Annotated in this window: 389 protein-coding genes, 3 tRNA genes, 5 pseudogenes and 1 riboswitch (2 of these 398 running past the window's edge); of the genes and pseudogenes, 270 read left to right on the top strand and 127 right to left on the bottom strand. The window is 67.4% G+C overall.

Annotated features, from left to right (window positions below):
* Positions 1-713: the 5' portion of a LysM peptidoglycan-binding domain-containing protein gene (locus AC1Q5B_RS02490; RefSeq protein WP_492630160.1), read on the bottom strand. Its footprint begins 412 nt before the window's first position; 713 of the gene's 1125 nt are visible here — the first part of the coding sequence; it begins with the start codon at positions 711-713; its stop codon lies beyond the left edge, outside the window.
* Positions 714-845: 132 nt separating this feature from the next.
* On the opposite strand from AC1Q5B_RS02490, the gene def reads away from it, so the two are divergent.
* From def to AC1Q5B_RS02450, 8 genes are all read left to right on the top strand, one after another.
* On the top strand, positions 846-1358 hold the full coding sequence (def, locus tag AC1Q5B_RS02485; RefSeq protein WP_492630159.1) for a peptide deformylase: 513 nt from the start codon (positions 846-848) through the stop codon (positions 1356-1358).
* Between the two features lie 73 nt (positions 1359-1431).
* A complete protein-coding gene (fmt, locus tag AC1Q5B_RS02480; protein WP_492630158.1) occupies positions 1432-2352 on the top strand; it encodes a methionyl-tRNA formyltransferase in 921 nt (306 codons plus the stop codon).
* Complete coding sequence (rsmB, locus tag AC1Q5B_RS02475; protein WP_492630157.1) at positions 2349-3644, top strand: 16S rRNA (cytosine(967)-C(5))-methyltransferase RsmB; 1296 nt, start codon at positions 2349-2351, stop codon at positions 3642-3644. Before fmt ends, rsmB begins: the two co-directional genes overlap by 4 nt.
* Before the next feature lie 177 nt (positions 3645-3821).
* Positions 3822-5108: an O-antigen ligase family protein gene (locus AC1Q5B_RS02470; protein ID WP_492630156.1), complete on the top strand. Its 1287-nt coding sequence runs from the start codon at positions 3822-3824 to the stop codon at positions 5106-5108.
* 96 nt (positions 5109-5204) lie between these two features.
* Positions 5205-6284, top strand: coding sequence for a glycosyltransferase (locus tag AC1Q5B_RS02465; RefSeq protein ID WP_492630155.1), 1080 nt, complete (start codon positions 5205-5207; stop codon positions 6282-6284).
* 45 nt (positions 6285-6329) lie between these two features.
* The gene (locus AC1Q5B_RS02460; RefSeq protein ID WP_492630154.1) at positions 6330-7145 is read left to right on the top strand and encodes a glycosyltransferase family 2 protein; all 816 of its coding nucleotides are present in this window, start codon (positions 6330-6332) and stop codon (positions 7143-7145) included.
* Positions 7145-8173, top strand: a complete 1029-nt coding sequence (locus tag AC1Q5B_RS02455; RefSeq protein ID WP_492630153.1) for a CDP-glycerol glycerophosphotransferase family protein — start codon at positions 7145-7147, stop codon at positions 8171-8173. Before AC1Q5B_RS02460 ends, AC1Q5B_RS02455 begins: the two co-directional genes overlap by 1 nt.
* A 70-nt stretch (positions 8174-8243) precedes the next feature.
* Entirely contained in the window at positions 8244-9074 is an 831-nt protein-coding gene (locus AC1Q5B_RS02450) for a glycosyltransferase family 2 protein (protein WP_492630152.1), read from the top strand.
* A gap of 9 nt (positions 9075-9083) precedes the next feature.
* Here the strand turns inward: AC1Q5B_RS02450 and AC1Q5B_RS02445 are convergent, their stop codons facing one another.
* From AC1Q5B_RS02445 to AC1Q5B_RS02425, 5 genes are all read right to left on the bottom strand, one after another.
* The gene (locus tag AC1Q5B_RS02445) at positions 9084-10130 is read right to left on the bottom strand and encodes a glycosyltransferase family 9 protein (RefSeq protein WP_492630151.1); all 1047 of its coding nucleotides are present in this window, start codon (positions 10128-10130) and stop codon (positions 9084-9086) included.
* The gene (locus AC1Q5B_RS02440; protein WP_492630150.1) at positions 10127-10882 is read right to left on the bottom strand and encodes a glycosyltransferase family 2 protein; all 756 of its coding nucleotides are present in this window, start codon (positions 10880-10882) and stop codon (positions 10127-10129) included. Before AC1Q5B_RS02440 ends, AC1Q5B_RS02445 begins: the two co-directional genes overlap by 4 nt.
* A 27-nt stretch (positions 10883-10909) precedes the next feature.
* Entirely contained in the window at positions 10910-12442 is a 1533-nt protein-coding gene (locus tag AC1Q5B_RS02435; RefSeq protein ID WP_492630149.1) for a PH domain-containing protein, read from the bottom strand.
* Positions 12442-12948, bottom strand: coding sequence for a PH domain-containing protein (locus AC1Q5B_RS02430; RefSeq protein ID WP_492630148.1), 507 nt, complete (start codon positions 12946-12948; stop codon positions 12442-12444). Before AC1Q5B_RS02430 ends, AC1Q5B_RS02435 begins: the two co-directional genes overlap by 1 nt.
* Before the next feature lie 79 nt (positions 12949-13027).
* Entirely contained in the window at positions 13028-13927 is a 900-nt protein-coding gene (locus AC1Q5B_RS02425) for a lauroyl acyltransferase (protein ID WP_492630147.1), read from the bottom strand.
* Between the two features lie 91 nt (positions 13928-14018).
* Here AC1Q5B_RS02425 and dtd point away from each other — a divergent pair, with 91 nt between their 5' ends.
* The 5 genes from dtd (at position 14019) to AC1Q5B_RS02400 (ending at position 20123) form a co-directional block, all read left to right on the top strand.
* Entirely contained in the window at positions 14019-14459 is a 441-nt protein-coding gene (gene dtd / locus AC1Q5B_RS02420; protein WP_492630146.1) for a D-aminoacyl-tRNA deacylase, read from the top strand.
* Positions 14460-14558: 99 nt separating this feature from the next.
* The gene (gene rpoD, locus AC1Q5B_RS02415) at positions 14559-16412 is read left to right on the top strand and encodes an RNA polymerase sigma factor RpoD (protein ID WP_492630145.1); all 1854 of its coding nucleotides are present in this window, start codon (positions 14559-14561) and stop codon (positions 16410-16412) included.
* 170 nt (positions 16413-16582) lie between these two features.
* Positions 16583-18109 carry an OpgD/OpgG family glucan biosynthesis protein gene (locus AC1Q5B_RS02410; protein WP_492630144.1) on the top strand — a complete coding sequence of 509 codons (1527 nt, stop codon included), beginning with the start codon at positions 16583-16585 and terminating at the stop codon, positions 18107-18109.
* A 2-nt stretch (positions 18110-18111) separates the two neighbouring features.
* Positions 18112-20085, top strand: coding sequence for a glucans biosynthesis glucosyltransferase MdoH (gene mdoH, locus AC1Q5B_RS02405; RefSeq protein WP_492630934.1), 1974 nt, complete (start codon positions 18112-18114; stop codon positions 20083-20085).
* Positions 20048-20123: transfer RNA gene (locus AC1Q5B_RS02400), tRNA-Ile, on the top strand. The genes mdoH and AC1Q5B_RS02400 overlap by 38 nt, the downstream gene beginning before the upstream one ends.
* Before the next feature lie 212 nt (positions 20124-20335).
* Here AC1Q5B_RS02400 and AC1Q5B_RS02395 read toward each other — a convergent pair.
* Positions 20336-23845 carry a DUF4020 domain-containing protein gene (locus AC1Q5B_RS02395; RefSeq protein WP_492630143.1) on the bottom strand — a complete coding sequence of 1170 codons (3510 nt, stop codon included), beginning with the start codon at positions 23843-23845 and terminating at the stop codon, positions 20336-20338.
* 1061 nt (positions 23846-24906) lie between these two features.
* Here AC1Q5B_RS02395 and AC1Q5B_RS02390 point away from each other — a divergent pair.
* The 3 genes from AC1Q5B_RS02390 to AC1Q5B_RS02380 all read left to right on the top strand — a co-directional run bounded on the left by AC1Q5B_RS02390 (position 24907) and on the right by AC1Q5B_RS02380 (position 27624).
* Entirely contained in the window at positions 24907-25620 is a 714-nt protein-coding gene (locus tag AC1Q5B_RS02390; RefSeq protein ID WP_492630142.1) for a hypothetical protein, read from the top strand.
* A 226-nt stretch (positions 25621-25846) separates the two neighbouring features.
* Complete coding sequence (locus AC1Q5B_RS02385) at positions 25847-26911, top strand: hypothetical protein (RefSeq protein WP_492630141.1); 1065 nt, start codon at positions 25847-25849, stop codon at positions 26909-26911.
* A gap of 38 nt (positions 26912-26949) precedes the next feature.
* Entirely contained in the window at positions 26950-27624 is a 675-nt protein-coding gene (locus tag AC1Q5B_RS02380; protein ID WP_492630140.1) for a hypothetical protein, read from the top strand.
* Positions 27625-27725: 101 nt separating this feature from the next.
* On the opposite strand, the gene AC1Q5B_RS02375 is transcribed toward AC1Q5B_RS02380, so the two are convergent.
* Both AC1Q5B_RS02375 and AC1Q5B_RS02370 read right to left on the bottom strand, forming a co-directional pair.
* A complete protein-coding gene (locus AC1Q5B_RS02375; protein ID WP_492630139.1) occupies positions 27726-28469 on the bottom strand; it encodes a response regulator transcription factor in 744 nt (247 codons plus the stop codon).
* A 14-nt stretch (positions 28470-28483) separates the two neighbouring features.
* Positions 28484-28717, bottom strand: coding sequence for a hypothetical protein (locus AC1Q5B_RS02370; protein ID WP_492630138.1), 234 nt, complete (start codon positions 28715-28717; stop codon positions 28484-28486).
* Positions 28718-28799: 82 nt separating this feature from the next.
* On the opposite strand from AC1Q5B_RS02370, the pseudogene AC1Q5B_RS02365 reads away from it, so the two are divergent.
* Positions 28800-29048 (top strand): annotated as a pseudogene (locus AC1Q5B_RS02365) (BON domain-containing protein); the annotation flags it as partial.
* A gap of 239 nt (positions 29049-29287) precedes the next feature.
* Positions 29288-38020 carry a glycoside hydrolase family 94 protein gene (locus tag AC1Q5B_RS02360; RefSeq protein WP_492630137.1) on the top strand — a complete coding sequence of 2911 codons (8733 nt, stop codon included), beginning with the start codon at positions 29288-29290 and terminating at the stop codon, positions 38018-38020.
* Positions 38021-38272: 252 nt separating this feature from the next.
* Here the strand turns inward: AC1Q5B_RS02360 and AC1Q5B_RS02355 are convergent, their stop codons facing one another.
* From AC1Q5B_RS02355 to AC1Q5B_RS02340, 4 genes are all read right to left on the bottom strand, one after another.
* The gene (locus AC1Q5B_RS02355) at positions 38273-39655 is read right to left on the bottom strand and encodes an aldehyde dehydrogenase family protein (RefSeq protein ID WP_492630136.1); all 1383 of its coding nucleotides are present in this window, start codon (positions 39653-39655) and stop codon (positions 38273-38275) included.
* Positions 39656-39707: 52 nt separating this feature from the next.
* Positions 39708-41363 carry an acetolactate synthase large subunit gene (locus AC1Q5B_RS02350; protein ID WP_492630135.1) on the bottom strand — a complete coding sequence of 552 codons (1656 nt, stop codon included), beginning with the start codon at positions 41361-41363 and terminating at the stop codon, positions 39708-39710.
* A gap of 438 nt (positions 41364-41801) precedes the next feature.
* Positions 41802-42656, bottom strand: a complete 855-nt coding sequence (locus AC1Q5B_RS02345) for an MBL fold metallo-hydrolase (protein ID WP_492630134.1) — start codon at positions 42654-42656, stop codon at positions 41802-41804.
* Positions 42653-43441, bottom strand: a complete 789-nt coding sequence (locus AC1Q5B_RS02340; protein WP_492630133.1) for an MBL fold metallo-hydrolase — start codon at positions 43439-43441, stop codon at positions 42653-42655. Before AC1Q5B_RS02340 ends, AC1Q5B_RS02345 begins: the two co-directional genes overlap by 4 nt.
* A gap of 162 nt (positions 43442-43603) precedes the next feature.
* On the opposite strand from AC1Q5B_RS02340, the gene gcvA reads away from it, so the two are divergent.
* A complete protein-coding gene (gcvA, locus tag AC1Q5B_RS02335) occupies positions 43604-44527 on the top strand; it encodes a transcriptional regulator GcvA (protein WP_492630132.1) in 924 nt (307 codons plus the stop codon).
* 249 nt (positions 44528-44776) lie between these two features.
* Positions 44777-45142, top strand: a complete 366-nt coding sequence (locus AC1Q5B_RS02330) for a gamma-glutamylcyclotransferase family protein (RefSeq protein WP_492630131.1) — start codon at positions 44777-44779, stop codon at positions 45140-45142.
* A 62-nt stretch (positions 45143-45204) separates the two neighbouring features.
* Here the strand turns inward: AC1Q5B_RS02330 and AC1Q5B_RS02325 are convergent, their stop codons facing one another.
* The 5 genes from AC1Q5B_RS02325 to AC1Q5B_RS02305 are packed head-to-tail and all read right to left on the bottom strand — an operon-like array spanning position 45205 to position 51579.
* Complete coding sequence (locus AC1Q5B_RS02325) at positions 45205-46143, bottom strand: N-acetylglucosamine kinase (RefSeq protein WP_492630130.1); 939 nt, start codon at positions 46141-46143, stop codon at positions 45205-45207.
* The gene (locus tag AC1Q5B_RS02320; protein ID WP_492630129.1) at positions 46140-47297 is read right to left on the bottom strand and encodes an SIS domain-containing protein; all 1158 of its coding nucleotides are present in this window, start codon (positions 47295-47297) and stop codon (positions 46140-46142) included. The genes AC1Q5B_RS02325 and AC1Q5B_RS02320 overlap by 4 nt, the downstream gene beginning before the upstream one ends.
* Positions 47284-48573, bottom strand: coding sequence for a D-tagatose-bisphosphate aldolase, class II, non-catalytic subunit (locus AC1Q5B_RS02315; RefSeq protein ID WP_492630128.1), 1290 nt, complete (start codon positions 48571-48573; stop codon positions 47284-47286). Before AC1Q5B_RS02315 ends, AC1Q5B_RS02320 begins: the two co-directional genes overlap by 14 nt.
* Before the next feature lie 13 nt (positions 48574-48586).
* Positions 48587-49498 carry an EamA family transporter gene (locus AC1Q5B_RS02310; protein ID WP_492630127.1) on the bottom strand — a complete coding sequence of 304 codons (912 nt, stop codon included), beginning with the start codon at positions 49496-49498 and terminating at the stop codon, positions 48587-48589.
* The gene (locus AC1Q5B_RS02305; RefSeq protein WP_492630126.1) at positions 49495-51579 is read right to left on the bottom strand and encodes a glycoside hydrolase family 36 protein; all 2085 of its coding nucleotides are present in this window, start codon (positions 51577-51579) and stop codon (positions 49495-49497) included. Before AC1Q5B_RS02305 ends, AC1Q5B_RS02310 begins: the two co-directional genes overlap by 4 nt.
* A gap of 113 nt (positions 51580-51692) precedes the next feature.
* Between AC1Q5B_RS02305 and AC1Q5B_RS02300 the strand changes: the two genes are divergently transcribed.
* A complete protein-coding gene (locus tag AC1Q5B_RS02300) occupies positions 51693-52787 on the top strand; it encodes an amidohydrolase family protein (RefSeq protein WP_492630125.1) in 1095 nt (364 codons plus the stop codon).
* Here AC1Q5B_RS02300 and AC1Q5B_RS02295 read toward each other — a convergent pair.
* A complete protein-coding gene (locus AC1Q5B_RS02295) occupies positions 52784-53572 on the bottom strand; it encodes a DeoR/GlpR family DNA-binding transcription regulator (RefSeq protein ID WP_492630124.1) in 789 nt (262 codons plus the stop codon). The two genes, AC1Q5B_RS02300 and AC1Q5B_RS02295, sit on opposite strands and share 4 nt — an antisense overlap.
* A gap of 133 nt (positions 53573-53705) precedes the next feature.
* On the opposite strand from AC1Q5B_RS02295, the gene AC1Q5B_RS02290 reads away from it, so the two are divergent.
* Positions 53706-56585 (top strand): TonB-dependent receptor, encoded by a 2880-nt coding sequence (locus AC1Q5B_RS02290; RefSeq protein ID WP_492630123.1) that lies wholly within the window; start codon positions 53706-53708, stop codon positions 56583-56585.
* A gap of 51 nt (positions 56586-56636) precedes the next feature.
* Here the strand turns inward: AC1Q5B_RS02290 and AC1Q5B_RS02285 are convergent, their stop codons facing one another.
* Positions 56637-57356 (bottom strand): helix-turn-helix domain-containing protein, encoded by a 720-nt coding sequence (locus AC1Q5B_RS02285; protein WP_492630122.1) that lies wholly within the window; start codon positions 57354-57356, stop codon positions 56637-56639.
* A gap of 239 nt (positions 57357-57595) precedes the next feature.
* On the opposite strand from AC1Q5B_RS02285, the gene AC1Q5B_RS02280 reads away from it, so the two are divergent.
* The 8 genes from AC1Q5B_RS02280 to AC1Q5B_RS02245 all read left to right on the top strand — a co-directional run bounded on the left by AC1Q5B_RS02280 (position 57596) and on the right by AC1Q5B_RS02245 (position 69983).
* Entirely contained in the window at positions 57596-59620 is a 2025-nt protein-coding gene (locus AC1Q5B_RS02280) for a serine hydrolase domain-containing protein (protein WP_492630121.1), read from the top strand.
* A gap of 66 nt (positions 59621-59686) precedes the next feature.
* Complete coding sequence (locus AC1Q5B_RS02275) at positions 59687-60688, top strand: dipeptide epimerase (protein ID WP_492630120.1); 1002 nt, start codon at positions 59687-59689, stop codon at positions 60686-60688.
* The gene (locus AC1Q5B_RS02270; RefSeq protein ID WP_492630119.1) at positions 60685-61965 is read left to right on the top strand and encodes a peptide MFS transporter; all 1281 of its coding nucleotides are present in this window, start codon (positions 60685-60687) and stop codon (positions 61963-61965) included. Before AC1Q5B_RS02275 ends, AC1Q5B_RS02270 begins: the two co-directional genes overlap by 4 nt.
* 18 nt (positions 61966-61983) lie before the next feature.
* Positions 61984-63681: an N-acyl-D-amino-acid deacylase family protein gene (locus AC1Q5B_RS02265; protein WP_492630118.1), complete on the top strand. Its 1698-nt coding sequence runs from the start codon at positions 61984-61986 to the stop codon at positions 63679-63681.
* A 134-nt stretch (positions 63682-63815) separates the two neighbouring features.
* Entirely contained in the window at positions 63816-66140 is a 2325-nt protein-coding gene (locus tag AC1Q5B_RS02260; RefSeq protein ID WP_492630117.1) for a TonB-dependent receptor, read from the top strand.
* Between the two features lie 60 nt (positions 66141-66200).
* The gene (locus tag AC1Q5B_RS02255) at positions 66201-67253 is read left to right on the top strand and encodes an N-acetyltransferase DgcN family protein (RefSeq protein WP_492630116.1); all 1053 of its coding nucleotides are present in this window, start codon (positions 66201-66203) and stop codon (positions 67251-67253) included.
* Positions 67254-67257: 4 nt separating this feature from the next.
* Entirely contained in the window at positions 67258-68397 is a 1140-nt protein-coding gene (locus AC1Q5B_RS02250) for a YkvI family membrane protein (protein WP_492630115.1), read from the top strand.
* Positions 68394-69983, top strand: coding sequence for a serine hydrolase (locus AC1Q5B_RS02245; protein WP_492630114.1), 1590 nt, complete (start codon positions 68394-68396; stop codon positions 69981-69983). Before AC1Q5B_RS02250 ends, AC1Q5B_RS02245 begins: the two co-directional genes overlap by 4 nt.
* Here AC1Q5B_RS02245 and AC1Q5B_RS02240 read toward each other — a convergent pair whose 3' ends face one another.
* Entirely contained in the window at positions 69984-70703 is a 720-nt protein-coding gene (locus tag AC1Q5B_RS02240) for a FadR/GntR family transcriptional regulator (protein ID WP_492630113.1), read from the bottom strand.
* 142 nt (positions 70704-70845) lie between these two features.
* Here AC1Q5B_RS02240 and AC1Q5B_RS02235 point away from each other — a divergent pair, with 142 nt between their 5' ends.
* The 10 genes from AC1Q5B_RS02235 (at position 70846) to AC1Q5B_RS02190 (ending at position 83677) form a co-directional block, all read left to right on the top strand.
* Positions 70846-71586 carry a (Fe-S)-binding protein gene (locus tag AC1Q5B_RS02235; protein ID WP_492630112.1) on the top strand — a complete coding sequence of 247 codons (741 nt, stop codon included), beginning with the start codon at positions 70846-70848 and terminating at the stop codon, positions 71584-71586.
* Positions 71583-72266 (top strand): LutC/YkgG family protein, encoded by a 684-nt coding sequence (locus tag AC1Q5B_RS02230; protein WP_492630111.1) that lies wholly within the window; start codon positions 71583-71585, stop codon positions 72264-72266. The genes AC1Q5B_RS02235 and AC1Q5B_RS02230 overlap by 4 nt, the downstream gene beginning before the upstream one ends.
* Positions 72263-73729: a LutB/LldF family L-lactate oxidation iron-sulfur protein gene (locus AC1Q5B_RS02225; protein ID WP_492630110.1), complete on the top strand. Its 1467-nt coding sequence runs from the start codon at positions 72263-72265 to the stop codon at positions 73727-73729. Before AC1Q5B_RS02230 ends, AC1Q5B_RS02225 begins: the two co-directional genes overlap by 4 nt.
* Positions 73730-73831: 102 nt before the next feature.
* Positions 73832-75820 (top strand): sigma-54-dependent Fis family transcriptional regulator, encoded by a 1989-nt coding sequence (locus AC1Q5B_RS02220; RefSeq protein ID WP_492630109.1) that lies wholly within the window; start codon positions 73832-73834, stop codon positions 75818-75820.
* 364 nt (positions 75821-76184) lie between these two features.
* On the top strand, positions 76185-77045 hold the full coding sequence (locus tag AC1Q5B_RS02215; RefSeq protein ID WP_492630108.1) for a transporter: 861 nt from the start codon (positions 76185-76187) through the stop codon (positions 77043-77045).
* A gap of 70 nt (positions 77046-77115) precedes the next feature.
* Positions 77116-78552 carry an aldehyde dehydrogenase gene (gene aldA / locus AC1Q5B_RS02210; protein WP_492630107.1) on the top strand — a complete coding sequence of 479 codons (1437 nt, stop codon included), beginning with the start codon at positions 77116-77118 and terminating at the stop codon, positions 78550-78552.
* Positions 78553-78569: 17 nt separating this feature from the next.
* Positions 78570-79205 carry a QcrA and Rieske domain-containing protein gene (locus AC1Q5B_RS02205; RefSeq protein ID WP_492630106.1) on the top strand — a complete coding sequence of 212 codons (636 nt, stop codon included), beginning with the start codon at positions 78570-78572 and terminating at the stop codon, positions 79203-79205.
* A 58-nt stretch (positions 79206-79263) separates the two neighbouring features.
* Positions 79264-80991, top strand: a complete 1728-nt coding sequence (locus AC1Q5B_RS02200) for a PQQ-dependent dehydrogenase, methanol/ethanol family (protein WP_492630105.1) — start codon at positions 79264-79266, stop codon at positions 80989-80991.
* Positions 80992-81075: 84 nt separating this feature from the next.
* The gene (gene azu, locus AC1Q5B_RS02195; RefSeq protein ID WP_492630104.1) at positions 81076-81534 is read left to right on the top strand and encodes an azurin; all 459 of its coding nucleotides are present in this window, start codon (positions 81076-81078) and stop codon (positions 81532-81534) included.
* A 7-nt stretch (positions 81535-81541) separates the two neighbouring features.
* Positions 81542-83677 carry a TonB-dependent receptor family protein gene (locus AC1Q5B_RS02190; RefSeq protein ID WP_492630103.1) on the top strand — a complete coding sequence of 712 codons (2136 nt, stop codon included), beginning with the start codon at positions 81542-81544 and terminating at the stop codon, positions 83675-83677.
* 12 nt (positions 83678-83689) lie between these two features.
* Here AC1Q5B_RS02190 and AC1Q5B_RS02185 read toward each other — a convergent pair whose 3' ends face one another.
* Both AC1Q5B_RS02185 and AC1Q5B_RS02180 read right to left on the bottom strand, forming a co-directional pair.
* A complete protein-coding gene (locus AC1Q5B_RS02185; protein ID WP_492630102.1) occupies positions 83690-84508 on the bottom strand; it encodes a polysaccharide deacetylase family protein in 819 nt (272 codons plus the stop codon).
* A 2-nt stretch (positions 84509-84510) separates the two neighbouring features.
* Positions 84511-85953 carry a glycoside hydrolase family 30 protein gene (locus tag AC1Q5B_RS02180; RefSeq protein WP_492630101.1) on the bottom strand — a complete coding sequence of 481 codons (1443 nt, stop codon included), beginning with the start codon at positions 85951-85953 and terminating at the stop codon, positions 84511-84513.
* A 310-nt stretch (positions 85954-86263) separates the two neighbouring features.
* Here AC1Q5B_RS02180 and AC1Q5B_RS02175 point away from each other — a divergent pair, with 310 nt between their 5' ends.
* The 6 genes from AC1Q5B_RS02175 to AC1Q5B_RS02150 all read left to right on the top strand — a co-directional run bounded on the left by AC1Q5B_RS02175 (position 86264) and on the right by AC1Q5B_RS02150 (position 94855).
* Positions 86264-87274, top strand: a complete 1011-nt coding sequence (locus tag AC1Q5B_RS02175; RefSeq protein WP_492630100.1) for a LacI family DNA-binding transcriptional regulator — start codon at positions 86264-86266, stop codon at positions 87272-87274.
* A 336-nt stretch (positions 87275-87610) separates the two neighbouring features.
* Entirely contained in the window at positions 87611-90619 is a 3009-nt protein-coding gene (locus tag AC1Q5B_RS02170; protein WP_492630099.1) for a TonB-dependent receptor, read from the top strand.
* A gap of 123 nt (positions 90620-90742) precedes the next feature.
* Positions 90743-91450: a SapC family protein gene (locus AC1Q5B_RS02165; RefSeq protein ID WP_492630098.1), complete on the top strand. Its 708-nt coding sequence runs from the start codon at positions 90743-90745 to the stop codon at positions 91448-91450.
* Positions 91434-92453, top strand: a complete 1020-nt coding sequence (locus tag AC1Q5B_RS02160; RefSeq protein ID WP_492630097.1) for a cupin-like domain-containing protein — start codon at positions 91434-91436, stop codon at positions 92451-92453. Before AC1Q5B_RS02165 ends, AC1Q5B_RS02160 begins: the two co-directional genes overlap by 17 nt.
* Positions 92454-92487: 34 nt before the next feature.
* The gene (locus AC1Q5B_RS02155) at positions 92488-93969 is read left to right on the top strand and encodes a tryptophan halogenase family protein (RefSeq protein WP_492630096.1); all 1482 of its coding nucleotides are present in this window, start codon (positions 92488-92490) and stop codon (positions 93967-93969) included.
* Positions 93970-93985: 16 nt separating this feature from the next.
* Positions 93986-94855: an NAD-dependent protein deacetylase gene (locus AC1Q5B_RS02150; protein ID WP_492630095.1), complete on the top strand. Its 870-nt coding sequence runs from the start codon at positions 93986-93988 to the stop codon at positions 94853-94855.
* On the opposite strand, the gene AC1Q5B_RS02145 is transcribed toward AC1Q5B_RS02150, so the two are convergent.
* Positions 94830-97034, bottom strand: a complete 2205-nt coding sequence (locus AC1Q5B_RS02145) for a sensor domain-containing protein (protein WP_492630094.1) — start codon at positions 97032-97034, stop codon at positions 94830-94832. The genes AC1Q5B_RS02150 and AC1Q5B_RS02145 overlap by 26 nt on opposite strands.
* 875 nt (positions 97035-97909) lie before the next feature.
* On the opposite strand from AC1Q5B_RS02145, the gene AC1Q5B_RS02140 reads away from it, so the two are divergent.
* The 3 genes from AC1Q5B_RS02140 to hemC all read left to right on the top strand — a co-directional run bounded on the left by AC1Q5B_RS02140 (position 97910) and on the right by hemC (position 100369).
* Positions 97910-98596, top strand: coding sequence for an alpha/beta hydrolase (locus tag AC1Q5B_RS02140; RefSeq protein WP_492630093.1), 687 nt, complete (start codon positions 97910-97912; stop codon positions 98594-98596).
* Between the two features lie 95 nt (positions 98597-98691).
* Entirely contained in the window at positions 98692-99423 is a 732-nt protein-coding gene (locus AC1Q5B_RS02135) for a LytR/AlgR family response regulator transcription factor (RefSeq protein WP_492630092.1), read from the top strand.
* Between the two features lie 37 nt (positions 99424-99460).
* Complete coding sequence (hemC, locus tag AC1Q5B_RS02130; protein WP_492630091.1) at positions 99461-100369, top strand: hydroxymethylbilane synthase; 909 nt, start codon at positions 99461-99463, stop codon at positions 100367-100369.
* 11 nt (positions 100370-100380) lie between these two features.
* Here the strand turns inward: hemC and AC1Q5B_RS02125 are convergent, their stop codons facing one another.
* Positions 100381-101148, bottom strand: a complete 768-nt coding sequence (locus tag AC1Q5B_RS02125; RefSeq protein ID WP_492630933.1) for a DUF481 domain-containing protein — start codon at positions 101146-101148, stop codon at positions 100381-100383.
* A gap of 812 nt (positions 101149-101960) precedes the next feature.
* Here AC1Q5B_RS02125 and AC1Q5B_RS02120 point away from each other — a divergent pair.
* Positions 101961-102932 (top strand): helix-turn-helix transcriptional regulator, encoded by a 972-nt coding sequence (locus AC1Q5B_RS02120; RefSeq protein ID WP_492630090.1) that lies wholly within the window; start codon positions 101961-101963, stop codon positions 102930-102932.
* A 115-nt stretch (positions 102933-103047) separates the two neighbouring features.
* Here the strand turns inward: AC1Q5B_RS02120 and AC1Q5B_RS02115 are convergent, their stop codons facing one another.
* On the bottom strand, positions 103048-103632 hold the full coding sequence (locus AC1Q5B_RS02115; RefSeq protein WP_492630089.1) for a lipocalin family protein: 585 nt from the start codon (positions 103630-103632) through the stop codon (positions 103048-103050).
* Between the two features lie 137 nt (positions 103633-103769).
* Between AC1Q5B_RS02115 and AC1Q5B_RS02110 the strand changes: the two genes are divergently transcribed.
* The 13 genes from AC1Q5B_RS02110 (at position 103770) to AC1Q5B_RS02050 (ending at position 116347) form a co-directional block, all read left to right on the top strand.
* Positions 103770-104084: a hypothetical protein gene (locus AC1Q5B_RS02110; protein WP_492630088.1), complete on the top strand. Its 315-nt coding sequence runs from the start codon at positions 103770-103772 to the stop codon at positions 104082-104084.
* A 76-nt stretch (positions 104085-104160) separates the two neighbouring features.
* On the top strand, positions 104161-106266 hold the full coding sequence (locus tag AC1Q5B_RS02105) for a prolyl oligopeptidase family serine peptidase (RefSeq protein WP_492630087.1): 2106 nt from the start codon (positions 104161-104163) through the stop codon (positions 106264-106266).
* Positions 106267-106404: 138 nt separating this feature from the next.
* Positions 106405-108579 carry a S9 family peptidase gene (locus AC1Q5B_RS02100; protein WP_492630086.1) on the top strand — a complete coding sequence of 725 codons (2175 nt, stop codon included), beginning with the start codon at positions 106405-106407 and terminating at the stop codon, positions 108577-108579.
* 313 nt (positions 108580-108892) lie between these two features.
* Positions 108893-109231, top strand: coding sequence for a YbaN family protein (locus AC1Q5B_RS02095; protein ID WP_492630932.1), 339 nt, complete (start codon positions 108893-108895; stop codon positions 109229-109231).
* A 40-nt stretch (positions 109232-109271) separates the two neighbouring features.
* Entirely contained in the window at positions 109272-109481 is a 210-nt protein-coding gene (gene lptM, locus AC1Q5B_RS02090; RefSeq protein WP_492630085.1) for an LPS translocon maturation chaperone LptM, read from the top strand.
* The gene (gene dapF, locus AC1Q5B_RS02085; protein ID WP_492630084.1) at positions 109474-110337 is read left to right on the top strand and encodes a diaminopimelate epimerase; all 864 of its coding nucleotides are present in this window, start codon (positions 109474-109476) and stop codon (positions 110335-110337) included. The genes lptM and dapF overlap by 8 nt, the downstream gene beginning before the upstream one ends.
* Positions 110334-111008: a DUF484 family protein gene (locus AC1Q5B_RS02080; RefSeq protein ID WP_492630083.1), complete on the top strand. Its 675-nt coding sequence runs from the start codon at positions 110334-110336 to the stop codon at positions 111006-111008. Before dapF ends, AC1Q5B_RS02080 begins: the two co-directional genes overlap by 4 nt.
* Before the next feature lie 61 nt (positions 111009-111069).
* Positions 111070-111951 (top strand): tyrosine recombinase XerC, encoded by an 882-nt coding sequence (gene xerC, locus AC1Q5B_RS02075; protein WP_492630082.1) that lies wholly within the window; start codon positions 111070-111072, stop codon positions 111949-111951.
* Positions 111952-112025: 74 nt separating this feature from the next.
* Complete coding sequence (hslV, locus tag AC1Q5B_RS02070; RefSeq protein ID WP_448244697.1) at positions 112026-112577, top strand: ATP-dependent protease subunit HslV; 552 nt, start codon at positions 112026-112028, stop codon at positions 112575-112577.
* A 68-nt stretch (positions 112578-112645) separates the two neighbouring features.
* Positions 112646-114031, top strand: coding sequence for an ATP-dependent protease ATPase subunit HslU (gene hslU, locus AC1Q5B_RS02065; protein ID WP_492630081.1), 1386 nt, complete (start codon positions 112646-112648; stop codon positions 114029-114031).
* A gap of 168 nt (positions 114032-114199) precedes the next feature.
* Positions 114200-114538 (top strand): zinc ribbon domain-containing protein YjdM, encoded by a 339-nt coding sequence (locus tag AC1Q5B_RS02060; RefSeq protein WP_492630080.1) that lies wholly within the window; start codon positions 114200-114202, stop codon positions 114536-114538.
* Positions 114539-114569: 31 nt separating this feature from the next.
* The gene (locus AC1Q5B_RS02055; protein ID WP_492630079.1) at positions 114570-115883 is read left to right on the top strand and encodes an SDR family oxidoreductase; all 1314 of its coding nucleotides are present in this window, start codon (positions 114570-114572) and stop codon (positions 115881-115883) included.
* Positions 115883-116347, top strand: a complete 465-nt coding sequence (locus AC1Q5B_RS02050; protein ID WP_492630078.1) for a DUF2269 family protein — start codon at positions 115883-115885, stop codon at positions 116345-116347. Before AC1Q5B_RS02055 ends, AC1Q5B_RS02050 begins: the two co-directional genes overlap by 1 nt.
* A gap of 15 nt (positions 116348-116362) precedes the next feature.
* Here AC1Q5B_RS02050 and AC1Q5B_RS02045 read toward each other — a convergent pair whose 3' ends face one another.
* Positions 116363-116818 carry a nucleoside deaminase gene (locus AC1Q5B_RS02045; protein ID WP_492630077.1) on the bottom strand — a complete coding sequence of 152 codons (456 nt, stop codon included), beginning with the start codon at positions 116816-116818 and terminating at the stop codon, positions 116363-116365.
* 144 nt (positions 116819-116962) lie between these two features.
* On the opposite strand from AC1Q5B_RS02045, the gene AC1Q5B_RS02040 reads away from it, so the two are divergent.
* From AC1Q5B_RS02040 to AC1Q5B_RS02000, 9 genes are all read left to right on the top strand, one after another.
* Positions 116963-118591, top strand: a complete 1629-nt coding sequence (locus tag AC1Q5B_RS02040) for a metallopeptidase domain-containing protein (protein ID WP_492630076.1) — start codon at positions 116963-116965, stop codon at positions 118589-118591.
* Positions 118592-118932: 341 nt separating this feature from the next.
* Positions 118933-120495 carry a metallopeptidase domain-containing protein gene (locus tag AC1Q5B_RS02035; protein WP_492630075.1) on the top strand — a complete coding sequence of 521 codons (1563 nt, stop codon included), beginning with the start codon at positions 118933-118935 and terminating at the stop codon, positions 120493-120495.
* 251 nt (positions 120496-120746) lie between these two features.
* Positions 120747-122429 carry a metallopeptidase domain-containing protein gene (locus AC1Q5B_RS02030; protein WP_492630074.1) on the top strand — a complete coding sequence of 561 codons (1683 nt, stop codon included), beginning with the start codon at positions 120747-120749 and terminating at the stop codon, positions 122427-122429.
* Positions 122430-122630: 201 nt separating this feature from the next.
* Positions 122631-124211, top strand: coding sequence for a metallopeptidase domain-containing protein (locus AC1Q5B_RS02025; RefSeq protein ID WP_492630073.1), 1581 nt, complete (start codon positions 122631-122633; stop codon positions 124209-124211).
* Between the two features lie 37 nt (positions 124212-124248).
* Positions 124249-125010: a bifunctional demethylmenaquinone methyltransferase/2-methoxy-6-polyprenyl-1,4-benzoquinol methylase UbiE gene (gene ubiE / locus AC1Q5B_RS02020; protein WP_492630072.1), complete on the top strand. Its 762-nt coding sequence runs from the start codon at positions 124249-124251 to the stop codon at positions 125008-125010.
* A gap of 60 nt (positions 125011-125070) precedes the next feature.
* Positions 125071-126984, top strand: coding sequence for a M1 family metallopeptidase (locus AC1Q5B_RS02015; RefSeq protein ID WP_492630071.1), 1914 nt, complete (start codon positions 125071-125073; stop codon positions 126982-126984).
* Positions 126985-126999: 15 nt separating this feature from the next.
* The gene (locus AC1Q5B_RS02010; RefSeq protein ID WP_492630070.1) at positions 127000-127965 is read left to right on the top strand and encodes an alpha/beta fold hydrolase; all 966 of its coding nucleotides are present in this window, start codon (positions 127000-127002) and stop codon (positions 127963-127965) included.
* 14 nt (positions 127966-127979) lie between these two features.
* Positions 127980-128705, top strand: a complete 726-nt coding sequence (locus AC1Q5B_RS02005) for a hypothetical protein (RefSeq protein ID WP_492630931.1) — start codon at positions 127980-127982, stop codon at positions 128703-128705.
* Positions 128696-129355, top strand: coding sequence for an HAD family hydrolase (locus tag AC1Q5B_RS02000; protein WP_492630069.1), 660 nt, complete (start codon positions 128696-128698; stop codon positions 129353-129355). The genes AC1Q5B_RS02005 and AC1Q5B_RS02000 overlap by 10 nt, the downstream gene beginning before the upstream one ends.
* Positions 129356-129399: 44 nt before the next feature.
* Here the strand turns inward: AC1Q5B_RS02000 and AC1Q5B_RS01995 are convergent, their stop codons facing one another.
* A complete protein-coding gene (locus tag AC1Q5B_RS01995; protein WP_492630068.1) occupies positions 129400-130851 on the bottom strand; it encodes a GGDEF domain-containing protein in 1452 nt (483 codons plus the stop codon).
* Positions 130852-130994: 143 nt separating this feature from the next.
* Positions 130995-131927 (bottom strand): carbohydrate kinase family protein, encoded by a 933-nt coding sequence (locus AC1Q5B_RS01990; protein ID WP_492630067.1) that lies wholly within the window; start codon positions 131925-131927, stop codon positions 130995-130997.
* Between the two features lie 315 nt (positions 131928-132242).
* Between AC1Q5B_RS01990 and AC1Q5B_RS01985 the strand changes: the two genes are divergently transcribed.
* The 8 genes from AC1Q5B_RS01985 (at position 132243) to AC1Q5B_RS01950 (ending at position 142080) form a co-directional block, all read left to right on the top strand.
* Positions 132243-133289, top strand: a complete 1047-nt coding sequence (locus AC1Q5B_RS01985) for a rod shape-determining protein (RefSeq protein WP_192270868.1) — start codon at positions 132243-132245, stop codon at positions 133287-133289.
* A 118-nt stretch (positions 133290-133407) separates the two neighbouring features.
* Complete coding sequence (gene mreC, locus AC1Q5B_RS01980; RefSeq protein WP_492630066.1) at positions 133408-134568, top strand: rod shape-determining protein MreC; 1161 nt, start codon at positions 133408-133410, stop codon at positions 134566-134568.
* Positions 134565-135050: a rod shape-determining protein MreD gene (gene mreD / locus AC1Q5B_RS01975; RefSeq protein ID WP_492630065.1), complete on the top strand. Its 486-nt coding sequence runs from the start codon at positions 134565-134567 to the stop codon at positions 135048-135050. The genes mreC and mreD overlap by 4 nt, the downstream gene beginning before the upstream one ends.
* A 3-nt stretch (positions 135051-135053) precedes the next feature.
* On the top strand, positions 135054-137213 hold the full coding sequence (mrdA, locus tag AC1Q5B_RS01970) for a penicillin-binding protein 2 (protein ID WP_492630064.1): 2160 nt from the start codon (positions 135054-135056) through the stop codon (positions 137211-137213).
* Positions 137210-138346: a rod shape-determining protein RodA gene (gene rodA, locus AC1Q5B_RS01965; RefSeq protein ID WP_492630063.1), complete on the top strand. Its 1137-nt coding sequence runs from the start codon at positions 137210-137212 to the stop codon at positions 138344-138346. The genes mrdA and rodA overlap by 4 nt, the downstream gene beginning before the upstream one ends.
* Positions 138347-138477: 131 nt before the next feature.
* Complete coding sequence (gene mltB / locus AC1Q5B_RS01960) at positions 138478-139617, top strand: lytic murein transglycosylase B (RefSeq protein ID WP_492630062.1); 1140 nt, start codon at positions 138478-138480, stop codon at positions 139615-139617.
* The gene (locus AC1Q5B_RS01955; protein WP_492630061.1) at positions 139614-140765 is read left to right on the top strand and encodes a septal ring lytic transglycosylase RlpA family protein; all 1152 of its coding nucleotides are present in this window, start codon (positions 139614-139616) and stop codon (positions 140763-140765) included. Before mltB ends, AC1Q5B_RS01955 begins: the two co-directional genes overlap by 4 nt.
* 115 nt (positions 140766-140880) lie before the next feature.
* On the top strand, positions 140881-142080 hold the full coding sequence (locus tag AC1Q5B_RS01950; protein ID WP_492630060.1) for a D-alanyl-D-alanine carboxypeptidase family protein: 1200 nt from the start codon (positions 140881-140883) through the stop codon (positions 142078-142080).
* 55 nt (positions 142081-142135) lie between these two features.
* Here AC1Q5B_RS01950 and AC1Q5B_RS01945 read toward each other — a convergent pair whose 3' ends face one another.
* Entirely contained in the window at positions 142136-143029 is an 894-nt protein-coding gene (locus AC1Q5B_RS01945; RefSeq protein WP_492630059.1) for an EamA family transporter, read from the bottom strand.
* Positions 143030-143263: 234 nt separating this feature from the next.
* Between AC1Q5B_RS01945 and AC1Q5B_RS01940 the strand changes: the two genes are divergently transcribed.
* The 4 genes from AC1Q5B_RS01940 to glnE all read left to right on the top strand — a co-directional run bounded on the left by AC1Q5B_RS01940 (position 143264) and on the right by glnE (position 148205).
* Positions 143264-144178 carry a CsgG/HfaB family protein gene (locus AC1Q5B_RS01940; RefSeq protein ID WP_492630930.1) on the top strand — a complete coding sequence of 305 codons (915 nt, stop codon included), beginning with the start codon at positions 143264-143266 and terminating at the stop codon, positions 144176-144178.
* 98 nt (positions 144179-144276) lie between these two features.
* Complete coding sequence (locus AC1Q5B_RS01935) at positions 144277-144555, top strand: DUF493 family protein (RefSeq protein ID WP_492630058.1); 279 nt, start codon at positions 144277-144279, stop codon at positions 144553-144555.
* Positions 144543-145211 (top strand): lipoyl(octanoyl) transferase LipB, encoded by a 669-nt coding sequence (lipB, locus tag AC1Q5B_RS01930; RefSeq protein WP_492630057.1) that lies wholly within the window; start codon positions 144543-144545, stop codon positions 145209-145211. Before AC1Q5B_RS01935 ends, lipB begins: the two co-directional genes overlap by 13 nt.
* Positions 145212-145385: 174 nt before the next feature.
* Complete coding sequence (glnE, locus tag AC1Q5B_RS01925; protein WP_492630056.1) at positions 145386-148205, top strand: bifunctional [glutamate--ammonia ligase]-adenylyl-L-tyrosine phosphorylase/[glutamate--ammonia-ligase] adenylyltransferase; 2820 nt, start codon at positions 145386-145388, stop codon at positions 148203-148205.
* Between the two features lie 7 nt (positions 148206-148212).
* On the opposite strand, the gene AC1Q5B_RS01920 is transcribed toward glnE, so the two are convergent.
* Positions 148213-149181, bottom strand: a complete 969-nt coding sequence (locus AC1Q5B_RS01920) for a mitochondrial fission ELM1 family protein (RefSeq protein ID WP_492630055.1) — start codon at positions 149179-149181, stop codon at positions 148213-148215.
* 117 nt (positions 149182-149298) lie between these two features.
* On the opposite strand from AC1Q5B_RS01920, the gene AC1Q5B_RS01915 reads away from it, so the two are divergent.
* From AC1Q5B_RS01915 to AC1Q5B_RS01890, 6 genes are all read left to right on the top strand, one after another.
* On the top strand, positions 149299-149886 hold the full coding sequence (locus tag AC1Q5B_RS01915; protein ID WP_492630054.1) for a malonic semialdehyde reductase: 588 nt from the start codon (positions 149299-149301) through the stop codon (positions 149884-149886).
* A 25-nt stretch (positions 149887-149911) separates the two neighbouring features.
* Positions 149912-150490, top strand: coding sequence for a YceI family protein (locus tag AC1Q5B_RS01910; protein ID WP_492630053.1), 579 nt, complete (start codon positions 149912-149914; stop codon positions 150488-150490).
* 161 nt (positions 150491-150651) lie between these two features.
* The gene (locus AC1Q5B_RS01905) at positions 150652-150849 is read left to right on the top strand and encodes a zinc-finger domain-containing protein (protein ID WP_062357310.1); all 198 of its coding nucleotides are present in this window, start codon (positions 150652-150654) and stop codon (positions 150847-150849) included.
* A gap of 36 nt (positions 150850-150885) precedes the next feature.
* Positions 150886-152025 (top strand): glycosyltransferase, encoded by a 1140-nt coding sequence (locus tag AC1Q5B_RS01900; RefSeq protein ID WP_492630052.1) that lies wholly within the window; start codon positions 150886-150888, stop codon positions 152023-152025.
* Positions 151997-153319 (top strand): O-antigen ligase family protein, encoded by a 1323-nt coding sequence (locus AC1Q5B_RS01895; protein ID WP_492630051.1) that lies wholly within the window; start codon positions 151997-151999, stop codon positions 153317-153319. The genes AC1Q5B_RS01900 and AC1Q5B_RS01895 overlap by 29 nt, the downstream gene beginning before the upstream one ends.
* A complete protein-coding gene (locus AC1Q5B_RS01890) occupies positions 153309-154214 on the top strand; it encodes a lysophospholipid acyltransferase family protein (protein WP_492630050.1) in 906 nt (301 codons plus the stop codon). Before AC1Q5B_RS01895 ends, AC1Q5B_RS01890 begins: the two co-directional genes overlap by 11 nt.
* Here the strand turns inward: AC1Q5B_RS01890 and lpxL are convergent.
* A complete protein-coding gene (gene lpxL, locus AC1Q5B_RS01885) occupies positions 154205-155137 on the bottom strand; it encodes an LpxL/LpxP family Kdo(2)-lipid IV(A) lauroyl/palmitoleoyl acyltransferase (RefSeq protein WP_492630049.1) in 933 nt (310 codons plus the stop codon). The genes AC1Q5B_RS01890 and lpxL overlap by 10 nt on opposite strands.
* 39 nt (positions 155138-155176) lie before the next feature.
* Between lpxL and waaA the strand changes: the two genes are divergently transcribed.
* Both waaA and AC1Q5B_RS01875 read left to right on the top strand, forming a co-directional pair.
* A complete protein-coding gene (gene waaA / locus AC1Q5B_RS01880) occupies positions 155177-156478 on the top strand; it encodes a lipid IV(A) 3-deoxy-D-manno-octulosonic acid transferase (protein ID WP_492630048.1) in 1302 nt (433 codons plus the stop codon).
* Positions 156475-157695, top strand: a complete 1221-nt coding sequence (locus tag AC1Q5B_RS01875; RefSeq protein WP_492630047.1) for a CaiB/BaiF CoA transferase family protein — start codon at positions 156475-156477, stop codon at positions 157693-157695. The genes waaA and AC1Q5B_RS01875 overlap by 4 nt, the downstream gene beginning before the upstream one ends.
* Before the next feature lie 177 nt (positions 157696-157872).
* Here AC1Q5B_RS01875 and AC1Q5B_RS01870 read toward each other — a convergent pair whose 3' ends face one another.
* From AC1Q5B_RS01870 to AC1Q5B_RS01860, 3 genes are all read right to left on the bottom strand, one after another.
* A complete protein-coding gene (locus AC1Q5B_RS01870) occupies positions 157873-159219 on the bottom strand; it encodes a TolC family outer membrane protein (RefSeq protein ID WP_492630046.1) in 1347 nt (448 codons plus the stop codon).
* A 22-nt stretch (positions 159220-159241) separates the two neighbouring features.
* Entirely contained in the window at positions 159242-159898 is a 657-nt protein-coding gene (locus tag AC1Q5B_RS01865) for a protein-L-isoaspartate O-methyltransferase family protein (protein ID WP_492630045.1), read from the bottom strand.
* A 147-nt stretch (positions 159899-160045) separates the two neighbouring features.
* The gene (locus tag AC1Q5B_RS01860) at positions 160046-160714 is read right to left on the bottom strand and encodes a TetR/AcrR family transcriptional regulator (RefSeq protein WP_492630044.1); all 669 of its coding nucleotides are present in this window, start codon (positions 160712-160714) and stop codon (positions 160046-160048) included.
* Between the two features lie 77 nt (positions 160715-160791).
* Here AC1Q5B_RS01860 and AC1Q5B_RS01855 point away from each other — a divergent pair, with 77 nt between their 5' ends.
* The 3 genes from AC1Q5B_RS01855 (at position 160792) to AC1Q5B_RS01845 (ending at position 168306) form a co-directional block, all read left to right on the top strand.
* Positions 160792-161913, top strand: coding sequence for an efflux RND transporter periplasmic adaptor subunit (locus AC1Q5B_RS01855; protein WP_492630043.1), 1122 nt, complete (start codon positions 160792-160794; stop codon positions 161911-161913).
* 170 nt (positions 161914-162083) lie between these two features.
* Complete coding sequence (locus tag AC1Q5B_RS01850; protein ID WP_492630042.1) at positions 162084-165254, top strand: efflux RND transporter permease subunit; 3171 nt, start codon at positions 162084-162086, stop codon at positions 165252-165254.
* An 85-nt stretch (positions 165255-165339) separates the two neighbouring features.
* A complete protein-coding gene (locus tag AC1Q5B_RS01845) occupies positions 165340-168306 on the top strand; it encodes a two-component regulator propeller domain-containing protein (protein WP_492630041.1) in 2967 nt (988 codons plus the stop codon).
* 21 nt (positions 168307-168327) lie between these two features.
* Here AC1Q5B_RS01845 and AC1Q5B_RS01840 read toward each other — a convergent pair whose 3' ends face one another.
* From AC1Q5B_RS01840 to ilvC, 9 genes are all read right to left on the bottom strand, one after another.
* Entirely contained in the window at positions 168328-168660 is a 333-nt protein-coding gene (locus tag AC1Q5B_RS01840; protein WP_492630040.1) for a hypothetical protein, read from the bottom strand.
* Positions 168661-168731: 71 nt separating this feature from the next.
* Complete coding sequence (leuB, locus tag AC1Q5B_RS01835; protein ID WP_492630039.1) at positions 168732-169820, bottom strand: 3-isopropylmalate dehydrogenase; 1089 nt, start codon at positions 169818-169820, stop codon at positions 168732-168734.
* A complete protein-coding gene (gene leuD / locus AC1Q5B_RS01830) occupies positions 169810-170391 on the bottom strand; it encodes a 3-isopropylmalate dehydratase small subunit (protein WP_492630038.1) in 582 nt (193 codons plus the stop codon). The genes leuB and leuD overlap by 11 nt, the downstream gene beginning before the upstream one ends.
* Positions 170391-171812: a 3-isopropylmalate dehydratase large subunit gene (leuC, locus tag AC1Q5B_RS01825; RefSeq protein WP_492630037.1), complete on the bottom strand. Its 1422-nt coding sequence runs from the start codon at positions 171810-171812 to the stop codon at positions 170391-170393. The genes leuD and leuC overlap by 1 nt, the downstream gene beginning before the upstream one ends.
* A gap of 113 nt (positions 171813-171925) precedes the next feature.
* A complete protein-coding gene (locus AC1Q5B_RS01820) occupies positions 171926-173476 on the bottom strand; it encodes a 2-isopropylmalate synthase (RefSeq protein WP_492630036.1) in 1551 nt (516 codons plus the stop codon).
* Entirely contained in the window at positions 173473-174609 is a 1137-nt protein-coding gene (locus tag AC1Q5B_RS01815; protein WP_492630035.1) for a threonine dehydratase, read from the bottom strand. The genes AC1Q5B_RS01820 and AC1Q5B_RS01815 overlap by 4 nt, the downstream gene beginning before the upstream one ends.
* A gap of 72 nt (positions 174610-174681) precedes the next feature.
* A complete protein-coding gene (locus AC1Q5B_RS01810) occupies positions 174682-174954 on the bottom strand; it encodes an ACT domain-containing protein (RefSeq protein ID WP_492630034.1) in 273 nt (90 codons plus the stop codon).
* Positions 174938-176686: an acetolactate synthase 2 catalytic subunit gene (gene ilvG, locus AC1Q5B_RS01805; protein ID WP_492630033.1), complete on the bottom strand. Its 1749-nt coding sequence runs from the start codon at positions 176684-176686 to the stop codon at positions 174938-174940. The genes AC1Q5B_RS01810 and ilvG overlap by 17 nt, the downstream gene beginning before the upstream one ends.
* Complete coding sequence (gene ilvC / locus AC1Q5B_RS01800; protein WP_492630032.1) at positions 176683-177690, bottom strand: ketol-acid reductoisomerase; 1008 nt, start codon at positions 177688-177690, stop codon at positions 176683-176685. Before ilvC ends, ilvG begins: the two co-directional genes overlap by 4 nt.
* A 367-nt stretch (positions 177691-178057) precedes the next feature.
* Here ilvC and ilvD point away from each other — a divergent pair, with 367 nt between their 5' ends.
* From ilvD to AC1Q5B_RS01745, 11 genes are all read left to right on the top strand, one after another.
* Positions 178058-179899 (top strand): dihydroxy-acid dehydratase, encoded by a 1842-nt coding sequence (gene ilvD / locus AC1Q5B_RS01795; RefSeq protein WP_492630031.1) that lies wholly within the window; start codon positions 178058-178060, stop codon positions 179897-179899.
* 7 nt (positions 179900-179906) lie between these two features.
* Positions 179907-180749 (top strand): phosphate/phosphite/phosphonate ABC transporter substrate-binding protein, encoded by an 843-nt coding sequence (locus AC1Q5B_RS01790; protein WP_492630030.1) that lies wholly within the window; start codon positions 179907-179909, stop codon positions 180747-180749.
* A gap of 73 nt (positions 180750-180822) precedes the next feature.
* Positions 180823-182661: a methyl-accepting chemotaxis protein gene (locus AC1Q5B_RS01785; RefSeq protein ID WP_492630029.1), complete on the top strand. Its 1839-nt coding sequence runs from the start codon at positions 180823-180825 to the stop codon at positions 182659-182661.
* A 31-nt stretch (positions 182662-182692) separates the two neighbouring features.
* Positions 182693-182793: riboswitch (TPP riboswitch) on the top strand.
* 146 nt (positions 182794-182939) lie between these two features.
* Positions 182940-184826 carry a phosphomethylpyrimidine synthase ThiC gene (thiC, locus tag AC1Q5B_RS01780; protein WP_492630028.1) on the top strand — a complete coding sequence of 629 codons (1887 nt, stop codon included), beginning with the start codon at positions 182940-182942 and terminating at the stop codon, positions 184824-184826.
* 94 nt (positions 184827-184920) lie between these two features.
* Positions 184921-185520 (top strand): DUF4136 domain-containing protein, encoded by a 600-nt coding sequence (locus tag AC1Q5B_RS01775; RefSeq protein ID WP_492630027.1) that lies wholly within the window; start codon positions 184921-184923, stop codon positions 185518-185520.
* Positions 185517-185684 (top strand): hypothetical protein, encoded by a 168-nt coding sequence (locus AC1Q5B_RS01770; protein ID WP_492630026.1) that lies wholly within the window; start codon positions 185517-185519, stop codon positions 185682-185684. The genes AC1Q5B_RS01775 and AC1Q5B_RS01770 overlap by 4 nt, the downstream gene beginning before the upstream one ends.
* A 10-nt stretch (positions 185685-185694) precedes the next feature.
* Complete coding sequence (locus AC1Q5B_RS01765; protein ID WP_492630025.1) at positions 185695-186384, top strand: ion channel; 690 nt, start codon at positions 185695-185697, stop codon at positions 186382-186384.
* A gap of 260 nt (positions 186385-186644) precedes the next feature.
* The gene (locus tag AC1Q5B_RS01760; protein WP_492630024.1) at positions 186645-188981 is read left to right on the top strand and encodes a winged helix-turn-helix domain-containing protein; all 2337 of its coding nucleotides are present in this window, start codon (positions 186645-186647) and stop codon (positions 188979-188981) included.
* A gap of 148 nt (positions 188982-189129) precedes the next feature.
* Positions 189130-190038, top strand: coding sequence for a helix-turn-helix domain-containing protein (locus AC1Q5B_RS01755; RefSeq protein WP_492630023.1), 909 nt, complete (start codon positions 189130-189132; stop codon positions 190036-190038).
* 58 nt (positions 190039-190096) lie between these two features.
* Positions 190097-192958: a TonB-dependent receptor plug domain-containing protein gene (locus AC1Q5B_RS01750; RefSeq protein ID WP_492630022.1), complete on the top strand. Its 2862-nt coding sequence runs from the start codon at positions 190097-190099 to the stop codon at positions 192956-192958.
* Positions 192959-193104: 146 nt separating this feature from the next.
* Positions 193105-194952, top strand: a complete 1848-nt coding sequence (locus AC1Q5B_RS01745) for a sulfotransferase (protein ID WP_492630021.1) — start codon at positions 193105-193107, stop codon at positions 194950-194952.
* Positions 194953-195013: 61 nt separating this feature from the next.
* On the opposite strand, the gene ppa is transcribed toward AC1Q5B_RS01745, so the two are convergent.
* A complete protein-coding gene (ppa, locus tag AC1Q5B_RS01740) occupies positions 195014-195568 on the bottom strand; it encodes an inorganic diphosphatase (protein WP_492630020.1) in 555 nt (184 codons plus the stop codon).
* A gap of 172 nt (positions 195569-195740) precedes the next feature.
* On the opposite strand from ppa, the gene AC1Q5B_RS01735 reads away from it, so the two are divergent.
* From AC1Q5B_RS01735 to AC1Q5B_RS01725, 3 genes are all read left to right on the top strand, one after another.
* Entirely contained in the window at positions 195741-196526 is a 786-nt protein-coding gene (locus tag AC1Q5B_RS01735; RefSeq protein WP_492630019.1) for a lytic transglycosylase domain-containing protein, read from the top strand.
* A gap of 114 nt (positions 196527-196640) precedes the next feature.
* Entirely contained in the window at positions 196641-197147 is a 507-nt protein-coding gene (locus tag AC1Q5B_RS01730) for a hypothetical protein (RefSeq protein WP_492630018.1), read from the top strand.
* Between the two features lie 44 nt (positions 197148-197191).
* Positions 197192-197641 (top strand): DUF4920 domain-containing protein, encoded by a 450-nt coding sequence (locus AC1Q5B_RS01725; RefSeq protein ID WP_492630017.1) that lies wholly within the window; start codon positions 197192-197194, stop codon positions 197639-197641.
* A 9-nt stretch (positions 197642-197650) separates the two neighbouring features.
* On the opposite strand, the gene AC1Q5B_RS01720 is transcribed toward AC1Q5B_RS01725, so the two are convergent.
* Entirely contained in the window at positions 197651-198292 is a 642-nt protein-coding gene (locus tag AC1Q5B_RS01720; RefSeq protein ID WP_492630016.1) for a Rossmann-fold NAD(P)-binding domain-containing protein, read from the bottom strand.
* A 158-nt stretch (positions 198293-198450) separates the two neighbouring features.
* Between AC1Q5B_RS01720 and AC1Q5B_RS01715 the strand changes: the two genes are divergently transcribed.
* The 6 genes from AC1Q5B_RS01715 (at position 198451) to AC1Q5B_RS01690 (ending at position 201545) form a co-directional block, all read left to right on the top strand.
* Entirely contained in the window at positions 198451-198846 is a 396-nt protein-coding gene (locus tag AC1Q5B_RS01715; RefSeq protein ID WP_492630015.1) for a hypothetical protein, read from the top strand.
* 204 nt (positions 198847-199050) lie between these two features.
* A complete protein-coding gene (locus AC1Q5B_RS01710) occupies positions 199051-199425 on the top strand; it encodes an EF-hand domain-containing protein (protein WP_492630014.1) in 375 nt (124 codons plus the stop codon).
* Between the two features lie 116 nt (positions 199426-199541).
* Positions 199542-199856, top strand: a complete 315-nt coding sequence (locus AC1Q5B_RS01705; RefSeq protein WP_492630013.1) for an EF-hand domain-containing protein — start codon at positions 199542-199544, stop codon at positions 199854-199856.
* Positions 199857-199896: 40 nt separating this feature from the next.
* Complete coding sequence (locus AC1Q5B_RS01700) at positions 199897-200187, top strand: hypothetical protein (RefSeq protein ID WP_492630012.1); 291 nt, start codon at positions 199897-199899, stop codon at positions 200185-200187.
* A gap of 128 nt (positions 200188-200315) precedes the next feature.
* On the top strand, positions 200316-201038 hold the full coding sequence (locus tag AC1Q5B_RS01695) for an HAD family hydrolase (RefSeq protein WP_492630011.1): 723 nt from the start codon (positions 200316-200318) through the stop codon (positions 201036-201038).
* Positions 201039-201077: 39 nt separating this feature from the next.
* Positions 201078-201545 (top strand): hypothetical protein, encoded by a 468-nt coding sequence (locus AC1Q5B_RS01690; RefSeq protein ID WP_492630010.1) that lies wholly within the window; start codon positions 201078-201080, stop codon positions 201543-201545.
* A gap of 53 nt (positions 201546-201598) precedes the next feature.
* On the opposite strand, the gene AC1Q5B_RS01685 is transcribed toward AC1Q5B_RS01690, so the two are convergent.
* The 9 genes from AC1Q5B_RS01685 to AC1Q5B_RS01645 form a co-directional block, all read right to left on the bottom strand.
* Positions 201599-202720 (bottom strand): cupin domain-containing protein, encoded by a 1122-nt coding sequence (locus AC1Q5B_RS01685; RefSeq protein WP_492630009.1) that lies wholly within the window; start codon positions 202718-202720, stop codon positions 201599-201601.
* Between the two features lie 112 nt (positions 202721-202832).
* A complete protein-coding gene (kduD, locus tag AC1Q5B_RS01680) occupies positions 202833-203591 on the bottom strand; it encodes a 2-dehydro-3-deoxy-D-gluconate 5-dehydrogenase KduD (protein WP_447938515.1) in 759 nt (252 codons plus the stop codon).
* A 172-nt stretch (positions 203592-203763) separates the two neighbouring features.
* Entirely contained in the window at positions 203764-204612 is an 849-nt protein-coding gene (gene kduI / locus AC1Q5B_RS01675; RefSeq protein ID WP_492630008.1) for a 5-dehydro-4-deoxy-D-glucuronate isomerase, read from the bottom strand.
* A gap of 136 nt (positions 204613-204748) precedes the next feature.
* On the bottom strand, positions 204749-205804 hold the full coding sequence (locus tag AC1Q5B_RS01670) for a LacI family DNA-binding transcriptional regulator (protein ID WP_492630007.1): 1056 nt from the start codon (positions 205802-205804) through the stop codon (positions 204749-204751).
* Between the two features lie 50 nt (positions 205805-205854).
* Positions 205855-206049 carry a hypothetical protein gene (locus tag AC1Q5B_RS01665; protein ID WP_492630006.1) on the bottom strand — a complete coding sequence of 65 codons (195 nt, stop codon included), beginning with the start codon at positions 206047-206049 and terminating at the stop codon, positions 205855-205857.
* Complete coding sequence (locus tag AC1Q5B_RS01660) at positions 206049-207332, bottom strand: TRAP transporter large permease (protein ID WP_492630005.1); 1284 nt, start codon at positions 207330-207332, stop codon at positions 206049-206051. Before AC1Q5B_RS01660 ends, AC1Q5B_RS01665 begins: the two co-directional genes overlap by 1 nt.
* 2 nt (positions 207333-207334) lie before the next feature.
* Positions 207335-207853 carry a TRAP transporter small permease gene (locus AC1Q5B_RS01655; RefSeq protein ID WP_492630004.1) on the bottom strand — a complete coding sequence of 173 codons (519 nt, stop codon included), beginning with the start codon at positions 207851-207853 and terminating at the stop codon, positions 207335-207337.
* A gap of 9 nt (positions 207854-207862) precedes the next feature.
* Entirely contained in the window at positions 207863-208858 is a 996-nt protein-coding gene (locus tag AC1Q5B_RS01650) for a TRAP transporter substrate-binding protein (protein ID WP_492630003.1), read from the bottom strand.
* On the bottom strand, positions 208855-209712 hold the full coding sequence (locus AC1Q5B_RS01645) for a 2-keto-4-pentenoate hydratase (RefSeq protein WP_492630002.1): 858 nt from the start codon (positions 209710-209712) through the stop codon (positions 208855-208857). Before AC1Q5B_RS01645 ends, AC1Q5B_RS01650 begins: the two co-directional genes overlap by 4 nt.
* 151 nt (positions 209713-209863) lie before the next feature.
* Here AC1Q5B_RS01645 and AC1Q5B_RS01640 point away from each other — a divergent pair, with 151 nt between their 5' ends.
* Positions 209864-211219 carry a pectate lyase family protein gene (locus tag AC1Q5B_RS01640; RefSeq protein ID WP_492630001.1) on the top strand — a complete coding sequence of 452 codons (1356 nt, stop codon included), beginning with the start codon at positions 209864-209866 and terminating at the stop codon, positions 211217-211219.
* Positions 211220-211402: 183 nt separating this feature from the next.
* Here AC1Q5B_RS01640 and AC1Q5B_RS01635 read toward each other — a convergent pair whose 3' ends face one another.
* Both AC1Q5B_RS01635 and AC1Q5B_RS01630 read right to left on the bottom strand, forming a co-directional pair.
* Positions 211403-211753: a hypothetical protein gene (locus AC1Q5B_RS01635; protein ID WP_492630000.1), complete on the bottom strand. Its 351-nt coding sequence runs from the start codon at positions 211751-211753 to the stop codon at positions 211403-211405.
* Positions 211754-211958: 205 nt separating this feature from the next.
* Complete coding sequence (locus AC1Q5B_RS01630; RefSeq protein WP_492629999.1) at positions 211959-214763, bottom strand: TonB-dependent receptor; 2805 nt, start codon at positions 214761-214763, stop codon at positions 211959-211961.
* A gap of 238 nt (positions 214764-215001) precedes the next feature.
* Between AC1Q5B_RS01630 and AC1Q5B_RS01625 the strand changes: the two genes are divergently transcribed.
* The 26 genes from AC1Q5B_RS01625 to AC1Q5B_RS01500 all read left to right on the top strand — a co-directional run bounded on the left by AC1Q5B_RS01625 (position 215002) and on the right by AC1Q5B_RS01500 (position 250570).
* Positions 215002-216018 (top strand): sugar kinase, encoded by a 1017-nt coding sequence (locus AC1Q5B_RS01625; protein WP_492629998.1) that lies wholly within the window; start codon positions 215002-215004, stop codon positions 216016-216018.
* A gap of 132 nt (positions 216019-216150) precedes the next feature.
* Positions 216151-216996 (top strand): HpcH/HpaI aldolase/citrate lyase family protein, encoded by an 846-nt coding sequence (locus AC1Q5B_RS01620; RefSeq protein ID WP_492629997.1) that lies wholly within the window; start codon positions 216151-216153, stop codon positions 216994-216996.
* 32 nt (positions 216997-217028) lie between these two features.
* Entirely contained in the window at positions 217029-219410 is a 2382-nt protein-coding gene (locus tag AC1Q5B_RS01615) for a sodium:solute symporter (protein ID WP_492629996.1), read from the top strand.
* A 73-nt stretch (positions 219411-219483) separates the two neighbouring features.
* Entirely contained in the window at positions 219484-220359 is an 876-nt protein-coding gene (locus AC1Q5B_RS01610; protein WP_492629995.1) for a LysR family transcriptional regulator, read from the top strand.
* Between the two features lie 229 nt (positions 220360-220588).
* Positions 220589-222871, top strand: a complete 2283-nt coding sequence (locus tag AC1Q5B_RS01605) for a TonB-dependent receptor (protein WP_492629994.1) — start codon at positions 220589-220591, stop codon at positions 222869-222871.
* Between the two features lie 89 nt (positions 222872-222960).
* A complete protein-coding gene (locus AC1Q5B_RS01600) occupies positions 222961-224166 on the top strand; it encodes a serine hydrolase domain-containing protein (protein WP_492629993.1) in 1206 nt (401 codons plus the stop codon).
* Positions 224163-225110 (top strand): ribokinase, encoded by a 948-nt coding sequence (locus AC1Q5B_RS01595; protein ID WP_492629992.1) that lies wholly within the window; start codon positions 224163-224165, stop codon positions 225108-225110. The genes AC1Q5B_RS01600 and AC1Q5B_RS01595 overlap by 4 nt, the downstream gene beginning before the upstream one ends.
* An 11-nt stretch (positions 225111-225121) precedes the next feature.
* On the top strand, positions 225122-227314 hold the full coding sequence (locus AC1Q5B_RS01590) for a formylglycine-generating enzyme family protein (RefSeq protein ID WP_492629991.1): 2193 nt from the start codon (positions 225122-225124) through the stop codon (positions 227312-227314).
* Positions 227314-230133, top strand: a complete 2820-nt coding sequence (locus AC1Q5B_RS01585) for a ThuA domain-containing protein (RefSeq protein WP_492629990.1) — start codon at positions 227314-227316, stop codon at positions 230131-230133. The genes AC1Q5B_RS01590 and AC1Q5B_RS01585 overlap by 1 nt, the downstream gene beginning before the upstream one ends.
* Entirely contained in the window at positions 230130-231956 is a 1827-nt protein-coding gene (locus AC1Q5B_RS01580; protein WP_492629989.1) for a glycoside hydrolase family 127 protein, read from the top strand. Before AC1Q5B_RS01585 ends, AC1Q5B_RS01580 begins: the two co-directional genes overlap by 4 nt.
* Before the next feature lie 120 nt (positions 231957-232076).
* A complete protein-coding gene (locus AC1Q5B_RS01575) occupies positions 232077-233261 on the top strand; it encodes a CaiB/BaiF CoA transferase family protein (protein WP_492629988.1) in 1185 nt (394 codons plus the stop codon).
* Positions 233262-233380: 119 nt separating this feature from the next.
* Complete coding sequence (locus AC1Q5B_RS01570; protein WP_492629987.1) at positions 233381-234103, top strand: TorF family putative porin; 723 nt, start codon at positions 233381-233383, stop codon at positions 234101-234103.
* A gap of 120 nt (positions 234104-234223) precedes the next feature.
* Positions 234224-235927: a potassium-transporting ATPase subunit KdpA gene (gene kdpA / locus AC1Q5B_RS01565; RefSeq protein ID WP_492629986.1), complete on the top strand. Its 1704-nt coding sequence runs from the start codon at positions 234224-234226 to the stop codon at positions 235925-235927.
* Positions 235928-235937: 10 nt separating this feature from the next.
* On the top strand, positions 235938-237998 hold the full coding sequence (gene kdpB / locus AC1Q5B_RS01560; RefSeq protein WP_492629985.1) for a potassium-transporting ATPase subunit KdpB: 2061 nt from the start codon (positions 235938-235940) through the stop codon (positions 237996-237998).
* Between the two features lie 9 nt (positions 237999-238007).
* The gene (kdpC, locus tag AC1Q5B_RS01555) at positions 238008-238598 is read left to right on the top strand and encodes a potassium-transporting ATPase subunit KdpC (RefSeq protein ID WP_492629984.1); all 591 of its coding nucleotides are present in this window, start codon (positions 238008-238010) and stop codon (positions 238596-238598) included.
* A 412-nt stretch (positions 238599-239010) separates the two neighbouring features.
* On the top strand, positions 239011-239373 hold the full coding sequence (locus AC1Q5B_RS01550) for a hypothetical protein (RefSeq protein WP_492629983.1): 363 nt from the start codon (positions 239011-239013) through the stop codon (positions 239371-239373).
* Between the two features lie 24 nt (positions 239374-239397).
* Positions 239398-242043, top strand: coding sequence for an ATP-binding protein (locus AC1Q5B_RS01545; RefSeq protein WP_492629982.1), 2646 nt, complete (start codon positions 239398-239400; stop codon positions 242041-242043).
* On the top strand, positions 242040-242762 hold the full coding sequence (locus AC1Q5B_RS01540; RefSeq protein WP_492629981.1) for a response regulator: 723 nt from the start codon (positions 242040-242042) through the stop codon (positions 242760-242762). The genes AC1Q5B_RS01545 and AC1Q5B_RS01540 overlap by 4 nt, the downstream gene beginning before the upstream one ends.
* A 249-nt stretch (positions 242763-243011) precedes the next feature.
* Complete coding sequence (locus tag AC1Q5B_RS01535; protein WP_492629980.1) at positions 243012-243698, top strand: lysozyme inhibitor LprI family protein; 687 nt, start codon at positions 243012-243014, stop codon at positions 243696-243698.
* Positions 243664-245055, top strand: a complete 1392-nt coding sequence (locus tag AC1Q5B_RS01530) for a hypothetical protein (RefSeq protein ID WP_492629979.1) — start codon at positions 243664-243666, stop codon at positions 245053-245055. Before AC1Q5B_RS01535 ends, AC1Q5B_RS01530 begins: the two co-directional genes overlap by 35 nt.
* A 15-nt stretch (positions 245056-245070) precedes the next feature.
* Complete coding sequence (locus AC1Q5B_RS01525; RefSeq protein ID WP_492629978.1) at positions 245071-245634, top strand: hypothetical protein; 564 nt, start codon at positions 245071-245073, stop codon at positions 245632-245634.
* A 211-nt stretch (positions 245635-245845) separates the two neighbouring features.
* The gene (gene dusA, locus AC1Q5B_RS01520; RefSeq protein ID WP_492629977.1) at positions 245846-246844 is read left to right on the top strand and encodes a tRNA dihydrouridine(20/20a) synthase DusA; all 999 of its coding nucleotides are present in this window, start codon (positions 245846-245848) and stop codon (positions 246842-246844) included.
* A 2-nt stretch (positions 246845-246846) separates the two neighbouring features.
* On the top strand, positions 246847-247770 hold the full coding sequence (locus tag AC1Q5B_RS01515; RefSeq protein ID WP_492629976.1) for an arginine deiminase-related protein: 924 nt from the start codon (positions 246847-246849) through the stop codon (positions 247768-247770).
* Positions 247771-248082: 312 nt separating this feature from the next.
* Entirely contained in the window at positions 248083-248325 is a 243-nt protein-coding gene (locus tag AC1Q5B_RS01510; protein WP_492629975.1) for a hypothetical protein, read from the top strand.
* A 75-nt stretch (positions 248326-248400) separates the two neighbouring features.
* Positions 248401-249087: a response regulator transcription factor gene (locus AC1Q5B_RS01505; protein ID WP_055937106.1), complete on the top strand. Its 687-nt coding sequence runs from the start codon at positions 248401-248403 to the stop codon at positions 249085-249087.
* A 28-nt stretch (positions 249088-249115) separates the two neighbouring features.
* The gene (locus AC1Q5B_RS01500) at positions 249116-250570 is read left to right on the top strand and encodes an ATP-binding protein (RefSeq protein WP_492629974.1); all 1455 of its coding nucleotides are present in this window, start codon (positions 249116-249118) and stop codon (positions 250568-250570) included.
* A gap of 1 nt (position 250571) precedes the next feature.
* Here AC1Q5B_RS01500 and AC1Q5B_RS01495 read toward each other — a convergent pair whose 3' ends face one another.
* Both AC1Q5B_RS01495 and AC1Q5B_RS01490 read right to left on the bottom strand, forming a co-directional pair.
* Positions 250572-251267 (bottom strand): M90 family metallopeptidase, encoded by a 696-nt coding sequence (locus tag AC1Q5B_RS01495; RefSeq protein WP_492630929.1) that lies wholly within the window; start codon positions 251265-251267, stop codon positions 250572-250574.
* Positions 251268-251351: 84 nt separating this feature from the next.
* A complete protein-coding gene (locus AC1Q5B_RS01490) occupies positions 251352-251675 on the bottom strand; it encodes a hypothetical protein (protein ID WP_492629973.1) in 324 nt (107 codons plus the stop codon).
* Between the two features lie 192 nt (positions 251676-251867).
* Between AC1Q5B_RS01490 and AC1Q5B_RS01485 the strand changes: the two genes are divergently transcribed.
* The 10 genes from AC1Q5B_RS01485 (at position 251868) to arsH (ending at position 259301) form a co-directional block, all read left to right on the top strand.
* Positions 251868-253679: a DegV family protein gene (locus AC1Q5B_RS01485; RefSeq protein ID WP_492629972.1), complete on the top strand. Its 1812-nt coding sequence runs from the start codon at positions 251868-251870 to the stop codon at positions 253677-253679.
* Positions 253680-253709: 30 nt separating this feature from the next.
* A complete protein-coding gene (gene plsY / locus AC1Q5B_RS01480; RefSeq protein ID WP_492629971.1) occupies positions 253710-254336 on the top strand; it encodes a glycerol-3-phosphate 1-O-acyltransferase PlsY in 627 nt (208 codons plus the stop codon).
* A complete protein-coding gene (gene birA / locus AC1Q5B_RS01475) occupies positions 254333-255301 on the top strand; it encodes a bifunctional biotin--[acetyl-CoA-carboxylase] ligase/biotin operon repressor BirA (protein WP_492629970.1) in 969 nt (322 codons plus the stop codon). Before plsY ends, birA begins: the two co-directional genes overlap by 4 nt.
* The gene (locus AC1Q5B_RS01470) at positions 255298-256047 is read left to right on the top strand and encodes a type III pantothenate kinase (RefSeq protein ID WP_492629969.1); all 750 of its coding nucleotides are present in this window, start codon (positions 255298-255300) and stop codon (positions 256045-256047) included. The genes birA and AC1Q5B_RS01470 overlap by 4 nt, the downstream gene beginning before the upstream one ends.
* 19 nt (positions 256048-256066) lie before the next feature.
* Entirely contained in the window at positions 256067-256726 is a 660-nt protein-coding gene (locus tag AC1Q5B_RS01465; protein WP_492629968.1) for an SPOR domain-containing protein, read from the top strand.
* A 13-nt stretch (positions 256727-256739) separates the two neighbouring features.
* Positions 256740-256815, top strand: a tRNA-Thr gene (locus tag AC1Q5B_RS01460).
* 284 nt (positions 256816-257099) lie between these two features.
* Positions 257100-257420 (top strand): ArsR/SmtB family transcription factor, encoded by a 321-nt coding sequence (locus tag AC1Q5B_RS01455; protein WP_492629967.1) that lies wholly within the window; start codon positions 257100-257102, stop codon positions 257418-257420.
* 21 nt (positions 257421-257441) lie between these two features.
* The gene (locus AC1Q5B_RS01450) at positions 257442-257945 is read left to right on the top strand and encodes an arsenate reductase ArsC (protein ID WP_492629966.1); all 504 of its coding nucleotides are present in this window, start codon (positions 257442-257444) and stop codon (positions 257943-257945) included.
* Positions 257942-258589 (top strand): aquaporin, encoded by a 648-nt coding sequence (locus AC1Q5B_RS01445; RefSeq protein WP_492629965.1) that lies wholly within the window; start codon positions 257942-257944, stop codon positions 258587-258589. The genes AC1Q5B_RS01450 and AC1Q5B_RS01445 overlap by 4 nt, the downstream gene beginning before the upstream one ends.
* Positions 258582-259301: an arsenical resistance protein ArsH gene (gene arsH / locus AC1Q5B_RS01440; protein WP_492629964.1), complete on the top strand. Its 720-nt coding sequence runs from the start codon at positions 258582-258584 to the stop codon at positions 259299-259301. The genes AC1Q5B_RS01445 and arsH overlap by 8 nt, the downstream gene beginning before the upstream one ends.
* 223 nt (positions 259302-259524) lie before the next feature.
* Here arsH and AC1Q5B_RS01435 read toward each other — a convergent pair whose 3' ends face one another.
* The 3 genes from AC1Q5B_RS01435 to AC1Q5B_RS01425 all read right to left on the bottom strand — a co-directional run bounded on the left by AC1Q5B_RS01435 (position 259525) and on the right by AC1Q5B_RS01425 (position 262410).
* Positions 259525-260259, bottom strand: coding sequence for a polysaccharide deacetylase family protein (locus tag AC1Q5B_RS01435; RefSeq protein ID WP_492629963.1), 735 nt, complete (start codon positions 260257-260259; stop codon positions 259525-259527).
* A gap of 108 nt (positions 260260-260367) precedes the next feature.
* Positions 260368-261402, bottom strand: a complete 1035-nt coding sequence (locus AC1Q5B_RS01430) for an SDR family oxidoreductase (RefSeq protein ID WP_492629962.1) — start codon at positions 261400-261402, stop codon at positions 260368-260370.
* A gap of 18 nt (positions 261403-261420) precedes the next feature.
* Positions 261421-262410: an AraC family transcriptional regulator gene (locus tag AC1Q5B_RS01425; protein ID WP_492629961.1), complete on the bottom strand. Its 990-nt coding sequence runs from the start codon at positions 262408-262410 to the stop codon at positions 261421-261423.
* Positions 262411-262660: 250 nt separating this feature from the next.
* On the opposite strand from AC1Q5B_RS01425, the gene AC1Q5B_RS01420 reads away from it, so the two are divergent.
* Positions 262661-263482 carry an aminoglycoside phosphotransferase family protein gene (locus tag AC1Q5B_RS01420; protein ID WP_492629960.1) on the top strand — a complete coding sequence of 274 codons (822 nt, stop codon included), beginning with the start codon at positions 262661-262663 and terminating at the stop codon, positions 263480-263482.
* A 214-nt stretch (positions 263483-263696) separates the two neighbouring features.
* Here the strand turns inward: AC1Q5B_RS01420 and AC1Q5B_RS01415 are convergent, their stop codons facing one another.
* The 5 genes from AC1Q5B_RS01415 to AC1Q5B_RS01395 form a co-directional block, all read right to left on the bottom strand.
* Complete coding sequence (locus AC1Q5B_RS01415; RefSeq protein ID WP_492629959.1) at positions 263697-265364, bottom strand: alpha/beta hydrolase fold domain-containing protein; 1668 nt, start codon at positions 265362-265364, stop codon at positions 263697-263699.
* Between the two features lie 29 nt (positions 265365-265393).
* Positions 265394-266842, bottom strand: coding sequence for an amidase family protein (locus tag AC1Q5B_RS01410; RefSeq protein ID WP_492629958.1), 1449 nt, complete (start codon positions 266840-266842; stop codon positions 265394-265396).
* Between the two features lie 28 nt (positions 266843-266870).
* Positions 266871-268340: an APC family permease gene (locus tag AC1Q5B_RS01405; RefSeq protein WP_492629957.1), complete on the bottom strand. Its 1470-nt coding sequence runs from the start codon at positions 268338-268340 to the stop codon at positions 266871-266873.
* Between the two features lie 192 nt (positions 268341-268532).
* A complete protein-coding gene (locus AC1Q5B_RS01400) occupies positions 268533-269426 on the bottom strand; it encodes an alpha/beta hydrolase (protein WP_492629956.1) in 894 nt (297 codons plus the stop codon).
* 73 nt (positions 269427-269499) lie between these two features.
* The gene (locus AC1Q5B_RS01395) at positions 269500-270234 is read right to left on the bottom strand and encodes a TorF family putative porin (protein WP_492629955.1); all 735 of its coding nucleotides are present in this window, start codon (positions 270232-270234) and stop codon (positions 269500-269502) included.
* 207 nt (positions 270235-270441) lie between these two features.
* Between AC1Q5B_RS01395 and argE the strand changes: the two genes are divergently transcribed.
* Both argE and AC1Q5B_RS01385 read left to right on the top strand, forming a co-directional pair.
* Positions 270442-271611 (top strand): acetylornithine deacetylase, encoded by a 1170-nt coding sequence (gene argE, locus AC1Q5B_RS01390; RefSeq protein WP_492629954.1) that lies wholly within the window; start codon positions 270442-270444, stop codon positions 271609-271611.
* Positions 271608-272921 (top strand): spinster family MFS transporter, encoded by a 1314-nt coding sequence (locus AC1Q5B_RS01385; RefSeq protein WP_492629953.1) that lies wholly within the window; start codon positions 271608-271610, stop codon positions 272919-272921. The genes argE and AC1Q5B_RS01385 overlap by 4 nt, the downstream gene beginning before the upstream one ends.
* A gap of 137 nt (positions 272922-273058) precedes the next feature.
* On the opposite strand, the gene AC1Q5B_RS01380 is transcribed toward AC1Q5B_RS01385, so the two are convergent.
* Positions 273059-273247, bottom strand: coding sequence for a hypothetical protein (locus tag AC1Q5B_RS01380; protein ID WP_492629952.1), 189 nt, complete (start codon positions 273245-273247; stop codon positions 273059-273061).
* 17 nt (positions 273248-273264) lie between these two features.
* Here AC1Q5B_RS01380 and AC1Q5B_RS01375 point away from each other — a divergent pair, with 17 nt between their 5' ends.
* Entirely contained in the window at positions 273265-275406 is a 2142-nt protein-coding gene (locus tag AC1Q5B_RS01375) for a TonB-dependent siderophore receptor (protein ID WP_492629951.1), read from the top strand.
* 1 nt (position 275407) lies between these two features.
* Complete coding sequence (locus tag AC1Q5B_RS01370) at positions 275408-275962, top strand: hypothetical protein (RefSeq protein WP_492629950.1); 555 nt, start codon at positions 275408-275410, stop codon at positions 275960-275962.
* A gap of 55 nt (positions 275963-276017) precedes the next feature.
* On the opposite strand, the gene AC1Q5B_RS01365 is transcribed toward AC1Q5B_RS01370, so the two are convergent.
* Both AC1Q5B_RS01365 and AC1Q5B_RS01360 read right to left on the bottom strand, forming a co-directional pair.
* The gene (locus AC1Q5B_RS01365; RefSeq protein WP_492629949.1) at positions 276018-277331 is read right to left on the bottom strand and encodes an alpha/beta hydrolase; all 1314 of its coding nucleotides are present in this window, start codon (positions 277329-277331) and stop codon (positions 276018-276020) included.
* Positions 277332-277396: 65 nt separating this feature from the next.
* Entirely contained in the window at positions 277397-278497 is a 1101-nt protein-coding gene (locus AC1Q5B_RS01360; protein WP_492629948.1) for a helix-turn-helix transcriptional regulator, read from the bottom strand.
* Positions 278498-279035: 538 nt separating this feature from the next.
* Here AC1Q5B_RS01360 and AC1Q5B_RS01355 point away from each other — a divergent pair.
* The 7 genes from AC1Q5B_RS01355 (at position 279036) to AC1Q5B_RS01325 (ending at position 285510) form a co-directional block, all read left to right on the top strand.
* Positions 279036-279527 (top strand): Lrp/AsnC family transcriptional regulator, encoded by a 492-nt coding sequence (locus AC1Q5B_RS01355; RefSeq protein WP_492629947.1) that lies wholly within the window; start codon positions 279036-279038, stop codon positions 279525-279527.
* A gap of 215 nt (positions 279528-279742) precedes the next feature.
* Entirely contained in the window at positions 279743-280987 is a 1245-nt protein-coding gene (locus AC1Q5B_RS01350) for a CaiB/BaiF CoA transferase family protein (RefSeq protein ID WP_492629946.1), read from the top strand.
* Positions 280987-281751 carry an enoyl-CoA hydratase/isomerase family protein gene (locus AC1Q5B_RS01345; RefSeq protein ID WP_492629945.1) on the top strand — a complete coding sequence of 255 codons (765 nt, stop codon included), beginning with the start codon at positions 280987-280989 and terminating at the stop codon, positions 281749-281751. The genes AC1Q5B_RS01350 and AC1Q5B_RS01345 overlap by 1 nt, the downstream gene beginning before the upstream one ends.
* 23 nt (positions 281752-281774) lie before the next feature.
* Positions 281775-283049: a hydroxymethylglutaryl-CoA reductase, degradative gene (locus AC1Q5B_RS01340; RefSeq protein WP_492629944.1), complete on the top strand. Its 1275-nt coding sequence runs from the start codon at positions 281775-281777 to the stop codon at positions 283047-283049.
* 47 nt (positions 283050-283096) lie between these two features.
* On the top strand, positions 283097-283819 hold the full coding sequence (locus tag AC1Q5B_RS01335) for a hypothetical protein (RefSeq protein WP_492629943.1): 723 nt from the start codon (positions 283097-283099) through the stop codon (positions 283817-283819).
* Between the two features lie 58 nt (positions 283820-283877).
* Positions 283878-284435 (top strand): cytochrome b, encoded by a 558-nt coding sequence (locus AC1Q5B_RS01330; protein ID WP_492629942.1) that lies wholly within the window; start codon positions 283878-283880, stop codon positions 284433-284435.
* 22 nt (positions 284436-284457) lie between these two features.
* Positions 284458-285510, top strand: a complete 1053-nt coding sequence (locus tag AC1Q5B_RS01325) for a YncE family protein (protein WP_492629941.1) — start codon at positions 284458-284460, stop codon at positions 285508-285510.
* On the opposite strand, the gene AC1Q5B_RS01320 is transcribed toward AC1Q5B_RS01325, so the two are convergent.
* The gene (locus tag AC1Q5B_RS01320) at positions 285491-288460 is read right to left on the bottom strand and encodes an L-glutamate gamma-semialdehyde dehydrogenase (RefSeq protein ID WP_492629940.1); all 2970 of its coding nucleotides are present in this window, start codon (positions 288458-288460) and stop codon (positions 285491-285493) included. The genes AC1Q5B_RS01325 and AC1Q5B_RS01320 overlap by 20 nt on opposite strands.
* Before the next feature lie 108 nt (positions 288461-288568).
* On the opposite strand from AC1Q5B_RS01320, the gene AC1Q5B_RS01315 reads away from it, so the two are divergent.
* Entirely contained in the window at positions 288569-289033 is a 465-nt protein-coding gene (locus tag AC1Q5B_RS01315; RefSeq protein WP_492629939.1) for an Lrp/AsnC ligand binding domain-containing protein, read from the top strand.
* A 103-nt stretch (positions 289034-289136) separates the two neighbouring features.
* On the opposite strand, the gene AC1Q5B_RS01310 is transcribed toward AC1Q5B_RS01315, so the two are convergent.
* Together AC1Q5B_RS01310 and AC1Q5B_RS01305 are read right to left on the bottom strand one after the other, a co-directional pair.
* Positions 289137-289709 carry a cytochrome b gene (locus tag AC1Q5B_RS01310; RefSeq protein WP_492629938.1) on the bottom strand — a complete coding sequence of 191 codons (573 nt, stop codon included), beginning with the start codon at positions 289707-289709 and terminating at the stop codon, positions 289137-289139.
* A complete protein-coding gene (locus tag AC1Q5B_RS01305; protein ID WP_492629937.1) occupies positions 289706-290374 on the bottom strand; it encodes a dioxygenase family protein in 669 nt (222 codons plus the stop codon). Before AC1Q5B_RS01305 ends, AC1Q5B_RS01310 begins: the two co-directional genes overlap by 4 nt.
* A gap of 126 nt (positions 290375-290500) precedes the next feature.
* On the opposite strand from AC1Q5B_RS01305, the gene AC1Q5B_RS01300 reads away from it, so the two are divergent.
* From AC1Q5B_RS01300 to AC1Q5B_RS01290, 3 genes are read left to right on the top strand one after another with little or no spacing between them, the layout of a single operon-like run.
* Positions 290501-291061, top strand: coding sequence for an RNA polymerase sigma factor (locus AC1Q5B_RS01300; RefSeq protein ID WP_492629936.1), 561 nt, complete (start codon positions 290501-290503; stop codon positions 291059-291061).
* A complete protein-coding gene (locus tag AC1Q5B_RS01295) occupies positions 291045-292088 on the top strand; it encodes a hypothetical protein (protein ID WP_492629935.1) in 1044 nt (347 codons plus the stop codon). The genes AC1Q5B_RS01300 and AC1Q5B_RS01295 overlap by 17 nt, the downstream gene beginning before the upstream one ends.
* Positions 292089-292100: 12 nt before the next feature.
* Entirely contained in the window at positions 292101-292682 is a 582-nt protein-coding gene (locus AC1Q5B_RS01290) for a methyltransferase family protein (protein WP_492629934.1), read from the top strand.
* A gap of 95 nt (positions 292683-292777) precedes the next feature.
* Here the strand turns inward: AC1Q5B_RS01290 and AC1Q5B_RS01285 are convergent, their stop codons facing one another.
* From AC1Q5B_RS01285 to AC1Q5B_RS01270, 4 genes are all read right to left on the bottom strand, one after another.
* A complete protein-coding gene (locus AC1Q5B_RS01285) occupies positions 292778-295855 on the bottom strand; it encodes an efflux RND transporter permease subunit (protein ID WP_492629933.1) in 3078 nt (1025 codons plus the stop codon).
* Positions 295852-296940, bottom strand: a complete 1089-nt coding sequence (locus AC1Q5B_RS01280) for an efflux RND transporter periplasmic adaptor subunit (protein ID WP_492629932.1) — start codon at positions 296938-296940, stop codon at positions 295852-295854. The genes AC1Q5B_RS01285 and AC1Q5B_RS01280 overlap by 4 nt, the downstream gene beginning before the upstream one ends.
* Positions 296941-297058: 118 nt before the next feature.
* Positions 297059-297694 carry a TetR/AcrR family transcriptional regulator C-terminal domain-containing protein gene (locus AC1Q5B_RS01275; RefSeq protein ID WP_492629931.1) on the bottom strand — a complete coding sequence of 212 codons (636 nt, stop codon included), beginning with the start codon at positions 297692-297694 and terminating at the stop codon, positions 297059-297061.
* Between the two features lie 173 nt (positions 297695-297867).
* Positions 297868-298812, bottom strand: a complete 945-nt coding sequence (locus AC1Q5B_RS01270) for an AraC family transcriptional regulator (protein WP_492629930.1) — start codon at positions 298810-298812, stop codon at positions 297868-297870.
* 172 nt (positions 298813-298984) lie between these two features.
* On the opposite strand from AC1Q5B_RS01270, the gene AC1Q5B_RS01265 reads away from it, so the two are divergent.
* Positions 298985-300031 (top strand): NAD(P)H-binding protein, encoded by a 1047-nt coding sequence (locus tag AC1Q5B_RS01265; protein ID WP_492629929.1) that lies wholly within the window; start codon positions 298985-298987, stop codon positions 300029-300031.
* Between the two features lie 103 nt (positions 300032-300134).
* Here AC1Q5B_RS01265 and AC1Q5B_RS01260 read toward each other — a convergent pair whose 3' ends face one another.
* On the bottom strand, positions 300135-301430 hold the full coding sequence (locus AC1Q5B_RS01260) for an acetamidase/formamidase family protein (protein WP_492629928.1): 1296 nt from the start codon (positions 301428-301430) through the stop codon (positions 300135-300137).
* 245 nt (positions 301431-301675) lie between these two features.
* On the opposite strand from AC1Q5B_RS01260, the gene AC1Q5B_RS01255 reads away from it, so the two are divergent.
* Positions 301676-302290 carry a GNAT family N-acetyltransferase gene (locus tag AC1Q5B_RS01255; protein ID WP_492629927.1) on the top strand — a complete coding sequence of 205 codons (615 nt, stop codon included), beginning with the start codon at positions 301676-301678 and terminating at the stop codon, positions 302288-302290.
* Between the two features lie 138 nt (positions 302291-302428).
* Here AC1Q5B_RS01255 and AC1Q5B_RS01250 read toward each other — a convergent pair whose 3' ends face one another.
* From AC1Q5B_RS01250 to acuI, 9 genes and pseudogenes are all read right to left on the bottom strand, one after another.
* Positions 302429-305017: an excinuclease ABC subunit UvrA gene (locus AC1Q5B_RS01250; protein ID WP_492629926.1), complete on the bottom strand. Its 2589-nt coding sequence runs from the start codon at positions 305015-305017 to the stop codon at positions 302429-302431.
* Between the two features lie 169 nt (positions 305018-305186).
* A complete protein-coding gene (locus AC1Q5B_RS01245; protein WP_492629925.1) occupies positions 305187-305927 on the bottom strand; it encodes a DNA-formamidopyrimidine glycosylase family protein in 741 nt (246 codons plus the stop codon).
* On the bottom strand, positions 305920-306705 hold the full coding sequence (locus tag AC1Q5B_RS01240; RefSeq protein WP_492630928.1) for a DUF72 domain-containing protein: 786 nt from the start codon (positions 306703-306705) through the stop codon (positions 305920-305922). The genes AC1Q5B_RS01245 and AC1Q5B_RS01240 overlap by 8 nt, the downstream gene beginning before the upstream one ends.
* Positions 306691-306894, bottom strand: a pseudogene (locus tag AC1Q5B_RS01235) (glutathione-dependent formaldehyde dehydrogenase); the annotation flags it as partial. The gene AC1Q5B_RS01240 and the pseudogene AC1Q5B_RS01235, both read right to left, overlap by 15 nt.
* A gap of 487 nt (positions 306895-307381) precedes the next feature.
* Positions 307382-307882, bottom strand: coding sequence for a hypothetical protein (locus AC1Q5B_RS01230; RefSeq protein ID WP_492629924.1), 501 nt, complete (start codon positions 307880-307882; stop codon positions 307382-307384).
* A gap of 29 nt (positions 307883-307911) precedes the next feature.
* Positions 307912-310761, bottom strand: coding sequence for a TonB-dependent receptor domain-containing protein (locus AC1Q5B_RS01225; protein ID WP_492629923.1), 2850 nt, complete (start codon positions 310759-310761; stop codon positions 307912-307914).
* Positions 310762-311214: 453 nt separating this feature from the next.
* Positions 311215-312114, bottom strand: coding sequence for an enoyl-CoA hydratase/isomerase family protein (locus tag AC1Q5B_RS01220; protein WP_492629922.1), 900 nt, complete (start codon positions 312112-312114; stop codon positions 311215-311217).
* Between the two features lie 15 nt (positions 312115-312129).
* Positions 312130-312918 carry an SDR family NAD(P)-dependent oxidoreductase gene (locus AC1Q5B_RS01215; protein ID WP_492629921.1) on the bottom strand — a complete coding sequence of 263 codons (789 nt, stop codon included), beginning with the start codon at positions 312916-312918 and terminating at the stop codon, positions 312130-312132.
* Positions 312919-312956: 38 nt separating this feature from the next.
* A complete protein-coding gene (gene acuI / locus AC1Q5B_RS01210) occupies positions 312957-313943 on the bottom strand; it encodes an acrylyl-CoA reductase (NADPH) (RefSeq protein ID WP_492629920.1) in 987 nt (328 codons plus the stop codon).
* A 123-nt stretch (positions 313944-314066) separates the two neighbouring features.
* On the opposite strand from acuI, the gene AC1Q5B_RS01205 reads away from it, so the two are divergent.
* The 5 genes from AC1Q5B_RS01205 to AC1Q5B_RS01185 all read left to right on the top strand — a co-directional run bounded on the left by AC1Q5B_RS01205 (position 314067) and on the right by AC1Q5B_RS01185 (position 316792).
* On the top strand, positions 314067-314501 hold the full coding sequence (locus tag AC1Q5B_RS01205) for a winged helix-turn-helix transcriptional regulator (RefSeq protein WP_492629919.1): 435 nt from the start codon (positions 314067-314069) through the stop codon (positions 314499-314501).
* 304 nt (positions 314502-314805) lie between these two features.
* A complete protein-coding gene (gene rocF, locus AC1Q5B_RS01200; protein WP_492629918.1) occupies positions 314806-315729 on the top strand; it encodes an arginase in 924 nt (307 codons plus the stop codon).
* A 146-nt stretch (positions 315730-315875) separates the two neighbouring features.
* A complete protein-coding gene (locus tag AC1Q5B_RS01195; protein WP_213604738.1) occupies positions 315876-316028 on the top strand; it encodes an entericidin A/B family lipoprotein in 153 nt (50 codons plus the stop codon).
* Between the two features lie 202 nt (positions 316029-316230).
* Entirely contained in the window at positions 316231-316365 is a 135-nt protein-coding gene (locus tag AC1Q5B_RS01190) for an entericidin A/B family lipoprotein (RefSeq protein ID WP_492629917.1), read from the top strand.
* A gap of 205 nt (positions 316366-316570) precedes the next feature.
* On the top strand, positions 316571-316792 hold the full coding sequence (locus AC1Q5B_RS01185; protein ID WP_492629916.1) for a CsbD family protein: 222 nt from the start codon (positions 316571-316573) through the stop codon (positions 316790-316792).
* A 63-nt stretch (positions 316793-316855) separates the two neighbouring features.
* Here the strand turns inward: AC1Q5B_RS01185 and AC1Q5B_RS01180 are convergent, their stop codons facing one another.
* Positions 316856-317659: a hypothetical protein gene (locus tag AC1Q5B_RS01180; protein ID WP_492629915.1), complete on the bottom strand. Its 804-nt coding sequence runs from the start codon at positions 317657-317659 to the stop codon at positions 316856-316858.
* A 181-nt stretch (positions 317660-317840) separates the two neighbouring features.
* Here AC1Q5B_RS01180 and AC1Q5B_RS01175 point away from each other — a divergent pair, with 181 nt between their 5' ends.
* From AC1Q5B_RS01175 to AC1Q5B_RS01155, 5 genes are all read left to right on the top strand, one after another.
* Positions 317841-319136, top strand: coding sequence for a tryptophan--tRNA ligase (locus AC1Q5B_RS01175; protein WP_492629914.1), 1296 nt, complete (start codon positions 317841-317843; stop codon positions 319134-319136).
* Between the two features lie 4 nt (positions 319137-319140).
* Positions 319141-319440: a hypothetical protein gene (locus AC1Q5B_RS01170; RefSeq protein WP_492629913.1), complete on the top strand. Its 300-nt coding sequence runs from the start codon at positions 319141-319143 to the stop codon at positions 319438-319440.
* Between the two features lie 93 nt (positions 319441-319533).
* Positions 319534-320463, top strand: a complete 930-nt coding sequence (locus tag AC1Q5B_RS01165) for an MBL fold metallo-hydrolase (protein ID WP_492629912.1) — start codon at positions 319534-319536, stop codon at positions 320461-320463.
* Between the two features lie 140 nt (positions 320464-320603).
* Positions 320604-322250 carry a M28 family metallopeptidase gene (locus AC1Q5B_RS01160; protein ID WP_492629911.1) on the top strand — a complete coding sequence of 549 codons (1647 nt, stop codon included), beginning with the start codon at positions 320604-320606 and terminating at the stop codon, positions 322248-322250.
* Between the two features lie 72 nt (positions 322251-322322).
* Positions 322323-322757 carry a BLUF domain-containing protein gene (locus tag AC1Q5B_RS01155; protein WP_492629910.1) on the top strand — a complete coding sequence of 145 codons (435 nt, stop codon included), beginning with the start codon at positions 322323-322325 and terminating at the stop codon, positions 322755-322757.
* Between the two features lie 6 nt (positions 322758-322763).
* On the opposite strand, the gene AC1Q5B_RS01150 is transcribed toward AC1Q5B_RS01155, so the two are convergent.
* From AC1Q5B_RS01150 to AC1Q5B_RS01125, 6 genes are all read right to left on the bottom strand, one after another.
* On the bottom strand, positions 322764-323150 hold the full coding sequence (locus AC1Q5B_RS01150) for a VOC family protein (RefSeq protein WP_492629909.1): 387 nt from the start codon (positions 323148-323150) through the stop codon (positions 322764-322766).
* Between the two features lie 49 nt (positions 323151-323199).
* Positions 323200-323571: a VOC family protein gene (locus AC1Q5B_RS01145; protein WP_492629908.1), complete on the bottom strand. Its 372-nt coding sequence runs from the start codon at positions 323569-323571 to the stop codon at positions 323200-323202.
* Entirely contained in the window at positions 323568-324944 is a 1377-nt protein-coding gene (locus AC1Q5B_RS01140) for a dihydrolipoamide acetyltransferase family protein (RefSeq protein ID WP_492629907.1), read from the bottom strand. Before AC1Q5B_RS01140 ends, AC1Q5B_RS01145 begins: the two co-directional genes overlap by 4 nt.
* A 119-nt stretch (positions 324945-325063) precedes the next feature.
* Entirely contained in the window at positions 325064-326107 is a 1044-nt protein-coding gene (locus tag AC1Q5B_RS01135) for an alpha-ketoacid dehydrogenase subunit beta (RefSeq protein ID WP_492629906.1), read from the bottom strand.
* An 8-nt stretch (positions 326108-326115) separates the two neighbouring features.
* Entirely contained in the window at positions 326116-327201 is a 1086-nt protein-coding gene (gene pdhA / locus AC1Q5B_RS01130; protein ID WP_492629905.1) for a pyruvate dehydrogenase (acetyl-transferring) E1 component subunit alpha, read from the bottom strand.
* A 285-nt stretch (positions 327202-327486) separates the two neighbouring features.
* A complete protein-coding gene (locus AC1Q5B_RS01125; protein ID WP_492629904.1) occupies positions 327487-330732 on the bottom strand; it encodes a lamin tail domain-containing protein in 3246 nt (1081 codons plus the stop codon).
* Positions 330733-330943: 211 nt separating this feature from the next.
* On the opposite strand from AC1Q5B_RS01125, the gene AC1Q5B_RS01120 reads away from it, so the two are divergent.
* The 3 genes from AC1Q5B_RS01120 to AC1Q5B_RS01110 all read left to right on the top strand — a co-directional run bounded on the left by AC1Q5B_RS01120 (position 330944) and on the right by AC1Q5B_RS01110 (position 335184).
* Entirely contained in the window at positions 330944-331804 is an 861-nt protein-coding gene (locus AC1Q5B_RS01120; RefSeq protein ID WP_492629903.1) for a tryptophan 2,3-dioxygenase, read from the top strand.
* Positions 331805-331932: 128 nt separating this feature from the next.
* Positions 331933-333516, top strand: coding sequence for an AbgT family transporter (locus AC1Q5B_RS01115; protein ID WP_492629902.1), 1584 nt, complete (start codon positions 331933-331935; stop codon positions 333514-333516).
* A gap of 165 nt (positions 333517-333681) precedes the next feature.
* Positions 333682-335184 (top strand): peptide MFS transporter, encoded by a 1503-nt coding sequence (locus AC1Q5B_RS01110; protein WP_492629901.1) that lies wholly within the window; start codon positions 333682-333684, stop codon positions 335182-335184.
* Between the two features lie 181 nt (positions 335185-335365).
* Here the strand turns inward: AC1Q5B_RS01110 and AC1Q5B_RS01105 are convergent, their stop codons facing one another.
* Positions 335366-335839 (bottom strand): MarR family winged helix-turn-helix transcriptional regulator, encoded by a 474-nt coding sequence (locus tag AC1Q5B_RS01105; protein ID WP_492629900.1) that lies wholly within the window; start codon positions 335837-335839, stop codon positions 335366-335368.
* A gap of 79 nt (positions 335840-335918) precedes the next feature.
* Here AC1Q5B_RS01105 and hppD point away from each other — a divergent pair, with 79 nt between their 5' ends.
* From hppD to hmgA, 3 genes are all read left to right on the top strand, one after another.
* The gene (gene hppD / locus AC1Q5B_RS01100) at positions 335919-337016 is read left to right on the top strand and encodes a 4-hydroxyphenylpyruvate dioxygenase (RefSeq protein ID WP_492629899.1); all 1098 of its coding nucleotides are present in this window, start codon (positions 335919-335921) and stop codon (positions 337014-337016) included.
* 87 nt (positions 337017-337103) lie between these two features.
* Positions 337104-337478, top strand: coding sequence for an endonuclease domain-containing protein (locus tag AC1Q5B_RS01095; RefSeq protein WP_492629898.1), 375 nt, complete (start codon positions 337104-337106; stop codon positions 337476-337478).
* Between the two features lie 10 nt (positions 337479-337488).
* Entirely contained in the window at positions 337489-338793 is a 1305-nt protein-coding gene (gene hmgA / locus AC1Q5B_RS01090) for a homogentisate 1,2-dioxygenase (protein WP_492629897.1), read from the top strand.
* Between the two features lie 9 nt (positions 338794-338802).
* Here hmgA and AC1Q5B_RS01085 read toward each other — a convergent pair whose 3' ends face one another.
* Complete coding sequence (locus tag AC1Q5B_RS01085; protein ID WP_492629896.1) at positions 338803-339345, bottom strand: hypothetical protein; 543 nt, start codon at positions 339343-339345, stop codon at positions 338803-338805.
* Positions 339346-339473: 128 nt separating this feature from the next.
* On the opposite strand from AC1Q5B_RS01085, the gene AC1Q5B_RS01080 reads away from it, so the two are divergent.
* The 9 genes from AC1Q5B_RS01080 to AC1Q5B_RS01040 all read left to right on the top strand — a co-directional run bounded on the left by AC1Q5B_RS01080 (position 339474) and on the right by AC1Q5B_RS01040 (position 348058).
* Complete coding sequence (locus tag AC1Q5B_RS01080; protein WP_492629895.1) at positions 339474-340097, top strand: lectin; 624 nt, start codon at positions 339474-339476, stop codon at positions 340095-340097.
* Between the two features lie 72 nt (positions 340098-340169).
* Positions 340170-341120 (top strand): calcium/sodium antiporter, encoded by a 951-nt coding sequence (locus tag AC1Q5B_RS01075; RefSeq protein ID WP_492629894.1) that lies wholly within the window; start codon positions 340170-340172, stop codon positions 341118-341120.
* Positions 341121-341212: 92 nt separating this feature from the next.
* On the top strand, positions 341213-344044 hold the full coding sequence (locus AC1Q5B_RS01070; protein WP_492629893.1) for a monovalent cation/H+ antiporter subunit A: 2832 nt from the start codon (positions 341213-341215) through the stop codon (positions 344042-344044).
* Between the two features lie 16 nt (positions 344045-344060).
* The gene (locus tag AC1Q5B_RS01065) at positions 344061-344483 is read left to right on the top strand and encodes a Na+/H+ antiporter subunit C (RefSeq protein WP_492629892.1); all 423 of its coding nucleotides are present in this window, start codon (positions 344061-344063) and stop codon (positions 344481-344483) included.
* Positions 344480-346042 carry a monovalent cation/H+ antiporter subunit D gene (locus tag AC1Q5B_RS01060; RefSeq protein WP_492629891.1) on the top strand — a complete coding sequence of 521 codons (1563 nt, stop codon included), beginning with the start codon at positions 344480-344482 and terminating at the stop codon, positions 346040-346042. The genes AC1Q5B_RS01065 and AC1Q5B_RS01060 overlap by 4 nt, the downstream gene beginning before the upstream one ends.
* Before the next feature lie 2 nt (positions 346043-346044).
* Positions 346045-346545 (top strand): Na+/H+ antiporter subunit E, encoded by a 501-nt coding sequence (locus AC1Q5B_RS01055; RefSeq protein ID WP_492629890.1) that lies wholly within the window; start codon positions 346045-346047, stop codon positions 346543-346545.
* On the top strand, positions 346542-346826 hold the full coding sequence (locus AC1Q5B_RS01050; RefSeq protein ID WP_492629889.1) for a K+/H+ antiporter subunit F: 285 nt from the start codon (positions 346542-346544) through the stop codon (positions 346824-346826). The genes AC1Q5B_RS01055 and AC1Q5B_RS01050 overlap by 4 nt, the downstream gene beginning before the upstream one ends.
* Positions 346823-347194 (top strand): Na+/H+ antiporter subunit G, encoded by a 372-nt coding sequence (locus AC1Q5B_RS01045; protein ID WP_492629888.1) that lies wholly within the window; start codon positions 346823-346825, stop codon positions 347192-347194. Before AC1Q5B_RS01050 ends, AC1Q5B_RS01045 begins: the two co-directional genes overlap by 4 nt.
* Positions 347195-347200: 6 nt before the next feature.
* The gene (locus AC1Q5B_RS01040; RefSeq protein WP_492629887.1) at positions 347201-348058 is read left to right on the top strand and encodes an NAD-dependent epimerase/dehydratase family protein; all 858 of its coding nucleotides are present in this window, start codon (positions 347201-347203) and stop codon (positions 348056-348058) included.
* Between the two features lie 80 nt (positions 348059-348138).
* Here the strand turns inward: AC1Q5B_RS01040 and AC1Q5B_RS01035 are convergent, their stop codons facing one another.
* Positions 348139-348618 (bottom strand): Mpo1 family 2-hydroxy fatty acid dioxygenase, encoded by a 480-nt coding sequence (locus AC1Q5B_RS01035; protein ID WP_492629886.1) that lies wholly within the window; start codon positions 348616-348618, stop codon positions 348139-348141.
* Between the two features lie 128 nt (positions 348619-348746).
* Positions 348747-349673: a phosphoribosylaminoimidazolesuccinocarboxamide synthase gene (locus AC1Q5B_RS01030; RefSeq protein ID WP_492629885.1), complete on the bottom strand. Its 927-nt coding sequence runs from the start codon at positions 349671-349673 to the stop codon at positions 348747-348749.
* Positions 349674-349870: 197 nt separating this feature from the next.
* On the opposite strand from AC1Q5B_RS01030, the gene AC1Q5B_RS01025 reads away from it, so the two are divergent.
* From AC1Q5B_RS01025 to AC1Q5B_RS00975, 11 genes are all read left to right on the top strand, one after another.
* Positions 349871-350200, top strand: a complete 330-nt coding sequence (locus AC1Q5B_RS01025) for a J domain-containing protein (RefSeq protein WP_056879445.1) — start codon at positions 349871-349873, stop codon at positions 350198-350200.
* A gap of 8 nt (positions 350201-350208) precedes the next feature.
* Positions 350209-350883 (top strand): ribulose-phosphate 3-epimerase, encoded by a 675-nt coding sequence (gene rpe, locus AC1Q5B_RS01020; protein WP_492629884.1) that lies wholly within the window; start codon positions 350209-350211, stop codon positions 350881-350883.
* 345 nt (positions 350884-351228) lie between these two features.
* Complete coding sequence (gene yegS / locus AC1Q5B_RS01015) at positions 351229-352161, top strand: lipid kinase YegS (RefSeq protein WP_492629883.1); 933 nt, start codon at positions 351229-351231, stop codon at positions 352159-352161.
* A 260-nt stretch (positions 352162-352421) separates the two neighbouring features.
* Positions 352422-353894, top strand: a complete 1473-nt coding sequence (gene trpE, locus AC1Q5B_RS01010) for an anthranilate synthase component I (RefSeq protein ID WP_492629882.1) — start codon at positions 352422-352424, stop codon at positions 353892-353894.
* Positions 353894-354967: a threonine aldolase family protein gene (locus AC1Q5B_RS01005; RefSeq protein WP_492629881.1), complete on the top strand. Its 1074-nt coding sequence runs from the start codon at positions 353894-353896 to the stop codon at positions 354965-354967. Before trpE ends, AC1Q5B_RS01005 begins: the two co-directional genes overlap by 1 nt.
* A gap of 58 nt (positions 354968-355025) precedes the next feature.
* A complete protein-coding gene (locus tag AC1Q5B_RS01000; RefSeq protein ID WP_492629880.1) occupies positions 355026-355793 on the top strand; it encodes an SIMPL domain-containing protein in 768 nt (255 codons plus the stop codon).
* Positions 355794-355796: 3 nt separating this feature from the next.
* On the top strand, positions 355797-356375 hold the full coding sequence (locus tag AC1Q5B_RS00995) for an anthranilate synthase component II (protein ID WP_492629879.1): 579 nt from the start codon (positions 355797-355799) through the stop codon (positions 356373-356375).
* Positions 356376-356478: 103 nt separating this feature from the next.
* Positions 356479-357525 carry an anthranilate phosphoribosyltransferase gene (trpD, locus tag AC1Q5B_RS00990; protein WP_492629878.1) on the top strand — a complete coding sequence of 349 codons (1047 nt, stop codon included), beginning with the start codon at positions 356479-356481 and terminating at the stop codon, positions 357523-357525.
* A gap of 1 nt (position 357526) precedes the next feature.
* The gene (locus AC1Q5B_RS00985; RefSeq protein ID WP_492629877.1) at positions 357527-357883 is read left to right on the top strand and encodes an antibiotic biosynthesis monooxygenase family protein; all 357 of its coding nucleotides are present in this window, start codon (positions 357527-357529) and stop codon (positions 357881-357883) included.
* A 50-nt stretch (positions 357884-357933) separates the two neighbouring features.
* Positions 357934-358728 (top strand): indole-3-glycerol phosphate synthase TrpC, encoded by a 795-nt coding sequence (trpC, locus tag AC1Q5B_RS00980; protein WP_492629876.1) that lies wholly within the window; start codon positions 357934-357936, stop codon positions 358726-358728.
* Positions 358725-359453, top strand: a complete 729-nt coding sequence (locus tag AC1Q5B_RS00975) for a haloacid dehalogenase-like hydrolase (RefSeq protein ID WP_492629875.1) — start codon at positions 358725-358727, stop codon at positions 359451-359453. The genes trpC and AC1Q5B_RS00975 overlap by 4 nt, the downstream gene beginning before the upstream one ends.
* A gap of 14 nt (positions 359454-359467) precedes the next feature.
* Here the strand turns inward: AC1Q5B_RS00975 and AC1Q5B_RS00970 are convergent, their stop codons facing one another.
* The 3 genes from AC1Q5B_RS00970 to AC1Q5B_RS00960 all read right to left on the bottom strand — a co-directional run bounded on the left by AC1Q5B_RS00970 (position 359468) and on the right by AC1Q5B_RS00960 (position 362380).
* Complete coding sequence (locus AC1Q5B_RS00970) at positions 359468-359842, bottom strand: zf-TFIIB domain-containing protein (protein WP_492629874.1); 375 nt, start codon at positions 359840-359842, stop codon at positions 359468-359470.
* Positions 359843-359911: 69 nt separating this feature from the next.
* Positions 359912-361582 carry a type IV secretory system conjugative DNA transfer family protein gene (locus tag AC1Q5B_RS00965; protein ID WP_492629873.1) on the bottom strand — a complete coding sequence of 557 codons (1671 nt, stop codon included), beginning with the start codon at positions 361580-361582 and terminating at the stop codon, positions 359912-359914.
* Positions 361583-361621: 39 nt separating this feature from the next.
* Complete coding sequence (locus tag AC1Q5B_RS00960; RefSeq protein ID WP_492629872.1) at positions 361622-362380, bottom strand: hypothetical protein; 759 nt, start codon at positions 362378-362380, stop codon at positions 361622-361624.
* 467 nt (positions 362381-362847) lie between these two features.
* Here AC1Q5B_RS00960 and AC1Q5B_RS00955 point away from each other — a divergent pair, with 467 nt between their 5' ends.
* From AC1Q5B_RS00955 to AC1Q5B_RS00875, 17 genes are all read left to right on the top strand, one after another.
* Complete coding sequence (locus tag AC1Q5B_RS00955) at positions 362848-363297, top strand: TcpQ domain-containing protein (protein WP_492629871.1); 450 nt, start codon at positions 362848-362850, stop codon at positions 363295-363297.
* Positions 363298-363313: 16 nt separating this feature from the next.
* The gene (locus tag AC1Q5B_RS00950) at positions 363314-364231 is read left to right on the top strand and encodes a VirB8 family type IV secretion system protein (RefSeq protein WP_492629870.1); all 918 of its coding nucleotides are present in this window, start codon (positions 363314-363316) and stop codon (positions 364229-364231) included.
* Entirely contained in the window at positions 364228-364989 is a 762-nt protein-coding gene (locus AC1Q5B_RS00945; protein ID WP_492629869.1) for a TrbG/VirB9 family P-type conjugative transfer protein, read from the top strand. The genes AC1Q5B_RS00950 and AC1Q5B_RS00945 overlap by 4 nt, the downstream gene beginning before the upstream one ends.
* Positions 364989-366194, top strand: coding sequence for a TrbI/VirB10 family protein (locus AC1Q5B_RS00940; protein ID WP_492629868.1), 1206 nt, complete (start codon positions 364989-364991; stop codon positions 366192-366194). The genes AC1Q5B_RS00945 and AC1Q5B_RS00940 overlap by 1 nt, the downstream gene beginning before the upstream one ends.
* A 13-nt stretch (positions 366195-366207) precedes the next feature.
* Positions 366208-367248 carry a P-type DNA transfer ATPase VirB11 gene (gene virB11, locus AC1Q5B_RS00935; RefSeq protein ID WP_492629867.1) on the top strand — a complete coding sequence of 347 codons (1041 nt, stop codon included), beginning with the start codon at positions 366208-366210 and terminating at the stop codon, positions 367246-367248.
* 76 nt (positions 367249-367324) lie between these two features.
* Positions 367325-368134, top strand: a complete 810-nt coding sequence (locus tag AC1Q5B_RS00930) for a lytic transglycosylase domain-containing protein (protein WP_492629866.1) — start codon at positions 367325-367327, stop codon at positions 368132-368134.
* Between the two features lie 74 nt (positions 368135-368208).
* On the top strand, positions 368209-368583 hold the full coding sequence (locus AC1Q5B_RS00925) for a TrbC/VirB2 family protein (RefSeq protein WP_492629865.1): 375 nt from the start codon (positions 368209-368211) through the stop codon (positions 368581-368583).
* Positions 368576-368890 (top strand): VirB3 family type IV secretion system protein, encoded by a 315-nt coding sequence (locus AC1Q5B_RS00920; protein ID WP_492629864.1) that lies wholly within the window; start codon positions 368576-368578, stop codon positions 368888-368890. Before AC1Q5B_RS00925 ends, AC1Q5B_RS00920 begins: the two co-directional genes overlap by 8 nt.
* Positions 368891-368894: 4 nt before the next feature.
* Positions 368895-371402 (top strand): VirB4 family type IV secretion/conjugal transfer ATPase, encoded by a 2508-nt coding sequence (locus AC1Q5B_RS00915; RefSeq protein ID WP_492629863.1) that lies wholly within the window; start codon positions 368895-368897, stop codon positions 371400-371402.
* 22 nt (positions 371403-371424) lie between these two features.
* Positions 371425-372207 carry a hypothetical protein gene (locus tag AC1Q5B_RS00910; protein ID WP_492629862.1) on the top strand — a complete coding sequence of 261 codons (783 nt, stop codon included), beginning with the start codon at positions 371425-371427 and terminating at the stop codon, positions 372205-372207.
* 59 nt (positions 372208-372266) lie between these two features.
* A complete protein-coding gene (locus AC1Q5B_RS00905) occupies positions 372267-373340 on the top strand; it encodes a TrbL/VirB6 family protein (protein WP_492629861.1) in 1074 nt (357 codons plus the stop codon).
* The gene (locus tag AC1Q5B_RS00900; protein ID WP_492630927.1) at positions 373252-373893 is read left to right on the top strand and encodes a DUF4189 domain-containing protein; all 642 of its coding nucleotides are present in this window, start codon (positions 373252-373254) and stop codon (positions 373891-373893) included. Before AC1Q5B_RS00905 ends, AC1Q5B_RS00900 begins: the two co-directional genes overlap by 89 nt.
* A gap of 303 nt (positions 373894-374196) precedes the next feature.
* Positions 374197-374751: a hypothetical protein gene (locus tag AC1Q5B_RS00895; protein ID WP_492629860.1), complete on the top strand. Its 555-nt coding sequence runs from the start codon at positions 374197-374199 to the stop codon at positions 374749-374751.
* A 2-nt stretch (positions 374752-374753) separates the two neighbouring features.
* A complete protein-coding gene (locus AC1Q5B_RS00890; RefSeq protein WP_492629859.1) occupies positions 374754-375983 on the top strand; it encodes a Tle-like phospholipase domain-containing protein in 1230 nt (409 codons plus the stop codon).
* Between the two features lie 54 nt (positions 375984-376037).
* On the top strand, positions 376038-376397 hold the full coding sequence (locus AC1Q5B_RS00885) for a hypothetical protein (RefSeq protein WP_492629858.1): 360 nt from the start codon (positions 376038-376040) through the stop codon (positions 376395-376397).
* Positions 376398-376472: 75 nt separating this feature from the next.
* The gene (locus tag AC1Q5B_RS00880; RefSeq protein ID WP_492629857.1) at positions 376473-377339 is read left to right on the top strand and encodes a hypothetical protein; all 867 of its coding nucleotides are present in this window, start codon (positions 376473-376475) and stop codon (positions 377337-377339) included.
* Between the two features lie 97 nt (positions 377340-377436).
* Positions 377437-379281: a peptidoglycan-binding protein gene (locus AC1Q5B_RS00875; protein WP_492629856.1), complete on the top strand. Its 1845-nt coding sequence runs from the start codon at positions 377437-377439 to the stop codon at positions 379279-379281.
* Between the two features lie 77 nt (positions 379282-379358).
* Here the strand turns inward: AC1Q5B_RS00875 and AC1Q5B_RS00870 are convergent, their stop codons facing one another.
* Positions 379359-380108: a sulfite exporter TauE/SafE family protein gene (locus AC1Q5B_RS00870; protein WP_492629855.1), complete on the bottom strand. Its 750-nt coding sequence runs from the start codon at positions 380106-380108 to the stop codon at positions 379359-379361.
* A 452-nt stretch (positions 380109-380560) separates the two neighbouring features.
* The gene (gene crp / locus AC1Q5B_RS00865; protein ID WP_238391179.1) at positions 380561-381247 is read right to left on the bottom strand and encodes a cAMP-activated global transcriptional regulator CRP; all 687 of its coding nucleotides are present in this window, start codon (positions 381245-381247) and stop codon (positions 380561-380563) included.
* 186 nt (positions 381248-381433) lie between these two features.
* On the opposite strand from crp, the gene speD reads away from it, so the two are divergent.
* Together speD and sugE are read left to right on the top strand one after the other, a co-directional pair.
* Positions 381434-382228, top strand: a complete 795-nt coding sequence (gene speD / locus AC1Q5B_RS00860) for an adenosylmethionine decarboxylase (RefSeq protein WP_055936923.1) — start codon at positions 381434-381436, stop codon at positions 382226-382228.
* 179 nt (positions 382229-382407) lie between these two features.
* Positions 382408-382728: a quaternary ammonium compound efflux SMR transporter SugE gene (gene sugE / locus AC1Q5B_RS00855; protein WP_492629854.1), complete on the top strand. Its 321-nt coding sequence runs from the start codon at positions 382408-382410 to the stop codon at positions 382726-382728.
* Positions 382729-382736: 8 nt separating this feature from the next.
* Here the strand turns inward: sugE and coq7 are convergent, their stop codons facing one another.
* The gene (coq7, locus tag AC1Q5B_RS00850; RefSeq protein WP_492629853.1) at positions 382737-383378 is read right to left on the bottom strand and encodes a 2-polyprenyl-3-methyl-6-methoxy-1,4-benzoquinone monooxygenase; all 642 of its coding nucleotides are present in this window, start codon (positions 383376-383378) and stop codon (positions 382737-382739) included.
* Between the two features lie 191 nt (positions 383379-383569).
* Between coq7 and rplM the strand changes: the two genes are divergently transcribed.
* From rplM to maiA, 6 genes are all read left to right on the top strand, one after another.
* Positions 383570-383998: a 50S ribosomal protein L13 gene (gene rplM / locus AC1Q5B_RS00845; RefSeq protein WP_055936916.1), complete on the top strand. Its 429-nt coding sequence runs from the start codon at positions 383570-383572 to the stop codon at positions 383996-383998.
* Between the two features lie 2 nt (positions 383999-384000).
* Positions 384001-384393 carry a 30S ribosomal protein S9 gene (gene rpsI, locus AC1Q5B_RS00840; RefSeq protein ID WP_056879499.1) on the top strand — a complete coding sequence of 131 codons (393 nt, stop codon included), beginning with the start codon at positions 384001-384003 and terminating at the stop codon, positions 384391-384393.
* Between the two features lie 33 nt (positions 384394-384426).
* Positions 384427-384501, top strand: a tRNA-Gln gene (locus tag AC1Q5B_RS00835).
* A 78-nt stretch (positions 384502-384579) separates the two neighbouring features.
* On the top strand, positions 384580-385317 hold the full coding sequence (locus AC1Q5B_RS00830) for a 2OG-Fe dioxygenase family protein (protein ID WP_492629852.1): 738 nt from the start codon (positions 384580-384582) through the stop codon (positions 385315-385317).
* A gap of 62 nt (positions 385318-385379) precedes the next feature.
* Positions 385380-386369, top strand: coding sequence for a fumarylacetoacetate hydrolase family protein (locus tag AC1Q5B_RS00825; RefSeq protein ID WP_492629851.1), 990 nt, complete (start codon positions 385380-385382; stop codon positions 386367-386369).
* Between the two features lie 98 nt (positions 386370-386467).
* Positions 386468-387127: a maleylacetoacetate isomerase gene (maiA, locus tag AC1Q5B_RS00820; protein ID WP_492629850.1), complete on the top strand. Its 660-nt coding sequence runs from the start codon at positions 386468-386470 to the stop codon at positions 387125-387127.
* A gap of 65 nt (positions 387128-387192) precedes the next feature.
* On the opposite strand, the gene AC1Q5B_RS00815 is transcribed toward maiA, so the two are convergent.
* Positions 387193-388329 carry a PilT/PilU family type 4a pilus ATPase gene (locus tag AC1Q5B_RS00815; RefSeq protein WP_492629849.1) on the bottom strand — a complete coding sequence of 379 codons (1137 nt, stop codon included), beginning with the start codon at positions 388327-388329 and terminating at the stop codon, positions 387193-387195.
* Between the two features lie 94 nt (positions 388330-388423).
* On the opposite strand from AC1Q5B_RS00815, the gene AC1Q5B_RS00810 reads away from it, so the two are divergent.
* From AC1Q5B_RS00810 to AC1Q5B_RS00755, 12 genes are all read left to right on the top strand, one after another.
* Entirely contained in the window at positions 388424-388819 is a 396-nt protein-coding gene (locus AC1Q5B_RS00810) for a DUF4398 domain-containing protein (protein ID WP_492629848.1), read from the top strand.
* On the top strand, positions 388816-389712 hold the full coding sequence (locus tag AC1Q5B_RS00805) for an OmpA family protein (RefSeq protein ID WP_492629847.1): 897 nt from the start codon (positions 388816-388818) through the stop codon (positions 389710-389712). The genes AC1Q5B_RS00810 and AC1Q5B_RS00805 overlap by 4 nt, the downstream gene beginning before the upstream one ends.
* A gap of 356 nt (positions 389713-390068) precedes the next feature.
* Complete coding sequence (locus AC1Q5B_RS00800; protein WP_055940917.1) at positions 390069-390287, top strand: HP1242/YdcH family protein; 219 nt, start codon at positions 390069-390071, stop codon at positions 390285-390287.
* A 109-nt stretch (positions 390288-390396) separates the two neighbouring features.
* Positions 390397-391767 (top strand): pyridoxal-phosphate dependent enzyme, encoded by a 1371-nt coding sequence (locus AC1Q5B_RS00795; RefSeq protein ID WP_492629846.1) that lies wholly within the window; start codon positions 390397-390399, stop codon positions 391765-391767.
* 103 nt (positions 391768-391870) lie between these two features.
* Positions 391871-393061: a cystathionine gamma-synthase gene (locus tag AC1Q5B_RS00790; RefSeq protein ID WP_492629845.1), complete on the top strand. Its 1191-nt coding sequence runs from the start codon at positions 391871-391873 to the stop codon at positions 393059-393061.
* 38 nt (positions 393062-393099) lie between these two features.
* Positions 393100-393888, top strand: a complete 789-nt coding sequence (locus AC1Q5B_RS00785; protein WP_492629844.1) for an ABC transporter permease — start codon at positions 393100-393102, stop codon at positions 393886-393888.
* Positions 393878-395272 carry an ABC transporter ATP-binding protein gene (locus AC1Q5B_RS00780; RefSeq protein WP_492629843.1) on the top strand — a complete coding sequence of 465 codons (1395 nt, stop codon included), beginning with the start codon at positions 393878-393880 and terminating at the stop codon, positions 395270-395272. Before AC1Q5B_RS00785 ends, AC1Q5B_RS00780 begins: the two co-directional genes overlap by 11 nt.
* Positions 395269-398046: a class I SAM-dependent methyltransferase gene (locus AC1Q5B_RS00775; protein WP_492629842.1), complete on the top strand. Its 2778-nt coding sequence runs from the start codon at positions 395269-395271 to the stop codon at positions 398044-398046. Before AC1Q5B_RS00780 ends, AC1Q5B_RS00775 begins: the two co-directional genes overlap by 4 nt.
* A 6-nt stretch (positions 398047-398052) precedes the next feature.
* The gene (locus AC1Q5B_RS00770) at positions 398053-399645 is read left to right on the top strand and encodes a glycosyltransferase family protein (protein ID WP_492629841.1); all 1593 of its coding nucleotides are present in this window, start codon (positions 398053-398055) and stop codon (positions 399643-399645) included.
* A 10-nt stretch (positions 399646-399655) separates the two neighbouring features.
* Positions 399656-400723 (top strand): glycosyltransferase family protein, encoded by a 1068-nt coding sequence (locus AC1Q5B_RS00765; protein WP_492629840.1) that lies wholly within the window; start codon positions 399656-399658, stop codon positions 400721-400723.
* 166 nt (positions 400724-400889) lie between these two features.
* Entirely contained in the window at positions 400890-402092 is a 1203-nt protein-coding gene (locus tag AC1Q5B_RS00760) for a phytanoyl-CoA dioxygenase family protein (RefSeq protein ID WP_492629839.1), read from the top strand.
* Positions 402093-402123: 31 nt separating this feature from the next.
* Positions 402124-402687 carry a hypothetical protein gene (locus AC1Q5B_RS00755; RefSeq protein ID WP_492629838.1) on the top strand — a complete coding sequence of 188 codons (564 nt, stop codon included), beginning with the start codon at positions 402124-402126 and terminating at the stop codon, positions 402685-402687.
* On the opposite strand, the gene AC1Q5B_RS00750 is transcribed toward AC1Q5B_RS00755, so the two are convergent.
* The 7 genes from AC1Q5B_RS00750 to dcsG all read right to left on the bottom strand — a co-directional run bounded on the left by AC1Q5B_RS00750 (position 402688) and on the right by dcsG (position 408546).
* Positions 402688-403485, bottom strand: coding sequence for a PIG-L deacetylase family protein (locus AC1Q5B_RS00750; protein WP_492629837.1), 798 nt, complete (start codon positions 403483-403485; stop codon positions 402688-402690). It lies immediately after the preceding gene.
* The gene (locus tag AC1Q5B_RS00745; protein ID WP_492629836.1) at positions 403475-404275 is read right to left on the bottom strand and encodes a GNAT family N-acetyltransferase; all 801 of its coding nucleotides are present in this window, start codon (positions 404273-404275) and stop codon (positions 403475-403477) included. Before AC1Q5B_RS00745 ends, AC1Q5B_RS00750 begins: the two co-directional genes overlap by 11 nt.
* A gap of 69 nt (positions 404276-404344) precedes the next feature.
* Positions 404345-405346 (bottom strand): glycosyltransferase family 2 protein, encoded by a 1002-nt coding sequence (locus AC1Q5B_RS00740; protein ID WP_492629835.1) that lies wholly within the window; start codon positions 405344-405346, stop codon positions 404345-404347.
* A complete protein-coding gene (locus tag AC1Q5B_RS00735) occupies positions 405343-405729 on the bottom strand; it encodes a GtrA family protein (RefSeq protein ID WP_492629834.1) in 387 nt (128 codons plus the stop codon). The genes AC1Q5B_RS00740 and AC1Q5B_RS00735 overlap by 4 nt, the downstream gene beginning before the upstream one ends.
* A gap of 124 nt (positions 405730-405853) precedes the next feature.
* A complete protein-coding gene (locus AC1Q5B_RS00730) occupies positions 405854-406792 on the bottom strand; it encodes an electron transfer flavoprotein subunit alpha/FixB family protein (RefSeq protein ID WP_492629833.1) in 939 nt (312 codons plus the stop codon).
* Positions 406792-407538, bottom strand: coding sequence for an electron transfer flavoprotein subunit beta/FixA family protein (locus AC1Q5B_RS00725; RefSeq protein ID WP_492629832.1), 747 nt, complete (start codon positions 407536-407538; stop codon positions 406792-406794). Before AC1Q5B_RS00725 ends, AC1Q5B_RS00730 begins: the two co-directional genes overlap by 1 nt.
* Positions 407539-407613: 75 nt before the next feature.
* The gene (dcsG, locus tag AC1Q5B_RS00720) at positions 407614-408546 is read right to left on the bottom strand and encodes a D-cycloserine synthetase (RefSeq protein WP_492629831.1); all 933 of its coding nucleotides are present in this window, start codon (positions 408544-408546) and stop codon (positions 407614-407616) included.
* A gap of 118 nt (positions 408547-408664) precedes the next feature.
* Here dcsG and AC1Q5B_RS00715 point away from each other — a divergent pair, with 118 nt between their 5' ends.
* The 4 genes from AC1Q5B_RS00715 to AC1Q5B_RS00700 all read left to right on the top strand — a co-directional run bounded on the left by AC1Q5B_RS00715 (position 408665) and on the right by AC1Q5B_RS00700 (position 414120).
* The gene (locus AC1Q5B_RS00715) at positions 408665-409396 is read left to right on the top strand and encodes a CoA transferase subunit A (protein ID WP_492629830.1); all 732 of its coding nucleotides are present in this window, start codon (positions 408665-408667) and stop codon (positions 409394-409396) included.
* The gene (locus AC1Q5B_RS00710; protein WP_492629829.1) at positions 409396-410028 is read left to right on the top strand and encodes a CoA transferase subunit B; all 633 of its coding nucleotides are present in this window, start codon (positions 409396-409398) and stop codon (positions 410026-410028) included. The genes AC1Q5B_RS00715 and AC1Q5B_RS00710 overlap by 1 nt, the downstream gene beginning before the upstream one ends.
* Before the next feature lie 271 nt (positions 410029-410299).
* Positions 410300-412576 carry an FG-GAP-like repeat-containing protein gene (locus AC1Q5B_RS00705; protein WP_492629828.1) on the top strand — a complete coding sequence of 759 codons (2277 nt, stop codon included), beginning with the start codon at positions 410300-410302 and terminating at the stop codon, positions 412574-412576.
* A gap of 113 nt (positions 412577-412689) precedes the next feature.
* On the top strand, positions 412690-414120 hold the full coding sequence (locus tag AC1Q5B_RS00700; RefSeq protein ID WP_492629827.1) for a hypothetical protein: 1431 nt from the start codon (positions 412690-412692) through the stop codon (positions 414118-414120).
* 9 nt (positions 414121-414129) lie between these two features.
* Here the strand turns inward: AC1Q5B_RS00700 and AC1Q5B_RS00695 are convergent, their stop codons facing one another.
* Positions 414130-415740 carry an electron transfer flavoprotein-ubiquinone oxidoreductase gene (locus AC1Q5B_RS00695; RefSeq protein ID WP_492629826.1) on the bottom strand — a complete coding sequence of 537 codons (1611 nt, stop codon included), beginning with the start codon at positions 415738-415740 and terminating at the stop codon, positions 414130-414132.
* Positions 415741-415822: 82 nt separating this feature from the next.
* Between AC1Q5B_RS00695 and AC1Q5B_RS00690 the strand changes: the two genes are divergently transcribed.
* Complete coding sequence (locus AC1Q5B_RS00690) at positions 415823-416443, top strand: alpha-ketoglutarate-dependent dioxygenase AlkB family protein (protein ID WP_492629825.1); 621 nt, start codon at positions 415823-415825, stop codon at positions 416441-416443.
* 14 nt (positions 416444-416457) lie between these two features.
* Here the strand turns inward: AC1Q5B_RS00690 and AC1Q5B_RS00685 are convergent, their stop codons facing one another.
* The 5 genes from AC1Q5B_RS00685 to AC1Q5B_RS00665 are packed head-to-tail and all read right to left on the bottom strand — an operon-like array spanning position 416458 to position 420810.
* Complete coding sequence (locus AC1Q5B_RS00685; protein ID WP_492629824.1) at positions 416458-417087, bottom strand: ABC-type transport auxiliary lipoprotein family protein; 630 nt, start codon at positions 417085-417087, stop codon at positions 416458-416460.
* Positions 417084-418010: an MlaD family protein gene (locus tag AC1Q5B_RS00680; protein ID WP_213601059.1), complete on the bottom strand. Its 927-nt coding sequence runs from the start codon at positions 418008-418010 to the stop codon at positions 417084-417086. Before AC1Q5B_RS00680 ends, AC1Q5B_RS00685 begins: the two co-directional genes overlap by 4 nt.
* A 3-nt stretch (positions 418011-418013) precedes the next feature.
* Complete coding sequence (locus AC1Q5B_RS00675) at positions 418014-418823, bottom strand: ABC transporter ATP-binding protein (protein ID WP_492629823.1); 810 nt, start codon at positions 418821-418823, stop codon at positions 418014-418016.
* Positions 418824-418825: 2 nt separating this feature from the next.
* On the bottom strand, positions 418826-419941 hold the full coding sequence (locus AC1Q5B_RS00670; RefSeq protein WP_492629822.1) for an ABC transporter permease: 1116 nt from the start codon (positions 419939-419941) through the stop codon (positions 418826-418828).
* Positions 419938-420810 carry a DMT family transporter gene (locus AC1Q5B_RS00665; protein ID WP_492629821.1) on the bottom strand — a complete coding sequence of 291 codons (873 nt, stop codon included), beginning with the start codon at positions 420808-420810 and terminating at the stop codon, positions 419938-419940. The genes AC1Q5B_RS00670 and AC1Q5B_RS00665 overlap by 4 nt, the downstream gene beginning before the upstream one ends.
* Positions 420811-420920: 110 nt before the next feature.
* Here AC1Q5B_RS00665 and AC1Q5B_RS00660 point away from each other — a divergent pair, with 110 nt between their 5' ends.
* Positions 420921-422168, top strand: a complete 1248-nt coding sequence (locus tag AC1Q5B_RS00660; protein ID WP_492629820.1) for a threonine/serine exporter family protein — start codon at positions 420921-420923, stop codon at positions 422166-422168.
* Between the two features lie 79 nt (positions 422169-422247).
* Here AC1Q5B_RS00660 and AC1Q5B_RS00655 read toward each other — a convergent pair.
* From AC1Q5B_RS00655 to AC1Q5B_RS00640, 4 genes and pseudogenes are all read right to left on the bottom strand, one after another.
* Positions 422248-422613, bottom strand: a pseudogene (locus AC1Q5B_RS00655) (H-NS histone family protein); the annotation flags it as partial.
* A gap of 128 nt (positions 422614-422741) precedes the next feature.
* Positions 422742-424436, bottom strand: a complete 1695-nt coding sequence (locus AC1Q5B_RS00650) for a proline--tRNA ligase (RefSeq protein WP_492630926.1) — start codon at positions 424434-424436, stop codon at positions 422742-422744.
* Positions 424437-424505: 69 nt separating this feature from the next.
* Complete coding sequence (locus tag AC1Q5B_RS00645; protein WP_492629819.1) at positions 424506-424796, bottom strand: DUF4124 domain-containing protein; 291 nt, start codon at positions 424794-424796, stop codon at positions 424506-424508.
* 9 nt (positions 424797-424805) lie between these two features.
* Entirely contained in the window at positions 424806-425198 is a 393-nt protein-coding gene (locus AC1Q5B_RS00640) for a DUF4124 domain-containing protein (RefSeq protein ID WP_492629818.1), read from the bottom strand.
* A gap of 91 nt (positions 425199-425289) precedes the next feature.
* Between AC1Q5B_RS00640 and pssA the strand changes: the two genes are divergently transcribed.
* The 3 genes from pssA to rimI are packed head-to-tail and all read left to right on the top strand — an operon-like array spanning position 425290 to position 427006.
* Positions 425290-426069, top strand: coding sequence for a CDP-diacylglycerol--serine O-phosphatidyltransferase (gene pssA, locus AC1Q5B_RS00635; protein WP_492629817.1), 780 nt, complete (start codon positions 425290-425292; stop codon positions 426067-426069).
* Positions 426070-426071: 2 nt separating this feature from the next.
* Positions 426072-426500, top strand: a complete 429-nt coding sequence (locus AC1Q5B_RS00630) for an alanine acetyltransferase (protein ID WP_492630925.1) — start codon at positions 426072-426074, stop codon at positions 426498-426500.
* On the top strand, positions 426497-427006 hold the full coding sequence (gene rimI, locus AC1Q5B_RS00625; protein WP_492629816.1) for a ribosomal protein S18-alanine N-acetyltransferase: 510 nt from the start codon (positions 426497-426499) through the stop codon (positions 427004-427006). The genes AC1Q5B_RS00630 and rimI overlap by 4 nt, the downstream gene beginning before the upstream one ends.
* A gap of 97 nt (positions 427007-427103) precedes the next feature.
* Here rimI and AC1Q5B_RS00620 read toward each other — a convergent pair whose 3' ends face one another.
* The 3 genes from AC1Q5B_RS00620 to AC1Q5B_RS00610 all read right to left on the bottom strand — a co-directional run bounded on the left by AC1Q5B_RS00620 (position 427104) and on the right by AC1Q5B_RS00610 (position 431989).
* A complete protein-coding gene (locus AC1Q5B_RS00620) occupies positions 427104-429875 on the bottom strand; it encodes a valine--tRNA ligase (protein WP_492629815.1) in 2772 nt (923 codons plus the stop codon).
* 128 nt (positions 429876-430003) lie between these two features.
* Positions 430004-430426, bottom strand: coding sequence for a DNA polymerase III subunit chi (locus AC1Q5B_RS00615; protein ID WP_492629814.1), 423 nt, complete (start codon positions 430424-430426; stop codon positions 430004-430006).
* An 84-nt stretch (positions 430427-430510) separates the two neighbouring features.
* Positions 430511-431989: a leucyl aminopeptidase gene (locus AC1Q5B_RS00610; protein WP_492629813.1), complete on the bottom strand. Its 1479-nt coding sequence runs from the start codon at positions 431987-431989 to the stop codon at positions 430511-430513.
* 129 nt (positions 431990-432118) lie between these two features.
* Between AC1Q5B_RS00610 and lptF the strand changes: the two genes are divergently transcribed.
* Both lptF and lptG read left to right on the top strand, forming a co-directional pair.
* Complete coding sequence (gene lptF, locus AC1Q5B_RS00605; protein ID WP_492629812.1) at positions 432119-433198, top strand: LPS export ABC transporter permease LptF; 1080 nt, start codon at positions 432119-432121, stop codon at positions 433196-433198.
* A complete protein-coding gene (gene lptG / locus AC1Q5B_RS00600; RefSeq protein WP_492629811.1) occupies positions 433195-434298 on the top strand; it encodes an LPS export ABC transporter permease LptG in 1104 nt (367 codons plus the stop codon). The genes lptF and lptG overlap by 4 nt, the downstream gene beginning before the upstream one ends.
* A gap of 5 nt (positions 434299-434303) precedes the next feature.
* Here the strand turns inward: lptG and AC1Q5B_RS00595 are convergent, their stop codons facing one another.
* Positions 434304-434774: an RDD family protein gene (locus tag AC1Q5B_RS00595; protein ID WP_492629810.1), complete on the bottom strand. Its 471-nt coding sequence runs from the start codon at positions 434772-434774 to the stop codon at positions 434304-434306.
* A gap of 159 nt (positions 434775-434933) precedes the next feature.
* Between AC1Q5B_RS00595 and xerD the strand changes: the two genes are divergently transcribed.
* The 5 genes and pseudogenes from xerD (at position 434934) to AC1Q5B_RS00570 (ending at position 443168) form a co-directional block, all read left to right on the top strand.
* A complete protein-coding gene (gene xerD / locus AC1Q5B_RS00590; protein WP_492629809.1) occupies positions 434934-435887 on the top strand; it encodes a site-specific tyrosine recombinase XerD in 954 nt (317 codons plus the stop codon).
* A gap of 297 nt (positions 435888-436184) precedes the next feature.
* Positions 436185-436829, top strand: a pseudogene (locus AC1Q5B_RS00585) (DsbC family protein); the annotation flags it as partial.
* 79 nt (positions 436830-436908) lie between these two features.
* Positions 436909-440901, top strand: a complete 3993-nt coding sequence (gene purL, locus AC1Q5B_RS00580) for a phosphoribosylformylglycinamidine synthase (protein ID WP_492629808.1) — start codon at positions 436909-436911, stop codon at positions 440899-440901.
* Positions 440902-440920: 19 nt separating this feature from the next.
* Complete coding sequence (gspE, locus tag AC1Q5B_RS00575; protein ID WP_492629807.1) at positions 440921-442711, top strand: type II secretion system ATPase GspE; 1791 nt, start codon at positions 440921-440923, stop codon at positions 442709-442711.
* Between the two features lie 4 nt (positions 442712-442715).
* Positions 442716-443168: a hypothetical protein gene (locus tag AC1Q5B_RS00570; protein WP_492629806.1), complete on the top strand. Its 453-nt coding sequence runs from the start codon at positions 442716-442718 to the stop codon at positions 443166-443168.
* A 66-nt stretch (positions 443169-443234) separates the two neighbouring features.
* On the opposite strand, the pseudogene AC1Q5B_RS00565 reads toward AC1Q5B_RS00570, so the two are convergent.
* A pseudogene (locus AC1Q5B_RS00565) lies at positions 443235-450002 on the bottom strand (ESPR-type extended signal peptide-containing protein); the annotation flags it as partial.
* A gap of 137 nt (positions 450003-450139) precedes the next feature.
* Here AC1Q5B_RS00565 and AC1Q5B_RS00560 point away from each other — a divergent pair.
* From AC1Q5B_RS00560 to AC1Q5B_RS00510, 11 genes are all read left to right on the top strand, one after another.
* On the top strand, positions 450140-450340 hold the full coding sequence (locus AC1Q5B_RS00560; RefSeq protein WP_492629805.1) for a hypothetical protein: 201 nt from the start codon (positions 450140-450142) through the stop codon (positions 450338-450340).
* A gap of 366 nt (positions 450341-450706) precedes the next feature.
* Positions 450707-452419, top strand: coding sequence for a S8 family peptidase (locus AC1Q5B_RS00555; RefSeq protein ID WP_492629804.1), 1713 nt, complete (start codon positions 450707-450709; stop codon positions 452417-452419).
* Between the two features lie 127 nt (positions 452420-452546).
* Entirely contained in the window at positions 452547-453761 is a 1215-nt protein-coding gene (gene xpsF, locus AC1Q5B_RS00550; RefSeq protein ID WP_492629803.1) for a type II secretion system protein XpsF, read from the top strand.
* A gap of 41 nt (positions 453762-453802) precedes the next feature.
* A complete protein-coding gene (gene gspG / locus AC1Q5B_RS00545; RefSeq protein ID WP_492630924.1) occupies positions 453803-454219 on the top strand; it encodes a type II secretion system major pseudopilin GspG in 417 nt (138 codons plus the stop codon).
* A 74-nt stretch (positions 454220-454293) separates the two neighbouring features.
* Positions 454294-454746 (top strand): type II secretion system protein XpsH, encoded by a 453-nt coding sequence (gene xpsH, locus AC1Q5B_RS00540; RefSeq protein ID WP_492629802.1) that lies wholly within the window; start codon positions 454294-454296, stop codon positions 454744-454746.
* A complete protein-coding gene (gene xpsI / locus AC1Q5B_RS00535) occupies positions 454743-455174 on the top strand; it encodes a type II secretion system protein XpsI (protein ID WP_492629801.1) in 432 nt (143 codons plus the stop codon). The genes xpsH and xpsI overlap by 4 nt, the downstream gene beginning before the upstream one ends.
* Positions 455174-455842 (top strand): prepilin-type N-terminal cleavage/methylation domain-containing protein, encoded by a 669-nt coding sequence (locus tag AC1Q5B_RS00530; RefSeq protein WP_492629800.1) that lies wholly within the window; start codon positions 455174-455176, stop codon positions 455840-455842. Before xpsI ends, AC1Q5B_RS00530 begins: the two co-directional genes overlap by 1 nt.
* Positions 455839-456690, top strand: coding sequence for a type II secretion system minor pseudopilin (locus AC1Q5B_RS00525; protein ID WP_492629799.1), 852 nt, complete (start codon positions 455839-455841; stop codon positions 456688-456690). Before AC1Q5B_RS00530 ends, AC1Q5B_RS00525 begins: the two co-directional genes overlap by 4 nt.
* Positions 456687-457826: a PilN domain-containing protein gene (locus AC1Q5B_RS00520; protein WP_492629798.1), complete on the top strand. Its 1140-nt coding sequence runs from the start codon at positions 456687-456689 to the stop codon at positions 457824-457826. The genes AC1Q5B_RS00525 and AC1Q5B_RS00520 overlap by 4 nt, the downstream gene beginning before the upstream one ends.
* Positions 457807-458427, top strand: a complete 621-nt coding sequence (gspM, locus tag AC1Q5B_RS00515; RefSeq protein WP_492629797.1) for a type II secretion system protein GspM — start codon at positions 457807-457809, stop codon at positions 458425-458427. Before AC1Q5B_RS00520 ends, gspM begins: the two co-directional genes overlap by 20 nt.
* A protein-coding gene (locus AC1Q5B_RS00510) for a type II secretion system protein, XpsN-like (RefSeq protein ID WP_492629796.1) crosses the window boundary here: on the top strand, positions 458417-458978 show its 5' portion. The gene runs 281 nt beyond the window's last position; only the first 562 of its 843 coding nucleotides appear in the window; its start codon is at positions 458417-458419; its stop codon lies off the right edge, out of view. The genes gspM and AC1Q5B_RS00510 overlap by 11 nt, the downstream gene beginning before the upstream one ends.

Genomic DNA, 458978 nt, shown 5'->3' with positions numbered 1-458978 from the left:
CGGTCGCCCACGCGCACCTCGTGACCGCCGATATCGGCGACCAGCGTGCTGACCTCGGTGCCCGGCACGACGCCGCGGGTAAACGTGGCCACGTTGACCTTGGTCAGCTCGTAGCCGAGGAAGGCACCCTTGCCCGACTGTTCGACGATGTCCTTCCACTGGTCGACTTCGCCACGGATGGCGCGGCCGCGGAAGTCCAGATCCTGCGCACGCGGGTTGTCGGTGAACTTGGCGGTGGGACGCACGACCAGGAAGCGCTGGCCGGCTTGCGCGCCATCGAGGCCGCGCACGTAGATGTTGTGGCCACCCGAGCCGCGCAGGCGGTCCTCTTCCAGGCCGGCGACGTGCGGCAACTGGTCGAAGCTGTCGACGATGCGGCGGTCCTTCAGGTAGGCCTCGATGTCGGACAGCGGAACGGCATTGAGCGGCGCTTCCTGGCGCGGCCCCTGCTGGACCGCAACGCGATCCAGATAGGCCAGGCTGATGACGTCGCCCGGATAGATCAGGTGCGGGTTCTGGATCTGCGGGTTGGCCTGCCAGATTTCCGGCCACAGCCACGGCTTCTTGAGGAAGCGGGCCGAGATGTCCCAGAGCGTGTCGCCACGCTTGACCACATAGGTATCAGGATGGCGTTCCGCCATCTCGGCGGCAGCCGCATAGGTGCCGACGGTCAGCACCGCAACGGCGAAAACCGTACGAAAACATTTAAACATGGCGGTATCTACCTGATTCCCCGACAGGTGGTCAGCACTATAGTCCAGAAAACCCGGCGCAACGCAAGCGCCCGCGTTAGAATTCGTGAGGCCTTGCCGGATTCCACTGGCGCCCCCATCCCGAGACGTACCATGGCCCTGCTCCCTATCCTCGAATTCCCCGATCCGCGCCTGCGTACCAAGGCGGCACCGGTCGACGCCGGTCATGTGACGACGCCCGCATTCCAGCGCCTGCTCGACGACATGTTCGAGACCATGTACGACGCGCCCGGCATCGGCCTGGCCGCCAGCCAGGTGGACGTGCACCAGCGCTTCATGGTCATCGACATCAGCGAAGAGAAGAACCAGCCGCAGGTCTTCATCAATCCCGAGTTGAGCGACAAGACCGGCGAGCAGGTCTACCAGGAGGGCTGCCTGTCGGTGCCCGGCATCTTCGCCGACGTCACCCGTGCCGATGAGATCACCGTGCGCTTCCTCGACCGCCAGGGTCAGGCGCAGGAACTGCGCGCCGACGGTCTGCTGGCCGTGTGCATCCAGCACGAGATGGATCATCTGGACGGCAAGCTGTTCGTCGACTACCTCTCGCCGCTGAAGCGCGAGATGGTGCGCAAGAAGCTGGCCAAGCAACGCAAGCACGTGGCCTGATCGCCGCGCCGCGGAACCGGGCGCACGGGATGTTCCCGCCGGTTCCGTCCTCTCCTTTCCGAAGTCATCCCTCATGAGAATCGTCTTCGCCGGCACGCCGGCTTTTGCCGTTCCCTGCCTGCGCGCGGCCCATGCCCACCATGAAGTCGTCGCGGTCTATACCCAGCCGGACCGTCCGGCCGGTCGCGGGCGTGGGCTGACGCCATCGCCGGTGAAGCTGGAAGCGATCCAGCGCGGCATCCCGGTGCTGCAGCCGCTGTCGTTGAAGAAGAGGTCGACCCAGGACGCGTTGCGCGAGATGCAGCCGGACGTCATGGTCGTGGTGGCGTATGGCCTGATCCTGCCGCAGGCGGTGCTCGACATTCCGCAGTACGGCTGCTGGAACGTGCATGCCTCGCTGCTGCCACGCTGGCGCGGTGCGGCGCCGATCCAGCGCGCCATCGAGGCCGGCGACGACGAGACCGGCATCTGCCTGATGCAGATGGAAGCCGGTCTGGACACCGGTCCGGTGCTGCTGGCGCAGAGTCTGCCGATCGGACCGGACGATACCGGCGGTCAGTTGCACGACCGCTTGTCGGATCTGGGTGCACAGGTGTTGCGCGACGCGCTGGGTCTGCTGCGTGCCGGCGTGCGCTTGCCGCCGCATCCGCAGTCGGAAGTAGGCGTCGAGTACGCGCACAAGCTGGACAAGGCGGAAGCGAAACTCGACTGGAACCAGCCTGCCGACGTGCTGGCGCGCAAGGTCCGTGCCTTCAACCCGTGGCCGGTCGCCGAAGCGCAGGTCGCTGGCGAGCGCCTGCGCATCCACGGTGCGGTCGCGGTCGAGCAGGTGCATGCGGCGTCGCCGGGCACCTTGCTCGCTGCCAGCCGGCAGGGTCTGGATATTGCCTGTGGCACCGGTGTGCTTCGCCTGCGCGTGGTCCAGCGCGAAGGCGGCAAGGCGATCACTGCGGCGGACTACCTCAACGCGCGGCGCGACCTGGTGTCGACGTGACCACCCAGGCTGGCGTGGCGGTGCGGGTCCTGGCGACCCGGGTCGTGGATGCGGTGATGCACCACGGCCGTTCCCTGAAAGCCGAGTTGGCCACGAACCTGCCCCGCATCGAGGATGTGCGCGACCGCGCGCTGCTCGAGGCGATCTGCTTCGCGGTGCTGCGCTCGCGCGCCCGCAGCGACGCGGCGCTTGCGGCATGGATGAGCCGGCCGCTGGGGCGCGCCGACAGCGAACTGCGCGCGCTACTGCATGTCGGATTCGCGCAGCTGGTGGTGATGGAACTGCCCGCACACGCGGCGTTGTCGGCCACCGTCGAGGCCGTGCGCGCGCTGGGGCGCCCGCACCAGGACAAACTGGTCAACGCGTTGCTGCGGCGTGCGCAGCGCGAAGGATTGCCGGTAGCGCCGGCCGATGCGCTGTGGCCGGCGTGGCTGCGGCGGCAGGTGCGCGAAGACTGGCCGGCGCATGCGGATGCGATCTTCGCGGCCAGCCAGCAGGCTGCGCCCCTCTGGCTGCGGGTCAACCGACGGCACGGCACGCGCGACGCCTATCTTCAACGACTGCGTGACGCCGGGATCGCCGCTGAACCGATGGACGGCATGGTCGACGCGCTGGTGCTCGATGCGCCATTGGCGACCGCCGCGCTGCCGGGTTTCGCCACCGGCGATGTCTCCGTGCAGGACGGGGCGGCGCAGCGCGTCGCAGACCTGTTCCGGGATCTTCCGCCTGGCGCACGCGTACTCGACATGTGCGCCGCGCCCGGCGGCAAGACCGCGCACCTGCTCGAGCGCGATCCCTCGTTGCAGGTGCTGGCACTGGATGTCGACGAACGTCGGCTGCAGCGCGTGCGTGAAACCCTGCAACGCGTGGGCGTGGATGCGCACCTGCGCGCGGCGGATGCCGCAGATACGGCCGCATGGTGGAACGCGCAGATGTTCGACGCGGTACTGCTGGATGCCCCCTGTTCGGCGACGGGCATCGTGCGTCGGCAGCCGGATGTACTGCTGCATCGGCGGCCGGAGGACCTGGTGTCGTTGAATGCCTTGCAGGCGCGCCTGCTCGATGCGGCCTGGCAGGTGCTGCGCCCGGGCGGGCAGCTGGTGTACGCGACCTGTTCGCTGTTGCGGAGGGAAAACGCGGATCAGCTCGACGCCTTCCGCGCGCGGCATCACGACGTGGTGGTGGACACGGTAGCCGACGATTACGGTCACGCCGATGGCGCAGGCCGGCAGCGCCTGCCGGGCGAGCGGGGCATGGATGGCTTCTTCTACGCGTCGTTGCGCAAAGCGTGAGCCGCGTTGCAGGACGCGATCCGGCGTGATCGTCTCACTCTAACGCGTGTTTCAACGCTGCCGGCGTGCGTCATACTGCGCGCGGTTTGGCAGCCCGACGGTTCACGCCCTCTTGACCTCATGGAGGAAGGGAGGGCGCAGACTTCCGGTTCGCAGGAAGTTTCGGTCGCTGCCGCCATGATCGTGCCGTCGCCACTCGCAGGACCCGAAGACATGCAGGGAAGAAGTACACGTCGACAGGATGTCGCGCGCGGGTTGGCGTGGCTGGCCGGATTCAGCGCCAGCGCGCTGCTGGTGGTCCCGAAGGGACTGTCCGTGTTCGCGGCGGTGATGCTGGTGGCGTCGCTGCTCGCCCTGCCGGACGCGTGGCGTAGCGGGCGGTCGGCGCCGCGCGCGCTGTACGTTCTGCTGGCGGTGGCGCTCGCGGTGATCGCCGTGGCCGCAGCGTCGATGTGGATGCGCGATGCGCCGCTCTCGGTCCTCGACAATCCGTCCCGTGTGTTGCTGCTGCCTTGGTGCGCCTGGCTGGCCTGGGCAACCGGCGTGCGCATGTCCGGGCTGTGGTATGGCGCGCTGGCGGGGTTGCTGATCGCTTTTTCTGTTTCCGTCGCGCAGGCGTCGCTCGGTGTCGGGCGGGCGGGCGGCGATGCGAATCCGATCGTCTTCGCCAACGCCGTGCTCGCCCTCCTGGTCATAGCCGTGTTCTGCCGTCCCGACGAGCGAGGAAGACCGGCATATCTCATGCTGGCGGCCGTGATCGTGCTCGCGAATGTTGCCGTCATCCTCAGTGGCAGCCGTGGCGTGCTGCCCGGGCTGGGCCTGGTGGTGCTGATGCTGCTCCTGGGAACCGCGCCCCGTCACCGCTGGTGGCGGCTGGGCAGCGCGGTCGGCGTACTGGCGATCCTGTTCGCCGCGCTGTGGATGGTGCCCTGGCTGTCCGCGCAGTTCCGGTTGGACGAGTTCCACGCGGACGTGTCCGGCCTGGCGTCGGGACATGTGGACAAGCCCATCAGCGCCCGCATCGCGTTGCTGGCGGTGGCCTGGGATGCGTTTCGCGAATCGCCACTCACGGGGGTAGGCATCGATGCCTTCGCATCGCGGGTCGACGCCAGCCAGTATTGCCACGGGGTGGAGCGGCACTTCTGCGGACTCGCGCATGCCCACAACGACGTCGCCCAGTGGGGCGCGACGATGGGAATCGCGGGCCTCGCCGCACTGGCTGCGCTTTATCTGGCGCCGTTGTCGATCGTCGTCCGCCGCATCCGGCAGGCCGCTCGCGACCGTCCCGTCGGACCGGCGTGGACGGCCGGCATGCTGGTGGGGACCTATCTCGTGTCCGGACTGACGCAGTCGATGTTCGCCCATGCGCTGAGTACCAGTGCCTTTGTCATTTTCGTCGGCCTGCTGACAGGCAGTGCGCTCTTGCCAGCCCCCCCTCCAAGCCGCGTCGATTCACATTCATAAACTGAGTCGAAATGCGGCGACGCCGCCCCGGCAGCTCTCACATTTGAGTCAGAAACCGGTTCCTAGAATCGGCGCTCCCCCGCACGACCCTTCTTTATGCCTCGCGTGAACCTGATCGGTTGGGACAACGGTGTCGGTCTGAGCCGCGACCTGCGTCTCATCGAGCACGTGTTGCGGGAAGCCGGTCTGCAGGTCCACGTCCAACCGGCGCGCGGCCGCGGCAAGTTGAGGAAATGGCTTGGGCCATGGGCGCAGCGTGCGCGCCTCGCCGGGCGACGCCTGCTTGGCCGGCGGCGTTACGACCTGAACATCATGCTCGAGCACATCAAGCCCGAGTACCTCCGGGCGGCCGACCGGAACGCCTTCATCCCGAACCCGGAGTGGTGTCTGCCGGCCGACGTGCGCCGGCTGCGCCATGTCGACCAGGTGATGACGAAGACCCGGCATGCGGAGGCGATCTTCCACGGCCGCGGCTGCGGCGTCGCGCCGATCGGCTTCACCAGCGGCGACCGGCACCTGCCCGGCATCGAGCGCCGGCGAACCTTCCTGCACCTGGCCGGGCGCAGCAGCGCGAAGCGCACGCGGATGGTGATGGAGACCTGGGCCCGCCACCCGGAATGGCCGGTGCTGACCGTGGTGCAGCATCCGCGCATGGCGGACTTCAGGCCGCAGGCGGCGAACATCGTGCATCGCGTCGATTATCTGGACGATGCGGAACTCCGCGAGATCCAGAACGCGAACCTGTTCCACCTGTGCCCCTCCGAGACCGAAGGCTTCGGCCACTACATCGTCGAAGCGCTCAGCGTGGGCGCGATCGTGCTGACGACCGACGCCGAACCCATGAACGAGCTGGTGACCCCCGAGCGCGGCATCCTGATGCCGTTCGCGCGTACCGATCGGCAACAGTTGGCCCAGCGTTACCTGGTCGAAGCGGAGGCGCTGGAGGCCGCCGTGGCGTCCGCGCTCGCGATGGATGAGGCGGTCGTGCAGGCGATGCGGACGGCGGCCCGCGCGTTCTTCCTGGACAACGATGCGGCGTTCCGCGCGCAACTGGTCGATGCGGTGGTCGCGCTGGCGGGTGGGCCGGCGCCCCATGCCGCGACGCAGGGCGAGCCGGTGCATGCCGTCGGCGTCTTCGCCGAGACCGCAGGCGCGCTGCCGGCCGCCCAGGCCTGAGGCACGGGGCCACTGGCCGCGTGTGGCAGCGGGTAGAATCCGCGCATGTCCTCCCTCCCCGTTTCGCTCGTTGTCATCACCCACAACGAAGCGGCGAATATTGCCCGCTGCCTGGACAGCGTGCCGTTCGTCGCCGAAAAGCTCGTGGTCGACAGCGGCAGCACCGACGACACCGTGGCCATCGCGCAAGCGCATGGCGCCAGGGTGGTGCACCAGGACTGGCTGGGCTTCGGTCCGCAGCGCAATGTCGCCAGCGCGCAGTCGGCGAACGACTGGATCCTGGTGCTGGATGCGGACGAATTCCTGTCCGACGGGCTGGCCCTGCAGCTCCAACGCGAACTGCCCGCGTTGATCGCCTCTGCCAAGGCGGGCGCCTGGTTGCGTCGCCGTACCTGGCTGATGGGAGCGCCGATGCGCTGGTACCGGCCGATGGTCGGTGAGCGGATGGCGCGGCTCTACCACCGCGGGCGTGCGCGGTGGACCGATGCGCGCGTGCACGAATCCCTGCGCTTCGATGGCGAGACGACGGAATTCACGGCGCCGTTCAACCACGCCGACAATCCCAGCCTGGTGCACAAGCAGTTGAAGGTCCTTCGCTACAGCGAGCTGAAGGCGCTGGACTGGCGCGACAAGGGGCGGCCGGTGCGCATGTGGCTGACGCCGCTGGTCTATCTGTCCAGCTTCATCAAGGACTACGTGCTGCGTCTTGCCATCCTGGACGGCTGGCGCGGTTTCATCATCGCGCAGACGGCGGCCAGCTACGCCGCCTACAAACGCATGCGCTATTACGAGATGCAGCACAACCCGGCGTCCATCGACGCCGCGCGCCGCAAGCTCGCCCGCCACGAACTGGAACGCTGATGGCCAAGCATTACCTTCTGTACGGCTCCGAGCGCTACGCGCTCGCCATCCTGCGTCCGCTGCAGGACGCCATCCGCGCGCGCGGTGGCGAGGCTGCGTGGTTCTTCGATGGGCCGGGTGCCGAGGACCTGCGCCCGGATGAAAAGCTGCTGACCACCACGGAAGAAGTCAGGCGCTGGAACGCCATCGCGGTGATCACCGGCAGCAATGCAGTGCCGCACTTCTTCCCTGGCGTGAAGGTCGAGACGTTCCACGGCTTCGACGCCGGCAAGCCGCGGCACATCTACATCCGCGGCTTCTTCGATCTCTATTGCACGACGGGCCCGAACGACACGCGTGCGTTCTCGGAGATCGCCGAGCGCGTGGGCCACTTCAAGGTCGTCGAAACCGGCTGGCCGAAGATCGATCCCTTCATGAAGGACATCGCCGGCGGGCTGCCTCCGGTGCGGAATCCGCCCGTCATCCTCTACCACTCCACGTTTTCGCCCTCATGGAGCGCGGCGGAAACGCTGTACGAGGAAGTGAAGCGTCTGTCGCGCAGCGGCGAGTGGCGCTGGATCGTCACCTTCCATCCCAAGATGAATCCGGACACGGTGGCGAAGTTCCGTGCGCTGGAGAATGAATATCTCCGGTTCGCCGACGACGACAACATCCTCGACCTGTTCCCGCAGGTCGACATGATGTGCTCGGACACCTCGTCCGCCCTCAACGAGTTCCTGCTGACGCACAAGCCGGTGGTGACTTTCAGGAACCGCCGGCCGGGGCCGCAGCTGATCGACATCGACGAGGCATCTCAGTTCGAGCCGGCGATCCGGCGTGCGCTGTCGCGGCCGCCGGAGCTGATGCGCGCCATCGTGGACTACGCCGACAGCATCCATCCCTATCGCGACGGCCGGTCCAGCGAGCGCGTGCTGGATGCCATCGACGCCTACATCGCAGGCGGTGCGCGCAATCGCAGGCCCAAACCGATGAATCTGTGGCGCAAGTTCAAGATCCGTCGGCGCATCGGTTACTGGGGCCCTGCCTGAACGACTGTCTTCCGCCGGACATCCAGATGCGCAAGAATCCGCGTGGGGCGCGGATGTCGCGGGAGACACGATGAAAATCACGGTTATCGCCAGCACGTACAACGCCGAGGAATGGCTGGAAAAGGTGCTGCTGGGCTATCGCTGCCAGACGTGGCGGGACTTCGAACTGATCGTCGCCGACGACGGTTCGCGCGATTCGACCCGTGCGCTGGTGGAGCGTTTCGCCGCCGACTATCCCGTGCCGCTGCGGCACGTATGGCACGAGGACGACGGTTACCGTCGCCAGGAAATCCTCAATGCGGCCATCCTCGAAGCGAGGCACGACTACATCCTGTTCACCGACGGCGACTGCATTCCACGGCGCGACTTCGTGCAGGTCCATGCGGAGCAGGCCGAACCGGGTCGCTTCCTGTCGGGCGGCTACTGCAAGTTGAGCATGAAGCTGAGCAAGGCGATCGAGGCGGAGGACATCCGCGATGGCCGCTGTTTCGACCGCGGCTGGCTGCGTGCGCAGGACCGTCTGGGCCTGTCGAACACGCTCAAGCTGGGCGCAGGCGCGCTGACGGGCAAGCTGCTGGATACCATCACCACCACGCGGCCGACGTTCAACAACTGCAATTCGTCGGCCTGGAAGGCGGACCTGCTGGCGATCAACGGCTACGACGAGCGCATGAAATACGGCGGCCCGGACCGGGAACTGGGAGAGCGCCTGGAAAACCGTGGCGTGCGTGGCAAGCAGATCCGCCACCGGGCCGTCTGCGTGCATCTGGACCATGCGCGTGGCTACAAGACGCGCGAATCGGTGGAGCGCAACCTCGCCATCCGTGCGCAGACGCGCGCGCAGCGCATCACCTGGACGCCGTACGGCATCGACAAGTCCGCGGGCAATCCGGCCGGCTGACGGCGCGCCTCAGCCGACGCTGCGATCCGGCAGGGCCGACCACGCGGCGATCACGTCGGCCGCAGGAATGTCGCGCACGCGGCTGGCTTCGCCCCGCTCGCCGCCCAGCACCGTGATCGCGCCGGGCCCGATCGGGCGCCACTTCGCCGGCGATGCCGCGCCGAACATCACCACCAGCGGACAACCCAGTGCGGCCGCGGCGTGCGCCGGCCCCGTATCCACCGACACCAGGCTGTGCGCCTGTTCCAGCAATGCCAGCAGGCGCGGCACGGGCAACTCGCGGGCCGCATTGTGCAGGCGCGAATCGCGACCGGTCGCTGCCGCTATCTCGTCCAGCACACCGTGTTCGGTGGGCGATCCGCACAGCACGATGCGCGCCTGCGGGAAGCGCTGCCATACCGCCGTCGCCACGTCGGCCCACGCGGCCGGCGGCCAATATTTGGGATGTGAGGCCGTCGCCACGTTGCCGCGCTTGTGGGTGCGCTTGTTGCCCGGCTGGAACAGGACGCATACGCCGTCCAGGCCGTGCGTCTTGCGCCACTGCCGCACGTCTTCGCGGTCCTGGTCGGTGACGCGCAACGATGGAAGACGGAACACCTGCGGATCGACCTGTGCCGTCGCGTACGGCTGCGCCGGATCGCGCATGCCGATACGCAGCCAGCGGTCCGGCCACAGGCGGGTGACGCCGTCGACCTCGTCGTCGTCCTTGCGCCGCTGCACGACATCGTCCGCAGGCAGCGGCGCGCGCGCGAGCAGGCGCAGGGTCGGCGCATCCGTGTCGCACACGTAGACGGGTCCACGGCCCCGCCTGCGCAGCCAGCGGACGGCGCTCCATTGGCTCGGGCACAGCAGGTAGGGGGTATTGCGGCTGGCGACCAGGCGTATCTCGCCGACTTCCGGCATCGGCGCCAGCAGGGGTGGCGTCCATGCGCCGGTGGTCAGCACGTCGACGCGCTGGCCGTAACGCGCGTGCAGCAGGCGGATCAGCGGGGTCAGCATCACCATGTCGCCGAGCGCGCCGCAGCGCACGATCAGCGGACGCGCCGCGCCGCTCATGGAGTCTTTCCCAGCGCGTGCAGGTGGCGGTACTTGTCCACGACGGCACGCGCGTGACTGGCATGGAACCACCAGCCCTGCCGTCCGTCGCGCCAGGCGGCGCGCAGCAGGTACATCTTCAGCCAGTACGCGGCAGCGTGGGTCCAGGGGCTGAGGGCGGAGCAGCGCTTGCCATCGGCGTGCCGCTGCTCGGCCCACAGGCGCGCATAGCGTGCGTTCTTCGCGCGATGCGCGTCCAGCGAGCGGGCGGTGTTGTGCTCGATGACGATATCGGCGTCCTGCACCCGCTTTCCGGCGAGGTCGGGCTTCTCGTGCACGCGCATCGGCAGGTAGCGATGCCTGGGCCGTACCAGCCGCTCCGTGCGTTCGAAGCCGCTGAGCATGCGGCCGAGGAACCAGTTGCAGCGTTTCAATCGCCATACGTCGGCCCGCTCGACCTCGCCGCTGGCGAACAGCGCGCGCAGCGGCGCCTCGCTGCCTTCGGCGAGCCACTCGTCCGCGTCCATCAACAGCAGCCAGGGCTGCGTGGCGCGGCGGATGGCTTCATTCTTCTGGCCGGCGAAGCCCAGCCAGTCCTGGTGTTCGACGCGCGCGCCATACGACAGCGCCAGCGCCACCGTGCCGTCGTCGGATCCGCAGTCCAGCACCAGGACCTCGCTGCATATACCCCGCAGCGACGCGAGGCAGCGGCCCAGGCGGTCGGCTTCGTTCTTGGTGATGATGACGGCGGACAGCGGAAGCGGAGTGGTCATGGCGTCAGGACGTGGAGCGGCATCGGGTCACCAGTGCAGGCGGCGTCGCGCCAGTGCCGTGGTCAATCGATCGTGGACCGCCCGGGCATCCGCCTCGGGCACGAAGCGCAGCGCCAGCGGCGCGGACATGCCGCTGGCACCGGCGGTGTCCAGCCAGAGCGTCGCGGTGCCGCAGCGATGGTCCAGCGGCGAGCGCGACAGGCGCAGCGCCTGCAGTTTGTCGATCTCGGCGAAGCGCCAGTAACGCGACCACCAGCCGCTGCGCACGGCGACCAGGTGGTCGTCCAGCGCCCATCCCATGCGATGCGCCTGCTGGTGCGCGGCGTAGGCGGCAGCGAGCATCCATGCCAGTCCGGGCAACCACACCCAGGCGCCGAACCGCCACGCCACGACCGCGGTCACCGGCAGCAGCCACGCGAGCGACGGCAGCCACAGGCGCCAGCGCGCGGACGCGTCCACCGCGTGCCAGTCCTTGCGCGGCCATGCCGCATGCGGCAGCAGGTGATTGATCAGCGCATCGCATTCGTAAGGGCGCGCGATGGGGGCGAGATCCTTGAGCGCCCGCGTATCCTGGCTGCCCGACTTCTCCGCCACTGCGGTGTCGATGCGCAGCGAGCGGCGGGCGAACAGGCGGTGCAGCACGCCTTCGTGCAGCGTCCATGCCTGGATGCGCCGGCGCGCGACGCTGGTGCGGAGTCGCGCGAACAGGCCGCGTTCCACCATCAGGCGACGCGGCTCTTCGGTCAGCCGGAAACCGTGGAATTGCGACAGGGCCAATGCAACGGACAGCAGGCGCACCAGCGCCAGCGCGATGCCGATGAGGGCGATGCCGCCGGCTGCGCCGCCCAGCCAGCCGACGTGGAGGTCTTCGGCGTAGCCGTAGGCCTGCTGCGCGCCTTGCCGGAACACGTGCTCGATCCTGTTCTCCGGCAGGATCTGCCACATGGCGCCGAAAGCGGCGGCTACCACGATCATGCCGCGGTTGGAGATCAGCCCCAGTCGCAGGACTTCCATCGTGGACAGCGACAGCAGCGTGGTGCCGTCGTCGCGCGACGCCGTGCCTGGCCCGGATGCGAGGGGTCCGGTTCCCTGCGCCTGGTGCCGCACCAGATCCTCGAGCGCCAGGGCATCGCGCAGGCCCAGCACGCGCATCTGCGCTTCGGGTTTGGCGCCCCCCGCCGACTCCAGCCGTACCTCGGCAACGCCGAACACGCGGTGCAACAACGACTGGTGCACCACCACGTTGTGGATGCGCGAGAACGGGATTTCCCGGCGCGAGCGGTGCAGCAGGCCTTCACGCACCGTCAGTCCGTCGCGGCCGATCGTGTAGCGATAGGTGAAGTACTGCAGGATCGCCAGCACCACCAGCACCGCGATGCCGATGACCGGCGCGAGCGACGCCCACATCTCGCCCTCGTCGCTGCTCCTGCGGGCGCCGAAGATCAGCAGCGCGACCAGCGGGAAAATGAACTGCTTGAGCTGCTGCAGCAGCACGAACAGCCACGACCACGGGTGCAGGCGGCGTTCGTCCGGAGGCGTGCCGGGGATGGCGTCGTCCATCACAGCGCGTCGTCGTGGTCGACCTGCGTAGCCAGGCGCTCGCGCAGGCGTTCGGCGTCGTCCGCATCCAATCCCGAGACGGAGACCGCCGCCATGCGCGTGCCTGCCGTATGCACGACCAGCGTCGACAGCCGCGCGCCACGCTCCAGGGGGCCGCGCTTGAGATCGAGATGCTGCACGCGGGAAATCGGCACGTGGGTTTCGCTTTGCCACCAATTGCCGCGACGCACGGCAAAGCCCCGGTCATCCAGGCGCCAGCGCGTGCGCCGGTGGCGCTTGACCGCAATCCAGGCACCGACCAGAGCACCGATGATGGCCGCGACGGGCACGGCCAGCCAGGGCGACACCAGGTCGGTGGAGTGCGCGATGAAGAACACGGGGAACCCGAGCGGGAACAGCAGGGTCGCGCCGCCGAGGGCGGCCAGCCACGCGCCGCGGGAGGGCAGGGCCTGCCAGTCCGCGGGTGTCGCGTCCGGCGTTGCGAGGGTGTGGATGTCGTCGGTCATCGCGGCTGGCGCGTCCTTGTTGCATGAAAGCGTCGAGGAAACGTCGTCGTCGCGCCGCGCTCCCCATCCCCTGCGGACCTCAGCGATAGGGTGTGTCCTCGCCGCTGCCCGGAGGCCGCAGCGTATAGCGTTTGTACGTCCACTGGTACTGCGCGGGATCGCGGCGCGCGATCCGTTCGACGGTTTCATTGAGTGCGGCGACGGCGGCCACCGGGTCCGCGTCGGCGATCGCGGGCGAGGCCGGCTCGACGTGCAACGCGAAGTCCGGTCCGGGTCCGACCCGTTCGCACCATGCGAACAGCACGGTGGCGCCGGTGCGTTCGGCGAGTCGCGAAACCAGCGTCATCGTCAGCGCCGGCTTGCCGAAGAAGGGCGCGAATTCGCCATCGCCCGCCTTGGGTTGCTGGTCGGGCAGGATGCCGACCGCTCCGCCTTCCTTGAGTACCTTCCACAACTGCCGCACCGCCGGACCTTCGGCGCGCACCTGGCGGATGTTGTCGGCGCCGCGGACGCGCAGCAGGAAGGCGTCGCCTGCGGGCGATGCCGGAGGGCGGTAGACGATGGCCAGCGGACCGCGCGAGGCGAGCCACTGGTTGAGCAGCTCCCAGTTGCCGAAATGCGGCGCGGCGACGATCACGCCCTTGCCGCTGGCCAGCGCAGCGTCGTACAGCGCCTCGCCGTGGCGTTCGCGCAGGTGGACCAGGTTCTCGGCGGGCGGACGGGTCCAGAAGCGGAGGGTTTCCAGGGCCTGTCGGGCGGTCGTGCGGAGGATGGCGCGATGCAGGTCCTCGCGCTGGCTGGGCAGCAGGTCGGGGTAGGCGATCTCGAGATTGCGCCGGGTGACCCGGCTCTCGCGCGCGTCCGCCTTGCGCCAGCCCCATGCCATCAGATCGCCGAGCGCGCGCAGCCAGGACCAGGGGAGGCGCCCCACCAGGGCGGCAGCGTGGTAGCCGAGAGCGGCCAAAGTGTCCGGTTTCATCCGTCGAGTGTAGCCAACCCGCATGGCGGTCCCGGCCGGACCTGATGACGCGGGGCCGTTATCCTGTTGCACCCCGTCCGGACGTCCCTTCATGCTTTCCCTGATCCAGCGCGTGACCCGGGCTTCCGTAGCGGTCGACGAGCGTGTCGTCGGCGCCATCGAAGGCGGCCTGCTGGCGCTGGTTGCCCTGGAGCCGGGCGACACCAATGCGCAGATCCGGCGCATGGCGGAGCGGCTGCTGGGCTACCGGGTGTTCTCCGACGAGGCCGGTCGCATGAACCGTTCCCTCGCCGACACGGGGGGCGGGCTGCTGCTGGTCAGCCAGTTCACGTTGGCGGCGGATACCCGTTCAGGCATGCGCCCCAGCTTCACGACCGCGGCACCGCCCTCCGAGGCTGAACAGGGCTTCAACCGCTTGGTCGAGATATGTCGTCAAACGCATGCGGGCAGGGTGGAAACCGGCCTTTTCGGTGCCCATATGGTGATCAGCCTCGTCAACGACGGGCCCGTGACCTTCCTGCTCCGTCCCTGACGTTCGCCCCTTCGCGGACGCCGGGCGTAGAAGCCCAGGGCGGTCCGGGCTGGTATAATACGGGGTTCTCCCTTCCTCACTCCCGGTGGCGCAACCTCCATGGCCAACGAACGTCCTGCGCAGCAGTCCGACATCAAGCTCTTGATCAGCAAGGGCCTGGAGCAGGGCTATCTGACCTACGCCGAAGTCAACGATCACCTGCCGGACGACCTGGTCGACCCGGAGCAGATCGAGGACATCATCGGCATGATCAACGGCATGGGCATCGACGTCCATGAAGTTGCCCCCGATGCCGAAACCCTGCTGCTCGCCGACGGCAACACCGGCAATCGCGAAGTCGACGAGACCGCGGCCGAAGAAGCCGCCGCCGCGCTGACCTCGCTGGATACCGAAGGCGGCCGCACCACCGACCCCGTGCGCATGTACATGCGCGAGATGGGCACCGTCGAGCTGCTGACGCGCGAGGGCGAAATCGCCATCGCCAAGCGCATCGAGGAAGGCCTTGGCCAGGTGCAGGCATCGCTCGGCAACTTCCCGTGGTCGATCGAACTGCTGCTGGAAGAGTACGAACTGCACAAGGCCGGCAAGAAGCGCCTGGCCGAGGTCGTCGTCGGATTCAACGACGTCGAGGAGCCGGCGCCGGAAGTGCCGGCCGCCGAGGAAGTCGCCGAAGGCGCCGAAGAGGCCGATGACGACGAAGAGGATGGCGACGACACCGCCGAGGAAGCCGCGCCGACCGGTCCGGATCCGGAAGAGGTCGCGCGCCGCATGCAGGTGCTGGCTGACGGCTACACCAAGTTCAAGAAGTCGTACGCCAAGAACGGCGCGGACAACAAGGCGGTCGCCAAGCTGCGCGCCGAGCTGGCCGAGACCTTCGTCACCCTGAAGCTGCCGCTGCCGCTGACCGACACGCTGGTGCGCAAGCTGCGCGAAGTCGTGGCCCAGGTGAAGGACCACGAGCGCCGCGTGCTGCACCTGTGCGCCAACGTCGCCAAGATGCCGCGCAAGGAATTCCTGCGTGCGTGGGAAGGCAACCAGACCAACCTCGGCTGGGTCGACGAAGTGCTGAAGCGCAAGCAGAAGTGGTCGTCCGGCCTGCGCGACGTGCGCGAGCAGATCGTCGCCGAGCAGGAAGCCACCATCGCCGTCGAACAGGCGATGCACCTGACGCTGGCCGACATCAAGGAAATCAGCCGTGCGATGGCCTATGGCGAAGCCAAGGCGCGCAAGGCGAAGAAGGAAATGGTCGAGGCCAACCTGCGCCTGGTCATCTCCATCGCCAAGAAGTACACCAACCGCGGCCTGCAGTTCCTCGATCTGATCCAGGAAGGCAACATCGGCCTGATGAAGGCGGTGGACAAGTTCGAATACCGTCGCGGCTACAAGTTCTCGACTTACGCCACCTGGTGGATCCGCCAGGCGATCACCCGCTCGATCGCCGACCAGGCGCGCACCATCCGTATTCCGGTGCACATGATCGAGACGATCAACAAGCTCAACCGCATTTCCCGCCAGATGCTCCAGCAATACGGCCGCGAGGCCACGCCGGAGGAGCTGGCCAAGGAAATGGACATGCCCGAGGACAAAATCCGCAAGGTCATGAAGATCGCGAAGGAACCGATCTCCATGGAAACGCCGATCGGCGACGATGAGGATTCCCACCTGGGCGACTTCATCGAGGACACCAACGTCGAGTCCCCGATCGAGAACACCACCAACATCAACCTGTCGGAAACGGTCCGCGACGTGCTCGCCGGCCTGACGCCGCGGGAGGCGAAGGTGCTGCGCATGCGGTTCGGCATCGACATGAATACCGACCACACGCTGGAAGAGGTCGGCAAGCAGTTCGACGTGACCCGCGAGCGCATCCGCCAGATCGAAGCCAAGGCGCTGCGCAAGCTGCGTCATCCGTCGCGTTCGGAGCAGCTGCGCAGCTTCCTCGACATCGACTGACATCGCGAACCGCTGTTTGCACCAACGAAGCGCGGCTCTTGAGGGCCGCGTTTCTTTCTGGTGCGAAGCGCGTCTTTCCGCGGCGCCTGCCTTTTCATCTTCATCACGCCGGCGTGATTAGACTGACCGCACCCCACGAGTCAGATTTCCGCGTGCAGCGACGGGATGCAGTGAAATCCGTCCTCGCCATCGCATTGCTGGGCGGCATGCCGCGCGCGATGGCACAGACGTCCACGACCGCGAGCAGCGCGGCAGCCTCCACGCGATTCACTCTGGAAACGGTTCCACGCCTCGCACAGGCGATCGCGAGGCAGCCTTACCGCGCACCGGATGAGCGGTTGCCGGCCGCGCTCGATGCCGCCGGCTACGACGCGTACCGCGACCTGCGCTTCGATCCGTCGCAGGCGATCTGGCGCAAGGAGGGCCTGCCGTTCCACCTGCAGATGTTCCATCGCGGCTTCCTGTTCAAGCAGCGCGTCGATCTGTATCGCGTGGATGAAGGCCGCGCGACGCCGATCCCGTACGACCCCGCGCTCTTCTCGTTCCCGCCGGGCGTCAAGCCCGAATTCGGCAGCGATCTCGGTTTCGCCGGCTTCCGCGTGCACACACCGCTCAACCGGCCGGATGTTTACGACGAACTGATCGCCTTCCTGGGTGCGAGCTATTTCCGTGCGCTCGGGAAAGGCCATGCCTACGGACTGTCCGCGCGCGGCCTGGCGCTGGGCAGCGGCGATGCCGGTGCCGAGGAATTCCCGATCTTCCGCGCCTTCTGGATCGAGCGGCCTGCGGCGGGTGCCGGCCATCTGGTCGTGCACGCGCTGCTCGACAGTCCGAGCGTGGCCGGCGCGTTCCGCTTCGACATGAGGCCCGGTGCGGAAACGGTGATCGACGTGCAGTCGCGGCTCTATCCGCGCGTTGACCTGGTGCGCGCCGGTATCGCGCCGTTGACCAGCATGTTCGAATTCGATGCGGGCGACCGCGTCGGGACCGACGACTACCGTCCTGCCGTGCACGACTCGGATGGACTGGCGATCCTGAACGGTCATGGCGACCAGATCTGGCGGCCGTTGAGCAATCCGCCGCGCGTGCAGATCAGTGCCTTCGCCGACGCACGACCGCGCGCTTTCGGCCTGATGCAGCGCAAGCGCGGTTTCGCGGACTACGCCGATATCGAAGCGCGCTATCACCAGCGTCCGAGCCTGTGGATCGAGCCGAAGGGCGACTGGGGCAAGGGGGCGGTGACGCTGGTGGAAATTCCCACCGGCGATGAGTACCACGACAACATCGTCGCGTTCTGGCGTCCCCGGCAGCCGCTGCGTGCCGGCCGCGAGCACCGGTTCGATTACAGGATGCACTGGTGCGACACGCACCGCTGGAAGAACGACCTCGCCATCGTGTCCGATACGCGCATCGGCGCCGCGCCCGACCCGGCGCGCCGGCTGGTGGTGATCGACCTGCAAGGCGGACGCCTGACATCCATGCCGAAGGACGCGAAGCTGATGCCCGACGTCTGGGCCGCCCGCGGCGATGTGGTGGGTGCGGTGGTCTATCCGAATCCCGAGACGCAGGGCTGGCGCCTGAGCTTCGAGTTCCATCCGCACAGAGATGCGGAGGGACGTGACGTGGAACTGCATGCGCGCGTGCTGGAGGGGCACGTGCCGCTGTCCGAAACCTGGCTGTACCGCTGGAGCCTGTGACCATGAGCGACGACCGATCCTCCCGTTCCCCGCAGCCGCAGACATGGCTGCCCCCGGAATCGCCGTTGCCCATGCCGGTGCAGGACCTGCGCAGCGGCGAGCGCTCGTCACGCGCGCTGCCGACGTCGCCGCCCCTGATCGGGCGGCGTCGCGCGCTGGTGATGGGCGCCGCGGCGGTGTTGACGATGTTCGCGACCTACCAAGTCTGGTGGGTGTTGCGTGGCGATGGTATCGATGTGCTCGAAGCCGTCCTGCTGGCGTTGTTCGTCGCCCTCTTCGCGTGGATCGCACTGTCCTTCTCCAGCGCTCTGGCGGGCTTCGTCCTGCTGCTCTCCCGCCGTGGGGAAGCGCCGGGTATCGAGGCCGACGCGCCACTGCCTGTCCTGACGACGCGTACGGCGCTGCTGGTGCCCACCTACAACGAAGATCCGCAGCGTGTGCTGGCCGGTGTGCAGGCGATGCATGAATCGCTGGCCGCGAGCGGGCAAGGCGACCGCTTCGACTTCTTCATCCTCAGCGACACGACCCGCGCCGATGTGCAGCGTGAGGAACTCGCGGCGGTACGGCACCTTCTCGCCCGGCTGGGCGAGGACGCCCGCGTGTACTACCGGCGTCGCGAAAAGAACACCGAGCGGAAAGCGGGCAACATCGCCGACTGGGTCCGCCGCTTCGGCGGCGCCTATCCGCATTTCCTCATCCTGGATGCCGACAGCCTGATGACGGGCGACACGCTGGTCAGGCTGGCGGCGGCGATGGAGCGTCAACCCGCGCTGGCGCTGGTGCAGACGCTGCCGATGATCGTCAACGGCCGCACCTTCTTCGCGCGCATGCAGCAGTTCGCGGGCCGCGTCTACGGGCCGGTGGTCGCGCACGGCATCGCATGGTGGCATGGCGCCGAGGGCAATTACTGGGGCCACAACGCCATCATCCGCACGGCCGCATTCGCACGCCATGCGGGCCTGCCGCATCTCGGCGGCGGCAAGCCGTTCTCGGGTGCGGTGCTGAGCCACGACTTCGTCGAAGCGGCCCTGTTGCGCCGCGGCGGCTGGGCGATCCACATGGCGCCCGGCCTGGGCGGCAGTTATGAAGAAGGACCGCCTTCGCTGACCGACATGCTGGTGCGTGATCGCCGCTGGTGCCAGGGCAATCTGCAACACGGCGCCGTGCTGCCCGCGCGCGGGCTGCACTGGGTCAGCCGCCTGCATCTTCTGGTCGGCATCGGCCACTACTTCACCGCGCCGATGTGGGCGATGCTGATGCTGGTCGGCCTGGCGATCCCGCTGCAGCAGGCCGGCTTCCATCTCGCACAGCCGCATATCGCGGGGTTCACGCCGGCGCTGTACTGGCGGGGCGGCGATCCCGAGCGTTTCCTGTGGGTGTTCTATTTCACGATGGCGGTGCTGCTGGCGCCGAAGGCGATGGGATGCATCGCCACGGTGCTCGACCCGGCGTTGCGCCGCCAGTGCGGGGGCGCATTGCGTATCGCGGGCAGCGCCTTGTTGGAGACGGCGATGGCCGCGCTGATGGCGCCGGTGACCATGTATGTGCAGTCGCGCGGCGTGGCCGAGGTGTTGGCGGGCCGCGATTCGGGCTGGGAAACGCAGCGTCGCGACGACGGCAGCGTCCCGCTTGGCAGCCTGGTGCGGCGTTACGCCGGCCTCACCGTGTTCGGTCTCTTCAGTGGCGTGCTCGCCTACCTGGTGTCGCCGGCACTCGCCGCGTGGATGGCGCCGGTGGTGCTGGGCATGCTGTTGTCCATACCCATCAACATCGTGACGGCGTCTCCCCGAGTGGGCGACGCCCTGCGCACATCGGGATGGCTGCGCACGCCCGAGGAGATGGCGCCTCCCCCGGTGCTCGAACGCGCACTGCAGTTGCGCACGCTGCACGCCGCGACGCCATTGCCCCCCATCGCCTCCGGTACAATCGCCGTGGCGGGGGCCTATAGCTCAATGGTTAGAGCAGAGGACTCATAATCCTTTGGTTCCAGGTTCGAGTCCTGGTGGGCCCACCACGTCAAGGTCGTACGCCAGGTATTGGTACCGACTCCATAAATTGAAACAATGTTTCAATTTATGATGATAAAAAAGGCAATATCTGCAACGACTTACCCCCGACTGACCTCAAGGAAAGGGGTTCTGTCGGGTACTGGTACGCTGGTTGTCGGTACGGTCGCAGGCCGGCTATGGCGCCTCCCGATGACGCTTGACGACCGCCGTTAGCCGTTTAGCGAGCGCCCACACGTACCAAAGCCTCTTGTAGACGGCGCCGGACGGGCTCCGGTAAGGCATCTAGTCGCCCTGCCACCTCTGTGAGGTAGGCAAGTTCGAATCCCGCCACGCCGTCAGACAGATAAATCAAAAGCTGCGCCGTGGCTTCCTGAAAGCGAACGACTAGTTCGCTTGTCCGCAGTTCGAACAAGACATGACTACGTTCCGCGGGTAACGCCGGCATACGAATCGCTAGCAGCACCCCCGCTGGGAAGTGCGCGCCTAAATGGGGAAGCCACTCGACCATCTCACGACACTCACTCGGATTAAGCGGCGCGAGCACGCCCTGCAGCCGGTCGCGCCAGTACTGGGAGAGCCAACCGTCCCAGACTTTGTCGAGGCCCCTAGCATCCAGTTGTCGAAGCATGTGCTCGATCTGCGACGCGAAAGTGGCTCGATCTTCCTCCGTACCATGCTGGAAGAGGTTGGGGATTAACTGCTGCAGCGGATTTTCCACGTGAAATACGCACAAAGCTGCATAGAACTCGATCAGGCGCGCGCGATGTTCAGGCAGATCAATGGGGGCTCGTGCTACGGCCGAAAGAAAAGCCGGAAGCAATGCTTCAACTAGCGGCGCGTACAGTCGTCCCCATGCAAAAAAGCCATGCCACGCTTGAGCGAAAATCCGCGAATCCGGGTCTTGGAACAGGGGTACTAAGTGCTCCCGTACCCATTCTTCGTCAAGTCGAAACAGAAAGGCTGCTTGGCTCGCTAGCACGGAGCGTGCATGCGCTCCTCTCGATGTCGGGTCATGGATTGCTTCGGTAAATCGCTCGCGGTAGTAAAGTGGCATCGCCCAATCCACGCCATCTTTGTCCTTCAGATCAAGCGAGAGCGCGGCTAGCCAGTATTCGACCAGCACTCCGCCTGGCCGGTTAATGGCGCGCGTAAGCCAGTTGTCGTGGAAGCCTCCATCATCATCGGCGGCAAGCGCGCTCCAAAGGTGCTGCGCAATCTGGTTCGCGATCGCCAATAACTCATGCGAGAACGGCTTGCCGCCATCTTTGACCAGCCGCAATAAGACATCGGCGACGTCCCGGGCATGCACTGTGTACAGATCATCATGGGCGAGGGCTTCGAGTAGGCGATGCCACTGTGTGCTGTCCAGTTCTGCGTCCTGAAATCCCCTAAGCGCCGCCGACCACAGATCGGACGACCATAGCGCCCGCTGCCCCAGTTCGGTGACTAATTGGAAGGCCCAGTCGGGAGCCGATTTGGCTGCATCCCGCACTTCCGAGAGCAGCCCCTCACGACTTGGGCCGTCGAAGTCGGTGCCTCTGAACTCCATGAGAGCGTCCAGCTGCGCACTGGGCGGCTGCGCGATCAGCTGTTCCCTAGACCAGGGACTCTTTGATCCGACCCACCCTGCGGAACCCATCCAGTGCGTGAGGTCTGGATGCTCGGAGACGATCCATTGCGGAAAGCGCGCACGAATTGGTGCCAGAAGGGTCGCCGTTAGCTCACAGTCGGGTTTCGCCGCCAGTAGCCACGATAACCAATCGAACTGAAAGCGCTGGGCACGTGATTCGTCAGCCTGGTTATCAGCGTCCTCAAAAGAGGTAGCCACGATGGCGTCTATTAATGCCCGACGAGTGGCGTCCGTTGCGTGGGGATAGTTGAGTGCCGCCAAGCGATGGGCCTCGTGATGCTCAGCGAATGAATTAACTCCAACATATGACAGAAGCCACGAAATACGTTCGTCCGCCGACATGCCCGAGTGAGACGTTACGGCGTGTACGGCCAATCTGCGAAGCAAGGGAAGCGCAGATAGCGAAAGGTGCTCGATCTGTGAGTCGAGTTGATCGGGATGGCTTGTGCCAATGAACTCCAAGGCATCACGGGCGGCATCGATAAGCACGTCGGATGCCTCGGTATACCGGTCCTGTTCGTGAGACTCGATCGCGGATCGCCGGTAACTCATTGAGTCCCATTCGTCCGGCGTACCTGACCATGCAGCTTGGTCAGCATGCATACGCTCGAATCGATAGACTATTCCGGATAGCATTGGCCGGGATATCTCGGAAAGATGTGGCCGGATCTGGTTCTCGTAGACTTGGTTCAATGACCAGTGATCGGTTTGTAGAGAGCATTCGGCTGTTAGTCGCGAGTGCTCCTCATCGTCGTTGTTCTCGCGCCAACCGTAGCCTCGCCTGAGCTCAAACTTGTGGGTGCACATCCGCAAAAAAAGCGACAGAGCTTCGTCAACTAGACCGAGCGCCTCACAACGTTCCGCAAGCCACATAAGCACATGGCGATCTGCTGTTTCTGGCGAAGTCTCAAGTAGTAGAAGGACCCACCGTCGCAAAGTGGTGATCTCAAGGGGTTTGTCCTTATCTAGCCCCAACTCTCGACCCACGGCATACCAAAGCACGGGGTTGAGTCGTAAACCATGTCCCGCGATAAGCTCGAAAAACTCATCATAGTGCTCGATTGCATAGCTTCTGGCGAGCCAGAACGCCAGCTGTTGTTCGCGCTCGCTAAGCTCGCCAGGCTTAAACAACGGTTCGAAATGCTTCCTGCTGTCTAGCCATCTGGGCCATGAAACATCGCGCGCCACGTCAGTGAACAATCGGCATGTAGAGATATCTCTCAGTGCCTGTTCGATCTCGCCAACCAACTCGGGATCAACTGGGGGTGCTCGCCCAGCGAGCTCCAACATTCGTGATTGCCAGTCAAGTGCGCCACGCGCGACCCTTTCCGCAAGCTTTGCAACGCCCTGATAGAGTTCCCGAAATTGCTCGGCGCCTTCGCCTTTGACGAACCGAATGGGCTGGATTCCGAGAAGGTTCCAACTTCCCTCAGTATCCGTAAGCGCGTATCGCCCGGCTGAGCCGTCTGCTGGCAATGCACGGGCCAAATAGTTAAGTACTACGTCGTCGTGGCTATAGCCTACGAACAGAACAGTATGTGTGCGGAAGACGTCTAACAGGAACCGTCGTGCCCAGCCTTCAGTCAGGTACGCGCGACCAAAATCGGCATCGGTGAGAACGATGCTGGAAAAATGCGGTAGAGCGCCGTGCACATGCACGATTCCATGGAAGTCATAGCCTTGGGGTAGCGCAGGTGCTCTGTAGACTTCGGGCGAGCCACCAAAGATCTCCTGCGCTGCTGTCTCAAAGTGAAGGTCGAAGTTCGTCGTGACTAACTTGACACGATCCGCTGCACCAAACATCCGGATTAGGTCGCGGTGGAGTTCATTGGGAGCACTCCCCTCTGGCGAGAGAAGCTCTCCGGCGCGCTGGTGAACAGCGACGCCGCCATGCTGCATCATGCCAAGGAAACGATCTAGTGGAGCTTCTGGCGTTAGTCCGGTGTTACGAGCGATCTTCTCAGCAAGCTTCCAGAAGTTGTCCAAACTCGACGGCGGCCCCATTGAGACACCCGCGCCTGCAAATATGACCAGCTTTCTTGCCTTGATGGCATCAAGGATCCGATCGTCAAAATCCACGTTTCCCAGTCGCGGCATGATGCTGTCCCTTTGAGCTAGGGGTTTCGTAGCGGAACATAAGTCTAGAGCATTGGGCTCGCTTACCGGGGGGCAGGCTTCATCATCGGCTCGCAATCGGGCCTGGCGATCGACCATATGTAATCAAGCGCTTCCACGCTTTCCGGACTTGGCATATCGATGACTTGCAGCTCAATGCCGTCGATCTAATGACTTCCTTGCTAAGTTTTCGTTCGCCGCGACTAAGAAACTTCCTAAGCGATGCATCAATCCTGCCTGCTTCCGAGCTGCGCAGCTTCTCGATTGATCGGGATCTCTTGCTTATTAATTCCCTTGAAAGCCTGGGGAAGTGTCGAAAAATGGTTTGTTCATGCATGCCGTGCTCTCGACTGAACTCGGCAAAGCTGGGATAAGGGGCAGGTCCTTGAACTGTCCTTCTAAGCGCGATCTCGATCGCTTCTCTTCTCTCTTCCCTGGTCCGCGGGATCTTCCTGTGGACTGTGCGAGGCAGCGTTAGACGGAATCCAAGGTCACATTGTTTCGCTGTCATCCTAGGGTTGGTGAGGAGCGGCTACTCAATCCTGACTTCGCGTGACCTTTTTGACACGGTCAGGTTTCAGCAGTTCCGCGATCAAGTTTACGTCCAGGTCAAGGCGGTGGAGAACAGCGAGAGTCGTCAATTGACGGACGTAGAAATATCCATTTCCAGAGCTACTACGATAGGTGATGCTGATGCTTACAAGCTTCGGTACGGCCAAAGTGGAGACCAACGCTAATCTCCCGACGTCAGTCGAGATATGGTTCCGCTCCTCATGATCGCGGGCTCGGTAGTTGCTTCGCTGCTTCGTTATAGCTTCGTCACCTTCTGCGCAAGCTCAAGTATGCGGGGCGGCTCCTCTATCTGGGATCGTGCAAGCGATCTAAAGAAGAGGTGCGGTGCTGGCTCGAACGCTTCACAGTTATCGATATTTGGTGATCTTCCGTGGGGGGGCAGCCTGCCTTTCGGTGCTTCTAGCGGATGAGCTAGTGCTCATTTTGAGCACCTCTTATAGCGTTGAGATTGGGTCGGAGGGTGGAGAAGGATGAGCGCCGTAGATTTCTGTCCAGAATGCGAAAGCGGAAAGTCAGACAGGATGCTCGACTTTGAGCGCATGGATGAAATGGTGGATGCCTATGCTGCAGCCACGAAAGGAAGCGCGCCGGGCCGTGTTGAACGCTATGCCTTCGTAGTTGGCGTGGTGGGTACCGTTCTCGCGCTAGTCACTTCGGCCCTATCTCCGCAGTACTTGTCTGTGTGGTGGGGGGTGGGTGGTGTGGCGATTGAGCTCGCCGGGTTTATTGTGTTCCTGGCGCTTTTCTTGAAGCGTGAGTGGCGAAGCTTCCGGAATAGCAAGCGTGACTACGCGATTGAGCTGGATCGCGACTTCGGTAAGTACATGGGGTACGTGAGACAGCTACGGGACTATCCCCGAAACCAGCGTGACCGTCTGCTGCGCTACATTCAGGCACGACGCAAAGTCATGCACTCCCGCATGGGTCTTGTTACGGGCGGGATGGAGCGGTTAGGCGTAATACCACTTCTCGCCGCTTTGTATCTGCAGTTCAAGGATTGGAGGCTAGGCGACTGGGCGGCGCTGGGCGAAGTGACCTTTGTTCAAGGCCTCCTAGCAGTGTCGCTACTGGTCATCTATGTTGCTTCTTGGGGGTTGATCTTGCTCTATAGCCGCACTGAGGCTTACGAGCTGCTGCTTATCGAAGCAGCTGCACAAGAAGATGAGGCCGGTAGGTCCGCCTAACCTGTAGAGCGGGGCGCGAGAGTTGACGCACCCCAAGTGTTTCAGTATATGGATATTTCAGCGTTTCAACTTTTGGCTTCGAGCCCAGGTATCAGCCAGAAGCGCCCACGATTCGACCCATGAATGCGCCGCATCGCGGGGTCGCATCGCCGGCGGGTCATCGGCCCCTCCATCACCCGCCGCCTTCTGGCTACACTGTCATCGTCCATACGCGCTGGGGAGCGCCATGAGATTGATCGGGAGTACCGCGCTTGGCGCGGCAGGACTTGTCGTCGCCATCGCGTTGGCCCCGGGGTTCCGCGCCGCTGCGGCAGAACCGCAGGCCGGCTCCGTAACTGACGGCACACCTCCGGCGACCGCCGCGTCGTCCAAGTCAGGACCGCGGACTCTTTCGGAGGCCGAACTGGCCACACTGCGTCAGCGCATCCAGGGCGACAGGGTCCGGCGCGCGGAAGCGTTAGATCGCGAGCAGGCCGCCGCCGAGCAGCAGCGCCGACAGTTCGAACAGATGCAGCAGATGGCGGCTGCGGAGGAGTACTGGGAGGAAGAAGTGTCCGCGCCGGCTCCCAATCTGGCGGAGGTGTTCCTCGGCACGCTCAGCAGCGAACTGGCCAATCACCAGGTGCAGCGCGAGGCGCAGGACGCGTTCATCCGCGACATCGAGCGGCAGCAGAGAGCCGCGGTCGAGCGTCGCCAACGCGAGGAGGAGCGTCAGCGCCGCGAGGCGGAGCGCGTGCGCCAGCTGCAGCATGCGCAGACTGCGACGGCGCCGTCTGCATCCGTACGGGCCGCACAGGACGGCGGGATTGCGGCGCGTGCACGCGAGGCCGAGGCACGCGACCGCGAGCTCGCCACGCAGGCCGCCGCCGAGCGCGCCCGCCTGCAACAGGTCCGGGCACGCCAGCAGGCCGCGGTCACGTCCGCATCGGCATCCACCGCGCCGTCGCCCGCTGCGACGGCTGCTGTCAAACCGCTGCGCTTCATCCTGACGATCGGCCTGCTCAACAAGCCGGGCGACACGGTCAATCCGACCTGCTACTCGAACGTCATCACGCGCCCGGGCCCGCCCGGCTGGGGTGGAACCGGCTTTCTTCCGCAGGGGTCGGGCGACCAGGCGCATGCGATGGTGCAGTCGATGAGGGACGCCTTCATCGCGCGCTGCCGGGCCAGTGGCCGGGAGGTCACCAGTGTCGGCAACTTCAACTATGTATGGAACCGCAGCAAGGGCGAGGAAGACCTGATGGAAGGCACGCGTCCCCGCTTCCGCGAGGACGTCGCGGTGTCGCTCTGATCACGCGCATCGAATACTGGCTACGACGAGGGGAACCGATGTTCAAGGCACGCGTCATGTTCTGCATCGCCCTGTGCGCCGCCTGCGGCTGCCTGTCTGCGGCGGCGTTCGCGCAAGCGCCGCAGACAGCCGAGGGGGCTCAGGCATTTCTTTCCACCATGGCCAAGCGCGGCTTCGCGCGGGCGACCTTCGTGGATGCGGCCGGGAGGCCCAACCACGTGGTCGGTACGCATACGGTCAATGTCAGCCGTATCAAGCTGTCGATCAAGGAGGAAAACAGCGAGAGCGCGGTGGCGAAGTCGTTGAACGAGCTGATTCCCACCGAACTGTCTTCACGCGATGCACAGGGCGCGCCCGACGCCTGCACTACCCGGATCGACGCATTCCAGCCGCCTGCCGACCTGTTCCAGAGCAACAGCACGACGTGGGAGGAGCCAGGCTTCCTCGTCTCGGTGACGGTACTGAAAACCGAACAGTGGAACTACGCGACGGACTTCGCGAAGTTTGCCGCCCCGCACTTCATCGATTGGCGCCAGGCGCAGGTCGTTCGCAGCAACGACGGCGGACGCATCGACGTGCGGGCCAAGGGACAGCGTTTCGCCACCAACATCCTGTCGTTCGTTCCCGGCGATCCGGAGCTGGCCGATCGCATCGAGTACGCGACGAAGTTCTTGCGGATGAGCTGCGACGAGACTGCCGAAACCGGCTTCTAGACCGGACTGCTATCCGGGAAGCCGAGTCTTCCCTCAGTCTGCCGTTCACCGGCGAGGTGATGCCGAACATCAATGGACGCACGAGCGGCGCCCGCGCCTGCCTACGCGGTGGCGTCCTGGCTCACGCCGGTGCTGCCGCCCGCCGGCTTGCGGGGTGGCGACATGTCGGCCATCCGGTAACCCGCGCTCTGGACGGTATGGAGCAGCGGATTGTCGAAGCCGCGGTCGATGACCCGGCGCAGGTTGTAGAGATGGCTGCGCAGGGAGTCCGAGTCGGGCAGGTCGTCTCCCCACAACTCGCGCTCGATTTCCCGCCGGCTCACGACGCGGGGCGACTCGCGCATCAGGATGTTGAGCAACTTGGTCGCGACCGGCGACACCTCGATCTCCTTGCCGGCACGGTTGATGCGGTGGCAGGCGGGATCGAAGGACAGGTCGCCCACCTTCAGCACCTCGCGCCCCAGTTCCCGGCGATTCCGGCGGATCACGGCCCGCAGCCGGGCTTCCAGCTCCGCTGTGGCGAAGGGCTTGGTCAGGTAGTCGTCCACGCCACGTTCGAGCCCGGTGATCTTGTCCTCCAGGCGGTCGCGGCCGGTCACCATGATGATCGGCGTCGACAGATGCGCCTCGGTGCGGAGCCGGTTGACGATGTCCAGCCCATCCAGGCGGGGCAGATGGCCGTCGAGCACGATGGCGTCGTATCGCGTTTCGGTGGCCAGGCGATAACCTTCCGCGCCGTCGTGGGCGTAGTCGATCTCCATGCCCCGCGCCTCCAGATAGGCGCCGACCGATTCCGCGATGAGCCGATCGTCCTCGATGATGAGAACAAGTGCATTCGTAGGCATGGCTGCATTCCGTTTCATGACGTCATCGTGACGAAGAGTGCATCGGCCATCGTCATGGTGCCGTGAAGCCGGACGAAGGCGCGGACATCGCCCGTCATCCGGACGGTGGCGCGTCTGAATTCACGGCACCGCCACGTCGTCGGGCGCAGCGTGCGTTTCCGGGTCGCATGTGCTGTCGCGGCTTCGGACATACCGATGAATCCGACAAATACGTGCAATGGGAGAAGCATCATGAAGCGTTCCAACATCTTGATCGCCGCCATCACCGCGGTGGCGCTTGCGAGTCCTGTCCTGGCCACGGCCGCGAGCGGGGATGGCAAACCGAAGGCCGCGACGGCGCAGGGTGAATCCGCGCAGCCGGTGGACGACACCTGGATCACCACCAAGGTCAAAGCCGACCTGCTGGCCAGCTCGAACGTGCCGGGCACCGACATCAAGGTCGAGACGGTGAATGGCGTCGTCAACCTGTCCGGTACGGTGGCCTCGCAGGCGGAGAAGGACAAGGCGTTGAAGGTCGCCCGCGGCATCAAGGGCGTGAAGACGGTGGAGGCCGCGGGTCTGAAAGTCGCCACCCGCTGAGCGCGACATGGCGTCGCCGAACGGCGAGTCCGTGAAGGACGGAAGGCGGCCCGTCATCTGAGCGTCGGAAGCGCAGGCGGCGCCTGGGCCGTGCGGACGGCCGCCTGCCCTGGCATGGACGCGCTGCGCCGTGAGCGCAGCGGTGCGCGCCGGGGAGACCTGCGGCGACGCGGGTCTTCACGCGTCGCGGGAGGGGCCGGGTGAGAGGATGCGGACATTCCTGCCCCCACAGGTTCTTCATGACCAACTTCAGGCGCACGTTCGGACGCTGGCTACGCCTGCGTCGGCGGCTCAAGCGATTCCGCCGTACCCGTTTCCTCGTCAATCCCGTCGCCAAGGGTGAGGAACCCCTGAGGGCGCAGCTGCTCAGTGTCGAGCAGATGGAGGCGTACGGGCGTTCGCTCGCCCATGCGCACAAGGTGCAGATGGAGCCGACGGAAGAGCGGTTGCTGGAGCGCCTGCAGTCGAACCAGAAGGTGCTCGGCGAAGCGAACGATCTCCTCAACGATCTCGTTCGCGAGGAACTGAGGATCTCACCCGCCGGCGAGTGGTTGCTGGACAACTACCACGTCATCGAAGAACAGATCCAGTTGGCGCGGCGCCACCTGCCCACGGGTTACAGCCGCCAGCTGCCTTCGCTGTCGCAGGGTCCCTTGCGCGGACTGCCGCGGGTGTACGCGCTGACGATCGAGGCGGTATCCCACGGTGACGGACGCATCGATGGAGAGACCCTGCGTCGCTTCATCGCCGCCTACCAGACCGTTGCGCCCCTGAAGATGGGCGAACTGTGGGCGGTTCCGATCATGCTGCGCCTCGCACTGATCGAGAACCTCCGCCGCATGGCGTCCCATGTGATGAGCGACGGCGTGGATCGCCGTCTGGCCAGTACGTGGGCGCGGAGGCTGAACCAGGCGGCGATCGACACGCCCGGCGACGTGGTGCTGATCGTGGCGGACATGGCGCGCTCCGCGCCGCCGCTGACGGGCGCTTTCGTTTCCGAGCTGACCCGCCGGCTCGATGGTCGCACCGGGCCGCTGGCCTTGCCGAGCGCATGGCTCGAACAATGGGTGGCAGCGGCGGGGTATCGGATCGACGAACTCGTGGGCGCCGAAAGCCAGCAGCAGGCGGCGGACCAGGTGTCCATCGGCAACAGCATCGGCAGTCTGCGTTTCCTGGCCACGATGGACTGGAAAAGCTTCGTGGAGGACATGAGCGTGGTCGACCGTCGCCTGCGGGAAGACCCGGCAGGCACCTACGGCCTCATGGATTTCGGTACCCGCGATGCCTACCGGCATGTGATCGAGAAGATCGCGCGTTCCAGCGGCGCCTCCGAGGAGGAGGTCGCCGGCGCGGTGGTCACGCTGGCGCGCGATCATGCCGAGGCGGACGGACCGGATATCCCGCGCCCGCAGGCCGGGCATGTGGGCTACTGGCTGCTGGACGACGGACTGGATCGTACGCGCGAGGTCGTGGCCAGGGCGGCGCCCGGCTATCGTCGCGCGCGACTGCGCCCGCAGCGTTATCCGCTGCTCGCGTATCTGGTTCCGATCGCCGCGATCATCGCGTTCGCGACGTGGGGGCTCGTGGCCAGCGGCTACGGCGATGTTCCCCTGTGGATCGTCGTGGCGCTTTCCATCGTCGTCTTCAGCGAGATGGGCATCGCGTTGGTCAACTGGCTGGCGACGCTGCTCGTCGCGCCCCGTACGCTGCCACGGATGGATTTCAGCACCGGCATACCGGAAACCTGTCGTTCCGTGGTAGCCGTGCCGACCATGCTGTCGAGCGAAAAAGGCATAGACAGCCTGGTCGAAGGGATGGAGGTGCGATTCCTCGCCAATCGCGATGCGCAGCTCAGATTCGTGCTGCTCACGGATTTCCTGGATGCCCCCAGCCAGTCGCTTCCCGGCGACGATGCGCTCGTCGCATACGCGGCGGCGCAGATCGAACGGCTCAACCGGCGCTACGCCCCGGAAAAGCTGGATCGTTTCTTCCTGCTGCACAGGCCGAGGCAATGGAACGCCGCCGAAGGCGTCTGGATGGGGTACGAGCGCAAGCGCGGAAAGCTGTCCGCACTCAACGCGCTGATCCTGGACGGCGAGCAGGCTCCCTTCATGCGCATCGTGGGCGATGCCTCGGCGCTCCGGCATGCGAAATACGTCATCACGCTGGACACCGACACCCGGTTGCCACGGGACGCTGCCCGGGAATTCGTGGCGACGCTGGCCCACCCGCTCAACCATCCTGTCATCGATCCGCGACGCAACGTGGTGATCCGTGGCTACGGCATCCTGCAGCCCAGCGTCGGCAGTAGCCTGAGCGGCCGCAGGCCGTCGCGCTTCGCCACGGTCTTCGGCAGCGAGCCGGGCATCGATCCCTACACGCGTACCGTCTCGGACGTCTACCAGGATCTGTTCGGCGAAGGCTCCTTCGTGGGCAAGGGCATCTACGACGTCGCCGCCTTCGAGCAGGTGCTGGCGGAGCGCCTGCCGGAAAACCGCATCCTCAGCCATGACCTGCTCGAAGGCTGTTTCGCCCGCGCGGGTCTGGTGAGCGACGTGCGTCTCTACGAAGACTATCCGGACCGCTATGCGGCAGACACCAAGCGGCGGGCGCGGTGGATGCGCGGCGACTGGCAATTGCTGCCGTGGCTGCTGCCCCGCATACCGACCGCCGACGGCGGGTGGGAGCGCAATCCGCTGAGTTGGCTCTCGCGCGGCAAGCTGCTGGACAACCTGCGGCGCAGCCTGGTGTCGATCGCGGCGCTGGCGCTGTTCGTCATCGGATGGCTCCATGCGCCCCAGCCGCTGGCGTGGACGCTGATCGTCCTCGCGCTGTGGTTCGCACCGGTGCTTCTCTCGGCGTTGAAAGACGGGATGACCCTGCCCGACGACATGCCGGCGGAGTCGCACTGGGTGCAGGTGGGACGCGCGACGGCGCGGTCCCTGCAGCGCGCCGCACTCAACGTGGCATGCCTCGCCCATGAGGCTTGGCTGGCGGGCGGTGCCATCGTGCGCACGCTCTGGCGACTCGGCATCAGCCGCCGCCACCTGCTGCAATGGAATCCGTCGAGCGAAGTGGAGCGATCGCTGGCCGGCGACCGGAGCGCCGACTGGCGCGGCATGTTGCCCGGCTCGGTGATCGCGGTCGGCGTCGCGTTCCTGCTGCTGTGGCTGAGGCCCGACGTGCTGGCGATCGCCGGCCCGCTCCTGCTTGCGTGGATGTGGGCGCCCGCCGTGATGACCTGGCTGAGCCATCCGCCCGAACGGGAGGACGCGGCGCTCAGCCCATCCCAGCGCGCATTCCTGGGAAAACTGTCGCGCCGCACGTGGTCGTTCTTCGAGACGTGGGTCCGCGAAGAGGATCATTGGCTGCCGCCGGACAACATCCAGGAGCATCCCTCGCTGGTCGTGGCCCGGCGCACCTCGCCGACGAACATCGGCCTGTCCCTGCTCGCGAACCTTGCCGCCTGGGACTTCGGCTACGTGCAGGCCGGCGCGGTCGCGGAACGCACGCGGAATGTCTTCGACACGCTGGAGCAACTGCCCCGGTATCGTGGTCACTTCCTCAACTGGTACGACACCTCGAACCTGCAACCGCTTCCGCCGCGCTACGTTTCCACGGTGGACAGCGGGAACCTGGCCGGCCATCTGCTGACCCTGAGGCAGGGCCTGCTGGCGATGGTCGATGCGCCCATCCTGGCGCCCACGACGTTCAATGGAATCGCGGACACCTTCGGCATCGTCGAAGAAGCGGCGGCCTCGCTTCCGGAGCGGAGCGGCACCATCACCCTGGCGCTGGCGGCCTTCAGAAGCTGTCTTGCGGCGATCGACACGCATCGTGCCCTGTCGTTGGAGCAGACGGTGTCGGCGCTCACCGGCTTGCAGACGCATGCCGGGAATCTGCTGGCGGCGTGGCCGGCCCCGCCCGACATGGCGCCCGGCGACCGCCACTGGCCGCAGGCGTTGAGCGATGCATGCGCCGGTGCGCTGGATGAGCTGGCGATCTTCTTTCCCGACGCGCGCCTGTCGCGCCCGGGCGAGTCGCCCGGCCGGACCATCCCGAGCCTGCGGCAACTCGCCACGGCGGGCGGCGATGCCCAGGCGTCCCGACTGGCGCGGGAACGCATCAACGAGCTGGAACGGCTTGCGCACATGGCCGGTCAGTTCTCGTTGATGGAGTACGGCTTTCTGTACGATCGCTCGCGCAATCTCCTGGCGATCGGCTTCAACGTGGACGATCACCGCCTGGACAACAGCTTCTACGACCTGCTCGCGTCGGAAGTGCGTCTGGGCGTGTTCGTCGCCATTGCGCAGGGCCAGTTGCCGCAGGAGAGCTGGTTCGCGCTCGGCCGCCTGCTGACCGAAGTCAATGGAACGCCCGCGCTGCTGTCCTGGAGCGGCTCGATGTTCGAGTACCTGATGCCGCAACTGGTGATGCCGGACTACCCGGATACGCTGCTCGATCAGACGATGCACAACGCGGTGGAAGCGCACATCCTTCACGGCAGGAAGCAGGGGCTTCCATGGGGCGTGTCGGAGTCGGGGTACAACGCGGTCGATACGCGCATGAATTACCAGTATCGCGCGTTCGGCGTGCCCGGCCTGGGTCTGAAGCGCGGACTGAGCCAGGACAACGTGGTCGCGCCGTACGCCAGCATGATGGCGCTGATGGTCAATCCGGAAGCGGCCTGCGAGAACCTGCAGCGCCTGCAGGCGTTGGGTTTCTCCGGACGTTTCGGCATGTACGAGGCCATCGACTACACACCGTCGCGCGTACCGCCGGGACAGGAGTCGGTCCTGTTGCGCTCCTTCATGGCCCATCACCAGGGAATGGGTTTCCTGTCGCTGGTCCATCTGCTCGGCAACCAGCCGATGCAGCGGCGTTTCGTCGCCGATGCGGAGTTCCAGGCGACGTTGCTCCTGCTCCAGGAGCGCATTCCGCGGGTGGGCGTCTTCCATCCCCATGAAGTGGAAACGCTCGAGACCCGGACACCGGTGAGCGACGGGGAGGCGGTGCTGCGGGTCATCCGCGACCCGGAAGGTCCGCGTCCTGAAGTCCAGCTGCTGTCCAATGGACGCTATCACGGCCTCCTGAGCCACGCGGGTGGCGGCTACAGCCGCCACCACGACATGGCCACCACGCGCTGGCGCGAGGACGGCACGACCGACGCCTGGGGCACCTTCTGCTATCTGCGCGATGTGGAGAGCGGAGAGTTCTGGTCGGCGGCGCACCAGCCGACCTGCGTGCCCGTGGAACAGTACGAGGCCATCTTCTCCGATGCGAAGGCCGAGTTCCGTGGCCGCAAGCAGGGCTACGAAAGCCATCTCGAAATCGCCATCTCGCCCGAGGACGACATGGAGCTCCGGCGGCTGAAGATCGCCAACCGCAGCCGGCGCGCCCGCACCATCGAGATCACCAGCTACGCGGAAGTCGTCCTCGCTCCGCCCGCCTCGGACGACGCGCATCCGGCGTTCAGCAACCTCTTCGTGCAGACCGAGATCGTGCGCGACAAGCAGGCGCTGTTATGCACCCGGCGCCCCCGCGCGCATGACGAAGTGCCGCCGTGGCTGGTTCATCTGGTCGCCGTGCACGACGCCGACGTGGCCGCGATCTCCTACGAGACCGACCGGTCGAAATTCATCGGCCGCGGCAATACGCCGCGTGCGCCGAAGGCCCTGACGAGCGGGGCGGCGCTGGCCGACAGCGAAGGTTCCGTGCTGGATCCGGTCGTGGCCATCCGCGTGAGGGTGAAGCTGGAGCCGGAGCAGGTGGTCCAGATCGACATGGTCTATGGCGTGGCGGCGAGTCGCGAGGCCAGCGAGACGCTGATCGACCGGTATCGCGACCGTCGCCTGGCCGATCGCGTATTCGATCTCGCGTGGACGCACAGCCAGGTCGTGCGGCGCCAGATCAATGCCACCGTCGCCGAGGCGCAGTTGTACGAGCGGCTCGCCAGCCTGGTGGTCTACGCCAACCCGCATCTGCGTGCGCCCGCCGACGTGCTCAGGCAGAACCAGCGCGGCCAGTCGGGTCTCTGGGGTCACGCGATTTCCGGCGATTTGCCGATCGTGCTGCTCAAGGTGCACGACGCCGACAACATCGAGGTGGTGCGGCAGTTGGTACAGGCGCACGCGTACTGGCGGCTCAAGGGACTGCGCGCGGACCTGGTCATCTGGAACGACAGCAAGGCCGGATATCGGCAGCAGTTGCAGGACCAGATCCTGGGCATGATCTCGGCCGACGCCGAGGCATCCGTCCTGGACAGGCCAGGGGGCATCTTCGTGCGGCCCGCGCAGAACATGTCGCAGGAAGACCGTACGTTGCTGCAGGCGGTCGCGCGCGTGCTCATCGACGATCGGGAAGGCACGCTGGCCGCCCAGCTCGGACGGCTGGTGCCGCCGAAGCCATGGCCCGCCGCCTTCACGCCCGAGCAGATCGCCGACGATGCGTTGCCGGCGCTTGCGGCGGAGACGGACGAAAGGAGCGACGCGTTCGATCCCGGCAGTGGGCTTCCCGCTCCCTGGGAAGGCGACGAAGAAGCGAGGGAAGCGCTGTGGCCCTTCCTGCCGGTGGAGCCGGAGCGCATCTTCGACAATGGGATCGGCGCCTTCACCAGCGATGGCCGCGAATATGTCGTGGTGTCGCGCGAAGGCATGCCAACACCCGCGCCCTGGTGCAACGTGCTGGCCAATGAAGCGTTCGGCTGCGTCGTCAGCGAGAGCTCGCCGGGGTACACCTGGTTCGAGAACGCGCACGAGTACCGCCTGAGCCCCTGGCACAACGATCCCGTCTCCGATCTCGGCGGCGAGGCGTTCTACCTGCGCGACGACGCAAGTGGCGAGATCTGGTCGCCCACGCCCCTGCCTTGCCGGGGAACGGGCGACTATCGGACCCGCCATGGCTTCGGTTATACGGTCTACGAACACCAGGAACGCGGTATCCACACCGAGTTGTGGATCTACGTGGGGGTGGACGAGGCGGTCAAGCATTCGATGCTCCGCATCCGCAACGTGTCGGGCCGGATGCGCAAACTGTCGGCGTTCGGGTACGTCGAATGGGTGCTGGGCGACCTGCGCCACAAGTCCAGGATGCACGTGGTGACCGAGGTGGATCCCGCCAGTGGCGCGTTGATCGCCCACAACCCGTTCAATACCGACTTCGCGGGCAGGACGGTGTTCTTCGATACCGATGCCAGCGGCTGCAGCTGGACCGCCGACCGCGTCGAATTCGTGGGACGCAACGGAGGCTTGCACGCGCCTGCGGCCCTGCGCCGCGAACGGTTGAGTGGACGTGTCGGCGTCGGGCTCGATCCCTGTGCCGCGATCCAGGTTCCGATGGAACTGGGTCCGGGCGAAGAGCGCGAGGTGGCGTTCCGGCTGGGCGCGGCGAAGGACCGCGACAGCGCGCTGGCGATGGCGCGCCGCCCGCAGGGCATGCATGGCGCGCACGATGCGCTGGACGCGGCACGCATCCATTGGCGAGGCCTGCTCGACTCGATCCAGGTCCGCACGCCGGATGTCGCCTTCGACGCGCTCGCCAATGGCTGGCTGCTCTACCAGACGCTGGGATGCCGCTACCTGGCGCGCAGCGGCTATTACCAGTCCGGTGGCGCGTTCGGCTTCCGGGACCAGTTGCAGGACACGATGGCGACCATCCACGCGCGTCCCGACCTGAGCCGCAGGCATCTGCTCACCAGTGCCGCGCACCAGTTCCCGCAGGGCGATGTCATGCACTGGTGGCATCCGCCGCAGGGGCGCGGCGTCAGGACGCGCTGCTCGGACGACTATCTCTGGCTGCCGCTGGCCACCAGCCGCTACCTGGAGGTGACGGCGGACAGGACCGTGCTCGATGAGATCGTCGGATTCGTCGAGGGCAGGGAGGTCAACCCCGACGAGGAGGGCTATTACGACATGCCGGCGCCGTCCTCTCTCCGCAAGACGCTGTACGACCATTGTGTCCTGGCCTTGCGACGCGGCTGCCGTCTGCTGGGTGAGCGCGGGCTGCCGTTGATCGCCACCGGCGACTGGAACGACGGCATGAACCGGGTGGGCGAAGGCGGACGCGGCGAAAGCGTCTGGCTGGGCTTCTTTCTCGTGGATACGCTCCGGAAATTCATTCCCGTGGCCGAAGCGCGCGGCGATGCGGAGGTCGCGCGCTGGTGCGCCGAGCAGGCCGATGTCCTCGGCGCGGCGCTGGAGACGCATGCCTGGGACGGCGAGTGGTACCGCCGTGCGTGGTTCGACGACGGCACCCCCATCGGCTCGTCCAGCAGCGACGAATGCAGGATCGATTCGATCTCGCAGAGCTGGTCGGTGCTCTCCGGCGTGGCCGAAGCCACGCGTGGCCAGCGTGCGCTCGATGCGCTGTACGCGAAGCTGGTGAAGCCCGAGGCCGGCCTGGTGCAGCTTCTCGATCCGCCCTTCGACCGGACGACGCATGATCCGGGTTACATCCGCGGCTATGTCCCGGGAGTCCGCGAGAACGGCGGGCAATACACGCACGCGGCGGTGTGGGCGGCGATGGCGTTCGCGCATGCCGGCGACACCGAGCGTGCGTGGGACCTGGCCAGCATGATCAATCCGATCAACCATGCCCTGGATGCCGACGCCGTCCACATCTACAAGGCGGAGCCGTATGTCATGGCCGCCGATGTCTACGCGGTGCCGCCCCACACCGGTCGTGGCGGCTGGACCTGGTACACGGGATCGGCCGGCTGGATGTACCGGTTGATGGTCGAATCCGTCCTGGGACTACGGCGCAAGGGCGATGTCCTGACGCTGGATCCCCGTACCCCGTCGGGGTGGGAGGACTTCGAAGTGCGATACAGATTCGGCAGCGCGACCTATCAGATCACCGTCAAGCGAGGAGGATCGGGCAACGCGACGATGAGGCTGGATGGTGCAGCGCACGAGGCGCTCGAGATCCCGCTGATCGACGATGGCAAGCTGCATCGTGTCGTCTACACGACCTGAGGTCCTGCCGTGGCACTTCGACCCCAAACGGAAGCGAGGTGGCGACATCTGGTCGACTCGCTTCCAGAGTGGACCAGTCGGGTCCGTCATCCCGCGCAGTTCTGGCCGCAGTTCCATGCGCTGGTACGCGAGATGGAGATCGAATGCGGTCCGCGGGAACGGGCCGAGCTTCGGCGCCGCGTCGAAGAACTGATCGACGTCCTGGTAGCGCGATTTTCCGACGGGTAGCCGATCCCGCGCCTTCCGGAGTGCTCAGCTTCTCCGCATCAGGATCATCTTTTCCTGGGTCATGTCGCGCATCGTGTACGGGATCCCGCCGGTGCCGTAGCCGGATTCCCTGCGGCCGGCGAACGGCATCCAGTCGGTGCGGAAGGCGGTGGGATCGTTGATCATCACCGCCGACGCATCGAGGCGGTTGGCGGCGCGCAGGGCGACGTCGATGTCCTGCGCGAAGATGCTGGCCTGGAAGGCCGTGGGCAGGGCGTTCGCCTGCGCGATCGCTGCATCGAGATCGCCATACCGATAGACCGCGACGACCGGACCGAAAACTTCCTGTGTCGAGATCCGCGCATCGGAGGGAGGGTCGAGCAGCACCGTCGGTTGCAGGGTCGTGGCGGAGAGGCGCGTGCCGCCGGCGGCGAGGGTGGCGCCGCCCTTGACCGCTTCCTCGATCCACGCGGCCACACGGTCGGCCTCGCGGGGCAGGATCAGCGGCCCGACCTCGGTGTCCTTCAGCGTGGGATCGCCGGTGCGGAGTGTTTCGACGCGTGCGATGAGCCGCTGCGTGAAGGCGTCCACGATATCGTCGTGGACGTAGATGCGCTGCGTCGACACGCAGACCTGGCCGGCGTGGTAGTACCCGCCTTTGACGATCGGCTCGATGATCCTGTCGAGATCGGCGCTGCGATCGACGATCGCCGGCGCGGCGCCACCATGCTCCAGCGCCGAGCGCGTTCCGGGCGCGAGCTTGGCATGCAGCGACCAGCCGACCCGGGCCGAGCCGATGAAGCTCAGGAAGGCGATGCGCGGGTCGGTCGCGAGCTGTTCGGCCAGATCGTTGCCTTCCGGCAGGAAGCTCTGGCACCACGGCTCGGGCAGGCCGGCCTCGTGCACCAGCGCCACGAACTCCAGGCAGGAGAGCGGCGTCGCAGCCGCCGGCTTGACGATGACCGGGCAGCCGACCGCAATGGCGGGCGCGACCTGGTGGACGATCAGGTTGAGCGGATGATTGAACGCCGAGATCGCCGCGACGATGCCGAGCGGTTCCTTGGTGGTGAACGCCCACCGGTTCTCCGCGGCGGCCGACAGGCCCATCGGGATTTCCCGTCCGGCGAAGTTCCGCAGTTCGTCGGCGGCATTGTGGACGCCATCGATCGCGCGCGTGGTCTCGACGATGGCGTCGGGCAACGGCTTGCCGCCCTCGCGCGCGATCTGCATCGCGAGATGGTCGCGCCTGTTTTCCATCAGCGCCGCCAGCTTGCGCAGGACGGCGATGCGCTGGTGCGGTTTGAGCCAACCGTCGCGGTCCCTGAAAACGCGCTCGGCGGCCTGCAGCTTCCGCTCCAGCGCAGCCGCGTCTTCGGTTGCCAGTTCGGCGATCGGCGCGCGATCGAAGGCCTGCACGACGTTCAGCATGACGGGTTTCCTCTCGCTCCAGGGGACATCGACGGCATCGACGGGCGCTCCGTCACGCGCATTCCAGGTGGGGCGCGCGGTTGCGCAATTCGTCGACCAGGACGCGGGTGTTCTCGGAATAATCGATCGGTACATCGACCAGATGGACGCCGCCGCCGGCGAAGGCGGCTTCGAGCGTCGGCACGAGCTCCTCCACCGCCGTCACCCGCGATCCCTTCGCGCCATAGGCCTGGGCATAGCGCACGAAATCCGGATTGCCGAAGCGCATGCCGAAATCCTCGAAGCCGTCGACCGCTTGCTTCCAGCGGATCATGCCGTAAGCGCTGTCGTTGAGGATGACCACGACCAGGTTCAGTCCGAGTCGCACGGCCGTCTCCATCTCCTGCGAATTCATCATGAATCCGCCGTCGCCGCAGACCGCCATGATCCGGCGGTCCGGATACAGCAGGGCGGCCATCATCGCCGACGGCAGGCCGGCGCCCATCGTGGCGAGCGCGTTGTCGAGCAACAGTGTGTTGGCCACGTGCGTACGGTAATTGCGGGCGAACCAGATCTTGTACATGCCATTGTCGAGGCAGACGATGCCGTCGTCCGGCATGACGCGGCGGACATCGTGGACGAGGCGCTGCGGCGTGACCGGGAAGCGGTCCTCTTCGGCACGGTCGTTGAGGCGCGCCAGGATCTTCGTCCGCAACTCGAGCATGCCCTCGTCCGTGGCCAGCCTGCCGTCGAGGCGCGCACCAAGCGCTTCCACCGTACTCGCGATGTCGCCGAGCACCTCGATGTCCGGATGGTAGACCTGCTCGACCGTAGCCGACTGGTAACCGATGTGGATGACCTTCGGTCCGCCGGCGTCCTTCATCAGGAACGGCGGCTTCTCCACGGTGTCGTGCCCGATGGCGATGATCACGTCCGCGCGCGCGACGGCCTCGTGGACATAGTCGCCCTCCGACAGCGCGGCGGTCCCCATGTACAGGTTGGAGCCACCGGCGACGGCGCCCTTTCCCATCTGGGTATTGAAGAAGGGCAGGCGCGTGCGCGCCACGAACGCCGACAGCGCGTCGGCGAGCCAGGGCCGGCTGCCTGCCGCACCGATCATCACCAGCGGTCGCCTGGCGGCGAGGATGGCGTCCGCCGCCCGGTCGAGCGCGGCGGGGTGGGCGAGGGGACGCTCGATCGGATGGACCGGGATGACCGGTGCGCGGTCGACCTCTTCGGCGGCGATGTCTTCCGGAAGTTCGAGATGCACCGGACCGGGTCGTTCCTCCATCGCCACACGGAAGGCATCGCGCACCGTCGCGGGAATCGCCGCCGCGCTGACGATCTGGCGCGTCATCTTGGTCAGAGGCTTCATCGACGCGACGATGTCGACGATCTGGAAGCGCGCCTGCCTGGCGCTCATCACGGCCTTCTGGCCCGTGATGAGGATCATCGGCCAGGCGCCCAGGTGGGCATAGGCGGCGCCGGTCGAGAAATTCAGCGCGCCCGGGCCGAGCGTGGCGAGGCAGACGCCGGGCCGGCCTGTGAGCCGTCCATGCGTGGCGGCCATGAAGGCCGCGGCCTGTTCGTGGCGGGTGAGGACAAGCTCGATGCGCGATGTCCGCAGCGACTCGAGGAAGTCGAGGTTCTCCTCGCCCGGCACCCCGAAGATGCGGTCCACGCCCTCGTTCTCAAGCGCGTCGACCAACAAGGTTGAACCCTTGCGCATAGTGTCGATCCTCATGGCAGTGAATCCGTCGGAACGCGATGACGTCATGCAGGGGCCAGTCTAGCAAGCGGCGCGTGAGGCGCCACGCGATGCGCCCCGTCCGATCGTGTGGGGATATTCGCGGTCACCGTCTGCGGCATGTCTGCAGCGGCGGAACGACGCACTCCTTCGGAATGCAGGCCGGCGGACGCGCATGACCCATCAACAGTCAGGATGCGCGAACCCCCGCTCCGCCGACGGAACATGACGCTGCACGAGGAATCCGGCCACGCTGCCGCACAGCGAAAACATGCCGGCGTGGCGCCCCTGGCAGATCGAGCGGGATCAGCGCCATCAGCAGGGAGGCTCCGCCGAAAAGCACGAGCTCGTCCGGTGGGACCCCCGCTGCGGCGCCTTAGCCGGACACGGGCGACGAGCAGGCCGGGAAGGGCGCTGGATTCAAACCGGCCAGCCCAGCCAGTCGCCCGGTGCCAACACCTGCACCTGGAGCGATCGCTTGCGTGCCGCACGGCGCAGGTCGCCGATGGGATCGGCGACTTCCACGTACTCCTTCATCCCGCTCACGCCGTAATGGATCGGCACCAGGGTCCGCGCGCCGAGGATGCCGGCGGCGGCAACGGCCTGTTCGGGCGTCAGCACGCCGGGCTGGTCGCTTACGGGTTGGCGCCATCCGAAGCGCGCGCCGTTGACGGGCAGGAAGACGGCATCGAATGGACCGAACTGGCGGCCGATGCGCCACCAGTGGCCGTGCCAGAGCGTGTCGCCGCCATGGAAAATGCGTCGTCCGCCAGCCGTCACCACCCAGGAGACCTGGGTGTCGCCGTACCCGTCCGCCGCCGGAACCGGCGTGGCGGTGAAGTCGCCCAGCAGTTGCGGCTCCCAGAGCGGACTGGGGCGTGCGCGTACGCCATCGGGCAGCGACAGGGGAGGAATACCCGTCGGATGCGCCAGCACGCCGCCGCGCTGCAACGCGGACGCCGCTGCCCGAATGTCGAAATGGTCCGTGTGGACGTGGGTGACGAGCACGCTCGTGTCGCCGACCGTGTCAGCCACCGGCACTAGGGCGTCGGGAAGCGCGTAGCCCCAGGCGTCCGGGTTCACCAGAGGATCGATGAACAACGTTGCGGCAGGGAGCTGCAAACGGATGCCGGCCCACGCCAGGCGCTGGATACGCAGCGTGGCGGGCGATGGCGACGCCCGCAGCGAGGCGGGAAGCAGCGCGGCCGCCGATGCGCCGGCGAAGCCCAGGAGCAGGCGCCGGCGGCTCGCATCGTCCGGTATCCCCTTGCTCATGCGGCCCGCCTCGCCGAGGCGAGCGATGCATCCAGTGCGAAAATCGACTGCGCGACAATGGCGTCCAGGTTGTTCGCATGCCACTCCCGCTCGAAGGCGGTCGGCTCCACGCCCGGTTCCAGGCAGTCTTCGATCCTGACCGATGCGATCCGGTGCGGTACCTCGACGGCCGGGGAGTCCACGCGGATGCGGACGACGCTTTCCTCGATCCGTCCGAGGTAGCGCAGCGCGTTGTCGAGCACCGGCGCATCGAACGCGCCGATGTGGCCACCCACCACTCTGCTTCTTCCGAACTGGCGGAGACGGCCGATGGCGGCGCGCTGCAGCACGGGATCGGCTTTCGACAGATAGACGATATTGCCGACGATGTTGTCGCCCGCGAAAGCGAGGTCCGCCGTCGGCACGTCGACGCTGAGGTGATCCATCGTCTTGCCGGGATTGAACAGGAAGCGGAGCTGATGCCGTCCCCAGCGCAGCGCCATGTTGTCGAGGACGAGATCGGGCTCCCGGTAAAACCCGGCGACGGGCCGGTGCTGCGAAAGGAACGTGTGGCGGTGATGTCGATGGGCCATGACCAGCGCCTCCGGAAACCGGGCAAGCCCGGCCATGTGGTCGCTCATGAAATGGGTGGTCGCGATCAGCCGCACGGTCAGGCCCCTCTGGTCGCAGAGCACGGTGCGCAACCAGCGCGCATCCTCGTCGCTGCCCAACGCATCGATGAGCAGCACGTTGCCGCCATCGATGAACGCGGTAGCGACCGACTCGTAAGCGTCGCCCACGAACATCACGACGTCAGCGCACATTTCTTCGATTCGCACGATGGAATTCCCGGTAAGAAGGTCCGCATCGTGGACGCGCGGAAGCGCGGCGACAAACGAATTGTTTTCGCCTTCGCCTTACAAAAACTAATGCGATACGATGCCGCGATCGGTTTTGCCGGAACCTCCGTGAAGCGACGCCACGCCGCATCTCTCAATGCCCTGAGGACGTTCGAGGCTGCCGCACGCCACCTCAGCTTCGGCGCGGCGGCCCAGGAGCTGTTCGTGACGCCGGCCGCCGTCAGCCACCAGATCAAGCATCTCGAGGCTTACCTGGGCATCGCGCTTTTCCAGCGGAACCACCGCGCGGTCGCGCTGACGCAGGAAGGGCAGGCGTTGGCCGACGCCGTGGGCGCGCTGCTCGCGCAACTGGACGTGGCGCTGGATCGGGCCATGTCCAGCGCATCGGCGGAGGTGCGGGTGACGACGATGGAATCCTTGGCGGCGAAGTGGTTGGCGCCGCGCCTGCATCGCTTCCATCGCGCCTGGCCGGATGTCCGCGTGCGTATCGTCACCGGCGACGACCACGCCGATTTCGTGCGTGAGGGCTTCGATGTGGGGATTCGCTACGGGCCGGGCGGCTACGCAGGCGTCCGCTACGAAGCCTTGATGGATGCGCAGGTATTCCCGGTGTGCGCGCCGTCGCTGCTGTCCGATGCGTCATCCCCGCTTGTCCGCCCGGACGATCTCCGGCATCACACGTTGCTGCATGACGACAGTGCACGCGACCGGCCCGGCGTCCCGTCGTGGCCGGACTGGCTGTTCGCGGCGGGCGCCAGCGGCGTGAACGCACGCCGTGGTCCGGTGTTCGCCAGTATCTATCTCGCCCAGGAAGCCGCCATCGCAGGTCATGGCGTCGCACTGGGCGTCGCGCCGCTGGTGGAAGAGGATCTCCGCCAGGGTCGACTGGTCCGGCCGTTCGCGACGATATCTGAGAACGCCTACCGGTTCTGGACGATCCGGCAGGCCGGACGGAAAGCCGAGGGCGCCGTGGATGCGTTCTGCCAGTGGCTCCAGGAAGAAGCGTCGCGCACCACCTGCCCCGCTTCGTGAGGGACTCGATCCGTCGCCATCGCCGGTGGGTGGTCGATCATCCGGCGCCGCACGCACGGCATGCGGTGGTGTCGATCTTGCGGAAGATCGAACGCGTCCTGTCAAAAGATTCAATCCGCACGGACAGTGCGGTCCGCCATACTCCGGTCACCGAACGCGCGACGTTGTGCGTACATGCGACGCGGTCAGTCGGGTGGTGACGTGTCAACGACGTCCCTTGCCCGTGTCGCCGACAACCCGGGAGCCGCTATGGTCGATCGATTGTTCGTATACGGCACGCTGGCGCCAGGAAGGCCCAATGCGCATGTCCTTGCCGCCGTCCCGGGAACATGGGAACGGGCGACGGTGCGCGGCCGGCTGGTCGATGGAGGCTGGGGTGCGGCGCTCGGCTATCCGGGGATTGTTCCGTCGCGGGACGGCGAACCTGGCGACGCCGTGGACGGATTCGTCTTCAGTTCACCGGAACTGCGGACGCACTGGCATCGCCTGGACGAGTTCGAGGGAACAGGTTATCGGCGTGTCGTCGTGAAGGCCGCGCTCGAAGACGGTCGGATCGTCGACGCACACGCCTATGCCCTGACGCGTGACGGGACGGTCATCGACGAAGCGTCCTGACGCCTCGAGAAGCGCATGCGGCACGACGCAGGCCGCGCCCGCGGCACCTGTTGCATGCCGTCTCAGTGCGCAGCGATGAGCCGTGCATAGAGCGCGGCACCGTAGTGCGGCTCATGCAGCGGCGTACGCAGTTCGAACGAGGGTGATGCCGCCTGCAATGCGTGGGCGAACGGCTGCATCAGCAGATCGCCGGCGCTGAAGGCACCGCCCGAGTAAGACACCGGGATCGTTTCGCCGGCGGTGAAACCGAGGCGGTCGCGGATCGCGATGACGATGCCGGCCAGCTCCCGCCCGGCGCGCGCGTAGATGTCCAGCGCCGCACCGTCGCCCTGTCGTGCGGCATCGGCGACGATGCGCGACAGCTGCGCGATCTCGGCGCGCGTGCCGACGTCCGGTCCGTAGACGCGCGCGCACAGGTCCAGATCGTCCGCCAGGTGCAGCCGCTCGTTGACCAGCGCATGCAGCGGGCCTCTCGGCAGGCGCCCGTCGCTCATCCTCGAGTACGCATTCAGTCCCTGCACCGCGATCCAGTAGGCCGAGCCCTCGTCGGAAAACGCTTCGCCCCAACCGCCGCCGCGCGCGCCGACGCCCTGGCGCTGGCCGTAGCCAATGGAACCTGTGCCGGCGACGATGTTGATCCCGTCGCCGCAGGCCAGCGAGCCGGCCCAGCCGCAGACCATGTCGTTGTCGCAGCGGTAGCGGGCATGGCCGAGCACCTGTGCCGGGATCGCGTCCAGGCGCGCCGTGGCCTGCGTGTCTTCGCCATGCGCGGGCAGGCCGAAGAAGGCGTAGGCGAGTGCGCCGGCGTCGGTTGCGTTCACCTGCGCGAGCACGGACGCGATGCCGTCCGCGAGGATCCGCTGCACGCCGTCGAGACCGACTTCGGGGTGGTACGTCGTGCCGGTCTGCGCCTGCGCGAGCAGCTCGCCATGGTCGTCCATGAGCGCGAACCGGGTCTTGGTTCCGCCGCCGTCGACGCCCAGGTAGAGACGGTCGGTCATGGCACCGAGTGCAGACGGACGCCCTGCACGACGCGGTTCACCGTGCCCTGCTTGTTCGGATTGTCGGGCGACAGGCCGAGCGCGCGGGACACATGGAAGGCGAACATCTGCGCGACCGCCACGTAGGGCCACAGCAGGTCCACGTCCGCGGCGCCGGCGAGCAGAGGCACGGCGATGGTGTCGGCCGCGGCGTCGGCGCGCGGCTGTGCACTGACCTCGATGACACGGCCGGCGACGCGGTCCTGGCGCAGTTCGTCGATCAGGTCGTGGTCGTACCTGCGCGTGAGCGGATCGTTGGACACGAACACGACGACCAGCGTGCGCGCCTGCAGGAAGGTCTTGGGACCATGACGGAAGCCGAGCGGCGAGTCGTAGCAGGTCGCGACCGCGCCGTTGCTCAGCTCGCCCAGCTTCAGCGCCGCCTCGCGTGCCAGCCCCTGCATCGTGCCGCTGCCGAGATAGACGACGCGCTCGTACCCGGCCAGGGCCAGTGCCTGGGTGGTCGCGCCCGCGCCGTCGATGACCTGCGCGGTGGCGCGGCTGATCGCGGGAAGGCGCGACGCCAGCTGCGGCGCGCCGACGAACGCGGCCAGCGTGGCGTACATCATGCAGCTGAAGCTGGAAGTCATCGCGAAACTGGCGTCGTGCGTCTCCTCCGGCAACTGCAGCGTCAGCAGGTGGCGCGCCTGCACGCGGCCGAGCGCGCCGTCGGGATTGCAGGTCACCACCAGGTGGCGGGCGTCGGCGACGATGGACTCGACCAGGGCAACGGTTGCCAGGCTTTCCGGACTGTTGCCGGAGCGGCCGAACGACACCAGCAGCAGCGGCTGCGCCGGATCGAGATACAGGTGCGGCGCACTGACGATGTCGGTGGTCGGCACGGCGTCCACGCGCGCCGGCAACTGGCGATCGAGCAGTGGCGCCAGGCACTGGCCGATGTAGGCCGAGGTGCCGGCACCGGTGAGGATCACCCGTGCACGTGGATCCTGCGCGATGGGTCCGACGAAGGCTTCGACCTGCGCCTGCAGGCCGGCGAGCAGCGCCTGCGTGCGTTCCAGCATCGCGGGCTGCTGTTCGATCTCGCGCGCGGTCCACAGCGCGCCCGCGGCGAGCAGGTCGGATTCCGGGATGCCGAGAGGATCAGGGGTTTTCATGGGGATGGCAGGCATGATGGTAGTCGTCCAGGACGGCACTGACATGCGCGATGGCCAGCGACTGCGGATCGAGCGTCGCGCGGCCGTGGCGGAAGGCATGCAATGCATGGGGGAGGTATTGGTTGACCAGCGGGATTGGCGGCGGGTCGGCGCGCAGGTTGGCGAACAACCGCGCGCGCGCGTCCTCGATCACCGGATCGGGCCAGTAGTAGCGGATGCGGTCGCTGAGGCTGTACTGCAGGTCGATGTCGAGTGCGGCGCCATCGCCGTGGTAGTAGCGACGCCAGTGCTGCGGATGCTCGTGCAGGTGTCGCAGGGCGACGTCGCGAAGGTTCGCGCGCCTGTCGGCGGCGATCCAGTCGCGCTCGATCGCATCCAGGGCCCACAGCGCTTCGCGCAAGGCGAAGGTCAAGCCGGGCCCGACCTTGAGGATGGCGAAGTGGTCCCGCACCAGCGCCTGCAAGGCCTCGCGCGTCTGGTAATCCGTGGAATGGGCTTCGTACACCATGCCGGGCAGCGGCACGATGGCCTCGCTCAGGGTGCGCGCCTTCGCCGGCACGTAGTCGACGACGGTGTGGTGGTCGAACTCGACGCCGGGCTGCACGACCGATGCGATGACGCGATCCCATGCATCGCCCAGGCCGGCGGCGTGGAACGCATCGCGATGCGCCTCGATGGTCGCGCGCGCCGCGGCCGGCGTGGTGGTCTCCAGTCCTTCGATGGCTTCGGTGGCACCGCCGGGAACCGGCACCTCGGTGCCGATCACGTACACCGGCGCTTCGCCGCCCGCCGTCGCGTACGCCGCTTCCGCGGCACGGCACAGGCGCACCGCGCGACGGACGATTTCCGCTTCGGGCAGCGGCGAGGGATCGCCCGCGCACGCCATCGAACAGTCGAGGTGGATCTTGCGGAAGCCGGCCGCGACATACGCCGCGACCATCACTTCGGCCTTGTCCATCGCCGCGTCCGCATCGAGCGCGGTCCACGGATTCGGCCCGAGATGATCGCCGCCGAGGGCGATGCGTGCGGTGTCGAAGCCGACCTGCGCGGCGATGCCGTGCACGAAGGCGACGAAATCCGCCGGCGTCATGCCGGTATAGCCGCCGTCCTGGTTGACCTGGTTGCAGGTCGCTTCGAACAGCACCAGCGGCGATGCGTTCCGCGCCGCGTGCCGCAGCGTGGCTTCGATGACGATGGGGTGCGCCGAGCAGATCGAGGCCACGCCGATGGCCTGGCCTTGCTTGTGGCGTGCGATGAGGTCGAGCAGGGCATGCATGCGTCAGGTCCGGTCAGGCGTCTTGCGGTGCGGGCGTGCGTTCGGGCTCCAGCACCAGCAGCAGCGACGCCACCAGTGCCAGCACCAGGCCGACGATCTTCAGCGGGCCGGGCACCACGCTGGCGAATACCAGCGACAGCACCGCGGTCACCAGCGGCGCGCCGGCGTTGGTCAACGGCGCGACCACGATCGCCTTGCCGTAGCGGAAGGCATAGACCAGCGTCAGCGCGCCGACGGCGTTCAGCACCTGGATCGCCGCGGTCATCCAGGGACCGTCCAGGCCGGTGTTGATCGGCTGGGTCCAGTCGGTCATCGCCCACGCGACCGGCGCCAGCAGCAGCGCGCCGACCATCATGTAGAAGAAGATGCTTTCGGCGCTCACCGTGTGGTTGGCGAGCTTCATGAAGTACGCCTGCACGCCCCACGCGGCCATGATCAGCAGCGCTAGGGCGAACCAGCCCAGGCCTTGCGTACCGCCCCCGCCGAACGACAGGTCCAGCAGCGGCAGCGCGATCAGTGCCAGCACGATGCCGGCCGCCCCCATCCAGCCGGTGCGCTCGCGCAACAGCGCGAACGACAGCACGATGGTGATGACGGGCGACAGCGAGATGATCGGGAAGATGAAGTACGCCGGCCCGATCGTCAGTGCCTTGAACAGCAGCATCTGCCCGCCCGCGCCGAGCAGGCCGATCGCCAGCCCGTAGGCGATGGCGCGCGGCGAACGGTCCAGCTGCCAGTCCGCGCGCCACAGGATGAACAGCGCCGGTGGCACCATCGTCAGTGCCCACACGCAATACACCAGCGTGTCGGGGAAGCCGCGCTGCGCGGACAGGCCGGCCAGTGCGCCCCAGACGCCCCACAACGCGACCGTGGTCAGCGCATAGGCCAGCCAGCGGCGACGCGGCCCCGTCTCGGTCGCGCTCATGCGCTGGCCTCCGGCGTGGCCTGCAGCAGCAGGAAGCGGGTGAAGCCGGCGCGCAGCGTATTGGCCTTGGCGTCCACGCTGCCGAGGTCGGTGCCGTTGAACAGGTCGCGTACGCGATAGCGACCTTCACCCAGTCCTCGCAGTTCCAGCGTGCCGTTCCAGTCCTTCGCGTAGAAGGCGTAGTACATCGCTCCGTCCTTGGCGATGGCGTGCGTCTCCGGCGCGTCGAAGCCGATGTCGTACAGCTCGCCCCGGTAGTCGCCGAGCGGCAGCATGTGCTCGCGATACAGCGCGACCCACTTCTTCCACAGCAGCTCCTTCTCCGGCGTCAGCACGTAGCCGCCCTCGGGCAGCGGTGCGGTCGGGTTGTCGGTGTCGCGCGGCCAGGTGAACTTGGACGAGATCACCGCACCGATGCCGACGCTGGAGGCGAAATCGTCGCGCCCATCGGCCAGTTCCACGTGGTCGCCGGCGTAACTGCTGCCGCGGCCCATCAGCGCCTTGACGCTCTTGCCCTTGCTGCGCACCTGCCAGGACGACAGCGGGTCGGACGACGGGAACTGGTCCGTCGCCGGCAGGTTGTGGAAGGCGAACGCGGTGCCGCACGGGCACAGCTCGATCACGGCGTCCGGATTGATATCGTGCGCGGCCTTGTAGATCGCGTTCCAGAAGTCGGGCAGTTTCTCGCAGGAATCGTTCGGGCTGGCGTGCTTGTGCGCCGGGTTGTAGCAGGGCGCGACGGCGTTGAGGTGCTGGCCGTCGAGCTTGATGCCCTCGAAGCCCCAGTCGCCGATCGCCTTCTTCACCAGCGCGACGTAGTAATCGATGGTCGGCTGGTAGGCCGGGCACTGGGTCAGCGCATTCCACCAGCTCACCTTCTGGAACGAGCCGTATTCGTCCAGCAGCAGCATGTCGCTGTGCTTGTAGAGCACTTCGCTGCCCGGATCGGCAGCCAGCGGCGCCAGCCACAGGCGCGGGCGCAGGCCTTCGGCGCGCACCGCTTTCACGAACGCGCGCATGTCGGCGTCGCCGCGCGGGAACTTCTTCCGATCGATCTGCCAGTCGCCTTCGTTGGTCTGCCAGCCGTCGTCGAGCACGGCCCACTGGAAGCCGACCTCGCGCACCTTCGGCAGCGTGGCGAGGATCTGCGCGACGGTGAAGTCGCGTTCGTAGCCCCACGCGCACCAGGTGGATTCGAACGCGGACGCCGGCGCCTGCGGCGCGGCGATGCCTTCGGCCTTCATGAACTCGCGATACAGCGCCAGCGGCGCGAAGTGGTCGCCCGTGTGCGCGCACACGAAGGTGCGCTCCGTGGACAGGGCCTGCCCGGGCGCGAGGGTGACGGCCTGCACGCCTTCCACGGCGATGCTGGCGCCCTTGCCGGTCTTGCGGACGGGGAGATCGAGGGTGCGCGGCACGGGTTCGACGTGGCCGACCGCCAGGCCGACATCGCGGCGCCAGATATTGGCGACCGGCGTACCGCCGCCGTAGTCCGAAGCATCCATGCCCAGCGTGTTGCGCTGGTCGAAGTCGGCGTCGAGCGGCTGTACCCAGTCGCGCCGGTCTTCGTGGGTGGTGCCGGAGAAGCTCCAGAAGCCGCCCGGCGCATCGGCCAGTTCGTGCGCCGCCGAGCGCCAGCCCGCCACTTCGACCGGCTGCGTGCCGGCGTTGCGGTAGCGCACCTGCATCAGCGCCAGGCCGGGCGAGCGCTCGAAGAACGTCACCGCCACCTGCTTCTCGATGCCCTGCTTGGACGTGCCGGTAAACACATGCCGCAGGCCGGCGCCGTGGCGCGCATCGTCCACCGCCTGCCGCTCCTCGCCACGGAAGGCGAAGGCATCGATGGCGCCGCCGTCCTTCAGCAGCAACACTTCGCTGGCCTGGAAAGGCGTCAGCGTCCTGCCCCTGTAGGCGACACGGGTGCGCATCGCGCGGTCGAACTGCAGCGACAGCAGGGCATCCTGTGCCGTCATGGCGGCGCTGCCGGCCGCCAGGGCGCGGCCCGGCGTCCAGGGCAGGGCGGCCAGGGCAGCGCTGCCGACGGCAAGCTTCAAGACGGTGCGGCGACCAATCGGTGGCATGGGCGGGCATTCCGGTTGAGATGCAACCGATTGTGCGCGACCCCGGCGAGTTGATGCAACACTTTTGTTGCGATATGTTTCGTTTAATGTTTCGTTACGGTACGGGTGGCGCAATGAGCAAGGCATGGCGGCGGGTGATCGCGGCAGTCGCATTGGGGTGGGCCGTCAGCGGGATGGCGAGACCGCCCGCCGCGTCCTACGGGATGGACGATTTCGCGCGGGTGCCGAAGTTCGATGCGCACGTGCATGCCAACGCCGACCATCCCGCGTTCCTCGAACAGGCGCGGGCGGACGGCTTCGAGCTGATGTCGATCAACGTCGACTATCCGGACTTCCCGAGCATCGCCGACCAGCACGCCGCAGTCCTCGCGCTGGCCAAGGCCGATCCCGCGCGGCTGCATTGGGCGACGACGTTCTCGATGGACGGCTTCGGGAAGCCCGGCTGGGCCGACCGCGTCAACGCCGGCCTCGCCGAGGCGAAATCCGAAGGCGCGCGCGCGGTGAAGATCTGGAAGAACGTCGGCATGATCGAGAAGGATGCGGACGGCCGCCTGATCATGCTCGACCATCCCGGCCTGTCGCCGGTGGCCGAGCGGGTGCGCTCGCTGGACCTGGTGCTGATCGGCCACCAGGGCGAGCCGCACAACTGCTGGCTGCCGCTGGAGCAGATGACGACGGACAACGATCGCGAGTACTTCCGCAACCATCCGCAGTACCACATGTACCTGCATCCGGACCAGCCCAGCTACGACGACCAGATCGCCACGCGCGACCGTTTCGTGGCGGCGCATCCGGGACTGCGTTTCGTCGGTGCGCACATGGGCAGCTTGGAGTACGACGTCGACCGGCTGGGCGCGTTCCTCGATCGCTTTCCCGATGCCACCGTCGATCTCGCCGCGCGCATGAGCCAGGTGCAGTACCAGTCGCTGCGCGACCGGGAGAAGGTGCGCGCGTTCTTCATCCGCTACCAGGACCGACTGCTGTACGGCACCGACCTGACCGTCAATCCCGATAGCGATCCGGCCGAGTTCCGCGCAGCCGCGCACGCGGTCTGGACCGCGGATTGGCGCTACCTGGCGACGGCGGAAAGCCAGCGCGTCGACACGCTCGATGCCGACGTGCCCGGCCTGGCGCTGCCGCGCGAGGTGATCGACAAGGTGTACTACCGCAACGCGGTGCGCGTGTTCGGCACGGCGCCGCGCGACTAGGCGAGGATGAGCTCGAAGCCCAGCTGTTCGCTGGCCTGGACGATGGCTTCGGGCGCGCCGCGGTCGGTGATCAGCACGTTGAGGTCGCCCACCGGCACGATGCGGTGCAGGCAGATCTTGCCGAACTTGGAGCTGTCGGTGATCGCGACCACCACGCGCGCGGCTTCGACCATCTTGCGGTTGAGCATGGCCTCGGGCTCGTAATGCGTGGTGATGCCGCGCTCCAGGTCCAGGCCGTCCACGCCGAGGAACAGCATGTCGACGTGCAGGGCGTCGAGCGCTTCGACCGTCAGTCCGCCGTAGAAGGCCATGTTCTTGCGGCGCAGTTCGCCGCCGAGCATGACGATGTTGATGTTGGTCTTCGGGGCGAGCGCGCCGAGGACGCCGAAATCGTTGGTGACCACGGTCACCTCGATGTTCGGCAGCGACTCGGCCAACTGGATGGCGGTGGTGCCGGAGTCGATGGCGATGGTATCGCCGGCCTTGACCAGCGCGGCCGCGCGCTGGCCGATGCGGCGCTTCTCGTCGAGGTGGGAGGTGCGCTTGGCCTCGTAGTGCGGCTCGGCGGGCGCGCCGGTGCCGGTACCCACCACGCTGCTGTCGATGGCGCCGCCGTAGGCGCGCGCCATCACGCCGCGCTCGGCCAGGTAACGCAGATCCTTGCGTACCGTCTGCATGCTGACCCCGAACCGGCGGGCGAGCGTGGCCACCTGGACGCTGCCGTGCTGGCGCACGAGCTCGCTGATCTGCAGGCGGCGTTGGCTGGTATCACGGGTGGCAGACATGGGACCTCCTTGTAGCGCGAACAGTATGGATTATTTCGTTACATTTCACTATTGATACAAAACGAAACATACTATAGGCTCGGTTTCGTTTGGTTGCGTACCCCATTTGCCACCTTCTTGTGAGGAGAGACCCATGAAGATCGCGCAGCTGCACCGGAACTTGCTCTTTTGTAGTGTGGCCCTGGCTTTGAGCGCGCCGGTCGGCGCGCTGGCCCAGCAGGCGCAGGAGGCCGATACCCCGGCCCAGGCGCAGGCGGGCCAGGAAAGCCAGGGCGAACCGTCCACCCTGGACACCATCGTGGTCACGGGCGTGCGCGGGAGCCTGGCGCGCGCGATCGAGCTGAAGCGCGAAGCCGGCACGGTGCAGGATTCCATCAGCGCACTGGAGCTGGGCAAGTTCCCGGACGACAACGTCGCCGACTCGCTCAGCCACATCACCGGCGTCTCCATCTCCCGCACCGCGGGTGGCGAAGGCCAGAAGGTCAGCGTGCGCGGCCTGGGTCCGGAGTACACGCTCACCACGTTCAATGGCCGCATCCTCGCCACCGACGGTGCGGGCCGCGATTTCGCCTACGACGTGCTGCCGGCCGACGTGATCAGCGGCGCCGATGTGGTCAAGGGCGCGCAGGCCTCGCTGTCGGAAGGCGCCATCGGCGGCCTGATCAACCTGCGCTCGGCCAGTCCGTTCGACCAGGACGGGCAGCAGGGCGTCATCCGCCTCGAGGGCGACCGCAACCAGATGTCCGAACTCGACGGGCACAAGGTCTCCGCGACCTACAGCAACCTGTTCGCCGACAACACGCTGGGCGTGCTGCTCGGCGTGGTGTACGGCAAGCGCAAGGACCGTACCGACATCGCCGGCAACGACGGCGGCTGGAGCCGCAACGCGGACCCGAACGACGAAAGCTGGCTTTGGGGCAACACCTGGGGCGGCGCCATCGACCCCAACGGCAACGGCATCCTGGACGAAGACGAGTACGGCCTGATCGCGCCCGGCCAGTTCCGCGTCGGTTCGATCCTGGAGGAGAAGAAGCGCCGCGCGCTGTCGGCGAAGATCGAATGGCGCCCGAGCAACAGCTTCAAGCTGACGCTGGACGGGTTGAAGACCCGCCTCGACTCGCCGCAGGTCGGCTACCAGCAGTCGTACTACCCGTTGTTCGCGCCGAGCCGCTGGTCCGACATGACCATCCAGAACGGCATCGTCACCGGCTTCACGATGGACAACCCGGATCCGGAAATGCGCCTGAATCCGGAACTGCTCAACATGACCGAGCACCGGGTGGTCGACACCGACCTCTACGGCGCCAATGCCGAGTGGAAGGTCAGCGACGACCTGACGCTGACCGGCGATGTCTACCGTTCGACCTCCAAGCGCTACTCCGGCGGACAGGACACCTACGTCGTCCTGCGCATGAACCAGCCCAACGTCGCCCGCATCGAGCTGAGCGGCGGCGCCGTGCCCAATGTCACCGCCGTCTTCGACGACGGACGCCAGCTGGCGAACGGCCTGGCCAACGGGCAGTTCGGCGGATCGGACTTCAATACCCATTACATGGAGCTGCGCGGCGACAACATCGTCGACGAGATCACCGGCGGCACCGTGGGGGGCAAGTGGTTCGTGGGCCGGTTCGCCATGGACGACCTGCATTTCGGCATCACCGCGACCGACCGCAAGAAGTCGCGCGACCTGATCAACAACACGCTCAACGGCGGCGCCGATTACTACTCCGGCAACAATGCGATCAACGTCGGTGCACTGGGCGGCAACGTGCTGTCGCACTCCTTCACGCTGCCGAACTTCATGCGCGGCGTGAACGCGGACTTCCCGCGCACCTTCCTCGCGTTCGACGTGCCGAACTATCTCAACCAGCTGGCCGCCTACAACGGCAACGCGCGTCCGGGTGGCGGCACCTACGATTTCGCCAACGCGGCGCCGCAGTGGAACCCGCTGGAAAGCTACCGCGTCAGCGAGGACACCAAGGCTGCCTACCTGCAGGCGGATTTCTCCGGTGAGCGGTGGAGCGCCGATGTCGGCGTGCGCTTCGTCAAGACGCGTACCACTTCGGAAGCCTGGGACGCGCCGATCCTCAGCATCACCGAGAACGGCGCGTTCAACTACACCGCCGACTATGCCGATCCCACGCCGATCCGCCAGGACGGCGACTACAGCTACGTGCTGCCGGCCGGCAACTTCACCTGGCGCTTCACCGACGACCTGCAGTTGCGCCTGGGGGCGGCCAAGACGATGGCGCGTCCGCCGGTGGACAAGCTGGCGCCGACCAACACCACCGCCAGCGTCTCGTGGGGCGAGTTCACCCAGATCTACGGCGGCAACGTCGACCTGAAGCCGTACGAAGCCAAGCAGGGCGACGTGTCGCTGGAGTGGTACTTCAGCGAGAACTCGATCTTCAACGTGGCGGTGTTCTACAAGCGCATCGAGAACCAGCTGACCACCAGCTGGGAGCCGGGCCAGGACATCGGCGTCGGTCCGATCCTGCGGCCGGACGGCACGCCGATCGGGACCGAGCCGACCCTGTTCAACGTGATGCGTCCGATCAACGGCGACTACGCCAAGGTCCGCGGCATCGAGGCCGGCCTGCAGCACTTCTGGGAAAACGGCTTCGGCTTCCGCGCGCAGTACACGCGCAACTGGTCCAAGAGCTTCGTCGGCGACCAGGAGCGTCCGCTGGAAGGCATCGCGCCGTCGGTCTATTCGCTGGGCCTGATGTACGAGAAGGGGCCGTGGTCGCTGGGCGCCACCGCCGACCGCACCGATGGCTTCGTCACCGCCATCAACGTGCTGGGCGAGGGCTACAACGAACAGGCCGATGCGATCACCTGGCTGACCGCGCACGTGTCCTACCGCTTCAACGACCGCTTCAGCCTGTCGCTGGAAGGACGGAACCTGCTCGACGAAGCGCAGACCTACAGCATCAACGGCAATCCGCTGCTGTCGCAGGGCTACTACCGGTACGGCCGTGGGGTGAACCTGGGCCTGAGCTACCGCTTCTGATCGGGCGGGCGCCGGAACGGACGAGGGCTCCCATCGGGAGCCCTCTGTCTTTCAGGCCTTCTTCTTCGCGGCCGTTTTCCGGCGCGGCGTCTTCGCCGCCGTCGCGGCGGGCGGCGAAAGTCGCGTGGCCTTGCGTTGCTGCGCGGCGCTCTCTTCCCCGTGCAGCGTCATCAGCGATTCCAGGAGCTGTTCGTCCGAGCTCGAGCAGACGCCGAGCAGCAGGACTTCGTCGCAGCCTTCGGCGGCGATGTAGGCGTGGCCCATGTTCGAGTCGATGTAGACCGACTGGCCGGTCTCCAGCACGATCGGGTCGTAGAACTCGGTGTGGACCTCCATCCGGCCTTCCAGGACGTGGATGTATTCCTCGCCGGAATGGTGGACCAGCGCGCCGAACTCCTCGATCGTCTTCGCCCGCACGCGGGTGAGCACCGGGATCATGCGTTTGCGGCGCAGCTCGGGGCACAGGTAGTAGTAGTCGTAGTTGGGCGTGGTGACCCGGATCGCGTCCTCGATCCGGCCGATGCTGCGGCGTGCGGTCACCGGCGGCTCGACCGCTTCCACGTCCTCGGCGAACAGCTCGGACATGCGCAGCTGCAGGCGCTGCGCGAGTTGCAGCAGCTTGTCGTAGGTGAGGGTCAGGCGATCGTGCTCGACCTTGGACAGCGTCGACAGCGGAATGCCGGCATGTTCGCTCATCTGCTTGAGCGTCCAGCCCTTGCGGGCGCGCAGCGAGCGCAGCAGGCCGCCGATGGTGGGGTGTTGTGACGTCATCCTTGCGGGATCTCCTGGGACCCGTGCGCTTCTGCTGGCGTATCCAGACGGCGGCATGATCGCCTTCCGGAATGGTCGCTGCAAAGAGCGACCGCCCGGACGACCCTCCCGATCCCAACCTCCGGCACGGGTTGACAATTCTCTGATTAGGATCATTATCGCCGAATCAGGATATGTCCCGCCAGCCTGTCTGCAGGCCAGGACCCTCCGTTCCATCGCTTCAGCCGGGAGATCGTTCGATGCGTTCGATTCAACAGATCCTGTGCGGCGCCGTGTTGGCCGCGCTCGTGGCCGTGCCGCTGCTGGCGCAGGACGCCGTCTCGCCCGCCGCCGTGCCGCCTGCGCCGGTTGCCGCAACGCCGGCGGTGCCCGACAGCACCGCGCCGGTCGCGACGACCGTGCCTGCGGGGACGCCGGCGCTCACGCGGGAAGACGTGGGTGCGTGGCTCGACGGGTTCATGCCCTACGCCCTAGCCAACGGCGACATCGCCGGCGCCGTGGTGGTGGTGGTGAAGGACGGTCAGGTGCTGGCGCAGAAGGGCTACGGCTACGCCGACCTGGCCACGCGCGCGCCGGTCGTGCCCGAGGCCACGCTGTTCCGGCCCGGCTCGGTGTCCAAGCTGTTCACGTGGACCGCGGTGATGCAGCTCGTGCAGGCCGGCAAGCTGGATCTCGACGCCGACGTCAACCAGTACATCGACTTCAAGATTCCCGCCCGCGACGGCAAGCCGGTCACGCTGCGCCAGATCATGACGCATACCACCGGCATGGAAGAGCAGATCCGCGGCCTGATCACGTTCCGCCAGGACGAGATCACCCCGCTCGGCGATGCGCTGAAGCACTGGACGCCGGAACGCATCCACGTGCCGGGCGCCACGCCGGCGTATTCGAACTACGCCACCGCGCTGGCCGGCTATATCGTCGAACGCGTTTCGGGCCAGTCCTTCGACGACTACCTCGACGCGCACATCTTCAAACCGCTGGGCATGGAGCACGCCAGCTTCCGCCAGCCGCTGCCCCCAGCGCTGCTCGCCGGCATGTCTAAGGGGTACGCCAAGGCCTCCGACGGCGAAGCCAAGGACTACGAGTTCATCAGTCTCGCGCCGGCAGGCAGCCTGGCCGCCACCGGCACGGACATGGCGAAGTTCATGATCGCCCATCTGCAGGATGGCGCCTTCGGCGAGGCGCGCATCCTCGATGCGGCGACGGCGGAAAAGATGCATTCGACCGGACAGGCGTCGGTCGGTCCGCTGAACCGCATGATGCTGGGCTTCTACGAGACCTCGGTGAACGGACATCGCGCCATTTCCCATGGCGGCGACACCCAGTGGTTCCACAGCGACCTGCAGCTGTTCCTCGATGACGGCATCGGTCTGTTCGTGTCGATGAACAGCTCGGGCCGCGACGGTGCGACCGGCCACATCCGCTACGCCCTGTCGCGCGGCTTCGCGGACCGCTACCTGCCCGGCACGCCGGCCAGGCCCGCGGGCGTGTCGAAGGAAGATGCCCAGCGGCATGCGGCGCAGCTCGCCGGCACCTACACCAGCAGCCGCCGCCCCGACAGCAACTTCGTGTCGCTGGCCAACCTGCTGGGACCGATCAAGGTGGTCGCCAACGAAGACGGCACCATCAGCGTGACCGCCGCCATGGGCGCCGGTGGCGCACCGAAGAAGTGGCGCGAAATCGCCCCGTACCTGTGGCAGGACACCAGCAGCACGGACCGCCTGGCTGCCGACGTGGCCGATGGCAAGGTCACACGGTTCAGCATGGAGCCGTACGCGCCGATCATGGTGTTCGAACGTCTGTCCACATGGCGCGCGCTGTCGATGCCGCTGCTGGTCGCCAGCCTGGCGGTCGTGCTGCTGACCGTCATCGCCTGGCCGGTATCGGCGCTGGTGCGCCGCTACTACGGCGTGCGTTATGCGCTGGTCGGGACCGACGCGCGCGCGCACCGCCTGGCGCGCATCGGTGCGCTGCTGTCGCTGCTGGCGACGTCGGCGGCGCTGGGTCTGGTGGTCGGCATGCTGAGCAAGCTGGAGATGACCAGCCCGAGTACCGATGGCCTGATCATCGCGATGCGCCTGTTCGCCACCGTCGCGTTGCCGCTCGGTGCGGGTCTCGCGGTCTGGAACGCGTGGCAGGTGCTGCGTGGCCGCCGCAAGTGGCTGGCGAAGCTGTGGGCGCTGCTGCTGGCGCTGGCCTGTCTGTTCCTGCTGTGGATCGGCGTCGCCCATCACATCATCGGGTTCGGCGCGAACTACTGATCCGCCACGGCCGGCGATGCCCGTCGCCGGCCGTCCCCTGCGTCCTTTTCCCCGCACGAGGCCGGCGTGTCCCTTCGACTGGAACTGCACAACGAACCCCTGCCGATGTCGGCGCCCTTCCGCATCGCCGGCCACGTGTTCGAGGCGATGCCGGCCACCGTGGTGACGCTGCGCGACGGCGATCGCATCGGGCGTGGCGAAGCGGCGGGCGTCTATTACAACGACGACCATCCGGACACGATGATCGCCACACTGGAAGCATTGCGTCCCCGCATCGAAGCCGGCATCGATCGCGCATCGCTGCGCGGCGTGCTGCCTCCCGGCGGCGCGCGCAATGCGCTCGACTGCGCGTTGTGGGAACTCGAGGCGCAGCGTGCCGGCGTGCCGGTGTGGCAGCTGGCGGGGCTCGACGGCATCCGCCCTCTGCTGACCACGTTCACCGTCGGCGCCGACACGCCGGAGGCGATGGCCGACAAGGCGGCGGCGTACACCCGGGCGCGTGCGCTGAAGCTCAAGCTGACCGGCGACGCCGTGCTGGATGCGGCGCGCGTACAGGCGGTGCGCGCGCGCTGTCCGGATGCGTGGCTCGGCGTGGACGCGAACCAGGGCTACGACGCGGCGACGCTGCCGGCGCTGCTGCCCGCGCTGGTCGACGCACGCGTGTCGCTGCTGGAGCAGCCGTGCCGGCGCGGCCATGAGGACGACCTGGACGGCGTCGCGCGTCCGCTGCCGTTCGCGGCCGATGAAAGCATCCTCGATCTCGCCGAACTGGAAGCACGGCACCACCGCTTCGACGTGGTCAACATCAAGCTCGACAAGTGTGGGGGACTGACCGAAGGCCTGATGATGGCGCGGCGCGCGCGCGCGCTCGGCAAGCAGGTGATGGTCGGCAACATGTGCGGCACCAGCCTGGCCGCTGCGCCCGCATTCGTGCTGGGGCAGTTCTGCGACATCGTCGATCTCGACGGTCCCACCTTCCTGGTGCAGGACCGCACGCCCTCGGTGCGCTACGACGACGGCTACATCCACTGCGGCGACGAAGTGTGGGGGCCGCAGGCCGCCGCATGAATGCGAACGCCGGCATGACGGACAAGACCTGGTTCGGCCAGCCGCGCGGACTGACCATCCTGTTCCTGACCAACATGTGGGAGCTGTTCTCCTACTACGGCATGCGCACGCTGCTGGTCTACTACATGACCAAGCAACTGCTGTTCGGGCAGGAGAAGGCGTCCTTCATCTACGGCACCTACACCGCGATGGCGTACTTCACGCCGATCATCGGCGGCGCGATCGCCGATCGCTGGCTCGGCAAGCGCAACGCGGTGATCCTCGGCGGCACGATCATGGCCTTCGGCCATTTCGTGATGGCGTTCGAGCCCATGTTCTACGTGGCGCTGGCGACCATCGCGCTCGGCAACGGCCTGTTCCTGCCCAGCCTGCCCAGCCAGATCAACGATCTCTATGCTGCCGACGATCCGCGTCGCGGCCGCGCCTACAACGTGTACTACGTCGGCCTCAACATCGGCGGCTTCCTCGCGCCGCTGGTGTGCGGCACGCTGGGCGAACTGTACGGCTGGCACTACGGCTTCGGTGCGGCAGGCATCGGCATGTTCCTGGGGCTGACGATCTACGTCTTCGGCCGGCAGTACCTGCCGCCGGAACCGGTGCGCCTGGCGCCCGCAGCGGCGCCGGCCGCAAACGCGGGCACGCGCGGTGCGCAGGCCTACACGGTGTGGTGGTTGCTGCTCGGCGTCGGCATCGCGGCGACGATCTTCCGCGGCGCGTACGAGCAGGTCGGCAACACGTTGCCGCTGCTGATCGATACCGGCGTGGACCGCGTGGTCGCCGGTTTCTCCATCCCGATGACGTGGTTCCAGTCGCTCAACCCGTTGCTGGTGATCAGCATGACGCCGCTGTTGCTGCTGCACTGGCGGCGCCGCGCCGATGCCGGGCACGATACGTCGCCTGCGCTGAAGATGGCGATCGGCGCGCTGATCGTCGCTGCGGCCTACGCCATGCTGGCGGCGTTGAGCGCCTGGGCCGGGGATGCACGGATCGGCTGGGGATGGCTGGTGCTGTTCTTCGTCGTGCTCACGCTCGGGGAGCTGTACATCCTGCCGACGGGCCTGGGCCTGTTCGCGAAGCTGGCGCCGCCGCGGCTGGGCGCGACGACCGTGGCGTCCTGGTTCCTCGCCGTCTTCAGCGGCAGCCTGTTGGCCGGCCTGGTCGGCACGCTGTGGTCGAAGACCAGCCACGCCGGCTTCTTCCTGATGCTCGCGGGGCTGGCCATCGTCGCCGCGATCCTGCTGTGGCGGCTGGACCGCCCGATCCGCTCACTGCACTGACCCGACGGAGATCCGCCCATGCCGCGCCTCAAGCCCGCCCTCCTTTTCCTCGCGCTGTGCGCCAGCGGTCCGGCCATGGCGGCACCCGCCGAACGCTACGACCTGCTGATCCGCAATGGCGTGGTCTACGACGGCAGCGGCGGCGCGCCGCGACGCGTCGACGTCGCCGTGCGTGGGGACCGCGTCGTGGCGCTGTTGCCGGCCGGACAGCAGGCCGATGCCACGCAGGTGCTGGATGCCAAGGGCATGGCGGTGGCGCCCGGCTTCATCAACGTGCTGAGCTGGGCGACCGAATCCCTGATCGCCGACGGCCGTGGCGTCAGCGATACCAAGCAGGGCGTGACGCTGGAAATCTTCGGCGAAGGGTGGTCGATGGGACCGGTCAACCCGCGCATGAAGGCGGACGCGCTGAAGCAGCAGGTCGATATCCGCTACGACATTCCGTGGACGACGCTGGGGGGTTATCTGGAACACCTGCAGCAGCGCGGCGTCACCCCCAATGTCGCTTCGTTCGTCGGCGCGACGACGGTGCGCATCCATGAACTCGGCGAAGACGACGTCGATCCCACCCCCGAACAGCTGGCGCGCATGCAGGAGGTGGTGCGGCAGGCGATGCGCGAGGGCGCGCTGGGGGTGGGCAGTTCGCTGATCTATCCGCCGGCCGCATTCGCCGACACCAGTGAACTGATCGCGCTGGCGAAGGCCGCCGGCGAATCCGGGGGCGGCTACATTTCGCACATGCGCAGCGAAGCGGACCGTTTCCTCGAAGCGGTCGACGAGACCATCTCGATCGCCCGCGCCACCGGACAGCGCGCCGAGGCCTACCACCTGAAGGCGGCGGGCGAAAAGAACTGGCCCAAGATGCAGCAGGCGATCGACCGGATCGCGGCGGCGCGTGCCGAAGGCCTGCAGGTCAGCGCCGACATGTACGTCTATACGGCCGGCGCGACCGGGCTGACCGCCAGCCTGCCGCCCTGGGTGCAGGCCGGCGGGCACGACGCGATGATCCAGCGCCTGAAGGATCCCGCCACCCGCGCGCGCGTCATCGCCGAGATGCGCGATCCCGACGCTCCCTGGGAAAACCTGCGCCTGCTGGCCGGTTCGGACGAGCGGTTGCTGCTGATCGAGTTCAAGAGCGAGGCGCTGAAGCCGCTCGGCGGCAAGACCCTGGCGGCGATCGCGCGCGCGCGCGGCACGTCGCCGGAAGACACGGCGATCGACCTGATCATCGAGGATGACCACCGCATCGGCACCGCGTATTTCCTCATGAGCGAGGAGAACATCGAGCTCGGCCTGAAGCAGCCGTGGGTCAGCCTGGGCTCGGACGCGGAATCGTCCGCGCCGGAGGGCGTGTTCCTGAAGTCCAGCACGCATCCGCGCGCCTACGGCAATGTCGCGCGCTTCCTCGGGCACTACGTGCGCGACCGCAAGCTGATGCCGCTGGAAGAAGGCATCCATCGCCTGACCGGCCTGCCGGCAGCGAACTGGAAGTTGAAGGATCGCGGCTGCCTGCAGGCAGGCTGTTACGCCGACGTCGTCGTCTTCGATCCGGCCACCATCGCCGATCACGCGACCTACGATCGGCCCCAGCAGTACGCCAGCGGGGTCAGCGACGTGTTCGTCAACGGCGTGCAGGTGCTGCGCGCGGGCGAGCACACCGGCGCGACGCCGGGCCGCGTCGTCCGCGGGCCGGGCTGGGTGCCGGCGGCAGACTAGATTCGGAGCAATAATTTTCCGTATGTGTTGACAATTCTCAGATTGGGATCATTATCGCCAATCAGGATAGTCATCATCTGCCGGATCCGATCCGGTGCCACCCCTCCGATCCAACGTCGCCCGGGAGCGCAGGCATGACCCAGTTCCAGTCCGCACGGCCGTGGTACCGCAAGCAACTCTCCTTGGCGATCGCCGGCGCGCTGGCCTGTTGCGCCGCCCCGGCGCTGGCGCAGGACGCCGCCGAAGACGAGGCGTCCGCGACCAATCTCGACACCGTGGTCGTGACCGCCAACAAGCGCGTGGAGAACATCCGCGAGGTGGCCGCGTCGATCAGCGTGATCGGCGAGCGGCAACTGGAGAACATCGGCGCCGTCTCGCTGTCCGACTACGCGGCCTACATTCCCGGCCTGCAGGTGCAGAACGACGGCAGCCCGGGCCTGACCCGCGTTTCGCTGCGCGGCGTGGCGGCGCTGTCCTCGGGCGCCACGGTATCCACCTACATCGACGACGTCCCGGTCGGCTCCAGCGGCATCTACCAGGGCGCAAGCACGCTGATGCTCGACCTGCTGCCGTACGACATCAGCCGCGTCGAAGTGCTGCGGGGGCCGCAGGGCACGCTGTACGGTGCCGGCGCCGTGGGCGGCCTGCTCAAGTACGTCACGCGCGCGCCTGACCTGTTCGGCGAGGAAGCGCGCGTGGGCTTGGGACTGCGGTCCGTGCAGGACGGCGGACAGGCCTGGAACGCCCGCTTCGGCGCCAGCCTGCCGCTCAAGCAAGACCGACTGGGCCTGCGCATGAGCTTCGCGCGCAACGGCATCGCCGGGTTCACCGACAATGCGGTGGATGGACGCGAGGACATCAACAAGGGCGAGCAGATCGGCGCGCGCACCGCGCTGTCGTGGGACGGCGACGCGTTCGATCTCGGGTTGTCGGTGCTGCACCAGCGCATCCGCAGCGACGACCGCGCCGGCGTGGCGCTGGATGGCGATACCCTGGCGCCGTTGTTCGGCGACGACGTCGACCTGGCGTGGCAGCCGCGGCCGTTCTCCAAGGATCTGACGCTGGCGTCGCTGAGCCTCGACTGGGACCTGGGCTGGGGCAACTTCATTTCGGCGACCGGCTGGTCGCAGACCGATACGATCGACCAGATCGACTCGACCGTGCAGTTCGGCGAAGTGGCGGACCTGCTGTTGGGGCTGCCGGAACCCGGCAGTTCCTTCGTGCGCTACCGCTACGACATGGACAAGATCACCCAGGAGTTCCGCCTGCAATCGAAGGGCGGCGGCACGTTCGAATGGATGGTCGGCGCGTTCTACACCAAGGAGGATGCGCAGCAGAGCCAGTTCGCATGGCTGGGGCAGCGCGACGGTACGGCGCTGCCGGCGCCGTTCGACGCCATGTTCGGCACGCTGGCGATCATCAACCTGCCGAGTACGTACAAGGAATACGCGCTTTTCGCCAACGGTTCGTGGCGGTTCGGCGAGCGCTTCAAGATCGACGCCGGCCTGCGCCAGGCGCGCAACGATCAATGGTTCAGCCAGAACGTGCCGGCGGGCATCCTGGCGCCGATCGGCGAGTCGCCGGGCGAATCCAGCGAGGACGTATTCACCTGGAGCCTGAGTCCGCAGTTCACCCTGTCCGAGAACGTCATGCTGTACGGGCGCGTCGCGACCGGTTACCAGCCGGGCGGCCCGAACGTCGCGCTGCCGGGCGTACCGCCGCAGGTGGATTCCTCGATGCTCGACAGCTACGAGATCGGCATGAAGTCGCAGTTCGCCGATCGTCGGGTGACCCTGGATGTGTCCGTGTTCCGGATCGACTGGGAGGACATCCAGGTGGCGTCGTCGTTCAATGGCATCGGCGGGCTCGTCAACGGCGGCAAGGCGAGCAGCGAAGGCATCGAGCTTTCATCGCAGTTCCGCATCACCGACGCGCTGACGCTGGGGCTCAACGGCGCGTACACCGATGCCACCATCAAGAACGATTTCGAGCCGACGGTGATCCCGCAGGGCGCGTTCGACGTGATCCTGTGGACGGGCCTCGCCGGCGACCGCATGCCCTACACGCCGAAGCAGTCGTGGACGGCGACGGCGGAGTACGCCTTCTCCGTAGGCGGCCTCAACGGACAGGTGGGCGGTGCACTGCGCTGGGTCGACGACCGCCTCAACGACACCACCGAACGCCAGCGCATCACGGCGGCGGGTGACCCGGATACGCTGCTCGCGCCGGACGACATCACCGCGCCGCTGGAACTGGACAGCTACCACGCGCTCGACCTGTACGCCGGCATCGGCAAGGGCAACTGGGAACTGCGCGCCTATGCCAGCAACGTCACCGGCGAGAAAGCGTGGTCGACGCTGACGCCGATGGACGGTGCGCTCTCGGGCGCCAGGTCGCATGTCACCGGCGTGCCGATCCAGCCGCGCACCTTCGGACTGGAACTCGACATCCGCTTCTGACCGCACGCCACCCGCGGCCGGCGGGTGGCGATCGTCTCTTCCGCGCTCCGGACACCGCACATGCAGACCGCTCTTCCTGCGTCGTCCGACGTCGACGCACTGCCGCAGCCGTACCTGCTGTTCCTCGGCGATACCGTCGAGCCGGGCTACGCGAAGACCGCGTTCGGCCTGCGCGACTGGGCGCGCGAACGCTGCGTCGGCGAATTCGCCTGCGACACCGCGCGCGTCACCACCGGATTGCCGGCGATGTCGCCGACGCAGGCGCGCCAGGCGGGCGCTCGCGCGATGGTCATCGGGGTGGCCAATCCCGGTGGGCGCATTCCGCCCGCCTGGATTCCGCCGCTGGTGCAGGCACTGGACGCGGGACTGGACCTGATCGGTGGCATGCACATGCGGCTGTCGGCCATCGCGCCGTTGCGCGACGCCGCGCGCGCGCTCGGGCGGCAGTTGCTCGACGTGCGCGAACCGCCGGCGAACATTCCGGTGGCCACCGGCGCCAAGCGCAGCGGGCATCGCCTGCTGACCGTCGGCACGGACTGCGCGCTCGGCAAGAAGTACACCGCGCTGGCGCTGGCGCGTTCGTTCCGCGCACGCGGCGTCGACGCCGACTTCCGCGCCACCGGGCAGACCGGCATCCTGATCGCCGGCGCCGGCATACCAATGGATGCGGTGGTGGCGGACTTCGCCGCGGGCGCCGCCGAGGTGCTGTCGCCGGCGGCGGATCCTTCGCACTGGGACGTGATCGAGGGGCAGGGATCCCTTTCGCATCCCGCGTACGCCGGCGTGTCGCTGGCGCTGCTGCACGGCAGCCAGCCGGACGTGATCGTGGTCTGCCACGCGCATGGCCGCGAGCGCGTGCTCGGCTACCCGCACTATCCGCTGCCGTCGCTGGAAGAGACCATCGCGCTCGCCCTGACGCTGGGTGCCCGCACCAATCCCGCGATCCGTTGCGCCGGCGTCAGCCTCAACACCTCCGGCCTCGACGCCGACGCGGCGCAGCGCGTGCTGGCGGCGACGGCGGAACGGCTGGGCCTGCCCGTCGCCGATCCGATCCGCGGTGGCGACGCGTTCACCGCGCTGGTCGACGCCTGCCTCGCCCGTGGCGTACGTTGAGCCGATGACGACGACATCGACACGGTTCCAGCGCTGGGTGTTGCCCGGCCTCGCCTTCAAGGCCGCGGTGATCGGCGGCGGCTATGCGACCGGCCGCGAGCTGGCGGAGTACTTCATCCCCAGCGGGCCGCAGGGCGGCATGCTGGCGATCCTGACGGCGATGGCGTGCTGGAGCCTGGTCTGCGCGCTGACGTTCGCCCTGGCCCACGCGGCCCGCAGCGTCGATTACCGCAGCTTCTTCACCGTGCTGCTGGGGCGGTTCGCTTTCGTGTTCGAACTGGCCTACCTGGTGTTCATGGTGCTGATCCTGGCCGTGTTCGGCGCGGCGGCGGGCGAGATCTTCGCGGCGTTGCTGGGCTGGCCGAAGCTGGTCGGCACGCTGTTGCTGATGCTGGGCATAGGTGCCTTCGCGGCGTACGGCAACGATATCGTCGAAGCCCTGTTCAAGTGGGTGTCGGTGTTCCTGTACGGCATCTATGCCGCGTTCGTGCTGATCGTGCTGGCCGGTTTCGGCGACCAGGCCTTGGCCACGCTGTCCACGCCGCAGCCGCCGACGGGCTGGCTGCAGGGGGGCCTGACCTACGCCGGCTACAACATCGTCGGCGCGGTGATCGTGTTGCCCCTGGTGCGCCACTTCCTCGACCGGCGCGACGCGGTGATCGCCGGAGTGCTGTCCGGGCCGCTGGCGATGCTGCCGGGGCTGCTGTTCTTCCTGTGCATGCTGGCGTGGTATCCGCAGATTGGCGGCGAAGCGTTGCCGTCGGACTTCATCCTGCGCCAGCTCGGCATGCCGGTCTTCCACGTGCTGTTCCAGCTGATGATCTTCAGTGCGCTGCTGGAAAGCGGCACGGCCGTCGTGCATGCCTCGAACGAGCGCATCGCACAGGCGTGGCGCAGGCGGCGTGACGTGCCCCTGGGCAGGCGCGCACGCCTGGCGATCGCCAGCGTGCTGCTGGTCGGTTCGATCTTCATCGCCGACCGCGTCGGCCTGGTGGCGCTGATCGCACAGGGCTACCGCGGGCTGGCCTACCTGTTCCTCGTGGTGTACGTGCTGCCGCTGCTGACCGTGGGCGTGTGGCGGCTGTGGCATGGCCCTGCCGCACTCGCGCCCGCCGCACCCGCCCTGTCCGGAGATCGTCGATGACCCTGGTCCTGAAGACGCGCTGCATGATCGTTGCGCTGGCGTTGTGCTGCTCCATCGCGCAGGTCCACGCGCAGGTACCGGCCGGCTTCGACGCGCGGGTCGAACAGGCGATGCGCTCGCGCGACGTGCCCGGCATGGCCATCTCCATCGTCAAGGACGGAAAGATCGTGCACGCGAAGGGCTATGGCGTGCGCAGGCTGGGGGGCAGCGCGCCGGTGGACGCCGACACGATCTTCCCCACCGGTTCGACCGGCAAGGCGGTGACGGCTGCGGCGCTCGCCATCCTGATCGACGACGGCAAGCTGTCGTGGGACGACCGGGTGGCCGACCATCTGCCGGACTTCCGCATGTACGACGCCTGGGTCACGCGCGAGATGACGGTCGGCGACCTGCTGCTTCATCGCAGCGGGCTGGGTTTGGGTGCGGGCGACCTGCTGTTCATTCCGCGCACCTCGCGCAGCCGTGCCGACATCGTGCGCGCGCTGCGCCACATCAAGCCCGCCACCAGCTTCCGCAGCGGCTACGCCTACGACAACATCCTGTACATCGTCGCCGGCGAACTGGTCACGCAGGTCAGTGGCCAGCCCTGGGAAGACTTCGTGCGTACGCGTATCTTCCAGCCCCTCGGCATGACGACCGCGGTCAGCGACGAGAAGGACCGCTTCGCCAATCCGAACCGCGTGCAGCCGCACGCCCGCCTGGATGCCCGGCTGCGAGGCCTGGGCCCGCAACAGGTATTGCCCGAGCGCGAGGGGTTGGGGCAGGTCGGCGCGCCCGCCGGCGGGCTGTCGTGGAGCGCCAGGGACTTCGCGCGCTGGATGCAGGCACAGCTCGCCCTGGGCGCACTCCCGGACGGCAAGGGAAGGATCTACAGCGAAGCGTCCGCGCGCGCGATGTGGACGCCGCAGGTGCCGATTCCGATCCGCCCCTATCCGGCGCCGATCACCGACATGACGCCGCAGTTTTCCGGCTATGGCTACGGTTGGAACGTGCAGGACTACCGCGGCGTCAAGGTCGTGCAGCACGGCGGCGCGGTGTTCGGGGTGCTCGCCTTCGTTGTGCTGGTGCCCGAGCGCAACCTGGGCATCGCCCTGCAGATCAATGCCGAGGATGTCGAGGTGATGCGTGGCCTGGGCTACGAACTGCTCGACCATTACCTCGGATTCGAGGCGCGCGACTGGGTCGGTGCCTTCACCACCTGGAACCGTGAGCGATTGGCGGGCGGGCTGAAGGCGCTGGAAGAGGCGAAGGGTACCGCACGCAATGCCGCATCGCGGCCTTCGCTGATGCCAGCCGGCTATGCCGGTGCCTACGCCGATGCATGGTATGGCCCGATTGCGGTCACCGAGCGCGGTGGCAGGCTGCGCGTCGACTTCCGGCAGACGCCCGACATGGCCGGCACTCTGAGCCACTGGCAGTACGACACGTTCCGTGTCGACTGGGATGACGCATCGATCGAACCCGCGTACATGACGTTCGCGCTCGATGCCGAGGGCCGCGTCGCCCGTATCACGATGAAGGCGGTGTCGCCGCTGGCGGACTTCAGCTACGACTATCCGGACCTGCTGTTCGAGCCGCGGAAGTGATCACGCCGGCGCACGGGCCGCGCGTGCCACCCGCGGCAGCGCATTGAGCTGCACGGCCACATAGTCCATGTGGCCGCCGGCGACCTCGCGCGCACGCGCGGCATCGCGCGCGAGGATCGCGGCCAGCAGTGCGTCGTGCTGCCTGCGCAACTGCTGAGACACCGACGATTGCGGCGACAGGCCGGCGAGGCTGGCCTGCACGTGGTCGTGCAGCAGGGCGAGCAGCGAAGACATCAGATAGGAGAACACCGGGTTGTGCGTGGCATCGGCGATGGCGCGATGGAAGGCGACGTCGCTGCGGATCTGCGCCAGCCGGTCGCTGCTGCCGTAGGCAGCGTCCACCGCGGCGTGCGCGGCACGCAGTCGTGCGCGGTCGTCGTCGTCGTGGCGCAGCGCGGCGAGTTCCGCGGTGCGGCTCTCCAGCATGGCGCGGAACTCGACCAGGTCGGCCTGCAGCATCGGGTGGTTGCGCGCCATGTCCTGCCAGATTTCGGCCATGCGCCGTTCTGCGGCGGCGACCACGTAGGTGCCGTCGCCTTGCCGGCGTTCCAGCACGCCGCGTGCGACCAGCAGGCCGATCGCTTCGCGTGCGGTGGCGCGGGAGACCCGCAGGCGCTCCGCCAGCGTGCGTTCGGCGGGCAGCCGCCGTGTGGAGACATAGCGACCGTCGGCGATGCCCTGTTCGAGATGGCGTGCGACTTCGGCGACCTGGGATGGCATGGACGGTGAGCTCCCACGCGGATTGGTCAGACCAATATACCGTCCGCGGGCAGCCCGCACAGACTCCGGTCCGGACAAGCCAGACCCGCCCGCCATGCGCTCGCCAGATCCTGCCGGCTCCTCCCCCCTTCGGGACGTGTACGTGTTCGCCACCTGCGTGGTGGACCTGTTCATGCCCGATGCCGGCCTCGATGCGATCGCCGTGCTGGAGCGGATCGGCTGTCGCGTGCATGTGCCCGACGCGCAGACCTGCTGCGGACAGCCCGCCTACACCAGCGGGTTTCCCGAAGAGGCGCGCAAGGTCGCGCGGGCGCAACTGGACCTGTTTCCGCAGCGCTGGCCGATCGTGGTGCCCTCGGGCTCCTGCGCGGGGATGATGCGGCACCACTGGCCGCGCCTGTTCGCGGACGACCCCGTGCTGCTGGCGCGCGTGCGCGACATCGGTGCGAGAGTGGTGGAGTTCTCCGATTTCCTGGCGGCGACCGACCTGGCGCTGCCCGCCGCCGTCACGGCTGTTCCGGTCTCCGTCTGCCTGCACACCTCGTGCAGTGCGCGCCGCGAGACCGGCGCGCTGGCGAGCGGGCGCCGCCTGCTGGAGTCGCTGCCCGGCGTCGATCTCAAGATCCAGGCGTACGAAGCCGAATGCTGCGGCTTCGGCGGTACCTTCGCGGTCAAGCAGCCGGAGATCTCCGCCGCGATGGCGGGCGACAAGGCCGATGCGCTCATCGACAGCGGCTGCGATGCCTTCGTCAGCGGCGACTGCGGCTGCCTGCTCAACCTCAACGGCACGCTCGCACGGCGGGAAGGCGCGCTGCAGGGCCGGCATATCGCCAGCTTCCTGCGCGAACGCTGGGGCCTGCCCGCGCCGGAGGACGGCACATGAGCCTGCCCACCGCATCGGCGCGTGCGCGCTCGGCGATCCTGTCGCGGCTGCGGGCGGCTACGCCGGTGGAAGTGCCTGCGCCCGATGTCGCGGCGTACTACGCAGACGCCACCACTCCTGCCCGCGAGGCGCTGCGCGAGCGTTTCATCGCGCAGGCACGCGGCTGGCGCGCCGAGGTGATCGAAACCGACACCGCCGGCTGGCCCGCCGTGCTGGCCGCGGTGCTGGCGGCGAAGCCGGTACGCCGCTTGATGGCGGGCCGCGGTACGCCCATCGCGGACGCCTTGCCGTCGGCGGCGCAGGACGTGACGCTGGACTGGTACGACGCGCCGATCGAAACACTGAAGCCGGCGCTGTTCGATACGGTCGATGCCGGCATCACCACCACGCTCGGCGGCATCGCCGAGACGGGCAGCCTCGTGCTGTGGCCGGATGTGCGGGAGCCGCGCACGCTGTCGCTGCTGCCGCCGATCCACATCGCCGTGCTGCGGGAAGAGACCCTGCATTCCACACTGCACGACGTGATGCAGCGCCAGCAATGGGCGGAAGGCCTGCCCACCAACGCGTTGCTGGTGACGGGTCCGTCGAAGACCGCCGACATCCAGCGCCTGCTCGTGTACGGTGCGCATGGCCCGCGCGAGCTGGTCATCCTGCTGCTGCGCGCCGAGACTCCGGCATGAGTGCGCTGCGGCCTGCCGCCGATCCGGTGGCGTTCAAGGACAACGCGCGGCTGGTGCTCGCCGACCCGGTGCTGCGCCGGGGTTTCCGCGGCGCGATGGACTACCTGGCGGACAAGCGGGCGGTGCAGTTCCCCGACAGCGACGCCTTCGAACGGCTGCGCACGCTGGGCGAACACCTCCGCAAGCGCGCGCTGTCGCGACTGCCGGACCTGCTCGAACAGCTGGAGCGTGCGCTGCATGCGCGCGGCGTGCAGGTGCACTGGGCCGAGGATGCCGCCGACGCCAACCGCATCTTCCTGGAGATCGCCCGGCGCCACGATGCATCGATGATGGTCAAGGGCAAGTCGATGGTCAGCGAGGAAATCGAGCTGAACCACCGCATGCAGGAGCACGGCATCGCCTGTATCGAGACCGACATGGGCGAGTACATCCTGCAGCTCGACCACGACCGGCCCAGCCACATCATCATGCCGGCGATCCACAAGACCAAGGAAGACGTGGCCAGGATCTTCGCCGAGCACATCCCCGGCGCCGGCTACACCGAGGACGTGGACGAACTGATCGCGATCGGACGCGTCGCGCTGCGCGACAAGTTCCGGCAGGCGAAGATCGGCGTGTCCGGGGTCAACTTCATGGTCGCCGAGACGGGCTCGCTGGTGCTCGTCGAGAACGAAGGCAACGGCCGCCTGTCCACCAGCGTGCCGGACGTGCACATCGCGATCACTGGCATCGAGAAGGTCGTCGAAAAGCTGGAACACGTGCCGCCGCTGTTCACGCTGCTGACGCGCTCGGCGACCGGGCAGGCGGTGACCACCTACCTCAACATCATCAGTGGCCCGCGCCGCGACGGCGAAAAGGACGGGCCGCGCGAGGTGCACCTGGTATTGCTGGACAACGGCCGCAGCCAGGCCTTCGCCGAAGAACGGTTCCGCGCGACGCTGCAGTGCATCCGTTGCGGCGCGTGCATGAACCATTGTCCGGTCTATGCGCGCATCGGCGGCCTGGCGTACGGCACGACCTACCCGGGGCCGATCGGCGCGATCATCTCGCCGCACCTGCTGGGACTGGAGTCGACCCGCGACCTGCCGACCGCCTCCAGCCTGTGCGGTGCCTGCGGCGATGTCTGCCCGGTCGGCATTCCCATCCCCGAACTGCTGATGCACCTGCGCGAGGCCGGACGGCATCGACGTCCTGCAATGCAGCAACGGGACGCGTTGAAGGGGCAGGGCGCAGTGCGTAGTATCCCGGAGGTCCTGGCCTGGAAGGCGTGGCGCCTGCTGTATTCGAACGGAATGCGGTATCGCCTGTTCACTTGGATCGCCGCGCGGCTGCGCGGCCTCACGCCCCGTCACCAGGGTGGCTGGACACGCTCGCGTACTCCGTTGCTGCCCGCGCCGCGTTCGCTGCGCGAGCGCCTGCGGACGTCGCGTACCGTCGCCACGCACGATACACAGGAGGAATAGGGGAACCACGCGCGCAGACAGCGGACCGGGAGCATCCGCACGTCCATACACACGAACGGCACGCAAGCGGGAATGTCTTCGGCCGGCCTTGGGAGGGGTGGCATGTCAACTGTCCAACAACACGTCGAAACGGTGTTGCGGGTGATCCATTCGGGATCGCCACACACCGGCAGCAACACCAACACCGATCTGATCCACCGTTCGTGGCGCCGCTGCGCCACCGAGCACGCACTCGACCCGGCGATGCGCCCGGACGTACGCATCGAGACGAATTCGCGGCTGCGCGAGTGCCGGCAACAGCTCGAAGAGCACCTGCACGTGGCGCGCGCCGGCATGGAGCAGCTGTACAAGCATGTTTCGGACCTCGGCTACGTGCTGCTGCTGACCGATGCGGAAGGCGTTACCCTGGACTTCATCGGCAACGACACGTGGGACGCGCCGCTGCGCCGGGCCGGCCTGGCGCTGGGCGCCAACTGGAACGAGATCCATGCGGGTACCAACGGCATCGGCACCTGCATCGCCGAGCAGTCGACGGTGATCTGCGACCGCGCGGATCATTTCTACATCGGCCACGTCGGCCTGAGTTGCACCAGTACGCCGCTGTACGATCCCGATGGCGCCTTCATGGGGGCACTGGATGTCTCCGCGCTGTCGTCGCCGGACCGGCGGGAGAGCCTGCACCTGGCGCGCCACCTGACCGTGCTGCATGCCCGGATGATCGAGGATGCGAACTTCATCCGGCAGTTCCGCGCGCACTGGATCCTGCGGCTCGGCACCGTCGGTCCCATGGTCGACGTCTGCGGCGAGCTGATGCTCGCGGTGGATCGCGACGGCCGCATCGTCGGGGCCAACAGCGGCGCCCGCCAGCAGCTCAGGCTGCTGGAATCGTTGCACACGCGCGACGCCGCGCGCGCGCAACTCGTCGACAACCACCTGACGGGCGTGTTCGGCACGCGGATCGACGACATCTGGCGACTGACCAAGGGCACGTCGCACGATGCGCGAGGCGTGGTGACCACATGGGACGGGCAGGGCTACCACGCCTCGATGATCGCGCCGAAGACCGCACCACGCCTGCACGTGCCGGAGGCGGGCGATGCGCAGCGCGATCCGCTGCAGGACAGCGTGCTTTCGCGGCTGTCCGGGGGCGATCCACGCATGGACCAGCTGCTCGAACGGGCGGCGCGCCTGGTCGACAAGCCGGTCAGCATCTTCCTGCAAGGGGAGACCGGCACCGGCAAGGAAGTGCTGGCGCGTGCGTTGCACGACGCCAGTCGCCGCGCCGACCGCCCGTTCGTGGCGGTCAACTGCGCGGCGATCCCGGAGTCGCTGATCGAGAGCGAGCTGTTCGGCTATGCGCCCGGGACGTTCACCGGTGCGCGCAGCAAGGGCATGAAGGGACTGATCCAGCGCTCCGACGGCGGCACGCTGTTCCTCGACGAGATCGGCGATATGCCGCTTCCGTTGCAGACGCGCCTGCTGCGCGTGCTGGCCGAACGCGAAGTGCTGCCGCTGGGCGCGGACGAACCCGTACGCGTCGACCTCAACGTGGTGGCCGCCTCGCATCGCGACCTGCGCCGCCAGATCGTCGCGGGCACGTTCCGCGAGGATCTGTACTACCGCCTGTGCGGTGCGACGCTGGCTCTGCCCGCGCTGCGTGAGCGCGGCGACAGGACCTTCCTGATCGAACGCATCCTGGAGATGGAGGCGGAAGCGATGGGCGTGCGGGCCGCGATCGACCCGGACGCGGTCGCCGCCTTGTTGCGCCATGACTGGCCGGGCAACATCCGCGAGTTGCGCAATGCGCTCTGCTACGCGTTGTCGATCGCCGATGGCGCCACCATCGGCATGGACCATCTGCCGCAGGAGGTCGTCGAGAGCGAGGCCCCGTCCCGGCATGCGACGGCGACGGTGATTCCGTTCCCGCGCGAGCCCGTGGCCTGCGATGACGAGCGGGCCGCGCTGCTGGAGGTGCTGCGCCGCAACCGGTGGAATATCAGCGAAGCCGCGCGCGACCTGGGATCGTGTCGTGCGACGGTCTATCGGCGGATGAAGCGGCTGGACATCGTGTCGCCCACGCAGTCCGGATAGCGGTCTCCGCCCGTTGCCTTCCGCCAGACGGCCCGTCCATGACGGGCCGTCTTCGTTTGCGCCGTTCCTGGAAAGCGCGAGCCGCGACGTGCGACACCTGTCGCAGGCGTGCGACAGCTGGTCGCGGGCAGGTGTCGCAATCGCATTGCACTGCCGCATGGAAGTAACGGAATGCCCGGCGCAAGTCGTTGATTCCGCGTGATCGCACGTGACTGTTGCGTTGCAGTGCAACGTGGCACGCGCCTTGCGCTACCTCCCGTGTGGACCCGATGCGCATGCGCATCGGCGTCCCGGACACACCGTGACGGCGCGGACGCGGATCCGCAGGTCGACCGGTCCATTCACTCGGGAGGGAAGCACCACCATGAAGAAAGAGACGATGCGCTCGCTGCCGCGCCTGCTGCCGCTGGCACTGCTGCCGCTGCTGGCGATCGCGGGGAAGGCCAGCGCGCAGACCACGTTCGACGTGATCGGCCCGCGCGAGTACGAACTGCCGGTCGGCTTCGAGCCGTTCAACGTGTTCGTGCAGTACGCCACCTACCAGGACAACGCGCGCGTGTTCGACGCCGACGGCGACCGTGTCGACGGTTCGGGCAGCAAGGCGCTGACCGGCCTGTCCAAGTACGTGCGCTTCTGGACACCGGAATCGAACAAGAAGATCGGCGTGGCGTGGGAAGTCATCGTGCCGGAAGTGGCGATCCGCAACACGTCCGCTGCGCCGGGCGATCGCCATATCAGCGGCATCGGCGATCCGTTGACGGGTTTCGCCATCTGGTACAAGCCCAGCGAGAAGGCCACGCTCGGCTTCCAGTCGTTCGTGCAGGTGCCGGTGGGTACCGAGCGGGTCAGCGACACCAACTGGAAGAACCTCTCCAGCTTCTTCTGGGACTGGCGCATGGGCGACAAGTTCGGCTGGACCGGCGACGCCGGCTTCGTCTGGCAGAGCCGTCGCGACAGCGGCGTACAGCCGGGCCTGACCCTGCACACCAACAACCGGTTCGCCTATCGCGCGACGCACCGGCTGGAACCGTTCCTCGCGCTGGATGCCGAGCACACCGAGTCCAACGATGGCCTGCCGACCGGCTGGGCGATCGACGGCGGTGCGGGCCTGATGATCCACACCTTCGACAACCAGTCGATCACGCTGCGCTATTCGACCTCGCTCGACGGCAAGAACCACAGCGTCAACGACAGCTTCAACCTCAAGTACGCCTACGTGTGGTAATCGCCGCACGCGGCACACCGTTCCCCATGGACGGCGCGCCGGCAAGGACAACGCAAGCCAAGGAAACCCCATGACACAGACTTACCAGAACTACATCGATGGCGCCTTCGTCGCGGGCGGCGGCGCGACCATCGACGTCACCAATCCGGCCGACGGCGCGCTGCTGGCGCGCATCCCCGACAGCGATGCCGCCACCGTGGACGCGGCCGTGTCCGCCGCGCGCCGCGCACAGCCGGGGTGGGAGAAGCGCGCGCCGATCGAGCGCGCCGGCTATCTGCGCCAGATCTCCGCCAAACTGCGCGAACACCGCAAGGAGCTCGCCGGCGTGATCGTCCGCGAGCAGGGCAAGATCCAGCAGCTGGCGCAGGTCGAAGTCGACTTCACCGCCGACTACATCGACTACATGGCCGAGTGGGCGCGCCGCCTGGAAGGCGAGATCCTCACCAGCGACCGCGCCAACGAGAACATCTTCCTGTTCCGCAAGCCCATCGGCGTGGTCGCCGGCATCCTGCCGTGGAACTTCCCGTTCTTCCTGATCGCACGCAAGCTGGCGCCGGCGCTGGTCACCGGCAACACCATCGTGATCAAGCCGAGCGAGGAAACGCCGATCAATGCGTACGAGTTCGCCAGGCTCGTCGACGAGACCGACCTGCCGAAGGGTGTGTTCAACCTGGTCGGCGGCCTGGGCCGCAGCACCGGCCAGGCGCTGGTCGAACATCCGCAGGTCGACCTGATCACCTTCACCGGCAGCGTCGCCACCGGCAGCCGGATCATGCAGACGGCGGGCCGCAACCTGACCCGCGTGAACCTGGAGCTGGGCGGCAAGGCGCCGGCCATCGTGCTGGCCGATGCCGACCTCGATCTGGCGGCGAAGGCGATCTACGACTCGCGCGTGATCAACACCGGACAGGTCTGCAACTGCGCCGAGCGCGTGTACGTGGAGCGGGGCGCTCACGAGGCGCTGGTGGAGCGGTTGGTCAAGCTGTTCCGCACCACGCAGTACGGCGATCCGTCCGAGCGCGACGACCTGCAGATGGGCCCGCTGGTGAACCAGGCCGGCCTGGACAAGGTGGCGGCGGCGGTGGAACAGGCCAAGCGCGACGGCGCCACCATCGTGACCGGCGGCAAGCCGGCGGAGCTGGGCAAGGGCTTCCACTATGAGCCGACGCTGATTGTCGATGCGCGCGCCGACATGGCGATCATGCGCGAGGAGACGTTCGGCCCGGTGCTGCCGATCCAGGTGGTCGACAGCCTCGACGAAGCCATCGCGCTGGCCAACGACTCCGAGTACGGACTGACGTCGTCGATCTTCACCCGCGACATCAACGCGGCGATGAAGGCCGCACGCGAGCTGCGCTTCGGCGAGACCTACATCAACCGCGAGCACTTCGAGGCGATGCAGGGCTTCCATGCGGGCCGGCGCAAGTCCGGCATCGGGGGCGCCGACGGCAAGCACGGCCTGCTCGAGTTCACCGAGACCCACGTGGTCTACCTGCAGACGCCCTGAAGAAGAGAGCCGACACGATGAGCGATACGAAAGAACAGCGCGGTTGTGCCTGCGCATGCGCCGACCATCCGGACGACAGCGGCCGTCGCAGCATGCTGAGCGGTGCCCTGGCATTGGCGGCGCTCGCGCCGATGGCCGTTGCCAGCCTGGGCGCGAATGCCCAGGCGCCCGCGCCGGCGGCCGGCACGCGCGGCCAGAAGCCGGAGCCGGGCGACAAGCTCGCCTACATGATCGGTCCGAAGGCCGGCAAGGAAGTGAAGCCGGCGGATATCGAGATCGGCAAGCCGCCGCTGCTCGCCTATCCGATGGATCCGGCCACCGGCAAGGTGCTGATCTCGAAAGCCAACCTGCTGACCGTGGTGCGGCTGAAGCCGGCCGACCTGAAGCCGACCAGTGCGCGCAACGCCGCCGACGGCATCGTCGCGTTCTCGTCGCTGTGCACGCACTACGGCTGTCCCATCACCACGCTGCATCCCAGCCAGACGCAGATCGTCTGCAACTGCCATGGCTCGGTGTTCGACGCGGCCAACCGCGGCGCCGTCACGCAGGGACCGGCCACGCGCCGGCTCGCCATGCTGCCGCTGACGATCAAGGACGGCGCACTGGTGGTCAGCGGCAAGTTCGATGGCCCGCTCGGTCCGCCGACCACCTGAGCCGCACCCCGTTCCAACGTCCATCACCTACACCAACGCATCACCCGGGAGGAGACCCATGCACCTGAAGTTGATCACGGCCGCGCTCGTCGCGACCTTCGCTTCGGCCCCGCTCGCCGCGGCCGATTACCAACCCGTCACCGATGCGCGGCTCGCCAAACAGGAGCCTGCGAACTGGCTGCTGACCAAGGGCAACTACGCCGGCTGGAGCTACAGCGAACTGGACCAGGTCACGACCGCCAACGTGGCCAAGCTGCGACCGGTATGGTCGGCGGCCACCGGCGTCAATTCGGGCCATGAGGCGCCTGCGATCGTCAACGGCGACTACATGTTCGTGGCGACGCCGCACAACCAGGTGATCGCCTACGACACGCGCACCGGCAAGGTCCGCTGGAAGTTCGTGCGCGAAGTGCCGGAAGGCCTCGGTGCGCTCCATCGCACCAATCGCGGCGTGTCGCTGTACGGCGACAAGGTCTATGTCGGCAGCATCGACTGCATGCTCAGCGCGCTGGATGCCACCACCGGCAAGCTGGTGTGGGAGGCGCAGGTCTGCGACTGGGAGCAGGACAGCGCCTACATCACGTCCGCGCCGCTGGTGGTCAAGGGCAAGGTGCTGATCGGGCCGTCGGGCGGCGAGTTCGGCGTACGCGGTTTCCTCAAGGCGTTCGATGCCGAAACCGGCAAGCTGGCCTGGACACGCTACAGCGTGCCGGGGCCGGGCGAAAAAGGCTTCGAGACGTGGCCGCAGGATGGCGAGTGGAAGGATGCGTGGAAGAACGGCGGCGGCACGATGTGGATGCCGGGCAACTACGACGCCACCAACAACGTCATCTACTGGGGCGTCGGCAACGGTGCGCCGTGGCTGGGCGACCAGCGTCCCGGCGACAACCTGTATCTCGCATCCGTGCTGGCGCTCGATCCGGAGTCGGGCGACATCGTCAGCCACTTCCAGTACCACTGGAACGATTCGTGGGACTGGGCGGGCATGAACGCGCCGACGCTGGTGGAATTCAACCGCAACGGCAAGAAGGTCTCCGGCCTGATCAGCGCGCAGCGCAACGGCCGCCTGTACTGGCTGGACCGCGACGACAAGGGCCGGATCACCTACAACAAGTCCGAACCGTACGTGCACAACACGGTATTCACCAGCATCGACCCGAAGACCGGACGTCCGACCTACAACGAGGACGCCAAGCCGGCCACCGGCAAGACGCGCACCTACTGCCCCAGCCTGTGGGGCGGCAAGGACTGGCCGTACGAGGCGTACAACCCCAAGACCGGCATGCTGTACATCCCGTACAACGACAACCACTGCCTCACGCTGACCGGCATGATCCAGCCGCGCATCCCGGGCCAGTGGTCGGCGGGCGTGGACATCAACCGCCTCGACCTGTCGGTGAAGAAGGACTTCGACCACATCGGCGGCATCCAGGCATGGAGCGTCGATGGCGGCAAGGAAGTGTGGCGCGAAAAGTATCCGCACTCGTGGAACTGGGGTTCGATCATGACCACCGCCGGCGGCGTGCTGTTCGCGGGCGGCACCAATGACCGCATGTTCCGTGCGTACGACGCCAAGACGGGCAAGCTGCTGTGGGAGTTCCCCACGCCGTCCGGGATCATCGCGCCGCCCAGCACCTTCACCGTCGACGGTAAGCAGTACATCGCCGTGGTGTCCGGCTGGGGCGTGGATGCGCAATGGATCCAGGGCAAGATGCACGACCTCGCGGGCTGGGAGAAGGCCGTGCCGGAAGGCGGTTCGGTGTGGGTGTTCGCACTGGGCGACTGACCGTCGCAACCGCGCCCTTCACCCTGCGCGGCCCCGGCCGGGGTCGCGCAGGGATATTCCCCGCAGAGAAAGCAGGAACATCTGATGCCATCGAAACACGTCGTGCCTTGCCTCATCGCCGCCCTGCTCGTCTGGGCGCCGTTGCAGGCGGCAGCGAAGACCTGCAGCGTCGCCATCGGCAGCAACGATGCGATGCAGTTCGACAAGAAGGAGATCCGCATCGCGGCGGACTGCACGGAAGTGAAACTGACCCTGCGGCATACTGGCGCCCTTCCCGCCGGGATCATGGGCCATAACTGGGTGTTGACCACCACCGCGAACCTCGAAGCCCTCGCGACGGCGGCAGGAAAGCTGCCGGCCGGCAGCGATCATGTCCCGAAAGGCGATGCCCGCGTGCTGGCGGCCAGCAAGCTCATCGGCGGCGGGCAATCCACCACGCTCACCTTCTCCACGTCGGCGCTGCGCAAAGGGGGGGACTACACGTTCTTCTGCTCGGTCCCGGGACACTGGTCGATGATGCAAGGCAAGCTGCTTTTCGGATGATTCCCGCATGATGAAGATGTCGCGCGCCTGGCCTCTGCTGGGGAGTACGTTGATCGCACCGTGCGCGCTGGCCGCACCCGGCGGCGCTCCCGACATGCCGGCGGAGACGCTGGACCGCGTGGTCGTCACGGCCACGCGGCTGGAAGCGGTCAGCGCGTTCGATACGCCCGCGTCCACCAGCGTGGTCTCGCTGGGCGACGGTGGCGCCCGCCCGCAGGCGGCGCTGTCCGAGGTGCTCGACGGCATCCCGGGGTTGCTCGCGCGCGAACGGCAGAACCTGGCGCAGGACACGCAGCTGTCGATCCGCGGCTTCGGTGCGCGCTCGACCTTCGGCGTGCGCGGGCTGCGCCTGTACGCCGACGGCGTGCCGGCGACGATGCCGGACGGGCAAGGGCAGGTCTCGCACTTCAACATGCTCGGTGCGGATCGCGTCGAAGTGCTGCGCGGTCCGTTCTCGGCCCTGCATGGCAACTCGTCCGGCGGCGTGATCCAGCTGTGGAGCGACCTTCCCGAAGAGGGGCACGAAGCGCGCGTGCAAGCCAGCGCGGCCAGCCATGACGGCACGCTGCTGGGTGCGCGCCTGCGCGGCGCCAGCGATGGGCTGGGCTACAGCATCGCGGCATCGATACTGGATACGGAAGGCTATCGCGATCACAGCGCCGCGCGGCGCGAATCGCTCAACGCCAAGCTGCGGCTGACGCCCGGCGCTGCCACGCTTGACCTGCTGCTCAACCACTTCAATGCGCCCGACGCGAAGGATCCGCTGGGACTGACGCGTCCGCAGGCCTGGCAGGATCCAGGCCAGGCCTCTCCTGTCGCGAAGCAGTACGACACGCGCAAGTCCGTCCGCCAGGACCAGCTGGGCCTGGTCTACGAATGGCCGTTCGCCGGGGGGCATCGGCTGCGTGCGATGGCCTATGGCGGTCGTCGCGAGGTCGAGCAGTACCTCGCACTGCCGATCGCGGCGCAGGCCAACCCGCTCAATTCCGGCGGCGTGATCGATCTGGACAACGACTATGGCGGCGCCGACCTGCGCTGGTCATGGGCCGGCGAACTGGCCGGTCGATCGTTCGAGCTGAGCGCGGGTGCGAATGCCGATCGCCAACGCCAGCATCGCCGTGGCTACGAGAACTTCGTCGGCACCACGCTGGGGGTGCGCGGCGCGCTGCGGCGGAACGAGCGCAACCAGGTCGGGAACGCGGACCAGTACGTGCAGGCGTGGTGGCAGCTGGCGCCGCGCTGGTCGCTGCTGGTCGGCGCCCGCCACAGCCGCGTCGATTTCCGATCCGACGATGCGTACGTCACCGCGACCAATCCCGACGACAGCGGTCGCGTGGTGTACGAACGTACGACCCCGGTCGCCGGACTGGTGTTCGCACCGTCGGAGGCGCTGCGCCTGTACGCGTCGGTGGGGCGCGGGTTCGAGACCCCGACGTTCAACGAGGTCGGCTATCGCGCCGATGGCGGCGCCGGACTCGCGTTCGACCTGCGTCCGGCGACCAGCCGCAACGCGGAGCTGGGTTTGAAGTGGCGTGGCGATGCCGGCACGCGCATCGAAGCCGCCGTATTCCGTGCCGATACGGACGACGAACTCGCGGTCGCACGCAACGTCGGCGGCCGCAGCAGCTTCCGCAACGTTGGCACGGCGCGCCGCGAGGGCGTGGAAGTGCAGGCGGACGTACCGCTGCATGACGCCTGGCAGCTGCAGCTCGCCTACACCTGGCTGGACGCGACGTTCCGCGACAGCTTCCCGATCTGCACCGCCAGCGGCTGCACCTCGCCCGTCGTGCAGGTTGCGGCCGGTACCCGCATTCCCGGCGTCGCGCAGCAACAGGCATCCGTGCGCTTGCGCTGGCAGGGTGCGTATTGGAACGCCAGCGCCCAGCTGGTTGCCGTGGGCGATGTCACCGTGAACGATACCGGCAGCGAGCGCGCGCCCGGCTACGGCCTGCTCAATCTCGAGCTGGTGCGCGACTGGACGCCGGGTACGGGCCGGCTGCAGGGCTTCGCGCGCATCGACAACGCACTGGACCGTTTCCACATCGGCTCCGTCATCGTCAACGAAGGCAATGGCCGCTTCTACGAACCGGGTGCGGACCGCACGTTCACGCTGGGCCTGCGCTGGCGGTGGGCAGGAGGCTGAGGCACGCAACCTTCACGGCGGTGCGGCATCCCCTGCAGGGCGCCGGGACGCGACGTACTGCATGATGTCGACGAAGGGCGCGACCCAGTAGACATCAGGATGCGCGGCGAGGTGACGCAGCAACGCTTCGTGCGCCTCGCTGGACACCGCCAGGTGATCGCCGCCGATGCCATGGAACGTGAAGCTGGCCATGGTGCCGCGGCGTGCGGCTTCTTCCACGCGAGCGATCAACTGCGCGCCGGTGACGTCCACCGGGACGTCGACCGGGACGGCCGCCGGATCGAGCGTGGCCATGTCGGCCACCACGCCGCCACCGCCCCGCTTGATCGCGACGAATTCCGATGCGATGGCATCCACGTAGTTGCCATCGCTGGCCTGCGTATCGCCGCAGGGCACGGTCATCGTGCGCGCGGTGCGACCATCCAGCGCCATCAGCATCACGTTGGCCAACCGTATCTGGTCGGCCATCTGCGCGACCGTGGTGGTGTCGAGGTTGCGCTGCGGCGCCACCCAGGCGCGGTCCGGGAGCGAGGCCGAGCACTGGTGGAACAGGCTGTGGTTGCCGAGTTCGTGCCCGGTGCGCGCGGCGGCCACCCATTCCCGCTGGCGCGTGCGCAGCGTGTCGGACGCCAGCGTCAGGTAGAAGCTGCCCTTCAGTCCATGGCGATCGAGCGCGGGAATCGCGTTGTCGAGCTGCGATGGCACCGCATCGTCGTAGGCCAGGCTGATGGCGGCTTTCCTGCCGCCGGGCCAGGGGAAGGTTTCCGCCGCCTGCGCCACACCGGCGACCGTGGCCAGCACCAGCAGAACGAACCGCCGCGCGCCGCGCATGCCTACTGCACCAGCGTCTGGATGGCGCGGGCGGGAATCGTCACCACCGCCGAGGCCTGGCCGACATAGAAGTTGTAGGCGATTTCCTTGTCGGTCGGATTCATCACCACCGTCGCCAGGCGGCCGTCGGGATTGACGAAGGCCGTGGCCAGCAGCGTGCTGCGGCTGCTGGCGGTACTGACGCGGCGCGCTTCGGGACGGATGAACTTCGAGAAGTGGCCGATGTAGTAGTAGCTCGGCGTATAGATCAGCTCGCCGGTGCGGGTGTCGGCGTGCAGCGGCGCGAAGCAGAAGTTGCCGACATGGTTCGGGCCGCCTTTCTCGTCGAGCAGCATGTTCCAGTCGGTCCAGCCCACGGCGCCGTTGTTGAAATCGTTGATCATCGAGGTGCCATAGCGCTCGGCATTGGGCCAGTGCTGGTAGCGCGCCGGGTCGAACTTCTCCACGGCCGCCTCCGTCAGCAGGACGGGCTTGTCAGGAAAGGCTTCCGTCACCGCGGCGACGTTGCGGAACATGGGGTCGAAGCCGGCCCAGGTCTCGTACCAGTGGAACCCGAGGCCCCACGCGTATTTCGCCGCTTCCGGATCGCCCAGGATCACCTGTGCGCGGTACAGCATCATGTCGCGGTTGTGGTCCCACACGATGATCTTCTTGTCGGCGTAGCCTGCCGCGTGCATGGTCGGTCCGAGGTGCAGCTTGAGGAAGTCGCGCTCCTCTTCGGCCGTGTACAGCATCGACTCCCAGGTCTGCGTGGCCATCGGTTCGTTCTGCACGGTGATGCCCCAGATCGGGATCCCTTCCTTCTCGTAGGCCTGGATGAACTTCACGTAGTAGTTCGCCCACGCGTCGCGGTACTCGGGCAGCAGGGCGCCGCCGCGCAGCATGTGCTTGTTGGTCTTCATGAAGGCCGGCGCGCTCCACGGGCTCGCGTACAGCGGCAACGCGCCCCCGGCCGCCGCGATGGCCTGCTTGATCATCGGGATGCGCGCCTGGCGGTCGTGGTCGATCGAGAACGTCGCCAGCGCCTTGTCGCCTTCCTCGATGTAGGTGTAACTGGCGGAACTGAAGTCGGAACTGTGGATTGTCGTGCGCGCGATCGAGTAGCCGATGCCGTCCTGCTTGTCGTAATACGCCCGCATGAACTCGGCGCGCTTCTCGGGCGAGAGCGTGGCGTAGACCTCGGCGGTGGAGTCGGTGATCGCGCCGCCGATGCCGAGGAGCGCCTGATGCTTCTTCGTCGGGTCGACGAAGATCGAGTTCTCGACTTCGGTCAGCGTGTGCCCCGGTTTCAGCGTGGCCGTGCCGGTACGCGCCAACCGCTGCGCGCTGTCCTGCGCCGTGGTGTAGATGGTGACCGCGACGGAGGTTTCGGCAGCCTGTGCGGGGGGTGGTCCGCTCATCGACATGGCCAGCACGGCGGCGGCGAACAGGGGGGTATGGCGCATCGGCAGGATCCTCGTGGGCGCGGCATCGCATCCCGCATCACGGGCGGGCGGTGGCGATGCAGGGTAGTTGACAGCGCTGTCATACAGTTGCTACACCATGCTGTCAACCGGGTGCGAGGGGCGCCGGTGCGAATCCGTCGTGGAGCGGGGAATCGCACGTCGCGCGACGCCTCGACGTGTTGCCATGCAGCATGGCGGGTGCGTCGCGAGTCCGTCTTCATGGCGGGCAAGATACCCAGTCCTGCGCGACGCTGTCAGAATCCGGCCTCGTTGCCGGAAGGGATGGACGAAGTGGAGCGGGAACCGCCTTATGCGTAGTCGGATCGAGGATGTGGCCGCCGCCGCCGGCGTTTCGATGAAGACCGTGTCGCGCGTGCTCAACAACGAGCCCAACGTGCGCGACGAGATGCGCCAGCGGGTGATGGCCGCGGTCGAGAAACTGCAGTACCGGCCGAACCTGTCCGCACGCAGTCTCGCTGGGCAGCGCTCCTACGTCGTTGCGCTGGTCTACAACAACCCGTCGCGCAACTACCTGATGGAAATCCAGAGCGGCATGCTGGATGCCTGCCGCGACCATCACTACAACCTCGTGCTGGCGCCGGTGGGCTCGGCCAAGCAACGCAAGGGCGAGGACCTGAAGGTGGTGTTCGAGCACTTCGCACCCGACGGCGTGGTGCTGATCCCGCCGCTGACGGACGATCCAGCGGTGCTGGAGTTCCTGGAACGGCACGACGTGCCCTATGCCTGCATCGCGCCCAAGCATCCGGATGGCCGCATCGGCGTGATGATGGACGAGACCGCCGCCGTGCTGGAACTGATGGCAGGGTTGGTCGCGCAGGGCCATCGCCGCATCGCGCACATCAAGGGTCCTCCCGCGCACGGCGCCTGCCAGTGGCGCTACAAGGGCTATCGGGAAGCGCTGAAGAAGGCGGGCCTGGACTACGACGCCGGGCTGGTCGTGCAGGGCGCCTTCTCGTTCGAATCCGGCATCGAGGCCGGCAATGCGCTGCTCGATCTCAAGCAGCCACCGACCGCGATCTTCGCCGCGAACGACGACATGGCGGCCGGCGTGATCCGCGCGGCGTGCGAGCGCGGACTGGCGGTGCCGCGCGACATCTCGGTCTGCGGCTTCGACGACACGCCGATCGCGCGCCACATCTATCCCGCGCTGACCACCGTGCGCCAGCCCACCTCGGAGATGGGCAAGCTCGCAACGCTGCAACTGCTGTCGCGCATCCGTGCCTCGCAGGCGGGAGGCATGGTGCGCGTGGAGCACGAAGTGCTGTTCCGCGAATCGACCCAGCCGCCGACGAGGCGCTGATCTCCGTTGACGTCGCCCGGCGACGCGGACCGCGTCGGCTCGCCCGCGCCTCGCGCGCGCGCCGGATTCCATACCAATAGAAAACCTTACGTCTGGTCGCGCAGAAAATTTCTCGCGGCATCGCCTCCCGGCGAAAACGGAGAAAACGATTTCAGCTGCGTCGCAACATGCGAAATACAGCTGAAAACAAGGGGGTTTTGTCGGGTGTCCGTTGAAATCGTGGAAAGTTGACAACGCTGTCAATCACGCGTCCAATGCGGCCCCATGCAAGAGGCCAAGGGGACCTCGAGCACGTACGCCAACGCCATTCGTGAATTTCCGGAGAGGGGAAAGTCCATGAAGCAAGTTCAATCCGTTCCAAAGAAGCGGGTGCTGACATCCGCCCTGTTGCTGGCGCTCGCCGGTCCCGCGTGGGCGCAACAGGCGGAGCCGCAGGGCACCGCTCCCGCGACGGCCGCGACCGATCAGGTGGACCCCACCGAGCTCGACACCGTCGTGGTCAAGGGCATCCGCGCCAGCCTCGAGTCGTCGATGAACCTCAAGCGCGACGCGCAGGGTGTGGTCGACGGCATCGTCGCCGAGGACATCGGCAAATTCCCGGACACCAACCTCGCCGAATCGCTGCAACGCATCAGCGGCGTGTCGATCGACCGCACGTCCAGTGGCGAAGGCTCGAAGGTCACCGTGCGCGGCATGGGGCCGGACTACAACCTGGTGCTGCTCAACGGGCGCCAGATGCCGGCGTCGAACCTGGGCAGCGGCGGCGCGGGCAATTCCACGTCGCGCTCGTTCGACTTCGCCAACCTGGCCAGCGAATCGATTTCGGAAGTGCGCGTCTTCAAGACCGGTCGCGCCGACAATCCGACCGGCGGCATCGGCGCGACCATCGACGTGCGCACGGCGCGTCCGCTGGACGCCGAGCCGGTGGCGAGCTTCGGCCTGAAGGCCGTCAACGACAGTTCCAACCGCAATCTGCCCAAGACCTTGCAGGGCGACGATTTCACCGGCGAGATGTCCGGCATCTTCAGCCAGACCTACGCTGACGGCCGCTTCGGCATCACGCTCAGCGGCAGCTACCAGGAGCGCGATTCGGGCTTCAACCAGGCTTCGGTGGCCGATGGCTGGCTGACGTTCTACGGCGACAACACGAACAGCTGGCAACGCCTGCCACTGCCGGGCGAGACCTACTACGACCGCATCCAGAACCGTCCGGGCCTGGACGATGTGTATGCGCGTCCGCAGAACACGGGCTACAGCGTCAACGGCGTCCAGCGCCAGCGCACCAACGGCCAGGTCACCCTGCAGTGGGCGCCGACCGATCGCGTGACGACGACGCTGGACTACAACTACATCGAGAACAAGGTGCAGCAGCAGCGCAGCGAGTTGTCGGTGTGGTTCAACTATGGCCCGGGCGACAGCTCGTGGACCGATGGCCCGGTCGCCGCGCCGATCATCTATTCCGAGGACATGACCGGCGCCGACCTGTCCATGGGCGGCATGCAGCTGGCCACGCGCACGCAGGGCGACTCGCTGGGCTTCAACGTCGAATGGGAAGTCAGCGACAACCTGAACCTCGAATTCGACTACCACAACTCCCAGTCCGAATCGAAGCCGGACAGCCCGCTCGGCTCGGCCGGCGTGCTGGGCGTGGCCGCCTATGTGCGCGGTACCACCACGGTCGACTATTCGGGCGAGATCCCGATCGTCAACGTCGTGCTGCCGCCGGGCCAGACCGAAGTGCTGGCGTCGCAAGCGCTCGTCACCGGGTCCGTGTTCCAGAACAGCTACAACAAGTCTGAAGTCGAGCAGCTGCAGGCCAAGGGCCGATTCGAATTCGGCGAATACTCGGGCCTGGATTTCGGCGTGTCGGCGATAGACGTACAGAACCGTTCCGCGTCGGCGGTGATGCAGCGCGATACGTGGGGCGGCGTGGGCACGCCGGCCGACTACGACGACAGCATCTGGTACACCGACCACATGTCACGGTACTTCGATGCGTTCGGCAACCACAAGAATCCGAACTGGACCGACGCCTTCCTCGTGTTCGATTTCGAGCGCCTGCGCCAGGCGGCCATCGCCGAATCCGGCTGCGCGAGCTGCTACCAGATGCCGACGCAGTTCACCGACGACATGCGCACGACCGAAAAGTCGAAGAGTGCTTACGTCCAGTGGACGACGATGTTCGACTGGTCCATGCCGCTGCATGTGGCGCTGGGCGTCCGGTACGAGAAGACGGAGGTGGTTTCCACCGCACTGGAGCGCGTCGGCGAGTCGATCAGCTGGGTGTCCGCCAACGAACTTTACGTGGACTACGCGGGTGAGCAGACCTTCGGTCGTCGTGAGGGCGACTACGACTACTTCCTCCCGAACCTCGACCTGAAGCTGGATCTCAGCGACAACATGGTGCTGCGCGGCAGCTACAGCCAGACCATCGGCCGTCCCGGCTGGGGCGCCATCCGTGGCGGCCAGCAACTGGCCAACGTGGTGCGCATCAGCGGCGGCGACGGCAGCCGCGGCGATCCGGCGCTGGAACCGCTGCTGTCGGACAACTTCGACCTGTCGTTCGAGTGGTACTACGGGTCGGGCAGCTACCTCTCCGTCGGTTACTTCCGCAAGGACATCAAGAATTTCATCAGCGACACCGTGGTGCGCGAAGAGCCGTTCTCGCTGCATACGCCGGTGGGTGGCACGTACTGGAACAATGCGCTGGCGGCGGGCTGCCTGCCGACCGATGGCGATTGCATCCGCAATTACATCTTCACCAATCACCGCAACGATCCAGGCGTCAATTACACCGGGCTGAACCAGTCCGGACAGATGACGGGTACGATCACGGGCCTGCCGACGGATCCGGTGGCTGGCTTCAACATCACCGTCCCGGCCAACCAGCGTTCGGACACGCTCGATGGCTTCGAAATCAACGTACAGCACGTGTTCGGCGAAAGCGGCTTCGGCCTGGCGGCGAACTACACCAAGGTGGACTCGGGCCTGACGTTCGACAACACGAACCTGGGCGACCAGTACCCGCTGGCGGGCCTCAGCGACTCGGCCAACCTGGTGGCGTTCTACGACAAGGGTCCGTGGCAGGTCCGTGCCGCGTACAACTGGCGCGACGAGTTCTTCAGCGGTGTCGGCGGACAGGGCAACAACCCGAACTACACCGAAGCCTATGGACAGCTCGACATGAACGTCAGCTACCAGGTGACGCCGAACCTGACGCTCAGCCTGGAAGGCATCAACCTCACCGACGAGACGATGCGGACCCACGCCCGTCACGAGAACATGGTGCGGTTCGCCACCCAGACCGGCCCGCGCTATATGTTCGGCCTGCGGTACAAGTTCTGACCGCAGTGGCGTGATCCAGGGCGGAGTCGCCGGCGCGTCCGGCGGCTCCGTCTTTCTTTGCGCGATTCGATCGGGCACGATGCCCCGGGTGCGCTGTTCCTGCCTGGTAGCCTGCGAGAGCCGATGAGCCAGCACGTCCTGTTGAACAACGTCGAGCACCGGACGCTGCGCGTGCGGGCCGGCCATGGCGCGGCGCTCGGCGACGCGGTCATGCGTGCGTTGACCTTTCCCGCCGAGTTCCGCGATGTGCAGGCGCACTATCCGATCGTGTTCGCCCGCGACGGCGAGGGCCGCTTCGTGCCGCTGGCCCTGTTCGGCTTGCAGGAAGGCGAGAATCTCTTCCTCGACGACACGCGCTGGGATGCGACCTACGTGCCGCTGTCCGTGCGGCGGCAGCCGTTCCTGGTGGGTGTGTCGGGCGAGGAGCGCCTGCTCCACGTCGACCTGGCGCATCCGCGCGTGCAACTGGACGGTGGCGAAGCGCTGTTCCACGATCACGGCGTCGCTACCGAGTACCTCGAGCGCGTGAAATCCGTCCTGCTCGCGTTGCACGACGGCGTCATCGCCACGCCTGCCTTCGTCGATGCGTTGCTGCAGCACGAACTGCTGGAGTCGTTCGTCCTGGACGTGACGCTGGACGACGGTTCACAGAATCGGTTGGCCGGCTTCCACACGATCGACGAGGCCAGGTTGCAGGCCCTGCCTGGCGACGTGTTGGCGCATCTGGCGCGCGGGGGCCATTTGTTGCCCATCTACATGGTGCTGGCCTCGATGTCACGTTTCCGCGACCTGATCGAACGGACCAATCGACGTCGTGCTGCCCGTCCCTGAGCCCATCGCGGAACTGCAGGGAAGCGACCCGCGTTCGCTTCCCGAATCGGTGCTGACGCGATCCACGCCGGTCGTATTGCGCGGACTCGCGTCAACGTGGCCTGCGGTGCAGGCGGCGCGCGCGTCCGCGCAGGACGCGATGGCCTACCTGAAGCGGTTCGACCATGGCGGCATGCGCGTCGTCGCCACCGTGGCGCCACCCGAGGCCGGCGGCCGCGTCTTCTACAACGAGGATCTGAGCGGCTTCAACTTCCGCCGCGAGGAAGTACCGCTGGCGGTGGTGCTGGACACGCTGCGCAAGTATCTGGACACGGAAGCGCCGCCGTCGATCTACGTGGCGTCGACGACGCTGGATACTTTCCTGCCGGGATTCCGCGCAGAGAATCCCATGGGGATGGGCGAGCGCGATCCGCTGGCCAGCATCTGGATCGGCAACCGCAGCCGGATCGCCGCACACCAGGACGTGCCGGACAACCTGGCCTGCGTGGTGGCGGGGCGTCGCCGCGTCACGCTGTTCCCGCCGGACCAGTTGGCCAACCTCTACATCGGTCCGCTCGACCACACGCCCGCAGGACAGGCGGTGAGCCTGGTCGATTTCGCCGCGCCCGATGTCTCGCGCTTCCCCCGTTTTCCCGAGGCGGTGCGGCATGCGTGCAGCGCCGTACTGGAACCGGGCGACGCCGTGCTCATTCCCAGCATGTGGTGGCACCACATGGAAGGCCTTGAGCCATTCAACGTCCTGGTGAACTACTGGTGGCGCCGGTCGCCGGCATGGATGGACACGCCGATGAACGCGCTGATGCTGGCGATCACCAGCCTGCGCGACCTGCCGCCGCATGAGCGCGCCATCTGGAAGGATGTGTTCGACCACTATGTGTTCGGCTACGACGAGGCCGTCGATGCCGCCCACATTCCAGAATCCGCACGGCGCGTGCTGGCGTCCCTCGACGAAGACCGCGTCCGTCACCTGCGCGCGCTGCTGGTGCAGCGCCTGAACCGATAGAGCCGATCGCATGCAAAATCAGGATTCCGTCGTCATGCCCCGTCCCGTCAAGCGCGTCGTCATCGCCGGTGGCGGCACCGCGGGTTGGATGGCCGCCGCCGCCTTGTCGAAGACACTGGGCAAGGCGTTGGACATCACGCTGGTCGAATCCGAGGAGATCGGCACCGTCGGCGTCGGCGAAGCGACGATTCCGACGCTGGTGGTCTTCCACCGCCTGCTGGACATCAAGGAGCAGGACTTCATGGCGGCCGTGCAGGGCACGGTGAAGCTGGGTATCTCGTTCGAGAACTGGAAGGACGTCGGACACCGCTACATCCACTCGTTCGGCATCAGCGGCAAGGACCACTGGTCGGCGGGCTTCCAGCACTTCTGGCTGCGTGGGCGCGCCGAAGGCATGGCCAGCGAGTACAGCGACTACTGCATCGAATTGCAGGCGGCGCTGCAGGACCGCTTCTCGCACCTGCCGCGCTACCACGTGAACTACGCCTACCACATGGATGCCGCGCTGTACGCCCGCTTCCTGCGCGATTTCAGCGCTCGTCATGGCTGCAAGCGCGTGGAAGGCAAGATCGTCGACGTGGCCACCGATGCGGAGGGGTGCATTTCCTCCGTCAAGCTCGAGCGCGGCGAGACGATCGAAGGCGACCTCTTCATCGACTGCACCGGCTTCCGTGCGCTGCTGATCGGCAAGGCATTGGGCGTCGGCTACACCGACTGGTCGCAGTGGCTGTTCAACGACAGCGCGCTGGCGACGCAGACCACGGCGGTCCGCGATGCCGTGCCGTACACGCGTGCCATCGCCGGCACGGCGGGCTGGCAATGGCGCATTCCGCTGCAGCACCGCGTCGGCAACGGCATCGTGTATTCCAGTCGCCACATGAGCGATGACGAGGCGCGCGAGCAGTTCCTGTCCAGCGTCGAGGGCGAGGTCATCAAACAGCCGTGGCCGATCCGCTTCAAGCCCGGCCAGCGCCAGCAGTGCTGGGCGAAGAACTGCGTGGCGCTGGGCCTGGCCGGCAGTTTCATCGAACCGCTGGAGTCGACCACCATCCATCTGATCCAGCGCGGCATCGTGCGCCTGCTGCAGACGTTCCCGCACACGATCACCCAGCCGGCGATCGACGAGTACAACGCGCGGCTGGACGAGGAGCTGCAGCATGTGCGCGACTTCGTGGTGATGCACTACAAGGTCAGCGACCGCCGCGACTCGCCGTACTGGCGCGAGATCGCCGAGATGGAGATCCCGTCCACGCTGCGCCACCGCATCGACCTGTTCCGCGAGACCGGCACCGTCTTCCACGTGCCGGGCGAACTGTTCGGCGAGAACTCGTGGATTCAGGTGATGATGGGGCAGGGCATCGTGCCCAAGCGCTACCACCCGACGGCGGACGTGATGTCGCCGGCCGACCTGCAGCGCTTCCTGGACGACATCCGCCGCAACGTCCTGGACACGGCGCGGCAGATGCCGGCGCACATGGACTACCTGCGCAGCTACTGTCCCGCGCCGAAACCCTGATCCCGCGGATGCCGGCATGGCCTATGCTGCCGGCATGGACGACGCGAGACTCGAGGGATTCGTGGCGGCGCACCGCCGCCTGTTCGTGCTGACGGGCGCGGGATGCAGCACCGGCTCCGGCATTCCCGACTATCGGGACGAACAGGGCGCGTGGAAGCGCACGCCGCCGGTCACCTACCAGGCCTTCGTCGGTGATGTGGCGACACGCCAGCGCTACTGGGCACGCAGCCTGCTCGGCTGGCCGCGCGTCGCGGCGGCACGTCCAAATGCGGCACACCGCGCGCTGGCGGCACTCGAGCAACAGGGTCGTTGCGAACTGTTGCTGACGCAGAATGTCGACGGCCTGCACCAGGCCGCGGGCAGCACGGAGGTGATCGATCTCCATGGTCGCCTGGATGGCGTTGTTTGCCTCGCATGCGGCGCGGTTTCCTCACGCGCACGCCTGCAGCTTCGTCTGCATCAGGCCAACCCCGGCTGGGCCAGTCTGGAGGCGGGCGCTGCGCCGGATGGGGATGCCGACCTGGAAGCGGAGGATTTCTCCCTGTTCCGGGTGCCTGCATGCGAGCGCTGCGAGGGCCTGCTCAAGCCGGACGTGGTGTTCTTCGGCGAGAACGTGCCGCGTGCGCGGGTCGATCGTGCGATGGCGCATCTGGGCCGGGCCGACGCGATGCTCGTGGTCGGGTCGTCGCTGATGGTCTACTCGGGTCTCCGCTTCGTGCACGCCGCGATACGGCTTGGTCTGCCCGTGACGGCGGTCGGCCTGGGGCGCACACGGGCCGACGACGTCCTGCAGTTCCGGGTAGCGGCGCCCTGCGATGAGGCGCTCGCTTTCCTGCTTGACGACGCAGCGCGTCTGCCGGTCACTCCGTCGGCGGCTGCAGGCTGACCCAGCGCTCCAGCGAGTGCGGCGACAGCGGGCGCGAGACGTAGTAGCCCTGCAGCAGGTCGCAGTTGAGCGAGTCCAGTACCGCCCGCTGCGCCGCGTTCTCCACGCCCTCGGCCACCACTTTCAGGGACAGGCTTTCGCCGATGCGCAGGATGGAGGTGGTCAGCGCACGCGCGGATTCGCTGTGCTCCAGGTCGCGGACGAAGCTCATGTCCAGCTTCAGCTCGCTGATCGGCAGCCGGTGCAGGTGGCTGAGGCTGGAATAGCCGGTGCCGAAGTCGTCGATCGACAGGCGGACACCCATCCGGTGGATCGCATCGATGTTGGCGAGCACTTCCGGCTTCTGCGCCAGCATGACGCTCTCGGTCACCTCGACCATCAGTTCGTCGGGCGACAGTCCGCACTTGCCCAGCACGTTGCCGATGAAGGTGGGCAGGTCCTGCTGTTCGAAGTTGATCGCCGACAGGTTGACCGACACGCGCGGCACCGGCACGCCGCGGCGACGCCAGTCCGCCATCTGCGTGCAGGCTTCCTCCAGCGTCCAGCGCCCCAGCTCGTCGATCAGGCCGCATTCCTCGGCCATCGGCACGAAGGTCGCGGGCGAGATCTCGCCGATCTCAGGGTGCCGCCAGCGCAGCAGCGCTTCGACGCCATGCAGGCGCGCTTCGGCGTCCAGCGCGACCTGCGGCTGGTAATGCAGCCGCAGCTGGCCACTGCGCACCGCCTCGCGCAGGGCGTTCTCGAGCGCCAGGCGTTCCTGCATCGCCTGGTTCATCTCCAGGCTGTAGAACACGATGCGCCCGCCGCCCTCGGACTTGGCGCGGTACATGGCGATGTCGGCATGGCGCACCAGCGAGTCGACATCCCAGCCGTCGGCCGGGAACATGGCCACGCCCACGCTGGCCTGCGGCGTCAGCATCATGCGGCCGGCGTTGACCGGCTCCGAGAGGCGCGCCATCAACCGGTCGGCAAGGTTGGCGGCTTCTTCCGCCGTGCGGTCGGGGACCGCCAGCACGAATTCGTCGCCCGCCAGCCGCGCCACCACGTCGCCGTCGCGCACTTCGCCGCCGAGCCGCTTGGCCAGTTCGCGCAGCAGTGTGTCGCCGGCCGTGTGGCCCTGGGTGTCGTTGACGATCTTGAAGCGGTCGATGTCGACGAACAGCAGTGCCACCTGGCTGTCGCGTCGTGCTGCGCCCAGCAACATCTGCTCGACCTTGTTGTTGAACAGCGCACGGTTGGGCAGGCCGGTGAGTGTGTCGAAGAACGATAGCTGGTGCATGCGGGCGCGGGCGCGTTCGCGCTCCATCGCCAGTGCGCACAGATGCAGGCAGACGTCGACCACGCGCAGGTGGAACTCGTCGGGCGCCCGGTTTTCCCAGTAATACAGCGCGAACGTCCCCAGTACGCGTCCGTCGTTGCCCTTGATCGGGCTGGACCAGCAGGCGCGGATGCCGAGCGCGAGGAAGGGCGCGTTGTGCGACTGCCAGCGCGGGTCTCGTTCTATGTCGCGGCATTCCACCGGCTGCCCGCTCCACGCGGCCGAACCGCAGGCGCCGACCATCGGCCCGGCGAGTTCGCCGTCGATCAGGGCGCCGATGTGGTCGGGCAGGCTGGGCGATGCCAGCGGACGCAGGCGGCCGTAGTCGTCGACGCCGATCACCGAGGCCACCGCTTCCGGCATCACCTTCTCGACTTCGCGGCAGATCAGCGTCAGCGCGTCCTGCAGCGGCTGCTCGCGGACGATCGCGCCCAGCACCTTGCGGTGCATCTCCTCATGCAGCTTGCTGTGGGTGATGTCGGTGTAGACGCCCAGCAGATAGCGGACGTTGCGCTCGGGATCGAAGACGGGGTTCACCACCGCCGAGATCCACAGCGGTACGCCGTTCTTCGCGTACACCAGCAGCTCCGTGCGGTAGCCCTGGTGGGTATGCAGCTGTCCGCGCACCCATTCGACCGTTTCGGGATCGGTATGCGGACCGGCGAGGAAATCGCTGGGCCGGCGCCCGAGGGCGTCTTCCAGCGTGTAGCCGAACATGCGCGTGAACCCCTGGTTGATCCAGGTGATGCGCGCGGCATCGTCGCAGACGACGATGGCGTTGTCGCTGTGGTCGATGACCCATGACACGTCGGGTTCGCCATCGGCGATGTACGAAGGCATGGCGATGGCAGTGGGCCTCACGGTCGGTTCTTCCCCAAAAGAACGGTTGCCGCCAGATGGACCGGGTCCGCCACCGCATTGCCTGCCAGGCCTTACCCGAAAGCGGGACGATGCGACACGCATCTCCCCGATATCGCCGCACTTTACCTGAAGTTTTCCGCTGCGCGCGCGATGGATGGGCGTGCAAACGCTTCCAGCCGATTCCGGGGCGTAACGTGAGGGGAGCGTGCTGCGTTCGCGTATCGGGATCGTTGTGCGACAGGGGTTTGCCGGACAGGCGCGCACCCACACGGTGCAGGATGCTGGCTGACGCACCGCCGTCATCTGGGCTGCATGAGAACGACAGGGTGGGCGTGGCGATCGCGCGGTGTCTGGCGGGATGCGGTCCCGCGTCATGGCCGGCGACGGGTCAGCAGGAAAGACCGCCCATGTCCCTGGCGGAAACCGGTGTCGGGACCGTGCCGGCGACGCGGTATGACCGCGCCACGCACGCGCTTTCGGAGGGCAGCATGTGGTTGCCCGCGGGCGACACAACGCGGTGGAGCATTGCTTCGAGGCGCGACGAGGCAGCGGAGGAAGGGCGCGGTGACGTCGCCGACTGCTTCACGGCTGCCCGCTCTGATCGAGCGTATCGACGTACGAGCGCCCGCATTGCCGCGCTGCGTGCGGACGTGGCGCTCCTGATGCGAGAACAGACCGTTCGCACGGCCGCCGTCATGGCGCCGCTGCCCTGTCATCACACCCGCCGCCGCCCGCGTCATCCGCACCCGCCCACGCCCCGCACATCGGGCAGGCGGAAGTGGCCTTCACCCTCCGGCCCGATGACAGCGGGCGCGCCCGGGGACGCCCGCAGCGGCTGAGTGGTGTCCGCGCGCATCTGCGGCGAGAATGGCGGCATGACGACTTCTTCCGCTTCCGCCCTGCTCGAAACCGTCGAACAGGAAACCGGCCCGGCGCCGCAGTGGTCCGTGCTGTGGCTGCACGGGCTGGGCGCCGACGGCCATGACTTCGCGCCGCTGGTGCCCGAACTGGTGCGACCGGGCTGGCCGGCGCTGCGCTTCGTGTTCCCGCATGCGCCCGTGCGTGCGGTGACCATCAACAACGGCGTGCGCATGCGCGCGTGGTACGACATCGTCGGCATGGATTTCCCCACCCGCGCGGACAGCGCCGGTATCGAGGCGTCCATCGTCCAGGTGGAGGCGCTGATCGCGCGCGAACAGGCACGCGGCATCGCGCCGGAGCGCCTGCTGCTGGCCGGGTTCTCGCAGGGGGGCGCGATCACGCTGGCCGCCGGCCTGCGCAGGCAGGTGCCGCTGGCCGGACTCATCGCGCTGTCGACCTACCTGCCGGGGGCCGCGCAGGCCAAGGCCCATCTCGTCCACGCGGCGACCGCGCAGCCGGTCTTCATGGCGCACGGCAGCGCCGATCCGGTGATCCCGCTGGTCCATGCCGAACAGAGCGCGCGCGTGCTGGGCGAGCTGGGATTCGGTGTGGCATGGCACCGCTACCCCATGGCGCACCAGGTCTGCGCGGAGGAAATCCGTGACCTGGGTGACTGGATGGCGCAGCGATTTGCGTTGTAATCCCCACGTATCCCCGGGTGGATGACGCATGGCGTCGCCATGGGTAACCTAGGCCACGGGGGATCACGCCAACGTTCACCGAGGACGCCATTGCCGTGAAAGTGGTCATCGCCGACGACGAATCCCTTGCCCGCGAGCGCCTGCGCGCGCTGCTCGCCGAGCATCCCGGCATCGAAGTGGTCGCCGAAGCCGAGAACGGCCTCGATGCGCTGCAGGCCTGTTCGCAGCATCGGCCCGACATGGTGCTGCTCGACATCGCCATGCCCGGCGTGGACGGACTGGAAGCCGCGCGCCATCTGGCGGCGTTCGACCCGCGTCCGGCGGTCGTGTTCTGCACGGCGTACGACGAACACGCGCTGTCCGCCTTCGAGGCGGCGGCCATCGACTACCTGATGAAGCCGATCCGTCCCGAGCGGCTGGCGGCCGCGCTCGAGCGCGCGCGCACCTTCATCGCCGGACGCGAGACCCATCCGCCGGCCACGTCCAACAGCCAGCCGCGCACCCATCTGTGCGCGCGCCTGCGCGGCAGCCTGCGCCTGATCCCGGTTGACGAGGTCCACTACCTCCAGGCCGAGGAAAAATACGTGGTGGTGCACCATGCCCGCGGCGAGGACCTGATCGAAGAGTCGCTGAGGTCGCTGGAAGAGGAATTCGGCAGCCGCTTCGTACGGATCCACCGCAACTGCCTGGTCGCGCGGCACGAACTGGTCGAGATCAAGCGCATCGGCGACGGCCAGGTGCAGGCCATCCTCCGCCACGGCAAGGTGCCGCTGGAAGTCAGCCGCCGTTGCGTGGCCGGCCTGCGCGAGACCGTCAAGGCGCTCTGATCCCCGCGTGCACCGCGCCATGCGGGATAATGCCCGCATGACCACGTTGCGCATCGCCACCCGCAAGAGCCCGCTCGCCCTCTGGCAGAGCGAACACGTCGCCGACCGCCTGCGTGCCGCCCACCCCGGGCTGGTCGTCGAACTGGTACCGATGAGCACGCGCGGCGACGAAGTGCTCGACCGCTCGCTGGCCACGATCGGCGGCAAGGGCCTGTTCCTGAAGGAACTGGAGCTGGCGATGCTGCGGGGCGAGGCCGACTGCGCGGTGCATTCGCTGAAGGACGTGCCGATGGAGCTGGAAGGCCCGTTCGCCCTGCCGGCGATCCTGACGCGTGCCGATCCCGCCGATGCCTTCGTCTCGAACCGGTACGCCGACATCGCCGCCCTGCCGCAGGGCGCGCGCGTGGGCACTTCCTCGCTGCGCCGGCAGGCACAGTTGCGTGCGTTGCGGTCCGACCTGGAGCTGCTGGACCTGCGCGGCAACGTCAACACGCGCCTGGCCAAGCTGGACGCGGGCGAGTACGACGCGATCGTCCTGGCCTGCGCGGGCCTGCAGCGGCTCGGTTTCGCCTCGCGCATCCGCGCGCGGCTGGACGCGCCGGACTGGCTGCCGGCGCCGGCGCAGGGCGCGGTCTCGGTGGAGTGCCGTGCCGATGATCCCGCTACGCGTGCCTTGTTCGCCGTGCTGGACGATGCCGCCACCCGCGTGTGCGTGGAAGCGGAGCGCGCGATGAATCGCGCGCTTCACGGCAGCTGCCATGTCCCCGTGGCCGCGTTCGCACAGCGCGACGGCGACGATCTGGTCCTGTCCGGACTGGTGGGGTCGGCGAAGGACGGCCAGGTGCTGCGGACGGAAGCCCGCGGACCGGACGCCGACCCCGAGGCGCTGGGCCGCCGGGTCGCCGCGCAACTGCTGGAGCAGGGCGCGGGCGCGTTCCTCGCCTGACGGGCAGGCGCTTACTTGAAGCGGTAGACCACGTTCATCGTGGTCAGCGTGTCGGTCTTCTTGATGTCGGGCGCGACGTCGCTGTTATGGCGTGCCTGCCAGCCGGCCTTCAGCGCCAGGTGCGAGTTCATCGTCACCGACACGCCCAGGTCGTTCTGCGCGAACGTGTTGTATTCGCCGGATTCGACCAGCAGCTTGTTCACGATCTCGGTGTTGTCGCTCAGCGCATAGCGCATGTCGATCAGGCCACGGCCGATGAAGCTGGCTTCGTTGCGGCCGTCGACGGTGTCGTAGGCGCGGCGGAAACCGGGGCCCACCTGCAGGTCGAGATGCGCGCGCTCGTTCTCGATCACGCGGTTGCCGTAGCTCAGGCTGACCGACTGCTGTCGGCGGTAGGTGCCGAAGTCGTCTTCTTCGTGGCGCACCGAGGTGTTGAGCGTGCCGCGATCGTCCATGAGGTAGGCGCTGTTGGCGGTGACCGTGTAGCGGTTCGCGGTGGTGCGCCGGTCGCGGACCACGCTGCCGTCGTCCTGCGTGCGCTTGTACTCCGAGCGCGAATGCAGGCCGAACAGGCTGGCGCTGTGGCGCCATGCCGCGCCGTCCTTGTAGGTCAGGTCCAGCCGGCCGTTGAAGCTCTCGTTGTTGGTATTGCCGCTGGCGGCCGCGAATCCGAGTTCACCGCCGCCGGTCAGGCTCGGTGCGGGCGGTGCCGGGGGAGGCGGCTCGGGCGGCGTTTCGGGGATCGGACGCACGGCCATGGCGACCACGGGAAGCGCCATCCCGGTCTGCTTGCCCAGGCCCTTGCCGGCGGCCTGCGGGGCGTCGGTCTTGTCGTTGCGCGGCAGCAGCGGGGCATCCACCGCCTGAGCCCGTGCCGTGCCGCTTGCCAGCAGGGCGAGGGCGAACAGGGAAGAGGACGTGCGGCGGAACATGGCGGATCTCGGGATAGGGGTGTAATCGATTACATGGTAGGCGGCGACGTGTGATGCCACAACCCAAGTACTTGTTCCGATTCAGGTTTGCGACATGGAGTGTGCCATGCCTCTGCGCCCGAATCAGGATCGCCGTCACGGTCGGCAGTACTCGCGATACCTCCGCAACTCCCCGGCAAGGCGGCGCAGCCCTTCGTCGCTGGTGTCCGGGCGCCGGCCGTGGACGGTGTCGTGGATATGCGTGCACGGACCGGTGGTGCGGCCGGTCCGCCGACGAGCCAACCGATCGTCTCCGGCAAGGGGGCGCTCGGGTGACGCCGGATCGCGCATGCGGAACCTTACCTTCGTCGGCACCAGCGGGACGTCTCGGGGAACGCGGCGGGCAGTCAGGCCAGGCGGGAATACGGCGTCATTCCTTCAGTCCGTTACCGCGCGGCATCGAGCAGCGCTGCGACCGTGCAGGGTATTCCCGGACGAGGGCGCCTTGGGTCCGTGCGTTGAGGGTGTCACGACGGCGAGGACACGCCGCAGCACCAGGCACCGCACGGGCCCAAGACGCCGTCGGCGCAGGTCCCCCTGTTTCCGATCCAACGGCGGACGGGCGACGAAAACGGCCACCTGTCGGTGATAATCGATGCACGCCCCCTGCCGTGCCGCCCATGGACAAGATCGAACGCATCACCGCCCTGCACCGCATCCTCAAGGCGGCGCGCTATCCGGTCACGGTGAAGCGCCTGCAGGAGGAACTGGGGTGTTCGCGCGCCACGGTCTATCGCGACCTCGCCTACCTGCGCGACGCGCTGATGGCCCCGATCGAAGGCGATGGCGAGGCGGGTTTCCGGTACCACGCCGCGGAAAGCGACCGCTTCGAACTGCCCGGCCTGTGGCTCAGTTCGGAAGAGCTGTATGCCCTGCTGGCGGCCCAGCAGTTGCTGGTGCGCACCGGTGGCGGCGTGCTGTCGGGCGCGCTGGCGCCGCTGCAGAAGCGCATCGAAGGCTTGCTGGCCGACCATGCGGGCGTGGACCACTGGCCGGTCGACCGCGTGCGGGTGATCCCGCACCGCGGGCGGAAACTGGACGAAGCCAGCTTCCGCACCGTCGCCTCCGCTGTGCTGGAGCGCAGGCAATTGCAGTTCGAGTACCGCGCGCGTTCCACCGACGAGCGTACGAAGCGGACGGTGTCACCGCAGCGCATTACCCACTACCGCGACAACTGGTACCTCGACGCCTGGGACCACGAGCGTAACGCGCTGCGCAGTTTCGCCGTCGACCGCGTGGGCAACGCGCGGCTGGGCGAAGAGCCTGCGCGCGATCTGCCCAACGAAGAACTCAACCAGCACCTCGCGTCGAGCTACGGCATCTTCTCCGGCGAACCGAAAGGCTGGGCGACCATCCTGTTCAGCGCCAAGGCCGCGCGCTGGGTGGCCGACGAGCAGTGGCACTCCAAGCAGCAGGGTCGCCACCTGCCCGATGGTCGCTACGAGCTGAAGATCCCCTACAGCGTCTCGCGCGAGTTGCTGATGGACATCCTGCATTACGGTGCCGATGCCGAAATCGTCGAGCCCGCCGTGCTGCGCGAGCAGGCGAAGGCGCTGCTGGAACTCGCGCTGTCGAACTACGAGAAGAAGTAAGGCCGTCGGTGGTGTGGGTGTGGCGGCGACGTAAGTCGCGGAGCTTTTCCGTTCACCTCACCTGCCATCGCGACGTGCGTCGCTCGCCAGGGATGATTTCCCCAGGAGTACCCTTTCAGGGCCCCTTCGGTTCGCCGAAGCCGGGCTTGCCTAGCTGTTCCGGCACCTGCGGCACGCGCACCAGCTGGCGCGCGTTGATGCCATGGTCGCGGGCGCGCCTGACCAGGTCCTGATACTGCGCATTTTCCATCACGGCCTCGCGGGCGAGGATCCAGCCCATGTCGCGCCCCGGATAGTCCACCAGCATCCACGAATAATCCGGTGCCACTTCGACGATGCGCCACTTCGCCGGCACCACGCCGGCGAACCAGAGCGTCCATTCGCGGTTGCCGGAACCGCCCTTGACCGATGCGCGCGCGTCGCGCTGCTGTTCGGGCGCGGCGAAGTCCTCGCGGTAGCGATAGGTCAGCCCGATCTTGTCGCTGTCCCTCAGCGCGTATTCGTAGCGCGCGGCGACATGGCCGCGTTCGGCGAAGTAGGGAATGTGCGCGACGACGTGCCAGCTGCCCATCAGGCGCGGCAGATCGATGGCATCCGGCGTGTCCTGCGGCGCACCGCGGCTGGCGCAGCCGGCCACCAGGCACAGGAGCAGCGCGAACAGCGCGATACGGGGCAGGCGGTGGGACGGCGACACGGACATGTGGAACTCCTTCTTCCCTGTCTTACGGACATGGTCGCCATCAGGGTGCGATGGCGATGTTAACCGGTGACGTCGCAATCCATGAGATGCGCGTGCGCGAATGTGACGTCGTCCTGACATCACCTAAGGAATCCACCATGTCTACAGTGTCGCTCCAGGGTCCGCATGCCGTTCGCCAGGACCATCCCGACGCCCATCTCGACCGCGTGCTGCGCCGGCTGGTGCTGGCAGGCCTGGCGCTCGTCGTTCTGGTGCCGCTGGCACGTGCCAGCACCGACTGGCTGGGCTGGCTGCCGCTGTGGCTGGTCGGCATGCCGGCCGCGGCATGGTGGGCGCTGCACCGCTTCCGGTTGCCGGCGGCCGGGGCGCTGTCGCAGGTGATCCGGCGCCGTCGGGGCCCGCAGGCGCGGCGGGTCCGGGCGCGCCCGAGCGGGCTGGCCCGGGCGGCCTGACCTTCGGCAGGGGGTGGCCTCCGGGCCTTGTGCTAGCGTGACATGTTCATGAACTGCACCTCCGGAGCCCCTTCCGATGTCAAAACTCGCCCATGCCTGCCTGGCGGCAGGCTTCGCCGTTGCCGGCGCGCTGTCGATCCCGGCCCACGCCAAGGACGCTGACGTGTCCGACGACCCGTATGCCTGGCTGGAAGACGTCGAGGGCCAGAAACAGCTCGACTGGGTGAAGGGCGTCAACGCCAAGGCGGAGGCCGAGATCGCGTCGACCCCGGCCTTCAAGCAGCTGGAAGCCGACATCCGCGCCATCCTCGATTCCGACGCCAAGATCCCGGGCGTGCAGAAGATCGGCGACCACTACTACAACTTCTGGAAGGACAAGCAGCACGAGCGTGGCCTGTGGCGCCGCACCACGCTGGCCGAGTACCGCAAGCCGCAGCCGCAGTGGGAAACCGTGCTGGACCTGGACGCGCTGAACAAGGCCGAGGGCAAAAACTGGGTCTGGCATGGCGCCGATTGCCGCAAGCCCGACTACACGCGTTGCCTGATCGCGCTGTCGCGCGGCGGCGCCGACGCCGACGAGACGCGCGAGTTCGACCTGGTCAACAAGAAGTTCCTGACCGACGGGTTCTACCGTCCCGAAGCCAAGGGTGCGCTGGGCTGGAAGGACGCCGACACCGTCTATGTCTACACCGATTTCGGCGCCGGCAGCCTGACCAGCTCCGGTTATCCGCGCATCGTCAAGGAATGGAAGCGCGGCACGCCGCTGGACAGCGCGAAGGTCGTCTACGAAGGCAAGCCGGACGACATGTACATCGCCGCGTACCACGACGACACGCCGGGCTTCCAGCGCGATTTCGTCAGCCGCACGCTGGCCTTCTACAACGACGAGCTGTACCTGCGCGGCCAGGACGGCACGCTCACCAGGATCGACGCGCCGAACTCGGCCAACAAGGGCGCGTTCCGCGAATGGCTGACGCTGGAACTGCGCGAGCCGTGGACCGTCGGCGGCAAGACGTACGCCGCGGGCTCGCTGCTGGCGGCGAAGTTCGACGACTTCATGGCGGGCAAGCGCACGTTCGACGTGCTGTTCGAACCGACCCCGACCACCTCGCTCGCCGGCATGTCCGTCACCAGGCACCACGTCGTGCTGAACGTGCTGGACGACGTCAAGAACCGGCTCAGCGTGCTGACGCCGTCGGCCACCGGCTGGAAGCGCGGCGAGTTCGTCGGTGCGCCGGGCTTCGGCACCGTCAGTGTCAGCGCCGTCGACAGCGATGACAGCGACGCGGTGTGGATGACCGTCACCGACTACCTGACGCCGACCACGCTGTCGCTGGTCGAATTGGGCCAGAAGCCGGAACAGCTGAAGTCGATGCCGGCGTTCTTCGACGCCTCGGGCAAGAAGATCGAACAGCACTTCGCCACGTCCAAGGACGGCACCAAGATCCCGTACTTCCTGGTGCGCCCCGACGGCCTGAAGTACGACGGCAGCACGCCGACCCTGCTGTACGGCTACGGTGGCTTCGAGATCTCGATGACCCCCGGTTATTCGGGCGGGGTCGGCAAGGGCTGGCTGGAGAAGGGCGGCGTGTACGCGGTCGCCAACATCCGCGGCGGCGGCGAGTACGGCCCGCGCTGGCACCAGGCGGCGCTGAAGGCCAACCGCCACAAGGCCTATGAGGACTTCGCCGCCGTCGCGCAGGACCTGATCGCGCGCAAGATCACCTCGCCGAAGCACCTGGGCATCCAGGGCGGCAGCAACGGCGGCCTGCTGACCGGCAACATGCTGACGCAGTACCCGGAGCTGTTCGGCGCGGTCGTCGTGCAGGTGCCGCTGCTCGACATGAAGCGCTACAGCCACCTGCTGGCTGGCGCGTCGTGGATGGCCGAGTACGGCAACCCCGACACCGCCGACTGGGACTTCATCAAGACGTTCTCGCCGTACCACCTGTTCGACGCGAAGAAGGATTACCCGCCGACCCTGTTCATGACCTCGACGCGCGATGACCGCGTGCACCCGGGCCACGCCCGCAAGATGGCGGCCAAGATGCTGGATGCCGGCAAGGACGTGCGCTACTACGAGAACATCGAAGGCGGTCATGGCGGTGCGGCGAACAATGCCCAGGCCGCGCACATGAGCGCGCTGGCCTACACCTTCCTCTGGCAGCAGTTGTCCAAGTAACCCCGGAGTTTCCGAAGGGCGGATGGGGGCAGCGCCGACTTCAAGCGGAGTCGCTCGCCCCCACCCCAACCCTCCCCCCGCGAGCGGAGGAGGGACCGACCGCTTCTCCATTGCATCCCGCATTCCCGGACCCCATCCATGAAGACGACTTCCTTCCTGCTTGCCGCGACCGTCCTGATGAGCACCACCCCGATCACCTCCGCTTTCGCCGCCACCGCCACGCCGCCCGACGTGGCCAAGAAGCCGCACGTCGTGAAAGCCCCGCATGGCGCCGAGCGCAACGACGAGTACTACTGGCTGCGCGACGACAAGCGCGAGAACAAGGAGATGCTGGCGTATCTCAACGCCGAGAACGCCTACACCGATGCGGTGATGGCGCCGCTGAAGCCGCTCGAGGACAAGCTCTACAACGAGGTCGTCGCCCGCATCAAGCAGGACGACGCCAGCGTGCCGTACCGCGAGCGCGGCTGGTGGTACTACGCGCGCTTCGTGACGGGCAAGGACTATCCCGTGCATGCGCGCCGCAAGGATGGCCCGGGCGTGGACGCGGTATCGATCCAGGCGGCCAACGCCGCCGGCGACTTCGCCGGCGAGCAGGTGCTGCTGGACGTCAATGCGCTGGGCGAAGGCAAGGACTACTACAGTGTCGGCGACTACGAGGTCAGCCAGGACAACCGCCTGCTCGCCTACGCCGACGACACCAATGGCCGTCGCCAGTACACGATCCGTTTCAAGAACCTGGACACCGGCGAGATCCTGCCGGACACCGTGACCAATGCCGAGCCGAACCTGGTCTGGTCCGACGACGGCCGTACGCTGTTCTACGTGGACAAGGATCCGGAAACCCTGCTCAGCAAACGCGTGAAGTCGCATGTGCTGGGTACGCCGGCCAGTCAGGACAAGCTGGTCTACGAAGAGGAAGACGACAGCTTCTACATGGGCATCGGTCGTACGCGCGACGACCAGTTCATCTGCATCGGCGTGGAAAGCACCGTGTCCTCGGAGATGCGCTGCACCCCGGCCGCCAGCCCAGGCGTGTTCACCGTGCTGGCGCCGCGCGAGCGCGACGTCGAGTACCAGGCCGATCACCTGGGCGGCCGCTGGGTCATCCGCACGAATGCCGACGGCGCCACCAATTTCAAGGTCGTCACCGCGCCGACCGGTTCGACCTCGCGCAAGGACTGGAAGGACTGGGTCGCGCACCGCGACGACGTGTTCGTCGAAGGCATCGAACTGTTCGACGGCTTCAGCGTGGTATCGGAGCGCGCCAATGCGCTGGAAAGCCTGCGCGTGATCAAGGCCGACGGCAGCAGCGACTACGTCAAGGCCGACGAGCCGGCCTACTCGATGGGCCTGGCCGCCAATCCGGAAACCGGCACCGACTGGCTGCGCTACAGCTACACGTCGATGACCACGCCGGCCACGACCTATGAGATCAACGTCAAGACCGGCGAGCGCCGCCAGCTGAAGCAGCAGCCGGTGCCGGGCTACGACGCGTCGAAGTACGTGACCGAGCGCGTGTGGGCGCCGGCGCGCGACGGCAAGACGAAGATCCCGGTGACGCTGGTGTACCGCAAGGACGTCGCCCGCGACGGCAAGGCGCCGATGCTGCAGTACGCCTACGGCAGCTACGGCTCGTCGATGGATCCGAACTTCAGCATCACCAACATCAGCCTGCTTGATCGTGGCGTGGTCTACGCGCTGGCGCACATCCGTGGCGGCCAGGAAATGGGCCGCACCTGGTACGACGACGGCAAGCTGTACAACAAGATCAACACGTTCACCGACTTCATCGACGTCACCGACTACCTGGTCAAGGAAGGCTACGCGGCCAAGGACCGCGTCGCCGCGATGGGCGGCAGCGCCGGCGGCCTGCTGATGGGCGCGGTGTCGAACATGGCGCCGGAGAAGTACAAGGTCATCCTGACCCTGGTGCCGTTCGTCGACGTGGTCACCACGATGCTGGACCCTAGCATTCCGCTGACCACCAACGAGTACGACGAGTGGGGCAACCCGGAAGAGAAGGGCTACTACGACTACATCCTGAAGTACTCGCCGTACGACAACCTGCAGGCCAAGGCCTATCCGGCGATGTTCGTCGGTACCGGCCTGTGGGATTCGCAGGTGCAGTACTGGGAGCCGGCCAAGTACGTCGCCCGTCTGCGCGACCTGAACACGAGCAAGAACACCATCGTGTTCCGTACCAACATGGAAGCCGGCCACGGCGGCAAATCCGGCCGTTTCCGCCAGTACCGCGAGCGTGCGGAAATGTACGCCTTCATGCTGGACCAGCTGGGCGTCGCGACGAAGTAACGGCGTCGTGCGGGAACAGGAAGAGCCGGGAAACCCCGGCTCTTTCCGTTTGCGGGTCGCGTGCCGGTCCGGGGCTTCAGCACGGGCACGTCATCGCCGATAACCCGGAGGAATCGGCGCAGTCGGGTGGTGGGTCATGGCAGGGTGGGGTGCGGTCGCAAGATCGGCGCGGATGGTATTCGCGCCGTCCATCTCCGATTTGGGGTACAAGGTCGCCGTGCACGACACGTCACCACCGCCGCGCGACCCGAACGACGCACGCCCGGTCCGCTTCCGTTGGGCCTGGTGGCTGCTGGCCTACGCCAGCCTCGGCATGGGCATTCTGGGCGTGTTCGTCCCCGGGCTGCCGACGACGGTCTTCATCCTGATCGCGGCCTACGCGGCGTCGCGCGGTTCGGAGCGCCTGCATCGCTACCTGGTCACCCATCCGCGCTTCGGCCCGATGATCCACGACTGGCATCTGCACCGCGCGGTCTCGCGGCGCGCCAAATGGGCGGCCACGTGGACGATGCTGGCCTGCGCGCTGATCCTGCTGGTCGTGATGTTGTGGACCGGCTCGCACCGCGGGTGGATGGTGGCGTTGCCGATCGCCTGCATGGCGGCCGTGGCCACCTGGCTGTGGCGTCGTCCGGAGCCGCCACGCGCAGGCTGAGCCGCCGCCGCATTCATCGGCCTGTGGCTATACTCGCGGCATGAACCGGAACGCCCGTCTTGTCCTCGCCGCCGCCTTGATGGCGGTCCTCTCCGCCTGCGGTGCCAAGGGCCCGCTGTTCATGCCGGAAAAGCCGGTCGAGGAGGCGCCGGTCGCGCCCGCCGACCGTACCCCGGCCGGCACCGACACGCTGCCGGCGGAGCCGCCGATCGATCCCGCCACGGTGCCCGCCACCGACGGGAATGGCTGATCCCTCGCACGCGCGGCTCGGGGCAATGCGCTTCACCAAGATGCACGGGGCCGGCAACGATTTCGTCGTGCTGGACCTGCGTGATGGCCTGCCGCCGCCGGACGCTGCCATGGCCGCGGCGCTGGCCGATCGCCACCGCGGCGTGGGCTGCGACCAGATCCTGACCATCGAGCCGCCGCGCAGCGCCGGTTCGGTCGCCGCCTACCGCATCTGGAATTCCGACGGGTCGCCGTCGCAGCAGTGCGGCAACGGTGCACGCTGCGTGGCCGCCTGGCTGGTGCGCGACGGCGCGGCGAAGGGCGATACGTTCGATGTCGACAGTCCGCTGGCCACGCACGCGGTCGAGCGGATCGGCGACGATCGCTATGCCATCGCCATGGGCGTCCCCGTGTTCGTGCCGGCCCGCATTCCCCTGCAAGGCTTCGAGCAGGTGCGGCTGGAGTACGACGCGGACGTGGACGAGGGCCTGCGCCTGCGCTTCGGCGCGGTATCGATGGGCAATCCGCACGCGGTCATCGAAGTGCCTTCCGTCGACGCGGCGCCGGTGCAGCACTACGGCCCGCTGCTGCAGCGCTCGCGGCATTTCCCGGAATCGGTCAACGTCGGTTTCGCCGAAGTCGTGGCGCGCGACCGTGTGCGCCTGCGGGTGTACGAGCGCGGCGTGGGCGAGACACTGGCCTGCGGAAGCGGCGCGTGTGCGGCGGCGGCGGTCCTGATCCGCCGCGACCGGGTCGACCGCGACGTGGCCATCGTGCTCCCGGGCGGAGAACTGCGCATCCGCTGGCCGGCCGACGACGCGCCGGTCATCATGTCCGGGCCGGCGGCATTCGTATTCGAAGGGGAATGGAAAGCATGAGCGAGACACTGGACAAACTGGCCGCCCACGACGTCGCGGCCTGGCTGCGGCGGCACCCGACCTTCCTGAAGCAGTTTCCGGACCTGGCATTGAGCATGGTGGTGCCGCGCGACGACGGCCCCACGGCGTCGCTGGCCAGCTACCAGCTGGAAGTGCTGCGCGACAAGAACCGCGAACTGTCCCGGCGTCTCAACGACCTGTTCGCCAACGCGCAGGAGAACGAGCGCCTGGCGGTGCGCACCCACCAGTTGGCGCTGACGCTGATGAAGCAGGGCACCGCCGCCGACACCGTGCGGGCGATGGCGGCGTCGCTGGCCGAGGACTTCAATGGCGACCGCGTCAGCATCGTGCTGCTGCAGCCGATCACCGGGCTGGAGGAGAGCGAGTGGCTGCAGGTCATTCCGGCCGACAACCCGCACATGGCGCCGTTCCGCGATTGCCTGCGCGATGGCGAGCCGATCTGCGGTCGCCTGCAGCCGGAAAAACACGTGCTGTTGTACGGGTCCCAGGCCGAGGAAGTGGCCTCGTCCGCGCTGTTGCCGCTGCCGGGCATCGGCCTGGTGGCGGTCGGCAGCCGCGACGGCAATCGTTTCTATCCCGGCATGGGTACGCTGTTCCTGCGCATGATGGGCGACACGCTGGTGACGGCATTGAAGCGGTTCGATGGCTGAGCGCGGGCTAACGCAAGGGCAACAAGGATTCCGGCATTCGCCGGAATGACGGATCACCGGCATGTACGCCGTCGCCGACTTCCTGGCCCATCTCGAGGTCGAACGCCGCGTCTCCGCGCATACGCTGGACGCCTACCGTCGTGACCTCATCGCGCTGACCGACTGGGCGCAGGCCCTGGGCATCGCGGATCTCGTCGAAGTGCAGCCGGAACAGCTGCGCGGCTTCGTCGCCAGCGAGCATCGGCGCGGCCTGTCGCCCAAGAGCCTGCAACGCCGCCTGTCGGCATGCCGCAGCTATTACCAGTGGCTGCTCAAGCACGGTCGTATCGCCGCCAGTCCTGCCGCGGCGCTGCGCGCGCCCAAGGCGCCGCGCAAGTTGCCGCAGGTGCTGGATGCGGACGAAGCCGTCAGGCTGGTCGAAGTCCCGACCGACGCGCCGCTGGGCAGGCGTGATCGCGCGCTGCTCGAACTCTTCTATTCCTCCGGCCTGCGCCTGAGCGAACTGTGCGCGCTGCGCTGGCGCGATCTGGACATGGCCGGCGGGATGGTCACGGTGCTGGGCAAGGGCAGCAAGGAACGCAAGGTGCCGGTCGGTTCGCATGCGCGCAACGCGCTGGTCGAGTGGCGGCAGGAAAGACCGGCGGCGAACGAGGCCTTCGTGTTCCCCGGTCGCGGCGACGGACCGATCTCGCAGCGCGCCGTGCAGATCCGCATCAAGCAGCTCGCGCAGCGGCAGGGTCTGTTCAAGCACGTCCATCCGCACATGCTGCGGCACAGTTTCGCCAGCCACATCCTGGAATCGTCCGGCGACCTGCGCGGCGTGCAGGAACTGCTCGGCCACGCCGACATCGCCACCACCCAGATCTATACGCACCTGGACTTCCAGCATCTGGCCAAGGTGTACGACGCGGCGCATCCAAGAGCGAAGCGGAAGAAGGGCTGAATCGTCCCGCCGAAAGTCATGCTTGAACCGGGCGTCGGTGTCCCCACCTCAGGGAGAACACCCCGGAGGCCTCCATGGACCCCAGCCAGAATCCCCACGTCTTCCACGCCACCACCATCCTGTCCGTGCGCCGCAACGGCCGTGTCGCCGTCGCCGGCGATGGCCAGGTGACGCTGGGCCACACGGTGATGAAAGGCAACGCCCGCAAGGTGCGCCGGCTCGGCCGCGACGGCCAGGTGCTGGCGGGCTTCGCCGGCGCCGCGGCCGATGCGTTCACGCTGTTCGAACTGTTCGAGGCCAAGCTGGAGAAGCATGGCCAGCTGACGCGCGCAGCCGTCGAACTCGCGAAGGACTGGCGCACCGAGCGTCGCCTGGGCAAGCTCGAAGCGCTGCTCGCGGTCGCCGACAAGGAAACCTCGCTGATCATCAGCGGCACCGGCGACGTCATCGAGCCGGAGGACGGCATCATCGCGATCGGCTCCGGCGGTTCCTACGCCCTGTCCGCCGCGCGCGCGCTGCTCGCGCATACCGAGCTGGACGCGAAGTCGATCGCGGTCGAGTCGCTGAACATCGCCGGCGACATCTGCATCTACACCAACCGCAACGTGGTGGTCGAAGAGCTCTGAAGCTCCGATCGCCGTTCCGTTCCGGCCATCACGGTCGGGGCTGAAGCCCCTCCTACAGAACACTCCCCATGACCGAAAACACCTCCTCCACCATGACCCCGCGCGAGATCGTGCAGGAACTCGACCGCCATATCGTCGGCCAGCAGGCCGCCAAGCGCGCCGTCGCCATCGCGTTGCGCAACCGCTGGCGACGCATGCAGCTCGACGACGGCCTGCGCAACGAAGTCATGCCGAAGAACATCCTGCTGATCGGCCCCACCGGCGTCGGCAAGACCGAGATCGCGCGCCGCCTGGCGACGCTGGCCAACGCGCCGTTCGTCAAAGTCGAAGCCACGCGTTTCACCGAGGTCGGCTACGTGGGCAAGGACGTCGAGCAGATCGTCCGCGACCTCGCCGACACCGCGGTGAAGATGTACCGCGAGCAGGCCAAGGCGCGGATGCGGACCCAGGCCGAGGAGCGTGCCGAGGACCGCATCCTGGATGCGCTGCTGCCGCGACGCGACGCCGCGGGCGGCAACGCCTTCGGTTTCGGCGCCACGACGACGGTCGACATCGGCGCGGAACCCTCGTCGAAGGAATCGGAGACCCGGCAAAAGCTGCGTCGCCAGCTGCGCAACGGCGACCTGGACGACCGCGAGATCGAGCTGGAATTGGCCGCCAACGTCGGCGTCGACATCATGACGCCGCCCGGCATGGAAGAGATGGGCCAGCAGCTGCGGCAGATGTTCTCCAATCTCGGTGGCCAGAAGACCCACAAGCGCACCGTGACCATCAAGGCCGCACGTCCGCAGCTGATCGAAGAGGAAGCCGCCAAGCTGGTCAACGAGGACGACATCCGCGCCGCCGCCATCGAGGCCTGCGAACAGCACGGCATCGTCTTCATCGACGAAATCGACAAGGTCGCCAAGCGCAGCGGCAACATGAGCGGCGCCGATGTCAGCCGCGAAGGCGTGCAGCGCGACCTGCTGCCGCTGGTCGAGGGCAGCAACGTATCGACCAAGTACGGTACGGTGAAGACCGACCACATCCTGTTCATTGCCTCGGGTGCGTTCCACCTGGCCAAGCCGAGCGACCTGATTCCCGAGCTGCAGGGCCGCTTCCCGATCCGCGTCGAGCTGTCGGCGTTGAGCAAGGAGGATTTCATCCGCATCCTGACCGAGCCCAAGGCCGCGCTGACCAGGCAGTACGTGGAACTGATGAAGACCGAGGGCGTGGCGTTGCGCTTCACCGACGACGCCGTGGACCGTCTTGCCGAGATCGCCGCGCTCGTCAACGAGCGGCAGGAGAACATCGGTGCGCGCCGCCTGCACACCGTGCTCGAGCGCCTGCTGGATACGCTGAGCTACGAGGCGCCGGACCGCGACGGCCAGAACATCACCATCGACCGTGCGTATGTCGATGCACACCTCGGTGAGCTGGCGCAGGATCCGGACCTGAGCCGCTATATCCTGTAATCGCGACTGCGTGGGGCGGAGCTCGCTCCGCTGCTGTCGCGTGCGTGCCGCGGAATGCGGCCTGCTGTGTGCGGAGTCGAGCGAGCTCGACGCTACGGCTTCGCGGGGATGCGGACGCAGGGCGTCGGTTACAATCACGCCTCCCTTCGTACGACGTCCCCCTTCTTGATGAGCACGCTGCCGCCCTGCCCGCAATGCGGATCCGAGTACACCTACGAGGATGGCACGCAGCTGACGTGCCCGGAGTGCGGCCATGAATGGTCGCTCGAGGCGTCCACGGCCGGCGATGACGAACGCGTCATCAAGGACGCCAACGGCAACCTGCTGCAGGATGGCGACACGGTCACCGTCATCAAGGACCTGAAGGTCAAGGGGTCGTCGCTGGTGGTGAAGGTCGGCACCAAGGTCAAGAACATCCGCCTGGTCGACGGCGACCACGACATCGACTGCAAGATCGACGGCATCGGTGCGATGAAGCTGAAGTCGGAGTTCGTGCGCAAGGCCTGACCTCCAACCCCGCCGGACAAGGAGCGACCGCATGGCAACGAGTGTCGAAGTCCCGCAGGACGGACAGGGGCGCACCGTCATGGTGGTCGGGGGCGGAGGGTTCATCGGGGGCTATCTGGTCGCGGCGCTCCGCCGTCATGGCTGGCGGGTCGTGCTCGCGGTACGCCCGCGCGCGCGCCTGCGCGAGGACGAACGCGCCTGCGACCTGAGGAAGATGCTGCGCGCGGAGGACTGGATGCCGCTGCTGGGTGGTGTGGATGCGGTCGTCAACGCTGCCGGCATCCTGCGCGAGGAGAAGGGACAGACGTTCGAGGCGATCCACGTCGCTGCTCCGCTCGCGCTGGCGCAGGCCTGCGTGGTGTCCGGCGTGACGCGCTTCGTGCAGGTGTCGGCGCTCGGGCGCTCGGACGACGGACCTTTCATCGCGAGCAAGCATCGCTTCGACGAACGCCTGTCCGACCTGCCGCTGTCGTCCGTCGTGCTGCGTCCCTCGGTGGTCTATTCGGTCAGCGGTTCGTACGGCGGCACCTCGCTGCTGCGCGCGCTGGCGGGATTCCCCGGCATGCAGTGGCTGCCCGGCGATGGGCGCTGGCAGGTGCAGCCGCTGGCAGCGGAGGATCTGGGAGAACTGGTGGCGCGTGCGGCGGCCGGCACGATGACAGGAACGTACGACATCGGTGGACCCACGCCGCTGTCGCTGCGTGACTACCAGACCCAATGGCGGCGCTGGCTGCGGATTCCCGGTGAGCGCATCGTCGCCGTGCCGGAGGTCTGCGTGTCGCTGGCGGTGTCGGTGATGGAGCGCCTGGGACGCGGTCCGGTCGGGCGCACGATGTGGCGCATGCTCCAGCGCGGCAACACCACCGCAGCGGATGCGGCCGATCGCCTGCAGGCGGACTTCGGCCTGAGGCCGCGCGCGCTGTCCGAGGCGCTGCACCAGGCGCCCAGCCAGGTGCAGGACCGCTGGCAGGCACAGCTCTATTTCCTCGCGCCCGCGCTGCGGTGGGTCGTGGTGGCCTTGTGGCTGCTGTCGGCGTGGGCGGGTTTCGTCACTCCTGCGGCGGATATCCTGCGCCTGTCCGCAGGCACGCCGCTGGACACGGTGCAGCCCGTGCTGCTTGCACGCGCGGGCGGCGCGGTCGACCTGCTGCTCGGCCTGTGGCTGGCGTCGGGTTGGCGGCCGCGCGCCGCCATAAGCGCGATGCTCGCGCTGGTGCTGACCTACACGCTGCTGCTCGGCGGACTGGCGCCGGCGGTGTGGTGGGATCCCTTGGGCGGGCTGGCGAAGAACCTGGTGCTGCTGCCGGCACTCGCGGTGCTGTGGGTGCTGACGGAGCGACGCTGATGACCTACCTCTGGGTGAAGTGGATCCACATCCTCGCCTCCACGCTGCTGTTCGGTACGGGGTTGGGCATCGCCTTCTTCATGTGGATCGCCCATCTTCGCGGCGATGCGCGCGTGATCGCATCGACGGCTCGCACGGTCGTCATCGCCGATGCCTGCTTCACCGCGCCAGCCGTCGTGGTGCAGTTGGCCAGCGGCCTTTGGCTGACGCATCTGCTCGGCCTGCCGTTGGACGTGTTCTGGGTGAAGACGGCGCTGCTGCTGTTCTTCGTGATCGGCGCCTGCTGGTTGCCCGTGCTGTGGTTGCAGGTCCGCGCTCGTGATCTGGCGTTGCGCGCTGTCACCGAAGGGACGCCGCTACCGCCGGCCTACCATCGCGCCATGCGCTGGTGGTTCTGGCTGGGCTGGCCGGCCTTCATCAGTGTCATCGCCATCTTCTGGCTGATGGTGATGAAGCCTTCATGAGAGGATCCGGCGGCATCAGTCCTCGCCGATGTCCTCGTTCCACACCTCGGGATGGGCGCGGATGTAGCCACCGAGCAGGTCGATGCATTCCTGGCTCTGCAGGTCGATGACGTTGACGCCGGATTCGCGCAGCCACCCGATGCCGCCCTGGAAGGTCACCGATTCGCCGACCACCACGGTACCGATGTTGAACTGGCGCACCAGGCCGCTGCAGTACCAGCACGGCGCCAGCGTGGTGACCATGATCGTGTCGCGGTAGCGGCGCTGGCGCCCGGCCTTGCGGAAGGCATCGGTTTCGCCATGCACGGAGGGATCGCTTTCCTGCACGCGCCGGTTGTGACCGCAGCCGAGCAGGCGTCCGTCCTGGTGGTAAAGCGCCGCGCCGATCGGGATGCCGCCTTCGGCCAGGCCGAGGCGCGCTTCGGCGATGGCGGTTTCGAGCAGGGCGCGGTAATCGGGGGTGGTGATCATGAGGAGCGGAGACCGGCGGTCGGGAAAGGCCGGAGATGATACTGGCAGAGAATGTGATGCCACGCACGGCGGCTATGGCGCGCACTCGTTAGAACGGACGGCGTGGTGCGCGATGTGCATCGGGGATCGAGGGAGCCGGGGATCATGAAGAGGGACGTCGAGGCCATGCCGCGCGCTGTGCGGGTTCTGGCGCTGCTGGGTGCCGTCTGCGGACTGTCGTTCGCGACCGCGCTGCGCGCCCAGGCGATAGAGCAGGGCCTGCTGCAGCTGGAATGGGGCGATCCGCCGCGTGTCGTGCCCGGCCAGCCGCGCCTCGCACCCCGTTTCAATGCATCGCTGCTCAAGGACGATGGAAGCCGCATCGCCCTCGATCCGGTGCAGGCCAGGCTCGCGGCGGGCGACCTGTACGTGCTGGCCAACCGTCGCGTGGCGGTGGCCTTCGCAGCGCAGGGGCGGGTGATGTCCTCCTCGCCCGCCATCGAGGCCATCGTACCGGTCGAGCGCGTTACCTCGTCCGCGCAGGTGCACGCCGCGAACGCGCGGGTCATGGCGGCGGCGCCGGTCAGCGGCACCACCCGCTGGGTGACCCTGATGTGCAAGTTCAACGACATCGTGGACGAACAGAGGGACCAGGCGTTCTTCCAGGCCCAGTACGGCGAAGGCGTCGGGCAGCTCGGCCACTACTGGCGCGAAGTGTCCTACAACAAGATCAACCTGGCCGGCAGTACCGCGCACGGCTGGTACACGCTGCCGAGCCCGCGCTCGACCTACGTGACCAAGGTGGATGGCAAGGACAAGGCGGATCTCAACAAGCTGTTCACGGATTGCGCGTCCGCGACGCCGGACACGCTCGACCTCAATGGTCCCGTGGGCATCAACATGATGTTCAACGGCGATCTCGACGGCTTCGCCTGGGGCGGGCAGAGTTGCGCCACGGTGCGCGGTGCGCGGCTGTGCAAGCGCGTTACCTGGAATCCGCCGTGGTCGTTCCGCAACCTCGCCCCGCTGGCGCACGAAATGGGGCACGGCTATGGCCTGCCGCATTCGGACAACTCCGACGGCGACAGCGACACCTACGACAATCCGTGGGACGTGATGAGCGACGCGTGGTCCAATGCGGTGAGCGATGCCACCTATGGCGCGCGTCCCAAGCACATCAACATCTTCCAGCGGCATCGCCTGAGCTGGGTGGATGCGCCGCGCCAGCAGGTCCTGGTGCTCGGCGATTTGGCCACGCGCGACGTGGCGCTGGACTACGCGCACCTTGCGGGTTCGGCCAATGTGCAGATGCTGGTGCTGTCGCTGTCTCCGCAGCCGGATCCCTATGCGACCCTCGTGTACACGCTGGAGGCGCGCAAGCGCGAGGGCACCTATGAAGGCAACCTCGCCGGCAATGCGGTGATCATCCACAAGGTGGAGCGCTCGGGCACGGCCTACAGCATCGATGCCAGCGTGCCTCCCGCGGACGTGTCCAACAACGAAGGCTCGATGTTCAAGGTGGGCGAGCGCTGGGTGACGCCCGAAGGCTCGCATGCCGTCACGATCAAGTCGCAGACGGCGACGGGCTTCGTGCTGACCGTGGGGCCGCCGCGGGTCATGAGCAGCCCGTTGCCTGCGCGCCTGAAGCCGGATGCGGTGGCGCCTTCCGCGCCCGCGCGGCCTGCGGTTGCACCCGCGGCCACGGAGGCGCGCACGCGCGCGCCGGCGGGCGCACGATGCGGCATCGATGGCGCGCGTGCGCGCGACGCCCTGTGCGCGATCCGCGAGCGCTGAGTGTAGGTAACGTCCCTACACGCCCGGTGCGCGCCCCGACATCGTGTAAGTACGCGCTGTCAGGACGGAAAACGACGATGTTCGCCCTCGATTCCTGACGCGCATCGCAGTTCGGGACATCGGGCGCCATTTCCGGGAGAAGCCCCTCAAGACCTCACTCCTGCTGCCGACACCCCGGCCATGGCGGCGTCATCTCGACCCGCTCATCGTGAATGGGGTCGCGCGTGGTCAAACACCGATCAGCCGACATGCGATGCGAGGGCGTTCGGGCGCTCCTGCTCGCGGGAATGTCGGTCATGGCATGCATCCTTCCGAGTCTTCCGCTTCGCGCGGAGACGGTGATGCAGGGAACGTTGCAATTGCAGTGGGCGGATCCGCCACGCGCGCAGCAACGCCTTGCGCAGGGAACGCCGCAGTTGGATGCGTGGCTGGACATGGGCCCGGGAAAGCGCATCGCGCTGGACGTGGCGCAGGCGCAACGCGCGGCAGGTGATCTGTATGCGCTGGCCAATCGCCGTGTCGCGGTTTCGTACGAGACGCGCGCGAACATCGCCGCCACATCGTCGAAGGTGATGTCCGCCAGCGCGGCCACGCCATCGATCAGCACCATCGTGCCCACCGACACGTTGCCGGCGCGTGCGCTCGCGACGGGTGCGGACGGGCGCGTGATGGCGGCGGCGCCCGTGCTCGGGGCGACGCGCTGGATCACGCTGATGTGCAGGTTCGCGGACATCGCGACGGAGCAGAAGCCGCGCAGCTACTTCCAGGCACAGTACGGCAATGCGCCGGGTCAGCTGGGCCACTACTGGTCCGAAGTGTCCTACGGCCAGATCAATCTCGCCGGCAGTTCGGCGCACGGGTGGTACGCCTTGCCGAAGCCGCGGTCCGCCTACCTGGCCGACGTCAACGGCAAGCAGAAGGCGCAGCTGTCGGAGTTGTTCGCCGACTGCGCGGCGGCCGCCGACGCCGATGTGGATTTCGCCGGCATCCAGGGCGTCAACCTGATGTTCAACGGCGAACTGGACGGCAATGCGTGGGGCGGCGGTGCGTGCACCACGCTGGATGGCGTCTACACCTGCACGCGCGTGACGTGGAGCCCGCCCTGGTCGTTCGCCAACCTCGCGCCGCTGGCACACGAGATGGGGCACGGCTACGGCCTGCCGCACTCCAACAACTCCGACGGCGACAGCGATACGTACGACAACCCGTGGGATGTCATGAGCGATGCATGGCGCAATGCCACCACGGACGCCACGTACGGGCTGCTGCCGAAGCATCCCAACATGTACCAGCGCGAGCGCCTGGGTTGGTTGCCCGCATCGCGGAAGCGCGTCATCGCTGCCGACAACCGGGAGACGCTCGAGTTCGTCCTGGACGCGGGCAGCGTGCTGAAGACGGGCAATACCCAGCTCGTGGTGCTCGCCCTGCCGGCACAGCCCGACCCCTACAGGACGGTGATCTACACGCTGGAGGCGCGCCGCCGCACCGGCACGTACGAGTCGAATCTCGCTGGCGACGCCGTCATCATCCACAAGCTGGAAGACTACGGCATCGCCTACAGCGTCGACCGCGACACGCCGCCCGCCACTGTCTCCAGCAACGAAGGGTCGATGCTCAAGGTCGGTGGCCGATGGAACACGCCCGACGGGCTGCATTGGGTCCAGGTGGTTTCCGCGACGGCGGACGGTTTCGTGGTTCGCGTCGGTCCTCGGCCGCGCTCGATGAGTTCGCCCGCGCCCGTGCTCGAGCGGCCGGCCACCGTAGCGTCGTCGTCTCCTGCCATGCCGGCTTCGACGGCACCGTCTGCACCTGTGGTTCGACCGTCGGCGCCACGCCGGCGCGGCTGCGACTTGCTGCCCTCGCTGTTGCGGGTGGCGCCGGTGTGCGCGCTGCTCGAACGGTGAGTGCGATGTCGACGGCGCGCAGGTCGCGACTGTCGATGTAATCGCATTCACGTGTGACAGGACGCGGCGCGGCGGACAACACTGCATTCGTATTCGTCGTGGCGGAATGCGCAATGCAGCGCAGGCGAACACGGACGCGCATTCCAGAATCGGAATGCCGTCGCCGGAAGTGCGGATTCGCTTGCCGCATTCGATGCTGCTTGGCGATGTCCCGAGTAGTCGCGCGTCGCTGCGCGCACTCGGAGCACATCATGGGTTCGAAGAAGGGGATCGCACGGCGTGCGGCCATGCGGGCCGTCGTGTGGCTGACGTGCCTGTCCGCTGGCGTCGCGACAACCGCCGATGCGCACGCCGACGAGATCGTGCAGGGCGTGCTTCAGCTGCGATGGGGCGATGCGCCGCGCACGCCGCAAGGACATGCGCCGGCGCCATCCCAGTTCGAGGCATGGCTGGACGCGGGACCGGGCCGCCGTTATCGCCTGGATGTGGCGCAGGCGAAGCGCGCGGCGGGCGACCTGTATGCGCTGTCGAACCGCCGTGTGGCCGTGTCCTATGCTGTGCGCCCCGACGTCGTGTCCGGCGGCGGCAAGGTGATGTCCGCCGCCGCTGCCGTGCCAGCGATCAGCGCCATCGTGCCGGCCGACCGCGTGCCGCAACGCGCGGTGGCGGCGGAAGCGGATGGCCGCGTGATGGCGGCGGCGCCGATGGTGGGCAGCACGCGCTGGGTCACGCTGATGTGCAAGTTCGCCGACGTCGCGGCCGAACAGAAGCCCCGCGCCTACTTCCAGTCCCAGTACGGCAACGCGCCCGGCCAGCTCGGTCATTACTGGTCCGAGGTGTCCTACGGCGCGATCGATCTGGAAGGCAGCAGTGCGCACGGCTGGTATGTGCTGCCGAAGCCGAGATCCGCCTATGTCAGCGTGGTCAACGGCCGGCAGAAGGCGGACCTGTCGCAGCTGTTCGCCGACTGCACCGCACAGGCCCATGCCGAGGTCGCGTTCGCCGGCCTGCAGGGCGTCAACCTGATGTTCAATGCCGAACTCGATGGCAGCGCCTGGGGTGGCGGCGCCTGCGCCATGCTCGACGGCGCGTACACGTGCACGCGCGCGACGTGGAACCCGCCCTGGTCGTTCGCCAACCTGGCGCCGCTCGCGCACGAGATGGGGCACGGCTACGGTCTGCCGCATTCGGACAACTCCGACGGCGACAGCGACACCTACGACAATCCCTGGGATCTCATGAGCGATGCCTGGCGCAGGGCGACGACGGACGCCACCTACGGCCTGTTGCCCAAGCATCTGAACATGTACCAGCGCGAACGACTGGGCTGGGTAACCGCCGACCGCAAGCGCACGGTCAAGGCGGACAATCGCGACAGCCATGAGATCGCGCTGGATGTCGCCGGCCTGCAGGACAGCGCGGACGCCCAACTGGTGGTGTTGGCCATGCCTGCGCAACCCGATCCTTACAGGACAGTGATCTATACGCTGGAGGCGCGGCGTCGCCACGGCGTCTACGAGTCCGCGCTGGCCGGCGACGCGGTGATCATCCATCGGGTCGAGGATTACGGGATCGCCCGCAGTGTGGATGCCGACGTGCCGGTGGCCGACGTCTCGTCGAACGAGGGGTCGATGCTGAAGATCGGGGAACAGTGGAGCACGCCAGACGGTCGGCATTCGGTGGAGGTGGTCGCCGAGACGGCGAGGGGTTTCATCATCCGGGTCGGGCCACGCCCGCGTGCGATGAGTGGGCCGGCGCCTGCGCTGGTGAGCAACCATGCGGTGCAGCAGGCCGGCGTGGCCGCGGGATCGTCGTCGGCACAGGTTTCGGTCGTCGCGCAGGCCGCCTTGCCGTCGCGGGTGTTGCCGCGCGGTTGCCGATCCCTGCCGCGTGCGCTGCGCTTGCCGTGGGTGTGCGCGCTGCTGGCGCACTGAGCGGCCGGAGAAGCGGAAACCTCTTGGCGAAACATGCGCTATGTCGCGGAATCGCGGCGCGGAGGCCTTTCTTCCTGCCGCCGGTTTCCGCCTTCCGCGCCTGTTCGCGATAAGTCCTGTGTCGTGTGATGTCACGACGGGGAGGAAGACGTGGGATCACAGCTGGAGTCGGGGAAACGCGCTGTCGGATGGCAGTCACGGTTGTGCGCCCTCGTGGTGGCGTGCGCCGGCCCGCTGCCGCAGGCCTGGGCAGGCGACATCGTGCAGGGCACGCTGCAACTGCGCTGGGGCGATGCGCGTGCCGCGCCGACGGGCCGTGCTTCCGTCCCGGCGTTGACCGAAGCGTGGCTGGAACGGGCGCCGGGTGTGCGCTCCCGGCTGGACGTCGCCGAGGCGCAGCGTGCGGCGGGCGATCTTGCCGCCTTGTCGAACCGGCACGTGGCCGTGTCGTACGTATCGCGCAATGGCGTTGGCACGGCGCTCGCCATCGAGACCATCGTGCCGGTCGGCCAGCTGCCACGACGCGCCCTCGCGCAGGAAGCCGGTGGCCGCATCGCGATGGCGGCTCCGGTGAGCGGCGGCAGTCGCTGGGTCACGCTGATGTGCAGGTTCTCCGATGTGATGACGGAGCCGAAGTCGCGGGCGTTCTTCCAGGCCCAGTACGGCGATGCGCCGGGACAGCTGGGTCACTACTGGTCGGAAGTCTCCTACGGCGCCATCAACCTGGCCGGAAGCACCGCGTATGGCTGGTACGCATTGCCGGCGCCGCGCGCCGCCTACATTGCCGACGTCGTCGGCAGGCCGCGGGCGGACCTGTCGCGGCTGTTCAGCGACTGCACCGCACAGGCGGAAGCGGACGTCGACTTCCGCAACGTGCAGGGCATCAACCTGGTGTTCAACGGCGAACTCGATGGCCGGGCCTGGGGTGGAGGCGCCTGCGGTCTGCTGGAAGGCGTGCAGGCCTGCACGCGCGCGACCTGGAGCCCGCCGTGGGCCTCGGACAACGTGGCCAGCCTGGCGCATGAAATGGGCCACGGCTACGGATTGCCGCACTCGGACAATTCCGACGGCGACACCGATACGCACGACAACCCCTGGGACCTGATGAGCGATGCCTGGCGCCGTGCCGCCAGCGATCCCGTGTTGGGTCTGCTGCCCAAGCACCTGAACATGCAGCAGCGCGATCGCCTGGGCTGGGTGGCTCCCGCTCGCAAGCGGGTGGTGCAGGCCGACAACGAGACGGTCCACGAGATCGTGCTGGATGCGGGCAGCATCCTCGCCTCGGGCCACGTGCAGCTGGTGGTGCTGGCCGGTGCGGCGCAACCCGATCCCTACCAGACCGTGTCCTACACGCTCGAGGCGCGACGCCGCAGCGGCACCTACGAGTCGCACCTCGCAGGCGATGCGGTGATCGTGCACCGGGTGGCTGGCAATGGCGTGGCCTACAGCATCGACACGGATACGCCGCCCGCGGACCTGGCGGACAACGAGGGTTCGATGTTGCGGGTCGGCGAGCACTGGAGTACGCCCGATGGCAGGCACTGGGTGTCGGTCGTCGCGTCGACATCGACCGGTTTCCATCTGCGGGTTGGACCGCGTCCGCGGGTGATGAGTACCCCGGCGCCCCCACTGGAGCGCGTGGCGGCTGGCATGCCTGTCTCTGCGGGGGCGGCAGTCGTCGGCGATGCGCCCTTGCGCCGGTCGCTCCATGGCCGGCCTGTCTGGGGCCTGCCGGCGCGGCGATGGCGGGCGCCGGCGGCCTGTGCGCTGTTCGCGCGGTGAACGGACCCCGGCCGGCGGGTAATGCGATAATCCGGCCATGAGCGAATCCCCCTACGAGCGCGGTACCACCCATTTCGGCTTCCGCGACGTCGCCGCCAAGGACAAGCAGAAGCTGGTCGGCGAGGTCTTCACCTCCGTCGCCGGCAAATACGACCTGATGAACGACCTGATGAGCCTCGGCATCCATCGGGTCTGGAAGCGCTACTTCGTCGGCACCTGCCAAGTGAAGCGCGGCGACCGCGTGCTCGACCTGGCCGGCGGCACCGGCGATATCGCGGCCCTGCTCAAGGATCGTGTGGGCGATACCGGCCAGATCGTGCTGGGGGACATCAATGCCGGCATGCTGTCGGTCGGCCGCGACCGCATGACCGATCGTGGCGTGGTGCAAGGGCTCGAGTACGTGCAGTGCAACGCCGAGGCGCTGCCGTTCCCGGATGCGAGCTTCGACCTGGTGACTATCGCCTTCGGCCTGCGCAATGTCACCGACAAGGAAGCCGCCTTGCGCGACATGTACCGCGTGCTGAAGGTCGGCGGGCAGGCGCGCGTGCTGGAGTTCTCCGAAGTGACCGTCGACTGGTTCAAGCCGGTCTACGATTTCCACTCGTTCAAGGTGCTGCCGAGGCTGGGCCAGCTGTTCGCGCAGGATGCCGGCAGCTACCAGTACCTGGCCGAGAGCATCCGCAAGCACCCGCCGCAGGCCGAGCTGCAGGGCATGATGGACGCGGCCGGCTTCGCGCGGACCAGCTTCAAGAACCTGTCTGCCGGCATCGTCGCGATCCACACCGGCTACAAGGTCTGAGGGCGGCCGGGCCCCGGCGCGGTAAACTGGGCGCTTCCCCCGTAGCGCTGGAAGTCCCTGATGCGTTCTCTGGCTTTGCTGTTGTCCTGCGCCGCCGTACTGGCGGCCGGTTGTTCCAAGGAACCCGAACCCGCTCCCGTGGCCGCCCCGCCCAAGCCCGCCGTCGAGACGCCCGTCGACCGTGACGAGCACTCCTATGCCGAACCGCAGAAGGTCGCCATCGACGACCTGGCGCTGGACATCGCGGTCGATTTCGACGCCAAGACCATCGGCGGCACGGCGACCTACACGCTGGACTGGAAGGACAAGGCCGCCACCCAGCTGGTGCTGGACACGCGCGACCTGACGATCTCGAAGGTGGAAGGCGAGGCCAACGGCGCCTGGGCGCCGCTGCAGTACGCGCTGGCGCCGAAGGACGCCGTGCTCGGCAGCAAGCTGACCATCGAGACGCCCGCGCGCAACGCCAAGGTCCGGGTCGCCTACACCAGCTCGCCCGAGGCTTCGGGCCTGCAGTGGCTGACGCCGGAAATGACCGAAGGCAAGCGGCTGCCCTTCATGTTCAGCCAGTCCCAGCAGATCCACGCGCGCAGCTGGGTGCCGCTGCAGGACACGCCGCAGGTGCGCTACACCTACAGCGCGCACGTGACCTCGCGCCCGGACGTGATGGTGCTGATGAGCGCCGACAACGACCCGGCCGCCGCGCGCGATGGCGACTACAGCTTCAAGATGCCGCAGAAGATCCCGTCCTACCTGATGGCGATCGCCGCCGGCGATCTGGTGTTCAAGCCGATCTCCGCGCGCAGCGGCGTGTGGGCCGAGCCGGCGATGGTCGACAGGGCCACCAAGGAATTCGAAGACACCGAGAAGATGATCGCCGCCACCGAGCAGCTGTACGGCCCCTACCGCTGGGACCGCTACGACATGCTGGTGCTGCCGCCGTCGTTCCCGTACGGCGGCATGGAGAATCCGCGCCTGAGCTTCATCACGCCGACCGTCATCGTCGGCGACAAGACCCTGGTCTCGCTGATCGCGCATGAACTGGCGCACAGCTGGTCGGGCAACCTGGTGACCTTCTCCAGCGCCAAGCACGGCTGGTTGAACGAGGGCTTCACCAGCTACGTGGAGAACCGCATCGTCGAGGCGCTGTACGGCAAGGAAACGGCGAGCATGGAATATGCCATCGCCCGCAACGGCCTGAAGAAGGAAATCGGCACCATGCCGGAGGCGACGCAGTCGCTGGCGGTCAAGCCGGGCACGCAGCTGGACGCCGACGATGCGCTCAGCGCCGTCTCGTACGACAAGGGCGCGTGGTTCCTGCAGTTCCTGGAAGAGCGCTTCGGCCGGCAGGAGTTCGACGCTTTCCTGCGCGGCTACTTCGACCACTTCGCGTTCCAGAGCATCACCACCGAGCAGTTCCTCGACTACGCGAAGAAGAACCTGTTCGACAAGCATCCCAACCTGGTCAGCGACGCCGAGATCCAGGACTGGGTGTACGGCACGGGCATTCCGGCCAATGCGCCGCAGGTGCAGTCGCGCGCCTTCTCCAACACCGATACGGCGCGCATCGCCTGGCAGGGCAGCGGCCAGCTGCCGAATCCGCAGCTGACCGATGCCTGGGTGACCCAGCAGTGGGTGCACTTCCTCGAGGGCATGGGCGAGAAACTGACCGTCGAGCAGCTGAAGCAGTTGGATGACGCGTACCACTTCACCGGCACCGCCAACGGCGAGATCGCGATGCGCTGGTATCCGCTGACCATCCGCAGCGGCTACGTGGACGCGCGCCCGGAAATCGCCAAGTTCATCGAGCGCGTCGGCCGTCGCAAGCTGATCATGCCGATCTACGAGGAACTGGTGAAGACGCCGGAAGGGCTGGCGCTGGCGAAGGAAAGCTTCGCGCGGGCCAAGCCGGGCTATCACCCGATCACGACCGGCTCGGTCGAAGCGTTGCTGGCGAAGGCGTCGGCAAGCCCGTAACGCATGGCGTTGCGCATGATCCGCACACGGACGGTCGCCCTGCTGGCGGCCGTTCTTGTTTGCGCGCTGGCGGTGTGGATCTGGCGCGACCCGATGGCGCCGCTGCGCAGTGGACTGGCGCTGCAGGGCTGGTGGATCGACCTGTCGGCGCGGCAGGTGGAGGCGGGCGGCCACCGCTGGGTCTACGAAGAACACGAAGCGAACGCTCCCGATGCGCCGACCGTGGTCATGGTGCACGGGTTCACCGGCGGCAAGGAGAACTGGTATCCGCTCGCGACCCGCCTGCGCGACCGCTATCGGCTGGTGATCCCGGACTTGCCCGGTTGGGGCGAGAGCCAGCGCATCGCGGGTGCGGACTACGGCTTCAGGGCCCAGGCCGCGCGGCTGGCGGATTTCCTGCGCGCGGTCCGCCGCGATGGCAGCCCCGTCGTGCTGCTGGGGCATTCGATGGGCGGCGGCATCGTGGCGGTCGCGGCGGCCGACCACCCGGAGCTGGTCGCGCGCGTCGCGCTGATCGATGCGGCGGGCGTGCGGTTCGCCGACAACGCCTTCGGCCTGGAAGTGCTGGCAGGACGGAATCCGTTCGCGGTCTACGACGCGGCGTCGCTGCAGCGCTACCTCGATACCGTCTTCCACGACCGCGCCGCACAGCCCGCGATTCCGTGGCCGGCGTCGAAGGCGGTGATCGACTGGCGCATTGCGCAGGCGCCGTTCGAACAGCAGGTGCTGGACCGCATCGGCCGCAGCGACGAGCGTTTCCTGCCCGGCGAGAGGGCCGCGTCGATCCGTCAGCCCGCGCTGCTGCTGTGGTGCAGGCAGGACCGCGTGATCGATCCCAGCGCGATGGCGCTGTATGCCGCGAAGATGCCGCGGGCGATCCAGGTTTCACTGGACGGTTGCGGCCACATGTCCATCATGGAAAAACCCGACGAGGTGGCGGCTGCGGTCGCCCGGCTGATCCAGCAAGGAAAACCCCGATGACGATGAAGAACGCAATGCAGCCTCTCCTGTTCGCGATCGCCTGCGCGCTGGCGCTCCCCGCGTGCGGCGACCGCGAAGCCGAACGTGCCGCCGCCGCCGCGGCGCAGGCGGCCGCCGTCGAGCAGCAGGCCGATGAACTGGCGAAGAAGTACGACAGCGCGGTCGCGTCCGGCGACTGGGACATGGCCCGTATCCATGGCGTCGCGCTGCTCGACCAGTATCCGCAGAGCGCGGCGGCCACGCGCATCGGGCCGTCGCTGGAAGAGGTGCAGGGCAAGGCCGAGGCCGCGCGCGATGCGCGTCGGATGGCTGCGCTGTGGGCGTATGCGCAGGTCGCCGCCGACGGCGGCATCCAGCGCTCGGCGATGATCTACAGCAAGGAGCCGGTGGACGTCGATGGCAGTGGCGCCAAGCCGGTGCAACTGGTGTTCCGCGACCATCCCACCTGGAAGCGCAGCAGCTACCTCGTCCTGCAGGCGAGCGATTTCGCCAGGGCCTGCTACAGCCGTTGCCAGGTGACCGTGGTGGCGGACGCCGCCGCGCCCAAGCGCATGGCCGCGCATCGCCCGGACACCGACGAAGCCACCGCGATGTTCATCGACGACAACAACGCCCTGTGGCGCCTCGTGCGCAAGACGAAGGAACTGGAGATCGAGTTCCTGGCGAAGGACGGCAGCCCGCGCAAGGCCGTGTTCGAGACCGGTGGCCTGGACGGCAGCCAGATGCCGGGATGGGACTGACGCCGATGGCGGCTGCTGTGCCGGCACTGGCGGACCTGCGCCACTGGGTATTCGACCTGGACGGCACGCTGACGGAAGCGGTGCACGACTTCGCGCTGATCCGTCGTGCGCTCGAGGTGCCGGCCGAGGCGGACATCCTGGGCCATCTGGCCGCACTGCCCGCGGACCAGGCGCTGGAGACGCACGCGTGGCTGATGCGGCACGAGCGCGCGCTGGCCGAAGCGGCCACTGCCGCGTCGGGCGCGGTCGCGCTGGTGCGCGCGCTGCATGCGAAGGGCTGCCGTCTGGGCATCCTCACCCGCAACGCGCGGGCGCTGGCCGGCGTCACGCTGACGGCCATTGGCCTGGGGGATGTGTTCGACGAGGCCGACATCATCGGACGCGACGAGGCGGCGCCCAAGCCGGCGCCGGACGGGCTGCACTACTTCGCGCGTCGCTGGAACGTGGCGCCGGCGCAGATGGTGATGGTCGGCGACTACCTTTTCGACATCGAGTGCGGCCACGCCGCCGGCACGCATACCCTGCTGGTGAACGGTCGGGACGATCGGTGGCCGGTGCAGCCCACGTGGCGGCTGGCGGATTGCGCAGCGGTGCTGGCGGGCTTCCCGCCCACGCCTGCGGAAGGCGATCGCCGCGTCCCGGTGGCGTAAGCCTTGCGTAATGCGGGCGGTCCGGTTCCCGCCCGTGGTGCTCGTCAGGCGACCACGCGGTTCCGGCCCATCGCCTTGGCCCGATAGAGCGCGGCGTCGGCCCGGCTCAGCAGGTGCTCCAGCGTATCCGCCTGCGACGATGCGGACGAAGAGGCCAGGCCGACGCTGACGGTGATGTCGAGTACGCGGCCGTCGCCGAGGGGAATCGGCTGGCTGGCCAGCTCGCGCAGGCGTTCGGCGACGTCGTGCGCGTCATCGGTCGCCAGACCCGGCAGCAGCACGGCGAACTCCTCGCCGCCGAAGCGTCCGAACAGCCCATCGTCGCGCAGGTGCTCGCGCATGCGCGCAGCGAACGCCGTCAGCACGGCATCGCCGGCCGCGTGGCCATGGCGGTCGTTGACCGACTTGAAGTGGTCGATGTCCAGCATCATCGCGACGAGGGGCGTGGCCTGCACCTTCGCCTGCTCGGCCAGCGTGCGACCGCGCCGCAGGAAGGCGCTGCGGTTCAGTGCGCCGGTCAGGGCATCGTGGTCGGCGGCATGGTTGAGCGTGGCCAGCAGGCGGTTGCGGGCCGCATTGACGCTGGCCACGGTCAGCGGCGCCACGGCGAGCAGCGCCATGCCCATCCGCAGCGAGATCACCGGCAGCGGACCCTCGACCTGCAACTGCAGGTCGATCACGCCATGGGCGATGGCGATCAGCGTCCATATGCACAGCAGCAGGGTGACCAGCGCCGTGGTGAACAGCCGGTAGGCGAGCGCGCACCACAGCAGGGCCGGTACCGGAAAGGCGATGGCCCCCGGACCCCCGATGATCACGCCCAGCAACACCGCCAGCGCCAACGCCGCCAGCGGCAACAGCAGGCCCGGCTGGCGCCGCAGGCGTGCCCATCGTTCCGCCAGGCGCGTGATCGCGCCGGCCGGCGACGGCGCCAGCAGCACGACCGGCAGGATCGCCACGTAGCTGACCAGTTCGGCCGAGAACCAGAAGCCACTGGCATTCAGCATGTCCATGCGGACCAGCGAGCGCGAGGTCAGCGCTCCCGCCAGGCTGGCGCCCAGCGCCGCCGCCGCCGACACGGCCAGCACGCCGAGCATCGACAGCGGGTGCTGCAGGTGGCGGTCTTCCTGGCGCACGTGGCGGAACAGCAGGAACCCCGCCGCCACGCCCGCCAGGTTGGCGAGCGTCAGGCGCAGCGTGGTGGGCAGCGACGTGCCGGTCAGCACGTCCGCCGCCACGTAACCCAGGGCGGCGGCGGCCCAGCCGGCCGGCGATGCCAGCGCGGGACGTCGGGCGAACAGGCCCAGCAGCAACGCATTGGTCGGCCAGAACGTCGCCAGCTGGTGGTCGGGGCGCGTCAGGATGCCGAGCCCGCTGGCCAGGAAGACCAGCGCGGCGATGCCGAGCGCCCGTCCTGCGATCTGGCGGAATGCGACGGCGGAAGAGGCAGGGACCGTGACGTCCTGCGAAGGAGGTTGCCGATGCTGCGCGACCATGCTGCCCCTGCCCGTTGCCGACTGCGCGGGGGCGTGACCGGTCCGGCCGTTCCCCCGGCCTTACCTTACGTCACAAACCGGGGGCGGTGGTGATTCGTGGCGCTTCAGCATGCAAGGACCGGTTGCGCGATCTCGAATCACAATCAGAGCGCGTAACCGAACTGCTGCTTGAACTGTTCGTTGAACTCGTCGAAGTCGAAGCGCTGGTTCTGCGTGCCCGGGTGCTCGACCTTCAACGCACCCATCAGGTTGCCCATGCGGCCGATGGTCAGCCAGTCGTAGCCCTTCTCGATGCCGAAGATCAGGCCGGCGCGGAATGCGTCGCCGCACCCGGTCGGATCGGTCACGCGACGCTCGTGCGCCGGGGGGATGTCGTAGGTCTTCTCGGGCGTATGGATCTGCGAGCCGTGCGGGCCGCGGGTGGTGATGTAGGCCTTCACGCGCTTGACGATGTCGGCCTCGCTCCAGCCGGTGCGCTCCTGCAGCAGGTTCGACTCGTAGTCGTTGACGGTCACGTAGTCGGCCAGCTCGATGAAGTGGCGCAGTTCCTCGCCGTTGAACAGCGGCATGGCCTGGCCCGGATCGAAGATGAAGGGGATGCCGCCTTCCGCGAACTCCGCGGCGTTCTGGATCATGCCCTCGCGCCCGTCCGGACTGACGATGCCGAAGGTCACGCCGGCCACGTCCTTCACGTGGTTCTCGTAGCTGCGCATCATCGCGCCCGGATGGAACGCGGTGATCTGGTTGTTGTCGTGGTCGGTGGTGATGAAGGCCTGGGGGGTGAACAGTTCGTCGATCACCTTCACCTGCGACAGGGTGATGCCCTGTTCGACGAAATGCTCGCGGTAGGGACCGAAGTCCTGGCCCACCGTGGCCATCGGGATGGGGTCGCCGCCCAGCAGCTTGAGGTTGTAGGCGATGTTGCCGGCGCAGCCGCCGAACTCGCGGCGCATGCGCGGCACCAGGAACGACACGTTGAGGATGTGCACCTTGTCCGGCAGGATGTGGTTCTTGAACTGGTCCGGAAACACCATGATGGTGTCGTAGGCAAGGGAACCACAGATCAGTGCGGACATCGGCAGACTCGGCTGGAGGCGGGAGCGGCCGCGGGGCCGCAGGAAAGCGGGACGTGCGCCCCATTCCCGGCGCGCCGGTGCGAAGGTTACCGGCTGGGCCGGCCCGCGGCCAGTCTTGACCGCAGTCGCCACGCGCCGGCGCCGATCGCCCTCGCCATTGCGCCGGGGTGTCGCGAATCGCGTTTTTCCCCGTGGATTCACGAGATTTTTCCTTGCCGCTGGTCGGTCGGATTGTTAGGCTAGCCGACTTCGTTTTTGCCCAAAAAATCGCCAGCGCGCGCGATTTTCCAGCCCCCAGCAGGAACCCGTCCCCCGATGTTCAAGAAGCTCCGCGGCATGTTCTCCAACGACCTGTCCATCGACCTGGGCACGGCCAATACCCTGATCTACGTACGCGGGCAGGGCATCGTGCTGAACGAGCCTTCGGTCGTGGCGGTGCGGCAGGACCGTGCCATCGGCGGTTCGCGTTCGGTCGCGGCGGTCGGCGCCGAGGCCAAGCAGATGCTGGGCCGCACCCCGGGCCACATCACCACCATCCGCCCGATGAAGGACGGCGTGATCGCCGACTTCACCTACACCGAGGCGATGCTGAAGTACTTCATCAAGAAGGTGCACAAGTCGCGCTTCCTGCGCCCCAGCCCGCGCGTGCTGGTCTGCGTGCCGGCCGGCTCGACCCAGGTCGAGCGCCGCGCGATCAAGGAATCGGCCGAAGAGGCCGGCGCGCGCGACGTCTACCTGATCGAGGAGCCGATGGCCGCCGCGATCGGCGCCGGCATGCCGGTGACCGAAGCGCGCGGCTCGATGGTCATCGACATCGGCGGCGGCACCACCGAGGTGGCCGTGATCTCGCTGAACGGCATCGTCTACTCGCAGTCGGTCCGCATCGGCGGCGACCGCTTCGACGAGTTCATCACCAACTACGTCCGCCGCAACCACGGCATGCTGATCGGCGAAGCCACCGCCGAGCGGATCAAGCTGGAGATCGGCTGCGCCTATCCGCAGGCGGACGTGCAGGAGATGGAGATCTCCGGCCGCAACCTCGCCGAGGGCGTGCCGAAGATGATCAAGATCAACTCCAACGAAGTGCTGGAAGCGCTGCACGAACCGCTGTCCGGCATCGTCAGCGCGGTCAAGCTGGCGCTGGAGCAGACCCCGCCGGAGCTGTGCGCCGACGTCGCCGAGCGCGGCATCGTGCTGACCGGCGGCGGCGCCCTGCTGCGCGACCTGGATCGCCTGATCAGCGAGGAGACCGGCCTGCACGTGCAGGTGGCGGACGATCCGCTGACCTGCGTGGCGCGCGGCGGCGGCCGTGCGCTGGAGCTGGTCGACATGCACGGTAACGAGTTCTTCGCGCCGGAATGAAGAAGCAGGAACGAGTGGGGAGGAGTGAGAAGTGAGTCGAAGCGACTCTCCCGCCATGGCCTGTGCCGCATCCTCCGCTCCTCACGTCTCGTTCCTCTCCACTCGTTTCTAGCCCTCCGTGCCCTCCTACGCCGGTCCTCCCGTCGCCCTCCGCGGAGAAGTCGCCAGCACGCTGCGGCTGCTGGGCTATCTGGCGCTGACCATCGCACTGGTGATCCTGGACCACCGCGGCGGCTGGCTCTCGCAGCTGCGCGCGCAGGCCAACGTGGTGACCCAGCCGCTGTGGTGGGTGGCGGGCCTGCCGGGTCGCGTCACCACCCGCGTGCAGGACGACGCGGCCACCCGTACCGGGCTGATCGAAGAGAACCAGCGGCTGCGCAACGACATGTTGGTCGCCAACGCGCGGCTCGCGCGGTTGCAGACGGCGGCGGCCGACAACGCCCAGCTGCGCGCGCTGCTCGGCGTGACCACCTCGCGCGGGCTGGACGTGCAGCTGGCGCCGATCCTCGACATCGATCTCGCGCCGGGCCGCCAGCGGCTGGTGCTGGATGCGGGCAGCCGTGCCGGCGCGACCGTCGGCCAGTCGGTCATCGATGCCGGCGGCCTGATGGGCCAGATCATCGAGACCACGCCGGTCCACGCCACCGTGCTGCTGCTGACCGACCCCGACCACGCCGTGCCGGTGATGGTCGCGCGCAACGGCGTGCGCCTGATCGTCTACGGGCGTGGCCGCAGCGACCTGCTGGAACTGGCCGACGTGCCGCTCAACAGCGGCGTGGAGGTGGGCGACGTGCTGGTGACGTCGGGGCTGGGCGGCCGTTTCCCCGCCGGATTCCCGGTCGGCACGATCTCGGCGCTGCGTCCGGACGACAGCCACGCCTTCCTGGTCGGCGACGTCACCCCGGCCGCACGGCTGGATCGCGGCCGCGACGTGCTGCTGCTGAAGTCGGCGCCGCCGCAGCCGTTGCCGCCGGCGGATCCGTCGCGGTTCCTGCCTGAGACGGCGTCGCCGCCTGCCGAAGGTGCCGCCCAGCCAGAGGGAGTGCCACCGGCTACGCCCGCGACCCAGAGCCCCTCTCCCGCCGGGACAGGGGGTGGGGTGAGGGACAACGAAGGCGGGAATGCCGTGGGCAACCAGTCCGCTCCGGCGACGGCTTCTTCGCAACCCACCCGCACCGCGAACGGCCCGACCCTCACCTCACCCCCTGTCCCCGCGGGCGAGGGGCTCAACGCACGCCCCCGACGCAATGAAACGCCGCCGCAGGAGCCGCAGCGATGAGCCGCGCCCGCACCGGCTGGCTGATGCCGCTCAGCATCATCGTCGCCCTGCTGCTGGGTCTGCTGCCGCTGCCGGACATGCTGCAGCCGCTGCGTCCGTACTGGCTGGCGCTGGTGGTGGCGTACTGGGTGATCGAAGCGCCGGACAGCGCCGGCCTCGGGTTCGCCGTCATCGTCGGCCTGGTCGCCGACCTGATGTTCGGCACGCTGCTGGGCGAACAGGCGCTTCGCCTGCTGATCATGGCCTTCATCCTGCAGCGCTTCCGCGCGCGGCTGCGCTTCTTCCCGATGTCGCAGCAGGCGCTGGCGATCGGCGGCCTGCTGCTCAACGATCGCATCGTCACCACGGTCGTGCATCTGACGCTGGGCGAACCGGCCTTGCCCTGGCAGTACTGGTGGGCGCCCTTGCTGGGCATGCTGTTCTGGCCGCCGCTGTTCGTGCTGATGGACGCGCTGCGGCTGGGTCGCCGCAGGCGGGGCTGAGCGATGGTCGGACCCCGCCGGCGCGGCAAGAATCCGCATGCCGAAGCCGACCAGTTCCGCCGTCGGGCGGTCACCGGATTCGCGGTGGTGGCGTTGTGCCTGCTGGGCCTGGGCGCGTGGTACTTCAAGCTGCAGGTCATCGACCATGCCGACTACGCCACGCGCTCGGAGGCGAACCGCATCCGTCCGCGGCCGGTCGTGCCCGGACGCGGCGCCATCTACGACCGTAACGGGTTGCTGCTGGCGGAAAACGTCCCGGCCTTCCGCCTGGACGTGACGCCCGACAAGGTCAAGGAGCCGGCCAGGCTCGTCGCCGACCTGGCGAAGATCATCGCGCTTTCGCCCGAGGACATCGAACGCTTCGAGGCCACGCGCAAGGCGACGCGCGGGTTCCGCCCGATCACGCTGAAGCTGCGGGTGAGCGAAGAGGAGATGGCGCGCTTCGCGGTGGACCGCTGGCGCTATCCCGGCGTGGAACTGGTGCCTTACCTCACCCGCCGTTATCCGTACGGCGAACTGTTCGCGCACATCGTCGGCTATGTCGGCCGCGTGGACGAGAAGGACCTGGAGACGCTGGGCGAGATCAACTCGGCGTTGACCCACATCGGCAAGACCGGCCTGGAGCGTTACTACGACGAGCCACTGCGCGGGAAGATCGGCTACGAGAAGGTCGAAACCAACGTGGAAGGCCGCGCGCTGCGCGTGCTCGGGCGCGTGCCGGCGCAGGCGGGCACCGACCTGCGGCTCAGTGTCGACGCGAAACTGCAGCAGGCCATCGTCGATTCCTTCGGCGAACTGGAAGGCTCCGCGATCGCCGTCGATCCGCGCACAGGCGAGATCCTGGCGATGGTGAGCCTGCCGAGCTACGACCCCAACCTGTTCGTCAACGGCATCTCCAGCAAGGACTTCAGGCTGCTCAACGACAATCCGTCGCGGCCGCAGTTCAACCGGCTGGTGCTGGGCGGCGTGGCGCCGGGGTCGACGCTGAAGCCGCTGATCGCCCTGGCCGGCCTGGACAGTGGCAAGCGCAAGCCCGAGGACACGGTGGTCTCCACCGGCATGTTCTACCTGCCGGGCACCAGCCGCGGCTGGGGCGACGCCAGCCGGCGCGGCCACGGCGTGACCAACCTGCGCAAATCCATCTCGCAGTCGGTCAACACCTACTACTACCGGCTGGCGCTGGACCTGGGCATCGCGCAGTTCGACGACTACATGGAGCACTACGGCTTCGGCCAGCCGACGGGCGTGGACCTGCGCGGCGAGATCGGCGGCATCCTGCCGTCGCCGGCCGCGAAGCTGAAATCGCGCAAGGAACGCTGGTACCCCGGCGACACCGTCAACGTCGCCATCGGCCAGGGCGACTGGAAGGTCACGCCGCTTCAGCTGGTGCGCGCCACCGCCGGCATCGCCAACGGGCAGCTGCGGCGTCCGCACCTGGTCAGCGAGGTGCGGCACGGTTTCGACCGGCCGTGGGAGCCGTTGCCGCAGCCCGCGCCCATCGCGATCAGCCCGAATCCCGCCAATGTCGAGGTGGTGCGGCTCGGCATGCAGGACACGATGCAGCCCGGCGGCACCGGCTGGCGCGTTGCGCAGGGGGCGCCGTACCTGATGGCCGGCAAGACCGGCACCGCGCAGGTGATCAGCCGTCGCGGTACGGCCGCCGTGGATCCGCGCAGCCTGCCGATGCACCTGCGCCATCGCTCGCTGTTCGTCGGCTTCGCGCCGGCCGACAACCCGACCATCGCGATCGCGATCGCGGTGGAAGGCGGCGGCTACGGCGGCAGCACCGCCGGCCCGATGGCGCGCAAGATCTTCGATGCGTATCTGCTGGGCAAGATGCCGGAGAAAGAGGGTGAGGAAGGAGTTCCCGCTGGCACGGCACCCGCGACATCGCCGACAACGGCACCCGTGCAACCGACGACGCCGAATCCGAGCCCCTCTCCCTCCAGAGAGTCGCCCGCTCAAAGCCCCTCTCCCCCCGGAAGAGGGGTGGGGGTGAGGGGTGGTGAGGACCGGAGGGGCAACCCTCGCGGTGAGATGGCCGCGCTCGCGCCGCACTCTTCCGGTGTGTTCGCCATCGCGCTTGTCCCGACCCTCACCCCCACCCCTCTTCCGGGGGGAGAGGGGCTTGAAGCCGCGTCTGCTTCGAGGGATTCGGCATGACCGACCTGTTGCGCTGGGGCTTCGACCTTGTGCGCCACCTGCTGCGCACGTTGGACTGGCTGCTGCTCGGCGCCTTGCTGGCGCTGATGGCGATCGGGCTGGCCGTGCTGTACAGCGCGGGCGGCGAAGCCTTGGGCGAGCGCCTGGTGCTGGCGCAGGGCGTGCGTTTCGGCGTCGGTCTGGTGGCGATGTGGGCGTTGTCGCGGGTGACGCCGGTGCGCTTGCGCGCGTGGACGCCGGGCGTGTTCGCGGTGGCGCTGCTGCCGCTGGTGCTGGTGCTGTTCATCGGCACCGGCAAGCATGGCGCGCACTGGATCGACCTGAAATTCTTCTACCTGCAGCCTTCCGAACTGCTGAAGATCGCGCTGCCGATGATGCTGGCGTGGTACCTGCACCGCGAGCCGTTGCCGCCGGGCTGGCGCACGACGCTCGTGGCGGCGCTGCTGATCGGCCTGCCCACCGGACTGATCCTGCTGCAGCCGGACTTCGGTACCGCGATGCTCGTGGCGGCCAGTGGCGTGTTCGGGCTCTACCTCGCCGGGCTGTCGTGGTGGTGGTTCATCACCGCGGGCGTGTTCGGCGGTACGGCGGTGGGCCTGGTGATGTTCGCGCCGATCTCGTGGTTCTCGTTCCTGCGCGAGTATCAACAGAACCGCATCCTGACCTTCCGCGACCCGGAGAACGATCCGCTCGGCGCCGGCTGGAACATCCTGCAGTCGAAGATCGCCATCGGTGGCGGCGGCTGGACGGGCAAGGGCTGGGGGCAGGGATCGCAGTCGCACCTGGACTACCTGCCGGAGCACACCACCGATTTCATCTTCTCGGTGCTGTCGGAGGAATTCGGCTGGGTCGGCGTGGCGGTCGTGCTGTCGCTGTACCTGTTCGTCGTCGGTCGTTGCCTGTGGATCGCGATGGATGCGCGCGACACCTATTCGCGCCTGCTCGCCGGCACGCTGGGCATGGCGCTGTTCGTCTACGTCGTCGTCAACGGCGGCATGGTGTCGGGCCTGTTGCCGGTGGTCGGCGTGCCGATGCCGCTGCTGAGTTATGGCGGCACCTCGGCGGTGTCGTTGCTCGCGGGGCTGGGGCTGGTGATGGCGGTGCGCGCGCATCGTCCCGTGCATGGGTATTGAGGAGCGAGTGGAGAGGAGTGAGGAGTGAGCGAAAACGCCCCTCGCGCTACTCACTCCTCGCTCCTCTCCACTCGCCTCTGCTCCACCGGCTGTTCACGATTTCCCGCAACCTGCGTGCTACCCTCGCGCCGATGATGCGAAACGCACTTTCCTGTCTGCTGGTGCTGGGCCTGACGTCCTGCGCCACCCCGCAGCCACCGCCGCCGGCCGCTTCGGCGACGCCTTCCGCCCCTGCCTCGACGACGCCGGCCGAAACCTCGGTCGAGCGTGTCGCCGACGTGCCGGCGGAAGCGCTGAAGCCGGTCGATTTCCCCACGGCGCGTGCGCAGTTCGTGCGCGACACGTCGGCGAAGTACGGCATCGCACCCGCCGAGATCGAAGCGACGCTCGCCAACGCGCAGTTCCTGGATAGCGTGGTCGCGGCGATGTCGCGGCCGGCGGAGCGGGTCAAGCCGTGGAGCGAGTACCGCGTCGGCTTCCTGACCCAGACGCGCATCGACGGTGGCCGCAAGTTCATCGCCGCGCATCGTGACGAACTGGCTCGGGTCGAGCAGCAGTATGGCGTGCCTGCCGAAGTGATCGTTTCGATCATCGGTGTGGAAACCAACTACGGCGGATTCACCGGCCGGCACAAGGTGCTGGATGCGCTGTATACGCTGGCGTTCCGTTACCCCCGCACCGGTGATCCGGCGCGTGCCGCCTATGAGCATCGCCGCGAACAGTTCTTCCGCGACGAACTGGCGCAGCTGTTCGCGCTGGGCCGCGAAGAGAAGCTGGACATCGCGTCGCTGACCGGAAGCTATGCCGGCGCGATGGGGCTCGGCCAGTTCATGCCGTCGAGCTATCGCGAGTTCGCGGTGGACGGCAACGGCGACGGTCGCCGCGACCTGTTCACCACGTACCCGGACATCTTCGCCTCGATCGCCAACTACTTCCGCAAGAAGGGCGGCGAGCGCGGCGGCTGGGTGCCGGGCGGTGCGGTCGTCGCGCGCGCGCAGCTGCAGGAAGGATTCGCCGAGTTCAATCCCGAAACGTGGACGCCCGATTACACGCTGGCGCAGTTGGCCGAGAAGGGCTATCGGCCGCTCGAACCGGTAGCGCCGGACGCGACGGCCACGCTCGTGCAGCTGGATGGCGCCGATGGCAAGCAGTATTGGCTGGGTTTCCAGAACTACTACGCGATCACCCGCTACAACAACTCCAAGATGTACGCGATGGCGGTGTACCAGCTGTCGCAGGCGATCGCCGGCCGCGAGATCCCGTCGGCATGAAGTGGCTGGCCCTGCCGCTGCTGGCGGTGGCCTTGGCCGCGTGCAGCACGGTGCCGAAGAAGCCGGCGTCGCCGTCGACCGGCGGCATCACCCGCCCGTCGCCGGCGAAGCCTTCGACCGGCATCGCCGGCAAGGACTGCTCGCGTTACGCACCGGCGCAGGAAGACCTCTCCACGCGCGGCGACTACACCGCGGGCGGCCTCTACAAGCCGGGCGTGTCGGACACCACGCCGGACCACGTGCCGGACCTGGACTGCATCCGCGAACCGGCGGTGACCGCCGAAGCGCGTTCGCCGATCGGCAACAAGTCGCCCTACAGCGTGCTGGGCAAGCAGTACCGCGTGCTCGACAAGGTCGACGGTTACGTCGAACAGGGCACTGCTTCGTACTACGGCAACAAGTTCCATGGCCGCCGCACCTCCAACCAGGAGGTCTACGACATGTACGCCTACAGTGCCGCGCACAAGTCGCTGCCGCTGCCGAGCTTCGCGCGTGTCACCAACCTGGACAACGGGCAATCCGTGGTGGTGCGGGTGAACGACCGCGGGCCGTTCCACGAAGGGCGCGTGATCGATCTGAGCTATGCGGCTGCCGTGCGCCTCGGTATCACCCAGCGCGGCACCGGGCGTGTGGAAGTGCGTGCCCTGACGCCCGATGGCGCGACGCTGGCCGCCGCGCCCACGCGTTCGTCGTCGGCGATGGACCAGCTGGTCGGGCAGTTGCCGAAGGACGCCGCGCGTTACCACGTGCCCGCCAAGCCGGGCGATACGCCCAGCGCGGCCGGTTTCGAGGCGTGGATGAAGGCCAATGGCGTGCGCGTGGCATCCGGCAAGCCGGGTGCGCCGGTGGCTGCCGCCACAGCCGGAACGCCGGTGTCGGTGCCGGTGGTGCCGGTTTCCGCTGCCGCATCGCTGCCGGCCGCCGTGCAACTGCAGGTCGCCAGTTTTTCCAGCCGCGACAACGCCGATCGCGCCTTGGCGCGCCTGACCGCCGCCGGCATCGCCGATGCGCGGCTCAGCGATGTGCCGGGAGCGGACCGTCCGCTGTGGCGCCTGCGCGTGGGCGCCGCGGATGCGGCGTCGGCAGAGGCATTGGCGGGCAGGATCGCCAGCCTGGGGTTCGGACGCCCGCAGATCGTCCGCGAATAAGCCCGGCCTCCGTCCGCGGCTTTTTTACGTCTTTCCAACCCACGTCGCGGCGGGTCTCCCTACAATATTCGCCTCGAACCGACAGGCCCACGGCCTTGCCAGGAGTTTTCCGCCGATGAAGTTCCGTTTCGCCCTCGCCGCGCTCGCGACCACCGCCATGGGTCTGGCCATCGCCCAGACGCCCGCGCCGACCCCGGCGCCCGCCGCTCCGCCCACCGCTGCCGTCGAGATCCCGCCGCCGCCCAAGCCCGTGGGCACGGCCTGGGTGCTGGTGGACTACATCACCGGCCAGGTCCTGGCGGGTGAGAACTACAACGAGCGCGTCGAGCCGGCCAGCATCACCAAGGTCATGACCTCGTACGTGCTGGCGGCCGAGCAGAAGAACGGCAAGATCAAGCCCGACGACCAGGTGATGATGAGCGAGCGCGCCTGGCGCGAGGGCGGCGCCGGCACCGACGGCAGCTACAGCGGCTTCGCCGTCAACAAGACCGCGCCGCTGCTCGACATGGAAAAGGGCATGGCCGTGCAGTCGGGCAACGACGCCGCCATCGCGCTGGCCGAGCACGCCGCCGGCAGTCAGGAGGCGTTCGCGTCGCTGATGAACAACTACGCCGCGCAGATCGGCATGAAGGGCTCGCACTTCGTCAACGCGCACGGCCTGTCCGCGCCGGAGCACTACTCGACGGCGTACGACCTGGCGCTGCTGGGTCGCGCCTTCATCCGCGACTATCCCGAGCAGTACGCCTTCAACAAGATCAAGGAATTCACGGTCGGCACGATCACCCAGCCGAACCGCAACCTGCTGCTGTGGCGCGACGCCAGCGTCGACGGCATCAAGACAGGCCATCATTCCGGCGCCGGCTACTGCCTGATGAGCTCGGCCAAGCGTGGCGACCAGCGCCTGGTCGCGGTGGTGATGGGCTCGACCTCCGAGAAGCAGCGCGCCGACGACAGCCTGGCGCTGTTGAACTGGGGCTTCCGCTTCTACGAGACGCACCGCCTGTACGAACCGGGCAACGCCATCGCCACGCAGCGCGTATGGAAGGGCCAGGCCAAGGAAGTGCAGCTGGGCGTCGCGCAGCCGATGCTGGTCAGCGTGCCGCGCGGTCGCTACGAGCAGCTGAAGCCGACGATGGACGTACCGAAGACGCTCGTCGCGCCGATCACCGCCGGCCAGGCCATCGGCACGGTGAAGGTCACGCTGGACGGCAAGGTCGTCGCGGAGTCGCCGCTGGTGGCGATCAACCCGGTCGAGGAAGCCGGCTTCTTCAAGCGCCTGTGGGACGCGTTCTGGATGTGGTGGGAGTCGGAGTGATCCGACACGCTACCTGCTGAAAAAGGCCGGCGCATGCCGGCCTTTTCTTTTGAACTTAAAGGCCGCGGGCGATCAGTGCGATGGCGATGATCGCCAGCGGGATGGCCAGCAGATTGATGCGGCTCAGCCGCTCGCGGAACAGCAGCGTGCCGGCCAGCGTGCCCAGCACCACGACGCCGATGTTCATCGTGGAGAACACCACCGCAGGATTGTCCGGCAGCGCGCGATGCGCCTTCACGTAGAACAGGATGTTGCCGAAGTTCAATGCGCCCAGCAGCAGGCCGGCACCGAGCGCGGACGGCGTGAGCGACGGACCACCGCGCCTGCTGCGCACCCTCTGCACGCCCATCATCACGACGAACGCGGCGACGAAGGCCACCTGCAGCGACGCGGCGAACGGCGTGCCGGCCGCGGCGATGTGCTTCAGCAGCACGTCCACGCTGGCGTAGCCGAGCAGCACCAGCAGCGGCAACGCCCAGCGGCTCCAGCCGCCTTCGGTCTCGTTGGAGGCAGCGCGCGGGCGAAGCACCAGCAGCACGATCGCGGCCAGGCCGAGCGCGAGGCCGGCCAGGCGCTGCACATCGGCCTGTTCGCCGAACCAGAGGAAGGCTGCCAGCAGCGACAGCACCAGCGACATGCGCTGCGCGATGTCCGTGCGCACGATGCCGGCCGCGCGCACCGACGCCGACAAGGCCAGGAAGATGCCCGGCAGCAGCACCGCGAGCAGCGCCAGCGCAAGCCAGGGGGCGTGCGGCGCGGCGAGCGACGCCAGCGGCGGGTCCAGCAGGGTGAAGCACAGCAGCGAGGCGGCGAGGTAGTTCCAGGCGATGCCCTGGGCGGTGTCGATGCCGCGCCGCTGCATGAGCTTCAGCAGCACCGAGACGAGCACGCTGCAGACGACGCTGGAGAGCAGATAGGGCACGGTGGACCTCATGGGAAGGGCGGGCATTATCGCCGTATCGCCGTCCGTGCCTCGCCCGATGGCCTTTGGGTGTCACTCTTTTCGTGTGTAGCCAGCGAAACCGCATTCTTCGCCTATCATCGCGTTCGGGCGATCCGGCACGCGAAGGCAGGCCACGCCCGCAACGGAAGGTCCGCGGGGTGCGGGCACCACCATTCTCAAGGAGAAGCACGCGTGAACAGGGGAACCTGCAAGAAGGTAACGATGACGGCCTGCCTGCTGATGGCGGCCGCTGCCACAACGCCCGCATGGGCGCAGCGCCAGAGCGCGCAGGACCAGCGCAAGCAGCAGACCGCGGAGATCCCGACCTGCAGCAAGCCGCTGGGCAGCATCTCGGTGATCGAGCCCGAGGACGGCGTGAACTGGTGGAGCGGCCAGCAACTGCCGGCGCCGTCAAAGCTGATCAAGGTGTTCGTCAACAAGTCACGCTGCTTCACGCTGGTCGACCGTGGCGTGGGCATGGGGGCCGCGATGGCCGAGCGCGACCTGGCCGCCAGCGGCGAACTGCGCAACCGCTCCAACGTGGGCAAGGGCCAGATCCGTGCCGCCGACTACGTGCTGGTGCCTGACCTGATCTCGCAGAACAGCAACGCCGGCGGCAACGCCATCAGCGGGCTGCTGGGCGGATTGATGGGCGGCAACGTCGGCCGCGTGGTCGGCGGGCTGGACTTCAAGAAAAAGACCGCCGACGTGGTGCTGACGGTCACCGACGTGCGTTCGTCCGAACAGGTCGCCATGGCCGAGGGCAGCGCCAAGAAGACCGACATCGGCTGGGGCGCGGGCGGCAGCCTGTTCACCGGCAGCCACTGGGGCGGTGGCGGTGCCAGCGGTTATGCCAATACCGAGATCGGCCAGGTCATCACGCTGGCCTACCTGCAGGCCTACACCAACCTGGTGAGCGAGCTGGGCGGCCTGTCGGGCAATGCCTCGGCGTCCAACGCCCAGCAGGCGGTCGAAATGACCAAGCCGGGCCGCCTGTTCGCCAACCCGAAGGGCACCGGCAAGGCCGTGCGCGACCTGGACCCGGGCATGATGCTGTACCCGACCGGCAACAAGGACGGCGTGATGTGGGAAGTCGAGGACGAACTCGGCAACAAGGGCTGGGTGTCGTCCAGCCTGGTGCAGCTGGCGCGCTGAACCCCCGCGTCGCATGAACGAAGGGCCGCGCATGCGGCCCTTCGTCGTTCCGGCACGTGCGGCTTGGCTTTCGTCGCCGGCGTCCCAATAATCCGGGCATGGAAATCAGATCCGACAATCCCGAACACGGCTTCCAGTTCCCCGGCACCTTCGAGCTCAGCGCGATGGGCACCGCCGGCACCGGTCTGGAAACCGAGCTGCCGCGCCTGCTGGAATCGAAAGGTGTGGAGGTCGTCCACGAGGACATCAGCTGGAAGCATTCGGCCAACGGCAAGTACGTGTCCGTTCGCATCCGCTTCCAGGCCAACGACCGCGCGCAGTACGACGCCGCCCATGAGGCGCTGCGCGACCATCCTGAAGTGAAGTGGACCCTGTGACGGCGGCCTGCATCGTCCGCGAACTGGGCCGTCAGCCGTACGAGCCGGTCTGGCGCGCGATGCAACGCTTCACCGATGCGCGGACCGACACGACGGCCGACGAACTCTGGCTGGTCGAGCACGATCCGGTGTTCACCCTCGGCCAGGCCGGCAAGCCCGAGCACGTGCTCGCGGCGGGCGACATCCCGGTCGTGCACGTCGACCGCGGCGGGCAGGTGACGTACCACGGTCCGGGCCAGATCGTGGCGTATCCGCTGTTCGATCTGAAGCGCCTGAAGGTCGGCGTGCGCGACTACGTGTGCAGGATCGAGCAGGCGATGATCGACACGTTGGCCGAATGGAACATCCACGCCGAACGCAAGGATGGCGCACCCGGGGTCTACGTGGCGGGTGCCAAGATCGGCGCACTCGGCATCCGCGTGCGCCGGGGCTACACATTCCATGGCCTCGCGTTCAACATCGCGATGGACCTGGAGCCGTTCCACCGCATCAATCCCTGCGGCTACCAGGGGCTGCAGGTCGTCGCGCTGGCCGACCTCGGCGGCCCGGGCAGCATGGACCAGGTGAAGCCGGTGCTGCTGAAGCACATGGCGGACCAGTTCGGCCTGTCGCTGCAGCGCGAAGCCGCGTTGCCGGATCTCTCGCAGGCCGCCTGATCCCGCTTGTTGTGGGAGCGACGTGCGTCGCGACCGCACGGCCGGGTAGCCCGCGTGCGTAGGGAGATGGTCAGAGCGAATTCTTAGCGGTTCGACGCTCCTGTGGTCTGACGAACTACGGTCGCGACGCACGTCGCTCCTGCAACAGCCTTGGCGCATGCCAGAATCGCCGCCATGAACGACGCAACTTCGTCTTTGGACACAGAGCGCGATGCCCTGATCGAACGTGGCCTGGCACGCCTTCGCGCCATATCCGCCGATGTGGAGGGATTGCTCGCCGACACACGCCACGCCGATCGCGTGGCGCGCGTGATCGCGACCAGCGACTTCGCCCTGGAAACGCTGCGCCGTCAGCCCGACCTGTTGGCGGCATTGCTGCGCGACGATGGCGCTGCGCCATGGCCCGTGCCCACGTTGGTGACGGACAACACCCCACAATGGCCGGAACTTCTGCGTCGCTATCGCACGGCAGAATCGACGCGCCTGGTCTGGCGCGACGTGCACGGCCTGGACAACGTCGACGACACGCTGGCCGGTACCACGCGACTCGCGGAAGTCTGCCTGCAGACGGCGCTCGACGCCCTGGAAGCGGAATTCGCGCAGCGCCACGGCGTGGTGCGCGCGTCCGACGGCAGCGCGCAGCGGCTGGTGGTGTTCGGCCTGGGCAAGCTGGGGGGCGGCGAACTGAACTTCTCGTCCGACATCGATCTGGTCTACGCGTATCCGCAGGGCGGCGAGTCCGACGGCGCGCGATCGCTCGCCGCCGAGGATTACTTCATGCGGCTGGGTCAGCGCCTGGCGAAGCTGCTGGACGAGCCGACCGTCGACGGCTTCTGCCATCGCGTGGACCTGCGTCTTCGTCCCTTCGGCAATGCCGGCCGCGTCGCGCTGTCGTTCGCCGGCATGGACCAGTATTTCCAGCGCGAAGGCCGCGACTGGGAGCGCTATGCGTGGCTGAAGGCGCGTGCCGTGGCCGGCGATATCGAGGCGGGTGAAGGCTGGCTGGCATCGTTGCGTCCGTTCGTCTACCGCCGCTACCTGGACTACACCGCGCTCGACGGCCTGCGCGAGATGAAGGCGGCGATCGCCGCCGAAGTCGCGCGCCGCGAACTGGCCGACGACATCAAGCGCGGGCCCGGCGGTATCCGCGAGATCGAATTCCTCGCGCAGGCGCTGCAGTTGATCCGCGGCGGTCGCGAACCGGCGCTGCGCGAACGCCGGCTGCGCGTCGCGTTGCCGGCGCTGGTCGCCGCGCGGCAGGTATCGGTGGAGGAGGGCGACGCGCTGATGCAGGCCTATCGCTTCCTGCGCCGACTGGAGAACCGCCTGCAGATGCTGCGCGACGCGCAGACGCACGCGCTGCCGGAAGATCCGCTGGACCGGCATCGCATCGCGCGAGGCCTGGGCTATCCGGACTGGGACGGCTTGCGCGTCGCCCTGGACGTGCAACGCGCCCGCGTGGCCGCCGAGTTCGCCGAATTGCTGGCGCCGCGCCAGCGCGACGCCGCACCCGACGCGCTTGCGCTGTACTGGCGCGCGCTGCCCGACGGCGGCGATGCCGGAACGCTGGCGGCGTCCGGCTTCACGGATGCGGGCAGCGCCGATGGCGCCTTGCGCGAGTTCGCGCAGTTCAGCGGTGTGCGCGCGTTGTCCGACAGCGCGCGTGCGCGACTGGATCGCGTCGTGCCTGCGCTGCTGGATGCCTGTGCGCGTTCATCGCAACCGGACGCCGCGCTGCGCCGCGTGCTGTCGCTGCTGCAGGCCATCCTGCGCCGCGCCAGCTACCTTGCGCTGCTCGACGAGCAGCCCAGCGCGCTGGGCCGGCTGGTCGACGTACTGGCACGCAGCGCGCTGCTGTCCGAACGCCTGGCGCAGTACCCGCTGCTGCTGGACGAGCTGCTCGATACGCGCGTCTCCGGGCCGATGCCGGATCGCGGCGAACTGCGGACGGAGTGCGAGGCCGCACTGATCGAGGACGATCCGGAGACCTGCCTGCGCGTGCTCAACGAGCGACGCCTGGCGCTGAGCTTCCGCGTGGCATTGGCCGCGCTCGATGGGCGCCAGTCCGCGCGCGCCAGCGTGCGCCAGTTGGCGTGGCTCGCGGACGAGGTCGTCCGCGTCGTCGTGCAGGTCGCCACGCGCGATGTCGCCGTGACGCATGGTGTCGTCGCTTCCGGCCGGTTCGCGGTGGTCGGCTATGGCAGCCTCGGGGGCGAAGAACTCGGTTTCGGGTCGGACCTCGACCTGGTGTTCCTGTTCGACGCGCCGGTCGGGGCGGAATCCGATGGCGCGCGCCCGATGGAAGCCGGTCGCTGGTATGCGCGGCTGGCGCAGAAGATCGTCGCCCTGCTGGGCGCCGTGACCGCGGCGGGCAGGCTTTACGACGTGGACGTGCGCCTGCGTCCGGACGGCGCGAAGGGTCTGCTGGTGTCGTCGCTGGCCAGCTTCACCGAATATCAACGCGATCGCGCGTGGACGTGGGAACACCAGGCACTGGTGCGTGCGCGCGGCGTGGCCGGCGACGCCAAACTGCTGCAGGCGTTCGAGGACATCCGCATCGCGACGCTGGCGCGTCCGCGCGAGGTCGACGTGCTGCGCGGCGAGGTGATCAAGATGCGCGCGCGCATGCGCGCCGAACTCGACCGCAGCGACGCGGCCCGCTTCGACCTGAAGCAGGGCGCCGGTGGCCTGGTCGATCTGGAGTTCCTGATCCAGTACCTGGTGCTGCGCGATGCGGCGGCGCAGCCCGCCTTGCTGCCGCCGCGAGATACACCGGGGCTGATCGCGTCGCTGGCGATCGGGGGCGCGCTGTCTTCGGAAGAGGCCGATGCGCTGGATGCGGTGCATGCGACCTTCGTCGCCGAAGGGCTGGCCTGCACGCTGGACCGGCGTCCGAGGCTGGTCGTCGAGCATGCGGCGCTGGCGACGGCGCGCGCCGTGGTGATGCGGACGACGGCCGCGCACGGACTCGGTTTCGACGCGTACGTGCCGTAGGCCGGCCTCAGATGGCCAGGCGCGATCGCACTTCTGCCGCGATGCGTCCCGTCTCGCGCAGCGGTTCGCCATCGAATCGCGTCGGTCCAGCGACGAGATCCTGGATGCGTCCACGCGCGAGCAGCGCATCGAGGAACCGGCGCGGACGCCCGGCGATGCGATCGGGTTCGAACACCTGCACCGGCACCCGCGTGCCGCAGGCTTCCGACACCATGTTGACCGATTCCGGCGTGCAGACGATGCGGTCGGCCCAGGCCAGCAGGCCGGCGTAGGGATTCGGGCCGTCGGACCGATCGCACCACAGAACGGCATGTGGACGACGTGCCCAGCGCTGGCGAACGGCGGCGATCACCGTGGGCGGCGTGCGCCGCGATGTGCTGACCAGCAGGCCGCCATGGGCCGTCGTGTCATCGAGCAGCATCGCGAGCCGTGCGAAGGCGTCGGCATCGAACCGGTAGTGCCCGCTGTCGCCACCGAGCAGCACTGCCGTGCGCGGCGAGGGCAGGGCGGCGAATGCGGGAAACGCCGCGCGCCCATTGGCCAGCCAGGCATCGTCGACCGGATTCAGGCTGCCGAGCAGGGTCAGCACGTTCGGGCCGGCCAGGCCATCGTGTTCCGGTGCGATGACGAGGTCCCAGTGGGACGGGTCGAGGCGCGGATCGAGGATCTGCACAACGCGGCTGCCGCGGCGGCGCAGCAATCGTGTCGCCAGCGCGGCCTGGCGGCCGCATCCGATCGCCAGTGCGGGTGGCTGCCGATGCGCATGATCGAAGGCGGATCCGAAGGCGCGCGTCGCGCCCGGCAGCAGGCGCGGCGCGAGCCAGCGCCACGGCGCGCGCGGCGCCAGCACCACTTCGCGCGGCTCGCCGCCGAGTGCACGCGCCAACGACTGCGCCTGGCGTACGTTGCCGGCGTGGCCATCGGTCAGTGTGCAGAGGTCGTGGGAATCGGTCTGGACGGGGCTTGTTTGTTCCACTGGTTAAAACAATCCGTTCCGGGTCGATTGGATATTGCCATGGTCAGGACACTCTACACTGCCCCTCCACGCCGCCGGCCCTGCCGCGAGCGCTCCCTTCCACGCGACAGGTAACCCATGTCCCACGCCCTCGACGCCGCCTCGCTCGACCAGCTGTTCCGCACCGCACGGACCTACAACGCCTTTACCGGCGACGTCAGCGACGACACGCTGCGCCAGCTGTACGACCTGTTGAAGTTCGGTCCCACCCAGGCCAACACCACGCCGGCGCGCTTCGTGTTCGTGAAGTCCGCCGAAGCCAAGGCCAAGCTGGGCCCGGCGCTGTCCGAAGGCAACTACGAGAAGACGATGGCGGCGCCGGTCACCGTCATCATCGGCCGCGACGAGGATTTCCACGAAAAGCTGCCGTTCCTGTTCCCGCATACCGATGCGAAGGCCTGGTTCGACGGTCCCCGCGAGAACCGCAGCAAGCCCTCGCTGCGCAACATGAGCCTGCAGGCGGCCTACCTGATCATCGCCGCGCGCGCGCTGGGCCTGGATGCCGGCCCGATGACCGGCTTCGACGCCGACAAGGTCGACGAGGCCTTCTTCGCCGGCACCGCGATCAAGTCCGACATCCTGGTCAATCTGGGCCATGGCGATCCCGCCAGCATTTTCCCGCGTTCCCCGCGCCTGGGCTTCGACGAAGCCGCACGCATCCTCTGATACCCCACTACCCGGAGATTTCCCCATGCGCAAGACCCTGCTCGTTGCCGCCCTGTTCGCGTTCGCCGGTTCCGCCTTCGCCGCGCCGGTGACCTACAAGATCGATCCCAGCCACACCAACGTGCTGGCCACCTGGAACCACTTCGGCTTCTCCAACCCGAGCGCCAACTTCGGCCAGGCCGACGGCACCCTGGTGTACGACGCCGACAAGGTCTCCGCCTCCAGCGTGCAGGTCACCCTGCCGCTGACCGGCCTGAGCGCGCTGGCCGACCAGTTCTACGATCACCTGACCAGCGACAAGTGGTTCGACGCCGCCAAGTACCCGGTCGCCACCTTCAAGAGCACCAAGGTCGAGGCCGCGGGCGAAGGCAAGCTGAAGGTCACCGGCGACCTGACCATCAAGGGCATCACCAAGCCGGTCGTGCTGGACGTGACCCTCAACAAGGCCGGCGAGCACCCGATGAAGAAGGTGCCGGCCATCGGCTTCGACGCCACCGCTACCGTCAAGCGCAGCGATTTCGGCGTGGGCGCGTATGCGCCGATGGTCAGCGACGAGGTCAGCCTGAAGATCACCACCGAAGCCACCGCCGACGCCAAGAAGTAAGACCTCCGCGATCCGGCGCTTCTTACGCCCGGAACCGCTTCGACGGACACGCCGCCCTGCTCGCGCCGGGCGGCGTTTTCCGTTGTGGGGCCGGGTTCCTCGGGCGCCCGTCGCCCCCGGCTGGTAGACTGCCCGCCTCGTTCCATCACGCCCGCATCGCCATGAGCCAGACCGCCACCGCGCCCGCCAATGCCGAGAAGCGCTACACCGTGTCGCGCGCCGACCTGCCGCTGAGCTGTCCGCTGCCGTCGATGGCGCTGTGGAATTCGCATCCGCGCGTGTATCTGGCCATCGAAGACGCGGCGGGCGGAGAAGTGCAGTGCCCGTACTGCGGCTCGCACTTCGTCCTGGCCGACTGACCGGTTGATGCGGGCCCTTCGCATGGCCCGACGACCATGCGTCGCCTGACCGTCGTCCAGCTGTTGCCGGCGCTGGAATCCGGTGGCGTCGAACGTTCCACCGTCGAGATCGCCGATGCGCTGGTGCGCGCCGGCCATCGCGCCATCGTCGTGTCCGCGGGCGGCCGGCTGGAGCCGGCGCTTCAGGCCACCGGTGCGGAACACATCGCCCTCGATATCGGCCGCAAGTCGCTGCTGACCCTGCGCCATGCCGGCGCGCTGCGAAGGCTGTTCGCCGAGGTCCGCGCCGATATCGTGCACGCCCGTTCGCGCCTCCCGGCCTGGCTGGGCTTGCGGGCGGTGCGCGGCACGCCGGCGGCGTCGCGACCGCGCTTCGTCACCACCATGCACGGATTGAATTCGCCGGGCCGCTACAGTGCGGTGATGACCTATGGCGAACGGGTGATCTGCGTGTCGGACACGGTGCGCGACTACCTGTTGCAGCACTATCCGCGGACCGATCCTGCGAAGCTGGTCGTCATCCCGCGTGGCATCGATCCGGCGCAGTTCCCGCGCGCCGTCCAGCCGGACCGCGACGCGCGCGCGTGGGCTGCGACGCAGCATCCTGCGTTGACCGGCGACGGACCGTTGCTGCTGCTGCCGGGACGCGGCACCCGGCTGAAAGGCCACCACGATGCCATCGCATTGCTGCGGCGCGTGCGCTCCGGCGGTAGCGATGCGCGCCTGTGGATGCCCGGCGCACGCGAGGCCGGCCGCGAACAGTACGTGCTGGATCTCGAAGCGGATGCCGCGCGCGCGGGCTGCGCCGGGGCGCTCGCCATCACGCCACCGACGCCGGACATCGCGCGCGCCTATGCCGCCAGCGACGTGGTGCTGCAGCTCTCGCGCAAGCCGGAAGCCTTCGGCCGTACCGTCATCGAGAGCCTGTCGGTGGGGCGCCCGGTCGTGGGCTGGGCGCATGGCGGTGTCGGTGAACTGCTGGCGGAACTGCAGCCGTGCGGCGCGGTGCCGGCGTTCGACGAGGACCGCCTGTTCGATGCCGTGACGTCGATGCTCGCCCATCCGCCGCCGCCATTGGCTACGATGCACGCTTACACCCTGCGCGCGATGCAGGACGCTACGCTCGCCCTTTACCACGACCTGACCGATGACCGCCGACTCGCCATCGACTCCTGACATGTCCGCGCAACGCGGCCCGCATGGCTGGCGTTGGGCACCCGCCTGGGTGCTGACGTTCGTTGCGTTGTGGCCGGCGCCGGGTTACGCCGAAGGCGTGATGGTGCTCGGTGCGCTGGCGGCCATCGTCCGCCTGCTGCTCGGCCGTTTCCGCGGCAGCACGCGCCTCTTGAGTGGAGGCGCATGGGCGCTGACCAGCGCGCTGTTCGCGGCGTACTGGCTGCCGCAGGCCATCTCCGCGGTGGACGCCGTGGATGCCCCGCGCGCATTGCGCGAAGCCGCCGTGGACCTGCGCTATCTGCCGTTCCTGTGGCTGGTGGCCGCTGCGGTGGCCAACGCGCCGGCCAGGCGCACGACGTTCAACGGCCTGGCGATCATCGTGGCGATCTGGACGCTGGACGCGCTGGCGCAGGTGGTGTTCGGTACCAGCCCGCTGTTCTGGGGGCTGGACCAGCTCAAGCAGCTGATCAGCGGGCGACCGATGTGCACGGTGGAGCAGATGGCCGGGATCGACCGGCTCAGCGGCTTCCTGGGCCCGTGCAACCGCAAGCTGGGCGTGGTGATGGCGAGCCTGTCGCCGTTCTTGCTGTTCGCGGCGGCACGGCGCATGCAGGTCGCCGGCTGGCTGTTGGCGTCGACGGCGATCGGCATCGTCGTGCTGTTGGCCGGCGCGCGTGCGGCATGGATCACCTACGCGCTGGTGCTGGTGTTCTCCGGCTGGAAGCTGCTGGGCTGGCGGCGGCTGGCGGGCGTGTTCGCGTTCGGTGCGGTCCTGCTCGTCGGCCTGACGCTGGTATCGCCGCAGGTGCGTGAGCGCATGCGGCTCACCACGCATGCGCTGACGGCCAGCGAGTCCGGCGTCGATACCGCCCTGTCCGGTCGTGCACAGATCTGGTCGGCCGCGGGTTGCATGATCGTGCAGCATCCGGTCAACGGCGTGGGTGCGCGCGGCTTCCGCGAAGCCTTCCCCGCGTGCGATGCGAATGCCGAGGGACGGCCCGCCTGGGGCCAGGGCCCGGCGTTCCACGCGCACCAGATCGTGCTCGAGATCCTCAGCGAAACCGGCATCATCGGCCTGTTGCTGTGGCTGGCGGGCGCGGCACTGGCCTGGCGCGCGTGGCGCTATGCGACGCCGCAGGCGAAGGATCGCGCGCGGCCTGCGATGCTCGCGCTGGCGGTCACGGTGTTCCCTCTGAATACGCACCTCGCGTTCTATTCCACGTTCTGGGGCGGACTCACCCTGCTGCTGGCGGCCCTGTATGCGGGCAGCCTGCTGGCGCGCGATGACGAGTGAGCGCGCGTCCGGCGTGCGCTGCTGGTTCGTCGCGCCCGCCAACCTGCTGGCCTCCGGCATCGCGCGCCTGCCGCAATCCTGGCTGCTGGCGGCAGGGACGTTGACGACCGCGCTGCTGTGGCCCCTGCTCGCCAGGCGCAGGCGCCACGCGGCGACCAACCTGGCGCTGTGTTTTCCCGAACTGGACGAGCGTGCCCGCGCGCGCCTGCTGCGCGACACGGTGCGCGCGACGGTGACCGGCGTGTTCGAGCTGATCCGGGGCTGGTACGCGCCGGCGCGCGTCCTGCGCGGAGTGGCCGACGTAGAGGGGCTTGAGCACGTGCGCGCCGCACAGGCGCAGGGACGCGGCATCCTGCTGTTCGGCGGGCACATCCCGCATTCGGAGCTGTGCGCGCGCCTGCTGGGCGATGCGTTGGGGCAGCGCGTGACCATCGTCGCGCGGCGCAACAACGATCCCTGCATCGAGCGCCTGATGGACGGCGCGCGTCGCCGCGTGTTCGCCGACGTCATCGGCAAGAAGGACGTGCGCGGCCTGCTGCGCACGCTGTCGCGCGGCGGCATCGTGGCGTACTCGGCCGACCAGGACTTCAACTACCAGAACGCATTCGTGCCGTTCTTCGGCGTACCCGCCGCCACGCTGACCGCGACGCCCGACCTGGCTCGCCGCGGCGATGCCGTCGTGCTGCCTTTCTGGTTCCATCGCGACGGCGAGGGACGCTACCACCTGCGCGTGGAGCCGACCTGGAGCGGGTGGCCGAGCGGAGATCCCGTGCAGGATGCGGCGCGCTACATGGCCGAACTGGAGGCCGTGGTCCGCCAACACCCGGAGCAGTACCTGTGGGTGCACCGGCGGTTCAAGACGCGGCCACCCGGCGAGCCGGATCTCTACCGGTAGAGTTCGCCGCGTCCACCGGGCTGGCGCTTGAAACGCCGGTGGATCCACAGGTACTGCGTCGGCGCGTTCCGCACCATCGCCTCGATCGCCGCGATCACGCGGGCGGTGTCGGCGGTGGCGTCGGAGGAGGGGAAGTCCTCGAACGCCGGCGACAGTTTCAGCGTGTAGCCGCCATCGGCGCGACGCACGTGCGCGAACGCGATCACCGCCGCCCCCGAGAGACGCGCCAGCTGGTGCGTCGACGTCAGACTGTAGGCGGGGTGGCCGAAGAACGGGACGAACACGCTGTCGCCACGACGCGTGTCCTGGTCGGGCGCGAACCACAGCAGGCCGCCCTGCTTGAGGTGCTTCAGCGCGGGACGCAGCTCCTCGCGCGTGAACATCGCCTGCGCGTAGCGCAGCCGTCCGCGTTTGACCGCCCATTCCATCGCGCCCTGGTTGTGCGGGCGGTACATGCCGGCCAACGGCGCGTAATCGCACATCAGCCGCGCGGAGATCTCCAGTGTGGTGAAGTGGCCGGACACCACGATCACGCCACGCCCGCCGGCGCGCGCGGCGGCCAGGTGTTCGAGTCCTTCGACCTGCAGGCCCTCGCGCATCGGGTCGACACTCCCCCACCAGGCGCGTGCGAACTCGAACAGGCCGATGCCGAGCTCGCCGAAGCTCGCGCGCGCCAGTGCTTCCTGGCGCTGCGCGTCCAGTTCGGGGAAGCACAGGGCGATGTTGCGCCGGGCCACGTGGCGGCGGTCGCTCAGCACGCGGTAGAGCAGCGCGCCCACGGCGCGGCCGATGTGGCGCTGCAGGACCCACGGCACGCGTGCCGCGAGCCAGGCCAGTCCGATGCCCAGCCATGACGGCCACTGCCGGGGTCCCAACGGTGGACGCTCGCCGGCGTCGGAGGATCGCTTCTCGGATTCGGCCATGGCCCATTGTAGCGGCGCCCCCGGGTATCCTTGTCGCCCATGTCGAACCGTACCGCCGAACGCCTGTTGCGCGCCCTCTATTCGGTGGTGCTGTATGTACTGACGCCGGTCACCGTCTACCACCTGATCTGGCGGGGCTTCCGCTATCCCGAGTACTTCCAGCGCTGGAACGAGCGCTACGGCAGCTACGGCGTGGCCGGCGGCCCCGTCGATGTCTGGCTGCATGCCGTGTCGGTCGGCGAAGTGAATGCCGCCGCCCCCGTGGTCGACACCTTGCTGAAGCGGCACCGGGGCTTGCGTCTGCTCATCACCACGATCACGCCGACCGGTTCGCAGCGCGTGCAGGCGTTGTGGGGCGAGCGGGTGCTGCATGTCTACTCGCCCTATGACCTGCCCGGCGCGGTGTCGCGCTTCCTGAAGCATTTCCCGCCACGCTTGGCGCTGATCATGGAAACCGAACTGTGGCCCAGCCTGCTGTTCGGCTGCCACGACCGTCGCGTGCCCGTCTACATCCTCAACGCGCGCTTGTCCGCACGCTCGCTGCGCGGCTACAGCGTGCTGCGGCCGCTGATCGCGCGCACGCTGCGCACGGTGCGCAAGGTGGCGGCGCAGTCCGGCGACGATGCGGCGCGCTTCGTGCAACTGGGCGCACTGCCCGAACAGGTGCGCGATGTGGGCAACCTGAAGTTCGACATTCCGGTGCCGGGCAACGTGCGCGACGTGATGGCCGGCTTCCGCCAGCATCTCGCCAGCGGGCGCAGGGTGTGGATCGCCGCCAGCACGCACGAGGACGAGGAAGCGCCGGTATTGGCCACGCATGCGCGCCTGCGCAGGCAATGGCCCGACCTGCTGCTGCTGTGGGCGCCACGACACCCGGAACGGTTCCCGCGCGTGGCCGACGCGGCGCGCGAGGCCGGCTGGAACGTCGGCACGCGCCGCGTCGACCGCTGGCCCTCCGCAGGCAACGATGTCTTCGTGCTCGACACACTGGGCGAACTGATGGCGTTCTACGCGTGCGCCGACGTCGCCTTCGTCGGCGGCAGCCTGCAGGCCATCGGCGGGCACAACATGCTGGAGCCGGCCGCCGTCGGCACGCCCGCCGTCACCGGACCGCACCTGCACAACTTCAGCGAGATCTCCCGCCGTCTCAAGGAGGCCGACGCGCTGGTGATCGCGCCCGATGCGGCCGGTGTGGGCGATGCGATCGAAGCGCTGCTCGCCGATGACGCCCGCCGCCAGGAGATGGCCGACCACGGTCGTGCGCTGGTCGAGCACGGGCGCGGCGCGCTGGCGCGTACGCTGGCGATGATCGCACCGCATCTGCCGGCCCCGGTGGCATGAGCGCAGCGACGCCGCAGGCACTGGCCGGCGTGCGCGTGCTGGACCTGACGCGCGTGCTCGCCGGTCCATGGTGCACGCAGACGCTGGCGGATCTCGGCGCCGACGTCATCAAGGTCGAGCGTCCCGGCAGCGGCGACGACACGCGCGGCTGGGGTCCGCCGTTCCTGCGCGATGCCGACGGCAACGACACGGCCGAGTCTGCGTACTACCTGTGCGCCAACCGCAACAAGCGTTCGATGACCGTCGACATCTCCACCGTCGAGGGACAGGCGATCGTCCACCGGCTCGCGCTGCAGAGCGATGTGCTGGTGGAGAACTTCAAGGTCGGCGACATGGCGCGTTACGGCCTGGATGCCGCGACGTTGCGCGCCGCCAATCCGCGGCTGGTGTACTGCTCGATCACCGGCTTTGGCCAGGACGGTCCGTACGCGCTACGTGCCGGCTACGATTTCGCCATCCAGGGCCTCGGTGGCCTGATGAGCGTCACCGGTGCGGCCGATGGCGAGCCGCAGAAGGTCGGCGTCGCCGTCGCCGACCTGTTCACCGGCATGTATGCCACCGTCGCGATCCTCGCCGCGCTCCGCCACCGCGATGCGACCGGCGAGGGGCAGGTGATCGACATGGCACTGCTCGACACGCAGGTCGCGATGCTCGCCAATCTGGGCAGCCACCACCTGGTCGGCGGGGAAGTGCCGCCACGGCAGGGCAATGCGCACGCCAACATCGTGCCGTACCAGGTCTTCGCCGTCGCCGATGGGCACATCATCGTGGCGGTGGGCAATGATCGGCAGTTCGTGCGGCTGTGCGAGGTGCTGGGTGAGCCGACGCTCGCCAGCGATGAGCGCTTCCGGACGAACGCGGGACGCGTGCGCCGTCGCGATGACTTGGTGCCGCTGCTGCAGGCGGCCTTCCGCTCGCGCGACCGGCACGCATGGCTGGCATTGCTGGAAGCGGCCGGCATTCCGTGCGGACCGGTCAACGACATCGCCGGCGTATTCGCCGATCCGCAGGTACGGGCGCGCGGCATGGTCGTCGAGGCCCCGCACCCGTTGGCCGGCGTAGTGGCGCTGGTCGACAGTCCAATGAAGCTGTCCGCTACGCCGGTCGATCTGCGGCATGCGCCGCCGCTGCTCGGACAGCATACCGACGAGGTATTGCGCGAGGCGGGCTACGACCATGTGGAGATCGTTGCGCTACGTGCGCGTGGGGCGATCTGAGTTACAGGTGTAGGAGCGACGTGAGTCGCGACCGCGAGTCTTCCGCTTGCTTCGACGTATCCGGGTTACTGGAACGTGTGGTCGCGACTTACGTCGCTCCTACAGAGAATCCCGCGTCCTGAAACGACAACGGCGGGCCGAAGCCCGCCGTCGTGATCGCGCGTGACGCGCTCGACGTTACTGCGAAACCGGCTGCGAAGACAGACGCGCCTCGGCGTCGGCGGTCAGCAGGCGGTTGACGTCCTGCACGTCGGCGCCGTCCAGCGTGCCGGCGGCCTGTTCCAGCAACAGGCGGTTCTGCAGGAAGTTGTAGCGGGCCTGTGCGTACTCGACCTGCGCCTGGAACAGCGTGCGCTGGTTCTGCAGCACGTCCAGCACGGTACGGGTGCCGACTTCCAGGCCGACCTGCGACGCGTCCAGCGCGCTCTGCGCGGACACGACCGCCAGGCGGCGCGCTTCCACTTCGGTCACACCGGCGACCAGCGCCTGATAGGCATTGCTGGTGTTGCGCACCAGCGCGCGACGGGTCTGCTCCAGGCCGTCGGCCGCGCGGTCGCGTTGGGCCAGCGCCTGGCGCACGCCGGACTGGGTGGCGCCGCCGGAGAAGATCGGCACGGTCAGCGTGACGCCCCAGTTGTAGCCCTCGCCATCGCGCGACAGCGTGCCGGGCACGCTGTCCCAGTCAGTGCCGTTCGAATAGCCGCCGCGGAAATTCAGCGTGGGGTAGTGGCCGGCACGTGCGCTCGACACGCCATGCTGCGCCGACTCCAGCACGTACTCGGCGGACTTCAGGTCGGGATTCTGCTCCAGCGCACGGTCGACCCACGACTGCGCGTTCTGCTCCGGCGGCAGCTCCGGACGGAAATCGTCCGGCAGGCCCTTCAGGCCGCTGATCGGCTGGCCGGTGATCTCGGCCAGCGCACGGTAGCTGTCGTCCAGGGCGTTGCGGGCCAGGATGGTGTTGGCGCGTGCGCTGTCGTACTGGGCGCGTGCCTCGTGCACGTCGGTGATCGGCGCCAGCCCAACATCCAGGCGCTTCTGCGCGTAGTCGAACTGCTTCTTCGAGGCGGCCTCGTTGGTCTCGGCCGCCGCCAGCGACTCGATGCCGATCAGCACATTGAAGTACGCGGCCGAGGTGCGGGTGATCAGCAGGTTGTTCGCCGAGGCCAGATCGTAATCGGCCGCCTGGCTGATCGCGCGCTGGCCGCGCAGGTTGGCGATGCGGCTCCAGTCGAAGATGGTCTGGTTGACCGAGGCGCCGTAGGTGCGGCTCTTGCCGTCACCGGTTGGGTCGCCGGGACGGCTGCTGTGGGTCAGATCGTAGCCCGCGCTGCCGGTGATCTGGGGCAACAGCGCCGCACGTGCCTGCACCGCGCCTTCCTTGTCGATCAGGCGGGTGGATTCGGCGATGGACAGCTGCGGGTCGCCGGTGCGCGCCAGCTCATAGGTCTGCATCAGATCGGTGGCGTTGGCTGCGGTCGGCAGGACCAGGGCGAGCGCGAGTACGAGGGGGCGACGGCTCATGCGGGTTCCTTTTTGTATTTCTTCAGAAGACGAACTGGGGCGCCGGTGCGGCGCCGACCAGATAGGGGAGGTCGGTTTCGAACAACGATTCGATACGGGTGCCGTTGACATCGGCGACGTGCAGCACGGCTTCCATCACCGGCGAAACGCCCTGCACGACGAACAGGCGGCCACCCGGGCGCAGCCAGCCGAGGAAGCGGGCGGGCACGGTGGCCACGGCGCCGGTCACGCAGATCACGTCGAAGCGGCGGTCGGTGTTCCACGCCAGCGCATCGACCGATTCGATGCGCACGTTGTTGCCCAGGCCGGTCGCGTCGAGGCGCGCGCGCGCAGCGTCGGCGAGTTCGGGCTGGATCTCCAGGCTGACCACGTCGCGCGCCAGGTGCGCCAGACAGGCGGTCAGGTAGCCGCTGCCGGTACCGATCTCAAGCACGTCCTCATCGGCCTGCGGCTTCAGCGCCTGCAGCGTACGGCCTTCGATGACCGGCTTGGCCATCGTCTGGCCGTGGCCCAGCGGCAGTTCCAGGTCCGCGTACGCCAGCGCGCGGTGCGAGTCGGCCACGAAGGCTTCGCGCGGCAGCGTGGCCAGCGTCTCCAGCACGCGCGCATCCAGCACGTCCCAGGGACGTACCTGCTGCTCGACCATGTTTTCGCGGGCCTGGGTGTAATCGATCGTCATGGGGGTGGTCATCCGACGCGGAGGGCTGGGCCGGGCATTTTAGCGGGCTGGCCCCGTCCGCGCAGGGCAAGGATCGGGGTACCTACGGCGGTGGGCGCAGTGCCGGAAGTCACCGCAACCTCCGTCGCCCGGGGCCGCGCTTCAGTTTCAGCGGCGGCCATAGGCCCTCAGGAACATGTCCACGGTCGCGTCCACATGCTGGCGGGCATCCAGGGGGCCGGGCCGGCCGCACAGGCCGCAGGTCATGCGCGCATGCACCTCGCCCTTGATCAGGGTGAAGAACTGCGCCGACGCCGTCGCCACGTCGGGGATATCCAGCTCGCCCTTGGCCACCAGCGCCTGCAGCATCGCCGCGAACGCGTCGTGCGTGCGCTGCGGGCCGGCTTCCCAGAACGTCCGCTTGAGTTTGTCGTCGATATTGCCGGGGACCATCATCATGCGGTGCGTGCTGATGGCCTCCTCGCTGGTGACCAGCGCGAAGAACGCCTGCGCGATCGCCTTGAGCTGGTCGCGCAGGCTGCCGGTCAGTTCGATCTCGAACAGCGCGTCCGGCAGCATCTCTTCGCACTTGGCCTGCACGGCCGCGGCGAACAACGCGTCCTTGTCGCCGAAATGGCTGTACACGGTGAGCTTGGACACGCCGGCCTCGGCGGCGATCTCGTCCATGCTGACGCCGTTGAACCCCTCGCGCGCGAACAACCGCTTGGCGGCTTCGAGGATGGCGGCGCGCTTGCCCAGATCCTTGGGGCGACCGGGACCGGTCGCGGGCTTGGCGGGGGACTTGGAACGGCTGGCGGAAGGACGTGGGCTGACCATGACGTAATACTAGACTACCCGGTTCGATATTTATACTATACCGCCAAGTCCACTAATTGAAGCCACACGGAGCGGTCATGCGCCAGACGCGCTGGAACGGAGTGTTCGGATTCGTGCTGATCGGCCTGGCCGCCTGCAGCGCGGAGCAGCCTGAGGAGACGGCGCGGCCGGCGTTGGTGGTGCAGCCGGGCGGAGGTGCCGAGGCTGCGCTGTCGGCCTACGCCGGCGAAGTGCGCGCCCGCGAGGAAAGCCCGCTGGCGTTCCGCGTCGGCGGCAATCTCGTCCGCCGCAATGTGGATGCCGGCGCGCGCGTGCAGAAGGGCGAAGTGCTGGCGCTGCTGGACCCTGGCGATTTCGCGCTGCAGGCGCAGGCGGCGCAGGCACAGCTGGCGGCAGCCGAAGCCGACCTGGTCCGCGCGCGCGGCGATCGCGACCGTTACGCGAAGCTGGTCGGCGACAAGCTGATCAGCCAGTCCGCCTACGACGCGCAGGTCGCCGCCTACAAGGCCGCCGAGGGCCAGGCGCGCGCGGCGCGCGCGCAGATGGACGTGATGCGCAATCAGGAAGGCTATTCGCAGCTGCGTGCGCCGCGCGATGGCGTCATCGCCAGCCGTCAGGCCGAAGCCGGGCAGGTGGTGGCCGCCGGCCAGACCGTCTTCACGCTGGCCGCCGATGGCGGTCGCGAAGTCGCCATCGGCCTGCCGGAAAACCGCATCCGCGAATTCAGCGTCGGCCAGCCGGTGGTGGTGGAACTGTGGAATGCGCCCGGCCAGCGTCTTCCCGGCGCCATCCGCGAGATCGCACCCGCCGCGGATGCGCAGACACGCACGTATGCCGCGCGCGTCAGCCTGGTCGGCGATGCGCAGCAGCAGGTCGAACTGGGCCAGAGCGCCCGCGTCTACGTGCAGGAGAACGGCACCAAGGCCGCATTGACGCTGCCGCTGTCGGCCATCCAGCGTGGCGACGACGGCAAGACCACGGTGTGGGTCGTCGATCCCGCGAGCGGCAAGGTGCATGCGCAGGCCGTGCAGCTCGGCGCTTACGGCGATGCGTCGGTACCGGTGCTGGGCGGCGTGCGGGCCGGCGACTGGATCGTCGCCGCCGGCGGTCATCTGCTGCGGGAAGGCCAGGTGGTCGCGCCGGTGGACCGCAGCAACCGGCCGTTGGCGTTGCGGTCGACGAAGCCGGAGGCACGCTGATGCACTTGTCGATGCATTCCCGTTGCACGGAAGGCGCTCCTTCCCGAAGGTCGGGACGTGGCCAGCGTGCGCTCGGACGTTGCGGAAAGACGTTGCACGCGTTCGCCCCCACCACCCCAGCCCTCCCCCGTGAACGGGGGAGGGGGCTGATCGCCGGGAGCCATTGAGCCATGCGCCGCTTCAACCTTTCCGAGTGGGCGCTGACCAACCGCAGCCTGGTGCTGTTCGCGATGATCCTGCTGGGCCTCATCGGCGCATGGTCCTACAAGCACCTTGGGCAGTCCGAGGATCCGCCGTTCACCTTCAAGGCGATGGTCGTGCGTACGGTGTGGCCGGGCGCGACGGCCGAAGAAGTCTCGCAGCAGGTCACCGAGCGTATCGAGAAGGCGCTGATGACGACGGGCGAGTACGAATTCATCCGTTCGTACTCGCGGCCCGGCGAATCGCAGGTGATCTTCATGGCGCGCGATTCGATGAAATCGAAGGACGTGCCCGACCTCTGGTACCAGGTCCGCAAGAAGGTCGGTGACGTGCGCGCCACGCTGCCCAGCGGCGTGATCGGGCCGTTCTTCAACGACGAATTCGGCGACACCTTCGGCAACATCTATGCGTTGACCGGCGAAGGCTTCGACTATGCGGTGATGAAGGACTACGCCGACCGCATCCAGCTGGAGCTGCAACGGGTGGACGACGTCGGCAAGGTCGAACTGGTCGGCCTGCAGGACGAGAAGATCTGGATAGAGCTGTCCAATACCAAGCTGGCCACGCTGGGCATCCCGCTCGGCGCGGTGCAGCAGGCGCTGGAAGAGCAGAACGCGATGACGCCGGCCGGCTTCTTCGAGACGCCCAGCGATCGCGTGCAACTGCGCGTGAGCGGCGAATTCGGTTCGGTCGACGAGATCCGCGAATTCCCGATCCGCGCCGGCGGCCGCACGGTGAAGCTGGGCGACATCGCCGAGATCACGCGCGGCTTCGCCGATCCGGCCGCGCCGCGCATGCGCTTCATGGGCCAGCCCGGCATCGGCATCGCGGTGGCGATGAAGGACGGCGGCGACATCCTCAAGCTGGGCGAGACGCTGCAGTCCGAGTTCCAGCGGTTGCAGAAGACGCTGCCGCTGGGCATGGAACTGCGCAAGGTGTCCGACCAACCGGCGGCGGTCGAGGACTCGGTGGGCGAATTCGTCCGCGTGCTGGCCGAGGCCGTCATCATCGTGCTGCTGGTGAGCTTCTTCTCGCTGGGCTGGCGCACCGGACTGGTGGTGGCGGTGTCGATCCCGCTGGTGCTGGCGATGACGTTCGCGGTGATGCACTACTTCGGCATCGGCCTGCACAAGATCTCGCTGGGCGCGCTGGTGCTGGCGCTGGGCCTGCTGGTCGACGACGCGATCATCGCGGTGGAGATGATGGCCATCAAGATGGAGCAGGGCTTCGACCGGTTGAAGGCGGCCAGTTTCGCCTACGAATCGACGGCGTTTCCGATGCTCACCGGCACGCTGGTGACGGCGGCCGGCTTCCTGCCGATCGCGACCGCGGCGTCCAGCACCGGCGAGTACACACGCTCGCTGTTCCAGGTGGTGACGATCGCGCTGGTGGTGTCGTGGATCGCCGCCGTGCTGTTCATTCCGTACCTGGGCGACAAGATGCTGCCCGACCTCGGCCATCCGCAGCCGCCGAAGCCGGGATCGCCGACTGCACGCTGGCACGCGTTCCGTGCAGGACTCGCGGATCGCTGGCCGCCGTTCGCCGCCGTGCTGGCACCGAAGGCGCACGACGCGCACGAGCACAACCCCTACCACACGCCGTTCTACGGGCGCTTCCGCAGCTGGCTATCGTTCTGCCTGCGCCATCGCTGGCTGGTGATCGGCGTGACCGCGGCGGCGTTCGTGGCGTCGATCGCGCTGTTCCGCTTCGTGCCGCAGCAGTTCTTCCCGGACTCGGTGCGCCCCGAGCTGATGGTGGACCTGGAGCTGGCCGAGGGCAGCTCGCTGAAATCCACCGACGCGCAGGCGCGCAAGCTGGAGAAGCTGCTGGCCACGCGCGACGGCATCCTCAACTACGTGGCCTACGTCGGCACCGGTTCGCCACGCTTCTACCTGCCGCTCGACCAGCAGCTGCCGCAGGCGAACTTCTCGCAGTTCGTGGTGCTGACCGACGACATCGAAGCGCGCGAATCGACCCGCCGCTGGCTGATCGACGAGGTCGCTCCGCAGTTCCCGGAGCTGCAGTTCCGCGTCACCCGGCTCGAAAACGGTCCGCCGGTCGGCTATCCGGTGCAGTTCCGCGTGTCCGGCGAGCATATCGACCGCGTGCAGGCGATCGCGCGGCAGATGGCGGAGAAGGTGCGCGCCAATCCGCACGTCACCAACGTCAACCTGGACTGGAGCGAGCCGAGCAAGATCGTGCGGCTGCAGATCGACCAGGATCGCGCCCGCGCGCTCGGGGTCAGCACGTCGCAGGTCTCGCACTTCCTGTCGGGTTCGTTGTCGGGCCTGAGCGTCAGTACCTACCGCGAAGGCAACGAACTGGTGGAGATCCTGCTGCGCGGGCCGGAAGAGGAGCGCACGCGGCTGGACCTGCTGGGCAGCCTGGCGGTGCCGACCAGCAACGGCGGCAGCGTGCCGCTGTCGCAGATCGCCAACCTCGAGTACGCGTTCGAGGACGGCATCATCTGGCACCGCGACCGCCTGCCGACGGTGACGGTGCGCGCGGACCTGAACACCGATGCCGTGACCGCGCCGACGGTGGTCGCGCAGATCTCGCCGACGCTGGACGGGATCCGCGACACGCTGCCCCAGGGCTACCTGCTGGAGACCGGCGGTACGGTCGAGGATTCGGCGCGCGGGCAGAAGTCCATCGCCGCCGGCATGCCACTGTTCCTGCTCGCGGTGACCACGCTGCTGATGCTGCAGTTGCGCAGCTTCTCGCGGATGGCGCTGGTGCTGCTGACGGCGCCGCTGGGCCTGATCGGCGTGACGCTCGCACTGCTCGTGTTCCGCGTGCCGTTCGGCTTCGTCGCCATGCTGGGTACCATCGCGCTGGCCGGCATGATCATGCGCAACTCGGTGATCCTGGTGGACCAGATCGATCAGGACATCCGCGCCGGCCACGACCGCTGGCACGCGATCATCGATGCGACCGTACGCCGGTTCCGGCCGATCGTGCTGACCGCACTGGCGGCGGTGCTGGCGATGATCCCGCTGTCGCGCAGCGCCTTCTTCGGGCCGATGGCGGTGGCCATCATGGGCGGCCTGACCGTGGCGACCGTGCTGACCCTGTTCTTCCTGCCGGCGCTGTATGCGGCCTGGTTCAAGGTCCGGCCCGAAGAGCCCGCCACGCGGTAACCCGTCCGACGGCAGGGGGGTTCAAGAACCCCCCTGACGCAGCCGATACTGGGAGGGTCGAAGCCCTCCGGACTCCGTACCCGCCATGCGCCGCCTGTTCGTCAACGGCCTGTGTCTGCTGGTCCTGCTGGTCGGCGCGCCCGCCTGGGCGCTGGATCCTGCGCGCCAGGTCGACGAATACACGATCGCGCGGTGGACGATGGAAGACGGGTTGCCGCACAACCTGGTGCACATCATCAGCCAGGACGCCGACGGTTACCTCTGGGCGGGCACGTGGGAAGGCGCGGCGCGTTTCGACGGCCGGCGCTTCACCGCCTACGACGCGGGCACGGTGCCCGGCCTGGAGATCGAAGGCGTGCGCGCGATCGCCCCGCATCCGCAGGGCGGCATGGTGCTGAGCCTCGGCCGGGTCGGACCCGGCGTCGTGCGCTTCCACGAGGGCCGCTGGCAGCGCCTGCCGGGACCGGCCGGTACGCTGCCCGATGTGTCGGTACTGCGGTTCGGACCGGATGCCGCGCTGTGGATCGGCACCGACCATTCGCTGTTCCGCCGGACGCCCGATGGCCGGCTCCAGGACATCGGCGGTACCCACGAACGCCTGGCCAACGAGCGCGTGCTGGCGATCCTGCCGCTGCCGGATGGACAGGCGCTGGTCGGCAACCGCCATGGGCTGTTCCGGATCGCCAACGGGCGTGCGACCGACTGGGGACGCACGATGGGCCTGCCGGAGACCTCGGTGCTGGCCATCCAGCCTTCGCGCTGGGGCGGCATCCTGGTCGGCGGCGGTGCCGGCGTGTGGCGGCTGGAAGACGGGCGCGTGCAGCAGATCACCGGCGAGCGCGCCGAGGCGATGCTGGAGGACCGCAGCGGCAACCTGTGGATCTCCACGCTCGACGGCCTGCGGCGCTACGCGCAGGGCCGCTACGAGACGCTGGGCGAACGTAACGGCCTGATGGGGCGGCTGGCGCCGTCGCTGTTCGAGGATCGCGAAGGGCTGCTGTGGGTAGGCACCACCAATGGGCTGTATCGCATCTCCGACGGACCGGTGTTCGGGCTGGACCGCAGCAGCGGGCTGCGCGACATCTACGTGCGCGCGATCATCGAGCGTCCCGGACAGGGCGTGTGGGTCGGCCATCCGATGGGCGTCGACGCGTGGCAAGACGGCAAGAGCCACGCGGTTCCGCTGGCGTTCGGTGGCAAGCAGGATCCGTCGGTGCTCTCGATGGCGAACGCGCGCGACGGCGGCTTGTGGATCGGCACCTACGATCAGGGCGTGATCCACCTGCCTGCCGTGGCCGAAGGCGCCAAGGCGGAGCCCTGGCGCATCGACGAGGCAGGCGGATTGCCCTCCAACCACGTGCGTGCGTTGCTGGAGCGTGCGGACGGTTCGCTGTGGATCGGCAGCAACGAGGGCGTGAGCGTCTACCGCGACGGCCGCATCCAGCGCCATTACGGCGTCGACGACGGCGTGCCGGCGGGCAACGTCTACATCCTGTACGAGACCGCCCAGGGCGTGCTGTGGATCGGCACCAGCAACGGCATGGCGATGATGCGCCGCGACGGCACGCTGCAGGCGTGGAAGCCGATGTCCGACTTCCCGGCGGTGGCGGCCTTCGATTTCCTGGCCGATCCCGATGGCAGCCTGTGGATCGCGACCGACCGCGGCCTGGTGCACTGGCGCGACGGCGCCTTCATGCAGTTCGACCATCGCCAGGGCCTGCCCAACAACCGTCTGTTCCGGCTGCTGGAGGACGACAACGGCGACTTCTGGGTCTCCAGCAATCGCGGCGTGTTCCGTATCTCCCGGCCTGCGCTGACGGCGGTCGAGAACGGTCATCTGGCACGGTTGCCGGTGGAAGCCTTCACCCACGCCGACGGCCTGCCCAGCAGCCAGGCCAATGGCGCTTCCGCACCGGCAGGCTGGCTGATGCGCGACGGCAAGCTCTGGTTCGCGACGGCGAACGGGATCGGCGTGATCGATCCGGGCGACGCGCGTCGCCAGCGCAACCAGGGCGTCACGCTGGTGATCGAGTCGGTCGAGGCGGATGGACGTACCCTGCCGCTGCAGTCCCGCTACGCGCTGGCGGCCGACACGCGCCGCGTCGTCATCCGCTTTACCGGGCTGAACCAGCGCGCCCCCGAGCGGCTGCGATACCGCTATCGCATGGTCGGCTTCGACCGCGGCTGGATCGAGACCGACAACGGGATCGCCCACGATGCGGTGTACACCAACCTGCCGTCCGGCAACCTCCACTTCGAAGTGCAGGTGATGAACGCGCCCGCGGACTGGAGCAAGCCGGAAGGCGTGGTCACGCGCACGGTGGAACTGGACAAGGCGGCGCCGTGGTGGATGCGCGCCTGGGCGATGGCGGCGTACGCGGTACTGCTCGGCCTGACGGCGTGGGGCGTGCTGCTGCTGGCGATGCGACGCCACCGTCAGCGCCAGCGGCGCCTGCAGGCGCTGGTCGATGTGCGGACCTCGGAGCTCAGCGACAAGAACGCGCAGCTCGAACAGGCGGGCGAGGCCAACGCGCGCCTGCTCGAACAACTCGCCTACCAGGCCCGCCACGATCCGCTGACCCGGCTGGCCAACCGGCGCGCCGGTGACGCCTTCCTCGCCGACGCGCTCGAGACCAGTCGCCGCGAAGGACGTCCGCTGTGCGTGGCGCTGCTGGATATCGACCACTTCAAGGCGGTCAACGACCGCTATGGCCATGCCTTCGGCGACGACGTGCTGTCGCAGGTCGCGGCACTGGCGGATCAGCTGGTCGGCCGCCATGACGATGTGCTGATCGCCCGCTGGGGCGGCGAGGAATTCCTGGTCTGCCAGCAACTGCCCTGGTCCACCGCGCGTGCGCGCCTGGAGGCGCTGCGCGACGGTATCGCGCAGGCGAGCATCGGTACGCCGGACGGCGGCCTCCTGCATTGCACGGTCAGCATCGGCGTGGCCCAGCTGGAAGCCGGCCAGGACCAGCGCGATCTGCTGCGTGTCGCCGACGAACGCCTTTACAAGGCCAAGCAGCAGGGACGCAATCGACTGGTGTCCGGTTGAACCTTCCGCTGGCCGCGGTGGTCAGCGGCCTACGAAGCGCAGTCCGCTGGTCTCGCCCTCGCCGACCGTTTCGGGATCGGTCGTCAGTGCGTTCTCGAAGCCACCGCCGCTGCCGTTGTAGAGCAGGTAGACGGGCTTTTCGTTGCGCAGCAGGTCGATGCAGTTCTGGAAGTCGTCCAGGTGGTAGTGCAGCTGCGGTTGCGTGCCATTGAGGCCATCGGCGGGCAGGGCCGCGCCGTTCGCATGGAACACCAGCTGGCCGATGTAGCCGCCGCCGGCCATCAGACCGATGCGCCGGCGGAATGTGTTGGCGGAATAGATGACGTGGTACTTCTCGATCTGCGTCGTGGGCATCGTGCCTGTCCTCTGCGTGCATCCCCTGCATGATCGACAACGCAGGGGATGCCGCGATCAGGTCACCCGCTTCAGTCCCGCAATTCCGCCACGTAGCAACGCGTCTGCATCTGCTCCAGCACGGCCTGCGTGGCCACCTGCGTGGACACGCCGCGACCGCCGGTCGCCAGGTCGTTGGTGAACACCTGCGCGTTGAGCGCGCCGTCGACGGCGCGTTCGATGCAGTCGGCTTCCTCGTGCAGTCCCAGCGAGTGGCGCAGCAGCAGCGCGCAGCTCAGGATGGTCGCGTAGGGATTGGCGACGCCCTTGCCGGCGATGTCCGGCGCCGACCCGTGGATCGGTTCGTACAGGCCGACCTTGCCGTCGCCCAGCGACGCCGACGGCAGCAGGCCGAGCGAGCCGGCCAGCATCGACGCCTCGTCGGTCAGGATGTCGCCGAACATGTTCTCTGTGACGATGACGTCGTACTCGCGCGGCTTGGACAGCAGGTGCATCGCCATCGAGTCGACCAGTTGGTGTTCCAGTGCCACGTCGGGGAACTCCTCGCGCCCGATGCGGGTGGCGACATCGCGCCACAGGCGCGACGTTTCCAGCACGTTGGCCTTGTCCACCGACACCAGCTGGCTGCGGCGCTGGCGCGCCAGCCTGAACGCGCTGCGCACCACGCGTTCGATCTCGGTGACGCTGTAGCTGCACAGGTCGCTGGCGCCGCGCGCGTCGCGCGTCTTCTCGCCGAAGTAGATGCCGCCGGTCAGTTCGCGCACGACCACGATGTCCACGCCGGTCAGCAGGTGCGGCTTGATCGGCGAGGCATTGAGCGCGGCGGGATGCGGGCGCACCGGACGCAGGTTGGCGAACAGGCCCAGCCCCTTGCGCAGCGCGAGCAGGCCCTGCTCGGGACGGACCTTGGCGTTCGGATCCGACCACTTCGGTCCGCCCACGGCGCCCAGCAGCACCGCATTCGCCTGCTGGCAACCCTGCAGCGTCGCCTGCGGCAGCGGTTCGCCGTGCCGGTCGATGGCGATGCCACCGATGTCGTACTCGTGGAAATCGAACGTATGGCCGTGGCGACGGGCCAGGGCGCGCAGCACGGTGACGGCGGCGGCGGTGACTTCAGGACCGATGCCGTCCCCGGGCAGGAGGGCGATGTCAGCGTGCATGGCGGGTGGCCTCGTAGCGTTCGATGTCGGGTTGGCGGGCCAGCAGGTAGCCCAGTTCGTCGACGCCCTGCAGCAGGCAGGTCTGCGCGAAGGCGTCCAGCGGGAAGGAGAAGACGGCACCGGCAGGCGTGCGGAGTTCCTTGGCGGCCACATCGACGACCAGTTCGTCGTCCGGCCGCTGCATCAGCGCCTGCACCGTCTCCTCAGGAAGCACGACGGGCACCAGCCCGTTCTTCAGGCTGTTGTTGCGGAAGATGTCGGCGATCTCGCTGCTGACGATGGCGCGCAGGCCGAGGTCGGTCAACGCCCATGGCGCGTGTTCGCGCGAGGAGCCGCAGCCGAAGTTGCGGCCGGCCAGCAGGATCTTGCGGCCGGCGTTCTGCGGCTGGTTGAACGGGAATGCCGGGTTCGGCGCGCCGTCGGCCTGCCAGCGCCAGTCGTTGAACGCGTTCTTGCCCAGGCCGGCGCGTTCGGTCGTCGACAGGAAACGCGCGGGGATGATCTGGTCGGTGTCGATGTTGGTCTGCGCCAGCACCACGCTCTGCGAGCGCACTTCGCTGAACCCGGCCATCACGCCACCGCCTTCTGATCGTCGAACAGGTCACGCGGATCGCTGACGCGCCCGTTCACCGCCGCCCAGGCCGCCGTGAGCGGCGAGGCCAGCAGCGTGCGGGCGCCGGGCCCCTGGCGACCTTCGAAGTTGCGGTTGCTGGTGCTGACGGCCAACTGGCCCGGTGCCACCAGGTCGCCGTTCATCGCGATGCACATCGAGCAGCCCGGCTCGCGCCACTCGGCTCCCGCGTCGCGCACGACCTGGTCGATGCCTTCGGCCTCGGCTTCGCGCTTGACGATTTCCGAGCCCGGCACGACCAGCATGCGCACGCCGGCGGCGACCTTGCGGCCGCGCAGCACCTGCGCCACTTCGCGCATGTCGCGCAGCCGTCCGTTGGTGCAGGAACCGACGAACACCACATCCACCGGCGTGCCCACCAGCGCATGGCCCGCACTCAGGTGCATGTAGTCCAGGCCCTTCCGGGCGGCGGCATCGGCCGGCGCGGGAATGGGCGCGTCCACCGCGATCGCCGTGCCCGGGTGCGTGCCCCAGGTCAGGGTGGGGCGGATGTCGGCGGCGTCGATACGCACCCCGGCGTCGAACGTCGCGCCGTCGTCGCTGCGCAGGGTCTTCCAGTAGGCGACGGCGGCCTCGAAGGCTTCGCCCTTCGGTCCGCGCGGCGTGTTGGCGACCCAGTCGAACGTGGTCCGGTCAGGTGCGACCATGCCGGCGCGCGCGCCGGCTTCGATCGACATGTTGCACAGGGTCATGCGTTGTTCCATGTCCAGCGCCTCGATGGCGCTGCCGCGGAACTCGATGACATGGCCGGTGCCGCCGTTCACGCCGATCACGCCGATCACGTGCAGCACGATGTCCTTCGCGCCGACGCCCGGCGCCACCGCACCGTCGACGGTGATCGCCATGGTCTTCGGCTTGCGCTGCAGCAGGCATTGCGTGGCCAGCACGTGGCCGACCTCGCTGGTGCCGATGCCGAAGGCCAGCGAGCCGAACGCGCCGTGCGTGCTGGTGTGGCTGTCGCCGCAGACGATGGTCATGCCGGGCAGGGTGAAGCCCTGTTCCGGCGCGATGACGTGGACGATGCCGCGGTTCGGCGAGGCCATGTCGAACAGTTCGATGCCGTACTCGGCGCAATTGCGCGCCAGCGTCTCGACCTGCGTTTCCGCGGCGGGCGTGTAGTACGGCAGCTTGCCGTCCGGCCCCGCGGGCAGCGTCGGTGTGGAGTGGTCCATGGTCGCCTTGGTGCGGTCCGGCCGGCGCGGCGACAGGCCGCGCGCCTTCAGCTCGGAAAACGCCTGCGGCGAGGTGACCTCGTGGATCAGGTGCAGGTCGATGTACAGCACGGCGGGAGCGGCGTCGGTCTCGGGGACGACGACGTGGGCGTCCCAGAGTTTGTCGAACAGGGTGCGGGGCGCGGTCATGCGGAATCCGGTGCTACGTGGGGAAAAGGGAGGAACCCGTGGAGAGGAGTGAGAAGCGAGCAAAGGTCGAGGGTTCTACTCACTCCTCACTCCTTTCCACTCACTGCCGCGCTTCAAGCCGCAGCCGCTTCCTGTTGTTCGGCGCGGCGCTGGCGCAGCAGCCGGTTGGCGACGTCCAGCCATGCGAGCGCGCTGGCCTCGATGATGTCCTTGCTGGTGCCCGTGCCTTCGTACTCCTCGCCATCGCAGCGCACGGACAGGCTGGCTTCGCCGCGCGCATCGGCGCCGATGCCGACGCTGTGCACCTGGTAGCTTTCCAGTTGCAGCTGCACGCCCGTGGCCGCGGCGAGCGCGCTGAACAGCGCGTCGACCGGACCATTGCCCTGCGCGGTTTCGGAAATGCGGTTGCCGTCCGGATCGGACAACTCGACCAGCGCGTTGGCGCGGCTGCCGACATCGCTGATCGTCATCGACGACAGCCGGTAGCCGTCGCTGACCGCCGCGTCCTGCATCAGCGCCTGCAGGTCGGCGTCTCCGACCACGCGCTGCTTTTCGCACAGCGCCTTGAACTGCTCGAACACCAGTTTCAATTCGTCCTCTTCCAGCCAGTAGCCCAGCGCACGCAGGCGCTGCTCGACGGCGGCGCGACCACTGTGGCGGCCCAGCACCATCTGCGACGACGGCCAGCCCACGTCCTGCGGCTGCATGATCTCGTAGGTGCCGCGGTGGCGCAGCATGCCGTGCTGGTGGATGCCGGATTCGTGGGCGAAGGCATTGGCGCCGACGATGGCCTTGTTGCGCTGGACCGGCATGCCGACCAGGCGCGAGAGCAGCTGCGAGGTCGGCACGATGCGTTGCGTGTCGACGCGCGTGTCCAGGTTGTAGAAGGCGTTACGTACCTTCAGCGCCATCACCAGCTCCTCGATGGCGCAGTTGCCGGCGCGCTCGCCGATGCCGTTGATCGAGCCTTCCACCTGCCGTGCGCCGCCTTCGATGGCGGCCAGCGAATTGGCCACGGCCAGTCCCAGGTCGTTGTGGCAGTGCGCGCTGAACACGACCCTGTCGGCGCCGGGCACGTGCGCGATCGCGCGTTCGAACATGCCGCGGATCTCCTCCGGCGTGGTGAAGCCGACGGTATCCGGCAGGTTGATGGTGGTGGCGCCGGCGGCGATGGCCGCCGCGATCGCCTCATGCAGGAAGTCTTCTTCGGTGCGGGTTGCGTCCTCGGCCGAGAATTCGATCTCGTCGACATGGCCGCGCGCCAGGCGTACGTGAGTGTCGATCGACTGCAGGACCTGCTCGCGGCTCATGCGCAGCTTGTGTTCGCGGTGCAGGGGGCTGGTGGACAGGAACAGGTGCAGGCGTGGCTTCGCGGCGGACGACAGCGTGCGCAGCGAGGTCTCGATGTCGCCGGGCAGGCAGCGCGACAGCACGGCCAGTGTCGTGTCGCGCAGCTCGCGCGCGATCAGCGCCTGCGCCTCGCGGTCGGACTGCGAACTGGCCGGAAAGCCGGTCTCGATGATGTCCACGCCCAGGTCGGCGAGGCCGCGGGCCATCACCAGTTTCTGCTGCGGCGTCATGCTGCAGCCGGGGGACTGTTCGCCATCGCGCAGCGTGGTGTCGAAAATTCGGATCTGCGCGGGGTTGGGAATGGTCGTATTCACCAGATGGATTCCTCGTGTACTTCTGCTTCCGGGGCGGCGACCGCGATACGGCGCGCGCCGGTCTTGATGGGGGATTTCGGGGAGGCCGCGCGCGTACTGCCGCGGCCGGTGGCAAGCGCAGGCTCGCCCTCGGCGGCGCGCCTGCGCGGCTTGCGCGGCGGCCGGGGGCGCACGTCGGACAGCAGCTGCGCCAGGACGGTGGCGTCAATGTTACCGCCTGACACCACCGCGCACTTGCGCTTGCCCGCCACGCGGCGACCGGCGGCCAGTGCCAGCGCGCCGGCGCCTTCGGCGATCAGGTTCTCTTCCAGCGCCAGCCGCACCAGCGTTTCGCGCAGTTCGGCCTCGCGCACGGTGACGACATCGTCCAGCAGCTGCGTGCACAGGCGGCGGGTGATGAAGCCCGGCACCTTGACGCGCACGCCATCGGCCAGCGAAGCGACCGGGTCCGTCGGCGTGGTGTCGCCCTTCATCGCGCGGATCATCGAGTCCACGCCCTCGACCTGCGCGCCGACCACGCGCACGCCCTGCGACTTCAGCGCCAGCGCGACGCCCGACGCCAGGCCGCCGCCTCCGATCGGCACGATCACCACGTCCGGCGCATGCGGGGCGATCTCGATGCCGACCGTGCCCTGGCCGGCGATCACGTCCGGATCGTCGAAGGCGGACAGGAAGCGGTAGCCGTTCTGTTCGGCCAGTTCCTTCGCGAAGGCGAACGCCTCGTCGTAACTGTTGCCGTGCTGCCGCACGGTGGCGCCCCAGTGGGCGACACCGGCGATCTTGGTTTCCGGCGCGCCGTGGGGCATGACGGTGATGGCCTGCACGCCCAGGCGGTACGCGGCCCAGGCCAGGCCCTGCGCATGGTTGCCCGCGGAGGCGGCGATGACCGGGCGGTGGTCGCCGCGCTCGCGCGCGGCCAGCAGGGCATTCAGCGCGCCACGGACCTTGTACGACCCGGTGCGCTGCAGGTTCTCCAGCTTCAACATCACGCCGAAGCGTTCGGCGTGGTGCATCGGCGTCGGCGGCAGGTAACGGCGCAGGCGCGCCTGCGCCGCCAGCACGTCGGCCACGGTGACGACGACGTCGCCTACGTCGGGCTCGTTGCTGGCGGTGGCGCGGCCGGCATCAGGCATCGCGGCACGCGAACGGCTGATGTCGAAGAAGACGCCTCCGGACCGCAACTGCCGTGTTGGCGGGTGCGGTGTTCATGCGGCGCGGTCCTGGCGGCGGTGGTCGCGGCTCAGTTCCTGCACGGCACTGAAGGACAACTCCTCCACGTCGTAGATCTTCAGCAACTGCTGCCGCAGGGTCTCGGGTGCGCGGGTACTGTCGATCACCAGCGCCAGCGCCCAATAGCCTTCGCTGTCATGGGTGGCGTGCACCGCATGGGGCGGAAAGCCGCGGCGCTCGATCATGCCCAGCACGCGCACCAGTGCCCCCTCGGCGGGTTTGAGCTTCAGTTCAAGCCGGTAACGCATTCTTGTTCTCCGGGCCGTCCGCCATGACGGCAGGCTCGGCGGCCTGTTTTGCGGGATTGGCGTCCAGCATCGAGCTGTTGGCGTGGTTCGGCGGCACCAGCGGCCAGACGTTGGCCTTGATGTCGATGGTCACGTGCAGCAGCGCCGGACCCGGCGCGGCCAGCAGTTCGGCCAGGGCGCCTTCGACTTCGTCGCGCTGGCTGATGTGCCGGGCGGGAATGCCGAAGACGCGCGCCAGCGCGGCGAAGTCCGGATTGTCGGACAGGTCGATCTCGCTGTAGCGCTCGGCGAAGAACAGTTCCTGCCACTGCCGCACCATGCCCAGCGCGCTGTTGTCGATCAGGACGATCTTCACCGGCAGCTTGCAGCGGGCGATGGTCGCCAGTTCCTGCACGTTCATCATGAAGCCGCCGTCGCCGTTGACCAGGATGACGGTGCGGTCGGGACAAGCGAACTGCGCACCCATCGCCGCCGGCAGGCCGAAGCCCATCGTGCCCAGCGCGCCGCTGGTCAGGTGGTTGCGCGGATGGGTGAACTTGCAGTGCTGCGCCACCCACATCTGGTGCTGGCCGACATCGCACGCGACGATCGCATCGGCCGGTGCCACTTCGCTCAGCCGCTTCAGCAGGCCGGGCGCGTAGATGTCGGTGCCGGGCGCGTCGTAGCGGAAGCCGAAGCGCTCCCGGTTGCCCACGCAGCGCTTGCGCCATTCGTCGCAGGTACTGCGTGCCGCGGTCAGCGCCTTCAGGCTGGCGGCGACGTCGCCGGGCACGGCGATATCGGCGGTGCGCAGCTTGCCGATCTCGTAGGCATCGGCATCCACGTGCAGCACGCGGGCGAACGGGGCGAATTCGGCCAGCTTGCCGGTGGCGCGGTCGTCGAAACGCGCGCCCACCACGATCAGCAGGTCGCACTCCTGCACCGCCATGTTGGCCGCCCGCGTGCCGTGCATGCCCAGCATGCCCAGATAGTGCGGATGGTTTGCCGGCAGCGCACCCAAGCCGCGCAGGGTCAGCACGGTCGGAATCTTCGTGGCATCGACGAACTGGCGGAACGCGTCCGCCGCATCGGCGATGCCGATGCCGCCACCGCCGTAGATCACCGGCTTCTCGGCGCCCGCGATCGCGGCCAGCGCATCGGCCAGCTTCGCCTCCTCCGGTGCCGGCACCGGCTCGACGCTGGCCGGCACGTGGTCGGGCAGGTGCGAGGCATCCGACATCTGCACGTCCTTGGGCAGGTCGATCAGCACCGGACCCGGACGGCCCTCGCGGGCGATGCGGAAGGCATCGCGCACCATCTGCGGCAGGTCGTCCACGCGCCGGGCAACGAAGCTGTGCTTGACGATGGGCAGTGTCAGTCCGAACACGTCCAGTTCCTGGAACGCATCGGTGCCCATCAGCGTGGTGGCGACCTGGCCGGTCAGGCAGACCATGGGCACCGAATCCAGCATCGCATCGGCGATGCCGGTCACCAGGTTCGACGCGCCGGGACCGGAGGTGGCGACGCACACGCCGACCTTGCCGCTGGCGCGGGCATACCCGTTCGCAGCCAGTGCGGCGCCCTGCTCATGCCGCACCAGGATGTGCTTCAGGTTGGAATCCACCAGCGCGTCGTAGAACGGCATGATGGTGCCGCCCGGATAACCGAACAGCGTGTCCACGCCCTCGGCCTCCAGGGCGTGGGCCAGCCAGCGGGCGCCATTGCGTGGGGCAGTGGCCGCGGCGGCGTTCATGCGGCGGCCTGCTCGTCTGTCTTCGCTTGCGGGGCGTTGGCCTGCAGCCACACCATCTTCGCGCGCAGTTCCTTGCCGACCTTCTCGATCGGGTGGTCCTTGTCGGCCTGCTGGAACTTCCTGTAGTTCGGCAGGCCGGCGTCGTACTCGGCCTGCCAGTTGCGGGTGAAGGTGCCGTTCTGGATGTCGGTCAGCACGTCCTTCATGCGCGCCTTGACGCTGGCGTCGATGACGCGCGGCCCGCTGACGAAGTCGCCGTACTGCGCGGTCTCGGAGATGAACTCCAGCATGCGGGTGATGCCGCCTTCGTAGAACAGGTCGACGATCAGCTTCAGTTCGTGCAGCACTTCGTAGTACGCGATCTCCGGCTGGTAGCCGGCTTCCACCAGCGTCTCGAAGCCGGCCTGCACCAGCGACGAGGCGCCGCCGCACAGCACGGCCTGCTCGCCGAACAGGTCGGTCTCGGTCTCTTCCTTGAAGGTGGTCTTGATGATGTTGGCGCGGGCGCCGCCCAGGCCGCCGGCGTAGGCCAGCGCGAACTGCTCGGCCTTGCCGCTCGTGTCCTGGTGCACGGCGTAGATGCAGGGAACGCCGCGGCCGATCTCGTACTCGCGGCGCACCAGCGCGCCGGGGCCCTTCGGCGCGACCAGCACCACGTCCAGGTCGGCGCGCGGCTCGATCATGCCGAAGTGGACGTTGAGGCCGTGCGCGAACAGCAGCACGGCGCCCTGCTTCATGTTGGGCGCCAGCACCTCGTTGTAGAGCTTCTTCTGCACCATGTCCGGGGTCAGCACGGCGACCAGGTCGGCGTCCTTCACCGCATCGGCCGGTGCCTTGACCACGAAGCCGTCGGCCTCCGCCTTCGCTTCGGTCGGGCCGCCCGGACGCAGGCCGACGGTGACGTCGAAGCCGGAATCGCGGAGGTTCAGGGCATGCGCGCGGCCCTGGCTGCCGTAGCCGACGACGGTGATCTTGGGTTGCGGGAGAGCGTTGGCGGTGGTCATGGAGCGGGATTCCTGAGGGTTGAGGTGAAAGGAAAGGCGCTTAAACAAAAAACCCCGCACTTCTCAGTGCGGGGTTTTGCGAATCTGGCGTTGCTTGCTGCTTACACGCCTGTCCGTCCCGCAGTTGTGGGCGAGGTAATAAGGACGAGTACGAGGAGCGAGGCCGCAGCGGCTGCGGTCGGTTCGGTCATCGTGGGCGTGTGGCGCTGCAACATGCGGCAAGAGAAACATGCCGCTCGCAAGCGTGTCAAGCGCTTCCTGGTACTTTTCGACGACCGGATGATTTCAGTCGATATGGTTGCAACTGAAACCGTGGAAAGCCAGCAGAATCAAGGCTCCCCACGTCGTCGCAGCACCGCTGGTTTTCATGCCCGAATACCGCTCCAAGACCTCCACCCACGGCCGCAACATGGCCGGTGCCCGCGCGCTCTGGCGCGCCACCGGCATGAAGGACGAGGACTTCCACAAGCCCATCATCGCCGTCGCCAACTCGTTCACCCAGTTCGTGCCCGGCCATGTGCACCTCAAGGACCTTGGCCAGCTGGTCGCCCGCGAGATCGAACGCGTCGGCGGCGTGGCGAAAGAGTTCGACACCATCGCCGTCGACGACGGCATCGCGATGGGCCATGACGGCATGCTGTACTCGCTGCCGTCGCGCGAGATCATCGCCGACTCGGTCGAGTACATGGTCAACGCGCACTGCGCCGATGCGCTGGTGTGCATCTCCAACTGCGACAAGATCACGCCCGGCATGCTGATGGCCGCCATGCGGCTGAACATCCCGACGGTGTTCGTGTCGGGCGGGCCGATGGAGGCCGGCAAGACCAGGTTGGCCGACCACAAGCTGGACCTGATCGACGCGATGGTGGTGGCGGCCGATCCGAACGCGTCCGACGAGCAGGTCGCCGCGGTCGAGCGCAGCGCGTGCCCGACCTGTGGCTCGTGCAGCGGCATGTTTACGGCCAACTCGATGAACTGCCTGACCGAGGCGCTGGGCCTGTCGCTGCCGGGCAACGGCACGGTGGTCGCCACGCATGCCGACCGCGAACAGCTGTTCAAGCGCGCCGGCGTGGTGGCGGTGGAACTGTGCCATCGCTGGTACGGCGGTGAGGATGCCACGGCGCTGCCGCGCGGCATCGCCACGTTCGAGGCGTTCGAGAATGCGATGACGCTGGACATCGCGATGGGCGGCTCCACCAATACCATCCTGCATCTGCTCGCCGCGGCGCAGGAAGGCGAGGTGCCGTTCGACATGCGCGACATCGACCGCCTGTCGCGGCGCGTGCCGCAGCTGTGCAAGGTCGCGCCGAACACGCAGAAGTACCACATCGAGGACGTGCACCGTGCCGGTGGCATCATGGCGATCCTCGGTGAACTGGCGCGCGGCGGCCTGCTGCATACCGGCGTGTCCACCGTGCACGCGAAGACACTGGGCGATGCGATCGCGAAGTGGGACGTCGCCACCGTCGACGACGAGGCGGTGCATACGTTCTACAAGGCCGGACCCGCCGGCATCCCGACCCAGGTCGCCTTCAGCCAGGCCACGCGCTGGCCTTCGCTGGACACCGACCGTGCCGAGGGCTGCATCCGCAGTGTCGAACATGCGTTCTCGCAGGAAGGCGGCCTGGCGGTGCTGTACGGCAACATCGCGGTCGACGGTTGCGTGGTGAAGACGGCCGGCGTCGACGAGTCGATCCATGTGTTCGAAGGCAGCGCCCGCGTCTATGAGAGCCAGGATGCGGCAGTGGCCGGCATTCTCGGTGATGACGTGAAGGCCGGCGACGTGGTCGTCATCCGCTACGAAGGTCCGAAGGGCGGGCCGGGTATGCAGGAGATGCTGTACCCCACCAGCTACCTGAAGTCGAAAGGCTTGGGCAAGCAGTGTGCACTGCTGACCGATGGCCGTTTCTCGGGCGGCACGTCGGGCCTGTCCATCGGCCATGCGTCGCCGGAAGCGGCGGCGGGCGGTGCGATCGGGCTGGTGCAGGACGGCGATCGCATCCGCATCGACATCCCGCAGCGGTCCATCAGCCTGCTGGTCTCCGACGGGGAACTGGCAGCGCGTCGTGCCGCGCAGGAGGCGACGGGTTGGAAGCCCGCGCAGCCGCGCACGCGCAAGGTCAGCACGGCATTGAAGGCGTACGCCCTGTTGGCCACCAGCGCGGACAAGGGCGCGGTGCGTGACAAGGCCCTGCTGGATGCCGTCTGATACGCGGATGCACGTCCGGTCCGGTCTTGCCCTGCTGCTCGCACTCGCCATCCTTCCCGCGTTCGCGAAGGACGTGCGCGCGCCGTGGGTGATCGCCACCTATGTATATCCCGAGCGCGACCGCGTCGCGGCGATCCAGCCGCTGGCCGACTACCTGGCGAAACGCGGCCGCCATCCGGTGCAGGTCAAGCTGCTGCCTTCGCCGACCGCGCTGGTGCAGGCCATGCGCGAAGGGCGGGTCGATGTGGCCGTGCCCAACCTCCACGGTTACCTGCAGGCACGCCGCGATCTCCCGCAAGTGACCACGCTGCCGGTGCCGCAGGTGCCTGCGCTGCAGGCGGATCGCTACCGGGCGGTGCTGGTGGCGCGGGATGTCGCATCGTTGGCCGAACTGAAAGCGAAGGCAGGCCGGTCGAAGCTGGCGCTGGTCGGCCGCGATTCCGCGTCGGGCGGTTTCGTGCCGGCGCAGTACCTGCGCAGCCAGGGACTGGAACCCGCGAAGGCGTTCGCGTCGGTCATCCATGCGGGCTCGCACGCCGCGGCCTTGCAGGCCGTCGTCGACGGTCGCGCCGACGTCGCGGCGCTGGCGGGTGATGTATATGACGCGTCGCGTCCCGACGACGTCCATGAACTGTGGCGCTCCGATCCGATCCCGCCGGGCCCGCTACTGTGCCGTGCGACGACCGAGGTGCCGTGCCAGGCCATCGCCGCCTGGCTGCTAGAAGCGCATCGGGAAGATGCGGCCGTGATGGCCGCACTGCGCGCCGGCTGGCCCGAGTTCGGCGACGCCACCGTCTTCGTTCCTGCCGATGCCGCACGGCTGTCCGAGACGGCACTGCCGCAGGACTGAGCACAGTCCCTGCCTGAACAGGGCACTCAATTCACTGCGTCCCCGGCCGTTACCGATAGACGGAGGAGGGCACATGGCAGCGATCGACGACAGGCCGGCGGACAGCGCGGCGAAAGGGGATGTCCTGCCGGACGCGCCCGTGGGGCTGGTGCGGCTGGATGCATCCGCGCGCGTCGTCGCGGCCAACCGTGCTGCATGGGACCTGCTGGCGTTGTCGCCCGAGGCGCTGCTGGGCCAGCCGTGCGACCGCTTGTGGGGCCTGCCTGCCACCGTGCTGAACGACGAAGAAGGCAGCTGGTGCGCGCCCGGCAACGATCCTGCCCGCCGCATCCGCTACCAGGCCGACCGCGATGGCGAAGGCTGGCTGCTGTCGCTGCCGCATCCGGAAACCGCCGCGTTGCTGCGCGACGCGGCCCGGCTGGCGCATGGCGAGATTCCCGCCGCCGTCACCCCGGCGCTGCGCGACCTTGCGCAACGCCTGACCGATGCCACGACAGAGCGAGCGTTGCTCGAGCGCATCGGCAGCCTGTTGGGTGGTTGCGACCTGGAGCTTGCGTTGCCCGATGCGCAGGCGGCGCATCCGCTGTCGCGACAGATCGCCGCCGGCTTCGGCAATCTGGCCGAGGCGATCCGCCAGGCCGTCGCGCTGTCGGTGCAGGTGGCGGCGGAAGTGCCGCACCTGGTCGGCGACAACGACGAGCTGCTCACCCAGTCGCAGGCGCAGGTGACCGCGCTCGACACCGTGCTCGAGACCACCCGTCGATTGCTGCAGGGGCTGAAAGGCGCGGGCGAGGAACTCCAGGCCGTCATCAGCGTGGCCGCCAGTGCCGACGCGAGTGCGCGCCAAGGTGTCGCCGCCGCGCAGCAACTGGGTGAGGCGATGCGCGAAGTCGAACGCCGTTCCGCGCGTGCCGGCGACGTCATCGAAGTCATCGACGCCGTGGCGTTCCAGACCAACATCCTGTCGATCAACGCCAGCATCGAAGCCGCACGGGCGGGACCGGCCGGACGTGGTTTCGCGGTCGTCGCCACCGAGATCCGCCGCCTCGCCGAACAGGCGGCGACGGCGGCGCGCGACGTGCGCGTCATCCTGGACGAAAGCGGTCGTGCGCTGACCGAAAGCGCGGCCTCGGCCGAGGCCACCGGGCAAGTGCTGGTCGGCATCGGCGACCTGTTGGCGCGGGCCAGCCAGGCCATGGAGTCGGTGGTCGAGCGCGTCTCTGCGCAGGACCAGGAAGTCATCGCGATCGATGCCGCCGTCGATCGCGTGGCCGCGCTCAGTCGCAGCAATCTGGAACACGCCGACCAGGTGGCTGCGCGCGGGACGGCGCTGGCGCAGGGCACGGACACGCTGCGGGACTGCGTCGGCCTGTTCAGGCTTCCGGCCGATCCGCTCGGGCATCGCCGGCACGCACGCGTCCGCGACCTGGCGCAGGCCGCATCGCAACGCATCGGTGATGCGCTGGCGCAGGCGCTTCAGCAGGGACGCATCGACGAGGTCGCGCTGTTCTCCCGTGAATACACCCCCGTGCCCGGCATCGAGCCGGCCAAGTTCACCACCCCGTTCGACGCGCTCTGCGACGAACTGCTGCCGCGCTTGCAGGAGCCGGTGGCCACGCGCCATCCGTGGATCGTGTTCGCCATCTGCGCCAATCCCGACGGTTACGTGCCCACGCATAACCTGCGGTTCACCCAGCCGATCACCGGCGACCGTGCGAAGGACCTGGTCGGCAACCGCACCAAACGCCTGTTCGCCGACCGCGTGGGCCGCAGCGTCGGCGCGCATACCGACCCGTACCGCCTGCAGGTCTACCGGCGCGACACCGGGCAGATCATGTTCGACCTGTCGGTACCGGTGTTCGTCGGCGACCGCCACTGGGGCGGGTTCCGCGTCGGCTATACGCTGGAGTGACCTTGCCGGCCCGGTGTTTGTGGTCTAATTCGCCCCGAAGCGGGGGTATCGCCGGCCGTGCCGGCGATTGAGACAGACCCTTCGAACCTGATCCGGTTGAGACCGGCGTAGGGAAGCTTCGCAGGATGCGCCGTGTTGCCGTGCCGCCCATCGGGCCCGCAATCCGTCCGCCGCCGCGCCGCCGCTTCGTCCGTGATGCGATCCCTCGCGTCCCGTGATGCGAATCCCTCGCAAGAGCCCGCACATCCACGTGCGGGGATCCAAAAAGGACGAAGCCGATGAATGCCATTCCCAAGCCCGCCGCCGACCTGTTGCAGCAGACCGGGCAACTTTCCGAATCCGTCACGCGCCCCATTCCGGGTTCGCGCAAGATCTTCGTGCAGGGATCGCGTCACGACCTGCAGGTGCCGATGCGCGAGATCGCGCTGACCCAGACGCCGACCATCTTCGGCGGCGAGGACAATCCGCCGGTCACCGTCTACGATACCTCGGGTCCGTATACCGATCCGGCCGCGACCATCGACCTGGCCGCCGGCCTGCCCGCGCTGCGTGCGAAGTGGATCGAGGAGCGTGGCGATACCGAACGGTTGCCGGCGCTCAGCTCCGAATTCGGCCGCTCGCGCGAGACCAACGCGAAGTTGGACAGCGTGCGCTTCCCGGGCCGTATCCTGCCGCGCCGCGCCAGGGCGGGCGCCAACGTCAGCCAGATGCACTACGCCCGACGCGGCATCGTCACGCCGGAGATGGAGTATGTCGCCATCCGCGAGAACCAGCGGCTGGAGGCCGTACGCGATGCGATGCTGCTGAAGCAGCATCCCGGCGAAGCGTTCGGCGCCAGCATCCAGACCTCCATCACGCCGGAATTCGTGCGCGACGAGATCGCGCGCGGCCGTGCCATCCTGCCCAACAACATCAACCATCCCGAAAGCGAGCCGATGATCATCGGCCGCAACTTCCTGACCAAGATCAACGCCAACATCGGCAACAGCGCGGTGTCGTCGGGCATCGCCGAGGAAGTCGAGAAGCTGGTGTGGTCGATCCGCTGGGGTGGCGACACCGTGATGGACCTGTCCACCGGCAAGCACATCCACGAGACGCGCGAGTGGATCATCCGCAACTCGCCGGTGCCGATCGGCACGGTGCCGATCTACCAGGCGCTGGAGAAGGTCGACGGTCGCGCCGAAGCGCTGACCTGGGAGATCTTCCGCGACACGCTGATCGAACAGGCCGAACAGGGCGTGGACTACTTCACCATCCACGCCGGCGTGCTGCTGCGCCACGTGCCGCTGACGGCCAAGCGCGTGACCGGCATCGTCTCGCGCGGCGGTTCGATCATGGCCAAGTGGTGCCTGGCGCACCACAAGGAGAACTTCCTCTACACGCATTTCGAGGACATCTGCGAGATCATGAAGGCGTACGACGTGGCCTTCTCGCTGGGCGACGGCCTGCGTCCCGGCTGTATCGCCGATGCCAACGACGCCGCGCAGTTCGGCGAGCTGGAAGCGCTGGGCGAGTTGACCAAGATCGCGTGGAAGCACGATGTGCAGTGCATGATCGAAGGGCCCGGCCACGTGCCGATGCAGCTGATCAAGGAGAACATGGACAAGCAGCTGCGCGAGTGCGGCGAGGCGCCGTTCTACACGCTCGGCCCGCTGACCACCGACATCGCGCCGGGTTACGACCACATCACCAGCGCGATCGGCGCGGCGATGATCGGCTGGTACGGCACGGCGATGCTCTGCTACGTCACGCCGAAGGAACACCTGGGTCTGCCCAACCGCCAGGACGTGCGCGACGGCATCATGGCCTACAAGATCGCCGCGCATGCGGCCGACCTGGCCAAGGGGCATCCCGGCGCGCAGGTGCGCGACAACGCGCTGAGCAAGGCGCGCTTCGAATTCCGCTGGGAAGACCAGTTCCATCTGGGCCTGGATCCGGAGAAGGCCAAGGAGTTCCACGACGAGACGCTGCCGAAGGACGCGCATAAGCTGGCGCACTTCTGCTCGATGTGCGGCCCGCATTTCTGTTCGATGAAGATCACCCAGGACGTGCGCGACTACGCGGCCGAGCACGGGGTGGAGGAACAGGCGGCGCTCGAGGCGGGCATGGCGGAGAAGTCCGCCGAGTTCCTGGCCCAGGGCGCCCAGGTGTATCGTCAGGGCTGACCCGGCCGTACCGGCTGCATCCGGCCCGGGGTGGAACGCGTAGTGTTCACGGGATGTCCGCCATCATGGCGGCGTCCCCGACAGGAGAACGAGCATGGCCCGATTCGCCCGCAACCCCGGCCGCTGGCTGATGGCCGCCGCCGTCCTTCTACTGGCGGCCTGCGCTACCGGTCCGCGCGTCACCAGCGATGTCGATCCCTCGGCCGACTTCGGCCAGTACCGTACGTTCGCCTTCTATTCGCCGCTGGCGATCGAAGGGCAGGGTTACGCCACGCTGACCAGCGGCCGTACCAAGGATGCCGCACGCAGGCAGATGGAGTCGCGCGGTTACGTGTACGACGAGACCTCGCCGGACCTGTGGGTGAACCTCAACGCCTACATGCAGGAAAAGACCGACGTCGTCACCATTCCCGAAGTCGACTACGACTACTACTACAGTTACCGCGCCCGTCGTTACGTCTCGGTTCCGTACTGGCGCGATCGCACCGACGTCTACCGGTATACCGAAGGCACGTTGAACGTCGACCTGGTCGACGCGAAGCAGAACCGCCTGGTGTGGACCGGCGTGGCGGTCGGCCGCGTCGGACGCACCAAGCCGGAAGAGCGCGGCGCGAAGATCGATGCCGCGGTGGCGGAGATCTTCATGCGGTACCCGTACCGGGCGGGAAGCGGCGCGCCGGGAGGCACGCGATGAAGGGCAGCGGCCCCGTCATCGCCAGGGCCGGCATCGGCTTCGGCACCGCGCTGGCGATCACCATTTCGTGGAGCGCCAACAAGTCGCTGCTGTGGGCGGTGATCCACGGCCTGCTGTCATGGATCTACGTGGTGTATTACGCGCTGGTCTACCACCTCAAGTGAATCCCGCCGCATGAATACCTGGACCCGGTTGCGCTGGATGGTGACGGCGCGGCGGCATCCCTGCGCCTTCCTGCTGGTCGTACAGTTGGCCGGCATCCTGCTGTATCCGGTGATGGAAGACACCCAGGCCGGCCGCGCGCTGTTCGGTGCGTTGGGCATCCTGGTGCTGGCCCTGGCGTTGTGGGTCGTCAACCGCAGTGCCGCTGTGAACTGGATCGCGTGGTCGCTGGCGGTGCCGTCGGTGCTGCTGTCGGTGTCGTCGGTACTCTTCGATCAGCCGTCGCTGGGCATCTACGCGCATCTGCTCGAAAGCGGCCTTTATTTCTATACGGCCGGCAGCCTGATCGCCTACATGCTGCAGGACCACTCGGTCACCAGCGACGAACTGTTCGCCGCCGGCGCCACCTTCACGCTGCTGGCCTGGGCGTTCGCCTTTTCGTTTTCGGTCTGCCAGCAGTGGTATCCGGGGAGTTTCACGGCGGCCGTCGATCCGCAATCGCCGCGCAGCTGGATGGAACTGCTGTTCCTCAGCTTCAGCCTGCTGTCGGGTGTGGGCCTGAGCGATGTGGTGCCGATCCTGCCTCAGGCCCGCGCGCTGGTGATGCTCGAGCAGTTCGCGGGCGTGATGTACATCGCCGTGGTGGTGTCGCGGCTGATCGGACTGACCATCCTCAAGGCGCCCGCGCGCAGGGCGGACTGAGTCCCTCAGGCGGATAAAAAATTCGCGCCTCTCGGCGCGAATGTTGGAGCTCGTGTAATAGGACGTCGGCGAGAGAGAGAGTTTGCCTGTGCTGCTCCCGTTCAGGGGGAGCATGCAGGCCACTGTAAAATGCGCCGCGACGGTGCGCTTTCCCCGTGCTGCCTTTGAACTTTGCCGAATCTGCCGGATCACGTGGCCCGACCAGCGCCAGGCATTAAGGCACATGACGGACCCCGGAAGACCGCGCAGCATTCGCCCCGATGATTCCCCCCGACTCCTCCGCCCTCCCTGCAGGCGATCGCCTGAAGGTGGGGGAATGCCTCGTCGACCTCCCGCTGCGTGAAATCCACGCGCCGGATGCGCGCAGGCCGGCACGTATCACGCCCAAATCGATGGGTGTGCTGCGGGTGCTCGCGGAGAATGCGGGACGCGTGGTGACCCGCGAGGCGTTGCTGGCGGCCGTCTGGCCGGACACGATGCCGACCAACGACGTAGTCACCCAGGCGGTCACGCAACTGCGCAAGGCCTTCGGCGAACGCGCCGACGGGCCGCGCTACATCGAGACCATCGCCAAGAGCGGCTATCGCCTGCTGGTGGACGTGGAGTGGTTGCCGCACGGAGAAGGCGAGCATGTTTCCGCCGCTGTCGCGGCTCCGACCGTGGCCGACGCGACGCCCGTCGAGACGGATGTCGGCGAAGGAGAAAGCGACGAGGACGCCCGGGATGTCGCCGCCGCCACTGCCGCCGCAGCGCCTCCCGTGCGACACGTGGCGATGTTCCGCCGCTGGGCCTGGGGCATCGGTCTGGGGGTGCTGGCGATCGTGTGCGTGGCGGCGGCGCTGTGGTGGTCGGGATCTCAGCGGCCTCGTGCCGCGGCAAAGGACGAGGTGACGGGCTTGCTGCCTGCACCCAGGCCGTACCGGCTGATCACCTCCGCGCCGGGTTTCGAGCTGTCGCCGACCTTGTCGCCCGATGGCTCGCAGGTCGCCTACCTCTCCAGCATGACCGAGGAGCTCACGGGTACCGCCATCCTCGTGCAGACCACGGAACCGGCGCAGCCGCGCACGCTGACGTCGCCCCCCGACGGCGCATGGGACACCAACCCCGAATGGTCTCCCAGCGGGCGCGAGATCGCGTTCCTGCGCCGCTCGCCCGGCGAGGACTGCCGGATCATGGCGGTGCAGGCCAGCGGCGGCGAACCGCGTGTGCTGGGAAGCTGCGATCCGCACAACCGTCCGACGTTCGACTGGACGCCCGACGGCAACGGTCTGGTCTTCAGCAGTCCGATGAGCGGCGACGGCGAGCCCGGGTTGCGCCTGCTGGACCTGGCGAGCGGTCGCTGGCGCGCCATCGCGTACGGCGCCACGGCGGAAGACGTCGACACGGCGCCGCGATTCTCACCGGACGGAAAGTGGATCGTGTTCGTCCGCAACACGCCGCTGGGCGACCTGTGGCGGATCCCTGCGGGCGGAGGCGAGGCGGAGCGCCTGACCCACCAGCGTGCCGAATTGCGCGGGTGGGACTGGACGCCTGACGGCCAGGCGATCGTGTTCGGCCGGCGCGTGGACAGCCACACCCGCCTGTATCGGCTGGAACTCGCCAGCCGCTCCATCACCGACCTGGGCATCGAGGACGCCCAGGCGCCCGCGATCGCCGCGCAGGCCAACCTGCTGGCGTTCGTGCAGCGCAAGCCGCAGTTCGGGCTCTACCGCATCGGCGAGGCCAACGCGGGCGGCGATGCGCGGCCCTTGCAGCGGCTGTTCCCATCGACGGGCCGCGACGCGCTGCCATCGGTGGCGCCCGATGGGCGGCAGATCGTGTTCACCTCCGACCGCTCGGGTGAGTTCACGCTCTGGTGGGCCGATATGGAGCGACCCGCGTCGCTGCGGCCGATCGAAGGCATCCGCCCCGAATCCCGCCACCTGCCGGCCTGGTCGCCGGACAGCCGGCGACTGCTGGTGATCGGGACCGATGTGGAGGGCCGCTATGGCCTGCACGAACTCGAGCCCGCCAGCGGCCAGTTGCGCAGCCTGCCCGTGCCGGTGCCGCGCGAGGACCTGCTGTTCGCCGCCTACGTACCGAATCCCGATCAGCTGCTGGTGATCGCCGGCAAAGGCGATGGCCAGCAACTGGTGCTGTTCGACCGGCGGAGTACGCCGTGGCGACGCGTGGCCAGCATCGACGGAGTGTCGTTCGCGTTGCCCGACCCGGCCCAGGGCCGGGTGCTGTTCACGCGGCTGGCCCGCGACGGCCTGTGGCGGTCCGACCTCGCGCTGGCTGCGGGCAGCATCCGTCAGGTCGACCGCAGCCGGCCCGCCAGCCAGCGCTACCGGACCTGGACGGTGACCGGGGATGGTCAGATCGAGTATCTGGAACAACTGCCCGGCTGCTACGTGAGCCTGCGCCATATCGGGGTCGGCCGCTCCCACCCGCCGGCGCGATGCCTGGAGTCCACCCACCTGGCCACCATCAACGGATTCAGCGCACATGCGCGCGATCGCGTGACCTACGTCTCGATGGCCGTCGTGGATGGCTCGGACATCGGCTTCCTTTCGCTGGAGCCGGCGCCACCGGCCCACGGCGGCGGCTTCTGGTAACTGCCTGATACGGAACAGGAAGTTTCCTTCGTAACTTTGTCGGATCGGGGTTCGGCAAGATTTCGTCGACATTTCCGACAAACTTCCTGCCTGTCCGCGCGCCGACACGGCACATCGCTTCCACACGTCATGCAAAGTGGAACGACCGATGGAGCAAACATGGTGGGGCGACCGGGGACAGCTGGTCCGGCTGGAAGCGGCCGAAGGGGCATCCTCGAGTGGGTGCATCGCGGTCTCGCGACTGGGCGGCGCCCAGGCGGGCGGCGACCTGTTCACGATCTGGGTGCAGCTGAGGGGCGCGTCCTGGGTCGAGGCGAAGGAAGGGCGCTTCCGCCTGCGCCGTGGCCAGTGGATCGCGCTGGAGCGCGACTCCAAGCCGCTCGTGCAGAGCGATCGCTACGGTCTGTGCATCGGCGTGGTGCTGAACACCGAGGGCATGAAGGCGATGGCACGGTTCGCCGATGGCCCGTTGTACGCCGGGCGCGGGCGGCTCGGCCGTCGTGATGCGCTGACCCTGCTGCGGTTGTGGCGCGCGGCATCCGAACGCGGCGCCGAGGGTGCCGATGCGTACGCCCTGCGTCCGCTGCTGCTGCATTTCGCCGCGGTCCAGCAGGAGCTCGATGGCTACATCCAGCGCTGCCCGGGACGTTCGCGTACCCGGAAGCGCCAGGTCTTCGGCCGCCTGCAGCGCGCGCGCCTCTATCTGGAAGGCAATTGCGACCGCGTGGTGCGCATCAGCGAACTGGCGGAACTGACCAGCTTCTCGAGCTGGTACTTCTCGCGCACGTTCTACAGCCTGTACGACGAAAGTCCGCAGACGGCGGCGGCACGCCTGCGGCTGGAACATGCGGCCGACCTGCTGCGCAGTACTTCGATGATGGTGGGCGAAGTGGCCGCGGCGTCCGGCTTCGACAACTGCTGCAGTTTCGCGCGGGCGTTCCGCGCGCGCTTCGGCACGTCGGCCAGCCGTTACCGCTCCGCCTCCGTGGCGTCGAGGACAGACTCGGCAAAGTCATCGGGCGTCGGCCGCAAAGCGGTGTTGAAGACTGGAACGTAAGTTTGCAAGGCGTTTTAACACGCCCATAACGCTACACGTTCCTCTGAGGAGAGATTGAATGAACCACCGCAATTCGCGTCGCGCGATGCGGGTCGGCATGCTGCCGGCCGGTATCGCCATCGCATTGATCCCGGCGTTCGCCAGCGCACAGGAAGCCACCACCGAAGCTTCCGGCACGACCACCCTGGATCGCCTGGAAGTGACCGGCTCGCGCATCCGCGGCGCCGACATGGAAACGCAGCAGCCGATCATCACGATCGGACGCGAAGACATCGAGAAGCAGGGTTTCACCTCGGTCGCCGACGTGCTGCAGAACCTGACGTCCGCCGGCTCCCCGGCGATCGCGCGTTCGGAAGCGCTGGCCTCGGGCGAGAACGTGGGCGGTTACTACGTCGACATCCGCAACCTCGGCGCCACCCGCACGCTGGTGCTGGTCAACGGCCGCCGCCTGGGCGCCACCACCGGCGGTTACCAGGATCTCAGCCAGATCCCGATGTCGGCGATCGACCGCATCGAAGTGCTGAAGGACGGCGCCTCCGCCATCTACGGCTCCGACGCGATTGCCGGCGTGGTCAACGTGATCACCCGCAAGCGCTTCGAAGGCGCCGAGGCGTCGGCCTACATCGGCCAGACCGGCGAAGGCGACGGCGACGTCAAGCAGTACTCCTTCACCGTGGGCTCGGCCAGCGACCGTGGCGGCGTCACGCTGTCGGTCGAGTATTCGAAGGAAGACCCGATCTCGGCGGCCGACCGCTGGTTCTCCAAGGACGGCAACGCCGGTCCGGATTACCCGGGTTCGGGCTGGAGCCCGATCAGCCAGAATGGTTCCTTCTGCGACCCGTGCTCGCCGGCGGCTTCGGCGGTGTGGTACACGCTGCGCGCCGGCGGCAACCCGGCCAACCGCGCCGACTACGTTGAACACACTGCGGACTACAACGCCAACGCCAACCAGCAGATGTTCCTGTCCACGGGCATCGAGCGCCGTTCGGTATTCGTCAACGCGAACTACGACGTGACCGACAACGTCTCGTTCAATACGGACGTGCTGTACAACCACCGCTCCACCCAGCAGCAGATCGCCGGTTATCCGTACCAGTCGGGCGCGTTCGGCACGCCGATCGCCGCGGACAGCGCGTTCAATCCGATGCCGGGCCAGGCGACCGAGTTCCGTCGCCGCCTGTGGGAAGTGCCGCGCACCACCGAGAGCGAGCTGGAAACCTACCGCTTCGCCGGCGGCTTCTCGGGCTTCTTCGAAGTCGCGGGCAAGACCTGGGACTGGGACGTTGGCGCGCTGATCAACCGCAACCAGTCGACCAAGCGTGCGCATGGCGACATGAGCCTGATCGCTTCCGAGCAGGCGCTGGGCCCGTCGTTCATCAACGCCGACGGCATCGCCCAGTGCGGCAGCGCCGCCGACCCGACGCCGTTGTCGGATTGCCGTCCCTGGAATCCGCTGCTGCCTTACGGTGTCGCCGGGCAGGGCTCGCTGGCCGATCCGGACGTGCAGAAGTTCCTGTTCCCGTGGTTCACCGACACGGGCCTGACCCGCACCACCAGCTACACCGCCAACCTGTCCGGTTCGCTGTTCGAACTGCCGGCCGGCGACCTGGGTATCGCGGTGGGCGTCGAGCACCGCAAGGAGCAGGGCCGCTTCGTGCCGGACGCGTTCGCGCAGTCGGGCCAGAGCACCGGCCTCGGTGCGCAGACCACCGAAGGCGACTACTCGGTCGATGAGGTCTACCTCGAACTGAACATCCCGCTGCTGGCCGACGTGGCGTTCGCGAAGGAGCTGACCATCAACATGGCCAGCCGCTACTCCGACTACAGCAACTTCGGCGACACCATCAACAGCAAGTTCGGCCTCACCTGGCGTCCGATCGACGAACTGCTGGTCCGCGGCACCTACGCCGAGGGTTTCCGCGCGCCAACGATCGACAACCTGTACGGCGGCATCGGTACCAGCTTCGAGAACTACACCGATCCCTGCGGTACCGGCGCGGTCAACAGCGTCAACGGCAATGCGGCCTGCACCGGCGCCGGCGTCCCGCTGGGCTACGTGCAGCTGGGCCAGGGCCTGGTGCCCTGCACGACCTATCCGTGCGCCACGCCCGACCAGTTCATCACCGGCTCCAACCCGGACCTGGTCCCCGAAACCTCCAAGAGCAAGACCATGGGCCTGGTGTGGTCGCCGCGCTGGGTGCAGGGCCTGGACATCTCGCTGGACTGGTACCGCTACGAGCTGAAGAACATGATCATCTCGGACAGCGTCGACCGCATCCTGCGCGACTGCTACGTGCTGGGCAACAGCGCCCGTTGCGAAGGCATTGAGCGTGCGGGCGATGGCCACATCACCCGCCTGTTCTACGGCCTGGCCAACCTGGGTGCGATGGAGACCGAAGGCTACGACCTGGGCGTGAAGTACGCCCTGCCGGAGCAGTCGTTCGGAAAGGTCGCGTTCGACTGGACCACGTCCTACACCAGCGTCTACGACGAAGAATCCGAAAACGCGGCGGGCGAGAAGATCATCGTCGGCAACGTGGGCAACTCCGGCATCTTCCGCGTCCGCTCGAACCTGGGCGTGGACTGGTCGCTGGGCGCCTTCGCGGTCAACTGGACGGCCCGCTACTACTCGGGAATGAAGGAGTCGTGCGTCCCCAACCGTCCGTGCACGGAGCCGGATCACGCCGCCAACGATGAGGCCGACGCGATCCGCAAGGTGGGCTCCAACACGTTCCACGACCTCCAGGTCAGCTACCAGGCGCCGTGGAATGCCACGATCGCCGTGGGCGCCAACAACGTGTTCGATCACAAGGGTCCGCTGATGTTCTCGAACTCGGCCTACCGCCACAGCGACTTCGCCTACTACGGCGGTTTCGATTTCGATCGCTTCCTGTACGTGAAGTACACCCAGCGCTTCTGATCGCCCGATCCGTCGCCTGATGTCCGACCACGACGGCCCCGAAAGGGGCCGTCGTGCTTTCCGGGAGGCGCGGTCCGCGCGCTCGGCGCTGCGCGCGACCGTTGCTATGATCGGCGCGCCCGCCCTCGGGCTGCATTCCGTCTTCGATGAAACTTCCCGCGCCCTTCATCCAGTTGCCGTTGAGCTTCGATGCCGGCGCGCTCGCGCGCGAGATCTCGGCCATCGACGAAGCGCACTGGCGTTCGCATCCCGGCGGCATCCCCGGCAACAGCGCACTGCCGCTCATCACCACCGACGGCGATCCCGACAGCGACCAGGTGACCGGGGCGATGCGACCCACGCCCTGGCTGGAGCGGTTGCCGTACCTCATGCAGGTACTGGAGACGCTGGGCGCCACCTGGGGGCGTTCCCGCCTGATGCGACTGTCCGGCCAGTCCGAGGTGGTCGGACACGTGGACATCAACTACTACTGGCGCGAGCACATGCGTGTGCACGTGCCCATCGTCACCACGCCTTCGGTACGTTTCCAGTGCGGCGGCCACGAGGTCAACATGGCGGCTGGCGAGTGCTGGATCTTCGATACCTGGCGTCACCATCGCGTGCTCAACCAGGGTAACGAGACACGCATCCACCTGGTGGCCGACACCGTCGGCGGTGTCGGATTCTGGAACCTGCTGGAGCAGGGCAGGACGCCGGAGCGACGCGAACCGGGATGGTCGCCGCAGCGCGTCGATCCGGTGGCCGGACGCCGCGCCGCGCTCGATTACGAGTCGTTCAACGCATCCGAAGTGATGACGCCGTGGGAGCTGCGGGAGTGCATCGGCTTCCTGGTCGGTGAGGCTGAGCGCGGTCCGCAGCTTCCGGCCATCCATGCGGCGCTGACGCGCTTCGCACGCCACTGGCACGGCGTGTGGGCCTGTCATGGCGACCGGCCTTCGGGACTTCCGCACTACCGCGCGCTGCTCGAGGACGTGCAGGCCGCGATCGCGCAGGCCGGCGTGGCCCAGGTCCGTCTGCAGAACGGCCTGGGCCTGTTGCCCGCGTTGAAGGCGCATATCTTCAGCATGGCGCTGGCGGTCGATGCCGATGCGTCCGCGCGGCGCGATCCGCATGGGGCCCGGCCCTCCGGCGAGCCGGCGACGCCCGTCCCGGCCGCGGTGCCGGCGTCGTCCTTCGAACGTCCCGTCTTCATCGTCAGCCCGCCGCGGTCCGGTTCGACACTGTTGTTCGAGACGCTGGCAGGCGCGCCCGGCGTGTACACGATCGGCGACGAGAGCCACCAGCTGATCGAAGGCATGCAAGGCCTGGCACCGTCGCACCGGCAGTACCACTCCAACCAGCTGGGTCGCGCGGATGCGAGCCCGCAGACGGTGCAGGACCTGCGCGCGCGTTTCTTCGACGCGCTACGCGATCGCGAGGGCAATGTGCCGTCGGCGGATGCGACGGTCCGCATGCTGGAGAAGACACCGAAGAACGCATTGCGCATCCCCTTCCTGAAGGCGGTGTTCCCGGACGCGAAGTTCATCTACCTGCACCGCGACCCGCGGCAGGTCTGGAGCAGCATGATCGACGGCTGGCAGTCCGGCCGCTTCCGCATGTACAACCTGCCGGGATGGGAGGGCCCGATGTGGTCGTTCCTTCTGACGCCCGGTTGGCAGGCGTTGAGCGGGCAGGACCTGGCCGAGATCGTGGCGCGGCAGTGGGAGACGGCCACGCGGCTGATGCTGGACGATCTGGAGGCGTTGCCGGCCGAGGACTGGATCGCGGTGGACTACGGCCGCTTCCTGCAGGACCCGCAACGCGAGGCGTTGCGCTTGAGCGGCTTCGCCGGCTGGTCCTGGGACCGCGAACTCGGCGCCCAGCTTCCGTTGTCGCGTTACACCCTGTCGAAGCCCGACCCGGACAAATGGCGGCGGCACGCGGACCGGATCGAGCCGCGCCTGCTGCAGTGGCAGGCCACGATCGATCGCGCGGCGCGCGCCGCCGGCCTCTGATCCAAAAAAGAAGGCCGCCCAAGGCGGCCTTCCCGTCCACGCGCGCGTTGCCGCGCCGGGCTCAGAACTTGTGCTTCTCGTCTTCCGGCTGTGCGGCCTGGCGGGCGATGGCGTCGACCAGCACGGCCTTGGCTTCGGCGGCGTTGCCCCAGCCGTCCAGCTTGACCCACTTGCCCTTCTCCAGGTCCTTGTAGTGCTCGAAGAAATGGCCGATGCGCTCCAGCCAGTGCGGGCTGACCTGGTCGATGTCGTTGATGTGGCTGTAGCCGGCGAACACCTTGTCGACCGGCACCGCCAGCAGCTTCTCGTCGCTGCCGGCCTCATCGCTCATGCGCAGCACGCCGACCGGACGGCAGCGGATCACCGAGCCGGGGATCAGCGGCAGCGGCAGCACGACCAGCACGTCGGCCGGGTCGCCGTCGCCGCACAGGGTGTGCGGGACATAGCCGTAGTTGCAGGGGTAGCGCATCGGGGTGGACAGGATGCGGTCGACGAAGATGGCGCCGCTGGCCTTGTCGACTTCGTACTTCACCGGCTCGGCATCCTTCGGGATCTCGATGATGACGTTGATTTCGTCCGGCGGGTTCTTGCCGGCGGTGACCAGATCCAGGCCCATTGCGTGCTCCGAAGGGGGTGTGCGGTGAGTAAGGGCCGGCATTTTACGCGGTTGGCTGCTGCGGCGCAGCAGGACCATCGGCGCATCGGCGCATCGGCGCATCGGCCGGCCGTCGGCACCGACCGCGCGGTTCAGGTTGAACTGCAGCGCGCGAGCCTAGAATCCGCCGCCCATGCTGCTCCCACGCGCCACTGTCGGCCTGCTGCTGACCGTGCTGGCCCTCGCCAGCGCCGATGCCGGCGCGCGTACGGTCTACCGGTGCGTACAGGGCGGCACGGTCAGTCTGGCCACGGCGCCCGAGCCCGGGTCGAAGTGCGTGGCCAAGGAGATCGACGACAACGCCGTCAGCACGCCCAACCTGTGGGGCTCGATGGGGGTCTTCAGCGGCACCCTGTACGAACGCGAGCAGGACGGGCAGAAGGTCTACTCCACCCGCAACCTGCCGGGCTCCACCCCCTACCTGAAGTTCACCGTGCAGACCCCGCCGGGCGAGCCCGCGCACCCCGGCCTGGGCCGGGTCGGCAAGCCAAGGCTGGACCGGTATCCCTCGGAGTTCAAGGCAGCGGCGCGCCGGACCGGCGTCGACGACGCCTGGCTGCGCGCGGTGGCGCATGCGGAGAGCGATTTCGACGCCAGGGCGGTGTCGCCCAAGGGCGCGATGGGCGTGATGCAGCTGATGCCGGACGTGGCCAAGGAATACGGCGTGGCTGATCCCTTCTCGTCCACCGAATCGATCAACGCCGGCGCCCGCCATCTGAGTGGGCTGATGAAGCGGTACAAGGGCGACCTGGCCCTCGTCGCGGCGGCCTACAACGCCGGCATCGGCACGGTGTCGCGTTATGGCGGCGTACCGCCGTACGCGGAGACGCAGGAATACGTCTCCAAGGTCACCGCGCTGTATGAGCTCTACCTGCGCGCATTGGGGAAGAAGACGGCACCGGAGCGCCCCGCGCTGTAACGGCGGAATTGCAGGGGCATTCAGTCTGCGCCGCGGTTCTTCACCCGACGTGTGCGGCAGCGCGCCTAGCGTGTCCCGATGGCCCGGTCGTTCCGCGCCGGGCAGGAGACCGCCATGAAGAATCGTCGCGTATTCAGCGCTCCCTCCGTCGCCGTCGCCGAGGCGGCGATGCGCCAGGCCGTCGGTGCCGGCATCGATCCTGCCCACGCGGCGCTGGTCGGCCGGTCGGAAATCGAAGTCGAGCAGGTGCCCGACGACGAAAAGGAAGCCGCACCGACCGACTTCAAGCCTGCGGCGCTGCGCGGCCTGGTCGGCGGTGCAGGACTCGGACTGGTTCTGGGGCTGGCGGCCATGCTGGTGCCTGCGGTCGGCATCCACTGGGCGGGTGTCGCGGTCTGCGTGGTGATCGGCGGTTGCGTCGGCATGTGGGCCGCCTCGCTGGCGGGATCGGCGGTACCCAGCGAAGTACGCCGGGATTACCAGCGTGAGATCGATGCCGGAGACGTCCTGCTGGTGATCGACGACGCGGATGACGTGGTGCTGGAACGGGCCGTCGCCGCGGTGCTGTCCACCGCCGGCGTACACCGCCTGCAGGTGCTGCCGCACGGGCTGCTCCAGTAGCTCGCGCGACGTATCATCGCGGCGACCCCGCACCAGGAGTGGACATGCGCCGATCGATGATCACGGGAATGCTGTTGTTCGCCGGCACGGCCCTCGCGTCGCCGACCCCGGCGTGGGAGACGTTCGGTGCCGACCTTCCAAAGGACGGCGTGGCCGTGCCGTTGGCCGCCGCCCTGGCCGATCCCGCTGCCCACCTCGGGCAGGCCAGGGTGTTCAGCGGTCGCGTCGTCGACGTCTGCCAGAAGAAGGGCTGCTGGGTGATGCTTGAGGACGACGGGCAGGGCGCCCGCGTCTTGCTGGGCGATCACGATTTCTACGTGCCCAAGGATGTGCGCGGCCCCGCGCAGGTCCATGGCGTGCTGTCGCGGGTGGCACTGTCCGCGGAGGCGCAGCGGCATACCGCGCAGGAAACCTCGGGCGCCGCGGTGCCGGCCGTCGAATACCGTATCGTCGCCGACGGCGTGCAGGTGCTCGCCGACGACTCTGGCGCCTGACCCGCGCCGTCAGCCGAGCAGGCGCTCGGCTGGAATGACGTGGTGTCCGGGCGGCGCGTCGAGTGCCGCCTGCAGCAAAGCATCGGCGACCCGGTCGGCCGGCACGATGCGATAGCGCCGCGGCAGCACCGCATCCAGCGCGCCGAGCACACGCAGCGCGATGCGCTCGCCGCGGCGGTGCTGCCGGCGTTCTCCTCCCAACAGGCCGGGACGCAACAGCGTCAGCGACGCGAAACCGATGCCGGCCAGTGCATCCTCCACCTCCCCCTTGGTGCGCGAATAGAAAACGCGCGATCCGGCATCCGCGCCCATCGCCGACACCAGTGCGAATGCGGCGGCGCCGTGCGCGTGCGCGTGGCGCGCGATCGCCAGCGGGTAGTCGTGGTCCACGCGACGGAACGCTTCGCGGGAGCCGGCGTCCCGGATCGTCGTGCCGAGCGCGCAGGCGACGGCGTCGACGCGCCACCATTCGGCATCGGCAGGCAGGGCGTCGAAGTCCAACACCGGGTTGAGCAGTTTCGGATGCGCCGCCAACGGCCGGCGCGTGGGCGCCACCACCTGCTGCACGCGGGGGGAAGCGAGCGCGCGCCGCAGCGCGGCTTCGCCGACGAGGCCGGTGGCACCGGCCAGCAACAGACGTGTCATGGGCATGCCAGCGCGTGGGGAAGACGCCGTCATCTTGCCAGCCCGGCGTTCGGTGTGGAGGCATCGGTTACCCTTTTGCGGCGGGCATGGCCCGACGACACGGGAACCTGCATGCCACGCTACGAGACCCTCCGCCTCCACGCGATCGCCAGCGGCGGTCGTCGATGAACCTGCCTCTCCACTACGGTGTGCTGGGAGCGCTCGAAGCGGGCCTGATCGCGCTACTGATCGGCCTGCTGTGCTTCCTGTTCTGGAACGGGCTCAGCCTGCGCCTTCGCTGGTCGATGGGGCATGCGATCGGCTGGGCCTGCGTGTCGGCGGTGATCATCGGTGCCGGCGTGGATGTGTGGAACATGTTCTACCTCGGCATCGCACGGCTGGAATCCCCGCTCTACGCACGCATCGCGCTGAAGGGCATCCACGATCCCGACGGCCTCGGCGCCCGCGTCGTGCTGGAAATCGCCGGGGCATTGAGTGGCGTCGTGCTGGGTTGGCAATGGTTCAGCAAAAAAACGCCGGACGAAGATGCTGCCAAAACCTCCGAAAAAACGGATACGTAACGGGAAACCCGGCGCAACGTCACGCATTCGATGCGTCGCTGACATGGTGCTCACGAGCGCCTAACACCGGTTTAGTCGATACCGCCGCCCGCGGGGTTAAGCATGCGTGCACGTTCATGTCGCGCCGCAAATTTCGTTCAGATGCGGGGCGGCAAGGTGGGGCCGTGCGCAATCGGACGCACTCCTACAGAACGGAGCACTGACATGACGAACAACAACAACCGCAAGCCGCTGATCGCCCTGGTCGCCCTGAGCGCCGCGCTGGCCATGCCGCTGGCATTCGCGCAGGAGAAGACCGAGGACGCCGCCCAGGCGCAGCAGACCGAGCAGAGCGCCGAACAGGCCACGGGCTCGGCGACCACGCCGACGCAGAGCACCGAAGCGGCCGGCACGCAGGCCAAGCAGGGCTGGGCCGACGTCGATACCGATGGCGACGGCAACATCAGCAAGGAAGAAGCCGCGGCCAATCCGGGTCTGAGCCAGGTGTTCGACCAGGCCGACACCAATGCCGACGGTTCGCTGACCGCCGACGAGTACAAGGCATTCGTGAGCAAGAACTACGGCGACCAGCAGAAGTAAGCCGCGTCGTCACGAGGGCGGCGCTGCGCGATGACGTGCCGGCGCCGCCCTGCGAAGGGCGGCTGTTCGGGCCGCCCTTTTCTTTTTCCGGATCGACTGAACCACGGGAGGCATGCATGACCACGAACACAGGAACAAGGCGCTCGGGTGTGGGCGTGACCATCGCTGCCCTTGCGCTGCTCGCCTGCATGCCCTTGGCTCAGGCGCAGGATGCCGCCGCCGAGCGTGCCGACGAGTCGGCGACAACGGCCAGACCCACGACGGCGCCGCGCACGTTCGAGGAACTCGACCAGAACGCCGACGGTGCGATCAGCAAGGACGAAGCCGCGGTCGACCCGCCGCTCGCGCAGGTGTTCGGGACGCTCGACAAGGACGCGGATGGTCGCCTGACGCCCGAAGAATATGCGGTGCACATGCAGGGTACGCCCTGACGCCACCGCCTCTCCCACGTAAGAACGCATGGAGGAACCCATGAAGCATTCCACTCACCGACTGACGATGGGCCTTGGCCTGGCGCTGCTGAGCGCAGGGCTGATGACCGCATGCGGGCCCAAGCCTGAAGACACGCCGCCGCCCAGCCCGCCCGAGCCGATGGAAACCACGCCGCCGACCGACAACATGACGCCGCCGCCCCCGGCGCCGACGGATCCGGCCGTGCCGCCCACCGACTCGACCGTACCGCCCCCGGCCAACCCGAACGCGCCGGAAACCACGCCGCCGCCCGCCGAGGGCAGCGCGCCGCCTCCGAGCTCCGGTGGCTGATCACACGACCTGCGTCTACCGTGGTCATCCACACGCGGCCGTCCCCTCCGGGGCGGCCGCTTTTTCTTGCCCGACCGCACGGCTGTTATCCTTCGCGGCCTTTGTAGAGCGGGAAGGGCAGGTTTCCGATGACGCGCATCCGATGGGTCGGCTTCGACGGCGACGATACGCTGTGGAAGAGCGAGGATTACTACCGGCAGGCGGAAGCCGATTTCGAGGCGATCCTGGGCACCTATGTCGATCTGGCCGACGCGCGCATGCAGCGGCACCTGCTGGAGGTCGAGCGCCGCAACCTGAAGATCTTCGGCTACGGCGTGAAGGGCATGACGCTGTCGATGCTGGAAACGGCGATCCAGCTGACCGATGAGCGCATCAGCGCGCGCGACCTGCACCGCGTGATCGAGATCGGCCGGGCCACGCTGCAGCACCCGGTGGAACTGCTGCCGGGCATCCGCGACGCGGTCGAGCGCATCGCCGCCGATCATGAGATCGTGCTGATCACCAAGGGCGACCTGTTCCACCAGGAGGCCAAGATCGCGCAATCCGGCCTGACCGATCTGTTCCATCGCATCGAGGTGGTGTCCGAGAAGGACGAAACCACGTACGCGCGCGTGCTGCGCGAGCTGGATGTCGCGGCGCCGGACTTCGCGATGGTCGGCAATTCGCTTCGCTCGGACATCGAGCCGGTACTGGCCCTGGGTGGATGGGGCATCCACATGCCGTACCACGTGACATGGGCACTGGAGACCGAGCATGGCGTCGCCGCCGATGCGCCGCGCCTGCATGTCGTGGAGAACGCCGGCGAACTGGTCGCGGCGCTGGCCAGGATCGAAGCGGCGGCTGGCGCCTGACGGCACGCAGCCAGGCGAGGGCTGGGGCACAATGGCACCGTGAAGCGCGCACTGTCCCTCATCGTCCTGCTGTCCGGACTCGTTCTGGCGATCGCCATGCCTGTGTCCGCACAGGAAGCCGCGTCGACGTATGTGCCGGCCAGCGGCGATGCGTCGGTGGATCGGCATCTCGCCGATATCAACGAGTACGCCAGCCGCTATCCCGCCGCGTTCGCCGACGAGATGGGACGCTACTACGCCGTACCCCGCGCCTACGTGGAAGCGATGCAGCAGCAGCCCGACTGGACGGCCGGCGACATCTTCATGGCCTGCGCGCTGGCGCAGATCGTGGGCCAGCCGTGCCGCGCCGTCGTCCGCGAGTGGTCGCGCGACCATGAAGGTGGCTGGAAAGCCGTCGCCTCCCGCTTGCAGGCGGAGCCGGGCAGTGCACAGTACCGTCGCCTGCGCAGCGCACTCGAAGCGACCTACCGGCGCTGGGATCGGCCGGCGCCGGTGGGCGAGAAGTGAGTGGAGAGGAGTGAGGAGCCGCAGGCTTCTGCTCACTCCTCTCCACCCACGCCTCACTCCTGCTTTTTCCCGTACATGATCAGCAGCACCAGGTCGTCCTCGCCGTCCTGCCGGATCGCGTGCGTGCTGCCGGGGCGGGTCAGCATCGCATCGCCAGCGCGGACTTCCTGCGCCTTGCCGTCCAGTTCGTAGATGCCGCGACCGCTGAGGACGTAGTAGATCTCGTCCTTGTGGTGCTGGTGCAGGCCGATACCGGCGCCCCGGTGCAACACGCGCTTGCGGAATTCGAATCCCAGCGCGGGTGCGTCCTTGAAGAACGGATAGGCCGTGGTAGTGCCTGCGCCGCCGTGTGGACCGGGTTGGCCGGTGGCGATGTCCCGCTCGTGCACGACGAGCGATGGATTCGCCTGTGCCTTGCGATCGGCAAGCGCGGTGTCCGGCGCGCCGCAGTCGGTATCGCGTTTCACGTGTGCGCCGAGCGAGGGATCCATCCGCTTCCAGCCCGCCACCACCAAGCAGGCCACCATCACCGCACCGCGTTGCTGGAAGTGGGTGTCGTCCTGCTGGTCCTGTGCCGGGACATGCATGAAATACGCCTTGCTCGCCTCGTCGCCGGCGGCGCGCAGCCAGTCCATGCTCAGCGCGGTCAGGTCGATCAGCCCCACCCGCTGGCGCTGCGCCAGGTCGCGCACTGCCTGCGCGTACAGGCCGTGCGTGTCCAGCAGCTGGCCACGGTCGAACTTGCGGCGTGCCACCGGCGTCACCAGGATCGGCCTGGCGCCCTTGCTGCGCGCTAGTTCGACATAACGCGTCAGCCATCCGGGAAACGCGCGCTGCGGCTCGTTGTAACGGGTGGGGTCTTCGATCTTCTCGTCGTTGTGGCCGAACTGGATCAGCAGCACGTCACCCGCGCGCATCTCTTTCGCCATGCCCTCGAACCAGCCTTCGGCGACGAAGCTCCGTGAGCTTCTGCCACTCTGCGCGTGGTTGCGTACGACGTAGGCATCCTCGTCGAGGAACGACTGCAACTGCTGGCCCCAGCCTTCGCGTGGCGCGCGTTCCGGTCCGTAGTGGCTGGCCGTGGAATCGCCGGCGATGAAGATCTGGCGCGGCGGTCCGGCGATCGCCGGTACGCAGCAGATGGCGATCATCGCGATGGCAAGCCGGCGCAACATCAAGGATTTCCTCTGCCTGATTCTTGTGGGAGCGACGTCAGTCGCGAAGCGGTCATCCCGGTACGTCATCGCGACTGACGTCGCCCCACAGCAGCCTGTGCGAAGGCGCGCCTCAGCGCGCCAACCAGCCGCCATCGACCGGAATGACCGCGCCGTTGACGTAGTCGGATGCCCGCGACGACAGGAACACCGCCGTGCCGCCCAGGTCGGATGGCTCGCCCCAGCGACCGGCCGGGATGCGGTCCAGGATCGCCTTGTTGCGGTCTTCGTCCGCGCGCAGCTGCGCGGTGTTGTCGGTCGCCATGTAGCCGGGGGCGATGGCGTTGATGTTCACGCCCTTGGCGCCCCACTCGTTGGCCAGCAGCCGGGTGATGCCGGCGATGCCGCTCTTGGAGGCCGTGTACGACGGCACGCGGATGCCGCCCTGGAAGGACAGCATCGAGGCAATGTTGATGATCTTGCCGCTGCCCTGCGCGATGAAGTGGCGTCCTGCGGCCTGCGACATGAAGAATGCGGACTTGATGTTGACGTTCATCACGTCGTCCCAGTCCTTCTCGCTGAAGTCCACGGCGTCCGCGCGACGGATCAGGCCGGCGTTGTTGACCAGGATGTCCAGTCCGCCCAGACCATCGACGGTTTCCTTCACCAGCCGCTCGACCGGGTCGATGCTGATCAGGTTCGCTTCCAGGTTGAGGAAGCGGCGACCGAGCGCACGTACTTTCTCGCCCGTCTCGGCGGCTTCCACGATGCCGGCTGCGGCGATATCGGCGCCGGCTTCGGCCAGCGCCACGGCGATGCCCTGGCCCAGGCCGGTGTTGGCGCCGGTGACCAGCGCGATCTTGCCTTCAAGACTGAACGGATTGCTTGCCATCGTGGATTCCCTCGGTGTGGTGCGCTGCGGGTGGAGCGGAGCTTGCTCCGCGGCGCGTGGTGCAACGGCTTCGGACGGGATTGCGGTAGAGCGGAGCTTGCTCCGCTGCTCTTGGTGCATCGGCTTCGGAAGGGTGCTTCAGCCGAGCAGGCCCGGCTCTACGCGTACGCCGTCATTTCAGCTGGCAGATGTCCAGCACGTGTATGTCGGTGTAGTCCAGGTTCTCGCCGCCCATCGCCCAGATGAAGGCGTAGTTGCTGGTGCCCGATCCCATGTGGATCGACCACGGCGGCGACACCACGGCTTCGTCGTTCTGCACGACGATGTGGCGCTGCGCCTCCGGTTCGCCCATGAAGTGGTAGACGCGGTCGTTCTCGGCCAGGTCGAAGTAGAAATAGACCTCGCTGCGACGATCGTGCAGGTGCGGCGGCATGGTGTTCCACACGCTGCCGGTCTTCAGCACCGTCAGGCCGAGCAGCAGCTGCGACGACGGGCAGGTAGCGGGCACGATGAACTGGTAGATCGTGCGCTCGTTGCTGGTCTCCAGCGCGCCGCGCTCCAGCGCCACCGCGTCCTTGATCGACAGCTGCCTGGTCTCGAAGCGCGCATGCGCCGGCGTCGAGGTCAGGTAGAACTTGGCGGGGTTGGCGGCATCGTCGGACTCGAACGCCACGTCGGCGCTGCCCATCGCCACATACAGGCCGTCCTTCGAACCCAGTACATACGTCGTGCCGTCGACGGTGACCTTGCCCGCGCCGCCGCCGACGTTGATCACGCCCAGTTCGCGGCGTTCCAGGAACGGCTTGCCGGCCGCCGAGGCGGGCTCGGTCTGGCGCGGCAGGTCGACCTTCTTCGACACCGGGGCGGCGCCGCCGATCACGAAGCGCTCGTTGTGGGAGTAGTTCAGCTGCACCGTGTCGGCGACGAACAGGTTGCCGATCAGGTAGCGGTCGCGCAGCTGGTCGTTGCTGGCGCCGTCCATCATGTCCGGGTGGGTGGCGTGGTAGGTCTTGCAGAACATGGGCGGAACTCCGTCGAAGGCGGACGCCCGGGAGCAGGGCGTCGGGAAGGTCGTGGGAAGGGAGTCTAAAGGCTTTGGTAACCGGTGTCATTTTGCGTTGCGGCAGCAGGACGACCGCCGTTGCGCAGGGGCAGGCTTATTCGGGGGGCTGCGAGGAGTCGCGGATGACCAGATGCGGGCGGATGCTGGCGGCGGCCAGCATCGGCGTGCCTTCGGGCTGGATCAGCATGGCAGCGGCGGTACGGCCGGTATCGCGGGTATTGCGGCGGACCGAGGTCAGCGAGGGCCACAGGCGCGAGGCCAGCGGGCTGTCGTCGAAGCCGACCACCGACAGCTGGCGCGGGATGCTGATGCCGGCGCGCATGGCGACCTTGTAGACGCCGGCGGCCATCTCGTCGTTGCCGGTGAAGATGGCGGTGGGGCGGTTCTTGCCGGACAGCAGCTTTTCGGCCGCAACGACACCGGATTCGAAGGTGTAGCCGGCTTCGATGATGCGCGACTTCGGCAGCTCCAGGCCGCGCCTGGCGAGCGCCTGCACGAAGCCGTCCGTGCGTTCGATCGACGACCGGTAGGCCGCCGGACCGGTGATCAGCGCGATATCGGTGTGGCCGAGCGACAGCAGGTATTCGGCGGCCTCGGCTGCGCCATCGCGGTCGTGCGTGACCACCATGCGCGAAGGCTCATCCATCGAGACCGACGCGATGCGCGTGTAGCGGCAGCCGATCTCGGCCAGCATGTCGGCCAGCGCCTGGTCTTCCGAGGCGCGCGGCACCAGCATCACGCCGTGCAGCTTCTGCTGCTGCACGAAGCGGCGCACGCCGTCGATGTAACCGGGACTACGGCTGTCGCAGGGATGCACGACCAGTTCGAAGCCCGAATCGCGCAGCGCGTCCAGCGCGCCGTACTGCATGTTGACGATGTACTGCGCGGTCGGGTTGTCGTAGACCATGCCGATCAGGAACGAGCGGCGGAACGCGAGTCCACGCGCCATCGGATCGGGCGAGTAACCGACCTCGCGCATCAGCGCCTCGACCTTCTCGCGTGTGTCCTTACGGACCAGCGGGGAGTGGTTGATGATGCGCGAAACGGTCTTCTTGGAAACGCCGGACAGCCGCGCGATGTCGTTGATGGTCGCGGCCTTGCCACCGGTGGGCAGGGCGGCGGGAGTGTCGGGCTTCTTGCGCGCGGGCATGGGGCAGGGCGGGTCCGTTCGTCTGTCGGAGGGATTCTAGCGGCTGGGGGTCAGTCCGGCGCGTGATAGCGGAAATCACGGAAGTGCACCTTCCCGCGGCCGGCCGCGTACAACGACGGCTTGAGGGCCGGGAAGCCGCCGGCCACGTTGCGGTGGTCGCCGGAGACCTCCATCTGCACGCGGGACTCGGTCCCGGCGGTCCCGTCCGTGCAGGTGTGGATGGCGACGAGGACGCGCTGGCGCATCACCCCTTCAGTACCCGCGGCAGCCACAGCGACAGTTCCGGGAACAGCGTCACCACCATCAATACGGCCACGCCCGCCAGCCAGAATGGCCAGATCGTGCGCATGCTCTGGGCGATCGTGATCTTGCCGATCGCGGTACCGATGAACAGTACCGACCCCACCGGCGGGGTCACCAGTCCGAGGCCACCGGTCAGCACCAGCACCAGTCCGAAGTGGATCGGATCGATGCCGTAGGCGCGCGCGACCGGCAGGAAGATCGGCGTGCAGATCAGGATCATCGGCGCCAGGTCCATGAAGGTGCCCAGCAACAGCAGTACCAGCACGATCAGCAGAAGGACGGTGTACTTGCTGTGCGCGATGGACTGCAGCGCATCGACCGCCGCCGCCGGCACCTGCAGGTAGGCCAGCAGCCAGCCGAACACCGCCGCCGTGGCGATGACGAACAGGATCACGCCGGTCGTGCGCGCAGCGTGCGTCACCGTGGCGAAGAACTCCTTCAACGACAACTGGCGATACAGCACGCTGGTCACCAGCAGCGCATACACCACGGCGATGGCGGCGCTCTCCACGGCCGTGAAGATGCCTGCGCGGATGCCGAAGAAGATCAGGCCCACCAGGCCCAGGCCGGGCAGCGCCGCCACCAGCCTCAGCATGACCGCACGCATGCCGGGGAATGGTTCGGTGCCGTAGCCGCGCTTGCAGGCCACCGCCCAGCCGGTGACCATCAGGACCGCCGTCATCAGCAGCGCCGGCACGATGCCGGCGGCGAACAGGTCGGCGATGGACAGGCCGCCGCCGGCCGCCGCCGAGAACAGGATGAGGTTGTGCGAAGGCGGCACCAGCAGCGCCACCAGTGCGGCCGTGATGCTGACGTTGACGGCGAAATCTCGGTCGTAGCCGCGCTTGACCATCTGCGGGATCATCGTGCCGCCCACCGCCGACACGTCGGCGATGGCAGAGCCCGACACGCCGCCGAAGAACAGCGACGACAGGATGCTGACCTGGCCCAAGCCGCCGCGCAGGCGGCCCACCAGCGACGCCGCCAGGCTGATCAGGCGCTCGGAGATGCCCCCGCGCAACATGATTTCGCCGGCGAAGATGAAGAGCGGGATCGCGATCAGCGATGCGGAACCCGTGCCGGATGAAATCTGCTGGACCAGCACGATGCTGGGCAGGTCGAGGTAGAGCAGCGTGGCGAGCGACGCGGCCGCCAACGCATAGGCGACCGGCGCGCCGACCAGCAGCAGGATCGCGAAGATCGAGAAGAGCAGGGTGATCGCCATGGTCAGCGGGCCTCGTCGGTCAATGGCGCGCGCAGCACCAGCAGCAGTCGGTACAGGGCGAACACGACCATCAGCACGCCGCCGATCGACAGCGGCAGGTAGCCGATGCTCTGCGGCATGGGCGCGCCGGCGATGCGGATGTCCAGCCCGTCCAGCAGCAGCACCGCGCCCCAGTACGCCATCACCGCGCCGATCGCGGCGATCACCAGCGGCGAGATGGCGTACAGCAGCTTCTTCAGTCGCGGGCCCACCGCATCGGCGAGCAGGAAGAAGCCGAAGTGGCGATGGGTGTGCACGCCGGCCGCGGCACCCAGGCTCATCGCGGTGGTCAGCAACAGCACCGTGACGGGTTCTGTCCAGCTGGGCGAGTCGTTGATGACGTAGCGCGCGATCACCTGCCAGCCCTGGACGACGACAAGACCCAGCAGCGCTGCGACCGCGAACGCGATCGCCGTGTCGGACAACAGGTCCATGCCGCGCTGCAGCGGCGTGGCGGGAGACGGTGTGGTTTCTTCGGACATCGTCGGTTCTCAGGCCAGGTCGCGGATGCGGCGGTACAGCGCATCGATCGCAGGGTCGTTGCGGTACTCGGACAGCAGCGGCTGCGACACACGCGCGAATGCCTCGAGGTCCGTTTCGTTGTGCTTCACGCCCGCACCGAAGACGGCCTCGCGCGCGGTCGCTTCGGAGGCATCCCACAGCCTGCGCATCACGCCGACCGACTGCCGGGCGGTTTCGATCAGCAGCGCACGATCGCGTGCCTGCAGGCCGTCCAGCGTGCGTTGCGACACCAGCAACACGTCCGGCGCGTACGAGTGGTTGGTCTGCGACCAGTAATGGGCGGCCTCGAAATGGCGGCTGGAATGGAAGCTGCGGATGTTGTTCTCCGCACCGTCGATCATGTGCGTCTCCAGCCCGGAAAACACTTCACCCAGCGACAGCGGCGTGGGATTGGCGCCGAACAGGCGCAGCATGCGGATGAAGATGTCGGACACCGGCACACGGATCTTCAGGCCGTGCAGGTCCCCCGGCACACGGATGGCGTGCTTGGTGTTGTAGAAACAGCGTGCCCCCGAATCGTAGATGGCCAGACCGACCAGGCCCCGCCGCGCGAAGCCGTCGAGCACCGCCTGTCCCACGCCGCCATCCATCGCGCGCCGCATGTGCGGCACCGAGTCGAAGACATACGGCAGGCACAGCGCCTGGGTCAGCGGGAACGCGTTGTTCAGCGCGCCGGCGTAGACGCGGGTGATGTCGATGGCGCCGAAGCGCGCCATGTCGATGGCTTCCGACTCGCGGCCCAACTGGCCGGAGTGGTACTGGCGCAGCGTCACGCGGCCACCGGTTTCGCGGGCCATGGTCTCACCGATCCAACGCACGGCCTCGACCGTCGGATAGTCCTTGACGTGCACATCGGTCGCGGTCAGCACATGCCGGCCTTCAACGGCCCAAACCCGATGGTGCGCGAGCGGCAGGGCGGCGGCGGCCCCGAGCCCGGCCCCCAGGAAACGACGACGGTTCATCATGCGCGCCAGTCTCCCTCGTCTTTTCCGGTGGCGGCCGTCGCCATCGCGGCGATGCTGCCATGCCCATCGAAATCGATGCGCGCTTGCTGGCCCGGCACGATGTCGTGGATGCCGGTCGCATTGCCGGTGGCGATCAGGTCGCCCGCCTTCAACGGCCTGCCGCGGCGCACCGAGCGTGCGAGCGCGAAGGCGAACGCCGCGCGCAGTCCGCCGGGCAGCGTCGTGGCGCCCCCTTTGCCGACCTGCCGATCCTCGATCCAGGTCGTACAGGTCAGCGATGCGTCGCTGCGCGCCGACCAGCCGGGAATCTCGGCGCCCACCACCAGCCCGTTGTTGTTGCCGAAGTCAGAGACGACGACGCGCGGTCCCAACTGGTTGATCGTCGCCAGCGGGCTGCTCGCGACCTCCATGCCGGTGAAGAGGGTCGAGGGCACGGCAGCGGCCTCCTCCGGCGTCCACTCCGTCTTGTCGCCCGGGACGTCCGCGTCCAGGCGCAGGACGTACTCGGCTTCGACGGCGCCGAAGCCGCCGTCGAACACCTGGAAGCTGGACTGACCACCAGTAGTCATCTGCAGCTGGCGGGCGAAGATCGGGCCCAGCAGGCGTTCGTCGCCGGAGGCGTCGCGCCGCTCCGGTGCGATGAAGCCCACCTTCCAGCCGACCACGCGGTCCGGCCATTGCGCGATCGCCAGGTCCTGCACGCGGTATGCGGCGACCAGGTCGTCCGGAATGTCGCCCGGGAACGCCAGCAAAGCCCTGCCCTGGCGGCGCGCGCCGACGAAGCTGTCCGCGATCACGGCAAGTCCCGGTGCTGCGGCGCGCGCGGCGGCGAGGGCGTTGTGGTCGTTACTCAAGTGGATTCTCCGCGCTGCGTTTTGTTGCACCGCCGAGTGACAGTGCAGGTTCATGGCCTGTATATGGTAAACCGGTGTCATTGACAATGTGCACTGCCGCAAAATCCATCCCGATGCCACGATGCGTCGATCCACTCCTGGGAGGGAGCCAATGTTCCATATCCGTTTTCCCGCGCCGGCACGCGCCCGCAGGCTGTGCTGCGGCCTGGCCGCCATGCTGCTGGCGACCACGATGACCACGGCACTGGCCGCCGATACGCGTCCACTGGCATTTCCGGGCGCACAGGGCGCGGCCGCGCACACGCCCGGCGGGCGCGGCGGCAAGATCGTCCGCGTCACCACGCTGGCGGCCGACGGACCCGGCTCGTTCAAGGAGGCCGTGAGCGGCAAGGGGCCCCGCATCGTCGTGTTCGAGGTCGGCGGCGTCATCGACCTTGGCATGAAGGAGCTGCGCATCACCGAACCCTTCCTGACGATCGCCGGACAGACCGCCCCGCATCCCGGCGTGACCCTCATCAAGGGTGGCCTGACCATCGCCACGCACGACGTGGTGATCCGCCACGTGCGCATCCGGCCGGGCGACGGCGGCATGCCGAAGCGCTCCGGCGACATCGATGCCATCACCACCGTGCGCGGCGCGCATGACGTGATCGTCGACCATTGCTCGCTCACCTGGGCGACCGACGAAAACCTCAGCGCGTCCAGCACGCGGTTCCACGGCGAGAACGAAGCCGAGTGGATGGCGAATGCCTCGCGCCGGATCACCTACAGTAACAACATCGTCAGTGAAGGGCTCGCGCACTCCACCCACCCCAAGGGCGAGCACTCCAAGGGTTCGCTCATCCACGATCACGTCAACGAGGTGCTGATCGTCGGCAACCTCTATGCGCACAACTACGAACGCAGCCCGCTGTTCAAGGGCGGTGCCCGGGGACAGGTGATCAACAACCTGATCTACAACCCCGGACAGCGCGCCATCCACTACAACCTGATCGCGGAAGAATGGCTGGGCCATCCTTACTCGAAGGGCGAGATGGCGGTACGCGGCAACGTCATGCGCGCCGGCAAGTCGACCGAGCCGCTGGCCTTCATGATGATCGGTGGCTCAGGCGATCTCGACCTGTACATGCAGGACAACCTGGTCGTCGACCGCGTCGGCAACAAGACCATCCAGGAGACCGGCAGTTACACCACCGCACCGGTGAAGCTCGATCGCGCCAAGGCAGCTCCCGCGCTGCCGTTCGGCGTCACGCTGTTGCCGTCGGAGAAGGTGCAGGACGCCGTGATCGAATCCGTCGGCGCCACACCCTGGAACCGCGACCTGATCGACCGTCGCATCGTCGCCGACGTCATCGAAGGGCGCGGCGAGATCATCGACAGCCAGGAGCAGGTCGGCGGCTATCCCCAGTACAAGGAAGCGCGCAAGCCCTTTGTCGAGAGCGACTGGAACCTCGATACGATGGAACCGGCGTCCGGTACCTATCCCCGCGGAGAGCCGTTGCGCTGAGGCATCGGCCGAGCGCACGGCTGCACGGAGTGCGTCTCCAAGGCCCGCCGTCAGGCGGGCCTTTTCGTTGGTCGTCATCGTAGGCGGCTGACGCATGCGTTTGCTCGCTGCCGCCGGCGTCTCCATCGTGATGGGAGCAGGGTGCGAGACGATCTTGCGAGAACCGTCGCGCCGCATGGCGGCTCAGACGTCGAACCTCATCCTCATGCAGCACGGGCGGCCGGTGCGGCAACAGGCCGGGGTACGGTCACCGGCCGAATCCAGGTACTGGTGGTTGAGCCCATCGGTCAGGTTCGAGACGTTGAGACTGCGTACGCTGCGATCGTCGTTGCTCTGTCCGAGCACGCGCTGCAGGTAGTCGTCACGGTACGCAGTGGAAATGAATGCGTTGAACGTGTTGTCGCAGCACAACATCGCATTGCGTCGCGCGCGTCCGGCCAGGATGACCCGATCACTGGAGATCCACACCATGCCGGATGCTCCCGGCACGCCATAGTCGATGTCCGATGCGACATGCGTGCAGTGGGGCAGCACGCCGATGGTGGAATCCGCCCGACAGTAACGAGCACGACAGCTGGTCGTTCCGTTGGAAGCCCTTCAACGGAGCGCCAGGGACACATCCTCGCATGGATGCGTTTTCCGTCGGCAGGTCATGCGTTGTACACGCAAAAAAGCCCGGCCGGGAGAGGCGGCCGGGCTTCGGATGCACCTCGAGGGGAGGTGCGGAACGATCAGGCGATCAGAACTTGTAGCGCAGTCCCAGCAGGTACTGGCGACCGGTTTCGCTGTACTCCAGCGGCAGCTGCACGGCCGGGTTGGAGACCCAGGATTCCTGCGCTTCGTTGGTCAGATTGCTGCCTTCGAGGCTGACTTCCAGGCGGTCGCTGATCTTGTACCGGATGGAGGCGTCTAGAACGGTGGTCCCGCTCTGCCCGTGTACGCCATTTGCCGCGCTGTCGAAGCCTATTTCCGTGCCCGGCACCTGGATCAGGTAGTCGGACCGATTGGTCGCTGAAATGCGCCCCGAAAGACGCTCGCCCTCGTAGTACAGCGACGCGTTCCAGCTCCGCTTGGACGTACCGGTCAATTCCTCCTTCTGCGCCAACGCACCGGACGAGAGCATGTACTGCACTTCCGAGTCGACGTAGGTGTAGTTCAACTGCATGCCGAAGTCCTTCAGGAACCCGGGCAGGAAGGTGAACGGCTGCGTGTAGTTCAGTTCGACGCCGCGCAGGGCGCCGCCCGGGGTGTTGATCGGTACGGTGAAGACGAAATCCTCGGTGGGCAGTGCCGTCGTACCATCCAGCAGGCTGTTAGGCAGGCCACTGGTGTTGTACGGGCGTGTTTCGCGGGTGTTCTGGATGAAGCTGTCGATGTCCTTGTAGAACAGCACCGCGCCCAGCATCGCGCCTTCGTTGAAGTACCATTCGAAGCCCAGGTCGTAGGTCTTGGCCCGCTGCGGATCCAGCAGGGGATTGCCGGCCGAAACGGTCTTGGCTGAACCGCTGACGCTGACGGTGACGCCCGGGCTCAGGTTGCCGAGCGGGGGGCGCGCCATCACCTTGGCGGCGCCGAAGCGGATCAGGAAGTCCGGCGTGATTTCGGCCACCAGGTTCAACGAAGGCAGGGTGTCGCTGTACTCGCGATCCACCGTGATGACGGTGGGCGTGCCGTTGATCGTGCCGACGCCCGTCGAGTTCTGGCCGGTGCGCACGTAGCGGACGCCGAAGTTGCCGGAGAGCGGCACCGGACCGAGATCCGTGTTGAACTCGCCCATCAGGTAGACCCCGCGATCCTGCTCGCCGACGCGCTGGTCGCTGGGGTTGTAGTTGACCATCGTGAACGTGCCGCTATCGCTGAAGATGCCGTACATGTTGGCGATGGCATCGAAGTCCGGCACCACCCAGGTGCCCGGAGAGCCGCTGACGCCACGCAGTCGTGCCTGGATGATCTGGTTGCTCGGCAACGGCACGGGCGTACTGGAAGTGCCGCCGGTGGTGTTTGTCGGCACGATGGTCTCGGTCGCCGCACGTCGACGCTCGCTGGACACGAAACCGAAGTTCTTGGCCTGGATGCCGCCCTTCACCGTGAAGGTCGGCGACACGATCCACGCGAAATCCAGCTGGCCGGTGTCGTAATCGTTGGTGACGTAGTTCTCGCGGAGCCGGATGACCGACAGGCCCCATCCGTTCGGATCGGTCGGGCTGATGCCGTAATTGAAGACGGGAAGGTTGCGGTTGCCGCGGTAGTCGTAGCTGTACCCGTTCACCCCGTACCGATCCATCATTACCGTCGCCTGGATCGGATTGCTGTGCTCGGACTTCGACGTGCCGATCTTGCCGCTGACGCGGAAGCTGTCACTGAAACGATGTTCACCGTCCAGGCTGACCTGCCTGAAGGTCGTTTCCCATTCGTCATGGCGGTTCTCGGCACGCAGGCCGACGTTGTTCATCACCGCGTAGACCAGTGCGCCGTTCTCGATCACGCCATCCATCACCCGGATGTCGTTCTTCCGGCCGGCACCGCTGGCCTTGCTCAGGCTGTTGGCTTCTATGTAACGCTCGTCGCGGACCGCATCGATCTTCGAGTAGAGCGCGTCCAGGCTGAAGGTGGTGTCGGACGAGGGTTTGAACTGCAGTGCGCCGGTGACGCCCAGCCGCTTCTGGTCATGCTCCATCAGCGTGTAGCGCGGGAAGCGCGGCGCGTACACATTGGCCGCCAGCGCCGGCGCAAAAGGCGAGGCCGCGTTGAAGCCGCCGTTGGTGCTGCCACCGGCCCACCGCACCGTACCCGACCCTTCCTCCACGGTGTCCCGCTCGGAGTAGGCGACCGAAAGCAGAGCGCCGAACCGCCCGTCCGCCCAACTGTTCGAGATCAGTCCGGCGAAACGGGGGCTGGTGGTCTCGGCGGCATCGTTGAAGCTTCCCTGCAGGTTGGCGGTGGCGGTGAAGCCATCGAAATCGAAGGGGCGTGCGGTGCGCAGGTCGACGGTCGCGCCCAGCGAACCCTCCTCGATATCGGCCGACGCGGTCTTGCGGGCGATCAACTGCGAGAACAGGTCGGACGCGAAGACATTGAAGTCGAAGCTGCGGCTGCGGTTGGCGCCGCCTTGGCCGTCGCTGCTGCCGACCGAACTCATGGCCTCGAGACCGTTGAGGCGTACACGGGTGAACTGCGGACCCAAACCACGGACGGTGATGTTGCGTCCTTCGCCGGCATCGCGGGTGATCACGACGCCTGGAATTCGCTGCAGCGACTCGGCCAGGTTCAGGTCGGGGAACTTGCCGATGTCCTGGGCGACGATGGCGTCGACGATGCCCTTCTCTCCGCGCTTGATGTCCAATGCCTTTTCCAGGCTGGCGCGGTAGCCGGTCACGCTGACGGTGTCGAGGGTGTCGACGCTTTCCGCCGGTGCGGACTGACCGGAGTCGGCCGGCTGCGCCGCTTCCTGGGCATGCGCCGCTGCACTCATCTGCAGCGCCAGCCCGATCGAGACAGCAAGCAAGGTAACCGGTGTCTTCCGGTTGTGATGACTAACTGGCATGTTCTCCCCTCCTCAAGGGACCATGGCCGCGCGTTGCGACTGTTTTGATGGCAAAAACCGCTGTTTCTTCCCTTCCAGACCGTGCCGGCATATAAAATGACACCGCTGGTCAAAAACAACGCTAACAGAGTGTGCGCTGCAACAACAACTGCCCGTCGAGCCGGTTTATGTTGTCCCAGGGACAAGCCGCGACGGCCTGCGCGATGCGCCGCGCCCACACCACGGGAGAAGAGGGAAGATGGGAAGGATCGTCTGTTTCGGTGAACTGCTGTTGCGCCTCGGCGCGCCCGGTCGCCAACTGTTGCTGCAGTCGCCGGTGCTCGACGTGCATGTCGGCGGTGCGGAAGCGAACGTGGCCGTGTCGCTGGCGCGGTTCGGCCACGATGCCCGCATGGTGGGACTGGTCGCGGACAACGCACTGGGTGAAGCCGCACTGGGCGAACTGCGTCGGCACCGCGTCGACACGCATGCCGTGCAGCAGGCGGCAGGTCGCATGGGCCTCTACTTCCTGACCCCCGGCGCGATCCAGCGGCCGAGCGAAGTCCTGTACGACCGCGCGGACTCGGCGTTCGCGCGTGCCGGCGGCGGCACGCACGACTGGCCGGCGCTGTTGGCGGGCGCAGACTGGTTGCACGTATCCGGCGTGACGCCGGCACTCGGACAAACGGCCGCGGACGGGGTCCTCGTCGCAGTGCGGGCGGCGCGTACGGCCGGCGTGAAGGTGTCCTTCGATGGCAACTTCCGCCCCAAGCTGTGGGAAGCCTGGGGGGGCGACGCGCCGACGATCCTGCGCGGCCTGATGGCCGAAGCCGACATCCTGTTCGCCAGCCATCGCGATCTCCAACTGGTGCTGGGCCTGGACTTCCCACAGGCGACACCACAGGAACGTTTCGCGGCCGGCGCCGCCGCCGCGTTCGCCGCCTTTCCGCATCTGCAGCAGATGGCGGCCACCGTACGCGTACAGCGCAGCGTCGACCACCATGCGCTGTCCGGCATCACCGCGTTGCGCGACGGCACACGGCTGACCACGCCGTCCCATGAGGTGTCGCCGATCGTCGACCGCATCGGCACCGGCGACGCCTTCGCGGCGGGCGTATTGCACGGTGGGCTGGTCGGCATGAACTCCTCGGACGCGCTGCATTTCGGCGTGGCGGCCGCTTGCCTCAAGCATTCGCTCCCGGGCGACTTCAATCTGGTGGCGGCGTCGGACGTGATGGCGTTCCTCGGCGAGAGCAGCCTGGACGTGAAGCGCTGAGCCAACGGCACATCAGGAGATGTTGCGTTGCGGCATCTCCGGACGCAGCAAAATCTATCGTTTGAAAGCGCCGGCGCGGGCTTTGCCGTCTGCCGGTTTCCCGCAGACTGCGCGCCATGATGAGCGCCGTCCATGCGTAGCAAGTTGTTCGTGCCCGGAGACCGCCCCGCGCTGTTCGCCAAGGCGATGGCGGGCGATGCGGACGTGCTGTCGTTCGATCTCGAAGACGCTGTTCCCCACGCATCCAAGACGGAAGCCCGCACCCAGGTCGCGGCCTTCCTGCGCGATGCGCCGCATCGCGCGGTCGGCAAGCAGGTGATCGTCCGCGTCAACGCGTTGCATTCGCCCGCGTGGGAAGACGACCTTCGGGCGGTGCTGCCGCTGGGCGTGGACCTGGTCAATCTGCCCAAGGTGGAGTCGGTCGAACGCCTGCAGCAGGCGATGGCCGAGATCGAGGCTGTCGAGGCGCGCCTGCAGGTGCGCGGCAGGGTTGGCGTGCTGGTCAATATCGAAAGCCCGCGCGCGTTGCGCCACGCGGCCGAGATCGGCGCGTCGCACCCGCGCGTCCGCGGGCTGCAGCTCGGTCTGGGCGATCTGTTCGAACCGCAGGGCATCCGGCGCGACGACCTCCGCAACGTGCATGCCGCGCAATACGCGCTGCGCATGGCGGCCGCCGACGCCGGCGTGTTCGCCTACGATGCGGCGTTTCCCGGACTGGACGACGAACCGGGCTTCCGTGCGGAAGCCGAGTCGGCGCGTGCACTGGGTTATCTGGGCAAGAGCTGCGTGCATCCGCGCCAGGTGGCGTGGGCCAACGCCGTGTTCGCGCCTACACGACAGGAAATCGACGCGGCGCGCCAGGTGGTCGATGCCGCGCGCGACGGCGCGTACGCCGTGGACGGCCGCATGGTGGATGCGCCGTTCCTCGCGCGTGCCCGTGCCGTGCTGGCTACCGTCCGTCATGAGGAGAGGCAATGAGTCACGGGGGGATGCGGTCGCGGGCCGCCGGGATGAAACGCGGACTGACGGTGTGGTGGTTGCTGCTGCTGTGCGGCCTGTCGTCGCTGGCGCAGGCGGACAGCCTGACCACCGTGCGCGAAGACCGTCTGCCGGCGGTCCCCGGTGGCGTCTCGGAACTGCACGCGGTCGATACCTCGTTGCTGGCGTTCAACGCGCAGGGCGCCTGGCAACTGGCGGCAGGTACAAGCGAGTGGAATAAGGTCGGATTGCCTGATGGCCTGTCGGCCCAGACGCGCTGGATCAGCTCGGCCAAGGGCAAGCTTTATGTCCTGACGCAATCCGCAGGCGCGGAAAGCGACACCCGGCTGTCGTCCGTCGGCGTGCAGCAGGGACGACTGCAACTGCGCGCGCTGCCGGCCTTGCCTGCATCCTTGCGCGACGTCCAGCTGGCGGAAGGAGACGGCAACCTGTATGCGGTCGGCGTCGGCGCCGATGATGCGGCGCGGCTCTACCGGTTGACCGTCGCCGCACCGCAGGGCGGCTGGACGAAGATGGACGCGTGGCCCGGCGCCGCCGGCGCCAGTAGTCTGGTGGCGCAGCGCGGCGAGCTTTTCGCCACCGCACGCGGCAGCGACGCCGACCACCTGTGGCGCTGGCACCGCGAGACCGGCTGGACGGAGATGCCGGCGTTGCCCAGCCGGCTGGTCGGGGACGCCGCGCGCGCGATGGGCCAGGCCCATCTGCTCTATGTCCTGGAAAGTACGCCTGCTTCGTCGCGCCGGCTGATGACGTTCCATGTGATCACCAAGGCGTGGGCGAGCGTGCCCGCGACGCTGCCAGCCGATGCCGGCGCCTTCACGCCCTGGGGCGATGGATTCGCCTGGTCGTCCGGCGGCGATGCCGCAGCGCTGCAGCTGCAGTCCGGCAAGCACCTGCTGAGCTGGCTCGACTGGCTGGTGATCGTGGTCTACCTGGCGGCGATGATCGGCATCGGCCTGTACTTCTACCTTCGCGAGAAGCGCAACTCCACCGAGAACTTCTTCGTCGGCAGCCGCACCATCCCGTTCTGGGCGGCGGGCCTCAGCCTGTACGCCGTCAACACCAGTTCCATCAGTTTCATCGCGATCCCGGCCAAGGCGTTCGAGACCAACTGGCAGTACCTGACCAACAACCTCATCGCCGTGCTCGGCCTGATGTTCGTCGCGATCTGGATCGTGCCGCTGCTGCGCCGGCTGGACCTGATGTCGACGTTCTCCTATCTGGAAACGCGTTTCCATCCCGCCATCCGCATGCTGGCCAGCGGGCTGGCCATCGTCATGCAGATCGGCAGCCGCATGAGCGTCATCCTGTTCCTGCCTGCCCTGGCCATCTCCACGATCACCGGCATCGACGTGGTCTGGAGCATCTGGCTGATGGGGGGGTTCACCATCATCTATACCGCCATGGGCGGCATGAAGGCGGTCATCTGGACCGACGTGGTGCAGGTCATCGTGAAGATGGGCGGCGCCCTCTTCGCCATCCTCTTCATCGTCTGGACGTTGAAGGGCGGCTTCGGCGAGTTCACCCAGATCGCGATGGCCGAGAGCAAGACCAAGCTGTTCGACTTCAGCTTCGACCTGACCAAGGCCACGGTGTGGGGCTTCATCTTCCTGGTGCTGTTCGAGGTCGTGCTGACCTTTCCCAAGGACCAGGTGCTGATGCAGCGCGTGCTGTCCACCAAGTCAGACAAGGAGGCCGGCCGTTCGGTGTGGGCGTTCGCCGCCATCATGATCCCCGGCGGCTTCATCTTCTACGGGATCGGCACGGCGCTGTTCGTCTACTACAAGAACAACCCGGAGCGCATGAACCCGCTGCTGCCGGTGGACGCCACGTTCCCGCTGTTCATCGCGGCGGAACTGCCGATGGGCGTGACCGGCCTGATCATCGCCGGCATCTTCGCCGCGGCGATGGCCACGCTGTCGGGCATCATGAACTCGGTGGCCACGCTGATCACGGTCGACTTCTACGAGCGCTTCGCCAAGGACACGTCGCAGAAGAAGGGCGTGTTCTTCGCCGAGATCATGACCGTGGTCGTGGGTCTGGTCGGCATCGGTGCGGCGCTGGTGCTGTCGCGCTTCGACATCGGGTCGCTGTTCGACGTGTCGATCGAACTGGCCGGCCTGCTCGGCGGCGGTTTCGCCGGCGCCTACACGCTGGGCATGTTCACCCGCCGCGCGAATTCGCAGGGCGTGGCCATCGGCATCGTCGCGGCCATCGTGCTGACGTTCGTGGCCTGGTGGTACGACCTGGTGCACCCGTACTTCTACCTGGCCATCTCGATCCTGGTCTGCGTGGTGGTCGGCTACCTGGCCAGCCTGTGCTTCCCGGCGCCGACCCGGTCGCTGAAGGGGCTGACCATCCATCGCCGGGATGCGGTGGAGAGCGCGGATTGATCGCGCATGCGCCATAGGTAACATCGCTGCCGCGTCCGCGCTCGTGTAGCCTGACGCGAAGAGGGAAGCGCGCGTGGACACCCAGTTCCTGAATACCTTCGTGGTGGTGGCGGACCGTGGCTCGATGGCGGCCGCGGCGCGCGTGCTCAACATCACGCCGGCGGCGGTGGCGCAGCAGATCCGCACGCTGGAACGCGAACTCGGTGCCCCGCTGATCGCACGCGCCGGCCGCACCGTCAGCCTGACCGAGGAAGGCTCGCGCATCCTGCAGCGGGCGCGCGACCTGCTGCGCGATGTCGCCGACATGCGCAGCGTCGCCAATGACAGCGAGGTGTCGGGCGAACTGCGCCTCGGCGCGTGCCCGACCGCGCTGGCCGGCATGCTGCCGGACATCCTGGCGCGCATGGTCGACAAGTTTCCGCAGATCAACGTCTACATCCGGCCCGGCTATTCGGCCGAGCTCTACCGCGCAGTGGAGGCCGGCGAACTGGACGCCGCGCTGGTACTGCAGGCGCCCTACAACCTGCCCAAGACCTGCGACTGGCAGTTGCTGCGCGAGGAGCCGCTGGTGATGATCGCGCCGGCGCGGATGGCGGGCCGCGATCCGCACGAGCTGCTGCGCAGCGAACCGCTGATCCGCTACGACCGCAACCAGTGGGGCGGGCGCGTCGCGGACGACTACCTGCATGCCGCCGGCATCGTGCCGCACGAGCGCTTCGAATTGAACGGGCTCAATGCGATCGCGGTGATGGTGGACCGCGGCCTGGGTGTGTCGCTGGTGCCCGACTGGGCGCGCCCGTGGCCGGAGGGCCTGGACCTGGTGCGCATCCCGCTGCCGCTGCCCAGCGAGCCGCGCCGCATCGGCATGGTGTGGTCGCGCTCGTCGGTGCGCATCCGCCTGGTCACCGTCCTGCTGCAGGAGAGCCGCATCGCCACCGGCCACGCCTGACCGGCGCGATGTTGCAGTGCACGCTACAAAAACTAGCCTGTGAACATATCCGCGGGCGATTCTTCCGTGACGGACGTCGACCTAGGCTTTGACCATCGTCGGGTTCGAGCGTCTGGGAGGAACGCTGGGCACGCCGGCCGCCGGAGCGGCCTTTCTCGCATACCCACTCAAGCCACACGCCGACGCGCACGCGCGCTCGCCGTCCACCGAAGCTTTCCGAGAACAGACCATGAAACAGGTACCCGCCGCGTTCGGCGTTTTCCTGCTGGCCGCCGCCGTCAGCGCCAGCGTCAAAGCCCAGCAGAACACCCCGCCGCCGCAGGATGCGGCCACCGAGCGCGCGCAGGATGCCGTCGACCTGGACCAGGTGATCGTCACCGGCGTACGCGCCCCCAAGGCCGTGGACAAGATCCCGGGCGCGGTGACGCTGGTCAGCAAGGAGGAAATCGCCCACACGCTGCTGGTGACGGAGGATGCGACGGCCGTGCTGGCACGCACGGTGCCCGGCTATGCCGAGGCCTCGCAGGCCATGAGCAACAGCGGCGAAACGCTGCGTGGCCGCGTGGCGCTACGTCTGTTCGACGGCGTTCCCCAGGGCTCGCCGCTGCGCGATGGCAGCCGTAATGCGACGTTCACCGACATGGGCATCGTCGGTCGCGTGGAGGTCATCAACGGCCCCTCGGCTTCCGAGGGCATCGGTGCCGCAGGCGGCATCATCAACTACATCTCCACCGTGCCGACCAAGGAAGGCAGCGAGTTCCGCTTCCTGTCGCGTTACTCGACCCAGTTCAAGGACGACAGCGCCGGCTGGAAGCTCGGCCTGAACTACGCCTACAAACAGGACAATTACGATCTCGTCGCGGGCGTGGCCCAGATTGATCGCGGCATGGGCTACGACGCCGATGGCGTGCGCCTGGGCATGAACACCAGCGGCTCGGTCAACGATTCGGTCGCGCGCAACATCTTCGTCAAGGGTGGCTTCAATTTCGGCGAAGACCTCGAGAAGCGCCTGCAGTTGAGTTACAGCCACTTCAAGATCGAGGGCAACGGCGACTACATCCAGGTGGATGGTTGCCGCTACGAGCCGGGCTGGTGCGAAGACCCGCGCCCCAACACGTCCGAGCGTGGCCACATCTTCGGCAGCAAGGCGGAATTCAACGACTTCAGGCAGGTCAACCTCCAGTACACGGATGGCGACTTCCTCGGCGGCACGCTGAACCTCAATGCCTATTGGGCCGACCAGGCCATGCGGTATCCGCCCGAGAACGGTAGCGACCGCCAGGATCCGCTGATCCCGCCCAATGGCCCGGATGGACTGATCTGGGACCAGTCGGAAATCAACTCCGACAAGGTGGGCTTCCGGCCTTCATGGGTGCGCGGCCAGCTGTTCGGTGTCGACGGTCTGGAACTGCGCACCGGCGTGGACTGGGTGCGCGACAAGGCCGACCAGCGCCTGGCGTTGACCAATCGCGTCTGGGTGCCGCCGATGGAGTACACGAGTATTGCGCCGTACATGCAGCTGAGCTGGGACATCGGCCCGGTGACGCTCAGTGGCGGCATCCGCCGCGAGGATGGCGAGCTGAAGGTGGACGACTACACCACCACCTGGTTCCGCGACCGCCGCTTCGTTGAAGGTGGCAAGCTGTCTTACAAGGAGAATCTGGTGAACCTGGGCGCCATCTGGCGCATCACCGACCAGTGGTCCGTGTTCGCGGCCTACGGCGAAGGCTTCGGCCTGCCCAATGTCGGCATCCCGCTGCGCAACATCTCCTGCCCGAACGATCCCAACGACACCAAGCCCGACGGTTGCCCCGGTGATCCGCCGGTCTCGGTGGATTCCACGTTCCGCGAGCTGTCGGCCGTGGTCGTCGACAATCGCGAGGTCGGCATCAACTGGCGTGGCGACACGACGTCCTTCAGTGCGTCGTACTACGACTCCCGTTCGGACTATGGCACCTCGTTCGCCATCGATCCGGCGACCAACGACTACGTGCTGTTCCGTGCGCCGACCCGCATCAAGGGCTTCGAGTTCTCCGGCGACTGGAACATCAACGAGGCGTGGAAGCTTTCGGGCCTGTACTCGCGCATCCGCGGCAAGACGGCCTTCTGGACGGAAGACCCCGCCGGACGCTGGGACGCAGGTGGCCTGAACAAGCCGATGGGCGCGCTGGACGTCAATCCGGACAAGATCGGCCTGACTGTGCGCTGGAAGTTCAACGACGCCGGCGACGTGACCCTGGGCTCCACGACGCTGCTGTCGCGCGACCTGACCGGCAGTGACGTGCGCGAGTTCGACAACGCCACGTTCTCGTATGCAGAACACACCAAGGGTTACACCCTGTTCGATCTTGGTGCGAACTATCGGGTGGAAGGTGTGGGCCGGTTCTCGGTGGGCATCGAGAACCTGACCAACAAGCAATACATCCTGAGCTGGTCGCAGGTGCCAGGCTTCCGCAACTACTGGGCCGGCCGTGGTCGCATGTACTCGTTCACCTACGAGTACACGTTCTGATCCACGATCCACGGATGCCGGTTTCCCCCCACGCTGCGTCCACCCGCGCCGTCCCCTCTCCAGGGCGGCGCGGGATCTGGATGGCTCTCATGCTTTCGCTGGCCGCGTGCGCGACGGCCCGTCCGTCGTTGCCGCCCGCACCGCTCGATGCATGGCTGGAGCAGGCCACTGGCGACGACGGCTATCTGGGTGCTGTCGCGGTGGTGGCCGACCACGATGTCGTGGTCTATCACCGCGCCTCCGGCCACGCCGACCTGCAGGGTCGCCAGCCGCTGCGCGAGGATGCCATCTTCCGCATCTACTCCATGACCAAGCCCGTCACCTCGGTGGCGGCCCTGATGCTGGTGGAGGAGGGCAGGCTGGGGCTCGACGATCCGGTGGCGAAGTACCTGCCGGCCTTCGCCCACCTGCAGCGCGTGGCCGGCGGCGATGCCGATGCGCCGCAGCTCGTGCCGGTGGCGCGCATGCCGACCGTCCGCCATCTGCTGACGCACACCGCCGGTTTCGCCACCGGCGGCGACGACATCCGCGCTGCTTCCACCCTGCTCCAACGAGAGGCGCCGGAAGAGGCGTCCGATCTCGCCGGCTATGCCGACCGCGTCGCGCGCGCGCCGCTGGCCGACGAGCCCGGCACGCGGTTCCGCTACGACGGCGTCAATACCGAGGTGCTGGCGCGCGTCATCGAAGTGGCGAGCGGCCAGCCGTTCGACCGCGTTTTGCAGACGCGCATCCTGTCGCCGCTCGGTATGCGCGATACCGGTTTCGAGGTTCCCGTCGCGCGACGGGGTCGCGTGATGGCGCTGACGTCGCGCGATGCCGCCGGCCATCGCATCCTCGCCGACACGGCCTCGGCGCGCACGCCGGGCGTGCCGTTGCGTGCCTATACCAGCGGCGCGGGCGGACTGTATTCCACGGCGGCCGACTATCTCCGCTTCGCGCGCATGCTCGCCAACGGCGGTGAGCTGGATGGCGTGCGCCTGCTGAAGCGGGACACCGTGGCCCTGATGATGCGCGACCAGCTCGCCACGTTCAATCCCGGGGTGCCCGCGCCGGAACCCGGCGAAGGTTTCGGCCTCGGCGGTTACGTGGTCACCGACAACGCGAAGAGCGCGCGCCCCGGTGCGCTCGGACAGTTCGGCTGGTCCGGCGCCGCATCGACCTACTTCACCATCGATCCGGCGCGTCACCTCGTCATCGTGCTGATGTCGCAGCACCTGCCTGTCGACGGCGCGCCCGCCCTGCCCAAACTGGCCGGGCCGTTCTACCGCCAGGTGTATGCGGAGGTGTCGCCATGAAGGCCGCCGGTACGGTCCTGGTCGCCGGCTCGGCCAACCTCGATTTCGTCGTGCGTGCTTCACACGTGCCTGCGCCGGGCGAAACGGTGCTCGGGCGCGACTTCGCCACCTTTCCCGGCGGCAAGGGCGCCAACCAGGCGGTCGCCTGCGCGCGCGCCGGTGGCGCCTATACGCGCATGCTGCTCGCGCTCGGCGACGACCCTTTCGGAGCGGTCCTCGACAGGGCGCTGGCCGAGGCCGGCGTGGAGCGGCACGTCATCCGTGCGCCGGACGTGGCCAGCGGCACCGCCTTCATCTGCCTGTCCGACGACGCCGAGAACGCCATCACCGTCGCCCCCGGTGCCAATGCCGCGCTGCGGCCGCACCACCTGCCTTCGTTGCGTGGCGTCAGCCATCTGCTGTTGCAGCTGGAAACCCCACTGGAAACGGTCGCCAGCTTCGCCCATATCGCGCATGCCGCCGGCGTGAAGGTCATGCTCAACGCGGCGCCCGCCACCGCGCTGCCTGCGGGGCTGCTGGAGGACGTGGATCTGCTGGTCGCCAACGAGGGCGAACTGGCCACGCTCGCCGGTCCTGGCACGCTGGGCGAACAGCTCGCGCGTCTGGCGGTCCCTTGCGTCGTGGTCACGCTGGGCGCGCGCGGTTGCGTAGCGCGGCGCGGCGCCGAACTCTTTCTGCAGCCGGCCTTCCCGGTCGACGCCGTCGACACCACCGCGGCGGGCGATACCTTCTGCGGCGCCCTGGCCGCGCGGTTGGCGCAGCATGCGTCGCTGGCGGACGCGCTACGCTTCGCCAGTGCGGCGTCGGCGTTGGCGTGCACGCGTCTCGGCGCGCAGGCCAGCGTGCCGACGCGGGCCGAGGTCGATGCCTGGCTCGCCGCGCAGGCCAACGAACTGCCCCGCCGCGCGGCGCTCGCCGCGTACAGCGGCCTCTCCGGTTCCTGATCCGATATCCCATGACCCTCCCCACCTCCTCCGATGCTGTCCCCGATCCCGCGCACGACGACGACCGCGCGCCGCCGGTGAAGACCGAATACAAGTTTTCCCACGTCACCACGCAGCGCTACCTGCCCACGCCGGGCAAGGCACCCGGCTGGCCGTTCGCCGACATCGGCCAGTGGAAGATCGACGCCAACGCCTCGGCCGACGACTGGGTCGCCGAGCTGAAGGACTGGCGCCGTGAACACCTGACCCGCATCGGCTACGACGACGCCAACTACCGCCGGCCGGAACTGCAGTGGGCGCAGCGCAACTTCGTCCATGCGCAGGTGATGGTCGAGGACCGCTACCTCTACGACCCGGTCGCCGGCCGCTACACGGTCGACCGCTACCTCGACGACCTCGAAGCGCGCTTCGGCGGCCTCGACAGCGTGCTGTTGTGGTGCGTGTATCCGAACATCGGCGTGGACGATCGCAACCAGTTCGACCTGGCGCGCAGCCTGCCAGGCGGACTGGAAGCGCTGCGCGGCGCAGTCGATGATTTCCACCGCCGCGGCGTGCGCGTCTTCCTCACCACCATGCCGTGGGACAACGGCACCCGCGACGAAGGCGAGCCGGACTGGCAGGCCATCGCGAAGATCGTGGTGGCGGTCGGCGCCGACGGCATCAACGGCGACACCTACAACGGCGTGCCGCGCGCGTTCTTCGACGCCTGCGATGCGCTCGGCCACCCGGTGGTCGTGCAGCCCGAGTCGACGATCAGCGCCGAAGAGCACCTGATCTGGAACGTGCAGAGCTGGGGCAAGAAGGCGCCGAACGAGGTCGTGCCGCCCGTGGCCAAGTTCAAGTGGCTGGAACCGCGCCACATGATCAACTACGAGAACCGCTGGGGCCGCGACCGCAACCACGACCTGCAGTACATCTTCTTCAACGGCGTGGGCTACAACGCGTGGGAGAACGTGTGGGGCCTGTGGAACCAGCTGACCCCACGCGACGCCGCCTCGCTGCGCCGCATCGCCGCGATCTACCGCCGCTTCCCGTCGTTGTTCGTCAGCCTCGACTGGCGCCCGTACGAGCGCACGCTGCAGGCCGGCATCTTCGCCAGCCGTTTCCCGGGCGAGGGCATCACCGCGTGGACGCTGGTCAACCGGCACGAGTATCCGATCGAAGGCGAGCAGCTCGCCGTGCCGCATGTCGAGGGCACGCGCTACGTCGACCTGTGGAACGGCACGACGCTGCAACCGCGCATCATCGATGGCCACGCGATCCTGGAAACCACGCTGGAGGGGCGCGGCTTCGGCGCGCTGCTGGCGTTGCGCGAGGATGCGCTGGAGGCGGGCCTGGATGATTTCCTCGCGTCGATGGCGAAGGAGGCGGCGACACCGCTGGCCTCGCTCTCCGCGAAATGGACCGCGTTGCCGCAGACGCTGCAGGCCATCGCGCCGATCGCGCCGCAGGCCGCCGCGCCGGACGGTATGGTGACGATCCCCGCCGGTGAGTTCCTGTTCGCCGTGCAGGGCATCGAGATCGAAGGGCAGGTATGGGAAGGCGTCGACGTGCAGTTCCCGTGGGAACCGACCGCGCGTCGCCATCACCGTCGCCGCATGCAGGTCGCGGCGTTCCACATCGACCGGCATCCGGTCACGAACGCGCAGTACAAGGCCTTCGTCGATGCCAGCGGATACGCACCGCAGGACACGGGCAACTACCTGCGCGACTGGCGCGACGGTGCACCGCAGCCGGGCTGGGAAAACAGGCCGGTGACGTGGGTGTCGATCGAGGATGCGCGCGCCTACGCGGCATGGGCCGGCAAGCGCCTGCCGCACGGCTGGGAATGGCAGTACGCCGCGCAGGGCACCGATGGCCGCCTGTATCCGTGGGGCGACGCCTGGCGCGACGACGCGGCGCCGCCGGTGTTCCGCGGCCGCACGCTGCCGCCGCCGGCCGAGGTCGGCGCGCATCCCGCGGGCGCCAGTCCGTTCGGCGTGATGGACCTGGTCGGCCATGTCTGGCAGTGGACGGACGAATTCCACGACGAGCACACCCGTGCCGCCATCGTGCGCGGTGGCAGCGATTACGAGCCGCGCACCTCGCACTGGTATTTCCCGCAGGCCAAGCGGCTGGACCAGCACGGCAAGCTGCTGCTGATGGCGCCGTCGAAGGACCGTTCCGGCCGCATCGGCTTCCGGTGCGTGGTGGACGTGGCGTGATGCCGCGCCGGTGCGCGCGTCGGATCGTGCGTGCGCGCCGGTGGGTGCTGACGGCATTGCTGGCCGGCATCCTGGTGGCCTGCGGTGGCGGTGAACCGAAGATCGTGGTGCTGATCGGCGGTCCCGCAAGCGAGGGGGCGGGTCGCCACGCATATCCCGACGGCGTCCGCCAGCTGCAGGCGATGCTCGAACAGGATGCCGGCGATCGCGTGCGCGTGCAGGCCTATCCCGATAGCTGGCCGGCGGAGCCCGGCGCGCTCGTGGACGCCGATACCGTCGTCCTCTACTTCGACGGGCTGGGCAAGCATCCGCTGCGCGATCCCGCGCACCGCGCGGCATTCGATGCCGCCATGCGGCGCGGCGCGGGTGTCGTCGCCCTGCACCAGGCCTCCACCGTGCCGGAGGACGAAGACCTGGGACTGGCGCGCTGGCTCGGCGCGGTACGCGTCGGCACCTTCGATCGCACGACCCAGTGGGCCACGCTGGCGCCGTCCGCTTCGCATCCCGTCACCGCAGGCATGGCGCGTTTCTCCTATCGCGACGAGTTCTATCCGACGTTCCGCGCCGCCACGGCCGGCCGTCGCACGCCGTTGCTGCAAGCGGTGCTGCATCCGCAGTTCCGCGACGGCAAACCGGTGCTCGACGATCTCGCCGAGAGCACCGATGTCGCCTGGGCCTACGAACGCGAGGGCGGCGGACGTGCGGTCGTCTTCAGCGGCGCACATTATCTCGATGCGCTCCAGCAGCCGTCCGTGCGGCACGTGCTGCTCAACGCCGTCCTGTGGACGGCCCACGCCAGGGTCGTCGATGCGCCGACGATCCCGGCGGACGCATCGCGCACGCCGGCGCCGACCGGCGATCCCGGAACCGTGCAGCGCGCCACCTTCCACGTGGACGCCGGCCGCAGCGGCTGGCGACGCGATGAGCGGGTGCTGACGCCTGCAGTCGTCGGCGCGAAGGACTTCGGCCTTGTCTGGGAATCGCCGTCGCTCGATGCCGACGGCGGGAGCGACGCGCGTCTCTATGCGTCGCCGCTGTACGTGGACCGGCTGGCGATGACCCGGGGACCGCAGAGCGGCGAGCGTTTCGACGTTGTCATCGCGGCCAGCAACAACGGCCATGTCTACGCCATCAACGCTTCGCGACAGAGCGATGTCGCGGCCGGCCGCATTCTCTGGAAGACGAAACTGGGCGAGCCCTGCCGCCTGCAGCCGGCGCCGCTCGATGGCGTGCCGACTGGCATCCTCGCCACGCCGGTGGCCGACGTGGCGCAGGGTCGGCTCTACGTCACCCATTGCGATCCGGCGAACCGCTGGCAGGCCTACGCGCTGGAGCTGGGCAGCGGCCGCGTGTTGCCGGGCTGGCCGGTGAAGCTGGACGAGGCCACCTTCAACGACCTCAACGCCAATGCCGGTCCGTCGCGCGTGCCGCCGAAGCGCAAGTTCGATTTCCGCGTGCAGCGCGGCGCGCTGAACCTCAGCCCGGACGGATCGCAGCTCTACGTCGTGTTCGGCGAATCGGAAACCGGTTGGATCGCGTCGGTCGACACCCGGCGCGCACGCGTCAGCGGCGCCTTCGCCGCGGTGGCCATGCCGCACCGGGGCAGCGGCGGCATCTGGGGCGCGGGCGGTCCGGCGGTCGATGAAGACGGCCATGTGTACGTCGTCACCGGCAGTGGCTTCGGCGGCTACCAGGATTCGGATGGCGACTGGGCGCAGTCGGTGCTGAAACTGGCGTCGACGGGGCAGGGCGGCTTCGCGCTGCGCGGCACCTATACGCCCTTCAACTACTGCACCAGCGCCGAGCGGGACATCGATCTCGGCTCCGGCGGCGTCGCCCTGTTCCCGGCCGATGCGGCGGATAGCAGGCGCCAGTTGATGGCCGTCGGCGGCAAGCAGGGCAATGTGTACCTGCTCGACCGCGACCGCCTGCCCGGCAGGCTCGACCGCCGTCCGCCGTGCAGCACCGATGCGACCAGCGATGGCTCGCTGCTGGCGCCGACGCCGCAGTGGCAGTTCGGCACGCGCGGACCGCTCAACGTGTTCGGGCCGTATTCCGAAGACGATGCCGCGCTCGACCTCGCCCGCGCGCGCTCGGTACCGGCGGTGTTCCGCGCCGCGGACGGCATCGACCATATCTACGTCACCGGCAATACCAAGCAGGCGCCCGGCTCGTCCACCAGCATCGCGCCCTCGGTCGTGCGCCTGAGGGTGGACCGGAGCACGCCCGCTGCGCCGTTCCTGCGCGTCGACAAGGCGAATCCCTCGCTGGTGCTCGGCAACCCCGGTTCGCCGGTGGTGACCAGCCGCGGCGGTGGGGAGGCGCTGGTATGGATCCTCGACGAGAACGCGCCACGCTCCGCCTCGCTGCAAGGTGCGGATGCGCCGCGGCCGGTGCTGTATGCGCTCGATGGGCGATCGCTGGACATCGTCTGGCGCAGTGCGCCCGGCGAGCTGTTCACCAGCGGCAAGTACAACGAGCCGGCGTTCGGTGGCGGGCAGGTGTTCGTCGGCACCGACCGCATCCAGGCCTTCGGTGCCGGTGGCCGTCGCGTCACCGATCGCCTGCCTGCCGTGCAGACGCAGGCGACCGTCGCGGCTGATCCCGCGCTGGCCGGCGTCGCGCCTGCCACGCTGTACGCACAGCGCTGCGCCGCCTGCCACGACCATGCGCAAGGCAATATTCCTCCCCGCGCGGTGATCGCCACGCGGCCGCATTCCCGTATCGTCGACGCACTGACGCAGGGCGTCATGCGCCCGCATGCGCAGGGGCTCGGCGCCCAGCAGATCGACGAGCTCGCCAGGTACGTAAAGCAATGAAACCCCACGATATCCGTCTGCAGGGCCTGTTGGGCACGGCACTGGACGCCAACCGCCGCGGCCGCCTGTCGCATTTCATCACCGGCGCCGACAGTCCGGCCATCGCGCTGTTCTCGCCGTCGCACCGCGCCGGGAACACCGAAGGCGACTGGTACGGCGAGCACGCCGGCAAATGGCTGTGCGCCGCCGCGCGCGCCTACGTGCGCAGCGGCGACGAAACGCTGGGCGCGCACCTGCGCGAAGTCGCCGACTACCTGCTGTCGGTGCAGGAAGCGGACGGTTACCTCGGTACCTATGCTCCCGAACGCCGCTTCATGCAGCCGCAGCCACCGAAGCCCCCCAGCTGGGACGGCGCACCCGCGCTGCGCACCTGGGATATCTGGGTGCACGCCTACCTGATCCTCGGCCTGGTCGAGACCGCACGCGCGCTGCACGACGTCCGTTATACGCAGGCCGCCGCGCGCATCGCCGACCTGTGCGCCAGCGCGCTGGCCGACGGCATCGACATCACCACGCTCGGCAACCATCACGGCATGTCGGCCACCGTGCTGATGGATGCCGCACTGGAGCTGCACGAGGAAACCGGTGAGCCGCGCTTCCTCGCGCTGGCGCAGCAGGTGCTCGCACAGGCCAATGCGCATCCGGCGCTGCGCCTGCTGCCCGCCATCGAAGCCGGCGCCGACGCGTCCGAAATCGCCACCGGCAAGGCCTACCAGCTGCTGTGGAACCTGGTCGGCCTGGTCAAGCTGTGCCGCGCCACCGGCGACGCCGCGCTGCGCCGCGCGGTCGAGGCGATGTGGGAGAACATCCACCAGTACCACCTGACGCTGGGCGGCGGTCCGTGGGGCGGGGTGGCGCATCGCTCGCGCGAAGTGTTCAACGCGCGCGGCACGTTCAGTCCGCTGGCTTACGTCGAGACCTGTTCGCTGCTGGCATGGATCCAGTTCAACCGCGAGCTGCTGCGCCTGACCGGCGAAGCGCGCTACGCCGAAGAGATCGAGCGCACGGCGTACAACGACCTGCTCGGTGCGCATGCACCCGACGGCGAGGACTGGTGTTACTACTCGTTCCCGAACGGTCGCCGCGTGCACACCACCTACTGGCGCTGCTGCAAGTCGAGCGGCGCGATGGCGCTGGAGGAGCTGCCGGCGCTGGCCTACGCGATCGACGGGGACACGGCGCGCGTGCAGTTGTACGGTCCGGGCGAAGCACGCCTGGCGCATCCGACGGCGGGCGAGCTGATGCTGCGCCAGCACACCGGCTACCCGTTCGAGGGCGACGTCTCGCTGGAAGTGCAGCCCGAGCGCGACGCCACGTTCGAGGTGCGCCTGCGCATCCCATCCTGGGCCGAAGGCGCCACGGTCGCCGTCAACGGCGAGGCGGTACGCGCACCCGTGGTGCCGGGCACGTTCCTGGCGGTGCGTCGCCACTGGCGCGCCGGCGACCTGGTGCAGTTGCTGTTCCCGCTGCGGCCCACGCTGCACCGGCAGGCGCTGCGCAACGTGCAGGAGTCGCGTGCGCCGGACGGTTCCGCCGTGCACCAGCAGGTGCTGGACCTGCACTACGTCGGGTTGACGCGCGGGCCGCTGGTGTACGCCACCGAGCTGGTCGACGGGTTCAAGACCGAGGAGACGATCCGCCTGCCGGACGGGCCTCAGGACGACTGGCTGCAGGTGCTGCCGGTCGCCGACGACGACGAGGGTCCCGGCATCACCCTGCAGCTCGGCTACCGGCCACCGCTGCTGTTCTGGCCGTACTACCGGACCGGCGGGCGCGTCGACGGCGCCTGGCGCCTGACCTGGCTGTCGTTGCCGCCGGCATGAACGCGCACGCGCTCGCAAGAATTTGTGGCCGCAGAAACTACGGCGGCCGACTGTATCCGCCGCACCGCCTGCACCAGACTGGTTCCCGGCCAGCAGGTGGCGGTTAAGGAGCCTCTTCCCATGGACACTGCCTCTCCCTTCCGCGCCCCCCGGCGCCACGGCCCTGCCGGCCCGCTGAGCGGCGTCAAGGTACTCGACCTGAGCGCCTACATCGCCGGTCCCTACGGCTGCACGCTGCTGGCCGACCAGGGCGCCGACGTGGTCAAGGTCGAGCCGCCCGACGGCGACAACCTGCGCCAGTATCCGTCAACGCTGGAAAAGGAGAGCCGCGCCTTCCTCGGCGTGAACCGCAGCAAGCAGGGCATCGTGCTGGACCTGAAGCAGCCGGCCGACCACGCCGCGCTGCTGCGGCTGGTGCGCGAGGCCGACGTGCTGGTGCACAACTTCCGCCCCAGCGTGCCGAAGCGGCTGGGCATCGATTTCGACAGCCTGTCGGTGATCAACCCGCGCCTGATCTACTGTGCGGTGACCGGCTACGGCGAGACCGGCCCGATGAAGGACAAGGCCGGCTACGACCAGGTGCTGCAGACCATGACCGGCATGTGCACGCTGCAGGGCAAGCGCGGCGGTGCGCCGGAGATCATCTACGGCTCGGTGGTGGACTACTACGCCGCCGCGCTGCTCGCCGGCGGCGTGTCGTCGGCGCTGTACGAACGCGAGCGCAGCGGGCTGGGCCAGTTCGTCGGCGTGTCGTTGCTGCGCAGTGCGCTGACCATGCAGTCGGCGCGCATGATCTGGGCAGAAGGCGAGGCGCTCGACATCGGCCGCGACATGCGTTCCGGCGGCGTCACCGGCATCCATCCGGCGCGCGAAGGCCATCTGTACCTGTCGGCCAACACCGCGCGTTTCTGGAAGGCGCTGTGCCGGCTGACCGGACTGGATGCGCTGGCCGACGATCCACGCTACGACACCGTGCGCAAGCGCGCCGCGCAGGCCGCCGAGATCGTGCCGCAACTGCACGATGCGCTGCAGGCGCGCACCGCACAGGAGTGGGAGGCGCATTTCGGCGACGAGGTTCCCTGCGCCGCGGCGCGCCGTGTCGAGGACATGTTCGAGCATCCGCAGGTGCTGGCCGAGGACATGGTGGCGGAGATCGCGCATCCGGTGGTCGGCAGCTACCGCGGCGTGACGCGTCCGATCGCGTTCGGCCGCACGCCGGGACCGGCGCCGTTCGCCGCGCCCACCTTCGACCAGGACGCGGACCACGTGCTCGGCCGCGCCGGCAAGACGCGCGCCTCCGGCTGATGCCGGGAGCGCGTTTTACGCCGAATTTACGGCGCGCCCGCCGCCGCGCATAGCGGCTTTACGCGACCCGGGACCAGACTTTCGCGGTCGGCGGAACTCCTCCGCCCCGGATCGCGTACATGTCTCCGATCTCCTCCGTGTCCCGCAGGCGCAGGCCTGCGTTCGTCGTCTCTTCCCTCGCTGCCGGCCTGCTGCTGGCGGCGTCATCGTCCGCCAGCGCCGCCACCTTCAACGGCTCCGGCGCGATCACCACCGACTACGTCTGGCGCGGCACCACCCAGACCCAGGGCGATCCGGCCGTGCAGGCCAGCTTCAAGGCCACGGCCGATAACGGCCTGTACGGCTCGATCTGGGGCTCGAATGTCGAATTCGCTCCCGAAACCAGGGCCAGCAGCGAACTGGACGTCACCGTCGGCTGGGGCGGCAACGTCACCGAAGACTGGGCGCTCGACGTCAACCTGACCCATTACCGCTATCCCTCCGCCACGGTCGACCTCGACTGGACCGAAGCGATCGGCACGCTGATCTGGAAGCAGCGCTACTGGGCGCAGCTGGGCTATTCCAACGACGCGCTCGCGACCGATGAAGCCGGTGCCTACGCGCAGCTCGGCGCGAAATTCCCGCTGAGTGAACAGGTGCGCCTGGAAGCCGCGGCCGGTTACTACTGGCTCGACGACGCCTACGACGACAGTTATGCGCATGCGCAGCTCGGCGCGGTGTGGGCGTTCAAGGTGCCGTTCGAACTGCGTGTCACCGCGCACGCCACCGACAGCAGCGCGACGACGCTGTTCCCGGATCTGGCCGGCTCGCGCGTCGAAGCCGCCCTGCAAGCCGCGTTCTGAGCACCGCCATGTTCACCGACGTCCTCCACCTGTCGTTGTCGCTCGTCGGCGTGCTCGCCGGCGCCGGCCTGATGTTCCTGCTGATCACGCGGCGCGCACGTGCGCCGATGGACGACTCCCATGACTGAGTTCCTTCTCGTTTTCGCACTCGCCATCGCGCTGGGCTGGCCGCTGGGCCGCTACCTGGCCGCAGTGATGCGCGGCGCCGCGATGTGCGGCGACCGGCTGTTCGGCCTGGTCGAACGTCCGTTCTATCGCCTGCTCGGTGTCGATCCGGCGCAGGGCATGGGCTGGAAGGGCTATGCCATCGCCTTCCTCGCCAGCAACCTCGTCGTCGGCGGGCTGGCCTGGATCGTCTTCATGACACAGGCGTGGTTGCCGCTCAATCCGAACGACGCACCGAACATGCGCTGGGACCTGGCGCTGCACACCATGGTGTCGTTCCTGACCAATACCAACCAGCAGCACTACGCCGGCCAGGCGCAACTGTCGCACCTGGCGCAGATGACCGGCATCGTCGGCCTGCAGGTGGTGACCCCGATGATGGGCCTGGCCCTGGTCGCGGCGACGTTGCGGGGTCTGTTCGGGGGGCGCAAGCGCGACACGGCATCCGCCATCGCTGACGGCGATGCCGATGTCGGCAACTACTGGGCCGACGTCATCCGCCCCACCGTGCGTTTCCTGCTGCCGCTGTGCCTGGCGTGGTCGCTGGCACTGACCTGGCAGGGCGTGCCGTCGACACTGCAGGGCGGCCCCGTCGCCACGCCGATCGATGCGAGCGCCGGGATGGCCGAGCAGAAGATCGCGCTCGGTCCGGTTGCGCCGATGGTGGCGGTGAAGCAGCTCGGCACCAATGGCGGCGGCTGGTACGGCCCCAACAGCGCGGTGCCGCTCGAGAACCCCACGCCGTTCTCCAACCTGCTGGAAACACTGGCGATCATCCTGATTCCGGTCAGCATCGCCTTCATGGTCGGCAGCTTTACCGGCCGAAGGAAGTTCACCGCGCTGGTGTTCGGCACCATGCTGACGATGTCGGCGCTCTCGACCGGCGCGGCGCTATGGTCCGAGAGTTATTCCGCTACGTCCCACGACATCGCGCTGATGGAAGGCAAGGAAGTCCGCTTCGGCGACGCACCGTCTGCATTGTGGGCCGCGGTAACCACGCAGACGTCGAACGGCTCGGTCAACGCGATGCACGACTCGCTGGCGCCGCTGACCGGGCTGGTGACCCTCGGCAACATGCTGGTCAACAGCATCTGGGGCGGCATCGGCTGCGGCCTGCAGCAGTTCCTGGTCTACCTGTTGCTCAGCGTCTTCCTCGCCGGCCTGATGACCGGCCGCACGCCGGAACTGTTCGGTCGCAAGATCGACGCGCACGAGGTGAAGCTGCTCGCCGCGCTGGTGCTGCTGCAGCCGCTGGCGCTGTTGACCTTTACCGCCATCACGCTGGCCGTGCCGTCGATCACCGGCAACTCCAATCCGTCGTTCCACGGCATCAGCCAGGTGTTCTACGAGTACACCTCGGCCTTCGCCAACAACGGCTCCGGGTTCGAAGGCCTGGGCGATGCGACCACCTGGTGGAACCTCAGCACCACGCTGATGCTGATCCTCGGCCGCTATCCCGCGCTGATCCTCCCGCTGGCCATCGCCGGTTCGCTGGCGCGCAAGCGCGCCACGCCCGAAGGCCCGGGCACCCTCCAGGTGGAAACGCCAACGTTCGCACTCACGATGATCGCGGTGGTCGTCATCCTGACCCTGCTGCAGTTCATGCCCGTGCTGGTGCTCGGCCCCATTGCCGATCACCTGGCCCTGGTCGCGCTCTGAGAACACCGACATGACGTCTTTTTCCTCACGCTCTGCCGGCCGCACACCGGTCCTGCTCGACAGCGCGGGTTTCCGCGCCGCCGTGATCAGTTCGTTCGCCAAGCTCGCGCCACAGCACGCCTTCAAGAACCCGGTCATGGCCGTGGTCTGGCTGGGCACGCTGCTGACCGCTGGCCTCACGCTGGCCGGCACCACCCCGCCGGGCATCGGCTGGGCAGTGACCGCGCTGCTGTTCGTCACCGTGCTGTTCGCCAACTTCGCCGAAGCCGTCGCCGAAGCGCGCGGCCGTGGCCAGGCGGCATCGCTGCGCCGTGCCCGCAAGGACCTGGTGGCGCGCCGCATCGACACGCCCCTGGGCGGCGTCGAGCGCCGTATTCCTGCCGCCGAACTGAAACCCGGCGACTACGTCATCGTGTCGGCGGGCGAGCAGATTCCCGCCGACGGCGAGATCGTCAAAGGCCTGGCGACGATCAACGAATCCGCCGTCACCGGCGAATCGGCGCCGGTACTGCGCGAAGCCGGCACCGACCGCAGCGGCGTGATCGGCGGCACCAAGGTGCTGTCCGACGAGATCGTGGTGAAGGTCACCGCCGAGCCCGGTCACAGCTTCCTCGATCGCATGATCGCGCTGGTCGAAGGCGCCAACCGGCAGAAGACGCCGAACGAGATCGCGCTGGGCCTGTTGCTGCTGACGATGACGCTGACGTTCCTGATCGTCGTCATCTCGCTGCCGTTCATCGCCGGCTTCGTCGGTGCGAAACTCGATCCGCTGCTGCTGGTCGCGCTGCTGGTCTGCCTGATCCCGACGACCATCGGCGGCCTGCTGCCGGCGATCGGCATCGCCGGCATGAACCGCGCGCTGGCCGCCAACGTGCTGGCCAAGTCGGGCAAGGCGGTCGAGGTCGCGGGCGACGTCGACGTGCTGCTGCTCGACAAGACCGGCACCATCACCCACGGCGATCGCCAGGCCACGCTGTTCCATCCGCTGGCCGGCATCGACCGCGAGCAGCTCCGCGATGCGGCGATGCTCGGCTCGCTGGCCGATCCCACGCCCGAAGGCAAATCGATCGTGAGGCTGGCGCGCGAACAGGGTGCCATGCTGATCGATCCGGAACACGCGCAGTTCGTCGCCTTCACGGCGCAGACCCGCATGTCGGGCGTCGATCTGCCCGACGATGGCCGCGGCCATGGCCGCGTGATCCGCAAGGGCGCGATGGACGCGATCCTGCAACATGTGCAGGCGCTCGGTGGCCAAGCGCCGGCCGAACTCACCGCCCGCGTCGAGCAGATCGCACGCAACGGCGCCACGCCGCTGGTGGTCAGCGACGGCAACCACGTGCTCGGCGTGGTCGAACTGTCCGACGTGGTCAAGCATGGCATCAAGGAGAAGTTCGCCCACATGCGCGCCATGGGCATCCGCACGGTGATGATCACCGGCGACAACCCGCTGACCGCGGCCGCCATCGCGGCGGAAGCGGGCGTCGACGACTACATCGCCGAGGCGCGGCCGGAAGACAAGCTGGCGCGCATCCGCCAGGAACAGGCCGGCGGCCGCCTGGTCGCGATGGTCGGCGACGGCACCAACGACGCGCCCGCGCTGGCGCAGGCCGACGTCGGCCTGGCGATGAACTCCGGCACGCAGGCGGCGAAGGAGGCCGGCAACATGGTCGACCTCGATTCCGATCCGGCCAAGCTGCTGGACGTGGTGGAGGTCGGCAAGCAGCAGCTGATCACGCGCGGTGCGCTGACCACGTTCTCGCTGGCCAACGACGTGTCGAAGTACTTCGCCATCCTGCCGGCGCTGTTCGCCGCGGCGATCCCGTCGATGGGCGCGTTGAACCTCATGCAGTTGTCCAGCCCGACCAATGCGGTGCTGGCGGCGCTGATCTTCAACGCGATCATCATCCCGCTGCTGATCCCGCTGGCGCTGCGTGGCGTGCGCTTCCGTCCGTCCGGCGCCACCGCGCTGCTGCGCCGGAACATGCTGGTCTACGGCATGGGTGGCGTGCTGCTGCCGTTCGCCGCGATCAAGCTCATCGACCTGTTGCTGGCCGCCGTCATCGGCGCCTGAGGACTCCCCATGAAGACTTCAACCGCTGCTTCCCCGAACGTCTGGCGCGCCTCGCTGGCGCTCGCGATGCTCACGCTGCTCGGCTTCGGCCTGCTGTATTCGCTCGCCGCCACCGGCATGGGGCGCCTGCTGTTCCCCGCGCAGGCGACCGGCAGCCTGATCGAACGCGACGGCCACGTGATCGGCTCGTCGCTGGTCGCACAGCCGTTCGCCGACGACCGCTACGTCCATTCGCGGCCGTCCGCTGCCGGTTACGACGTGATGGCGCTGGCCGGCAGCAACCAGGCGCGCACGAATCCCGACCTGCGTGCGCGCATCGACGAAGCACGTGCCGCCGTCGCCAAGCGCGAAGGCGTCGCGCCCACCGATGTGCCAAGCGATCTGGTCACGCAATCCGGTGGCGGCATCGACCCGCACCTGTCGCCGGCCGCGGTGCAGATCCAGATCGCCCGCGTCGCCCGCGCCCGTGGCCTGCCGGTGAGCGAGGTCGAACGCCTCGTCGCCGCCCACACCGAAGGACGGCAGTTCGGCCTGTTCGGCGAACCGCGCGTCAACGTGCTGCAGCTGAATCTGGCGCTGGATGCGCGTGCACCCGAGTAGGAATGACGTGAGCCTGCTGGCGTCCCGCTCCGCTCGCTCCTCATCCGCCCTCCGGGCACCTTCTCCCCGCGTGCGGGGAGAAGGGATCGAATCTGCGAAGTGTCTGGGCCGTTCCCCTCGCCCCGCTTGCGGGGAGAGGGTGCCGAAGGCGGGTGAGGGACAAACGGCGCCGCGGGCTTCGTCGCCGCGGCATGCATCGATTGTCGCGATGCAGGATGGCAGCCCTTGGAACCATTCCGTGATCCGAGCGAACACCTTCTCCGCTCGCTCCTCATCCGCCCGCTGGACACCTTCTCCCCGCATGCGGGGAGAAGGGAACAACGCTGGGCCTGGCCGTGTTGATTGCCGGTCGATCACCTCATCCGCCGCATTACCGAACCAGCGTGACTCGATCGCGAGGCTTTCAGGTGAGATGACGAAGAAAATTTCTCCGACGACGGACCAAAAAGGTGCGCTGCCGGAGGAATGTTCTCCGTGCACGCAGCTCATAAGTGAGCTGACGAGGAAAATTTCTCCGGTGCCGGAGCTCAAAGCTGAGATGACGGAGAAAATTGCTTCGACGCCGAACCAGAAAGGTGCGCCACCGCAGAAAACTTCTTCGCGCGCGCGGCTTTTTTTCTTCGCCGCCGGAGAAATTTTCTCCGATGACCTTACCCGCAGCCTTGCGGACGGACCCCGACACGAGTCCCGGTCAGGCAATAGCCCCGGCGAGCCACCGCAAATCCGGGCCGCCCCGGCGCCATCCCGCATCAACGTGGTCATCCGCTCGGCATGACATGACAACAGGCAGAATAGTGCGATGACCGACCCCCGCGACCGTCAGGCCGATGCGCTGATCGACCACCTGCAGCGCGAGCAGGGCGGGCGGCTGACCATCTTCCTGGGCGCCGCGCCCGGGGTCGGCAAGACCTACACCATGTTGTCGCGGGCGCGCGAGCTGCGCCGGCAGGGCAGGGATGTCGTGGTCGGCATCGTCGAGACGCACGGGCGGGGCGAGACGGCCGCCCAGGCCGAGGGGCTGGAGATCCTGCCGCGCCGGCGCGTGTCCTACCAGGGCCGCTGGCTGGACGAGATGGACCTGGATGCGCTGCTGGCGCGCCGCCCGCAGATCGCGCTGGTCGACGAACTGGCCCACCGCAACGCACCGGGCAGCCGCCACGAGCGCCGCTGGCAGGACGTGATCGAACTGCTGGACGCGGGTATCGACGTCCACACCACCATCAACATCCAGCACCTGGAAAGCCTCAACGACGTCGTCCACCGCATCACCGGCGTGCGCGTTAGCGAGACCGTGCCGGACGTCGTATTCGACCGCCTGCGCGACATCGTGCTGGTCGACCTGCCGCCGCGCGAGCTGATCGAACGGCTGCACCAGGGCAAGGTCTATCTGCCCGAACAGGCGGCGCAGGCGCTGCAGGCGTTCTTCTCGCCATCGAACCTGATCGCGTTGCGCGAGTTGGCGATGCAGACCGCCGCTGACCGCGTCGACAGCGATCTGCGCGAAGACCAGGCCGCGCGCGGCCTGCCGGGCATGCCGTTGCGACGGCGCGTGCTGGTCGCCATCGACGGGCTGGGATCCTCCGAGTACCTGGTGCGTGCCGCGCGCCGCATCGCCGAACGCCGTGCCGCGCCGTGGAGCGTGGTGACGGTGCAGGCCGACGCCGTCGACGACGCACGCCAGCGCGAGATCGACCAGGCTTTCGCGTTGGCACGGCGACTGGGCGCCGACACCGAGGTATTGCGTGGCGCGCGTATCGCCGATGCGTTGCTCGACCACGCCACCCAGAGCGGCGCGTCGACCTTGGTGCTGGGGCGCACGCGCGAGCGGCCGGTGGCGCGCATGTTCAACCGCACGCTGACGCAACAGATCCTGCAGCGCGGCGCGCACTACGAACTGGTCATCATCAGCACGCCGGGAGCACGCGCCCGTTCGCGCCGTGGTGGCGGCGGCCTCGGCAGCTGGTTGACGCGGCACGAGCTGGCGTTCGCCGCCGTCGCTTCGCTGCTGTCCATCGGTGTGGCCTGGCTGGCCGAGCGCTGGATGGGACTGGAAGACGTCTCGATGGTGTTCATCGTGGCGGTCGTGCTGGTCGCGTCGCGCACCCGGATGACGGCCGCGGTGCTGGCTGCGCTGCTGGGGTTCTTCGCTTACAACTTCTTCTTCATCGAACCGCGCTTCACCTTCAACATCAGCGCGCGCCAAGGCGTGACCACGGTATTCCTGTTCCTGATCGCGGCGCTGGTAGCGGGACGGCTGGCCTCGCGGCTGCGCATTCAGGTGGTCGCGTTGCGTGCCGCCAACACGCAGGCGACCGCATTGCAGGCGCTCGGTCGCGAACTGGCCGTCGCGGCTGACCTGGGCCAAGTGCTGGCCGCCGGCCGCAAGGCGTTGGAGCGTGCGCTGTCGGCCGAGGCCTGGCTGCGCGTGCAAGCACGCGAGGAGCCCGCGTCGCTGGCGCTGCCGGAGATCGATCGCGCCGCTGCCGACTGGGCGCAGCAGCACGGGCAGCCTACCGGGCGCCATACCGACACGCTGGCTGGCGCGGCACGCTGGTTCCTGCCGCTGCACGGCGACCGCGGCACGCTGGGCGTGCTGGGCTTGCGCTTCGACGAGGGCGCGCCGCGTCTGCTGCCGGAGCAGCGGCGGCTGGCGGAGGCGATGGCCGAGGACATCGCACAGGCGGTGGTGCGCACGCGCCTGGTGGCGGAACTGGAAGACGCACGCGTCGGCGGCGAGACCGAGCGCCTGCGCTCGGCGCTGCTGTCGTCGGTCTCGCACGACCTGCGCTCGCCGCTGGCGTCGATGATCGGCTCGGCCAGCAGCCTGGCCAGCTACTGGGACGCGATGGGCGAGGACGACCGCCGCAGCCTGCTCGACACCATCCAGACCGAAGGCGAGCGGCTGGACCGCTACATCCAGAACCTGCTCGACATGACGCGCCTCGGCCACAGCGGACTGACGCTCAACCGCGACTGGATCGGCGTGGACGAACTGCTGGGCTCAGCGGTCACCCGGCTGCAGCGTTACCAGCCCGAGGTGCGCGTGCAGACCACGGTGGCGGCGGATGTGCCGCCGGTGTGGGTGCATCCGGCGCTCATCGAGCAGGCGGTGTTCAACGTGCTGGAGAACGCGGGCAAGTTCTCGCCGCTGGGCGAACCGGTGCAGGTGGAGGCGAGGCTGGCCGACGGCGCGCTGCGCATCGACGTACGCGATCGCGGCCCCGGCATTCCGGAAGACGAGCGCAGCCGCATCTTCGACATGTTCTACAGCGTGGAGCGCGGCGACCGCGGCCGCCACGGTACCGGCCTGGGGCTGGCGATCTGCCAGGGCATGGTGGGCGCGCACGGCGGCAGCGTGCAGGCGCTGCCCGGGCCGGATGGCCGCGGCACGGTGATCCGGATTACCCTGCCGTTGCTCACGCCCGCGCCGCAGGAATCCGCTTGACCTATACCGCGCCACCGTCCGCATCCGCCCCGCCGGCGCGCATCCTGGTGATCGACGATGAGCCGCAGATCCGGCGCTTCCTCGACATCAGCCTGCGCGCGCAGGGCTACGTGGTGGCGATGGCGGAGGGCGGCCGCGCCGGGCTGGCGGAGCTGGCCGCGCACGGTGCCGACCTGGTGGTGCTGGATATCGGCCTGCCGGACATGGAGGGCCACGAGGTGCTGCGCGAGCTGCGGCAGTGGTCGCAGGTGCCGGTGATCATGCTGACCGTGCGTGACGGCGAAACCGAGAAGGTCGCCGCGCTCGACGGCGGCGCCAACGACTACGTCACCAAGCCGTTCGGCGTGCAGGAACTGATGGCGCGCATCCGCGGCCTTCTGCGCACGCGCATCGCCGCCACCGACGCGGCGATGCCGCTGTTCGACGACGGCCACCTGCACGTCGACCTCGGCCGCCGCGAGGTGACGCTGGACGGCGGCGCGGTCGCACTGAGCCGCAAGGAATTCGCCCTGCTCGCCCTGCTGCTGCAGCACCCCGGTCGCGTGGTCACGCAACCGCAGCTGCTGCGCGAACTGTGGGGGCCCAACCACCAGGACGACACGCATTACCTGCGCATCCTCGTCGGCAAGCTGCGGCAGAAGCTGCAGGATGATGCGACGGCGCCGCGGTACATCGCGACGGAGCCGGGGGTGGGGTTGCGGTTCGTCGGGGTGGCTTGATGACTGGACGGCTGGCTTCGCAACGGAAAGACCGGTAAGGACTCACATTCCCTTTGCCATATGCGGACCGTCTTTCGTTCCTATGATTGCGGGGATGGTCAAGCAGGAAAACCTTTGCAGACCAGTGAATTGGATGGGTGCGCGGAGTTGCGCGGAAAACGTGCTACCGCCGTCGACGGGCATGTGTATTGACCCAATTGAAGTATCGCAACACCATGGGTCGGCACGATGGACTTGAGGACAAGGACGATGTTGAACGAATGGAGGAGATCTTTCGCGGTCATATCGCTGCTTACGGCAGTAGTGCAGGGGTGTGCTTCATTCTCGTCGACCGATGCCGTGAGGCAAGCGACGACGAGTTTCACTGCTTCGAGCACAGCAAAGCATTCGAGCGACGAAGGACGTGCCGGTACTCGACCTGCTGCGTCAACCGTTCCATCGGTTGTGTCAGACGTAAAAGAGGGCAAGCCTGCGAAGCAGGATTGTGATGCGCTTCCGCTTCCCGGGAAGGAGGCTTGCTATGCGAACTACGAAGAAGCCGCGCTGGTCGAGTGCGAGCGAACACGTCCTTACAGCTGCGCACCCTATGCACGCATGCATCGGGTGGAGGCTGAGCTAATGCGGGCAAACGATGCCCTGCTGAAGGCGATGCGAAACGCCTATGCCGCTTATGAGCATGACCAGCCCGGTTACCTGAAAGATGCGGAGACCGCCTTTGCCGTCGCAGGCAGCACTTGGCATGCATATCGGGATGCGCACTGCGAGCTGGTTCCATTGCTGGAGGGGATGTCGCGCCGGGAGCTTCCCGGAATGACCGAAGCATGCCGTGCCGCCATGACCGAGGCGCGGATCCAGGAGATCGAAGAGCGGATCTCCAGCCTGTTTGCGGAAGGAGCCGCCAATGACCAGCAGGAATCAAGACCAGCCACCCTATGACCCACTGGATCGCACGACCTTCGACGCGATCGCTTACAACGCGGTCGGACGCGCATCCGAGATCAGCACGTACCCCGCCTTGAGCCTGACACACAGCAACGGAAACTCCGGATGGAGTGTCGGCATCGTGCAGTGGGATTTTGGTCAGCCAGGGCGTGGCGGGAAAGTGCATGAACTGATGTCAGGCTACCAGGCATGGGCCAGCCCGGAGAGGCGGTTCTCGCCTGACGAAGTGGCGGATATCACCCGCCGGCTGCAGACCCGCGGTCAGTCAGGCAATGCGTTGAGTGTGGAAGAACAGTCGCGTCTGAACGGCTACCTGCGCTCCGAACCCGGCCGCGAGCTGGTAGGCGCGCTGAATCGGGAGCAGATCGACAAGAAGTGGCAGAACGTCGGTGAGCCGCTTTCCCGTATCCCATGGCTGCAAGAGCTGCGCAGGACCGATCCCGCGGAAGCCGCCGAGATCGTTGCCCAGTCGATGAAGCTCTACAACCAGAACGAGCGACGTGGAGAACGGTTGATCGACCATCTGGAGAACAATGCACTGAGCGCAGAGGCGACACGTGACTGGATCGGAGGAGAGGGGATCCGTGGCTTGAGCAAAGGCGCCGGTCACGCGATTGTGACTGGGCGGGACAACGCTATCGCGGGGGGCGAACTGATGAATGCCTTGGAGCTCGGTGAAGGGCGACTGGCGCAGGCCTGGCGGCGCGAGATCCACGAGCGTGGCAACCCGTCACTTTACGAGAGGTTCAACAACAGTCCTGACGTGCAATTGCTCGATGCAATGATGCGTAGTCCGACCACAGGGCGCACGATCTTTGATCACGTGGAAAATAATGAGCCAGCGAGGGATGTCAGGATTCGTGCGGCGCGGCCGAATGCCGCCCAGGAAATGTCCTCGATCTCTTTGAGCCGCACTGCTGGACTGACTGTCACCAGTCCCGCTGCCGACATTTTTGTCATGACTCGCGAAGGCTGGAATCGGAACGGCATCCCGATGCAGGGGCGGGAAGGCCGTGCGGTCGACATGCCCGACCACACAGAAGGACTGCGCTTTCCCCCTCAGCTGTCCGAAGGCATGCGGCGCCCCGATACGGTGCAAACGCAAGATCCACCCAACACCTTGCTCGACCGTCTCCACCACGCGGTGGTCAACAAGGACGAGAAGGCAATGGATGCGTCATTGATCGAGTACGGACATAGTCCGGCCGGGCAGAAATTTCAGCGCGAGATCGCGGCTGCAGCATCGCTGGGGCACCTCGAGACTCGTTACGAGGAAGTGCAACACCAGCCTGGTGAGCGGAAAAGCGCCGAGCAACGGCCAACAATCACTGGGCCAGTGCTGTCGATGTGATGGAGAGGGCGTGACATGGAGCAAGATGAAGAAAGGTTGGCAAAGCTGGGGCTGGTGATGAAGCACTTCGCTGATCGCGGGGAGGCGGTGTCAGCCAGGATGGAGCAGGGTGCCACGTCGCTGGAAGCCAGCGCGAAAGCGATGCTTTCGCAAGGGCAGGGCTTGGCGGCCGCCGTGGCTGAGGGCGTCAAGAATCAGGTCGCAAGTGACGCGAAGTACTCCATCGCGGAGGCCGTCGCGCCCGTCCATGCGTTGCTGGATTCTGATGCGAAGTCGATCGCACATGTCGCACTGCAGTTGCGGGCCGAGCGGGAAGCATTCACTGCCGAGCGGCGCAAGTGGATGTTGGTAGGCATCGGTGGCTTGACGATGTGTACGGTGCTAGCGTTCGTCGGGATCGCCGCGTGGGGAGCGTACTGGGATGATAAATCTGCGGGTGCGAGGGCGGAGCTGATGTGGGTTGAGGCGGTCAATGAGGCTGACTTCGTGCCCTGCGGTGAGAAGCGGATTTGTGCCAACGTCGACCTCAAGGCGAAACCGATCGACGGAAAATACAGGCCGGTGAAGCCCAGGAACTGATGGCTTGATCCGATGTTGCAGTGTCCGAAGACGGCTCTTCAATACGCGTGTGGCGGCGCAATAGGTTGGGCATAGCTTGGGACGCGCGATAAGGGGATGCCGGAGGTGTTTGTTCTTGGGCTTCGCTTCGCTCAGGCCAACCTACAGAGGCGCGGCTGCGGTAGCGTTGCTGGTCGCCAAGCGGCCACGGGCCTCAAGGTACAATGACGCCATGACGCCCCCCCGCATTCCCCACGAAGCCCTGCGCCTTTCCGTCGCCCCGATGATGGACTGGACGGATACGCATTGCCGCGTATTCCACCGGTTGCTGGCACCGAATGCCCGCCTGTACACCGAGATGGTGCATGCGCAAGCGGTGATCCATGGCGACCGTGATCGCCTGCTGGGTTTCGACACCGTGGAGCATCCGGTCGCCGTGCAGCTCGGCGGCAGCGAGCCCGAGCACCTGGCGCAGGCCGCGCGCATCGCGCAGGACTGGGGCTACGACGAAGTGAACCTCAACGTCGGCTGTCCCTCGGATCGCGTGCAGGCGGGGCGTTTCGGCGCCTGCCTGATGAAGGAGCCGGCGCTGGTGTCCGAATGCGTGGCGGCGATGATCCAAGCCGTGAGCATTCCCGTGACCGTGAAGTGCCGTCTCGGCGTGGACGAGCAGGAGGATTACGACCTTTTCCGCGCCTTCATCGACACGGTGGCCGCGACCGGCTGCGACACCTTCTTCGTGCATGCACGCAAGGCCTGGCTGCAGGGCCTGTCGCCGAAGGAGAACCGCGAGATCCCGCCGCTGCGTTACGACTGGGCCTACCGCCTCAAGCGCGAGCGGCCAGACTTGACCGTTGCGCTCAACGGCGGCATCACCACGACCGCGCAGGTGCACGAGCACCTGCAGTACAGCGATGGCGTGATGATCGGCCGCGCGGCCTACCACGAGCCCTATGTGTTGCACGAGATGCAGGTCGCGCTGTTCGGCGGCGAGATGCGTTCGCGTGCGGAGTTGCTACGCGCGTGGCGACCTTATGTCGAGGCGCGACTCGCGAAGGGCGTTGCACTGAAACACCTGACTCGCCATGTGCTGGGTCTGTTCCATGCGCAGCCGGGCGGGCGTGCCTTCCGCCAGATCCTCAGTGAGGGTGCACATCGGCCCGGCGCTGATTGGTCCCTGGTTGAGCAGGCGCTGGCCGCCACCTCGCGCGAACTGCGCCCGGCGGCCTGAGCATGATCACCCGCGACGTCGTCGCCTTCGTCGCCTACGCACGCACGCTGGCGCCGGACCTCGGTCCGGCCACGGCGCGTGCGGCCTTCCTCGTATCGCCCGACGGTTTCGTGCGCGCGGACCAGTCGGCGCAGGACAACCGCTACATGGCCGATGCGGGCGCATTCGATACCGGCGCGGCGTTGCGCGAACACCATGCGTTGCAGCGCGCGCTGGCGCAGGAGGTGCCGGTGGTGTGCTTCCCTGGCGACGAGGCGACGCCGGATGCCGTGTTCCCCAACAACGTATTCGCCACCGCCCGGGTCGATGGCGAGGCACGGCTGATTGTCGGGCGGATGCGACACGAAGTCCGGCAGCGCGAGGCAGAGCGGGCGGATATCCGGGGTTTCTTCCGCAACACGCTCGGCTACGCAGAGGTCGATCTGTCCGGCCAGCCGCATCCCTGCGAACTGACCGGCGCGCTGGTTGTCGATCGCGGGCGCGGCATCGGCTTCTGCGGCCTGTCCGAACGCTGCGACGAGGCCGGCGCGGCACGCATGCACGAGGCCTTCGGCCTGCGCACCACCCTGCTGTTCGACCTGGCGGCGGGCGAGTACCACACCAACGTGCTGCTGGCGGTGCTCGCCGGGCGCGCGGTACTGGTCTATCCGGGAGGCGCACGGGCGCCGGGTCTTGTTCCGGCACTCCAGGCGCTGTATCCCGGTGGCGTCGTGGAACTGAACGCCGTGGAACAGGCAGCCTTCGCCGGCAATGCCATCTCACTGTCGGAAGAAAAAGTGTGGATGAGCCGGCGGGGCCACCAAGCCCTGCGGCCGACCACCTTGAGCGCGTTGAAGGCGAGAGGCTTCGACGTGCATAGCATCGCGCTGGATGCGATCGAGGCTGGCGGTGGTTCGCTAAGGTGTTGTGTCGCCGAGATTTTCTGATTGTTCAGCTGGCTGAATGCGGGGCGCAGCCCTGTGGATAAATTCAGAACGGATTCACCGCCCGGGTCCAAAACTTCGTTTCCATTCCACAGAGGCGGTTTCGGGTTTCGTTCAGCTTCGCGATCCCGGTTCCGTTACGATTCCGTTATGCGTTTTCGTGCCCCGATTCTAGCCGCTCTCACCCTCGCGGTCCTCACTGCCATCGCCGGCACCCACGCCGTGCATGCGCAGGACGACCGTGGCCGTGGAGACGGGTCGCCCTCGCGGGATCGCGGTGCCCCGCGCGGCGACGACCGCGGTCATCGCAATTCCATGTCCGATTCGGTGCGCCGCGTGCGCAGCGAATCCGGCAACCAGGTGCTGAGCGTCGAACGCATGCAGTACGACGGCCGTGACGTCACGCGCGTGAAGTACATCGACGAGCGTGGTCGCGTGCGTACCGATACCCAGGACGACAGGGGGCCGTCGCGCCGCGATGTCGATTCCCCCGTGCGTCCGCGTCGCGACCTCGGACCGCAGCAGCCTCCACACGGCGATAACCCCCCGCGCCCGTAGTCTTACGTAGAATCAAGGCTCAACAGAGCACGTCCCGCGCGGTCCGATGCCGCGCCGCATTCCCAAGGAGAGTCCATGCGTATCCTGCTGGTCGAAGACGAAGCCCCCCTGCGTGAAACCCTGGCAGCGCGCCTGAAGCGCGAAGGCTTTGCGGTCGACGCCGCCCAGGACGGCGAGGAAGGCCTCTACATGGGTCGCGAAGTGCCGTTCGACGTGGGCATCATCGATCTTGGCCTGCCGAAGATGTCGGGCATGGAACTGATCAAGGCGTTGCGCGACGAGGGCAAGAAATTCCCGGTGCTGATCCTGACCGCGCGCTCGAGCTGGCAGGACAAGGTCGAGGGCCTGAAGCAGGGCGCCGACGATTATCTGGTCAAGCCGTTCCATGTCGAGGAGCTGCTCGCGCGCGTCAACGCGCTGCTGCGCCGCGCGGCGGGCTGGAGCAAGCCCACGCTGGAGTGCGGTCCGGTCGCGCTCGATCTGGCGGCACAGACCGTCAGCGTCAATGGCAGCAACGTCGACCTGACCAGCTACGAGTACAAGGTGCTCGAGTACCTGATGATGCATGCCGGCGAACTGGTTTCGAAGGCCGACCTGACCGAGCACATCTACCAGCAGGACTTCGACCGCGATTCGAACGTGCTGGAAGTCTTCATCGGCCGCCTGCGCAAGAAGCTGGATCCGGACGGCGAGCTGAAGCCGATCGAGACCGTGCGCGGTCGCGGCTACCGCTTCGCGATCCCGCGCAGCGGCGAAGGCTGATGCCCCGCGCCGGCATCGCCTGCACTTGATGCCCGCGCCACCCTCCGGCGCCGCGACATCCGCTCCCGTCGGCCGTGACCGGTTCGACGGCTGGCGGCCACGCTCGCTGCGTGCCCGCCAGCTGCTGGCGGCCAGCCTCGCCTTGCTGGCCTTCCTGGCCCTCGCCGGGTACGCGCTGGACCGGGCCTTCGTCGACACTGCCGAAGACAACCTGCGGCAGCGCCTGAAGAGCTACGCGCTGTACTACACCGACAAGGTGGAGTTCGGCCGCAACGGCACGCTGATTCCTCCCTACAACACACCCGACCCGCGCTTCGACATGCCCGACAGCGGCATGTATGCGCAGGTGGTGCTGCGTGGCGTGCCGCCGTGGGGGTCGAATTCCACACTGGGTCCGGAACTGCCCGTGCCGCGGATGCTGGGCGCCCTGGAGGAGTCGTTCGAGGGGCCGTTGCCGATCCGCCGCGCCGACGGCAGCGAGAGTGAGGCCTACCGGTACGGCGTGGGGTATGCATGGCCGGCGACCCATCAGCATCCCGAGATTCCGTACAGCATCTACATCTTCGAAGACGCGCAGGCGCTGAGCGCGCAGATCCGCGTGTTCCGCGGTTCGTTGTGGGTCTACCTGGGCGGTGCCGGCGTGATCCTGCTGCTGCTGCAGATGCTGGTGCTGCGTTGGAGCCTGCGACCGCTGCGGCGGGTGATCTTCGAACTCAGCCGCGTGCAGCGCGGCGAACTGTCGGGCATGACCGAAAGCCATCCGCGCGAACTCGAACCGCTCACGGACAGCATCAACGCGTTCATCGAGAGCGAGCGCGAGAACCTGGAGCGGCAGCGCAACACGCTGGCCGATCTGGCCCACAGCCTGAAGACGCCGATCGCGGTACTGCGTACGCAGCTGGACAGTGGCGGCGGCGATCCGCAGGCGTTGCGGGAAGAACTGGATGTGCAGCTCAAGCGCATGAACAACCTGGTGTCGTACCAGTTGGCGCGTGCGGCATCGAGCGGTCACAAGCTGTTCTCCGCAGCCGTGCCCATCGAGCCGCATGCCGAGGAGATCGTGCGCGGGCTGGAGAAGGTGTACGCGGCCAAGGGCGTGATCTGCGAATTCGAGATCGACCCGCGCGCCCGTTTCCATGGCGAGACCGGCGACCTGCAGGAGCTGATGGGCAACCTGCTGGAAAACGCCTTCAAGTGGGCGCGTTCCCGCGTGCTGCTGACGGTCACCGTCGGCGCGACGGCGCCCCAGCGGCGCCCAGGCGTCTTCATCGCAGTGGATGACGACGGCCCGGGCATCGCCGAGGAGGATGTGGCGAAGGTGCTCCAGCGTGGCGTGCGCGGCGACGAGCGCGTGCAGGGGCATGGCATCGGGCTGTCGATCGTGCAGGACCTGATCCGCGACTACCGGGGCGAGCTGCAGGTGCGTCGCTCGGAAGAGCTGGGCGGCGCGCGCTTCGAAGTGCGCCTGCCGCCGGGGCTGTGACTCAGCCCGTGGCGCCGGCCATCGGCGACGGGCCGTAAAAGCGGCGAAGGTGCGCCGCCACGTCCGGCATGGACGCCGCCAGCACGTCGGGGGCGGAGAAGTGGTACTCGGTGGCCACTGCGAAGAATTCCTCGGGCGCTTCCGCCGCGTACGGGTCGATGGCGGTCTCGCGGCCCAAGTCGACCTGCATGCAGAAGTCGTCGTAGGCGCGCTGGAAGTCGCGCGCCCAGCGGCCATGCCAAGCATCCGGCAACGGCGGCGTACCGTCGAGTTCGCCGTCCAGCACGTCCAGCTTGTGCGCCATCTCATGGACGGCCACGCAAAAGCCGGCGTCCGGTTCGGCGATGTCGGCCTGCACGTCGGCCCAGGACAGGATCAGCGGTCCCTGGTCCCAGGCTTCGCCGGCCAGATCGTCTTCCCATTCGTGCAGAACGCCCGCAGCGTCGGTGTGCGTGCGCTGCACGCGGAAGGCGTCCGGATAGACGATCAATTGCGACCAGCCGCGCAGGCCGGCCTCACCGTATTCGAGCAGCGGCAGGCAGCACAGCGCAGCCAGCTGCGTACGCTGCGCGTCGTCCAGGCTCAGGCCGGCCAGCGGGGTGATGGTCTTCTGGTGCAGGAAGCGCGCCGTCAGCGCACGCAGGCGCTGAGCGCGTGCCTCGTCCAATGGCGCTACCCAGGGGGTAGCGGCGCGCACGCGTTGCCAGAGGGCGTCTTCAATCGATGGGGAAGGGCGCCGCAGGCGGCGCAACAGTCCGATCACCAGGTGCTGCCGTCCGCGTCAGCGGAACATGCCCGGCAGGAAGCTGTGCCACTTCGAGCCGCGGTTGCGCGGCAGCGGGGTGTCGTCGTCATCGCCGCCACCGCGGGTGGTGCCGGGCGAGGTCAGGGAGGCCGGTGCGCCGTACTTGCTGCGCACGGCGGTGGCGCGCGCGCGGCGCGCATCCGACGCGGTCGGCACGGCGTCGGCCGGACGCTCGGCGACCGCGCGGTCGGCGACGTCCTGGCAGGTGCCGGTGGTGCCGTTGGCGATGCCGCGCCCGTTCTGGGCGAACACGGCCGCCGAGGCAACGAGGAGCAGCAGGGCAAGGCTGGCGCGAAGCATCGGAAGGACTCCTGTCGGTCGGTTACAGCGGCCAGATGACGTCGCTGACTATAGCCGGATTGGCGGCGACCGGCACGGATCCGCCGGCCCCGTGCGACGAAACGCCGGTCCATGGCGACGGATCGTGGGAAAGCGGCGACGGGCTGCTGCGTCGCAGCAGGCGAGTGCCCGGGCTTGCGGCAGACTCGCGCCATGCCGACGCCGCCCGACCGTCCCCTCACTGCCCCCGCCCTTCGTCTGGCGCTGATCGCCGGGGCGCGCCGGGTCATCGCTGCACGGGACGGGTTGAATCGCATCAACGTGTTTCCGGTGGCCGACGGGGATACCGGCAACAACCTGGCGTCGACGCTGGGCAGCGTGCTCAACGGCGCGCTCAGCCAGCCCAGCCAGCACGCCGGCGATCTGCTCGACCGGGTCGGCAACGATGCGATCGATGGCGCGCGCGGCAACTCGGGGGCCATCCTGGCGCAGTTTCTCCACGGGGTGGCCGAGCGTGTGCGCCCCCTTCCGGAGCTGGATGTGCGGTCGCTGGCCGCTGCCGTGCGCCAGGGTGCGCAGAGCGCGCGCCAGGCGCTGGCCCAGCCGGTCGAAGGCACCATCCTGAGCGTCATCAGCGCGTTCGCCGACGAGCTGGACGCGGCGGCGGACAGCGCGTCCGACCCGCGCAGCGGCTTCACCCGGGCGCTGATCCGGGCCCGCCGCGCCCTGGCGGACACGCCACGCCAGATGGCGCTGCTGCAGAAGGCCGGCGTGGTGGACGCTGGCGCGCAGGGCTTCGTCGATCTGCTCGAAGGCATCGCCGAATTCGTCGAAGGCGGGCCGCGCGCGGTACGCATGCGGACCGGTGCGCCGGCGGCTGCCAACGATGCGGGCGGTCCCGTCGTCCACGACCACGAGATCGATCCCGGTCGCCGCTGGTGCACCGAATGCCTCCTGCTGGGCGACGCGCTGGATCGCGACCGCCTGCGCGTGGCGCTGGAGGCGATCGGCGCGGATTCCATCGTCATCGCTGGCGGCGCTTCGCGTCTGCGCGTGCATGCCCACACCGCGTCGCCGCAGGCGCTGTTCGACGCCTGTGCGCAGCAGGGACGCGTGGAAAGCATGAAGGCCGACGACATGATCCGCCAGCAGGCGGTCGCGGCGGCGCCTCAGCCACTGGTGGTGGTGACCGACAGCGCCGCCGATCTGCCGGACGACGTCGCCGAGCGCTACGCGATCGGCGTGGTGCCGGCGCGCGTGGACCTGGATGGCCGCGACTATCTCGACAAGATCGGCCTGTCGACGGCCGAGTTCTACCGGCGCATGGCGTCCTCGAGGCAACTGCCGCGTACCAGCCAGCCCCCACCGGGCGATTTCCGCCGGCAGTTCGAACTGTCGCTCGCGCACCATGCGCGCGTGCTTTACGTGGGCCTGTCGCGCGCGCTGTCGGGCACGTTGCAGTCCGGCGAACACGCGGCGGCGCGCGATCCGGGGAGGCGCGTACGCGTCTTCGACACGGTCAACGCCGCGTGCGGCCAGGCGCTGCTGGTGTGGCGTGCCGGCGAACTGGCGGCGGAAGGGCGCGACGAGGCCGAGGTGGTGGCCGAACTGGAGCGCCTGCGTCCGCTGACGCGGATGTGGGCCATCGCGCCCGACATTTCCCATGCCGTGCGCGGCGGACGGATTCCGCGCTGGGCGGCGCCGATCGCCAGGCTCAGCGCGCTGACGCCGATGGCGAAGATGAGTGCGGACGGTCGCATGGTCGTCGCCGGCCTGCTGCTCACGCGGCGGCGGGCGCCCGAGGTGTTTGCGCAGCGGGTCGTGCGCCAGCTCGATGCGGCACAGCGCTGGCGACTGATCGTCGGGCACTGCGATGCGCGTGCCGAAGCCGAGCGTCTGTTGCAGGCCCTGCGTGCGCGCGTGTCGATCAGCGAGGACCGGCTGGTGGACACCGGTGCGGCCATCGGCGCGCATGCCGGGCAGGGGGCGCTGATCGTGGCGGTGCAGCCGGCCTCCGATGCCTGAGCCAGCGAGGGCGTGGCCCATAATGGCGGCATGCTGACCGCCTCCCTGCTGTTGCTGTTCGCCTACCTGATCGGATCCGTATCGGGCAGCCTCACGCTGGGCCGCCTGCGCGGCGTGGACATCCGCACGCTGGGCAGCGGCAATGCCGGTGGCACCAATGCCTTCCGCACCCAGGGCGCGACGTTCGCGCTCGGCGTGGTGCTCATCGACATCGGCAAGGGCGCGCTGGTGGCCTGGCTGGCGCTGCGATTCGCGCCGCTGGACGGCCCCCTCGCGCCTCGCGCGCTGGGATTCCTGGCGGCGTTCGTGGCCGCGATGGGCCATGTCTGGCCGGTGTGGCACGGTTTCCGCGGCGGCAAGGGCGTCGGCACGCTGCTGGGCGGCGTGGCCGTGCTGTGGCCGATGGCGCTGCTGCCGCTGTTCGCGGTGTGGGTGGGCGTGCTGGTCGCGACGGGCTATGTCGGGCTGGCGTCGATCGTCGCCACCGCCTGCCTGGTGCCGTTGGCGTGGTGGATGCAGGTCGATCGCGCCGCCCAGGGATTCGCCGTCGCCGCCGCGCTGCTGGTGCTGTTCACCCATCGGGCGAACGTCGGGCGCCTGCGCGACGGCACGGAATCGCGCTTCGAGCGCGTCCGCCTCTGGCGCCGCCGCGCATGAGCGGCGAGCGCGACCTGTTGCAGCGGCTGATCGAAGGTCCGGTGTCCGGCGATGCGCTGGCGCGCGACGCCGGCCTGACGCGTGCCGCGATGTGGAAACGCATCGAGTCCCTGCGCGAAGGCGGCGTGCGCATCGATGCGCAGGCGGGGCGCGGCTACGCGCTCGCCGAGCCTGTCGAACTGCTGGAACCGGACCGCATCCGCGCGCACCTGCAACCCGCGACGGCGGCCGCGCTTTCATCGCTCGGCGTGGCCTGGTCGCTGGATTCGACCAACAGCGAGCTGCTCCGGCGCAGGGCGCCCGAACAGGGCGTGGAAGTCTTGCTCGCCGAGCAGCAGACCGGCGGCCGAGGCCGTCGCGGCCGGCAATGGGCATCGCCGATCGCGTCGAATCTCTACCTGTCGCTGTCGCGGCAGTTCTCCGGTGGCCTCGCACGCCTGGGCGGCCTGAGTCTGGTCGTCGGCGTGGCGGTAGCGGAGGCCTTGCGGCAGGCCGGCTACGGCGCGGTGGGCGTGAAGTGGCCCAACGACCTGCTCGCGCACGGCCGCAAGCTCGGCGGCATTCTGGTGGAAGGCGGGGGCGAACATGGTGGGCCGGTGCGTGCGGTGATCGGCATCGGCGTGAACGTGCGCATGCCGGCGCCGATCGCCACCACCATCGATCAGGCGTGGACGGATCTGATGGGCCTGGCCGGCGCCCTGCCGTCGCGCAACACGTTGGCGGCGCAGCTGCTGGATGCGTTGTTGCCGGCGCTGGAACAGTTCGATCGCGAAGGTCTTGCGTCTTTCCTCGCGCGGTACGCCGCGCTGGACGTGCTCGCGGGGCGTGCCGTCACCGTGCACGGCACCCAGGGTGACGAGCACGGCGTGGCCGACGGCATCGGCGACGATGGCGCATTGCGGGTGAAGGTGGGGCAGGCCGTGCGTCTGGTCCACGCCGGTGAGGTCAGCGTGAGGGCGACATGACGCAGTGGGTGTTCGATCTGGGCAATTCGCGGGTGAAGTGCGCGCCGCTGCGGGCCGACGGCACGTTGGGCGAGATGCGAGCCTTTGCCTATGACGAAGGGGTCGTTGCGGCGCTCGATGCGACGGTGTCGACGGCAGCGACAGGCGAGGCGTCGACCGCTGTGCTCGCCAGCGTGGCCTCGCCGGTGCGCACGGCGACGGTCGTGGACTGGCTGACCACGCGCTTCGGCGTCCTCTCCATCGCACGCACGCAGACGGCATTGGCCGGCGTGCGCATCGCCTATCGCGAGCCTGCGCGAATGGGGGTCGACCGCTTCCTGGCGCTGCTGGCCGCGCATCGGCGCGGCCAGCGGCCGTGGCTGGTGGTGGGCGTGGGCACGGCGGTGACCATCGACCTGATCGACGCGCAGGGTCGCCATCACGGCGGCCGCATCGCGCCGTCGCCGCGCCTGATGCGCGACGCCCTGCATGACGCCGCCGTCCAACTGCCCGCACAGGGTGGCGACTATGTCGAGTTCGCCTCCGACACGGCCGATGCGCTGGCCTCAGGATGCGATGGCGCAGCCCTTGGCCTGATCGAACGCAGCCTGCAGCAGGCACACGCCATGCTGGGCCAGCGGCCGGCGCTGCTGCTGCACGGCGGCGGTGCCGCATCGCTGGCACTGCACCTGCACGAAGGCGAACGGGTGCCGACCCTGGTACTGGAGGGGTTGGCGATCTGGGCGCAGCTCGGTGCGGGCGCATGAGCCCGGCTAGAATCGTGGCATGCTGATCCGTGCCCTGATCGTCCTGCTGGTCGTGTTGAACCTCGGTGCCGCCGCCTGGTGGCTGGGCCGGCCGATCACGACGCCCGATCCCGAGCCCGCGTTGCCCTCCGGTGTCGCGCGGCTGCAACTGGTGGACGAAGCCGCGACCGCGACCACGCCTTTCCGCACGGCCGACATGACGCCGCCTGCGAGCATCGCGGTCTGCTTCAGCCTGGGTCCGTACACCAGCCAGGCCGCCGCGGCCCAGGCGCAGGCCGCTACGGCAGCCCAGCTGATGCGCGTGCGCCTGCGCGAAGTCCCCGGCATCAGCGCCAGTGGATACCAGGTGGTGATCGCGCCGGCCGCGTCGCTGGAGGACGCGCAGGCCACGGCCGCGCGCATCGGGGCAGCAGGCTTCGACGATTTCCTGGTCGTGCGCCAAGGCGAACAGGCGAACGGCATCGCCCTGGGGCGCTACCGCAGCCGCGAGGCGGCAGAGCGGCGTCTCGCGCAGCTGCAGGCGGCGGGCTTCGCTGCGCAGCTGCAACCCGTGGGCCGCGCCGGTCCCGGCCTGTGGTGGCTGGATGCCGGCGCAGCGGATGGCGTGGATCAGGCCGTGATCGCGCGCGCCGCGTCCAGTGGCGCACCCCAGCCGCTCGAATGCGCCGCGCTGCGCTAGAATTGCGCCCCACGCCGCTTTAGCTCAGCTGGTAGAGCAACCGCCTTGTAAGCGGTAGGTCATCCGTTCGATTCGGATAAGCGGCACCATCTTGTTGTTCCATGGCATCCAGGCAAGTCCAGGATCCAGAAGAAGCCCGCAGAGATGCGGGCTTTTTTGTTGGGCTTGGTCCGAGGATGTCCAGCTCTGTGCCATGCATTCGATCGATGGAACGTAGGAGTGTCCCCAGCGCCCATCACGATTTCTCTGGCATGAAGGTAATAGCCGGTGGGCAGGACGCTTCAGCGCTCAGCGCGGCAGTTATCGACCCGAAGCGGTCATCTAGCTGCAATGATGGGTTGCAATACTTCTAATATTCCGGAAATATAGAAGTATGGATACGCCCCAGACCGTTCAAGCGCTTCGTGCGCTCGCGCACGACCATCGGCTTGCCGCCTACCGCGCTCTTGTACAAGCAGGCCCGAGTGGTATGGCCGTTGGCGAGTTGCGCGATCAGCTCGATTTGCCGCCTGCCACCCTTACGGCGCATCTGAACCAGTTGCGCGCCGCTGGGCTGGTCACTGACGAGCGGGAAGGACGGGTCATCCGGATACGTGCCGACTACGACCGCATGAACGGTCTGATCGGCTTCCTGACGGAGAACTGCTGCGGCGGGAAGTCCTGCGTGCCGGCAGTCAAGAAAAAGCTCCGTTGACCCGCATTCCAGAGATACGACATGACCGAAAAGACCTACAACGTGCTGTTCCTGTGCACCGGCAACTCCGCGCGCAGCATCATGGCCGAGGCAATCCTCAACGTGCTGGGCCACGGCCGGTTCAAGGCCTATAGCGCCGGCAGTCGTCCCAGCGGCCACGTCCAGCCGATGGCGCGGGAGCTTGCCGAGGCCATCGGCTATGACGCCAGCCAGGTGCGCAGCAAAAACTGGGACGAGTTCGCCGTGGAAGGTGCACCCGAGATGGACATCGTCATTACGGTTTGCGACAACGCTGCGGGAGAGGCGTGCCCGGTATGGCTGGGCCAGCCTGCACTCGCGCACTGGGGTGTACCCGACCCGGTAGCCGCCACGGGCGATGAAGAAGACCGTCGTCGAGCCTATACCGCAGCGTTCGCCACACTGCGCCGCCGTATCGAGCTACTGCTATCCCTGCCGCTGCAAAGCCTCGACCGTCTGGCCGCACAGGCAAAGCTGGGGGAGATCGGGCGCGTCGGCGCGGAATGATCCGCCAGCGCCTCTTTGCCGAGTTCTTGGCCACGGGCCTGCTGCTGGTGACGGTGGTGGGCTCCGGGATCATGGCCGAGCGCCTCGCGGATGGAAACGATGCCGTTGCCTTGCTGGCCAACACGCTGGCAACGGTCGGCGGCCTCTACGTCCTCATTGAGGTGTTCGGTTCGATCAGTGGCGCGCACATGAATCCCGCAGTCAGCGCCGTCATGGCGGCGCGTGGTGAACTGCCCAAGGCCCTGTTGCCGGCATATATCGTGTTCCAGCTCGCGGGCGCGGTGTGCGGTGCTTTGATGGCGAACGCCATGTTCGATCTTCCGATCCTGGCGTTCTCCACGAAGGTGCGGACCGGCGCGGGTCAATGGCTGGGCGAGATCGTTGCAACAGCAGGTTTGCTGTTGGTTGTGCTCCGGGCACCTGCGTCCCGTGTGGCCGTGATGGTGGCTGCCTACATCGGTGCGGCCTATTGGTTCACCTCATCGACTTCATTCGCGAATCCTGCTGCAGCCTTCGGCCGCATGCTCAGTGACAGCTTCGCCGGCATTTCGCCAGGCGACGTGCCCGCCTTCGTTGTGGCGCAGGTCATTGGGGCAGCCCTGGGCGCCACGATCCACAAGCTATTTGGAAAGCCTCATGTCTAATCTGGGCGATCTTCCCAACATCGCGGCCGAGCTGTTCCATTTGCCCGAGGTTGACCGTCTATCCCCAACCGCACTTGCTACGCATGCCCCGCGGATCCTCCTGCTCTACGGATCTTTGAGGAAGAGGTCATACAGCAAGTTGCTCGCGCTGGAGGCGGCCCGACTACTGCAGGCAATGGGCGCAGAGACCCGGCTCTTCGATCCGACAGGCCTGCCCCTTCCAGATGCAGAGCCCGACACGCATCCGAAGGTGCAGGAACTGCGGCAACTGGTGCAGTGGTCGGAGGGAATGGTCTGGAGCTCACCCGAGCGACACGGTTCCATGAGCGGCATCATGAAGGCGCAGATCGACTGGATTCCGCTCTCTCAAGGCTCCGTGCGACCAACTCAGGGCAAGACGCTGGCCGTCATGCAAGTCTCTGGCGGTTCGCAGTCCTTCAATGCGGTGAATCAGCTTCGCGTGCTTGGACGTTGGATGCGCATGATCACGATCCCCAACCAGTCCTCTGTCGCAAAGGCGTTCAGCGAGTTCGATGAAGATGGGCGCATGAAGCCCTCCGCGTTCTACGACCGCGTCGTGGACGTCATGGAAGAGCTAATGAAATTCACGCTGCTTACCCGCGACGTCTCGCCCTACCTGGTTGATCGCTATAGCGAACGGAAGGAAAGCGCGGAAGAGCTTGCCAAGCGGGTCACCCTCCGCGCCATCTAGGGATGGAAGTGGCCCGCCGATCTGCCTGGTCGGCGCCCATGTCCGCTTCTGGCCCGAAAGCCGACTTCTACCATTACGCCGGTCTAGTGTGATTCTTGATGATCTCTGCGATCACTCCAGGTTGACGCATCATCCTCCTGACATCTCGTCGTTACTTAATCTGGCACGCCATCCTGTCTGCAAGCGCGCTTCACCCAACGGGCGCAATCGGAATGTCTCGCCATCATGGCTCTACAACATAACCGTTCTTGTACACAGCGCCGGGCTTAATGGGCCCGCGCCGCTTGATCAGCTCAGAGAGCGTGACGAAGCGGAAACCTCTGCTTGAAAGTCCGCGAATCGCGAGTTCCGTCGCATCGACAGAACGCGCTGAGGTATCGTGAAGGAAGACAATGCTGCCGTCCTTGGCCTCCGAGACGATAGTCTCGCTGATGTCCCGGGCGTTGTTCCAAGGCATGCTGTCGTTAGGGTAGATGTCGAATAGGGCAATGGCCAGGCCGTTCTCGCGCGCTACGGCCTGGACGTTGGCATTGAATGCTGCCCGGGGTGGTCGAAGCAGCGTAGGCGCCTTCCCGGTTACAGCGCTCAGTTCCGAGCTCGCGTTCTTGATTTCAGCGCGAAGCGTTTCGCGGTTGAGGATCGTCAGGATCGGATGATTGATGGTGTGGTTGCCGAGTTCGTGTCCCTCGGAATCCATCCGCTTGATGAGTTGGCCGTTGTCGGCGATCAGGCTTCCGAGGACGAAGAACGTCGCCTTGGCATTGTTTTCTCTCAGGACGTCGAGCAGCGCTGGTGTGGCCTTGGCGTGTGGGCCGTCGTCATATGTGAGCGCGATGTACTTGACGTCCGTGGCGTCGGCGTGACCGTGCGCGCCTTGCTCCAGATCCGTAGCCGTTTTTGGCTGCGTGCAGCCAGTGGCGAGAAGTGGCACAAGGAATGCTGCGATCAGTCTGTTCATGAGGGTCTTCAATGGGAGGTAATCTAGCAATTCTTCGAGAGGGGGATCTGCGAGGCCTGCAAGTCCGGGCATCGAGGGATGCATAACGTCATGTCATAGGTCGAGGCGTCATGCCTCGACCAGGCCTTTTCTGACCATACTTTCCGCTGCCGAGATGATCGCCTCGGATGGCTTGCGCGCCGTCCAGCCGAGTACGCTGCGTGCCTTGTCGTTAGAGGTCTTCTTGGCGTAGCCGAGATCAGGGGCGATCAAGCGGACTTCGGCCCTGAACAGCGACATGATGCGAAGCAGGAAACTCGGTATCGAGCGGGAGGGCACTTTGCCAGCTGCGTCACCCAGACTGGTTTTGATGAGGGAGGCGATCTTCTTCATCGGCAGGGCCGAGCCGTTCGACAACAGGAAACGCTCGCCCGGGGCGTGAGGATGGGTCATCGCCAGGATGTGCGCGCTGGCCACGTCGCGAACATCGACGATCGGGATGTACAGGTCGGGAAGGGCGGGTATCTTGCCCTCGAGCAAGTGCTGGATCAGGTGGTTCGAACCCGAGATATCCTTGCCCAGGACCGGGCCCATGACCGCAACGGGCAGCATCGTCGTGAGCTGCATCGAGCCTTCGGCAGCAGCAACGAAGTCCCAAGCGGCCCGTTCGGCCAGCGTCTTGCTTTTGCCGTAGGCATCCACGCCGGGGCCATTGATCACCGTCCAGTCGCTCTCCGTGAATGCCTCGCTACGACGGGGGTGTCCCCAGCCGACGGCATGAAATGCCGAGGTCAGTACGACGCGTTTCACCCCGGCATCCCGCGCAGCGCGCAGCACGCGCAGAGCACCTTCACGGGCTGGGATGATAACGTCGTCCTCGTTCGCCACCGGACCAGGTTGCACTGGGGAGGCGACGTGGAGGACGAAATCAATATCGGAAGCGGCTTGCATCCATCCCTCATCCCGGGTGAGATCGGCGGCCGCGAAACTCAGCCTATCTCCATGTGTCATGTCAGCCTCCGTAAGGACAGCTCGCACCTCCGCTTCCTTCGCGAGCGAGCGGATCGTGGTGCGGACGAGATAGCCCTGGTCTAGGAGCTGGAGGATGCAATGCCCGGCGATGAAGCCGGAGCCACCGGTCACCAGCACGCGTTGAGGGTTCATGAGCGGATCGCCTTACTGTCAGGATTGATGCGCGATGGCGTAGTCTTCGCGCCATCGCGCGGGAGTCGTCTGTTCCCAGGCGCGGAATGCGCGCGCGAATGAATTGGGCTCCGCAAAGCCCAGCAGCATGGCGATGGCGACCGTGTCGAGCTGGGTGTTGGCCAGGAGCCTGCTTGCGATCGTTCGCCTCACATCAGCAAGCTGCTGTTGGAAGCTCGTCTGGTGCTCGTCGAGGCGGCGCTGAAGCGTGCGTGTACTGATATGAAGCCGGCCGGCGACCGCAGCGATGCTGGGCTGACGCCCTTCGCTTAGCTGTCGTGCGATCGCCACGCGCAGCTCGGACAACAGCGCATAGTCGCCTTCTCCTGCCGCGATCCTTCGCTCCAGTCCTTCCAGGACCCGCGCGAACGCACCTTCGTCGGCGGTGACGAACGGAACATCAAGCGCGGCCCGGTCGAAGACCATGGCGTCACACATCGCGCCGAAGACGACAGGGCAGTGGAAGTGGCGAAGCAGAAGTTCACGATCCGTAGGGGGGCGTGATAGTTCGAGTCGGACCGGTGCGACCCGCGAGCTGGTTCCGTGCCTTGCCAGCTCACGCAGCGAAGCCATGGTCATGTCGACAAGCAGGCGCGGAACCTGGCCCGCAGCGTGCAGCCAGCGGTACCGCAACATTGCCTCGTCCCCCCGGATCTCGATTTCGATGCGTTCGGGGCAAGTCAACCGCTTATACCGTGACAGGGCACCCAGCGCTCCGCGAAAGTCGGGCGCATGCAGCGCAACGAGCGATGCAACTCCATAGCCTGACCGGATCCCGTCGGCCCCGAACCGAAGGCCGATGGACCGATCATCAAACTCTTCCTCGGCAGCCTCCCATATCCGGAAAAAATCGCTTGTTACCCACTTGTTCGATGGCTCGACGCCTGCGCGCTGGAACAAGCTTTCGAACGGAAGGTCACCGTTTTCGAGGATGCCTCGGGGTATCGAGAAGGTGTCTGAGCCTGACATGGGCAAACTATAGGCAGGTGAGATGCACCCAACAAATCCGATCGCGCCAAAATTCCGAGGATGCCACTTAGCCGGGTTGATTGTTTAGGTGGTGCGCTGCCAAACCAATGCTACTTCTGACCGGAGACGGCCTCCTCGATCCGATGGCTGCTTTCGACCGGCCGCTAGCTGACACCGCAGTCGTGATCGACCTGTGAGCATCCTGGCATGGGATATGCTCGGCTTCCCCTAAGAACCATGCCTGTGCCGAGTGTCCGACCCCACCTTGTTCAAGGCATACCTTCGAAGATGGCGAGCGGTTCCGACAGGAAAGCCTTTCGAGACTTATTCGGGGTTTCTGTTGCCGGTTGACCTCAGCGGTCGCCCGGGCATGATCAAGATCGCCCGGCATATCGACGAACGAATCGGTGGCCGGGTGATGGCGTGGTGGGGTGGTAAAGGCGCCGCACGCGTCTATGCCCACGACGAAGATGCTGGTGTGCTGCTGATGGAACGTGCGACGGGATCGGGCGATCTTCTGAAGATGGCGCGGGAGGGTGCGGACGACCAGGCGTCCAGGATCGTTTGTCGCACCGTCAATCTCCTTCATGCGCCACGGCCATCGTCGGTGCCCGAAGATCTTTTGCCGCTGAGCCGCTTCTTCGATGCCTTGGCCCCCATGGCTCGTCGCGAAGGCGGGCTGATGGCCGAATGCGCCGTCATCGCTGAGGCGTTGCTAGCGTCTCAGAGCGAGATCGTCGTTCTGCATGGCGACGCACACCACCGTAACATCCTGGATTTCGCTGGCCGTGGCTGGCTGGCTATCGATCCGAAGCGGGTTATTGGCGAGCGCTACTACGACTATGTCAACGTTCTATGCAATCCCGATCTGGAAAGCTGCGTCGAGCCTGCACGTTTTGCGAGACAGGTCGAGATTGTCGCCAATGCGGCGAGCCTGGAATGCTCTCGACTGCTCAAATGGATAATGGCTCATGCAGCCTTGTCGGCCGCCTGGTTTCTCGAGGACGATGAGCGCGAGATGGCCGATCGGGAACTGGCTGTCGCCCGCCTCGCCCAGCAAGCCTTGGGTTGAAGCGCCTACAACATCACTGCGAAAGGCTTAAGCCGAGTTGCCCGCTTCGGCCCCGAAGCAGACATCCGCCGGAGCGCACGCTCCGCACACGGTGTGGTCCGGTGGTACATCGGCTCGTTAGCCGGACCTGGCCGTCCTAAGATCGCGTCATATCAAGGGGATAGCCCGCCGGACGGTGAGCTGTGGATAGGGCCGTGCGATGCAGGGCTGTTGTCTAGCTCGCCGACACGGCGCTCGCCTCGGCAGGTGCTTGGTCTTTCGCTCGCGCCGTGGTGGACGCGGGTTCGAGGCCGAAGACACGTTTCAGGAACACCGCGCCGTCCTCCAGCGCCTGCCGCGCGACAGACGACACCGCCACCGCTTCGATGAAGCTGTGCGGCGCGCCACGGTAGAGCTTCACGTCCACGCTCACGCCGGCGGCGAGCAGCTTGCCGGCCATCGCGAGGTTCTGCTCGCTCAGGACATCGCACTCGCCCACGCCGATGAAGTACGGCGGCAGTCCTTCGAGTTCGCCCAGCAAGCCGTGCGTATACGGCGTGTTGCGGTCGTCGGGCGTGGAGATGTAGTAGTTCCAGAACGTGTCGACTTCCTTCGCCGTCAGCATGTCTTCATCGGTGCCGTAGCGCCGGCGCGAGTGCGGCGAGCAGTCCGGCGTGAAGCCGGCGTAGTAGCTGAGCACGGCGGAGACCCGGTCGCCTTCGCCGATGTCGCGCAACTGCAGGACGGCGCCGGTGCTGAGGTTGCCGCCCGCGGAGTCACCACCCAGCGCGATCCGTTGGCCATCGAGTCCGTGCCCGGGGCCGTGCGCGCGCAGCCAGCGCACCACGTCGATCACCTGTTCCAGCGCGACCGGATACCGCACTTCCGGTGAGAGCGCATAGTCGATGCCGACCACGGCGACACCGGCACGCGCCGCCAGCTCGCGCATCACGCGGTCGTGCGTGTCCAGGCTGAACATCGCCCAGCCGCCGCCATGCAGGAAGGCGAGCGTGGGCTTGGACGTGCCGGGCGCAGGATCGTAGATCCGCAGGCGCACGGGACCGTGGCGGGTCTCGGCGTGGACTTCCTCGATGCGCGCTGGCACCGGGCCGCCTTCGCACCAGGGCTTGCGCACCTGTTCGACGATCTCGCGCTTGGCGGGCCAGTCCAGCGTCCTGCCGGCGGTGATACGGCGACCCTCGGCAATGACGCTGTCGATGAAGTGGGCGATCTCGGGATCGAGCGGCTTCGCGCGCGGCGTGATCGACGCGATCGCGTCCGCCCCGCGGCCGTTGTCGAAGCGCTGCATCCACGTCGCCAACTCATGCTGTCGCGTGTTCCAGAGGCCGCGCAGGATGTCGCCGAAGACGTCGTCGCGCTCGTCCTGCCCCAGCTTGAAGGTGGCGCGCACGTCGCGGATGTGGGCGTGGAAGCCGACGACGCCCTTGCGCAGGCCGGGGTAGCGTTCGCCCATCTCCTCGATCCGCCACGCGCCGGGACGGCCTTCCTCCATGTCGGCGACCAGGCCCTGCAGCAGGCGTTCGGCATCGTCGCCGGTATCGCGCAGTTCGATGTCCACCTCGAACACGGCCGTCGTGTAGTTCCACGTCGGCGCGCGCGTGCGGTCGGCGAACCAGGAGGGCGACACGTAGCCGTGGGGTCCGATCAGCAACACCGTGGCGCGCGGATCGTCGGGGAAGGCCCGCCATTGCGGATTGCTGCGGGCGAAGTGGCCGAGCAGGCGCTGCGGCCGGCCTTCTTCGTCGCATTCCAGCTGCACCGGCAGCGGCGTGGCCGACAGCGCGCCGGTCGTGCCGGACACGATCCACGCGAGCGGTTGCGCGGCGACGAGGTCGGCGATGTCGCCGGGAGAGGTGGCCTGGAACAGCGAAGAATTGGACATGGTGTGGGGTTCGAAGGGTAGGGAGATGGTCAGCCGAGGTCGTGGGCGACCGAATGCGCGGGCCAGCGATCGGCCCACGGCGCGGCGGCTTCGAGTTCGTAGGCCAGCGCCAGCAAGGTGTCTTCCTGCCCGCGGTCGGCGGCGAACATGCTGCCGATCGGCAAGCCGCCGACGCCGTGCGACAGCGGCAGCGAGATCGCCGGGGTGCCGGCCATGTTCTGCAGGGGCGTGTAGTCGATCCATGCGAACATCGACCGCGCCAGCACGTCCATCGGGACGGTGGGCGCGAAGGTGCCGAGCGGCGGTGGCGGCGTGTTGGTGACCGGGGACAGCACCACGTCGTAGCGCGTGAAGAACGTCGACAGCTGGTGCGGCAGCGTGGCGATCTGCCGGTACGCGGCTTCGAGCGCGCTGGTCGGCAGGCGTCGTGCGCGTTCGGCGAGTCCGAGCGTCCATGGCTCGACCGCGTCTTCGAGGCGGCGTCCGCCCAGTGTCGGCATGGCGGCATCGACGGCATCGGCAGCGAGGTGCGACCACAGGTCCTCGAACGCCGTCATGAACGCGTCGCCATCGAGTGGCCAGCCGACGAATTCGACCGCGTGGCCAAGGCTGACGCACAGCGACGCAGTGCGCACGAGCGCATCGCGGACATCCCGATCCGGTGACGTGCCGCGCAGGCCGCGCTCGACGACGGCGATCCGCAGACGCCGTGGCGACGCCGACCGCACCATGGCGTGCGCCGGCTGCGGATGCGTGGCGGCGAAGCCCCAGGCGACGTCGCGCACGCTGCGTGCGTGCAGGCTGTCGGCCACCAGCAAGTCCTCGACCAGATGGCGGCCGCGCACGCGCACGGTGGTGTCGCGCCCCGGCTTCAGGCCGACGATGCCGCAACAGGACGACGGCAGGCGGATCGAGCCACCGCCATCGCTGCCCTGTGCGAGCGGTACGAGTCCGGCCGCCACGGCGGCCGCGGCACCGCCGCTGGAGCCGCCGGGCGAGTGCGCGAGCGACCAGGGGTTGCGCGTCGTCGGCCCCGACAGCGGTTCGGTGGAGGCGAGCAGGCCGAACTCCGGCATCGCCGACTTGCCGACCGCGACCAGGCCTTGTGCGATCAGACGGTCGACATACGCATGGCCGCGCGCCACCGGCGCATCGCCGCGGCTGCGCGAACCCGCGCGCGTCGGCATGCCGGGATGATCGAGCGAATCCTTCGCCAGCCACGGCACGCCGGCCATCGCCGTGCGCGTCGCCCCTTCGCTCGCCACGCGGTCAAGCGCGGCGGCTTCGCGGCGCGCCTGTTCGAACGCGGCATGGCTCACTGACTGCAGCGTGCCGTCCAGCCGTTCGATGCGACGGATCGCGGCCTCAACGAGGTCGGCGGCACCGAGTTCGCCGGCGTGCACCAGGGCGGCCTGGTCATGCGCGTCGAGGCGGCCGAGTGCAAGGGCATCCTGGTCGGTGAGGCGGGTGTCGGACATGCGGTGCGATTCGTCGGGAGTCGGAGGGTCAGTCGGCGTGCCGCAGCGCGCGCGCGCGGCCGTAGAAGCGGTAGAGCAGGGCGCCGATGGCGGCATAGCTGGCCAGGAGGACGATCGGCAGCAGGTCGCCACCGAGCGCCTGCTGCACGATGTCGATCGCTACCGGCAGCGTCATCGCGAAACTCATCACGATGGCGCATACCGGCACGACGCCATACCAGGTGCCGCGGATCCACACGCCGCCCAGCGGGACGCGGAAACGCCCGAGCTTTTCCGGCTGCGTGCTGCGGATGCGGATCAGGCAGATCGCCACCATCGCGAACATGAAGGACACGCCGAACGAAATCAGATCGGCCATCAGCGAGATCGGCAGAAGCGCGGCATTGATCGCGGCGAGCGCCGCCAGCAGCAGGTTCGCGATCCACAAACTGTTGCGGGTCGGATGCAGCCGGCGGAACAGGTCCGGCAGCAGGCCGTCGCGCGCCATCGCGTAGCAGACGCGCGAGTGGCCGAAGGCGTTGGCGAGCAGCACCGAGGCCAGGCCCGCCAGCGCGCCGATCTTGATGACGGTCGCGAACTGCGGCCAGCCGATGCGGTCGACGGCGAGCGCGATCGGATCGGGCACGTCGAGGTCGCGGAACGGCACCAGCCCGGTCAGTACGATCGCGGCCAGCACGTACAGCGTCGCGCACACCGCCAGCGATCCGAGGATGCCGATCGGCACGTCGCGTTGCGGATTGCGCGTTTCGGCAGCCGCGGTGGACACCGTCTCGAAACCGAGGAAGGCGAAGAACAGCAGCGCCGCCGCGCGCGCCACGCCTTCCCAGCCATAGGTGAAGCCGCCTTCGTTGGCGGGCAGGAACGGCGACCAGTGGGTCGGCTCCACCGCGCTCGCGCCGATGACGATGAAGCTGACCAGCACCAGCACCTTCACCACCACCAGCACGGTGTTGGCCAGCGACGAACGCGAGGTGCCGAGCGCGATGATGCCGCCTGCGCCCAGGGCGGCGGCGGCGGCCACCAGGTTGGCATGGCCACTCACGGCCAGCGATGGGCCGTCGGCGTGGTGCAGCCACTGGATGGCCGGTGTCGAGATCGCCTGCGGCAGGACGATGCCGATGTCCGACAGCAGACTGCCCAGATAGCCGGAGAAGCCGACGGCGAGCAGCGACGCGGCGACACTGAACTCCAGGAACAGCAGCCAGCCCAGCGCCCAGGCCGGGCCGATGCCGAGCGTGAGCTTGCAGTAGCTGTAGGCCGACCCCGACTCGGGCACGCTCGACGCGAGCTCCGCGTAGCACAGACCCACGAGCAGGCAGGCGAGGCCCGCGATCAGGAACGAGATCGTCACCGCCGGTCCGGCGTACAGCGACGCCGCAGTGCCGATGAGCACGTAGACGCCGGCGCCGAGGATCTGCGCGACACCCAGGATCAGCAGGGAGCCCCAGCCCAGGCCGGCCTTCAGGCCCGGGGTCGCGGGAGGTGCGGTGTTCGCCATCAGTGGGTCTCCATCGGCATCGTGCGCGGGTCACGCCGTGGCCGTCCGCCATGCGGAGGGGGACGAGCGTCGTGGGGGTGCGGGAAACCGATCATGGCGGTTTCATGCTCGCCACCGGGGGCGCAGGGCGCTTCGCCATCCCGCTCCCGGACTTGGCAGAACGCGGCCGCCGGGCGCGTTGCCGGTGACGCGTCAGCGGATCTCGAACGCGAAGCGCATCACGTCGGTCACCGACCGCGCCGGCACGGTGACGTGGATCTCGTCCGGATAGCGCAGCAGGCGGACGCGCATGCCGTGGCCGGACAGGCGGTCCAGGCGGTCGACCAGGGCGCGTGCGGGCTCGGGATCGTCGTCGGTGTCGCGGTCGCCGACGATCACCATCAACCGGCTGCTTGCGCCGACCTTGCCCGCCTGCACGCGCGCGGTGAACGCGCGCTCGTCGGCGAGGATGCCCTGTCCGTTCCATTCCATCGACGGACTGGCCGCGACGATGGAGTGGAATGCCTGCGGGCGTTCGTACAGGGCGTACAGGGCGAAAAGGCCGCCCAGGGAATGCCCGAACAGCGAGTGGCGGTCGGGATCGGTCCTGTAGCGGCGCGCGATCTCGCTGCGCAGCGGGCCGGTCATGAAATCGAGGAACTGCTTGCGCGCGCCGCTCTTGTACTGCGCCAGCGCGCGCCACTGGCGCGGTGGGGGGTCCAGCAGGGCGGCGGTGAAGTCGTTGAGGCGGCGCACGTCCCAGGCGTCGTCGCCGGGATAGCCCACGCCGACGACGATCGCCTTGCCGATCGGCAGGTACTCGGACACCCAGCGCGCCTGCGCGAACGAGCCGAAATAGGCATTGCCATCGAGCACGTACAGGACCGGATAACCGTCCTCGGGGGCATCCTTGTCGTCCGCGGGCTTCGATACGAAGATGCGGTAGACCTCGCCGCCGGCCGAAGTGATGTCCCAGGTTTCGGTGGCCGGCATCGCGTAGCGCGGCGCGGGGGAGGCGGGCGGCGCGGGGTCGGAGGCGAGCGCGCAAGGACCGGCCACCGCCGCGAGAAGCGCGATGGCGGTGCAGGCCAGTGTCTTGATCGTCATGCGCGTCTCCGAAGTCATCGTGGCCCGGGCAAGGACATTGAAGCAGGGAACGGGGGTGGAGCGCGATGCCGGCTCAGAACATCACCAGCGCCTGCGCCCGCCAGCGGCCGCCGCTCTCGTGGCGCGTCAGCAGACCGGAGGTCTCGGGGTCGATGTCGGTGTCGCCGTAACCGATCGAGTAGTACCAGTTCCGGTGCCTGGCGGCCAGGCGCAGGTCGGCGTTGCGGTAGTCGCCGATCGCGCGGTGGCTGAAGTCGTACTCGCCCACCGTCAGGATGGCCGATACCGGGATGCCGCGCGGTTTGCCCAGCGGAACGCGCAGGTTGGCCGAGGTGTAGAGCGAGCTGCCGCCTTGGAAGTAGTCCCAGGCATAAGCGCCGCTCGCACCGACGACGACGGGGCCAAAGTCGTACGACGCCGATACCGTGACCTCCTCGAAATCGAGATCCATCGTGTCCGATGGCCGCTGCCGGTACAGATAGCCTGCGTTGACGTAGGCCTTGCCGGTCTTCCTGGCCCAGCCGGCGAAGTAGTCGAACTCCACGTTCGTATCGGTGCCCGGCCCGAGGTCGATATTGCCGGCCCAGACGCCGACATACGCGCCGCTGCGGTGGTCGAGCTTGAGTTCGCCGATCACCGCCGGTTTGCCCGCGGTCAACGACTGTCCGCGCCAGACGGTCTCGGTGGACACCGCGGCGCCATTGGCCCAGCGCCAGGCGCGGTCATCGGCGCCCTCTGCGGCCAGGGCCGGAGCCCAGGCGACCAGCAGGACGATGGCAGAGTAGGCACGTGCGAGGGCGGGTGTCATGGGGCCAGCGTAGGATGCAGCGCGGGGCGCTTCTTGACCAAACCGGAGGTCGGCTTCGCCGGAAAGGTCGGCGCATGACCGCCCCTGACGCGACATGATCTACCGCGCGCATGCCTGTTTCGGCTAAGTTGCTGCTCTGATCGGCCCGTTCGCCGCAGGTTCGCGCGGCTAGGCTCGGGTGCATCCTCCCCGATGGCAGGGCAACGCTTGGCACTTCAAGGTTTCATCGACGCGATCAGCGCGCGCGATTGGTTGGCACGGCTGGTGGCGTTCGACACCACGTCGCGGAACTCGAACCTCGCCCTGATCGAGGCGGTCGAGACATGGCTGGTACAGCTCGGCGTCCCGTCGAAGCGCATCCCCGGCCACGGCGGCAAGGCGAACCTGCTGTTCTCGATCGGGCCGGACGTGGCGGGTGGCGTGGTGCTGTCGGGGCACACCGACGTGGTGCCGGTCGATGGCCAGGCCTGGAGCAGCGATCCGTGGACGCTGACCGAACGCGACGGGCGCCTGCATGGCCGCGGCAGTGCGGACATGAAGGGCTTCATCGCCACCGGACTTTCCCGCGTGCCGGCGATGCTCGCCGCCGACCTGAAGCGTCCGGTGCATTTCGCGCTGTCGTACGACGAGGAGGTCGGCCTGCTCGGTGCGCCCTCGCTGATCGAAGCGTTGCTGGCGAACGTGCCGCGGCCGGCGCTGGTCGTCGTCGGCGAGCCCACCGGCATGCGTATCGTCGAACGGCACAAGGGCATCATGGGATTGCGCACCACGGTGCTGGGCCACGAGGCGCATTCCAGCCAGACCCACCTCGGGGTCAGCGCGAACATGGTCGCGACGCGGCTGATGGCGCGCATCGTCGACATCGCCGAGCGGTTGGCGGCGCGCCCGGATCCCGCGAGCGGCTTCGAGCCGCCGCATGCCACCGTCACCATCGGCACCGTCCACGGCGGCACCGCGCCGAACATCCTGGCGCGCGAGTGCGCTTTCATCTGGGACATCCGTTCGGCTTCGCCGGCGGAGACGCGGGCGGTCTTCGACGAGGTGGCTGCGCTGGTGCGCGACTTGGACGAGGATATCCGTGCCCGTTTCGCAGATTGCGGCATCGCCACCGAGATCCTGTCCGACGTGCCGCCGCTCACGGGCGCCGGCAACGGTCCTGCCGTGGAACGGGTGTCGCGGCTGACAGGCACGCCGGTGCGCGAGGTCGCGTCCTACGTGTCGGAGGCGGGCCTGTTCGAACGCGCCGGCCTGCCCACGGTGATCTGCGGACCCGGCTGGATCGCGCAGGCGCACCAGCCCGACGAGTACATCGCGGTCGACCAGCTGGCCGCCGGCGAAGCCTTCATGGACCGCCTGGTCGAGGCGATGAGCGCATGAGCGGCGATCGCGACGACGTGCCGGAGCGTGGCGTCGGCAGCCGCCACTGGATCCTCGGCGTGCTCACGTCGATCTATCTGGTGAACTTCATCGACCGGCAGATCCTGTCGATCCTGCTGCCGCAGGTGAAGGCGGAATTCGATCTGTCCGACACGTTCCTGGGCCTGCTGGTCGGCCCGACGTTCGCGTTCTTCTACGCCACCATGGGCCTGCCTCTCGCGCTGCTGGCCGATCGGGTCAACCGCCGCAAGCTGATCGCCGCGTCGCTGGCGCTGTTCTCGGCGATGACGATCGCCTGCGGGCTGGTGGTGCAGTACTGGCAGCTCGCGATCGCGCGCGTGCTGACCGGCATCGGCGAGGCCGGTACCGGTCCTGCGTCGCAGACGATGATCACCGACCTGTTTCCGCCTGAACGGCGCGGCCGTGCGCAGGCCATCTACGCCACCGGCGCCAACCTCGGCGTACTGGTGGCGTTCGCCGCCGGCGGCGTGATCGCGCAGACGTGGGGGTGGCGCGTCGCGTTCATCACGGCGGGCCTGCCGGGTCTGCTGCTGACCGTGGTGCTGCTGACCACGGTGCGCGACCCCCGCCGCGGCGCGCACGATGCGACCGCCGTGCAGGAAGAAGCGCCGCCGCTCTGGGCCGTGCTGCGGCAGCTGTGGCAGAGCCGTGCGTTCCGTTACACGGCACTCGGCGCCTGTTCCACCTGCTTCACGTCCTACGCGCTGGGCAGCTTCTTTCCGTCGTTCCTCGCGCGTAGCCATGCGATGTCGACCGCCGACATCGGCATCACCATGGCGTTGATCATGGGCGCTTGCGGCGGCCTCGCCACCTATGCCGCCGGCCATTTCGCCGACCGCTTCGGGCGCAGGGACCAGCGCTGGTATTCGTACGTGCCGGCCATCGCCGCGCTGGCGCCGCTGCCGCTGGCGCCGATCTGCTTCCTTGCGCAGGACACGGGCGTCGCGCTGGCCGCGGCGGTGGTCCCGCTTTCCCTGACGGCGGCCTTCGTCGGCCCCACCATCACCATCATCCAGCGGCTCGTGCCGGTGCGCAGTCGCGCGACCGCGGTTGCGACGCTGATCCTGATCGACAACATCGTGGGCCTCGGCCTGGGGCCGCAGTTCGTTGGCATCGCCAGCGACCTGTGGAAGCCGGCGCTCGGCGAAGACTCGCTGCGTTACGCCCTGCTGGCCGCGATGATCGGTTCGGCCGTCTCGGTGTTCGGGTTCTTCATGGCCGCGCGCCATCTGCGCGGCGATATCGCGGCGCGCGAGTCGGTCGCACGGGCGTCGGCATCGATTGGCTAAGGGCGCGCACTGATCCGCCAAGCGGCCCGGCGCGGGCTGCGTCAAGTTCAACCTGAAGCAGACAGGTCGACCCGCGCCACCAGAGGGGATCTCGGCGGCGCACGGCACGCAAGCACCCGCATGCCGGCTTGATTGTTTCAGCCGCGATCACGGCGTACGCCCAGATTCGCGACGAGCACCTGCAGTACTCGAATGGAATGCCGCGACATCGAACGGAGGCGACGTCCCTGCCTGCGTCCGGAACCGTACTCCTCGCCGTTGTCGCGTCCCAACTTCCCGCCACGCCAGCCCGCCAGTTCGCCCAGGAAATTCCATGACCACGCCATGTCAACGCTCCGTAGGCTTGCCCTCCCTTTCCCTGCTGACCCTCGGTCTGATGGCCGCGCTCAGCGCGCAGGCCCAGACCACCGATGCCCCCTCTTCGCCGGAAGCGACCGATCTGGACAAGGTGCTGGTGATCGGCCAGCGCGCCAACCGCGTGAGCAACGGCGCCACCAATCTCGATCTGGACATCAAGGAGACGCCGCAGTCGATCAGCATCGTCTCCAAGGAACAGATGGACGAGTTCGGCGCCGACAGCCTCAACGATGCGCTGCGCCTCGCCACCGGCATCCAGGTCGAACAGACGTCGACCAATTCGACGCAGTTCCTCTCGCGCGGCTTCGAGATCAAGAACACGCAGATCGATGGCGTCGGCCTACCCAACGGCTGGGGCGTGGTGACCAACGCGATGGATGCCTACGGCTTCGAGAAGCTCGAGGTGATCCGCGGCGCCAACGGCCTGTTGACCGGTGTGGGCAACGCCTCGGGCACGATCAACTACGTACGCAAGCGCCCCACGAACGAGGCGCAAGGCGAAGTGGGCATCACGGTCGGCTCCGAGAACCGTCGCCGCCTGCACGCCGACTACTCGACGCCCTTCACCGAGAACGGCAGCTGGGCCGGCCGCGTCGTCGCGGCACGCGAGGAAAGCGACTCCTACCTGCGTGACTTCGAGAGCGAGCGCAGCTACTTCTACGGCGTGGTGGACGGCCAGATCGGCGAGAACGGCGCGCTGGCGTTCGGCTATTCCTGGCAGAAGGCCGATACCAGCAACAACATGTGGGGTGCGCTGAGCTTCCTCGATACCAACGGCAACCAGATCGAGTGGGACCGCAGCGCGTCGCCGACGCAGGACTGGACGTACTGGAATTCGACCACCGAGGCCGGCTTCATCGAGTACACGCACCGCCTGGGCGAGACCTGGCAATTGCGCGCCTCGTACAACCATCGCAGCTACGAGCACGACGCCAAGATCTTCATGGCCTATTCCTATGCGGGCCTGGATCCGGTCACCCACGAAGGACTGTACGGCTGGGCCTACAAGAGCCCGTACGAGACCAAGGCGGACATCTGGGACGTGACCCTCAACGGCCGCTTCGACCTGTTCGGCCGCGAGCACGAGGCGATGTTCGGTGTCAGCACCGGACGCAGCGAAGGCATCGACTGGTACAACCCGACCGACACCACCGGTCCGCAGTTCGGCGCCCTGCCGGGCTTCCCGTTCGGGGGCGACGTGATTCCCGAACCGGTCTGGGGCGAGAAGACCGTCTACACCACCCTCGACCAGCGACTGACCCGGGTGTTCGGCGCGACGCGGCTGCAGCTCACGGATCGCTTCAAGACCATCCTCGGGTTCAACTGGGCCGAGTACCAGCGCGACAGCACCGACAACGCTGGCGCCAACTCGGACAAGACCGACCGCAACTTCGCACCGTACGCGGGCGTGACGTTCGACTTCACCGACCGCGTCACCGGCTACGCCAACTACTCCTACATCTACCAGCCGCAGGATGCGGTCGACTACGACCGGGTGTACATCGAGCCCAGCAAGGGCACCAACTACGAGGTGGGCGTCAAGGCCGAGTGGTTCGACAAGCGCCTGCTGACCACGCTGGCCTGGTTCACCGCCAAGCAGGACGGGCTTGCCACCTACGTGGCGACCCGCTTCATGGAAGGCTACGCGTACGGCTACTCCCGGCCGGACGATGTGGAATCCAGGGGCTTCGAGTTCGAAGTCACCGGCAAGCTGAGCGAGAACACCAGCCTGCTGTTCGGCTACACGCACCTGAGCCTGGAGGGCGGACCGCCGCTGCCCGCGGCCGATCCGGACCAGACCGGTCCGACCTACGGCTGGGTGCCCCGCCGTACCGCGAACCTGATGCTGAGCACGCGTCTGCAGAACGTGCCCGCGCTGTCCTTCGGTGTCGGTGGCCGCTGGCAGAGCGAGATCGTCAACTATGAGGATTACGTCAAGTACGCCCGCGTACGGCAGGACGGGTACGCCATCCTCAACGCCTTCATGGCGTGGGACATCACGCCCGACCTGACCCTGCGCGCCAACGTCAACAACATGACCGACAAGAAGTACATCCAGAGCCTGTATTCGGTCAGTTACTACGGCGCCCCGCGGCAGTACGCGGTCAGCCTGGACTGGCGCTTCTGACATGGCGCGCGGACGTCGCGTTCCGGTCGACGCACCGCCGACGATACGGCGTCCGCGGCGCGGCCCGGGCTTCCCGGCCCTGGCCGCGCTCATCCTCCTGCTCGGCGCCGGCGATGCACAGGCCGGCGACCGCGAGGACGTGCTCGCGCGCATCAGCGAGTACATGGAATACGAGCAGAGGGGCGACCTGATCGCGCAGGGACGGCTGATGCTGGACGAGCGCAGCATGGTGTATCCGGGCGGACGCGCGCACGGCAACAACCGCGAGGGCATGCTTCGGCAGCAGGCCGAGCAGGATGCGTTCGCCGTCGCGTTCCCCGGCGTGCGTTACGCGTTCGAGCTGCACGATGTCGATGCGCAGGTATGGAATGGCGACAGCGCGCTGGTGACCTTCGACTCGGTGCCGACGCGCATCGTGCCCGCGTCGCTGCCGCCGGAGGCTGTCGCGAAGCTCGGTGCGCCGAAGATTCCCCTCATCGTCGCGGTCATGCTGGTCAAGCAGGAAGGGGTGTGGAAGATCGCCCACACCACGTTCGTTCCGCGCGACAAGGAATAGGTTCACGAATGGCCGCGGCGAGCGAAGCCGCAGCCGCGCTCACCTGCCACGATCGTTACTCCTTCGCCTGATCCTTCGCGGTGGCCCAGCGCTGCATGCGCGTGGGGACGTGGCGCTTCAGCGCCGGGTGGCGTTCGATCGTGCGTTCGAGGTCGGCGGCATCGCCATCGCGCAGATGGACGTCGAGGAACGCAAGAACGACGTCGCTGGTGGCCGACAGCGCTTCACCGCCGTCGATGTCGCCCGCGCGTTCGTTCCGCTTCGGTCCGTCGAGCAGCGCGACCAAGTCGGTGAAGCCCAGGTGGCGGATGCCTTCCAGGCGCACGCGTACCACGTCGTCGTCCCTGCCCGCCTCTCTCCATGGCTCGTAGGCGAGATCGTTGGGACTGAAGTCCGCTTCCCGCGGCTGGCCTTCGAGCAGGCCGTAGCGCGGCCAATCGCTCAGCATCAGCAGCAGCGGTCGGCCGACGGCGCCGTTGAAAAGCGCGGGATCGAAGTTCTGCCCATCCAGGTTGATCGCCGCGCGGCACGCGGCAACCCGATAGCAGGTCGTCGCGGACGTCGCACCGCCGAACGACATGCCGGCGAATGCCAGGCGCGAGCGGTCCGCCGTCGCCAGTACCGTGCGCAACGCCTCCGGCTCCCTGCGGCCGGCGACGGCGTCCGCCACTGCGAGTGTGTCGTCGCGCCACTGCGCGAACGAGCGGCCGATACGCGTGGCCGGGAAGGCGTCGGCATAGGTCGCCAGCGCGCCGCGCCGGACGGCCAGGCCGGTGCCGCCCGCGATCACCTTCCACGCGTCCGCGAAGCGCGGATCGTCCGGCGGACCGCCGAACTTGGTCGCGACCAGCGTGCCGTCCTGCAAGCGTACGTCGGTAGCATCGCCCGGGTGCGCGATGGAGATGACGATGTAGCCGTGGCTGGCCAGACGTGCGGCGAGTGCGCTGTTCTGTTCCGGATACAGGAACAGGCCATGGCTGTAGACAACGATGGGGAATCGGCGCGATGCCTTCGCCGGGCGCGCGTCCGGCCGCACGGCGATGCGTGCGTCGGCCACGGCCTGCAGCTCACCGTCCGCGTAGCGGAAGTTGCGTGCGATGGCAGGCAGCGTGGTCGCGGCGATGTCGGGCGCGAGATACGCGCTGTCCCTGGCGCCGCTGCCCGCGTCGGCGGGATACCAGACGACGGCGGGAAGCCGGCGCGGACCGCTTGCCGCCTCCGTCGCGTCCAGCGTCCGCGCAGGATCGACGAACTCGGTCCGCAGCACGCCGACGGCGTACTCGCCATCCGGCGCCGGCAGCGTGGACGCGTCGGCCATGCCGGCCAGGGTGGCGATGGCGATCGCCAAGACGGAGCGCTTCAGGGGCATGCAGCTTCCTGGGTGACGTGGGACGGGAAGGGCGAAGAGGGCACGATAGCGGTCGATCGATCCGGTCAGTTGACCCGGGTTTCCCGGCCGGGCATCGCCGTCGCGTCGCCGGCGTCGCGCAGGCGCTCCGCCAGGGCGCCCCGGATGGACGTGGTGCGGACGTCCGTGGGACAGGTGCCGAAGGCCAGCTTGAATGCGCGGGTGAAGCTGCCGGGACATTCGTAGCCGCATTCCATCGCGATGTCGATCATCGGCTTGTCGCTCTTGCTCACAAGAACCATCGCCCGCGACAGCCGCACCTGCTTGTAGACCTGGCCCACGCTGCCGCGGTACAGCGCCTGGAACCCGTACTGCAGCTTCTTGATCGTCATGCCGACCACGGCGGCAAGTTCGGAGACGCTCAGCGGCTCGTCGAGGTTCTCCTCGATGACCTGCTTGGCCAGCCTGATCTTCTCGATGTCGGCGCGCCGCAGCACCGGGCCGTCGGCGTCGTCGGCCTCCGCGTACGACTGGATTGCTGCGCAGACGATTTCCATCGCCTTGGCGGTCAGGTACAGGCGCCGCAGTTCGCCTTCGTAGGGACACTCGAACGCCTGCGTGGCGGCGACGCTGGCCACGTTGCCCAGCGGTACGTGCCGCAGGCCGGTGGGGACACGGTCGACGATGTAGTCGCGGAAGATCGGCGGCAGCGCCTGCGCATCGAGTCCGAGCACATCCTTGATGCGGTCGCGCCGCAGGAAGATCGACACCCAGCGCAGGGGACGGTTGGGTTCGTAGACGGTACGCACGGCCTCGCCGCTTGGCAGTCCGTAGAACGTGCAGAAGCCGTGGGCGAGATCCTCGCCGGCGAGGTCGCTGCCCGCGGAGATCGTGCTGCGCCCTTCGATCCACGCACAGAAGACCAGGTGATCGTCGTGGCGATGCTGGCGCGACAGCTCGCGGGCGGCGCGGAAGTCGACGATGGCCATCGACAGCGCGTCATTGAGCTGGTGGAACACCCAGCCGCCGTCGCCGACCGATTCGTCGTAGCGGTGCCGGAAGCCATGCCCCGACACGAGCGGCTCACGCCAGCCCTCGTGGACGTCCTGGCTGCGCCAGTCGGCCGCGTCGGTGGGACGGCCCGCGCAGATGAGCATTTCTTCGATGGTGCGGTCGTCGAGGATCATCAAGGTGTCTCCCGTGGCTGTCCGTCGGCGGGCTTCTGCCTGCGACGGGCTTATGGCGGCTGTGTCCATGGCAGCGATGTCCCTGATCGATGCCTGCCGCGACGTGCGGCGGAGCGACGTGGCGGGCGAACCCTTCGCCCGTGCCGCCGGTGAGCCGTTTCGGTTAAGTCGCCGCACTGTTCGGCAATTCCGCCGCGAAACCCCGGCGCTAACCTCAAACGACTCTCCATCGACACGTCAGCTGTTGGCGACCACCCCCGTGCTCCTTCCCTCCATCAAAAGCCCGCGCTCCCGCGCTGTCCAGTGACCTTCCGAGGGCGGACCGACATGCTATGTCACTGTTTTGAAAAGGGATCGACGCAGCCCTGCGCAACAACGCAGCGTCGCGGCGGGTGCAAACGCGCGCGTGGGACGGTTCGGGCCGCGAATACGCCACACCCGTCGCGCAGGGCCGGACAGCACCGCGCGCTGCCGGGCGTGTTGTCCCCCGTGGAGGCAGCGGCGACACTCAGCGGAGGCGCAGCGCTTGGTGCAGGACATGTCCCACAAGGATTCACTCGACCGGATCGACCTCAGGATCCTGCAGGCCCTGCAGGAGGACGCCCAGATCAAGAACCGCGATCTGGCCGACCAGGTGGCCCTGTCGCCCAGCGCCTGCCTGCGCCGGGTCCGCGACCTGGAGGAACGGGGCCTGATCACCGGCTATCGCGCGCATGTGGCCATCGACCGGATCCGCGCGGCGACGATCGTGATCGCGCAGCTGTCGTTCGATCGACACTCGGTGGGCCGGTTCAGGGATTTCGACACCTGGGCCAGCAACACGCCGGAGATCGTGGAGTCGCTGCGGGTCAGCGGGCACTACGACTACCTGCTGCGGGTCGTGGTCAGCGACATCCACGACTGGAAACGCATCATGCGCGAGATGACCGGGCGCGACTTCGGGGTGGAAAAGATCGTCTCCAACTTCCTGATGGAAGACATGAAGCCCTTCGCGGGCTATCCGCTGACGCAGAACGGCGGCTCGCGCTAGCGCCGACGGTCCTCGCCGACGCGCGGGGCGCAGGCTCCGTCGAGCGCCACATCCGTAATGAACCGCTGTGGACACGCGCATCGCGTGTGCGCGGGGATGCGGCGCGTCCGCACGTCCTGCCGGATCGATGTCGCTTCCGGCCCCCGATCCTGTCGCCGCGGTTGCCGTGACTATCTGCGCACGACGACCGACTGTTTCCTTGGGAGGGGATCACGATGAATACACCCGAATCCGACGGCGCGCCCGTCGCGCCACGCCGACGTGGCCCGCTGGAGGGGCTGCTGGTACTCGACATCACGCGCGTGGTGGCCGGCCCCTATTGTTCGATGATCCTTGCCGACCTCGGTGCCCGGGTCATCAAGATCGAACATCCCGAGGATCCGGACTACGTCCGTGACTTCCCGCCGTTTGTGGGCGAGGGCGATGCACGCTTCAGCGCTTTCTTCGCCCAGTACAACCGGCACAAGGAAGGCATCACGCTGAACCTGAAGCATGACGCCGGACGCGCGCTGCTGAAGCAGCTGGTGGCCCGTGCGGATGTCCTGGTCGAAAACTTCCGCCCGGGCACGATGCAGCGCTTCGGTGTGGGCTACGAGACGTTGCGCGCCGAGAACCCGAAGCTGGTGTACGCGTCGATCAGCGGTTTCGGACAGACCGGCCCGAACGCGCTCAAGCCCGGCTTCGACAACAGTGGCCAGGCCACGGGCGGCCTGTGGTCGATGAACGGATTTCCGGACCGTGCGCCGGTACGCGTCGGCACGATCGTGGGGGATGTGTCGGCCACGCTGTTCGCCACGATCGGCGTACTCGCCGCCGTACGCGAGGCCGAACGCACGGGGCAGGGCCAGATGGTCGATGTCTCGCAGCAGGACGCGGTGCTGGCGCTGACCGAAAACGCGGTGGTGAAGTACACCGTCGACGGCGACATCGCCGGTCCGCTCGGCAACGACCACCCCTTCGTGCGGCCGTACGGGCAGTTCCCTTGCAAGGACGGCCATGTGTTCTTCGGCGGCTACAACGACAAGCTGTGGGCGCTGTCGTGCCGGAAGTTCGGCACGCCGGAGCTGGTCGCCGATCCGGAGATCGACACCATGGCCAAGCGCTTCGACCTGGGGGTGTATGAGCGGCGCGTCAAGCCGGTCGTCGAGGCCTGGTTCCGGGACCGCACCAAGCACGAGCTCGAAACGATCGCGGGCGATGACATCCCGCTGTGCGCGGTGAAGAACATCAGGGAAGTCGTCGAGGATCCGCATATCGCCGCGCGCGACATGATCGTTGACGTCGCGTACGCGGCCGGCAAGGTGGGCATGTTCGGAACGCCCATCAAGTTGTCCGCCACCCCCGCCGATCCGCGCGGACACGCGCCGGCGCTGGGCCAGCACAACCACCAGGTGTATGCGGAACTGCTCGGACTCGATGCCGACGCACTGGATGAACTCAAGAAGACGGGAGCCGTGTGATGAGCATCGCCTACGACGTATCCGACGGCATCGCGATGATCCGCTTCGACCGGCCGGACAAGCTCAATGCATTGACGCTCGCGATGTACCGCGAGCTGGGGGATGCGTTCATCGCCGCGCGCGACGATGCGCGCGTGCGCGTGGTGATCCTGACCGCCAGCGGTACGCGCGCGTTCTGCGTGGGCGCGGACCTGGGCGAGTCGATCCCGGCGCTGATGGAAGACCACTTCGACATTTCCCAGTGGGACGACGCGCACCTGAAGAACCTGCGGCTCTACAAGCCGGTCCTGTGCGCGATCAACGGCCTGTGCCTGGGCGGTGGCTTCGAGATCATGCTGGGCACGGACATCCGCATCGCGTCCGAGACCGCCAAGTTCGCGCTGCCGGAGCCGTCGCTGGGCATCGTGCCTGCCGGCGGCACGCTGGTTCGCCTGGTCAGGCAGATTCCCTACGCGCATGCGATGGAGCTGCTGCTGACGGCCAATGGCTTCACCGCGCATGAGCTGCTGGCGAAGGGGCTGATCAACCGCGTCGTGCCGCCCGCCGAACTGATGCCGCAGACGCTCGCGCTCGCCGAGCGGCTCAAGGCCATGAGCCCGGGCGCGCTGGCCGTGATCAAGGAGTCGGTCCATCGCCTCGTCGACATGACCGAAGCCGACGCGTTCGCCGAAGAGGCGCGGTTGGGCCAGCGCGCCTTCACCAGCGCCGATGCCCGCAAAGGGCTGGCGGCTTTCGCGAAGAAGCAGACCCCGGTTTTCGATTGACTACCTACGCTTACAGGATTGCCATGACCGCTAGCAGCCGTATCCCGGGCTTCTACAAGCTCGACCCGGAAAGCCGTTTCCAGAAGCTCGTCGAATTCAGTGGCCTGCCCGCCGAACATCTGCGCCCGCTGCAGTCCACGGATGCCGCGATGGCCGCCATCGCCGACCGCATGATCGAGAACGCGGTGGGCACCATCGCGATCCCGTTGGGCATCGCCGCCAATTTCCAGGTCAACGGCGTCGACTACCTGGTGCCGATGGCGACCGAGGAGGCCTCGGTCGTCGCGGCCGCGAGCAACGCGGCGCTGGTCGCGCGCGAACACGGCGGCTTCCACACCTCCGGCACCGCGCCGGTGATGATCGCGCAGGTACAGGTGCTCGACGTGGCGGATCCGCATGGCGCGCGCCTGCGCCTGCTGGAAGCGCGCGACGAACTGATCGCGCTGGCCAACGAGCAGGACCCGCTGCTGGTGCAGCTCGGCGGCGGTGCGCGCGACATCGACGTGCGGCTGGTGACGTCGGCCGATTTCCGTTCCCTGATCGTGCACCTGCATGTCGATGTGCGCGACGCGATGGGCGCCAATGCGGTGAACACGATGGCCGAGGCGCTGGCGCCGCGGATCGCGGCGATCGCGCGCGGGCGCAGCCTGCTGCGTATCCTGTCGAACAAGGCGGACCTGCGCCTGGTCCGCGCACGCGCGGTGTTCGACGCCGGCAAGCTCGGCGGACCGGACGTGGTCGACGGCATCGTCAACGCATACCGGTTCGCGGCGGCCGATCCTTACCGCGCCGCGACCCACAACAAGGGCATCATGAACGGCATTTCCGCCGTGGTGCTGGCGACGGGCAACGACACCCGCGCGATCGAAGCCGGCGCGCACTGCCACGCCTGCCGCGATGGTCGCTATACCTCGCTGTCCCACTACGAGAAAGATGCCGACGGCCATCTCGTCGGCAGCATCGAGCTGCCGCTTGCGTTGGGGTTGGTCGGCGGCGCGACGAAGACGCATCCGGTCGCGCAGGCGTCGGTGAAGCTGCTGGCGGTCAAGAGCGCCGTGCAGCTGGCCGAAATCACCGCCGCCGTCGGACTGGCGCAGAACATGGCGGCCCTGCGCGCGCTGGCCACCGAGGGCATCCAGCGCGGCCACATGTCGCTGCATGCCCGCAACGTGGCCGCCGCCGCGGGCGCGAGCGAGGGCGAGATCGCCGCGCTGGCCGGGCGCCTGGTGGCCGACGGCCACGTGCGCCTGGATCGTGCGCAGCAGCTGCTCGCCGAGCTCCGTGCGGGCAAGGCGTAGGCGTCGTGCATCGCCTGCCGGAACCCGATGCGCGGCGCGGCCATGCCATGGCCGTGGCGCTCCTGTCCGCTTCGACCGCCTGCGGCACCGCGTTCGCCGGACCCTTCGAAGTGGGCGACACGGATACCGAGGATGGCTGGTCGCTGGAGGTGGAATCGGTGCGGGTCCGCAGCGGGGACCAGGTGTCGCGCACGCACCCTGCAGTCGGACTGACCTGGGGATTCGGCGAGCGTTTCGAACTGTCGCTGGGCAGTGGTTACGGCATCTCCGCCTTCGGCAGGGGACAGCGCCGTCATGGCGCGCACGACCTGGAGATCGCCTTCAAGTGGGCATTGCAGGAGGCATCGGATAGCGCGATAGGCATCGCCATCGAACCTGGAGTGAGCCTGCCCACGGGCGATCGCGATGCGGGCCTGAGCGACGACGAAGCCGTGCTCGAAGTGCCCGTCCGGTTCAGTCGCACGGTGGGACCGGGGCGCTGGACAGGCCAGGCCGCCTGGTCGAGGACGATACGTTCGAACGAAACCGCCTGGAGCGTGGGCGTGGTGTACGAACGGCCGCTGACGCGGACGCTGACGCTCGGCGCCGAAGCGATGCACGAGCAGGTCGCGGATGACGCGGCGAGCACCCTCCAGCGCGGCAACCTCGGCGTGAGCTGGACGCCGCACCACCAATGGGAAGTGTCCGGCCGCGTCGGCAGGAGCTGGCGCCATGCGGCGGGCGAACGCCAGACCTCGTTCCGGTTCGGCATCGAGTACCGGTTCGACTGAGTCCGTCAAACATCGAACGCGTGCCTGGGCACGCCTCACTCCACAGGAAAACCGAGCCATGAGCACCATCTCAAGCCAGGGTTACCACCGCGGGTCCATCATCCTCCATTGGGCCATGCTGACGCTGTTCGTCATCGTGTACGCCTCCATCGAGCTGCGCACCGTGTTCGAGAAAGGCAGCGACGCGCGCGCAGCCATGAAAGACCTGCACTTCATGTTCGGCCTGTCCATCTTCTTTCTGGTGTGGCTGCGCCTGCTACTGCGTGCGCTGACGCGGCGTCCACCGATCGTGCCGCCACCGCCGGCCTGGCAGCACGTGGCGTCCATCGCGATGCACGGAGTGCTGTACGTGTTCATGATCGGCATGCCGCTCGCGGGCTGGCTGATCCTGAGCGCAGCCGACGAACCCATTCCCTTCTTCGGCCTGCAGGTGCCGCCGCTGACCGGACCGGACATGCCGTTCGCACTGAAGGTACACAAGCTCCACGAAACCGCGGGTACCGTCGGCTACTGGCTGATCGGCCTGCACGCCCTGGCGGCGTTGGCGCACCACTACCTGTGGAAGGACAACACCCTGCGGCGCATGCTTGCCCCCGGTTCGCGCGGCACTCCTTAGCCGCGCCACCCAAAACACCCCCATGAAGCCGATCCCTTTGCTGCTGTCCCTGCTGGCGGCCGCCAGCGCTGCGATCACCACCGCTCCGACCGCTGCCGGCGAGCTGCTGTACACGCTCGAGCACGCGACCCCGTTGCCCAGCACGGATACGGGATACGACTACATCAAGTTCCAGCCCGGCACGTCGCGTCTGTTCATGGCGCGTCTGGCCGACGGGTTGACCGTGTTCGACGTGGATACCGGCGCGGTCATCCGTACCGTCGGGAATTCGCGAGGCGCCAATGGCCCGCTGCTGCTGCCGGAATACGGCCGGGGCTACGTGGCGATGGACGACGGCTCATTGCTCACGCTGGATCTGGGCACACTGGAGCCACTGAGCCGTGTGGCGCTGGCCAAGGACGGCGGCCTCAACAGCGCCATCTACGATCCCCATACCCGGCAGGTGCACGCCATCGTCGGCAGCCGGCCCGAGCGCTCCACCTGGTTCACCCTCGATGCGGCGACCGGACGCCTGTTGAAGACGACGGTGTTCCCGTTCCGGAAGATGGACGATCCCGCCAGTGATGGTCAGGGCCGGTTGTTCGCGCCTGCGCGCAAGGACGGCATCGTGCTGGTTCTCGACGCCACGACGCTGGAAGAGACGGCACGCTGGCCGGTGGGGTGCGCGGTGTCGAAGGTCCGCTACCAGGCGCGGACCCGTCGCCTGCTCGGCGCCTGCGCCAGCGACAAGCCGGGCTTCTTCGCGCTGGACGTCGACACCGGCCGCGTGGTCGCCACCTTGCCGATCGGCTTCGGCCTGGACGGCTTCGCGATTGATGAGCAACGCCACCGCATCGTGACGTCTAACTACGACGGCACGCTGAGCGTCATCGCGCAGGACGGTGCCGACGGCTTCCGGCCGTTGGGCTCCGTCGCCACGCGCATGGGCGCCCGCATGATGGCGCTGGACGAGCGCGACGGCCGTCTGTTCGTGGTCAACGCCGCCTTCACGAGCACGGCGCCCAACGACAAGGGCGAAGCGACCACCACCTACCATCCCGACAGCTTCGTGGTGCTCACCTACGGGCCGAGGTGACGCCGGCGCCGACCATCAGCGCCACATCGCCGCCTGCGGCGGCGGTGTTCACGCTGACCGAGGATTCCGCGCAGAAGCGCGCCAGGTACAGCGGGCCGCCTGCTTTGGGCCCGGTGCCGGAGAGGCCTTCCCCACCGAACGGCTGCACCCCGACCACCGCGCCGATCATGTTGCGATTGATGTAGACGTTCCCGGTCCGCGCGGCATCGGCGATGGCGTCGGCACGGGTATCGATGCGTGTCTGCACGCCGAGGGTGAGTCCGTAGCCCAGTGCGTCGATCCGCTCCACCAGCGCAGCGACGTCGCCGCGCCAGCGCACCACCTGCAGGACAGGACCGAAGATCTCCTCGGTGGCCGCTTCGAGCGCCTCGATCTCGAACGCCACAGGCGCCACATAGTGGGCGTCAACCGTGTTGTCGGGCAGAGGGGCGCGCGCGATCAGCGTCGCGGACCGCTCCAGCGTTGCGATCTGCTGCTGCAGCCGGGCGAAGGCCTCGGCATCGATCACGGGGCCGAGATCGCTCGACAGGTCGTCGGCCGGACCGACGCGCAGCAGCGAGATCGCGCCGCGCAGCATCGCCAGCAGGTCGTCCGCGATCTCGTCCTGCACGCACAGCACGCGCAGAGCCGAACACCGCTGGCCGGCGCTGCGGAACGCACTCTGCACCACGGCGTCCACGACCTGCTCGGGCAACGCGGTCGCATCGACGATCATCGTGTTGATGCCACCCGTTTCCGCGATGAGCGGCGCGATCGGTCCGTCCTTGTCGGCCAGCGTACGCGCGATCGCCCTGGCGACCGCGGTCGATCCGGTGAACGCTACGCCGGCGATGCCCGGCTGCGCGACCAGCGCCGCGCCGATGCGGCCGTCGCCGTACACACCGGCCAGTACATCGCGCGGCACGCCGCAATCGTGCAGCAGCGCGATCATGCGCGCGGCCACGCCCGGCGTCTGCTCGGCGGGCTTGGCGATCACGGCGTTGCCGGTCACCAGCGCGGCGGCCACCTGTCCGGTGAAGATCGCCAACGGAAAATTCCACGGCGAGATGCAGGCCCACACACCGCGTCCACGCAGGCGGTAGGCGTTGGATTCGCCGGTGATGCCCCGCATTGTTCGCGGCACCATCAGCCCGCGCGCCTGCTGCGCGTAGTACCGGCAGAAGTCGGCGGCCTCGCGCACTTCGGGAATGGCATCGGCCCAGGTACGGTGGCCTTCGCGCACGATCAGCGCGCACCAGTGCGCCAGATCGCGCTCCAGCGCCTCCGCTGCGCGTTCCAGGACGAGGGCGCGCGCCTCCACGCCGTGCGCATTCCACGCTTTCTGGCCCGCGGTCAGCGGGGCGACGACCGCCCGGATCGCATCGCCGTCGGTAGCGGGCGGTGGTTCGATCCGCGTCCCGTGCCATGCGGCGAGCAAGGGACCGGCCATCGCCGTGCAGGTCGGATCGATGCCCGCCGTATTGCATCGTTCCTCCAGCAGGTATCGGGGCAGCGTCACGCCGCTGAGCGAGGCCTGCCGCAGCGGCGACACGACGAGGTCTTCGGGCGGAACATGCGGGTCGGCCAGCTGGTTCACGAACGACGAGTTCGCACCATTCTCCAGCAGACGCCGGACCAGATACGCGAGCAGGCGCTGGTGCGTGCCGACCGGCGCATAGATACGCAACCCGATCTGCGGATATTGGCGATGCAGTTCGGCATGCACGGGATCGCCCATGCCATGCAGGCGCTGCAGTTCGAACGGCGTGCCGGCCGCGCGCGCCAGGTGCAGCGCGGCGGCCAGGGTGCCGGCGTTGTGCCCGGCGAACTGGGGATAGATCTGCTCGGGCATCGCCAGCATCGCCTTCGCACAGGCGAGATAGGCGAGGTCGGTATGGTGGCGATGCGTGAATACCGGGAACGCCGGAAGACCGAGCTCCTGTGCCCGCTTGATCTCGTAGTCCCAGTACGCTCCCTTCACCAGCCGGACCATGAAGCGCTGATCGTGGGCCCGGGCGATGCGGGCGATCTCGCCGATCACCTCCGGCGCGCGCGTCTGGTAGGCCTGCACCGCCAGGCCGAAGCCACGCCACTGCGGATACTCGTCGGCGACGCCGCGCGCCACCGCCTCGAACACATCGAGCGAGATCTCCAGCCGCTCGCTCTCCTCGGCGTCCAGGGTCAGGTTGATGTCGGCCGCGGCCGCTGCGCGGGCCAGCGACAGTACTCGGGGTACCGTGACCGCCATGACGTGGTCGCGCTGCAGCGGCTCGAAACGGGCGTCGATCGCCGACAGCTTGATCGAGATGCCGTCCGCCCGCTCTACACTTAAGATGCGGTCCCTGCGCTCAGCCAGCGCCGCAATGGCGTCGGTGTACCTCTTCAGGTAGTCGAGCGCATCCGCGTCGGTGCGCGCGCCTTCGCCGAGCATGTCGTAGGAGAAGCACAGGTCGCCGCGCACCTTGCGTTGCCTGCGGGCGTCGTCCAACGCTTCGGCCAGCGTCTGGCCCATCACGAACTGCTTGCCCATCACCTGCACGGCGCGGACGGCGGCAGCGACCACCGCCTTGGCGCCCATTTTCCCCAGGAATCCCTGTGGCCGGCCCTGCTGGCCGAGGAGCTTCTTCGACAGGCCCATCGCCTGACTGGACAAGGTGGCCAACCAGGAGTGCGAGGCGCCGGAAAAGTCGGCGCGCGACAGCTGGTCGGCGGTCAGCATCATCGCCGTGTCGGCATCCGGCACGCGTAACAGCGCCTCGGCCAGCCGCATCAGGGCGAGACCCTCGTTGGAAGAGAGCGGGTACTCGTGCAGCAGGGTTTCCAGTGCCATGCCCGAGGCCGGCCGCGCCCTGACCTGGGCGATCCATGGCAGCGCATCGCGGCTGGCGACCTCCCAGTCGACCCCTTCCATCTCGGCGAGGAGAGCGGTGACCACGTCGGTTTCGGGGCGGTACGGGCTGGGGAGTCGCATGATGGGCAGCTTTGGCGAAGAGAGGGCGTGTGTCCGCCATTTTCGAGTTCGCCCTGGAGAATTAGTCTCGGTTTGCACGGGCGGTTCCCGGGCGAAAGCGAGACTTTGATGGCGTTGGACAGGACGGACCGCAGGATTCTCATGCTGCTGCAGCAGGATGGCCGCATGACCAACCTGAAGCTCGCCGAGGCCGTGCATCTTTCGCCGACCGCGACGCTCGAACGTGTCCGTCGACTGACGACGGAGGGCTACCTCCTGGGGTATCGCGCGGTGCTGAATCCGCAGAAGCTCGGCGGCGCCCTGCTGGTGTTCGTGGAGGTGCTGCTCGACCGCACCACGCCCGGCATCCTCGAGGACTTCCGGCGTGCGGTGCGCGATCGGCCGGAAGTGATGGAGTGCCATCTGGTCGCCGGTGGCTTCGACTACCTGCTGAAACTGCGCGCCGCCGACATGTCCGACTACCGCGAACTCGCGGGACGCGTGCTATGGCGGCTGCCGGGCGTTCGCGAAACCCGGACCTACGCTGTAATGGAAGAAGTGAAGAACAGCACCGCCATCCATCTGGATATCTGATGCGGCCGAATCCATGCGCGTTCCCGCACCGAGGGTCGTCGGCTCAGGTCCCTCTCACGGTCGGCTCGTCCGGAAGAAGTGACGAAACGCTTTGACGGCGACGTCAGCCCGCGTGCCTTCGCGGCCCTGTCCTCCTGAGCCCCATACGCCGGGCGATGAAGTCGTCGCCTCGACGTTTCTGCCGAAGCATCGCCGCGAGCACATGCAGGCCTATCGCCGCCAGCAGGATCCAGGCGCCGTAGACGTGCACGTACCAGGCGACGGCGCGGCCGGCTTCATCCTCCGGCGGCACGAACAGTGCCGGCATCTCGAATCCTCCGGGCAAACTGCGGTCCGCACCCATCCATACCCAGATCACATGGCCACTGACCGGTACCGCCAGCACCAGCAGGTAAAGCACGCCGTGGACCGCCGACCGGGCGCGACGGAGACCGAGCGACTCTCCCGGGTCGGCCGCTGGCGTCGGCATCACGAGGCGCAGGCACAGGCGCAGTACCGTCAGTCCCAGGATCATGACGCCGAGCCGGAAATGGAGCGGCAGCAGCGCCTCGGACACCCGCGCGGCGCCATACTCTGCTGCGAAGCCGAGCACGAACTGCAGGGCCAGCATCAGGGCGAGCAGCCAATGCAGCACGCGCAGGATGCAGGGATAGCGGTCCAAGGGCTGCGGTTTCATGGCGCACAACCGGGATAGCCGGGGATGTTCTGGCCCAGCACGATGTCCCGGCGCGCCAGCCATCCGTCCGCGGTCCGCACCGGCGTCACGATCCCGCTGCCACCGCGCCCCTTGTCCGCCTTGCGCGCGGCCGACGCGGTCAGGTGCGGGTCGTCGCGGAACAGCACGTCGTCGATGTAGTACAGCGCGCAGCCTGGCTCGATGACGTACAGGTGGATGTGCTGCGGCATCGTGCTGCGCGGATAGCTGCCGGGACGGATGGTCAGGAAGGTGTACCTCCCCTCCGCATCGCTCGAGGCCCAGGCGCGCAGTCGTCCATGCTGGCGAATGCCGTCATCGCCTTTGCCGCCTTCGCCCGGGTAGACGCCTTGGCGGTCGGTCTGGTGCGCGTATACGACCACGCCGCGGCGCGGCCTGCCTTGCGCGTCGGTCACGCGTCCGGTCAGGCGCAGGCGCTCGCCGGGTTCGTCATCGGGCGCCAGGCGGACGAGGGCAGGGGGATCGGTGGGCAGCCCGATCAGGGGCACGTCGCAGTCCTCGCAGGGCAACCCGACGACGGGCGTGGCGGCGGCGCCCGGCGCTGAGCGCGCGGCGAGCAGCGACGCGAGGAGCATGCGCGCAACACGGGCAGCGAAGGGGCGGAACGAGGGCGGGGGGTGGGGCATGGGCGGTCTCCGGAGGGTCCACAAGGGAAGAGCCGGCGTCGCCACGCTGCGTTAACCGCGTCCGGCGTGTTAACACTTCCGCTCGGACTGCCCTCTACTTCCAGGCCACCCCGGACCCCATGGGCCATGAAGGCCACGATCGATCCAGCTGACATCGCCAGGCAGGTGCAGGACGCGCGGCGTGGATCGCAGTCGGCGTTCGCGTGGCTCTACCGCAGCTTCGCGCCGCTGGTGCATGCGATCCACCTGGGCGTGGCGTCGCGCGCGCGGGCAGAAGAACTGACGCAGGAAACCTTCGTCGTCGCGTTCGAGCGATTGGCGCAATTGCGCGAGCCTGCGTCCTTCGGTCCGTGGATCGCGATGATCGCCCGCAGGAACCGTCCGGTTTCCATGGTCGAGGAACGGGACCTCGCGGAGGTCGACGATCCCGCGTGGCGTGGCGCGGGTCCCGATGCGGCCGCCCAGGCCAGCGAAGCCCTGCGTGCGATCCGGCGCTTGCCCGAAGCCTACCGCGAGACCCTGATGCTGCGGCTGGTCGAAGGCCTGAGCGGTCCGGAGATCGCGAACCTGACCGGACTGACACCGGAGTCGGTCCGCGTGAACCTTCATCGCGGCATGGCCCGGCTGCGCGATGCGCTGGGCATCGTCACGCAGCACGAGGAGAAGGGTGATGATCGAACGACCTGATCCGCTGTGGGATCCGCAGCAACCCGGCGACGAGACGCTGGCGCATCTCGCGTCGTTGCTGGGCCGGTACCGGCATGTTCCGCCACCCGAGCGGGTGTGGTCGGCAGGGCCGCCGGCCGTTCCGCGCAGGCGTGCGCGGCGCGCCTTGCTGGCCGCCGCCGTCGCGCTTGCGGCGTGTCTGGCCGGCGTCGCCGTCTGGGTACCCTGGCGCCTGCACTGGGAGGAGCGCCGGCAATGGGCGGTCGATGCCGACGCCGGTCCGGCGCCGGCCTCGCTGGGCGTCGGCGGCACGCTGACGACCCGTGCCGGAGAGTCGGCCACCGTCCGGGTGGCGCGCATCGGCCGCATGGACGTGCTGCCGGGAACGCGGATCCGGCTGCTGGACACGCGTGGGGGTCATCATCGTCTGGAACTGCTGGAAGGGCGCGTGCGTGCGCGCATCTGGGCGCCTCCCGGATACTTCGGCATCGCGGCGGGTACCAGCGAAACCATCGACCTGGGCTGCGAATTCGAGATGAGCCGCAACCGGCGGGGCGAGGGGACGATCCACGTCACCAACGGCTGGATCATGCATCGCGTCAACGGACAGGAGACGCTGGTGCCGGCGGGATCGGGCCTCGACTTCGATGCGACGCGCAGTGGCATTCCCCTCGCGACCACGTCGAGCGCCGCGTTCCGCGCGGCCGTCCGCCACCTCGATCTGGCGATGGCGGAAGGAGGACGCCCGCCCGGCGGCGAAGAGGCCGTCGTCCGCGAGGCGACGCCAGCGGACAGCTTCGCCCTGCTCAGTCTGTTGACACGTTATCCAGCACTGGCCAACGGGCCGGTCTATTCGAAGCTGGCGGCGCTGCTCGACGTGCCGACGGATGCCAAGCACCAAGAGGCGTGGTCACGTGGCAGCATGCATGCGATGAATCTGTGGTGGGAGCGCATGCCGCGCCCCCCCAAGGCGTGGTGGCTCAACTGGCGGGACGGGTTCCCCTGGATGGAGTCGGTGAATCAGGAAGGACGCCGTATCGGTCACTAAACGGGAGACTCCATGACTGAGTACCTCATCTCCATCGCGTTCAAGATCGTCTGGGGGTCTGTCGGACTTTTCTGGCTGTGGAGCGCGCGCAACGTGAAGCGCTCCAGCCGCACTGAACCCGTGCTGCTTCAGCTGTTCGTCTACTGGACGCCATTGGTTGTCGCCTTTGTCCTGCTGGGCCCAGGCGATTGGTTCGAGGGTAGCTTCCTCAGGGAACGTTTCGTTCCCAAAGCGGTATGGGTCAAAGGACTCGGCCTGGCGCTCGCCGTTTCAGGTGCAGGCCTGGCTTGCTGGTCGCGGCATCTTCTTGGACGCAATTGGAGCAGTGTCGTCCAGCTCAAGCACGATCATGAGCTTATCGACGTCGGGCCCTATCGCTACGTTCGCCATCCCATCTACACGGGCCTGTTGCTCGCCTTCCTTGGCACGGCGCTGAAGGTGGGAGACTGGCGAGGTCTTGTTGCCGTAGCCATCGTACTGGCCTCCTTCTGGCGCAAGCTGGGGGTGGAGGAACGGTGGCTCAGCGAGAAGTTCGGTCAGGCCTATGCGGCATACAGGCGACGCACCAAGGCACTGATTCCCGGTCTCCTCTAGAGGCGTATCGCATGGGAGTGGCGTCGGGCGATCCGGTTCCGCAGGCGCTTCGCGCTTGGCTGCCATGGATCGCCCAACCGGATCCGAGGATCCGGCTACGCGGACGGTTGGCCACTCGCATGACGGGGCCGACCCCTGAATCGCCGGGATAGCCATTCGCCCATGTCGTCGATCAGGGTGAAGGCGGCCGGGATGACGATCAGGCTCAGCAGCGTGGACGTCACCAGGCCGCCGATGACGGCGATGGCCATGGGCGCGCGGAAACTGGAATCGCCGGCGAAGCCCAGGGCGATGGGCATCATGCCCGCGCCCATCGCGAGCGTGGTCATGATGATGGGCTGCGCACGCTTGCGGCAGGCGTCGATCAGCGCATCGTGCTGGCTCAGGCCGTGTTCGTCCTCCGCGATGACCGCATAGTCCACCAGCAGGATCGAGTTCTTGGTGGCGATGCCGATCAGCATCAGCAGGCCGATCAGGGCGGGCAGGGACAGCATGTTCTGGGTCAGCAGCAGCGCGCCGAACGCGCCGCCCGCGCACAGCGGCACGGCGATCAGGATGGTCAGCGGCATCAGCGCGTGGTTGAACAGCAGCAACAGCACCATGTAGATGCACACGATGCCGGCGGCCATCGCCAGCAGGAAGCCCACGAACAGCTCCACGAACACTTCCGCGTCGCCGGTGTTGAGGAAGCTCACGCCGGGCGGCAGCCGTTTGACGCTGGGCAGCGCCTGCACCGCCTCCATCACTTCGCCGAGGGGACGGCCGTTGAGCTCGGCGGTCAGGGTGACGTTGCGCTGGCGCTGGTAGCGCGAGATCTGCGAGGGGCCGCTGCCCATCTGGATGTCGGCCACCGCCGCCAGCGGCACCGGGCCGTAGCGTCCGGGCACGCGCAGCTGGCCGATCAGCGCCGGGTTGGACAGTGTCGCTTCGGAGAAGCCCACGCGGATGGGCACCTGGCGGTCGGGCAGGTTGAGCTTGGCCAGCCGCTGCTCGTAGTCGCCGGCGGTGGCGATGCGGGCGGCTTCTGCGATGGCGGCCGTCGAGACGCCCATGTCGGCCGCGCGCGCGGCGTTGGGCACGATCTGGATCTCGGGACGAAGCAGCGACGCCGACGAGGTCACGCTGCCCAGGCCGGGCAGGCCGCGCAGGTCGCGTTCCAGCGCCAGCGACGCCTCCTGCAGGCGCTGCGGATCGTCGCCGGACAGCACCAGTTGCAGCAGGTTGCCCGGCTCGGAGCTGACGTAGCTGACGCGCACGCCGGGCATGTCGGCCAGACGGGCGCGCGCATCGCGCTCGAGTTCGCGCTGGTCGCGATCGCGATCGTCGGCCACGCCCCAGTCCAGCACCAGCGTGGCCTTGCGCGGATCGGGCACGCCCACCGTGGACGGATCGCCCAGATCGAGCACGCTGCCGACGGCCGTATACACCTGCTTGAGTTCGGGCATGTCCTTGAGCAGCGCACGGGCCTTCTCGGACACCGCCACGGCCTCTTCCAGCCGGGTGCCTGGCGGCAGCTCCAGGCTCAGGTTGCTGCGGCCCAGGTCGGACTGGGGAATGAAGGTGGCCGGGATCAGCGGGATCAGCGCCAGCGAAGCGACGAACAGACCGGTGGCGATCCACAGCGTGCGCGCGCGATGGCGCAGCGCCGCGTCCACCCAGCGCAGATACCAGGTCATGAGGCGGGAGTCGCCCTTCTCCTCGCCGTGCGGCTTGAGCAGGTAGGCGGCCATCATCGGCGTCAGCAGGCGCGCGACCAGCAGGGAGAACAGCACCGCGGTGGCCGCCGTCCAACCGAACTCGCGGAAGAACTTGCCGGCGATGCCCGGCATGAACGCGACCGGCACGAAGACCGCCGCCAGCGTCAGCGACGTGGCGATCACGGCGTTGCCGATCTCGCCGGCCGCCTCGCGCGCCGCCTCCAGCGGCGGCTTGCCCATCCTCAGGTGGCGGACGATGTTCTCGATCTCCACGATCGCATCGTCGACCAGCGCGCCCACCACCACCGACAGCGCCAGCAGGGTGATCATGTTGAGCGTGAAGCCGAACCAGTACATCACCGCGAAGGTCGGGATGATGGACAGGGGCAACGCCAGCGCCGACACCCAGGTGGCGCGCCAGTCGCGCAGGAACGCCCACACGACGAGCAGCGCGAGCAACGCGCCCTCGTAGAGCATCGTCATCGACGAGTCGTAGGAGCGGTGGGTCTCGTCGATGGCCGTGGTCACCAGGCGGAAGTCCACGCCCGGATGCGATTTCTTGAGTTCGTCCAGCGCCTCGTGCACGCCCTCTTCGACCTTGACCTCGCTGGAACCGCGCGTGCGCGACATCGAGAACGCCACCACGTGCTCGCCGTCCAGCAGGGCGGCCTCGGTAGGATCGGCCGCGGCGTCGGTGACGGTGGCCAGCGCGGAGAGCCTGACCGAGCGGCCGTCCGGCAGGCTGATCGAGTAGTCGCGCAGGGCCTGCGCGTTCGCCACCGTGCCCAGCGTGCGGATCGTCTGCAGGGCGCCATCCAGCTCGGCCTTGCCGCCTGCGCGCTCCACTTGGATCTGCGCCAGCTGCTGGGAAACGTCGCCGGCGGTGACGCCGAAGGCCAGCAGCGCATTGGGATCGAGATCGACGCGTACCTGCCGCTGCACGCCACCGATGCGGGTGACGCGCGCCACGCCCGGCACGCCGTACATCGCGCGGGAGATTTCGCGATCGACCAGCCAGCTGGCTTCGTCGTCGGTCAGCTTCGGGGCGACCAGCGCGTAGGTCATCAGCGAACCGCCGATATCGACCTTGGAGATCACCGGTTCCTGGATGTCCTGCGGAAGATCGGTGCGTACGCGCGTGACCGCGTCGCGGGTATCGTCCAGCGCCGTCGCGAGATCGGCCTCGAGTTCGAACTCGATGCTGGTGGTGCTGACGCCTTCGCTGACCGTGGACATCACGCGCTTGACGTTGTTGACCGTGGCCACCGAGTCCTCGATCTTGCGCGTGACCTCGGTTTCCAGCTGGCTGGGCGAAGCGCCCGGCTGGGTCACGGTGACCGTGGTCATCGGGAACGCGATATCGGGGAAGCGCGCCACGGGCAACTGGTAGAAGCCCCAGAGACCCGCCACGCACAGGACGAAGAACACCATCAGCGCCGGCAGCGGCCGGCGGATGGCCCAGGCTGAGATGTTCATCGTGCCGCGGCCTCTTTGCCGGCCACCACGCGGACGCGATCGCCGTCGCCCAGGAAACCGGCGCCTTCGGAGACGACCTGTTCGCCGGCCTTGAGGCCGTCGATGATCTCCACGCGGCCCTCGCTCGTCTGGCCGGTGCGCACGCGGCGCCGCTGCACGCTCTGCTTGTCCTGGGTGACGAACACGTAACTGTGGCCATCGCGCTGGACTACCGCGGCGGTGGGCACCATCAGCGCCTGGCCGTCGCCGGTCAGGATGCGGCCCTCCACGAACGTGCCGGGCTTGAGCGGACCCGGCGCGGGCAGGTCGGCGTAGACCGTGCCGGTGCGTGTCTGCGCATCGATGCCGGGGGTGACGGCGCGGACGCGGCCGGTGATCTCCTGGCCGGTGTAGGACAGGACGATGCCGTTGCCGACGGCGATCTGGGCGAGCTGGTTCTCCGGCAGTTCGGCACGCCATTCCAGTCGGCCGTCGCGGATCAGCCGCAGCAGTTCGGTGCCCGCGGCCACCACCTGGCCCGGCTGGACCAGGCGCTTGGAAATGACGCCATCGGCGGGCGCCCGCAGGCGCGCGAAGTCGCGTTGCAGCCGGGCGGCATCGCGCGATGCGCGCGCCGTCGTCAGTTGCGCCTCCGCCTGCGTGGTGGTGGCGCGCAGCTGGTCCAGATCCGCCGCGCTGATCAGCTGTTCCGCCGCCAGTTTCGTGCCGCGCGACTGCTGTGCCTGCGCGAGTGCGAGCGACGCGCCGGCTTCCTGCGTGGCGGCTTCCGCTTGCGCGAGCGAACTGTCCAGCGTGCGGTGGTCGAGTTCGAGCAGGATCTGTCCCTTCTTCACCTGCTGCCCGACGTCGACATTCAGCGCGGTCACCCGCTGGCCACTGAGTTCTACGCCCAGTTGCATTTCCTCATAGGCCGACACGGGACCCGATACGACGACGCTGCGCGCCAGCGGATAGGATTGGACGGGCGCCAGGGCGACCGTGAGGGCCGATGAGGCTTCCGTCGATGGTTCTTCTTTTCCGCCGCACGCGGCAAGGACGGGGAGGGCGATGAGCAGGAGCGACCAACGCAAGGCGGATGCGTGCATGGGAGAGCCGTAGGGAGAATGGAATTACTGGCTACTGCGGGACACGCAAGCGCCCACGCATGGCTGACGGAGGAACAGCGGTGTTCGACTGCACATCCTGATTCTGGGCAGGATGGAATTAAGTTCTCTTTAAGATCTGTTGCTCGACGCCATCCAGGATGAGGTCGATACCGTTGGTGAAGCGTTCGTCGAACCGAGGTTCGGCGAACAGGTCGCGCGCTTCCCAGCAATGCGGGAAGCGCGCCCTGGCGAGTTCGAAGAAAGCCTGCTGCACTCCCTCCATCACGCCGGGCTCGTCGGGCAGGGATTGTTCCTCGATGACGAAGCCCATCACGTAGTAGATGGAGTCCAGCGCCGTCGTCGCCGCGAAGTCGACACTGGCGCCCGCATCGATCAGGGCACCGATGGTGGCGTTGCCCACCCGCAGGACGTTCTCCGTCGCCAGGAACGTGCCGGCGTAGACGCGCGCGCCATCGCGGTGCGCCTTGAACGCGGTCCGGAACTCGTTGGCGATCTGGTGCATGGTGATACGCCAGTGCTGGCCTTCCGGAATGTCGCGGGCGACCTCCGCGACCATGGCGTCGGCCATCGCATCGATCAGCGCCTGCTTGTTCTTGAAGTGCCAGTAAAGCGAGGGCGCACGGATGCCCAGGCTGCAGGCCACCTTGCGCAGGCTCACGCCCTCGATGCCCGCCTCGTCCAGAAGCTGGAAGGCGGCAGCGATGATGTGCTCTTGGTTGAGGGGGCTGCGCATGCTCAATCTAACATTGTTAGGCTGCGCACTCTAACGATGTTAGGTTGGGTTGGCAACCCACCTGTGCTGCGCGGGAACGGGAGGCCTGTCCGGATTCCGGAAGAGGGCGTGCGACCTGGAGCGAACACCGCCGGGTCGAAGCCCGTTCACGGCGGGCATCGGCTGCGCAGCGATCATCCAGAGGCGGCGGTCGCCCGCTGAGCGTAGTGGCGTGGCGCCACGCCCATCAGCCGCTTGAAAGCCGTGCTGAACGCACTTTCCGATTCGTAGCCGAGCGACAACGCAATGGTCGATACCGATTGCGGGGTGTGCTCGAGCCTGTCGGCCGCCAGCAACATGCGCCAACGCGTCACGTACTCCATGGGCGACAGGCCGATGGTGTCCTTGAACCTCTGCGCGAAAGCCGAGCGGGACATGCATGCGACGCGCGCGAGCCCTTCAAGGGTCCATCGCTGCGCCGGGTCGGTGTGGATCGCAGCGATGACCGGGCCGAGTTGCTTGTCCGCGACCCCGAACAGCCAGCCCGCTCCGTGCGGATGAGCGTGTTCCACATGCAGGCGGAGCGCCTGGATGAGCATCATGTGCGCCAGGTGCTGGGCGACCAGTGCGCTTCCCGGCCTGGCCGCCTGCTGCTCCTCCATCATGTGCTGGACCGACCAGCGCAGTGTGGCCCTGCCCGACGGACTCTGGATATGGACGACGGGCGGCAGCATCTCCATCAGCATGTCGGCGTAGCTTCCGCTGACGCCGAACCGGCTGCCCACGAGGCGGCAGTCACCGCCTCCATTGATGACAACGGTACTGGCGGGAGTCGGCGGAGGAAAATAGAGCTGGGAGGCTTCCGGCGCCAGCGTCCTGTCGCTGGCGAGCTTGAAAGCGCGCCCGCTCGGCAGCACGAAGCAGTCCCCGGTCGTGACCAGGGTGGCCGGCGCGATGCCTTCGACCACGAGCCAGCATTGGCCGGATACAACGGCGTAGCACTTGATGAGCCTGTTCTGTTCGGGAAACCGGATCGACCACGGCGCACCCGCGTCCAGGCCGGATGACACGTAGCTGCGAGGCTTCAGCAGCGAGAGGACATCGGATAAGGGATCCATGCCGCCATTCTGTACCAGCATCGGCGATGCGGGCCGGCGTTGCGGGACGTCGCAGCGCATCGATGTGCCTTTGGACGATCACGAAGGAACCGCGGATTCCTGCGCATGGCCCCGGCGATGCATGGCCGCTAGCCTTGCGATGGAGGCGGACAACCGCGACGGCCCGCCATTTGCCCAGAAGGCGACCCATCCCATGAAAGAAGACGCCAGCGCCGCGCCAGTGGCGCAGGAATTCCCGGACACGCGCACGGACCGGCGCCGCTTTCTCGGCAGCCTGGCCTTGGGTGCGGGCGGCGGCGTGCTCGCGGGCCTGGGGGTGTCCCTGTCCGGGCATGCCGCTGCGCCGGCACGCAGCAGCATCCTGTTGACGGCGCCCACCAGCGCCATCGGGCAGCAGGTACTGGGCCATCTCCTCGACCGGCAGGCCAGCGTCCGGGTGATCGCACGCGATCCCGCGCGTATCGCGCCGGACGTTCGACAGCGTGTCGATGTCGTCGAGGGCTCGCACGGCGACGCCGATGTCGTTGACAAGGCGCTCGATGGCATCGATACCGTCTTCTGGCTCTGCCCGCCCGATCCGGCCGCTCCGAGCGTGAGGGCGGCCTATGTGGACTTCTCCCGTCCCGCCTGCCAGGCGATCGCCAAGCGGGGTATCCGCAGGGTCGTCGGCGTTTCAGCGCTCGGGCGCGGTACGCCGATGGCGGCCCATGCGGGGCATGTCACCGCGTCGCTCGAGATGGACGATCTCATCGCCGCCACCGGCGCGGACTTTCGGGCGCTGACGATGCCGTCCTTCATGGAGAACATCGCCCGCCAGGCCGCTGCGATCCGGGACAGCGGCGCGTTCTTCCTTCCGATGGACGGCGATCGCACGCTGCCCGCGATCGCGAGCGGCGACATCGCCACGGTCGCCGCCGGGCTGCTGCTCGATCACACGTGGGACGGACAGGCGGAAGTGCCGCTGCTGGGTCCGCAGGACCTGTCCTTCAACGACATGGCGGGCATCATGTCCGAGGTGCTCGGCAAACCCGTCCAGTACCGGAGGATCACCTTTGACGCCTACCGGGCGGGCTTCATCCAGCGGGGAATGTCATCCGCCATGGCGCAGGGAATGACCGACATGGCCCGGGCGAAGAACGAGGGGCTCGACAACGCCGTCACGCGCACCTCGGCGAACAGCACGCCGACGTCGTTCCAGCGGTGGTGCGAAGCGGTGCTGCGACCTCTTGTCGCACGCTGAGATCCTGAAGACCTTTCAAGCGGTCCAGGCGTCGGTGGCAGATCGAAAGCCGGAATCCCTACGTCTCCAGCCAGTTTCGAGTGGACCGACCTTGGCGTCGCCGTCATCTCTTCCTGTCCAACATCCGCAGCCTGTCTTTCTTCAGGCGCATGGCGACGCCTGCGTTGCGGCCCGCCAGCGTGGCGATGCGCAGTTCTCCGATGGTGCCGATCACCAGCGAGGCCTCGCGGTCGTCCAGGCCGTAGTCCTGGCTCAGCCATTGCACCATGCCTGCCGTTGCCAATCGGACGGCCTCGTCCAAGGAGCCGGCCTGGCCGAGCGTCGAGATCGCCTCCTCCGATTCGATGCGTGGCGTGGCCATCAATCGGGAGGGAAGAATCTCGACGCTGAACTCCACGTCCAGGGACGTCTCCAGTGCCCATTGGGTGGTCTCGCCGTCGCCCTGCAGCGCATGCCCATCGCCGAGGAACAGGAGGGCGCCCGGCTGGAATACGGGCAAATAGACCGTCGCGCCTTCCACGATGCCGTTGTAATCCATGTTGCCGCCGAAGCGACCACTGTCGCCTGCGGAGAACGCGGCGAAGCCGAAATCGGGCGCCACGCCGACGCCGCCGAGCATCGGACGCACGGGAACCACGAAGTTTTTCAATGCCGCCGGCGCATCGTCGAGGGTGGCGGTTCCAGCCTCGCGATCCACATGCCAGCGCACGCGGTTGCCGAGGCTCCCCATACGCGCGGCCATGCCTTGGCTCATGGCGCGCGGCGTGAATCCATCCAAGCTGTCGGCGAAGTCGCGATTGAGACGGAGTCGGGTGAGCTTCACGGCCAGCACATCGCCGGGTTGGGCATCCCAGACATAGAAGGGGCCCGTCTGCGGATTGCCGTAGAGCGCCCGCGTGTTGCCGTCCCGATCCACCCCACCGGAGTCGATCGTGGAGGTGGAGATGATCTGCCCCGGCCGGATGACCATTGCCGGTCGGGCATCGGCGGTGAACGCGTTATGGAACGATTGGGGATCGAGCGTACGCGTGCTGTCGGTCGGCGGAGGCGCCATCAGACGACCGTGCGCGTCGTGCCATACCCGCCGCTGTCGATCGTTCGTGTCGGGATACTCGATGCGGCCTTCCAGCACGCCGTCGTGTATGCGGCCCTCGAACCGATAGCGATCCTTGGCGGGATCGACCGAGGAGAAGATCAAGCGCCCTTCGTCCTGGTGGCCACTCACGGCATTTCCGCCGAAACTGCCTGTGAGCGATGTCTTGTCCCGTGACAGGGTCAGCGTTCGATACTCGGGGTTCCCCCAGCGATCGATGGTAAGCAGCCATACGTCCTGTTTGGCCTGACTCGCAAAGGCGGCAAAGAAGAGGAGGGGAAGCAAGCACCTGGCGAGCGCGCGCATGGAGACTCCACTGGCCAAAATCGAACAGATGCGCAGCGAGCCCGTTTGGTTGCAAGGATGCTCGATCCCGGGACGTCGATGCGATCATTCCAGGAAACCGTCGACGATCCAGGCATGGCCCATCGAAGCGCGAGCCCCGAAGCGCCGAGAAGATGAGGCGAGACGTCAGAAGGCGGAGTCCTCAGCGTGCCAGGCCTGTTGCGGTCGAACGGCAGAACCTTCAGTGTGATCGGGGTGGCCCTGGTGTGACCGGCGCATTCGCCAGCATCCGCCGGATGACGGCACGAAGCGCATATCGCAAAGGAGGTTCGATGATTCCAACGGATTCACCGGTGTTCCATGCGGCACCACCAGCAGGATTCCAGGTGCGCACGGATCCACGACCCGACGACATCGGTACAGTCGTGGCTCGGCATGTGGACCTCTATGCGCGCGAGTGCGGCTTCGACGCGTCGTTCGAACAGTACGTGGCCGATCCGTTGGCGCGGTTCCTGCGTCTTGCCGGCGATAGGGACCGACTCTGGATCGCCGAACGCGCGGGCGCTTTTTCCGGCTGCATCGCCATCGTGGACGCGGATGAGAGCGTGGCGCAGTTGCGCTGGTTCCTGGTGGAGCCGGCATTCCGTGGGTCTGGCCTCGGCCGCTGGCTGCTCGCCGAAGCGCTGACGTTCGCGCGCCTCGCCGGCTACGGATCCGTCGTGCTATGGACCGTCAGCATCCTGCCGGCCGCCGCGCACCTGTATCGCTCCGCCGGTTTTCGCAAGGTCGAGGAAAAGCCGGGGCAGTGGGGGACGCAGGTGATCGAGGAGAAGTACACGCTCGACTTGCTGCCGCACCGACAGGGGTGGCATTCCGTCTGACGGCTTGGAGCGGCCATCCGCGGCCTCTGGATCGGAGCGACTGGCAACGCCTGCGGGACGCATCCTCGGGTCGCGACTGCGACACAAGCACTGTGCTGCACCACGACGTGCGTTGCGTACCCGGAGCTGGCATCGCAATCACCCTGGAATTCTTCGCAGGTACGGCGCGGTGGCGCTTCCATCCGCCATTGCCACCGCGGTTGGGACGCCCTCGGAAACGATGCGCCCACCAAGATCGCCTGCCCCCGGACCTACATCGATGACCCAGTCGCTGTCGGCGACCACCTGCATGTCGTGCTCGACCAGGATGACGGTGTTTCCCGCATCGACCAACCGCTGCAACTGCACCATGAGCTTGTCGACGTCCGCCGGATGCAGGCCGGTGGTGGGTTCGTCCAGCACGTACAGCGTGTCGCCGCGCTGGCTGCGCTGCAGCTCCGTGGCGAGCTTGATCCGCTGTGCTTCTCCCCCGGAGAGCTGGGTGGCGGGCTGGCCCAGCGTCAGGTAACCGAGCCCGATCTCGGACAGCAGTCGCAGCGGTCGCCGCACGGCGTCCTCGCCCGCGAACACGTCGATCGCCGCCTCCACGGTGAGCGCCAGTACCTGCGCGATATCGTGGTCGCGCCACGTGATCTCCAGCGTCTTTGCGTTGAAGCGTTTGCCGTGGCAGGTCGGACAGGGCGCGTAGACGCTGGGCATGAACAACAGTTCCACGTGCACCGACCCCTCGCCCTCGCAGGTCGCGCAGCGCCCCGCCTCCAGGTTGAAGGAGAATCGCCCCGCATTGAACCGGTGACGCCTGGCCGCGGGCGTCGCGGCGAACAGCTTGCGGACGTGGTCGAACAGGCCGGTATACGTGGCGAGGTTCGAGCGCGGCGTACGCCCGATGGGCTTCTGGTCGACATTGACCAGCCGGCGGAGGTGCTCCGCACCCGAGACGATGCGACCCCGCGTCGGCGCAAGTGCCTGGGTAAGCGACGGTTCGCCTTCGTTGTCGTCCGGGACGGCGGTGTGTCCGAGGTATTCGCCGACCAGGTCCACCAGTGCCTGACTGACCAGGCTCGACTTGCCTGACCCGGATACCCCGGTGACCGAGGTGAACGCACGGAGCGGAAAGCGGACATCGAGGCCGTGCAGGTTGTTGCGATGGATGCCCTGGAGAACGAGCCAGTCGCCGGGCTGCCGGGGCGCGCGGCGCACACGCTTGCCTCGCGGGAACAGATAGTCGCGGGTGTGGGAGTGCGCGACGTCCTTTAATCCGACAGGCGGACCGCTGTACAGGATCTCTCCGCCCTGGCTGCCTGCCCCGGGGCCCACGTCCACCAGCCAGTCGGCCCGGCGGAGCATGTCCAGATCGTGCTCCACGACGAACAGCGTGTTGCCGCCCGCTTTCAGGTCGTCGAGCGCCTCGTGCAGGGCCGCGGCATCCGCCGGGTGCATGCCGGCGGAAGGCTCATCGAGGACGTACACCACGCCGAACAGCTGGGAGCGGATCTGCGTCGCCAAGCGCAGGCGTTGCAGTTCGCCGGACGACAGCGTGGGCGTGATCCGGTCGAGCGACAGATAGCCCAGCCCCAGGGACTGCAACCCGGCGATGCGATCGATCAGGTCCTGGGCGATCCGCTGCGCCGCAATCTGCTTCTCTTCCGACAGATCCGGAGTGCGGCGTACATCCGGACTTCCGGCATGGGCCGAGCCGCCCTTCGCCACGCGTGCGTCGGCCAGGCGCCTGCCGGCCTGCTTGCTGCGCGGTCTCGTTACCGAGGGTGCTGTGAACTGGCCCTCGGCGGCGGGCGCGAGCGCCTCCGCGATGGCGTCCAGCGGGAGCCGGGACAACTCGCCGATGTCGCGACCGGCGAACGTCACGGACAGCGCCTCGCGCTTGAGTCGCTTTCCTTCGCAGACCGGGCAGGCGGCGCCGCGCATGAAGCGTGCGACGCGCTTCTTCATCTGCGCGCTTTGCGTGGTGGCGAACGTGCGCAGTACGTACTTCCGGGCGCCGATATAGGTGCCCATGTAGCTGGGTTCCGTCTTGCGCCGCAGCGCGGTTCGCGTTTCCGCAGGCGTGAACCCGGCGTAGACGGGAACGGTGGGCTGTTCGTCGGTATAGAGAATCCAGTTCCGGTCCTTCCTGGGCAGGTTCTTCCACGGCGTGTCCACGTCGTATCCCAGCGTCACCAGGATGTCGCGCAGGTTCTGGCCATGCCAAGCGGGCGGCCACGATGCGATGGCGCGCTCGCGGATGGTGAGCGTCGGATCCGGCACCATCAGCGATTCGGGCACGTCGTACACATGGCCCAGCCCATGGCAGTGCGGGCACGCACCCTGCGGCGTGTTGGGGGAGAAGTCTTCGGCATACAGCATCGGCTGCCGCGGCGGGTAAGTGCCGGCACGCGAGTACAGCATGCGCAGGGAGCTCGAAATCGTCGTCAGGCTGCCGACCGTGGAACGCACGTTCGGGGTGCCGCGTTGCTGTTGCAGGGCGACGGCCGGCGGCAATCCTTCGATCGCGTCAACATCGGGCACGCCGACCTGGTCGATCAGGCGGCGCGCGTACGGCGACACGGATTCCAGGTAGCGGCGCTGGGCTTCGGCGTACAGCGTGCCGAACGCCAGCGACGACTTGCCCGACCCCGAAATGCCCGAGAACACCACCAGGGCATCGCGAGGGATGTCGAGATCGACGTTCTTGAGGTTGTGCTCGCGTGCCCCGCGGACACGGATCATGCCATCCGTCGCCTGGGTCCGCGCGCGCTTGGCGGATTTCCGCGCTTTCGTCATATCGGCCTCTGCATGGCACAACAGGATGCGGGTGCCAGCGCGTCTGGCTGCGAATGCGCGAGAAGGCCAGCGATCATGCGCCGACGTGGATCGAGATCCAGAAACAATGCAGGTCTCACCCGGAGCCTCCCGGCATCCGCTGGCAACGGACGCAGAAGAACGCACGGCGTTTCCGGGTTCCGAGTTCCTTCAGTGCAAGCGGCTTTCCGCAGGCAGGGCAGGTCTTCTTGCCGTGCACGAGCCAATGGCGCTTCAGTACGCCCGCCTTCTTCCACGCCAGGAAATCGAAGCTGTATTCACGGGCCTGCGCGATCAGGTGGCCCAGCTGCCGCGAGGGGATCCGCCCGACCGGCGCCGCGGGATGGAGCCGGATACGGAACAGCACCTCGTTCTTGATGATGTTGCCGACGCCGGCAAAGATGTCCTGGTCCAGGAGGGCATCGCAGACCAGGACGTCGGGCCGCGCACGCAGTTTGGCACGTGCCCGCCTTGCATCCCATTCGGGCGACAGGACGTCGGTACGCCAGTCGTAGACCTCGTCCAGGGGCTCTTCGATGTACTTGAGCGATGACGCATAGAGGTTCAGCACGCCGTTGTCGAAGCGCAGGGATGCTCGCGGTGCGGCATCCTTCCCGGCATCGATCAGGTAGGATCCGAACAGCAGCATGTGCACCCGCAGGCTGAAGCCGCGGAACTCGAGCAGGAAGTGCTTGCCCCAGCTCCGCACCGACACCACGCGCCTGCCTTGCATGCGCGAGAGATCGAGGCTGCTGTTGCCGGTCGCCGCACGCACCGTCTTGCCCCGGAACTTGCGGGCGGCGTCCCGCAGGATGAGCAGGGAAGGGCCTTCAGGCACGACGTTGCGCCTGGCCTGCGGACGTCAGCTTTTCCTGCAGGCACGCTGCATTGGGTACGGCGAACCCCCGCGCCGTGTTGTCGAAGATGATCCACGGCGCCTCCAGACTGTCCGCCTGCGCGGCGGACGCCGCCAGCGACGCCAGCGCGGTATCGCTGTACGCGCTGTAGTACATGCGGGGCGCGCCATGCCAGCGCCAGTACGACCAACCCGGATGGCCGCCCGGCATGGCCGCCGCCGGCAGGACCGCCGGGTCCGCCGCGACGCGGCTGATCGCGTGGCGCCGCATCAGTGCATCGGCGCGCTCGCTGAACCAGCTGGCGTGGCGGGGTTCGCATGCGCACGGCGCTTGGGTGCGCCGCCGCAACAGGCGGAAGAACGAGGACGCCGTGCGGGCATCGAACGCGTGCGAGGGCGGCAGCTGCAGCAGGTAACCGCCCAGGTGCCGTCCCAGGCCCTCGGTCTGCGCGAGAAACGCGTCCAGCGCGGGACCGGCAGCGCGCAGGGCCCGTTCGTGCGAAATCGTCCGCGGCATCTTTACCGAGAAACGGAACCCGGCCGGCACGGTGGCGGCCCATCGTGCATACGTCTCCATGCGATGCGGCCGATAGAAGGACGTGTTGATCTCCACGATCGAAAACCGCGTGGCGTAGCGGGCCAGCACGCTCCCGCCGTCGCCGAACAGATCCAGATACGCGCGGGGCGTCGCCCACCCGGCGCAGCCGACGCGTACGCCAGCCGCTTTCCGTTGTTCGCGAGGTGGTCCCGGCACGCTGATCGTGCCGCCGCGTCGCGTCGCGCCGATGCTTTGCCGCGGCGCCTTGCCGCTGGAGCCCTCCAGCTTCGGCGTGGACAGCGCCATCTCGGTCGTACTGCCCCTCGCCTCGAAACCGACGGCCTCGATGCTGGTGTCGACGCCACGCCCGCCGGTAGCCTCGATGATCGTGCCCGCAGGATCGTCGTCCTCCATCGCCGGAACCTCGAAGAGATTGCCTGACAAGGTCTCCCATGACGGGTCAACAGGCTGTGAGGCCGGATGCGATGCGCCATCGTCGGCGCCGCCTCACCGGGCTTCGTAATCCCCGCCCGTCCGTGTGAACGGGTCCGAGCCGATCCATGCAAACTGCCGGCCTGGCTGTCGCCGTCCGACGCCGTCGCCTCGCTGCGAGCCCGTGGTTCTTCGGCAGAAGATCCCGGTGAAACGCCACCCGTGCCGTGTTGCATGCCGGCGACGCGAATCCCGTGGCGGATGTCCTGCATGCCGCAAGCATCGGCGATGTCTTCGGTGCGATGCTTCAGCCAGCGGTTGTCGACCGTGCCTTGCAGGCTCGCGACACCGTGCTTGGCCTCGCGCTGTTCTCGCTGGCGTCCAGCACCGCGTCCTCAACGGCGGTAGCCCCTTGGACCACCGCCGCGGGAAGACGGTGACCGGCATGCCGGTCACCGTGCACCGATCACCTGACAATCTTCCCGTTGATGATCGGGTAGTAGACGGAAGGTGTCTCCTCGTTGAGGTCGATCTCGACCAGGCTGGTGTCGGCATGGTCCACGGTCAGCTCCCAACGGCGTCGCTCGCCGGCCACGTAGGCCTCGATGTCCGGAAACAGCTTCTTGATCAGCTCGCCGCGCGAGGTCGGGAAAGGCTTCGGCTCGGCCGGCGAGACGCTGACGATGACGAAATCGTAGTTGCCGCCGAACTGGTGGCTGCTCAGCACGTACAGCGTGCTGCTGATCGTGGTGCCGTGCTTGATCTGTGCGTCCATGATAGGCCGGTGCCATTTCTTGTAGAGCGCCAGCCATTCGTCGTGCTTGCCGGGCGGCACCTTGTAGTAGCTGATGCCGACGCGTGGGCGGTCCGGGAGTGCGCGGCCGGCGAGCGCCTGCGCGGTGGCGCTCTGGATGCCGGCGACGGCCAGCGCCAGGATGGCGAGGGTGGTGAGCAGTCGGTTCTTCATGTTCGATTTCCTTCAGGTGGGTGGTGGTGTCAGAACTTCGCGGTCAGGCCGACGAAGTACTGGCGGCCGAAGATGTCGTAGGTACTGGCATGGGTGGCGCCCGGCGTGCCGCCGACCTGCGGCGGTTCCTTGTCCAGCAGGTTGTTGATGCCGGCGCGCAGGGTGACGGTGTCGTTGAGCGACCAGTCGCCGAACGCATCGAAGTAGTGGTACGCATCCACGCCGGGCGTGGTCGAGGCCGGGTTGGTGACCTTGGAGCTGTGCTGCTGGGCGCCGATGTAGCGCCAGCGAAGACCCGCGCCGAACGCGCCCTGGCCGTAACGCAGTTGGCTGACCGCCTTCCATTCCGGCACGTAGCCGACCGTGCCGACGTAGTCGTAGACGATGCCGCCCTTGAGCGTCTGCACCTCGTAACGGTCGACCCAGCTCAGGACCGAACTGGCGCGCAGGCTGGCGCCGTTGTCCCATTGCCGGTTCCAGTCCAGCTGCACATCCACGCCCTGCGTGCGCAGGCTGCCCATGTTGTAGGTGGGCTTGAAGATGTTGTCGATGCGGCCTGTCGTCGCGTTACGCTGGATCTGCTGGCAGTAGAAGTTGTCGAGGGCGTAACCCGGGTTGGCGCCGTCCTGGTTGAAGCACGAAGCCAGCACCTGGGATGAGGTCAACGTGCCGATGACGTCGGTGACCTTGATGTCGAACCAGTCCGCCGCGACCGAGAAACCCGCTCCCTCCGGTGCCCATACCACGCCGACGGTGTAGGTGTCCGCGGTCTCCGGCTTCAGGCCGGTATTGCCCGCGATGGTCGCCAGCGATTCGCGCTGGGTGTCGATGTAGCCGGGGAGCAGGGCGGCCGGTACGCCCTGCGCCAGGCACAGCGCTTCCACGGCAGCGGCATTGGCGCCGGTGCGCAGCGGGCTGCCCGCCTGGCACTGGTCGCCCTGTCCATTGGCGACCAGACCGTAGCTGTTCGATTCGGTCTGGGCGGCGACATACAGCTCGCCCACGCTGGGCGCACGCACGGCGCGCTGGTAGCTGCCGCGCAGCCGCACGTCTTCGACCAGCGCCCAGGTGAAGTCGGCCTTGTAGGTATCGGTGCCGCCGGAGAGGTCGTAGTCGGAGTAGCGATAGGCCAGCCCCACGTCCAGCGCATGGGCGAACGGCGCGTCGTACAGCACGGGCACCAGGGCTTCAACGTACGCTTCCTTGACGCTCGTGCTGCCGCCGCTGGCGCCCTTGGCGGGAAGGCCTATCACGCCACCCTGCTGCAGCAGGCGGTCGGGCTGGAATTCGTAGCGGTTGCGACGCCATCCCAGTCCCGTGGCGAAGCGCACTTCGCCTGCCGGCAGATCGAACAGGCCGCCCTGCAGGTTGGCTTCCAGCACGTCCTGCTCGAACACCGTCCGGCTGTGGGTCGTGGCCACCAGGTAATCGCGGCACGCGTCGGACAGGGTGGTGAGACCGAACGGGTTGTAGCCGCCGGCGCACAGGCTGGCGCCACCGTCGGCGGCGTTGATCAGCGTATTTAACGCCTGGGTGACGACCGCCCCGTGGCTGGTTTCGGATACGTCCGTGCGGCCCTTGCTCGCATAGACGTCCCACGTGCCGTTGAGCGCGTCCACACGGCCCTTGGCACCGGCCACGAACTGCCACGTATCGAAGTCGCGCTCGAAGGTGCGTGGACCGGCCTCGCCGAAGCGCTTGTGCAGGGTGAAATTCGCAGTCCGGTTGGCGCGTGATGCGAGGATGCGGCGCAGGTCGTCCGGGATGAAGGGATTGCTGACCGGTACGCTGATGCCGGCGTTGCCGGCTTCCGCCGCCACGTAGCTCTGCAGGTTGGACCAGCTGAACTGGCCGTAGGCCTGCACGTCGTCGGTCAGCTGGAACGTGGCGCGCCCGAACGCGGTATACCGTTCGAGCGGCACCTGGATCAACGAATCCTGGTTGAGGTTGTTGAGCTGGGTGCCGGTGTTGAACAGCAGCGTGTCCGAGCCGCGCCAGTTGAAGGGGCCCTTGTTGGCGAGGAACAACGTCCCGTCGTCGTTGAATCCCAGATAGGTCGTCGTGGTGACCGGCACGCGCCCGGGCGCCGCACCGTACTGCGCGAAGACCTGGTCCACGACCGCCTGGTTCGGAAGATTCGCACCGAACTCGTAGGTGCCGGTCTGGATGCGGAAATCGGTGCCGCCGGGACTCTTGCGGAAGAATTCACGCGCCATGTAGTCCACGCCGTCGCGGTCCGTCCACGAGAACGAGAGCACGGCGTTGCCGCGCCCGTCGGCGAAGTTGCCGCCGAACGTCAGCGACAGGTCGCGGGTGGTTCCGTCGCCCTCGGCGTACTGCGACACCTGCGAATCGAGCCGGACGCCTTCGAAGTCGTCTTTCAGGCGGATGTTCACCACACCGGCGATGGCGTCAGAGCCGTACACCGCCGATGCGCCGCCGGAAATGATCTCCACGCCCTCGATCAGGGCGCTGGGAATACCGTTGATGTCCACCACGTTGTCGGTCGTGGACGGTTGCAGGCGACGGCCGTCCAGCAGCACGAGATTGCGCTGCGCGCCGAGCCCGCGCAGATTGAGGGTGGCCTGGCCCGTGCCGCCCCAGCCCGCGTTGGTCTTGTTGGCGCCCAATCCCAGTTGCGGCAGCTGGTTCAGCGATTCCTCGAGCGTGCTGGTGCCGGTCGCCTGGATGTCTTCGGCCGACACGGTGGTAAGCGGACTGCTGCTTTCATAATCGAGCGCCGCGATGCGCGAGCCCGTGACGCTGACCGCGTCGAGCTGGGTGGCCCTGGTGCCGGCATCGGGGGCCTGTGGCGCGGTTGCATCGCTGGATTGGGCATGCGCGAAGGTCGAGGCGCCCAATGCCTGCGCGATGAGCAATCCCAGGAGCGTTCGCTTGTGGGAGGTGCCGGACGAAAAAAAGGCGAAGCGGTAGCATGCCGGCCGCGGTGCGCGGGCCAGTGACAAAGATGACATCGATGATGGTCCTGGGTGGTGGCGACGTGGAGGTGCACGGAACCCCGTGCCGCTACGCAATCGCTCGCACGGACCTCCCTCCCCGGGGCATGGCCTCGCGCGCATCACGTCCCTGTGTGACCACTCCCGCCGTTGCGCAGCGAAGGAACGTTATGCGCGCGCCACCCGGATCGACCAATAACCTGCGCTCATGTGCACATGGCGTCGCAGGGGTGACGGAAAGTCATAAGGCATGGTGGCCGTCGCAACACGTCGTTCGGGACGAACGTTTGAACTTGCTGTCCGCTGCTCCACGGTCGGGCAATCGACATGCGTTCGTGGCCGAAAGCGGACACCCGCGCAGGACGAGGCTGCTGGTCAGCCGTATGACGCCGGCGTGCGGCCATCCTCGAGCGCGGTCCCGTACCGATCGGCTACGTAGAGAGGCAGATCACCCAGCAGCGCGGTACCTGCCTGGTACGCCAGCATGCGCTTCTGTCCTTCTGGCGCAACATCCAGGGTCAGGAACTCCTTGGCTTCGAGCTTGATACCGTCCTGCAATGGGAGGGAGCTACCGAAGTACACCGCCCGCTTGATGGCGCCGATGCTCGGCTTGTGTCGCCGCGCCAGGTAGTCGGCGAGCTCGAGCGCCTTGGCGACGACATCCGATGTCGGCACGACGGCATCGACGGCACCCATCTGCAGGGCCTGTGCGGACGTCAATGGCCGTCCATCGAGGATCGCGACAAGCGCCTTGTGCATGCCCACCAGCCGCGGAAGTCGCTGGCTGCCGCCGCCGCCGGGCATGATGCCCAGCAGGATTTCGGGTTGTCCGATGAAGGCATCTTCGTCGGCCATGACCCGAAGATCGCATGCCCACGCGAACTCGGCACCCAGGCCCAGCGCATGTCCTTCCAGCGCCGCGATGAACACCACGCCGATACTGTTCATCCTGAGCAGCAGGCCGTGCAGGCGATCCAGGCCGACGTAGTTGGCGGGAGGCGCCGGCGGAGGCGTCGTGGCCTGCTGCCGCGCGACGTACTGGGCGCCCCCTTCCTGCAGCCACGTCACGTCGGCGTGGCTGATGAAGCGGCTTGCATGCGCGCTGGAAAACACGACGGCCCGGATATCGGGATCCTGCTCCACGCGGTCAAGCAGCGCTTCGATGAGCAGGGCGAGCTCCGCGCCGAACTCCTGGCAAGGGCCCGCATGGATACGTGCATGCAGGGTGTTGCCATGCGCCCGGACATCCAGGCGTACCGAGGTTTCGTCATTCATGGGTGTTCTCCAGGATCAGCGCAGGTAGCGGGCGGGCACGTCGCTGCGCGAGAGGTTGGGGGCCATCGCCAGGCGAGCCTGCTGCAGGGCGAGGAACTGGCCTTCATCGGGGAGCGGGGGAATGGTCACGTTCTCGCGACGGTCGAATCCCACCAGCGCGGCATCGACCATGGCATCCACCTCCATCAGGAAGCCGGGCGGGAAGTCATCCATGTCGCGGCCTGCCTTCTCCCAGAGCTCCGTTCGCGTGGCGCCCGGCAGGACCGCCTGCACGTAGACACCGCGCGGTCCGAGTTGCGCGGCCATGGCCTGGCTGAGATTGAGCAGGTAGGCCTTGGTTCCGCTGTAGACGCCTTCGAACATCTCGGGAGCGAAGGCCAGGACCGAAGAGAGATTGACGATGGCGCCCGATCCCCGCTCGACGAACGACTTCGCTGCGGCGGCAGCCAGGCGGGTGGGCGCGGTGACGTTGAGCGCGATGATCTGTTCCAGCGCGGCCGGTCCGTTTTCCAGCAGGCCGCCCTTCAACGACATGCCCGCGTTGTTGACGAGCAGGGTGACGTCGCCCGCTTGCAGGCGTTGCTCGATCCGCGCCACCTCCGCGTCCTGGGTCAGATCGGCAGGCAGCACTTCAACGGACGTGCCGGTCTCCTCCCGCAGTCGCACGGCCAATGCGTCCAGTCGCTGTACGTCGCGTGCCACCAGCGCGAGTGCGTAGCCGCGCTTGGCCAGTCGATCGGCATAGGTTGCGCCGATGCCTGCGGAGGCTCCGGTGACGAGGGCTACGTGCTTCGATGAGTTCATGAATGCCTCACGGCGTCTGGAGAGGAGAGGGAGCGCGCTTACCGGTTCACATCGACCAGTGTTCGTCCCTTCGCTTTGCCTTGCCGCATCTCGGCAGCCGCCGTGAACACGTCGGCGAGCCCCACTTCGGTGGCCGTCGTATCCAGCTTCGCCAGCTCCAGGTTCTCGGCCAGGCGGCGCCACGCTTCGACGCGCAGGGCTTGCGGCGCGTTGACGGAATCGATGCCGGCGAGCGTGATGCCGCGCAGGATGAAAGGCAGCACGGTGGCGGGAAGTTCCACGCCACCCACGAAGCCGCAGGTGGTCACCGTGCCGCGATACTTCGTCTGCGCCAACACATTGGCCAGCGTGCGGCCGCCCACCGAATCCACGGCGCCCGCCCAGCGTTCGGGTCCCATGGGCGGGCCCTCCGCGGACAGGAGCGTGCGATCGAGGATGTCCGCGGCGCCCAGGTTGCGGAGATAGTCCGCTTCGTCCGGTTTGCCCGTGGAGGCCACCACGCGGTAGCCCAGTTCTGCGAGGAGGGTGATGGCGATGGAGCCCACGCCGCCGGAGGCGCCCGTGACCAGGATGTCGCCATGGTCCGGCGTTACGCCTCCCTGTTCGAGCGCCAGCACGCTGAGCATGGCGGTGAACCCCGCGGTGCCGATCGCCATGGCATCGCGCGTGCTGAGGGTCGACGGCAGTTTGACCAGCCAGTCGCCGGGTACGCGCGCACGCTGTGCGTAACCGCCGTGATGGGTCTGGCTCAAGCCCCAGCCCGTTGCGACGACCTTGTCGCCGGGACCGAAGCGGGCATCATCGGAATCCACCACGGTGCCGGCGAAGTCGATGCCGGGCACCAGCGGGAACGTCCGGATGATCTGGGGCCCTGCCAGGGCCACCGCGTCCTTGTAGTTGAGCGTCGACCAGTCGACGGCGACGGTCACTCCGCCGTCTGACAGCGCGGTGTCGTCCAGGGTCTGGAGAGAAGCGTGGACCGCACCGTCATCGGAGCGGGTGGCGAGGATTGCACGGAATGACACGGCACCATTTCCTTCTCGGGGAAGCGGGTGCGACTATAGGTCCGTGCTGCGGTTGTCGTAAGAACGCACAATTATCGCGGGTACTATCAATTATGTGCCTATGGGCACGAGGTGAATGCCGTCATGCGTCCGAAGCGACTGGATCCCAAGAGTGGCTGTGCCGTGGAGCTGACGCTGTCGATCATCGGCGGTGTGTGGAAGCCATTGCTGTTGTTTCATGTGTTGACAGGCAAGAAGCGCTTCATGGAACTGACGCGGCTGATTCCGAGCGCGACCCAGCGCATGCTCACGCTCCAATTGCGCGAGTTGGAGACGGACGGCCTGATCATTCGCCATGTGTATGCGGAAGTTCCGCCGCGCGTCGAGTACGAAGCCACGCCGCTCGCCCGCACGCTGGCGCCGGTCATGCTCAGCCTTCGCGAATGGGGTGAGCGTTATCGCGCGGACCAGCAGCACCTGCCGCCGATGGAGGCGCATTGCGATGCAACGACCAGCGCCGCAAAGAGGAAGGCGTCCCTCAAGGCGGAACAGCGGGCGGGGGTTACGGCTGCGAGCTGATCGCTCGATGGATGTCTGTTTCGCCGGCGATGGTACGGATTGCCGGAATGGACCTGCTGTAATTGCCCGCCCCGCTGGCGTTCCACCCCAGCCAGGGATATCCGAGTGCCGAAGGGGTGCTTTCCAGCGTGCATTCGTTCGGATGAAGAGATTCGTAAGGTAAATCAGCAGGATGAGCGGGCGGTTGGGGTCGGATACGCGCACCATCATTTTCGATCGGCATCGTGTGCCGTGCTGCGATGCCACAGGCCCGTCATCGCCGACCACTTAGACTATGCGCCTGTTTTTTTAGCGGGATACCCCCATGAGTCGAGCGTTTCCCCCGGTCTCCCTGATCGGCGCCCCCACCGACGTCGGCGCCGGCCATCGCGGTGCCCGCATGGGGCCGGACGCCCTGCGTATCGCTGGCCTGGCCGAGGCGCTGGCGGCGCGGGGCATCGATGTGATCGACACCGGCAACGTGCAAGGACCCGCCAACCCGTGGACCGGCCCGGTCCAGGGCTACCGGCATCTCGACGAAGTCGTGGCATGGAACCGCGCGGTCATGGATGCCACCGCAGCCGAACTCGCGCGAGCGCGGTTGCCGATCATGCTCGGCGGCGACCATTGCCTGGCCATGGGCTCGATCACCGCAGTGGCGCGCCACTGTCGCCAGGCCGGCAAGCAACTGCGCGTGCTGTGGCTGGACGCGCACTCGGACTTCAACACCAGCGAGGTCACACCGTCGGGCAACATCCATGGCATGCCGGTGGCATGCCTGTGCGGCATCGGTCCGGATGCGCTGACGAACCTCGGCGGCCAGTCGCCCGCGATCACGCCGGCGATGGTGCGCCAGATCGGCATCCGTTCCGTCGATCCGGAAGAAAAGAAGCTGATCAAGGACCACCAGGTCGACGTGTACGACATGCGCTACATCGATGAGGTCGGCATGAAGCGCACGATCGAGGCGGCGCTGGACGGCATCGACAGCGACACACACCTGCACGTCAGCTTCGACGTGGACTTCCTCGACCCCAGCATCGCCCCGGGCGTGGGCACCACCGTGCCGGGAGGGCCCAATTACCGCGAGGCGCAGCTGGTGATGGAGATGATCGCCGACACGCGGTTGATGGGATCGCTGGACATCGTGGAACTGAACCCCGTGCTGGACCGTCGCAACCGCACGGCCAAGCTGACGGTGGACCTGGTGGAGAGCCTGTTCGGCAAGTCCACGCTGATGCGCGACTGACGGCCGGGGATGGGGAAACTGCGACTGAACGGGTTGCGGGTGGCTTCACGTGGCCTATACGCCGCCGCGTCGAAGGTGCTCGCACACGCCGCCGGCAGCCATGGGACGCACCCTCGGCGGCATCCCAATCACTCAGGAGAAGACATATGAAGCGTGCAATGATGCTGCTGCTGACGGCGATGTTCTCGATGGCCGTCCTGTCCGGTTGCAACACCGTGGCCGGTGCCGGTAAGGACGTGCAGAAGGTCGGCGAGAAGGTCGAGGACAAGGCCCAGGACTGCAAGGACGGCCGCTGCTGATGCACGCCGGCGGGTGACCTCACCCGTCGATGCGAACCAGGAAAGGGCCGGGAAACCGGCCCTTTCCTGTTCTCCTGCACCGGCATGGTCAGCCGCCAGCCAGTGTGGTTGAATGAAACTGCTGTCGTGGCGCAGTACGGCAGGCCCGCGTCGGGCTGGCGATGCGCCCGGGCAATCGAAGCCAAAGACAAAGGAGCCACTCATGAAACGTGTTGCCGCACTGATGTTGTTGTCCCTCTTCTCCGTAGCAGTGCTGTCGGGCTGCAACACGGTCAAGGGCGTTGGCAAGGATGTGCAGAAGGTGGGTGAGAAGGTGGAGGATGCGTCGGGCAAGTAATGCCCGGGGTTTCCGGTGATCCCGACGGGCCGCTCTGCGGCCCGTCCTGTTTTTGCGCCCCATGATGCGGGGCGCCTGTTTCGCCACTGAATGCTTCAGCAATGTCTAATGCCGGTTGACGCGTGGTTGATCGGATCGAAACGCACGCCTTGCGATGCTGTCCCCGCGGCGCCCCCTGCCGCCCAATCAAGCGAGGCAAAACACCATGAATCAGGACATCATCGCCGGTAACTGGAAGCAGCTGAAAGGCAAGATGCAGGCCAAGTGGGGCGATCTGACCGACGACGACTTCAAGGTCGCGCAGGGCAACGCCGAATACCTCGAAGGACGCCTGCAGGAACGTTACGGCTACGACCGTGATCGTGCGCGTACCGAAGTCGCGGATTTCCAGCGCACCCTGCGCTCCGACGACACGTTCAAGCACTGACAGCGCGTCGCCAGCTCTGGACAGAACGGGCCGCCTCCTCGCGGCCCGTTCTTCTTTTGCGGGTCAGCGGTAGCGGGGAGGATCGGCGACGAAGCCGCCGGGGAATGCCCGCGGCGTCTCGTCGCGCCGGACTGGGCCAGGGTGGCGCGGCAGGATGCCCATCGCGACCAGGCGACGCGGTTCGTCGTAGCGCAGCTCGCTCACCTGCTCCGGCTGGCGCGTCGCGCGGTCGAAGCCGGTGCGCGACGTTGGCGCCCACTCGCGTCCGCCGTGGCCCGTGCCGATGCTCTGCTGGCGGGCCGAATCCTCGGCTACGACGCCGCGCGCCGTAGCTGCGGGAGGCGCTCCTTCGGCCTCCGCACGCTTCTGGAGGGAACCGCGTGCGATGGGCGGCGGGGTGTACGACGGTTGCCGGTAGGCGCGCGCTTCGCGGAACGCCGCCACGCCGATGACGCCGACATTGCGCGGGCGCCCGGTACGGGCGGCGTAGCTGTCGCCGAGGTCGGTGAACACGAACTGCGCCACGTCGTCCATCGACTTGCGCCAGCCGCTGATCTCGGTGGTCTGCCAGGGTTCCAGCACGTAGCCGGCCTGCGAGGGATCCGCGGTCTGGCCGGTGATGGCATTGATGCCGTCCACCGACAGCACGACGAGCACGCGTTCTCCGGTGGTGTTGGCCAGGCGCACGCTGTAACGGTGACCAGGCATGCCGGCGACCCACAGGTCGCCGCGATGCGGATATCGCGCGAGCGATTCCCCGGTGTCGCGGTCGAGCACGCTGACATCGACCAGGGGACGGGCGTGGGCCGGGGCGCACGCGGCCAGCAGCGCCAGCGTGGCCAGGGTAGCGAGGAAGCGATGCAGCATGTCCGTTCTCCAGGTGGGGACGATGCTGGGAACGGCCCGGCACCGGGAACGGGGTGACGGGCTTGCCCGATCGGTTAAGCCGCCAGCAGGCCGCCTGCGACGCCATGTCGCACCCTGCCGCCGGCAACGCGTGGCCCCAGCCGGTAAACTGCCCGCTTTCCCGCATTCCCCCGCTTCGCACATGACCACCCGCGTCCTTACCGGCATCACCACCTCGGGCACGCCGCACCTGGGCAACTACGTCGGCGCCGTGCGCCCGGCCGTGGCCGCCAGCCGGGCCGCCGATACGGAGAGCTTCTACTTCCTGGCCGACCTGCACAGCCTGATCAAGGCGCAGGATCCCGCGCGCACCCAGCGCTCCACGCTGGAGATCGCGGCGACTTGGCTGGCCTGCGGGCTGGATCCGGACAAGGTGTGGTTCTATCGCCAGAGCGACGTGCCGGAGATCACGGAGCTGACCTGGTTCCTGACCTGCGTGGCGGGCAAGGGCATCCTCAACCGCGCGCACGCCTACAAGGCGGCGGTGGACAAGAACAACGCCGAGGGCGAAGACCCGGATGCCGGCATCAGCGCAGGCCTCTTCATGTACCCGGTGCTGATGGCGGCGGACATCCTGATCTTCAACGCGCACCGGGTGCCGGTGGGACGCGACCAGATCCAGCACATCGAGATGGCGCGCGACTTCGGCCAGCGCTTCAACCATGTGTACGGCAAGGAGTACTTCACCCTGCCGGAGGCGCTGATCGACGACCACGTGGCGACGCTGCCCGGCCTCGACGGCCGCAAGATGAGCAAGAGCTACCACAACACCATCCCGCTGTTCGCTCCGCGCGACGAGCTGAAGAAGCTGGTGTTCTCCATCCTGACCGACTCGCGCGGACCGGGCGAGCCGAAGGATACGGAGGGCTCGGCGCTGTTCCAGTTGTACCAGGCGTTCGGCAGCGCCGACGAAACGCGCGCGTTCGCCCGGAAGTTCGCCGACGGCATCAGCTGGGGCGACGCCAAGCAGCGGCTGTTCGAGCGCATCGATACGGAAATCGCCCCGCTGCGCGAGAAATACGAAACACTGATGGCCAAGCCGGCCGACATCGAAGCAATCCTGCGCGATGGCGCGCGCCGCCTGCGCGAACGCTACGCGACGCCGCTGCTGGCCGAGCTGCGCCACGCCGTCGGCCTGCGCGACCTGTCGCAGCAGCCGGTGGTGGAGGCCAAGACCGCCACCGCGAAGGCGGCGCTGCCGATGTTCAAGCAGTACCGCGACACCGACGGCCGCTTCTACTTCAAGTTGGCCGATGCGGACGGCAACGTGCTGGTGCAGAGCAACGGCTTCGATTCGCCAAAGGATGCCGGCAAGCTGATCGGCGTGCTGAAGCAGGCCGATCAGGCCGATGCGATCGAAACGCCGGAGATCGTCCTGCAGGTTCCGGTCGCCGATGTGCTGGCGGCGTTGGCCGCGCTGCGGGCGGCGGAGGCCTGACGCCATGCCGTATCTTGCCGTCGTCCTGTTCCTGCCCTGGTTCCTGCTGTTGGGCTCGCTGTACTGGCTGTTCCCGCGCCAGCCGCGCAATGCGCGGCGCAAGGGCTTCGATCTTTCGGTGCTGGCAGTGGCCTTCGTGCTGAGTTTCATCGGCATGCAGTGGGGCTACGCGCTGGGCGCCGCCGATGTCGGCACCGGTGCGATCTGGAAACAGGTGCTGGCCACGCTGGTGGCGTATGGCGCCTTCCTGTTCGTGCTGACGCTGGCGGTGCCGCTGCGCGGCTGGTGGCTGTCGCGCGGCTGAGGCCGCGCAGAGGGAGCGTTCCACCAAAGGCGGGTCGTATGCCGGTGATACGGGGACTAGAATCGGATCATCCGTTCCCATACAGGTACGCGGATGAGCCTCCACGGCATCCACACCATCGACACCGCGTTCCAGCGCGATCATTTCGACGCCGCCTATCTCCTCGTCGAGGAAGGGCGGGGCGCCTTCATCGACTGCGGTACCAACCACGCCGTTCCGCACCTGCTGTCGGCGCTGGCGCAGGCGGAGCTGGCGCCGGAAGACGTCGATTTCCTCATCGTCACCCACGTGCACCTGGACCATGCCGGTGGCGCGGGCCTGCTGATGCAGCACCTGCCCCATGCCACGTTGGTCGCACACCCGCGCGCGGCACCCCACCTGATCGATCCGGCTAGGTTGATCGCCGGCGCGACGGCGGTGTATGGCGAAGAAGAGATGCAGCGCAGCTATGGCGCCATCCAGGCCGTGCCGGCAGCGCGCGTGCGCGTGGTCGAGGACGGCGAGACGGTGGTGCTGGCGGGGCGACCGCTGCAGTGCATCGATACGCCCGGCCACGCGCGCCACCACCATTGCCTCTGGGATGCGCGCAGCCGTTGCTGGTTCACCGGCGACACGTTCGGCCTGTCCTATCGCGAACTGGACGGGCCGCACGGGCCCTTCATCCTGCCGACGACCACGCCGGTGCAGTTCGAGCCGGCGGCGCTGAAGGCCAGCATCGCCCGCATGGTGGCGTACGAACCCGTCGGCATGTACCTGACCCACTACGGCCGCGTCGGCGACGTGCCGCGGTTGGCGCAGGCCCTGTACGAACAGATCGATGCGATGGTGGCGATCGCCGACGGCTGCGACGGGCGCGCGGACCGGCATCGCTGCCTGACCGCGGGCCTGACGGCCTTGTACCTGGAGCGTGCGCACGCGATGCAGGTGCCGCTCGCGGATGAGGATGTCGCGCGCATCCTCGCGATGGACATCGAACTGAATGCGCAGGGCCTGGGCGTCTGGCTGGACCGCGGGCGACCTTGAAGCGCGCAAGCCGCTGAATTCCTGTTTGTGGGAGCGACGTCAGTCGCGATGAAGCTCCAGCGAGACGTCGTCGCGACTGACGTCGCTCCCACCACGATCCCTTAGACTCGTGGCGTCCGTCGCATCAGATCGAGATTCCCATGAAGCGCTCCTTCCCCTTGTTGCTCCTGTCGCTCGGCTTGACGCCCGCCTTCGCCGCGGACGTTCCCGGCGGCGGGATCAGCGCCGACAATCTGTCGCGCCATGTGCGCGTGCTCGCCTCGGCTGAGTTCGAAGGCCGCGCACCGGCGACGCCCGGCGAGGAGAAGACCATCGCTTACGTGGTCGATGAGCTGAAGAAGGCCGGCGTGCAACCCGGTGGCGAGCAGGGCGGATGGACCCAGGCGGTGCCGCTGGTGCGCGCGCAGGTCGAGGGTCCGGTCGCCGCGACGCTGAAGATCGGAGGCGCGAGCCAGACGCTGTCCAACGGCGATGACGTCGTCCTGCAGAGCCTGAACCCGGTCGATCGCGTCAGCATCGTCGATGCGCCGCTGGTCTTCGTCGGCTATGGCATCGCCGCACCCGAGCGCGGCTGGGACGACTACAAGGGCGCCGACCTGAAGGGCAAGGTCGCCGTGGTGCTGGTCAACGATCCGGATTTCGAAACGGCCTCGCCCGGCGCGTTCGATGGCCGCGCGGTGACCTACTATGGCCGCTGGACCTACAAGTACGAAGAACTGGCGCGTCAGGGTGCGGCCGGCGTGCTGATCGTGCACGAAACGGCGCCGGCAGCCTATGGCTGGGCGACGGTGCGCGCGTCCGGGCTGTCGCCGGTGTTCGACATTCCGCGCGACGATGCGGCGACGTACCACACGCTGCTGCGCGGCTGGATGCAGCGCGCACTGGCGGTGTCGCTGTTCGAGCGGGCAGGACTCGATTTCGAGGAGGAGAAGCGGCGTGCGCAGACGCCGGCGTTCGCGCCGGTGGTGCTGGGCGATGCGACGCTGTCGGCGGCTTTCGCGGTAGCGCGCGACCAGGTGGTGACCCGCAATGTCATCGGTCGCCTGGAAGGTGCCGAGCGTCCGGACGAGACCGTCATCTATTCGGCGCACTGGGATGCGTTCGGCATCGGCGAGCCGGATGCGTCGGGCGATGCGGTCCGCCACGGCGCGATCGACAACGCGACGGGCGTGGCGGCGGTGATCGAGTTGGCGCGCGTGTTCGCCGCCGGTCCCCGGCCGCAGCGCACGCTGCTGTTCATGGCGCTGACGGCAGAGGAGAAGGGCCTGCAGGGCGCGACGTACTACGTCGCCAATCCGGTGTCTCCGCTGGAGAAGACCGCCGCGGTCCTCAACATCGAAATGCTCAGTCCCGATGGTCCCAACCGCGACATCGCGTCCTGGGGAAACGGCCGCGTGTCGCTGGAGGGTGATCTGAAGCGCGTGGCGGAAGCAGAGGGGCGGACCTATTCGCCCGACCCCAATCTCGAAGCGGGCTTCTTCTACCGCGCGGATCACTTCGCCTTCGCGCGGGCGGGCGTGCCGGCGATCACCGTGGGCGCGGGCCTGGACCGCATCGACGGCGGCGTTGCCAGCGGCAAGTCGCTGCGCGATGCGTATTTCGCCAGGTGCTACCACCAGCCCTGCGATGCGTGGACGCCGTCGTGGGATGCGAACGGCCAGGCGCAGGACGTGGCACTGCTCTACGCGCTGGGTCGCGGCATCGCGGATGGAGGGACATGGCCACGCTGGCTGAACGGTTCAGAATTCAAGGCCGTCCGCGAACGCAGCGAGACTGAACGCAAATAGCGGCGCTGGCGCACGTCGTTCATGTGATCCGCTGCGCTATGCTGCGCGTCCTTTCGCCGAACCGGAACGCCTGTGGCTCCTCTCCATGTACTGGTCTACCAGAGCCAGGCCACGCGTCCGATGGAAACGAGCGATCTCGACCAGATGCTGCTGGACGCCCGCGTGGCGAACGAACTGGCCGAGGTGACGGGTGCGTTGCTGTATGGCGGGCAGCGTTTCTTCCAGTATCTGGAAGGCACCCGTGCCGATGTCGAGCAGATCTATGCGCGCATCGAACGCGCCAGCCAGCACCATCGCCTGGAAATCCTCGAGCAGGGTCGGGTGGACAAGCGCCTGTTCCAGCGCTGGCACATGGGTTTCGCCAATGCGCCGCAGACACTGGTGCAGCAGCTCAGCCAAGCCCAGTGGAAGCGTGAGATGCCGTGGCTGGAAGACGAGGCCGCGTCCTCTCCCGGCCTGGCGCGCCTGCTGGCGTTCTGGAAGGACGAAGCCGTCCTGACGCGCTGAAGCGCGTCACGGCCAGCGGTTGGGCCGGGCCCGCCCGCTGTCCTCATCCATCGGCACCACGCAGAAGCGGTGGCCGGTAGGCGCTTCCATCACCCACCAGCGGTCGCGCACATGCTGCACGCGCTTCGCACCGAGCGCCTCCAGCCGCGCGACTTCGGCCTCGATGTCGTCGGTCTCGATGTCCAGGTGCACGCGGGCCTCGTGCTTCACCTTCTGCACTTCGATATGCAGGCCGCCGGGACCGGGCTCGAACTTGTCGTAGAGACCCAGCTCGCCGTCGTCGGGATGGGTGACCTTCAGGCCCAGCGCCGCACTCCAGAACGCAGATGCCGCGGGCAGGTCGTCGACTTGGCTGTCGATGATGAAACCGGCGAGACGGCTGCGATGGGCCATGGCGAACTCCAGGCGAAGGACGACGGCGCCATCCTGCCATCGTTCGTGGTCAGGCGTCGTCGCCGACCGGGCTGCCGAACTGCAGCAGGTAGCCGTTGTTGTCGTAGACCGCGAACTCGCGCATGCCGTAGCTGAAGGTCTCCGGCGTGTAGCCGATGCGGGCACGGTCGCGCACGGTGTCCCAGAACACGTCGACGTCGTCCACTTCCAGGTACAGCGAGCCGGTGAATCCCGGCACAGTGTCGCCTTCGTGGTCGTTCAGCCCGGACAGCATCAGTTCGGCGCCGTCACGACGGAGCATCAGCCAGCCGTGCTCCAGCGCACTGGCGGCGAGTTCGAAACCCAGCACGTCGCGATAGAACGCGAGCGTGCCGGGCAGATCCGGCGTACGCAGCATCGGCGTCAGCCGGCGGAAGGTCACGCCGGCAGGGCCAGATCGTCGATCAGGGCCTTGAGGAAGCGTGCCGCCTCACCGCCGGTGCAGGCGCGGTGGTCGAAGGTCACCGACAGCGGGATGATCTTGTGCGACTCGAAGCCGCCCATCACCGGCGTGACCTGGTGACGTGCGCGGCCGGCAGCGACGATGGCGACGCACGGCGGCACCACGACCGGCGTGGCATAGCGGCCCGCGAACATGCCGAAGTTGGACAGCGAGATCGTGTAGCCGGTCAGCTCGGACGGCGGAATGCTCCGGTCTTCCACCTGCGCGCGCAGCCGGCTGATGCTCTCGCGCACACCGCCGGCCTCCAGCAGGTCCGCATTACGGAGCGCCGGCACGAACAGGCCGTCGTCGGTGTCCACGGCGATGCCGATGTCCACGTGCGGGTGCAGCGTGCGGCTCAGCTTGTCGCCATCGAACCAGGCATTCATCGCCGGCACCGCCTTGCAGGCGCGCACGATGGCGCGTACCAGGCGGCCGGTGACGTCGTTGCCCGGCGTCCAGGCATGGAGGTCGGCGTCATCGCTCAGCGTGGTCGGCACGACCTTCGCGTGCGCGTCGGCCATCACGCGCGCCATGTTCCGGCGCACGCCCTTCAGTTGTTCGGGCTGGCCGCTGACGGAGACGCCCGGCGGCTGCGTGCGCATCGGCTTGCCGCTGGCAGAGAGCGTGGTGCGCTGCGCCGTCGCAACAGGTGCCGGTGCCGGTACGGCAGCAACGGCAACACTGCGGGAAGGAGCGGGCGCTGCACTTCCGGCGCGTGCGCTGCCATCGGCGGCGGCCTGCTTCACGTCCTGCATGGTCACCGCGCCGTCGGCACCGGTCGCGCGTACGCGCGCCAGATCGACGCCCAGCTTCTTCGCCATCGCGCGCACGGCCGGCATCGCCTTGATGCCGCCGACGGCGACCGCCTGTTCGGCATGGATGGCATTGGAGGACTGCATCGCGCCAACCACGGTGCCGGCGTCGGCATCAGCGTGAGAAACGTCGGTCGCGGCGGGCGCGGTCTTAGTGGGCGGATTCGCGACTGGCGTCGCTTCCACAGAAGCGGACTTCGGCGGGCCATGGTGGTGGCCGGTGTCCTGGCCTTCCGCGCGCTGCGGCAGGCTGGCGTCGGGTTCGAACACCGCCAGCATGCTGCCGGTGACGACGACATCGCCGGCGGCGCCGGCCAGCTTCACGACCTTGCCGGAGACAGGCGAGGGCACTTCGACGACGGCTTTCGCCGTTTCCATCGACACCAGCGGCTCATCCAGCCGGATCACGTCGCCTTCCTTGACGAACCACTCGACGATGGTCGCGTCCGGGAGGCCTTCGCCCAGGTCGGGAAGGTGGAAGGTCTTGCTCTCGCTCATTCGGATGTCCTGATGCTGTCGCGTGTAAGCGTTGGTTGTAGAGCGGAGCTTGCTCCGCTGCTTTTTTCGGCCGGCGGAGCGGAGCAAGCTCCGCTCTACGAGTAAGGCGTGCGACGGGATTACCCGGCCGCCATCGCCCGCTTCGCCGCGGCGACGACCTTGTCGACGCTGGGCAGGTATTTCATTTCGAGGCGGAACAGCGGGATGTGGGTGTCGTAGCCGGTCACGCGCTCGACGGGCGCCAGCAGGTCGTACATCGAATGCTCGGCCAGGCGCGCGGCGATCTCGGCGCCGAAGCCGGCGGTGCGCGGCGCTTCGTGCACGATCACGCAGCGGCCGGTCTTGGCGACCGATTCGGCGATGGTGTCGAAGTCGAGCGGACGCAGCGTGGCGACGTCGATGACTTCCGCGCTGATGCCTTCGCCGGCCAGCCTGTCGGCGGCTTCCAGCGCTTCCTTCACCTGCGCGCCCCAGGTCACCAGGGTCACGTCGGTGCCATCGCGCAGCACGAAGCACACGTCCAGCGGCAGCGCTTCGCCGTCGTCGGCGACCACTTCCTTGTACTGGCGGTAGATGCGCTTGGGTTCCATGTAGATGACCGGATCCGGATCGCGGATCGCAGCCAGCAGCAGGCCGTAGGCGCGCTGCGGCGAGGACGGCATCACCACGCGCAGGCCGGGTACGTTGGTGAAGATGGCCTCGTTGGCTTCGCTGTGATGTTCCGGCGCGCGGATGCCGCCACCCCACGGCACGCGCAGCACCATCGGGCAGTGCAGGCGGCCGCGCGTGCGGGTGCGCAGGCGGGCCGCGTGGCAGATGATGTGGTCGACCATCGGATAGACGAAGCCGTCGAACTGCGCTTCGGCGACCGGCTTCATGCCCTGCGCGGCCAGGCCGATGGTCAGGCCGGCGATGGTGGTTTCGTCCAGTGGCGTGTCGAGCACGCGCTCGGTGCCGAACTTCTGCTGCAGGCCGGCGGTGGCGCGGAACACGCCGCCGTTCACGCCGACGTCCTCGCCCAGCACCAGCACCGATTCGTCGTGCGCGATCTCCCAGGCCAGCGCCTGGGTGATGGCTTCGATCAGGGTGATCGCGGTCGGGGTCGACACGACGTCCGGCTTCGCGACCGGCGTCGCTCCCAAGGTCTTGTTTTCAGGCTTCATCACGGTGCTCATGCGCGGTTCTCCGCAGCGATCGCGGCGGCGCGTTGCTGCAGCAGTTCCGGCGGCGGATCGGCGTACAGGTGGTCGAACATCGCCTCGACCGGCTGCACCGGCGTGTTGAGGTAGGCGTTGACCTCTTCGTCCACGCGCGCACCGCATTCCTCTTTCCACGCGGCTTCGTCGGCCTCGCTCCACGCGCCCTGTGCGGTCAGCCAGGTGCGCAGGCGCGTCATCGGTTCGCGTTCCCAGCCGGCCTTCACTTCGGCGTCGTCGCGGTAGCGGCGCGCGTCGTCGGCGGTGGTGTGGTCGGACAGGCGGTAGGTGACGAACTCGATCACCGTCCCGCCTTGGCCCTTGCGGGCGCGCTCGCTGGCGCGGCGCATGCCTTCCAGCACGGCGATCAGGTCGTTGCCGTCCACCTGCAGGCAGTGCAGGCCGCCGGCCAGGCCTTTCTGCGCCAGCGTCTGCGCGCCGGTCTGCGCGCTGCGCGGCACCGAGATCGCCCAGCCGTTGTTGATCACGCCCAGTACCAGCGGCAGCTCGTAGGCGCCGGCGGAATTGAGCGCGGCGTAGAAATCGGTCTTCGACGAACCGCCGTCGCCGCAGGTGCTCACCGCGATGTGCGGCTGCTTGCGCAGCTTGAACGACAGCGCGGCGCCGGCCGCGTGCAGGCACTGGGTGGAGATCGGCACGCAGAACGGGAAGTCGTTGCGCGCATCGCTGTCGCGGTCGTAGTCGCTGCCGCGCTCGTCGCCGCCCCAGTACATCAGCACGTCGCGCGGTTTCACCCCGCGCATGAACATGGCGCCGTACTCGCGGTAGCTCGGCGCATAGACGTCGCCCGTGCGCATCGAAGCGCCGATGCCGACGTGGGTGGCCTCGTGGCCCAGGCAGCTGGCGTAGGTGCCCAGCTTGCCGGTGCGCTGCAGGGCGATGGCCTTGGTGTCGAAGGTGCGGACGAACAGCATCTGCTTGAACAGCGCGCGCAGGCGGGCAACGTCGCGCCCGGCCTCGGGCAGGTCGTCGCGCACCAGCGTGCCGTCGGGGCCCAGGTACTGGAGGTATTCGATCTCGAAGCTTGCGGCGGTGGTCATCTGGACGGTGTTCTCGTCGGCCGGCGGAATTGGTTTCAAATGTAATTTTAGGGACTGCATCCCCGACTGCCGTCGTGCATTGCAGCAAGACGAGGGCGCATGGCGCGCGTCGTCGGGCGAAAACGGTGCGGAAACAGGCGGTTGCCGCGTGTCGTCCGGTGTCAGTCCGCCTGCCGCTCGGGTGGGCTGGACAGGTGGTGCGTCCCATCATGCGCGAACGGTGCCCCGGAACGACAAGGGGCGCGGTTGCCCGCGCCCCTGTCGACCCCACGATGCCGTGAAAGTTCAGCGGATGCGCTGGACCAGGCGGTCGTGGTTGTTGCCGGTGTCCGGGTCCGGCGTGTCGCTGCTGACGGTCGCCTCGAACTCGAACGACGTGCCGCGCTTCGGCTTGCCGGGGACCACCATGGCGAAGGCCAGCGTCTGCACGCCCTTCGGCATGGCGCTGCGACGGGTGCACTCGGCCTTCGAGCCGTCGGTGGTGTCCTGCACGCGGGTGCACGACCAGCCGCTCGGCGCGGCGACGGCGGCGTAGCGGGCTTCCACGTTGCTCGACAGCACTACCTTGACCTGCTCGGCGGTGTCCAGACCGGCGTTGCGGACCGGCACCAGCAGGGTGGCGATGGTGTTGCGCAGCAGTGGCAATGCGCCGCCGGCCAGCTTCACCGACAGGTCGGCCTTGCGGGTCGGCAGGGCGGCGACGGCCACCGAGACCGACGCGGCGTTGTCGCCGTTGGCCGGGTCGAGCACGGTGGAGTTGGCCGACACGCCCAGGCCCAGTGTCGTGCCGGAGGCACTGGCCGGGACGATCGCATCGATCGCGAACGTCGCCTCCGTACCGACCGCCAGCGACGGTACGGTGCAGGCCACGCGGGTGGTGCCGTCGGTGACTTCCGGTGCCGCGCAGCTCCAGCCGGCGGGCAGCGTGGCCAGCGACGGCGACAGCTCCGCGGAGAACACGAAGGCGAACGCGGCCGGCGACGCCGCGCCGGGACCGGCATTGCGCACCGTCGCGGTGTAGCGCACGGTTTCGCCGACGCTGGCAGTGGCGCGATCGGCCGATACCGTCGCCGACAGGTCGGCGCGGGCGAACGACGGCACGCGGATGGTCAGGCGCACCGGATCGTGGTCGGACGAGCGGATCGCCAGCGAGGCATCGCCGAAGTTGTCGGTGCCGAAGTCCGCATTGATGCGCGCATGATCCACGCGCAGTGTCGCGTCCATCACCAGCGCTTCGTTGACCAGCACATGGTCCAGCGTCTGCGCATTGCCCTCGAACGCATACGAGTAGCGCTGCGCCGGGTCTGCGATCAACTGCGATCCGTCCACGAGCGGCGTGGTCAGCGGGCTGGCCATGTACGTCAGGACCTGGTCTTCCGCCGCCGCGTCGCCCTTGATGATGCCGAGCACGTCGACGTAGCCGTCGTTGAATTCGAACGCGTTGAAGTCGCCGACCAGCACGATCTTCTCGTCCGGATTCGCCTGTTGCATCTCCTGTACCAGCTGCGCCAGGTAGACCGCCTGGGCGCCACGCTTGACCCGCACGCGCTCGCCGCCGGTGGCCCAGCCGCTGCTGCCCGGCAGGGTGTCGTTGATGTCGTTGAGCGAACGCAGGTGGTTGACGATCACCGTCAGCGGGTAGCTCGACGTCGCATCCTGGTGCACGCGGGCGCGCAGGCGCAGCGGCGGACGGTCGTTGAGCAGGCTGGTGGTGCCGTTCGGATTGGCGATCGTCGTTTCCTTGCCGAACTGCGCGACATCCAGCACTTCGACGCGGGCCGCGCCGCCGGCGATCTGGCGCGAGCTGACCAGGAAGCCGACGTTGATGCCGCCCACGTCGTTGCCCGGCTGCAGGTACGGCACGTAGCCCGGGCGTGCGGCGCAGGTGGCGTCGATGCGCTCGGACAGCAGCTGCAGTACGCGCAGGTTCTCCACTTCCACCGCGCCCACGATGTCCGGGGCCTTCAGGTAGTCGCAGATCGCCAGCGCCGCCTTCGACAGACGCTTGTCCAGCGCGGCCGGCGTCAATGTCACCGCGCCGTTGCTGTCGTTGACCTCGTCGAACAGGCGCAGCAGGTTGAAGCTGCCGACGGTGACTTCGTCGTAGCTGGCGTCGTTGACGGCTTCGGGCAGGCGACCGCCGGTGACGGTCGGCGGCGTGCCCACGTCGGGCAGTACGGCCCAGGTGCCGGCGAAGTAGTCGAGCACGCCGATCAGTCCTGCGACCTCGGCACCGGTATCGGCCGAGAGCGGCACGGCGCCGACCTGGCCACGGCTGCGCACCATCAGGCGTTCCTGGTTGGTGTCGAAGCGCGGCGGGTTCTTGCCGGCGGGCAGGGTGATGGCATCCATCACGGCGATGCCGGGCTCGCGGAACGGACGCGCCACGCCCGGCAGGGTGACGTGGAACACGCCGTCGCTGCTGGCGGTGGCGTTGGCCTCGTTGAGGCTGCCGCCGGACGGCGCGATGACCACCGCCTGCGCCACGCTGACGCGCATGCCTTCGAACCGTTCCAGCGTGCCGGGCAGGGCGTCGGGGCCGAGTTCGGCCGCGGTCAACTCGATCGCGGCGGGCAGGGCGACGCCGGTTTCCAGCACTTCGACGGTCGGTGTGACGATCTCGGTGATCGCCAGCTGGTGCGGGTTCGACGACGGCGTGTATTCCTCGACCGTGCCGGTGACGCGCACGCGGGTGCCCACCGCGGCGGTCGCGGGCGGCGCGCTGCTGGTGAAGACGAACACGGCGTCGGACGTGGCCGGGTCGCCGTCGTCGTTGGCGGCCTGCAGGAAGAAGCCGTTGTTGAACTTGATCGCGGTGACGATGCCCTCGGTCACCACGCGCTTGCCGTTGTACGGCGACAGCAGGCCGTTGCCCTGGATCTGCGCGATGGTCAGCGCCACCGGCGGATCGGGCGGTTCCGGTGGCTCGGCGCCGCTGTTGCGCGGATTGGGTGCACCGACCGCGAAGTCGGCGCCGTTGTTGTTGGTGTCGATGCTGCCATCGCCGCCACGCAGCGCGGCGGTGGTGTTGCCGAGCGTGCCGGTCGGCGCGCTGCCTTCGAAGCAGTTGGCGGCGCTGCCGAAGCCGACGAAGTCGACGACGTTCGCATCGGTGAGCGGGCAGCCGCCGGTCAGGGCGGCCGTGCTGCGGCTGAGTGCGACCTTGCCTGCGCCGGCGGCCATCGCGATGGTGCCGATCGCATCAGGCGTCGGCAGGTCCATCGTGCCGCCCGCGCCCTGCGCCTGCTGGACCAGGTAGAAGCCGCCCGCCGGGATGCTGCCGGTGAGGCTGGTGCGATTGGTCCACGTGGTGCCGGTGGAGGAGGTGTACTGCACGCTCCAGCCGGTCAGGTCCACGGCGGTGGGACCGTTGTTGCGCAGTTCGATGAAGTCGTTCTTCAGCGTGGCGCCGCTGTTGCCGCCGCCGCCGTAGACCTGGCTGATGACGACCTGGGCCTGCGCCGACGCGGCGGCGAAGAACAGGGTGAAAGACGCGAGCACGGCCGCAATGCGGCCCCGTGGCATTTCCATGTAACGGACTCTCCCTCAGTGGATGGACGCCGCCCCCCGTCGGAGGCGATGCCGCCCCCGGCCGACGCAATGTAGCGGAAGTGTGGGACGGGTGCATTGCATGGCCATGACATAAGTGCCGGATTTTGTTCGCCTTGCGCGGACACCGGGGCGCCATCGGTTACGCTGGCGCCCCCGCTGCCGGCCCGGTGGCGCACCGGTGCAACGACGGATGGCCGTAGAGAAGAACGAACGCCCGCTGGAAGCCGGCATCCACACCGACCTGTCCGGCCGCCTGAGCTACGGCGGCTACCTGCAGCTGGACCGCCTGCTGTCGGCGCAGCACCCGGTGTCGGACCCGCCGCACCACGACGAGATGCTGTTCATCGTGCAGCACCAGGTGTCGGAGCTGTGGATGAAGCTGATGATCCACGAGCTGCGCGCGGCGACCGGCTTCCTGCAGCGCGACCAGGTCTGGCAGTGCCGCAAGGTGCTGGCCCGCGCCAAGCAGGTGCTGCGGCAGCTGACCGAGCAGTGGTCGGTGCTGGAAACGCTGACGCCGTCCGAGTACATGGGCTTCCGCGACCTGCTGGGGCCGTCCTCCGGCTTCCAGTCGCTGCAGTACCGCACCATCGAATTCCTGCTGGGCAACAAGAACGCCGCGATGCTGAAGGTGTTCTCGCACGATCCCGAAGGCCATGCGGGCCTGGAGGCCGTGCTCGATGCGCCCAGCCTGTACGACGAGTTCCTGATGTACCTCGCGCGCTGGGGCCACGCGATTCCGGCCCGGCACCTGCAACGCGACTGGCGGCAGTCGCATGCCGCGGATGCCGCATTGCTGCCGGTGTTCGAAGCGATCTACGAGGACACCGACCGTTACTGGCGCGAGTACTCGCTGTGCGAGGACCTGGTGGACCTGGAAAGCCAGTTCCAGCTGTGGCGCTTCCGCCACATGCGCACGGTGATGCGCATCATCGGCTTCAAGCGCGGCACCGGCGGTTCGAGTGGCGTGGGCTTCCTGCGGCAGGCGCTGGAACTGACGTTCTTCCCGGAACTGTTCGACGTACGCACCTCGATCGGTCCCGGTCGCTGACGGGCTGCGCGTCGTCGCGCCATCGCGATGACGATGCGGGCCCGGGCGATCGATCGCGATCATCGGGTCGTCTGGCGGTCGCACGCTGTTAGCATGCGGTGACCACCACCACAGGAAACGCCCGCACGATGACCGACGTCCGTCCGGAGAACGCCCCGCGCAGCCTCGCCACCCGCCTGCTGGACCTGGTCGAACGGACCGGCAACCGCTTGCCCGATCCCGCCGCCCTGTTCCTGCTGCTTATGCTGTCGGTCTGGGGCCTGTCCTGGCTGCTGTCGGGCGTGGAATTCGAGGCGATCAATCCGACCACCGGCGAACCCATCCGGATCGTCAACCTGCTGGCGGGCGACTCGCTGACCGCCTTCATGGCGAACATGTACAAAGTGTTCATGGCGTTCGCGCCACTGGGCGTGGTGCTGACGGCGATGCTGGGCCTTGGCGTGGCCGAGCACACCGGCTACATCAACGCGGCGCTGCGGCGGATGCTGTCGGTCACGCCGAAATCGCTGCTGACGCCGGCCCTGGTCGCGGTGGCGGTGCTGAGCCACGTCGCCGTCGATGCAGGCTACGTGCTGGTGATTCCGCTCGGCGGGGTGATCTTCTACGCGGCGGGCCGGCATCCGCTGGCTGGCATCGCCGCGGCGTTCTGCGGTGTGTCCGGCGGGTTCTCCGCGACGCTGCTGGTGCCGTCCTCGCTGGATCCGCTGCTCGCGAGTTTCACCCAGGAGGCCGGACGCATCATCGATCCGGCACTGGTGGTGAATCCGCTCAACAACTGGATCTTCACCACGGTCTCCAGTGCGCTGATCATCGCGATCGGCTGGTTCGTCACCGACCGCATCATCGAGCCGCGCCTGGCGCGCACGGTGGTGGACGGCGATACGAAGGACCTGCCGAAAATGGAGCCGCTGACTGCCGGCGAACGCCGCGGCCTGCTGTGGGCGACGCTGGCGATGCTGGCCGCGCTGGTGCTGTTTGCGCTCAGCCTGTGGCCGGAGACCTCGCCATGGCGCGCGCCGGCCGATGCGCCCGCGGTGCTGGCCGGCGGCAACACGCTGCTGGTCGCGCAGGCGCCGGTGATGCAGTCGATCGTGGCCCTGATCTTCATCCTGTTCCTGATCCCGGGCGTGGTCTACGGCTACGTCGCCGGCACGGTGAAGACGCATCGCGATGTCATCGCGGCGATGACCAAGGCGATGGGCGGGATGGCGTACTACATCGTCATCGCGTTCTTCATCGCGCAGTTCCTGGCCGGCTTCAACGGCTCCGGCCTCGGCACGCTGATGGCGGTGGAGGGCGCCGACCTGCTGAAGGGGCTGGGCCTGCCGATGTGGCTGACGCTGATCGGCCTGATCGCGATGACCGGCATCGTCAACCTGTTCATCGGCTCGGCTTCGGCCAAGTGGGCGCTGCTGGCGCCGATCATGGTGCCGTTGATGATGCAGTTGGGCGTGTCCCCGGACCTGACGCAGGCGGCCTACCGCGTGGGCGACTCGATGACCACGATCATCACGCCGCTGATGCCGTACTTCCCGCTGATCGTGGTGTTCTGCCAGCGCTACGTGAAGGCCGCCGGCATCGGCACGCTGGCGTCGCTGATGCTGCCGTACTCGGTCGCGTTGTCGGTCCTGTGGACCCTGCTGCTGCTGGCGTTCTGGGGACTGGGCATCCCGCTGGGCATCGGCGCGCGCTACGACTACGTGGCCGCCTGAGTCCGGAAAACCTTTTGCGGGCAAGGACTTGGCGCGCTGAACAGGGCGGGCGGGGCACGCGCCGGCGCCCATGCGCCAATTGACGTGCCCGGCCCGGGTCGGTGATCCTCGCCCGCTTCACGCCGGTTGCACCCGTAACCGAATTCATTGCAAGGGGGAGCCCGCATGAGCGGAGCCGTCGATTCACCAACGCCGGAACGGATACCGGAGTTCAAGCAAGTCCTGGGTCATCCGCGTCCGCTGTGGATGCTCTTCATGTCGGAGTTCTGGGAGCGCTTCGCGTTCTACGGCATCCGCTGGGCGATGGTGCTGTACATCGTGGCGCAGTTCCACGGCGGCGACGCCTCCGGCCAGAAGCCGGCCAGCGAGATGTACGGCGCCTACCTGGCGCTGGTCTACGCCGGTGCGATCTTCGGCGGCTACGTCGCCGACAAGCTGATCGGCTTCCAGCGTTCGATCCTGCTGGGCGCGGTGTTCATGGCGCTGGGCCTGTTCCTGCTGGCCTCGCCGACCGAGCCGCTGTTCAAGCTGGGCCTGGCCACGATCATCGTCGGCAACGGCCTGTTCAAGCCGATCATCTCGACGATGGTGGGCAAGCTGTATTTCCAGGGCGATGCGCGCCGCGATGCCGGTTTCACCATCTTCTACATGGGCATCAACATCGGCGCGATGATCGCTCCGGTGATCACCGGCTGGCTGGCGCGCAAGATCTTCGGCACCAATGAAGATCCGCATTACCAGTGGGTGTTCATCTCGGCGGGCATCGGCATGATCGCCAGCCTGATCTGGTTTTGGGTCGGTCGCAGCCAGCTCAAGGGCATCGGCCTGCCGGCGCCCGGCCAGGAAGGTCTGGGTCGGGTCGGCCTGGTTGCGGTGCTCGGCCTGGTGGTCGGCATTCCGCTGTTCTACTTCCTGCTGACCATCGACGCCAGCGCGCTGCAGGCGATCCTGATGGCGCTGTTCGTGGTGCCGGCGGTGATGCTGTTGATCGAAGGCGCCCGCAACGGCAAGGTCGCACGCGACATGGTCGTGGCGATGCTGATCATCTTCGTGTTCAACGTGCTGTTCTGGATGTTCTTCGAACAGGCCGGCAGCTCGTTCACCTTCCTCGCCGACCAGATCGTCAACCGCGACTTCGGCGACTGGGTGTTCCCGCTCGAGTGGTTCCAGTCGGTGAACTCGATCGCCATCATCACCCTGGCGCCGGTCATGGCGTGGATGTGGGTGCGGATGGGCAAGAACAATCCGTCGATCCCGCGCAAGTTCGGCCTGGGCCTGATCTTCAATGGCCTGGCGTTCCTGCTGCTGATGATCGCGCTGAACAGCATGGTCGACGGCAACGGCAAGATCCCGTTCTGGACGCTGTTCATGGTCTACGTCATCCAGTCGGTCGGTGAGCTCTGCCTGTCGCCGATCGGCCTGTCGATGACGACCAAGCTGGCGCCTGCCCGCCTGGCCGGCATGGCGATGGGCTGCTGGTTCCTGTCGATCGCGATCGGCAACAACCTGGCCGGCATCTTCGCCGGGCACGTCAGCGGCACCGGCGGCATGACCGTGCAGTCCGCGCATTCGGGCTACACCTTCGGCTTCTGGGCGCTGGTCGGCTCGGGCGTGCTGCTGTTCCTGATCGCTCCGCTGGTCAACCGCCTGATGCACGGCGTGAAGTGACGCATTGGCCCGTGCGCCCTGCGCACGGCTTTGCCAATGCGTCATCCCCGCGCAAGCGGGGATCCACACAAGAACGGCGGCCATCGGCCGCCGTTCTTCGTAGAGCGGAGCTTGCTCCGCTGCTGTCGGGTTCGTACGCATAGCGCAGCCGGGCAAGCTCGGCTCTACGCAAGCATGTCCTTCAGCCCTCGATGCGCTTGACGCCTTCCCCGGCGAGCTTGTCGATCAGCTGGTCCAGCATCGCGCGCTCTTCCTCGGTCAGCGGCTCCAGCATGCGCTGGTGGTACTCAATGACCATCGGGGCAACCTCGTCGTAGACCCGGAAGCCCTCATCGGTCAGCGCCAGCACCGAGCGGCGGCGGTCGTCGCCGTGGATTTCGCGCTGGATCAGCGCCCGTTCCAGCAGGCGGGCCACCGCCCGGCTGACCGCCACCTTGTCCATGGCGGTGCGGTGGGCGACCTCGCCGGCCGACAGGCCCGGGAAGCGGCCCAGGACCGCCATGACCCGCCATTCGGTGATGGCCAAGCCGAAACGGCGGTGATATTCGCGGGAAATCGCGCTGCTGATGCGGTTGGACAGCACGCTCAACCGGTAGGAAAACAGGCGGTCGAGGTCGAAATCGGCGTGGACGGCGGGGCTGGCTGGCTGGCTCATGCTGCACTGCTGCTTGTAGTTGGTTTCGGCTGAAACTATAAAATGGGGGCAAATCCCGGCAAGCCTAGCGAGGCGCCCCATGACCGCACAACCCAACCTGGGCATGCAGCCCACGACCTTCGACAATCCCATGGGGATCGACGGCTTCGAATTCGTCGAGTTTGCCGCGCCGGCCGGGCAGGCGCACCACCTGCACGACTACTTCCGCAAGCTGGGCTTCGTGCAGGTCGCGCGGCACAAGACCCGCGCCATCAGTACCTACCGCCAGGGCGACTGCACCTTCCTGATCAACGAGGACCCGGATTCGTTCGCCGCGCGCTTCGCCGCCGAGCATGGTCCCAGCGCGTGCGGCTTCGCGATCCGCGTCAAGAAGCTGGCCGAGTGGGCGCGCGTGCAGGCACTGAAGAACGGTGCCGAATCCTTCGACGCCGCCGACGAACTGACCAAGGCGGTCGCCGCGCCGGTGATCAAGGGTATCGGCGACTGCATGCTGTACATCGTCGACCGCTACGACGACCAGGGCACGATCCACGATCCGGACTACGAATACCTGCCCGGCGCGGACCTGCTGCCTAAGGGCTTCGGCCTGACCTTCATCGACCACCTGACGCACAACCTCTACCACGGCAACATGGCCAAGTGGGCGGACTACTACGAGCGTCTGTTCAACTTCCGCGAGATCCGCTACTTCGACATCAAGGGCGCCAAGACCGGCCTGCTGTCGAAGGCGATGACCGCGCCGGACGGCATGGTGCGCATCCCGCTCAACGAGTCGAGCGATCCGAAGAGCCAGATCAACGAATACCTCGATGCCTACAAGGGCGAAGGCATCCAGCACATCGCCTGCTTCACCGACGACATCTACACGACCGTGGAAAAGATGCGCGAGACCGGCGTGGAATTCCTGGACACGCCGGACACCTACTTCGACGTGATCGACCAGCGCATCCCCCATCATGGCGAAGACGTCGCCCGCCTCGCGCGCAACAAGATCCTCATCGATGCCGACGTGGAGACCAAGGAGCGCAAGCTGCTGCAGATCTTCACCCAGAACGCGCTGGGCCCGATCTTCTTCGAGATCATCCAGCGCAAGGGCAACGAAGGCTTCGGCGAGGGCAACTTCCAGGCGCTGTTCGAGAGCATCGAGCGCGACCAGATGAAGCGTGGGGTGCTGTAGGCTTCCGCTTGAAGCCCCTCTCCCGGCGGGAGAGGGGTTGGGGTGAGGGGCAGGAGCACGATGATGGCGAACTACCGCAGACCCCCCATGGCGACTCGCTCCTTGGAGCAGGCAAAGGAGCTGCGGATTGGCTCGACGGATGCGGAGCGCAAGCTGTGGTCCGTGCTGCGGGGGGCCAATATCGATGGATTGAAGTTTCGTCGACAGCATCCCGTCCCGCCTTACACGGTCGACTTCTGCTGTGTGTCGGCACGCCCGGTGATTGAGGTCGACGGGTCGCAGCACACGGAAGCATCGGATCGCGCACGAACGCAGTTCCTGGAATCGAAGGGTTTCACTGTGCTGCGCTTCTGGGACAACGACGTACTGATGCAGCTTGAAGCGGTGGTCGAGGCGATCTGCCAGACCGTCTCACCATCGCCCCTCACCCCAACCCCTCTCCCACCGGGAGAGAGGCTTTAAAGGCAGCGAGATGAAGACCTCCACTGATTGCGGATACCAGACCGGCTTCGGCAACCACTTCGCCAGCGAGGCGATCCCGGGCACGTTGCCCGAGGGCCGTAACTCGCCGCAGCGCGTGGCGCACGGGCTGTATGCGGAGCAGTTGAGCGGGACGGCCTTCACTGCGCCGCGCGCCGAGAACCGGCGCAGCTGGCTCTACCGCATCCGCCCGGCGGCGATGCACGGGCCGTTCGCGCCGTATGCGCAGCCCCGGTTGCACAGCGACTTCAGTGCGGGCCCAGTGTCGCCCGACCAGATGCGCTGGTCGCCGCTGCCCTTGCCGGAAACGCCGACGGACTTCATCGATGGCCTGTACACGATGGCGGGCAACGGCGGTCCCGAAAGTCAGCATGGCGTCGGCATCCACCTGTACGCGGCCAACCGCTCGATGCAGGGGCGCTATTTCTACGATGCCGACGGCGAGCTGCTGATCGTGCCGCAGCAGGGCAGTCTGCGCATCGCCACGGAGTTCGGCGTGATCGAGGTCGAGCCGCAGCAGATCGCCGTGATCCCGCGCGGCGTGCGCTTTCGGGTCGACTTGCCCGACGGCGAGGCGCGCGGCTACGTGTGCGAGAACTTCGGCGCTGCGTTGCGCCTGCCGGACCTGGGGCCGATCGGTTCCAACGGCCTGGCCAACCCGCGCGATTTCGAAACGCCGGTCGCCGCGTACGACGACGTCGAAGGCGAGTTCGAACTGATCGCCAAGTTCCAGGGCCACCTGTGGCACGCCGACATCGGCCATTCGCCGCTGGACGTGGTCGGCTGGCACGGCAACTACGCGCCCTACCGCTACGACCTGCGCCGCTTCAACACGATCGGGTCGATCAGCTTCGACCATCCCGATCCGTCGATCTTCCTGGTGCTGACCTCGCCGAGCGACACGCCGGGCGTGGGCAACATGGATTTCGTGATCTTCCCGCCGCGCTGGCTGGTGGCGCAGGACACGTTCCGGCCGCCGTGGTTCCACCGCAATATCGCCAGCGAGTTCATGGGGCTGATCCATGGCGTGTACGACGCCAAGGTGGAAGGCTTCGCGCCGGGCGGCGCGTCGCTGCACAACTCCATGACCGGGCATGGGCCGGATGCGGCGACGTTCGAGAAGGCATCCGGCGCGGATCTGTCCAAACCTGACGTCCTCAGCGGCACGATGGCCTTCATGTTCGAGACGCGGGCCGTGATCCGGCCGACGCGTCAGGCGATCGACGCCGCGCATCGCCAGCGTGACTACCAGGCGTGCTGGGCGGGGCTGCGCAAGCACTTCGCGCCGAACGGCTGATTCGACGCGTCAGGACAGCGCGCTTGCCATCCGTGCGTCGAGCATGCGCTGCAGGTCGTCCGGCGGCAGTGCCTCGAACAGACGCTCGCGGATGCGTCCGGCGAGCGTGGCGGCAACGCGACCTTCGAGGAACCGCAGCGCATCGGCGAACGCGTCGAGCATCGCGTCATCCTCCAGCCGCGCCTGCAGTCGCTCGCGATGCTTGCGTGCGCTTTCGTCACGCTGCAGTTCCAGCATGCCGGACAGGTAGACCTTCGCCGCCACCCGCAACCGTCGCGGTCCGGGCGTTGCCGGCGTCGTGGCGGCAGGAGGCACCGGCGCTGCTGTTGCCGGCGGGGTTGAGAAGCCCGGTGCGCTACCTGCGACGGTGAGATAGCCCGCCTTCGCCAGTCCCTGCACCAGAAGAGGAGCGTCCTGTCCCAGCAGGCGCGCCAGTTCGGCCAGATCGCGCTGGCCATCGCAGAGGATCAGCGTGCGACGTTCGCGCATGCCGAGCACGCCGGTGTGGGCCTGCAGGGTCTGGCGGGCGAGATCGGTCTTCGACGGACGCATGGGAAGGGCCGGTGTCGGGCGTGCGCAGGCTAGCCACGCACGATGAAGTGCCGATGACAGCGCGGTGTTCGCGGCGACTTAACGCGTTGCCGCTAGGATTCATGTTTGTGCACTGGAGAGAGCCCCCCATGAAGTCGATGCTGCCGATCGTGATGGTCGTCACCCTGTTGTCCGCGTGCCAGCGCGAAGAGGCCGCTGCGCCAGTGGCGGAGCCGCAGACCACCGCGACCAGCACGCCGATGGCGGAAACGCCTGCGCCTGCGCCCGCCGTCGACGACACCGCCGCGCCGGCCGGGCCGGTCAGCCAGGCGAGCTTCCTCGGCTACGGCGACATGAAGCTGGGCAGCACCGTCGACGAGGCGCGCGCGGCGTGGGGCGGCGAACTCAATGGCGCGCCGATGGAAGGCACCACTTGCCACTACCTGTGGCCGAAGTGGATCAGTCGTCCCGCCGAGTTCGCCTTCATGATGGAAGAGGGCAGGTTCGTCCGCTACGACGTGGGCACCGACAAGGAAACCGCGCCCGGCGGCGGCAAGGTCGGCATGAGCGTCGAAGACGTGCAGAAGCTCTATGGCGGTGCGCTGCAGGCGTCGCCGCACAAGTACACCGAAGGTGGCCAATACCTGTCCATCGATGCCGGCGACGTGGCGCCGACCACCAAGCTGGTCTTCGAGGCCGATGCCGCGGGCAAGATCACCTCGTGGCGCGTGGGCCTGTCGCCGCAGGTCGAATACGTCGAAGGCTGCTCCTGATCGACGGCACCCGGCTGGCCGCTCCGGCGGGCGGGGCATAGAATCGCCGCAGACGCGACGGGGAGCACGGCGATGGCGGAAGCCTGGGGTTACTTCGCATTGGGCCTGGTGCTGCTGGCGCTGGGCGGGGATTCGATCGTCAAGGGCGCGTCGGGCCTGGCTCAGCGCGTAGGCGCGTCGCCGTTCGTCGCGGGTCTGCTGCTGATCGCGTTCGGGACCTCGCTGCCGGAACTGGCGGTCAATGCGCGCGCGGCATGGGTGGGCTCGCAGGAACTCGCGCTCGGCAACGCAGTGGGCAGCAATATCGTCAACCTGGGCCTGACGCTCGGCGTCGCGGCACTGGTCGCGCCGGTGCTGGTGCGGATGCGCGTGCTCTCGCCGCTGCTGGTGCTGTTGGCGCTCGCGACGCTGGCGCTGATCGTGTTCGGCCTGGATGGCGTGGTCAGCCGTGTCGAAGGCGGTGCGCTGCTGCTGGGCTTCGTGGCATCGCTGGCGTTCCTGCTGGCGCGTGCGCCCCGCGAGGATGCGGCGGTGCGGACGCAGATCGAGGCCTACGCCCACACCCATGCCGTGCTGTGGATGAACCTGCTGCGCTTCGTCGTGGCGGCCGCGCTGCTGTACTACGGCGCGCGCTTCGTGGTGCAGGGAGCGCCGGTCATCGGCGTGCACTGGGGCCTGTCGCCGCTGCTGACCGGCTTGCTGCCGGTGGCGATCGGTACGGCCTTGCCGGAGATCGCCGCGGCCGCGATGGCGGCCCGGCGCGGGCAGGGCGACATGGTCGCGGGCCACGTCATCGGCTCCAGCCTGTTCAACCTGCTGGTGGTGGTGGGTGGCATGGCCGCGTTCCGTCCGCTGGCGCTGCCGGAATCGTTCGTGCGGCTCGAACTGCCTGCCGCGATCGCCTTCGTGCTGGTGCTGTACCCGATGCTGCGCGGCGACCTGCGCATCAGCCGCGTGGAAGGCGGCATCCTGCTTGCCGCTTTCGTCGGCTGGGTAGTCCTGGAGATCGCGTTGCTCGCTTGACCTGAACAGTGGGTCAGGCATGTGTGAACGGGTTTGTTAAACTCGGGGCGATTGCTCGCGAATGACGCATTCCCTGCAACGCAAGGCGGTAGATGATCCCTTTCCTCGAAATCCTGCTGGCGCTGCCGTTCGTGCTCGCGCTGGTGGTGGCGCTGGCGCGCGGCCTTCCGCGCGGCGCGACCGCATGGCTGGCCGGCCTGGCGCCGCTGCTGGGCCTGGTGCTGCTGGCGTGGATGACGCCGAGCGTGCTGCAGGGCTGGAACGTTCGCGCCGACCACGCCTGGATCCCGCAGATCGGCCTGGCCTTCACCCTGCGCCTGGACGGGCTGGCATGGATGTTCGCCGGCATGGTGCTGGCGATCGGTGCGCTGGTGGTCATGTACGCGCACTACTACCTGAGCGAGAAGGACAGCGCACCGCGCTTTTTCGCCTGCCTGCTGCTGTTCATGGGCTCGATGCTGGGCGTGGTGCTGGCCGGCAACCTGCTGCTGCTGGTGGTGTTCTGGGAACTGACCAGCATCAGTTCGTTCCTGCTGATCGGCTTCTGGTCGCATCGCCAGGATGCGCGCGAGGGCGCGCGCATGGCCCTGGCGATCACCGGCGCCGGCGGACTGGCGCTGCTGGGCGGCGTGCTGCTGATCGGGCGCATCGTCGGCAGTTACGACCTGGACGTGGTGCTGGCCTCGGGCGACCTGATCCGCGCGAGCACGCTGTATCCGTGGGCGCTGGCGCTGGCGCTGGCGGGCGTGTTCACCAAGAGCGCGCAGTTCCCGCTGCACTTCTGGCTGCCGCACGCGATGGCGGCGCCGACACCGGTCTCGGCCTACCTGCATTCGGCGACGATGGTGAAGGCCGGGGTGTTCCTGCTCGCCCGGCTGCATCCGGCGCTGGCGGGGACCGACCTGTTCTTCTACGTGGTCACCAGCGTCGGTGCGATGACGCTGCTGGTCGGCGCCTGGTTCGCGATCTTCCAGCACGACTTGAAGGGCCTGCTGGCCTATTCGACCATCTCGCACCTCGGCCTGATCACGCTGCTGTTCGGCATCTCCACGCCGATGGCGGTGGTGGCGGGCGTGTTCCACATCCTCAACCACGCCACGTTCAAGGCCTCGCTGTTCATGGCGGCCGGCATCATCGACCACGAGACCGGCACGCGCGACATGCGGCGGCTCGGCAACCTGCGGCGCTACCTGCCGATGACCAGCGCGCTGGCGATCGTGGCCTCGCTGGCGATGGCGGGCATCCCGCTGCTCAACGGCTTCCTGTCGAAGGAGATGTTCTTCGCCGAGGCGCTGGACATCGACGGCCACCGCGGCATGCGCAACGCCATCGCGGCGGCGGCGCTGCTGTACGGCATGTTCGGCGTGGCCTACAGCCTGCGCTTCGTCTACGAGACCTTCTTCGGCAAGGGACCGCGCGACCTCGACGTGGTCCCGCACGAGCCGCCGCGCTGGATGAAGATACCGGTGGAAGTGCTGGTGGTGCTGTGCGTGGCGGTCGGCATGTTCCCGGCGTGGACGGTGGCGCCGGTGTTGCACGCCGGCGCCGGTGCGATCCTCGGCGAGGCCATGCCCGAGTACAGCCTGGCGGTGTGGCACGGCATCAACACGCCGCTGCTGATGAGCCTGGCCGGCATCGCCGGCGGCGTCCTGCTGTACTTCGGGCTGCGCCGGCTGTTCGATCTGCATGCGATCGCGCGGCAGTCGTTCGGACGCCTCGTGTTCCGCTGGAACATGGAAGCACTCTACGCGCTGGCGGGTCGCTTCACCGCACGGATCGCCAATGGCAGCCTGCAGCGCAGCCTGCTGTTCCTGGTGCTGGCGGCGATCGCCGCCGGTGCCGCGCCTTTCGTCGCCGGCGATGCCGCACCGCTGCAGTGGCGCGCGCCCCAGCCCATGCCGCTGTTGGGCTGGCTGCTGTGGCTGGTCCTGGTGGTATGCGCGGTGTGGACGATCCGCCTGTACCGGCAGCGGTTGCTGGCGGTCATCGTGCTGGGCGGCGCCGGCCTGGTGGTCAGCCTGACCTTCGTCTTCCTGTCCGCGCCGGACCTGGCGCTGACGCAGTTGATGGTGGAAATGGTCAGTCTGGTCCTGTTGCTGCTGGGACTGCATTACCTGCCACCGCGCTCGCCGCCCGAGCGGACGCCGCGCCGGCGCCTGCGCGACATTCTGGTGGCCTCGGTCGCGGGCGGTGGTGCCGGCCTGCTCGCCTACCAGGTGATGACGCGGCCGGCCGACACCATCAGCGGCGAACTGCTGGCGCGCTCGCTGCCGGAAGCCTATGGCAGCAACGTGGTCAACGTGATCCTGGTCGACTTCCGCGGCTTCGATACCTTCGGCGAGATCACCGTGTTCGGTATCGCGGCGCTGATCGTGCATGCGCTGCTGCGCCGTGCGCGGATGGCGCCGGAGAAGGTCATGTCGGGTCCCCCGATCAAGTTGCCGGTGCCGGCGGACCTGGCGCAGATCATGTTCCCGTTGACGCTGACCGTGTCGGTGTTCCTGTTCCTGCGCGGACACAACGCGCCCGGTGGCGGTTTCATCGCCGGCCTGGTGCTGGCGGTGCCGCTGCTGGTGCAGTACGTGATCCAAGGGGCGGCGTCGGTCGAGTCGCGCTTCGGCTTCGACTACATCAAGTGCATCGGCATCGGCCTGATCGTCGCCGGCGTGAGCGGGGTGGCGTCGATGCTGTTCGGCGTGCCGTTCCTGACCAGCGGTCATCTCGACCTGGTATTGCCGGTGATCGGCACGGTGCCGCTGGCCAGCGCGATCGGCTTCGACACCGGCGTCTACCTGGTGGTGTTCGGCGGCGCCATGCTCATCCTCTCGATGATGGGCACCATCCGCCCTTCGCGCACGCGCGTGTCGCACCTCGGCGTGATGGAGCCGGGCGAGCGGTCCACCCGCACGGGAGAACTGAGCTGATGGGGAGGACGCCATAATGGAACTGGCCATGGCGAGCGCGATCGCCATCCTCACTGCGGCAGGCGTGTACCTGCTGCTGCGTGCGCGCAGCTTCGACGTCATCCTCGGGCTGACGCTGCTGTCCTATGCGACCAACCTGCTGATCTTCGCCGGAGGGCGGCTGACGCCCGGCAAGCCGGCGGTGCTGCGCGAAGGTGTGGCGCCGACGCTCGCCCATTACACCGATCCGCTGCCCCAAGCGCTGGTGCTGACGGCCATCGTGATCGCCTTCGCGATGACGGCGGTGACGGTGGTCCTGTCGATCCGCAGCCGCGGCGACAACGACAGCGACCATGTCGACGGCAGCAAGGCCCAGCGCGAATTCCTGGCCAGCGAACAGCGTCGCCATGAAGAAGCGCGCGATGCCGCCAAGGCCGACGACGCGGAGCCGCGCGCATGAACCACCTGCCGGTGCTGCCGATCCTGATCCCGCTGTTCGCCGCGTCTATCGCGCTGTTCTTCGAACATCGCCGCTTCGGCATGGTGCCGCAGCGCATCGTCGCGTGGACTTCGATCGCCGCCATGCTGGCGGTTGCCGGTGTCCTGGTCGCTTCGGCGGGTTCGGGCGACGTGTCGGTCTACCTGCTGGGCGACTGGCCGGCGCGGCTGGGGATCGTGCTGATGGTGGACCGGCTGTCGGCATTGATGCTGCTGGTCGGGCTGCTGCTCGCCGCGGCCTGCCTGCTGCACGCCTGCGCGGGCTGGGACCGGCGCGCGCCGCACTTCCATGCGTTCTTCCAGTTCCAGTTGATGGGATTGAACGGCGCGTTCCTCACCGGCGACATCTTCAACCTGTTCGTGTTCTTCGAAGTGCTGCTGATCTCCTCGTACGGCCTGATGCTCAGTGGCGGGCGAGGTGAGCGGATGCGCGCGGGCCTGCACTACGTCACCTTCAATATCGCCGCCTCGACGCTGTTCCTGATCGCGCTGGGCCTGCTGTACGGCCTGCTCGGCTCCTTGAACATGGCCGAGCTGTCGGTGCGTGTGGCGCAACTGCCGCCGGGCGATGTGGCGCTGGTGCAGGCGGCGGCCGGCCTGCTGTTCGTGGTGTTCTGCGCGAAAGCCGCGTTGCTGCCGATGTACTTCTGGTTGCCGGAGACCTATACGCATGCGCCCGCGGCCGTGGCCGGCCTGTTCGCCATCATGACCAAGGTGGGCCTGTATGCCGTGTTGAGGCTGGGCACACTGAGCTTCGGCGCGTCGGGACCGCTGGACGGCTTCGCATGGCCGGCGCTGCTGGTCCTGGGCGCGGCGACGCTGGTGCTGGCGTCGCTGGGCGTGCTGGCGGCGAACCGGCTTCGCGCGCTGGCGGCCTATCTGGTGCTGGGCTCGGCAGCCACGCTGTTCGTCGCGTTTTCGCTGCATACCGCCGGTACCGTCGGTGCCGGGCTGTACTACCTGGTGCACAGCAGTTTCGCCGGCGCCGCGCTGTTCCTGCTCGCCGACCTGATCCGCCGGCGCCGCGGCCGCGCGAGCGACCGCAAGGACTTGATCGCCGCACTGCCCGACAAGACCGTGCCCGGCCTGCTGTTCCTGGTGGCGGCGGTCTCGCTGGCGGGCCTGCCGCCGCTGTCCGGCTTCATCGGCAAGCTGCTGCTGCTGGACGCGGTGCCCGCCGGTCCGCGTACGCCGTGGATCTGGGCGCTGGTCCTGGTCACGAGCTTCATGATGCTGGTGGGGCTGGCGCGTGCCGGCACGCGCCTGTTCTGGCGCGTGGAGCCCTGGCCCGATGCCGGCGTGCGGAAGCTGGAGGCCTACGTCCCCGAGCAGGACCAGATCGCGCCATCGCGCCCCCTGGAAACCTCGGCCATCGTGCTGCTGCTGGCCTATGGCGTGGCGCTGGTACTGGTGGCCGCGCCGGTACTGGACTACACGCGCGCCACCGCCGCGCAGCTGCAGGCACCGGCCGATTACGTCGAACACGTGCGCGCCGCCGCACCGATCCTGAGGGAGCCCTGAGCATGGCCTCGACATGGCGCAAGCGCTGGTTGCCGTCGCTGCCGCTGAGCGTGACGGTGTTCTGCTTCTGGTTGCTGATGAACGACGATGTCAGCGCCGGCCATGTGGTCATGGCGCTGTTGCTGGCGCTGCTGATTCCGCCGTTCGCCGCGCGCCTGGACCGCGAATTCGCCAGCATCGGCCGCCTGCGCAGCGTGCCCCGCATGCTGGGCGTGCTGGCCCTGGATATCGTGCAGGCCAACATCACCGTGGCGATGCAGGTGCTGGGCCCGGAGCGGAACATCCATCCCGGCTTCATCTGGGTGCCGCTGGACATCGACAACATCCACGGCATCGCGGCGCTGACCAGCATCATCACGCTCACGCCGGGAACGGTGTCGTCGGCCCTGTCGGACGACCGCAGCCACCTGCTCGTGCACGTGCTGAACCTAGACGATGCCGACGAGGTGATCCGGCAGATCAAGACGCGCTACGAAGCGCCGCTGAGGGAGATCTTCCCATGACGCCTCCGGAACTGGTGATGTACGCCATCGTCGCCTCGATGCACGTGGTCGGACTGGCGATGCTGCTGGCGCTGGCGAGGCTGGTGCGCGGTCCCAGCGTGCCCGACCGCATCCTGGCGCTGGACACGCTGTTCGTGGCGGCGATCGCGCAACTGGTGCTGTTCGGCATGTACCTGGGCACGGCGGTCTACTTCGAGGCGGCGCTGATCATCGCCATGCTGGGGTTCGTCGGCACGGTGGTGCTGAGCAAGTACGTGCTGCGCCGGGACATCGTCGAATGAGCTGGGTCTTCGCCATCCTGCTGGTACTGCTGCTGGCCGTGGGCAGCTTCTTCATCCTGGTGGGCTCCTTCAGCCTGCTGAAGCTGTCGGAGTTCTTCAAGCGCCTGCACGGCCCGACCAAGGCCAGCACGCTGGGCGTGGGCTGCGTGCTGATCGCGTCGGTCGGCTACCACGCCCTGAGCGGCACCGATCCGCAGCCGCGCGAGTTGCTGATCACCGCCTTCCTTTTCATCACGACGCCGATCAGCGCGCATCTGATGGCCAAGGCGGCACTGTCGCTGCACATGGCGGAGCGGCCGCCGATGCCGGGCGGCGAACCGCCCAGGCCGATCGACGCGGTCGACGAAGACGCCGCCCCGGACGCCTGATCCGCGATGCGTACCGCCCTCGTTTTCGGTGCCAGCGGCCAGATCGGCGAGGCGCTGCTGGCCCGGCTCGCTGCGGGCGAATGGCACGTGTTCGCGGTATCGCGGACATCGCGGCCCGCGTCGTCGAACGTGCGGTGGCTGCCCGGCGAATTCGCCGGCATCGATGGATTGCCCGATCGCGTCGACGTGATCTTCAGCACCGGCCCGCTGGACGGGTTCGCGCAGTGGTATGCGCGCGGCCTGGTGGCGGCGCCGCGCGTGGTCGCGTTCGGATCCACCAGCCTCGATACGAAGCAGAACTCGCACGATGCGTACGAGCGCGACATCGTTGCGCGGCTGCAGGCCGCCGAGCGGATCGTGTTCGATGCCGCGACGGCACAGGGTGCGGCAGCGACGTTGCTGCGTCCGACCCTGGTCTACGGCGCAGGCCGCGACCAGACGCTGGCGCGGATCGCGGCGATCGCACGGCGCCTGGGCTTCTTCATGCTGCCGCATGGCGCGCAAGGGAAACGCCAGCCGGTGCATGTGGACGACCTCGCCGCCGCCGCGCTCGCGGTGGTGGATGCGCCCGCGACGCACGGGCAGTCGTATGCGTTGCCGGGGGGCGAAACGCTGGCCTACCGCGAGATGGTGGCGCGCACGTTGGCGGCGCTCGACCCGCCGGCGACGCTGCGGCAGCTGCCGATGCCGGTCTTCCGTGCGCTACTCTCGCTTGCCCGCATGGCGGGCGTGATGCGGGGGCTCACCGACGACGCGGTAGCACGGATGCGCGAGGACCTGGTGTTCGACGCCACGCCGGCGCGCAACGACTTCGGTTACGCGCCGCGGCCCTTCGTCGTCGACAAGCGTGCGGTCAATTCGTAGAGCGGAGCTTGCTCCGCTGCTTTTCTGAACCCTGAAACGATCCCGGGAACGGCATCAGCCGGGCAAGCCCGGCTCTACCCTCAATACCGCCAACCCATCTTCCGGTAGAACTTGCTCAGCACCCACACCGGGCCGATCAGCAGGTAGGTAAGGTCGGTCAGGAAGCTGGGCTTCTTGCCTTCGATCTTGTGGCCGATGAACTGCGCGATCCACGCCAGCACGAAGACCGCCACGGCGAGGAAGAACAGGTTCTGCAGTCCCAGCAGGCCCTCCAGCCAGCGCGTCAGCCAGGCCATCGCGATGAAGATCGCCAGCATGCCGAAGCCCAGCGGCCGGGACAGCTTGTAGTAGTACATCCACGCGCCGAACATCGCCAGCGCCGCCCACATGCCGGACTTCACCCACGTGCCGAACACCGGGATGCACCACAGCAGCGCCACCACCGTCCACAGGATCGCCGGCACGGCGAACACATGGATCAGCTGGTTGGTCTCGTTGACGTGGTCGCCGGAATAGCTGGCGAACCAGCGGTCCACCGGACGTTGTGCGGTCGCGTTCATTCATCCCTCCCGAGGATGGCAATGCGGCAGGGTATGGAGCATACCCCAGCGCGGCCGGGGTTGCCGGGCCGGCCATCGCAACCTCGCAGGAGGGCGGGCGAAGCCCGCTCTACAGGTACCGTGTACGGTCAGTCGACGGTGATGCCGGCCAGTTTCTGCAGCGCTTCGGCGTACTTGGCGCGGGTGCGCTCGATGACCTCGGCGGGCAGCGACGGGCCGGGCGCGGTCTTGTCCCAGTCCAGCGTTTCCAGGTAGTCGCGCACGAACTGCTTGTCGTAGCTCGGCGGGCTGGTCCCGACTTCGTACTGGTCCGCGGGCCAGTAGCGCGAGGAATCCGGCGTCAGCATCTCGTCCATGATGTAGAGGCGGCCATCCTCGTCCGTGCCGAACTCGAACTTGGTGTCGGCCAGCAGGATGCCGCGCTCGGCCGCGACGTCGGCGGCGAAGCGGTAGATGCGCAGGGTGGCGTCGCGCACGCGCTCGGCCAGTTCGGCGCCGACGGTCTTCACCATCGCGTCGAAATCGATGTTCTCGTCGTGGTCGCCGACGGCGGCCTTGGTCGACGGGGTGAAGATCGGTTCGGCCAGCTTTTCCGCCTGGCGCAGGCCATCGGGCAGTTCGATGCCGCTGACCTTGCCGGTGCGCTGGTAGTCCTTCCAGCCGCTGCCGATCAGGTAGCCGCGGGCGATCGCCTCTACCGGCACGGGCTTGAGCTTCTTCGTCACTACCGCGCGCTTGGCGTACAGCGACGCATCGACGCCGGCCGGCAGCACGCTGGCCACGTCGATGCCGGTCAGGTGGTTCGGCATCAGGTGCGCGGTCTTGGCGAACCAGAAGTTGGAAATCTGGCAGAGCATCTCGCCCTTGCCGGGAATCGGATCGGGCAGCACCACGTCGAAGGCGCTCAGGCGATCGGTGGCTACCATCAACAGGTAGTCGCCCGCAGGCGCATCGGCGGGCAGGCGGTCGCGCGGGATATCGAACACGTCGCGGACCTTACCGCGGTGGCGCAGGGTGAGGCCGGGCAGATCGGATTGCAGCAACGTCGTGGGCACAAACACTCCTTCGGGAGTCCGGAAACCATCGAGGCGGTACAGCGTCGTGGGGCGTGCGGCAGGCCGTGCGCCCGAGGCCCCGGGGCGGCCGTCTACCCGCTGCTGCGGGGCCGGGTACCGGACCGGGCCGCGTAGTGTACGGGCTCGGGAGCGCCATGTGCCGTAAAATGCCGCGATTGCCGGAGAAGGCGGGCCGAATGAAGCGCTGGTACGGAAAACTGCTGGGATTCGTGGCCGGTTGGCTGCTGATGCGCCATCCGCTGGGCGGCCTGGTGGGCCTGATCATCGGCCACGCCTTCGACGAGGACTGGTTCAAGCTCAGCCGCGACAACCCGTACCGCGTCTTCGACCTGACCAGCGACGCCAGCGACGCCGAAGTCGACCAGGCCTATCGCCGGCTGATTTCCCAGTACCACCCCGACAAGATGGCCGGCGCGGCGGAAGACCTGCGCCGCCAGGCCGAACAGAAGGCCGGCGAGATCAACGCCGCCTACGACCGCATCAAGACCCTGCGCAAGCGCAAGTGAGCCCCTCCATGCCGAACTGCATCATCGCCCCGTCCATCCTGTCCGCCGATTTCGCCCGCCTGGGCGAGGAAGTCGACAACGTGCTGAAGGCGGGCGCCGACTGGGTGCACTTCGACGTGATGGACAACCACTACGTGCCCAACCTGACCATCGGCCCGATGGTCTGCAGCGCGCTGCGCAAGCACGGCGTCACCACGCCGATCGACGTGCACCTGATGGTGGAGCCGGTGGATCGCATCGTGCCGGACTTCGCCGAGGCCGGTGCCAGCATCATCAGCTTCCATCCGGAAGCGTCGAAGCACGTGCACCGCACGATCCAGCTGATCAAGTCGTTGGGCTGCAAGGCCGGCCTGGTGCTCAATCCCGGTACGCCGGTCGAGGTGCTGGACTGGGTGCTGCCGGAACTGGACCTGGTGCTGCTGATGTCCGTGAACCCGGGCTTCGGCGGGCAGGCGTTCATTCCGTCTGCACTGGACAAGCTGCGCGCGGTACGCGCGATGATCGACAGGACGGGCAAGGACATCCGCCTGGAAATCGACGGCGGCGTGAAGGCCGACAACATCGGCCAGATCGCAGCGGCGGGCGCAGATGCCTTCGTGGCCGGCTCGGCGATCTTCAATGCCCCGGACTACAAGGACGTGATCGACCGCATGCGCACGGCCGTGGCGGAAGCGCGTCGCTGATCGGTGCGCAGAGCGGAGCGTGCTCCGCGTGCCGTGCAGGCCGCCGGGCAAGCTCGGCGTCACACGGAAAAGGGCGATGGCCTGCGCCACCGCCCCGGAAGGATTGGAGGCTGATCCTGCCTCCGCCCGTCGTCCCTGCTATGGCTTTCCACGTTACGGGTCGTCTGTGACGGGAAGATGACGGCGGTCTCCGCTGTTGTAGGAGCGACGTGAGTCGCGACCGCATGCCTTGGCCGAAATGGGACCTGTCGGCCCGACAATCCTGGAACCGACGATCTGCGGTCGCGACTCACGTCGTTCCTACAGGAGAGCGGCTATCCTCGCGCCACCCTCAAGGACTCCCCCATGACCGCACCCCGCTGGCGCCTGATCCTCAACGGCAAATCCGCGGGCGACGACGACCTGCGCGAAGCCGTCCGCACGATGCGCCAGGACGGCATCGCGCTGGACGTGCGGGTGACGTGGGAAGACGGCGATGCCGAACGCTATGTCGCCGACGCGATCGCCGATGGCGTGGACACCGTCATCGCCGCCGGCGGCGACGGCACGCTCAGCGAGGTCGCGACGACGCTCGCCCACCGGGACCCGCAGGCCGCGGCGCTGCCCTCGCTCGGGTTGGTGCCGCTGGGGACGGCCAACGACTTCGCCACCGCTGCCGGCATTCCCGATGACGCCTTGCCCGCGTTGCGACTGGTCCGCGATGTCGCTGCGGTCCCGATGGACTTGCTGCGCATCGAGGCCGAGGACGGTCCGCACTGGTGCGCCAACCTTGCCAGCGGTGGCTTCGGCACCGAGGTCACCGTGGAGACCGACGAGGGCCTGAAGAAGATGCTCGGCGGGCTGGCCTACCTGATCACCGGGATCGCCAAGCTCGGCCGCATCGAGCCGATGACGGCGCGCGTGCGTGGTCCGGAGTTCGACTGGCAGGGCGACTTCATCGCGCTCGGCATCGGCAACGGACGCCAGGCCGGCGGCGGGCAGGCGCTCTGCCCGGATGCGCTGGTCGACGACGGCCTGCTGGACCTGACCATCGTGCCGGAGCTGTCCGGCGAGGTCGCCGCCACCGTCGGCACGCTGGTGAAGGACGGCAAGCATGCCGCGCTGGACCGCGTCGCCACCCGCGTGCGGCTGCCGTGGGTCGACGTGGAGGCCGACCAGCCGCTGACCCTCAACCTGGATGGCGAGCCTGTGCAGTCCCGTCGTTTCCACATCGAGTGCGTGCCCGGGCGCGTCCGCATGCACCTGCCCGCAGGCTGTCCGTTGCGTCTGCAACCTTAGCGACGCTCCGAAAGCGCGCCCCTGCTCGTCATTCCCGCGAAGGCGGGTCAGCGGCGTGACGCCACGGGATCCCCACCTGCGCGGGGATACCGGTGGTGATTCATGCTGTCCCCAGTGGCCGTCGGCCCGATGCGTCGGGTAAAGTAGGCCCGTGTCCCATCCCGCGCTCCCGCTTTCCGAAGATTCCGCACGCCTTGGCTGGCGATGGTGGCCCGTTGCCGTCGCCCGTATCGCCACCGTGTCCCGGAAGGAAAGCCCGCTTGATCTCGCACGCCCAGTTCCAGCAGTACGCTGCTGAAGGTTTCAACCGCATCCCCGTCGTCCGTGAAGTGCTGTCCGACCTGGACACGCCGCTCTCGGTCTACCTGAAACTCGCCGACGCGCCGCATACCTACCTGTTCGAATCGGTGGAAGGCGGCGAGCGCTTCGGCCGCTATTCCATCATCGGCCTGCCGGTGCGCCGCGTGGCGACGTTCCGCGGCCACACGCTGCAGATCCACGACCATGGCCAACTGGTCGAGACGCGCGAGGTCGCCGATCCCTTCGCCGAAGTCGAAGCGCTGCGCGCCGCCTACGCGGTGCCGAAGCTCGAAGGCCTGCCCGGCTTCGCCGGCGGCCTGGTCGGCTGGTTCGGCTTCGAGTGCATCGGCTACATCGAGCCGCGATTGGCGACCGGCGACAAACCCGACGAACTCGGCACGCCCGACATCCTGCTGATGCTGTCGGAAGAGGTCGCGGTCTTCGACAACCTCAAGGGCCGGCTGTACCTGATCGTCCACGCCGATCCGCGCGGGCCGGATGCCTGGCAGCAGGCGCAGGCTCGGCTGGACGTGCTGACGGGCAAGCTGCGCCAGCCGGGGTCGTACCCCACGCCGATCACCCGCGACGTGCTGGACGAAAGCCACTTCGTGTCCGGCTTCACCCATGACGGCTTCATCGCCGCGGTCGAACAGTCCAAGGAATACATCCGCGCCGGCGACATCTTCCAGGTCGTGCTGAGCCAGCGGCTGAGCGTGCCGTTCAATGCGCGGCCGGTGGACGTCTACCGCGCGCTGCGCGCGCTGAATCCATCGCCCTACATGTACTTCCTGGATGTCGGCGATGTGCAGGTGGTCGGCTCTTCGCCGGAAATCCTGGTACGGCTCGAGAACAACGAAGTCACCGTGCGCCCGATCGCCGGTACGCGTCCGCGTGGAAAGACGCATGACGAAGACGTCGCGCTGGAAGCCGAACTGCTGGCCGACCCCAAGGAGCGCGCGGAACACCTGATGCTGATCGACCTGGGCCGCAACGACACCGGCCGCGTATCGGAAGCCGGTACGGTGCAGGTGGGCGAGCAGTTCGTCATCGAGCGTTACAGCCATGTCATGCATATCGTCAGCGAAGTCACCGGCAAGCTGTTGCCGGGCCTCAGTTATGCGGACGTGCTGCGTGCGACGTTCCCGGCCGGCACCGTCAGCGGCGCACCGAAGATCCGCGCGCTGGAAGTGATCCGCGAACTGGAACCGATCAGGCGCAATGTCTATGCCGGCAGCATCGGTTACATCGGCTGGCATGGCGACGCCGACACCGCCATCGCGATCCGTACCGCCGTCATCAAGGACGGTCGCCTGCACGTGCAGGCCGGCGCCGGCATCGTCTACGACTCCGATCCCGAGAAGGAATGGGACGAGACGATGAACAAGGGCCGCGCGCTGTTCCGCGCCGTGGCCGAAGCGGCGAAGGGGCTGTGATGGAGCTGGCCATCGACAACGCGAAGATCAGCCTGCGCAACGACTACAGCGAGGGCGCGCACCCGCGCCTGCTGCAGGCGCTGGCCGTGGCGAGCGCGGAGATAAACCGTGGCTACGGCCTCGACGTCCACAGCGCCCGCGCCGCTGCCCTGATCCGCGACCGTCTCGCACGCGATGCCGACGTGCATTTCCTCGCGGGCGGCACGCAGACCAATCTCGTCGCGCTGGCCGCGTTCCTGCGCCCGCACGAAGCCGTGGTCGCGCCGGCCAGCGGGCATATCGCCACGCACGAGGCCGGCGCCATCGAGGCCAGCGGCCACAAGGTGCTGACGGTCGCCACGCCCGACGGCAAGTTGAGTCCGGAACTGATCCAGCCCTGCGTCGACGGCCACAGCGGCGAACACATGGTGAAACCGCGGGTGGTCTACATCTCCAACACCACCGAATGGGGCACGCTCTACAGCGCCGCCGAGCTGCAGGCGCTGGGCGAGTTCTGCCGGAACCGCGGGCTGCTGCTCTACGTCGACGGCGCACGCCTCGCGTCCGCGCTGACCACGCCAGGCAACGATGTCGACCTGGCGCTGCTGTCGACCCAGGCCGATGCCTTCTACATCGGGGGCACCAAGAACGGTGCGCTGCTGGGCGAGGCACTGGTCATCGTCAACCCCATCCTGCGCACGGAGTTCCGTCACGTCATCAAGCAGCGTGGCGCGATGCTGGCCAAGGGCATGGTGGTCGGTGCGCAGTTCGAAGCCCTGTTCGAGGACGGTCTGTACTTCGTGCTGGCCACGCATGCGAACGTCATGGCCGAACGGTTGCGGGAAGTGCTGCACCAGGCCGGCGTACCGCTGGCCGTGGACTCGCCCAGCAACCAGGTGTTTCCGGTCCTGCCGAACGCCGTCGTCGAACGCCTGCAGCAGCAGGTCGAGTTCGAGACCTGGGAGCGCCGCGGCGACGGTACCACCGTGATCCGGCTGATGACGTCGTGGGCGACGCCGGAATCCGCCATCGAAGCGTTTGCGGTCGTACTGGTGCAGCTCGACAGGGAGAAGCAGGCCAATGAACCCGGTTGAAACCCCGCTCCCGCGGTTGGCGCGTTTGCCAGACAGGTACCCCAACCGGAGGAACCTCATGAGCCTGCGTTATCTGCTGCTTGCCGTCGCGATGACGGTGTCCCCCCATCTGGCCGCCCAGATCAACGCGCTTCTGCCGACGCGCCACATCCTGGTCTATGGAGATGCGCAGGCACGGGCCATTCCGGATCGTTTCAAGATTTCGATCCAGTTCGAGTGCACGGATCTCAATCCCGATGTTGCGCGCCGCGCCGTCGAGCAGCATGTGGCCGATACCCTTGCCAAACTCAAGGCTGTCGGGGTTCCCTCCGCGGAGATTGTCGCGACTTCGTTGCAGATCGGCCCCAAGCAACGGTACGACCAGAAGCTCCAGGAGCAGGTATTCGTCGGTACGCAGGTGAGTCGATCGCTGACCGCGCGTTTCTCGAAACAGGCGGACCTGGAGCGCTTCTTGTCGACGGTCGAAACATCACAGGCATTACGCATCTCGGAAGTGACCACCGAACTGAGCACCGAGCCGGAATTGCGCAAGGCCCTGCGCGAGAACACCATCGCGTCCTCCCGCGAGAAAGCGGAAGTGATCGCACGAGCGTATGGCGCCCGTCTTGGCCCGGTATACAGCGTGTCGGACGTTGCGCCCCAGTTCGAGTATGGCGTCAGCGAGGGCGACTGGCCGGTGCGTTACGAATGGAAGAGCAATGGCGCACTTGACCGAATCACGGTGACGGGCAGCCGCCTCGATCGTGCTGGCGTTGATGTCTCGCTGCAGGCCGGCTATGTGAACTATTCCGACAAGATCTACACCGTATTCCTGCTGGCGGACTGACCCATGCTGTTGATGATCGACAACTACGACAGCTTCACCTACAACCTCGTGCAGTACCTGCAATCGCTGGGGGCCGAGGTGAAGGTGGTGCGCAACGATGCGATGACGGTGGATGAGATCGCGAAGCTCGCGCCCGAGCGCATCGTCATCTCGCCTGGTCCATGCACGCCGAACGAAGCCGGCGTCTCGCTGGAGATCATCGAGCGGCTCGGCGCGACAACGCCGATTCTCGGCGTCTGCCTGGGGCACCAGAGCCTCGGCCAGGCGTATGGCGGCAACGTCATACGGGCCGGCCGGATCATGCATGGCAAGACCTCGCGCATCCGCCATGAAGGAAAAGGCGTGTTCGCCGGGTTACCCGATGCCTACGAGGCCACGCGCTACCACTCGCTGGTGGTGGAGCGCAGCAGTCTTCCCGACGCGCTGGAAGTCACGGCGTGGACCGAAAACGAGGATGGCAGCTTCGAGGAGATCATGGGGCTACGCCATCGCGAGTATCCGGTCGAGGGCGTGCAGTTCCATCCGGAATCGATCCTGACCGAGCATGGCCACGCGCTGCTGAAGAATTTCCTGGAGCGATGATCTCCGACACCTGCCTTTGCAGGAGCGGGCCATGCCCGCGATGCTTTCCCTGTCAGGCACCCAGCGTATCGCGGGCATGGCCCGCTCCCACAGGCAACCGAAGATGCCATTGACCCCCCAAGAAGCCCTGCAGCGCACGATCGAGCATCGCGAGATCTTCCACGACGAGATGGTCGACCTGATGCGGCAGATCATGCGTGGCGATGTGTCGCCGACGATGACGTCCGCGATCCTGACCGGCCTGCGCGTGAAGAAGGAAACCGTCGGTGAGATCGCCGGTGCGGCCACGGTGATGCGGGAGTTCTCGCGCACCGTCGATGTCGCCGACCGCACGCATCTGGTCGATATCGTCGGTACCGGGGGCGATGGCTCGCATACCTTCAACATCTCGACCTGTTCCATGTTCGTCGCGGCGGCGGCGGGCGCGCGCGTCGCCAAGCACGGCAACCGCAGCGTCTCGTCGAAGTCGGGCAGCGCCGACGTGCTGGAAGCGCTGGGTGCCGACATCGAGCTGCAGCCGGCACAGGTGGCGGAATCCATTGCGCAGGCCGGCATCGGCTTCATGTTCGCGCCCGTCCACCATCCGGCGATGAAGGTCGTCGCGCCGGTGCGCCGGGAAATGGGTGTGCGCACGATCTTCAACATCCTCGGGCCGCTGACCAATCCGGCTGGTGCGCCGAGCATCCTGATGGGCGTGTTCCATCCTGATCTCGTCGGCATCCAGGCGCGCGTGCTGCAGGAACTCGGCGCCGAGCGCGCGCTGGTGGTGTGGGGCCGCGACGGCATGGACGAACTGTCGCTGGGCGCCGGTACTCTGGTCGGCGAACTGCGCGATGGGGAAGTGCGCGAGTACGAACTGCACCCCGAGGACTTCGGCATCGCGATGGCTGCCAGCCGCAACCTGCGCGTGGGCGACGCCGCCGAATCCAAGGCGATGCTGCTGGGCGTGCTGGACAACCGCCCGGGTCCGGCGCGCGAGATCGTGGTGCTGAATGCGGGTGCCGCACTGTACGTGGCCGGCGTGGCGGAAAGCATCGAGGAGGGCATCGTCCGTTCGCGCGAAGCGATCGCCAGCGGCAAGGCGCTGGAGCGCCTGCAGCACTTCGTGGCCACGACCCAGGCATTGGGCCGGCAGAACGCAGGGGCATGAGATGGCAGGTGGTGGATTCGCGACGCTTCCCAAGCCGCCGTACTACGCGGTGATCTTCTCCTCGCAGCGCAACGCGCATGATGATGCGGGCTACAGCGCGATGGCAGAGCGCATGGTCGAGTTGGCCGTGCAGCAGCCCGGCTTCCTCGGCATGGAGTCCACGCGTGGCGCCGATGGTTTCGGCATCACCGTGGCGTACTGGGAAAGCGAGGACGCCATCCGTGCCTGGCGCCAGCATGCCGAGCACACTGCCGCGCGCGAGCAGGGGCGCCGCGACTGGTATGAACATTTCGAGTTGCGGGTGGCCAAGGTCGAACGGGCGTATGGCTGGGACCGCGCGGCGCCGCCCCGCGGATAAATGCGAGAATACGGCTCCGTGCGGGCCAAAACGCCGGCCAGAAGGACTCCATGAGCGACATCCTGACCACCATCCTCGCCCGCAAGGCGGAAGAGATCGCGGCACGCAGTGCACGCGTCCCCTTGGCGGACCTGCGGGCGCAGATCGATGACGCGTCACCGGCGCGGGGTTTCGCCGATGCACTGAACGCGATGATCGCGCAGGGTGATCCGGCGGTGATCGCCGAAGTGAAGAAGGCCAGTCCGTCGAAAGGCGTGATCCGTCCTGACTTCCGGCCGGCCGATATCGCGGTGAGCTACGAGTTCGGCGGCGCGGCCTGTCTGTCGGTGCTGACCGATGTCGACTTCTTCCAGGGGGCGGACGACTACCTGAGGCAGGCGCGCGATGCGTGCACGCTGCCGGTGCTGCGCAAGGACTTCACCGTCGATCCGTACCAGGTGTACGAGGCGCGCGTGCTGGGCGCGGACTGCATCCTGCTGATCGTGGCGGCGCTGGACGACGGGCAACTGGTCGACCTGTCGGGCCTGGCGATGCAGCTGGGCATGGACGTGCTGGTGGAAGTGCACGACATTGATGAACTGGAGCGAGCCCTGCAGGTGCCGGTGCCCCTGGTCGGGATCAACAACCGCAACCTGCGCACGTTCGAGGTCTCGCTGCAGACCACGCTGGACATGAAGGACGCTGTGCCGAAGGACCGCCTGCTGGTGACCGAGAGCGGCATCCTCGCGCCCGCGGACGTGGCGATCATGCGCGATGCCGGCATCAATGCGTTCCTGGTCGGCGAGACCTTCATGCGCGCCGAAGAGCCCGGCGAGGCGCTGCGTCAGCTATTCTTCGCGGCATGACGGACGCTTCCTATCCGACGCCGCGCGCCGATGCCCCGGTCGTCGTCTTCGATTTCGACCACACGCTGTACGACGGCGATTCCGGCGGTCACTTGGTCAAGTGGCTGATCCAGCGCAATCCGCTGCGTACGGTCGCGGCGCTGGCCGCGTCCCTCGTGCTGGGGCCGATGGTGGCCTTCCTGCCGACGCGCCGGCGCGGGATTTCCGGCTACATCTGGATCGGCACCTTCGGCCTGCATGGGCGCCGAAGTTTCGACGCGCTGATCGACCAGTACGTGGCGACCCATCGCGACGAGGTGCAGCAGCGCCTGCTGCCGCACGCGCTTGACGTATTCCGCGAGCACCGTGCCGGCGGCGACAACGTGGTGGTCGCGACCGGCGCGCCACCGGAACTGGCGCGTGCGATCCTGAGCTTCGTCGCCCACGAAGACGTGCCGGTCATCGGCACCGCCGTCGGTCCCCGCCTGGGCGCGGTGGTAGCGACGCGTCACTGCCACAACGAAGAGAAGATGCGCATGTTGCGCGAGCGCGGCTACGGCGAAATCGCCGTGGCGTACTCGGACAGCAGCGCCGACCTGCCGCTGCTGAAAGCGGCGCGCGCGCCGGTGGTGGTGAATCCGAAGGCCGCGCGGGTGGCGATGTTCCGCCGCGTGCTGCCGCCGGGCACGCCCATCCTCAACTGGGGTTGCAAGGATCGCGGCGGCGCGGGCGCGCGCGCGACCTGACCGACGGCGCCGGCTCAGATCCGTTCCGGCGCGTTCCAGTCCTTGATCAGATCCGCGAACTCGATCTCGGCGAAATCCTGGTACTCGCCCGCGTCGTAGAAGCGGCCGTAGCAGTTCTTGCAGCTTTCGAACCAGATATGCGGCTGCTGCGGGTCGACCATGCGGATCAGGTCGCGGTTGCCGATGCAGACCGGGCACTTGATCCGGTCGACCTTGTTGCATTCCTCGCCCTGCGCCGGATCGCCCGTGTCGATCTCCTCGGCACGATGCTTGAGGGTTTCGTGCGCCATCATCTCGAACCAGAGCCCCTTGCAGCGGGTGCAGCGATGCGCGCTGGCTTCGGGTTCGACGACGAGTTCCATCGTGCCTTGGCACTTGGGACATTGCATGGCGGCATCTCGGAAGGGCGGACGGCGGGATTCTACCGTGGACCTCGGCCGTTGCCAGGGACAGCCGTGCTACAGCCGCAGGGGGTCGATCGCGACCTTCGGCAGCAGGCGCTTGGTGAAGTAGCTGTCCTTGTAGTACCGGACCTTGCGGCACAGGATCGGATGGGCGAGGCCCTCGTACAGCACGATCTCCTTCTCCGGCCCCATCGCCTTCAATTCCTGCGGCAGCATCAGGGCGCGCTTCTCCAGCACCTCGTTGTCGGACACGTTGCGCCCGTGGCCGTGCGAGCGCGTGCGGGCGCGGCGCTTGATGGTGGTGAAGCCCAGCATCTCGGAGTAGTCGTTGGCATCCTGCTGCTCGCGCGGGGCATAGATGATCTGCAGCGCGTGGTTGGTGATGATCGTGCGCGACAGTTCCTTGCCGTATACCGCGTCCAGCTGCGCCATCGACTGGATGATCGGCAGCAGGCGCAGGTTGTAACCGGCCATGTAGGCGACCGCCTTGGCGATGATGTCGACGCGGCCGATCGCGGTGAACTCGTCCATCAGCAGCAGGCACTGGTGCTTCAGGCCGGGATCGTTCTGCGGCAGCACCTTGGTGTTGACGTTGATCAGCTGGCTGAAGAACAGGTTCACGATCAGCCGGCTCTCGGCCAGCTTGTTGGGCTGGATGCCGACGTAGATCGTCATCCTCCGGCGGCGCACGTCGTCGAGGCGGAAATTGTCGGCGCTGGTCGCGGCGTCCAGCACCGGATTCAGCCAGGGATTCAGCGGTTCGCGGAAGGAGCCGATGATGGAGGCGAACGTCACGTCCGCCTGCGACAACAGGCCGGCGAAGGCGGTCCGCGCCTGGCCGCTGAGGAAGGGCGCCTCCACCAGCTTCTGCAGGTAGGGCTTCATTTCGCCGCCATCGCCCGACGACAGGCGCAACACCGCGCCCAGGGTCGGCGGTTCCGCAGTGCGGTCGTGGTCGTGGCGTTCGAACAGGTACAGCGCGAAGGCGAGGAAGGCATTGCGCGCCTGGCTGACCCAGAACTTGTCCTTGTCGTCGCCATCGGGATACAGCATGGCCGCGATGCTCTGCAGGTCCGAGACGCGGAAGGCGGGATCCGGCGACACATACGTCATCGGATTCCAGCGATGGCTGCGCCGGTCCTCGGCGAACGGATTGAACAGGTACACCTCGTGGCCGATCGACTGTCGCCAGCCCGAGGTCAGATCGAAGTTCTCCTGCTTGATGTCCAGCACCACGGCGGATTCGCGGTAGTCGAGCAGGTTGGGAATCACCACGCCCACGCCCTTGCCCGAGCGGGTCGGCGCGGCGAGCACCACGAACTGCTGCCCCGACAGGCGCAGCAGCTTGCCGTTCATCTGGCCGACGACGATGCCGGTGTCCTTGCTCGCCAGGAAGCCCTTGTTCGCCAGATCGATCATGCCGGCGAAGCGCGCGCGTCCGTGCAGGTTCCGGTAGCTGCGCAGCTTGTAGACCATGACCGACAGCGCCGCCCAGAGGAGCAGCATCAGCCCGCCGCCCACCGCACCGGCGGTCTTGATGCGCCACGCGTAGGGTTGCACGCGCGGATGGTCGAGGTGTTTGAGGTAGTCGACGTAGGTGCCGGCGCCGACCAGGCCGCCATCGAGCCCGAGGAACAGCAGCGCCAGGTAGCCGGAGAGATAGAGCGCGCCGATGGCCGCGAGCGCGGCCAGCACCAGGATGATCACAACGCGTGTACTGCCCAAGCTGCCCCCTGTCGTTCCGTGATGGATGTCGTCGCGGCGTCAGTCCCTGCCGCCGCTTTCCTGCTTTCCTGCCGTGTCGATCAGCACGTACTGATCATTCTTCTGCCAGCGCGGCAGGCCGTCCTGCAATTTGATGCAGGGCTGCCCGCCGCACGAAGTGATGGTGACGTGCTGCAAGGCCTCCAGCACTTCCGCGTCGACCTTCGCGCGCTCAGAGCGCTGTACGTTGTGCCACGCCGCGTAGCCGCTTCCCGCGACCAGCAGTACGCTGGCGGCCGACAGCGCACCCAGCGATTTCCAGCCGAGGAAGCGAGCGCGCTGCGAGAGCTGCACCTGTTCACGCTGCAGGTGGTCGGCCACTTGGCGGAGTCGCACCGCGGTTTCGCCGATGCTGTGCGTCGCCGCGGGAATTTCCTGTGCGAGCGCATCGTGTACGGCGCTGCGCGCCTGTTCGCTCATTTCGCGCTTGCCCTCCTCGATGGTCTTCCTGACCACGATGGCGGATGCCTGGAGTTCCTGCGCGGAGGCCTGCTGCACCGCCGCCGCCTTGTTGCACTGCTCTGTCAGATGCGCCGCCAGCAATGCCGCGTTGGCGACGAACTCATCCATCTTCGACGGTTCCATATCGTCCCTTGTCACGCGAGGAGTTTCCGCAACCTCGGCATCGGCATGATGCCAGAGATAATTTTCATTCGAGCGATCAAGGATGGATCCGGTTCGTAGGAAATTTCCTACAGCATCCGTGAGTCCCATCGAATGAAAGCATTCTTCATTCATCGCAGTGAAGAATGTTTTCACATTCGATGTGACCCTGTTCCTTCTTTTACAAGTTCCTTCACATTGATGATCGAACCTGCGCTTGGAATTTCATCCAATTGCAACACGCGCTTTGTTTTATGGGCTTTCGTGAGCGCGGTTAATGACAGTGAAGATCGTCGTACACATGTTTACTTTTTGATTTAGGTTGACGACACAAAAGCGCGTGGCTATGTTCGGCGCGACTGTCGTGATGCAGTACGCGGATTCAACGTGCGACGCGCGTTAAAGGTCGCATGAGCGTCAAAGGAGTGTGAGCGCATGGATGCGAATACAGGGGGTAATGCGCAGGCCGTTGTCCTGTGCAAGGCGACAGGCTCGGGACGATCGTGGATCCCGGCGCGCATGGGCGCGCATTGCCACCCGGAGACATTCATCAGTGCCGTGACGCATCCCGTCGGGGAGGCGCATCGGATGTCTGTTGCCGACGATTGCAGAAAGGTGGATTCGTGATCCTGAACGTCGTTCTTCGCAAGATGAGGGTGTCGTGTGTCGTGATGGTGCCGCTGATGGTCGCAGGATGCGCCACGCCGCAGGCCGCGGACATCAATGGGCGCTGGCGCCCGGTGAACCGCTTTGCGGAAGCGCCACAGGCCATTCCGTTGCAGCAGGCCTACATTTACCAGGCGTCCCCCGCCGACGGCACGCTCAGGACCATGCTGGGTCGCTGGGCCAAGGATGCGAAGCTGACGCTGGTATATCTGCATTCGAACGACTACACGCTGCATGCGCCGGTCGCGCAGATACGCACGAGCAGCCTGGAAGATGCCGCTACGTCGTTGTCGGCCGCGTATGCGGAGCAGGGCGTGCAGGTCGTCGTCGAACGGCCGCGGATCATCGTGAGCCAGGCATCGTCACCCGCGTCGGACGTGGCGCCTGCCGCCGCACTGGGCGACTGAAGGCGACGGCCCGCGCATGTTCAAGAAGAAGACGTCCTCCCCTGATATCGACCGCGCTGTGGCCCAGGGCGTCAGCTTCGAGCTGACGCTCGCGGAGCGCGCACGCAAGAGCGAGCGGCGCGCCTGGCTCGTCGCGTGGTCCGCCATCGTGATGTCGCTGATCCTCGCGGGGGGCTATTTCCTTTTCCTGCCGCTGAAGGAAAAGGTCCCGTACCTCGTGATGGCCGATCCCTACACGGGCACCGCCAGCGTGGCGCGCCTGTCGGGGAACTTCCAGGATCGCGACGTCACCACCGAGGAAGCGATCAACAAGAGCAACGTCGCGCAGTTCGTGCTGGCGCGCGAGTCCTACGATTCGGGATTGATCGGCCAGCGCAACTGGCGGACGACGCTCGCGATGGCTGGCCCGGCGGTGTCGCCGGCCTACATCGCGCTGCACTCGGAGAGCAATCCCGAGCGGCCGTTCCGCCTGTATGGCGGGGCCAGTTCGGTGCGTACGCGCATCCTAAGCATCGTCCTGATCGGGGGAGGCCCGGGCGCGCGTCCCACCGGTGCGACCGTGCGTTTCCAGCGCAGCCTCTACGACAAGGCGCGCGGCCAGGTGCAGCCGCTGGACAGCCGCATCGCCACGCTGGAATTCACCTACAACCCGGATCTCCGTCTGAGCGAGGAAGACCGGTTGCTGAATCCGCTCGGGTTCCGCGTGACCAACTATCGGGTCGACGACGATTTCGCCGCGGCAACGGTGCCCGAGCGCGAGTTCCCGGCACCGCCGGCTGCGCCCGCGCCTGTTCCCCCCATGCAGCCCGCATCGACGTCGGCCGTCGCTCCAGCGACGGATACCGCCACCCCCAACGAAAACGATGTGCCGGCCATCCCGCAGCCTGCGGAACAGTCGGAACCAGAGACTCGACCTGGAGTGCCCCAACGATGAGGTTGAAGGACGCCCTGCTGCGTTTGGCCGCGATCGGCCTGATGCTCCTGACGCTGCCTGCGCTCGCGCAAGTGATTGAGGAGTACACGTATGCGCCCGACAAGGTGTATCCGGTGCGCACCGGCCTCGGCATCACCACGCAGATCGAGCTGTCGCCGCACGAGGAAATCCTCGATTTCAGCACGGGCTTCAGTGGCGGCTGGGACATCAGCCGTCGTGGCAACGTGTTCTACCTGAAACCGAAAAACGTCGATGTCGACACCAATCTGCTGGTGCGTACCGCGGCGCACTCGTACATCTTCGAACTGAAGGTGGTGGCGACGGACTGGCGCGTACTGGACCAGGCGCGCGCGGCCGGCGTGCAGTACCGCATCAAGTTCGCCTATCCCGGCGACACCAGCTTCGCGGGCACGAATGCCCGGCCGCAGGAACCGGCGTCGGAGCTCAGCACCGACGTCGAGCCGGGGCGGGCCTACCACTTCAACTACGAATACGCGCAGCGCAAGCGTGGGCCGACCTGGCTGGTGCCGACGACGGTCTACGACGATCGCCGCTTCACCTACATCCGCATGGGCGACCGCACCCGCTTCCCCAGCGGCAACTTCCCTGTAGTGTTCGCGCGCGACAGCCAGGACGGCGACGAATTCGTCGTCAACTCGACGGTGCAGGACGACACCATCGTCGTGCACGGCACGTATCCCTACTTGGTCATCCGCCACGGCGACAACGTGGTGGGTCTGCGCAGGAGCCCGGAGTAATGAACCAGACGCCGAACGATCATCCGGACATGGGCTCCGAGCGGGTGCCCCCGCAGAATCCCTATCAGACCGCGCGTCCGGGGCCGGATCCCGACCTAGACGCGAACGCGCCCTACCTGCGCTCGGCCGACGTGCAGCGGCTCAACCGCAAGGCATTGCTGTTCCTTGCCGGCATCATCGTGCTGATGCTGCTGGTGGTGTTCTGGATCTTCAGCGGGGGCTTGTCCTCGAAGAACGACCGGGACCAGTTGCCTGCCAAGGGCGAGCAGGTGGTGATTCCCGCCGCTCCGCGCGATCTGCCCGAATTGCCGCCCGAAGCGGCACCGGTGCCGCTCGAGCCGGAGCTGCCGCCCCTGCCCGTCGTCGACGACGCCGGTTCCTCGACGGCGTCGATGATGGCCATGCCGTCGGGACTGCCTGGACGGCAGGAGCCGACGCTGCGCGAGCGCCGCATGCTCGACATGGCGAGCACGTTCGGGGAAGGGGGTGTGGATCCTGCCGCTCCGCCCCAGGATCCTGGCATGGCGGAGTACGCCGCCCTGATGACCGGACAGGCGGGGCAGGGACCCGCTACGCCGCGCGAGGCGCCGGAGGGCATGACCAGCGCCAAGCCGCTCTACAACCCCAATACGCTTCTGTTGCGGGGCACCTACATCCGCTGCGTGCTCGAATCGCGCGTGATCACCGATGTGCCGGGCTATACGTCCTGCGTGGTGACCGAACCGGTGTACTCCGTCAACGGCAAGCGCCTGCTGCTGCCGCGTGGCTCCAAGGTGATGGGCAGCTACAACTCCGAGGCCATCATCGGCGAGCGTGCCGCCATCGTGTGGGACCGCATCACCACGCCCACCGGCATGGACGTCAACATGCGCAGTCCCGGCACCGACATGCTGGGCGCGGCAGGCAATCCCGGCCACTACTCCGCGCACTGGGCGCAGCGCATCTCGTCGGCCTTGCTGATCAGCATGCTCAGCGACGCCTTCAAGTACGCCGGCGCCAAGCACGGCCCGCAGGAGACGTCCATCGTCAACGGCGCCATCGTCCAGAACCCTTACGAGAGCAACACCGCCAGGACCATGGAGCGACTGGCGAACATGGCGCTGGACCGCAACATGGCCCGTCCGCCGACCGTGACCATCAACCAGGGCACCATCGTCAACGTCTATGTCGCGCGCGACGTCGACTTCTCCGCGGTGATGCGCTGACAGGCGCGCAGGCATGGATACGCAGAACGAGCCCCTTGCCCGCGTCTCCAACGAGTTCCTGGACTACCAGTACCAGGTGCTCGGGATCGGTGAGCACATGCATTCCTCGGATGTCACCGAGATCTGCATCAACCGCCCGGGCGAGCTCTATCTCGAGACGGCACGGGAGGGTTGGCTGAAAGCGGATGTGCCGACGCTGACCTTCGAGCGTGCGCGCCAGTTCTGCACCTCCGTGGTCAACGAGAGCAATACCGGCCAGCGCATCACCGACATCGATCCGATGGTCTCGCTGACGTTCCCCACCGGCCAGCGCGCCCAGTTCGTCATCCCGCCGGCCTGCGATGCCGGCAAGGTGTCGATCACGATCCGTCTGCCGGCGAAGTTCAGCAAGACACTGGAGCAGTACGAACAGGACGGCTTCTTCGACGAGATCCTCGAGCAGCAGCAGGTGCTCGGCGAGCACGACCAGGAACTGCTGGAGTTGCGGCGCAGCCGCAATTACGCCGAGTTCTTCCGCAAAGCCGTGCACTACCACAAGAACATCGTGGTGGCCGGTGCGACCGGCAGCGGCAAGACCACGTTCATGAAGTCGCTCGTCAACCATATTCCCGACCAGGAACGCCTCGTGACGATCGAAGACGCGCGCGAGCTGTTCATCCGCCAGCCCAATGTGGTGCACCTGCTGTATTCCAAGGGTGGCCAGAGCGCCAGCAACGTCACCGCCAAGAACTGCATGGAAGCCTGCCTGCGCATGAAGCCCGACCGCATCATCCTGGCCGAGCTACGCGGCGACGAATCGTTCTACTTCATCCGCAACTGCGCCTCGGGTCACCCCGGTTCCATCACCAGTTGTCATGCCGGCAGTACGGCGCAGACCTGGGACCAGCTCGCGCTGATGGTGAAGGCCTCCGCCGAGGGCGCAGGCCTGGAGTTCGAGGTCATCAAGCGCCTGCTGAAGATGACCATCGACATCGTGGTGCACATCAAGGCGCACGCCGGGCGCCGCTACATCACCGGCATCGATTTCGATCCCGCCCGTGCGCTGGCGTCCTGAGGAGAAGAACGCACATGAACATCATCCATGCACTGCAAGGCCGTCGAGCGGTTTCCCATCCAGGGAGGAACTGCTGATGCTGCCTGGCATGGAGCTGATGGGCTGTACCGGACTGGCGGTTCCGCCGACGGTGATGGAGCACGTCGTGAAGGTCGAGTCCTCATTCAATCCCTACGCGATCGGCGTGGTCGGAGGCCGGCTGGCGCGCCAGCCGCGCAACCTGCCCGAGGCGCTGTCGACTGCGAAGATGCTGGAGGAACGCGGCTACAACTTCTCGCTGGGGCTGGCACAGGTCAACCGTTACAACCTGGCGAGACAGGGTCTGAACAGTTACGAGAAGGCGTTCGATGTCTGCCCCAATCTGCAGGCGGGCTCGCGCATTCTGGCCGAATGCTACTCGCGGTCCGGCAGCGACTGGGGCAAGGCATTCAGTTGCTACTACTCCGGCAACTTCACCACCGGCTATCGGCACGGCTATGTTCAGAAGGTGTTCGCGTCGTGGCAGCGGCAAGCGGGGAAGGAGGCGGTCCCGTCTGTTCCCGCGATCCCCGTGATTGATCGGCGCACCGCCGCCAATCCATCGCGTGCGGTGCCGCGAGCGAGTGCCGCGGGCACGACGTCATCGCGCGTGGCGCGTCGCATCGAAGAAGCGAAGAGCGACCGCGCGACTGTGGAGCGGCCCGCCGTGGCCGCGGTACCCCGGCCGACCGCTATAGCGCCGAATGCAGTGCCGGCACCGATCACGCCCATGACGGCACCGGCCATCGCACAGGTCTCCGCCGACGCGCCCGTGCTCGTGCAGGCCTATAACCAGAACACCGCCGTGGCGCCGCAAGCGCCGCAGGCCGTGCAGACATCCGGGAGGGATGACGCTTTCGTCTTCTAGCAGAACCCGCCAGGGATGGCTTATCGGCACGCGAAAGTGCCACCCACCGTTGCAACCACCATTTGGGGTCGACTATGAACAACATGCAGGTTATTCAGGCAAAGCAGGCTTCCAGCGCAGCGATCATGGTGATCGTCGCCACCATCGCGCTGGCGTTTCCCGAGCTGGCGCTCGCCCAGGACGCCACCGGCGCGCAGGGGCGGGTCACCAGCTTCTTCACCAACATCAACTCGTTGTTGAACGTGGCATCGATCGCCATCGTGACGATCGCGGTGATCTTCGCGGGCTACCAGATCGCGTTCAACCACAAGCGCATCGGTGACGTGGCGCCTGTGCTGATCGGTGGCTTCCTGATCGGGGCCGCTGCACAGATCGCGAAGATGCTGCTGCCGGCGGACGTGACGTCCACTGCGATGGCCGTTGGCCAGATGCTGACGCCTTATGCATAAGAACGTGCTGTTCAGGGGCTGCACGCGCCCGCCCATGTTCATGGGGGTTCCTTACGTTCCCTTCACGATCGGGGCGGGCGGCTGCCTGCTGCTCACGTTCTACTTCAACATGTTCTTCCTGGCCTTGCTGCCGGTGGTCATCTTCATCATGCGGCAGATGGCGCGCCGCGACGAGATGATCTTCCGGCTGCTCGGCCTGCGTTGGCAGTTCCGGACCCGTGTCCGGAACCTGCGCCACCACGAGGGCATGTGGGTGTTCACGCCCAACAGCTACCGAAAGCGTTTCGACGACTCGATTCCGGATTGATCCCATGCTCGCGCCCGACCTGTCCATCGCCGAGTTCATTCCCCTGTCCGCCCACGTGTCGCCGCACGTGGTCAAGACGACGGGCGGTGATTTCCTGCTGACCTGGCGGCTGGACGGGCTGCCTTTCGTGGGGCGCGAGGAGTGGGAACTGGAACATCGCCACAACACGTTCAATCGCATGCTGCAGACCTTGCGCGCGCCCGATTTCGTCAATGTCGCGTTCTGGGTGCACGATCTGCGGCGTCGCGGGCGTGTCCGTTCGGGTGCACGGTTCGATCAGGCGTTCAACCAGGAACTGTCGGACGGCTACTTCGACGCGTTGTCCGCGCAGAAGATCATGCAGAACGAGCTTTACCTGACGATGATCTACCGGCCCATCGTGATGGGCAAGAAGTTCGTCGAGAAGTCCGCCAACGTGCCGCGACTGCAGGCGGAACAGGATCAGGCGATAGCCAAGCTGATGGAACTGGCGGGCAACGTCGAGGCAGTCCTGAAGGACTATGCGCCGGCGCGACTGGGTATGTACGAGTCCGACGCGGGCGGTGTGTTCTCCGAGACGCTGGAGTTTTTCGCCTTCGTGCTCAACCGCATCTCCGAGCCGGTGCCAGTACTGCGCGCGCCGCTGTACGACTACCTCGCGGTGAGCCGCCACATGTTCTCGTCCAAGACGGGCGACTTCGTCGTCAGCACGCCGGACGGCCAGAACCATTTCGGCGCCATCCTCAACATCAAGGAATACACCGACGGCACCTGGCCCGGCATCCTCAACGGGCTGAAGTACCTCGACTTCGAGTACGTCATCACCCATTCGTTCAGCCCGATGGGCCGCCAGGACGCACTGAAGGTGCTCGACCGCACCAAGGGCATGATGATCTCGTCCGGGGACAAGGCGGTCAGCCAGATCGCCGAGCTCGACGGCGCCATGGACCAGGTCGCCTCCGGCAACTTCGTGCTGGGCGAGTACCACTTCATCATGACCCTGTACGCGGAAGACCAGCAGCGTCTCTCGCAGAACGTGGCCGTGGCCCGTGCCGAGCTCTCCAACGCTGGCTTTGTCTCCGCCAAGGAAGACCTGGCCGTCTGCTCGTCCTTCTATTCCCAGCTGCCCGGCAACTGGCGCTACCGCACCCGCCTGGCGAACGTCAGCTCGCTGAACTTCCTGGGCCTGTCGCCACTGCACAACTTCGCGACCGGCAAGCGCGACAACAATCCGTGGGGCGACTGCGTCACCGTGCTGCAGACCACCAACGGGCAGCCGTATTACTTCAACTTCCACGCCACCCATCCGGCCGAGAACTCGCTCGGAGAGAAGGCGATCGCCAACACCATGGTCATCGGCAAGTCCGGTACGGGCAAGACCGCGCTGATCAACTTCCTGCTCAGCCAGGTGCAGAAGTTCGATCCGGTGCCGACGATCTTCTTCTTCGACAAGGACCGAGGCGCGGAGATCTTCGTACGCGCCTGTGGCGGCAACTACCTGGCGCTCGAGAACGGCCAGCCGACCGGCTTCAATCCGTTCCAGTGCGAGCGCACGGACGCCAACGTGCAGTTCCTCGCAGGCCTGATCAAGGTGCTCGCTGCCAAGACGCATTACACCGCGCGCGAGGACGAGGACGTGTTCCGCGCGGTGGAGGCCATGCTGGACATGCCGCTGCACCTGCGGTCGATGACCAACTTCCAGAAGAGCCTGCCCAACATGGGTGACGACGGACTCTATGCGCGCCTGCGCAAGTGGACGGCGGGCAATGCGCTCGGCTGGGTGTTCGACAATCCGGTGGATACCATCGACCTGAGCCGCGCCAGCATCATCGGCTTCGACTACACCGACGTCATCGAGAACGCGGAGATCCGCGTGCCGGTGATCAACTATCTGCTGCACCGGCTGGAAGAGCTGATCGACGGCCGCCCGCTGATCTACGTGATGGACGAATTCTGGAAGATCCTCGACGGTGGCGGTGCGTTGAAGGACTTCGCCAAGAACAAGCAGAAGACGATCCGCAAGCAGAACGGCCTGGGCATCTTCGCCACCCAGAGCCCGGAGGATGCGCTGGCCAGCGACATCTCGGCGGCGCTGATCGAACAGACCGCCACGCTGATCCTGTTGCCGAATCCGAACGCCGCGCGCGAGGACTACATCGACGGCCTGAAACTGACCGATGCGGAGTTCGAGGTGATCAAAAGCCTGGACGAGCGCTCCCGCTGCTTCCTCGTCAAGCAGGGCCATGCCTCGACGGTCTGCCAGCTCAACCTGCGCGGCATGGACGACGCGCTGGCCGTGATCTCGGCCAGCACCGACAACATCGAGATCATGCATCGGATCGTCGAGGACGAGGCGCTGCGCCTCGGGATCGACAAGGCCGACCTGTTGCCCGAGCAGTGGCTGCCGCGCTTCCAGCAGGAGCGCAAGGGATCGCGCAGCCGTCGCGAGGCACCCGCGTCATCGTCACCCCGGGAAGACTGTTCCACCGGCCCGCGCTCCACGCGGCCCACCTACTCCAGCATCCAACGCTGAACGGATAGCAGAGGACACCACCATGAAGTACCCGAAATCATCCGCCGTCGCCCGCCATGTCGCCGTCGCCCTGCTCGTGATGGGCGTGGGAGCCGTCTCCAGCGCCCAGGCGCAATGGCGGGTCGTCGACAACGCGGCCAACACCAAGCTGCAGGACATGAACGGCCGCATCGGCACGACCAGCGCCAGCGGGAACGGCAATGGCACGGTGAACGGCAACCTGCGCGAGCTGTACCAGCAGCAGGTCTTCGAGTCGTTCAACGGCAACAACGACGACAGCAAGGCCGCGCCGGAGCCGGAGGAGAAGCTGCAGCACGCGCAGCCGACCCAGAGCGGCGTGAACATGAATGCCGACAACCGCTGCAAGCAGGCCAGCAGCGGCGTCGCCCAGCAGCAGTACCAGCTCTGCCGCGAAATCGTCAACACCGAGCTGGCGAAGTACAACTATTCGCTGAAGATGTACGAGGTGACGACCCAGCGCCAGCGCTACCTGGACGAGCTGAAGCGACAGCGCGGCAACATCCGCAGTCACGAAGTCGGCAAGCTGCAGGACAACACGAACCGCATCCTTCTGCTGATGTCGCAGATGGAGATCGATCGCCAGCAACAGCAGACCTACATGGACGCCTACGTGGCCCGGATCGGCTACCTGCAGGAAGCGAGCAAGACGCTGTCGCAGCAGGCGCTCGAAGGCAAGGGGAGTGCGTCGGGACCCGGCGGGCTGGGCGGGCTAATCGGCGGTGCGGTAGGCATCGGCACGCTGAAGCTGGCGCTGGACGCGGCACAGTCCAGGCGTCGGCATTGACCTGATCCGTAACACAGGCTTCGACGCAGGATGCGGCGGGGCAGCACGAAGGAATGAACATGGTGGACTTGCCTTCATTGGACAACGGACTCGCTCCCCTGCTGCGCGGCATGGAAGCGGCGATCGGTGCCGTGGAACGCTGGGCGTTCTTCAGGTTGATCTTCGATTGGGTGGACGAGGAGATCAACGTCTTCCGCGACAACCTGCTCGGCGAGATGGCCGAGTGGGTGGGCGGTGTCGCCTTCGTCCTGCTCACGCTCTGGGTGCTGCTGCAGGGCTACCGGATCGTGACCGGACAGTCGCGGCAGTTCATGATGGAACTGGTGGTGAAGTCGTTGAAGTGGGTGTTGATCATCACGGTGGCGACGACCTTCGCGATGGGCAGCAGCAATATCCACCAGTTGCTGACCGAAGACATGCCGCGCTCCATCAATGAACTGGTGACGGGTGACGACGAGGGTCCGGAGGATTCCATCGACGACAACCTGCAGCAGATGGAGCTGGCGATGGTGGCCATCGACGCGCTCTACACCAGCTTCGACGAGACCCTGCAGGAAGCGAAGACCCGCACGATGTGGTTCACGGGCGTGGGTGTTGCGGGCCCGTCGCTGATGGGGGGTGCGATCCTGCTGATGTACAAGATGGCCATGGCGCTCTTCGTCGGGCTCGGGCCGTTCTTCATCCTGACGCTGGGATTCGAGCAGACAAAGGGCATGTTCCAGAAATGGATCTGGTACGGCGTCGGCACCATGTTCTCTCTGGCCGTACTCAGCTTCACGGTATCGATGATTTCCAAGCTGCTGGGCGTGGTGGCGGTCTCGTTCGCCGCCCAGTACGTGGCGTTGCTGGCGACCAACACGTCGACACAGGGCGTCAGCAGCATGGCGATGCAGCAGGGTGGCCTCGGCCTGCTGATGACCTTGTTCCTTGTCACCGTCCCGCCGATGGCGGCCGCGTTCTTCCAAGGCACCGTCGGTCAGTTCATGGCGTACAACGCGTTTGGGCAGGGGCAGGCGATGCAGCCGACGCGGCCGGGCGGTGGATATGCGCCGGCTCCGGCCCCAACTGCCAATGTCGCGACACCGACCTATCAGCCAACCGTTACCCCCACTTCAGGGCCACGCGTGGCTTAAGGAGATTGGCATGTGTAGAAATCTCTTGTTTCACTGTCGAACGCTGGCCTACTCATGGGCGGCATCCGTCTCTCTTGTACTCGCCTCGCTGTGTTTACCAGCATCGGCCCAGATGGCCTGTCCACAAGGTGTTACGCCGGGAAGCTCCCAGTGTCTGCCGACCGGGGGAGCGCAACAACAGGCGCAGCCTGCCGCTCCAAAACCGAGATGGAAGCTCACGTGGGGCGCCATCGCGATGAGTAGCGAGACGGGAGAGGTGGGTACATCCGTTGGACGCTTCTCCAAGAGGCAGGCTCGCCAAGAGGCGATGGACAAGTGCAAGCGTCTCGGTGGTACGAAATGCCAGTTGGCGATTGCTTACGAGAATCAATGCGCGGTTGTCGCGTGGGCATCGGAAGCCGGCACGCCAACGGGTGGTGCTGCGCTTGTGCAGGGAGCCGCAACGATTGCCGAGGCGACCAAGTTGGCGATCCCCGCCTGTTCGAAATCACGCGGCGGCGGCGAGTGTTCGATTATCTACTCTGCCTGTTCGGAGCCTGTACTGGTTCAATGAGATCGTCTTGCTATTCCGTAGGTGCTTCCAGACTGGGAGTGGTTGATGTCGTTGGATGAAGGAACAATGGCCGGTGGCTGCCAGCCAGCGCGGGCGGCAAGGTAGAGATGCTCGTCAGAAGCGATTGGCGGGCGTTGGTCCGGCCATGGCGGGCGATTGTGATGAGCATGGGATATCAGATTCCTGCTTGCCTTATTCATCAGGAAGGAGTGCGCGATGGATGATAGACCCATGGGGCGAAGTCCGCTGGCGAAGATCGCCTCGATTCTCCTTCTCCTTTCCCAGACAGCTTGCAGTGGTGCCATGAACAGTCAGACCAGCCCCCAGTTCACCGAAAACCCCTCTCCGCGCCAGGCCTACCGGCTGACGCTGCGCATCGATGGCGCGCCCGGTCCGCTGGAGGTCGTGTCCAGCGCGGCCCAGTACGACGTGGTGAACCAGGAATGCCTGCCGCCGCCGAAGGAAAATTCCGGCGGACACACGTCGCCGGTGCCCACGCACGACATCCCGTTCCGCCTGGAGCGCGTATCCGACAGCGAGTACGCGGGCGTCTTCTACACCGACGGCATGGTCGACGCCGACTACCACGGGCGCGGCGTGTGCCACTGGAAGCTGATCCAGGCGCAGGTGCAGCTGCGTGCGCCGGGAGACCAGGGCGACACCCACTTCATCGCCAAGCTCAATGGCGACGAACTGCCGCAGGGAACACCGAAGGCGTTCCACTACTGGAAAGCACGCTATCCGAAGGAAGCGGGATCGGAAGGCTACCGGGACTTCGGCCAGCCCGACCTGCAGAAGGTCCCGGCGGATCAGCGTGACGACTTCTTCGGCATCGTGCTGACCGCCAAGGAGGCCTGACCATGGGACTCACGCCGCAGCAGTACGCCCATCTGGCAGACCACAGCTATGACCGGGGCGGTCAGATGCACGACCTGGTCAACAAGGACGTGGTGATCGGCGGCGATCGCTACCGGGTGATCGATTACGTCGACAACCCGCGCACGGGTTACCAGGGCACCATCTACCAGCATGAGGCCAGCGGCGCGGTCGTGGCCGCGCACCGCGGCACCGAGTTCGGCCGCGAGGCCTTCCGTGACGGCGTGATCGCCGACGCCGGCATGGTGTTCACGCGCACGAACAGCCAGGCCGCCGATGCGATCGAACTGACCCGTCGTGCAGTGGAGTACGCGGAACGCCAGGGGCGCGAACCCGGCAGGACCGCGCCCGAAGTCACGGTCACCGGACACTCGCTGGGAGGCACGCTGGCGCAGGTGTCGGCGCACCACTTCGACCTGCGTGGAGAGACATTCAACGCCTACGGTGCGGCCAGCCTGGACCGGCGCATCCCGGAGGGCGGCGACCGGGTCACCAACCATGTGATGGCGGTGGACGCGGTCAGTTCCGCCAGTCCGCATTACGGCCAGGTACGCACTTACGCCACGCCGCGGGAAATCGAGACGCTGCACCGCACCGGTTACCACGACAATATCGTGCGCGATCTGCTGCAGCGGGACATGCCGCTGACGGCCACCGTGATGTCGGGCGGCTCGCACAGCATGCACAACTTCCTGCCGGTGGACGGCGACGGCCGGCCCGACCGGTCCGCGCTGGAAGATCCCGCGGCACGACGGCTTGCGGAAGCGCATCGCAGGATCATCTCCGACTACCGGGACGATGTCGGCGATCTTCGCAGCGCCGTGACCGTCACGACCCGGGGGCCCTTTGGCCTGGTGCTGGACGGCATCGACCGCATCCGCGGCCCGTTGCCAGCCGGCGAACCGGCGGTACGCGACGAGCGTCAGCGCTCGGACCGCGCGTCGCAGTTCGATGCGCCGCGGCGCATCGAAGGGTCCGACGAAACGACTCGCGAGGCCGGACGATCGAATCCCGAGGTGGATCGACTGCTGGCGGCGGCGCGCGCGCGCGATCCCGCGGCACTGCAACTGGCGCAACGCGACCTGCAGGCATCGCCCATGGGACAGGCGTGGCGTGAGCGCATCGAAATGCACCAGTCGGAGATCGCGGCACGGGAACATGCGTTGGCCAACCAACAGATCGAGCGGCAACCGCCGGTGGATGTCGCACGCTGACCGCGGCATCCCCGGACGGCGCAAGCATGTCCATGTCCTACGAGGAGCGTAGCCATGAAACGAGGTATCAAGTTCATCATTCCGCTGAGCCTTCTCGTGCTGTTCGATCTCAGCGCGCAGTCCACGAGTGGCTATTACCAGCGCCTGTACTACCGCATGGACGATCCGTTCGTGTTCTGCACGCAGGGGCAGGACATCAAGCGCAATCCTGCGCCGTGCTGGAAGCCGATGCCTCCATTCACCGGTGCGTACATGCTGATGCCTTACTGCAGGCCGCCGAATCCGTACGGGAAAAACTGGACCCAGGACGACACGCTGTCGTTCCGGCAGTACCTGAGTGTGTGCCCGCAGGCCATCACCTCGGGGCGCTGGGAGGGCAGCGGCAGGCCTGAGTACACGCCCATCAGCCACTGATGACCGCGCGCGGATGCCCGGAATGCCGCGGTGGTCGCATCACCCCATGGAACTGCCCACAAGAGGTTGCAGCGCATGAAACAGCTTTCCTCCCTGCTCCTGGTCTCGATGGCGGTACTCGCCGGCGGCTGCGATGCGCAGGCGCCGACGCCCGCGGATGCAGTGACCCAGGGCGCAGCCCCCCAGAAGAAGGATCAGGACATGTCAGAGCTGAAGCCGCCCTCCGCGGACAGCGTGTTGTATTTCATCTACCAGCGCGATGGCGACGGTGCGGTCAGCTACAAGGTCGACGGCGGTGCCACCGTCAGCTACTGGTACGGCCATGAGTTCGATCTCAATGGAACGCATTACTTCACCGGTTTCGGCAGCAAAAGCCAGGGCGAGGGTCCGGAGGGCGACGACGGCATGATGGATCCCGAGCATGTCGCCATCTCTCAAGCGACCTTCACGCGCGTCGAGAAAGACGGCAAGCCTGAGTGGTCCAAGCCTGACACGGACGGTTATGTCGGCGAGTTCGGCAGGATGGGGCGGGCGGAGCAGATCGATGATTCGCGGAAGGCGCAGTCGTTCACTACCGGCGATGGACGTTACCTGCTGGCAGTGCCTACCTTGGACTTCGTGGATGGCACCGATGTACGCATGTTCAGCCTGCTCCTCTTCGACCCCGGCAATGTGGACAAGCTGGGCTTCAGGCGTTGGGGCTATCTGGGAAGCATTCCTGTCGGCTACGACAACAGCGAGGCATGCGATGGCGGTGAGGTGATGTCTTGCGCCGCAAGCAGCGGGACGCTGACGTTCGAGCAAGCGGGTGAGGGCCTGCCGACCCTGAAGGTGTCTTCCAAGGGAACGACCATCGCCTCGCCCGGAAAGGTCCGCGACATGACCGGCGCGGATGATGTGGTCTACACCTTCGACGAGACGAGCGAACGCTACGAAAAATAGCCCGATTTCCAGTTGACCGACTTGCATCAGGCTCATGGAGGAGCCCGGTTGACGTTCTGCGACCCCTCGGTCGCGCACATCAGCAAAGGAGCCAACGATGGCCAGTCAGTACACCCGCGAACAGATCCTCGACATCGTCGAACGCCAGGCGCAAGCCAGCGGTATTCCACGCGAGGACTTCCTGCGGTTCGCCTACATCGAGACGGGCGGCCGCTTCAATCCCGACGCGAGCAACCCCAGCGGTGCCAAGGGGCTGTTCCAGTTCATGCCCGGCACCGCGGCGCAGTACGGCATCGCGGGCAGGGAGTTCGACCCGGCGGAGAGCACACGCGCGGCAGCGGAACTCTATCGCGACAACCTGGCCGACATCACGCGCCGGCAGTCGCGCAGCGGGCACGACTTCCTGTCCGGCCAGGAAGCACCCAGCGGACTGGACCTGTATCTCGCCCACCAGCAGGGCGCGGCAGGCTACGCCTCCATCCAGAGCGCGATCGCGACGGGCGATTTCACCCGTGACGATACCCGTCGCAACATCCTCAACAACATCAGTGCACGCGATGCCGAGCGGCTGACGGGCCATACGACCGACGAACTGCGTGGGCTCGGTGATCGCGAGTTGGCGACCGCCTTCTCACAGTACTGGAATGGCAAGTACGCCGCGATCAGTATTCCCGATCGCGGCATCCAGGCCGGCCAGCCCGACGCAGCGGTGCGCGAGCGTACGTCGCCGCTGGCCGATGGCGTTCTCCAGAACGGCGAGCGCGGAGAGGAGGTCCGTGCCCTGCAGACGTCGTTGAACCAGCTTGGCTTCCGGGATGGCCAAGGCGCGGAACTGGAAACGCGCTTCGGCATCTACGGCGGCAGGACACAGGACGCCGTCCGCGCCTTCCAGACGGCGAATCAGCTGGAAGCCACCGGAAACGCCGATGCGCGCACGCGCGAAGCGATCGCGCAACAGCTCGCACTGCCCGAACAGGAGCGCAACCGCGCCCGGCCCGTGGAGACGCAGCAGCGCGAGGGCGGGCTGGCGTGGCCGACACCCGGCAACCGCGACATCAACGAAGCCGACAAGCCGCGTGAAGGCCGGGGCGAATTCGGTACGCCGCGCAGCGGTGGCCGGCGCCATGGCGGCATCGATATCCAGGGCGATGTCGGCGATCCGGTAGTGGCCGTTGCCGCGGGAACGGTGGTGGTGCGGCCCAACAACGGGGCGGCCGGCAATACCGTCCACGTGCGGCACGACGACGGGACGCTGACCAAGTACTTCCATCTCGACGAGTTCAGTGTGCGCAACGGGCAGCGCGTGGAAGCCGGGCAGCAGATCGGCACCATGGGCAGGACCGGCAACACGCCGGCGCAGGGCGATACGCACCTGCACTTCGAGATGTGGCGCGATGGCCGGCAGGTCGATCCGCTGCCGCACCTGCGTGGTGCCGAACGCGATGCCACCGTTCCCGCGCGGACCGCATCGCCCGAGGTGCTGCGGGAGGGTTCATCGGGCACCTCCGTGCGCGAGCTGCAGCAGCAACTCAACCAGTTGGGCTACCGCGGCGCCGATGGCCAGCCGCTGGAAACCGCGTCAGGCAAGTTCGGCCCGCAGACCGAGCACGCATTGCGTGCCTTCCAGGAGGAGCGTGGCCTGAAGGTGGATGGTGAATACGGCGATCGCTCCCGCGCGGCGTTGACGACGGCGACACGCGATGCTGCACGTGAGACGGTGCCTGCCGGGACCACGCCGCAGAATGCGCGAGGCGAAGATGCCCAGCGCTCGTTCGTGGATCGCATGTTCGCCGCCATGCACGGGGGCGATGATCGCGCCATGCGGCAGGCGCTGGACGACTATCTGAAGACGCCTGGCGGCCAGGGATGGCAGCAGAAGGAGCAGCCGGTCGCCGACCAGCAGGTCGCGCAGCCGCGTGACCAGACGGGCGCTTCGCGCTGACAGAGCGATCGTGTGCATGGGCCGGGACACCGGCCCATGCGCTAAGGAGCGATGGCGAGGCTCCTCGTGCGGCGCGCTCACGTCAGCCAGGCGCGTCCGATCTGGTACAGGCTGATGCACAGCACCAGCACGCCAACCACCTTCAGCACGATGCGTTCGGACACGTGCCGCACGAACCACGCGGCGAAAGGCGCTGCGATCGCGCCGCCGACCAGCAGGCCCAGTACGATCTCCAGATGGTCGAGGCCGATGGTCAGGATGAAGGTGATCGACACGACCAGGGTGATGACGAACTCGGAGGCGCTGACGGTGCCGATGGTCGTGCGCGCCTGGCCGCCGCGGGCGAGCAGGGTGGAGGTGGCCAGCGGGCCCCAGCCACCGCCGCCGGTGGCATCCAGCAGACCGGCGAAGAATCCCAGTACGGGGACGCGCTTGACCTGTTCGCGCGGCATCCAGCGGCCGAACGAACGCACGAGAATAAGCACGGCCAGCGCCAGCAGGTACAGGTAGACGAAAGGTCGGATGGCGTCGCCTGGCAGCCGGGTCAACACATAGGCACCGATCGTGCCGCCGATCGAGCCGGAGACGGTCAGTCGCCAGAACAGGCGCTTGTCGACGTTGCGGAAGTAAGCGTGCGAGGCGCCGGACACCCCTGTCGTGACCACTTCGGCGGCGTGCACGCTGGCGCTTACCGCAGCCGGCGGCAGGCCCATGCTGAGCAGGATCGACGAGCAGATCAGGCCGAACGCCATGCCGAGCGCGCCATCCACCAACTGCGCGCCAAGACCGATGAGGACGAACCAGAAAAACCCGCTGCCAAACTCCATCCCGATGTTTCCGTCCGGCGTGGGGTGCCGTGGGTATCGGAAAGCAGGATACAGGGTGCGATCGAACACGCTGTGCCGAGTGGCAGGGCGAGGCGTATCGGCGTGCCGGCAACATCGCAGGCGCGCAGGTGTTTCGATGCGGCGCGGGTGGTCGTCGGTTCGGGTCGCATGCAGCCGGCATGGTCTCGTCCATCGGTTGTCGATGGATTCCTCACGCTGGTCACCCGGATCCATGACAAGGGCGGTGATCCGGGTGCCGGACGACCGTCATAGTCCAGCGTCAGTCGTCAGCCGGCGCGGCGCCGCGGACGCATCCACCGCAGCATCTGCGCGCTGACGACGGACGTACGGAGGTGACAGAGATGGCCGGGCAACGGTGCCGGACGTCGAGCAGAGAGGCGCAGGGAGCGCCGGCGGCGGGTCTCAAGGAGCCGCCGCACGGACAGATGCGATCAGCGTGTGCCGTACAGCACGACGGTCTTGCCGCGTGCGTGCAGGGCGCCATCCGCCTGCAGCTTCTTCAACACGCGACCGGCCATCTCGCGCGAGCAGCCGACCAGCCGCGCCAGCTCCTGGCGGGACACGCGCAGCTGGGTGCCTTGCGGATGGCTCATGGCCTCCGGCTCGCGGGCGAGGTCGTGCAGGGTGCGGATGATGCGGTCGGTGACGTCGAGGAACGCCAGGCGGCTGGCCTTCCTGCTGGTATCCAGCAGGCGACGCGAGAGCTGGGCGCCGATGGCGTAGAGCAGCTTGGGAGCATCGGCCGACAGCGTGCCCAGGAACAACTGGTGCAGGCGCTCGTAACTCACTTCCGCCAGCTCGCACTGGGTGCGGGTGCGGAGGATGACCTCGCGGCGGTCTGACTCGATGAACAGGCCCATTTCGCCGACGAACTCGCCGGAGCCGAAATAACCCAGGACCAGTTCGCGGTCGTCGTCTTCCTCGGTGATGATGCTGACCGAGCCGCTGACCACGTAATACAGCGTGCCGGCCGGATCACCCGGGCGGAAGACGTCGGCGCGGGCGGGATACCGGCGCCTATGGCTGTGGGCCAGGAAGCGCTCAAGCGTGGCGTTGTCCGGCGTCAGCGGGCTGGCGGCGGGGCGAGCGGGGGCTGCAAGGGGGATGCCTGGGCTCATGGTGGTCACGGCTTGTAATTCAGGAAGCTTAGTCCGAATACGTAGCCAACGGCAAACGCAGGCCATGCAAGGGCTGGGCCAGTTTGTGACGGTGTGCCGACGGATGGGTCACGGACATTTCGCTGTCATCCCATATGGCGCATAATCCGCCCCCTTATCCGACACCCCCTGAGAGGGACCACCGCCGTGGTAAAACCCCTGCCTCGCCTGCGGCTGCAAGGCTTCAACAACCTCACCAAGGCGCTGAGCTTCAACATCTACGACGTGTGCTACGCCTCGTCCGAGGACGAGCGCCGCCGCTACATCGAGTACATCGACGAGGAATACAACGCCGATCGCCTCACCCAGATCCTGACGGACGTGGCGGAGATCATCGGTGCCAACATCCTGAACGTCGCTCGCCAGGACTACGATCCGCAGGGCGCGTCGGTGACGATCCTCATCTCCGAGGAGCCGGTGATCGACAAGAAGGATGCGGGCAAGGAGATCATCTCCGACGCGGTGGTGGCCCACATGGACAAGTCGCACATCACGGTGCACACGTATCCGGAGACCCACCCGGACAACGGCATCGCGACCTTCCGCGCCGACATCGACGTGGCGACCTGCGGCGTGATTTCGCCGCTGAAGGCGCTGAACTACCTGATCGAGAGCCTGGAATCCGACATCGTCATCATGGATTACCGGGTGCGCGGCTTCACCCGCGACGTGAAGGGCAAGAAGCACTACATCGACCACAAGATCAATTCGATCCAGGACTTCCTGGCCAAGAACATCAAGTCGCGCTACGAGATGCTCGACGTGAACGTCTATCAGGAAAACATCTTCCACACGAAGATGCACCTGAAGGAGTTCGACCTCGACAACTACCTGTTCGAGGAGAAGGCCAAGAACCTGTCGTTCAAGGAGCGCATGAAGATCGAGGCGCGCCTGAAGCGGGAGATCGAAGAGCTGTACCACGGGCGCAACCTGCCGGAATGACGGGTTGGCGGCGGGCGCGGGTTACATCCGGTTCGGGTGGCCCGCGCTAGTCTGCCCACATACACGGCGGGACGACCCGCCCGCGGCGCGAGCCGCGCATCAGGACCGACGGCGGTCCGGAACGCAAGTTCCGGGCCGCTTCGCGTTATGGCCCGGGCATCAACCTGAGGAGGTGACGTATGGCGTGGGTCTATCTGGTGCTGGCGGGATTGCTGGAAGTGGTGTGGGCGGTGGGGCTGAAGTACTCCGAGGGCTTCAGCCGTCTGTGGCCGAGCGTGATCACCGCGGTCGCGGCGGCGGCCAGTTTCTGGTTGCTGGCGGCGGCGCTCAAGCACATCCCGTTGGGCACGGGCTATGTGATCTGGGTGGGCATCGGCGCGGTGGGGACGGCCTTCGTGGGCATGTGGCTGTTCCAGGAGCCTGCCACGGCCGTGCGGCTGGCCTGCGTCGGCCTGATCGTGGCCGGCATCGTCGGCCTGAAGCTGGCGTCCGCCTCGTAGGGCGGGCGTCAGAGCCGGTAGGCCACAGCCTTCATCAGCTTGGAGGCGCCGGCCATCAGTGTCGGGATCGGCGCGGGCAGGACGCGGGCGCCGGCCTGTTCCGCATGGTCGGCATGGCGGGCTTCGTCGGCCTTCATGACCTTGAGGATCTCGCGGCTGCGCAGGTCGGCCGGCGGCAGCGATTCGAGGTGCTCGTCCAGGTGGGCTTCCACCTGGTGCTCGGTTTCGACCACGAAGCCCAGGCTCCAGCCGTCCCCGCGCAGGCCGGCGATTGCACCCAGCGCATAACTGCCGGCGTACCAGAGTGGATTGAACAGGCTCGGTCGGCTGTCCAGCTCACGCAGGCGCTCCGCGCACCAGGCGAGATGGTCGGTCTCCTCCTGCGCGGCGTCCATCAGGTGGGCGCGGGTGGCGTCATCGCGGGCCACGGCGGCCTGGCCGAAGTACAGGCCCTGGGCGCACACCTCGCCGACGTGGTTGATGCGCATCAGGCCGGCGGCATGGCGCTGCTCGGCCGGCTCCAGGGCGACCTCGGGCGTATCTCCGGCCGGATTGGCGCGCTGGGCGGGCGGACTGCCGAAGACGGTGTCCAGGCCGCGCTGCGCTTCCACCAGCCAGTGATCGAGGGGCGAGAAGGTCCGCGTCGTCATGGGGCCATTGTGCCGTTTCGGAGGACCCGACGTCTGCCCTGGAAGACCCGATGGGCCGGGGGTACCTCAGGGTTGCGCACTGCGGCAAGGCCCCGTACAATCCCGCCTCTTCTGTTTCACCCTTCACAACGCGTGGCAAAGTTCCGCCCGGGAAACCGCGGAATCCGCCCGACCAGACACACGAGAGTTACATGAGCACCTTTACCGCCAAGTCCGAGACCGTCCAGCGTGACTGGTACGTCGTCGACGCAGCAGGCAAGACCCTCGGTCGCCTGTCCACCGAGCTGGCACGCCGCCTCCGCGGCAAGCACAAGCCCGTCTATACCCCTCACGTTGACACCGGCGACTACCTCGTCGTGATCAATGCCGAGAAGATCCATGTCACCGGCAACAAGCTGGCCGACAAGAAGTACCACCGCTTCACCGGCTACATCGGCAACCTGAAGACCGAGACCCTGGCGCAGGCGCTGGAGCGCCACCCGGAGCGCGTCATCGAAACCGCCGTGAAGGGCATGCTGCCGAAGGGTCCGCTGGGCCGCGACATGTATCGCAAGCTCAAGGTCTACGCCGGCCCGAATCATCCGCACGCCGCTCAGCAGCCGCAGGTCCTGGACATCTAATCATGGCTATCACTCAGAACTACGGCACCGGCCGTCGCAAGTCCTCCACCGCCCGCGTGTTCCTGCGCAAGGGTTCCGGCAACATCACGGTCAACGGTCGTCCGCTGGACGAGTTCTTCGGCCGCGAGACCGGTCGCATGATCGTGCGCCAGCCGCTGGAGCTGACCAAGAACACCGAGACCTTCGACATCACCGTGACCACCACCGGTGGCGGCATCACCGGCCAGGCCGGCGCCATCCGCCTGGGCATCGCCCGCGCGCTGGTGGAATACGATGAAACGCTGAAGTCGGAACTGCGCAAGGCAGGCTTCGTGACCCGCGATGCCCGCGAAGTCGAGCGCAAGAAGGTCGGCCTGCACAAGGCGCGTCGCGCCACGCAGTTCTCCAAGCGCTAACAGACGCGCTACACTACGCGTCACTGGTTATACAGCCCCGTCGCCAAGCGGTAAGGCACCTGACTCTGACTCAGGCATTCGGTGGTTCGAATCCATCCGGGGCTGCCAATTTGACGTCCAACCGGACATCCGCAAAAGCCCGCCTCTGGCGGGTTTTTGCGTTATGGGGTCATGCCGATGGTCGCGATGTTCCAACCTCCGTTCTGTCCCGCCGACGAGGCCGTGCGCCGCGTGCAGGAGCGCGGCTATGCGGTACTCGAGCCGCGAGCGATGGCCGACGCCGTGGACGCGAGGCTCGAGGCGCTCGATGCACTGCTGCCGAGCTGGAACCGGCTGGAAGTGGACGGCTATCTCAAGGACGGCGGTCGCTACCGGCGTCGCCGGCATTCCTGCTTCATCATCGATGCGGCCGGTCTGCAGCAGGCGCCGCATCGCGCGCACTGGCAGTCGCTGGACTACAACGCCCTGCACGGTGGCATGCAGCGCTGGTTCGAGCCGATCGAGCCGGCGGTCGCGGAAGCCCCGTCCTGGCGCCAGCTGCTGGTGGGGCTGGGACGCTGGTGTTCCGCGCTCAAGGGCGAACGCCCCTGGTTTGTGGAGGCGCACCAGTTCCGCATCGATACCACCGACGGCATCGGTCGGCCGACGCCTGAAGGCGCGCACCGCGACGGCGTCGATTTCGTCGCGGTGTTGCTGCTGGACCGACAGGGCATCAAGGGCGCTGAAACCAGGGTGTTCGCCGCCGCCGGACCGGACGGACAGCGTTTCACGCTGGAGGCTCCGTGGTCGCTGCTGTTCCTCGATGACGAACGCGTCATCCACGAGTCCACCCCGATCCAGCCGCTGGACGGGCAGGGCCATCGCGATACGCTGGTGCTGACCTTCCGCAAGGACGGTTTCCAGGGCGATACCGCCACCGGCTGATCGCCGCCCTCTTTCGTTACAATTGAAACCATGGCGCGTGGGCGCCGGCATCTGGAGTTCCGATGAAGCTGGGTTCCCTGAAGGAAGGTGGCCGCGACGGTACGTTGATCGTGGTGTCGCGTGATCTGGCCCGCGGCGTGCGCGCCACCGGCATCGCATCGACGCTGCAGCGCGCGCTGGAGGACTGGAGCAACACCGCGCCGCGGCTCAACGCGCTGTATGAGTCATTGAATGCCGGCGACGCCGACGGCGCCTTCGACATCGACCTGCAGGCGCTGGCCGCGCCGTTGCCGCGCGCCTACGAGTTCGTCGACGGCAGCGCCTACCTGCCGCACGTGGAGCGTGTCCGCCGCGCGCGCAATGCAGAAGTCCCCGTGAGCTTCTACACCGACCCGCTGATGTACCAGGCCACCAGCGCCGCGTTCTATGGACCGCGCGATCCGGTGAAGGTGGTCAGCGAAGACCACGGCATCGATCTGGAAGCGGAAATCGTCGTGGTCACCGACGATGTGCCGATGGCGGTCACCCCTGCGCAGGCCGCCGGCCACATCCAGCTGATCGGCCTGGTCAACGATGTGTCGCTGCGCAACCTGATTCCGGGCGAACTGGCCAAGGGCTTCGGCTTCCTGCAGTCCAAGCCGCGCTCGGCGCTGTCGCCGGTGTTCGTGACGCCGGACGAACTGGACGACGCCTGGCGCGACAACAAGGTGCACCTGCCCCTGGTCACCCATATCAACGGCGAGTGGTTCGGGGCGCCGGAAGCCGGCGTGGACATGCAGTTCGATTTCAGCCAGTTGGTGGCGCATGCGGCCAAGACCCGCCCGCTGTCGGCCGGCACCATCGTCGGGTCGGGCACGATCGCCAACGAGGACACCTCCAAGGGCGCGTCGTGCTTCGCCGAGAAGCGCACGGTTGAAACCCTGCGCGACGGCAAGCCGTCCACGCCGTTCATGAGCTTCGGCGACATCGTGCGCATCGAAATGACGGACCGTGACGGCCGTTCCATTTTTGGCGCGATCGAGCAGCGGATCGAGCCCCAACCCTTGCCTTGAAGGCGCGCCCGGGCCCAGTGTGAATCCAGGACGGAGCAGGGTGGACAGGGGCATGGATTCCGGGCATTCGAAGGCGCAAACCGCGGGGAGCGGCTTGCATGGCTGAGCAACTGAAGCTGTATTCCTACTGGCGGTCCAGCGCCGCCTACCGCGTGCGCATCGGCCTGAACCTCAAGGGGCTGGCGTACGAGACGGTGCCCGTGCACCTGGTGCGCGACGGCGGACAGCAGCACGCGCCTGACTACGTCGCCAGGAATCCCCAGCACATGGTGCCCACGCTGCAGCACGGCGTGCGGGTGATCCGGCAGTCGCTGGCCATCCTCGAATACCTCGACGAAGCCTGGCCCTCGCCACGCCTGCTGCCGATGACGGCGCGCGACCGCGCCCGCGTGCGTGCGCTGGCCCTGATGATCGCCTGCGACATCCATCCGCTCAACAATCTGCGCGTGCTGCAGTACTTCGAGGGGACCTGGAACGTTCCCGCGTCCGAGCGCGACGACTGGATCAAGCACTGGGTCGTGGAAGGGTTCGCGGCCGTGGAAACGCTGCTGGCCGAGGATGCGGCCACGGGCGCCTTCTGCCATGGGGCGACGCCGGGCCTGGCCGACTGCTGCCTGGTGCCGCAGGTCTTCAATGCGCGCCGCTTCGGCGTGGACATGAGCGCCTTCCCGACCATCGTCCGCATCGAGCAGGCCTGCCTGGCGCTGCCCGCGTTCGATCAGGCACGGCCCGACAACCAGCCCGACGCCAACGCCTGAGGCGCGCCTGAAACGGAAACGGGCGGATATCCCCGCCCGTTTCCGCCTGCGATCCTGCTTCGTTCTCAGCCGAAGCCGTGCGTGATGCGCGGCGAACTGCTGCCGCTGTCGTAGTCCGCGTACGGGTCGTGTTCGCCCTTGCTACCTTCGGAGAGACGGAACTTCAGCGCCAGGCCGTCGCGCGAGTCGGCCGCGCGCAGCGCTTCTTCCTGTTCGATCTGGCCTTCCTTGACCATGCGGAACAGGCACTGGTCGAAGGTCTCCATGCCTTCCTCCAACGACTCTTCCATGGCCGCCTTGATTTCATGCACCTGACCGCGCCGCAGCAGGTCGCGGATCATCGGGGTGTTGATCAGCACTTCCGAGGCGGGCATGCGGCGCCCGTCCACGCCCTTGACCAGGCGCTGCGACACCACGGCGCGCAGGTTGAGCGCCAGGTTCATCAGCACGTTCTTGTGCGCGCTTTCGGGGAAGAAGTTGAGGATGCGCTCGATGGTCTGGTCGGCGTTGTTCGAGTGCAGCGTCGCCAGGCACAGGTGACCGGTCTCGGCGAAGGCGATGGCGGCTTCCATCGTGGTGGCGTCCAGGATCTCGCCGATCAGGATGACGTCCGGCGCCTCGCGCATCGCATTCTTCAGCGCGTTGTGGAAGGCGTGCGTGTCCAGGCCGACCTCGCGCTGGTTGACGATCGACTGCTTGTGCTTGTGCAGGTATTCGATCGGATCCTCGATGGTGAGGATGTGGCCGGTGCTGGTGGTGTTGCGGTAGTCGATCATCGACGCCAGCGAGGTCGACTTGCCCGAGCCGGTGGAGCCGACGATCAGCACCAGCCCGCGCGGGGTCATGATGATGTCCTTCAGCACCGGCGGCAGGTTCAGCTCCTCGATGGTCGGAATGACGCTGCGGATGGCGCGGATGACCATGCCCACTTCGCCGCGCTGCTTGAACACGTTGACGCGGAAGCGGCCGGCATCCTGCAGGGCGATGGCCATGTTGAGCTCGAGCTCGCGCTCGAACACCGGCACCTGGCCCTCGTCCATCAGCGAGTAGGCGATCTTCTTGACCATGCCGGGCGGCAACCCGGTATTGCCCAGCGGGTAGAGCTTGCCCTCGATCTTGATGTAGACCGGCGCCCCGGTCGTGAGGAACATGTCCGAGGCGTTCTTCTCGGTCATCAGCTTCAGGAAATAGCCGATGTCCATATGCAAAGCTCCCCACGATGCGCGGCGACGTTGCAACGGCGCCAAAGGCTTCCGACAATGGCCGCGCGCACCCCTCAACGTCACGGCACCCCTAATGATCGTTAGCTTCGCACACTTCCGCAGGCCCCTGCATGTGATGGCCGCCGCAGTAGCGGCACTCGCCCTGGCGGGCGCACCCGCTTTCGCGCAGAGCGCGCCGACGCCGGAACTCGAGGCGGCGGTGCAGGCCGTGCAACGCGCCGACCAGGCGGACGCGGACCAGTACGCGCCCGAACCTCTGGCTGCGGCGCGGCAAGCGCTGGCGCAGGCGCAGACCGCGCACGCCGCACGCGACAAGAAGAAGGCGCTGGATCTGGCGCAGCGTGCCGCCGTGGACGCCGATCTCGCGCGGGCGCGCAGCCAGGAAGCGGTGGCCTTGGCGGAAGTGGCGCAGCGTCAGGCGGAGATCGCCGACCTGCAGCGGCAGATCGGCGCGGAGGGCAAGCGATGAGCGCCCCCCGCTTGCGTGTGCGGTCGGCCGCACTGGGCCTGGCGCTGAGCGCCCTGTCATTGACCGTCGCAGCGGCCGACAATCCCGTGGTCGCGCAGCTGAACCAGCGGCTGTCTTCGCTGCAGGCCGACCCGGCACTGGCCGAGATGGCAGCCTACGAAAAATTGCAGGCGCAACACGCCATTGCAGCCTTCGACAAGGCGCGCCGCAGTCAACGCGAGGCGGCGCAGTACATTGCCGAGCGGCGTGTCGAGATCGCTGAAATCGCTGCGCGGACGCAGGCTGCGCGTCGTGACGTGGACCGACTGGACCGCACCCGCAGCGAGTTGCTGGTGGAAGCCAGTCGCCGCGAAGCCGAGCGGGCGCGCCGGGAGGCCGAACGCCTGCGCGTGCAGGCGCAAATCCAGGCCGAAGAAACCGAGCGCCTGCGCCTGGCCGCCGAAGCCGAAGCGCTGGCCCGCCAGGAAGCGGAAACCACGCTGGATACGGTCGCCGGTCAGCAGGCGAACCGCCTGAGCACGGCACGCCAGCGAGAGCTGAAGCTGGCGCGCGAAGAGGCCGAGCTGGTGTCCGGCGCCAAGCTGCCGGCGTCCAAGTTCGAGGCGCGGGGCGAGGTGTTCACGCTGGGCGCGGATGCCTTTGGCGGTGGTTCGGCCAAGCTGTCGGCGGGTGGCACCGCCAGCGCCAAGGCCCTGGCCGCCTATCTGCAGGCCAATCCCAAGGCCCGCGCACGGATCGAAGGCTATGGCGACAGCCAGACGCCGGGCCAGCGCCGTGCCGACGCCTTGCGCGATGCGCTGACAGCGGCCGGCATTCCGAAATCGCGGCTGCAGAGCGCCGCCAAGGGTGCCGGGTCGAAGGCGCGTGCGCTGGATGTCGTCATTACGCAATGATTTTCCCATGTAAATCAGTCGTTTGGACGAACTCCGGTGACGTTCGGGCGACTTGCCTGAATGCCCGCCATTCTGATAATTCCCTTTGTAATCAATGGCTTGCTTTGATGCTTGCCGGACCGAAAGTCCAGGAGTAGGGTCGTATACCCAAGCGGCTCCCGTCGCTTGGCTCACCGGAGAATCGACCCGATGACGCCCGTCCCGATCCCCCTAGAGACCGCCGCCGGCAAGCAGACCGTGGCGGGCATTCCGGTGGGAACCGCCCGCGCCGTCGATCCGATGCTCCGCTCCCAAGCCAACGCCCCGTGCCTGCAAAGGCCGGGGCGTTCGTATTTCCGCTGAAGGAGGTAACGATCATGTTCGAAGGTCAACCGCAGGCCGACATCGATGCGCTCATCAAGGCCGATCCGGAGTTCAAGCAGCTTTACCAGCGCCATCGCGAGCTCGACAAGAAGGTCACCGACGCCGAACTCGGCGTGCTGCCCATCGACGACACGCTGCTCGGCCAGATGAAGCGCGAGAAGCTGCACGCCAAGGAGCGTTTGCTCCGGATCTACGACGCCAAGCCCCACTGATGGCCTGACTTTCTCGTCGCGGGCGGCGGCGGCCTCCTCGTCGGCCGTCGCCGTCCGCGTCACCCGATGCGATAATCCCGGCCCTGTACCGCACCGGATGCACGGCCGCATGGCGATCCACTCTTCCGTACTCGAGCTGATCGGCGACACGCCGATCGTCCAGGCCAGGCGCCTCGACACCGGGCTCTGCACCCTCTATCTCAAGCTCGAGAGCGCGAATCCCGGCGGATCCATCAAGGACCGCATTGGCATGTCGATGATCGAGGCCGCCGAGCAGCGCGGCGATCTGAAGCCGGGCGCGACGCTCGTGGAAGGCACCGCCGGCAACACCGGCATCGGACTGGCCCTCGTGGCCCAGCAGAAGGGCTACAAGCTCATGCTGGTGGTCCCGGACAAGATGAGCCGGGAAAAGATCTTCAACCTGAAGGCCATGGGCGCCGAGGTCATCCTGACCCGTTCCGATGTGGCCAAGGGACATCCGGAGTACTACCAGGACCTGGCCGAGCGCATCGCGCGCGAAACGCCGGGCGCCTATTTCGTCAACCAGTTCGGCAACCCCGACAATCCGGCGGCGCACGAATTCGGCACCGGACCGGAGATCCTGCGCCAGATGGACGGCGAGCTGGATGCCATCGTCTTCGGCTGCGGCAGCTCCGGCACGATGACCGGCCTGTCGCGCTGCTTCGCCCAGCATTCGCCGCAGACCGAGATGGTGTTGGCCGACCCGGTCGGATCGATCCTGACCCAGTACATCAACGAAGGTGTCCTGAGCACAAAGTCGGGCAGCTGGCTGGTGGAAGGGATCGGTGAGGACTTCCTGCCGCAGATCTCCGATTTCAGCCGGGTCAAGAAGGCCTATGCGATCAGCGACGGCGAGAGCTTCCATACCGCCCGCGAGCTGCTGGCGAAGGAGGGCATCCTGGGGGGGTCGTCCACCGGCACCCTGCTGGCTGCGGCGCTGAAGTACTGCCGTGAGCAGACCACGCCGAAGAAGGTGCTGGTGTTCGTCTGCGACACGGGCAACAAGTACCTGTCGAAGATGTACAACGATTACTGGATGCTGGACAACGGCTTCATCGACCGCCCCCAGTACGGCGACCTGCGCGACCTCATCCTGCGCCCCTACAGCCAGCGCGATACGGTCGTGGTCAGCCCCACCGACCTGCTCACCACCGCGTACCAGCGCATGAAGCTGTACGACGTCTCACAATTGCCGGTAATGGAAGGCGACAAGCTGGCCGGCATCGTCGACGAGAGCGATGTGCTGCTGCACGTCTATGGCGACGAGGCCCGGTTCCGCGATCCCGTCTCGACCGCGATGGTCAGCAAGCTCGACCGGCTGGACGTGCGGTCGCCGATCGAGGCGCTGCTGCCCGTGTTCGACCGCGGGCAGGTCGCCATCATCACGGACGGCGACGCCTTCCTGGGCCTGATCACCCGCATCGACCTGCTCAACTACCTGCGACGCCGCGCCCAGTAGGCGAAGCGGCAGATCCGCCGTCCGACAGGGGCGGGCGGCGGTACAAGGACGATACGTTAAGGCCCGGCTGGTAGAATGCGCGGCTGCTTGAAGGAACATGAACATGGCGCACTCTTCCACCCCCGCCAGCGGGACGCCCGGCGACTTCGCCTTGGGTACGCTCGCCATCCACGGCGGCCAGTCTCCCGACCCCAGCACCGGCGCGGTCATGCCGCCGATCTACGCGACGTCCACGTACGCGCAGAGCAGCCCGGGCGTGCATCAGGGCTTCGAGTATTCCCGGACTCACAATCCCACCCGCTTCGCCTACGAGCGTTGCGTGGCGGCGCTGGAGGGCGGCAGCCGCGGTTTCGCTTTCGCCTCCGGCATGGCCGCGACGTCGACGGTGCTGGAACTGCTGGACAGCGGCAGCCACGTCATCGCGATGGACGACCTGTACGGCGGCAGCTACCGCCTGTTCGAGCGCGTGCGCAGGCGCACGGCGGCGCTGGATTTCAGCTTCGTCGACCTGACCGACCTGGTGGCGTTCGAGTCCTCGATCCGTCCGGAAACGCGGATGGTGTGGGTTGAAACACCCACCAACCCCATGCTGAAGATCGTCGATATCGCCGCCATCTGCGACATCGCGCACAAGCGCGGCCTGCGCGTGGTCGTCGACAACACCTTCGCCTCCCCGATCCTGCAGCGTCCGCTGCAGCTCGGCGCCGACATCGTGATGCATTCGGCCACCAAGTACCTCAACGGCCACTCCGACATGGTCGGCGGCATCGTGGTGGTCGGCGACGATGCGGAGCTTGCCGAACAGATGGCGTTCCTTCAGAACTCCATAGGTGCCGTGCAGGGGCCGTTCGACAGCTTTCTCGCATTGCGTGGACTGAAGACGCTGCATTTGCGGATGAAGGCGCATTGCGAGAACGCACTGGCGCTGGCGCAGTGGCTGGAGACGCATTCTGCGGTCGAGAAGGTCATCTATCCGGGGCTTGCCTCGCATCCGCAGCATGCGCTTGCCGCGCGGCAGATGCAGGGATATGGCGGCATCATTTCCATCGTCCTTAAGGGCGGCTTCGACGCGGCCAGGAAGTTCTGCGAAACCACCTGTCTATTCACGCTCGCCGAATCCTTGGGCGGAGTTGAGAGTCTAGTCAATCACCCGGCGGTGATGACGCATGCATCTGTGCCGGTCAAGCGTCGGGAAGCACTGGGGATCAGTGGCGGATTGGTGCGGTTGAGCGTGGGGGTGGAGAGTGTCGAAGATCTCAACCGTGATGTCGCCACGGCTCTTGCCCTCGCATGAGCGCTCCTAGAAGCCCTTCCGCAGGATATACCCCAGTGATGACCAAGACCTTCCAGTACTATCTGGAACTGACGTGGGAGATGACAAAGCGCGACCTTTCAGCCCGATATCGGGGTTCGTTACTCGGCGTGGCGTGGTCGCTGGTTACCCCCGTTCTCATGCTTCTGGTATACACGTTTGTCTTTGGCGTGGTGTTCAAGGCGAGGTGGGGGGGCACGGAGTTGGATTCCGCGGACTTCGCGTTGGCGTTGTTCACCGGTCTCTTGACGTTCGGCATATTCTCCGAGAGCGTTAACCGCTCCCCTAGTTTGATTCTGGGTCACCAGAACTTGGTCAAGAAGGTCGTATTTCCCTTGGAAATCCTGCCGTTGATGGCGGTTCTCACGGCTGTAATCCAAGCGGGGATAAGTTTGGCCGTACTGCTGGTCGCATGCATCGTGATGAGGGGTGGGCTTCCCTGGACGACGATCTACGTGCCGCTAGTGCTGGCGCCCGTCATTCTTCTCACCCTAGGGTTCACGTGGGGCCTTTCCGCGATGGGGGTGTTCCTGCGCGATATCGGCCAGGGCGTGGCGGTGGTCACCACGGCACTCATGTTCCTTACGCCGATCTTCTATCCGTTGGAAGCCTTGCCCGAAAGCTACCGCCATCTGGCCGCAAGCAGTCCGTTGGCGGTCGCGGTGGAGAACATGAGGCAGGTGGTTTTGTGGGGGAAGCAGCCGGATTGGAGTTCTGTGCTCGTGGGCCTTGCCGTCTCGGTACCGGTGGCGATCACTGGATATGGGTTGTTCATGAGAACGAAGAAAGGGTTCGCTGATGTCCTCTGATTACGCCATTCGCGTTTCCAATGTCAGCAAGTGCTACCACGTATACGAGAAACCGCAGCACCGCTTGTGGCAGTTCATCGCGCCGCGGCTGCGTAGGCTATTGCCGCGGCGTTGGCGAAACTCTGACGGCGACCGTTACCAGTTGCGTTCCTTCTTTCGCGAGTACTGGTCGCTTCGCGGCATATCATTCGACGTCAGGCGCGGCGAATCGATCGGCATCATCGGCATGAATGGCGCGGGGAAATCGACGCTCCTGCAGGTCATTGCCGGCATCCTGGCGCCCACATCGGGCTCGGTGAGCGTCAACGGGCGCCTGGCTGGCTTGTTCGAACTGGGGTCCGGCTTCAACCCGGAGTTCACGGGTCGCGAGAATGTTTTTCTGAATGGCGCGATCCTCGGCTTCACGCGAGCGGAGATCGAGCAGAAGTTCGCGGAGATCGAAGAGTTCGCAGGTATCGGCGAATTCATGGATCAGCCGGTCAAGACCTATTCCAGCGGTATGGTCGTGCGCCTGGCATTCGCGGTGCAGGTCCAACTTGAGCCGGACATCCTGGTAGTGGACGAAGCGTTGGCCGTAGGCGACGCGTTGTTCCAGAAGCGCTGCTACTCGCGTATCGAAAAGTTCCTTGCGGGCGGCGGTACATTGCTTTTCGTGTCGCACGATCAGGAAGCGGTGCGGACCTTGACGGATCGCGCAGTTCTCCTCAAGGGCGGTGAGGTGGTGTGCCTTGGTTCTTCCTCCGAGGTGGTTCTGGAATACAGGAAGCTGCTGCACGAGGAAGAGAACCACTATGCGCGGGAGGTTCTCGCGCATCTGTCCAGTGCCGCCGAGGAAGAGTCGTCACCGATCGATGCGAATCAGGATTCGCGGAGCCTGACATCGCAGATGTCTTTCGGAGACCTCGATGTCGAAGTGCGGGACGTGCGGGTCAATGACGGGTCTGGCAATGGCTGCGATCTTTTCTATCCAGGAGATAAGGTTCACCTGAAGATCCGGTACAGGGCCAACAAGGATGTTTCCAGGCTGAACTTAGGTATCCGTCTGAGGAACAAGGAAGGCGTCAAGATCTATTCGGCGGGAACCTTCAACGACGACCTTGCCCTGGTCGCGAAAGATCCTACCGCGCGTGGTATCTGGCATCGCGACTTCAAGCATGGGCAGGAGTTCGATCTCGAGATGAGCTTCGCATGCATTCTCGGAGAAGGCTTCTATGAAATCCAGGCGTATGTGACCGAGGAGAGGGCGCTGGGGCCTGGCCATCAGCGCACCCTTCACTGGAAGGACGAAGCAGCGTTCTTCCGGGTGTCCATGGACAAGTTCTCTCGCTGGTACGGTGGTGTTTGTGACATCGGTGCCGTCAATGATGTGCGAGTGTTGTCATGAGTGCGCAAAACGTCGGCAAGACGTTTACGGATCCTGAGGCGACCGCGCGCTGGGTGAAAGTGGCCGCCGGCTTTGGTGCAGTCGAGATCGACGGTGAATTCGCAGAGGCGCTGCGCGGCCACCTGAATGACTGGTCGGTAATCTTTTTGGAGCAGGGCAGTACGGATGCGCGCGATGCCTGGGCGCACGCGGGGCCGATTCGTGCCACCAATGAACTTGAAGCTCTCGCGGAACGGGCGATGGCTTCCGGCGCGCGACGCTTGGTGGTGGCGGTATGCTTTGAGTGCGACGAAAGAGATGAAGGCGAGGTGGCCCGCGCCAGCGGCCGAGACGTCAGGGCTGCGCTGGAGCAGGCGTTCATCCTAGCCGGCGCGCGCAAGCACCCGAGCACCTACCTGCTGTGCGATTACGAGACGATGGGGAGCGAATCCGGCGAGGTGCGCGCCATATTCGAGCCACTGCCGGTCGCGGCCCTGGAAAAGTATCCCTTGCATGTGCTCAAGGAAGAGCGTGATCTGCACATGGACATGCTGCGAGAGGCAGGCGAGCGGTCCGATGCGCATGTGGCCCGCTACGAGTGGGCGTGCCGCTACATAAGACCTGGTGACCGGGTGTTGGATGCGGCCTGTGGATTGGGCTATGGCGGCTACGTCATGTCGAAGCGGTCGGAGGCGCACAGCATCCTAGGCATCGACGGCAGTGACTGGGCGCGTGAGTACGCCGATCTCAGTTTCGCCAGTGAGCGCGTCAAGTTCAGGACTGGCCTTCTTCCGGAGGTGTTACTGGACTATCCGGATGCCAGCTTCGATCTCATCGTGTCGTTCGAGACGCTTGAACACGTTGAGGATCCCGTCGCGCTGCTGCGCGAGTACGCGCGGTTGCTAACGCCAGGTGGTCGAATCGTAGCCAGCGTGCCCAACGATTGGGCGGATGAAACCGGCAAGGATCCAAATCCGCATCATCTCCACGTCTACGAGTGGGAACGCCTGCAGCTTGAGATGTCAGGCTCGTTCTTGGTAGAGGAGGCTTGGCAGCAGATTGCCAGCGGGTGCAAGCAGGGGGCCGACAGGGCTTGGCGCCCGGCGGCACGTCGACTGCGACGGGTGGTCGATCGAGCGACCCGATTACCCGACGCGGAGTGGTGGCTTGCGGTGGGCATGAAGGATCCATTGCTGGCCGACGATTCAATCCCGTATCGGAATTCTCTCCATGCCGGCTATGGCGGAAGCCGTCATCTGGTCGATTTCGCGGAGTTCTACCAGAACCCGTGGCTTGTCCACGCCTTGGTGGAGATTCCTTACAGGCTGCACGACAAGTCACTGCTTCGTGATCTCGCCGGACGTGCGGGGGCATCGTTCCCCTCGGGGTCGGCGGAGTTCGGTGCGTCGCTCGCCGTCTCCGGTTACGCCTTGCTCGAGCAGGGCGTCCTGGACGGCGCGGCGCTGGCCGCTTGGAGGCACGGCTACGTGGATTTCCTGCGGCAAGGCGACGCCGTGGCGAACCCCCATGTCGCGCGATGGAAAGTGTCCTTGGCTTTCCTGAGTGGACGTCTGCACTTGGCGGAGGGTTCGCTTCGCTTGGCTGCGGAGGACTTTCAGCGTGTATCCGTTTCGGAGGTAACCCATATCACGCCAACGTTGGGCACGAAGGTAATCGAAGCCGCTTATCGCCATGGCGCGATCATGTTCTCGTTGGGTGAGTTTGACGCCGCTAGGGTATCTTGGAAGCACGGTATCCATCGTGCCCGTGAGTGCCTTTCCGAAGATTGGGTGGAGTTCTATGGCGACTTGGATGCCCCGCTCGAGTTTTCGATGAACGACGCGGTTGAGATTGTCGATCAGGCGGCGCGTTGCGCGGCGGCTCTGCGGGCGACCTCCGGGGTAAGCGGAATCTCCCAGCACGATGCCCTCGCAATGGTGGAACGCAGATCGCTGCGATCCGCTTTGACGCTCATTACCTCTGACTTGGTGAGTGCGCTGGATGACAAGAAGGTCCAAGCGGAACGTTTGCGGGAAGCCATCACGACCTGCGATGAGCTGAGAAAGTCACTTGCGGTGGCCGAGGATCATTCCTTCGAGCGCATGAGCAAGTTGCAGGAGCTGGATACGGCTCTTGGAGAAGCACAGCGACTGTCGGTTGAGCGCTTGTCGACGATCGAGCAGCTCGTGCCAGCGCTGGAGTCGTCGAAAGCGGTGGCACGCGATCGAGGTGTCCGTATCGACGAGTTGAATGCCGTCATTGCGGGCCTTGAAGCTCAGGCCAAGGAGCGCCTTCGTCTTTGGGAAGCCACCGACCTCGCATTGGCGGAGACCCAGGAGCAGTCGAATGCGCGCGTCGATGAGCTGAAGGGCGTCATTGCGGGTCTTGAGACGCAGGCCCAGGAGCGGCTTCGTTTGTGGGAGGCCACCGACCTCGCCTTGGCCGAGACCCGTAAACAATCGAGTGCCCGTATCGATGAGTTGAACGCCATCATTTCGAGCCTCGAAACGCTGGCTCAGGAGCGGCTTCGTCTTTGGGAAGCCACTGATCTTGCCTTGGCTGAGGCCCAGAAGTATTCGCTAAAGCATGTGGAGCAGTTACGATTGCTTGGCAACGAGCTGGAAGACGAGCGCGACAGATCGCTTGGACGCCTGCAACAGGTCCAAGCCTTGGATGCTTCACGGCGTGATCTGGTGACTCACATCGAGAAGCTGAGTGCGCTGCTGGTTTCGGCGGGCATCGAGGTGCCGGTTCAGGGCGATCTGGCACCGCGCGGCGCCAACGCTGACGAGTGACCTGGCATGCACTACTCCATCGATTCATTGGTGGCTCGCAACGGCAAGCTTTTTGGTTGGGGCTGGGCGATCAGTCCTGCGGAGGGCGCGGTCAGCGTTGATATCCTCGTGGAGGGGCGTAATGGCTCTTGGTCGCTCGAGTGCCTGCCGGGAGGTATGCGCCGGGATCTGATCGACGCGTTTCCCGGCGTTCCTTACGCAGGGAGCAGCGGGTTCATGATCCAGGGCGTGCTACCACACGACGTGGAGGTGACCAGCGCGGTGCTCCGGATCCATCTGGAATCAGGCAACATCGAGACGGGAGAACTGCCTGTCCGTTTTTTCAACGGTGGCGAAACGGCGCCGAGTATGCTCCGGCGTGTAAGGGAGTCGTTTCATAGCAGGGGCCTGATGGCGACGATCGTGGCTGCTTGGCGGCTTGTCGTAGCGAGATGCGGGCGCTTCCTGGCTATTATCCATTCGCGCCGCTGGCAAGCGGTTTCTCGCGGCTCTCGCAGCAAGGTCCTGATTTTCGACCACGCCATGGGAGGCGGAGCGAACCGTTTCAGGAGCGAACTTGTCCAGAAGCTGCTGTCCGAGGGGCAGGCGGTGACGATCGTGATACCGGATCTGCCCACCCTGAGTTACCGGCTTGAGCATCACCAGCCATCTGGTGTGGACGCAACAGAACACGCGACCGAAGCCGGTGGTCTGCGCATGCTCTTGGATCGGCTCGCGTCGACAAGGTGGCACCGGATCTACATCAACAATCTCGTGTCCTTTGACGCGCCGTTGGAAGTCATGGCGTTCTGTCTGGAGCAACGGTCCGAGGGTGTCGCGCTCTCGTATTTCGTCCACGACTTTTTCCCCGTTTGCCAGGCGTGGAGCCTTGTCAACGACAAGGGACGGTATTGCGGCGTGCCGGCGCTGGAAGCCTGTACATCTTGCCTCGCCAGCCAGAAGGTCCCGTTTCGCGCTTTCTATCGCGAAGTCCTGCCTGCGGATTGGAGGGAGCGATGGGCAGAGCTGCTGGGTTCCTGCGACGACATCACGGCATTCTCGCAGTCCAGCGTGGACATCATGCGCAAGGCCTTCGGCGATCTGATTGCGGATCGGATCGACGTCAATCCCCATCGCGTCGACTACCTGTCTGGTGTTCGGGTTGAGCCCGCGCTTGACGGAGTGCTCAATGTCGCGCTGATAGGACACATCAGTGCCATCAAGGGTGCATACGTGGTGAAAGAGTTGGTCGCTTACGCGGCGACTGAACGTCTTCCTCTGTGCTTCAAGGTGTTTGGCAGCATCGAGGGCAATCAGCCCTCTGAGAGACTGGAGGTATTAGGTCCCTATCGGACCGAGGACCTGCCGTCCCTCATGCGGGAGCATGGGATCGGTGTGTGTCTCCTTCCCTCCATCTGCCCCGAGACGTTCTCCTACGTCACGTCGGAGGTCATGGATATGGGTATGCCTATCGCGGTCTTCGATCTGGGTGCACCTGCGGAGCGGACACGGAAATACAAGTACGGGCTGATCCTGGACTCGCAGGAACCCGGAAACATGGCGACGAGCCTGCTGACATTCAGGGATGCGTTGCTGGAAGAAAGGAAAAAACAGAACTGATGGAGATCTTATGAAAACGGTCGTGTTCACCTCGGCGGCAGTCAATTACCTGCCGAAGGTGAGGAAGCTTTGCGCGTCAATCAAGAAATTCCACCCCGAATTCGAGGTCGTATTTGCGCTGTCTGACAAAGTGTGGGACGGCATCGATATGGAGAACGAGCCGATCGATCGTATCGTCTCCCTCGATCAGCTGGATATCGAGGACCGTGTCCGATGGGCTTTCTTCCACGACATTGTGGAACTGTCCACCGCCATCAAACCGTTCGTACTCAAGCGCCTGCTCGCGGAAGAGGGCGTGCAGCGCGTGCTGTACTTCGATCCGGACATGGTGCTCTTCTCGCGGCTCGACGATCTGCTCGAGCGGCTCGATGCATCGAGCATCGTCCTGACCCCGCATCAGACGTCCCCCGAGACCACGCTCGACGCGATCATGGACAACGAGATCTCGAGCCTCAAGCATGGCGTCTACAATCTCGGTTTCCTAGGCGTGCGCCCGACGGACGAGGGCACGCGTTTCGCCCAGTGGTGGGCAGACCGGATATATCATTTCTGTGTCGCCGACATTCCGAGGGGCTTGTTTACCGACCAACGCTGGATCGACCTCGCGCCCGCATTCTTCGATGAAGTTGGCATCCTGAAGAGCCCGCGCTTCAACGTGGCGACCTGGAACCTCACCACGCGGAAGATGACGGGAAACAACGAGGACGGTTTCAGGATCGATGGCCAGCCGCTGGGCTTCTATCATTTCACCGGTTTCGACAGCGGCGCGCACAAGGTCATGGCGGACAAGAACGCGGCGGGGAACAAGTCGGTGAGCGACATTGTCGGCTGGTACGCAGAAGAGACCCGGTTCGACGCCGAGGATCCCGCATCGGGCCGGTCGTGGGCCTACGGTACTTACAGCGATGGAAGCCCCATACCGCGTCCGCATCGTCGCCTTTACCGCGCGCGCCCGGATCTACAGCAAGTGTACGCAGACCCATTCGATGCGAGCGGAGAGCATAGTCTGAAGCGCTGGATGGAGACCCAGGGCCCAATCGAGCATCCGGAATACTTCGAAAAAAAAGCGGGTGGCTGAGGCGATCGTGGCCGGGTCGCAAGATGACGATGATCCGGCGCGTTTGCTTCAGCCTGAAGATGAAAGAGACCCGGAGCCCCCTGGTTCGGCGACTTCTGTCGCGCATCAGTGAAAGAGGGCTTTTCGCAGAGCTGAAACGGATTATCGAAAACTAGGAGCGAAATCCATGTTTAAGGAAGATTTTAATGTTTCGTGGACGCAACAGGGAACCGTGAAGGGACTGCTGCGCGGCATCATTTCCGGCACCACCCTTGACGAGCACACTGCCGTGGCGCTCGAGCTGGACGGTGTAAGGGCCGCCGCGACATCCTTGGTCAGCGATGCGGTTCTCGATGCGATCTACGTCAATATCCATACGCATCTCATCCCGAACGGACGACATGTCATCGCGCTCCGGCTCGAGATAGACGGACACAGCGTCCGTTCCGCCCCCTCCGTTGTCGAGGTGTCCAATGACGGCTCTCTCGCGGTGGCGGTGGAGAAATCCATGCGCGACAACGGGACGCCGCTGGTCTTCCTCGGGCAATGCGATTCATCGGCCTACGACTACAGCGACGTTGCGCTGACGCCTTGGCACGAGCGCGAGCCTGCCCAAGTGGAGGAGCACATCAGGGGACTTCAGGACGCGGGCGTCGTGAATGACTTGGAAGCCGACGCGCTGCGCAGTTTCTCCAAGAACGGCTTCATGGTGCTCGAAGGGCTTATCCCGGATGCGGCGGTTGACCAGGCCAACCGGGACATGGATGAAGCGATCGATAGCAAATACCAGGGTTACGAATACGGCCAGAGCACACGCCTCGAACAAATGCACGTGACGTTCCCGGGTATCCGGGACATCTGGCTGAACAAGGATGTGCACAGGTTGCTGGGCGCGATTTTCGGTACCCCCTCCGAACCCTGCCAATCCCTCGTGTACGTCTTCGGCAGCCAGCAGGATGCGCACCAGGACACGATCCACCTGACGCCGTTTCCCGCCGGCTACATGTGCGGCGTATGGGTCGCGCTGGAAGATGTGCGTGACAACTCAGGAGAACTGGTCGTTTATCCGGGCAGCCATCGCTTGCCCCGTGTTTACCTCAAGGATGAGGAGTGCGCGAAGGTGGGGGGCGACTGGAGTGAGTTTGGGCAGAAGGTCGTGGGTCGCTGGTCGAAGATGATCTCCGATGCGGGGCTGGAGCGGAGCGTGTACAAGGCCAAACGCGGCAGCGTGCTCATCTGGCATGAAAACCTGATGCACGCGGGGAGCGTGCGGATCGACAAGTCCCTGAGCCGACGTTCGATGGTGAGCCACTGCTTCGCTCAAGGCTCGGTGGTCTACTACGATTCGACCGGCCTGGTCGGATCGTCGACGTCGCTTTCATCCATTTAGTCAGTAAACAGAGGGCTTACGAATGAAACCCATGAAGCTTACAAGCGTGGCGGCAGGCATGCTGTTTATTGCGATGGTGGCGGGCTGTCGTGAAGAGGCGCCCGCAGCCGATCCTTCGCCAGCGCCAGCCGCGGAAGGCGGCAGCGCGCCCACGCAACCCGCCCAAGCCGTCGGCGTGGTCCCCCATGCCGCGCAGGGAAAGATCGAGGGCGCGAGTACGACGTCCTGCAATATCGAAACGGTGAATGACGTTTCCTTGGATGGCGCCCGCCCCACGGTGTCGCTTGCGCAGCCGCTGCGTTTCGCAGGGTGGTACATTAACGAGAAGCGGCATGATGCCGGCCCCGACCTGTCGATGAGGATCGTGCGCATCGACAATGGGCAGGAGTGGGAGGTCAAGGTGGCAGACCGTCTTGAGAGGTCCGACGTTGCTTCGAGTCGTGGTGGGGACAATGCCTACCTGGAGTCAGGATTCCAGCTCACGCTCGATCTCCAGGCATTCTCGAAAGGCGACTACGGTCTTTTCCTGCTTGATGCCGGCGCCTCTGCTGAACCATCGGTCTGCGGTACCGGGCGCGGCTTTGCGTTGGAGTAGCTAGGCTCCGCTCAGGGCGCGCAAGGGCCCTACTGCGATTCGCTCGCGTACGTGGGCGGTGGTTCGGGAGAACGCCGCCCATGTCGGGCCTCCGCGCCGCTCGTAAAGCGGCGCTCCCGCATGGGGCTGTTCCCGAACGCGCGCGGCGTTGACGGGCTGAAGAACGAACGCGTCGCGGCGCGCAAGACGCAAAGCGTAGAAGGGCAGCAGTCCCATGAAACTCTTCCATTGCGATCGATAGCGCAAGCACGCGGCAAGGCATTTGAGCCTGAACCCCACAGACGTCGGACACCGTATGAGCGCGCCATTCTGTGGCAGTGGCGCCAGCACCTTGAACAGCGGGCCGACCAAGCCCGCCCCGTGGTAAAGCGAGTACTGCAGCACCTCCGCCTGCGAGGCGGCACTGCTGGCAAGCCCGATGAGATGGGCGGCATCGTGATCCTGGTGACCTCCCTCCCAGGCCGGAACCAGCATCGTGTACGTGCTGCCAACGAGCGCAAGGCGCTCTTGCACGAGCGCGATCATCCTGTCCAACTCGTCGGCAAGATGGCCATCCCGTATACCGAGCGTGCGCCCGAGGAATTCGAACGAGCCGACGGTGATACCGAAGAGGCCGAGAACCTCGCGGCTCTCGTCTTCGCGTCGCTGCACATCCTGTCCACCCCAGCCGCCGTCGGTTAGCCAGAAACACCAGACAGGTCGTCCTGCCGTGGCCTCCGCCGCCAGCCAAGGGAAAATCGCGAACTCGTCGTCTGGATGCGCGAGCAGCGCGACCAGCGGGCGGCCGTCAGAATGCATCGAAATCCAGCTGACCGAAGAAAACCGCTCCGCGACGGGGCATCTTCGTCTCGGGCGCGAGAGGTTTGAAGATCAGATTCAGTGGGCTGGAACGGAATCGGTCGGGCACGTCCAGCCACCCCATCTTGCGCGTGCGGGCCGCGTCCGGGACAAGGCCCAGATGCAGGTGCAGGCCGAACGACGCGGCTGGCAGGCGCAGCGACTCCTGGTTCCCGTTGTCGAGCTCGGCCCACGCCTTCAGGCCCGGGCGGCCGGTAACGGCCTCCGCGCAGATTCGGTCGCCGCTTCTGACCACCCGATAGGGTCGCGCCGGATTCCGGCTACGCCATTCAAGTGCAGCTGGACTCCAGTCGCGGTGGAACTCCGCAGCGGCGCGCGCGGCGGAGACTGATGTCAACGGCAGGCGACCTGCCCCCACGGCCGCATCGAGCGGTGCCAACAACTCGAAACCGAGCTTCTTGACGAAGCCGGGCGTGGAGTTGGCGTTCGCCACGCCGTACACCGCATCGAATCCCAGTTCAGCCCCCCGGTCGTACGTGGCATTGGCCAGCTTCGTAAAGAGACCTTTGCCTTGGTGCGATGGTGCGGTGGCGGTATTCAACGACAGCAGCACGCGCGAAGGCTTCCCGTGCAGCATGGCCGCGGCGGGTACGCATACGTAATGCGCCGCAAGTACGTCGCCATCCCACGCGTCGAAGCCGATTACGGGACCGGCGGGGTTGTCGCCGTAGAGCCAAGACAGGTACTGCGCGTCCAGGTGCGTGGCGTCAGGAAAGCACGAGGCGAACAAGGCCTGGTACTGCGACAGCAGTGGGCCGTGAGGGGAAGACGGTCTGAGTTCCATGTGGGACCTCGATGTCTACTTGAGACGCAAGTGAATGGGGCGACGCGGGATTGCGGAAGTATCGTAGGCGAGGAACGCGAGCAGGAACTGCAAGCCCGATACGATGCATACCGTCGCGATCATGATCGTGCCCAGCGGGGTGCTGACATCCTCACGCGCGGAGATCCACCAGTTCGCAATGCCGAAGATCGAACCGAAAGCCAACAGAACGCCGGAGGCCGCGAGTTCCAGCGACGCGATGGGCATGTCGCGCAGATAGTAGTTGTAGATGACGCGCTTGAACAGGTTGCGCAGATGCTTGCCAAGGAACTCACCGAAGACCTTCGAGACCTTGAGGTTGCTTACCTCGTCGCCGTAGTGGGCATCCATCGGAATGTCGATGACGACGCCACGCAGCGTATTGAGCCGGAACAGCATATCGGTCTCGAAGAAGTAGCGGTTGCTTATCGAGTCGAAGGGAAGACGCGCGGCCGCTCGCGCATGGATGGCGGTGTAGCCATTGGTCGGATCGAAAATATCCCAGTATCCGGTGGACGCCTTGGCAAGAAACGAAAGGCCGAGATTGCCGATGCGACGCAGCGCCGGCATCTGCTTGATCTCTTGCAGATCGAAGAAGCGGTTTCCTTTGGTGTAGTCGGCTTCACCACTCAGGATCGGACGCACGAACATTTCGATCAGGCCGGGATCCATCTGGCCATCACCGTCGACCTTCACCATGACGGTGGCGCCGTCCTTGATGGCATGCCGGTAGCCGTTCATGACAGCGCCTCCTACGCCCAGATTGACGAGGTTGCGTACTACCGTGACGCGAGGATCGTCAACGGTGTTCTCGATATGATCGCCGCTGCGTTCCGGGCACGCATCATCAACGCAATAGATCCGGTCCACCTCGGGTCCGATGCGTGAAATCACGTCCTGGATGTGCCTCACGACCTTGTAACACGGGATGACGACCGCTATGCCGGACGTCCATTCGGCGCTCGCATCTTCTTGGGTGGACCCGGGGAAAGGGTTCATCGATATATCCAGTATTTGGATGCCACGAAGCCCGCCACGGCCAGCAGGATATCGATCAAGGGCTTCGTGATCCATGTGGTCTCCAGACCGAATGCGGACACGGAGGCGGTCACCAGCAATGTGCTGAGCCCTGTCATCAATGCCCATGATATGGCGAATCTGGACAAGCTGCGTGCGTGCAGTTGCGCGGATCCATCGGTCTGGCGGAAGGTGAAACGGCCATTGAGGACGAACCCCAGCGATGCGCCGACAACGCGCCCCAGGACATTTGCGATCGCCGGCGCCATGCCGAGATAGGACAGCGCTACGAACGCGAGCCAGTCCGCGCCCAGCTGTGCCGCCCCGACGACGCCATACAGCAGGCCCTGCTTGAACACGGGCATGGCGTCTGGCGAGGACGGCTTGGGCGTGGGCGGAAAAGCGGGGGGGATGTTCTCGTCCGGCGAGCGAGGCTCCGTCATCGCGGTCTTCCGCGCAAGCGCTGCCTGCGCCAGCAGGTTCGCTTCATCAAAGCTGCGCTTCCAGCTCTGGCAACAACGTAAACAGATCCCCCACCAACCCAATATCCGCGATCTCGAAGATCGGCGCGTCGCCATCCTTGTTGATAGCCACGATCGTACCGGCGTCCTTGATGCCGGTCAGATGCTGGATGGCACCGGAGATGCCGACGGCGACATACAGCTCGGGGGCGATGATCTTGCCGGTCTGGCCAACCTGCAGTTCGTTCGGGACGTAGCCGGCATCGACCGCGGCGCGTGAGGCGCCGACGGCGGCGCCCAGCTTGTCGGCCAGGGCGTAGATGACCTTGAAGTTCTCGGCCGAGCCGACGCCGCGGCCACCGGAAACGACGCGCTTGGCGCTCTGCAGGTCGGGGCGGTCGGACTTGCCAGCGGCCAAGCCGACATAACGGGTATGCGTCGGCAGCGCCGCGTCCAAACCGGCGGCTTCAACCGTCGCGTTGCCGCCTTTCGCCGCTTCCGGCCAGGAGGCCGTGCGCACGGTCGCGACCACGGTCTGGTCGGCGGGAACCTCGACGGTGATGATCGCGTTGCCGGCGTAGATCGGACGCTTGAAGGTATGCGGGCCTTCGACGGCCATCAGGTCGGAGACCTGGTTGACGCCGAGCAGGGCGGCCACGCAAGGCAGCAGATCCTTGCCGAACGTGGTCGACGGCGCGAACACATGCGTGTAGCCCGCAGCGAGCGCGGCGATCTGCGGGGCCAACACCTGGGCGATGGCGTTCGCGTTGGCGGCATTCGAGACGGTCAGCACCTTGGTGACGCCGGCGATCTGCGCGGCTTCGGCGGCGACGGCGGTCGGGTCGGCGGCCAGCACGGCGACATCGATGGCGTCGGCATTGACGGCCGCGGCGGCGCTGACGGTCTTGGCGGTGGAGGCGTTGAGCTTGCCGTCCAGGTGTTCGGCGATGACGAGAACCTTGGCCATTACAGCAACCCCTTCTGCTTGAGTGCGGCGACCAGTTCGGCCGCGTCCTTCACCATGACGCCCTTGCTGCGCTTGGCGGGCGGGGCGTAGTGGGTGGTCTTGTGCGTGTCGGCCGCGTCGACGCCGAGGTCGGCCAGTTGCAGGGTTTCCAGCGGCTTGCTCTTGGCCTTCATGATGTCGGGCAGCTTGATGAAGCGCGGTTCGTTGAGGCGCAGGTCGGTGGTGACCACGGCCGGCAGGTCGACTTCCAGCGTTTCCAGGCCGGCATCGACTTCGCGCGTCACCGTGGCCTTGCCGTCAGCGACCTCCAGCTTGCTGGCGAACGTCGCCTGCGGGCGACCCCACAGCGTGGCCAGCATCTGGCCGGTCTGGTTGGCGTCGTCGTCAATGGCCTGCTTGCCGAGGATCACCAGGTCCGGCGACTCCTTCTCGACCAGCTTCAGCAGGGTGCGGGCAGCGGTCAGGGGCTGGATGGCCTGGTCGGTGACGACATGGATAGCGCGGTTGGCGCCCATGGCCAGGCCGTTGCGCAGGTGGGCCTGAGCATCGGCGGGCGCGATGGTGGCGACCACGACCTCGGTGGCGATGCCCTTGTCGCGCAGGCGCAGGGCTTCTTCCAGGGCGATTTCGTCGAAGGGATTGGGTGACAGCTTGACGCCGTCCGTGACTACGCCGGACCCGTCCGGCTTGACCTGGATGCGGACGTTGTAGTCCACCACGCGCTTGTAGGCGACGAGAATCTTCATCCTGCGGGGATTCCTGTATGCGACGGAAAGGTTCGGCCGCGGCGTCTGGCCGGAGGCAGACAGCGATTTTAGCCGTCAGGCGGGAGCCATGCGAGCCCGTACGGTGCCGTCTGCCAGATGCGCCGCGAGGACGGCCGCGAAACGGGCGGCGCTGCCGGGTGCCTGGGCGAAGAACAGCGAGGGCTCTGTCAGTTCGAGTTCGAGCAGGCGGGGCTCGCCGTCGGCGCCGGCCAGCAGGTCGATCCGGGCATACGGCAGTGGGCTATCCAGCTGTCTCAACCGCGCGGTGGCAGCGAGAATCCGGTCCGCCAGCGCCAGCTCGTCCGCCGTGACGCTGCCGGTCGTGATATCGCCCAGCGCCATGGGGGCCTGCCGGGCGCCTTCGCCCGGGGCGAGCTGGGCAGCCTTGCGGATCGCGTGGCTGAACTGCCCGTTGAAATAGAGCAGGGCGGTTTCGCCCCGGCGATCGACCGAGGCGAGATAGGGCTGCAGCATCGCGCTGCGCTCCTGGTCGAGCAGGCGGGCGAGATGGTTGCCTGCGGCGAACTGCTGGTCGCGACGGTATCGCTGCGTGTCGCGCGCACCGGCACTGACCGTCGGCTTGACCACGAACTCGGCCATATCGAAGGCTGCGAGGAAGCTCGCCAGGGCCTCCATCGGCTCGGCATCCGGCTCCACGAAATGCGTGGGCACCACGGGAACGCCGACGGTCGCCAAGTCCGCCAGGTAGTGCTTGTCGGTGTTCCAGCGCACTACGTTGAGCGGATTCAGCAGCTCCGTCACCCGGTCAACCTGGGCGCACCAGGCCAGGAACTCGGGCAGGCGCTCGGTGTAGTCCCAAGGGGATCGCAGCAGGGCGGCGTCGAACCGCGACCAGCTGACCGTGGGATCGTCCCAAGCCACCGCACGGGCGTGCAGGCCAGCCTCGGCGCAGGCATCTAGCAGGGGCGCAAGGTCGTCGTCGTGGCCGGACGCGGCCACGGCCGTGACAAGGGCAAGGGTCTTCATGCCGGCAAGTGTACGTGGGTGCGCACGCCAGGCACGCGGTTCCCATTGCCCGAAAGTACCTGTGTCGGCCCCGGGGCGCTGGGTAGAATGGCGCTTTCCTCATTGAATGGATCGCGCCATGGCGGGTAACCCCGGCTCCGGAGGCAAGCAGAAGCTCTATCCCAGTGCGGCGGCAGCGCTGCAGGGCGTGGTCGCCGACGGCCAGACACTGGCGGTCGGCGGGTTCGGCCTGTGCGGCATCCCTGAGGCGTTGATCGGCGCCCTGCGTGACAGCGGCGCCAAGGGCCTGACTGCCATTTCCAACAACGCCGGCGTGGATGGCTTCGGCCTGGGCCTGCTGCTGGAGACCCGCCAGATCAGGAAGATGATTTCGTCCTACGTGGGCGAGAACAAGGAATTCGAGCGGCAGTTCCTCTCGGGCGAGCTGGAACTCGAGTTCAACCCGCAGGGCACGCTGGCTGAACGCCTGCGCGCCGGCGGTGCCGGCATCCCGGCCTTCTTCACCCGCACCGGCTACGGCACGGTGGTGGCCGAAGGCAAGGAGACCCGCCAGTTCGGCGAGCACTGGTACGTGATGGAGACGGCGCTCAGCGCCGACGTGTCGCTGGTCAAGGCATGGAAGGCCGACAAGGCCGGCAACCTGGTCTTCCGGAAGACCGCGCGCAACTTCAACCCCGCCTGTGCCATGGCCGGCAAGGTCTGCATCGCTGAGGTGGAGGAGGTCGTCGAGATCGGCGAGATCGATCCCGACCACGTCCACCTGCCGGGCATCTACGTGGACCGCATCGTCCACAACCCGACTCCCGAGAAGCGCATCGAGCAGCGCACCATCCGCCAAGGAGACAAGTGATGCCCTGGACCCGCGATGAGATGGCGCAGCGCGCTGCCCGCGAACTGACCGACGGCGCTTATGTGAACCTGGGCATCGGTCTGCCGACCCTGGTCGCCAACCACATTCCGGACGGCGTCGATGTCTGGCTGCAGTCCGAGAATGGCCTGCTGGGTATCGGACCGTTCCCGACCGAGGACGAGGTCGATGCCGACCTGATCAACGCCGGCAAGCAGACGGTCACCGCCCGGGCTGGCGCCAGCTACTTCGGCAGCCACGACTCCTTCGCCATGATCCGCGGCGGCCATATCGACCTGGCGGTGCTGGGCGCCATGCAGGTGACCGACAAGGGCGACCTGGCCAACTGGATGGTGCCCGGCAAGATGGTCAAGGGCATGGGCGGCGCCATGGACCTCGTGGCCGGCGTCAAGCGCATCGTCGTGCTGATGGAGCACGTGGCGAAGGATGGTAGCCACAAGATCCTCCCGCAATGCGACCTGCCGCTGACCGGCGTGGGCGTCGTTGACAGGATCATCACGGACCTGGCCGTTTTCGATGTCACCGAACAGGGTCTGGCCTTGGTGGAAATGGCCGATGGCGTCACCGAAGCAGAGTTGGCGGCAAAGACCGGCGTGCCTTTCAAGGCCGCTTGAATACCCCAAGTCGTGACGAAAGTCCGGTTGCCACGCGTCGCGCCGCACGTCTGACTTTCAGCTGTACGTTTTCCGGCCGATAAGGCGGAGAGGGGAACCTGTTGGCTATTTGTGTCCCGATGGCTGGGCTATAGTGTCAGTTCAGGGGCTCTATCCGTTTTTTCTCAGAGGCGTACGTATGAAACTCCGGGTCGGCGCTTGCGCCTTGATGTTGATCTTGGCCGGGTGCAGTGAAGGAGGCCCGGAATCGGGCATGGCAGGGATGCGCGGCGTGGCCGCAACCAAGGCGACCGGCAATCTGCCGACGTCGCTGCCGCTGGCCCGCGCGGTCGGCGCGTCCATCGCGAATGCGCCCGATCGCGGTGCGCTGATCCGTTATGCCGACCAGAAGGTGGGCCCGAGCGACGGTGCGTTCACCTATTACCCCGTGGCGATCAGCGAAGAACATGCTCTCAAGGCGATCGTTACCGGCGAAATGGCGGTGCCGTCTCCGGATGGTTCCTCGGTCAAGCTTCGCTATGAGCGCCACGACGAACATGCGGACGGGAACTGGACCTGGATTGGACGTGTAGCGGGTGGTGTTAAAGGTCAGGAGGCCATCATTACGTTCGGTGAGAAGGCAGTCTTCGGCTCAATTCCGCGGCCAGGCGGCGCTCCACCACTAGAGGTCATTACCAGAGGCGGGAAGTTGCTCGTTTCCGTAATGGACCCAAACAAGGCGTCCCGCGCCATATCGGAAGGTGGCGACATGCTGATTCCGCCCGCAGCAGCAGCGCGCACCTTGGTGTCTGCTTCCGCGCAGAGTGCCGTTGCTCAAAGTGCGGTAGCAGTCGCTGCTCCTCCCACTCCTGCCAATACCGTTGATCTGGCTGTTGGCTACAGTAGCGGTCTGGCTGCACGGATCGGCAGCGATTCCGGCGCAGTGACGCGCATGGTGAACCTTGTAAGTTTCGCTAACGAGGCGCTGCGCAACAGCGACGTAAACGGGTATTTCCGCCTTGTCAATGCTGTCAAAATTTCCTATGCCGATACAACGACTAATTTGGATGCATTGCAGAAGCTCACTGGAAGCACTGGTTCTGCCTCGGTCGCGATACCCGGCGAATTGACCCCTCTTCGAAATGCGCGTGAACAATACGGTGCTGACCTGGCAATCCTCGTGCGCGACTTTAAGTCTCCCGAGCAGGACGGCTGCGGTATTGCTTGGCTCAATGGTGCCGACCGTACGGCCATAGATCCTGTAGCAGATGCAGCCTGGGCTTACGCGATCGTCAGCGACGGTGAAGACAGAGGTAGCGACGGAAAAGATTACTTCTGCGCATCCGAGACGTTAGCCCACGAGGCAGGACATTTGATGGGGTCAGCCCACGATCGCGCCAACTCGAAGAAGAGTAATGGCGATCTCCAGTATGGAGTCTACGATTATTCTTTTGGCTACAACACTTCTGTCGCAAACGGGAACTTCTATACCGTGATGTCCTATGGCGCAAATGGACAGATTGCACAGCGCATTTTTTCTACGCCGCAGAAGAGCGTTTGCGGCGCCAGCATGAACCTGCCATGCGGTGTCGTAAACAGTGAAGACAATGCGCGTAGCTTGAATCAGACGATTCCCATCGTCGCGCAGTTCCGGGCCACCGTGGTGCCTCTCGCCAGCAAGGTCCGCAATGACATTGATGCGGACGGAAAGTCGGACATCGTCTTCCAGAATACAGCAGCAGGTCTGATGTCGGTCTGGAAAATGAACGGGCCAGCCGTCACCACCAGTTGGACTCAGTCCGTTTCTGGCATCTATCGCATCGTCGCATCCGGCGATTTCGATGGGGATGGCAGGGTTGACCTGCTGTGGACCAACAACACGAACGATACGTTGTGGATTTGGAAGAGCAACGCGGGTGGGACGTTCACGATCCAGACGGTGGGTAGCTATCCCGCCGGCTGGTCGGTCGTTGGCGCAGGCGACATTGATGGGGACGGCAAGGCGGATATTGTGTTCCAGAACGCCACGGCCGGCCTGATGTCCGTGTGGGCCATGAATGGCACCAGCGTCAGGGCCAGCTGGACCAATTCGGTGGCGAGTATCTATCGTGTGGTCGGGATCGGTGACTTCAACGGCGATGGTCGCGCAGACATCTTGTGGACCAATAGCGCCAACGATTCCATCTGGTACTGGCTGAGTAGCGGCAACGGCGCATTTACCGTCCAGTTCGTGAGTGGTTATCCTCCGGTATGGTCCATCGTTGGTGTGGCGGACCTGACGGGAGATGGAGTCGCTGAGATCGTGTTCCAGAACCGTCCGGCGGGGCTTGTGTCGATCTGGAAGAAGGGCGTGGGTACGGACCTGACGATCTGGACGCGTTCGGTTGGCACCATCTACCGCATCGTGGCGCTTGGTGACTACGACGGCGACGGCAACTCCGACATGTTGTGGACCAACGATGCCAACGACACGTTGTGGATCTGGAAAAGCGTCGGCGACGGCAATTTCAATATCAGTCTGGTCGGCGGCTATCCGCCCACCTGGGCCGTGCAGAGTGGCGGGAAGTAGTCGCCGCTTAGCTAGCCGCTTGTTTCAAGTGTCGGAAAAAGGGGGCTAAGCCCCCTTTTTCCTTATCAGCTGTACGCTGCACCCGCACCTTTGCTGACAGACAAGATATCCGGATGACAACAGATCACGCCCACGCAATGTCGACCTTCTCTTCTTCCGCCCATCATTCGGCAGTCGTGCGGTGGGCGTGCTTCCTCTTGGCTATCACGTCGGTGGCTTATGCCGTCCCGGGGCATGTCAGCGTAGATTCGAGCATCCAGTTGTACGAGGCCGGCATCGGCCGTGCGGTTAGTTGGGCGCCGCCGTTCATGTCGGCGTTGCTGAGATGGCTGGGTGGAGGTACGACCGGATCCTCGCTGTTCGTCGCGCTCGTTGCGGTGATGACCTACTGCGGCTTGTATGCAAGTTTTCGCTCCGGCTCAATGGAACCGTCTCCGGGAGAGCGGGCCAGAGTGCGCGTAATCAGAAGCGTGGCCGCGGTGCTGCTCGTTGCAAACCCGGTGATATGGCTCTATTCGGGCATCGTATGGAAGGATGTGCTGCTCGCAGCCTTCGTCGCTGCATCAGTGGGTTGCTTCTTTGTGGGTAGCGCGGGTCGTGGGACGGGAGCCAAGGTGGCGCTGGTCGCCTCACTTTTTTTATTGCTCCCCCTTCCCATGGTGAGGCAGCAGGGCATTTTTCTCTTGCCGCTATTGGCGATTCCGCCCATCTTCTTACTGGCTTGGCGTGGTCGTCGCTGGTCTAGCCTCGTGCGTGCGCTCTTCCTGACAGTCGTGCTCGTGGCGTCGTACCAGGTCTTGAAACTGTCGGTGCACAGCACCATCGCCGCCTCCCAAGGCCAAGACATCAGTGTCGGGTTGCGATCGGTGATGATCTACGACCTAGCGGGTATCGAGCACTATGCGGCGCGTGGGCCGCTGGCGTCGTCCGGTGCCGACAGCGCAATTACCGATGAGGTGAAGAAAATCTACGATGGGGACCGCATCGATTCGCTATCTGCGAATCCTGTGATCGCTGGCTATTTCAACAGCCTCGATTCCGAAAAGATCGAGAAGATGTGGCAGTTGGCCGTCCGGGAGCATCCGGGTGCTTATCTGCGTCATCGTGCCAATGTGGCCGCCTGGACCTTCACATTGAACGGAGTTCGCAAGTGCCTTCCGATCCATGTCGGCGTGGCGGGCATCCCGGAGTATCTGGCGGCTGTCAGGATCACGGCAGAACAGGACTCGCGCGACGACTGGCTCTACCGTCATGCGCTGGAGATATTTGGTACGCCATGGTTCCGCCACTGGGTCTACGCGTCGGCCCTCGTAGCCTTGGGTATCGGCGTCGGGTTCCGGGCAAAGTCGTGGAGCGGCAAGGAACGTGCACTGATTCTTGTTTACGTGGGGGCGGGGTTGGCATTTTACGCGTCTTTTTTCCCGACCAGCATTGCCTGCGATTTCCGCTATCTGTATACCGGCGTTGTGCTGGTGACGTCGCTGCTGCTTGCTCTGGTGTCAGGATGGCGCTTGCGTGACCCTGTTGTTACTGACACCGCTTGATGACGATGTCTATAGGTTCTGGTAATTCGGCCCCGAACCACCCTCCGGCGTCACCCAGTCGATGATCTGGTAGGGATCCTTGATGTCGCAGGTCTTGCAGTGCACGCAGTTGGCGGCGTTGATCTGCAGGCGCTTGCCGGTGCCGTCGTCGACAATCTCGTAGACGCCGGCCGGGCAGAAGCGCGTGCAGGGGTTGTCGTATTCGGCGGCGCAGCGGCTGACGCAGACGGAGGTGTCGTGCACGCGCAGGTGCACGGGCTGGTCTTCGTCGTGTTCGGTGGCGGCGAAGTAGACGCCCTGCAGGCGATCGCGTGGGGCCAGGGTGCGGTCCACGTAATCGCGCTTGGGCTCCTCGTACTCGCCGACCTTGTCCAGCGACGACCAGTCGGGGTTCACCTTCAGTGTCCAGGGCGAGAGGCCGCCGGTGGCGGTTTCCCAGGCGGCGTTGGCCATGCCGAACCACAGGCCCTTCTTGAAACCGGGCTTGATGTTGCGCACGGACTTCAGCTCGGCCATCGCATCGGACGCGCGCAGCTTGGCATCGAACCCCTCCGGCACGAGCTGCGACGACACCAGGTGCTCGGCCGCCAGCATGCCGCTGCGGATTGCCTGGTGCGTGCCCTTGATCTTCGGCACGTTGAGCAGGCCGGCGGTATCGCCGATCAGCAGCGCGCCGGGCATCTCGACCTTCGGCAGCGACTGCCAGCCGCCGGTGACGATGGCGCGCGCGCCGGCGGACAGGATGCTGCCGCCTTCCAGCACCGGTTTGATCAGCGGGTGGTTCTTCCATTGCTGGAAGGCCTCCCACGGCTTGTACTCCGGATCCTTGTAATCCAGGCCGCTGACATAGCCCAGCGCGATCTGGTTGTTCTCCAGGTGATACAGGAAGCTGCCGCCGTAGATGTCGTTGCTGGCCGGCCAGCCGAGCGTGTGCACGATCTTGCCGGGCGTGACGCGGCCTTCCGGCACCTGCCACAGTTCCTTGATGCCGATCGAGTACGCCTGCGGGTCGCTGTCCTTGTCCAGCGCGAAGCGCTTCACCAGCCGCTTGGTCAGGTGGCCGCGCGCGCCTTCGGCCAACACCGTGACCTTGGCGCGGATGTCGATGCCCTGCGTGTAGCCGGCCTTGTGGCTGCCGTCCTTCGCGATGCCCATGTCGCCGATGCGCACGCCGACGACCTTGCCATCTTCGTCGTGCAACGTTTCGGACGCGGCGAAGCCCGGATAGATTTCCACGCCCAGCGCTTCGGCCTGCGGCGCCAGCCAGGCGCACATCGCGCCGAGCGAGACGATGAAGTTGCCGTGGTTGCGCATGCCGGGCGGCACGATCGGGAACTTGCGTCCGCCCTCCTTGCTGAACAGCCAGAACTCGTCGTCCTTCGCCGGCACGCAGACCGGCGGCGGGTTGTCGCGCCAGCCCGGCAGCAGTGCGTCGAGCGGCTGCGGCTCGATCACGGCGCCGGACAGGATGTGCGCGCCGATGGTGCTGGACTTCTCGATCACGCAGACCGAGATATCGGGATTCAGCTGCTTGAGCCGGATGGCGAAGGCGAGACCCGACGGCCCCGCGCCGACGGTGACGACGTCGTACTCCATCACATCGCGTTCGACATCGGACATCGGTTCGGCTCCAGCGTGGCGTTAGGCTTCCGCCATTTTCGTGGTTTGCACTGAGCGGGGCAAATCCGCGAGCATCACCGGCATGACCATACCTTTGCCCCTGCCGGGGGATGGGCCGGACGCGTTGCCCGGCGCACATCTCGTCTATCGGCCTGTCTGGCTGCCGCCTGTCGAGGCTGATGCGCTATTGGAAGATCTGGACCGGACGCTGCCGTGGACCGTGCATCGCATCCGGATCTTCGGGCGCCAGGTCGATTCGCCGAGATTGAGTGCCTGGATCGGCGATACGGACGCGGTGTATCGCTATTCGGGCGTGGATTTCACGCCGCATCCATGGACAGCCGCCTTGTCCGATCTGCGCGTGCGTCTGCAGGACGAACTCGGCACCCCGTTCAACAGCGTGCTGGCGAACCTGTACCGCGACGGCCGCGATGCGATGGGCTGGCACAGCGACGATGAGCCTGAACTGGGACCGCAGCCGGTGATCGCTTCGATCAGCCTGGGCGGGGCGCGTCGTTTCCTGTTGAAGCACAAGCAGGAACCGGCGCTGCGGGCGGTGTACGAACTCCCGCACGGCAGCCTGCTGGTGATGTCCGGCGATACCCAGCGACACTATCGTCATGCCTTGCCGCGCACGGCGAGGCAGGTGGCGCCGCGCATCAATCTGACGTTCCGCCAGATCGATCCCGCGCGCCGTCGCTGACGTGCACCACAGGCTTAGCGGACGGCTTTCGGGTCGCCGTTGCCCGATACCAGCACCCATCCGACGAGGTCGGACGTCACCGCTTCCAGCGACTGCTCGAACGCCGCTGCCACCTGCGCGACGTCCACACCGCTCGCCGGCTTCTGCTGCAGGAAGGTGCGCGAGGCGACGACGCGCTGGTCGCGGTTGTTGACCAGCTTGGCGTTCACTTCGACCACGGCAGAAGGCTGGCCGCCGCCGGCGTAATCGGCGTCGAAGCGGCGCAGGTCCATGACCAGCTTGTAGTCGCCGAGGATGCCGGCATCCGCGCTGGCCACCGCGGGAATCCGCCCCGAATCCTCCAGCGTGCGCTGTACCGCATCCTGCAGCATGTCGGTCGCCGGCAACGCCCATGAAACGCCGCGATACACCTGCAGTTCGCCGGGCGTCGGCCGCACGCTGATGCGGGGACTGTCGATCACGCGCGCCGCCGTCGGCTTGGCGATGATGAGGGTCCAGGCGACGGCGGGCCACTCCGCACGCGCCGGCACGCGGACGTCGGGCGCATAGATGGTGACCGGATCGCGCTGCTCGCTGCCCAGGATCGAGCAGCCGGCAAGCGCGAGGGCGAAGGGGAGGGCGAAGAAAAGACGCAGCGGCTTCATTTCGGGTCGAACTCCTTGGGTGCGTCGCGGCCTAGCAGGTAGCGCGCGGGATTGCCTTCGAGACGGTCGCTGACGCGGCGCAGGTCGCGCACCAGGCCGCGCAATTCGGTGAGCGTGGGTCCCAACTGGCCGAGACCGTCGCTGGCGAAGCTGTTGATGGCGGCGCGGTTCTCGCCGAGGATCGCGTCCGCGTTGCCGGCGGCCGAGTCCAGCTTGCCCAGCGTGGTCTCCAGCTTGTCCAGGATGCCCGGCAACTCCTGCACCAGATTCTTGTCCAGCCGTTCGATGGCGCCGTTGGTGGTGGTGAGCGTCTTGTCCAGGTTCTGCGCGGCGTCGCGCGCGCTGACGATCAGCGCCTCGATGCCATCCTCGCGGCTGGCCAGCGAGTTGCTCATCGACTCCAGGTTGTGCAGCGTCGCCGTGATGCTGGCGACGTTCTTGTCGCTGAGCACCTGGTCGAGCCGCTCGACGATGCGGTTGGCGGTGTCGGTGATGTTCTGCAGCGCCGACGGCGCGGTCTGGATCACGGGCGCCTCGCGGCGATCCACGCTGGTCAGCGTCGGCGCCTGCGGCGTGCCGCCGCTCAACTGGATGATGGTCGGCCCCGTAAGGCTGGTGATGGCCAGCTTGGCGCGCGTGTCGGTCTTCACCGGCGTGTACGACTCCACGCGGATGCGGGCGATCACCTGGCGCGGATCGTTCGGCGCCAGCGACAGCTTGGTGATCGAACCGACCGCGATGCCGTTGTACTGCACGGGGCTGCCCACGGTCAGGCCGGTCACCGCTTCGCGGAAGACGACCTGATACTCCTGCCAGGTGCGCTCGGACGAATACTTCGCCGCCCACAGGCCGAACAGCAGCAGCGCGGCGGCGATGATGACGGTGAAGGCACCGATGAGCACGTAGTTGGCGCGTGTTTCCATGGATCAGACCGCCGTTTGCGAAGAGAGGGGCCCGGAGGCCTGCTGTCCGCTGCGCGCGGCGCGCGCACGCGGACCGTGGAAGTATTCCTGTACCCAGGGATGATCGAACTGTTCGACCTCCTCGATGGGCGCCACCGTGATCACCCGCTGGTCGGCCAGCACCGCCACGCGGTCGCAGATCGCGTACAGCGTGTCGAGGTCGTGGGTGATCAGGAAGACCGTCAGGCCCAGCGCTTCCTGCAGCGTCTTGATCAGCCGGTCGAACGCGGCCGCGCCGATGGGGTCGAGGCCGGCGGTGGGCTCGTCGAGGAACAGCAGCGGCGGATCCAGCGCCAGCGCGCGCGCCAGGCCGGCGCGCTTGCGCATGCCGCCGGACAGCTGCGACGGCAGCTTGTTCAACGCATCGGCGGGCAGGCCGGCCAGCTTCACCTTCAGCAGCGCCAGTTCGTAACGCCAACTGTCCGGCAGCTCGGGGTGATGTTCCTTCAGCGGCACCTGCACGTTCTCGCCGACCGTCAGCGACGAGAACAGCGCGCCATCCTGGAACAGCACGCCGGTATTGCGCTCGATGTGCTGCCGCGCGGCGGGATCTTCCGAGCGGGCGTCTTCGCCCAGTACGGTGATCTGGCCTTCGTTCGGCTGGCGCAGGCCGAGGATCGAGCGCATCAACACCGACTTGCCGGTGCCCGAACCGCCGACCACGCCGATGATCTCGCCGCGCCGCACGTCCAGGTCGAGGTCCTCGTGGACGACCTGCTCGCCGAAGCGGTTGACCAGGCCGCGCACCTGGATGATGGGGGTGTCGTCGGCCATGCTCACCAGTCCATGTGCATGAACCACAACGCGGCCAGCGCGTCGATGATGATGACCAGCGAGATGGTCTGCACCACGCTGGACGTGGTGCGTTCGCCGACCGACTGCGCCGTCCCTTCCACCTGCAGGCCTTCCAGGCAACCGATCAGGCCGATCACCAGCGCGAATACCGGGGCTTTCGACATGCCGACCAGGAAGTGGGTTACCTCGATGGTGTCGTGCATGCGCGCGATGTACATCTGCGGCGGGATGCCCAGGTCGAACGCGCCGACGGTGACGCCGCCGGCCAGGCCGGCCATCATCGAGATGAAGGTCAGCAGCGGCAGCATCACCAGCAGCGCGATCAGGCGCGGGATGACCAGCAGGTCGATCGGGTCAAGGCCCAGCGTGCGGATCGCATCGATCTCCTCGCGGCTCTTCATCGCGCCGATCTGCGCGGTGAACGCCGACGCGGTACGGCCGGCCAGCACGATGGCGGTCATCAGCACCGCGAATTCGCGCAGGAACGCGATGCTGACCAGTTCGACCACATAGATCTCCGCACCGAAATCGCGCAGCACGGTGGAGCCGAGGAACGCGATCACCGCACCCACCATGTACGACAGCAGGATCACCAGCGGCACGGCATCCAGGCCGACGGCTTCCATGTGCGCGACGGTGGCGGTGGGGCGGAAGCGGCGCGGTTCCTTCACCATGCGCACCAGCTTGACCAGGTTCTCGCCGGTGAAGCTGAGCAGGGCGATGATCTCCTGCTTGTTTTCGTGCACGCGGTAGCCGAGGCGCGACAGGGCGGCCAGGAAGCCGTAGTCGCGCTTGCGCGGCGGGCGGTCGTCGGCGACATCCTCGATGGTGCTGACCAGCGCCTGGTGGTCCTGGCGGAACTCGATGTCCGCCGGGTCCATGCCGCGGCGCTTGGCGAAGCGCAAGAGCTGCAGCACGCCGGCCGAGTCGATGCGGTTGATCGCGGTGGCATCGAGCCGGTTGACGGCGTCGGGGAGCGTCTTGAGCTGTTCCGCCACCGTCAGCGCACTGGCCAGCGTCCAGTCGCCCGCCAGCTTCACGCGCTGGGGGTCGCCGGGATCTGCTTCGTACTGCGGGCGGGCAAGGGTGGGGGTCATGGCGTCGCTCGGCCAAGGAGCATACAGGCTATCCCACTGAACGTGAGCAGCACGCCGACACCGGCGCGGCGGCCCAGCGGCTCGCGCAGCCACAACGCCGCCAGCACCACCAGGAACACCGAGGCGCTCTCATTGAGGATCGCGGCCACCGACGCGCTGGTGTACTTGTAGCCACCCAGCCACAGCACCATCGACAGGCCCTGGCCGATCAGCGCGGCCAGTACCAGCCGGTGCCAGGGGACGTCGCCGGCGACGAACCGCATGCGTTTGCGCATGGTGGGCAGGGCGGCGACCATCGACAGGCCCGCGACGGCGCCGACCAGGCGCAGCAGGGTCACCCACAGCAGCGGCTGTGTTTCCAGCGTGCGCTTCACCATGACGATGGCCACCGCCATCAGGGCGATGGCGAGCAGGCCCAGCAGCACGCCGCGCGCCGTATACTGCGGATGCGTCCGCCACTCGCCGGGCGGGCGGCTGACCAGCAGCACGCCCATCGCCACTAGCGCGAAGCCCAGCCACTGCGCACCGCCCAGGCGCTCGTCCAGGAAGAGGAATCCCAGCAGCAGCACCAGCGGGCTGTAGAGGTTGCCGATGATGCCCATGCGCCCCGCGCCGAGCTCGTTGAGCGCACGGAAGTACAGCGTGTCCGCCAGCGCGATGCCGATGACGCCGCTGGCCAACACCACGGCGATGTCGTGCGCCGGCAGCACCGGCCAGTCGCCGCGGTAGAACAGCAGCGCAACAGGCGCAAGCACGACCAGCACCAGCCCGTTCTTCAGCAGGTTGAGCGCCAGCGGCGGCAGATGCGCGCCGAGCTGGCGCGCCAGGATCACGCCGACCGCCCACGCAGCCGCGCTGCCCAGTGCCATGGCTTCGCCGATCCCCACCGTGCCCCCTGCCCCCTGCCCCCGTCGTCCGCGCACAGTGTAAGCGGCCCCGCATGAAGCCATCGTGCGCGAGCTTGGGCGATACTGTGCCGATGGCCGACGACATGCTGACCACCGCCACCTATGCCCAGCGCATCGCCTTCGTCTGCGAGATCGCCGGGCGCCTGCACAGTTACGGCACCACCGCGCAGCGACTGGAAGGCACGGTGGTCGGCCTGTCCCAGCGCCTGGGCCTGGACTGCGAGCCGTGGTCGAATCCGACCGGCCTGATCCTCAGTTTCAGCGATCCCTCGCGCCCGCTCGGGGCCAGCGACAGCACGCGCGTGATCCGGCTGGCGCCGGGCGAAACCGACCTGCACAAGCTCAGCGAAGCCGACCGCATCGCCGATGCCGTGTCGGCGGGCGAGATGAGCATCGCGCAGGGCCACACCGCGCTGCGTGCGCTCGATCGCACGCCAAGCCGGCGTTGGCGGGCGATGCAGATCTTCGCATCGGGCTTGGCGGCGGCAGCGGTCGCCGGCTTGTGGCGGTTGCCCTGGCTGGATATCGCGGCGGCGGGCCTGATCGGCGTGATCATCGGTGTGCTGGGCGAGCTGATCGCGCGGCGGCCGAAGATGAAGGAAGCCAGCGACGCGATCTCGGCGCTGGTCGCCGGCTTCGTGGCGATCATGATCGCCAACTTCATCGCGCCGCTGAATCTCAACACGGTGATCATCGCCTCGCTGATCGTGCTGCTGCCCGGCATGGCGCTGACCAATGCGGTGAACGAGCTGACCAGCCAGCACCTGGTGTCGGGCGTGGCGCGCTTCGCCGGCGCGATGGCGACCGTGCTCAAGCTGACGGTCGGCAGCATGATCGCCGTGACGCTGGCGCAGCTGCTTGGCCTGTATCCGGACGTGCGCGCCTCGCGACCGCAGCCGGAATGGGTGGAGTGGGGCGCGATGGTGTTCGCGGCCTACGCGTTCGCCGTGCTGTTCAAGGCGCACAAGCGCGACTATTTCTGGGTGATGGCCGCGGCGATCGCCGGCTACAGCATCTCGCGCTACGCGGGCCAGGCCTGGGGCGTGCCGGTCGGCATCTTCCTGTCTGCGCTGACGCTGACCGCGGCGGGCAATGCCTTTGCGCGTTGGGCGAATCGTCCCGGCGCGCTGATCCGCGTGCCCGGCATCCTGATGCTGGTGCCCGGCAGCACCAGCCTGCGCGGCCTGCTGACGCTGGTGCAGCAGCAGGACGTGGGCGTGGGCCAGTCCGCGCTGCTGGCGGTCACCAACGTGGTGATGGCGCTGATCGCCGGCCTGCTGTTCGGCAACCTGCTGATCTCGTCGCGCAAGAACCTCTGACGCGGGCTTCCGCCGGAAACGAAAAACGGGAGGCTGGGCCTCCCGTTTTTTCTTTCGATCGCGCGAAGGACGGTTACTTCTTCTTGATCAGGAAGTCGTCGGCTTTCTTGCCCTTGGCGATCAGCGCGGCCATCCAGCGCGGATGCTTGCCGCGCCCGGTCCAGGTTTCCTTCGGATTGGACGGATTGCGGTACTTCGGGGCGACCTTGCCGAGCTTCTTGCCCGCGCGCGGTCCCGGCTTGGTCGACGGCGCCTTCGCGCTGCGCGTGCCGGGTATGCCGAACAGTTCGTCCAGCGTGTAGCCCTCGGCCTTGGCGAACTTGGTGATCTTGCCGCGCACCGTGGCGATGGGCGTGCGCTTGGCCAGCTTGGTCTGCTGTTCCTTGGCCTTGGCAATCAGGGCGCCAAGTTCCTTGGCGGACAGGTTACGCAGGTCGATCGACATCAACTATCTCCAGTCAGGAAGGGAAAGGCCCGTCCGTGGCAGAGGCCCGATGATAATGACGACTTAATCGCGGCACAAACCGCCGCCCTGCGTGGATGCGTCGGTGCGCCCGTGCACGGGCCGTCGAATCAGCCCCGCAGGCGCGCGAGCAGTTCGTCGCGGCCGATGTTCTCGGCTTCCTCGGCGCGCCGCGCGCGATACTCGAACGTGCCGGCCGCCAAGCCGCGCTCGGAAACGACCACGCGGTGCGGAATGCCGATGAGCTCGATGTCGGCGAACATCGCGCCGGGCCGCAGTCCGCGATCATCCAGCACCGCTTCGATGCCCGCGGACTGCAGTTCCCCCAGCAACTGCTCGGCGGCGGCATTCACGGCGGCATCGTTCTTCGGATTGATCATGCATACCGCGACGGCCCAGGGGGCCATCGGCACGGGCCAGACGATGCCGTTGGCGTCGTGGTTCTGCTCGATGGCCGCGGCCACGATGCGCGACACGCCGATGCCGTAGCAGCCCATCGCGGGCGCAGCGGCCTTGCCGGTCTCGTCCAGCACAGTGAACTTCATCGCCTCGCTGTATTTGCGGCCGAGCTGGAACACGTGTCCCACCTCGATACCGCGCACGAGGCGGATCTCACCGCCGTCGGCGGCCTTGTCGCCCGCCACCACGTTGCGGATGTCGGCCACGGTCTCGGGTTCGGGCAGGTCGCGCCCCCAGTTGACGCCGGCGAGGTGGAAGCCGGCTTCGTTGGCGCCGACGACGAAATCCGCCATCGCCGCCACGTCGCGGTCGGCGACCACGCGGATGGCCTGCTTCGCGCCGACCGGGCCGAGGAAGCCCGGCTCGCTGCCCAGGTGGGCCTGGATTTCCGCCTCCGTCGCCAGACGGTAGTCGGCCATGCCGGCGACCTTGCCCAGCTTGATCTCGTTGACCACATGGTCGCCGCGCACGAGCGCGAGCACGAAGCCTCCCTCCGTCATCACTGCGACCGACTTGACCGTCCGCTGCAGCGGAATGCCGAGCAGCGCGGCCACGTCTTCGCAGGTCTTCTGCGTGGGGGTGGCGACCTTGCCCAGGGTCTCGGTGGCCGCGCCGCGCGGGGCGGGCTCGGCGGCCTGCGCCTTCTCGACGTTGGCGGCGTAATCCGAGCCGGTGGAGAACGCGATCGAATCCTCGCCGGACTCGGCCAGTACATGGAATTCCTGCGAGGCATCGCCACCGATGGCGCCGCTGTCGGCCTGCACCGCGCGGAAGTCGAGGCCCAGGCGCGTGAAGATGCGCGTGTACGCCGCATGCATGTTGCGGTACTCGCGCGCGAGGTCCTCGTCGGTGATGTGGAAGGAATAGGCGTCCTTCATCACGAACTCTCGCGCCCGCATCACGCCGAAGCGCGGACGGATCTCGTCGCGGAACTTGGTCTGGATCTGGTAGAAGTTGACCGGCAGCTGCTTGTAGCTGGACAACTCCTGGCGCGCGAAATCGGTGACGGCCTCCTCGGCGGTGGGGCTGTAGCAGAACTGCTGTTCCTTGCGGTCAGTGATCTTCAGCAGCTGGCCGCCGAACTTCTCCCAGCGACCCGTTTCCTCCCACAGCTCGCGCGGCTGGATGGTCGGCATGATCATTTCGATCGCGCCTGCATTGTCCATTTCCTCGCGCACCACCGTCTCCACCTTGCGCAGCACGCGCAGGCCCAGCGGCGACCAGGTGTACAGGCCGGCGGCCAGCTTGCGGATCATGCCGGCGCGCAGCATGAGCTGGTGGCTGACCAGTTCGGCGTCGGCCGGGGTTTCCTTGGTGGTGCGGAGATGGAACTGCGACAGGCGCATCGGCATGGGGATCCGGGAGGACGAATCGCCTATTTTGCCAGCGTTGGCCGCGTGCGGGGCGACGACGGGTCAATCCGTGTCGGCGGGCTCCGCGTCGCCGCTCACGCGGATGCCAGCGGGGCTATCGCGGTCGATGCGCTCGTAACGACGGCCTTCCGGAGGCCGCTCGGTGATCTGCAGTACGCCGGCGTCGTCGCGCCAGCGGTACAGCGAAGGCCGTGCATCGCGCACCTGTTCGGCGGCGGCCTGTTCGGCACGCGCCTGCTTGCGAGCGGTCGCGTCAGGCGATTCGCGGCCAAGCCACCAGGCGATGGCGATTCCCAGCCCGACGCCTGCAGCGATCGCCCACCCTGCACGCATCCGGTGGAATCAGGTGCCGGCGGTGCAATAGGCTTTGACGGCGGCCTCGGCCAGATTGCGCTGGTTCTCGCGGCCGGTGTCGTCGAGGGTGACATCCGGTTTGCCGTCGCCATCGGTGTCCTGCTGGATGGGGCCCTTGGTGGCCGCCAGCATCTGCAGGTTGGCGCGTGCAGTCGTGCACTGGGCGTTCTCGACCGGCTTGCCCGCGGGCTGCGGCGCATCGGCCGCCGCCGCACCGTACTGGTTGATGCGGCGGTTCTGCGCGGCCTGGTTGGGCGGCGGGCTGTCCGAGTAGTGGGTGACGCCGTTCTTGTCCTTCCACTGGTAGACCTGCTGGGCCTGCACGGCGGAGGCGGTCGCCAGGCACAGCGCCAGCACGGAGAGGCAGGACAGGAGGCGCATGGGAAGCTCCGGATCGCGGGAGCCCCGATTGCAGCACCCCCGGGCTCCCCAGGCAAGCCGGGCGGGGGAGCGCTGGGCTAAACTGCGACCCATGAACGAAATCAAGCCGCCCCCGCGCTCGCGCGGGATCTACCTGTTGCCCAACCTGTTCACTACCGCCGGCCTGTTCGCGGGGTTCTTCGCGATCATCGCCGCCGCCAACGGCCAGTTCGTCAATGCCGCCATCGCGGTGTTCGTGGCGGGGCTGATGGACGGCATCGACGGCCGCGTGGCGCGCCTGACCGGCACCAGCAGCGAATTCGGCGTGCAGTACGACTCGCTGGCCGACCTGGTCAGCTTCGGCCTGGCGCCGGCGCTGGTGATGTACCACTGGTCGCTGTCGGCGCTGAAGTTCGACAGTACCGTGATGGGGCGCGTGGGCTGGGTGGTGGCGTTCCTGTACGCCGCCTGCGCTGCGCTGCGCCTGGCGCGCTTCAACACCCAGGTGGGCACGGTGGACAAGCGCTGGTTCGTCGGGTTGGCCAGTCCGGCGGCGGCCGGGCTGATGATGTCCTTCGTCTGGGCCTTCGCCGACGGCGAACTGGGCTGGACCGGCGAGGAACTGCGCTATGTCGCGCTGGCGGTCACCCTCGTGGCGGCGCTGTTGATGGTCAGCCGCATCCGGTTCTGGAGCTTCAAGGGCACGGGCGAGGGCGGGGCGAAGGCCGACCGCATCCCGTTCGTGGTACTGGCGCTGGTGCCGCTGGTGCTGGCGATCCTCTTCATCGACCTGCCGCGCACGCTGTTCGCGGTGGGCGTGGTGTACGCGCTGTCCGGCCCGGGCTACTGGCTGTGGCAACGGTTGCGCAGGCAGAAGGACGCAGCGGCGTGACGCTGGCGGCGGACCGGTTGTGGTCGGCCGAGCAGCAAGGTTGGCTGCGCGCGCTGGGCCATGCCGTCTACCTGCCGGCCGACTGGCCGACCGAGTCCGGTGCGCCGGCAGTGGCGGAAGCGCCCGTCGCGCGCGACGGGACGCCTGCGCCTGCCGCCGTTGCGCCGCGCGCCCGCCCCCCTGTCCGCGACGCCATCGACAGTCCACCGCCCGTGCGGCGAGCAGCGCCTGGGCCGCGGACCGGCGGTGCGAAGCTGCCCGACCGCCTGCATTTCGCGCTGATCCGCGCCTCGGGTTGCAATCCGAATGCGCCCGGTGCCGCGGAGCTGTTCGCGCAATGGCCGTCGTCGAGCGATTTGCGCGGCAATCCGGCCGCAAAACGGGCGCTGTGGCCCACGCTCCGCCGGCTGCGTCGCGGTACGTCGACATGAGCGCGCTGGGCGTCGAGGCCTCACCGGTGTCCACGTCCAGCCTGCGGCCGATGCGCGAGGGCGACCTCGATGCGGTGATGGCCATCGAACAACGCGCGTATCCGTTTCCCTGGACGCGCGGCATCTTCAAGGACTGCCTGAAAGCCGGTTACCCGTCGTGGGTGATGACCGAGCACGGCCTGGTGATCGGCTACGGACTGCTGAGCATCGCCGCCGACGAAGCGCATGTGCTGAACATCTGCATCGCGCCCGAACGGCAGGGCCGGGGCCTGGGGCGCCATCTGCTGCGCGCACTGGTGAAGATCGCCCGCGACCATCGCGTGCAGCGCGTGTTCCTGGAAGTGCGCCCCTCCAATCCGGGCGCGATCCTGCTCTACCAGAGCGAAGGCTTCAACGAGATCGGCCGTCGCCCGCGCTACTACCCGGCGAAGGACGGTCGCGAGGACGCGCTGGTGATGGCGATCGAACTGGTCGCCGACGACATCACCACCATGCCGCCGCTGTAGCGCGGAGCTTGCTCCGCTGCTTTCCGGTCAGTCGATCAACGATGCCGCGCGCGGAGTCGAGCAAGCTCGACTCTACGGGCCTGGATGAGGTGACACGTCAGAGCTTCGCGCGCTGCCCATGCAGGGCGGCGAGCTGGTTGCTCCAGTCGACCAGGCGCTGGCGCTCCTGTTCCACCACCGCCGGCGGCACCTTGTCGGTGAACTTGGCCAGCTTGGCCTCGCTCTTGTCCTTCTCGCCGGCGACGCGGGCGATTTCCTTGTCCAGGCGCGCGCGCTCGGCGTCCAGATCGACCAGGCCTTCCAGCGGCACCAGCAGCGTCAGCTCGTCGACCACGGCGGCCGCGGAAGCGGGTGCATCGGCGCCGGCATCGAGCCACGCGATGTCGTCGAGCTTCAGCAGGAACGACAGCGACGACGCGAAGCGCGCGATGCGGGCGCGGTCGTTGTCGTGGCCATCCTGCAACAGCAGTCGGACGGTCTTGCCCGGCGAGACGTTGAGTTCGCTGCGTACGCGGCGCAGCGTGGACACCATCGCCTTCAGCCATTCCACGTCGGCATCGGCCTGCGCGTAGTCCTGGCCGGCGAAATCGCCCGTGACCGGGTAGGACTGCAGCGACACCGTGCCGCCGTCGATGCCCAGCTTCGGCGCGACCTGCTGCCACAGCTCCTCGGTGACGAACGGGGTCAGCGGGTGCAGCAGGCGCAGCAGCGATTCCAGCACGTACAACAGGGTGTGACGCGTGCTTTCGGCCGCGTCCCTGTCAGCGCCGTTGAGCGCGGGCTTGGCCAGTTCGACGAACCAGTCGCAGAACTCGTTCCAGGCGAACTCGTACAGCGCCTGCGACAGCAGGTCGAAGCGGTAGGCGGCGAACTGCGCGCCGGCCTCGGCGGTGACCTTGGCCAGGCGCGACAGGATCCAGCGCTCGGCATCGGTCTTCGGCTGGGGCGCGCCGGTGGCGGTGAAGCCCTCGGTGTTCATCAGCACGAAGCGGGTGGCGTTCCACAGCTTGTTGCAGAAGTTCTTGTAGCCCTCGGCGCGGCCCATGTCGAACTTGATGTCGCGGCCATGCGTCGCCAGCGCGGCGATGGTGAAGCGCAGCGCATCGGCGCCGTGCGGCACGATGCCGTCGGGGAATTCCTTGCGCGTGGCCTTCTCGATTTTCTCGGCCATCTTCGGCTGCATCAGACCGCCGGTGCGCTTGGCGACCAGGTCTTCCAGCGAGATGCCGTCGATGATGTCCAGCGGGTCCAGCACGTTGCCCTTCGACTTGGACATCTTCTGGCCGTCCTTGTCGCGGATCAGGCCGGTCATGTAGACGTCGCGGAACGGCACCTTGCCGACGAAGCTGTCGGTGGCCATGACCATGCGCGCCACCCAGAAGAAGATGATGTCGAAGCCGGTGACCAGCACCGACGACGGCAGGTAGCGGTCGAAGCCGCGCGCGGCCATCGCCTGCTTGTCCGGCCAGCCCATCGTGCTGAACGGCCACAGCTGCGAGGAGAACCACGTCTCCAGCACGTCGCTGTCCTGCGTCAGGGCGACGTCCGCGGACAGGCCCGCCTTCGCGCGCGCTTCGGCCTCGTCGCGACCGACGTAGCAGGTGCCCTCGGCATCGAACCATGCGGGGATGCGGTGGCCCCACCAGAGCTGGCGGCTGATGCACCAGTCCTGGATGTTCTCCATCCAGTGGCGGTAGGTGTTGATCCAGTTCGGCGGCACGAACTTCACTTCGCCGGACTCGACGAGTTCGAGGCCGCGCTTGGCCAGCGCGTCCATCTTCACGAACCACTGGTCGGTCAGGTAGGGCTCGATCACCTGGTTGGTGCGGTCGCCGCGCGGCACCTGCAGCTTGTGCGGTTTGGTTTCGACGAGCAGGCTGAGGTCTTCCAGATCCGCAAGCACGACCTTGCGTGCTTCATAGCGGTCCAGGCCCTGGTACTTCGCCGGCGCGTTCTCGTTGATCGCGGCGGTCGGCGTCAGCAGGTTGATCAGCGGCAGGTCGTGGCGCAGGCCCACCTGGTAGTCGTTGAAATCGTGCGCAGGCGTGACCTTGACCACGCCGGTACCGAACTCGCGGTCGACGTAATCGTCGGCGATGACGGGAATCTCGCGGTCGGTCAGCGGCAGCTTCACCGTCTTGCCGATCAGGTGCGCGTAGCGTTCGTCCTCCGGATGCACCATCACCGCGGTGTCGCCGAGCATGGTTTCCGGACGCGTCGTCGCGACGACCAGCGTGCCGCTGCCGTCGGCGAGCGGATATTCGATCGACCACAGGAAGCCGTCTTCCTCGACGTTCTCGACCTCCAGGTCGGAGATCGCGGTCTTCAGCACCGGGTCCCAGTTGACCAGGCGCTGGCCGCGGTAGATCAGGCCCTGCTCGTGCCAGCGCACGAAGGCTTCGATGACCGCCTTCGAGGCGGCCTCATCCATCGTGAACGTACTGCGTGACCAGTCGCCCGATGCACCCATGCGGCGCATCTGCCGCTCGATGGTGTCGCCGGACTGCGCCTTCCATTCCCACACCTTGGCGATGAAGCCGTCGCGGCCCAGCGAGTCGCGCGTCTCGCCCTTGCCTTCCTGCGCCAGGTTGCGGCCGACCACCATCTCGGTGGCGATGCCGGCGTGGTCGGTACCCATCTGCCACAGCGTGTCGTAGCCGCGCATGCGGTGGTAGCGCACCAGCGCGTCCATCAGCGTGTGCTGGAATGCATGACCCATGTGCAGCGTGCCGGTGACGTTCGGCGGCGGCAGCAGGACGGTGTACGGCTGGCCCGTGCCGCTGGGCGTGAAGTAGCCGGCGGCTTCCCACTGCGCGTACAGGCGGGATTCGAAGGATTTCGGGTCGTAGCTGGAGGCGAGGTCGGTCATGGGGTCGATGTTCGGAATGGACTCCCTCCCACCGCATGTGGGGGAGAGTTGGGGTGGGGGCCGGGCGCGGTGCTGCCCCCATCCGCCCTTCGGGCACCTTCCCCCGCGAGCGGGGGAAGGGAGCTTGGTTACATATCGTGCTTGTTCACGTCGAAGCCGCGCGCCTTGTACTGCTTCCAGCGCTCGCGCAGCGGTTCGCGTGCGGACGGATCGGCCGGCACGACTTCCAGCACGCGCTCGCAGGCGCCGGTGAACGCGTCGTCGCGCAGGTTGATGACCAGTGCGCGGGCGGGCACGTCGACGTCGGGCGTCGCGATCAGCACCGGCGTGAGTTCGTCCTCCTCGTCGCCGGCGATCTGGTGCGGGATGTAGGCATCCGGATCGAACTCCCACAGCAGTTCGTCCAGTTCCTCCGCCTGCGCGGCGTCGCGCGCCAGCACCAGCGTCCACTGGTTGCCGTCGTAGGCCTTGCGCGCCAGTTCGCAGACCAGCTTGAGCGGTTCCTCGAGGAACCGCGGCTTGGCGATCAGGTAGAAGTCAGCTCTCGGCATGGGGACGGGTTCTGTAGGAGCGGGCCATGCCCGCGATGCTTTTCCATGATTGTCGCGCCCACGGGGCGCTCCTACAGGCGTGCATCATCCCGCAGTCCGGTCCAGCAGCCACTGGCTCAGCAGGCCGACCGGGCGACCGGTGGCCATGCCGCGCTTGCCTTCGTCGTTGGCGACGCCGGCGATGTCCAGGTGCGCCCAGCGCTGGCCTTCGGTGAAGCGGGCCAGGAAGCAGCCCGCCGTGATCGCGCCGGCCCAGCGTCCGCCGATGTTGTAGACGTCGGCGAAGCTGGATTCCAGCTGGGTCTGGTACTCGTCCCACAGCGGCAGGCGCCACGCACGGTCGAACACGGTCTCGCCCGCGCCCAGCAGCTCGTTGCTGAGGTCGTCGTGCTTGCTCATCAGGCCGCTGGCGTAGCGGCCCAGTGCGACGATGCAGGCGCCGGTCAGCGTGGCCACGTCGACCAGCGCGGCCGGTTTGAAGCGCTCGGCGTAGGTCAGCGCATCGCACAGGATCAGGCGGCCTTCGGCGTCGGTGTTGCCGACCTCGATCGTCTTGCCGGACATGCTGGTGATGACGTCGGACGGGCGATAGGCGTTGCCGTCGATGGCGTTCTCCACCGCGGGCACGATCACCACCAGGTTCAGCGGCAGCTTCATCTTCACGGCGGCGACGAACGTACCGATGACACTGCCCGCGCCCAGCATGTCGTACTTCATTTCCTCGATGCCGCCCTGCGTCTTCAGGTTGACGCCGCCGGTGTCGAAAGTGATGCCCTTGCCGACCAGCACGTAGGGTTTGGCATCCGAGTCTGCTGCGCCATTCCACTTCAGCACGATCAGGCGCGGGCGGTTGGCCGAGCCGCGGGCGACGGCCAGCAGGGACCCCATGCCCAGCGCTTCCATCTGCGCTTCGTCCAGGATCTCTGCTTCCGCGCCGTTCTCCGACGCGAACTGCTGCGTCTGCTCGGCCAGGTAGGCCGGGTTGCAGATGTTCGGCGGCAGGTTGCCCAGCTCGCGGGTGACCTGCACGCCGGCGGCGATCGCGATGCCCTGCGCCAGCGCCTGTTCGTCGTCGCCGCTGATCGCGAAGGACGTCAGACCCGGGTCGTCGTTCTTCTTCTTGCCCAGCGTGGCGGTATAGCGGTAGCAGGCGTGGTCGGCGGCGATCACGGCCTGGCGGATCTTCCAGGCCGCGTCGCGGTCCTTCACGGCCGCTTCGGACAGGGTGAACAGCGCGCTGCGGACCGGGCCGAGCTTCAGCGTGCGGGCGGCATCGCCGATGGCCTTCAGGTATTGCGCCACGCCGAACTTCGCCGTTTCGCCCAGGCCCACCACCAGCACGCGCGGCGCGGTCACGCCCGGCAGGTCGTGCAGCAGGGTGGTCTTGCCGGTCTTGCCGCCGATGTCGCCCCGCTGCAGCAGCGCCGACAGCTTGCCGCCGCTGGCCGCATCCACCGCCTGGCCGGCCGCGGTCAGGCTCTTGTCGGCGTAGGCGCCTACCACGACGCAGTCGACGCCGGCCTGGGCGGGGGCTTCATGGTTCAGGGTGAATTCCAGCGTCATTGATCAGATTCCCGGTTCAGTTACGTACAATCGCGGGCCGGATGAAGGTGGCGGATGCCATCCCGGACCGCAGAGACCGCTGCCGCGGACGCGGCGCACAAGCCCGAGATTGTAAATCAAGCCCCCCTGATGCCGAAGCTGGACCGCTACCTCTTCCGGGAATTCACCCAGAGCTTCCTGGCCACGCTGATCATCCTGCTGATGGTCAGCGTCGGCGGCGTGATGGCGGACCTGCTCGGCGACGTGGCCGACGGCAAGGTGCCGGCCCGCCTGCTGTTGTCGCAGCTGGGCCTGCAGTTCCTCAACTACATGCCCTACATCATCCCGCTGGCCCTGATGCTCGGCCTGTTGCTGGCGTTCTCGCGGCTGTACCGGGATTCCGAAATGGCGGTCCTGACCGCCGCCGGTATCGGCCCGCGCCGCCTGCTGCGGCCGCTGATGATGCTGGTGGTGCCGGTCGTGATCGTGGTCGGTCTGTGCTCGCTGTGGTTGGGGCCGTGGGCGCTGCGTACCGCGCAGAACATGCTGGAACACGCCAACCGCAGCCTGGTCGTGTCGGGCCTGGATGCCGGCAAGTTCACCGTGCTGTCCAGCGGGGCCGTGGTCTACGTCAGCGCGCTGTCGGCCGATGGCACCGGCCTGAGCAAGGTGTTCATGCATCGGGCGAACGAGGGCCGCATCGACGTGGTGACGGCGAAGTCCGGGCATATGTTCTTCGAGGGCGAACGCAACCGTTACCTGCGCCTGGACGACGGCTTCCGGGTCGAAGGTCCCGATGGGGCGGGCCTGGACTACCGCCTGATCCGCTACAGGTCCAACGAGGTCGCACTGCCGGACCGCGCGGACACCCTGGACAAGGACGATCCGGTCCTGCAGCCGACCCCGCAGCTCCTGCGCGATGCGCGCCCCGAAGCCAACGCGCAGCTGCATGCCCGTCTGACCCCGCCGCTGCTGGCGCTGGCGTTCGCGCTGTTGACCCTGCCGTTGTCGCGCAGCTCGCCGCGCCAGACGCGCTACGGCCGGGTGATGCTGGGGTTCCTGGCGTATCTGGTCGGCATCAGCCTGATGTTCAACGGCACCCAGTTGCTCGCCGACGGCAAGCTGCCCGGCCTGGTCGGCCTGTGGTGGCTGACCCTGCCGCTGCTTGCGGCGGGCTTGTGGTTCAACCTGCGTGACGGCCAGCTGTCGCGGCCCCGGAGGCGCGCATGAGGCTGTTGCCGCGCCTGCACGATACCTATGTGGGCCAGGTCGTCCTGGTCACCGTGCTGCTGACATGGGCGGTGCTGGTCGGCCTGGACGTGGTGATGGCGCTGTCCGGCGAGATCGGCGACCTGGGCACCGGCAACTACACCTTCGGCCATGCGGTCGCGTGGGTGCTGTACACGGTGCCGCGCCGCGCCTACACCATGTTCCCCACCGCCGCCGTGATCGGCTCGCTGATGGGCCTGGGCCAGCTGGCCGCCAGTTCCGAACTGACGGCGCTGCGCGCGCTCGGTCTGTCGCGCCTGCGGCTCAGCGTGTCGGTGGCGGCCGCACTGGCGATCCTGACCGTGCTGATGGTCTTCAGCGGCGAGACGCTGGGGCCGTGGGGCCAGCGCCAGGCCGACGTGCTGAAGATGGCCGCGCGCACCGGCAACGTCGCGATGGACCGCTACTCCGGCCTGTGGGCGCGCGAGGGCAACACCTTCCTGTACGCGCAGAGCGGGGAAGAAAAGCCGCAGGCCGACGGCAAGGTGGCGCTGCAGCTGCGCGACGTACGCATGTACGAACTGGCCGACGACGGCCGACTGGCGTCGATCGCGCATGCCGCCACCGCCGAGCACCTGGACGGCTATTGGCTGTTGAAGAACGTACGCCGCACCACCTTCAAGGAGCGTTCCGCCGTGCAGACGACGGTGCTGGGCGAGCGCTGGGAATCGGAACTGGATGCGGCGGTGCTGTCCTCCAGCCTGGTGCGCGCGCGCAACATGCCCAGCAGCGAGCTGAGCCAGAACATCGACTACCGCAAGCGCAACGGACTGGACGCGCGCGACTACGAAGACCAGTACTGGGCGCGCTGGTTCTACCCGCTCAACGTGCTGGCGCTGTGCCTGGCCGCCATCCCGTTCGCCTTCGGCAGCCTGCGCAGCGGCGGCATGGGCAAGCGGCTGTTCCTCGGCATCGTGTTCGCCGTGGGCTTCTACGTGCTGCAGACGATGTTCGTGCGGCTGGCCGGCGCCTTCCGGCTCGATTACCGCCTCGCCTATGCGATTCCGCCGTTCGCCCTGCTGGGCATTTCCTGGCTGATGTTCCGGCGCAGGAGCCGCTGACGCCGTCAGGCACGCTTCGGTAACCGGACCAGGCGCGTGCCGCTGAAGCGGTCGTGGAAGGTCAGACGGTCGCGGTCCAGCCACGCCCACCAGAAACCCAGGCCCACGGCCAGCGTCGAGACGGTCGCCAGCGCATAGCGGCGCCACAGCGCGGCCAGCGTCGGCGCGCTGCCGTCGGTCGCGATCACCTTCAAGCGCCATGGCCGCATGCCCAGGGTCTGTCCGCCACGCAGCCAGCTGAAGGTGGCGTACAACCCGGCAACGCCCCAGCAGCAGCTCCACAGCAGCCCCCACATCAGGCTGTAGGGCTCGATGTTGTGGCGGACGTTGTCGCTGATCACGACGTCGACGAGGACGAACGGAATCGCCACGGCGAGCCACATCGCCAGTACCGGCCAGACGTCGTAGAGCAGGGCGAGCAGGCGCCAGCCGATCAGGGCGCGGGGGTTTGCCGGGGTGGGTGCGGGATCCGTCATCGCGACAGGATACCGGCTAACCCTGGGCAACCTCCCTTGGCGTTGTGGCGCGACATAAGTCGCGACGGCCGACCCGACCGAGGTTCCTTTCGCGACGGATGTCGCGCCCACAGGAAGCCGGTGCGCCCAAGCAACAGGTGCATGGCCTAAGCTGGCGGCATGTCTTCCCGCACGCCCGCCGAACGCCGCCAGCAGGCGAACGCCCTGCCTCCCGTTCCGGACACCGACGCCGCGGACATCGCGGCTTTCCTCGATGCGATCTGGGCCGAGAACGGTCTTGCGCGGCCGTCGCTCGACAGCTACCGGCGCGACCTGGAAGGATTCGCGCGCTGGCGCAATGGCCGCGAAGGCGGCCTGGCCGCGGCCGATCGCGCCGTGCTGTTCGACTACCTCGCCTGGCGCACGCGCGAAGGCTATTCGCCGCGCAGCAACGCCCGCCTGCTGTCGGCCCTGCGCGCGTTCTTCGCCCATCGCCTGCGACGCGGTGAGCGTCGCGACGATCCGACGGCGCTGCTCGATCCGCCGCGCCTGCCGAGGTCGCTGCCCAAGGCGTTGGCCGAAACCGAGATCGATGCGCTGCTCGGCGCGCCCGACATCGCCACGCCGCTGGGCTTGCGCGACCGCGCCATGCTGGAACTGATGTACGCGGCCGGCCTGCGCGTCAGCGAACTGGTGACGCTGCCGGCCACCGCCGTCAACCTGCGGCAGGGTGTGCTGCGGGTCACCGGCAAGGGCAGCAAGGACCGGTTGGTGCCGCTGGGCGAGGAATCGCAGCACTGGCTCGAGACCTATCTCGCGCAATCGCGTCCGGTCCTCGCAGGCAAGCGCAGCGTGCCGTTCCTGTTCGTCGGTGCCACCGCCGAGCCGCCGACCCGCCAGCAGTTCTGGGCGCTGGTGAAGCGGTATGCCGCCGCCGCCGGCATCGATCCGGTCCGCATCAGTCCCCACGGGTTGCGGCACAGTTTCGCCACCCATCTGCTGAACCGCGGTGCCGATCTGCGGGCCCTGCAGCTGCTGCTGGGGCACAGTTCGCTGTCCACCACGCAGATCTACACGCTGGTCGCGCGCGAGCACCTCAAACAGCTGCACGGACGCCATCATCCGCGTGCCTGAACGCCCTCGCGCGATGGGACGGTTAAGCCGCCTGCCCGCCGCCCTGTGCCAGAATCCCCGCCTGTTCCTGCCAATCTGCCGCCCCGCGGCCTATCCCGGATGCCCTTGATGCCCCGCCTGATCACCGCCGCCCTGCTGGGCGCCCTGAGCCTGACCGCCTGCGCCCAGGCCCCGCAGCCGCCCGCGAAGGCGGAAGCTGACGCGGCGCCGGCGCCGGCCCCCCAGATCAAGCCCGGCCAGGGCGCGACCCCCGATGAGCGCGCCCGTTCCGCCGTGGCGCAGCTCAATGCACGGGTCAAGGTCGATTACGTCGGCGCCGCGCCGCTGCCGGGGTTCCGCGAGGTGATCGCCGGCGGGCAACTGCTCTACATCAGCGACGATGGCCGCTACCTGCTGCAGGGCTCGGTACTCGACCTGCAGCAGCAGGAAGACGTCATGCAGAACAGCGCCGCGCTGGCGCGGCACCGCACCCAGCTGATCGCCACCATCCCCCACAGCGAGAAGATCGTCTTCGCGCCGCCGAACGCCAAGTACACCGTCACCGTGTTCACCGACATCGAGTGCGGCTACTGCCGCAAGCTGCACGAGGAGATCGCCGAGATCAACCGCCAGGGCATCGCGGTGGAGTACCTCGCGTTCCCGCGCATGGGCCTGGGCAGCCAGGACCACAAGGACATGATCTCGGTCTGGTGCGCGCCCGACCGCAAGCGCGCGCTGACCGACGCCAAGGCCGGCAAGTCGATCCCCTCGCGCGACTGCAAGAACCCGGTGACGATGGAGTTCGACGTCGGCCAACGGGTCGGCGTGAGCGGCACACCGGCCATCTTCTCGGCCGACGGCATCCAGCTGGGCGGCTACCTGCCGCCGGCCGCGCTGCGGGCCAAACTGGACGAACTGGCGGCGAAAAAGGCCCCGGCCGCCGCCGCAGGCGCCGCTCCCTGACCCGAACGAAGCCGGCCCCGTGCCGGCTTCGCTACAATAGCGGGCCCCGTCCTGACGGCACGCCCCCACGGTTCCGGACATGATCGTCCTCGAAGGCCAACCGGCCTTGTCGCACTTCCGCCGCGCGCGGCTCGAATCCAAGCTCCAGTCCATCGCTCCCGCCGTCCGCATCCGCGGGGCCTGGCATGTCTACTTCATCGACCCCGAGACCGGCGCCACGCCGGATCTGGCCACGCTGCGCCGCATCCTGCAGGCCGGCGACCAGGACGAAGGTCTGGCCGACGGCGCCGTCTCCCGCTTCGTGACGCCGCGCCTGGGCACGCTGTCGCCTTGGGCCAGCAAGGCCACCGAACTGCTGCGCGGCGCCGGGCAGCCGGTGAAACGCGTCGAGCGCGGCCTGCGCATCGACCTGGAGGGCTGGAGCGACGACCAACCGGCGCTGGCGAAGGCCCTGCACGACCCGATGACGCAGTCGCTGCTCGCCACGCGCGAACAGGCCCAAGCGCTGTTCAGCGCACCGGCGCGTGGCGAACTGGAACGCATCCCGCTGGCGCAACTGGAAGCGGCCAACGGCCGACTCGGCCTGGCACTGGCCGACGACGAGATCGATTACCTGCGCGCGCGCTACACCGAGCTGGGCCGCGACCCCTCGGACGTCGAACTGATGATGTTCGCGCAGGCGAACTCGGAGCACTGCCGCCACAAGATCTTCAACGCCAGCTGGACCATCGACGGCAAGGACCAGGACCGCTCGCTGTTCCGGATGATCAAGCACACCCACGCGCAGACGCCGGAGCATACGCTCAGCGCGTACAGCGACAACGCGGCCGTGATCGAGGGTTATCCGTCGGCGCGATTCCGTCCCGACGCCGGCGGCCAGTACCGTCTGGAAGCGACCGTCGACTCGGCGTTCTGCATCAAGGTCGAGACGCACAACCATCCGACCGCGATCGCGCCTTTCCCCGGCGCCAGCACCGGAGCCGGCGGCGAGATCCGCGACGAGGGCGCGACCGGCCGCGGCGGCAAGCCGAAGGCCGGCCTGACCGGTTTCTCGGTCTCGCACCTGCGCATTCCCACGCTGCCGCAACCGTGGGAAGCGCCGCGCGCGCTGAATCCGCGCATGGCGCCGGCGCTGGACATCATGCTCGACGGCCCGCTCGGCGGTGCCGCGTTCAACAACGAATTCGGCCGCCCCAACCTGCTCGGCTATTTCCGCAGCTTCGAACTGCCCGAAGGTGCGAACCTGACGCGCGCCTACGACAAGCCGATCATGCTGGCCGGCGGCCTCGGTGCGATCGACCGCATCCAGGTCGAGAAGAAGACGCTGTCGGCGGGCGACGCGGTGATCGTGCTCGGCGGCCCGGCGATGCTGATCGGCCTGGGCGGCGGCGCCGCCAGTTCGGTCGCCTCCGGCGAGAGCGCCGAGGAGCTCGATTTCGCCAGCGTGCAGCGCGACAACCCCGAAATGGAGCGCCGCTGCCAGGAGGTCATCGACCGCTGTGTCGCGATGGGCGAAGACAACCCGATCCTGTGGTTCCACGATGTCGGTGCGGGCGGCCTGTCCAATGCGATCCCGGAGCTGCTGCACGACTCCGGCGTGGGCGGCGTGATCGACCTGGGCAAGGTGCCCAGCGATGATCCCTCGCTGTCGCCGATGCAGCTGTGGTGCAACGAATCGCAGGAGCGCTACGTACTGGGCGTGCCGCAGGCGCGGCTGGCCGAGTTCGCGGCGATCTGCGAGCGCGAGCGGTGTCCGTTCGCCGCGGTGGGCGTGGCGACGAAGGAAGAACGGTTGGTGGTCGGTTACGGCGCGACCGTCGAAACCCTTCCTCCGCTTGCGGGGGAAGGTGCCCGAAGGGCGGATGGGGGCAAGGCTACGGACGCAGGCCCCCACCCCAACCCTCCCCCGCAGGCGGGGGAGGGCGCTGATCGCTACCCCATCGACCTGCCGATGGACGTGCTGTTCGGCAAGCCGCCGAAGATGCACCGCGACACCGGCTATCCGGACGCGCCCAAGTGGCCTGCGCTGCAGACGGCGTCGCTCGACCTACGCGAAGCAGGCTTGCGCGTGCTGGCGCATCCGACGGTCGCGTCCAAGCAGTTCCTGATCACCATCGGCGACCGCAGCGTCGGCGGCCTGACCGCGCGCGACCAGCTGGTCGGCCCGTGGCAGATGCCGGTCGCCGACTGCGCGATCACGCTGAGCGGTTACGAAGGCTTCGTCGGCGAAGCGATGGCCATCGGCGAACGCACGCCGCTGGCGCTGCTGGATGCCGCCGCCGCCGCCCGCATGGCGGTCGGTGAAGCGATCACCAACCTGTGCGCCGCGCCGGTCGAATCGTTGCATCGCGTGAAGCTGTCGGCCAACTGGATGGCCGCCGCCGGTCATCCGGGCGAAGACGCGCTGCTGTTCGATGCGGTGAAGGCCGTCGGCATGGAGCTGTGCCCCGACCTGGACATCAGCATCCCGGTCGGCAAGGACTCGCTGTCGATGCAGGCGCAATGGCACAGCGATGGCCAGGCGCAGAAGTCGGTGTCGCCGGTGTCGCTGATCATCAGCGCGTTCGCGCCGGTGACCGACGTCCGCCAGCAGCTCACGCCGCTGCTGTCGCGCGACGACGACAGCGAGCTGTGGCTGATCGGCCTGGGTGCCGGCAAGAAGCGCCTCGGCGGTTCGGTGCTGGCGCAGGTCTATCCGCAGTCCGGCGGCGACGGCGCCTGGCCGGCATTCGCCGGCGACGATCGCGAGGAGAGCGTGCCCGATCTCGACGATCCGCAGCGCCTGCGCGATTTCTTCCACCTGATCGCCGACGCGCGCGAATCCGGCCTGCTGCTGGCCTACCACGACCGCAGCGACGGCGGCGCGTTCGCCGCCCTGTGCGAAATGGCGTTCGCCTCGCATCGCGGCCTGGACATCAACCTCGACGGCTGGGGCGACGATGCCTTCCGCACGCTGTTCGCCGAAGAGCTCGGTGCAGTGGTGCAGGTGGCCGACGAGGACCGCGCCGCATTCGCCGACCTGGTCGAACGCCATGCGTTGACCGAGTGCGCGCAGCGCATCGCACGTCCGACCACGGCGTCCACGATCCGCGTGCAGCAGGACGGCGACGTGCTGGCCGAATGGCGTTGGGAAGAGCTGTTCGATGCCTGGTGGTCGGTCACGCACGCCATGCAGAAGCTGCGCGACAACCCCGACGCCGCCGACCAGGAGCGCGAGACCGCCCGCCAGTTCGGCCGCGCCGGACTGAAGCCGAAGCTGTCCTTCGATGCGGGCGACGACGTCGCGGCGCCGTTCATCGCCACCGGCAAGCGGCCGAAGGTCGCGATCCTGCGCGAGCAGGGCGTCAACGGCCAGATCGAGATGGCGTCGGCCTTCGCGCGCGCCGGCTTCGACGCGTTCGACGTGCACATGAGCGACCTGATCGGCGGCCGCGTGGCGCTCGATGGTTTCAGCGGCCTCGCCGCGTGCGGCGGCTTCAGCTACGGCGACGTGCTGGGCGCGGGCCGTGGCTGGGCGACCTCGATCCTCGAGCGCAGCGCGCTGCGCGATGCCTTCGCCGCGTTCTTCGCGCGCCAGGACACGTTCTCGCTGGGCGTGTGCAACGGCTGCCAGATGATGAGCCAGCTGAAGGACATCATTCCCGGCGCGCAGCACTGGCCGCAGTTCCTGCGCAACCAGAGCGAACAGTTCGAGGCCCGCGTGGCGTTGCTGGAAGTGCAGGAATCGCCGTCGGTGTTCTTCCGCGGCATGGCCGGTTCGCGCATCCCGGTGGCCGTGGCGCATGGCGAAGGCCGCGCGTCGTTCACGGGCGCGGTTGACCAGGCCGCTGCCCGCACCGCGCTGCGCTACGTGGACGGCGACGGGGCGGTGGCGACGACCTATCCGCTCAATCCGAACGGCTCGCCCGACGGCATCGCCGGCCTGACCAGCGACGACGGCCGCGCGACGATCCTGATGCCGCATCCCGAGCGCACACCGCGCAGCGCCAACCACAGCTGGTACCCGGCCGGCTGGCCGGACGACTCGCCGTGGCTGCGCATGTTCCGCAACGCGCGGGTGTGGGTGGGATGAACCCGCGTGGCCGCCAGCGATGGCGGCCGACGCCGTGGCGACGCGGCACCTGATAAAGTCCGTGCCAAGGGCGTTATCAGGCCCTGGGAGGCCTTCATTGGACGCAGCCGCGCTCGACAATCCGCTTTCCGACGACGAGCGCATCGTCGCGGCCCTGCTGGCGCGCGGGCGGCTGAAGGAAGCCGACCTGGCACGTGCGCGCCGGCTGCAGGAGGAGGCGGGAGGTGGTCTGCCGTCGCTGCTGTCGCGCCTCGGTCTGGTGTCCGAGCGCGATCACGCCGAAACCGTGGCGGACGTGCTTGGATTGCCGCTGGTCACCGCGAAGGATGCACCCGACGTGCCGCCCGAATCGGTGGTGCTGTCGCAGCGCTTCCTCAAGCAGTTCCATGTCTGCCCCGTAGGCGAGGACGAGACGCACATCGACCTGCTGATGGCCGACCCGCAGGACCGTTACGCGCTGGATGCCGTGCGGCTGGCGACCGACCGTGTGGTGCGGCCGCAGGTCGCCTTGCGTTCCGAGATCAGCGACCTGATCGAACGCTATTACGGGCAGGGTCGCAGCGCGATGGGCGCCATCGTCGAGAATGCGGATGGCGAGGCCAGCGTCGATCTGGACGATGTCGAGCATCTGCGCGACCTTGCGTCCGAGGCACCGGTCATCCGTCTGGTCAACCTGGTCATCCAGCGCGCGGTGGAACTGCGTGCGTCCGACATCCATATCGAGCCGTTCGAGAACCGGCTGAAGGTGCGCTACCGCATCGACGGCGTGCTGGAGGAGGGCGAAAGCCCGCCCGCCAACCTCACGGCCGCCGTGATCAGCCGCGTCAAGATCATGGCCAAGCTCAACATCGCCGAGCGCCGCCTGCCGCAGGACGGCCGCATCATGCTGCGCGTGCAGGGCAAGGAACTGGACCTGCGCGTCAGCACTGTGCCGACCGCGCACGGCGAGAGCGTGGTGATGCGCCTGCTCGACCGCGAGACGGTGGTGTTCGACTTCAAGAAGCTCGGCTTCACCGATGCGTTCCTGCCGCAGTTCCAGAAGGTGCTGGAGCAGCCGCACGGCATCCTGCTGGTCACCGGTCCGACCGGCTCGGGCAAGACCACCACGCTGTACACCGCGCTGAGCAAGCTCAACACGCCGGACGTCAAGATCATCACGGTCGAGGATCCGGTCGAGTACCAGATCGAGGGCATCAACCAGATCCAGGCCAAGCCGCAGATCGGGCTGGACTTCGCCCACGCGCTGCGCAGCATCGTGCGCCAGGACCCGGACATCATCATGATCGGCGAAATGCGCGATCTCGAGACCGCGCGCATCGCCATCCAGTCCGCGCTGACCGGCCACCTGGTGCTGTCCACGCTGCACACCAACAACGCGGCCGGCGGCATCACCCGCATGCTGGACATGGGCGTGGAGGACTACCTGATGACCTCCACCATCAACGGCATCCTCGCCCAGCGCCTGGTGCGCCGGCTGGAGCCGACGCATGCGGAGAAATACGCCGCTTCGCCCGAGGAAATCGAGAAGTTCGGCCTGCGCCGCTTCCAGCCGCACGGCGAGGTCTTCCTGTACCGCCCGCGCGGCTCGGCGATCGCACCGACCGGCTATCTCGGTCGCACCACCATCGTCGAGTTCCTGGTGATGAACGACGCGATCCGCCGCGCGATCATGCGCCACGCCGGCATGGGCGAGATCGAGCAGCTCGCGCGCGAGAACGGCATGCGCACAATGTACGAGGACGGCATCGTCAAGGCGCTGTCCGGCGAAACCACCATCGAGGAAGTGCTGCGCGTCACCGAGGAGGGTTGAGGCGATGGACCGGATACTGGCGGGGTGCGTGGTGGTGCTGGCGGTTTCCGCGATGACGGAGGCGGCATCGGCGGGCAAGGCGGTACCGAAGACGCTGGCGCGCGGCGAACTGCCCGCCGGCTTCGCGATCGGCAGCGCCTCGCCGTCGCTGGCGCTGCAGGTGGAGGTCGTGGACGGCAAGGTGTCCGCCTCCGCACCGGCAGGCGATGCGCCGGGCAATCTGCGCGCCGCACGCAGCGGCGATGGCGCCCAGACCACGCTGATGGTCAGCAGCACGCTGCCGGTGACGATCAAGTTCGACCTCTATACCTCGACCGACGGCGAGCGTTTCACCTACAGCAGCAGTTGCGGCGTCACGCCGGGCATCTCGTCGTTCGAGATGTGGGAGCAACCGGTGAAGGACTTCGCGCTGGGCAATCCGCGCGTGCTGCCGGCCGGCCGCATGGCCTGCGACTGAAAACCGGCGGCGGGGAAAAAGAAAGGGCCCGGCATTGCCGGGCCCTTCTTCATTGCGCCGACCGGATTACAGGTCGATACCGAAGCCGACGCCGGCCGACTTCTCGTCGCCGCTGAACGCGCCGCCGATGCTGAAGGAGGCGCGCTCGCCGATCGGCTTGGAGTAGCCCACCGACAGGGCGTTCTCGCCGTTCTGCCAACCCGCGCCCACGGCGACGCGTCCACGCGGACTGCGGCTGCCGGCGGCGTTGATCGCCATGTTCAACATCGCCGAACTCATCGCGCCCATCTTGTCCAGACGGCGGTCCTGCTCGGAGAAACGACGGTCCACATCACCGCGGAAGGCGTTGAAGTCGTCCTCCAGCGCCTTGACCTGGAAGTCCGCATAGGCCTTCGCACTGTTCAACGTGCTCGCCGAGGACTGGTCGGTATAGGACTGCGCGCTGCTGAGCGTGTTGGCGTCGCCCGCATCGGCGTAGGACGCCGCCGCGGCGGGTACCTCGGCAGCCGCGGTGGCGTCGGCCGGTGCGGCGACCGCGGGCTGCCCGCTGGACACCGCGCTTCCCGTCGTCTCGCCGGCCGTCGTCGCGGTACTCCGGTTCGGTGCCGATGGCGTGCCGCCGGCGCCACCGGCACTCGCTGCGGGCGTGTCGCCTGCCGCTCGCGCCTGGCTGGCCTGTGCGGATGCCGGGGTACCGGTGGACGCGGTGGTGCCGGCCGTTCCGTTGTACATGCCGTACAGCTCGTTGAGCTTGGCGTCGACGGCGGTGAAGGCCGCGCCCACGTTGTTGTACGACGTGCCCTGGATCGTGTAGCTCGGCGCGATGAACACGCCACCGGAGAAACCCGCACCGCCGCCCAGTGCGCTGGCGACGAAGTTCAGCTGCGACAGGTTGACCGCGTCGGTGGCCTGGGTGCCGGCCGCCACGTTGGTGATCTGCCGCTCGCTGCCTGCACTGCCGACCGACACCGTGTCCTCGCGGTCGGCGACCGAATCGCCACCGATGGCCACGCTGTTGTCGGCTTCGGCCGTCGCGAGGTTGCCCAGCGCGACCGAATTGACACCCGGCGAATACGCACCCCCGCCGACGGCGACCGAGTAGTCGCCGGAGGCTTCGGTCGGGAGGAAGCCGAAGAACGCACCCCCGACCGCGACGCTGTTGTCGCCACTGGCGACGGCGTTGGAACCGAGCGCGGTGCTGTCGTAGTTGCTCGCCACGGCACCGAAACCGAGCGCGGTCGCGTTCTCCTGCGATGCTTCCGCTCCGTAGCCGATGGCGGACGCACCGCGGGCGGACGCGCTGCTGTAGCTGCCGATGGCGGAGGAGCCATCACCCGAGGCGTCGCTGCGGAAGCCGTTCGCGGTGGCCTGCAGTCCCGATGCCGAGCTCTCGGTACCGCTGGCGGTGGCATAGGCGCCGGACGCGGAGGCGCCGGCACCGGTCGCGGTGGCACCGCTGTCGCTGGCGACCGCACCGGCACCCACGGCGGTGGCGTCGTCCGCCGTCGCTTCGGTACTGGCGTAGACCGGATTGCCATCCGCATCCAGCAGTGGATTGCCGTCTTCGTCGAGCAACGGACGCTGTCCACCGACGGCAACCGCGCCCGCCCCCGATGCCTGCGCGCCGGCACCACTGGCGACGCTGTTCTCACCGGTCGCGGTCGCGTTGAAGCCGGACGCAGTTGCACCGTTGGCCAGGGCGAACGCGCCGGAACCCGTTGCCGTCGCGCCGACGCCATCGGCCAGCGCCGCCGAACCGGAGGCCGTGGCGTAGTCGCCGTTGGCGGTGGCGTCGTCGCTGCCATCGCCCGCGCCGTTCGCCTTGAAGTAGCGCGTGGCGTTGCCGGAGGCTTCGGCGACGGCGTTGAGCTGGTCCAGGTTCACCGCATCGGTGCCTTCGGTACCGGCGGCGACGTTGGTGATTTGCCGTTCCGCACCCACGTCGCCGACCGACACGGTGTCTTCGCGGTCGTTCCACGAGTTCGCGCCGATCGCGACGCTGTTCGTCGCCCCTGCCACCGAATTCACGCCCACCGCCACGCTGTCGTCGCCGTCGGCGTAGCTGTTGTGGCCGAGCGCGGTGCTGTACGCGCCGGTGGCCCAGGCGCCGTTGCCGAACGCCGAGCTGCCGGTGCCGCTGGCGCGGGTGTTGATCAGGCCGAAGAACGTGGTGCCGCCGACCGCCGTGCTCTCGTCGCCGCCGGCACTCGCGCCTTCGCCCACGGCGGTTGCGCCGCTGCCGCCCGCCGCCGCGCCGTAGCCGAACGCCGAGGCGAAGTCGCCACCGGCGCTGCTGTAGCCGCCGACGGTGGTGGAAGCCAGGCCATCCGCACTGCTGCGGAAGCCGACGGCGGTGGACTGCGTCTCGGATGCGGAGGCTTCCGTGCCCAGCGCCGTGGAATAGGCGCCGGACGCATTCGCGCCGGCGCCGACGGCGCTCGCGCCGACCTCGCCGGCGATGGCGCCCGCACCGATGGCCGTAGCGTCATCCGCCGTGGCCTCGGTGCTCGCGTAGACCGGATTGCCGTCGGCATCGAGGACGGGATCGCCGTTCTCGTCGAACAGCTGGCGCTGTCCGCCGACCGCCACCGAGCCCGCGCCAGCGGCTTGCGCACCTGCACCATTCGCGACGCTGTTCGCGCCGGTCGCCGTGGCGTTGAAGCCGCTCGCCGTGGCGCCGTCGGCCAGCGCGAACGCCCCGGAACCGGTCGCCGTCGCGCCGACGCCATCGGCCAATGCCGCAGAGCCGGACGCCGTCGCGTAATCGCCGTTGGCGGTGGCGTCATCCGTGCCGTCATTGGCGCCGTTGGCCTTGAAGTAGCGCGTGGCGTTCTCTGATGCTTCGGCCACCGCGTTCAACTGGCCGAGGTTCACCGCATCGGTGTCCTCGGTACCTGCTGCGACGTTGGTGATCTGCCGCTCGCTGCCTGCACTGCCGACCGACACCGTGTCCTCGCGGTCGGCGACCGAGTCGCCACCGATGGCCACGCTGTTGTCGGCTTCGGCCGTCGCGAGGTTGCCCAGCGCGACCGAATTGACGCCCGGCGAATACGCACCCCCGCCGACGGCGACCGAGTAGTCGCCGGAGGCTTCGGTCGGCAGTAAGCCGAAGAACGCACCACCGACCGCCACGCTGTTGTCGCCGCTTGCGATCGCGTTGGAGCCCAGCGCGGTGCTGTCGTAGTTGCTGGCCACCGCACCGAAGCCCAGCGCGGTAGCACTGTTGCCGCTGGCCTCGGCGCCATAACCGAAGGCCGAGGCGCCGAAGTTCGAGGCACTGCTGTAACCGCCTATCGCGGTGGCGGCATCGTCGGACGCATCGCTGCGGAAACCGACGGCCGTGGCCTGGATGCCGGAGGCTGCGGCTTCGGTACCCACGGCGGACGAATAAGCGCCGGAAGCATTCGCACCTGCGCCCGCTGCGGTCGCCCCCGTTTCGCTGGCAACGGCGCCCGCGCCCAGGGCCGTCGCATCGTCCGCCGTGGCTTCCGTGCTGGCGTAGACCGGATTGCCGTCGGCATCGAGCACGGGATCGCCATTCTCGTCGAGCAGCGCGCGCTGCCCGCCGACGGCAACCGCGCCCGACCCCGATGCTTGCGCGCCGGCGCCACTGGCGACGCTGTTCGCGCCGGTCGCGGTGGCATTGAAGCCGGTGGCGGTCGCGCCATTGGCCAAGGCGAACGCGCCGGAACCGGTCGCCGTCGCACCGACGCCATCGGCCAGCGCGGCGGAGCCGGAGGCCGTGGCGTAGTCGCCATTCGCGACTGCGTCGTCGGTGCCGTCATTCGCGCCATTGGCCTTGAAGTAGCGCGTGGCGTTCTCCGAAGCTTCGACGACTGCGTTGAGCTGATCCAGGTTCACCGCGTCGGTGCCCTCGGTGCCGGCGGCGACATTGGTGATCTGGCGCTCGCTGCCCACGTCGCCCACCGAGACCGTGTTGTCGCGGTCGGCGGTCGAGTTGGCGCCGAGGGCGACGCTGTTGTCGCCCAGTGCGGTGCTGTAGAAACCGACCGCCGTGCTGTTGTCGCCGCTGGCCCAGGATTCCGCGCCCAGCGCCGTGGCGTAGTCGCCGGGCGCGTACGAGAAGAAGCCTGCCGCGGTGCTTTCCAGGCCAGACGCTTCCGACAGGCTGCCCGCCGCGAGGCTGTAGTCGCCCGCGGCGATCGCACCGGCACCGAAGGCCGCCGCACTGAAGCCGCTCGCCTGCGTATACACGAGCAGTCCGAAGCCGGGGATCAGGTCCGCCGGTCCACCGACCGCCAGGCTGTAGTCGCCGGTGGCGCCGCTGGCATGGCCGAAGCTGGAGGCGTACGAACCGGTCGCCGTGCTGCCGTAACCGAACGCGGAACTGGCTTCGCCACTCGCTTCGCTGAGCACGCCGAACGAGGAACTGCCGAGTGCGGACGCCAGGCTGCCGGAACCCACGGCCGTGGCGCCAAGGCCCGAGGCGACGGTGTTGACGGTGATCGGATTGCCATCGGCATCGAAGGCATCCACCGAGCCGCCGATGGCGATGCTGGAGTCGCCGCTGGCCTCCGCGCTGCTGCCGTTGGCGACGCTGTTCGCGCCGGTGGCGGTGGCGTTGAAGCCGGTGGCGGTCGCGCCATCGGCGAGCGCGAAGGCGCCAGAGCCCGTCGACGTCGCACCGACGCCATCGGCCACGGCGGCCGAACCGGAAGCGGTGGCGTAGTCGCCGTTCGCCGTTGCGTCGTCGGTGCCGTCCTCCTCGCCGTTGGCCTTGAAGTAGCGCGTGGCGTTTTCCGACGCCTCGGCGACTTCGTTCAACTGGCCCAGGTTCACCGCATCGGTGTCTTCCGTACCGGCGGCCACATTGGTGATCTGGCGTTCGCTGCCGGCGCTGCCGACGGAGACGGTGTCCTCGCGATCGGCGACCGAGTCGCCACCGATGGCCACGCTGTTGTCGGCTTCGGCGGTGGCCAGGTTGCCCAACGCGACCGAGCTGAAGCCCGGCGTATACGCACCGCCACCGACGGCAACCGAGTAATCACCCGAAGCTTCGGTCGGCAGGAAGCCAAAGAACGCACCACCGACGGCCACACTGTTGTCGCCGCTGGCGATCGAGTTGGAACCCAGCGCCGTGCTGTCGAAGTTGCTGGCGACTGCGCCGAAGCCCAGGGCCGTGGCACTGCTGCCGCTGGCCTCGGCGCCATAGCCGAAGGCGGACGCACCGAAGTTGGAGGCGCTGCTGTAACCGCCGATGGCGGTAGCAGCATCATCCGATGCATCACTGCGGAAGCCGACCGCCGTGGCCTGCGTGCCTGATACTGAAGCTTCGGTGCCGAGTGCGGACGAATAGGCGCCCGATGCATTCGCACCTGCGCCGACGGCGCTCGCACCGACTTCACCGGCCACGGCACCCGCGCCGATGGCCGTGGCGTCATCCGCCGTGGCTTCCGTGCTGGCATAGACCGGATTGCCATCGGCGTCGAGGATCGGATCGCCGTTCTCATCGAACAGTTGGCGCTGTCCACCGACGGCTACCGAGCCAGCGCCAATCGCCTGCGCGCCGCTACCGTTGGCGACGCTGTTCGCGCCCGTGGCGGTGGCATTGAAGCCGGAAGCGGTGGCGCCATCGGCCAGTGCGAAGGCGCCCGAACCGGTGGCCGTCGCGCCGACGCCATCGGCGACGGCCGCGGAGCCCGAGGCAGTCGCGTAGTCGCCCGTGGCGGTCGCGTCGTCCGTGCCGTCATTGGCGCCGTTGGCCTTGAAGTAACGCGTCGCGCTTTCCGAGGCTTCGGCCACCGCATTGAGCTGATCCAGATTTACCGCATCCGTTCCCTCGGTACCCGCGGCGACATTGGTGATCTGCCGCTCTCTGCCGGCGCTGCCGACGGACACCGTGTCCTCGCGATCGGCGACCGAGTCACCGCCCAGCGCCACGCTGTTGTCGGCGCTCGCCGATGCCAGGTTGCCGATGGCCGTTGCATTCGTGCCCGGCGCCCACGCGCCGCCGCCGACGGCGGTCGAGAAGTCGCCCGACGCTTCGGTCGGCAGGAAACCGAGCAACGATCCGCCGACGGCCACGCTGTTGTAGCCGGAGGCGATGGAGCCGGAACCGAGTGCGGTGCTGTCGCCGCCGCTAGCATCGGAGCCGTAGCCCACGGCCGTGTCGAAACCGCCGGACGCATTCGCGAATCCGCCGACCGCCACGGTCGCGACGCCGGTAGCCGTGCTGGTGTGGCCTGCGGCCAGCGCCTGCGTGCCCGACGCCGTGGATGAACTGCCGAAGGCGCCGGCGTAGGCGCCGGTCGCGCTGCTGCCTGTTCCCACTGCGCTGGCACCTGCGCCCGTGGCATTCGCCTGTGTGCCCACCGCGGTCGCATTCGCGCCGGTGGCATTGCTCTGGCTGCCCAGCGCCGTCGCGCCCTGCGCGGTCGCATTGCTGTCGTAGCCCACGGCGGTCGCATTCACGCCCTTGGCTTCGGCATAACCGCCGACGGCGGTGGCACCGGCCTTGTTGGCGATGCTCTTGTAGCCGACGGCCACGGCGTGGCGGCCGGAAGCATCGACATCATCGCCGCACGACACGGCATTCTCGCCGGGCCGGCCATCGATGATCGGATTTCCACGCGAGTCCACACAGAAGGCATTGCCCGTCCCGATCTGCGGCTTGTTGTTCTGCGGCTGGCCTTTCTGCTTGTCGTGCGCCAATGCCGCGCCGAACGGCGCACCTGCGAGCAGGGCCGAGACCAGCAGCGTCACGCCGAGCCGGGCACGCACGCGCGCACCGGAAGACATCACGCCGTGCGCGCGACGCGCGAACTCCGAGGCCACCACCAGCATGCCAAGGGAAGGGTTCCACACCTTGCTGTAAATCCTGTTCATGGATCACGTCCTTCATTCTGTGTTTTCGGGGGAATACGACAGCGCCCGGGCCGCGAAGCGGTACGGGAATTCGAGGCGGACTACGTCAGGGGAAATGACAGCGCGGCATGCGACAGGGGTGGCGCATGATCGCGTTGCACGAAGCCGCGGAGGCGAGAAAGACGAGGGCGCTGGTGCTCTGCTGCCGACCGCGAACGTGGCGCGGATTGCGCGAGGAAAATGATGCAGGCGTGATGCCAATCGAAAGGCGTGCAAGTGAAGCAGCGAAACAAGAAATCGCGTTGGCGAAAGATTTCCGCATTCCCCATCCCCTCATCCCGAGATGACGCTCAACAACTCCGTGTGATCGAACACTACAGCCGCGTTGTGCAATTTGCGAGAGATTTGCTACGTTCGACGCCACGCGAGGAAACCGCTGAAAACAAGGCGTTAACGCCATGTGTAGGTGGTGTGTAAAGCGTGTGGCGATCGCGTGAAGAGTGTCGTGGCAGGTAAACAGGGGTACATGCACGATCCGCTTGAAAGGGAAGTCGCAAGTCGTTGAGTAAGCACGTCGTAAACGGGTTACCCAGTTCGTTCATCCTTGTAGACATGGAGCAGGTCAAGTGAATTCATATTCTTCTTTCCGCATTTCGCATCGTCGTCCCCTCGTTGCTGCGCTCGCCGCAATCGTCACATTCGGAGCCTGCGCGATGACCGCCTACGCGGGCGATGTCAGTACCGCCGGATTGCGCGACGGTGAAACCTACGATCGTTTCATCGTGAAGTACCGCGACGGCAGTACTGCGAGCGCCAGCAATGCCACGTTGCAGCGTTCCCTGTCGGGGGCGGTGTCGCGCGCCGCGCTGGGTCCGGCCAACGGCAAGGCGGTGAGCGCTGCAAAGCTGCGCCGCCTCGGCATCGGTGCGGAACTGGTGCAGACCTCGCGCAAGCTGGATCGCGTGGAGGCGGAAAGCCTGCTGCGGCAGCTGGCGACCGATCCCGACGTGGAGTTCGTCGAGGTGGACGCGCGCCGCTATGCGCGCCTGGTGCCCAACGACACCTACTACAACCAGTATCAGTGGCACTTCAAGGATCCGGTCGGCGGCATCAACCTGCCGGCGGCGTGGGACGACGCGACCGGCGCGGGCGTGGTGGTCGCGGTGCTGGACACCGGCATCACCGCGCACAGCGACATGGATGCCAACATCCTGCCGGGCTATGACTTCATCAGCGACACGTTCGTCTCGCGCGACGGCGACGGGCGCGATGCGAATCCGCGCGACGAGGGCGACTGGAATCCGGTCGCGGGCGAGTGCTATGCCGGATCGCCGGTGCAGGACAGCAGCTGGCACGGTACGCACGTGGCCGGCACCGTCGCCGAAGTCAGCAACAATGCGAAGGGCATGGCGGGCGGCGCGTTCAACGCCAAGGTCGTGCCGGCGCGCGTGCTGGGCCGTTGCGGCGGCTACACCTCCGACATTTCCGATGCGGTGATCTGGGCGTCCGGCGGCACGGTCGCGGGCGTGCCCGCGAACGCCAACCCGGCCGAAGTGATCAACCTCAGCCTCGGCGGCTCGGGTGCCTGCAGTGCGGTGGAGCAGAACGCATTCAACATCGCCATCGCCAACGGCAGCACCGTGGTGGTGGCCGCCGGCAACGACGCGAGCAACGTCAACGGCTTCTCGCCCGGCAACTGCGCCGGCGTGATCACCGTCGGCGCCACGCGCATCACCGGCGGCATCGCGTCTTACTCCAACTACGGCACGCGCATCGACATCTCCGCGCCGGGCGGCGGCGGCAGCGTGGACGGCAATCCGGGCGGCTACGTCTGGTCGGCCGGCAACGCGGGCACCACCGTGCCGACCACCGAAACCTACTTCGGCATGGGCGGCACCTCGATGGCGGCACCGCACGTCGCGGCGGTCGTCGCGCTGATGCAGAGCGTGGCGGAAACGCCGCTGACGCCGGCGCAGGTGCTGGCCACGCTGAAGGCGACCGCGCGTCCGTTCCCCGTGGCGCCGCCGGCGAACCGGCCGATCGGGGCAGGCATCGTCGATGCCGCGGCCGCCGTGCAGGCCGTGTTGGGCGGCGGCGAACCGCCGACCGCCACGCCGCTGTCCAACAACGTGGCGGTGGGCGGCAACAGCGGCGCCAAGGATGCGGTGGTGCAGTACGCCCTGGTGGTGCCCGCCGGCGCGAAGAACCTGTCCTTCATCAGCTTCGGCGGCAGCGGCAATGCCGATGTCTACGTGAAGTTCGGCAGTGCCGCCACCGCGACGAGTTACGACCTGCGGTCGGTGCGCCCCGGCAACAACGAGGTGGTCAACATCGCCAACCCGCAGGCGGGCACGTACTACGTGTCGCTGGTCGGCAAGACGGCGTTCGCCGGTGTCAGCGTGCGGGGCAGCTTCACTGCGCCCTGAGGTCGTCGGCGACGACCGGTATCGCGGCCCCGGTTTCCGGGGCCGTTCCGTTTGGAGCGTGATGTCCGCGCATGACGCTGGACGGGGGAATACGGTAAGTTGGCGCATTCCTCCTTCGCCCGCCTGCATGCCGCTCTACCGCTACAAGGCCCTCAACGCGCACGGTGAAATGCTGGACGGCCAGATGGAGGCCGCCAGCGATGCCGAAGTCGTGGCGCGCCTGCAGGAGCAGGGACACCTGCCGGTCGAAGCCGCGCTCGCCGCGGCCGGTGGGGGGCGCAGCCTGGTGCAGCTGTGGCGGCCGAACGCGTTCGCCGGCGACCGGTTGGTGCAGTTCACCCAGCAGCTGGCCACGCTGTTGAGCGCAGGCCAACCCCTGGACCGCGCACTGGGCATCCTGCTCGACCTGCCGGAAGACGAGAAGGCGCGGCGCGTCATCACCGACATCCGCGACGCCGTGCGCGGCGGCGCACCGTTGTCCACGGCGCTGGACCGGCAGCATGGCCTGTTCTCGCGGCTGTACATCAACATGGTGCGCGCCGGCGAAGCGGGCGGCAGCCTGCACGACACGCTGCAGCGGCTGGGCGATTACCTGGAGCGCAGTCGCGCCCTGAAGGGCCGCGTGGTCAATGCGCTGGTGTATCCGGCGATCCTGCTGGTCGTGGTCGGTTTCGCGCTGTTGTTCCTGCTCGGTTACGTGGTGCCCCAGTTCGCGGTGATGTACGAGAGCCTGGATGTGGCGCTGCCGTGGTTCACGCGCGGGGTGCTGTGGGTGGGCGCGTTCGTGCGCGACTTCTGGTACGTACTGATCGCGGTGCCGCTGCTCGCGGTGCTGTGGTTCGATCGTCGCCGTCGCGATCCCGCATTCCGCCATCGCCTGGATACCTGGTTGCTGGGCCGTCCGCTGGTCGGTCCGCTGCTGGCCCGCCTGGAGACCGCCCGCCTGGCGCGTACCCTGGGCACGCTGCTGAAGAACGGCGTCCCCTTGCTGACCGCGCTGGGCATCGCGCGCAACGTGCTGGGCAACCGCGCGCTGGCGGCGGACGTGGATGCCGCCGCGGATGACGTGAAGAACGGCCATGGCCTGTCGGCCTCGCTCGGCAAGGGCAAGCGTTTCCCGCGGCTGGCCCTGCAGATGATCCAGGTGGGCGAGGAGTCGGGCGCCCTGGACGGCATGCTGCTGAAGACCGCAGAGACCTTCGAGCAGGAAACCGCTCAGGTGCTGGACCGTATGCTGGCCGCTCTCGTTCCCGCCATCACCCTGATCCTGGCGGCGGTGGTCGGGGTCGTCATCGTCGCCGTGCTGGTCCCCCTGTACGATCTGACCGGCGCCATCAACTGAGAATCACCGGAGAGTCCACCACCATGTCCCGCACGCGCCCGATGACTGCGTTCCACTCCCCGCGTTCCCAGCAGGGTTTCAGCCTGCTCGAGATCATCATCGTGCTGGTGCTGATCGGCGGCATCCTGGTGCTGGTGGGCAGCCGCGTGATGGGCGGCGCCGACAGCGGCAAGGTCAAGCTGGCGCAGTCGCAGGTACAGACGCTGGCCGGCAAGATCGAGGCGTACCAGCTGGACACCGGCCGCTATCCCGCGCAGCTGTCCGACCTGGTGGCGAACCCCGGCAATGCGACCGGCTGGCTGGGTCCCTACGCGAAGGAAAGCGAGTTGCAGGATCCGTGGAAGAACCCGATCGAGTACCGCATCCCCGGCGAGGCGCAGCGCTTCGACCTGATCAGCCTCGGCGCCGATGGGAAGGTCGGCGGCGACAGCGTGAACGCGGACATCAAGAACGAATAACCGCGACGTCCGTCGTCGTGGCCCGTCGCGTCGCCTCCGCGCACCTGCCCGTCTCGGGGCCTGGCGTCGCGCGCATGCGCACGGCCGGTTTTACGCTGCTGGAGACCCTGCTGGTGCTGGTCCTGATCGCGGCGGCGGGGATACTCGCGACGATGGTGTTCACCGGCGGCATGGACGGCATGCGGCTGCGCTCGGAGTCCAAGGAGATCGCCGCGCAGTTGCGTTACACGCGGGCGCGCGCCATCGCGACCGGGCAGCCGCAGGCGTTCCGCATCGATCCGCGTGCGCATGCATGGGAAGCCGCCGGCGACCGCCGTGGCGAGATCGACGGGTCGCTGTCGGTCCGCTTCACCGGGGTGCGCGAGGCGCAGCTGCGGGCGGGCGAAGGTGTGGTGCTGTTCTTTCCGGATGGCGGTTCGACCGGCGGGCGCGTCACACTGTCCGCCGGCGCCGCGGCGTGGAGCATCGACGTGGGTTGGCTGACGGGCGAAACCCGGTTGCTGCGCGACGAGGTGCGGACGCCATGACGCCGCCGGCCTTACGCCACCAGCGCGGCTTCACCTTGCTGGAGGTCATCGTCGCCTTCGCGCTGCTGGCGCTCGCATTGACCCTGTTGCTCGGATCGCTGTCAAGCGCGAGCCGGCAGGTGCGGGAATCGGCGGACAGCAGTCGCGCGACCCTGCATGCGCAGTCGTTGCTGGCGCAACTGGGGGCGGGCGAGGTGCTGCAGCCGGGGCGGCAGGAAGGGGGTTTCGACGGCGATCGCTATCGCTGGCAACTCGACGTCGCGCCGTTCGCCGATCCGCTCGCGGCGCGTGCGCAGCTCGATCCCGGTGCGCCGCAACTGCTCGACGTGCGCCTGGTGGTGCGGTGGGGCGACGCGCGCGGGCAGTCGATGCAGTGGCGCACGCTGCGGCTGGCGCCCCGCGACGTCAACCAGGCGGCGGTGCCGTGATGCATGCGCGCGCCCGTGGCTTCACCCTGATCGAAGTGCTGGTGGCGCTGGTGCTGATGGCCGCCGGTCTGGCGCTGGCCTTCGCCACGCTGCGGTCGTCCACGGCCGTGGTCGGTCGTGGCGAGGACATGGCGCTGGCCAGCGAGCGCATGCGTGCGGTGCACGGTTACCTGCGCGCGCGGTTGGCGTCGGCGCAGCCGATCGTGTTCGCCACCGACCGCGGCACGCTGCGGCAGGCGCGCTTCATCGGTACGCCGCAGCGCATGCGTTTCGTCGCGGACCTGCCGGACTACCTCGGTTTCGGCGGCCCTTATCTGCACGATGTGGTGGCGGACGATCGGGGGCGCCTGCAGGTCGCGTTCGCGGTCGCGCGGCCGGATGCGTCGCTGGAGGATGTCGACCTCGCCGCCCGCGGTCAGCGCGCCGAACGGCTCGCCGACGGCCTGCGCGTGGTGCGCTTCCGCTACCGCGGCCTGGATGCCGACAACCGGCTCGGTCCGTGGCAGGACCGCTGGGAAACGTCGGAGATGCTGCCGCTGCAGGTGAAGGTGGAAATGGACACGGTGCAGGGCGGTCGCTGGCCTGACCTGGTGGTGACGCTGGCGCGCAGCGAGGGCGGCGCGGGTGGCGGCCTGCTGCCGGGCGGCACGAATCCGGTGCTGCCATGACGCGCGCGCGCGGTGCCGCCCTGTTGCTGGTGTTGTGGCTGGTGGCGCTGCTGACCGCACTGGTCGGTGCCTATGCGCTGACCGCCCGCACGGAGGCGCTGCAGGGGCGGGTGGGCAGCCGGGGCGCCGTGGCGCAGGAGATCGCGCGCGCCGGCATCGAGTACGCGCTGGTGCGCGTGGCCGATCGCAACCCGGAAACGCACTGGCAACCGGACGGCCGGCCCTACGCGTGGCGCTTCGACGGGCAGGAGGTGCAGGTGCGCATCGTCGACGAAACCGGCAAGGTCGACCTCAACCAGGCCGACGTGCCGTTGCTGTCGCGATTGATGCAGGCGCTCGGACAGCCCGTCGACGTCAGCGACCGGCTCGCCGCGGCCATCGTCGACTGGCGCGATGCCGACAACCTCAGCCAGCCGGTGGGCGGTGCCGAGGACGGCGACTATGCGGCGGCGGGGCGCGACTACGGCGCCAAGGACGCACCGTTCGAAACCATCGCCGAAGTCGAGCAGGTGCTGGGCATGACGCCGGACCTGTATGCGCGGATGGCCCCGTTCCTGACCCTGTACTCGGGGCGTGGGCAGCCGGATGCGAGCTATGCGCAGGGTCCGGTGCTCGAAGCGATGGGTGTGGATGCGGCCGCATGGCTGGCGCAGCGCACGGCCACCGGCGTTGCCGGGAGTCCCCAGCTCGTCGGCGCGGGGAGCGGCACGTATAGTATCGAGAGCCGTGCGCGGCTGGCCGATGGCCGCGAGGCGTCGCTGAGGACGGTGGTGCGCGCGGGGTCCAGCCCGGTGCCGGGCTCGGCCTATACCTTGTTGCGCTGGGAGGAGGGAGCGTCACCACAATGAGCGGCGTACGCGACACCTTGCAGCGGTTCCGGGCACGGCTCGGCCCCGGCCCACGCAGTTTCCTGGCGTGGTGGGGACAGGCGCTGGCGACCTGGCTGCCGGCGCGCTGGCGCGTGCTGCTCGGCCTGACCGGCGACCGCCTCCTGTTCCAGCGGCAGGACGACGAGATCGAGATGACGTGGCTGGACGGCGCGCAGCGGCATCCGCTCGCACGGTTGCCGGCCACCGTGACTGCCGATGACCTGCAGGCGCTGCTCGGCAGCCGCCTCGCCGGCTTGCCGCGCTGGTGGCTGTTGCCGGCGGGCATGGCGTTGCGCCGGCGGCTCCTGCTGCCCGCGGCGGCGGCGGATCGCCTGCGCGATGTGCTGACGTTCGAACTCGACCGGCAGACGCCGTTCGCGGCGAACGAGGCCTGCTTCGACGCGCGTGTCCTCGGGGTGCGCGCGGACGGCCAGCTCGATGTCGAACTGGCGGTGGTGCCCAACGCGGCGTTCGCCGCCGGGCTGTCCCGCCTGGGCGGACTGGCGGACGGCATGGCGGGCGCGGATGTGGAAGACGCCGACGGCACGGTCCTCGGCCTGAACCTGCTGCCGGAGGCCGCGCGCGTGGCCCGGCAGGCCCCGCAGCGCGGCCTGCACCTGGCGCTGGCGGCGGTGGCGGTCGTGGCGCTCGTGTTCGCCGCATGGGCGGTGCTCGACAACCGGCGCGCGGCGGCCGATGCGTTCGCGGCGCAGGTTGACAGCCGCGCCGACGCGGCGCGCCAGGTGGCCACGCAACGCCAGCAGCTCATCGACCTGGTCAACGGCACCAATGTCCTCAACCAGACCAGCGCCCGTCGTCCCACCGCGCTGGAAGTGATGGACGACGTCACCCGGCGCCTCCCCGACAACACCTACCTCGAGAAGCTCGCCATCGAAGGCGACCGGCTGACGCTGATCGGCTTCAGCCCGGAAGCCTCGGGGCTGGTGGCCCGCCTGCAGGGCTCGCCGCTGTGGCGCAATCCTGCATTGAGCGGCGCGCTGCAGCCGGATCCCCGGACGCGCATGGACCGCTTCACCCTGACCGCCGAACTGCTGGGCAAGCAGGATCCGTCCGCCAACCCGCAGGGAGGCGCCAATGCCGCTGGCCGTGACTGACCGCGACCGCTGGCTCGCGCTGGCGCTGCTGCTGGCGGCGCTGCTGCTGGGCTACTTCCTGCTCGTGCATCCGTGGTGGACGGTTCCCATGCAGTCGGTCGGTGCGCGCGTGGACGAATTGCGCGAACGCGAGTTGCGCATCCGCACGCAGCTGCAGCAGGCGCCGCAGGTGCAGCGCGAACTCGCGGCCGCCCTCGCGCAACAGGCGCAGCGTCCGGGCTTCCTGCCGGAAGCGACGGTGGAGCTCGCCACGGCCGGGCTGGTGCAGCGGCTGGAAGCCGTCGTCAAACAGGCCAGCCCCGGCAACCGCAGCTGCGCCATCGCCAACCAGTCGCCGCTGGCGGTCGCCGGTCGCGAGATCTATCCGCGCGTGATCGTGCAGGTGCGGCTGCGTTGCGGAACGCCCGAACTCGCGTCGGTGTTGCACCAGATCGAGTCCGGCAGCCCGCGCCTGTTCGTCGAGAACCTCAACATCCTGCCGCAGCGGTACGCCTTCCAGGCCAGCGAAAGCGGCACGGGCGGACTGGACGTCAACTTCGACCTGTACGGCTATCTCAAGCCGTCCCCCGGCGCGACCCAGGAGCCCACCGGTGCGCGCTGATGCCTGGAACGTGCGCACCTGGCTGCTCGCGGTGGTGGCGGGCTGGGCCGTGCTGGCCGCGGTGATGGCGGTGTTCGGACTGGGCGGCCGCATCACGCCGCTGCCCGCCGATCCTGCGCTGGTGCAGGCGCTGCCTCGCCTGCCCGCCACGCCGCCGGAACGCCTGGGGGCGCTCGACCGATACGCGGACGTGGCCGCCCGCCCGATGTTCGCCGAGGACCGTCGTCCCAAGCCGTATTTCCTGTCCGGCGAAGAATCCGCAGCGCCGGCGTTCGACCTGGTGTTGACCAGCGTGCTCATCACGCCGTCGCTGGAACTGGCGATCGTGCAGCCCGCGCAGGGCGGGGAAGGCCTGCGGGTGAAAGTGGGCGAGTCGCCGGCGGGCTTCCCCGGCTGGCGGTTGGCGGACCTGGATCCGCGGCGGGCCGTGTTCGACGGGCCCGAAGGTCGCCGCGAACTGGAACTGCGCGTCTTCGACGGTACCGGCGGACAGCCGCCGACGCAGGTCATCGGCACGCCGCCGGCCGTGCCGCCGGCGGCGGCGGCGGTCG

Source organism: Pseudoxanthomonas sp. GW835-FHT14C01, assembly GCF_058793715.1.
This window is presented reverse-complemented; position numbering and strand designations above follow the sequence as displayed.

Coding starts and splice junctions, on each gene's coding strand:
- def (WP_492630159.1), top strand. CDS start 846: ATGGCCCTGCTCCCTATCCTCGAATTCCCCGATCCGCGCCTGCGTACC.
- fmt (WP_492630158.1), top strand. CDS start 1,432: ATGAGAATCGTCTTCGCCGGCACGCCGGCTTTTGCCGTTCCCTGCCTG.
- AC1Q5B_RS02470 (WP_492630156.1), top strand. CDS start 3,822: ATGATCGTGCCGTCGCCACTCGCAGGACCCGAAGACATGCAGGGAAGA.
- AC1Q5B_RS02465 (WP_492630155.1), top strand. CDS start 5,205: ATGCCTCGCGTGAACCTGATCGGTTGGGACAACGGTGTCGGTCTGAGC.
- AC1Q5B_RS02460 (WP_492630154.1), top strand. CDS start 6,330: ATGTCCTCCCTCCCCGTTTCGCTCGTTGTCATCACCCACAACGAAGCG.
- AC1Q5B_RS02455 (WP_492630153.1), top strand. CDS start 7,145: ATGGCCAAGCATTACCTTCTGTACGGCTCCGAGCGCTACGCGCTCGCC.
- AC1Q5B_RS02450 (WP_492630152.1), top strand. CDS start 8,244: ATGAAAATCACGGTTATCGCCAGCACGTACAACGCCGAGGAATGGCTG.
- AC1Q5B_RS02445 (WP_492630151.1), bottom strand. CDS start 10,130: ATGAGCGGCGCGGCGCGTCCGCTGATCGTGCGCTGCGGCGCGCTCGGC.
- AC1Q5B_RS02440 (WP_492630150.1), bottom strand. CDS start 10,882: ATGACCACTCCGCTTCCGCTGTCCGCCGTCATCATCACCAAGAACGAA.
- AC1Q5B_RS02435 (WP_492630149.1), bottom strand. CDS start 12,442: ATGGACGACGCCATCCCCGGCACGCCTCCGGACGAACGCCGCCTGCAC.
- AC1Q5B_RS02430 (WP_492630148.1), bottom strand. CDS start 12,948: ATGACCGACGACATCCACACCCTCGCAACGCCGGACGCGACACCCGCG.
- AC1Q5B_RS02425 (WP_492630147.1), bottom strand. CDS start 13,927: ATGAAACCGGACACTTTGGCCGCTCTCGGCTACCACGCTGCCGCCCTG.
- dtd (WP_492630146.1), top strand. CDS start 14,019: ATGCTTTCCCTGATCCAGCGCGTGACCCGGGCTTCCGTAGCGGTCGAC.
- rpoD (WP_492630145.1), top strand. CDS start 14,559: ATGGCCAACGAACGTCCTGCGCAGCAGTCCGACATCAAGCTCTTGATC.
- mdoH (WP_492630934.1), top strand. CDS start 18,112: ATGAGCGACGACCGATCCTCCCGTTCCCCGCAGCCGCAGACATGGCTG.
- AC1Q5B_RS02395 (WP_492630143.1), bottom strand. CDS start 23,845: ATGCCGCGACTGGGAAACGTGGATTTTGACGATCGGATCCTTGATGCC.
- AC1Q5B_RS02390 (WP_492630142.1), top strand. CDS start 24,907: ATGAGCGCCGTAGATTTCTGTCCAGAATGCGAAAGCGGAAAGTCAGAC.
- AC1Q5B_RS02385 (WP_492630141.1), top strand. CDS start 25,847: ATGAGATTGATCGGGAGTACCGCGCTTGGCGCGGCAGGACTTGTCGTC.
- AC1Q5B_RS02380 (WP_492630140.1), top strand. CDS start 26,950: ATGTTCAAGGCACGCGTCATGTTCTGCATCGCCCTGTGCGCCGCCTGC.
- AC1Q5B_RS02375 (WP_492630139.1), bottom strand. CDS start 28,469: ATGCCTACGAATGCACTTGTTCTCATCATCGAGGACGATCGGCTCATC.
- AC1Q5B_RS02370 (WP_492630138.1), bottom strand. CDS start 28,717: ATGTTGGAACGCTTCATGATGCTTCTCCCATTGCACGTATTTGTCGGA.
- AC1Q5B_RS02360 (WP_492630137.1), top strand. CDS start 29,288: ATGACCAACTTCAGGCGCACGTTCGGACGCTGGCTACGCCTGCGTCGG.
- AC1Q5B_RS02355 (WP_492630136.1), bottom strand. CDS start 39,655: ATGCTGAACGTCGTGCAGGCCTTCGATCGCGCGCCGATCGCCGAACTG.
- AC1Q5B_RS02350 (WP_492630135.1), bottom strand. CDS start 41,363: ATGCGCAAGGGTTCAACCTTGTTGGTCGACGCGCTTGAGAACGAGGGC.
- AC1Q5B_RS02345 (WP_492630134.1), bottom strand. CDS start 42,656: ATGAGCAAGGGGATACCGGACGATGCGAGCCGCCGGCGCCTGCTCCTG.
- AC1Q5B_RS02340 (WP_492630133.1), bottom strand. CDS start 43,441: ATGTTCGTGGGCGACGCTTACGAGTCGGTCGCTACCGCGTTCATCGAT.
- AC1Q5B_RS02330 (WP_492630131.1), top strand. CDS start 44,777: ATGGTCGATCGATTGTTCGTATACGGCACGCTGGCGCCAGGAAGGCCC.
- AC1Q5B_RS02325 (WP_492630130.1), bottom strand. CDS start 46,143: ATGACCGACCGTCTCTACCTGGGCGTCGACGGCGGCGGAACCAAGACC.
- AC1Q5B_RS02320 (WP_492630129.1), bottom strand. CDS start 47,297: ATGAAAACCCCTGATCCTCTCGGCATCCCGGAATCCGACCTGCTCGCC.
- AC1Q5B_RS02315 (WP_492630128.1), bottom strand. CDS start 48,573: ATGCATGCCCTGCTCGACCTCATCGCACGCCACAAGCAAGGCCAGGCC.
- AC1Q5B_RS02310 (WP_492630127.1), bottom strand. CDS start 49,498: ATGAGCGCGACCGAGACGGGGCCGCGTCGCCGCTGGCTGGCCTATGCG.
- AC1Q5B_RS02305 (WP_492630126.1), bottom strand. CDS start 51,579: ATGCCACCGATTGGTCGCCGCACCGTCTTGAAGCTTGCCGTCGGCAGC.
- AC1Q5B_RS02300 (WP_492630125.1), top strand. CDS start 51,693: ATGAGCAAGGCATGGCGGCGGGTGATCGCGGCAGTCGCATTGGGGTGG.
- AC1Q5B_RS02295 (WP_492630124.1), bottom strand. CDS start 53,572: ATGTCTGCCACCCGTGATACCAGCCAACGCCGCCTGCAGATCAGCGAG.
- AC1Q5B_RS02290 (WP_492630123.1), top strand. CDS start 53,706: ATGAAGATCGCGCAGCTGCACCGGAACTTGCTCTTTTGTAGTGTGGCC.
- AC1Q5B_RS02285 (WP_492630122.1), bottom strand. CDS start 57,356: ATGACGTCACAACACCCCACCATCGGCGGCCTGCTGCGCTCGCTGCGC.
- AC1Q5B_RS02280 (WP_492630121.1), top strand. CDS start 57,596: ATGCGTTCGATTCAACAGATCCTGTGCGGCGCCGTGTTGGCCGCGCTC.
- AC1Q5B_RS02270 (WP_492630119.1), top strand. CDS start 60,685: ATGAATGCGAACGCCGGCATGACGGACAAGACCTGGTTCGGCCAGCCG.
- AC1Q5B_RS02265 (WP_492630118.1), top strand. CDS start 61,984: ATGCCGCGCCTCAAGCCCGCCCTCCTTTTCCTCGCGCTGTGCGCCAGC.
- AC1Q5B_RS02260 (WP_492630117.1), top strand. CDS start 63,816: ATGACCCAGTTCCAGTCCGCACGGCCGTGGTACCGCAAGCAACTCTCC.
- AC1Q5B_RS02255 (WP_492630116.1), top strand. CDS start 66,201: ATGCAGACCGCTCTTCCTGCGTCGTCCGACGTCGACGCACTGCCGCAG.
- AC1Q5B_RS02250 (WP_492630115.1), top strand. CDS start 67,258: ATGACGACGACATCGACACGGTTCCAGCGCTGGGTGTTGCCCGGCCTC.
- AC1Q5B_RS02245 (WP_492630114.1), top strand. CDS start 68,394: ATGACCCTGGTCCTGAAGACGCGCTGCATGATCGTTGCGCTGGCGTTG.
- AC1Q5B_RS02240 (WP_492630113.1), bottom strand. CDS start 70,703: ATGCCATCCCAGGTCGCCGAAGTCGCACGCCATCTCGAACAGGGCATC.
- AC1Q5B_RS02230 (WP_492630111.1), top strand. CDS start 71,583: ATGAGCCTGCCCACCGCATCGGCGCGTGCGCGCTCGGCGATCCTGTCG.
- AC1Q5B_RS02225 (WP_492630110.1), top strand. CDS start 72,263: ATGAGTGCGCTGCGGCCTGCCGCCGATCCGGTGGCGTTCAAGGACAAC.
- AC1Q5B_RS02220 (WP_492630109.1), top strand. CDS start 73,832: ATGTCAACTGTCCAACAACACGTCGAAACGGTGTTGCGGGTGATCCAT.
- AC1Q5B_RS02215 (WP_492630108.1), top strand. CDS start 76,185: ATGAAGAAAGAGACGATGCGCTCGCTGCCGCGCCTGCTGCCGCTGGCA.
- aldA (WP_492630107.1), top strand. CDS start 77,116: ATGACACAGACTTACCAGAACTACATCGATGGCGCCTTCGTCGCGGGC.
- AC1Q5B_RS02205 (WP_492630106.1), top strand. CDS start 78,570: ATGAGCGATACGAAAGAACAGCGCGGTTGTGCCTGCGCATGCGCCGAC.
- AC1Q5B_RS02200 (WP_492630105.1), top strand. CDS start 79,264: ATGCACCTGAAGTTGATCACGGCCGCGCTCGTCGCGACCTTCGCTTCG.
- azu (WP_492630104.1), top strand. CDS start 81,076: ATGCCATCGAAACACGTCGTGCCTTGCCTCATCGCCGCCCTGCTCGTC.
- AC1Q5B_RS02190 (WP_492630103.1), top strand. CDS start 81,542: ATGATGAAGATGTCGCGCGCCTGGCCTCTGCTGGGGAGTACGTTGATC.
- AC1Q5B_RS02185 (WP_492630102.1), bottom strand. CDS start 84,508: ATGCGCGGCGCGCGGCGGTTCGTTCTGCTGGTGCTGGCCACGGTCGCC.
- AC1Q5B_RS02180 (WP_492630101.1), bottom strand. CDS start 85,953: ATGCGCCATACCCCCCTGTTCGCCGCCGCCGTGCTGGCCATGTCGATG.
- AC1Q5B_RS02175 (WP_492630100.1), top strand. CDS start 86,264: ATGCGTAGTCGGATCGAGGATGTGGCCGCCGCCGCCGGCGTTTCGATG.
- AC1Q5B_RS02170 (WP_492630099.1), top strand. CDS start 87,611: ATGAAGCAAGTTCAATCCGTTCCAAAGAAGCGGGTGCTGACATCCGCC.
- AC1Q5B_RS02165 (WP_492630098.1), top strand. CDS start 90,743: ATGAGCCAGCACGTCCTGTTGAACAACGTCGAGCACCGGACGCTGCGC.
- AC1Q5B_RS02155 (WP_492630096.1), top strand. CDS start 92,488: ATGCCCCGTCCCGTCAAGCGCGTCGTCATCGCCGGTGGCGGCACCGCG.
- AC1Q5B_RS02150 (WP_492630095.1), top strand. CDS start 93,986: ATGGCCTATGCTGCCGGCATGGACGACGCGAGACTCGAGGGATTCGTG.
- AC1Q5B_RS02140 (WP_492630093.1), top strand. CDS start 97,910: ATGACGACTTCTTCCGCTTCCGCCCTGCTCGAAACCGTCGAACAGGAA.
- hemC (WP_492630091.1), top strand. CDS start 99,461: ATGACCACGTTGCGCATCGCCACCCGCAAGAGCCCGCTCGCCCTCTGG.
- AC1Q5B_RS02125 (WP_492630933.1), bottom strand. CDS start 101,148: ATGGCGCTTCCCGTGGTCGCCATGGCCGTGCGTCCGATCCCCGAAACG.
- AC1Q5B_RS02120 (WP_492630090.1), top strand. CDS start 101,961: ATGGACAAGATCGAACGCATCACCGCCCTGCACCGCATCCTCAAGGCG.
- AC1Q5B_RS02115 (WP_492630089.1), bottom strand. CDS start 103,632: ATGTCCGTGTCGCCGTCCCACCGCCTGCCCCGTATCGCGCTGTTCGCG.
- AC1Q5B_RS02110 (WP_492630088.1), top strand. CDS start 103,770: ATGTCTACAGTGTCGCTCCAGGGTCCGCATGCCGTTCGCCAGGACCAT.
- AC1Q5B_RS02105 (WP_492630087.1), top strand. CDS start 104,161: ATGTCAAAACTCGCCCATGCCTGCCTGGCGGCAGGCTTCGCCGTTGCC.
- AC1Q5B_RS02100 (WP_492630086.1), top strand. CDS start 106,405: ATGAAGACGACTTCCTTCCTGCTTGCCGCGACCGTCCTGATGAGCACC.
- AC1Q5B_RS02095 (WP_492630932.1), top strand. CDS start 108,893: ATGGGCATTCTGGGCGTGTTCGTCCCCGGGCTGCCGACGACGGTCTTC.
- lptM (WP_492630085.1), top strand. CDS start 109,272: ATGAACCGGAACGCCCGTCTTGTCCTCGCCGCCGCCTTGATGGCGGTC.
- dapF (WP_492630084.1), top strand. CDS start 109,474: ATGGCTGATCCCTCGCACGCGCGGCTCGGGGCAATGCGCTTCACCAAG.
- AC1Q5B_RS02080 (WP_492630083.1), top strand. CDS start 110,334: ATGAGCGAGACACTGGACAAACTGGCCGCCCACGACGTCGCGGCCTGG.
- xerC (WP_492630082.1), top strand. CDS start 111,070: ATGTACGCCGTCGCCGACTTCCTGGCCCATCTCGAGGTCGAACGCCGC.
- hslV (WP_448244697.1), top strand. CDS start 112,026: ATGGACCCCAGCCAGAATCCCCACGTCTTCCACGCCACCACCATCCTG.
- hslU (WP_492630081.1), top strand. CDS start 112,646: ATGACCGAAAACACCTCCTCCACCATGACCCCGCGCGAGATCGTGCAG.
- AC1Q5B_RS02060 (WP_492630080.1), top strand. CDS start 114,200: ATGAGCACGCTGCCGCCCTGCCCGCAATGCGGATCCGAGTACACCTAC.
- AC1Q5B_RS02055 (WP_492630079.1), top strand. CDS start 114,570: ATGGCAACGAGTGTCGAAGTCCCGCAGGACGGACAGGGGCGCACCGTC.
- AC1Q5B_RS02050 (WP_492630078.1), top strand. CDS start 115,883: ATGACCTACCTCTGGGTGAAGTGGATCCACATCCTCGCCTCCACGCTG.
- AC1Q5B_RS02045 (WP_492630077.1), bottom strand. CDS start 116,818: ATGATCACCACCCCCGATTACCGCGCCCTGCTCGAAACCGCCATCGCC.
- AC1Q5B_RS02040 (WP_492630076.1), top strand. CDS start 116,963: ATGAAGAGGGACGTCGAGGCCATGCCGCGCGCTGTGCGGGTTCTGGCG.
- AC1Q5B_RS02035 (WP_492630075.1), top strand. CDS start 118,933: ATGCAGGGAACGTTGCAATTGCAGTGGGCGGATCCGCCACGCGCGCAG.
- AC1Q5B_RS02030 (WP_492630074.1), top strand. CDS start 120,747: ATGGGTTCGAAGAAGGGGATCGCACGGCGTGCGGCCATGCGGGCCGTC.
- ubiE (WP_492630072.1), top strand. CDS start 124,249: ATGAGCGAATCCCCCTACGAGCGCGGTACCACCCATTTCGGCTTCCGC.
- AC1Q5B_RS02015 (WP_492630071.1), top strand. CDS start 125,071: ATGCGTTCTCTGGCTTTGCTGTTGTCCTGCGCCGCCGTACTGGCGGCC.
- AC1Q5B_RS02010 (WP_492630070.1), top strand. CDS start 127,000: ATGATCCGCACACGGACGGTCGCCCTGCTGGCGGCCGTTCTTGTTTGC.
- AC1Q5B_RS02005 (WP_492630931.1), top strand. CDS start 127,980: ATGCAGCCTCTCCTGTTCGCGATCGCCTGCGCGCTGGCGCTCCCCGCG.
- AC1Q5B_RS02000 (WP_492630069.1), top strand. CDS start 128,696: ATGGGACTGACGCCGATGGCGGCTGCTGTGCCGGCACTGGCGGACCTG.
- AC1Q5B_RS01995 (WP_492630068.1), bottom strand. CDS start 130,851: ATGGTCGCGCAGCATCGGCAACCTCCTTCGCAGGACGTCACGGTCCCT.
- AC1Q5B_RS01990 (WP_492630067.1), bottom strand. CDS start 131,927: ATGTCCGCACTGATCTGTGGTTCCCTTGCCTACGACACCATCATGGTG.
- AC1Q5B_RS01985 (WP_192270868.1), top strand. CDS start 132,243: ATGTTCAAGAAGCTCCGCGGCATGTTCTCCAACGACCTGTCCATCGAC.
- mreD (WP_492630065.1), top strand. CDS start 134,565: ATGAGCCGCGCCCGCACCGGCTGGCTGATGCCGCTCAGCATCATCGTC.
- mrdA (WP_492630064.1), top strand. CDS start 135,054: ATGGTCGGACCCCGCCGGCGCGGCAAGAATCCGCATGCCGAAGCCGAC.
- rodA (WP_492630063.1), top strand. CDS start 137,210: ATGACCGACCTGTTGCGCTGGGGCTTCGACCTTGTGCGCCACCTGCTG.
- mltB (WP_492630062.1), top strand. CDS start 138,478: ATGATGCGAAACGCACTTTCCTGTCTGCTGGTGCTGGGCCTGACGTCC.
- AC1Q5B_RS01955 (WP_492630061.1), top strand. CDS start 139,614: ATGAAGTGGCTGGCCCTGCCGCTGCTGGCGGTGGCCTTGGCCGCGTGC.
- AC1Q5B_RS01950 (WP_492630060.1), top strand. CDS start 140,881: ATGAAGTTCCGTTTCGCCCTCGCCGCGCTCGCGACCACCGCCATGGGT.
- AC1Q5B_RS01945 (WP_492630059.1), bottom strand. CDS start 143,029: ATGCCCGCCCTTCCCATGAGGTCCACCGTGCCCTATCTGCTCTCCAGC.
- AC1Q5B_RS01940 (WP_492630930.1), top strand. CDS start 143,264: ATGGCGGCCGCTGCCACAACGCCCGCATGGGCGCAGCGCCAGAGCGCG.
- AC1Q5B_RS01935 (WP_492630058.1), top strand. CDS start 144,277: ATGGAAATCAGATCCGACAATCCCGAACACGGCTTCCAGTTCCCCGGC.
- glnE (WP_492630056.1), top strand. CDS start 145,386: ATGAACGACGCAACTTCGTCTTTGGACACAGAGCGCGATGCCCTGATC.
- AC1Q5B_RS01915 (WP_492630054.1), top strand. CDS start 149,299: ATGTCCCACGCCCTCGACGCCGCCTCGCTCGACCAGCTGTTCCGCACC.
- AC1Q5B_RS01910 (WP_492630053.1), top strand. CDS start 149,912: ATGCGCAAGACCCTGCTCGTTGCCGCCCTGTTCGCGTTCGCCGGTTCC.
- AC1Q5B_RS01905 (WP_062357310.1), top strand. CDS start 150,652: ATGAGCCAGACCGCCACCGCGCCCGCCAATGCCGAGAAGCGCTACACC.
- AC1Q5B_RS01900 (WP_492630052.1), top strand. CDS start 150,886: ATGCGTCGCCTGACCGTCGTCCAGCTGTTGCCGGCGCTGGAATCCGGT.
- AC1Q5B_RS01895 (WP_492630051.1), top strand. CDS start 151,997: ATGACCGCCGACTCGCCATCGACTCCTGACATGTCCGCGCAACGCGGC.
- AC1Q5B_RS01890 (WP_492630050.1), top strand. CDS start 153,309: ATGACGAGTGAGCGCGCGTCCGGCGTGCGCTGCTGGTTCGTCGCGCCC.
- lpxL (WP_492630049.1), bottom strand. CDS start 155,137: ATGGCCGAATCCGAGAAGCGATCCTCCGACGCCGGCGAGCGTCCACCG.
- waaA (WP_492630048.1), top strand. CDS start 155,177: ATGTCGAACCGTACCGCCGAACGCCTGTTGCGCGCCCTCTATTCGGTG.
- AC1Q5B_RS01875 (WP_492630047.1), top strand. CDS start 156,475: ATGAGCGCAGCGACGCCGCAGGCACTGGCCGGCGTGCGCGTGCTGGAC.
- AC1Q5B_RS01870 (WP_492630046.1), bottom strand. CDS start 159,219: ATGAGCCGTCGCCCCCTCGTACTCGCGCTCGCCCTGGTCCTGCCGACC.
- AC1Q5B_RS01865 (WP_492630045.1), bottom strand. CDS start 159,898: ATGACGATCGATTACACCCAGGCCCGCGAAAACATGGTCGAGCAGCAG.
- AC1Q5B_RS01860 (WP_492630044.1), bottom strand. CDS start 160,714: ATGGTCAGCCCACGTCCTTCCGCCAGCCGTTCCAAGTCCCCCGCCAAG.
- AC1Q5B_RS01855 (WP_492630043.1), top strand. CDS start 160,792: ATGCGCCAGACGCGCTGGAACGGAGTGTTCGGATTCGTGCTGATCGGC.
- AC1Q5B_RS01850 (WP_492630042.1), top strand. CDS start 162,084: ATGCGCCGCTTCAACCTTTCCGAGTGGGCGCTGACCAACCGCAGCCTG.
- AC1Q5B_RS01845 (WP_492630041.1), top strand. CDS start 165,340: ATGCGCCGCCTGTTCGTCAACGGCCTGTGTCTGCTGGTCCTGCTGGTC.
- AC1Q5B_RS01840 (WP_492630040.1), bottom strand. CDS start 168,660: ATGCCCACGACGCAGATCGAGAAGTACCACGTCATCTATTCCGCCAAC.
- leuB (WP_492630039.1), bottom strand. CDS start 169,820: ATGCACGCTGACATCGCCCTCCTGCCCGGGGACGGCATCGGTCCTGAA.
- leuD (WP_492630038.1), bottom strand. CDS start 170,391: ATGGCCGGGTTCAGCGAAGTGCGCTCGCAGAGCGTGGTGCTGGCGCAG.
- leuC (WP_492630037.1), bottom strand. CDS start 171,812: ATGACCGCGCCCCGCACCCTGTTCGACAAACTCTGGGACGCCCACGTC.
- AC1Q5B_RS01815 (WP_492630035.1), bottom strand. CDS start 174,609: ATGCCTGATGCCGGCCGCGCCACCGCCAGCAACGAGCCCGACGTAGGC.
- AC1Q5B_RS01810 (WP_492630034.1), bottom strand. CDS start 174,954: ATGCGTTACCGGCTTGAACTGAAGCTCAAACCCGCCGAGGGGGCACTG.
- ilvG (WP_492630033.1), bottom strand. CDS start 176,686: ATGAACGCCGCCGCGGCCACTGCCCCACGCAATGGCGCCCGCTGGCTG.
- ilvC (WP_492630032.1), bottom strand. CDS start 177,690: ATGACCACCGCCAACGCTCTCCCGCAACCCAAGATCACCGTCGTCGGC.
- ilvD (WP_492630031.1), top strand. CDS start 178,058: ATGCCCGAATACCGCTCCAAGACCTCCACCCACGGCCGCAACATGGCC.
- AC1Q5B_RS01790 (WP_492630030.1), top strand. CDS start 179,907: ATGCACGTCCGGTCCGGTCTTGCCCTGCTGCTCGCACTCGCCATCCTT.
- AC1Q5B_RS01785 (WP_492630029.1), top strand. CDS start 180,823: ATGGCAGCGATCGACGACAGGCCGGCGGACAGCGCGGCGAAAGGGGAT.
- thiC (WP_492630028.1), top strand. CDS start 182,940: ATGAATGCCATTCCCAAGCCCGCCGCCGACCTGTTGCAGCAGACCGGG.
- AC1Q5B_RS01775 (WP_492630027.1), top strand. CDS start 184,921: ATGGCCCGATTCGCCCGCAACCCCGGCCGCTGGCTGATGGCCGCCGCC.
- AC1Q5B_RS01770 (WP_492630026.1), top strand. CDS start 185,517: ATGAAGGGCAGCGGCCCCGTCATCGCCAGGGCCGGCATCGGCTTCGGC.
- AC1Q5B_RS01765 (WP_492630025.1), top strand. CDS start 185,695: ATGAATACCTGGACCCGGTTGCGCTGGATGGTGACGGCGCGGCGGCAT.
- AC1Q5B_RS01760 (WP_492630024.1), top strand. CDS start 186,645: ATGATTCCCCCCGACTCCTCCGCCCTCCCTGCAGGCGATCGCCTGAAG.
- AC1Q5B_RS01755 (WP_492630023.1), top strand. CDS start 189,130: ATGGAGCAAACATGGTGGGGCGACCGGGGACAGCTGGTCCGGCTGGAA.
- AC1Q5B_RS01750 (WP_492630022.1), top strand. CDS start 190,097: ATGAACCACCGCAATTCGCGTCGCGCGATGCGGGTCGGCATGCTGCCG.
- AC1Q5B_RS01745 (WP_492630021.1), top strand. CDS start 193,105: ATGAAACTTCCCGCGCCCTTCATCCAGTTGCCGTTGAGCTTCGATGCC.
- ppa (WP_492630020.1), bottom strand. CDS start 195,568: ATGGGCCTGGATCTGGTCACCGCCGGCAAGAACCCGCCGGACGAAATC.
- AC1Q5B_RS01735 (WP_492630019.1), top strand. CDS start 195,741: ATGCTGCTCCCACGCGCCACTGTCGGCCTGCTGCTGACCGTGCTGGCC.
- AC1Q5B_RS01730 (WP_492630018.1), top strand. CDS start 196,641: ATGAAGAATCGTCGCGTATTCAGCGCTCCCTCCGTCGCCGTCGCCGAG.
- AC1Q5B_RS01725 (WP_492630017.1), top strand. CDS start 197,192: ATGCGCCGATCGATGATCACGGGAATGCTGTTGTTCGCCGGCACGGCC.
- AC1Q5B_RS01720 (WP_492630016.1), bottom strand. CDS start 198,292: ATGCCCATGACACGTCTGTTGCTGGCCGGTGCCACCGGCCTCGTCGGC.
- AC1Q5B_RS01715 (WP_492630015.1), top strand. CDS start 198,451: ATGAACCTGCCTCTCCACTACGGTGTGCTGGGAGCGCTCGAAGCGGGC.
- AC1Q5B_RS01710 (WP_492630014.1), top strand. CDS start 199,051: ATGACGAACAACAACAACCGCAAGCCGCTGATCGCCCTGGTCGCCCTG.
- AC1Q5B_RS01705 (WP_492630013.1), top strand. CDS start 199,542: ATGACCACGAACACAGGAACAAGGCGCTCGGGTGTGGGCGTGACCATC.
- AC1Q5B_RS01700 (WP_492630012.1), top strand. CDS start 199,897: ATGAAGCATTCCACTCACCGACTGACGATGGGCCTTGGCCTGGCGCTG.
- AC1Q5B_RS01695 (WP_492630011.1), top strand. CDS start 200,316: ATGACGCGCATCCGATGGGTCGGCTTCGACGGCGACGATACGCTGTGG.
- AC1Q5B_RS01685 (WP_492630009.1), bottom strand. CDS start 202,720: ATGTTGCGCCGGCTTGCCATCGCGATGATCGCCATCTGCTGCGTACCG.
- kduD (WP_447938515.1), bottom strand. CDS start 203,591: ATGGCAAGCAATCCGTTCAGTCTTGAAGGCAAGATCGCGCTGGTCACC.
- kduI (WP_492630008.1), bottom strand. CDS start 204,612: ATGTTCTGCAAGACCTACCACGCCACCCACCCGGACATGATGGACGGC.
- AC1Q5B_RS01670 (WP_492630007.1), bottom strand. CDS start 205,804: ATGCCCGCGCGCAAGAAGCCCGACACTCCCGCCGCCCTGCCCACCGGT.
- AC1Q5B_RS01665 (WP_492630006.1), bottom strand. CDS start 206,049: ATGCGCCAGCGCGTCCTCGTCGCCATCCACACCTGCACGGACGGGACC.
- AC1Q5B_RS01660 (WP_492630005.1), bottom strand. CDS start 207,332: ATGGCGATCACCCTGCTCTTCTCGATCTTCGCGATCCTGCTGCTGGTC.
- AC1Q5B_RS01655 (WP_492630004.1), bottom strand. CDS start 207,853: ATGTCCGAAGAAACCACACCGTCTCCCGCCACGCCGCTGCAGCGCGGC.
- AC1Q5B_RS01650 (WP_492630003.1), bottom strand. CDS start 208,858: ATGATGAACCGTCGTCGTTTCCTGGGGGCCGGGCTCGGGGCCGCCGCC.
- AC1Q5B_RS01640 (WP_492630001.1), top strand. CDS start 209,864: ATGTTCCATATCCGTTTTCCCGCGCCGGCACGCGCCCGCAGGCTGTGC.
- AC1Q5B_RS01630 (WP_492629999.1), bottom strand. CDS start 214,763: ATGCCAGTTAGTCATCACAACCGGAAGACACCGGTTACCTTGCTTGCT.
- AC1Q5B_RS01625 (WP_492629998.1), top strand. CDS start 215,002: ATGGGAAGGATCGTCTGTTTCGGTGAACTGCTGTTGCGCCTCGGCGCG.
- AC1Q5B_RS01620 (WP_492629997.1), top strand. CDS start 216,151: ATGCGTAGCAAGTTGTTCGTGCCCGGAGACCGCCCCGCGCTGTTCGCC.
- AC1Q5B_RS01615 (WP_492629996.1), top strand. CDS start 217,029: ATGAAACGCGGACTGACGGTGTGGTGGTTGCTGCTGCTGTGCGGCCTG.
- AC1Q5B_RS01605 (WP_492629994.1), top strand. CDS start 220,589: ATGAAACAGGTACCCGCCGCGTTCGGCGTTTTCCTGCTGGCCGCCGCC.
- AC1Q5B_RS01600 (WP_492629993.1), top strand. CDS start 222,961: ATGCTTTCGCTGGCCGCGTGCGCGACGGCCCGTCCGTCGTTGCCGCCC.
- AC1Q5B_RS01595 (WP_492629992.1), top strand. CDS start 224,163: ATGAAGGCCGCCGGTACGGTCCTGGTCGCCGGCTCGGCCAACCTCGAT.
- AC1Q5B_RS01590 (WP_492629991.1), top strand. CDS start 225,122: ATGACCCTCCCCACCTCCTCCGATGCTGTCCCCGATCCCGCGCACGAC.
- AC1Q5B_RS01585 (WP_492629990.1), top strand. CDS start 227,314: ATGCCGCGCCGGTGCGCGCGTCGGATCGTGCGTGCGCGCCGGTGGGTG.
- AC1Q5B_RS01580 (WP_492629989.1), top strand. CDS start 230,130: ATGAAACCCCACGATATCCGTCTGCAGGGCCTGTTGGGCACGGCACTG.
- AC1Q5B_RS01575 (WP_492629988.1), top strand. CDS start 232,077: ATGGACACTGCCTCTCCCTTCCGCGCCCCCCGGCGCCACGGCCCTGCC.
- AC1Q5B_RS01570 (WP_492629987.1), top strand. CDS start 233,381: ATGTCTCCGATCTCCTCCGTGTCCCGCAGGCGCAGGCCTGCGTTCGTC.
- kdpA (WP_492629986.1), top strand. CDS start 234,224: ATGACTGAGTTCCTTCTCGTTTTCGCACTCGCCATCGCGCTGGGCTGG.
- kdpB (WP_492629985.1), top strand. CDS start 235,938: ATGACGTCTTTTTCCTCACGCTCTGCCGGCCGCACACCGGTCCTGCTC.
- kdpC (WP_492629984.1), top strand. CDS start 238,008: ATGAAGACTTCAACCGCTGCTTCCCCGAACGTCTGGCGCGCCTCGCTG.
- AC1Q5B_RS01550 (WP_492629983.1), top strand. CDS start 239,011: ATGACGAAGAAAATTTCTCCGACGACGGACCAAAAAGGTGCGCTGCCG.
- AC1Q5B_RS01545 (WP_492629982.1), top strand. CDS start 239,398: ATGACCGACCCCCGCGACCGTCAGGCCGATGCGCTGATCGACCACCTG.
- AC1Q5B_RS01535 (WP_492629980.1), top strand. CDS start 243,012: ATGTTGAACGAATGGAGGAGATCTTTCGCGGTCATATCGCTGCTTACG.
- AC1Q5B_RS01530 (WP_492629979.1), top strand. CDS start 243,664: ATGACCAGCAGGAATCAAGACCAGCCACCCTATGACCCACTGGATCGC.
- AC1Q5B_RS01525 (WP_492629978.1), top strand. CDS start 245,071: ATGGAGCAAGATGAAGAAAGGTTGGCAAAGCTGGGGCTGGTGATGAAG.
- dusA (WP_492629977.1), top strand. CDS start 245,846: ATGACGCCCCCCCGCATTCCCCACGAAGCCCTGCGCCTTTCCGTCGCC.
- AC1Q5B_RS01515 (WP_492629976.1), top strand. CDS start 246,847: ATGATCACCCGCGACGTCGTCGCCTTCGTCGCCTACGCACGCACGCTG.
- AC1Q5B_RS01510 (WP_492629975.1), top strand. CDS start 248,083: ATGTCCGATTCGGTGCGCCGCGTGCGCAGCGAATCCGGCAACCAGGTG.
- AC1Q5B_RS01505 (WP_055937106.1), top strand. CDS start 248,401: ATGCGTATCCTGCTGGTCGAAGACGAAGCCCCCCTGCGTGAAACCCTG.
- AC1Q5B_RS01500 (WP_492629974.1), top strand. CDS start 249,116: ATGCCCGCGCCACCCTCCGGCGCCGCGACATCCGCTCCCGTCGGCCGT.
- AC1Q5B_RS01490 (WP_492629973.1), bottom strand. CDS start 251,675: ATGCTTCGCGCCAGCCTTGCCCTGCTGCTCCTCGTTGCCTCGGCGGCC.
- AC1Q5B_RS01485 (WP_492629972.1), top strand. CDS start 251,868: ATGCCGACGCCGCCCGACCGTCCCCTCACTGCCCCCGCCCTTCGTCTG.
- plsY (WP_492629971.1), top strand. CDS start 253,710: ATGCTGACCGCCTCCCTGCTGTTGCTGTTCGCCTACCTGATCGGATCC.
- birA (WP_492629970.1), top strand. CDS start 254,333: ATGAGCGGCGAGCGCGACCTGTTGCAGCGGCTGATCGAAGGTCCGGTG.
- AC1Q5B_RS01470 (WP_492629969.1), top strand. CDS start 255,298: ATGACGCAGTGGGTGTTCGATCTGGGCAATTCGCGGGTGAAGTGCGCG.
- AC1Q5B_RS01465 (WP_492629968.1), top strand. CDS start 256,067: ATGCTGATCCGTGCCCTGATCGTCCTGCTGGTCGTGTTGAACCTCGGT.
- AC1Q5B_RS01455 (WP_492629967.1), top strand. CDS start 257,100: ATGGATACGCCCCAGACCGTTCAAGCGCTTCGTGCGCTCGCGCACGAC.
- AC1Q5B_RS01450 (WP_492629966.1), top strand. CDS start 257,442: ATGACCGAAAAGACCTACAACGTGCTGTTCCTGTGCACCGGCAACTCC.
- AC1Q5B_RS01445 (WP_492629965.1), top strand. CDS start 257,942: ATGATCCGCCAGCGCCTCTTTGCCGAGTTCTTGGCCACGGGCCTGCTG.
- arsH (WP_492629964.1), top strand. CDS start 258,582: ATGTCTAATCTGGGCGATCTTCCCAACATCGCGGCCGAGCTGTTCCAT.
- AC1Q5B_RS01435 (WP_492629963.1), bottom strand. CDS start 260,259: ATGAACAGACTGATCGCAGCATTCCTTGTGCCACTTCTCGCCACTGGC.
- AC1Q5B_RS01430 (WP_492629962.1), bottom strand. CDS start 261,402: ATGAACCCTCAACGCGTGCTGGTGACCGGTGGCTCCGGCTTCATCGCC.
- AC1Q5B_RS01425 (WP_492629961.1), bottom strand. CDS start 262,410: ATGTCAGGCTCAGACACCTTCTCGATACCCCGAGGCATCCTCGAAAAC.
- AC1Q5B_RS01415 (WP_492629959.1), bottom strand. CDS start 265,364: ATGTCCAATTCTTCGCTGTTCCAGGCCACCTCTCCCGGCGACATCGCC.
- AC1Q5B_RS01410 (WP_492629958.1), bottom strand. CDS start 266,842: ATGTCCGACACCCGCCTCACCGACCAGGATGCCCTTGCACTCGGCCGC.
- AC1Q5B_RS01405 (WP_492629957.1), bottom strand. CDS start 268,340: ATGGCGAACACCGCACCTCCCGCGACCCCGGGCCTGAAGGCCGGCCTG.
- AC1Q5B_RS01400 (WP_492629956.1), bottom strand. CDS start 269,426: ATGACGATCAAGACACTGGCCTGCACCGCCATCGCGCTTCTCGCGGCG.
- AC1Q5B_RS01395 (WP_492629955.1), bottom strand. CDS start 270,234: ATGACACCCGCCCTCGCACGTGCCTACTCTGCCATCGTCCTGCTGGTC.
- AC1Q5B_RS01385 (WP_492629953.1), top strand. CDS start 271,608: ATGAGCGGCGATCGCGACGACGTGCCGGAGCGTGGCGTCGGCAGCCGC.
- AC1Q5B_RS01380 (WP_492629952.1), bottom strand. CDS start 273,247: ATGGCGTGGTCATGGAATTTCCTGGGCGAACTGGCGGGCTGGCGTGGC.
- AC1Q5B_RS01370 (WP_492629950.1), top strand. CDS start 275,408: ATGGCGCGCGGACGTCGCGTTCCGGTCGACGCACCGCCGACGATACGG.
- AC1Q5B_RS01365 (WP_492629949.1), bottom strand. CDS start 277,331: ATGCCCCTGAAGCGCTCCGTCTTGGCGATCGCCATCGCCACCCTGGCC.
- AC1Q5B_RS01360 (WP_492629948.1), bottom strand. CDS start 278,497: ATGATCCTCGACGACCGCACCATCGAAGAAATGCTCATCTGCGCGGGC.
- AC1Q5B_RS01355 (WP_492629947.1), top strand. CDS start 279,036: ATGTCCCACAAGGATTCACTCGACCGGATCGACCTCAGGATCCTGCAG.
- AC1Q5B_RS01350 (WP_492629946.1), top strand. CDS start 279,743: ATGAATACACCCGAATCCGACGGCGCGCCCGTCGCGCCACGCCGACGT.
- AC1Q5B_RS01345 (WP_492629945.1), top strand. CDS start 280,987: ATGAGCATCGCCTACGACGTATCCGACGGCATCGCGATGATCCGCTTC.
- AC1Q5B_RS01340 (WP_492629944.1), top strand. CDS start 281,775: ATGACCGCTAGCAGCCGTATCCCGGGCTTCTACAAGCTCGACCCGGAA.
- AC1Q5B_RS01335 (WP_492629943.1), top strand. CDS start 283,097: ATGGCCGTGGCGCTCCTGTCCGCTTCGACCGCCTGCGGCACCGCGTTC.
- AC1Q5B_RS01330 (WP_492629942.1), top strand. CDS start 283,878: ATGAGCACCATCTCAAGCCAGGGTTACCACCGCGGGTCCATCATCCTC.
- AC1Q5B_RS01325 (WP_492629941.1), top strand. CDS start 284,458: ATGAAGCCGATCCCTTTGCTGCTGTCCCTGCTGGCGGCCGCCAGCGCT.
- AC1Q5B_RS01320 (WP_492629940.1), bottom strand. CDS start 288,460: ATGCGACTCCCCAGCCCGTACCGCCCCGAAACCGACGTGGTCACCGCT.
- AC1Q5B_RS01315 (WP_492629939.1), top strand. CDS start 288,569: ATGGCGTTGGACAGGACGGACCGCAGGATTCTCATGCTGCTGCAGCAG.
- AC1Q5B_RS01310 (WP_492629938.1), bottom strand. CDS start 289,709: ATGAAACCGCAGCCCTTGGACCGCTATCCCTGCATCCTGCGCGTGCTG.
- AC1Q5B_RS01305 (WP_492629937.1), bottom strand. CDS start 290,374: ATGCCCCACCCCCCGCCCTCGTTCCGCCCCTTCGCTGCCCGTGTTGCG.
- AC1Q5B_RS01300 (WP_492629936.1), top strand. CDS start 290,501: ATGAAGGCCACGATCGATCCAGCTGACATCGCCAGGCAGGTGCAGGAC.
- AC1Q5B_RS01295 (WP_492629935.1), top strand. CDS start 291,045: ATGATCGAACGACCTGATCCGCTGTGGGATCCGCAGCAACCCGGCGAC.
- AC1Q5B_RS01290 (WP_492629934.1), top strand. CDS start 292,101: ATGACTGAGTACCTCATCTCCATCGCGTTCAAGATCGTCTGGGGGTCT.
- AC1Q5B_RS01285 (WP_492629933.1), bottom strand. CDS start 295,855: ATGAACATCTCAGCCTGGGCCATCCGCCGGCCGCTGCCGGCGCTGATG.
- AC1Q5B_RS01280 (WP_492629932.1), bottom strand. CDS start 296,940: ATGCACGCATCCGCCTTGCGTTGGTCGCTCCTGCTCATCGCCCTCCCC.
- AC1Q5B_RS01275 (WP_492629931.1), bottom strand. CDS start 297,694: ATGCGCAGCCCCCTCAACCAAGAGCACATCATCGCTGCCGCCTTCCAG.
- AC1Q5B_RS01270 (WP_492629930.1), bottom strand. CDS start 298,812: ATGCTGGTACAGAATGGCGGCATGGATCCCTTATCCGATGTCCTCTCG.
- AC1Q5B_RS01265 (WP_492629929.1), top strand. CDS start 298,985: ATGAAAGAAGACGCCAGCGCCGCGCCAGTGGCGCAGGAATTCCCGGAC.
- AC1Q5B_RS01260 (WP_492629928.1), bottom strand. CDS start 301,430: ATGCGCGCGCTCGCCAGGTGCTTGCTTCCCCTCCTCTTCTTTGCCGCC.
- AC1Q5B_RS01250 (WP_492629926.1), bottom strand. CDS start 305,017: ATGATCCGTGTCCGCGGGGCACGCGAGCACAACCTCAAGAACGTCGAT.
- AC1Q5B_RS01230 (WP_492629924.1), bottom strand. CDS start 307,882: ATGAAGAACCGACTGCTCACCACCCTCGCCATCCTGGCGCTGGCCGTC.
- AC1Q5B_RS01220 (WP_492629922.1), bottom strand. CDS start 312,114: ATGAATGACGAAACCTCGGTACGCCTGGATGTCCGGGCGCATGGCAAC.
- AC1Q5B_RS01215 (WP_492629921.1), bottom strand. CDS start 312,918: ATGAACTCATCGAAGCACGTAGCCCTCGTCACCGGAGCCTCCGCAGGC.
- AC1Q5B_RS01205 (WP_492629919.1), top strand. CDS start 314,067: ATGCGTCCGAAGCGACTGGATCCCAAGAGTGGCTGTGCCGTGGAGCTG.
- rocF (WP_492629918.1), top strand. CDS start 314,806: ATGAGTCGAGCGTTTCCCCCGGTCTCCCTGATCGGCGCCCCCACCGAC.
- AC1Q5B_RS01195 (WP_213604738.1), top strand. CDS start 315,876: ATGAAGCGTGCAATGATGCTGCTGCTGACGGCGATGTTCTCGATGGCC.
- AC1Q5B_RS01190 (WP_492629917.1), top strand. CDS start 316,231: ATGAAACGTGTTGCCGCACTGATGTTGTTGTCCCTCTTCTCCGTAGCA.
- AC1Q5B_RS01185 (WP_492629916.1), top strand. CDS start 316,571: ATGAATCAGGACATCATCGCCGGTAACTGGAAGCAGCTGAAAGGCAAG.
- AC1Q5B_RS01180 (WP_492629915.1), bottom strand. CDS start 317,659: ATGCTGCATCGCTTCCTCGCTACCCTGGCCACGCTGGCGCTGCTGGCC.
- AC1Q5B_RS01175 (WP_492629914.1), top strand. CDS start 317,841: ATGACCACCCGCGTCCTTACCGGCATCACCACCTCGGGCACGCCGCAC.
- AC1Q5B_RS01170 (WP_492629913.1), top strand. CDS start 319,141: ATGCCGTATCTTGCCGTCGTCCTGTTCCTGCCCTGGTTCCTGCTGTTG.
- AC1Q5B_RS01165 (WP_492629912.1), top strand. CDS start 319,534: ATGAGCCTCCACGGCATCCACACCATCGACACCGCGTTCCAGCGCGAT.
- AC1Q5B_RS01160 (WP_492629911.1), top strand. CDS start 320,604: ATGAAGCGCTCCTTCCCCTTGTTGCTCCTGTCGCTCGGCTTGACGCCC.
- AC1Q5B_RS01150 (WP_492629909.1), bottom strand. CDS start 323,150: ATGGCCCATCGCAGCCGTCTCGCCGGTTTCATCATCGACAGCCAAGTC.
- AC1Q5B_RS01140 (WP_492629907.1), bottom strand. CDS start 324,944: ATGAGCGAGAGCAAGACCTTCCACCTTCCCGACCTGGGCGAAGGCCTC.
- AC1Q5B_RS01135 (WP_492629906.1), bottom strand. CDS start 326,107: ATGAAGCCTGAAAACAAGACCTTGGGAGCGACGCCGGTCGCGAAGCCG.
- pdhA (WP_492629905.1), bottom strand. CDS start 327,201: ATGACCACCGCCGCAAGCTTCGAGATCGAATACCTCCAGTACCTGGGC.
- AC1Q5B_RS01125 (WP_492629904.1), bottom strand. CDS start 330,732: ATGGAAATGCCACGGGGCCGCATTGCGGCCGTGCTCGCGTCTTTCACC.
- AC1Q5B_RS01120 (WP_492629903.1), top strand. CDS start 330,944: ATGGCCGTAGAGAAGAACGAACGCCCGCTGGAAGCCGGCATCCACACC.
- AC1Q5B_RS01115 (WP_492629902.1), top strand. CDS start 331,933: ATGACCGACGTCCGTCCGGAGAACGCCCCGCGCAGCCTCGCCACCCGC.
- AC1Q5B_RS01110 (WP_492629901.1), top strand. CDS start 333,682: ATGAGCGGAGCCGTCGATTCACCAACGCCGGAACGGATACCGGAGTTC.
- AC1Q5B_RS01105 (WP_492629900.1), bottom strand. CDS start 335,839: ATGAGCCAGCCAGCCAGCCCCGCCGTCCACGCCGATTTCGACCTCGAC.
- hppD (WP_492629899.1), top strand. CDS start 335,919: ATGACCGCACAACCCAACCTGGGCATGCAGCCCACGACCTTCGACAAT.
- AC1Q5B_RS01095 (WP_492629898.1), top strand. CDS start 337,104: ATGGCGACTCGCTCCTTGGAGCAGGCAAAGGAGCTGCGGATTGGCTCG.
- hmgA (WP_492629897.1), top strand. CDS start 337,489: ATGAAGACCTCCACTGATTGCGGATACCAGACCGGCTTCGGCAACCAC.
- AC1Q5B_RS01085 (WP_492629896.1), bottom strand. CDS start 339,345: ATGCGTCCGTCGAAGACCGATCTCGCCCGCCAGACCCTGCAGGCCCAC.
- AC1Q5B_RS01080 (WP_492629895.1), top strand. CDS start 339,474: ATGAAGTCGATGCTGCCGATCGTGATGGTCGTCACCCTGTTGTCCGCG.
- AC1Q5B_RS01075 (WP_492629894.1), top strand. CDS start 340,170: ATGGCGGAAGCCTGGGGTTACTTCGCATTGGGCCTGGTGCTGCTGGCG.
- AC1Q5B_RS01070 (WP_492629893.1), top strand. CDS start 341,213: ATGATCCCTTTCCTCGAAATCCTGCTGGCGCTGCCGTTCGTGCTCGCG.
- AC1Q5B_RS01065 (WP_492629892.1), top strand. CDS start 344,061: ATGGAACTGGCCATGGCGAGCGCGATCGCCATCCTCACTGCGGCAGGC.
- AC1Q5B_RS01060 (WP_492629891.1), top strand. CDS start 344,480: ATGAACCACCTGCCGGTGCTGCCGATCCTGATCCCGCTGTTCGCCGCG.
- AC1Q5B_RS01055 (WP_492629890.1), top strand. CDS start 346,045: ATGGCCTCGACATGGCGCAAGCGCTGGTTGCCGTCGCTGCCGCTGAGC.
- AC1Q5B_RS01050 (WP_492629889.1), top strand. CDS start 346,542: ATGACGCCTCCGGAACTGGTGATGTACGCCATCGTCGCCTCGATGCAC.
- AC1Q5B_RS01045 (WP_492629888.1), top strand. CDS start 346,823: ATGAGCTGGGTCTTCGCCATCCTGCTGGTACTGCTGCTGGCCGTGGGC.
- AC1Q5B_RS01040 (WP_492629887.1), top strand. CDS start 347,201: ATGCGTACCGCCCTCGTTTTCGGTGCCAGCGGCCAGATCGGCGAGGCG.
- AC1Q5B_RS01035 (WP_492629886.1), bottom strand. CDS start 348,618: ATGAACGCGACCGCACAACGTCCGGTGGACCGCTGGTTCGCCAGCTAT.
- AC1Q5B_RS01025 (WP_056879445.1), top strand. CDS start 349,871: ATGAAGCGCTGGTACGGAAAACTGCTGGGATTCGTGGCCGGTTGGCTG.
- rpe (WP_492629884.1), top strand. CDS start 350,209: ATGCCGAACTGCATCATCGCCCCGTCCATCCTGTCCGCCGATTTCGCC.
- yegS (WP_492629883.1), top strand. CDS start 351,229: ATGACCGCACCCCGCTGGCGCCTGATCCTCAACGGCAAATCCGCGGGC.
- AC1Q5B_RS01005 (WP_492629881.1), top strand. CDS start 353,894: ATGGAGCTGGCCATCGACAACGCGAAGATCAGCCTGCGCAACGACTAC.
- AC1Q5B_RS01000 (WP_492629880.1), top strand. CDS start 355,026: ATGAGCCTGCGTTATCTGCTGCTTGCCGTCGCGATGACGGTGTCCCCC.
- AC1Q5B_RS00995 (WP_492629879.1), top strand. CDS start 355,797: ATGCTGTTGATGATCGACAACTACGACAGCTTCACCTACAACCTCGTG.
- trpD (WP_492629878.1), top strand. CDS start 356,479: ATGCCATTGACCCCCCAAGAAGCCCTGCAGCGCACGATCGAGCATCGC.
- AC1Q5B_RS00985 (WP_492629877.1), top strand. CDS start 357,527: ATGGCAGGTGGTGGATTCGCGACGCTTCCCAAGCCGCCGTACTACGCG.
- trpC (WP_492629876.1), top strand. CDS start 357,934: ATGAGCGACATCCTGACCACCATCCTCGCCCGCAAGGCGGAAGAGATC.
- AC1Q5B_RS00975 (WP_492629875.1), top strand. CDS start 358,725: ATGACGGACGCTTCCTATCCGACGCCGCGCGCCGATGCCCCGGTCGTC.
- AC1Q5B_RS00970 (WP_492629874.1), bottom strand. CDS start 359,842: ATGCAATGTCCCAAGTGCCAAGGCACGATGGAACTCGTCGTCGAACCC.
- AC1Q5B_RS00950 (WP_492629870.1), top strand. CDS start 363,314: ATGTTCAAGAAGAAGACGTCCTCCCCTGATATCGACCGCGCTGTGGCC.
- AC1Q5B_RS00945 (WP_492629869.1), top strand. CDS start 364,228: ATGAGGTTGAAGGACGCCCTGCTGCGTTTGGCCGCGATCGGCCTGATG.
- AC1Q5B_RS00940 (WP_492629868.1), top strand. CDS start 364,989: ATGAACCAGACGCCGAACGATCATCCGGACATGGGCTCCGAGCGGGTG.
- virB11 (WP_492629867.1), top strand. CDS start 366,208: ATGGATACGCAGAACGAGCCCCTTGCCCGCGTCTCCAACGAGTTCCTG.
- AC1Q5B_RS00930 (WP_492629866.1), top strand. CDS start 367,325: ATGCTGCCTGGCATGGAGCTGATGGGCTGTACCGGACTGGCGGTTCCG.
- AC1Q5B_RS00925 (WP_492629865.1), top strand. CDS start 368,209: ATGAACAACATGCAGGTTATTCAGGCAAAGCAGGCTTCCAGCGCAGCG.
- AC1Q5B_RS00920 (WP_492629864.1), top strand. CDS start 368,576: ATGCATAAGAACGTGCTGTTCAGGGGCTGCACGCGCCCGCCCATGTTC.
- AC1Q5B_RS00915 (WP_492629863.1), top strand. CDS start 368,895: ATGCTCGCGCCCGACCTGTCCATCGCCGAGTTCATTCCCCTGTCCGCC.
- AC1Q5B_RS00910 (WP_492629862.1), top strand. CDS start 371,425: ATGAAGTACCCGAAATCATCCGCCGTCGCCCGCCATGTCGCCGTCGCC.
- AC1Q5B_RS00905 (WP_492629861.1), top strand. CDS start 372,267: ATGGTGGACTTGCCTTCATTGGACAACGGACTCGCTCCCCTGCTGCGC.
- AC1Q5B_RS00900 (WP_492630927.1), top strand. CDS start 373,252: ATGCGCCGGCTCCGGCCCCAACTGCCAATGTCGCGACACCGACCTATC.
- AC1Q5B_RS00895 (WP_492629860.1), top strand. CDS start 374,197: ATGAACAGTCAGACCAGCCCCCAGTTCACCGAAAACCCCTCTCCGCGC.
- AC1Q5B_RS00890 (WP_492629859.1), top strand. CDS start 374,754: ATGGGACTCACGCCGCAGCAGTACGCCCATCTGGCAGACCACAGCTAT.
- AC1Q5B_RS00885 (WP_492629858.1), top strand. CDS start 376,038: ATGAAACGAGGTATCAAGTTCATCATTCCGCTGAGCCTTCTCGTGCTG.
- AC1Q5B_RS00880 (WP_492629857.1), top strand. CDS start 376,473: ATGAAACAGCTTTCCTCCCTGCTCCTGGTCTCGATGGCGGTACTCGCC.
- AC1Q5B_RS00875 (WP_492629856.1), top strand. CDS start 377,437: ATGGCCAGTCAGTACACCCGCGAACAGATCCTCGACATCGTCGAACGC.
- AC1Q5B_RS00870 (WP_492629855.1), bottom strand. CDS start 380,108: ATGGAGTTTGGCAGCGGGTTTTTCTGGTTCGTCCTCATCGGTCTTGGC.
- crp (WP_238391179.1), bottom strand. CDS start 381,247: ATGAGCCCAGGCATCCCCCTTGCAGCCCCCGCTCGCCCCGCCGCCAGC.
- sugE (WP_492629854.1), top strand. CDS start 382,408: ATGGCGTGGGTCTATCTGGTGCTGGCGGGATTGCTGGAAGTGGTGTGG.
- coq7 (WP_492629853.1), bottom strand. CDS start 383,378: ATGACGACGCGGACCTTCTCGCCCCTCGATCACTGGCTGGTGGAAGCG.
- rplM (WP_055936916.1), top strand. CDS start 383,570: ATGAGCACCTTTACCGCCAAGTCCGAGACCGTCCAGCGTGACTGGTAC.
- rpsI (WP_056879499.1), top strand. CDS start 384,001: ATGGCTATCACTCAGAACTACGGCACCGGCCGTCGCAAGTCCTCCACC.
- AC1Q5B_RS00830 (WP_492629852.1), top strand. CDS start 384,580: ATGTTCCAACCTCCGTTCTGTCCCGCCGACGAGGCCGTGCGCCGCGTG.
- AC1Q5B_RS00825 (WP_492629851.1), top strand. CDS start 385,380: ATGAAGCTGGGTTCCCTGAAGGAAGGTGGCCGCGACGGTACGTTGATC.
- maiA (WP_492629850.1), top strand. CDS start 386,468: ATGGCTGAGCAACTGAAGCTGTATTCCTACTGGCGGTCCAGCGCCGCC.
- AC1Q5B_RS00815 (WP_492629849.1), bottom strand. CDS start 388,329: ATGGACATCGGCTATTTCCTGAAGCTGATGACCGAGAAGAACGCCTCG.
- AC1Q5B_RS00810 (WP_492629848.1), top strand. CDS start 388,424: ATGATCGTTAGCTTCGCACACTTCCGCAGGCCCCTGCATGTGATGGCC.
- AC1Q5B_RS00805 (WP_492629847.1), top strand. CDS start 388,816: ATGAGCGCCCCCCGCTTGCGTGTGCGGTCGGCCGCACTGGGCCTGGCG.
- AC1Q5B_RS00800 (WP_055940917.1), top strand. CDS start 390,069: ATGTTCGAAGGTCAACCGCAGGCCGACATCGATGCGCTCATCAAGGCC.
- AC1Q5B_RS00795 (WP_492629846.1), top strand. CDS start 390,397: ATGGCGATCCACTCTTCCGTACTCGAGCTGATCGGCGACACGCCGATC.
- AC1Q5B_RS00790 (WP_492629845.1), top strand. CDS start 391,871: ATGGCGCACTCTTCCACCCCCGCCAGCGGGACGCCCGGCGACTTCGCC.
- AC1Q5B_RS00785 (WP_492629844.1), top strand. CDS start 393,100: ATGACCAAGACCTTCCAGTACTATCTGGAACTGACGTGGGAGATGACA.
- AC1Q5B_RS00780 (WP_492629843.1), top strand. CDS start 393,878: ATGTCCTCTGATTACGCCATTCGCGTTTCCAATGTCAGCAAGTGCTAC.
- AC1Q5B_RS00775 (WP_492629842.1), top strand. CDS start 395,269: ATGAGTGCGCAAAACGTCGGCAAGACGTTTACGGATCCTGAGGCGACC.
- AC1Q5B_RS00770 (WP_492629841.1), top strand. CDS start 398,053: ATGCACTACTCCATCGATTCATTGGTGGCTCGCAACGGCAAGCTTTTT.
- AC1Q5B_RS00765 (WP_492629840.1), top strand. CDS start 399,656: ATGAAAACGGTCGTGTTCACCTCGGCGGCAGTCAATTACCTGCCGAAG.
- AC1Q5B_RS00760 (WP_492629839.1), top strand. CDS start 400,890: ATGTTTAAGGAAGATTTTAATGTTTCGTGGACGCAACAGGGAACCGTG.
- AC1Q5B_RS00755 (WP_492629838.1), top strand. CDS start 402,124: ATGAAGCTTACAAGCGTGGCGGCAGGCATGCTGTTTATTGCGATGGTG.
- AC1Q5B_RS00750 (WP_492629837.1), bottom strand. CDS start 403,485: ATGCATTCTGACGGCCGCCCGCTGGTCGCGCTGCTCGCGCATCCAGAC.
- AC1Q5B_RS00740 (WP_492629835.1), bottom strand. CDS start 405,346: ATGAACCCTTTCCCCGGGTCCACCCAAGAAGATGCGAGCGCCGAATGG.
- AC1Q5B_RS00735 (WP_492629834.1), bottom strand. CDS start 405,729: ATGCCCGTGTTCAAGCAGGGCCTGCTGTATGGCGTCGTCGGGGCGGCA.
- AC1Q5B_RS00730 (WP_492629833.1), bottom strand. CDS start 406,792: ATGGCCAAGGTTCTCGTCATCGCCGAACACCTGGACGGCAAGCTCAAC.
- AC1Q5B_RS00725 (WP_492629832.1), bottom strand. CDS start 407,538: ATGAAGATTCTCGTCGCCTACAAGCGCGTGGTGGACTACAACGTCCGC.
- dcsG (WP_492629831.1), bottom strand. CDS start 408,546: ATGAAGACCCTTGCCCTTGTCACGGCCGTGGCCGCGTCCGGCCACGAC.
- AC1Q5B_RS00715 (WP_492629830.1), top strand. CDS start 408,665: ATGGCGGGTAACCCCGGCTCCGGAGGCAAGCAGAAGCTCTATCCCAGT.
- AC1Q5B_RS00710 (WP_492629829.1), top strand. CDS start 409,396: ATGCCCTGGACCCGCGATGAGATGGCGCAGCGCGCTGCCCGCGAACTG.
- AC1Q5B_RS00700 (WP_492629827.1), top strand. CDS start 412,690: ATGACAACAGATCACGCCCACGCAATGTCGACCTTCTCTTCTTCCGCC.
- AC1Q5B_RS00695 (WP_492629826.1), bottom strand. CDS start 415,740: ATGTCCGATGTCGAACGCGATGTGATGGAGTACGACGTCGTCACCGTC.
- AC1Q5B_RS00690 (WP_492629825.1), top strand. CDS start 415,823: ATGACCATACCTTTGCCCCTGCCGGGGGATGGGCCGGACGCGTTGCCC.
- AC1Q5B_RS00685 (WP_492629824.1), bottom strand. CDS start 417,087: ATGAAGCCGCTGCGTCTTTTCTTCGCCCTCCCCTTCGCCCTCGCGCTT.
- AC1Q5B_RS00680 (WP_213601059.1), bottom strand. CDS start 418,010: ATGGAAACACGCGCCAACTACGTGCTCATCGGTGCCTTCACCGTCATC.
- AC1Q5B_RS00675 (WP_492629823.1), bottom strand. CDS start 418,823: ATGGCCGACGACACCCCCATCATCCAGGTGCGCGGCCTGGTCAACCGC.
- AC1Q5B_RS00670 (WP_492629822.1), bottom strand. CDS start 419,941: ATGACCCCCACCCTTGCCCGCCCGCAGTACGAAGCAGATCCCGGCGAC.
- AC1Q5B_RS00665 (WP_492629821.1), bottom strand. CDS start 420,810: ATGGCACTGGGCAGCGCGGCTGCGTGGGCGGTCGGCGTGATCCTGGCG.
- AC1Q5B_RS00660 (WP_492629820.1), top strand. CDS start 420,921: ATGGCCGACGACATGCTGACCACCGCCACCTATGCCCAGCGCATCGCC.
- AC1Q5B_RS00650 (WP_492630926.1), bottom strand. CDS start 424,436: ATGCGCCTGTCGCAGTTCCATCTCCGCACCACCAAGGAAACCCCGGCC.
- AC1Q5B_RS00645 (WP_492629819.1), bottom strand. CDS start 424,796: ATGCGTGCAGGGTGGGCGATCGCTGCAGGCGTCGGGCTGGGAATCGCC.
- AC1Q5B_RS00640 (WP_492629818.1), bottom strand. CDS start 425,198: ATGCGCCTCCTGTCCTGCCTCTCCGTGCTGGCGCTGTGCCTGGCGACC.
- pssA (WP_492629817.1), top strand. CDS start 425,290: ATGAACGAAATCAAGCCGCCCCCGCGCTCGCGCGGGATCTACCTGTTG.
- rimI (WP_492629816.1), top strand. CDS start 426,497: ATGAGCGCGCTGGGCGTCGAGGCCTCACCGGTGTCCACGTCCAGCCTG.
- AC1Q5B_RS00620 (WP_492629815.1), bottom strand. CDS start 429,875: ATGACCGACCTCGCCTCCAGCTACGACCCGAAATCCTTCGAATCCCGC.
- AC1Q5B_RS00615 (WP_492629814.1), bottom strand. CDS start 430,426: ATGCCGAGAGCTGACTTCTACCTGATCGCCAAGCCGCGGTTCCTCGAG.
- AC1Q5B_RS00610 (WP_492629813.1), bottom strand. CDS start 431,989: ATGACGCTGGAATTCACCCTGAACCATGAAGCCCCCGCCCAGGCCGGC.
- lptF (WP_492629812.1), top strand. CDS start 432,119: ATGCCGAAGCTGGACCGCTACCTCTTCCGGGAATTCACCCAGAGCTTC.
- lptG (WP_492629811.1), top strand. CDS start 433,195: ATGAGGCTGTTGCCGCGCCTGCACGATACCTATGTGGGCCAGGTCGTC.
- AC1Q5B_RS00595 (WP_492629810.1), bottom strand. CDS start 434,774: ATGACGGATCCCGCACCCACCCCGGCAAACCCCCGCGCCCTGATCGGC.
- xerD (WP_492629809.1), top strand. CDS start 434,934: ATGTCTTCCCGCACGCCCGCCGAACGCCGCCAGCAGGCGAACGCCCTG.
- purL (WP_492629808.1), top strand. CDS start 436,909: ATGATCGTCCTCGAAGGCCAACCGGCCTTGTCGCACTTCCGCCGCGCG.
- gspE (WP_492629807.1), top strand. CDS start 440,921: ATGGCGGCCGACGCCGTGGCGACGCGGCACCTGATAAAGTCCGTGCCA.
- AC1Q5B_RS00570 (WP_492629806.1), top strand. CDS start 442,716: ATGGACCGGATACTGGCGGGGTGCGTGGTGGTGCTGGCGGTTTCCGCG.
- AC1Q5B_RS00560 (WP_492629805.1), top strand. CDS start 450,140: ATGATCGCGTTGCACGAAGCCGCGGAGGCGAGAAAGACGAGGGCGCTG.
- AC1Q5B_RS00555 (WP_492629804.1), top strand. CDS start 450,707: ATGACCGCCTACGCGGGCGATGTCAGTACCGCCGGATTGCGCGACGGT.
- xpsF (WP_492629803.1), top strand. CDS start 452,547: ATGCCGCTCTACCGCTACAAGGCCCTCAACGCGCACGGTGAAATGCTG.
- gspG (WP_492630924.1), top strand. CDS start 453,803: ATGACTGCGTTCCACTCCCCGCGTTCCCAGCAGGGTTTCAGCCTGCTC.
- xpsH (WP_492629802.1), top strand. CDS start 454,294: ATGCGCACGGCCGGTTTTACGCTGCTGGAGACCCTGCTGGTGCTGGTC.
- xpsI (WP_492629801.1), top strand. CDS start 454,743: ATGACGCCGCCGGCCTTACGCCACCAGCGCGGCTTCACCTTGCTGGAG.
- AC1Q5B_RS00530 (WP_492629800.1), top strand. CDS start 455,174: ATGCATGCGCGCGCCCGTGGCTTCACCCTGATCGAAGTGCTGGTGGCG.
- AC1Q5B_RS00525 (WP_492629799.1), top strand. CDS start 455,839: ATGACGCGCGCGCGCGGTGCCGCCCTGTTGCTGGTGTTGTGGCTGGTG.
- AC1Q5B_RS00520 (WP_492629798.1), top strand. CDS start 456,687: ATGAGCGGCGTACGCGACACCTTGCAGCGGTTCCGGGCACGGCTCGGC.
- gspM (WP_492629797.1), top strand. CDS start 457,807: ATGCCGCTGGCCGTGACTGACCGCGACCGCTGGCTCGCGCTGGCGCTG.